The organism is Nocardia inohanensis NBRC 100128, assembly GCF_001612945.1.
GTDB classification, from domain to species: domain Bacteria; phylum Actinomycetota; class Actinomycetes; order Mycobacteriales; family Mycobacteriaceae; genus Nocardia; species Nocardia inohanensis.
In genome coordinates this window covers 344,221-805,593 of record NZ_BDBK01000002.1, presented here as the reverse complement: position 1 = coordinate 805,593, position 461,373 = coordinate 344,221, and the positions used below count along the sequence as shown (strand labels likewise).

405 protein-coding genes, 4 tRNA genes, 5 pseudogenes and 1 riboswitch (2 of these 415 cut by a window edge) are annotated in these 461,373 nt (G+C 68.1%); of the genes and pseudogenes, 190 read left to right on the top strand and 224 right to left on the bottom strand.

Annotated features, from left to right (window positions below; genetic code table 11):
* The 7 genes and pseudogenes from NI1_RS10025 to NI1_RS10000 form a co-directional block, all read left to right on the top strand.
* A protein-coding gene (locus NI1_RS10025) for a lytic transglycosylase domain-containing protein (RefSeq protein ID WP_245663149.1) crosses the window boundary here: on the top strand, positions 1-1,268 show its 3' portion. The gene continues 88 nt to the left of window position 1, outside the view; the window shows 1,268 of its 1,356 coding nt (coding positions 89-1,356); the start codon falls outside the window, past its left edge; the stop codon is at positions 1,266-1,268.
* Positions 1,269-1,469: 201 nt separating this feature from the next.
* Positions 1,470-2,336: a lytic transglycosylase domain-containing protein gene (locus tag NI1_RS10020; RefSeq protein WP_067818102.1), complete on the top strand. Its 867-nt coding sequence runs from the start codon at positions 1,470-1,472 to the stop codon at positions 2,334-2,336.
* Positions 2,337-2,379: 43 nt separating this feature from the next.
* Positions 2,380-3,516 (top strand): Mrp/NBP35 family ATP-binding protein, encoded by a 1,137-nt coding sequence (locus NI1_RS10015; RefSeq protein WP_067817196.1) that lies wholly within the window; start codon positions 2,380-2,382, stop codon positions 3,514-3,516.
* Between the two features lie 409 nt (positions 3,517-3,925).
* Positions 3,926-4,207, top strand: a pseudogene (locus tag NI1_RS10010) (DivIVA domain-containing protein); the annotation flags it as partial.
* Between the two features lie 305 nt (positions 4,208-4,512).
* Positions 4,513-5,088, top strand: coding sequence for a DNA-3-methyladenine glycosylase I (locus NI1_RS10005; RefSeq protein WP_067817193.1), 576 nt, complete (start codon positions 4,513-4,515; stop codon positions 5,086-5,088).
* 165 nt (positions 5,089-5,253) lie between these two features.
* Positions 5,254-5,421: a DUF3117 domain-containing protein gene (locus NI1_RS37070; protein ID WP_068918317.1), complete on the top strand. Its 168-nt coding sequence runs from the start codon at positions 5,254-5,256 to the stop codon at positions 5,419-5,421.
* A gap of 305 nt (positions 5,422-5,726) precedes the next feature.
* A complete protein-coding gene (locus tag NI1_RS10000) occupies positions 5,727-6,641 on the top strand; it encodes a putative RNA methyltransferase (protein WP_067818099.1) in 915 nt (304 codons plus the stop codon).
* Here the strand turns inward: NI1_RS10000 and NI1_RS09995 are convergent.
* Positions 6,601-7,530 carry a LysR family transcriptional regulator gene (locus NI1_RS09995; protein ID WP_067817191.1) on the bottom strand — a complete coding sequence of 310 codons (930 nt, stop codon included), beginning with the start codon at positions 7,528-7,530 and terminating at the stop codon, positions 6,601-6,603. The two genes, NI1_RS10000 and NI1_RS09995, sit on opposite strands and share 41 nt — an antisense overlap.
* Positions 7,531-7,599: 69 nt before the next feature.
* Here NI1_RS09995 and NI1_RS09990 point away from each other — a divergent pair, with 69 nt between their 5' ends.
* Positions 7,600-8,082 (top strand): GNAT family N-acetyltransferase, encoded by a 483-nt coding sequence (locus NI1_RS09990; RefSeq protein WP_218026721.1) that lies wholly within the window; start codon positions 7,600-7,602, stop codon positions 8,080-8,082.
* Here NI1_RS09990 and glgA read toward each other — a convergent pair.
* Complete coding sequence (glgA, locus tag NI1_RS09985) at positions 8,079-9,236, bottom strand: glycogen synthase (RefSeq protein WP_067818092.1); 1,158 nt, start codon at positions 9,234-9,236, stop codon at positions 8,079-8,081. The two genes, NI1_RS09990 and glgA, sit on opposite strands and share 4 nt — an antisense overlap.
* A gap of 147 nt (positions 9,237-9,383) precedes the next feature.
* Here glgA and glgC point away from each other — a divergent pair, with 147 nt between their 5' ends.
* Together glgC and NI1_RS09975 are read left to right on the top strand one after the other, a co-directional pair.
* Positions 9,384-10,598, top strand: coding sequence for a glucose-1-phosphate adenylyltransferase (gene glgC, locus NI1_RS09980; protein WP_067817189.1), 1,215 nt, complete (start codon positions 9,384-9,386; stop codon positions 10,596-10,598).
* Positions 10,599-10,688: 90 nt separating this feature from the next.
* Positions 10,689-11,903, top strand: a complete 1,215-nt coding sequence (locus NI1_RS09975; RefSeq protein WP_067817186.1) for a DUF7373 family lipoprotein — start codon at positions 10,689-10,691, stop codon at positions 11,901-11,903.
* Positions 11,904-11,960: 57 nt separating this feature from the next.
* Here the strand turns inward: NI1_RS09975 and NI1_RS09970 are convergent, their stop codons facing one another.
* The 6 genes from NI1_RS09970 to NI1_RS09945 all read right to left on the bottom strand — a co-directional run bounded on the left by NI1_RS09970 (position 11,961) and on the right by NI1_RS09945 (position 16,962).
* Positions 11,961-12,434 carry a hypothetical protein gene (locus tag NI1_RS09970; protein WP_067817184.1) on the bottom strand — a complete coding sequence of 158 codons (474 nt, stop codon included), beginning with the start codon at positions 12,432-12,434 and terminating at the stop codon, positions 11,961-11,963.
* 79 nt (positions 12,435-12,513) lie between these two features.
* The gene (locus NI1_RS09965) at positions 12,514-12,723 is read right to left on the bottom strand and encodes a hypothetical protein (RefSeq protein WP_067817182.1); all 210 of its coding nucleotides are present in this window, start codon (positions 12,721-12,723) and stop codon (positions 12,514-12,516) included.
* Positions 12,724-12,911: 188 nt separating this feature from the next.
* Positions 12,912-14,561 (bottom strand): ABC transporter permease, encoded by a 1,650-nt coding sequence (locus NI1_RS09960; RefSeq protein WP_067817179.1) that lies wholly within the window; start codon positions 14,559-14,561, stop codon positions 12,912-12,914.
* Positions 14,558-15,496: an ABC transporter ATP-binding protein gene (locus NI1_RS09955; RefSeq protein ID WP_067817176.1), complete on the bottom strand. Its 939-nt coding sequence runs from the start codon at positions 15,494-15,496 to the stop codon at positions 14,558-14,560. The genes NI1_RS09960 and NI1_RS09955 overlap by 4 nt, the downstream gene beginning before the upstream one ends.
* A gap of 30 nt (positions 15,497-15,526) precedes the next feature.
* Complete coding sequence (locus tag NI1_RS09950; protein WP_067817173.1) at positions 15,527-16,162, bottom strand: TetR/AcrR family transcriptional regulator; 636 nt, start codon at positions 16,160-16,162, stop codon at positions 15,527-15,529.
* Between the two features lie 152 nt (positions 16,163-16,314).
* Positions 16,315-16,962: an O-methyltransferase gene (locus NI1_RS09945; protein ID WP_067817170.1), complete on the bottom strand. Its 648-nt coding sequence runs from the start codon at positions 16,960-16,962 to the stop codon at positions 16,315-16,317.
* Positions 16,963-17,084: 122 nt separating this feature from the next.
* Between NI1_RS09945 and sigE the strand changes: the two genes are divergently transcribed.
* The 5 genes from sigE to NI1_RS09920 all read left to right on the top strand — a co-directional run bounded on the left by sigE (position 17,085) and on the right by NI1_RS09920 (position 21,381).
* Complete coding sequence (gene sigE, locus NI1_RS09940; protein WP_439957237.1) at positions 17,085-17,909, top strand: RNA polymerase sigma factor SigE; 825 nt, start codon at positions 17,085-17,087, stop codon at positions 17,907-17,909.
* 94 nt (positions 17,910-18,003) lie between these two features.
* Positions 18,004-18,417: a hypothetical protein gene (locus tag NI1_RS09935; protein WP_067817167.1), complete on the top strand. Its 414-nt coding sequence runs from the start codon at positions 18,004-18,006 to the stop codon at positions 18,415-18,417.
* A gap of 10 nt (positions 18,418-18,427) precedes the next feature.
* Entirely contained in the window at positions 18,428-20,017 is a 1,590-nt protein-coding gene (locus NI1_RS09930; RefSeq protein WP_084522858.1) for a S1C family serine protease, read from the top strand.
* Positions 20,018-20,083: 66 nt separating this feature from the next.
* The gene (tatB, locus tag NI1_RS09925; RefSeq protein WP_067817164.1) at positions 20,084-20,485 is read left to right on the top strand and encodes a Sec-independent protein translocase protein TatB; all 402 of its coding nucleotides are present in this window, start codon (positions 20,084-20,086) and stop codon (positions 20,483-20,485) included.
* Positions 20,486-20,544: 59 nt separating this feature from the next.
* Positions 20,545-21,381 (top strand): hypothetical protein, encoded by an 837-nt coding sequence (locus tag NI1_RS09920; RefSeq protein ID WP_067817162.1) that lies wholly within the window; start codon positions 20,545-20,547, stop codon positions 21,379-21,381.
* A gap of 100 nt (positions 21,382-21,481) precedes the next feature.
* On the opposite strand, the gene NI1_RS09915 is transcribed toward NI1_RS09920, so the two are convergent.
* The 6 genes from NI1_RS09915 to dapE all read right to left on the bottom strand — a co-directional run bounded on the left by NI1_RS09915 (position 21,482) and on the right by dapE (position 27,752).
* Positions 21,482-22,402: a glucosyl-3-phosphoglycerate synthase gene (locus NI1_RS09915; RefSeq protein ID WP_067817159.1), complete on the bottom strand. Its 921-nt coding sequence runs from the start codon at positions 22,400-22,402 to the stop codon at positions 21,482-21,484.
* On the bottom strand, positions 22,399-23,271 hold the full coding sequence (folP, locus tag NI1_RS09910; protein ID WP_067817156.1) for a dihydropteroate synthase: 873 nt from the start codon (positions 23,269-23,271) through the stop codon (positions 22,399-22,401). Before folP ends, NI1_RS09915 begins: the two co-directional genes overlap by 4 nt.
* 74 nt (positions 23,272-23,345) lie before the next feature.
* On the bottom strand, positions 23,346-25,115 hold the full coding sequence (locus NI1_RS09905; protein ID WP_067817153.1) for a long-chain-acyl-CoA synthetase: 1,770 nt from the start codon (positions 25,113-25,115) through the stop codon (positions 23,346-23,348).
* Positions 25,116-25,262: 147 nt separating this feature from the next.
* Complete coding sequence (locus NI1_RS09900; RefSeq protein WP_067817149.1) at positions 25,263-25,835, bottom strand: LOG family protein; 573 nt, start codon at positions 25,833-25,835, stop codon at positions 25,263-25,265.
* Positions 25,829-26,629, bottom strand: coding sequence for an LOG family protein (locus NI1_RS09895; RefSeq protein WP_067817146.1), 801 nt, complete (start codon positions 26,627-26,629; stop codon positions 25,829-25,831). The genes NI1_RS09900 and NI1_RS09895 overlap by 7 nt, the downstream gene beginning before the upstream one ends.
* Positions 26,630-26,648: 19 nt before the next feature.
* Positions 26,649-27,752 (bottom strand): succinyl-diaminopimelate desuccinylase, encoded by a 1,104-nt coding sequence (dapE, locus tag NI1_RS09890; RefSeq protein WP_067818085.1) that lies wholly within the window; start codon positions 27,750-27,752, stop codon positions 26,649-26,651.
* Positions 27,753-27,878: 126 nt separating this feature from the next.
* Between dapE and dapD the strand changes: the two genes are divergently transcribed.
* Positions 27,879-28,832 carry a 2,3,4,5-tetrahydropyridine-2,6-dicarboxylate N-succinyltransferase gene (dapD, locus tag NI1_RS09885; RefSeq protein ID WP_067817143.1) on the top strand — a complete coding sequence of 318 codons (954 nt, stop codon included), beginning with the start codon at positions 27,879-27,881 and terminating at the stop codon, positions 28,830-28,832.
* Between the two features lie 14 nt (positions 28,833-28,846).
* Here the strand turns inward: dapD and NI1_RS09880 are convergent, their stop codons facing one another.
* The 4 genes from NI1_RS09880 to aztB are packed head-to-tail and all read right to left on the bottom strand — an operon-like array spanning position 28,847 to position 33,514.
* On the bottom strand, positions 28,847-29,218 hold the full coding sequence (locus tag NI1_RS09880) for a PPOX class F420-dependent oxidoreductase (RefSeq protein WP_067817140.1): 372 nt from the start codon (positions 29,216-29,218) through the stop codon (positions 28,847-28,849).
* Between the two features lie 46 nt (positions 29,219-29,264).
* The gene (gene aztD, locus NI1_RS09875; RefSeq protein ID WP_067818083.1) at positions 29,265-30,416 is read right to left on the bottom strand and encodes a zinc metallochaperone AztD; all 1,152 of its coding nucleotides are present in this window, start codon (positions 30,414-30,416) and stop codon (positions 29,265-29,267) included.
* Between the two features lie 27 nt (positions 30,417-30,443).
* Entirely contained in the window at positions 30,444-31,364 is a 921-nt protein-coding gene (gene aztC / locus NI1_RS09870) for a zinc ABC transporter substrate-binding protein AztC (protein WP_067817137.1), read from the bottom strand.
* Positions 31,361-33,514 (bottom strand): zinc ABC transporter permease AztB, encoded by a 2,154-nt coding sequence (gene aztB, locus NI1_RS38785; RefSeq protein WP_084522852.1) that lies wholly within the window; start codon positions 33,512-33,514, stop codon positions 31,361-31,363. The genes aztC and aztB overlap by 4 nt, the downstream gene beginning before the upstream one ends.
* A gap of 51 nt (positions 33,515-33,565) precedes the next feature.
* On the opposite strand from aztB, the gene aztA reads away from it, so the two are divergent.
* Positions 33,566-34,246, top strand: a complete 681-nt coding sequence (aztA, locus tag NI1_RS09860; protein WP_245663148.1) for a zinc ABC transporter ATP-binding protein AztA — start codon at positions 33,566-33,568, stop codon at positions 34,244-34,246.
* Here aztA and NI1_RS09855 read toward each other — a convergent pair.
* Positions 34,235-35,644 carry an acyl-CoA synthetase gene (locus tag NI1_RS09855; protein ID WP_067818081.1) on the bottom strand — a complete coding sequence of 470 codons (1,410 nt, stop codon included), beginning with the start codon at positions 35,642-35,644 and terminating at the stop codon, positions 34,235-34,237. The two genes, aztA and NI1_RS09855, sit on opposite strands and share 12 nt — an antisense overlap.
* A 122-nt stretch (positions 35,645-35,766) precedes the next feature.
* Here NI1_RS09855 and NI1_RS09850 point away from each other — a divergent pair, with 122 nt between their 5' ends.
* Positions 35,767-36,615, top strand: coding sequence for an oxygenase MpaB family protein (locus NI1_RS09850; RefSeq protein ID WP_067817129.1), 849 nt, complete (start codon positions 35,767-35,769; stop codon positions 36,613-36,615).
* Positions 36,616-36,628: 13 nt separating this feature from the next.
* Here the strand turns inward: NI1_RS09850 and NI1_RS09845 are convergent, their stop codons facing one another.
* On the bottom strand, positions 36,629-37,261 hold the full coding sequence (locus tag NI1_RS09845; protein WP_067817126.1) for a TetR/AcrR family transcriptional regulator: 633 nt from the start codon (positions 37,259-37,261) through the stop codon (positions 36,629-36,631).
* A gap of 147 nt (positions 37,262-37,408) precedes the next feature.
* Here NI1_RS09845 and NI1_RS09840 point away from each other — a divergent pair, with 147 nt between their 5' ends.
* The gene (locus NI1_RS09840) at positions 37,409-38,275 is read left to right on the top strand and encodes an oxygenase MpaB family protein (protein ID WP_067817123.1); all 867 of its coding nucleotides are present in this window, start codon (positions 37,409-37,411) and stop codon (positions 38,273-38,275) included.
* 68 nt (positions 38,276-38,343) lie between these two features.
* Here the strand turns inward: NI1_RS09840 and NI1_RS09835 are convergent, their stop codons facing one another.
* The 7 genes from NI1_RS09835 to NI1_RS09805 form a co-directional block, all read right to left on the bottom strand.
* The gene (locus NI1_RS09835; RefSeq protein WP_067817119.1) at positions 38,344-39,291 is read right to left on the bottom strand and encodes a proline dehydrogenase family protein; all 948 of its coding nucleotides are present in this window, start codon (positions 39,289-39,291) and stop codon (positions 38,344-38,346) included.
* Positions 39,288-40,925, bottom strand: a complete 1,638-nt coding sequence (gene pruA / locus NI1_RS09830; RefSeq protein WP_067817116.1) for an L-glutamate gamma-semialdehyde dehydrogenase — start codon at positions 40,923-40,925, stop codon at positions 39,288-39,290. Before pruA ends, NI1_RS09835 begins: the two co-directional genes overlap by 4 nt.
* A gap of 45 nt (positions 40,926-40,970) precedes the next feature.
* Entirely contained in the window at positions 40,971-42,569 is a 1,599-nt protein-coding gene (locus NI1_RS09825; protein WP_084522848.1) for a GMC oxidoreductase, read from the bottom strand.
* Positions 42,570-42,730: 161 nt separating this feature from the next.
* Positions 42,731-42,804: transfer RNA gene (locus NI1_RS09820), tRNA-Asp, on the bottom strand.
* A gap of 73 nt (positions 42,805-42,877) precedes the next feature.
* Positions 42,878-43,984, bottom strand: a complete 1,107-nt coding sequence (dapC, locus tag NI1_RS09815) for a succinyldiaminopimelate transaminase (protein ID WP_245663147.1) — start codon at positions 43,982-43,984, stop codon at positions 42,878-42,880.
* 6 nt (positions 43,985-43,990) lie between these two features.
* On the bottom strand, positions 43,991-44,317 hold the full coding sequence (gene fdxA / locus NI1_RS09810; RefSeq protein WP_067721764.1) for a ferredoxin: 327 nt from the start codon (positions 44,315-44,317) through the stop codon (positions 43,991-43,993).
* A gap of 199 nt (positions 44,318-44,516) precedes the next feature.
* Positions 44,517-47,150 (bottom strand): bifunctional FO biosynthesis protein CofGH, encoded by a 2,634-nt coding sequence (locus NI1_RS09805; RefSeq protein WP_067817107.1) that lies wholly within the window; start codon positions 47,148-47,150, stop codon positions 44,517-44,519.
* Between the two features lie 288 nt (positions 47,151-47,438).
* Between NI1_RS09805 and NI1_RS09800 the strand changes: the two genes are divergently transcribed.
* The 3 genes from NI1_RS09800 (at position 47,439) to NI1_RS09790 (ending at position 51,105) form a co-directional block, all read left to right on the top strand.
* A complete protein-coding gene (locus NI1_RS09800) occupies positions 47,439-48,926 on the top strand; it encodes an NHL repeat-containing protein (RefSeq protein ID WP_157535025.1) in 1,488 nt (495 codons plus the stop codon).
* 86 nt (positions 48,927-49,012) lie between these two features.
* The gene (locus NI1_RS09795; protein WP_067817101.1) at positions 49,013-49,519 is read left to right on the top strand and encodes a PH domain-containing protein; all 507 of its coding nucleotides are present in this window, start codon (positions 49,013-49,015) and stop codon (positions 49,517-49,519) included.
* Positions 49,520-49,527: 8 nt separating this feature from the next.
* Positions 49,528-51,105, top strand: a complete 1,578-nt coding sequence (locus NI1_RS09790) for a PH domain-containing protein (protein WP_067818079.1) — start codon at positions 49,528-49,530, stop codon at positions 51,103-51,105.
* 84 nt (positions 51,106-51,189) lie between these two features.
* On the opposite strand, the gene NI1_RS09785 is transcribed toward NI1_RS09790, so the two are convergent.
* Positions 51,190-51,432 (bottom strand): hypothetical protein, encoded by a 243-nt coding sequence (locus NI1_RS09785; RefSeq protein ID WP_157535024.1) that lies wholly within the window; start codon positions 51,430-51,432, stop codon positions 51,190-51,192.
* A gap of 260 nt (positions 51,433-51,692) precedes the next feature.
* Here NI1_RS09785 and NI1_RS09780 point away from each other — a divergent pair, with 260 nt between their 5' ends.
* Entirely contained in the window at positions 51,693-53,648 is a 1,956-nt protein-coding gene (locus tag NI1_RS09780; RefSeq protein ID WP_067817095.1) for a GMC family oxidoreductase N-terminal domain-containing protein, read from the top strand.
* Between the two features lie 46 nt (positions 53,649-53,694).
* On the opposite strand, the gene NI1_RS09775 is transcribed toward NI1_RS09780, so the two are convergent.
* The 8 genes from NI1_RS09775 to typA form a co-directional block, all read right to left on the bottom strand.
* Positions 53,695-54,069 (bottom strand): DUF742 domain-containing protein, encoded by a 375-nt coding sequence (locus tag NI1_RS09775; protein ID WP_067817092.1) that lies wholly within the window; start codon positions 54,067-54,069, stop codon positions 53,695-53,697.
* Positions 54,066-54,467, bottom strand: coding sequence for a roadblock/LC7 domain-containing protein (locus NI1_RS09770; RefSeq protein WP_067817089.1), 402 nt, complete (start codon positions 54,465-54,467; stop codon positions 54,066-54,068). The genes NI1_RS09775 and NI1_RS09770 overlap by 4 nt, the downstream gene beginning before the upstream one ends.
* Positions 54,468-54,488: 21 nt before the next feature.
* Positions 54,489-57,311: a sensor histidine kinase gene (locus NI1_RS09765; protein ID WP_067817086.1), complete on the bottom strand. Its 2,823-nt coding sequence runs from the start codon at positions 57,309-57,311 to the stop codon at positions 54,489-54,491.
* A gap of 274 nt (positions 57,312-57,585) precedes the next feature.
* Complete coding sequence (locus NI1_RS09760; RefSeq protein ID WP_067817084.1) at positions 57,586-58,089, bottom strand: hypothetical protein; 504 nt, start codon at positions 58,087-58,089, stop codon at positions 57,586-57,588.
* Positions 58,086-58,244 carry a hypothetical protein gene (locus tag NI1_RS38450; RefSeq protein WP_169815557.1) on the bottom strand — a complete coding sequence of 53 codons (159 nt, stop codon included), beginning with the start codon at positions 58,242-58,244 and terminating at the stop codon, positions 58,086-58,088. The genes NI1_RS09760 and NI1_RS38450 overlap by 4 nt, the downstream gene beginning before the upstream one ends.
* Positions 58,245-58,249: 5 nt before the next feature.
* Positions 58,250-59,155: an N-acetyl-1-D-myo-inositol-2-amino-2-deoxy-alpha-D-glucopyranoside deacetylase gene (mshB, locus tag NI1_RS09755; RefSeq protein ID WP_067817082.1), complete on the bottom strand. Its 906-nt coding sequence runs from the start codon at positions 59,153-59,155 to the stop codon at positions 58,250-58,252.
* A complete protein-coding gene (locus tag NI1_RS09750) occupies positions 59,152-60,906 on the bottom strand; it encodes an ABC transporter family substrate-binding protein (protein WP_067818076.1) in 1,755 nt (584 codons plus the stop codon). The genes mshB and NI1_RS09750 overlap by 4 nt, the downstream gene beginning before the upstream one ends.
* Before the next feature lie 99 nt (positions 60,907-61,005).
* Positions 61,006-62,904, bottom strand: coding sequence for a translational GTPase TypA (gene typA, locus NI1_RS09745; RefSeq protein WP_067817079.1), 1,899 nt, complete (start codon positions 62,902-62,904; stop codon positions 61,006-61,008).
* 171 nt (positions 62,905-63,075) lie between these two features.
* On the opposite strand from typA, the gene NI1_RS37060 reads away from it, so the two are divergent.
* Together NI1_RS37060 and NI1_RS09735 are read left to right on the top strand one after the other, a co-directional pair.
* The gene (locus tag NI1_RS37060) at positions 63,076-63,255 is read left to right on the top strand and encodes a hypothetical protein (RefSeq protein ID WP_084522846.1); all 180 of its coding nucleotides are present in this window, start codon (positions 63,076-63,078) and stop codon (positions 63,253-63,255) included.
* 20 nt (positions 63,256-63,275) lie between these two features.
* Entirely contained in the window at positions 63,276-63,566 is a 291-nt protein-coding gene (locus tag NI1_RS09735) for a 4a-hydroxytetrahydrobiopterin dehydratase (RefSeq protein WP_067817074.1), read from the top strand.
* Here NI1_RS09735 and NI1_RS09730 read toward each other — a convergent pair.
* Positions 63,508-64,728 carry a mannosyltransferase gene (locus tag NI1_RS09730; protein WP_067817072.1) on the bottom strand — a complete coding sequence of 407 codons (1,221 nt, stop codon included), beginning with the start codon at positions 64,726-64,728 and terminating at the stop codon, positions 63,508-63,510. The two genes, NI1_RS09735 and NI1_RS09730, sit on opposite strands and share 59 nt — an antisense overlap.
* Before the next feature lie 299 nt (positions 64,729-65,027).
* On the opposite strand from NI1_RS09730, the gene NI1_RS09725 reads away from it, so the two are divergent.
* Complete coding sequence (locus tag NI1_RS09725) at positions 65,028-65,789, top strand: Rv1157c family protein (protein WP_245663146.1); 762 nt, start codon at positions 65,028-65,030, stop codon at positions 65,787-65,789.
* A 168-nt stretch (positions 65,790-65,957) separates the two neighbouring features.
* The gene (locus NI1_RS09720) at positions 65,958-66,320 is read left to right on the top strand and encodes a hypothetical protein (protein WP_067817066.1); all 363 of its coding nucleotides are present in this window, start codon (positions 65,958-65,960) and stop codon (positions 66,318-66,320) included.
* A 96-nt stretch (positions 66,321-66,416) separates the two neighbouring features.
* Here the strand turns inward: NI1_RS09720 and NI1_RS09715 are convergent, their stop codons facing one another.
* The 4 genes from NI1_RS09715 to NI1_RS09700 form a co-directional block, all read right to left on the bottom strand.
* A complete protein-coding gene (locus NI1_RS09715) occupies positions 66,417-67,148 on the bottom strand; it encodes a DUF1906 domain-containing protein (RefSeq protein ID WP_067817063.1) in 732 nt (243 codons plus the stop codon).
* A 254-nt stretch (positions 67,149-67,402) separates the two neighbouring features.
* Entirely contained in the window at positions 67,403-68,611 is a 1,209-nt protein-coding gene (locus NI1_RS09710) for a hypothetical protein (protein ID WP_067817060.1), read from the bottom strand.
* A gap of 168 nt (positions 68,612-68,779) precedes the next feature.
* Positions 68,780-69,391: a CHAP domain-containing protein gene (locus tag NI1_RS09705; RefSeq protein WP_067817057.1), complete on the bottom strand. Its 612-nt coding sequence runs from the start codon at positions 69,389-69,391 to the stop codon at positions 68,780-68,782.
* A gap of 186 nt (positions 69,392-69,577) precedes the next feature.
* On the bottom strand, positions 69,578-73,096 hold the full coding sequence (locus tag NI1_RS09700; RefSeq protein WP_067817054.1) for an ATP-binding protein: 3,519 nt from the start codon (positions 73,094-73,096) through the stop codon (positions 69,578-69,580).
* Between the two features lie 144 nt (positions 73,097-73,240).
* Between NI1_RS09700 and NI1_RS09695 the strand changes: the two genes are divergently transcribed.
* Complete coding sequence (locus tag NI1_RS09695) at positions 73,241-73,726, top strand: MmyB family transcriptional regulator (protein WP_067817051.1); 486 nt, start codon at positions 73,241-73,243, stop codon at positions 73,724-73,726.
* A gap of 1 nt (position 73,727) precedes the next feature.
* Here NI1_RS09695 and NI1_RS09690 read toward each other — a convergent pair whose 3' ends face one another.
* Together NI1_RS09690 and NI1_RS09685 are read right to left on the bottom strand one after the other, a co-directional pair.
* Positions 73,728-74,252, bottom strand: a complete 525-nt coding sequence (locus NI1_RS09690; protein WP_067817048.1) for a hypothetical protein — start codon at positions 74,250-74,252, stop codon at positions 73,728-73,730.
* Positions 74,253-74,397: 145 nt separating this feature from the next.
* Complete coding sequence (locus tag NI1_RS09685; protein ID WP_067817045.1) at positions 74,398-75,093, bottom strand: GNAT family N-acetyltransferase; 696 nt, start codon at positions 75,091-75,093, stop codon at positions 74,398-74,400.
* A 294-nt stretch (positions 75,094-75,387) separates the two neighbouring features.
* On the opposite strand from NI1_RS09685, the gene NI1_RS09680 reads away from it, so the two are divergent.
* Positions 75,388-75,993: a TetR/AcrR family transcriptional regulator gene (locus NI1_RS09680; protein WP_245663145.1), complete on the top strand. Its 606-nt coding sequence runs from the start codon at positions 75,388-75,390 to the stop codon at positions 75,991-75,993.
* Positions 75,994-76,067: 74 nt separating this feature from the next.
* Positions 76,068-77,333 (top strand): lipase family protein, encoded by a 1,266-nt coding sequence (locus NI1_RS09675; protein ID WP_067817042.1) that lies wholly within the window; start codon positions 76,068-76,070, stop codon positions 77,331-77,333.
* Here NI1_RS09675 and NI1_RS09670 read toward each other — a convergent pair.
* Positions 77,283-77,930, bottom strand: coding sequence for a TetR-like C-terminal domain-containing protein (locus NI1_RS09670; RefSeq protein ID WP_067817039.1), 648 nt, complete (start codon positions 77,928-77,930; stop codon positions 77,283-77,285). The two genes, NI1_RS09675 and NI1_RS09670, sit on opposite strands and share 51 nt — an antisense overlap.
* Before the next feature lie 112 nt (positions 77,931-78,042).
* On the opposite strand from NI1_RS09670, the gene NI1_RS09665 reads away from it, so the two are divergent.
* Positions 78,043-79,248: an alpha/beta hydrolase family protein gene (locus NI1_RS09665; RefSeq protein ID WP_067817036.1), complete on the top strand. Its 1,206-nt coding sequence runs from the start codon at positions 78,043-78,045 to the stop codon at positions 79,246-79,248.
* Here the strand turns inward: NI1_RS09665 and NI1_RS09660 are convergent.
* Positions 79,237-79,821: a TetR/AcrR family transcriptional regulator gene (locus NI1_RS09660; protein ID WP_067817033.1), complete on the bottom strand. Its 585-nt coding sequence runs from the start codon at positions 79,819-79,821 to the stop codon at positions 79,237-79,239. The two genes, NI1_RS09665 and NI1_RS09660, sit on opposite strands and share 12 nt — an antisense overlap.
* A 340-nt stretch (positions 79,822-80,161) precedes the next feature.
* Here NI1_RS09660 and NI1_RS09655 point away from each other — a divergent pair, with 340 nt between their 5' ends.
* Together NI1_RS09655 and NI1_RS09650 are read left to right on the top strand one after the other, a co-directional pair.
* Positions 80,162-81,607, top strand: coding sequence for an MFS transporter (locus NI1_RS09655; RefSeq protein WP_218026720.1), 1,446 nt, complete (start codon positions 80,162-80,164; stop codon positions 81,605-81,607).
* An 89-nt stretch (positions 81,608-81,696) separates the two neighbouring features.
* Entirely contained in the window at positions 81,697-82,194 is a 498-nt protein-coding gene (locus NI1_RS09650; RefSeq protein ID WP_084522843.1) for a GNAT family N-acetyltransferase, read from the top strand.
* Positions 82,195-82,219: 25 nt separating this feature from the next.
* Here the strand turns inward: NI1_RS09650 and NI1_RS09645 are convergent, their stop codons facing one another.
* Together NI1_RS09645 and NI1_RS09640 are read right to left on the bottom strand one after the other, a co-directional pair.
* Entirely contained in the window at positions 82,220-83,143 is a 924-nt protein-coding gene (locus NI1_RS09645) for an NADP-dependent oxidoreductase (protein WP_067818064.1), read from the bottom strand.
* Positions 83,140-83,877, bottom strand: a complete 738-nt coding sequence (locus tag NI1_RS09640) for an SDR family oxidoreductase (RefSeq protein ID WP_067817030.1) — start codon at positions 83,875-83,877, stop codon at positions 83,140-83,142. The genes NI1_RS09645 and NI1_RS09640 overlap by 4 nt, the downstream gene beginning before the upstream one ends.
* A 106-nt stretch (positions 83,878-83,983) precedes the next feature.
* Here NI1_RS09640 and NI1_RS09635 point away from each other — a divergent pair, with 106 nt between their 5' ends.
* The 4 genes from NI1_RS09635 to NI1_RS09620 all read left to right on the top strand — a co-directional run bounded on the left by NI1_RS09635 (position 83,984) and on the right by NI1_RS09620 (position 86,559).
* Entirely contained in the window at positions 83,984-84,823 is an 840-nt protein-coding gene (locus NI1_RS09635; protein ID WP_067817027.1) for a LysR family transcriptional regulator, read from the top strand.
* A gap of 104 nt (positions 84,824-84,927) precedes the next feature.
* Positions 84,928-85,152, top strand: a complete 225-nt coding sequence (locus NI1_RS09630) for a hypothetical protein (RefSeq protein ID WP_067817024.1) — start codon at positions 84,928-84,930, stop codon at positions 85,150-85,152.
* 131 nt (positions 85,153-85,283) lie between these two features.
* Positions 85,284-85,910 (top strand): RDD family protein, encoded by a 627-nt coding sequence (locus NI1_RS09625; RefSeq protein ID WP_157535023.1) that lies wholly within the window; start codon positions 85,284-85,286, stop codon positions 85,908-85,910.
* Positions 85,900-86,559 carry a hemerythrin domain-containing protein gene (locus NI1_RS09620; RefSeq protein WP_067817018.1) on the top strand — a complete coding sequence of 220 codons (660 nt, stop codon included), beginning with the start codon at positions 85,900-85,902 and terminating at the stop codon, positions 86,557-86,559. Before NI1_RS09625 ends, NI1_RS09620 begins: the two co-directional genes overlap by 11 nt.
* Before the next feature lie 24 nt (positions 86,560-86,583).
* Here the strand turns inward: NI1_RS09620 and ychF are convergent, their stop codons facing one another.
* The 3 genes from ychF to NI1_RS09605 form a co-directional block, all read right to left on the bottom strand.
* Positions 86,584-87,663 carry a redox-regulated ATPase YchF gene (gene ychF / locus NI1_RS09615; RefSeq protein ID WP_067817015.1) on the bottom strand — a complete coding sequence of 360 codons (1,080 nt, stop codon included), beginning with the start codon at positions 87,661-87,663 and terminating at the stop codon, positions 86,584-86,586.
* 67 nt (positions 87,664-87,730) lie between these two features.
* Positions 87,731-88,966 carry an SGNH/GDSL hydrolase family protein gene (locus tag NI1_RS09610; protein ID WP_218026719.1) on the bottom strand — a complete coding sequence of 412 codons (1,236 nt, stop codon included), beginning with the start codon at positions 88,964-88,966 and terminating at the stop codon, positions 87,731-87,733.
* Positions 88,967-89,079: 113 nt separating this feature from the next.
* Complete coding sequence (locus tag NI1_RS09605; protein ID WP_067817012.1) at positions 89,080-89,706, bottom strand: TIGR03086 family metal-binding protein; 627 nt, start codon at positions 89,704-89,706, stop codon at positions 89,080-89,082.
* Positions 89,707-89,807: 101 nt separating this feature from the next.
* On the opposite strand from NI1_RS09605, the gene NI1_RS09600 reads away from it, so the two are divergent.
* On the top strand, positions 89,808-90,824 hold the full coding sequence (locus NI1_RS09600) for a helix-turn-helix transcriptional regulator (RefSeq protein WP_084522841.1): 1,017 nt from the start codon (positions 89,808-89,810) through the stop codon (positions 90,822-90,824).
* On the opposite strand, the gene NI1_RS09595 is transcribed toward NI1_RS09600, so the two are convergent.
* Genes NI1_RS09595 through NI1_RS09585 form a run of 3 tightly spaced genes read right to left on the bottom strand, consistent with a single transcriptional unit; the run spans position 90,741 to position 93,768 of the window.
* Positions 90,741-91,565, bottom strand: a complete 825-nt coding sequence (locus tag NI1_RS09595; protein ID WP_067817009.1) for a carbohydrate ABC transporter permease — start codon at positions 91,563-91,565, stop codon at positions 90,741-90,743. The two genes, NI1_RS09600 and NI1_RS09595, sit on opposite strands and share 84 nt — an antisense overlap.
* Positions 91,562-92,458, bottom strand: a complete 897-nt coding sequence (locus NI1_RS09590) for a carbohydrate ABC transporter permease (protein ID WP_067817006.1) — start codon at positions 92,456-92,458, stop codon at positions 91,562-91,564. The genes NI1_RS09595 and NI1_RS09590 overlap by 4 nt, the downstream gene beginning before the upstream one ends.
* Positions 92,455-93,768, bottom strand: a complete 1,314-nt coding sequence (locus NI1_RS09585; protein WP_067817003.1) for an ABC transporter substrate-binding protein — start codon at positions 93,766-93,768, stop codon at positions 92,455-92,457. The genes NI1_RS09590 and NI1_RS09585 overlap by 4 nt, the downstream gene beginning before the upstream one ends.
* A 340-nt stretch (positions 93,769-94,108) precedes the next feature.
* On the opposite strand from NI1_RS09585, the gene NI1_RS09580 reads away from it, so the two are divergent.
* From NI1_RS09580 to NI1_RS09560, 5 genes are all read left to right on the top strand, one after another.
* Positions 94,109-96,388, top strand: coding sequence for a carbon starvation CstA family protein (locus NI1_RS09580; RefSeq protein ID WP_067817001.1), 2,280 nt, complete (start codon positions 94,109-94,111; stop codon positions 96,386-96,388).
* Positions 96,389-96,413: 25 nt separating this feature from the next.
* Complete coding sequence (locus tag NI1_RS09575; protein ID WP_067816998.1) at positions 96,414-96,653, top strand: YbdD/YjiX family protein; 240 nt, start codon at positions 96,414-96,416, stop codon at positions 96,651-96,653.
* A 67-nt stretch (positions 96,654-96,720) separates the two neighbouring features.
* Entirely contained in the window at positions 96,721-98,313 is a 1,593-nt protein-coding gene (locus tag NI1_RS09570; RefSeq protein ID WP_084522975.1) for a DNA-3-methyladenine glycosylase 2 family protein, read from the top strand.
* Positions 98,313-98,831: a methylated-DNA--[protein]-cysteine S-methyltransferase gene (locus NI1_RS09565; protein ID WP_067816993.1), complete on the top strand. Its 519-nt coding sequence runs from the start codon at positions 98,313-98,315 to the stop codon at positions 98,829-98,831. Before NI1_RS09570 ends, NI1_RS09565 begins: the two co-directional genes overlap by 1 nt.
* 40 nt (positions 98,832-98,871) lie before the next feature.
* Entirely contained in the window at positions 98,872-99,144 is a 273-nt protein-coding gene (locus NI1_RS09560) for a DUF2277 domain-containing protein (protein ID WP_067816991.1), read from the top strand.
* Positions 99,145-99,147: 3 nt separating this feature from the next.
* Here NI1_RS09560 and NI1_RS09555 read toward each other — a convergent pair whose 3' ends face one another.
* The 3 genes and pseudogenes from NI1_RS09555 to NI1_RS09545 all read right to left on the bottom strand — a co-directional run.
* Positions 99,148-99,504 (bottom strand): hypothetical protein, encoded by a 357-nt coding sequence (locus NI1_RS09555; protein ID WP_067816988.1) that lies wholly within the window; start codon positions 99,502-99,504, stop codon positions 99,148-99,150.
* Positions 99,505-99,626: 122 nt separating this feature from the next.
* Positions 99,627-102,830 carry an AAA family ATPase gene (locus NI1_RS09550; RefSeq protein ID WP_067816986.1) on the bottom strand — a complete coding sequence of 1,068 codons (3,204 nt, stop codon included), beginning with the start codon at positions 102,828-102,830 and terminating at the stop codon, positions 99,627-99,629.
* Positions 102,831-103,410: 580 nt separating this feature from the next.
* Positions 103,411-104,529: pseudogene (locus tag NI1_RS09545) on the bottom strand (exonuclease SbcCD subunit D); the annotation flags it as partial.
* 177 nt (positions 104,530-104,706) lie between these two features.
* On the opposite strand from NI1_RS09545, the gene NI1_RS09540 reads away from it, so the two are divergent.
* A complete protein-coding gene (locus tag NI1_RS09540) occupies positions 104,707-105,840 on the top strand; it encodes a DNA recombination protein RmuC (RefSeq protein WP_067816984.1) in 1,134 nt (377 codons plus the stop codon).
* A gap of 108 nt (positions 105,841-105,948) precedes the next feature.
* The gene (locus tag NI1_RS38640) at positions 105,949-106,983 is read left to right on the top strand and encodes a DUF6542 domain-containing protein (protein ID WP_174564467.1); all 1,035 of its coding nucleotides are present in this window, start codon (positions 105,949-105,951) and stop codon (positions 106,981-106,983) included.
* Between the two features lie 83 nt (positions 106,984-107,066).
* On the opposite strand, the gene NI1_RS09530 is transcribed toward NI1_RS38640, so the two are convergent.
* Positions 107,067-108,068 carry a 4-hydroxy-3-methylbut-2-enyl diphosphate reductase gene (locus NI1_RS09530; protein ID WP_067816979.1) on the bottom strand — a complete coding sequence of 334 codons (1,002 nt, stop codon included), beginning with the start codon at positions 108,066-108,068 and terminating at the stop codon, positions 107,067-107,069.
* Positions 108,069-108,182: 114 nt separating this feature from the next.
* On the opposite strand from NI1_RS09530, the gene NI1_RS09525 reads away from it, so the two are divergent.
* From NI1_RS09525 to NI1_RS09515, 3 genes are all read left to right on the top strand, one after another.
* Positions 108,183-108,845 (top strand): lipid droplet-associated protein, encoded by a 663-nt coding sequence (locus tag NI1_RS09525; RefSeq protein WP_067818059.1) that lies wholly within the window; start codon positions 108,183-108,185, stop codon positions 108,843-108,845.
* A gap of 220 nt (positions 108,846-109,065) precedes the next feature.
* Positions 109,066-110,358 carry an exodeoxyribonuclease VII large subunit gene (xseA, locus tag NI1_RS09520; protein ID WP_067816976.1) on the top strand — a complete coding sequence of 431 codons (1,293 nt, stop codon included), beginning with the start codon at positions 109,066-109,068 and terminating at the stop codon, positions 110,356-110,358.
* A gap of 4 nt (positions 110,359-110,362) precedes the next feature.
* Entirely contained in the window at positions 110,363-110,587 is a 225-nt protein-coding gene (locus tag NI1_RS09515) for an exodeoxyribonuclease VII small subunit (protein ID WP_067816973.1), read from the top strand.
* A 97-nt stretch (positions 110,588-110,684) separates the two neighbouring features.
* Here the strand turns inward: NI1_RS09515 and NI1_RS09510 are convergent, their stop codons facing one another.
* Positions 110,685-111,248, bottom strand: coding sequence for a DUF4245 domain-containing protein (locus NI1_RS09510; RefSeq protein WP_067816970.1), 564 nt, complete (start codon positions 111,246-111,248; stop codon positions 110,685-110,687).
* A gap of 230 nt (positions 111,249-111,478) precedes the next feature.
* Between NI1_RS09510 and glpX the strand changes: the two genes are divergently transcribed.
* Both glpX and NI1_RS09500 read left to right on the top strand, forming a co-directional pair.
* Positions 111,479-112,519: a class II fructose-bisphosphatase gene (gene glpX / locus NI1_RS09505; RefSeq protein WP_067816967.1), complete on the top strand. Its 1,041-nt coding sequence runs from the start codon at positions 111,479-111,481 to the stop codon at positions 112,517-112,519.
* A 208-nt stretch (positions 112,520-112,727) separates the two neighbouring features.
* Positions 112,728-114,131: a class II fumarate hydratase gene (locus NI1_RS09500; RefSeq protein ID WP_067816964.1), complete on the top strand. Its 1,404-nt coding sequence runs from the start codon at positions 112,728-112,730 to the stop codon at positions 114,129-114,131.
* A gap of 257 nt (positions 114,132-114,388) precedes the next feature.
* Here the strand turns inward: NI1_RS09500 and NI1_RS09495 are convergent, their stop codons facing one another.
* A complete protein-coding gene (locus NI1_RS09495; RefSeq protein ID WP_067816962.1) occupies positions 114,389-115,573 on the bottom strand; it encodes an FAD-dependent monooxygenase in 1,185 nt (394 codons plus the stop codon).
* A gap of 105 nt (positions 115,574-115,678) precedes the next feature.
* Between NI1_RS09495 and NI1_RS09490 the strand changes: the two genes are divergently transcribed.
* Together NI1_RS09490 and NI1_RS09485 are read left to right on the top strand one after the other, a co-directional pair.
* Complete coding sequence (locus NI1_RS09490) at positions 115,679-116,416, top strand: TetR/AcrR family transcriptional regulator (RefSeq protein ID WP_084522973.1); 738 nt, start codon at positions 115,679-115,681, stop codon at positions 116,414-116,416.
* Positions 116,417-116,450: 34 nt separating this feature from the next.
* Entirely contained in the window at positions 116,451-116,873 is a 423-nt protein-coding gene (locus NI1_RS09485; protein ID WP_067816956.1) for a limonene-1,2-epoxide hydrolase family protein, read from the top strand.
* 3 nt (positions 116,874-116,876) lie between these two features.
* Here the strand turns inward: NI1_RS09485 and NI1_RS09480 are convergent, their stop codons facing one another.
* From NI1_RS09480 to NI1_RS09465, 4 genes are all read right to left on the bottom strand, one after another.
* Positions 116,877-117,734, bottom strand: coding sequence for an acyl-ACP desaturase (locus NI1_RS09480; protein WP_067816953.1), 858 nt, complete (start codon positions 117,732-117,734; stop codon positions 116,877-116,879).
* 116 nt (positions 117,735-117,850) lie between these two features.
* Positions 117,851-118,384 (bottom strand): LGFP repeat-containing protein, encoded by a 534-nt coding sequence (locus NI1_RS09475; protein ID WP_067818056.1) that lies wholly within the window; start codon positions 118,382-118,384, stop codon positions 117,851-117,853.
* A gap of 185 nt (positions 118,385-118,569) precedes the next feature.
* Entirely contained in the window at positions 118,570-119,970 is a 1,401-nt protein-coding gene (phoH2, locus tag NI1_RS09470; protein ID WP_084522969.1) for an RNA 5'-3' helicase PhoH2, read from the bottom strand.
* A 228-nt stretch (positions 119,971-120,198) separates the two neighbouring features.
* Positions 120,199-120,609, bottom strand: a complete 411-nt coding sequence (locus NI1_RS09465) for a DUF488 domain-containing protein (RefSeq protein WP_245663144.1) — start codon at positions 120,607-120,609, stop codon at positions 120,199-120,201.
* Here NI1_RS09465 and NI1_RS09460 point away from each other — a divergent pair.
* Positions 120,608-120,880: a hypothetical protein gene (locus NI1_RS09460; RefSeq protein WP_067816947.1), complete on the top strand. Its 273-nt coding sequence runs from the start codon at positions 120,608-120,610 to the stop codon at positions 120,878-120,880. The two genes, NI1_RS09465 and NI1_RS09460, sit on opposite strands and share 2 nt — an antisense overlap.
* 1 nt (position 120,881) lies before the next feature.
* On the opposite strand, the gene NI1_RS37840 is transcribed toward NI1_RS09460, so the two are convergent.
* Positions 120,882-121,043, bottom strand: coding sequence for a hypothetical protein (locus NI1_RS37840; RefSeq protein WP_157535022.1), 162 nt, complete (start codon positions 121,041-121,043; stop codon positions 120,882-120,884).
* Between the two features lie 139 nt (positions 121,044-121,182).
* Here NI1_RS37840 and NI1_RS09455 point away from each other — a divergent pair, with 139 nt between their 5' ends.
* On the top strand, positions 121,183-122,055 hold the full coding sequence (locus tag NI1_RS09455) for a pirin family protein (protein WP_067816944.1): 873 nt from the start codon (positions 121,183-121,185) through the stop codon (positions 122,053-122,055).
* Positions 122,056-122,121: 66 nt separating this feature from the next.
* Here the strand turns inward: NI1_RS09455 and glyA are convergent, their stop codons facing one another.
* Together glyA and NI1_RS09445 are read right to left on the bottom strand one after the other, a co-directional pair.
* A complete protein-coding gene (gene glyA / locus NI1_RS09450) occupies positions 122,122-123,414 on the bottom strand; it encodes a serine hydroxymethyltransferase (protein ID WP_067818051.1) in 1,293 nt (430 codons plus the stop codon).
* A gap of 101 nt (positions 123,415-123,515) precedes the next feature.
* A riboswitch (ZMP/ZTP riboswitch) is annotated at positions 123,516-123,600 on the bottom strand.
* Between the two features lie 22 nt (positions 123,601-123,622).
* A complete protein-coding gene (locus NI1_RS09445; RefSeq protein WP_067816941.1) occupies positions 123,623-124,819 on the bottom strand; it encodes a DUF885 domain-containing protein in 1,197 nt (398 codons plus the stop codon).
* A 281-nt stretch (positions 124,820-125,100) separates the two neighbouring features.
* Here NI1_RS09445 and coaA point away from each other — a divergent pair, with 281 nt between their 5' ends.
* Entirely contained in the window at positions 125,101-126,033 is a 933-nt protein-coding gene (gene coaA, locus NI1_RS09440; protein WP_067816938.1) for a type I pantothenate kinase, read from the top strand.
* A 45-nt stretch (positions 126,034-126,078) separates the two neighbouring features.
* On the opposite strand, the gene NI1_RS09435 is transcribed toward coaA, so the two are convergent.
* Both NI1_RS09435 and NI1_RS09430 read right to left on the bottom strand, forming a co-directional pair.
* Positions 126,079-126,654, bottom strand: coding sequence for a hypothetical protein (locus tag NI1_RS09435; RefSeq protein ID WP_067816935.1), 576 nt, complete (start codon positions 126,652-126,654; stop codon positions 126,079-126,081).
* A gap of 132 nt (positions 126,655-126,786) precedes the next feature.
* Positions 126,787-127,566, bottom strand: coding sequence for an isoprenyl transferase (locus NI1_RS09430; RefSeq protein WP_067816932.1), 780 nt, complete (start codon positions 127,564-127,566; stop codon positions 126,787-126,789).
* Positions 127,567-127,689: 123 nt separating this feature from the next.
* Between NI1_RS09430 and trhA the strand changes: the two genes are divergently transcribed.
* The 3 genes from trhA to NI1_RS09415 all read left to right on the top strand — a co-directional run bounded on the left by trhA (position 127,690) and on the right by NI1_RS09415 (position 130,761).
* Entirely contained in the window at positions 127,690-128,385 is a 696-nt protein-coding gene (gene trhA, locus NI1_RS09425) for a PAQR family membrane homeostasis protein TrhA (RefSeq protein ID WP_369690131.1), read from the top strand.
* A gap of 127 nt (positions 128,386-128,512) precedes the next feature.
* A complete protein-coding gene (locus NI1_RS09420; RefSeq protein ID WP_245663143.1) occupies positions 128,513-130,087 on the top strand; it encodes an adenylate/guanylate cyclase domain-containing protein in 1,575 nt (524 codons plus the stop codon).
* Positions 130,088-130,293: 206 nt separating this feature from the next.
* Positions 130,294-130,761, top strand: a complete 468-nt coding sequence (locus NI1_RS09415; protein WP_067816926.1) for a hypothetical protein — start codon at positions 130,294-130,296, stop codon at positions 130,759-130,761.
* 1 nt (position 130,762) lies between these two features.
* On the opposite strand, the gene NI1_RS09410 is transcribed toward NI1_RS09415, so the two are convergent.
* Both NI1_RS09410 and NI1_RS09405 read right to left on the bottom strand, forming a co-directional pair.
* Positions 130,763-132,838: a thioredoxin domain-containing protein gene (locus NI1_RS09410; RefSeq protein ID WP_067816923.1), complete on the bottom strand. Its 2,076-nt coding sequence runs from the start codon at positions 132,836-132,838 to the stop codon at positions 130,763-130,765.
* A 48-nt stretch (positions 132,839-132,886) separates the two neighbouring features.
* Positions 132,887-133,600: a hypothetical protein gene (locus NI1_RS09405; protein WP_157535020.1), complete on the bottom strand. Its 714-nt coding sequence runs from the start codon at positions 133,598-133,600 to the stop codon at positions 132,887-132,889.
* 503 nt (positions 133,601-134,103) lie between these two features.
* On the opposite strand from NI1_RS09405, the gene NI1_RS09400 reads away from it, so the two are divergent.
* The 3 genes from NI1_RS09400 to NI1_RS09390 all read left to right on the top strand — a co-directional run bounded on the left by NI1_RS09400 (position 134,104) and on the right by NI1_RS09390 (position 135,797).
* Entirely contained in the window at positions 134,104-134,613 is a 510-nt protein-coding gene (locus tag NI1_RS09400) for a hypothetical protein (protein WP_067816918.1), read from the top strand.
* Positions 134,614-134,712: 99 nt separating this feature from the next.
* Positions 134,713-135,108, top strand: a complete 396-nt coding sequence (locus NI1_RS09395; protein ID WP_157535019.1) for a hypothetical protein — start codon at positions 134,713-134,715, stop codon at positions 135,106-135,108.
* A complete protein-coding gene (locus tag NI1_RS09390) occupies positions 135,105-135,797 on the top strand; it encodes a hypothetical protein (protein WP_067816913.1) in 693 nt (230 codons plus the stop codon). Before NI1_RS09395 ends, NI1_RS09390 begins: the two co-directional genes overlap by 4 nt.
* A 49-nt stretch (positions 135,798-135,846) precedes the next feature.
* Here the strand turns inward: NI1_RS09390 and NI1_RS09385 are convergent, their stop codons facing one another.
* Together NI1_RS09385 and NI1_RS37835 are read right to left on the bottom strand one after the other, a co-directional pair.
* On the bottom strand, positions 135,847-136,548 hold the full coding sequence (locus NI1_RS09385) for a hypothetical protein (RefSeq protein WP_067816910.1): 702 nt from the start codon (positions 136,546-136,548) through the stop codon (positions 135,847-135,849).
* 40 nt (positions 136,549-136,588) lie between these two features.
* A complete protein-coding gene (locus tag NI1_RS37835; protein ID WP_157535018.1) occupies positions 136,589-136,750 on the bottom strand; it encodes a hypothetical protein in 162 nt (53 codons plus the stop codon).
* 291 nt (positions 136,751-137,041) lie between these two features.
* Between NI1_RS37835 and NI1_RS09380 the strand changes: the two genes are divergently transcribed.
* On the top strand, positions 137,042-137,770 hold the full coding sequence (locus NI1_RS09380) for a dienelactone hydrolase family protein (RefSeq protein ID WP_067816907.1): 729 nt from the start codon (positions 137,042-137,044) through the stop codon (positions 137,768-137,770).
* 24 nt (positions 137,771-137,794) lie between these two features.
* Here NI1_RS09380 and NI1_RS09375 read toward each other — a convergent pair whose 3' ends face one another.
* The gene (locus NI1_RS09375; RefSeq protein ID WP_084522834.1) at positions 137,795-138,718 is read right to left on the bottom strand and encodes a LysR family transcriptional regulator; all 924 of its coding nucleotides are present in this window, start codon (positions 138,716-138,718) and stop codon (positions 137,795-137,797) included.
* A gap of 45 nt (positions 138,719-138,763) precedes the next feature.
* The gene (locus NI1_RS09370) at positions 138,764-139,669 is read right to left on the bottom strand and encodes an NAD-dependent epimerase/dehydratase family protein (protein WP_067816900.1); all 906 of its coding nucleotides are present in this window, start codon (positions 139,667-139,669) and stop codon (positions 138,764-138,766) included.
* Between the two features lie 201 nt (positions 139,670-139,870).
* Here NI1_RS09370 and NI1_RS09365 point away from each other — a divergent pair, with 201 nt between their 5' ends.
* Together NI1_RS09365 and NI1_RS09360 are read left to right on the top strand one after the other, a co-directional pair.
* Positions 139,871-140,335, top strand: coding sequence for a DUF4189 domain-containing protein (locus tag NI1_RS09365; RefSeq protein WP_084522833.1), 465 nt, complete (start codon positions 139,871-139,873; stop codon positions 140,333-140,335).
* A gap of 11 nt (positions 140,336-140,346) precedes the next feature.
* On the top strand, positions 140,347-140,781 hold the full coding sequence (locus NI1_RS09360; RefSeq protein WP_084522831.1) for a DUF4189 domain-containing protein: 435 nt from the start codon (positions 140,347-140,349) through the stop codon (positions 140,779-140,781).
* Positions 140,782-140,872: 91 nt separating this feature from the next.
* On the opposite strand, the gene NI1_RS09355 is transcribed toward NI1_RS09360, so the two are convergent.
* Positions 140,873-141,571, bottom strand: coding sequence for a hypothetical protein (locus tag NI1_RS09355; RefSeq protein WP_067816890.1), 699 nt, complete (start codon positions 141,569-141,571; stop codon positions 140,873-140,875).
* A 99-nt stretch (positions 141,572-141,670) separates the two neighbouring features.
* Positions 141,671-142,399 carry a class I SAM-dependent methyltransferase gene (locus NI1_RS09350; protein WP_245663141.1) on the bottom strand — a complete coding sequence of 243 codons (729 nt, stop codon included), beginning with the start codon at positions 142,397-142,399 and terminating at the stop codon, positions 141,671-141,673.
* A 404-nt stretch (positions 142,400-142,803) separates the two neighbouring features.
* Between NI1_RS09350 and NI1_RS09345 the strand changes: the two genes are divergently transcribed.
* Entirely contained in the window at positions 142,804-144,432 is a 1,629-nt protein-coding gene (locus tag NI1_RS09345; RefSeq protein ID WP_067816884.1) for a TROVE domain-containing protein, read from the top strand.
* Positions 144,433-144,658: 226 nt separating this feature from the next.
* On the opposite strand, the gene NI1_RS09340 is transcribed toward NI1_RS09345, so the two are convergent.
* Complete coding sequence (locus tag NI1_RS09340) at positions 144,659-144,928, bottom strand: hypothetical protein (protein WP_067816881.1); 270 nt, start codon at positions 144,926-144,928, stop codon at positions 144,659-144,661.
* Entirely contained in the window at positions 144,925-145,806 is an 882-nt protein-coding gene (gene mca / locus NI1_RS09335) for a mycothiol conjugate amidase Mca (RefSeq protein ID WP_067816878.1), read from the bottom strand. Before mca ends, NI1_RS09340 begins: the two co-directional genes overlap by 4 nt.
* A gap of 152 nt (positions 145,807-145,958) precedes the next feature.
* Here mca and NI1_RS09330 point away from each other — a divergent pair, with 152 nt between their 5' ends.
* Positions 145,959-146,375, top strand: a complete 417-nt coding sequence (locus NI1_RS09330; RefSeq protein ID WP_067816875.1) for a DUF4307 domain-containing protein — start codon at positions 145,959-145,961, stop codon at positions 146,373-146,375.
* Between the two features lie 241 nt (positions 146,376-146,616).
* Complete coding sequence (gene greA, locus NI1_RS09325; RefSeq protein ID WP_067816871.1) at positions 146,617-147,108, top strand: transcription elongation factor GreA; 492 nt, start codon at positions 146,617-146,619, stop codon at positions 147,106-147,108.
* A 192-nt stretch (positions 147,109-147,300) separates the two neighbouring features.
* On the opposite strand, the gene NI1_RS09320 is transcribed toward greA, so the two are convergent.
* Complete coding sequence (locus NI1_RS09320; RefSeq protein WP_067816867.1) at positions 147,301-148,446, bottom strand: cystathionine gamma-synthase; 1,146 nt, start codon at positions 148,444-148,446, stop codon at positions 147,301-147,303.
* An 89-nt stretch (positions 148,447-148,535) separates the two neighbouring features.
* On the opposite strand from NI1_RS09320, the gene NI1_RS09315 reads away from it, so the two are divergent.
* Both NI1_RS09315 and NI1_RS09310 read left to right on the top strand, forming a co-directional pair.
* Positions 148,536-149,711, top strand: coding sequence for an acyl-CoA dehydrogenase family protein (locus NI1_RS09315; protein ID WP_067816864.1), 1,176 nt, complete (start codon positions 148,536-148,538; stop codon positions 149,709-149,711).
* Between the two features lie 84 nt (positions 149,712-149,795).
* Positions 149,796-150,140: a DUF6401 family natural product biosynthesis protein gene (locus NI1_RS09310; protein ID WP_067816859.1), complete on the top strand. Its 345-nt coding sequence runs from the start codon at positions 149,796-149,798 to the stop codon at positions 150,138-150,140.
* A gap of 68 nt (positions 150,141-150,208) precedes the next feature.
* On the opposite strand, the gene NI1_RS09305 is transcribed toward NI1_RS09310, so the two are convergent.
* From NI1_RS09305 to NI1_RS09290, 4 genes are all read right to left on the bottom strand, one after another.
* On the bottom strand, positions 150,209-151,249 hold the full coding sequence (locus tag NI1_RS09305) for a mechanosensitive ion channel family protein (RefSeq protein WP_084522829.1): 1,041 nt from the start codon (positions 151,247-151,249) through the stop codon (positions 150,209-150,211).
* 139 nt (positions 151,250-151,388) lie between these two features.
* Positions 151,389-152,012: a transglycosylase SLT domain-containing protein gene (locus tag NI1_RS09300; RefSeq protein ID WP_245663140.1), complete on the bottom strand. Its 624-nt coding sequence runs from the start codon at positions 152,010-152,012 to the stop codon at positions 151,389-151,391.
* A gap of 641 nt (positions 152,013-152,653) precedes the next feature.
* Complete coding sequence (locus NI1_RS09295) at positions 152,654-153,805, bottom strand: AbrB family transcriptional regulator (protein WP_084522827.1); 1,152 nt, start codon at positions 153,803-153,805, stop codon at positions 152,654-152,656.
* A 184-nt stretch (positions 153,806-153,989) separates the two neighbouring features.
* Positions 153,990-155,372 (bottom strand): cystathionine beta-synthase, encoded by a 1,383-nt coding sequence (locus tag NI1_RS09290; RefSeq protein ID WP_067816855.1) that lies wholly within the window; start codon positions 155,370-155,372, stop codon positions 153,990-153,992.
* An 82-nt stretch (positions 155,373-155,454) separates the two neighbouring features.
* Between NI1_RS09290 and NI1_RS09285 the strand changes: the two genes are divergently transcribed.
* The 3 genes from NI1_RS09285 to NI1_RS09275 all read left to right on the top strand — a co-directional run bounded on the left by NI1_RS09285 (position 155,455) and on the right by NI1_RS09275 (position 157,832).
* Positions 155,455-155,928 carry a hypothetical protein gene (locus NI1_RS09285; protein ID WP_067816853.1) on the top strand — a complete coding sequence of 158 codons (474 nt, stop codon included), beginning with the start codon at positions 155,455-155,457 and terminating at the stop codon, positions 155,926-155,928.
* A gap of 107 nt (positions 155,929-156,035) precedes the next feature.
* Positions 156,036-157,253, top strand: coding sequence for an acetyl-CoA C-acetyltransferase (locus NI1_RS09280; RefSeq protein WP_067816850.1), 1,218 nt, complete (start codon positions 156,036-156,038; stop codon positions 157,251-157,253).
* A 246-nt stretch (positions 157,254-157,499) separates the two neighbouring features.
* On the top strand, positions 157,500-157,832 hold the full coding sequence (locus tag NI1_RS09275) for a DUF1330 domain-containing protein (RefSeq protein ID WP_067816847.1): 333 nt from the start codon (positions 157,500-157,502) through the stop codon (positions 157,830-157,832).
* A 144-nt stretch (positions 157,833-157,976) separates the two neighbouring features.
* Here the strand turns inward: NI1_RS09275 and NI1_RS09270 are convergent, their stop codons facing one another.
* The 6 genes from NI1_RS09270 to NI1_RS09245 all read right to left on the bottom strand — a co-directional run bounded on the left by NI1_RS09270 (position 157,977) and on the right by NI1_RS09245 (position 165,876).
* Positions 157,977-158,837 (bottom strand): Bax inhibitor-1/YccA family protein, encoded by an 861-nt coding sequence (locus NI1_RS09270; RefSeq protein WP_067816843.1) that lies wholly within the window; start codon positions 158,835-158,837, stop codon positions 157,977-157,979.
* Positions 158,838-159,053: 216 nt separating this feature from the next.
* Entirely contained in the window at positions 159,054-159,989 is a 936-nt protein-coding gene (locus NI1_RS09265) for an LLM class F420-dependent oxidoreductase (RefSeq protein ID WP_439957236.1), read from the bottom strand.
* A gap of 62 nt (positions 159,990-160,051) precedes the next feature.
* Entirely contained in the window at positions 160,052-161,200 is a 1,149-nt protein-coding gene (locus NI1_RS09260; protein WP_067816841.1) for a class I SAM-dependent methyltransferase, read from the bottom strand.
* Positions 161,201-161,340: 140 nt separating this feature from the next.
* Positions 161,341-162,693 (bottom strand): MDR family MFS transporter, encoded by a 1,353-nt coding sequence (locus NI1_RS09255; RefSeq protein WP_067818038.1) that lies wholly within the window; start codon positions 162,691-162,693, stop codon positions 161,341-161,343.
* 509 nt (positions 162,694-163,202) lie between these two features.
* The gene (locus NI1_RS09250) at positions 163,203-164,879 is read right to left on the bottom strand and encodes a DUF885 domain-containing protein (protein ID WP_245663139.1); all 1,677 of its coding nucleotides are present in this window, start codon (positions 164,877-164,879) and stop codon (positions 163,203-163,205) included.
* A gap of 79 nt (positions 164,880-164,958) precedes the next feature.
* Positions 164,959-165,876, bottom strand: a complete 918-nt coding sequence (locus NI1_RS09245) for a ribonuclease Z (RefSeq protein ID WP_067816839.1) — start codon at positions 165,874-165,876, stop codon at positions 164,959-164,961.
* 118 nt (positions 165,877-165,994) lie between these two features.
* On the opposite strand from NI1_RS09245, the gene NI1_RS09240 reads away from it, so the two are divergent.
* On the top strand, positions 165,995-166,435 hold the full coding sequence (locus tag NI1_RS09240) for a DUF6153 family protein (protein ID WP_067816837.1): 441 nt from the start codon (positions 165,995-165,997) through the stop codon (positions 166,433-166,435).
* Positions 166,436-166,533: 98 nt separating this feature from the next.
* Positions 166,534-167,151, top strand: coding sequence for a DUF305 domain-containing protein (locus NI1_RS09235; protein WP_067816835.1), 618 nt, complete (start codon positions 166,534-166,536; stop codon positions 167,149-167,151).
* Positions 167,152-167,198: 47 nt separating this feature from the next.
* Here NI1_RS09235 and NI1_RS09230 read toward each other — a convergent pair whose 3' ends face one another.
* Together NI1_RS09230 and NI1_RS09225 are read right to left on the bottom strand one after the other, a co-directional pair.
* A complete protein-coding gene (locus tag NI1_RS09230) occupies positions 167,199-167,489 on the bottom strand; it encodes a hypothetical protein (protein WP_174564479.1) in 291 nt (96 codons plus the stop codon).
* Positions 167,490-167,635: 146 nt separating this feature from the next.
* Positions 167,636-169,183, bottom strand: coding sequence for an amino acid permease (locus tag NI1_RS09225; RefSeq protein WP_067816833.1), 1,548 nt, complete (start codon positions 169,181-169,183; stop codon positions 167,636-167,638).
* A gap of 229 nt (positions 169,184-169,412) precedes the next feature.
* On the opposite strand from NI1_RS09225, the gene NI1_RS09220 reads away from it, so the two are divergent.
* Together NI1_RS09220 and NI1_RS09215 are read left to right on the top strand one after the other, a co-directional pair.
* Positions 169,413-169,805, top strand: coding sequence for a hypothetical protein (locus tag NI1_RS09220; protein ID WP_067816830.1), 393 nt, complete (start codon positions 169,413-169,415; stop codon positions 169,803-169,805).
* A gap of 11 nt (positions 169,806-169,816) precedes the next feature.
* On the top strand, positions 169,817-170,749 hold the full coding sequence (locus tag NI1_RS09215) for an alpha/beta fold hydrolase (RefSeq protein ID WP_067816827.1): 933 nt from the start codon (positions 169,817-169,819) through the stop codon (positions 170,747-170,749).
* Here the strand turns inward: NI1_RS09215 and NI1_RS09210 are convergent, their stop codons facing one another.
* On the bottom strand, positions 170,750-171,790 hold the full coding sequence (locus NI1_RS09210) for an NAD(P)-dependent alcohol dehydrogenase (RefSeq protein WP_067816824.1): 1,041 nt from the start codon (positions 171,788-171,790) through the stop codon (positions 170,750-170,752).
* Positions 171,791-171,953: 163 nt separating this feature from the next.
* On the opposite strand from NI1_RS09210, the gene NI1_RS09205 reads away from it, so the two are divergent.
* The gene (locus NI1_RS09205; protein ID WP_067816822.1) at positions 171,954-173,414 is read left to right on the top strand and encodes a flavin-containing monooxygenase; all 1,461 of its coding nucleotides are present in this window, start codon (positions 171,954-171,956) and stop codon (positions 173,412-173,414) included.
* Positions 173,411-174,340: an alpha/beta hydrolase gene (locus tag NI1_RS09200; RefSeq protein ID WP_067816819.1), complete on the top strand. Its 930-nt coding sequence runs from the start codon at positions 173,411-173,413 to the stop codon at positions 174,338-174,340. The genes NI1_RS09205 and NI1_RS09200 overlap by 4 nt, the downstream gene beginning before the upstream one ends.
* 92 nt (positions 174,341-174,432) lie before the next feature.
* On the opposite strand, the gene NI1_RS09195 is transcribed toward NI1_RS09200, so the two are convergent.
* The 6 genes from NI1_RS09195 to NI1_RS09170 form a co-directional block, all read right to left on the bottom strand.
* Positions 174,433-175,041 (bottom strand): TetR/AcrR family transcriptional regulator, encoded by a 609-nt coding sequence (locus NI1_RS09195; protein WP_067818032.1) that lies wholly within the window; start codon positions 175,039-175,041, stop codon positions 174,433-174,435.
* 149 nt (positions 175,042-175,190) lie between these two features.
* Positions 175,191-175,760: a TetR/AcrR family transcriptional regulator gene (locus NI1_RS09190; RefSeq protein WP_067816816.1), complete on the bottom strand. Its 570-nt coding sequence runs from the start codon at positions 175,758-175,760 to the stop codon at positions 175,191-175,193.
* A 43-nt stretch (positions 175,761-175,803) separates the two neighbouring features.
* The gene (locus NI1_RS09185) at positions 175,804-177,039 is read right to left on the bottom strand and encodes a cytochrome P450 (protein ID WP_084522821.1); all 1,236 of its coding nucleotides are present in this window, start codon (positions 177,037-177,039) and stop codon (positions 175,804-175,806) included.
* A gap of 44 nt (positions 177,040-177,083) precedes the next feature.
* Positions 177,084-178,211: a BTAD domain-containing putative transcriptional regulator gene (locus tag NI1_RS09180; RefSeq protein ID WP_067816810.1), complete on the bottom strand. Its 1,128-nt coding sequence runs from the start codon at positions 178,209-178,211 to the stop codon at positions 177,084-177,086.
* 75 nt (positions 178,212-178,286) lie between these two features.
* Positions 178,287-178,925, bottom strand: a complete 639-nt coding sequence (locus NI1_RS09175; RefSeq protein WP_067816808.1) for a response regulator — start codon at positions 178,923-178,925, stop codon at positions 178,287-178,289.
* A complete protein-coding gene (locus NI1_RS09170) occupies positions 178,922-180,238 on the bottom strand; it encodes a sensor histidine kinase (protein WP_067816804.1) in 1,317 nt (438 codons plus the stop codon). The genes NI1_RS09175 and NI1_RS09170 overlap by 4 nt, the downstream gene beginning before the upstream one ends.
* A 305-nt stretch (positions 180,239-180,543) precedes the next feature.
* Here NI1_RS09170 and NI1_RS09165 point away from each other — a divergent pair, with 305 nt between their 5' ends.
* Positions 180,544-181,116, top strand: coding sequence for a GlcG/HbpS family heme-binding protein (locus NI1_RS09165; RefSeq protein ID WP_218026718.1), 573 nt, complete (start codon positions 180,544-180,546; stop codon positions 181,114-181,116).
* Positions 181,117-181,168: 52 nt separating this feature from the next.
* Here the strand turns inward: NI1_RS09165 and NI1_RS09160 are convergent, their stop codons facing one another.
* Together NI1_RS09160 and NI1_RS09155 are read right to left on the bottom strand one after the other, a co-directional pair.
* Positions 181,169-183,238, bottom strand: coding sequence for a glycosyltransferase family 39 protein (locus tag NI1_RS09160; RefSeq protein ID WP_084522819.1), 2,070 nt, complete (start codon positions 183,236-183,238; stop codon positions 181,169-181,171).
* Between the two features lie 167 nt (positions 183,239-183,405).
* Complete coding sequence (locus NI1_RS09155; protein ID WP_067816802.1) at positions 183,406-184,422, bottom strand: DUF8832 domain-containing protein; 1,017 nt, start codon at positions 184,420-184,422, stop codon at positions 183,406-183,408.
* A gap of 165 nt (positions 184,423-184,587) precedes the next feature.
* Between NI1_RS09155 and NI1_RS09150 the strand changes: the two genes are divergently transcribed.
* Both NI1_RS09150 and NI1_RS09145 read left to right on the top strand, forming a co-directional pair.
* The gene (locus NI1_RS09150; protein WP_067816800.1) at positions 184,588-185,604 is read left to right on the top strand and encodes an LLM class flavin-dependent oxidoreductase; all 1,017 of its coding nucleotides are present in this window, start codon (positions 184,588-184,590) and stop codon (positions 185,602-185,604) included.
* On the top strand, positions 185,601-186,923 hold the full coding sequence (locus NI1_RS09145) for an NtaA/DmoA family FMN-dependent monooxygenase (protein WP_067816797.1): 1,323 nt from the start codon (positions 185,601-185,603) through the stop codon (positions 186,921-186,923). Before NI1_RS09150 ends, NI1_RS09145 begins: the two co-directional genes overlap by 4 nt.
* Here the strand turns inward: NI1_RS09145 and NI1_RS09140 are convergent.
* Positions 186,910-187,260 (bottom strand): hypothetical protein, encoded by a 351-nt coding sequence (locus NI1_RS09140; RefSeq protein WP_067816794.1) that lies wholly within the window; start codon positions 187,258-187,260, stop codon positions 186,910-186,912. The two genes, NI1_RS09145 and NI1_RS09140, sit on opposite strands and share 14 nt — an antisense overlap.
* A gap of 181 nt (positions 187,261-187,441) precedes the next feature.
* On the opposite strand from NI1_RS09140, the gene NI1_RS09135 reads away from it, so the two are divergent.
* Both NI1_RS09135 and NI1_RS09130 read left to right on the top strand, forming a co-directional pair.
* Positions 187,442-188,689, top strand: a complete 1,248-nt coding sequence (locus NI1_RS09135; protein WP_218026717.1) for an NsdA family TPR-like regulatory protein — start codon at positions 187,442-187,444, stop codon at positions 188,687-188,689.
* On the top strand, positions 188,686-189,165 hold the full coding sequence (locus NI1_RS09130) for a hypothetical protein (RefSeq protein WP_174564466.1): 480 nt from the start codon (positions 188,686-188,688) through the stop codon (positions 189,163-189,165). The genes NI1_RS09135 and NI1_RS09130 overlap by 4 nt, the downstream gene beginning before the upstream one ends.
* 44 nt (positions 189,166-189,209) lie before the next feature.
* Here NI1_RS09130 and NI1_RS09125 read toward each other — a convergent pair whose 3' ends face one another.
* Positions 189,210-189,632 carry a DoxX family protein gene (locus tag NI1_RS09125; protein ID WP_067816791.1) on the bottom strand — a complete coding sequence of 141 codons (423 nt, stop codon included), beginning with the start codon at positions 189,630-189,632 and terminating at the stop codon, positions 189,210-189,212.
* Positions 189,633-189,883: 251 nt separating this feature from the next.
* Here NI1_RS09125 and NI1_RS09120 point away from each other — a divergent pair, with 251 nt between their 5' ends.
* Positions 189,884-190,720 (top strand): universal stress protein, encoded by an 837-nt coding sequence (locus NI1_RS09120; protein ID WP_067816788.1) that lies wholly within the window; start codon positions 189,884-189,886, stop codon positions 190,718-190,720.
* Here the strand turns inward: NI1_RS09120 and NI1_RS09115 are convergent.
* Positions 190,673-191,476: an ATP-grasp domain-containing protein gene (locus tag NI1_RS09115; protein ID WP_067816785.1), complete on the bottom strand. Its 804-nt coding sequence runs from the start codon at positions 191,474-191,476 to the stop codon at positions 190,673-190,675. The two genes, NI1_RS09120 and NI1_RS09115, sit on opposite strands and share 48 nt — an antisense overlap.
* Positions 191,473-192,342 (bottom strand): ATP-grasp domain-containing protein, encoded by an 870-nt coding sequence (locus NI1_RS09110; protein ID WP_218026716.1) that lies wholly within the window; start codon positions 192,340-192,342, stop codon positions 191,473-191,475. The genes NI1_RS09115 and NI1_RS09110 overlap by 4 nt, the downstream gene beginning before the upstream one ends.
* 324 nt (positions 192,343-192,666) lie before the next feature.
* Between NI1_RS09110 and NI1_RS09105 the strand changes: the two genes are divergently transcribed.
* Entirely contained in the window at positions 192,667-194,136 is a 1,470-nt protein-coding gene (locus NI1_RS09105) for an MDR family MFS transporter (RefSeq protein ID WP_067816782.1), read from the top strand.
* Positions 194,137-194,191: 55 nt separating this feature from the next.
* Here the strand turns inward: NI1_RS09105 and NI1_RS09100 are convergent, their stop codons facing one another.
* The 3 genes from NI1_RS09100 to NI1_RS09090 form a co-directional block, all read right to left on the bottom strand.
* On the bottom strand, positions 194,192-194,575 hold the full coding sequence (locus NI1_RS09100; protein ID WP_067816779.1) for a low affinity iron permease family protein: 384 nt from the start codon (positions 194,573-194,575) through the stop codon (positions 194,192-194,194).
* 131 nt (positions 194,576-194,706) lie between these two features.
* On the bottom strand, positions 194,707-195,201 hold the full coding sequence (locus NI1_RS09095) for a carboxymuconolactone decarboxylase family protein (protein ID WP_067816777.1): 495 nt from the start codon (positions 195,199-195,201) through the stop codon (positions 194,707-194,709).
* Positions 195,202-195,245: 44 nt separating this feature from the next.
* The gene (locus NI1_RS09090; protein ID WP_067816774.1) at positions 195,246-195,464 is read right to left on the bottom strand and encodes a hypothetical protein; all 219 of its coding nucleotides are present in this window, start codon (positions 195,462-195,464) and stop codon (positions 195,246-195,248) included.
* A 103-nt stretch (positions 195,465-195,567) separates the two neighbouring features.
* On the opposite strand from NI1_RS09090, the gene NI1_RS09085 reads away from it, so the two are divergent.
* Positions 195,568-196,638, top strand: a complete 1,071-nt coding sequence (locus NI1_RS09085; protein ID WP_084522817.1) for a helix-turn-helix transcriptional regulator — start codon at positions 195,568-195,570, stop codon at positions 196,636-196,638.
* Between the two features lie 43 nt (positions 196,639-196,681).
* On the opposite strand, the gene NI1_RS09080 is transcribed toward NI1_RS09085, so the two are convergent.
* Positions 196,682-198,271, bottom strand: coding sequence for an ArnT family glycosyltransferase (locus tag NI1_RS09080; RefSeq protein WP_067816768.1), 1,590 nt, complete (start codon positions 198,269-198,271; stop codon positions 196,682-196,684).
* 734 nt (positions 198,272-199,005) lie between these two features.
* On the opposite strand from NI1_RS09080, the gene NI1_RS09075 reads away from it, so the two are divergent.
* Positions 199,006-199,551 carry a carboxymuconolactone decarboxylase family protein gene (locus NI1_RS09075; RefSeq protein ID WP_067816765.1) on the top strand — a complete coding sequence of 182 codons (546 nt, stop codon included), beginning with the start codon at positions 199,006-199,008 and terminating at the stop codon, positions 199,549-199,551.
* Between the two features lie 176 nt (positions 199,552-199,727).
* Here NI1_RS09075 and NI1_RS09070 read toward each other — a convergent pair whose 3' ends face one another.
* Positions 199,728-201,191, bottom strand: a complete 1,464-nt coding sequence (locus tag NI1_RS09070; protein WP_067818012.1) for a hypothetical protein — start codon at positions 201,189-201,191, stop codon at positions 199,728-199,730.
* Positions 201,181-202,173, bottom strand: coding sequence for a hypothetical protein (locus NI1_RS09065; RefSeq protein ID WP_067818014.1), 993 nt, complete (start codon positions 202,171-202,173; stop codon positions 201,181-201,183). Before NI1_RS09065 ends, NI1_RS09070 begins: the two co-directional genes overlap by 11 nt.
* Positions 202,174-202,414: 241 nt before the next feature.
* On the opposite strand from NI1_RS09065, the gene NI1_RS09060 reads away from it, so the two are divergent.
* On the top strand, positions 202,415-203,608 hold the full coding sequence (locus NI1_RS09060; RefSeq protein WP_067818011.1) for an NAD(P)/FAD-dependent oxidoreductase: 1,194 nt from the start codon (positions 202,415-202,417) through the stop codon (positions 203,606-203,608).
* A 218-nt stretch (positions 203,609-203,826) separates the two neighbouring features.
* On the opposite strand, the gene NI1_RS09055 is transcribed toward NI1_RS09060, so the two are convergent.
* The 7 genes from NI1_RS09055 to NI1_RS09025 form a co-directional block, all read right to left on the bottom strand.
* Positions 203,827-203,903: transfer RNA gene (locus tag NI1_RS09055), tRNA-Leu, on the bottom strand.
* A 114-nt stretch (positions 203,904-204,017) separates the two neighbouring features.
* A complete protein-coding gene (locus NI1_RS09050; RefSeq protein ID WP_067816762.1) occupies positions 204,018-205,484 on the bottom strand; it encodes a peptide MFS transporter in 1,467 nt (488 codons plus the stop codon).
* Between the two features lie 126 nt (positions 205,485-205,610).
* Complete coding sequence (locus tag NI1_RS09045) at positions 205,611-206,588, bottom strand: Ppx/GppA phosphatase family protein (RefSeq protein WP_067816760.1); 978 nt, start codon at positions 206,586-206,588, stop codon at positions 205,611-205,613.
* A 4-nt stretch (positions 206,589-206,592) separates the two neighbouring features.
* The gene (locus tag NI1_RS09040) at positions 206,593-207,132 is read right to left on the bottom strand and encodes a DUF501 domain-containing protein (protein WP_067816757.1); all 540 of its coding nucleotides are present in this window, start codon (positions 207,130-207,132) and stop codon (positions 206,593-206,595) included.
* Positions 207,129-207,809 carry an FtsB family cell division protein gene (locus tag NI1_RS09035; protein WP_067816752.1) on the bottom strand — a complete coding sequence of 227 codons (681 nt, stop codon included), beginning with the start codon at positions 207,807-207,809 and terminating at the stop codon, positions 207,129-207,131. Before NI1_RS09035 ends, NI1_RS09040 begins: the two co-directional genes overlap by 4 nt.
* A 27-nt stretch (positions 207,810-207,836) precedes the next feature.
* Entirely contained in the window at positions 207,837-209,123 is a 1,287-nt protein-coding gene (gene eno / locus NI1_RS09030) for a phosphopyruvate hydratase (protein WP_067816749.1), read from the bottom strand.
* A gap of 253 nt (positions 209,124-209,376) precedes the next feature.
* Positions 209,377-210,135, bottom strand: coding sequence for a lytic transglycosylase domain-containing protein (locus NI1_RS09025; protein WP_067816746.1), 759 nt, complete (start codon positions 210,133-210,135; stop codon positions 209,377-209,379).
* 221 nt (positions 210,136-210,356) lie between these two features.
* On the opposite strand from NI1_RS09025, the gene NI1_RS09020 reads away from it, so the two are divergent.
* The 6 genes from NI1_RS09020 to NI1_RS08995 all read left to right on the top strand — a co-directional run bounded on the left by NI1_RS09020 (position 210,357) and on the right by NI1_RS08995 (position 217,489).
* Positions 210,357-211,436, top strand: a complete 1,080-nt coding sequence (locus tag NI1_RS09020; RefSeq protein ID WP_067816743.1) for a TauD/TfdA family dioxygenase — start codon at positions 210,357-210,359, stop codon at positions 211,434-211,436.
* Between the two features lie 23 nt (positions 211,437-211,459).
* Positions 211,460-212,422, top strand: coding sequence for an ornithine cyclodeaminase (locus tag NI1_RS09015; RefSeq protein ID WP_067818008.1), 963 nt, complete (start codon positions 211,460-211,462; stop codon positions 212,420-212,422).
* 91 nt (positions 212,423-212,513) lie between these two features.
* A complete protein-coding gene (locus tag NI1_RS09010) occupies positions 212,514-213,818 on the top strand; it encodes a type III PLP-dependent enzyme domain-containing protein (RefSeq protein ID WP_067816741.1) in 1,305 nt (434 codons plus the stop codon).
* A gap of 47 nt (positions 213,819-213,865) precedes the next feature.
* Positions 213,866-214,993, top strand: coding sequence for a PLP-dependent cysteine synthase family protein (locus NI1_RS09005; protein WP_084522963.1), 1,128 nt, complete (start codon positions 213,866-213,868; stop codon positions 214,991-214,993).
* Positions 214,990-216,405, top strand: a complete 1,416-nt coding sequence (locus NI1_RS09000; RefSeq protein ID WP_067816738.1) for an MATE family efflux transporter — start codon at positions 214,990-214,992, stop codon at positions 216,403-216,405. Before NI1_RS09005 ends, NI1_RS09000 begins: the two co-directional genes overlap by 4 nt.
* A 133-nt stretch (positions 216,406-216,538) precedes the next feature.
* Positions 216,539-217,489, top strand: a complete 951-nt coding sequence (locus tag NI1_RS08995; RefSeq protein WP_067816735.1) for a phosphodiesterase — start codon at positions 216,539-216,541, stop codon at positions 217,487-217,489.
* 12 nt (positions 217,490-217,501) lie between these two features.
* On the opposite strand, the gene NI1_RS08990 is transcribed toward NI1_RS08995, so the two are convergent.
* Positions 217,502-218,962: a stealth family protein gene (locus tag NI1_RS08990; protein WP_439957244.1), complete on the bottom strand. Its 1,461-nt coding sequence runs from the start codon at positions 218,960-218,962 to the stop codon at positions 217,502-217,504.
* Positions 218,963-219,504: 542 nt separating this feature from the next.
* Here NI1_RS08990 and NI1_RS08985 point away from each other — a divergent pair.
* The gene (locus NI1_RS08985; RefSeq protein WP_067816733.1) at positions 219,505-219,996 is read left to right on the top strand and encodes a hypothetical protein; all 492 of its coding nucleotides are present in this window, start codon (positions 219,505-219,507) and stop codon (positions 219,994-219,996) included.
* A gap of 76 nt (positions 219,997-220,072) precedes the next feature.
* Positions 220,073-220,648 carry a TerD family protein gene (locus tag NI1_RS08980; protein ID WP_067816730.1) on the top strand — a complete coding sequence of 192 codons (576 nt, stop codon included), beginning with the start codon at positions 220,073-220,075 and terminating at the stop codon, positions 220,646-220,648.
* A gap of 202 nt (positions 220,649-220,850) precedes the next feature.
* Here NI1_RS08980 and NI1_RS08975 read toward each other — a convergent pair whose 3' ends face one another.
* The 7 genes and pseudogenes from NI1_RS08975 to NI1_RS08945 all read right to left on the bottom strand — a co-directional run bounded on the left by NI1_RS08975 (position 220,851) and on the right by NI1_RS08945 (position 231,847).
* Positions 220,851-223,973: a helix-turn-helix transcriptional regulator gene (locus NI1_RS08975; RefSeq protein ID WP_067816727.1), complete on the bottom strand. Its 3,123-nt coding sequence runs from the start codon at positions 223,971-223,973 to the stop codon at positions 220,851-220,853.
* Positions 223,974-224,094: 121 nt separating this feature from the next.
* On the bottom strand, positions 224,095-224,796 hold the full coding sequence (locus NI1_RS08970) for a sensor domain-containing protein (RefSeq protein ID WP_084522811.1): 702 nt from the start codon (positions 224,794-224,796) through the stop codon (positions 224,095-224,097).
* A 47-nt stretch (positions 224,797-224,843) separates the two neighbouring features.
* Positions 224,844-225,845: a hypothetical protein gene (locus tag NI1_RS08965; protein ID WP_067816721.1), complete on the bottom strand. Its 1,002-nt coding sequence runs from the start codon at positions 225,843-225,845 to the stop codon at positions 224,844-224,846.
* A 42-nt stretch (positions 225,846-225,887) separates the two neighbouring features.
* Complete coding sequence (locus NI1_RS08960) at positions 225,888-226,565, bottom strand: nucleoside triphosphate pyrophosphohydrolase (protein WP_067818003.1); 678 nt, start codon at positions 226,563-226,565, stop codon at positions 225,888-225,890.
* Between the two features lie 35 nt (positions 226,566-226,600).
* Positions 226,601-230,206: a transcription-repair coupling factor gene (gene mfd, locus NI1_RS08955; RefSeq protein ID WP_067816718.1), complete on the bottom strand. Its 3,606-nt coding sequence runs from the start codon at positions 230,204-230,206 to the stop codon at positions 226,601-226,603.
* 159 nt (positions 230,207-230,365) lie between these two features.
* Positions 230,366-231,015, bottom strand: a pseudogene (locus NI1_RS08950) (TetR family transcriptional regulator).
* A gap of 202 nt (positions 231,016-231,217) precedes the next feature.
* Positions 231,218-231,847 (bottom strand): TetR/AcrR family transcriptional regulator, encoded by a 630-nt coding sequence (locus tag NI1_RS08945; RefSeq protein WP_067816716.1) that lies wholly within the window; start codon positions 231,845-231,847, stop codon positions 231,218-231,220.
* 376 nt (positions 231,848-232,223) lie between these two features.
* On the opposite strand from NI1_RS08945, the gene NI1_RS08940 reads away from it, so the two are divergent.
* From NI1_RS08940 to NI1_RS08915, 6 genes are all read left to right on the top strand, one after another.
* A tRNA-Gln gene (locus tag NI1_RS08940) sits at positions 232,224-232,294 on the top strand.
* Between the two features lie 107 nt (positions 232,295-232,401).
* Positions 232,402-233,883, top strand: coding sequence for a bifunctional UDP-N-acetylglucosamine diphosphorylase/glucosamine-1-phosphate N-acetyltransferase GlmU (gene glmU, locus NI1_RS08935; protein WP_067816713.1), 1,482 nt, complete (start codon positions 232,402-232,404; stop codon positions 233,881-233,883).
* Positions 233,880-234,860 carry a ribose-phosphate diphosphokinase gene (locus NI1_RS08930; protein ID WP_067816710.1) on the top strand — a complete coding sequence of 327 codons (981 nt, stop codon included), beginning with the start codon at positions 233,880-233,882 and terminating at the stop codon, positions 234,858-234,860. Before glmU ends, NI1_RS08930 begins: the two co-directional genes overlap by 4 nt.
* Positions 234,861-235,074: 214 nt before the next feature.
* Positions 235,075-235,392, top strand: coding sequence for a hypothetical protein (locus tag NI1_RS08925; RefSeq protein WP_245663138.1), 318 nt, complete (start codon positions 235,075-235,077; stop codon positions 235,390-235,392).
* A gap of 78 nt (positions 235,393-235,470) precedes the next feature.
* On the top strand, positions 235,471-236,109 hold the full coding sequence (locus tag NI1_RS08920; protein WP_067816708.1) for a hypothetical protein: 639 nt from the start codon (positions 235,471-235,473) through the stop codon (positions 236,107-236,109).
* A 1-nt stretch (position 236,110) separates the two neighbouring features.
* Positions 236,111-236,749, top strand: coding sequence for a DUF2461 domain-containing protein (locus tag NI1_RS08915; protein ID WP_067816704.1), 639 nt, complete (start codon positions 236,111-236,113; stop codon positions 236,747-236,749).
* Between the two features lie 3 nt (positions 236,750-236,752).
* On the opposite strand, the gene NI1_RS08910 is transcribed toward NI1_RS08915, so the two are convergent.
* The 5 genes from NI1_RS08910 to egtA form a co-directional block, all read right to left on the bottom strand.
* Entirely contained in the window at positions 236,753-237,145 is a 393-nt protein-coding gene (locus tag NI1_RS08910) for a hypothetical protein (RefSeq protein WP_067816701.1), read from the bottom strand.
* Between the two features lie 54 nt (positions 237,146-237,199).
* The gene (gene egtD, locus NI1_RS08905; protein WP_067816698.1) at positions 237,200-238,171 is read right to left on the bottom strand and encodes an L-histidine N(alpha)-methyltransferase; all 972 of its coding nucleotides are present in this window, start codon (positions 238,169-238,171) and stop codon (positions 237,200-237,202) included.
* Complete coding sequence (locus NI1_RS39185) at positions 238,168-239,106, bottom strand: class II glutamine amidotransferase (RefSeq protein WP_067816695.1); 939 nt, start codon at positions 239,104-239,106, stop codon at positions 238,168-238,170. The genes egtD and NI1_RS39185 overlap by 4 nt, the downstream gene beginning before the upstream one ends.
* Positions 239,106-240,446, bottom strand: coding sequence for an ergothioneine biosynthesis protein EgtB (gene egtB / locus NI1_RS08895; protein WP_067816692.1), 1,341 nt, complete (start codon positions 240,444-240,446; stop codon positions 239,106-239,108). Before egtB ends, NI1_RS39185 begins: the two co-directional genes overlap by 1 nt.
* A 205-nt stretch (positions 240,447-240,651) precedes the next feature.
* A complete protein-coding gene (egtA, locus tag NI1_RS08890) occupies positions 240,652-241,917 on the bottom strand; it encodes an ergothioneine biosynthesis glutamate--cysteine ligase EgtA (RefSeq protein WP_084522809.1) in 1,266 nt (421 codons plus the stop codon).
* Between the two features lie 113 nt (positions 241,918-242,030).
* On the opposite strand from egtA, the gene NI1_RS08885 reads away from it, so the two are divergent.
* A complete protein-coding gene (locus NI1_RS08885) occupies positions 242,031-243,206 on the top strand; it encodes an aminotransferase class V-fold PLP-dependent enzyme (RefSeq protein WP_067817994.1) in 1,176 nt (391 codons plus the stop codon).
* Between the two features lie 96 nt (positions 243,207-243,302).
* On the top strand, positions 243,303-244,955 hold the full coding sequence (locus NI1_RS08880; RefSeq protein ID WP_067816689.1) for a fatty acyl-AMP ligase: 1,653 nt from the start codon (positions 243,303-243,305) through the stop codon (positions 244,953-244,955).
* Positions 244,956-245,075: 120 nt separating this feature from the next.
* Here NI1_RS08880 and pth read toward each other — a convergent pair whose 3' ends face one another.
* The 3 genes from pth to NI1_RS08865 form a co-directional block, all read right to left on the bottom strand.
* Complete coding sequence (gene pth / locus NI1_RS08875; protein WP_067816686.1) at positions 245,076-245,657, bottom strand: aminoacyl-tRNA hydrolase; 582 nt, start codon at positions 245,655-245,657, stop codon at positions 245,076-245,078.
* 43 nt (positions 245,658-245,700) lie between these two features.
* Complete coding sequence (locus tag NI1_RS08870; RefSeq protein ID WP_067816682.1) at positions 245,701-246,309, bottom strand: 50S ribosomal protein L25/general stress protein Ctc; 609 nt, start codon at positions 246,307-246,309, stop codon at positions 245,701-245,703.
* Between the two features lie 287 nt (positions 246,310-246,596).
* The gene (locus tag NI1_RS08865) at positions 246,597-247,259 is read right to left on the bottom strand and encodes a lysophospholipid acyltransferase family protein (RefSeq protein ID WP_067816680.1); all 663 of its coding nucleotides are present in this window, start codon (positions 247,257-247,259) and stop codon (positions 246,597-246,599) included.
* An 86-nt stretch (positions 247,260-247,345) separates the two neighbouring features.
* Here NI1_RS08865 and NI1_RS08860 point away from each other — a divergent pair, with 86 nt between their 5' ends.
* Positions 247,346-247,909, top strand: a complete 564-nt coding sequence (locus tag NI1_RS08860) for a TetR/AcrR family transcriptional regulator (protein WP_245663137.1) — start codon at positions 247,346-247,348, stop codon at positions 247,907-247,909.
* 42 nt (positions 247,910-247,951) lie between these two features.
* Entirely contained in the window at positions 247,952-249,577 is a 1,626-nt protein-coding gene (locus NI1_RS08855) for a peptide chain release factor 3 (protein WP_067816677.1), read from the top strand.
* 3 nt (positions 249,578-249,580) lie between these two features.
* Here NI1_RS08855 and NI1_RS08850 read toward each other — a convergent pair whose 3' ends face one another.
* On the bottom strand, positions 249,581-250,105 hold the full coding sequence (locus NI1_RS08850; protein WP_067816674.1) for a nuclear transport factor 2 family protein: 525 nt from the start codon (positions 250,103-250,105) through the stop codon (positions 249,581-249,583).
* Positions 250,106-250,250: 145 nt separating this feature from the next.
* Positions 250,251-251,126, bottom strand: coding sequence for an Abi-alpha family protein (locus NI1_RS39180; protein WP_067816672.1), 876 nt, complete (start codon positions 251,124-251,126; stop codon positions 250,251-250,253).
* A gap of 350 nt (positions 251,127-251,476) precedes the next feature.
* On the opposite strand from NI1_RS39180, the gene NI1_RS08840 reads away from it, so the two are divergent.
* Complete coding sequence (locus NI1_RS08840) at positions 251,477-252,799, top strand: DUF445 domain-containing protein (protein WP_067817985.1); 1,323 nt, start codon at positions 251,477-251,479, stop codon at positions 252,797-252,799.
* Positions 252,796-253,674 carry an Abi-alpha family protein gene (locus tag NI1_RS08835; RefSeq protein ID WP_245663136.1) on the top strand — a complete coding sequence of 293 codons (879 nt, stop codon included), beginning with the start codon at positions 252,796-252,798 and terminating at the stop codon, positions 253,672-253,674. The genes NI1_RS08840 and NI1_RS08835 overlap by 4 nt, the downstream gene beginning before the upstream one ends.
* Here NI1_RS08835 and dapA read toward each other — a convergent pair.
* Complete coding sequence (gene dapA / locus NI1_RS08830; protein WP_067816669.1) at positions 253,671-254,534, bottom strand: 4-hydroxy-tetrahydrodipicolinate synthase; 864 nt, start codon at positions 254,532-254,534, stop codon at positions 253,671-253,673. The genes NI1_RS08835 and dapA overlap by 4 nt on opposite strands.
* A gap of 70 nt (positions 254,535-254,604) precedes the next feature.
* Here dapA and NI1_RS08825 point away from each other — a divergent pair, with 70 nt between their 5' ends.
* Positions 254,605-255,504 carry a LysR family transcriptional regulator gene (locus NI1_RS08825; protein ID WP_067816666.1) on the top strand — a complete coding sequence of 300 codons (900 nt, stop codon included), beginning with the start codon at positions 254,605-254,607 and terminating at the stop codon, positions 255,502-255,504.
* On the opposite strand, the gene NI1_RS08820 is transcribed toward NI1_RS08825, so the two are convergent.
* The 3 genes from NI1_RS08820 to NI1_RS08810 form a co-directional block, all read right to left on the bottom strand.
* Entirely contained in the window at positions 255,487-257,289 is a 1,803-nt protein-coding gene (locus tag NI1_RS08820) for an ABC-F family ATP-binding cassette domain-containing protein (protein ID WP_067816663.1), read from the bottom strand. The genes NI1_RS08825 and NI1_RS08820 overlap by 18 nt on opposite strands.
* Positions 257,290-257,434: 145 nt before the next feature.
* On the bottom strand, positions 257,435-258,373 hold the full coding sequence (locus tag NI1_RS08815) for a 4-(cytidine 5'-diphospho)-2-C-methyl-D-erythritol kinase (protein ID WP_067816660.1): 939 nt from the start codon (positions 258,371-258,373) through the stop codon (positions 257,435-257,437).
* A 19-nt stretch (positions 258,374-258,392) separates the two neighbouring features.
* Positions 258,393-259,145, bottom strand: coding sequence for an SDR family oxidoreductase (locus NI1_RS08810; RefSeq protein ID WP_067816657.1), 753 nt, complete (start codon positions 259,143-259,145; stop codon positions 258,393-258,395).
* Positions 259,146-259,238: 93 nt separating this feature from the next.
* On the opposite strand from NI1_RS08810, the gene NI1_RS08805 reads away from it, so the two are divergent.
* The 4 genes from NI1_RS08805 to NI1_RS08790 all read left to right on the top strand — a co-directional run bounded on the left by NI1_RS08805 (position 259,239) and on the right by NI1_RS08790 (position 263,296).
* A complete protein-coding gene (locus NI1_RS08805) occupies positions 259,239-259,853 on the top strand; it encodes a TetR/AcrR family transcriptional regulator (protein WP_067816654.1) in 615 nt (204 codons plus the stop codon).
* 104 nt (positions 259,854-259,957) lie between these two features.
* Positions 259,958-260,164, top strand: coding sequence for a heavy-metal-associated domain-containing protein (locus tag NI1_RS08800; protein WP_067816651.1), 207 nt, complete (start codon positions 259,958-259,960; stop codon positions 260,162-260,164).
* Between the two features lies 1 nt (position 260,165).
* The gene (locus NI1_RS08795; RefSeq protein ID WP_067816648.1) at positions 260,166-261,056 is read left to right on the top strand and encodes a DUF8832 domain-containing protein; all 891 of its coding nucleotides are present in this window, start codon (positions 260,166-260,168) and stop codon (positions 261,054-261,056) included.
* Positions 261,056-263,296 carry a heavy metal translocating P-type ATPase gene (locus NI1_RS08790; RefSeq protein ID WP_067816644.1) on the top strand — a complete coding sequence of 747 codons (2,241 nt, stop codon included), beginning with the start codon at positions 261,056-261,058 and terminating at the stop codon, positions 263,294-263,296. Before NI1_RS08795 ends, NI1_RS08790 begins: the two co-directional genes overlap by 1 nt.
* 66 nt (positions 263,297-263,362) lie before the next feature.
* Here NI1_RS08790 and NI1_RS08785 read toward each other — a convergent pair whose 3' ends face one another.
* Together NI1_RS08785 and NI1_RS08780 are read right to left on the bottom strand one after the other, a co-directional pair.
* Entirely contained in the window at positions 263,363-265,792 is a 2,430-nt protein-coding gene (locus NI1_RS08785; protein ID WP_067816641.1) for a hypothetical protein, read from the bottom strand.
* Between the two features lie 32 nt (positions 265,793-265,824).
* Complete coding sequence (locus NI1_RS08780) at positions 265,825-267,213, bottom strand: SWIM zinc finger family protein (protein WP_067816638.1); 1,389 nt, start codon at positions 267,211-267,213, stop codon at positions 265,825-265,827.
* A gap of 86 nt (positions 267,214-267,299) precedes the next feature.
* On the opposite strand from NI1_RS08780, the gene NI1_RS08775 reads away from it, so the two are divergent.
* The 3 genes and pseudogenes from NI1_RS08775 (at position 267,300) to NI1_RS08765 (ending at position 268,749) form a co-directional block, all read left to right on the top strand.
* The gene (locus NI1_RS08775; RefSeq protein ID WP_218026715.1) at positions 267,300-267,734 is read left to right on the top strand and encodes an SRPBCC family protein; all 435 of its coding nucleotides are present in this window, start codon (positions 267,300-267,302) and stop codon (positions 267,732-267,734) included.
* A 54-nt stretch (positions 267,735-267,788) separates the two neighbouring features.
* Positions 267,789-268,136, top strand: a pseudogene (locus NI1_RS37055) (LpqN/LpqT family lipoprotein); the annotation flags it as partial.
* An 85-nt stretch (positions 268,137-268,221) separates the two neighbouring features.
* Positions 268,222-268,749, top strand: a complete 528-nt coding sequence (locus NI1_RS08765) for an LpqN/LpqT family lipoprotein (RefSeq protein WP_169815555.1) — start codon at positions 268,222-268,224, stop codon at positions 268,747-268,749.
* 24 nt (positions 268,750-268,773) lie between these two features.
* Here NI1_RS08765 and rsmA read toward each other — a convergent pair whose 3' ends face one another.
* Entirely contained in the window at positions 268,774-269,655 is an 882-nt protein-coding gene (rsmA, locus tag NI1_RS08760; RefSeq protein WP_067816628.1) for a 16S rRNA (adenine(1518)-N(6)/adenine(1519)-N(6))-dimethyltransferase RsmA, read from the bottom strand.
* 26 nt (positions 269,656-269,681) lie between these two features.
* Complete coding sequence (locus NI1_RS08755; protein ID WP_067817979.1) at positions 269,682-270,839, bottom strand: alpha/beta fold hydrolase; 1,158 nt, start codon at positions 270,837-270,839, stop codon at positions 269,682-269,684.
* Positions 270,840-270,984: 145 nt separating this feature from the next.
* On the opposite strand from NI1_RS08755, the gene NI1_RS08750 reads away from it, so the two are divergent.
* Positions 270,985-271,755, top strand: coding sequence for an SDR family NAD(P)-dependent oxidoreductase (locus NI1_RS08750; protein WP_067816625.1), 771 nt, complete (start codon positions 270,985-270,987; stop codon positions 271,753-271,755).
* A 65-nt stretch (positions 271,756-271,820) separates the two neighbouring features.
* Here the strand turns inward: NI1_RS08750 and NI1_RS08745 are convergent, their stop codons facing one another.
* Positions 271,821-272,948 (bottom strand): resuscitation-promoting factor, encoded by a 1,128-nt coding sequence (locus tag NI1_RS08745; RefSeq protein WP_067816622.1) that lies wholly within the window; start codon positions 272,946-272,948, stop codon positions 271,821-271,823.
* Positions 272,949-273,169: 221 nt separating this feature from the next.
* Entirely contained in the window at positions 273,170-274,030 is an 861-nt protein-coding gene (locus NI1_RS08740; RefSeq protein ID WP_067816619.1) for a TatD family hydrolase, read from the bottom strand.
* Between NI1_RS08740 and metG the strand changes: the two genes are divergently transcribed.
* Positions 274,029-275,588 carry a methionine--tRNA ligase gene (gene metG, locus NI1_RS08735; RefSeq protein ID WP_067816617.1) on the top strand — a complete coding sequence of 520 codons (1,560 nt, stop codon included), beginning with the start codon at positions 274,029-274,031 and terminating at the stop codon, positions 275,586-275,588. The genes NI1_RS08740 and metG overlap by 2 nt on opposite strands.
* Before the next feature lie 3 nt (positions 275,589-275,591).
* Here metG and NI1_RS08730 read toward each other — a convergent pair whose 3' ends face one another.
* Positions 275,592-276,371 carry an MmyB family transcriptional regulator gene (locus tag NI1_RS08730; RefSeq protein ID WP_067816614.1) on the bottom strand — a complete coding sequence of 260 codons (780 nt, stop codon included), beginning with the start codon at positions 276,369-276,371 and terminating at the stop codon, positions 275,592-275,594.
* 123 nt (positions 276,372-276,494) lie between these two features.
* Between NI1_RS08730 and NI1_RS08725 the strand changes: the two genes are divergently transcribed.
* Positions 276,495-277,166 carry a TetR/AcrR family transcriptional regulator gene (locus NI1_RS08725; RefSeq protein WP_067816611.1) on the top strand — a complete coding sequence of 224 codons (672 nt, stop codon included), beginning with the start codon at positions 276,495-276,497 and terminating at the stop codon, positions 277,164-277,166.
* Here NI1_RS08725 and NI1_RS08720 read toward each other — a convergent pair.
* Positions 277,160-277,771: a TetR/AcrR family transcriptional regulator gene (locus tag NI1_RS08720; protein ID WP_067816608.1), complete on the bottom strand. Its 612-nt coding sequence runs from the start codon at positions 277,769-277,771 to the stop codon at positions 277,160-277,162. The two genes, NI1_RS08725 and NI1_RS08720, sit on opposite strands and share 7 nt — an antisense overlap.
* Before the next feature lie 120 nt (positions 277,772-277,891).
* Between NI1_RS08720 and NI1_RS08715 the strand changes: the two genes are divergently transcribed.
* Complete coding sequence (locus NI1_RS08715) at positions 277,892-278,698, top strand: class I SAM-dependent methyltransferase (protein WP_067816605.1); 807 nt, start codon at positions 277,892-277,894, stop codon at positions 278,696-278,698.
* Positions 278,699-278,702: 4 nt separating this feature from the next.
* Here NI1_RS08715 and NI1_RS08710 read toward each other — a convergent pair whose 3' ends face one another.
* From NI1_RS08710 to NI1_RS08700, 3 genes are all read right to left on the bottom strand, one after another.
* Complete coding sequence (locus NI1_RS08710; RefSeq protein WP_067816603.1) at positions 278,703-279,125, bottom strand: Ig-like domain repeat protein; 423 nt, start codon at positions 279,123-279,125, stop codon at positions 278,703-278,705.
* 107 nt (positions 279,126-279,232) lie between these two features.
* Positions 279,233-279,607 (bottom strand): cupin domain-containing protein, encoded by a 375-nt coding sequence (locus NI1_RS08705; protein WP_067816599.1) that lies wholly within the window; start codon positions 279,605-279,607, stop codon positions 279,233-279,235.
* Between the two features lie 37 nt (positions 279,608-279,644).
* Positions 279,645-280,019 (bottom strand): cupin domain-containing protein, encoded by a 375-nt coding sequence (locus NI1_RS08700; protein ID WP_067816596.1) that lies wholly within the window; start codon positions 280,017-280,019, stop codon positions 279,645-279,647.
* 88 nt (positions 280,020-280,107) lie between these two features.
* Here NI1_RS08700 and NI1_RS08695 point away from each other — a divergent pair, with 88 nt between their 5' ends.
* Positions 280,108-280,554, top strand: coding sequence for a MarR family winged helix-turn-helix transcriptional regulator (locus NI1_RS08695; RefSeq protein WP_067816592.1), 447 nt, complete (start codon positions 280,108-280,110; stop codon positions 280,552-280,554).
* 49 nt (positions 280,555-280,603) lie between these two features.
* Here NI1_RS08695 and NI1_RS08690 read toward each other — a convergent pair whose 3' ends face one another.
* A complete protein-coding gene (locus tag NI1_RS08690) occupies positions 280,604-281,533 on the bottom strand; it encodes an SMP-30/gluconolactonase/LRE family protein (RefSeq protein ID WP_067816589.1) in 930 nt (309 codons plus the stop codon).
* Positions 281,534-282,036: 503 nt separating this feature from the next.
* Between NI1_RS08690 and NI1_RS08685 the strand changes: the two genes are divergently transcribed.
* From NI1_RS08685 to NI1_RS08655, 7 genes are all read left to right on the top strand, one after another.
* Positions 282,037-283,089: a 3-oxoacyl-ACP synthase III family protein gene (locus NI1_RS08685; RefSeq protein ID WP_067816587.1), complete on the top strand. Its 1,053-nt coding sequence runs from the start codon at positions 282,037-282,039 to the stop codon at positions 283,087-283,089.
* 8 nt (positions 283,090-283,097) lie between these two features.
* Positions 283,098-284,009: a beta-ketoacyl-[acyl-carrier-protein] synthase family protein gene (locus tag NI1_RS08680; RefSeq protein WP_067816584.1), complete on the top strand. Its 912-nt coding sequence runs from the start codon at positions 283,098-283,100 to the stop codon at positions 284,007-284,009.
* On the top strand, positions 284,006-285,691 hold the full coding sequence (locus NI1_RS08675) for a fatty acid CoA ligase family protein (RefSeq protein WP_067816581.1): 1,686 nt from the start codon (positions 284,006-284,008) through the stop codon (positions 285,689-285,691). The genes NI1_RS08680 and NI1_RS08675 overlap by 4 nt, the downstream gene beginning before the upstream one ends.
* On the top strand, positions 285,688-285,957 hold the full coding sequence (locus NI1_RS08670) for a hypothetical protein (protein ID WP_067816579.1): 270 nt from the start codon (positions 285,688-285,690) through the stop codon (positions 285,955-285,957). Before NI1_RS08675 ends, NI1_RS08670 begins: the two co-directional genes overlap by 4 nt.
* 70 nt (positions 285,958-286,027) lie before the next feature.
* Positions 286,028-287,071 carry an NAD-dependent epimerase/dehydratase family protein gene (locus NI1_RS08665; protein ID WP_174564465.1) on the top strand — a complete coding sequence of 348 codons (1,044 nt, stop codon included), beginning with the start codon at positions 286,028-286,030 and terminating at the stop codon, positions 287,069-287,071.
* A 25-nt stretch (positions 287,072-287,096) separates the two neighbouring features.
* A complete protein-coding gene (locus NI1_RS08660) occupies positions 287,097-288,284 on the top strand; it encodes a peptide synthetase (protein ID WP_245663133.1) in 1,188 nt (395 codons plus the stop codon).
* Between the two features lie 35 nt (positions 288,285-288,319).
* Positions 288,320-290,476 carry an MMPL family transporter gene (locus NI1_RS08655; RefSeq protein ID WP_067816573.1) on the top strand — a complete coding sequence of 719 codons (2,157 nt, stop codon included), beginning with the start codon at positions 288,320-288,322 and terminating at the stop codon, positions 290,474-290,476.
* Here NI1_RS08655 and rsmI read toward each other — a convergent pair.
* Positions 290,440-291,294 carry a 16S rRNA (cytidine(1402)-2'-O)-methyltransferase gene (gene rsmI, locus NI1_RS08650; protein ID WP_084522801.1) on the bottom strand — a complete coding sequence of 285 codons (855 nt, stop codon included), beginning with the start codon at positions 291,292-291,294 and terminating at the stop codon, positions 290,440-290,442. The genes NI1_RS08655 and rsmI overlap by 37 nt on opposite strands.
* A 132-nt stretch (positions 291,295-291,426) precedes the next feature.
* Between rsmI and NI1_RS08645 the strand changes: the two genes are divergently transcribed.
* Positions 291,427-293,034: a dolichyl-phosphate-mannose--protein mannosyltransferase gene (locus NI1_RS08645; RefSeq protein WP_067816570.1), complete on the top strand. Its 1,608-nt coding sequence runs from the start codon at positions 291,427-291,429 to the stop codon at positions 293,032-293,034.
* 14 nt (positions 293,035-293,048) lie between these two features.
* Here the strand turns inward: NI1_RS08645 and NI1_RS08640 are convergent, their stop codons facing one another.
* Positions 293,049-293,423 carry a GntR family transcriptional regulator gene (locus NI1_RS08640; protein WP_067816566.1) on the bottom strand — a complete coding sequence of 125 codons (375 nt, stop codon included), beginning with the start codon at positions 293,421-293,423 and terminating at the stop codon, positions 293,049-293,051.
* A 6-nt stretch (positions 293,424-293,429) separates the two neighbouring features.
* On the bottom strand, positions 293,430-294,659 hold the full coding sequence (gene arcA, locus NI1_RS08635) for an arginine deiminase (RefSeq protein WP_067816563.1): 1,230 nt from the start codon (positions 294,657-294,659) through the stop codon (positions 293,430-293,432).
* 75 nt (positions 294,660-294,734) lie between these two features.
* On the opposite strand from arcA, the gene soxR reads away from it, so the two are divergent.
* Positions 294,735-295,238 (top strand): redox-sensitive transcriptional activator SoxR, encoded by a 504-nt coding sequence (gene soxR / locus NI1_RS08630; RefSeq protein WP_067816561.1) that lies wholly within the window; start codon positions 294,735-294,737, stop codon positions 295,236-295,238.
* 18 nt (positions 295,239-295,256) lie between these two features.
* Here soxR and NI1_RS08625 read toward each other — a convergent pair whose 3' ends face one another.
* The 7 genes from NI1_RS08625 to NI1_RS08595 all read right to left on the bottom strand — a co-directional run bounded on the left by NI1_RS08625 (position 295,257) and on the right by NI1_RS08595 (position 302,893).
* Positions 295,257-296,111 (bottom strand): SDR family oxidoreductase, encoded by an 855-nt coding sequence (locus tag NI1_RS08625; RefSeq protein WP_067816558.1) that lies wholly within the window; start codon positions 296,109-296,111, stop codon positions 295,257-295,259.
* A 99-nt stretch (positions 296,112-296,210) separates the two neighbouring features.
* Complete coding sequence (locus NI1_RS08620; RefSeq protein ID WP_067817970.1) at positions 296,211-298,025, bottom strand: putative bifunctional diguanylate cyclase/phosphodiesterase; 1,815 nt, start codon at positions 298,023-298,025, stop codon at positions 296,211-296,213.
* Between the two features lie 64 nt (positions 298,026-298,089).
* Positions 298,090-300,240 (bottom strand): Rv1355c family protein, encoded by a 2,151-nt coding sequence (locus NI1_RS08615; protein ID WP_067816555.1) that lies wholly within the window; start codon positions 300,238-300,240, stop codon positions 298,090-298,092.
* On the bottom strand, positions 300,237-300,893 hold the full coding sequence (locus NI1_RS08610; protein WP_157535014.1) for a hypothetical protein: 657 nt from the start codon (positions 300,891-300,893) through the stop codon (positions 300,237-300,239). The genes NI1_RS08615 and NI1_RS08610 overlap by 4 nt, the downstream gene beginning before the upstream one ends.
* A gap of 340 nt (positions 300,894-301,233) precedes the next feature.
* Entirely contained in the window at positions 301,234-301,668 is a 435-nt protein-coding gene (locus tag NI1_RS08605) for an AraC family transcriptional regulator (protein WP_067816549.1), read from the bottom strand.
* The gene (locus NI1_RS08600; RefSeq protein ID WP_067816546.1) at positions 301,665-302,105 is read right to left on the bottom strand and encodes a GyrI-like domain-containing protein; all 441 of its coding nucleotides are present in this window, start codon (positions 302,103-302,105) and stop codon (positions 301,665-301,667) included. The genes NI1_RS08605 and NI1_RS08600 overlap by 4 nt, the downstream gene beginning before the upstream one ends.
* 104 nt (positions 302,106-302,209) lie before the next feature.
* On the bottom strand, positions 302,210-302,893 hold the full coding sequence (locus NI1_RS08595) for a trimeric intracellular cation channel family protein (RefSeq protein ID WP_067816543.1): 684 nt from the start codon (positions 302,891-302,893) through the stop codon (positions 302,210-302,212).
* A gap of 115 nt (positions 302,894-303,008) precedes the next feature.
* Between NI1_RS08595 and NI1_RS08590 the strand changes: the two genes are divergently transcribed.
* From NI1_RS08590 to NI1_RS08580, 3 genes are all read left to right on the top strand, one after another.
* Positions 303,009-303,749: a uracil-DNA glycosylase gene (locus NI1_RS08590; protein WP_067816540.1), complete on the top strand. Its 741-nt coding sequence runs from the start codon at positions 303,009-303,011 to the stop codon at positions 303,747-303,749.
* Positions 303,750-303,862: 113 nt separating this feature from the next.
* Positions 303,863-304,549: a TetR/AcrR family transcriptional regulator gene (locus NI1_RS08585; RefSeq protein ID WP_067817967.1), complete on the top strand. Its 687-nt coding sequence runs from the start codon at positions 303,863-303,865 to the stop codon at positions 304,547-304,549.
* A gap of 37 nt (positions 304,550-304,586) precedes the next feature.
* A tRNA-Ala gene (locus NI1_RS08580) sits at positions 304,587-304,659 on the top strand.
* Positions 304,660-304,716: 57 nt separating this feature from the next.
* Here the strand turns inward: NI1_RS08580 and NI1_RS08575 are convergent.
* From NI1_RS08575 to NI1_RS08565, 3 genes are all read right to left on the bottom strand, one after another.
* Entirely contained in the window at positions 304,717-305,175 is a 459-nt protein-coding gene (locus tag NI1_RS08575; protein WP_157535013.1) for a hypothetical protein, read from the bottom strand.
* Between the two features lie 132 nt (positions 305,176-305,307).
* Entirely contained in the window at positions 305,308-305,775 is a 468-nt protein-coding gene (locus NI1_RS08570; RefSeq protein WP_157535012.1) for a hypothetical protein, read from the bottom strand.
* 232 nt (positions 305,776-306,007) lie between these two features.
* Positions 306,008-306,184, bottom strand: a complete 177-nt coding sequence (locus NI1_RS08565) for a hypothetical protein (RefSeq protein WP_245663132.1) — start codon at positions 306,182-306,184, stop codon at positions 306,008-306,010.
* A 25-nt stretch (positions 306,185-306,209) separates the two neighbouring features.
* Between NI1_RS08565 and NI1_RS08560 the strand changes: the two genes are divergently transcribed.
* On the top strand, positions 306,210-306,710 hold the full coding sequence (locus NI1_RS08560; RefSeq protein WP_067816530.1) for a CGNR zinc finger domain-containing protein: 501 nt from the start codon (positions 306,210-306,212) through the stop codon (positions 306,708-306,710).
* 84 nt (positions 306,711-306,794) lie between these two features.
* Positions 306,795-308,048, top strand: a complete 1,254-nt coding sequence (locus NI1_RS08555; protein ID WP_067816528.1) for a serine hydrolase domain-containing protein — start codon at positions 306,795-306,797, stop codon at positions 308,046-308,048.
* Here the strand turns inward: NI1_RS08555 and NI1_RS08550 are convergent.
* Positions 308,013-309,428: an MFS transporter gene (locus tag NI1_RS08550; protein WP_084522960.1), complete on the bottom strand. Its 1,416-nt coding sequence runs from the start codon at positions 309,426-309,428 to the stop codon at positions 308,013-308,015. The two genes, NI1_RS08555 and NI1_RS08550, sit on opposite strands and share 36 nt — an antisense overlap.
* 23 nt (positions 309,429-309,451) lie before the next feature.
* Entirely contained in the window at positions 309,452-310,105 is a 654-nt protein-coding gene (gene wrbA / locus NI1_RS08545) for an NAD(P)H:quinone oxidoreductase (RefSeq protein WP_067816525.1), read from the bottom strand.
* 76 nt (positions 310,106-310,181) lie between these two features.
* Between wrbA and NI1_RS08540 the strand changes: the two genes are divergently transcribed.
* Positions 310,182-310,628: a MarR family winged helix-turn-helix transcriptional regulator gene (locus NI1_RS08540; RefSeq protein ID WP_067816523.1), complete on the top strand. Its 447-nt coding sequence runs from the start codon at positions 310,182-310,184 to the stop codon at positions 310,626-310,628.
* A gap of 31 nt (positions 310,629-310,659) precedes the next feature.
* Here the strand turns inward: NI1_RS08540 and NI1_RS08535 are convergent, their stop codons facing one another.
* Positions 310,660-311,175 (bottom strand): YbhB/YbcL family Raf kinase inhibitor-like protein, encoded by a 516-nt coding sequence (locus NI1_RS08535; protein ID WP_067816520.1) that lies wholly within the window; start codon positions 311,173-311,175, stop codon positions 310,660-310,662.
* Positions 311,176-311,331: 156 nt separating this feature from the next.
* Between NI1_RS08535 and NI1_RS08530 the strand changes: the two genes are divergently transcribed.
* Positions 311,332-311,646, top strand: coding sequence for a hypothetical protein (locus tag NI1_RS08530; RefSeq protein ID WP_067816516.1), 315 nt, complete (start codon positions 311,332-311,334; stop codon positions 311,644-311,646).
* A 36-nt stretch (positions 311,647-311,682) separates the two neighbouring features.
* Complete coding sequence (locus NI1_RS08525) at positions 311,683-311,964, top strand: hypothetical protein (RefSeq protein WP_067816514.1); 282 nt, start codon at positions 311,683-311,685, stop codon at positions 311,962-311,964.
* Between the two features lie 17 nt (positions 311,965-311,981).
* Here the strand turns inward: NI1_RS08525 and NI1_RS08520 are convergent, their stop codons facing one another.
* The 3 genes from NI1_RS08520 to NI1_RS39175 form a co-directional block, all read right to left on the bottom strand.
* Entirely contained in the window at positions 311,982-312,581 is a 600-nt protein-coding gene (locus tag NI1_RS08520) for a TetR/AcrR family transcriptional regulator (protein WP_067816511.1), read from the bottom strand.
* The gene (locus NI1_RS08515; protein ID WP_067816508.1) at positions 312,568-313,434 is read right to left on the bottom strand and encodes an alpha/beta fold hydrolase; all 867 of its coding nucleotides are present in this window, start codon (positions 313,432-313,434) and stop codon (positions 312,568-312,570) included. The genes NI1_RS08520 and NI1_RS08515 overlap by 14 nt, the downstream gene beginning before the upstream one ends.
* Positions 313,435-313,557: 123 nt before the next feature.
* The gene (locus tag NI1_RS39175) at positions 313,558-314,268 is read right to left on the bottom strand and encodes a GbsR/MarR family transcriptional regulator (RefSeq protein ID WP_067816505.1); all 711 of its coding nucleotides are present in this window, start codon (positions 314,266-314,268) and stop codon (positions 313,558-313,560) included.
* 241 nt (positions 314,269-314,509) lie between these two features.
* On the opposite strand from NI1_RS39175, the gene NI1_RS08505 reads away from it, so the two are divergent.
* Positions 314,510-315,169 carry a TetR family transcriptional regulator gene (locus tag NI1_RS08505; RefSeq protein ID WP_067817964.1) on the top strand — a complete coding sequence of 220 codons (660 nt, stop codon included), beginning with the start codon at positions 314,510-314,512 and terminating at the stop codon, positions 315,167-315,169.
* Here the strand turns inward: NI1_RS08505 and NI1_RS08500 are convergent.
* On the bottom strand, positions 315,118-316,089 hold the full coding sequence (locus NI1_RS08500; protein ID WP_067816503.1) for an SMP-30/gluconolactonase/LRE family protein: 972 nt from the start codon (positions 316,087-316,089) through the stop codon (positions 315,118-315,120). The two genes, NI1_RS08505 and NI1_RS08500, sit on opposite strands and share 52 nt — an antisense overlap.
* A 98-nt stretch (positions 316,090-316,187) precedes the next feature.
* Positions 316,188-316,907 (bottom strand): C40 family peptidase, encoded by a 720-nt coding sequence (locus NI1_RS08495; RefSeq protein ID WP_067816500.1) that lies wholly within the window; start codon positions 316,905-316,907, stop codon positions 316,188-316,190.
* 309 nt (positions 316,908-317,216) lie between these two features.
* On the opposite strand from NI1_RS08495, the gene NI1_RS08490 reads away from it, so the two are divergent.
* Together NI1_RS08490 and NI1_RS08485 are read left to right on the top strand one after the other, a co-directional pair.
* Positions 317,217-317,954 (top strand): ParA family protein, encoded by a 738-nt coding sequence (locus NI1_RS08490; protein ID WP_169815554.1) that lies wholly within the window; start codon positions 317,217-317,219, stop codon positions 317,952-317,954.
* Positions 317,954-318,832, top strand: coding sequence for a hypothetical protein (locus NI1_RS08485; protein WP_067816491.1), 879 nt, complete (start codon positions 317,954-317,956; stop codon positions 318,830-318,832). Before NI1_RS08490 ends, NI1_RS08485 begins: the two co-directional genes overlap by 1 nt.
* A 68-nt stretch (positions 318,833-318,900) precedes the next feature.
* On the opposite strand, the gene sepX is transcribed toward NI1_RS08485, so the two are convergent.
* The 4 genes from sepX to NI1_RS08465 all read right to left on the bottom strand — a co-directional run bounded on the left by sepX (position 318,901) and on the right by NI1_RS08465 (position 323,214).
* Positions 318,901-320,100 carry a divisome protein SepX/GlpR gene (gene sepX, locus NI1_RS08480; protein WP_067816488.1) on the bottom strand — a complete coding sequence of 400 codons (1,200 nt, stop codon included), beginning with the start codon at positions 320,098-320,100 and terminating at the stop codon, positions 318,901-318,903.
* Between the two features lie 204 nt (positions 320,101-320,304).
* Positions 320,305-320,955 (bottom strand): GNAT family N-acetyltransferase, encoded by a 651-nt coding sequence (locus NI1_RS08475; RefSeq protein ID WP_067817961.1) that lies wholly within the window; start codon positions 320,953-320,955, stop codon positions 320,305-320,307.
* 9 nt (positions 320,956-320,964) lie between these two features.
* Positions 320,965-322,224: a molybdotransferase-like divisome protein Glp gene (glp, locus tag NI1_RS08470; RefSeq protein WP_067816485.1), complete on the bottom strand. Its 1,260-nt coding sequence runs from the start codon at positions 322,222-322,224 to the stop codon at positions 320,965-320,967.
* 51 nt (positions 322,225-322,275) lie between these two features.
* Positions 322,276-323,214, bottom strand: coding sequence for a UTP--glucose-1-phosphate uridylyltransferase (locus NI1_RS08465; RefSeq protein ID WP_067817958.1), 939 nt, complete (start codon positions 323,212-323,214; stop codon positions 322,276-322,278).
* Between the two features lie 288 nt (positions 323,215-323,502).
* On the opposite strand from NI1_RS08465, the gene NI1_RS08460 reads away from it, so the two are divergent.
* From NI1_RS08460 to mscL, 4 genes are all read left to right on the top strand, one after another.
* A complete protein-coding gene (locus NI1_RS08460; protein ID WP_067817955.1) occupies positions 323,503-324,153 on the top strand; it encodes a 5-formyltetrahydrofolate cyclo-ligase in 651 nt (216 codons plus the stop codon).
* Positions 324,154-324,223: 70 nt separating this feature from the next.
* Positions 324,224-324,520, top strand: a complete 297-nt coding sequence (locus NI1_RS37050; RefSeq protein ID WP_084522795.1) for an FmdB family zinc ribbon protein — start codon at positions 324,224-324,226, stop codon at positions 324,518-324,520.
* A gap of 335 nt (positions 324,521-324,855) precedes the next feature.
* Complete coding sequence (locus tag NI1_RS08455; RefSeq protein WP_067816482.1) at positions 324,856-325,491, top strand: SAF domain-containing protein; 636 nt, start codon at positions 324,856-324,858, stop codon at positions 325,489-325,491.
* Between the two features lie 113 nt (positions 325,492-325,604).
* Positions 325,605-326,006, top strand: a complete 402-nt coding sequence (gene mscL / locus NI1_RS08450; RefSeq protein ID WP_067816478.1) for a large conductance mechanosensitive channel protein MscL — start codon at positions 325,605-325,607, stop codon at positions 326,004-326,006.
* 111 nt (positions 326,007-326,117) lie between these two features.
* Here mscL and NI1_RS08445 read toward each other — a convergent pair whose 3' ends face one another.
* The 9 genes from NI1_RS08445 to NI1_RS08410 form a co-directional block, all read right to left on the bottom strand.
* Positions 326,118-326,798: an MspA family porin gene (locus NI1_RS08445; protein ID WP_067816475.1), complete on the bottom strand. Its 681-nt coding sequence runs from the start codon at positions 326,796-326,798 to the stop codon at positions 326,118-326,120.
* A gap of 63 nt (positions 326,799-326,861) precedes the next feature.
* The gene (locus NI1_RS08440) at positions 326,862-327,542 is read right to left on the bottom strand and encodes an MspA family porin (RefSeq protein ID WP_067816472.1); all 681 of its coding nucleotides are present in this window, start codon (positions 327,540-327,542) and stop codon (positions 326,862-326,864) included.
* A gap of 299 nt (positions 327,543-327,841) precedes the next feature.
* A complete protein-coding gene (locus tag NI1_RS08435) occupies positions 327,842-328,513 on the bottom strand; it encodes an MspA family porin (protein WP_067816469.1) in 672 nt (223 codons plus the stop codon).
* Positions 328,514-328,574: 61 nt separating this feature from the next.
* On the bottom strand, positions 328,575-329,249 hold the full coding sequence (locus NI1_RS08430) for an MspA family porin (protein ID WP_067816465.1): 675 nt from the start codon (positions 329,247-329,249) through the stop codon (positions 328,575-328,577).
* 239 nt (positions 329,250-329,488) lie between these two features.
* Positions 329,489-329,725: a hypothetical protein gene (locus NI1_RS37825; RefSeq protein WP_157535011.1), complete on the bottom strand. Its 237-nt coding sequence runs from the start codon at positions 329,723-329,725 to the stop codon at positions 329,489-329,491.
* Complete coding sequence (locus NI1_RS08425) at positions 329,722-330,216, bottom strand: MogA/MoaB family molybdenum cofactor biosynthesis protein (protein ID WP_218026730.1); 495 nt, start codon at positions 330,214-330,216, stop codon at positions 329,722-329,724. The genes NI1_RS37825 and NI1_RS08425 overlap by 4 nt, the downstream gene beginning before the upstream one ends.
* A 98-nt stretch (positions 330,217-330,314) precedes the next feature.
* Complete coding sequence (locus tag NI1_RS39165; protein WP_439957243.1) at positions 330,315-331,835, bottom strand: S1C family serine protease; 1,521 nt, start codon at positions 331,833-331,835, stop codon at positions 330,315-330,317.
* Positions 331,836-332,645: 810 nt separating this feature from the next.
* Positions 332,646-334,040, bottom strand: coding sequence for a sensor histidine kinase (locus tag NI1_RS08415; protein ID WP_084522956.1), 1,395 nt, complete (start codon positions 334,038-334,040; stop codon positions 332,646-332,648).
* A gap of 80 nt (positions 334,041-334,120) precedes the next feature.
* Complete coding sequence (locus tag NI1_RS08410) at positions 334,121-334,807, bottom strand: response regulator transcription factor (protein ID WP_067816463.1); 687 nt, start codon at positions 334,805-334,807, stop codon at positions 334,121-334,123.
* A 426-nt stretch (positions 334,808-335,233) separates the two neighbouring features.
* On the opposite strand from NI1_RS08410, the gene NI1_RS39160 reads away from it, so the two are divergent.
* The 5 genes from NI1_RS39160 to NI1_RS08385 all read left to right on the top strand — a co-directional run bounded on the left by NI1_RS39160 (position 335,234) and on the right by NI1_RS08385 (position 341,020).
* Positions 335,234-338,584, top strand: coding sequence for a sensor histidine kinase (locus tag NI1_RS39160; RefSeq protein WP_369690127.1), 3,351 nt, complete (start codon positions 335,234-335,236; stop codon positions 338,582-338,584).
* Positions 338,581-338,988, top strand: coding sequence for a roadblock/LC7 domain-containing protein (locus tag NI1_RS08400; RefSeq protein ID WP_067816458.1), 408 nt, complete (start codon positions 338,581-338,583; stop codon positions 338,986-338,988). The genes NI1_RS39160 and NI1_RS08400 overlap by 4 nt, the downstream gene beginning before the upstream one ends.
* Before the next feature lie 12 nt (positions 338,989-339,000).
* Positions 339,001-339,375: a DUF742 domain-containing protein gene (locus tag NI1_RS08395; RefSeq protein WP_067710436.1), complete on the top strand. Its 375-nt coding sequence runs from the start codon at positions 339,001-339,003 to the stop codon at positions 339,373-339,375.
* A 151-nt stretch (positions 339,376-339,526) separates the two neighbouring features.
* The gene (locus NI1_RS08390; RefSeq protein WP_067710699.1) at positions 339,527-340,117 is read left to right on the top strand and encodes a GTP-binding protein; all 591 of its coding nucleotides are present in this window, start codon (positions 339,527-339,529) and stop codon (positions 340,115-340,117) included.
* A gap of 87 nt (positions 340,118-340,204) precedes the next feature.
* Positions 340,205-341,020, top strand: a complete 816-nt coding sequence (locus NI1_RS08385; RefSeq protein WP_067816455.1) for an MHYT domain-containing protein — start codon at positions 340,205-340,207, stop codon at positions 341,018-341,020.
* A 13-nt stretch (positions 341,021-341,033) separates the two neighbouring features.
* Here NI1_RS08385 and NI1_RS08380 read toward each other — a convergent pair whose 3' ends face one another.
* Entirely contained in the window at positions 341,034-341,840 is an 807-nt protein-coding gene (locus tag NI1_RS08380) for a VOC family protein (protein WP_067816453.1), read from the bottom strand.
* Positions 341,841-342,119: 279 nt separating this feature from the next.
* Here NI1_RS08380 and NI1_RS38780 point away from each other — a divergent pair, with 279 nt between their 5' ends.
* Both NI1_RS38780 and NI1_RS08370 read left to right on the top strand, forming a co-directional pair.
* A complete protein-coding gene (locus NI1_RS38780; protein ID WP_067816450.1) occupies positions 342,120-343,139 on the top strand; it encodes a DUF1906 domain-containing protein in 1,020 nt (339 codons plus the stop codon).
* Positions 343,140-343,380: 241 nt separating this feature from the next.
* Positions 343,381-343,605 (top strand): hypothetical protein, encoded by a 225-nt coding sequence (locus NI1_RS08370; protein WP_067816447.1) that lies wholly within the window; start codon positions 343,381-343,383, stop codon positions 343,603-343,605.
* Positions 343,606-343,698: 93 nt separating this feature from the next.
* On the opposite strand, the gene rpmF is transcribed toward NI1_RS08370, so the two are convergent.
* Genes rpmF through mrf form a run of 3 tightly spaced genes read right to left on the bottom strand, consistent with a single transcriptional unit; the run spans position 343,699 to position 345,471 of the window.
* Entirely contained in the window at positions 343,699-343,872 is a 174-nt protein-coding gene (gene rpmF / locus NI1_RS08365; protein WP_067816444.1) for a 50S ribosomal protein L32, read from the bottom strand.
* 2 nt (positions 343,873-343,874) lie between these two features.
* Positions 343,875-344,150 (bottom strand): type B 50S ribosomal protein L31, encoded by a 276-nt coding sequence (locus NI1_RS08360; RefSeq protein WP_067817943.1) that lies wholly within the window; start codon positions 344,148-344,150, stop codon positions 343,875-343,877.
* A gap of 4 nt (positions 344,151-344,154) precedes the next feature.
* Positions 344,155-345,471: a ribosome hibernation factor-recruiting GTPase MRF gene (gene mrf, locus NI1_RS08355; protein WP_157535010.1), complete on the bottom strand. Its 1,317-nt coding sequence runs from the start codon at positions 345,469-345,471 to the stop codon at positions 344,155-344,157.
* A 114-nt stretch (positions 345,472-345,585) separates the two neighbouring features.
* On the opposite strand from mrf, the gene rpmB reads away from it, so the two are divergent.
* The 4 genes from rpmB to rpsR are packed head-to-tail and all read left to right on the top strand — an operon-like array spanning position 345,586 to position 346,602.
* Positions 345,586-345,822 (top strand): 50S ribosomal protein L28, encoded by a 237-nt coding sequence (gene rpmB, locus NI1_RS08350; protein ID WP_067816440.1) that lies wholly within the window; start codon positions 345,586-345,588, stop codon positions 345,820-345,822.
* A 13-nt stretch (positions 345,823-345,835) separates the two neighbouring features.
* Positions 345,836-346,006 (top strand): 50S ribosomal protein L33, encoded by a 171-nt coding sequence (gene rpmG, locus NI1_RS08345; RefSeq protein ID WP_067816438.1) that lies wholly within the window; start codon positions 345,836-345,838, stop codon positions 346,004-346,006.
* Between the two features lies 1 nt (position 346,007).
* Positions 346,008-346,313 (top strand): 30S ribosomal protein S14, encoded by a 306-nt coding sequence (gene rpsN / locus NI1_RS08340; protein WP_067816437.1) that lies wholly within the window; start codon positions 346,008-346,010, stop codon positions 346,311-346,313.
* Positions 346,314-346,347: 34 nt separating this feature from the next.
* Entirely contained in the window at positions 346,348-346,602 is a 255-nt protein-coding gene (gene rpsR / locus NI1_RS08335; protein ID WP_067816435.1) for a 30S ribosomal protein S18, read from the top strand.
* A 337-nt stretch (positions 346,603-346,939) separates the two neighbouring features.
* Here rpsR and NI1_RS08330 read toward each other — a convergent pair whose 3' ends face one another.
* Positions 346,940-347,503 carry a LysM peptidoglycan-binding domain-containing protein gene (locus NI1_RS08330; RefSeq protein ID WP_067816433.1) on the bottom strand — a complete coding sequence of 188 codons (564 nt, stop codon included), beginning with the start codon at positions 347,501-347,503 and terminating at the stop codon, positions 346,940-346,942.
* 216 nt (positions 347,504-347,719) lie between these two features.
* On the opposite strand from NI1_RS08330, the gene NI1_RS08325 reads away from it, so the two are divergent.
* Positions 347,720-348,181 (top strand): hypothetical protein, encoded by a 462-nt coding sequence (locus NI1_RS08325; protein WP_067816430.1) that lies wholly within the window; start codon positions 347,720-347,722, stop codon positions 348,179-348,181.
* A 73-nt stretch (positions 348,182-348,254) separates the two neighbouring features.
* On the opposite strand, the gene purH is transcribed toward NI1_RS08325, so the two are convergent.
* From purH to sucC, 7 genes are all read right to left on the bottom strand, one after another.
* The gene (gene purH, locus NI1_RS08320) at positions 348,255-349,841 is read right to left on the bottom strand and encodes a bifunctional phosphoribosylaminoimidazolecarboxamide formyltransferase/IMP cyclohydrolase (RefSeq protein WP_067816428.1); all 1,587 of its coding nucleotides are present in this window, start codon (positions 349,839-349,841) and stop codon (positions 348,255-348,257) included.
* Positions 349,838-350,539 (bottom strand): phosphoribosylglycinamide formyltransferase, encoded by a 702-nt coding sequence (gene purN, locus NI1_RS08315; protein WP_084522954.1) that lies wholly within the window; start codon positions 350,537-350,539, stop codon positions 349,838-349,840. Before purN ends, purH begins: the two co-directional genes overlap by 4 nt.
* 192 nt (positions 350,540-350,731) lie before the next feature.
* The gene (locus NI1_RS37805; protein WP_067816425.1) at positions 350,732-352,351 is read right to left on the bottom strand and encodes a cell division protein PerM; all 1,620 of its coding nucleotides are present in this window, start codon (positions 352,349-352,351) and stop codon (positions 350,732-350,734) included.
* 635 nt (positions 352,352-352,986) lie between these two features.
* Positions 352,987-354,171: a DUF5336 domain-containing protein gene (locus NI1_RS38440; protein WP_169815553.1), complete on the bottom strand. Its 1,185-nt coding sequence runs from the start codon at positions 354,169-354,171 to the stop codon at positions 352,987-352,989.
* Positions 354,172-354,196: 25 nt separating this feature from the next.
* On the bottom strand, positions 354,197-355,183 hold the full coding sequence (locus NI1_RS08295; RefSeq protein ID WP_067816416.1) for a DUF5336 domain-containing protein: 987 nt from the start codon (positions 355,181-355,183) through the stop codon (positions 354,197-354,199).
* Positions 355,184-355,423: 240 nt separating this feature from the next.
* Complete coding sequence (gene sucD / locus NI1_RS08290) at positions 355,424-356,338, bottom strand: succinate--CoA ligase subunit alpha (RefSeq protein ID WP_067816413.1); 915 nt, start codon at positions 356,336-356,338, stop codon at positions 355,424-355,426.
* A 15-nt stretch (positions 356,339-356,353) separates the two neighbouring features.
* Positions 356,354-357,520: an ADP-forming succinate--CoA ligase subunit beta gene (gene sucC, locus NI1_RS08285; protein ID WP_067816411.1), complete on the bottom strand. Its 1,167-nt coding sequence runs from the start codon at positions 357,518-357,520 to the stop codon at positions 356,354-356,356.
* 545 nt (positions 357,521-358,065) lie between these two features.
* Here sucC and NI1_RS40225 point away from each other — a divergent pair.
* Positions 358,066-359,397, top strand: a complete 1,332-nt coding sequence (locus NI1_RS40225; protein WP_067816408.1) for a M23 family metallopeptidase — start codon at positions 358,066-358,068, stop codon at positions 359,395-359,397.
* 127 nt (positions 359,398-359,524) lie between these two features.
* Here NI1_RS40225 and NI1_RS08275 read toward each other — a convergent pair whose 3' ends face one another.
* The gene (locus tag NI1_RS08275) at positions 359,525-359,872 is read right to left on the bottom strand and encodes a hypothetical protein (RefSeq protein ID WP_067816405.1); all 348 of its coding nucleotides are present in this window, start codon (positions 359,870-359,872) and stop codon (positions 359,525-359,527) included.
* Between the two features lie 338 nt (positions 359,873-360,210).
* Positions 360,211-362,628 (bottom strand): DNA helicase PcrA, encoded by a 2,418-nt coding sequence (gene pcrA, locus NI1_RS08270; RefSeq protein ID WP_067816401.1) that lies wholly within the window; start codon positions 362,626-362,628, stop codon positions 360,211-360,213.
* 319 nt (positions 362,629-362,947) lie between these two features.
* Between pcrA and NI1_RS08265 the strand changes: the two genes are divergently transcribed.
* Positions 362,948-363,253 (top strand): chorismate mutase, encoded by a 306-nt coding sequence (locus NI1_RS08265; RefSeq protein ID WP_067816398.1) that lies wholly within the window; start codon positions 362,948-362,950, stop codon positions 363,251-363,253.
* A 144-nt stretch (positions 363,254-363,397) separates the two neighbouring features.
* On the opposite strand, the gene NI1_RS08260 is transcribed toward NI1_RS08265, so the two are convergent.
* Positions 363,398-364,849, bottom strand: coding sequence for an NAD-dependent succinate-semialdehyde dehydrogenase (locus NI1_RS08260; protein WP_174564464.1), 1,452 nt, complete (start codon positions 364,847-364,849; stop codon positions 363,398-363,400).
* A 155-nt stretch (positions 364,850-365,004) separates the two neighbouring features.
* On the opposite strand from NI1_RS08260, the gene pgi reads away from it, so the two are divergent.
* The gene (gene pgi / locus NI1_RS08255; protein ID WP_067816393.1) at positions 365,005-366,645 is read left to right on the top strand and encodes a glucose-6-phosphate isomerase; all 1,641 of its coding nucleotides are present in this window, start codon (positions 365,005-365,007) and stop codon (positions 366,643-366,645) included.
* On the opposite strand, the gene NI1_RS08250 is transcribed toward pgi, so the two are convergent.
* Entirely contained in the window at positions 366,646-367,743 is a 1,098-nt protein-coding gene (locus NI1_RS08250; RefSeq protein WP_067816391.1) for a hypothetical protein, read from the bottom strand. It lies immediately after the preceding gene.
* 87 nt (positions 367,744-367,830) lie between these two features.
* The gene (locus NI1_RS08245) at positions 367,831-370,512 is read right to left on the bottom strand and encodes a helix-turn-helix transcriptional regulator (RefSeq protein ID WP_067816389.1); all 2,682 of its coding nucleotides are present in this window, start codon (positions 370,510-370,512) and stop codon (positions 367,831-367,833) included.
* A 631-nt stretch (positions 370,513-371,143) separates the two neighbouring features.
* On the opposite strand from NI1_RS08245, the gene NI1_RS08235 reads away from it, so the two are divergent.
* Positions 371,144-374,086: a helix-turn-helix transcriptional regulator gene (locus tag NI1_RS08235; RefSeq protein ID WP_067816385.1), complete on the top strand. Its 2,943-nt coding sequence runs from the start codon at positions 371,144-371,146 to the stop codon at positions 374,084-374,086.
* Positions 374,087-374,089: 3 nt separating this feature from the next.
* Positions 374,090-376,777: a helix-turn-helix transcriptional regulator gene (locus NI1_RS08230; protein WP_067816383.1), complete on the top strand. Its 2,688-nt coding sequence runs from the start codon at positions 374,090-374,092 to the stop codon at positions 376,775-376,777.
* 17 nt (positions 376,778-376,794) lie between these two features.
* Here the strand turns inward: NI1_RS08230 and NI1_RS08225 are convergent, their stop codons facing one another.
* The 4 genes from NI1_RS08225 to NI1_RS08210 all read right to left on the bottom strand — a co-directional run bounded on the left by NI1_RS08225 (position 376,795) and on the right by NI1_RS08210 (position 381,170).
* Positions 376,795-377,991, bottom strand: coding sequence for an NAD(P)/FAD-dependent oxidoreductase (locus NI1_RS08225; protein ID WP_067817933.1), 1,197 nt, complete (start codon positions 377,989-377,991; stop codon positions 376,795-376,797).
* Positions 377,992-378,069: 78 nt separating this feature from the next.
* Positions 378,070-379,452, bottom strand: a complete 1,383-nt coding sequence (locus NI1_RS08220) for a DUF1731 domain-containing protein (RefSeq protein WP_084522789.1) — start codon at positions 379,450-379,452, stop codon at positions 378,070-378,072.
* 67 nt (positions 379,453-379,519) lie between these two features.
* Positions 379,520-379,999, bottom strand: a complete 480-nt coding sequence (locus NI1_RS08215; protein WP_067816380.1) for a hypothetical protein — start codon at positions 379,997-379,999, stop codon at positions 379,520-379,522.
* Between the two features lie 55 nt (positions 380,000-380,054).
* On the bottom strand, positions 380,055-381,170 hold the full coding sequence (locus NI1_RS08210) for a CaiB/BaiF CoA transferase family protein (RefSeq protein ID WP_067816377.1): 1,116 nt from the start codon (positions 381,168-381,170) through the stop codon (positions 380,055-380,057).
* A 109-nt stretch (positions 381,171-381,279) separates the two neighbouring features.
* On the opposite strand from NI1_RS08210, the gene NI1_RS08205 reads away from it, so the two are divergent.
* Positions 381,280-381,471 (top strand): helix-hairpin-helix domain-containing protein, encoded by a 192-nt coding sequence (locus tag NI1_RS08205; RefSeq protein ID WP_067816374.1) that lies wholly within the window; start codon positions 381,280-381,282, stop codon positions 381,469-381,471.
* A 9-nt stretch (positions 381,472-381,480) separates the two neighbouring features.
* Here NI1_RS08205 and NI1_RS08200 read toward each other — a convergent pair whose 3' ends face one another.
* On the bottom strand, positions 381,481-383,103 hold the full coding sequence (locus NI1_RS08200) for an acyl-CoA dehydrogenase family protein (RefSeq protein ID WP_067816371.1): 1,623 nt from the start codon (positions 383,101-383,103) through the stop codon (positions 381,481-381,483).
* An 8-nt stretch (positions 383,104-383,111) separates the two neighbouring features.
* Entirely contained in the window at positions 383,112-383,771 is a 660-nt protein-coding gene (locus NI1_RS08195) for a TetR/AcrR family transcriptional regulator (RefSeq protein WP_067817925.1), read from the bottom strand.
* A 53-nt stretch (positions 383,772-383,824) separates the two neighbouring features.
* On the opposite strand from NI1_RS08195, the gene NI1_RS08190 reads away from it, so the two are divergent.
* Together NI1_RS08190 and NI1_RS08185 are read left to right on the top strand one after the other, a co-directional pair.
* Entirely contained in the window at positions 383,825-384,598 is a 774-nt protein-coding gene (locus tag NI1_RS08190; protein ID WP_067816367.1) for a crotonase/enoyl-CoA hydratase family protein, read from the top strand.
* Between the two features lie 40 nt (positions 384,599-384,638).
* Positions 384,639-385,889, top strand: a complete 1,251-nt coding sequence (locus tag NI1_RS08185; protein ID WP_067816364.1) for a condensation domain-containing protein — start codon at positions 384,639-384,641, stop codon at positions 385,887-385,889.
* Here the strand turns inward: NI1_RS08185 and NI1_RS08180 are convergent, their stop codons facing one another.
* The 3 genes from NI1_RS08180 to pdxR (NI1_RS08170) all read right to left on the bottom strand — a co-directional run bounded on the left by NI1_RS08180 (position 385,890) and on the right by pdxR (NI1_RS08170) (position 389,370).
* Positions 385,890-387,503, bottom strand: a complete 1,614-nt coding sequence (locus NI1_RS08180) for a carboxylesterase/lipase family protein (protein ID WP_067816361.1) — start codon at positions 387,501-387,503, stop codon at positions 385,890-385,892.
* Positions 387,504-387,659: 156 nt separating this feature from the next.
* Positions 387,660-387,905 carry a DUF2630 family protein gene (locus tag NI1_RS08175; RefSeq protein WP_067816358.1) on the bottom strand — a complete coding sequence of 82 codons (246 nt, stop codon included), beginning with the start codon at positions 387,903-387,905 and terminating at the stop codon, positions 387,660-387,662.
* Positions 387,906-387,966: 61 nt separating this feature from the next.
* The gene (pdxR, locus tag NI1_RS08170; RefSeq protein ID WP_067816355.1) at positions 387,967-389,370 is read right to left on the bottom strand and encodes a MocR-like pyridoxine biosynthesis transcription factor PdxR; all 1,404 of its coding nucleotides are present in this window, start codon (positions 389,368-389,370) and stop codon (positions 387,967-387,969) included.
* Positions 389,371-389,450: 80 nt separating this feature from the next.
* Between pdxR (NI1_RS08170) and NI1_RS08165 the strand changes: the two genes are divergently transcribed.
* A complete protein-coding gene (locus tag NI1_RS08165) occupies positions 389,451-390,134 on the top strand; it encodes a pyridoxamine 5'-phosphate oxidase family protein (protein ID WP_067816352.1) in 684 nt (227 codons plus the stop codon).
* 5 nt (positions 390,135-390,139) lie between these two features.
* On the opposite strand, the gene NI1_RS08160 is transcribed toward NI1_RS08165, so the two are convergent.
* Positions 390,140-391,006, bottom strand: a complete 867-nt coding sequence (locus NI1_RS08160) for an Fpg/Nei family DNA glycosylase (protein ID WP_067816350.1) — start codon at positions 391,004-391,006, stop codon at positions 390,140-390,142.
* Between the two features lie 137 nt (positions 391,007-391,143).
* On the opposite strand from NI1_RS08160, the gene NI1_RS08155 reads away from it, so the two are divergent.
* Positions 391,144-391,959, top strand: coding sequence for an NAD(P)H-binding protein (locus NI1_RS08155; RefSeq protein WP_067816347.1), 816 nt, complete (start codon positions 391,144-391,146; stop codon positions 391,957-391,959).
* Positions 391,960-391,963: 4 nt separating this feature from the next.
* Here the strand turns inward: NI1_RS08155 and NI1_RS08150 are convergent, their stop codons facing one another.
* On the bottom strand, positions 391,964-393,586 hold the full coding sequence (locus NI1_RS08150) for an AMP-binding protein (RefSeq protein WP_067816344.1): 1,623 nt from the start codon (positions 393,584-393,586) through the stop codon (positions 391,964-391,966).
* Between the two features lie 111 nt (positions 393,587-393,697).
* Positions 393,698-394,462, bottom strand: a complete 765-nt coding sequence (gene cobF, locus NI1_RS08145; protein ID WP_067816341.1) for a precorrin-6A synthase (deacetylating) — start codon at positions 394,460-394,462, stop codon at positions 393,698-393,700.
* 20 nt (positions 394,463-394,482) lie between these two features.
* Here cobF and NI1_RS08140 point away from each other — a divergent pair, with 20 nt between their 5' ends.
* The 6 genes from NI1_RS08140 (at position 394,483) to NI1_RS08115 (ending at position 398,825) form a co-directional block, all read left to right on the top strand.
* Positions 394,483-395,289, top strand: coding sequence for a thymidylate synthase (locus tag NI1_RS08140; RefSeq protein WP_067816338.1), 807 nt, complete (start codon positions 394,483-394,485; stop codon positions 395,287-395,289).
* Positions 395,286-395,780, top strand: coding sequence for a dihydrofolate reductase (locus NI1_RS08135; protein WP_067816335.1), 495 nt, complete (start codon positions 395,286-395,288; stop codon positions 395,778-395,780). The genes NI1_RS08140 and NI1_RS08135 overlap by 4 nt, the downstream gene beginning before the upstream one ends.
* 106 nt (positions 395,781-395,886) lie before the next feature.
* Entirely contained in the window at positions 395,887-396,213 is a 327-nt protein-coding gene (locus NI1_RS08130; RefSeq protein WP_067816333.1) for a cupin domain-containing protein, read from the top strand.
* A 127-nt stretch (positions 396,214-396,340) separates the two neighbouring features.
* Positions 396,341-397,357 (top strand): Dyp-type peroxidase, encoded by a 1,017-nt coding sequence (locus NI1_RS08125; protein ID WP_067816330.1) that lies wholly within the window; start codon positions 396,341-396,343, stop codon positions 397,355-397,357.
* 3 nt (positions 397,358-397,360) lie between these two features.
* Positions 397,361-398,158 carry a family 1 encapsulin nanocompartment shell protein gene (locus NI1_RS08120; protein WP_067816326.1) on the top strand — a complete coding sequence of 266 codons (798 nt, stop codon included), beginning with the start codon at positions 397,361-397,363 and terminating at the stop codon, positions 398,156-398,158.
* A 100-nt stretch (positions 398,159-398,258) separates the two neighbouring features.
* Positions 398,259-398,825, top strand: a complete 567-nt coding sequence (locus tag NI1_RS08115) for a hypothetical protein (RefSeq protein WP_245663130.1) — start codon at positions 398,259-398,261, stop codon at positions 398,823-398,825.
* Here NI1_RS08115 and NI1_RS08110 read toward each other — a convergent pair.
* On the bottom strand, positions 398,818-399,429 hold the full coding sequence (locus NI1_RS08110; RefSeq protein WP_067817922.1) for a TetR/AcrR family transcriptional regulator: 612 nt from the start codon (positions 399,427-399,429) through the stop codon (positions 398,818-398,820). The two genes, NI1_RS08115 and NI1_RS08110, sit on opposite strands and share 8 nt — an antisense overlap.
* A gap of 151 nt (positions 399,430-399,580) precedes the next feature.
* Between NI1_RS08110 and NI1_RS08105 the strand changes: the two genes are divergently transcribed.
* From NI1_RS08105 to NI1_RS08095, 3 genes are read left to right on the top strand one after another with little or no spacing between them, the layout of a single operon-like run.
* Positions 399,581-400,519: a metal-dependent hydrolase gene (locus NI1_RS08105; RefSeq protein WP_067816320.1), complete on the top strand. Its 939-nt coding sequence runs from the start codon at positions 399,581-399,583 to the stop codon at positions 400,517-400,519.
* A complete protein-coding gene (locus tag NI1_RS08100; protein WP_067816317.1) occupies positions 400,519-401,682 on the top strand; it encodes a DUF7802 domain-containing protein in 1,164 nt (387 codons plus the stop codon). The genes NI1_RS08105 and NI1_RS08100 overlap by 1 nt, the downstream gene beginning before the upstream one ends.
* Positions 401,615-402,010: an NUDIX hydrolase gene (locus NI1_RS08095; RefSeq protein WP_067816314.1), complete on the top strand. Its 396-nt coding sequence runs from the start codon at positions 401,615-401,617 to the stop codon at positions 402,008-402,010. The genes NI1_RS08100 and NI1_RS08095 overlap by 68 nt, the downstream gene beginning before the upstream one ends.
* A 28-nt stretch (positions 402,011-402,038) precedes the next feature.
* Here the strand turns inward: NI1_RS08095 and NI1_RS08090 are convergent, their stop codons facing one another.
* Together NI1_RS08090 and NI1_RS08085 are read right to left on the bottom strand one after the other, a co-directional pair.
* Positions 402,039-402,944 carry an alpha/beta hydrolase gene (locus NI1_RS08090; RefSeq protein WP_067817919.1) on the bottom strand — a complete coding sequence of 302 codons (906 nt, stop codon included), beginning with the start codon at positions 402,942-402,944 and terminating at the stop codon, positions 402,039-402,041.
* 148 nt (positions 402,945-403,092) lie between these two features.
* On the bottom strand, positions 403,093-404,754 hold the full coding sequence (locus NI1_RS08085; RefSeq protein WP_067816311.1) for an MFS transporter: 1,662 nt from the start codon (positions 404,752-404,754) through the stop codon (positions 403,093-403,095).
* A gap of 161 nt (positions 404,755-404,915) precedes the next feature.
* Between NI1_RS08085 and NI1_RS40095 the strand changes: the two are divergent.
* The 3 genes and pseudogenes from NI1_RS40095 to NI1_RS08070 form a co-directional block, all read left to right on the top strand.
* A pseudogene (locus NI1_RS40095) lies at positions 404,916-405,248 on the top strand (thiamine pyrophosphate-binding protein); the annotation flags it as partial.
* Positions 405,249-405,399: 151 nt separating this feature from the next.
* A complete protein-coding gene (locus tag NI1_RS40090) occupies positions 405,400-406,371 on the top strand; it encodes a hypothetical protein (protein WP_369690129.1) in 972 nt (323 codons plus the stop codon).
* Between the two features lie 45 nt (positions 406,372-406,416).
* The gene (locus NI1_RS08070; RefSeq protein WP_084522785.1) at positions 406,417-407,934 is read left to right on the top strand and encodes a TerD family protein; all 1,518 of its coding nucleotides are present in this window, start codon (positions 406,417-406,419) and stop codon (positions 407,932-407,934) included.
* Here the strand turns inward: NI1_RS08070 and NI1_RS08065 are convergent.
* The gene (locus tag NI1_RS08065; RefSeq protein WP_067817916.1) at positions 407,931-408,587 is read right to left on the bottom strand and encodes a TetR/AcrR family transcriptional regulator; all 657 of its coding nucleotides are present in this window, start codon (positions 408,585-408,587) and stop codon (positions 407,931-407,933) included. The genes NI1_RS08070 and NI1_RS08065 overlap by 4 nt on opposite strands.
* 193 nt (positions 408,588-408,780) lie before the next feature.
* Here NI1_RS08065 and NI1_RS08060 point away from each other — a divergent pair, with 193 nt between their 5' ends.
* The 7 genes from NI1_RS08060 (at position 408,781) to NI1_RS08035 (ending at position 416,386) form a co-directional block, all read left to right on the top strand.
* Positions 408,781-410,325, top strand: coding sequence for an amino acid permease (locus NI1_RS08060; RefSeq protein ID WP_067816300.1), 1,545 nt, complete (start codon positions 408,781-408,783; stop codon positions 410,323-410,325).
* 35 nt (positions 410,326-410,360) lie between these two features.
* On the top strand, positions 410,361-410,504 hold the full coding sequence (locus NI1_RS37800) for a hypothetical protein (protein ID WP_157535008.1): 144 nt from the start codon (positions 410,361-410,363) through the stop codon (positions 410,502-410,504).
* Complete coding sequence (locus tag NI1_RS08055) at positions 410,501-411,280, top strand: DUF1989 domain-containing protein (protein WP_245663128.1); 780 nt, start codon at positions 410,501-410,503, stop codon at positions 411,278-411,280. Before NI1_RS37800 ends, NI1_RS08055 begins: the two co-directional genes overlap by 4 nt.
* Positions 411,277-411,894, top strand: a complete 618-nt coding sequence (locus tag NI1_RS08050) for an urea amidolyase associated protein UAAP2 (protein WP_067816297.1) — start codon at positions 411,277-411,279, stop codon at positions 411,892-411,894. The genes NI1_RS08055 and NI1_RS08050 overlap by 4 nt, the downstream gene beginning before the upstream one ends.
* On the top strand, positions 411,891-413,912 hold the full coding sequence (locus NI1_RS08045) for a 5-oxoprolinase/urea amidolyase family protein (RefSeq protein ID WP_084522784.1): 2,022 nt from the start codon (positions 411,891-411,893) through the stop codon (positions 413,910-413,912). The genes NI1_RS08050 and NI1_RS08045 overlap by 4 nt, the downstream gene beginning before the upstream one ends.
* Positions 413,913-413,990: 78 nt before the next feature.
* Positions 413,991-415,646 carry an allophanate hydrolase gene (gene atzF, locus NI1_RS08040; RefSeq protein ID WP_084522783.1) on the top strand — a complete coding sequence of 552 codons (1,656 nt, stop codon included), beginning with the start codon at positions 413,991-413,993 and terminating at the stop codon, positions 415,644-415,646.
* A 110-nt stretch (positions 415,647-415,756) separates the two neighbouring features.
* Positions 415,757-416,386 carry a VOC family protein gene (locus tag NI1_RS08035; protein WP_067817909.1) on the top strand — a complete coding sequence of 210 codons (630 nt, stop codon included), beginning with the start codon at positions 415,757-415,759 and terminating at the stop codon, positions 416,384-416,386.
* Positions 416,387-416,489: 103 nt separating this feature from the next.
* Here the strand turns inward: NI1_RS08035 and NI1_RS08030 are convergent, their stop codons facing one another.
* Positions 416,490-416,888, bottom strand: coding sequence for a hypothetical protein (locus NI1_RS08030; protein WP_218026713.1), 399 nt, complete (start codon positions 416,886-416,888; stop codon positions 416,490-416,492).
* A 272-nt stretch (positions 416,889-417,160) separates the two neighbouring features.
* Here NI1_RS08030 and NI1_RS08025 point away from each other — a divergent pair, with 272 nt between their 5' ends.
* A complete protein-coding gene (locus NI1_RS08025) occupies positions 417,161-418,924 on the top strand; it encodes a flavin monoamine oxidase family protein (RefSeq protein WP_067816287.1) in 1,764 nt (587 codons plus the stop codon).
* A 9-nt stretch (positions 418,925-418,933) separates the two neighbouring features.
* Here the strand turns inward: NI1_RS08025 and NI1_RS08020 are convergent, their stop codons facing one another.
* Positions 418,934-419,338 carry a RidA family protein gene (locus NI1_RS08020; RefSeq protein WP_067816284.1) on the bottom strand — a complete coding sequence of 135 codons (405 nt, stop codon included), beginning with the start codon at positions 419,336-419,338 and terminating at the stop codon, positions 418,934-418,936.
* A 185-nt stretch (positions 419,339-419,523) separates the two neighbouring features.
* Here NI1_RS08020 and NI1_RS08015 point away from each other — a divergent pair, with 185 nt between their 5' ends.
* Entirely contained in the window at positions 419,524-419,883 is a 360-nt protein-coding gene (locus NI1_RS08015; protein WP_157535006.1) for a hypothetical protein, read from the top strand.
* Between the two features lie 17 nt (positions 419,884-419,900).
* Here NI1_RS08015 and pdxR (NI1_RS08010) read toward each other — a convergent pair whose 3' ends face one another.
* Positions 419,901-421,352: a MocR-like pyridoxine biosynthesis transcription factor PdxR gene (gene pdxR / locus NI1_RS08010; protein WP_067816278.1), complete on the bottom strand. Its 1,452-nt coding sequence runs from the start codon at positions 421,350-421,352 to the stop codon at positions 419,901-419,903.
* A gap of 46 nt (positions 421,353-421,398) precedes the next feature.
* Here pdxR (NI1_RS08010) and NI1_RS08005 point away from each other — a divergent pair, with 46 nt between their 5' ends.
* The gene (locus NI1_RS08005; protein ID WP_067816275.1) at positions 421,399-421,878 is read left to right on the top strand and encodes a carboxymuconolactone decarboxylase family protein; all 480 of its coding nucleotides are present in this window, start codon (positions 421,399-421,401) and stop codon (positions 421,876-421,878) included.
* A gap of 14 nt (positions 421,879-421,892) precedes the next feature.
* Here the strand turns inward: NI1_RS08005 and NI1_RS08000 are convergent, their stop codons facing one another.
* Together NI1_RS08000 and NI1_RS07995 are read right to left on the bottom strand one after the other, a co-directional pair.
* Positions 421,893-422,513 (bottom strand): DUF1345 domain-containing protein, encoded by a 621-nt coding sequence (locus NI1_RS08000; protein WP_169815552.1) that lies wholly within the window; start codon positions 422,511-422,513, stop codon positions 421,893-421,895.
* A 5-nt stretch (positions 422,514-422,518) separates the two neighbouring features.
* Positions 422,519-422,992: a MarR family winged helix-turn-helix transcriptional regulator gene (locus NI1_RS07995; protein ID WP_245663127.1), complete on the bottom strand. Its 474-nt coding sequence runs from the start codon at positions 422,990-422,992 to the stop codon at positions 422,519-422,521.
* 110 nt (positions 422,993-423,102) lie between these two features.
* On the opposite strand from NI1_RS07995, the gene NI1_RS07990 reads away from it, so the two are divergent.
* On the top strand, positions 423,103-424,260 hold the full coding sequence (locus NI1_RS07990; protein ID WP_067816269.1) for a GDSL-type esterase/lipase family protein: 1,158 nt from the start codon (positions 423,103-423,105) through the stop codon (positions 424,258-424,260).
* A 218-nt stretch (positions 424,261-424,478) separates the two neighbouring features.
* Here NI1_RS07990 and NI1_RS07985 read toward each other — a convergent pair whose 3' ends face one another.
* Positions 424,479-461,373, bottom strand: partial view of a non-ribosomal peptide synthetase gene (locus NI1_RS07985; protein ID WP_067816266.1) — the 3' portion only. Its footprint extends 7,691 nt past the window's final position; only the last 36,895 of its 44,586 coding nucleotides appear in the window; its start codon lies beyond the right edge, outside the window; the stop codon is at positions 424,479-424,481.

The following is a 461,373-nucleotide window of genomic DNA, read 5'->3' as shown; positions in this document are numbered from 1 at the left end:
CGCCCGAAGCCTTGCTCGCCGCCGCGGCCAGCAACACCGGAGCGGTCGCGGAGGTACCCGCCGACCAGACCGTCGGCCTGGTCCCGGCCGCCGCGGAGGCCCCCCGCAAACTCAGCGCGCTCACCCCGCCTTCCGACGGCAGCCCGCTCTTCGGCGGCACCGTGCCGTTGCAGAACATCGCCCTGCCCGGCGGCAGCGGCGCACTCGGCATTCCCGAGATCGTGCTGGCCGCCTACCGCAATGCCGAACTGGCGCTGCAATCCTCGACGCCCGGCTGCGGGCTGCCCTGGAATCTGCTCGCGGGGATCGGGCGCATCGAATCCGGGCATGCGAGCAACGGCCGCACGGACGCGGCGGGCACCTCCATCACGCCGATCTTCGGTCCGGCGCTGGACGGGACGCTGCCGGGTAACGAGGTCATCAAGGCCAGCGACGGCGGCTTTGTGCGGGCTGTGGGCCCTATGCAGTTCCTGCCGAGCACCTGGGCCAACTACGCCGCCGATGGCAACGGCGACGGAGTCGCGGACCCGCACAACGTCTTCGACGCCGCGCTCGCGGCGGGCAAGTACCTGTGCTCCGGCGGGCTGGACCTGCGCGACACCGCGCAGCAGCTGAAAGCGGTACTGCGCTACAACAATTCGATGACCTACGCGGCGCAGGTGCTGAGCTGGTCGAACGCCTACAAGACCGGCGGCGCGCCCGCCCCCGTGGCCATCTCGGCGGAACTGGTGCAACCGGGCTCGCTGCCCAGCGCCGGGGACTACAGCGCGGCCAGCGCCACCATCCCCACCACCACCGAGGCCCCGGTCGCCACCACGACGGTGGCGCCGCAGACGCCGACCCAGGTGATGATCACCATCCCCGGCCTGCCGCCCATCCCCTGCGGCATCTTCTGCCCGGCCCCGCAGACCACGCAGCCGGCCAATCCCTGTGAGCAGGCGGCGGTTTCGCAGGACAAGCCGGAGCAGGCGGCCAAGGAGAACGAGACCGGCCAGGGCGAGGGCGCGGCACAGAACGGCGAGACGCAGACCTTCGGCCCCGACGGCAAGCCGGTGCAGGAGCAGGCCAAGTGCACCCCGGCGACGCAGGAACAGCCGGCCCAGCAGCAGGCCCAGCAACCGCAGGAACAGGCCGCGCCCGCGCCCGAGACGACCCAGGAGGCGCAGGCGGCTCCGGCGCCCGAGGCGGCGCCGGTGACCACCACCGCCAACCCCGGCATCACGCTGCCCTTCGGCATCACCATTCCGGTGCCGGCCCCGGCGCAGTAACCGCGCGAATCACCCGAACCCCGGAGGCGTGGGGGCTTGTCCCCCACGCCTTTTCAGGCAATTCGGGCAGCTCAGACGCTTTTCCGAGACTAATCCTAAAAATTAATCACGGATAGGTAACGGGAAGGTCTCGAATGCGGTAACGTAGCTGCCATTGCGAAACCCCGGTCTCATCCGATGGCAATGGAGGGCAACCACACAGTGGGACGTCACCGTAAACCCCCGGTCCCGAAAGTTCGGCGTGGATCGGTCATCGCATTAACCGGACTCATCCCGACCGGGCTCGCCACGGTCACCGGCGCCGCCGACGGCTCACTCGCCGAACAGCTCTCAGCACATGTGGAGCAACGTCTTTCGGCCGAGGCCGACGATCACCTACCCAGACCGGAGGCGGCCGGACAGGTCGCCGCCAAGGATCCGGTGCTGCGCGAGGTCAAACAGCTCGCCCCGCCGCCCCCGCCGGTCGTGAAATCGGTGGCCCTGCCCGACGGCCGCGTCCCAGCCGCCCTGCCCGCCGGACCGCTCGGCATGCCGGGCATCTCCGAGCAGGCGTACCGGAACGCGGAACGCCTTCTCGCAGCGGAGAATCCGACCTGCAATATGCCGTGGACCATGCTGGCCGGCATCGGGCGGGTGGAATCCACCCACGCCTTCGGCGGCAAGGCCGACGGCGACGGCAACCCGATCGACCCCATCTACGGGCCGGTGCTGGACGGAAGCCTCTACGGCAACAACGTGATTCACGATACCGACGGCGGCGAGCTGGACGGCCTCTCCGGATACGATCGCGCCATCGGGCCGATGCAGTTCCTGCCGGAGACCTGGCGGCACTACGCGGGCGACGGCAACGGCGACGGCATCGCGGATCCGCAGAACCTGTTCGACGCGGCCCTCACCGCCGGAAAATACCTGTGCTCCGGCAACCTGGACATGCGCGATCCGGGCCAGCAGACCCGGGCCATCCTGCGCTACAACAACTCCATGGCCTACGTCGCGAACGTGATGGCCTGGGAGACCGCGTACGGGTCCGGCCTGGCGCCGTCGGCGGCCGCGCTGCCCCGCATCTGACACCCGCCGAGGAGTTGCTCGCGCTCACTCCTAGACTTCCGGTATGCCAGTGGTAACGGAATCGGATGTGCGGGGCGCGCTCGCGAAGGTGGACGACCCGGAGATCCGGAAACCGATCACCGAACTGGGCATGGTGAAAAGCGTCGAAATCGGCGCCGACAGCAGTGTCCACGTCGTGATCTACCTGACGACCTCGGCCTGCCCGATGAAAACGACTCTCCAGGAACGCGTCAGCAAGGCTGTCGCGGATGTGGCCGGGGTCGGGTCCATCACGGTCGGTCTCGACGTCATGAACGACGAGCAGCGCACCGAGTTGCGCAAGAAGCTGCGCGGCGATGCGGCCGAACCGGTCATTCCGTTCGCCCAGCCCGGCTCGCTCACCCGCGTCTACGCGGTCGCCTCCGGTAAGGGCGGTGTCGGAAAATCTTCCGTCACGGTCAATCTCGCGGCCGCCATGGCCGCGAAGGGCCTGTCCGTCGGCGTGCTCGACGCCGATATCTACGGTCACTCGGTGCCCCGCATGCTCGGCACCGACCAGCGGCCCACCCAGGTCGAGCGGATGATCATGCCGCCCATCGCGCACGACGTGAAGGTCATCTCGATCTCCATGTTCACCCAGGGCAACACGCCCGTGGTGTGGCGCGGCCCGATGCTGCACCGCGCTTTGCAGCAGTTCCTCGCCGACGTCTTCTGGGGTGATCTCGACATCCTGCTGCTGGATCTGCCGCCCGGCACCGGCGACGTGGCGATCTCGCTCGCCCAGCTGATCCCGAACGCCGAGATCCTGGTCGTCACCACCCCGCAGCTGGCCGCCGCCGAAGTGGCCGAGCGCGCCGGGTCGATCGCCTTGCAGACCCGTCAGCGCATCGCCGGCGTCGTGGAGAACATGTCCTGGCTCGATCTGCCCGATGGTTCGCGCATGGAGCTCTACGGCTCCGGCGGCGGCGAGACCGTGGCCGCGAACCTGACCCGCGCCGTCGGCGCCAATGTGCCGCTGCTCGGCCAGATCCCGATCGAGCAGTCGCTTCGCGAAGCCGGTGACGAGGGCACCCCGATCGTGCTGCGCGACCCCGAATCCGCCTCCGCCAAGGCCCTGCTCGGCATCGCCGACAAACTCGCGGTCCGCCGCCGCGGTCTCGCGGGCATGTCGCTCAGCATCGACACCACGCGGCACCTGTAGTCGTACGCAAACAAGGAAGGCTCGCCCGTTGCCAGGCAACGGGCGAGCCTTCGCGTCCGGTCGGGCCTTCGCGTCTGGCGGGCCTCCCCGTCTGGCGGGCCTCCCCGTCTGGCGGGCCTCCCCGTCTGGCGGGGCCTTCCCGTCTGGCGGGCCTCCCTGCCTGGCGGGTCTTCCCGTTTGGCGGGGCCTCCCCGTTGGGGGAACGACTCCGTCACGAGCCGGCTCCCTCTCGAGGCCGGGCTCCCTTCGTGGGGCGGAACCTTTCTCGCCGCGGCGGCGTGTCCTTGCAATCCCAGCTTCCATGGCGGGCTGTATGACGAGTCATGGTCGTGCGCTGGGGGATTCGAGGTCCGGATTCCGCCAGGGGTGACGGGGTCCGGGTGGGCGCGCTGCACCTAAGCTCGGGGGCATGCTCACGCTGTTGCTGTACGTGCTGATCGTCGGCCTGGTCGCCGCGCTGCTGTTCCTGCTGGCGAGTGCGCTCTTCGGACGCTCCGAGGAGTTGGGGCCGCTGCCGGAGGGCACCACGGCGACCGTGCTGCCGGTCGCGGGCATCGGCGGCAGCGATGTGCGGGCGCTGCGCTTCCAGCAGGTGTTCCGGGGGTACAAGGCGGGCGAAGTGGACTGGGCGCTGGCGCGGCTGGCCGGGCGCATCGACGAACTCGAGTCCGAGCTGGCCGATGCGCGGGCCCTGCTGGCCGCCACCGCGCCGCAGCGTCCGCTCGCCGCGGCGAACCTCACCGCGCCGCTGCCGGACCGCACCGAGGCGGGCGACGGCGCGGCGACGCCGGGCGAGCCGCCGGCGCCGCGCCGGGTCAGCGGGTCCACGCCGCTGCCGCGCGTGCTCCCCGGCGACCCGCAGGCCGCCGACACGCCCGGCGTGGTTTCCGGAACGGTCGCCACCGAAGCCGCCGCCCCGCAGCCGGTCGCCGACCCGGCCCCCGACGCGCCGGGCGACGCCGCGGCGGGCGAATCGAACGGCGAGGCCGGAGCGAAGTGAGCGGGGTGGAGCTCGTCTCGGACGGGTTGATCCGGTGCGGATGGTCGGAGGGCTCCCAGCTTTATCGCGACTATCACGACGGCGAATGGGGCCGGGCGCTGCACGGTGACGACGCCCTGTTCGAACGAGTTTGCCTCGAAGCCTTCCAATCGGGTCTGGCCTGGATCACGATTCTGCGCAAGCGCGAGGCATTCCGCGCGGCCTTCGAGGGATTCGCCATCGAGAAGGTGGCGGCGTTCGGCGCGGCCGATGTGGAGCGGCTCATGGCGGATCCGGGCATAGTTCGCAATCGCGCCAAGATCGAGGCGAGCGTCCATAATGCGCGGGTTGCCCGGGACCTCGGCGAGAGTCTGGACGAGCTGCTCTGGTCCTTCGCTCCCGAACCTCGCAAACGCCCCCGGAAACTCTCCGATGTGCCCGCCGTCACAGCCGAATCCACCGCTCTCGCAAAAGAACTCAAGCGGCGCGGATTCAAATTCGTGGGACCCACTACTGCGTACGCACTCATGCAAGCGACGGGCATGGTAGACGACCACATCGCCGATTGCTGGGTGAATGTGGAGACACGCTGAACGCCACAACGGTCGGTTTTTGGAACTCAGGTACCCGCCCCGATCCGCGATAGGGAAGAATGGTCAAGGTGTAGCCCGCCACATGCCGGCGGGCTGCCTGGTTGGTGACAACTGGAGTTCCATGAAAGTGCGCAGTAGACCGCGCAGATCTGGAGGGAGCAGAGGATGGCGGCCATGAAGCCCCGCACCGGGGACGGTCCCCTCGAGGCAACCAAGGAAGGGCGTGGAATCGTCATGCGGGTTCCACTCGAGGGTGGCGGGCGTCTGGTCGTAGAGCTCACGCCGGACGAAGCCGCGGCGCTGGGTGACGAACTCAAGAATGTCACCGGTTAACCCAACTCTCGGGAATTTCCGGGGCTGAACCCCTGATACCCCCGAAGGACGAGCGGAAACCCGCCTCACGGGACGCGTCGGGGCGTTTGCCCCGACACCCGGAAGACGAGGCGCATGGCGAACACCAACCGGACTCACGGCGACGTCGCCGTCACGCCCTCGGGCGACCGAGCCCACGGTGGAGGCCCCCGGACTGCCGGGGGCTTCGCCGTGATTCTCGTCGGCCCTTCCGCGACTCCCCGCGTTCGGTGAACACCGAACGCTCTCCGATCGGCACGGCCGAGGCATCCCCCGCGAACCGCCTCATCGCCTGCGCCGATCTGCTGGCCTGCCCGGAGTGCGCCCGGCCCCTCGCGGCCGACGGCCATACCCTGCGCTGCCCGCACGGCCATGCCTTCGATATCGCCCGGCAGGGCTATGTCAGCCTGCTCACCGGTGCGTCCACCAAGATGACCGGCGACACCCCGGCGATGCTGGATGCCCGCGCGGCCTTCCAATCGGCGGGTCATTTCGCGCCCATCGCAACGGCGCTGGTCCGGGCCGTGCGCCGCGGTCACCGAGTGAGCGCGCCGGGGTCGACCGCCGCGGCATACTCCTCGACGCGTCTCGCCGGTCTGCTGCTCGCCGATGACGAAGTCCGGGGCGGCGGATCACCCGGAGTGCTCGAGATCGGCGCGGGCACCGGCTACTACCTCGCCGCGGTGCTCGACGCACTGCCGCAGGCGCGGGGCATCGCGCTGGATGTGTCGAAACCGGCGGCGAAGCGCAGCGCCCGGGCGCATGCGCGGGCGGGAGCCGTGCTCGCGGACGCGTGGCGCGGGTTGCCGGTGCGCGACGGCGCGATGGGCACGGTGCTGTCGGTCTTCGCACCACGCAATCCGGATGAGGTGGCGCGGGTGCTCACCGCCGACGGCCGGTTCATCGTGGCGACCCCGACCGCACGGCATCTGGGCGAGCTCATCGAGCCGCTCGGGATGGTGCGGGTGGATGCGGCCAAGCAGGAGCGGCTGGCCGAATCGCTGGGCGGCCGTTTCGAATTGCTGGAGCGGACCGAGGTCGAATACTCGATGCCGCTGACGCATGCGGATATCTCCGCGGTCGCGGGTATGGGGCCGTCGGCCTTTCACGCCGCGGCGGACCGGGCGGAACGCATTGCGGCGCTGCCGGATCCGCTTCCGGTCACGGCCTCGGTGACGGTGTCGAGCTACCGGCGGCGCTGACCCCGCGGTTGGGGAGCAGCGCCAGCAGGTTCCGCACGAGTGCGCGATTCTCGTCGCTGCGGTGCGCGGTGTAGATCGTGGTCGCCGCCGATGTGCCGGTGAGCGGAATGATCCGGACGGAAACGGGAGCCGTGAAGGTGGCGCTGCGCGGGGCGATGGTGATGCCCAGGCCCGCCGCCACCAGGTAGAGGATGATCGTCCAGTTGGTGGCCTCCTGGACGATGTGCGGGCGCTGGCCCGATTCGAGCATGGGGGACAGATTCTTGTCGTGGGCGAGCGAGCCCGCCGCTCGGGGGAAGAAGACCATCGGGCTGTCGGCGAGTTCGGCTCCGGTGATGGTGGTGCGATCCGCGAACGGGTGGTCGACGGGCACGATCGCCACGAACGGTTCGGTCATCAGCGGCTCGGTGGTGACGCCGGGCAGCGGGTCGGGATCGCGGACGATGGCGGTGTCCAGCGCGCCGGTGGCGAGCTTCTCCATCAGATGGCTGGTGTAGCCCTCCACCAGGTCGACCTCCACCAACGGGAACCGTTCCCGGAATTCACGCACCCCGCGCAGTGGTTCGAGGGGCAGCACCGAGGGGACGAATCCGAGGTAGAGGGTGCCCTGGCTGCCTTCGCCGATGCGGGCGATCTCGGCCAGATCGCGGGCGGCGTGGCCGAGCAGCGGCCGGGCGCGTTCGCGGAGCACCTGCCCGGCGGGGGTCAGGGCGACGGTGCGCGAGGTGCGGTCGAAGAGTTTGGTGCCGAGCAGGGTTTCGAGGCGCTGGATCTGCTGGGTCAGCGCGGGCTGGGCGATGTGCAGCCGGGCGGCGGCGCGCCCGAAGTGCAGTTCGTCGGCGACCGCCAGGAAATAGCGCAGGTGGCGCAGCTCGACTCCGTCAACCATAAGTTCAGCGTATCAATCGCAGTTATCAAGTATTGGACGTTATGGTTCGAGGCTGGGCATGCTGTGCTGGTGACTTCGCAGACGGACAGCATCGTGATCGAGCCGATGGCCACCCCCGCCGACGCCCAGGCCTTCAAGGACCTCAACCTGGAGTGGATCACCACCATCTTCACCGTCGAGCCGGCCGATCTGGCAACCCTCGACCACCCGCAGCGGATCGTGACCGACGGCGGCCAGGTGCTGATCGCGCGGGACGGCGCCGACGCCGTCGGGTGCGTGGCGCTGGTGGCCGAGCGGCCCGGCGTGTTCGAACTCTCGAAAATGGCGGTGACACCGCGGGTTCGGGGACGGGGCGTGGGCCGCCGTTTGCTGGCGGCCGCGCTCGACCGGGCCCGGCGGCTGGGTGCGACGGAGGTGTTCCTGGCCAGCAACAGCGCGCTGGTCGATGCCGTGCACCTGTACGAGTCGGTCGGTTTCGTGCACGTCCCGCCCGCCGAACTGCCGCCGTTCCATTACGACCGCGCGGACGTGTTCATGCGGTACCGGCTCTAGGTCTTGCGCACCAGGTCGTAGACGGCCGCCGTGCGCGCCGCCACCTGCGACCAGTCGAAAGCGCTGATCGCGCGGTCGCGCCCCGCCACCCCCATGGCCGCGGCCGTGACCGGGTCGGCGGCGACCTGATTGACGGCCCGGGCGAGCCCGCGCTCGAAATCGCCGGGCGCGGTCTCGTCGTAATGCACGAGCCGACCGGTCTTCCCTTCGACCACGACCTCCGGAATTCCGCCCACATCCGAGGCCACCACCGCGGTCCCGCACGCCATCGCCTCGAGATTCACGATCCCCAGCGGTTCGTACACCGACGGGCAGATGAACACCGTCGCGGCCGCGAGCACCTGCCGCACCAGTTCGGTCGGCAGCATCTGCTTCACCCAGAACACGCCGTCCCGCGTCGCGCTCAGATCGCGAACCGCCGCCGCCACTTCGGCCTCCATGGCCGGGGTGTCGGCGGCCCCGGCGCAGAGCACCAGCTGAATATCCGGATCCAGATGCCGCGCCGCCGCCAGCAGGTGCGCGACGCCCTTCTGCCGGGTGATCCGCCCGACGAACGCCGCGATGGGCCGGTCCCGGCGCACTCCGAGTTCGGTGAGTATGTCCCGGGTTTCGAGCGCGGGCCCGCCCGGATGCCACACCTGCGCGTCGATTCCGTTGTGCACCACGTGCACTCGCGCGGGATCGATATCCGGATAGGCCTTCAGCACATCGGCCCGCATGCCCGCGCTGACCGCGATGACCGCGTCGGCGGCGACGATGGCATTGTGCTCGGACCACGAGGAGAGCCGATATCCGCCGCCGAGTTGCTCGGCCTTCCACGGCCGCCGCGGTTCCAGCGAATGCGCGGTCAGCACATGCGGAATCCCGTACAGCGTGGCGGCGAGATGCCCGGCCAGCCCGGTGTACCAGGTGTGCGAGTGCACCACGTCCATGCCGCCGGCGGCATCGGCCATGCGCAGCTGCGCGGACATCATCTGCAAGACCGAGTTGGCCGCGTACAGCATCGGATCCGGTTGGTGCACCACGGCATCGGCGCGTTCGACGCCCATGCAGTGCACGGTCACATCGCAGAGTTCGCGTAGTCGCGGCACCAGTTCGGTGACATGCACGCCCGCCCCGCCGTACACCTCGGGCGGGTATTCACGGGTCATCATGGCGACGCGTAGGTCGCGGCCGCCGGCCGAGCCGGAACTCACCGGTCCAAACTAATCGCTCGCACCCGTGCCCACCAATCGCCGACGCGACTGACATGGAACCTGCTGGCCATTCCAGGTTCGATCGGTACCGGTAGTTTGGCGAGTGTGAGGAGCCAGCCGCACGTACTCGGGATCGTGCTCGCCGGTGGCGAGGGGAAGCGACTGTTTCCGCTCACCAAGGATCGCGCCAAACCGGCCGTTCCGTTCGGGGGCGCCTACCGGCTCATCGATTTCGTGCTGTCCAACCTCGTCAACGCCGGCTACCTGCGGATCTGCGTGCTCACCCAGTACAAGTCGCATTCACTGGACCGGCACATCTCGCAGACCTGGCGGCTCTCGGGTTTCGGCGGCGAGTACATCACCCCGGTGCCGGCGCAGCAGCGGCTGGGCCCGCGCTGGTACACCGGCAGCGCCGACGCGATCATGCAGTCGCTGAACCTGATCTACGACGAGGATCCCGAGTACATCGTGGTGTTCGGCGCGGATCACGTGTACCGGATGGATCCGGAGCAGATGGTGCAGGCGCATATCGAATCCGGGGCGGGCGTGACGGTGGCGGGCATCCGGGTGCCGCGCAGCACCGCGAGCGCGTTCGGCTGCATCGATTCCGACGAGTCGGGCCGGATCGTGAATTTCCTGGAGAAGCCCGCGCATCCACCCGGCACCCCGGACGACCCGAACTCCACCTTCGCCTCGATGGGCAATTACGTCTTCACCACCAAGGTGCTGGTGGACGCGATCCGCGCGGATGCCGACGACAACGATTCCGATCACGATATGGGCGGCGACATCATTCCGAGCCTGGTGCGCTCGGGCGCGGCCGCGGTCTACGACTTCGCCCGCAACGACGTCCCAGGCGCGACCGACCGCAGCCGCGGCTACTGGCGCGATGTGGGCACCCTGGACGCCTTCTACGAGGCGCATATGGATCTGGTCTCGGTGGACCCGGTATTCGACCTCTACAACAAGCACTGGCCGATTCGCGGTGCGGCCGAGAACCTTCCGCCCGCCAAGTTCGGCCGGGGCGGCCTGGCTCAGGAGTCGATCGTGGGTTCGGGCTCGATCCTGTCCGCGGCCACGGTCCGCAATTCGGTCCTGTTCTCGAATGTGATGGTGGAGGACGGCGCGACGGTCGAGGGCAGCGTGCTGATGCCGGGGGTGCGCATCGGCCGCGGCGCGGTGGTCCGGCACGCGATTCTCGACAAGAACGTGGTGGTCTCCGAGGGCGAGATCATCGGCGTGGATCTGGACCGGGACCGGGATCGTTTCGCGGTCAGCAATGGCGGTGTGGTGACCGTCGGCAAGGGCATCTGGGTCTGAACCGCCGATAACGGTGGACACCCGTGGGTGCCGGGTCCGAAAATCTAGGGGCCGGAGCGCTACCGGCAGGGTGGCGCGGGAGGGAGCATCATGGGCCGCGGCACACGCCAGTCCTCGACAGCAGCCCGGATCGTCACCGCCGTCACCTGTGTGGCCCTGACCGCCCTGGTGGCGGGGTGCGGGAAACCGGGGCACGCGGTGGCGGGTGAACTGGACGTCCGCACGCTCGACGCCGGTAGTTATCCGGTGAACCGCTACACCTACAACCAGTCCGCCGATGGCAAAGGCGCGGTGCTGGAAGGCATTCGGATGGCCGATGCGGTGGTGCCCGGGGTGAAGGTGGACGAGAGCGTGGGGATCGGCCGCGGCGGCGTGGTGCTGCCCTCGGTCAAGGATGTGATCAGCGTCAGCCATCTCTCCAATACCGCCAAGCCGGTGCTGGACAGTCGCGGCTTCCTGACCGGATTCGCCACCAGCAGTACCGATCTGCAATCGCAGGCGAGCACCGACGAGGCCGATCCGAAGGCCACCACGGTCACCATCCGGCTGCTGCGCATGTCCAGCGCCGACAATGCCAAGCTGGCGGCGCGGGAGATCGAGGACGCGGATTTCAATGTGGCACTGGACCAGAACCGCAAGCTCACCCTGACCGAGTATCCCGACGCGTACATGCACTGGCGGCCGGGCGTGGCCAATATCGGCGCGGTCATGGCGCACCAGGATTTCGTCATCTCGCTGTTCATCACCCGCCCCAAGTCCGAACAGGCGGATCTGCTCTCGTGGGTGCGCAAGACCCTGGACGCGGAGGTGCCGGCGCTGGACGCCTTCCACGCCACGGCCGCCGATCAACTGGAGAAGCTGCCGGTGGATCGGGATCGGATGCTGGCGAGGGTGCTGACCGACAATCGCGACAATCACACGCCCGATCCGGATACCTTCGCGGTGTTCGGCCCGAGCATGCTGATTCATCCGGCCGGTGAACAGGCGTTGCGGCAGCGGCTGGTCGACGACACCGATATGGACGCGATGGCGATCGTGGGCGACAACTACGCCTTCCGCACCCGGGACGCCCGGGCGAGCGCGGACCTGGTGAGCGGCCTGATCAGCGGCTTGGGCGAGACGAATGGGACGGCGCCGGACAAGGTTCCGGACACCAAGTGCGTGACGCACAAGACCAGCAGCAAGACCATCTACCGCTGCTATGTGGTGTACAAGCGCTATGTCGGCGTGGTGAACGCGGACAACGAGGCCGCCGCACACAAGGCCGCGGCCGCGCAGTACGCGCTGCTCGCGAACAGCCTGTAGCGCACGGGTTCTCGCTGGAGCGCCATCGGAACAGCCGGTGGCGCTTCGGCATCCGGTTCAGTATCGGATGACGTCCGAGTCCAGCATTCGCCAGGCGGCGGGCCGGGAGCCGTGCCCGTTGCGGTGCGGCTCCCGGTCGTCGGCGCACCCTGCGCAGTCGGAATTGCTTGTGGCCGTGTCGTTGTCGCGATGGACCGGCGGGTGTCCCTTGCGGTCGCGCCCGCGCGGCGGGCGCGCGGGGCCGGGCCGGGCGGCGGGCGAGCTGTCGTCCCGGAACCGGTAGTCGCGGAACCCGAAGGGCTGCAACAGCGCTCGCAGGAACGCGGGCCCGTCCTCGGGACGGATGGTGCGGTCCTCGCCGAGAATGTCGACGCCCTGGTGGTACCAGACCCGCGCCACCAGCCCCTCCACCGGATCCACCGCCCGGAAGGTGGCGTGCCCGTCCGCGTTCAGCCGGAACTCGGCGATCCGCCGCCATTTACCGGCCTCGCGGAAGTACAGACCCACTACCGCCGGAACCCGCTGACTCATGGCAACCTCGATCGTCGAACTCTCCGATGGAGTATCCGCGATGGGCGCTCGGTAATCCTCCGAGGCCCGGCCGATCACGTCACTGCTGGTATACGGGTGACGGTGAGATGCAGAACGGTTCGCACGGTCCGGGCGTGGACGGCACCACGTGTGATTGGTCGTCGAAGCGCGCCCCGCTGACCAGCAGCAGGATCAGCAGCGCCCCCGCAATGATCAAGCCGAAGAAGACCATTGCGGGCCATAGCCAGCCCGTGGGCAAATGCACGCCGAGGACGAGTCCTTCGAGCATCTCCCCCACCTCCTTGCGAAAATCGATCCCCTATCGGTGGTACCACCCGAGCGCGCCCCGAATCCACCCCTAGCCCTGCCCGTACGCTGCCAATTCGTCATTCCGGCATGGTTTCGGCCGGAATCCACACCATGGGACCGTGTGGATTCCGGCCGAATGAACGCCGAGATGACGTGGGACGGGTCTTATCAGCGCAGGTCACGCCGCCGGAATGCGATGAGCCCCAGTGTGATCAGCGCCGCGTCGATGATCAGCAGCACGATCAGGGGTGTGGCGGTGAACTCACCTCCCGGCAGTTTGGGCGCGTGCTCGAACGGTTCGAGATCGCGCAACCACTGCGGGGCACCGGAAATCGCGCCGAGCAGGAACACCGCGATGGCGGTGGTCAGCACACCCCAGGCGACGGGCGTCCAGCGCGGCAGCAGCCCGAACAGCGCCACCGTCACGCCGGTGAACACCCACACCGCCGGCAATTGCACCAGCGCCGCCGCGAGGGTGTCGCCGACCTTGCCGCCGACGTCACCGGCGGCGCGCCCGTACACGATTCCGCCCAGCAAGGCCGAAACCGTCAGCGCCACCGCCGGTCCGGCGATCGCGTACACCAGATGCGATGCCGCCCAGCGGGTTCGTGCCACCGCACCGGTGAGCACGATCTCGGTGCGCTGCGCCTCCTCCTCGGCGTGCAGCCGCAGCGCCGCCGAGATCGAGTACGCCGACGCCGCCACCGCGATCATGGTGAACGCGTAGGTGAGCATGGAGTTCTCCAGCGACTGCGAGCCGCCCATGCGCGTGATCAGATCCTTGATGCTCTGGCTGGTGCCGAGTTCGTCGCCGATCCCGTGCACCACGCTGCCGATCAGCAGCCCGTACAGTCCGAGCCCGGCCGTCCACGCCACCAGGGTGCCGCGCTGCAATCGCCAGGCCAGTCCGAACGGACCGCTGAGCGCCGGGCTCGCGGCGGGCGCGCCGAGGCGTTCCGCGATCAGCCCCGCGCCCATATCCCGGTGCCGCAGTAGCGAATACGCGACCACGGTCAGCACCAGCACGGCCGTCAGATGCAGCAGCAGTACCGCGAAGTGGTCGCCCGCGTACGGCCGCACCTGGAGCGACCAGCCCTGCGGGGACAGCCAGCTGAGCGGACTGGTCGGCCCGTCTCCGGCCCGCGCATCGCCGATGGCCCGGAGCGTGTACGTGGTCCCCAGCACCGCGAAGGCGATGCCGCGGGCCAGCCGCGAACCGGTGCACAACTGGGCGGCCACCGCCGCCACGGAGGCGAACACCGCACCGGAGCCGGCCAGCGCCAGCCCGAAGGCCAGCGATCCCGTGCGCGGCACCTCGGTGCCGGAGAGGCTGAGGAAGGCCAGCAGCCCGGTGGCCAGCGACGCGCCGTAGGCCAGGATCAGCGCGGCGGTCAGCCCCGCGTACCGCCCCACTCGGGTGGCGGCGACGAGTTCCTCACGCCCCGTTTCCTCTTCGGCCCGGGTGTGCCGGATGACGGTGAGAATGGTGGCGATGGCGATCAGGGTGTAGAACATCCCCGCTTTCCAGATGCCGGTCGCGCCCAGGCTGGTGTTGTACACCGGCCCGTACATGGCCAGCTGTGCCGGGCTGGCGAGGATCGAGGCGGCGAACCCGGCCCGATCGGCCTCGCTCGAATACACCGAGTCGATGCTGTCGATGTACACGCTGCCCACCGGCAGCGACAGCAGCAGCACCCACAGCGGCAGCACGACGCGATCCCGGCGCAGGTACAGCCGCAGCAGCTGCCCGGTTCCGGTGAAATCCGCTGTGCGCAAAGCGGTTCCGATCGTTGCCCGCGGGACCGTGACGGCGGTCATTTGGCGACCTTCTCCCGGGTCTCGGCCGGCTGATCCTCGCCGTCGAGCGAATAGTGGCGCAGGAAGAGCTCTTCCAGCGTCGGCGGCTGACTGACCAGGCTGCGCACCCCGGCGTCGCCGAGCACGCGGATCAGCTCCCCGAGGTGCTCGCTGTCCACCTGGCAGTGCAGCGTCCGGCCTTGGATCTCGATGTCCGACACCCCCGCGATCCGGCCGAGATCGCCTGGATCCCCGGTCAATTCGGCGGTGATGGCGGTGCGGCTCAGATGCCGCATCTCGGCCAGGCTGCCGCTCTCCACGGTCTTGCCGGCCCGGATGATGGTCACCCGCTCGCACAGCTTCTCCACCTCGGACAGAATGTGGCTCGACAGCAGCACGGTGGCCCCGCGCGCGGCGGCCTCGGCGACGCACTCCCCGAATACCTGCTCCATCAGTGGATCCAGCCCGGAGGTGGGTTCGTCGAGCAGCAGCAGTTTCGCGTTGGAGGAGAATGCCGAGACGAGCGCGACCTTCTGCCGGTTGCCTTTCGAGTAGGTGCGCGCCTTCTTCTTCGGATCGAGTTCGAAGCGCTCGATCAGCTCGGCGCGCCGCTGCTGGTCGATGCCCCCGCGCATGCGCGCCAGCAGGTCGATGGTCTCCCCGCCCGACAGCGAGGGCCACAGCGTGACATCGCCTGGGACGTAGGCGATATCGCGATGGAGTGCGACCGCGTCGGTCCACGGGTCCCGGCCGAGCAGACGCGCCTCCCCCGATGTCTTGGCGAGTATGCCCAGCAGCACGCGAATGGTGGTGGACTTCCCGGAGCCGTTGGGCCCCAGGAAGCCGTGCACCTCGCCGTCGGCGACCTCGAGGTCGAGGCCGTCGAGCGCTCGCACCTGCCCGAAGTGCTTGTGCAGGTCCCGGACCTCGATCGCGGGATTGGCAGGAACGTCCATCGAATCTCCTTGCAGGAAAACGATTCCGGATTACTTCGACGCTTGCGAAGTGAATGCGTCCAGTGCGGACGAGTCGGCCAGCAGGCCGTTGGTGTAGATCTCCAGCGCGGGCAGCATCATGCGATCGGCATACTCGCGCAGCGCTTTTCGATAGTCCATCGGCCCGGGATGCTCGGCCGCGTAGACCTGGAGGAACATCACCATGCCGCCGCCGTTGGTGGTGGCGATGTACCGGGCCAGAGCTTTCAGGTCCCGGGTGGGGCGTAGCGTCCCGGCGGCGATGCCGGCGGTGAGGTAGACCTCGACGTCTTCCACCATGTGCTCGAAGAACACCTTCATCAACGGCCCGCCGCTCTGGAAGCTCCGCAGGATGTAGGCCATATACGGCGCGAAGTCCTCGATCTCGGCCAGCTGCTGCATGAGGTTGCCCGGCGCGGGACTGGTGATGTACTCGGTCTTGGCCTTGCGCACGACTTCACGCACCCAGTCGTCGCACGCCTGGCGCAGCCCCTCCTTCGATCCGAAGTGATGGATCACCAGCCCCGGGGACACCCCCGCGGCGGTGGCGATGGCCCGCACCCCGACCCCGAAACCCTGCTCACCGAACGCGGCGACGGCCGCGTCCCGGATCCGGGCCCGAGTCGTCAGATCATCTACTGAACGCACGTTTAATATGCTAAACACTCGTTCAACACGAGCGCAAGACCTGCCCGGAACTCCCCGTTCACCCCGGCGTTTTCACCCGAAAAACGCGGAAAGCCCCCGAGCGGAAAACTGCTCGGGGGCTGAAGTTGCAGCGCGGAATTTCCGCGAGAGTCCTACCCGCGCGAGGCGCAGAGCAGCCCGTCACCGACCGGAATCAGCACGCTGGTCAGCTGCGGATCCTCCGCGATGGCCCGGGTCGCCGCCCGCACCGCCATGGTCTGCGGATCCCGCTGCCCCGGATCCGGCACCCGCCCGCCGAGCAGCGCGTTGTGCAGCACGATGGCCCCGCCCTCGCGTAGCAAGCGCACCGCCTGCTCCACGTACTGCGGATGCTCCAGCGGCGCGGCATCGATGAACACCAGGTCGTAGGCCCCATCGGCCAAGCGCGGCAACACATCCAGGGCCCGGCCGTTGATCAGCCGGGTGCGCGCCGGGGTGATCTCCGCCGACCGGAACGCCTCCCGCGCCGCCCGCTGATGCTCGGGCTCGGAGTCGATGGTGGTGAGCGTGCCGTCCTCGCGCATGCCGTCCAGCAGCCACAGCCCACTCACCCCCGCCCCGGTGCCGACCTCGACGACCGCGCGGGCGCCGAGCAATTGGGAGTACATGCTGAGCAACGCCCCCACCGCCGGAGGCACTGGACTCGCCCCCAGTTCGAGGGCGCGTTCGCGCGCGGCGACGAGAATCTCGTCCTCGGCGACCGATTCCTCCACGTAGGCGAGGTTTCGCTGGAGGTTCGTTGCGGCGGGAGTCTGGCTCACGATTCAAAGGCTAATGGCGAGCAGGTTCGAAGGCGTGGCGGCGACCGGCCGGTGTGGCGATTTTTTTCTCAGGTGTCCCTCAGCCTCCACATACTGCGACCACATGCGGACCGGCGAAAGTAATGCCTACGCCAGGCCAGCGATCGGCGGATCCCGGCACCGGGAACAACACGACCAACCAGGTCGGTTGTACCGGACACCGAGGTTCACGGTCCCGAGTAGGAGGTAACCCCATCCACATGGTCGACGCGGCGCGTGAACACGCCAACACTCTGCACCCGCAGATCCAGCCGCTGGACAGCGACACCCCGCTGACCGGCGACTTCCTTCTTTCCTCCGATGCCCTCTCCCCCGAGGATACCGACGAACTCCTCAGCGGGACGGCGGCTTTCGACGCCACCGGCGACCGCACCATGATGCCGTCCTGGGACGAGCTGGTGCGCGAGCACGCCGATCGGGTGTACCGCCTGGCCTATCGCCTGACCGGTGATCAGCAGGATGCCGAGGACCTGACCCAGGAAACCTTCATCCGGGTCTTCCGCTCGCTGTCGAACTATCAGCCCGGCACCTTCGAGGGCTGGCTGCACCGCATCACCACCAACCTGTTCCTGGACATGGTCCGCCGGCGCAATCGCATCCGCATGGAGGCGCTGCCCGAGGACTACGACCGGGTGCCCTCGGAGGGTCCCGGCCCGGAGCAGGTCTACCACGACGCCAATCTGGACCCGGACCTGCAAACCGCGCTGGACGCGCTGGCTCCGGAGTTCCGTGCCGCGGTCGTGCTCTGTGACATCGAAGGACTGTCGTACGAGGAGATCGGCGCGACGCTGGGCGTCAAGCTGGGGACCGTGCGCAGCCGTATCCACCGTGGACGCCAGGCACTGCGCGAGCACCTCGAGCATAATGGGATTGAGCGGCGGGTCGCCGCTGCCGAAAACGTCGGGTGACAACGCGGGCCTCGACCGGTCCGCGTGTCGTTTTCCCCGGTTCCGCCGAGGTCGTCCGGAAGGGTGTGCAGCGCATGAGTGGCGAGGCCAGCGTATGAATGGTCAGGAGAATGCGCCCCGTCGTCCTCGATTCGCTCCGACCGAGCATCTGGCCAGCGAGGCCATCGCCGCGTATGTCGACGGCGAATTGCGGATGAACGCGTATCTGCGCGCCGCCCATCATCTTTCGCTGTGCCACGAGTGCGCGGCCGAAGTGGACGCCCAGCAGCAGGCGCGCATCGCGCTACAGCAGTCCAAGGATCAGATTTCGGCGCCGCTGCGTTTACACGACACGCTCAGCCGCATTCCGCTCTCGGAATTGCCGGGCGCCGAGCACAACAATCGTTCGCTGCCGAATGCGGCGGAGCAGCATCCCGATCGGAATATGCTCGCGCGCGGCGTGAGTTCCTTCGGGCTGCGCCAAGATTCGTTCGACAGCAGGCGGTGGACCTCGTGGTGGCGCAAGTAGAGTTCATCGCGTGACCACCGAATCGAAGAACACGGGCCCGGTTCCGGGTGAGGGGCCCGCGGAAAAGATCGCACCGGCCGATGCCGCGGCGACTTCGGATTCGGCGGCCGATCGGGGGAACCTGAGGCCGTCGGACGCACCCGTACTGGGGCCGCGGCCGGTTTATCGGCCGCACGTCGACAATCACACCGCGCGGGCTTTCCGCCGCCCGAACGGGCAGCACGGTTCTTTCTCCCCGCAGACCGCCGCCGCGGCCGCCGCTGCCGGTGGCGGCGGGCCCGAGCTGGTGAACCGGCCGCCGGACGCGGTGCTGGCCGAGGCGTTCGGCCGCCCCGCGGGCTCCGATGAACTGCTGCAACGAGATCCGGACGCACAGGCCGAGCCGCCCGCGCCCGCCGCCCCGGCCGATCCGTGGCGCGATCCCGACTCCGCCGCCCGCCTGGGCGCGCCCGCCGTGGCCGTGACCGCCGCGCCGCCGCCTTCCCCGGGCCGCAAGCTGACCGCGCGCGAGGTGCTCTTCGGCGGCCGGGTGTCGCCGGCTGCGCTGGCGGTGCTGGCCGCGGTCGCGCTGGTGATCGGGCTGCTGGGCGGATTGGTCGGCCGCTTGACCGGCGATTCCGTCTCCACGCTGACCTCGCGCAAGGTCGCTTTGCAATCCGCGGACGGCTCGGACAAGCCGCACAGTCAGATCACCAAGGTGGTCGACGCGGTCATGCCCGCGGTGGTGACGGTGCGCGCCTGGGTCGGCGACAGCGGCTCCTCCGGTTCGGGCGTGGTCATCGACGGCGGCGGCTACATCGTCACCAACAACCACGTGATCTCCCTCGCGGCCAATGACAAGACCGGCAAGGCGCAGTTGCAGGTGGTGTTCTCCGACGGCACCCGGGTACCGACCAAGATCGTTGGGCGCGATACCAAGTCGGATCTGGCGGTGCTCAAGGTCGACGTGAAGAACCTGTCGGTGATCCAGCTCGGCAACTCCAAGGACGTCCAGGTCGGCGACGAAGTGCTGGCCCTGGGTTCGCCGCTGGGCCTGGAGAAGACCGTCACCTCCGGCATCGTCTCGGCGCTGCACCGGCCGGTGAAGGTCGGCGGCGAGGGCACCGACACCAATGCCACCCTCGACGCCGTGCAGACCGACGCGGCCATCAACCACGGCAACTCCGGTGGCGCGCTGGTGGATATGCAGGGCCGGCTGATCGGCATCAACTCCGCCATCAAGTCCGAGTCGGGCGGTTCGGTGGGCCTGGGCTTCGCGATTCCGATCGATCAGGTGAAGCGGATCTCGCAGGCGCTCATCCACAACGGCGAGGTGTTCCACGCCTGGCTCGGCGTCAGCGCCAAGACCAAGATCGTCGCCAATGACGTGATGAGTGGTGCGGCGGTGGCCGATGTACGCGGCGACAGCCCGGCCGCCAAGGCGGGCATCGTCGAAGGCGATGTGATCGTGAAGGTCGGCGACCGCGATGTCACCGGGCCGGAGGAATTGACGGTCGCGGTGCAGTCGCACGAGATCGGGGACACGGTGAACTTCCGGCTGATTCGCGATGGCCGCGAGGTGGACGTTCCGGTCACGCTGGAAACGGACCAAGGCAAGTAGGCGACGTGATTTCAGCGCGGGTGCGGCGGCGAAAAAGCCGAAATCGGACACGGGTAATCTAGTCCCGTGTTCAGCAATATCGGCTGGGGCGAGATGTTGATTCTGCTCGTCGCCGCACTCGTGATTCTCGGCCCCGAGCGACTGCCCGGTGCCATTCGCTGGACCGCCACCTCGCTCAAGCAGGTGCGCGACTATGCCACCGGCGCGACGCAGCAGTTGAAGCAGGAGCTCGGTCCGGAGTTCGACGAGATCCGGAAGCCCTTGGAGCAGCTGAACGAACTGCGCAGTATGAATCCGAAATCGCTCGTCACCAAACACTTGCTCGACGGCGATGATTCCTTCCTCACGGGCAATTTCGACAAGCCCACTAACGCCTCGAACAGCGGATACGGCAATTTCGCCAAGCCCGAACAACAGAAACCGCTGGCGCGCAACGAACGTCCGCCGCTCGATCCGGACGCCACCTGAGATCAATTACGTTCAGCGGACTTGACACCTCGGGCTGTCCAGCTATCTAGACTGCGGGAATGTCGGCCGACGAGGTGGCGAAGGTGTTCGCGATCGAAGACAAGGTCGAGCGCCTCAAAGCCGCCACCGACGGCGTGGCGGCTGCGCAGCAGACCATCAACGAACTGACCCGGATCCGCCGCGCGGTCATTCGCGAACTACACGCCGAAGGGTGGACCTTCGCGAGAATCGGTGCGGCGGCCGGACTTTCCCGGGCGCGCATCCATCAGGTCAGTACGCAGGGACCGGTGCCGGAGGGATTGTTCTTCGGGCACGGACCGCTGACCATCCTGACCCCGGACGTGCGAAGTACCACGCGGGCGCTCGCCCTGGTGGGCGCTCCGGACGCCGCGGCGCCGCACCGGCTGGTGGAGTTACTGCGGGAACTGGGTTTCCAGGCGGCTGTACAGCGCTTCCTGCCGGGCCGCCCGCTCGATCTCGACCGCGATGGGCTGATCGTGCTCGGCGGGCCCGAATTGTCGCCCAGTCTGCGGTATTTGGTGGCGGCCGACCCGCGACTCAGACGCACCGTCGCACGGGCGGGACGCGTACGCAGGGGCATCGAGGATCGCGCCGCGCGGCGGGTGTACCGGCCCGGAGGCACCGAGCCGTACGACATCGCCTATCTGGCAAGGCTTCCCCGGCCGGACGGCAAGGGCACAGTGCTGGTCATCGACGGCTTGCACCCGCCGGCCTCACTCGGCGCGATTCGCCTGCTGGCGACCCGGCTGGCCACCCTGCACGAGCGCGCGGCGACCCACCCGTTCTCCGCCGTGGTCGGCGTGCGCTACGACCGCAATACCGGTGAGCCCATCGAAGCCGACCTGCTCACCCCGATCTACCGGCACGACCGCTGAAGTCCCTCCTGACACCGAAAAAACAACGCCCCCGCACCTTTACAGGTGCGGGGGCGAATTTTCGCGGGAGGTGGAGGCCCGGGCCCCTACTCCCGGATCGTCAGGCGGCGGCCCATTCCGGGCGCAGGGTGTTCATCGGAGGACGGTCCGCCAGCGAGACCTCGGTCGCGTGCGCGGTGAATTCGTCTCCGATGAGCGGGAATTGGGTCAAGGCCGCGCCGGAGTCGCTGACCCCGCTGCGCCCCAGCATCGTTCCCACGATCTGCCGGCTCATCACGCCCAGATCCGACAGCGGCCGGTTGCGGTGCTGGCGCACACCGAGATTCACCTGGCCGATGGCGTTCAGCCCGAGCATGTCGTAGGTGTCGAGCAGCAGCCCGATCTCGACGCCGTACCCCGGCGCGAACGGCACCGAGGTGAGCAGCTCGCGGGTACCCGCGTACTCACCGCCCAAGGGCTGCAACACGTTCGACAGCTCCGGCCGCAGCGCGGCCAGCAGCGGCCGGGCCACCAGCTCGGTCACCCGCCCGCCGCCGTGGTGATCCACGTTCTCGCCCTGGCGCAGCGGCCGGCGGTAGTACGCCTTCACCAGATGCATGCCGTCGACCGTCAGCAGTGGTCCCAGCAACTTCGGCACGAACAGCGGATCCGGCTCGATGAGATCGGAATCCACGAATGCCACGAGATCGCCGGAGGTGACGGCGAGGGACCGCCACAGGCACTCCCCCTTGCCCGGCACCGGCTCGAGTTCGGGCACCGCCTGCTCGCGGCTCACCACGCGCGCTCCCGCCGCCTGTGCGAGCTCGGCGGTGGCATCGGTGGACCCGGAGTCCAGTACCACCAGTTCGTCCACCAGCGTGCCGAGCAGCGGCCGGATACTGCCGACCACGGTGGCGACGGTGGCTTCTTCGTTGAGGGCGGGCAGGACGACCGAGACGGTCCGGTCCCCCTTGGCCCGGACGAGCTCCTCGACGCTCCAGTCGGGATCGTCGAACGTATTACGGCGTACCCAATCGATCATGCGAGACCTCGCAGGGTTCGTGCGGGCGGTCGGATCCCCTGAATAGCGGCGATCATGTCCACCACCCGGCGCGTGTGGCCGACCTCGTGCACCCGAAAGACCCGGGCACCCGCGGCGGCCGACCAAGCAGTCGCTGCCAATGTGCCCTCCAATCGTTCGGACAGGCCGACACCAAGAGTCTCTCCGATGAAATCCTTATTGCTCAGCGCCATCAAGACAGGCCATCCGGTTTTCACAAGAACGTCTATTCCCCGCAACAATTCCAGCCCGTGATAGGTGTTCTTGCCGAAATCGTGGGTGGGATCGATCAGGATCGAATCTTTTGCCACCCCGGCCGCGGCGGCGTTCTCGGCCGCGGCGACCACGGTTTCGGTGACTTCGGCCACCACATCCGCGTAGCGCACCCGGAACGGGCGGGTGCGCGGAATCGCGCCACCGGTGTGCGAGCACACGATTCCGGCACCGGTTTCGGCGGCCACACCCACCAATTCCGGATCGGCCCCGGCCCAGGTGTCGTTGATCAGATCGGCGCCCTCGGCCACGGCCGCGCGGGCGACCCCGGCCCGCCAGGTGTCGATGCTGATCAACAGCTCCGGATAGCGCTCGCGAATGGCCGCCACGAACGGCACCACCCGGCGCGCCTCCTCGGCGGCATCGACCTCGGCGCCCGGCCCGGCCTTCACGCCGCCGATATCGACCAGATCCGCGCCCTCGGTGACCGCCTTGTCGACCGCGGCCATTGCCGCCTCGTCGCTGAAGGTCGCACCGCGGTCATAGAACGAGTCCGGCGTCCGGTTCACGATCGCCATCACCAGCGCCCGATCCGTCGCCACCGGCTTTCCGCACAATGTCGGCAACGGCGCACACATGATCTCGACTGTACCGAGTGCGGTACCACGCCTGCTGGGCAGCCGACCGGAATCGGCCGCCCGTGAACAGCCGGTCAGTTGGCCGGTGCGCGACCGGCGGCGACCTCGCCGGGATAGTCGTCGTAGGCCGGGACGTAGCCGTCGGCGCGGCCCGCGAGAACATAGAGGTCACCCTCGGCATCCGAGGCGAAGCCCTGCTTGCGCAATTCGACCTTGCGGCTCTTGAAGGTGGAGGTCTGCTCGAGTTCGCCGACCACCCGGATGAACAGCGGCACAGCGTAATTGGGCAGCTGATCGTAGAGCGCCTTGGCCGCCACCTTGCCGTCGAAGGCCGCGCCCTCGTGCAGCGTGACCGCCGCCATGCCCGCTTTGCCGTCCGCGCCGGGGATATCGACCCCGTAGACGACGGCCTGGGTGATGGCGTCGATACCGCCGAACGCGCCCTCGACCTCGGTGGTCGCCACGTTCTCGCCCTTCCAGCGGAAGGTGTCGCCGAGCCTGTCCACGAAGGCGATATGGCCCCAGCGCTGATCGCGGACCAGGTCGCCGGTGTCGAACCAGCAGTCGCCGCCCTGGAAGCCGTCGCGGACCAGTTTGGATTCGGTGGCGGACTTGTCGGTATAGCCGTCGAAGGGCGACCGGTCGGTCACCTTGGCCAGCAGCAGGCCGACTCCGCCCGGCCGAACCCGGCGCAGCTTGCCGTCCGAGCCACGCAGCGGTTTGCCGGTGGCCTCGTCGTACTCGACGATGGCGAAGGCCAGCGGGGTGAACCCGGCGGTCTTGTCGACACCGAAGGCATTGATGAAGGCGACGTTTCCCTCACTCGCGCCGTAGAACTCGACGATCCGCTTGATGCCGAAGCGCTGCCGGAACTCGTCCCACAGCTCCGGGCGCAGACCGTTACCGACCGCCAGCCGGATCTTGTGTTCCCGGTCGGCGGGCTTGGCCGGCTGATTGATCAGATACCGGCACAGTTCGCCGATGTAGACGAACGCGGTGGCCTCGTTCGCGATGGCCTCGTCCCAGAACCGGGTGGCCGAGAACTTCCGGCCCAGTGCGAAACTCGCGCCGCCGGCGATCACCGAGGAGAGCGCCACGGTGAGCGCGTTGTTGTGATAGAGCGGCAGGCAGCAGTAAAGGGTGTCGTCCGGGCGCAACCGCACCCCCAGCCCGCCGATCCCGGCCATGGATTTGGTCCAGCGCAGATGCGTCATAACGCTGGCCTTGGGCATGCCGGTGGTGCCGGAAGTGAAGATCAGGTAGGCGCGTTCACGGGCCGTGATCTCCTGGCACACCGCGGGATTGCTCGTATCGGCGGATTGTGCGGCGACCGCCAGCTCCTCGGTCCAGAGCAGGTTCGGGCGGGTCTCCCCCAGCGTCTCGAGCGCGTCCGCGCACTCCTCGCCGATCACATCGAGTTTGGAGTTCAGCAGCCCGAAGCTGTGCCGCAGCACCACATCTCGCTGATTGTTGTTGAGCAGCCCGGCCGTTGCGCCCAGCTTGACCGTGGCCAGCACCAGCAGCAGCGCCTCGGGGCGATTGGTGACCAGGATGCCGACCACATCGCCGCGTTCGACCCCGCGCGCCGCCAGCACGTGCGCGTACCGGTTCACCTGGGCGTTGGCCTCGCCCCAGCTGTACACGCGCCCTTCGTATTTCAGGAAGGGCCGGTCCGGGTGGGCGGCCGCGCCGCGCTGGAAGAACAGTCCGATGGAGGCCCGGTCCCCCGATTTCACCAGCATGTGCACGGCATTGCGGATCATCGATGGGGCATCCAGGGCCATCCCCGGCAGACTGCGGGCCAGATCCCAGAGGCCGACGGTCGAACGGGCATCCGTATTCACTTCTTTGTGCTCCTCACCAGGTCGTGCTCGATGGCGCGGTGACGCGACGTTCCCCCTGTGACGGGTATGCCCCATTGCGCCCGATTCCTACCCTTGCGGACGAATCCCGGCTTGTCGAGTGAAACCGGCTGGTTCCGGAAAGAAAGTCTACGGCCGGAAACCCGGGTTCAGCGCGGTGAACGCGGACTCCAGATCCGCGGTGCGCACCACCTTCTCAAGCGCCGGCCGGCCCACGAACCCGCGCTCACGAACCAGGTCGATCCAATCGAAGAGGCCGTCGTAGAAGCCGTTCGGGTCCAGCACCACCACCGGCTTGTCGTGCACGCCGAGATAGGAACCGGTCCAGGTCTCGAAGAACTCCTCCAGGGTGCCGATGCCGCCGGGCAGGGTCAGGAAGGCGTCGGCGCGGTCCTCCATGATCTGCTTCCGCTCGCGCATGGAGTCGGTGACGATGAGCTCGTCGGAGTCGGTGTCGGCGACCTCGCGATGCACCAGCTTCTTCGGGATCACGCCGATGGTGTGCGCGCCCGCCGCCCGGGCGGCGGTGGCCACCGCGCCCATCATCGAGACGTGCCCGCCGCCGGAGACCAATTGCCAACCGCGGCGGCCGATTTCGGTCCCCACCCGGGTGGCCAGCTCCAGCACCCCCGGGTCGACGGCGCTGGCCGAGCAGTAGACGCAGACCGAGTACGCGGTGGCCTCGGGTAGGTCGCTCACCACTGATCCTCCACCACTTCCTCGGTCTCGGCGCGCGCCTCGGCGGCCCGCATCACGATCTCCACGACCTCTTCCACGCTGTCGGTGACGTGCAGCAGGCTCAGGTCACCGGGCGCGACCTTGGCCGAGCCGAGCAGCGAGTCGCGCATCCAATCCACCAGTCCCGCCCAGTATTTGGTGCCGAACAGGATGATCGGGAAGCGGGTGATCTTGCGGGTCTGCACCAGGGTGAGCGCCTCGAACAGCTCGTCCAGGGTGCCGAAACCGCCGGGCAGGCAGACGAAAGCCTGCGAGTACTTCACGAACATGGTCTTGCGCGCGAAGAAGTACCGGAAGTTGATGCCCAGATCGACCCATTCGTTCAGGTGCTGTTCGAACGGCAGCTCGATGCCCAGCCCGATGGAGTAGCCGCCCGCCTCGGACGCGCCCCGATTGACCGCCTCCATGGCGCCGGGGCCGCCGCCGGTGATGACCGCGAACCCGGCCCGCGCCAGCGCCCCGCCGATGGCCATGCCCGCGTGATACTCCGGATGGTCCGGCCCGGTGCGCGCCGACCCGAACACCGACACCGCGGCGGGCACCTCCGCCAAAGCGCCGAAGCCCTCGATGAATTCGGCTTGGATGCGCAGCACCCGCCACGGGTCGGTGTGTACCCAATCGGTCGGGCCGCGTTCGTCCAGCAGATGCTGATCGGTCGTGCCGATGCCCTTCTTGCGATCGCGCCGCAGCATTATCGGACCGCGGAACCGTGGGGTCTTCGACGAACGGGCACCAGCGAACTCACCGTCAGCAGACATGCAGCCAACTGTATTTCATTCAGGCTTTGTCGCCGGTGAGGTAGCTGCGCAGCATGGAGGTGACCTGGGTGATCTGGTCGACCGGGAGGTGCTCGTCACGCTTGTGCGCCAGGTTCGGGTCGCCGGGGCCGAAGTTCACGGCCGGGATGCCGCGGGCCGCGAAGCGGGAGACGTCGGTCCAGCCGTACTTGGCGCGCACGCCGCCGCTGCCGTGGCCGTGCACGATCTCGATGAGGTCCTTGGCGGCCGGGGCGGACAGGCCGGGCAGCGCGCCGGGAGCGCCGTCGGTGCGTTCGAAATCGAGCTCCAGGCCCGAGAAGACCTCGCGCACATGCTCGGTGGCCTGGTCGAGGGTGCGGTCGGGGGCGAAGCGGAAGTTCACATCCACCTCGGCCACATCCGGGACCACATTGCCCGCGACGCCGCCGGAGACGCGCACCGCGGACAGTCCCTCGCGGTAGACGCAGCCGTCGATCTCGACCTCGCGGGCCTGATAGCCGGCGAGGCGCTCGAGAATCGGGGCGAGGCGGTGAATGGCGTTGTCGCCCAGCCAGGCTCGCGCGGTGTGGGCGCGCACGCCGGAGGTGGTGAGGCGTACCCGCAGCGTGCCCTGGCAACCGGCTTCGATCCAGCCGCCGGAGGGCTCGCCGAGAATGGCGAGATCGCCTTCGAGCCATTCGGGCAGTTCGCGCTCGATGCGGCCCAGGCCGTTGAATTCGGCGGCGATCTCCTCGGCGTCGTAGAAGATCATGGTCAGGTCGTGCACCGGATCGGTGACGGTGGCCGCGAGGTGCAGGAACACCGCGTCACCGGACTTCATGTCGACGCTGCCGCAACCCCACAGCTGCCGTTCGCCTTCCGGGCTCACCACGAAACGGCTCGGCACATTGTCGGCGATCGGCACGGTGTCCAGATGCCCGGCCATGATGACGCGGGTCGGCAACCCGCGATTGGTGCGGGCCAGCACGGTGTTCCCGTGCCGCACGATCTCGAACCCCGTGGTCTGCTCCTGCAATGCCTTCATCACCCGATCGGCGATGACCGCCTCATCCAGGGAAACACTCGGGATATCGACGAGCGCGGCGGTGAGATCGATGGGATCGGCACGGAGATCGAGGGTCACCCACTCCACCCTAAAGGAGGAATCCCCTCCGTTCCCTGCATCCCACCTGCGTCGGCACAAACGGACACCATTCGCAACCAACCTCACAGAATCTGCGCGCGCGGGGCCCCGGTAACCTGTGCGAACGTGAGCACTCAGGGAGCAGTAGCAGTCGGCGTAGCCACCATCACCGCCAACGGGACGGTGCTCGACACCTGGTACCCGTACCCGGAATTGGGTGAATTCACCGAGACCGGGACCGAGCGGCTGGATGCCACGGATGTCGAGTACGCCAAGTTCGCCCAGTTGGCGGGCGAGGACGATGCTCGCCGGGTCGAGGTCGTCGTGGTGCGCACCACGATCGCCGATCTGAGCGCCCCGCCCGTCGATACCCACGACGTCTACCTGCGGCTGCACCTGCTTTCGCATCGGCTGGTCCGGCCGCACGGGGCCAACCTGGACGGCCAGTTCGGGCTGCTGGCCAATGTGGTGTGGACCAACTTCGGGCCGTGCTCCAACGAGGAGTTCGAGCTGACCCGGATGAAGCTGCGGGCGCGCGGGCCGGTCACCGTGTACGGCGTGGACAAGTTCCCGCGCATGGTCGATTACGTGCTGCCCTCCGGCGTGCGCATCGCCGACGCCGATCGCGTGCGGCTGGGCGCGCACCTGGCCGCCGGCACCACCGTCATGCACGAGGGCTTCGTGAACTTCAACGCCGGCACCCTCGGCAACTCCATGGTCGAGGGCCGCATCTCCGCCGGTGTGGTGGTGGGCGACGGCTCCGACGTCGGCGGCGGCGCGTCCATCATGGGCACCCTCTCCGGCGGCGGCAAGCAGGTCATCTCGCTCGGCGAGCGCTGCCTGCTGGGCGCCAACTCGGGCCTGGGCATCTCGCTCGGCGACGATTCGGTGGTCGAGGCGGGCCTGTACGTCACCGCGGGCACCAAAGTGCAGCTGCCGGACGGGGCCGTGGTGAAGGCGGCCGAGCTGAGCGGCCAGTCCAACCTGCTGTTCCGCCGCAACTCGCTGACCGGTGCGGTCGAGGTGGTGTCCCGCACGGGCACCGGCATCGAGCTGAACGCGGCGCTGCACGCCAACTGAGCTGCGGCCGAAGGTTATTCGATACCGAAGGCCAGGACCCGTTCGGGGGTGATGCGGATCAGTTCCCGCGACATCCCCGGACCCCAGGGTTCGACATCCTTCAATGCCTGTGCGGTGCCCCGGATTTCGAGGCACCGCACGGTCCACGGATTGACCGATTTCACATCGTCGATGACGAGCGAGACCCGTTCCTCTTTCGCCAGATTCCGGAACTTCTGGCTGGCCCCCATCTGATATCCGCCGATATCGATGGTCCCCAGCGCCGCGTTCCAGCGGAACCCGACGGGATTGTTCTGCGGCGACCCGTCCGGCCGCACCGTGGCGAGCCGGCCCAGGCGCTGGCTGCCGAGGTATTCGAGCTGGGCGGCCGTGAGCGTTGCGATCATGCCCGTGACGTTAGAACCTCGAGTGGGGTCGAGGTCAAGACCGCGCTCAGTGGTTCACGACACCGCTGAGCTCATTGGGTGATTCGGCGAGAGTGACGGTGGCCGCGACGGTTCCGGTGCCGAGATCCACCCGCTGCACCTGCTTGCGGGCGGGATCGGAGACGTAGACGTCGCCGCCGCGCACGAACAGCGCGGGCCGCGCCTGCTGCCATTTGATCGGCTCCTCCCAGGCGCTCAGCACCGGGATCTTGCGGGTGACCGTGCCCGCCGCCGGATCGATCACGTGGATCGCGCCGTCGGTGCCGAGTACCAGCGCCTCGCCCTGCGGGCCGCGAGCCAGCGAACGGAAGGTGTAGCTGGTGCCCAGATCCACGAAGCGCAGGCCGCCGGTGCGGGTGTCGATGAGCGAAACCTGCTGCGGGCGTTCCAGTTCGGCGTCCTTGTCCTGCTTGTAGTCGCCGAGCACGATGGGCGACTTGTCGGAACCGGACTGATTTCCGATGCGCCCGTAGGGATTCGGGCTGGTCACCTTGGTGACCACGCCGTCCCGGTAGATCAGCGCACCGGTCTGGCAGCCGACCACGACGGCCTCACCGGCGGCCATGGCCTCGCCGTGCACGCCGGGGCAGTCCTCGTTGCGCGCGATTTCCTTCCGGTCCCGGTCCAGAACCGCTATGCCCGTGCGCTTTTCCTCGGTGCCGACGGTGACCAGCAGCTTGCCGTCGGCCAGTTCGACCGCGACGCCGTGATGCGCGGCCGGCGTGCGATAGGTCTGCGCCGGCGGCTTCCCGTCCGCCAGCTGCGCGGGATCGAACACGGTCACCTCACCGGTGCCGTCGGCGAACAGCACCGTCTTACCGGCGTGCCGCACCACGTGGCCGGGCTTGACTGCGGGGAAGGAGATATCGGTGAATTCGCCGTGCACGGCGTCGAGGACGCGGAAGCCGTCCTGCGTCGAGACCAGCACGTGCCGGTCGTCACCGGCCGGATTGAGCCGGTTGAAGCCGTCGAGCCGCACCTCGGCGCGCTGCTCCAGGGTCTTGCCGTCGAGGATCCGCATACCGCCGTCGTAGGTGACCACGATCGGATCGGCGATGGCGGCGTGATCGGGTGCCGCCGCCTCGGTACCGCATCCGGCAAGGGCCGCCGCGAGGGCGGTGAAACCCGCCAGCGCCGTGGTGAGGGAACGTAACTGCATGTGCTGCTCCATTTCTCGTGACTGGGTTCAGGGGGCGGCGAGACCGCGCACGATGGCGTCGGTATTGGCGCGCATCATTTCCAGGTAGGTGCCCGCACCCTGCCCGGGCTCGGTGAGCGATTCCGAATACAGGGGAATGACCTGTACGTTCAGCCCCGCCTGCTCGGCCAGCACGCGGACCAGGCGATCCGGCTGGGAGGAATCGGCGAAGATCGCGCTCACCCCGGCGCCGCGCACCGCGCCCGCGAGGTCGGCCAGATCGGCACTGCTGGGCGAGGCGAGGGTGCTGCCGCCGGGGATCACCGCACCGATCACCGCGAAGCCGAAACGCTGTGCCAGATAACCGAAGACGTGATGGTTGGTGACCAGCCGGCGCTGTTCCGGGGCGATGGTGGCGAAGCGCTCGGTCATCCAGGAGTCGAGGTGGTCCAGCTCGGCGACATAGCGATCGGCATTGGCGCGCACGGCGGCGGCATCGATGCCGTCGACCCGGGCGATCACCTCGTCGGCGATCAGCCCGGCGGCCCGCCGGACCCGCACCGGATCGGTCCAGAAATGCGGATCCAGCTTGTCTCCCGCACCGGAATCATTGTCCCGGAACCGAATCGGATCGACCCGTTCGCCCACCGCCAGCGTCGGCACACCCGCTTGCTCGGCCGCCGAGACATTGCGCGCCACACCTTCTTCCAGCCCCAGCCCGTTGTGCACGATCAGCTTCGAACGCTCCAGCTGCGCGGCCTGCTTGGCGGAGAGCGCGAACTGGTGCGGATCGGCGTTGGCGCTCATCAGCACGGTCACGCGAGCGGTGTCACCGACGATCGCACGGGTGATGTCGCCGAGAATGTTGGTGGTGACGATGATGTCGGCCCGCTCGTCACCGGGTTGGGCGCAGCCGGCCAGGCCGAGCATTACGAGTGCGGCGGCCAGGATTCTTCGTGCCGCGCTCATCGCCCGACCTCCATCAGATAGGTCGGCGCGATACCGGGCGTGAAAGTCCTTGCTCTGCGCAGATTGTCGCGATAGTCGATCTCGTGGATGACGCCCGCGCCGACATCGTTCACATACGCGCGATTCGCGTCGATCCGGATCACCGGCGGCACAGCGCTATCCCCAACGGGTTTGGCCAACAACGTGGTTCGCGCCGTTTCGATGCCCGTCAGACGGTCGATCGCGCGGAGCACCCCGTCGCGGCCGAGCGCCAGCAACGGCGACCGCTCCCCCGCCGTATTCACGGCCATGACCGGGCCGGTATCGAGGAAAGTCCAAGTGCGGGTGCGAATATCGAGGATCCAGGCCCCGCGACCGCCCGCCACGGCGGCCAGTACATCGCTTCCCGGCCGGTATTCGAATGCGGTGGCCCGCTCGGTATCCGGAACCGGATGCGGATAGGGGATCCGCGTAGCGATGAACCCCGATTCATCCTTGCCGACGACCACCGCGCCGTCCGCGCAACCGAACACCACTCCGCGCCGAGTCACCGCCTGCCCTCGCGGCTGTTCACATCCTTCGGCGAGCTGCGTCACCACCGGTCCGGCCCGGCTGTGCACCGTCAGCCGCCCGGAATCCTCCACCACGACCAGGTTTTCGGCGAACGGCACCGCCGTCCCCTCTATCACCGCGCGAGTGGTGACGGTGCCCGCCGCCAAGTCGGCGCGATCCAGCAGCGTGGTGCGATCGCCTTCGTTCACCGCCACTACCGCCGCATCGCTGTACACGGTCGCTGCCGCCTGCCCGAGGACAGCGGCCTCCCGGATCTCCGCGCGGTAGTAGTGCACATGGTCGCCGTGATCCACGGTCCAGGCCCCGCCGTCCACCACCCTCGTCGAATCCCCGCCGACCAGGTAGGCGAACCGGTCATCCGCCAGCACCCCCGCGATGTTCGTCACCCGCCCGGGGTCCGAGATCTCCCCGCTCACCAGGTCCACCACCCGAACCGCCCCGGTCTGGCGATCCACGACCACCAACCGCCGCTGCTCCTCCGAAACCTCCTGCGCTCCAGCGACAAACCCGTGCGGCGCCGGCTCGGCATCATCGCCACGCGTGTCGGTGGCGCAGGCCGCCAAAGGCAGTAAGGCCGCCGAAACGACCAGCACCGCCCGCAACCCGCCGCCCCACCGCCGAACCCGATCCCCCAGGCCCGTGATCAGCACAGAAGTCCGCGACCATCCGATCGCACGAGGCTCAGCACGATAGGTCGCATCAGGCTGGGCGCGGTCGGTCGCACGGCTCGACGCCTCGATACGGTGTGCGCTTGGGCCGTGTGGACCGTTGCGCCGCCGGGCAATCCGATCCCGCACTCCGGCCGCACCGGCCGAAACGAAGAACAGGCTCACCGCGACGCCCGCGATCGTCGCCCCCGCGGCCGTTCCGGCATGCCAGGAAACCAGCAATCCGGCGCAGGTGGCGAACATGCCGAACAGGGCGGCCAGCACCATCACCAGGGGAATTCGGTCGGCCCAGTAGAGCGCCGCCGCCGGTGGCGCGATCAGCAGCCCGAACACCAGCAACGTCCCGACGATGTGGAACGAGGCCACGATCGCCAAGGTCACCAGGGCGAGCAGCGCCGCCTGGGCGAGCCGCGGCCGCAATCCCAGCGTGGCGGCCTTGCGCGGATCGAACGCCAAGGCCACGAACGCGCGATGCCCGAGCACCACGATCACGCCCGCGATACCCAGTGCCACAGTGAGAAATACGAGGTCATCGGTGCGGATCCCGAGCACGTCCCCGAACAGGAACCCGGTCACATCCACCGCGAACGACTGCGACCGCGACACGATGATCACCCCGAGCGCGAGCATTCCCACGAACAGCAACCCGATGCCCGTATCGGCCGAGAACCGCCGGCTTCGCCCCAGCGCCGAAACCCCCACCGCCATGGCACCGGCGCTGAATGCCGCCCCCAGCAACAGGTTTCCGCCCAGCAGCGAGGCGACGGCGACGCCCGGCAGCATCCCGTGCGCCATGGCGTCACCGAGAAAAGCCATTCCCCGCACCACAACCCACGTTCCGGCGAGCGCGCACAGGCAGGAAACGAGCAACCCGCCCCAGAGCGCTCGCTGCACGAACGCGACCTGTAGGGGACCCAGCAACCATTCCATGGCGAGGCACACTATAGTGAAAACGATTTTCACTACAAGTAAGGTGATCTGGTGCACACAAGCGGACTTTCGACAATTCAACTGACCGAGGTCAGCGCCGGATACGCCGGAAAGACCGTCCTGCACGAGATCACCGCGACCATCCCGGCCGCCCGCGTGACCGCGATCGTCGGCCCGAACGGGTCCGGGAAGTCGACGCTACTGGGCGTTCTGGCGGGCATCGTGCGGCCGGACACCGGCAGGGTCGAGCATCCGGGCAGCTATCGATCGGCCACGGACCGGCCCGCCCTGGTCGTGCAGCAATCCGCGATCCCGGCCACCTTGCCGATCACCGTGCGCGAGACCGTCACCATGGGCCGCTGGGGCAGCCGCGGTCCGTGGCGCCGGCTCACGCGCGCCGATCGCGCACTGGTCGACAGCTGTATGGAACGAATGGGCGTAACCGCCCTGGCCGATCGCCGGGTCACCACACTGTCCGGCGGGCAACGCCAGCGCACGCTGCTCGCCCAGGCCCTGGCCCAGCAGTCCGGCCTGCTGCTGCTCGACGAACCCGCCACCGGCCTGGATGCCGAAGCACAGCAGGACATCTCGCGCACCCTGCACGAGCTGGCCGCCGCGGGCGTGACGGTCGTGCAGACCACCCACGATCAGCTCGAAGCCGACCGCGCCGACCACTGCCTGCACCTGCGCGACGGTCGCCTCCAACCGCCGCGCCCGGACTCAGGCGAGTAGCTTCTTCTGCACCTTGCCCATGGCATTGCGCGGCAGCGAATCGACGAGGCGAACCTCCCGCGGGCGTTTGTGGGCCGAGAGTTCGCCCGCCACATGGTCGATGAGATCCTGGGCGATGGAATCCGCCGCGCCGTCCCGCAATACGACATAGGCGACGATGCGCTGGCCGAGATCCGGGTCCGGGGCCCCGACCACGGCGACTTCCGCGACCGCGGCGTGGCCCAGCAGGGAGGTCTCGATCTCGCCCGCGCCGATCCGGTAGCCGCCGGATTTGATCAGGTCCACCGATTCCCGGCCGACGATGCGATGGCAGCCTTCGGCATCGATGACCGCCACGTCACCGGTCTTGAACCAGCCGTCTTCGGTGAAGTTCTCGGCCGTGACCTCGGGGCGGCCGAGGTAGCCGTCGAAGAGCATGGGACCGCGAACCTGAAGGCCGCCTACGGATTCCCCGTCGTGCGGGACCGCCTCGCCGGATTCGTCGCGGAGGCGGGTTTCGACACCTGATACGGGGGTTCCGACCCAGCCGGGGCGGCGTTCACCGTCCGGCCGGGTGGACAGGGTGATCATGGTTTCGCTCATGCCGTAGCGCTCGATGGGAGCGTGACCGGTGAGCTCGCGCAGACGCTCGAAGACGGGGACGGGCAGCGGGGCGCTGCCGGAGATCAGAATGCGAGCCTTGGCCAATTCCTTTGCGGCATCGGTATCTTCGGTGACGCGGGACCAGACAGTCGGCACACCGAAGTACATGGTGCCGTGCGCGTCGGCGTAGGCCCGGGGCGTGGGTTTGCCGGTGTGGATCAACGGGCTGCCGACGCGTAGCGGGCCGAGCACGCCGAGGATCAACCCGTGCACGTGGAACAGCGGAAGCCCGTGCACCAGTGTGTCTTTCCAGGTCCACTGCCAGGCATCGGCCAATGCGTCCAGCCCGGCGGCAATGGCATCGCGGCTGAGCATCACCCCCTTGGGAGCGCCGGTGGTGCCGGAGGTGTAGAGAATGAAAGCCGTTGAGCCACCAGCCGGTTCGGAGTACACGTGCCACGATCGCGCGTGCTTGCGAACCGGGATCACCGGCAGGTCACTGCCTTCGGGAGCTTTACCCAGCCAAGCTTGCGCACCGGAGTCGTGCAGGATGTGCGCGAGTTCCGCGCTGCCCGCATCCGGCGGCACCGGCACCACGGTGACGCCCGCGATCAGACAGCCCACTACGGCGAGCACGGTGGTGACGGTCGGCTCGGCCAGTACCGCGAGCCGCTGCGCCCGCGCCACCCGCTCGGCGACCGAGGTAGCGGCGCCGAGCAGATCACTGCTGGAGAGCGTGACTCCCTCTATGGTGACCGCATTCGGGATATCGGCACCGGCGGCCACGGCGGCTGGGTTCAGCGAGCGCAACAACACGGGCTCACGGTACTCGACCACCTCGAATACGGATCGGTCGCGATTGCCCCACCACGGTTGACAGGACCGTGAGTGGGTAAGAGAGTAAGTGCACAACCTTCTCATCGAGGATGGGGTCAACGATGACCAGCCCGTTCCGTGTGCCGGCGCCCGACGTCGAACCGCCGATCGATATCCGTCAATTCATCGACGGCGCCGCCGGATTCCTGGGCGGCGCGGCGAATGTGATCATGCAGCTGTCGAATCGCCCGGTCGGTTACGGCGTGGTCGAGAGCCCCGTGCGGAGCGGGAACGTGATGGTCCATCCGATCAAGCGCCTGCGCACCACCCTCACCTATCTGTCGGTGGCCATGCTGGGGAACGAGGAAGACCAGCTGGCCTACCGGGAAGCCGTGAACACTTCGCACCGGCAGGTCCGCTCCGAGCCCGGCGCGGACGTGAAATACAACGCCTTCGACCCGAAACTCCAGCTCTGGGTGGCCGCCTGCCTCTACTGGGGCGCTCGCGATCTCTATGAGCGCATGCACGGCCCGATGGACGAGCAGGACGCCGACGCCTTCTATTACCACTCGGCCCGCTTCGGCACGACATTGCAGATGCGCCCGGAGATGTGGCCGGCGAATCGCGCCGCCTTCGAACGCTATTGGAACGAGAACCTGGCCGAAACCAGAATCGACCCGAAGATTCGCGCCTACTTCGACGATCTCATCGACCTGCGGATGCTGCCCAAACCGGTCCAGCTGGCCTTCGGCCGCACCCACCGCTTCTTCGTCACCGGCCTACTGCCGCAACATCTCCGGGACGAGATGGGCATGTCCTGGTCGCCGCGGCAGGACCGGCTGCTCGATCGCACCATGCGCACCCTCGGAGCCGCCGAGTCGATCGCACCGGCCCCGCTGCGCGCTTTCCCGTTCAACGCCTATCTGCTGGATATGCGCCTGCGCCGCCGCCTGGGACTGCGTCTGGTCTGAATCGGGTTGCGGCTCAGAGGATCCGGAAGCCGGGCACCACATGCTCGCGAGCGAACTTCCGCAGCGCCGCCTCGTCGTCGAGCGGAATCACGGTCTGCGGCGTCAAGGCCATGGACAGCGAATTGCGCGCCAGCATCTCCGCGAACGGCAGCGGATCGTACTGCGCCAGTTTGCCTTCCGCCTGCAAGCGGGCGATGAACTCGGCCAGGTAGTCGCGCCCGAGTTCGATAACCGGCCCACCCTGCACGGTCAGGTACGGCAGCACCATCTCCGGCTCGGTCTTCAACAGCCGATCCAGCAGTTTGTTGCCGCGCAGCCCCGCCAGGAAGGCGACGAAGAGTTCGAGGATCTGCTCCTCGGCGCTCGCATCGGATTCGATCTGGCGCGCGACGACGGCATCGACATCCTCGATGAATTGCCGCGCCTGCCGCAGCCCGACGGCCTGGATGAGATCGTTCTTCCCCGCGAAGCGGCGGTACAGCGTGGCGAGGGAGAGTCCGCCACGCCGGGCGACCTCGACCATGCTGGTGCGTTTGATCCCGAAGTCCAGGAACGCCACCAGCGCCGCGTCGAGCACCTTGGCCTGATTCTGATCCTCGGGTCCCGATCCGCGCACGAGCGGGAGCAGTTTGGCCAGCTTGGCCATGGTCCGAGCCCTTTCCGCAGACACCGATACGATGAGGCCCTCATCATCGCACATTGACACTCTCGCACCCCGATGAGAAGGTGAGTGGAGAACATTCTCACACTCTCCTCATTGCCGAGGAGTGACTGACGAGGAGTCGTGTCAACGATGACCGCCCCGCTGCGCAAGTTCGATGAGTACCCACCGGCCGACTTCGAGGAGTTGCGCCCGGAAACCGTTCGCGAGCACATCGACGGCATCGCCGCCTTCCTCGGCGGCACGGCCAATGTGATCATGCAGCTCTCGCTGAAACCGGTCGCCTACGGTGTGATGGAGAGCGACGTGCACACCGGCAACGTGATGCAGCATCCGATCAAACGCCTGCGCACCACCCTCACCTACATCGCCGTCGCCATGCTCGGCGACGAGCAGGACCGGGTGTCCTACCGCGAGGCGGTCAACCGGTCGCACCGCAGCATTCGCACCAAGCCGGACAGCCCGGTCAGATACAACGCCTTCGACCCGAAGCTCCAGCTCTGGGTGGCGGCCTGCATCTACTGGGGCATCGACGACATCATCCACCGCATGCGCGGCCCGATGGACCCCGCGACCGCCGAAGCGCTCTACCGCCACAGCGCCCGCCTGGGCACCACCTTGCAGATGCGCCCGGAGATGTGGCCGCCGACCCGCGACGCCTTCTACGAGTACTGGGAGGAGAACCTCACCCAGCGCACCATCGACGACCCGACCCGCACCTACTTCAACGCGCTGGCCGATCTGAAGATGCTGCCGTGGCCGATGCAGGTGCTCTTCGGCGGTCTGCACCGCTTCATCGTGACCGCGCTGCTGCCACCGCATCTGCGCAAAGAGATGAATATGAGCTGGTCCGCTCGCGACGAACGGGTCTTCACCGGCCTGTTGCGCGTCATCTCGACGATGTGGCGGGTGCTGCCCGGCCCGCTGCGGCTGTTCCCCTACAACTTCTACCTCGCGGATATGCGGCTGCGACGCCGCCTGGGACGGCCGCTGGTCTAGGGGTGGACCGTACGGCGGCCGGCGCGGGCGGGCAGGAGAACCGGACTCCTGCTCGCCCGCACCGCTTTTCAGCCGCGGTCGGCCAGCGCGCGCAGGAAGAACCCGAGATTGGCCGGGCGTTCGGCCAAGCGGCGCATCAGGTAGCCGTACCACTGATTGCCGTAGGGGACGTAGACGCGTAGTGCGTACCCCGCCGCCACCAGCCGCTGCTGTTCGGCCTCGCGAATGCCGTAGAGCATCTGGAATTCGAAATCGTCCGGGCTGCGCTTGTTTTCGGCGGCCAAAGCGAGAGCGGCCTCGATCATGGCCGGATCGTGCGAGGCCACCATCGGATACCAGCCGCCGCGCAGCAGCACGGCCAGACAGCGCAGATACGAGCCGTCCACCTCCGCGCTCTTCTGATAGGCGACGGACTCCGGTTCCTGATATGCGCCCTTGCACAATCGAACTCGGGTGCCGGCGGCGGAGAGCTCACGCGATCGCACCTCGGCCTGCCGCAGATAGGTTTGCAATGCGACTGCCAGCCAAGGGAATTCGGCGCGCGCCTCGCGCACCGCTTCCAGGGTGTCCTCGGTGGTGGTGTGGTCCTCGGCATCCACCGTCACCCACACTCCGGATTCGACCGCCTTGGCGCACAGCTTGTGCAGGTTCTCGGCCGCGATGGCGGGACCGTCGTCGCCGAGCGACTGGCCCAGCGCCGACAGTTTCACCGACACTTCGACGCGCGGGGTCGGCGTATCCGGAAGATCCAGGGCCGCCAGGTCGTCGATGAGCGACACGTACTCCGCCACCGCCGCATTCGCCATGGCCGGGTCGGCGGTGTACTCGCCGAGGAAGTCGACGCTGACCATGCGGCCACTGTCGAGCAGCCGCCGCACCACGGGGATCAGCTCGGCGCGGTTCTCCCCCGCCACGAAGCGTTTCACCACGGCGGCGGTGATCGGCACCTTGGTGACGGCCTGCTTCATGCGCGCCGATCCGGCCGCCGCCAGGATCACCGGCCGCAGCGGGTTCATCGCTCCCCCATGTGCGGGTACCGGTAATCGGTCGGCGGCACGAAGGTCTCCTTCAGCGTGCGGGGCGCCACCCAGCGCAGCAGGTTCAGATACGAGCCCGCCTTGTCGTCGGTCCCGGAGGCGCGGGCCCCGCCGAACGGCTGCTGCCCGACCACCGCGCCGGTCGGCTTGTCGTTGACGTAGAAGTTGCCGGCGGTGAATCGCAGTGCCGCCGAAGCCTGTTCGATGGCCTGCCGATCGCGGGCGAAGATCGCACCGGTGAGCCCGTACGGCGCGGCCGAGTCCACCAGGCGCAGCACCTCGGCGTACCCGTCGGGCTGGCTGTCGTCGTAGACGTGCACCGACAGCACCGGCCCGAAGTATTCGGTGCCGAAGGACTCGTCGCCCGGATCGTCGCTGAGCAGCACGGTGGGCCGCACGAACCAGCCTTCGCTGTCGTCGTAGATCCCGCCCGCCGGAACGGCGACGCCCCGGCCCTTGGCCCGCACGATGGCGTTCACGTTCTTCTCGTAGGCGCGGCTGTCGATCAGCGCCCCACCGAAATTCGACAGATCGGCGACGTCGCCGTAACTGAGTTCCTCCACCTGGGCGAGGAATTCGTCCCCCATCCGCCGCCACACCGAGGCGGCGATATAGGCGCGCGAGGCCGCCGAGCACTTCTGTCCCTGATACTCGTAGGCGCCCCGAATCAAGGCGGTGCGCAGGGCGTCCGGCTCCGCCGAGGCGTGCGCGAGAATGAAGTCCTTGCCGCCGGTCTCCCCGACCAGGCGCGGATAACCTTGGTAGCGATCGATATTCGTGGCGACCTGCTGCCACAGGTGCTGGAAGGTACGGGTGGATCCGGTGAAGTGGATGCCCGCCAGCCGCGGATCGGACAGCGCCACCTCCGACAGTTGCGCCCCGTCGCCGGTGACCATATTGATCACCCCGGGCGGCAGGCCCGCGGCCTCCAGCAATCGCATGGTGTAGTAGGCCGAAAGCGTCTGTGTCGGTGCTGGTTTCCAGACGACGGTGTTGCCCATCAGCGCCGGCGCGGTGGGCAGGTTCCCGGCGATGGCGGTGAAATTGAACGGCGTGATGGCGTACACGAACCCTTCCAAGGGCCGGTAGTCCATCCGATTCCACACGCCCGCACTCGATTCCGGCTGTTGCGCCAGGATCTGCCGGGCGAAGGCGACATTGAACCGCCAGAAGTCCACCAGCTCGCAGGGGGCGTCGATCTCGGCCTGCTGCACCGTCTTCGACTGCCCGAGCATGGTGGCCGCGGCGATGGTCTCCCGCCACGGCCCCGCCAGCAGGTCGGCCGCTCTCAGCAGTACGGCCGCGCGTTCCTCGAAGGGCAGCGCCCGCCAGGCCGGTGCGGCGGCGGTGGCGGCCGCCACGGCCGCCTGCGCCTCGGAATGATTCGTATTGGTATAGGTCCCCAGAACATGACGGTGCCGGTGCGGCATGACGATATCGAAGCGCTCGCCGCTCCCGGGCTGATGCTTGCCGCCGATGACCAGCGGCACATCCACGGACCCGGAAGAGATTTCGGCGAGCTTGCCGGTGAGCAGTTCACGTTCGCGACTCCCCGGCGCATAGGTATGCACCGGTTCATTGCTCGGATGAGGGACAACCGTGACAGCGTCCATATCCCAGGCTAACGCGGGGAGCGCCGCCCACCGGCGTACGGCGCGCTACTTCAGATCGTTGGCCACGATGTTCTCGATATTGCGCTCGGCCAGCGCGGTGATGGTGACGAAGGGGTTCACCGTGGTGCTGCCGGGAATCAGCGAACCGTCGATGACATACAGCCCCTTGTACCCGTTGAGCCGCCCGTAATTGTCGGTGGACTGGTTGAGCACGCACCCGCCGAGCGGGTGGTAGGCGAAGTCGTCACCCCAGGTCTTGTACAGCCCGAACAGGTCGGTGCGGTAGATCGTCCCCTCCTTGGAGTTGATCTTGTCGAAGACCGTCTTGGCGGCGTCGATGCTGGTCTGGTTCCACGCGGTCTGCCAATTCAGGTCCACCCCGCCGGTTCCGGAATTGAAGGTGAACTTGCCGCGATTCGGGTTCTTGGTGATGGCCAGGTACAGGCTGATGTAGGTCTCCAGCCCGGCCGGAATCGGTGAGACCTCCGCGAAGACCGGGGCGGCGGCATTGGCCCAGTTGTCGATGCCCAGACACGGAATGCAGGATTGCAGGCTGCCGGTGTCGTCCCACATCTGATTGGCCCGCGCCACCATCACATTGCCGTTGTTGCCCCAGTTGGTGCCCACCGAATCCGGCAGGTCCTTCAGCTTGCCCTGCGCCTTCATCGCCACCAGCAGTTTGGAGGTGCCCACGCTGCCGGCCGCGAAGAACACCCGCTGCGCCGTAACCGCTTTGGTGGCAACGGTATTGCCGCTGGTGTCGATCTGGTTCATCTCGACCTTGTACCCGCCCTCGGCCGGTGAGACCGCGGTGACCTTGTGCATGGCGGTGATGCCGACCTTGCCGGTGCCGACCGCCTGGGCCAGATAGGACTTGTCGAGCGAGTTCTTGCCGTAGTTGTTGCCGTAGATGACCTCGGAGTTGAGCGCCGAGCGGGTGACGCTGCCCGCCTGCTCCTTCTTCATGTACTCGAAGTCGTAGACATTGGGCACGAAGGTCCACCCGAATCCGGAGCGCTCGGCCTGCTTGCGCCCGACCCGCGCGTACTTGTAGCACTCCGCGCTGTCGAACCAGGTCTGGTCGATATTGTTCACGCCCAGTGCGGCATTGGCGCGCGGGTAGTAGGTGGCGTACATCTCGCCCGCGTCCACCGAGGGCAGGATGCTCGCGAAGTTCTCCCGCTTGGGCGTGACCGCCATGCCGCCGTTGACCAGCGAGCCGCCGCCGACCCCGCGGCCCTGATAGACCTTGATCCCGCTGAACTGCTCGGAGTCCAGCACGCCGGTGTAGCGCGAGATGTCCTTGTTGTAGTCGCCGCCGGCGAAGTGGTTGATCGGCTGATCGGTGCGATTGCGCAGCCAGAACGAGCGGCCGTCCGGTTTCAGCATGCCGCAGAAGATCTTTCCGTCGGAGCCGGGCTGCGACCAGGACATGCCCATCTCGACGACGGCGACATCGATGCCGGCCTGCGCCAGTCGCAGGGCCGCGACCGCCCCGCCGTAGCCACTGCCGATCACCAGCGCGGGGACTTTGTCTCCGTCCGATAGCTGCTTGGTGGGTAGCGCCTGCGCGGGGGCACGCCGGGTCAGCGCCGCGCCTCCCAGGACAAGGCCGGTGGTGGCAAGGAATGCACGGCGGGTCATGCGCATTGAAAGACTCCTCATCGAGTTCCGATGAGAACTTGTTATAGAGGTTGTGAAGTGAACGTGTGTCAGTTTTCCGGAAAGACGCAGATCGGGGCGGAAAACGAAAAATGCAGCCCACCAAGGAAAGTGGACTGCATTGATGGTGTCGCTCGAGAGAGCGACCCTGACGGGACTCGAACCCGCGACCTCCGCCGTGACAGGGCGGCGCGCTAACCAACTGCGCCACAGGGCCTTGCGTGATTGTTACGGCCACCCGGGCCGTGCAACGTCGTAGACGCTATCACGACCCGTGTGACGAAATGAAATCAGCTGGTCAGGCGTTCGGCGGCGGTGGCGATGCGCTCGTCGGTGGCGGTCAGCGCGATGCGCACGTGCTGGGTGCCACGCGGGCCGTAGAACTCACCCGGAGCCGCGAGAATGCCGCGCTCGGCAAGCCAATCCAGGGTGGTGCGGCACGGCTCGTCCCGCGTCGACCACAGGTACAGCCCGGCCTCGGAGTTCTCGATCCGGAATCCCGCCGCCAGCAATGCCTTTCGCAGCACCTCGCGGCGCGCGCGATACCGCTCCCGCTGCTGCGCCTCGTGGGTGTCGTCGCCGAGCGCGGCGGTCATGGCCGCCTGGATCGGGAACGGCAGCATCATGCCGGAATGCTTTCGCACCTCCAGCATTTCGGCGACCAGCGCCGGATCACCGGTCACGAACCCGGCCCGGTAGCTGGCCAGGTTCGAGGTCTTGGAGAGCGAGTGGATGGCCAGCAGGCCGGTGTGATCACCGTCGCACACCTCGGGATCCAGGATGGAGGCGGCGCGCCCCTCCCACACCAGCCCCAGGTAGCACTCGTCGGAGGCCACGATCGCCCCACGCTCGCGGGCGAATTCGACCACCTTGCGCAGATGCTCGACGCCGAGCACCTTGCCGGTCGGATTCGACGGCGAGTTGAGGTAGATGAGCGCGGGCCGCTCCGGACCCAGCTGGGTCAGCCCGTCGGCGCGCAGGATGCGCGAACCCGCGAGCAGCGCACCGACTTCGTAGGTCGGGTACGCGACCTCCGGAATCACCACCAGGTCCGGCGCACCCAGCCCCAGCAGCCGCGGCAGCCCGGCGATCAGCTCCTTGGTGCCGATCACCGGCAGCACGGCGGCCGGATCGACCCCGGTGATGCCGAAGCGCCGCTTCATGGCGTCGACCGCGGCCTGCCGTAATTCCTGGGTGCCGTGCGTGGTCGGATACCCGGGCACCTCCGCCACCGCGGCCAGCGCCGAACGGATCAGCGGATCCACCGGATCGACCGGGGTGCCGACCGACAGATCGACGATTCCGCCCGGATGCGAAGCCGCCTTCGCCTTGACGGAAGCGATGGTGTCCCAAGGGAAATCGGGTAGGAGACTGCTCACCCGGCCACGTGCGGTCACGCTGGATTACTCGCCTTCGGCCATCGGCGGTAGCGCGGCGATGAACGGCGGGTCGAAATCGACCTTGCCGACCTTCGTCGCACCGCCCGGCGAACCGAGCTCGTCGAAGAAGTCGACATTGGCGTTGACGTAACCGGCCCACTGATCCGGGGTGTCGTCTTCGTAGAAGATGGCCTCCACCGGGCAGACCGGTTCACATGCACCACAGTCCACGCACTCGTCCGGTTGGATGTACAGCATGCGGCCGCCCTCGTAGATGCAGTCCACGGGGCACTCTTCGATGCACGCCTTGTCCTTCACGTCAACGCACGGTTCAGCGATGATGTACGGCACTGCCGTTCTCCTAGTCTGTCCTCACATGCGGGATACTCCGCCCCGCGAAACAGTATCCCGGTCCGACAACATTACCTCTGGTCAGCCTGCCCTAACTTGCGAGCGCCCGGACCGCAGCGTCCGGAACGTGACAACTGATCTCGCCGCGTCATGGGTAACTCACCGGGTACGCCCGAAATTCGGGCACGCACCCCAACCGCTAGCGCGGATGCACGACTTCGACGGCTCCCAAGCCGCCCGCCGAAATCGCGGAGAGGCGGTCCAGCGGTACGCCGTAGGTCGTGGTGCGCTGACGAACCGGGCGGCCGATACCCGACGCGATCTCCGTCAGCTCCGCGACCGTTTTCGCCGATCCATGTTCGGAACCGGCCATGCGGGAGATGGTCTCCTCCATGAGCGTGCCGCCGAGGTCGTTGGCGCCGCCGTTGAGCATGAGCTGAGTGCCCTTGGTACCGAGTTTCACCCAGCTGGTCTGAATATTGTGAATCCGTCCGTGCAACATGATGCGCGCCAGGGCGTGCGCGGCGCGATTGTCGCGGACGGTCGGGCCGGGGCGGGAAGCGCCGGCCAGGTAGAGCGGGGCGCTCTGGTGCACGAAGGGCAGCAGTACGAATTCGGTGAATCCGCCTGTCTCGTCCTGGATTCCGCGCAGCACATTGAGGTGGCCCACCCAGTGCTTCGGGTTGTCCACATGCCCGTACATCATGGTGGAGCTGGAGCGAATGCCCAGCTGGTGGGCGGTGGTGATGACCTCCACCCAGGCCGAGGTGGGCAGTTTGCCCTTGGTCAGCACCCAGCGCACCTCGTCGTCGAGGATCTCCGCGGCGGTGCCCGGAATACTGTCCAGCCCGGCCTCTTTCAGCGCGGCCAGCCAGTCGTGAATGCTCTGCCCACCACGTGAAGCCCCGTTGACGACCTCCATCGGGCTGAAGGCGTGCACGTGCATGGACGGGACGCGTTCCTTGATGGCGCGCACCAGGTCGGCGTATCCGGTCACCGGCAGTTCGGGATCGATGCCGCCCTGCATGCAGATCTCGGTCGCGCCTTCGACATACGCCTCCCAGGCACGGTCGGCGACCTCGGAGGCGCTCAGCGTGAAGGCGTCGGCGTCACCCTTGCGCTGGGCGAAGGCGCAGAAGCGGCAACCGGTGTAGCAGATATTGGTGAAGTTGATATTCCGGTTCACGATGTAGGTGACATCGTCGCCGTTGGTGTCGCGGCGCAGCTGGTCGGCGAAGGCCGTAATCGCTTCCAGCGCAGGGCCGTCGGCGGTGGCGAGCGCGAGGTACTGATCGTCGGAGAGCCCGGCCGGATCGCGTTCGGCGGCGCGCAGGGCGTCGAGGACATCGGAGTCGAAGCGTTCCGGGGCCGTGGCGGCGAGCTCGTTCACCTGTTCGCGAATGGTCTCCCAGTCGCCGAACGCGCCCAGGGCATCGTCGACGAGCCCGGAATCACTGCGGGACTCGGTATTTCGCCCTTCGGTGTCGATGGCGGTATTGAGATCGACGCGGCCGACCGACTCCCAGTCGTGGTCGGGTTCCTGCCACGGCAGTCCCACCGGGTTCACCTCGCGGGCCAGACCCGTCACCGGATCCGCCAGTGCCGCTACGTGTTTGGAGACGCGCGGATCGATCCAGGGGTGACCGGCCAGCACATACTTCGGGTGCGCGGTGAGGCGTTCGGTGAGGACGTAACCGGCGTCGGCGGTGACCTGCTTCAGCACCTCCAGGTTCGGCCACGGCCGTTCCGGGTTCACATGATCGGGCGTCAGCGGCGACACCCCGCCCCAGTCGTCGATGCCGGCGTCGATGAGCGCGCGGCATTCGTCCAGGGACACCAGGTTCGGCGGCGCTTGAATCCGCATCTTGGGTCCGAGCAGCAGCCGCGCCACCGCGATGGTGGCCCGGAACTCCTCCAGATCGGCATCGGGGGTATTGCGCATGGCGGTGTCGTGCTTGGCCAGGAAGTTCTGCACGATCACCTCCTGCACGTGCCCGAAAGCCTTGTGCGCCTTGCGGATCGCCATGATGGACTCGGCGCGTTCGGTGAGGTTCTCGCCGATGCCGACCAGGATGCCGGTGGTGAACGGGACCGACAGGCGGCCCGCGTCGGTGAGCGCGCGCAGCCGGACCGCCGGATCCTTGTCGGGGCTGCCGTAATGCGCCTGGCCGGGCTCGGTGAACAGGCGGGTGGAGGTGGTCTCCAGCATCATGCCCATGGACGGGGCGACCGGCTTGAGGCGCGAGAGCTCCGCCCAGGTCATCACGCCCGGATTCAGGTGCGGCAGCAGGCCGGTCTCCTCCAGCACGCGAATCGACATGGCGCGCACGTAATCCAGGGTGGAGTCGTAGCCGCGTTCGTCGAGCCACTGCCGGGCCTCGGGCCAGCGTTCCTCGGGACGGTCACCGAGGGTGAAAAGCGCTTCCTTGCAACCGAGTTCGGCGCCCTTGCGAGCGATATCGAGGATCTCGTCGGGCTCCAGGTACATGCCGCGGCCCTCGGCGCGCAGCTTGCCGGGCACCGTCACGAAGGTGCAGTAGTGACACTTGTCCCGGCACAGGTGGGTGATCGGGATGAAGACCTTGCGCGAATAGGTAATGGGCAGGGGATCTCCGGCGTACCCGGTTTCCCGCAGACCCGCATCGCGAACCCGGGCCGCGGACGCGGTCAGGTCCTCGAGGTCGGCCCCACGCGCATGCAACAGCACCACGGCCTCGTCGAGGTTGAGCGTCGCCCCATCCCGGGCCCGGCGCAAGGCGCGGCGCATCCCCGACGCACTCGGCGGGTTGGGAGGCAGGCTCGGGTTCGATAGATCCGTCACACGTTCGATCATGCACTCCTCCGCCTCTCCGTGTACTCAGCGGGCGGCCAAGAGCCGTCAACTGTCGGGCACCCGTGCCGGCGGTTTGGGAGCCGAAACGATTCTGGACGTACCCGACGAGTTACCCGGAGGTCACGAAATCAGTCGTCGCCTTGTAATTCTTGCGCTGCAACACCGGCCGTCTCCAACAGATTCCCGCTTTGCGAGCCGAATGCTTGCCAGCGGCTGCGCACTCTTCTACGGTGATCGCACCATGCGATTACTCGCATTGACCAGTACGAATATTTGAATCGGGGTCCCGTGCTCCCACGCCCGCGCCGCGTCACCGCTGCCGCCGCCCTCGGAGCGGCACTGCTGCTGACCATCGCCACCAACACCGCCTCGGCGGCCTTCGGGCCACTGCCACCGGCCAATCCGTATCTCGGGCCGCTGGGCACCGCGACCATGCACGGGGATGCCGAATCCTCCGACGCCACCCCGCTCGCCGGACCCGGCACCGGGGAGATCAAGGCCGACTTCCACGAGCTCGCCGCCGCCTGCCCGACGATTCTGCAAGGCGCGGACGGGCTTCCGCAGGCGCTCTGCACCAAGATCACCGACCGGGCGCCGGAAGTGCTGCTGCTGGATCCGAACACCGGCAACACCCTCGCCTCGCTGGATCTCACCAAGGGCAGCTTGCTCGGCGGCGTGTATGCCTACCTGGACGAACAGGACCGGATGGTCACCGTGGACGGCAGCGGGAACCTGCTGCGGGTCGGGCATCAGCGCGGGGCGGACGGCGGCTGGAAGCTGAGCATCACGTCCAAGACCGATGTGTCGCAGGCGGTTACCGGGCATTGCGGGGGCGGTGGCTGCGATGCGGTCAGCTCGGTGATGGCCGATTTCGACGGGCGGGTGTGGTTCGCCACCGACAACGCCGCGGCCGGATTCGTCGGGACCGACGGGGTCGCCAAGTCGATTCTGCTCGCGCCCGGTGAGACCGTGGCCAACAGTATTTCCACCGCGCCGCAGGGCGTCGCCATCGCCACCTCGCACGCGTTGTACCTGGTCGATGTGGACGGCGGCGGTAATCCGCGGGTGCTGTGGCGGCAGGCGTACGACCGCGGTCCGGCGCGCAAACCCGGTCAGTTGAGCTGGGGTACGGGCGCGACACCCACCTTCTTCGGGCCGGGCAGCGGGACCGAATACCTCGCCATTACCGACAATGCGGCGGGCAAGGAGAACCTGAACGTCTACGAGACCGGCACCGGGCGCACGGTCTGTTCGGTACCGGCCATCGACGGCACCGAGAACTCGCCCATCGGATCGGGCAACAGCCTGTTCGTGGCCAGCACCTACGGCTACCCGTATCCGCAACTGCCCGCCAATGCCGGGCCCAGCCAGCCCGCGAGCGCCTCGTTCACCGGCGGCATGACCCGCATCGACGTGACCGGATCGGGTTGCACGGTGGTGTGGACCAATTCGGTGCCGTCCGCGGCGGTGCCGCGACTCTCGGTGGCGGACGGCAAGATCTACACGGTCACCCGGCGCGGGCTGCTCGGCAGCGGCAGCGCCGAGCTGCCTTCCGGTAGCGCGGGCAGCGGCAGCGCCGACAGCGGCAGTGCGAGCGGCATCGCCGACACCTACCGCCTCGCCGTAATCGACGCGGCCACCGGCAAAGTCGAGTCCGAACGATTCATGGGCGCGACCACCGTGCACGACACCTTGCAGATGGTCGGCACCATCGCGCCGGGGCGGGTGCAGTACCAGGGCACCCTCAGCGGACTGTTCCGGATCACGCCGCGCTGATCCGGCCGGCCCGGATCACCGGCCGGGCCGCGTCCGGATGATCTATGTCCCGCGCGCCCGGCGGGAATCGTGCAAGCATTGCACCCATGTCCGACCGCACCGCCCCCGGCGGGATTCTGGCCGAACCCGCCCGGCGGCCCAGTCCGCGCGCCAAGCTGCTGTGGGCAGTCAGTGCCGCGCTGTCGTGGGCCTTCCCCTTGATCGGCCTGCTGGTCTGGATGGTGCTCGATCCGGACCGGCGGAGCGTTCAACTGATCGTGCTCGCAATCGCGGTGGTGGCGGCCGCATTCAGCATCGGGGTGGTGCCGTTGTGGCGGTACGCGGTGCATCGGTGGGAGATCACCGACGAGGCGGTGTACACCCGGACGGGCTGGCTGACCCAGGAGAGCCGGGTCGCGCCCATCACCCGGGTGCAGACGGTCGATACCTATCGCGGGCCGCTGGAGCGATTGCTCGGGCTGGCGACCGTGACGGTCACGACCGCCTCCTCGGCGGGCGCGGTGCACATCAGCGCGCTGCAACTCGAGGATGCGCGCCGGACCGTCACCCAGCTCACCGAGATCGCCGCCCGGCACCGGGGTGACGCCACGTGAGCGAGCTGATGGACGCCCCGGCCGACGAGGGCTGGCAGCGGCTGGACAAGCGAATGCTGCTGGTGCACCCCATCACCGAGCTGATCCGATTCATTCCGGTGCTGCTGGCCACGCTCATCGCCGGTGCGCGCAGCGACAATCCGATGTGGAGCCTCGGGGTGGTGGGGATCATCGTGCTGCTGGCGGTGACGCGCTGGTTCACCACCACCTACCGGATCACCCCGGACAATGTCGAGCTGCGCACGGGATTGCTACAGCGCAAACGGCTTTCGGTGCCGCGCACCCGGGTGCGGTCGGTGGATGTGGAAGCCGATCTGCTGCATCGGGCGCTCGGATTGGCGGTGCTGTCCATCGGCACCGGGCAGCAGGCCGAACGCGGGGACCAGTTCAAACTGGATTCGCTGGACGCGCGACTGGTGCCGGACCTGCGCACGGCCCTGCTCGCACACACCCGCGATGCGACGGGATCGGCTGGAGCGCAGGCTGTTACGTCGGCCGAGCCGTTCGGTGCGCCGGTCGACATCTCGAAACCCGCTGTGCCACCGGCGGCCAACGGTCACGCACCGGTGGAAATAGCGCATTGGCAACAGAATTGGGTTCGATTCGCTCCCCTGTCGCTGACCGGGTTCGCGTTTATCGCACCCATCGTCGGCTTGGCCTTCCAGTACGGCATCGCCGACGTCATCTTCGAATCCAGTGCGGTGCGGGGCGTGGAGGACAGCAGCGGGCGGGTGATCGCGCTGTTCGTGGCAGTGCTGATCGTGGCGCTCGTCGTCTTCGTCAGCCTCGTCGCCTGCGCCCGCTATCTGGCCACCTGGTACGGACTCCAGGTCCTCGACGACGGTAAGACCCTGCACCTGCGGCACGGTCTGTTCACCACCCGCCAGACCACCCTGGACCTGGCGCGCCTGCGCGGCGCGACCGTGAACGAACCGCTGCTGCTGCGGCTGGCCGGGGCCGCCGAGCTCGAGGCCATCATGACCGGCACCGATCCGCGGCAGAAGCTGCTCCCCCAGGCCCCGCGCACCGCGGTCGATCACACGCTCGCGCATCTGCTGCACGACGAGGCGGTGCTCTACGGCGGTGCGGTGCCCGTGGGTCTGACGCCGCCGCCACCCGTCACGGTGCGGCTGATCCAGCACGGCCCGGCCGCGCTGCGCCGGCGGTTCACCCGCGCCCTCGGCCCGGTCGCGGCGCTGGCGCTGATACCCATCGCGGTTTCGCTTGCCGGGAACCACATTCCGACGTGGATCTGGGTCACCCTGGTCGTGATCGCCGCCATCGCAATGGTTTTGGCCTGGGATCGCTATCGCGGGCTCGGCCACGCGGTGATCCCGGCCGCGCCCGGTCATTCGGCCTGGCTGGTCACCCGCAGCGGTTCCCTCGACCGGGACCGGGACTGCCTGGAGGCCCCCGGCGTGATCGGGTGGACGGTCCGCCAGTCCTTCTTCCAGCGCCGCGCCGGCCTCGCCACCGTGGTCGCCGCCTCGGCCGCCGGCAAGAAGCGCTATCACGTCGTCGATCTGCCGCTCGAAAAGGCTTGGGAGCTCATCGAATCGGTGACGCCGGGACAGCTGGGCCGCTAGCCCGCACCCGCCCGAAGGCCCCGGTGCCGGAGAAGCCACCGGGGCCTTCGAGTTGTCCGCCCGCTGCGAAAGGAATGTGGAAAATCAGCGGACGAAGTGCGGGTACCAGGCGCCGTCGTTGTGCTGCTGGCACTGGTACAGCCAGCCGTCGTTGCTGGTGATCTCACGACCGCCCGGCGCGGTCCAGGAGCCGCGGCTGCCCTCGGCGTCACACGCCTCCAGGGTCTGGTAACCGGTGTCGGCGATGAGCTCCTCGGCGTGCGCGGTTCCCATGGTCAGAGCGGTCAATCCGGCCGAAATGGCAATGGCGGCAGCGAACTTCTTCATAAGCTTCCCTTCCTGATCACGACCGGCCGACCCCTCGGTGACCGGTTCGGAACCCATTACACCGGCGGGTGTGTGAACAAATCGTGAACGTGTTCCAGTACGCCGGATGCCGCCGCGCGTGCGACCGGAGCGGTTGCCGGATGTAATTGCCAATTCACGTCCGATTCAGGCGCTTTCAGCTGCGCAGACCGGTAGAAAGTGAGCGATGATTCGACATATTGTGGTAGAACTCACCGAGTATTGAGAAGGGTGGATTCTTCATGGAGCCAACGGCGCAACAGCGGGCCGCGCTGGGCATGATCTGCGATACGTTCCTGCCGGGCGACGGGCTGACGCTGCCGGCGGCCACCGAACTGGGAGCCGTCGACACCATCTTCCAGATTCTGGGGCGCAATCCCCGGGAGGCCGAGAAGAAGCAGCTGGCCATGTTGCTCGGGGTGTGGGATTCGCGGCTCACGGGGCTGCTCACCGGTAGTGGGTTGCGCAAGTTCTCCACCCTGTCGCAGGAGCAGCGGGAAAAGGCGCTGCTGCGGCTCGGCGACTCCGGGCTGGCCCCGGTGCGCGCCGTCTTCCAGGCGCTCAAGCAGGCCGCGCTGCTGGCCTACAACGTCACGCCCGGACCCACCGGTACCAATCCGCTGTGGAAGGAGATCGGGTATCCGGCGCCGACCGGGCCTTTGCAGTCCGCGCCGAAACCCGCGCTGACGCCGCTGCGGTTCACCGAATCCACCACCCTCACTTGCGATGTCGTGGTCGTCGGCTCCGGCGCCGGTGGCGGTACGGCCGCCGCGGTGCTGGCCGAGGCCGGGCTCGATGTGATCGTGCTGGAGCGCGGAAACTATTACGACGACCAGGATTTCGGCGGCGGCGAGCTGGCCGGGCTGACCTCGCTGTACTCGGCCGGGCCGCCCGGATCGGTCGAAGGGCAGATCACCCTCGTCTCCGGCTCCTGCCTGGGTGGCGGCACCGTGGTCAACTGGAGCACCTCGCTGCCCACCCCCGACCGGGTACGCCAGGAGTGGGCGGACCTGGGGGCGAAGCAGTTCGCAGAAGACGAATACGGCGACGCGCTGACCGTGGTGAGCAAGCGGATCGGGGTCACCGACCAGCGCTCGCCGATCTCGGCGCGCGACGCCGTACTGGAGCGCGGGGCGCAGGCGCTGGGCTGGGATCTGGATACGTTGCCGCGCAATGTGTCCGACGCCTGCGACGCGGGCATCGAGTGCGGGCGTTGCGGTTACGGGTGCCGGCTCGGAGCCAAGCAGTCGACCACCAAGACCTGGCTCTCCGATGCCGCCGCCGGTGGCGCGCGCCTGGTCGTCGATGCCGATGTGCGCAAGATCGAGGTGAAGAACGGTCGCGCGGAAGCGGTTTCGGCGCGCACCGCCGGCGGCGTGGAGATCACCGTGCGCGCCCGCGCCGTCGTGGTGGCCGCCGGGGCCATCCAGACGCCCGCGCTGCTGAAGCGATCCGGGTTGCGCAACAAGAACATCGGGCGCTACCTGCGCCTGCATCCGGCGGCCGCCGTCTTCGGCTCCTTCGACGAGGAGATCCGGCCCTGGGAGGGCGGGTTGCAGACCCGCATCAGCCGCGAGCACGCCGACCTGGACGGCAACGGCTACGGCGTCATCTACGAGACCGGGCCCATCCATCCGGGCCTGGCCACCGGCTTCCTGAGCTGGCGCGGCGCGGCCGCGCATCAGGCCACCATGCTCGACTTCGCGCGGTCCGACGCCATCGGCATCATCACCCGCGACCGTGATTCGGGCACGGTGAGCATCGACGGCGACGGCGAGGCCATCGTGAAGTACAAGCTCTCCGGCTACGACGCCGGGCATCTGCACACCGGAATCGTCGGCGCGGCAAAGCTGCTCGAAGCGGCCGGCGCGAAGCGCATCTTCTCCGGGCACCAGGCCGGAGTGTCCTACGAACCGGGCGTGCGCGGCTCCATCGACGAATTCGACGCCGCCGCCAGGGCCGCCGGATACGGTCCGGGCCAGTGCGCGATGGGCGCGCTGCACATCATGGGTTCGGCGCGCATGGGCGGCTCGCCGGAGCTGTCGGCCACCGATCCGGACGGCGCGACCTGGGATGTCGGCAATATCGTGGTCGCGGACGGCTCCAGCTTCCCGACCGCGCCCGGCGTCAATCCGATGGTGTCCATCGAGGCCATCGCCTATATGAACGCCGCACGGCTGGCGGCGCGGCTGAGCTGACCCGGCGGCATCCGGAATCCACTGCGCGAGTGGCGAATCCATTCGCTCAGAGGGCCCGGATGCCTTCCAGCACCGCCGCCAGCAACCCGGTGTCGAAAGCGCCGTCCGTGGCGGGCGGCGGCGACCGGAAGGACAGCAGCCGGTCGTCGATCAGGTCGCCGATCAGCACCCGGGTCAGGGTCAGCGGCAGCCGCATGTGCGCCGACACCTCCGCCACCGACAGCGGGCCCCGGCACAGGCGCAGAATGGCCGCGTACTCGGGCTCCGGCCGCCGCAGCGCGGAGGCGAAACCGGCGTCGATCACCAGGGTGGTGATGTCCAGCTCGGGCCGATCGACGCGGCCGCGCCCGCGCGTGACCGCGTAGAGACGGACCAGCGGACCGGCCTCGTCCTCGTACCAGTGTTCGCGGGTATCGCTCATGGTCTGGACGCGCGCGGATCCGCTACCAGGTGGGTGCCGACCCGCTGCACGGTCTGGTTCACCTCGAACGCCACCAACCCCAGATCCGCTGTCTCCGAAGCCAATAGCGCCAGACACGTGTTGGTGCCGGCGGCGGTGACGAACAGCACCGCCTGATCCAGTTCGACCACGGTCTGGCTGACGCCGCCCGCCTTGAAATGCTGGCCGGCACTGCGCGCCAGACTGTGCAGCGCCGATGCCATGGCGCCGAAACGCTCGGCGTCGGCCCGGTCCTGCCCGCTGGAGAAGCCGAGCAGCAGCCCGTCGGTGGACAGCAGCACCGCGGCCTGCGCGGCGGCGAGCCCGGTGACCAATTCGTCGAGCAGCCAGCTCAGATCGATCCGGTGTGAAGTGGTCATTGTCGCCTTCCCGTCCTTGAGTTAATCCGTTGGGGTCGAATCGGTTTCGGCGATCGGGCGGCGGCCCTGCCGGCTGCCCTTGGAGATCGCGCTCATCCGGTTGCGAGCCTCCTCCGCGGTCCGCAGCCGCGCGGTCGGCATCGGCGATTCCGGATCGCCCGCACCGCCGGCCGCCCGATTACGGCGCGGCAGGTTCGGGCGATCGCCGTTCGACGGCGGCAGCCCTTGGGCATAGCGCGCGGCCCGCAGCGCCGGGATCGAGTTCGGCATCGGCTCCGACAGCACCGGATCGACGTCGATGTCCTGCACCGCCCCCGTGGCGTCCGCCTCCCAGATCGGCGGATACGAATCCGGGAAGCGAATGGGCGCACCCGACACCGGATCCGAGAATCCTGCCGGCGCAGCGGTTTCCGCCGACCCGAAGCGAGTCGGCATGGGCGGGTAGGTGCCCGCTCCGGGCGCACCGGCCGGCATCGGCGGGTATACGTCGGAGGTGGGCGCGAAGAACGGCGCGTCGTCCGCGGGCACGTACGGTGCCGGGAAACGCCGGACCGGCGTCGCATCGGATTCCGTTGCGTCGGAGAACCATTCGGCGCGATCGGCGGGTTCGGTGCCGGCACCGTCGTCTCGCATAATCCCGGTACCACCGCCCGGCACGCCACCGGCGCCGTTGACCGATGGGGATCCGGCAGCAGCACCACTGCCCGATGTGGATCCGGCAGTGGCATTACTGTCCGATATGGATCCGGCAACGCCGTCCAGCACCCGGTCGGCACCCGCGCTCAGCGCGGGCGCACCCAGGCCGGTCATCGCGTTGGCGGCCTGCTCCCACACGGACCAGGGACCGGCCTCGGGCGCGGGCCAGGCGTCGGCGGACAGCGGTGCATCGCCGGTGGCCGGGCCCTGCGCATTGTCGGCGACCAGTAGCGCCGAGGGGATCAACGCCACGGCTCGCACGCCGCCGTACAGCGATTCCACCAGCTTCACCGAGATGCCGTGCCGGGCAGCCAGTTTCGCGACCACGAACAGGCCGAGGCGGGTGTTTCCGGAGAGCGCGGCGACACTGAACTCGGGCGGATTCGCCAGCGCCGCATTGTGTTCGGCGTATTCGGCCTCCGACATGCCCAGGCCGTGGTCGATGACCTCGACGGCCACGCCGCGACCCACCACCGTCGCGGTGACCGTCACCGGCGACTCCGGCGGGGAGCAGGCGGTGGCATTGTCGGTGAGTTCGGCGAGCAGATGGATGATGTCGGCGACGGCATGGCTGGCGATCCGCACGTCCGGGATCCGGCCGGGTTCGATACGGGTGTAGTCGAGACTCTCGGTGATCGCCCCGCGCACCACATCGAGCAGCGCGACCGGATTGCGCCAGCGGCGGCCGGGCTGTTCACCGCCCAGGATGATCAGGTTCTCGGCATTGCGGCGGGCGCGGGTGGCCAGATGGTCCAGCTGGAACAGCAATTCGAGCTGCCCGGCATTGCGCTCCTCGCGTTCGGCGCGGTCCAGCAGCGCCAGCTGCCGGTGCACCACGCCCTGACTCCGGTGCGCGATATCGAGGAACACGGCCTTCAGCCCGGCACGGGTCCGCGCCTCACCGGCCGCCGCCGAGACCGCCGCCAGATGCGCGCGGTTGAAGGCGTCGGCCACCTGGCCCAGTTCGTCGGTGCCGTAATCCAGGCGCGAGGCCTCCGCGGCGGCATCCACGTTCTCGCCCGCGCCCAGGCGCTGGATGAGCTCCGGCATCCGCTGGTCGGCCAATTCCAGCGTGTCGCGGCGCAATCGGCGCATGCGGCCGATGAACTGGTTGGCCAGCACCAGGGCTGCCAGGAACGCCAGGGCCGCGATCAGGGCGACCAGCGCGCCGCCGGCCAGCGAATCCCGGGTGGCCGCCTCGCCGTTCTCACGCGCGATGACGTGCGCGTCGCGGCTCTGGTCTTCCCAGAGTTTCTGCAATGCGGCATTGACCTGACCGGAGGCGTCCTGCCACTCGGCTACCGAAATGGGCAGCGTCACCGCCCGGTTGACGGCCTTGCCGCTGCGCGACTTCGGCGCGGTCTCGGTCTCCGCGGCGACCACGCCGCGCAGCAGCACCGCGTCCTGCATGGCGGTCACCTGCTGCCAGGCCGCGCCCGCGGTGATCGCATTGAGCTGCGCCAGCCGCGTTCCCTTCAGCACCGACGCGGAGTACCGCACCTCGCCCCGGAACTCACCGACCAGCCGGCCGAATTCGAGCAGCTGGTCCGAAGTCAGCTCGCTGGTGGTCAAGGCGACCGCGCCCAAGGTGTCGGCCTGCGACAGCGCCTCGGCGGCGCGCAAAGCCTCCACGCCGTAACCGAGTTCGATCCCGATCCCGGCATCCGGCGCCACCCGCGCGGCCAGCATGGAGGCGGAGATGATGGTGCCGATCACCTGGGTGTAGAACCCGAACGCCTGCTCGACGGGGGCCTGCCGGGCGTCGATGCTGCTGCGCAGCGTCGGCACCATGACGAAAAGCTTGTTGTAGCCCTCGATATCGCTCGCCGAGCCGTTGGGGTTCAGCTCCCGGGCCGCATCGCCCTTGGCCGCCACCGCGGTGAGCGCCTGGTCCGACCGCTGCCGGGCGGCGACCAGTGCGTTCGCCGCGTCCGGATCACCGGCCAGGTGCAGCATCGACAGCCGGCGTTCCTCCTCGAAGGCGGAGACCATGAGTATCGCGGGTGAGGTGGTGCTGCTGGCCAATTCGGCCCACTGCTTGGCTTCGCGCGCCGATTTCACCAGGTAGATGGCGGCGCCGCTGCCGATGACCAGCAGCGTGATGCTGGAGATGAGCACGATCGACAGGATCCGGGCCCGGACGCTCACCCAACCGCGGAAACCCCGCCTCTTCGAATCAGCCTGACGGTCAAGCGATTCCCGCCGATTCTGGCAAGTGCCCACAGTCGATCTTCCGCTCCACGCTTACCGCGCCCGCCACCGCTCGAAACCGACGATTCGGCACGAATACTTCTTGCGGAAGGGTAACGGAATCATCCCGAATCGCATACGGATTCGCGACAATTGGAAAGAATCGCCGAAAACTTCTATGCTCGCGGCGCTTGGTGCGTTCGATCCGGAGGGTTGTCGGCGCCGCGCCGAATCAGCGTGCGGGGGAACCGAATCCGGAGGTCGCGCGCCAATACAGGTACAGCCCGGCCGGGAACAGCCCGCACACGAACAGCAGCAGCGTCGGCCAATCGCTCATCAGCATCATGTCGCCGCCCGGGCCGCTGCTCGCCAGCAACAGAAACCCGAGCGTCCAGGCCGTCAGCGGCAACACCATGACCGAGATCCGCTTCGACACCACCGCCATGCCGGCCACCAGCGCCACATTGACGACGGCCGCCACCAGCGCGGTGACGGGCAGCGGCACCGCGCCGTCGGTCACGCTCGACGCCAGCCGCGTCGCCGCGGCCAGCACCTGCTGCGGTTCGGAGAGCTTGGACTGCCCCGCGTAGATCGGCAGGAAAAGCACCTCGAGCACCAGCGTCACCAGCGCATCGAGCACCAGCAGCCCGGCGATCGCGCCATTGAGCCAGCCGCGCAACGGCGGCGTGTCGAAGGCCGACTCCACGCGCTCCTCGGCGCTGACCGCCGTCGTCACGCGACCGGGGGGAAGCCGAGGAGGGTCAGCAGGTGGCTCTGCATATCGACGAACGCGTAGAGCACCGACAGGTACAGATCGTGCTGCGCCGGGAAGTTGGGCCGCTGGCTCTCGACGAATGCCGCGATCGCGTTTTGCAGGTCCCAGTTATACATACGGTTCAGTCTCTCACTTCGGGGCCGAGCCCGGCGAACAGATCGTGTTCACGGCCGTCCGGACCCACCGGGCCCCGGCGGCCGCGCACCAGAATGTAGTGCTCCTCCGGCAGCACCGGCTGTGCGATGTCATTGGAGAGGGCGAACTCGCGGCCGGACGGGGCCACCGTCACCTGGGTGGCGTGCGCGCGCAGGGCGGCACGTTTGGCGGCCAGCGCATCCGAGACATCGACCGTGGTGGTGACGGATTCGGTGGGGACACAGGCCAATTCGCCGTCGTGCGGGAGCCGCCAGCCACGGGGCAGCGCGCCGGGGAGCTGATCGACGGTGCGGCGTTTCAGGGCCTCGGTGTGCATGCCCAGCACCGCGCCGTCGGTGACGGTCCAGTACAGCTTCGGGACATCCCAGCCCCAATCGGCGGCGGCGGTCACCGCGGCCATGGTGATCTCGTGGGCGCGAATATGGTCCGGATGGCCGTAACCGCCACGCGGGTCGTAACCAACCACCACCCGCGGGCGCAGTTCCAGGATCACCTGGACCAGCGCGTCCACCGCCGCGTCACCGGAGTTCACGAAGGCGCGCGGATTGCGCGCCGAGGGGGTGCCGGCCATGCCGGAATCCCGCCAGCGGCCCGCGCCGCCCAGGAAACGCGGTGGCGCGCAATCCAATTCGGCCAGCGCCCGGGTCAGCTCCAGAATGCGATAGCCGCCCAGCTGATCGGCCTCGGCGGTCACCAGGCGGGCGTATTCCTCCCCGATGACCTCCCCCTCCTCGCCGAGCGTGCAGGTCACCACGGTCACCGGCACCCCACGCTTGCGATAGTGCGCGATGGTGCCGCCGGTGGTGATGGATTCGTCGTCCGGATGCGCGTGCACCAGCAGCAGGCCGCCGGTCTCCGCCGAGTTCGTCACGGCAGCCGCCGCCAGTTCGCCGCATCGCCGAAGATGCCGGTCTGGATGGCGCCGCTCAGCGAGGCCCCGTCCACCCGCGGCCCGGCCGCCGCCACCTGGGTGTCCTGCACGATGGGCAGCACGGTGGAGAGCTCCCAGAGCTTCGGCTCCGCGTCGGCGATGATCTTGGCCGCGTCGATGCCGCGCAGGGCCGCGTCGATGGCCGGTTGCAGCGTCGGATCGCAGACGCCGGACAGGTTCGACGGCGACTTCTTGGCGGCGTCGGCGACCGTCGAATCGCCGTCCGCGCCCGTGGGTTGCACGGGCGGGCAGCCGTAGCGGGAGGCCAGCACCGTCGCCGGATCGGAGCCGGCGCGCTCCCAGCCCACCAGGGCGTCGATCCCGGCGTCGGTCAGATCCTTGCCGTACAGCTGCGCGGCCGAGACGCTGCGCACCATGACATCGATTCCGGCGCTGCGCAATTGGTCCGCGGCGGTATTCGCGACCGCCAGCGAGGAGTCATCGCCCTCGACCGCGCCGATCCGGATGGTCAGCGATTTACCGTTCTTGGCCAGCGGACGCGGTTGCGGCGCGGGCGAAGTCGGCGAACCGGAGCCGGGAGTCTCCGGGGCACGGCCGAATCCGGCCTCGTTCAGCAGCGCGAACACTTCCTCCAGGCTCGGGCGCGGCGGCGAGGTCGGCGTGTAACCGGGATCCGACGGCGTCAGCACCTGGGCGCGCACCGGCTCCACCCAGCTGCCGGTCTGCGCGCCGACGGTGGCCAGCAGCACCGGATCCAGCAGTCCCAGAACGGCTTTGCGCACCCGCACATCCGCCAGATCGCCGCTGCGGCCGTTGAGCACGAGCTGCATTTCCCGCGACTGCGCCATGACGGCGGTCCGCACCGAGGGGATCGCGGCGAGCTGGGCTTGCAGCGCGACACCGCCGTGCACCAGCGCCATCTGGGCGTCGCCGACCCGCAGCGACTCCGCCACCTGCGCGTAGGTGCCGCCGCGGCGCATCAGAATCTGGTCCGGCGCAGCGGGTTTGCCCCAGTAGCGGTCATTGCGTTCGAGCAGGATCTCCTCGCGGCCGCGATCGGCCTGCTTGATCCGAAACTGCCCGCCCGAGATTCGAATGGTGTCGATCAGGCCCTGCTCGAAACCGGAGTCCTTGATCAGATGCTGCGGCAGCAGATCCGCGAACAGCTGCCGCCACGCCGGATAGGGCTCGGTCATGGTGACGTTCACGGTCTTACCGCCCGCCGACGAGCTGACATCCGAGATCAGCCGGTAGCCGGCGGGATCCACCACGCCGGGCTGGGTGATCATCTGCTGCCACAGGTAGCGGAAATCCTCGGCGGCGATGGGCGCGCCATCGGACCAGGAGGCTTCGTTCTTGAGCTGGTAGGTGATGGTGAACGGTTCCTGCGTCGTCACATCCGCCGACACCATCAGCGAGGGATCCAGCACCCAATCCGAGCCGCCCGGCACGCCCGGGGTCGGCGCGGGCCGGAAAGGACTGGGCAGCACCATGGATGCCACCGCCGCGGTCGCGGGCGACTGCTGCGCCCGCAGATGCGGATTGAACCCGAGCCCGATGTCGTCGATAGCGACCACGACGGAGCTCTTGGTCGGCTTGGCCGCAGTCGTCTTGGGACTGTCGGTGCTCTCGATCGGCGGCGGCGGATTCGCGGTGCAGCCGGTAGCGACAGCCAACGTCGTCGCCACCAACACCATCACCACGCGCCACGTCGCGCGCCGCCCCGTCATCACGTTCGGCACTCTACTGGACCTGTCCTTCGACGCCCGGTCATGGATGACGAAGCGAGCCGGATACCGAAGCGGTACCCGGCTCGCCCGAAGTGTTGCCTACTGCGCGGCAGCGCGATCGCGGGCCTTGCGGCGCGAGGTCTCGCGCTGGCGGTCGGTGGCGCTCAGGGTGACCTTGCGCACGCGCACGATCTCCGGGGTCACCTCGACGCACTCGTCGGCCGCACAGAACTCCATGGCGCCTTCGAGATCCAGCTGCAACGGCTTGGCCAGGGTCTCGAACACGTCGGCCGTGGCGGACCGCATATTGGTCAGCTTCTTCTCACGGGTGACGTTGATGTCGAGGTCCTCGGCACGCGGGTTGATGCCCACCACATGGCCTTCGTAGGTGTCGGCGCCCGGCTCCACGAAGAACTGACCGCGGTCGGCCAGCTGGATCATGGCGAACGGGGTGACCGAGCCGTTGCGGTCGGAGACCAGCGAACCGGTGTGGCGGGCGCGGATCTCGCCGGCCCACGGGGCGTAACCGTCGAACACGGCGTTGGCGATGCCGGTGCCGCGGGTCTCGGTGAGGAAGTCGGTACGGAAACCGATCAGGCCACGCGAGGGGACGATGAACTCCATGCGCACCCACCCGGCCGAGTGGTTGCTCATCTGGACCATCTTGCCCTTGCGGGCGGCCAGCAGCTGGGTGACAGCGCCCAGGTACTCGTCCGGCGCGTCGATGGTCAGCTCTTCGAACGGCTCGTGCACCTTGCCGTCGACGGTCTTGGTGACCACCTGCGGCTTGCCGACGGTCAGCTCGAAGCCCTCGCGGCGCATCTGCTCGACCAGGATGGCCAGCGCGAGCTCACCACGGCCCTGCACCTCCCAGGCGTCCGGGCGGCCGATGTCGAGCACGCGCAGCGACACGTTGCCGACCAGTTCCTGGTCCAGGCGCGACTTCACCATGCGGGCGGTGAGCTTGTGGCCGGAGACGCGGCCGACCAGCGGCGAGGTGTTGGTGCCGATGGTCACCGAGATGGCCGGCTCGTCAACGGTGATGCGCGGCAGGGCAACCGGGTTCTCGATGTCGGCGAGGGTGTCGCCGATCATGATGTCCGGGATGCCGGCGACGGCGACGATGTCACCGGCCACGGCCTCCTCGCCGGGCTGACGCTCGACGCCGATGGTCTTGAGCAGCTCGGTGATCTTGACGGTCTTGGTGCCCTCGGGCGTCATCCAGGCCACGTTCTGGCCCTTCTTCAACGTGCCGTTGTGGATGCGCACCAGGCCGATACGGCCCAGGAACGGCGAGGCGTCGAGGTTGGTGACGTGCGCCTGGAGCGGCTTGCCGGCATCGCCCTTGGGGGCGGGCACGTACTTCATCAGCACGTCGAACAGCTCGTCGAGGTTCTCGGCGTCCGGCACGTTGCCGTTCTCCGGGCGGGTGGTCGAGGCCACGCCGGCGCGGCCGGAGGCGTAGAGCACCGGCAGGTCCAGGGCCAGCTCGGCGGCCTCGGAGGCTTCGTCGTCCAGATCGGAGGCCAGGTCCAGCAGCAGGTCGTGCGACTCCTCGACGACCTCCTCGATGCGCGCGTCCGGGCGGTCGGTCTTGTTGACCACCAGGATCACCGGCAGCGAGGCCGCGAGGGCCTTGCGCAGCACGAAACGGGTCTGCGGCAGCGGACCTTCCGAGGCGTCGACGAGCAGCACGACACCGTCGACCATGGACAGACCGCGCTCGACCTCACCACCGAAGTCGGCGTGGCCGGGGGTGTCGATCACATTGATGACGGTGACCGAACCGTCCTGGTTGTGGCGGTGCACAGCGGTGTTCTTGGCGAGAATGGTGATGCCCTTCTCGCGCTCGAGGTCACCGGAGTCCATCACCCGGTCCACCACCTCGGCACGCTCGCCGAAGACACCGGACTGCCGCAGCATCGCGTCGACCAGTGTTGTCTTGCCGTGGTCGACGTGCGCCACGATGGCGACGTTGCGGAACTCGACAGACGACACGTTAGATTCCTCCTGCTGCAAAGTTTTGTTGCCGGGACCTGGTAGGTACATGCATGGGGGCACTGTCTTCGATGACATCGCGAACTTCCACCGGGCATGCGGCGAGCTACACATTACCGGGGGTCCCAAGTCACACGTTTAGCGCGTACGACTTAGGTTAAGCTAACCAACATGGGCAAGGTGAAGGCGAAGGACGTTTCGAGTCTGAAGCCGAAGAAGAAGTGCTGTCGCAAGAAGACGCGCTGCCTCAAATGCCCCGTGGTGATCATGCGCATGAAGAAGCTCGAAGCCTCGGGCTGCTGCGGCAAGAAGGAACTGAAGAAGGGCCTCAAAGCCGCCCGCGCGGCGTGACCACGGAGTACACCGGGAGTATGAGCGCACTCCTGTCCGAAGACGAGATCGCCAAGGCCCTCACCGAATTGCCCGAATGGACCCGCACCGGGGACTCCATCTCCCGGACCTTCGAAGCGCCGTCATTCCTGGCCGGAATCGAATTGGTGCGCCGGGTGGCCGGCGCCGCCGAGGCCGCCAACCATCATCCCGATATCGATATCCGCTGGCGGCGAGTCACTTTCACGCTTTCGACGCACGACGCCGGCGGCCTCACCGCGCTGGATGCGGCGCTGGCACGGGAGATCGATCGGCTGGCCGCGCAGAGTTGACGCGTCCGGTGCGGATCACCCAGAGATAGAACACGGCGACCGCGACCGGGCCCGAGATGGCCAGCCATGCCTGCCAGCCCGGGCGGGAAATGGTCCAGATGTCGTGCTGGAAGAACGAGAGCAGATACGGCACGCCGATCCCGACGGCCAGCAGCCAGCACCCGGCGAGCACGCGGGCCCCGGCGGCCGCCCGCCACGGTCCGTAGAGCAGCCAGAGCAGGGTGGGGATCAGCCAGACCCAGTGGTGCGACCAGGAGATCGGGGAGACCATCAGCCCGAAGAACTGGACGATGAGCAGGGTGCCCAGGCGGTCGTCGCGATCCAGCGCACGCCAGGCGAGGAACGCCAGCACCGCCGTCACCAGCACCGCGACCAGCCAGATCGGCCCCGACACCACGTCGTGGCCGAGGATGCGGCTGATCGCCCCGCGGAGTGACTGATTCCACACCGTGCCGACCGGGCCGATGCGCGAGGCGTCCCCGAGCAGCGTGCCGAAGTAGTAGCGCGTCTCGCTCGGCACCACCAGGTAACTCAGCGCGACGGTCCCGAAGAACACCGCCGCCGAGCAGAGCACGGTCAGCCACTGCCGGCGCGCCGCGAAGTACAGCCCGGTGACCGCCGGCGTGAGCTTGACCCCCGCGGCGATGCCGACCAGCGCGCCCGACACCCACCACACCGTGCTGCGCACCGCGAACATGGCCAGCAGTGCCAGGAACAGATTGACCTGGCTGTAGTCGAGCGTGTTGCGGACCGGCTCCAGCCACATGCCCAGTGCGGTCCACGCCACCGCCGTTGTCCGCCAGCGGGTTTCGTTCAGGGCGGCCTCACCGATCAGCAATTCGAGGGCGATCCGGATGATCCAGTACAGCGCCGCCACGCCGGCCAGCAGCCACAGCACCGCCGTCACCGCGATGGGCAGGAAATGCAGCGGGAAGAAGATGATGGCCGCGAACGGCGGATAGGTGAACGGCAGCGGGAAGTCGGGGGTGTCGACCGCGTAGGTGAAGTCGTAGAGGTGACCGCTGGGCAGCTCGGCCGCCCCGTCCACGTAGACGTGCAGGTCGACGAGGTTCATGCCGTTCTTCGAGAGCAGCATCCACAGCAGGCGGATCGCTACCGAGATACCGAGTGCCGCGGCAGCCAGGCGGAAGTGTCGGTTCACGGCTCGTACTTTCGGTGTGCGGGCGTGTGGACGCCGGTAAGAGTAGTTCAAGCCGGAAATCAGCGTGCGGTGCGAGTAACGGCTGTAACATTTGCATCACTGACCACATGGGTAACAGTGCTATTGGTCAGTCGTTCGATAGCCTTTGCAAAGTCGAGGACGCCAAGATCACACCGTGGCTGTACAACAAGGCAGCCCGGTCCCTAGAGTGGCGCGGAGCGATGTCTCCATCGCTGCTAGATGTACCCGAGGTAAGGACGGCTACACCAGTGCTTCGCACCCGAGGAACGCGCTTCGCAATGTCCGCGCTGGCCCTGGCGGCCTGCGCCACCATCGTCGTGCCGACCACAGCCGCCGCCGCGCCGGCATCGCCCGCGCCGCAGGCCACCTCGAATATCCCGGTGATCCCGGAGGGCGTGCCGGTCGAGGCACTGTCCTCGCTGGTCCCGGCCATCATCGGCGCGGCCGCCGGTCCGGCCGATATCGCGGGCGCCGGTCCGCAGGCCGCCATCCTGGATCAGGCCCGGCAGATCCTGTCCACGCTGAACCTGCCGCAGTCCGTCAAGGACACGCTGACCAAGATCATCACCTTCTTGGACGGCAGCGGCGGTGGCGGCGTCGAGGTTCCGCAGGACGGCCCGGTCATCTCCCAGTTCCTGTGGCCCACCGTCGGCAAGGGCTGCATCTCGTCCTCGGGCGACTCGGTCGGCACCGCGCTCGCGGTCGCTGGTCCGGCCACCCTGCCGCCGCCCGGACCGGCCGCCGGTCAGACCGGTTTCGTCTTCACCGCGCTGGGCACCAAACAGCCCACCGCCGTGCAGAACCCGCCGATGACCGTGCAGTGGCTGAACCTGGACACCCGCCAGTCCGGCATCCAGAACCTGACCGACGAAGCCAAGATCAACCCGGATGGCCCGGCCACCCTCTCGGCCATCGTGCCCACCGGCTCCGGCCGCGTGGTGGCGGTGGTCTCGGGTTCGCTGACCACCCAGGCCAGCGCCGAGGAGCAGCCCATCACCTGCTCGTTCCTGCCGACCGTAGGCTTCTTCAGCGTCGCTTGACCGCCTCCCCGCATATTCAGCGCCCAGCTGAGAGCCGTTTACCGCCGGCAACGCGTGCCGGCGGTTGGGTGCCGAGAGAATTCTGGGCGTCCCCGGCGAGTTACCCGCATCTTGCGAAATCAGTTGTCGCGCTGGGAACCAGGCCACAGCTGTGGTAGACCGAGAGCTATGGCCGTTGTGAAGAACTCCTGGCGTGGCGTGCAATCCCGTCGGTCGATTCTGTCGATCCGCTCCGAAGGGTCGATTCTCTCGATCGGCTCGGCCTATTCGATCCTGTCCATCGGCTCGGTCGGCTCGGTGCTGTCGATCGGTTCCGCCGGATCGTTCGGCTCGATCATCTCCTCCGGCTCGTTCGCGAGCTTGGGCTCACTCTTCTCCGGGCTCTCGCGCTGGTCCATGTTCTCGTGGCAGGGCGACCGGCAGGCGTTCAGCGAGGGTAGCGACGACGACCGCGAACCGCGCGCGATCCTGCGGGTGGTGGCCGACGAGCCGGACCTGCGGGCCGACCCGACCTGCCACTGCCAGACCTAGCCATCCCCTCGTCATTCCGGCATGCTTTTGGCCGGAATCCACACGGTTCGCGGCCTGGATCCCGGCTGAAAACATGCCGGGATGACAGGAGCTAGCTCACCACCACTGCCCGTAGTTCGGGCTGAGCACCGTATTCACGTCTACACCGATGCCGTCGATGGACCGTTTGTCGATTTCGAATTGGTGCAGATGCGCGGCCGGATGCACGTATCCGGCCGGGGTGCCCCAATTGTGCTGCCAGAACAGCGATCCCAAACCCGCGTCGCGAATCCAGTCGATGGTCGGAGCGTTCGCGTAGACGCCGACACGCTCACGACCGAGCACGGTTTCCCAGCCGCGTAGGTACGGCTCGATCATGGTCTCGAACTCTTCATTGCTCGGCTTGTCGTCGATCGAGGCGTAGATGGGTGCGGAGTCGGGTCCACCCGCGGTCTTGTGCAGCAGCAGCCCCCGGGTGGCATGACGGATTCCGGCTTCGAGACCGCCGCGCCAATCGGCGGTCGGGCCCTTTCCGAATTGGTAGCAGGAGACGACGGTCAGGCCCGCGTCCGCGAGCGCGTCGACCTCGCGCGCCAGCAGCGGTTTGCCCGCCATCCATTCCGCGCCCGGACGGCGGTCGGAGACGTAGCGGATCACGCCCATATGCCCCGCATCGCTGATGGCCCCGGCATCCGGTACGCCGCCCGCGTAGTCGAGCAGGGTGCCGAGCGATTGCCGCGCGGATGCTGTCACGGGGGGAAGTGTGAGTCCGGCGGTGATTCCGGCGGCGGCCACGGCCGCTCCCGCCAGGAAATCGCGACGGCTGACATGGCCACGGACAGAACGCATCTGGATGACTCCTTCGCACACTCGCCGATCGAACTTGCCGGTCGTTAGCGCGGATTCCCGCGAAGACCGGTGGAACCAAAAGCGGCGTGCCCGGCGCACCTTCCCCGATGATGAGCAAGATCATCATCTGTGCGCCGGGGAGCCCGGATGAACGTCCCTCATTTCACCATATTCACATTGGAATCGCCAGGCGCACACGACTCACTGGCACCATACGTCTCACATGTGCGCAATCGGTCACTTGCGGAACCCGGTCAGACGCGGGTGCCGTTCAGCCGCGCGGCCACATCGATGGTCCGGCGCGAGGAGTCCGCGACCTCGGCCCGCACCACCGCCGCGACCTGCGACGCCACCTGTTTGCGCATGCCCGCCAGCTTGCCGAGGGTGGCGGCGCGCCAGCCGCTGGCCTTCATCTCCAGATCGATGTCCTCCGCGCGCGGCGGCGCGGCATCGATGACGATGAGCAGCGGGTCGGCGGCGCGGGCGGTGAGCGCGACCGGCACCTGCACCTCGGCGCGATAGCGGTTGGACTGCAAGACATCCACGGTGATGTCGAGCGAGACCGGGATGGTCAGGTCGAAGGTGATCAGCGCCGGATCGAGCGCCTGCTCCGGCGCGGCGGGCGTCTCCACCTCGGGTTTCGGCAGTTCCGCGATGCGCGGTTCGGCGTGCGCCGGCGCGGCCGGCGACGTCTCCGCCACCCGCGGCACCCGTACCGTCCCCTTCACCGCCACCTGGGCCTTGTTGCCCGGGCCGGTGCGCAGCGGGCCGACCTCGATCGGCTTGCCCGCCATCGACTCGACCACGTCACGCACCCGTTCGACGGTCACGATGCGTTCGAAGAAGCGGTGCCCGAATTCGCCGTAGTCGATCCAATCGTGGGATGGGCGACCGCGATACGGCGATTCGACGCCGTCGAGAATGGCTTCGACGTCGAAGGTGCGGCCGCGCTGGGCGTCCGGGTCGGCCAGAATGCCGTTGATGCGATTGGCGACCTCGCGCTGCACCAGCTTCGCGATCGGGTCCAGCAGCACCTCCCACGCCGTCCCGATGGCCTGGGCGCGCATGACGAAGCTGACGTCCCGGCTGGTCACCGGGGGTATGTCGATGACGATCAGGAGCGGGTCGGCGGTGCGGGCGTGCATGCTGAGGTCGATCTCCACCACGGCTTCGACACGCAATCGCTGGCCGCCGAGGGTGACGTCGACACGGAGTTTCACCGGGAGCATGACATCGAAGTGCACGTGCGGTCCGCGGCGCACGATGGTGGGTTTGCCGACGCTGCCCTCGGCCACGAAATTGGCGAGTCCGGCGGGCCCGATTCCGAAGGGGCCGATGGTCATTCCGCGCCCGGCCGTTCCGGAAACCGCTGCTTCGATGCGCGCTTCCGTCACCGCCGCCGCCACGAAACGTTCGCCGAATTCGGCGTAATCGATCCAGGTCGGTTCAGGGGACGACGTCATCCATGCACTTTCGTCGGGCGGGGGGACCCCTGTCCTGCCGATGAGGGGGCAGCAGGACAGGGATCGAGCAGCGACGCTGCCGGGCGCCGCCGTCCACCATCGTAGGCGGTTAATCCGTGGAGTCCCACCCTCCGTCTACGGCGTTTCCAATATGTGGAACTGGCGTGTTCACAATCGTCCGTAACCGACCAGGCCGGAAATCAGGCCCGGGTTGTAGCGGTGGATGGTGACCTGACCGAATTCGTTGCCGCCCACGGTGGTGATGGTGCCGGTCGCGGCATCGGCGGCGATCACGATATTCGTGTGCTGTTGGAAGGCGCTTGTCTCGCTGTACATCACGACGTCACCGGTCTTGGGTCGGTAGGTCGCGGCCTCGAATCGCCGCTCGCCCCGGTAATAGTCTTCCAGCGTGTAAACGCCCGGAATGCGCCATGATCCGGAATTCGGATTGGCCAGTGGGCGGCCGGCTTCCCGCATCACCCAGCTCACGAAATCCGCGCACCAGGGCTCGTCCACGCCCTCCGAATACTTGGTGCCGGGGTGCTGTGCGTCGAATTCGGCCGCCAGCACATCCAGGATCCGGCCTTGCGTTTCATCGAGTCCGCCGCGGTCCACCTCCGGGAAACTCTTCAGCCGCTCCCCCGCGATCACCGGGGCGTCGCCGCGCCGATGCCACAGCCCCACCCCGACCACGCCGCCGGCGGCCAGTGCCACGATCACCGCCAGCACTGCGCCGGCCACCGCCCACCGGCGTGCCCCGCCCTGCCCGTTCGCACTCACCCGGTTCTCCTCTCCCCTGGCCGCAACCCGGCCACTCCCCTATTCCGACGTCCGGCGCGCCGCCCGGGTTCCCGAATCGATTGCGCGGCGCGGCTTCTGCACGATTCCTCCACAACCCGCGCACAACTCCCGGCCCCGAGCGGTGCGGGATCGCGATGGGCGGCACTCCCGGGCCCGCTCCGCGATCTAGGCGCGGCGGACCATGCGTCCGTGCCCCATGCGCCCCATGCGCATGGGTTGCAGCTGATCCGTCCCCTCCGCCGCGAGCTGGTCGAGTTCGGCGCGAATGGCGGCTTGCAGGCGGGCGGCATCGGCGCGGTGGGCGGTGGCGCGGTCGCGGTCGCCGAGGGCGGCGGCCAGGTCGGCCAGGACGTCGTCCATCGGGCCGAGCACGGACGCACCGGTTTCCAGGCCGGCCACCGTGCCCGCGAAGGGCAGCAGCTGGTCGTAGAGTTCGCGGGCGGTGTCCAAGTCCCCGAGGGTGATGGCGATGCGCGCGCGGACCGCGGTGAAGCTGTTCCAGAAGTGCGGTCCGACCGGCGGCGCACCGGCCAGCACTTCGCGCACCTGATCCTCGCGCCCGGCGTGCAGCAGCGCGAGCGCGTAGCCGTAGATGAACAGCTCGGGTTTGATCTCGCTGCGTTCTCGCAGCTCCTCGAGGTAGTCGGAGAGGTTCCCGCGCATCCAGCCGATGGCGACCGCGATCCCGATGTGCAGCGCGTTCGGATCCCGTGAGAGCTCATCGGACCCGGTCTCGGCGCGCGCCATCGAATCCGTTTCGGCCTCGGGGGTTTCCGCCATGACCCCCAGCACCCCGGCCACGTTTCCGCGCATCAGTTCCAGCAGCAGCCCGAACGGTGCGATGGCATCGAGCAGATGCCGCAGCTGCCCGTCCGTCGCATGCTCTCCCGCCCGGCGCGCGTGCTCCGCGGCCGCCACCAGTTTCGCATCCGCTAATTCGACCCGGAACAGCAAATAGTGTGCGAGAGCGCTGAATTCGGTCAGCTCCGCCGCGTCGGCGACCCGGAGCAACCGCACCGCATGGCTTTTCAGCTCGTGCGCCCGCAGGAAGCTGCCGGAGGCGAACGCGACGAACGCCTGTGCGTTGATCACCGTGCACAGCAGATCGGGATCGTCCAGCGGCTCCGCCAGGCGTACCGCTTCCTCCGCCGCCTCCCGTGCCCCCGCCGGGTCCGCCAGCGCGCGATCGAAAACATTGGTGACCAGCAACAGGATTCGCGTCGTCACCGGCATGCCCGAATCCGCGAGCGCCACCCGCACCGGCTCCCGCAAGCGCGGATCCGCCGTATGCCAATCGTGCACCGACCAGATCAGCGGCGTCGGCCAGCAGGTGGCGGCCCGGGCCAGCAATCGGGTGTCCCCGATCGATTCGGCCAAGGCGAGGGCCTCCTCCCGTGCCCGCCGCGCCGCCATGTGCTGCCCGTCGTAGGCCAATGCCGTCACCAGCTCACACCTGGCCTCCAGCAATGCGATTCGGTCCGCGCGATCGGCGCCCGGCGCCGCGTGCCCGGCCAGCTCGTGCAGCGTCAGTGCCGAGCGCCACCGCCGTACCGCATCGGCCCGCATCCGCCGCTCCACACATCGGCTGGCCGCGGCGAGGCCGAATTCCAAGGCCAGCGCGGCTGTTTCGGGGCTCGCTCCGAGCGCCGCGTGATGCGCGAGGGCATCGATATCCCGAGCCCGTGGCGAATCGATCGCAGATCCGCCCGCCTCGCCGGAGCGATCCGGCAGCTGGCGGGCAGCTGGACCTGCACTGTCCTTACCGAGATCCCCGGCATCCGCAGAATGCCGACCGGCGGCCGGGTCACCGTGGCTGTCAGTCGGGACGGCGGTCAGCGCGCGGCGGATGGATTCGAAAGCGGCCCAATGCATTCGGGCCCGCCGCAGCACGGGGATGTCGTGGTAGACGGTCTCCCGGATGAGGGCGTGATCGAAGGTGACGCGGCCGGAGCGCTCGGTGCGGATGAGGCGGGCGGCTTCGGCGGTGGCGAGCAGGTCGATCACCGCGTCGGTGGGTTGCCCGGTGAAGGCGGCGAGGGTGGTGATGTCGGATTCCTCGCCCCAGACCGACATGTGGCGCAGCAGTTCGGTGACGTCGGCCGGGAGTTGCGCGACGCGGTGGCCGAGCAGGTCGCGGACGGTGTCGGGGAGGGCATCGGTCAAGCCTTGGGCGGCAACGAGTTTGGCCAGTTCGCGGACGAACAGCGGGTTGCCGCCGGTGCGATGGCGCAGGATGCGGACGGTGTGTTCGTCGAGCACGGTGAGGCCCGCGGCCTGCGCGGCGCTGCGGGTGCCCGCGAGGTCGAGGCCGTCGAGTTCGATGCGGTCGGCGGTGAACAGCGCCAGCGCGGCGGCGGTATCGCGCACGCCGGGACCGGATTCGGTGCCGCGCAGGGTGGCCACGATGAGGATGGGGCGATCGCGCAGCCAGTTCACCACTTGGCGCAGCACCTGCAAGGTGGCGGTGTCCGCGCCGTGCACATCCTCGAGGACGATGGCGACCGGCCCCCGCGCCGTGCGTTCCCGGCAGGAGCGCACCACCCGGCGCGCGAGGGTGAAAGCGTCCACGGCGGTGAAGGTTTCGGGTTCGGCGGCATCGAGGCCGGTGAGCACTTCGGCCCACGCCCATGCCGGTGGCGCGCCCTCGACCTCCGGGCAGCGCCCGAACACCGTCGTCCAGCCCTGTTCGGCGAGGTGCGTGGTGAGCGCGGTGGCGAGGGTGGTCTTACCGGCGCCGGCCTCCCCGGCGAGCCAGACCAATCGCACCTGTCCGTGTGCGGCGGCTTCGGCGGCGGCCAGCACGGCGGCGCGCTGTTCCCCGTACCCGCTGTCGGCCGGCGGTTCCGGCGTGCGTACCGGCTCCGGCAGCGTGGGGCGCACCGCGACCGTGGGCACCGGCGCGTCGGTATCGACGGAGTGGGTCAGGATGGCCCGCTCCAGTTCCCGCAATCCCGGCCCGGGATCGACCCCGAATTCCAGGGTCAGGAATTCGCGGGTGCGCCGCACCGTCGCGAGCGCGTCCAGGGATTGCCCGAGCCGGTATTGCGCGAGCGCCAGCAGTCGCGCGCATTCCTCGCGCCCGGGGTGCTCCTCGAAGACCGGCCGCAGCGCCAGCACCACCTCGGCGGGCCGGTTGGTATCGAGTGCGACCTGGGCGCGCAGTTCCAGCGCGGTCAGCCGTAATGCCGCCAGTCGCGCGGTTTCCTGGGCGGCCCAGGGCATTCCGGCGAACGATTCGAAGGCGGCCCCGTGCCAGCAGGCCAGGGCGGCGTCGAGCACCCGGCTCTGTTCCAGCGGGTCGGGTCGTCCGGCGGGATCGCGCATGGCGGCTTCGTGGCCGTGCAGCAACTGTTCGAACTGCCAGGAATCGACCTGTGCCGGTTCCAGATTGAGCGCGTACCCGTGCGATTCGGAGACGATGACCCGGGAGCGCGCCCGCCGCGGCCGGTCGGGCTCGAAGATGCGGCGCAGATTGTGGATGTAGACCTGTAGGGCGGCAACCGCTTTGGCAGGCGGATCGCCCGCCCACAGATCGTCGATGAGCCGGTCGGTCGGCACCACCCGGCCGCCCGCGGCGACCAGCCGCCCCAGCACCGCGCACTGCATAGGCGCACCCGGCGGCACCCGCCGGCCATCGACGCTGATGTGTAAAGGGCCGAGCACCCCGATTCGTGTCACCGCCATGGCGAACGACCCCCAGACCCAAGCCAGAACAAACCAAACAGAAGGTCTTCAATATGGCAGAAATTCTGCGGCAGTACCCAGTCTTGTGACCCGGCTTAACCCGGCGCGAAGAAGATCATTAGAGGCTTACCGCACACTGCCAGGGTGTTCGACCCCTCCCGGCCACCGCCCGCCGATCTCGCGGTGCTGCACAGCTTTCCGCATCCGGCGTGCCTGCACGATGCCGCGTTCGACCTGGTGGAAGTGAATACCGCCTTCGAGGCGACCTTTCCGGGGGCCGGACGGGGCGCGAACCTGCTCTCCGCCATCCTGCTCGATCCCATGGCCCGCACCCGCCTGGGCAATTGGGAAACCGAAGCCCGCCTGATGGTATCGGCCTTCAAACGGCTGGCCCCGGCGCTGGTCGGTCCGGAGCGGGTCGAGGAGATCCGCACCATGTGCCGGCGGATCCCGGAGTGGGATCGGCTGTGGGACGGCGCCGACGAGGCGGCCGAACTCGCCCTGGAACAGCGGACCGTGCGCATGCTGGAACCCGGTGCGGGCCGCGAGCGTGAGCACTACGTGCAGAGCTTCCAATTCCAGACGCCGGCCCGCCCGTGGTGGCTGCTGACCGTCATCCCGTTCGACTGAGTCAGGCTTGCGCCGCCGGCACCTCGAACCAGCCGTCCTCGGGCGCGGCATAACCGTGATACAGCAACGGTATTCGCCGATCGATCCCGAAGTGCCGGTACACGGCGAGCATGGCGCCGCGCACCGCGCGATCGTGGAAGTCGTCGATGCGGCGCGGCCCCAGGTCGTGCTCGGGCAGCAGCGACAGCCGGGTGAGTTCGGCTCGGTCGGCCAGATCCAGTCCGATGGGTGGCTCCGGATCGGCGATGAAGTGGTCGTGCAGGACCGCGTGCACCCCGCGCGGATCGGCCCGGCCCGGGGTGAAGGCGACGAAGGTGGTGCGGATGGCCGGCGAGGCGTGACCCTGCAACCAGTCGACGAGGGTGGGATTGGGCCGGGGCAGGCGGCCGGTGAGCGGCGCCTGTTCCAGCAGATGCAGGATGCTGGCGCCGGGGACGCGTGGTTCGGGCACAAGAAAAAGGGTGAGTACCGGATCGCCGGTGCGGCGATCGGCCAAGCAGACCTTGGTGTGCATCGGGTCGGGCATGCGCTTCTCCTTCGAGAACGAGGGGGACGGCGATGCGACCCCGCGCCGGGTTGCTGGCTTGGTGGTGCGACACCGAAATTATAGTCGCCGAATACGAATGCGACCGATCGGTTTCCGATCGGTCGCATTCCTCGCTATTGCCCGGCTAGGCGTCGATCAACCGGCCGTTGCGCCGCCGCGAACGGGCCTTGTTCAGGGCCAGCGCCAGCTCGCCGTCGATGGTGGCCCGGACAGTCGGCCACTCCTCGTCCAGAATCGAATAGAAGGCGGTACTGCGCACCGCCCCGTCCAAGCCACGCGAATGCGCCCGCCGGACGCCGTCGCTGGTGGCCCCCAAACGCTCGATCGCCAAGCGGGAGCGCAGATTCCGGACATCCGCCCGCATGGCGATGCGCTTGACCCGCCAGACGTCGAAAGCATGCTCCAGCAGCAGCTGCTTGGACTCCAGATTGATGCCGGTGCCGCGGGCCGCGGGCGAGAGCCAAGTGTTGCCGATCTCCGCCGCGTCGGGCACCGCCAGCAGCGGATCCCCTTGCGGCGCACCGTGCACCTGGGGCCAGACCACCGGCCCCTGCCAATAGTCGAACCGGGTGAAACGAGTCGATCCGAGCACCCGTCCACTGGCTATCGCGATGATGGCGAAGGCCAGCGAAGTACCGGACGCATGCCCTGACAATGCGGCGGACACATATTCCAGCGCCTCGTCCACACCGTGTGGGACGGGCGTGAACGCATAGTCGTCACGACTCCCGGCAGCCGCCTCCGACAAACCCGAGGCATGCTGCGGCGCAAGGGGTTCCAGCCGTACCAGACGGCCGGCAAGAGTTACGGGTACAGGCACGTTCCCTCGATCTTTCGGACATGGTCGGGGGCTCGCGTCAGGCCTTGCCGCACCGGCCACACGCTCCGGATGAGACGAACCAGCCCTGGCGCGCCAGTAGCAGCATCGAATTGTTGGATGAACGATAGCGGAACAGACGCTCACAGCTATGTAGGCAGCACACGAATTTCCGCGCCCGCCAAGCGTGTCGCGCCGAGTACATTTCGTGCCGCCGACCCCGGCATCTGCCGTGTCGGCCCAGACAGCCGCGCCGGCGGTTTTTGATACCGTGCTGGCGGGGTATCGAGGCGGAAGGTGACCGTGGCGCGACTGAGCAGACAGCAGACACAAGCGCGGACGCGCGAGGAGCTGTTGGCGGTGGCCACGCGGCATTTCCTGGAGCACGGATACGCGGCCGCGTCGCTGGAGCAGATCGCCGAGGAGGCCGGGTACTCCAAGGGCGCGGTGTACTCGAACTTCGCCAATAAGGACGGGCTCTGCCTGGAGGTGCTGAACCAGATCCGGCTGGACAAGGTCGGGGAGGTGGTGGCCTCGATCGCCGCCGTGGATTCGGTGGACGCGACCCTGGATATGTTCCGCGAATGGGCCGAGCGAACTGTCGGCGACCGGAACTGGACGCTGCTGGAGATCGAGTTCTCGACCCGCTCCCGGCACAGCGAGAGTGTGCGCACCGATATAGCAGCCGGGGCGAGCCAGGTGCGAGCCGCTTTGACGGCGGCACTGCAAGCGATCAGCGATCGCTATGAACTCACGCCCGTCATGCCCGCCGAGGCGGCTGCCACGATATTGCTGAGCAGCGGGATCGGACTCGGATTGCAGCGCGCGATCGACCCGGAGGTTTCGGTGGAACCCCTCATCGACCTGCTGCGGATAGCCACCGGGTCGGTTATTTCCCCATAACGGGCGGTACGGACTGTTGCCCGGCATACCATCGGTGTTCGCATTCCATCGGCAGTCCCACCGGAGCTTCAGCGATGCACGCTTACCTGCGGCGGGTTCAGCGCCTGACCGCCACCACCCTGCTGGTCGCGGGGGCGGTTCTCGGATCCGTTCACACCGCGAACGCCGCGCCGGACTTCTATCTACCGCCGAATCCGTTGCCCGGCAGCGTGAATGGTGATTTGATCCGGAGCGAACCGTTCTCCCCCGCCGAATTCTCCCGGCTGGCATTGCTTTTGCCGATCAACTCGGCGACACGGATCATGTACCGCAGCTCCGACGCGCAGGAAGCGCCGGTCGCCGTCACCGGCACCGTCCTCACTTCGTCGGCGGCCTGGACGGGCCCCGGCACCCGGCCGATGGTCACCTACGCCATCGGCACACACGGCGCCGGGGATGCCTGCGCCCCTTCGAAATTGCTGGCCGACACCATCGAGCTCGATGCCACGTCCATGCCGATGCTCGAATACGATCTGGTCGACCTCTGGCTGCTGCTGAACCGTGGATTCACCGTCGCCATCACCGATTACCAGGGCCTCGGCACACCCGGCGGGCACCCCTACATGCAGCCACTACCCGCCGCGCACGATGTGCTCGACGCCGCCCGCGCCGCCATCCGTCTCGGCGCGGCCGACCCGGCCACCCCGATCGGCATCTGGGGCTACTCCCAGGGCGGCGGTGCGGCCGCCGCCGCTGCCGAGCAAGCCCCCGCCTACGCACCGGACCTCGACCTGCGTGGCGTGGTGGCCGGTGCGGCGACCGCCGACCCGGCGGAGACGTTGCGCTACAACGATTCCAACCTGATGACCATCCTCAACGGATTCTTCGTCGCAGGACTCGTCGACACCAACCCGGATCTCGCACCACGTGTGCGAGCCTTGCTGAGCCCAGCGGGACTACAACTGGTACAACGCGTTTCGAACCAGTGCGTCCCCGGCGGAACACTGACAGCCGCCTACCACTCCACCACGGAATACACCGCCTCCGGACAGACCCTGATGGATGCTCTGGCCTCCGATCCGGAAATCCGCTGTGCCATGGACAGTTTCGTCCTCGGCACGCGCGCCCCGACCATCCCCGCCCTGGTCACCGTGAACGTCAACGACGACACCGTCCCCGTCTCGGTGGTCTACGCCCTGCGCGATCGCTGGCGCTCACAGGGCGCGAACGTCAGCGAATTGAGCGTGGACACTCCCGCGCTGCCCGCCCTCCTGACAACCCTGGGTACGGGACACATCACCGCGAGCGTGCTATCGGGTTCCCCGGCCGTGTCCTGGCTGGCGGATCTCCTCGACGGGTGACCGGTCGGCACCGTAGGCCGCGAGCAGCATGGTGACGAGGTTGTCCAGGTATGCGGGTTCGGGTGGGGTGGGGATGACGGTCAGGCGCCAGTAGAGCGGGCCGGCCAGGAAGTCCAGTGCCAGTGGGATATTCAGGTCGGCGGCGAGTTCACCGCGGTCGATGGCGCGGTGGAAGAGTTCGGTGGCGCGTTCGCGGCGGGCGCCGCCGACACCGGTGGCCAGCGCTTCGGCGAGTACCGGTTCGCGGGATGCTTCGGCGAGCAGGTCCGGGATGATCTTCGACGCCAGGGGGTGGCGAAGGCCGGCGGCCGCCGCGGTGAGGTAGGCGTGCAGGTCGCCGCGGAGGGTTCCGGTGTCGGGGGTTTCCGCGGCGGCGACGGCGACTTTCGCGATGAGTTCGGTGGCCATGGCCTGCTTGGAGGGCCAGCGGCGGTAGACGGCGGCCTTGCCCGCACCGGCGCGCCGGGCGACGGCTTCGATGGAGAGCCGTCCGTATCCGACCGTCGCGAGTTCTTCGAAGAAGGCGGTGGAGAGGGCGTCGGTGAGGGCGTCCTGGAGTACCGGGCCGCCGGCGGTTCGGCGTGCAGGGCTGGGCATGCGGCCAGATTATCACGAGACGGAACGGTTGCGTCTCGACTGAATGGGGTCTACCGTGGCCGATATAGACGAGACGGGACCGTTCCGACTCGATAACCGAAGGTGCGGCATCATGCAGTTCCTCTTCAACGACGAGTCCTTCTCCTTCGAAACGCTCCGCACCGCCTGCTTCGCCGACTACAGCGGCGCCGACCTGGGCGAAGTCCTGGTCACCGCCCGCAATATCGGCGATGGCGACGAGGCGGCCTGGTACCGCGAATGGAGCGCCACCGCAATGCGAGTCGAGGCGGCCGGCCGCCGCGCACTGGCGCAGGGCCACCGCGTCAGCGCCCGCGAGGCCCTGCTGCGCGCATCGAACTACCACCGCAACAGCGAGTTCTACCTGCGCGACAACCCATTCGAGGATGCCGCCGCCCGCACGGCCGCACAGCACGCCCGCGCCACCTTCGCCACCGCGGCCGAGCTGATGGATTCACCGGTCGAGGCCGTCGCCATTCCGTACGAGGACACGACACTGCCCGGCTACCTGTTCCTGGTCGACGATTCCGGAACCCCCCGCCCCACAGTCGTTTTCACCAGCGGATTCGATTCCGTCCTCGAAGAGGCGTACTTCGCCGTCGCCGCCGCGGCCCTGCGCCGCGGCTACAACTGCCTGGCCTACGACGGCCCCGGCCAGGGCGCGGCCCTACGCGAACAGCGCCTGTTCTTCCGCCCCGACTGGGAGAACGTGATCACGCCGGTAATCGATTACGCCCGCACCCGCCCCGAAATCGATTCCGCCCGAATCGCTTTGCACGGCTACAGCCTCGGTGGCTACCTGGTCGCCCGCGCCGCCGCCTTCGAACACCGCATCGCCGCCGTGGTAACCGACGGCGGTCTCTACGACTACCACGCCTTCCACCTCCGCGCGATCCCCCCGTTCCTCACCGACTGGATCATGAACCACCACGACGACCGCTCCGAACCCGTCATCGCCCTGATGATGGCTCACAACACCAGCATTCGCTGGGCCCTCCGCAACGGAAAGTGGACCTTCGGCGCCACCTCCCACTCCGACTACATCCGCCGCACCGAGGATTACACCCTGAAGGACGTAGCCCACCTGATCACCGCCCCCACCCTCATCTTCGACCCCGAGAACGACCTCTTCGCCGGCGAACCGAAACTCCTCCACCGAGCCCTGAAATGCCCCGCCACCCTGATCGAACTCCCCGAGAACGAAGGCGCCGGCGAACACTGCTCCTACGGCGGCCGCGCCACCCTGCACCGCCACATGTTCGATTGGCTCGACGAAACCCTGCCCGAGTCAGCGCGGTAGGCATCGCAGCAGCTGCGCCCGAATCCGGTCCCGCGAGGGCGGAAAGTCGGATGCGATGCCCCGCAACGTCATTCCCTCGGCGGCGTCGGCGAGCAGTTCGGCCGAATCGGCGTCGGTGTAGTGGGCGTACATCGCGCGGGTCGCGGCGGTGAAGCGGTCCGCGATGGCGCGCAGCGCGGGCCGGCGTATGGCGGCCACGTACAACTCGAATTGGACGGTCGTGACCGCGCGGTCGGTGGTGAAGCAGGCCACCAGGGCATCGGCGGTCTGGTCGATGATGTCGGTGATGTCGTGGCCGGGGTGCGCCCGGGGAATCGCGGCCATGATCGACTCGTATTGCGCGACAGCGAGTTCGAGCGCGGCGGCGAGCAGTTCTTCCTTGTCCTTGAAGTGGTAGGTGGTGCCCGCGATCGGCACGTCGGCGGTTTCGGCGACCGCGCGGTGGGTCAGGCCCTCGATGCCGCGTTCGCCGATGACGGCCAGGGCGGCTTCGGCGATCCGCCGCCGCCGCTGCGGGTCGAACCTGCGCCGCCGCACGGGTCGCGGGTCCACCTCGGTCTTCTCGGCCGGCATTCCGCTCCTCGTCTTCGCTGATCAATCGGCCCGCACGGTACATATGTACCCAATGCGATTCGCATCACACGACTCGCACATCCGCCGAGTCGTAAGGTACAAACATACCTAACCATTCGTTCGATCGAGTTCCGAGGTGATGACTTATCTCCCAGGCCAAGTAGCCGTTTGTCTCGGCGATGACCCCGTGAGCCGCTGCCGCGCGCTCCGGTCATGCCGTGGACGGCTTTTCCAGTTGGCCTGGGCTTCGTCGTACCCTTTTTCACTCCTGCGCGCAGTTGGCGTACGTGGCCCCGGCCTTTCCGTATCCCGCACCAACTGTCAGAACAGGAGGTTTTCCGTGTCCTCGGAAACTCTCGGCACCGGCCGCGGCGCCACCGGCGCGACGCGGCGCGCCCTGCTAGTCACGCTCGCGGTCGTCCTGGTCGCCGAGCTCATGAACGCCCTCGACGGCTCGATCGTCCACACCGCGCTGCCCACCATCCGATCCGAAACCGGCGCGACAAGCGCTGCGGTGCAATGGATTCCAGCGGCGTACACGCTGGTCTTCGCGCTCGGTCTGATCACCGGTGGCCGCCTCGGCGATCTCTACGGCCGTAAGCGGGTCTTCCTCACCGGTACGGCCGCGTTCACCCTCGCATCACTGCTGTGCGGCATCGCGGCAGGTCCGGCCATGCTGATCACGGGCCGTGCGCTCCAGGGCGCGGCGGCCGCGATCATGGTCCCGCAGGTGCTGGCGACCATCTACGTCAGCTTCGACGGGGAATCGCGAGCCAAGGCGTTCGGCCTGTACGGCCTGATCATGTCCCTGGGCGGTGTCCTGGGCCCGGTGCTCGGCGGCGTGCTCACCGGCGCGGATGTCTTCGGACTGGGCTGGCGGGCGATCTTCCTGATCAACCTGCCCGTCGGCCTGGCCGCAGTTGCGCTGGGACTGCGGTTCAGTCCGGAGTCGCGGGACCCGCAGGCACGGCGCTCGGACCCGCTGGGCATCGTCTTGTGCAGCTCGGGTCTGCTGCTGGTCATGTACCCGTTGACAGTAGGCGGCGAAAACCATTGGCCGGCTTGGTGTTCGGGCATGATCGTGGCGGGGGTGGCGGTGCTGGCCGGGTTCGTCGTCCAGCAGCGCGCCAAGACCGTGCGCGGCGACTCGCCGCTGATCGCGCTGTCGCTGTTCGCGCGCCGCGGCTTCGTCGGCGGCGTCTCCGCGCAACTGGTCTTCGGACTGGTCTCGGGCATGCTGCTGCTGAGCTGGACCCTGTTCATGCAGGACGGTCTCGGCCTGTCCCCCGCGCGGTTCGCCCCGGCGGCGGCCGCGATCGCGGTCGGCGGTATGGGCGGCGCGATGCTCGCGTCGAAACTCGTTCTCGCACAGGCCCGCCGGGTGCCGCAGGCGGGTGCGCTACTGGTCGCGCTGACACTCATCGGCTACGACCTGCTGGTATCCGGCGAGCAGACCGCGGTACCCTTCGCGGCTGCGGTGGCGCCCATGCTCGCGGTCGGCTGCGGCTTCGGCATGATCGGCGCAGGACTGGCCGGGCTGGCGCTCGGCGAGGTCGATCCCCAAGACATGGGCGCGGCGTCCGGTGTCTTCAATACCGCGATGCAAGTGGGTACCGCCCTCGGTATCGCGCTGGTCTCGGTGGTGTACTTCGTCCACGCGCCTGCGGGCAGCACCGGAACGGTCGTGACCGGGGCCTTCGCCGACGCGCTCTGGTACGTGATCGGCGCCCTGCTCGTCATGTGGGCGCTGATGTTCCTGCTACCCCGCCGCCAGCCGCAAAGCTGAATCCGTCCCGCGTCGGTGCTCAGGCACCGACGCGGCGACGGCAGCGCGCGAAACATCAACCCCCTGTTCACGACTCACGAAGGCACCCGATGACAACAACCCAGTTCACCTTCCGCGAAACCAACTCCGACGACCAGCACTTCCTGGCGGCGATGCTCGTCGAAGCAGCGAAAGCATCCGGTGCAGACCTCGCGGTCGAGGACCTACCGGCGCTGCCCGGCACCCACCGCTACATCAGCGGCTGGGGCCGGCCCACCGACCTCGGCGTCATCGCGCACGACGAGAGCGGCATCGCGGCCGGCGCGGCCTGGGTGCGCCTGTTCGACGCGAAAACCGCATCACCGGCATTCATCGACGAGCGCACCCCCGAACTGACCATCGCCATCACTTCCGCGGTTCGCGGCCGCGGACTGGGAAGTTCGTTGCTACAACGACTTCACGCCGCTGCCACGCACGCCGGTCTACCCGGGCTTTCCCTCGGCGTCCATCGTGACAACCACCCCGCGCAGCGGCTGTACCGCACCAACGGATGGGTTCGGCACGCCACCGTCGGCGACTACGAGATCATGCACAAAAGCCTCGATTGATCGGAATATGTTGTGCTGGTGTGGCTTACGGCACCAGCACGATTTTGCCGCGGGTGTGGCGGCGTTCGAGTTCGGCGTAGGCCTGGCGGACGTTCGCCAGCGGGTAGATGTTGGCGATCGGGACTTCGAGGTATCCCTCGGCGATGAGGGCGGCCAGTTCGGCGAGGACCTCGGCGCCGGGCCTGGCGTGGGTTCCGGGTTCGGTCAGAACGCCGTATTTCGCGGCCGCGGCGAAATCGGCGATGGTGTCGATCCGTTCGACCGCGACGCCGAGCGCGAGGGCCAGTTCGACGTATCCGCCGCCGTGGGTGTCGATGAAGGCATCGATACCGTGGGGTGCGGCGGCCTTGATCCGGTCGAGGACGCCGTCACCGTAGTCGACCGGGATCACGCCGTGGTTTTGCAGCCACTCGTGGTGGTGCGAACTCGCCAGGCCGATGACCGTGGCCCCGGCACGGCGTGCGAGCTGAACGGTGAGTGAACCGACTCCGCCGGCGGCGGCGGAGACGACGACGGTCTCCCCCTTGCCGAGTTGCACGGAATGCACTGTCCCCCAGGCCGTTACGCCGGCCACATACAGGCCGCCCGCCACCTTCCATGGGACATTGCGCGGTTTGGGTATGAGGTTGCGGGCATCGACCACGACCAATTCGGCTTGGGCGGAACGTTTTTCGGAGAATCCGATCACCTCGTCGCCGACCGAGAATCGCTCGGCTCCGGCGCCGACTTCCGCGACGACCCCGGCGAGATCGCTGCCCTGTCCGGACGGAAAGGTCGAGGGAAAGATGTCAGCCATCGCGCCGATTCGAATGGCCGCCTCACCGGGGTTGATGCCTGCCGCTTCGACCCGCACGAGGACCTGCTCGTCCCCCGGCGCCGGTCGGTCGACCTCGTCGACCCGCAAGACCTCGACCCCGCCGAACCCGTCGTATCGGACCGCCTTAATCACCACGGCACCGTTCCGGCGTCGTCGAAGAATCCGCCGGTCGGGCCGTCGTCGGGCAGGGTCGCGAGGCGAATCGCGATGGCCGCGCCCTGTTGCGGGGTGCGGATGCCGCGAAAGCCGTTGAGGTCGGTGGCGGTGAAACCCGGGCACCCGTTGTTGATCAAGATATTGGTGTCGTGCAGCTCTTTGACGTACTGAATCGTCACGGCGTTGAGAAACGTCTTCGAAGCCATGTAGGCGGTGATCGCGAAAGAACCGATCTCGGTGCCGGGCAGACCGGGTGTGGTTTGCAGGCCGAGGGAACCGACGCTGCTGGACATGTTCACGATGCGCGGCGACGCGGACTCGCGCAGCATCGGCAACATCGCGTTGGTTACGCGAACGACACCGATCACGTTGGTCTCCACCACGGTTCGCAGCGTCGCGGGATCCACCGTGGTGGGCGTCTGTGGATGTTCCCCGACTATCGCCGCGTTATTGACCAGGACGTCCAGACCTCCGGCACGGTCGGCGATGAACCCGGCCGCCGCGGCCACACTCGCATCGTCGGTCACGTCTAGCGGTACACCGAACGCATCGACCCCAGCCGCGCGCAGCTTCGCCACCGCACCGTCCCGGCGTTCCCGATCCCGCGCGCCCACCCCGATTCGCCAGCCGAGTTCACCCAACCCCGCGGCGATCTCGTATCCGATTCCCTTGTTAGCGCCGGTCACCAGCGCGATCGTCTGTTCACTCACAGCACCGATCCTGCTGCGCCGCCGGGCGCAGCGTCCAAGACCGATCGGGTGCGCGGCGATACCGCACGGGTATCGGACGTGGTGATACCCGGTTTACCATGACCCGGTGGAGACGCGTGAGATGCGATATTTCGTAGCCGTCGCCGAGGAGTTGCACTTCGGCCGCGCGGCCCGACGACTCTCCATGGCGCAACCCCCGCTATCGCGAGCGATCCAACAGCTGGAACGGCGACTCGGAGCCGTCCTGCTGCATCGCACCACTCGCGCAATCACTTTGACCGAAGCCGGCTCGGTGCTGCTACGCGAAGCCCGCCTGGCCCTCGAAGCCGTCGAAGCCGCCGAACGCCGCACCCGCCGCGCCGCCGCCGACCACCCCGGCATAGTTCTCGCCACCAAAGCCGGCGCATCCAGAGAACTGCTCTCGAAGCTGCTCGACGCCTACGCCGCCACCCCCTCCCCCGTCATCGTCGAGGTGATGCTCTGCGGCCCCGGTGAACCGGAAACCCTGCTACGCAACGGATCAGCCGACGTCGCCCTCCTCCACCACCCCTACGACACCACCGCCGGCCTCGACACCGAGCCCCTGCACACCGAACAGCAAATCCTGGTCCTCCCCGCAGGCCACCCCCTCTCCACCCGCCCCCAAATATCGATAACCGAGATCGACACCCTGACCGACCTCCCCCTCCCCCGCTGGCCCCGCCGAGACGGCACCTACCCCGAAGGCCCCGGCCCCCGAGTCCGCGACCACACCCAACTAACCCAACTGATCACCCTGGGCCGAGCCTGCGCCCTCATGCCAGAATCCCTCCGCGCCGAACTCCGCGACGACCACGCCGTCATCCCCGTCCCCGACGCCCCACCCGTCACCACCGTCATAGCCTGGCCCCCACACAGCAAATCCAAACCTATTGCCGACCTGGTCCACACGGCCACACACCTCTAGCCGATCTTCCTGGTGGCACCGGTTTCCGGGGCTGTACCGAGCAGCCACATCCGGATAAGTTCGCCCCGCGGCGCGACTTCGCCCGCCATTGGAAGGACACAGCTATGCGAACCCGCCTCGGCGTCGTAATTCTCACCGGCGCAATGATTCTCACCCCCACACTCACCGCCGCATCAGCATCGGCCACACCCGCGAATCCCCCCGCCGCCGATCAGATCGCCGACAGCGGCAGCGCAAGCGCCCCGGTCCAATTCCTATGCTTCCTGAAAGACCTGACCGCCTCGCTGTCCGCCCGCGCCGGCAGCAACTGCCTCCCCCTCCAGCCCTGAAAACCTGGACTTTGAAACGGAATTCGCCTTCCAGCCCATTACCCTGCACGTCGATCGCCCCTGTTCACAGCCCGAGTGCGGAGGCGCGTACGCCTGCGGGTGTTTGTGCCATGATGGCGCGGTGATTTTCGGTGGGGGTGCGCGGCGGACCGCTGCGCGTGGTACGACGGGCTATCTCGGCGGCGAGGATGATCCGCGATTCCGGTCGTGCCGAAATGGCGGTCTCCGGCCCGCACCCGGTCCCGGATCCGATCGAAACGCCGGAATACCACGGTGCAGAAGGGGATCCGCGTTATCCCGCTCCCCGCGACCTACGCAAGGCGATCTCCAGCGTCATCGACTTCACGCTGATCATGATCATCACGCCCGCCGTCGGCGTCACGGTGGCCTTGCTCAGCGGCACCGGCATCGACAAAACCACGGCATTCCTGTTCTGGACCCTGATGCCGCTACAGCTGATAGCCCTGCCGGCGTGGACCGGGGCCACTCTCGGCCAGCACCTTTGCGGACTCACCCAGATCCGGGGCACCGACGGCCTGCGCCCCGGCTTCCGCGACGTAATCGGCGCAGGCGATAACCTGCCCACCGAAATCCGCAGACGCGGCGACCTCTACGTGAACTTCGCGGGCCTGGTCGTAGTCCGCCGTTGCGACGTCGCGGGCCCGAATCGGCAGATCAGACAGGCGCTGCAAGCGGTTGTGGCCGTATCTTCATGGCGATGCCGTACTCGTCGAAGGGCCCTGAACAATGAGCTGTGATACCCATGCCATGGTTGTCGTGCACCGCGCCTTCATGCGCGAAATCCGGCTGTTGGGCGAAATCGCCGCTGTTACACCGCGATCCGACGTAGACCAGGTACGCCGTGTGGTTCGTCATGGGCGCGAGTTGCTCGTGGCGCTGCACCACCATCACGATTCCGAGGACGAATTGGTTTGGCCGCGGCTGCGTTCCGCGGGCATCGACACCGGCCTGATCGAGCTCATGGAGTCCCAGCACGCCGCGCTTGCGGCAGGCATGGCCGCGCTCGACGCCGCCCTCACCGGATGGGAGTCCGATCCGGCCGCGGCCGAACAGGTTACGGCGGCGGTGGCTCGCCTGCTCCCGGTTCTCAGCGAGCATCTCGCCGACGAGGAGAACTCGGTGCTGCCCCTCGTGGCCCTCACCCTCACCGAACCCCAATGGGCCGAACTGGGTGAACGCGGCATGGCCTCGCTCCCCAAACGCCGGGCCCTGGTTTTCCTCGGGCACATCCTCGAGGAGGCCGACCCGAGCGAACGCGCCCACTTCCTGCGCGATATTCCCGCGCCGGTCCGGATGCTCTACCGCTTCCTGGGCGCGCCGGGTCACGCGCGCGAAACCCGCATCCTGCGCCGCGATCTGGCGCCTTCCAGCACCGGCTATCGGTGATCGCGGTCGCGGGTTGGCGAAAAGCTATACGTTGAAACGGAATTCGACTACGTCGCCGTCGGCCATGACGTAGTCCTTGCCTTCCATGCGGACCTTGCCGGCGGCCTTGGCGGCAGCCATGGAGCCGGCGGCCACCAGGTCGTCGAAGGCTACGATCTCGGCCTTGATGAAGCCGCGTTCGAAGTCGGTGTGGATTACGCCGGCGGCCTTGGGGGCGGTGTCGCCCTGGTGGATGGTCCAGGCGCGGGATTCCTTGGGGCCTGCCGTCAGGTAGGTCTGGAGGCCGAGGGTGTGGAAGCCGGCGCGGGCCAGGGCGTGCAGGCCCGGTTCGGTTTGGCCGATGGATTCGAGGAGTTCGAGGGCGGACTCGTCGTCGAGTTCGATGAGTTCGGACTCGATCTTGGCGTCCAGGAAGACGGCGTCGGCGGGGGCTACGGCGGCCTTCAGTTCTTCCTTCTTCGCCTCGTCGGTGAGGACTGCCTCGTCGGCGTTGAAGACGTAGAGGAAGGGCTTGATGGTGAGGAGGGAGAGCTCCTTGAGCAGGTCTACGTCGAGTTCGCTGCGGGCGGCGAAGAGGGTGCGGCCGGCGTTGAGGACTTCCTGGGCCTGCTTGGCGGCGTCGGCCACCGGCTTGCGGTCCTTCTTGATGCGGGCTTCCTTGTCGAGGCGGACGACCGCCTTCTCCAGGGTCTGCATGTCGGCGAGGATGAGCTCGGTTTCGATGACCTCGATATCGGCGAGGGGATCGACCTTGCCGTCCACGTGCACCACGTCGTCGTCGGCGAAGACGCGCACCACCTGGCAGATGGCGTCGGCTTCCCGGATATTGGCGAGGAACTTGTTGCCCAGGCCCTCACCCACCGAAGCGCCCTTCACGATGCCCGCGATATCGACGAAGGTCACCACGGCGGGCAGCTGGCGCTCGGAGCCGAAGATCTCGGCGAGCACGCCGAGCCGCGGGTCGGGCAGCGGCACGACGCCGGTGTTCGGCTCGATGGTGGCGAACGGGTAGTTCGCCGCCAGTACGTCATTGCGGGTCAGCGCATTGAAAAGCGTCGACTTTCCGACGTTGGGCAGGCCGACGATTCCGAGGGTGAGACTCACGAGAACGAGAGTTTACCTGCGCACATCCGGGGCGGACGATTCGGGCGGCGCCAGTCCGGGCGGGCCGTCACAGGGCGGCTACCACCGCATCCGCCATCACCGCGTAACCGAGATCGCTCGGGTGTAGGTGGTCGCCGACGTCGTAGGCGGCGGTGAGGCGCGCGGGGTCGGCGGGATCGGCGAGGACGGTGTCGAGATCGACGACGGCGTCGTACGCACCGGAGGTACGGATCCACGCGTTCACCTGTGCGCGAACGGCTTCGTGCTCGGGAGTGAAATAGGCCGAGTCGCCGAAGGGCAGCAGGGTCGCCCCGACCGCCCGCAGCCCGGCGGCATGCGCCTGCGCGATGAGCGCGCGGTGGCCGTCGATCAACTGCTGTGCCGACACCACCGGGAACGGTGCGCCCATGGGGATGCCGCCGCCGCTGAGGCCGATGTCGTTGATGCCCTCCAGGATCACCACGGTCTCGATACCGGGCTGGCCGGCCACATCGCGCCGGAAACGATTGAGCGCACTCTCACCCATCCACGCCGAATCGACCGTCACCCGGTTGCCCCCGATGCCCAGGTTCAGCACCGGCCGCGACTGCCCTTGCGCCGCAAGACGTTCGGCCACCGCGTCGGGGTAGGTGTGGCGCGCGTCGTTGGTCGCGCCGTAGCCGTCGGTGATGGAGTCGCCGAACAGCGCCACGCCCGCGCGGTGCGGTGCGAGGTCGGTGGTCTCCACGGCGGAGAGGTAGTAGAAGGAGGTGCTGGTATCGGTGAACGCGGCGGCCGCGGCATCGGCGCGATGGTCACCGGCGGCCAGGTAGCTGGTCCCCAGCGCCTGCGCGTGATACGTGGACGGCCCGGTCGGAGCAGCGAAATACATTGTGATGGTGAGGGATTCGAGCGGTGACACCGGCAGCAGCACCGGATCGGTGGCCAGCTCCGCGCCCGCGGCGATCCGGAACGAGCCACTGAGCCCGGAAGTCAAGGGCCGCACCGAGTCCGGCGTGACTCCCGCCCCATCCGAACTACGCGCGATGGTCGCCCCGCTCACCTCCAGCGGTTGCGCGCCGTAGGCATTGGAGAGCCGCACTCGCAGCAGCGATCCGCCGTCGCTGACCCGAATCACCTGCCGCACAGTCTGATCGGCGAATCCGGTCTGCGACCAGTTGGGTGCGAAGCTCTCGTTCGGAGTGTGCACCGCGGTCGCCCAGACCGCTTCCCAGCCGGGCAGCGAGTTCGGCGCGGCCTGCACGGGCGCGGTGAAGCCCAGGAATGCCGCGAGCAGCGCGGCGATGACGGTGACGACACGCACGGATCGATCCCTCTCTGAAGCGTACGGACCGCCTCCCGACGGTCCGTACATCCGCAACTCCATGCGCGAGCATGTAATTCCCGTTCGCCGAGATTTCCCGGCGCGGCGCGGGTTCAGGCGCGCGGGTCGCGACCCAGGTAACCGAGCAGTTCGTCGGTGACCGGAGTGGCGGTCGCGGAATCGGTTTCGATGATCGCCGCGTACACACCGTAATCCCGCAGCGGCTCGATCAGCCCGCGCGCGGCGGTGAGCAGATGCCCGGAGAGCTCCTCGGTCAACGGCGACGGCTGCCCGGTGGCGACGGCGATATCCCAGGCGTGCACCGCGGCATCGAGCGCGCACAACACCGCGGCGACCGGGGTCGGCAGCTCACCGAAGGGCAGCGGGGTAGGGACGGATTCGGTGTCGTCGGAGACGGTGGCCCACGCGGCGGCGGTCTGCTCGACGGCATCGGCGACCAGCGCGGTGGCGGTGCCGTCGATGCTGCCGGAGGGGTCGAAGGGGTTGTAGGCCGGGCCGTCCCCGATGCCGAGCACCTTGGCGTAGGCCAGCTGGTCGCCGGCGGCGTGCTGAACGACCTTGGTGACCGACCATTCCGAGCACGGGGTGGCCAGGTCGAACTGGTCGGCGCGGACACCCGCAACCACGCTGACCAGCGCCAGGTGCGAGTCGGCGAGCACGGTGCGCCACACGGGGGCGAGGGCGGCGGCGGGGGTGGCGGTCTGCTGGTTCTCGCTCATTGTTCTTGCCTCTCAGGTCGTTTCGATCCGTTGAGATAAAGGTATGAGCCGATTAGGCTGGTTTTCTTCCTAATTGAACCGGCCCCTCGAAAGAACCCGATGTGACCTCCACCACAACCCGGCTGCTGCGCCTGCTGTCCCTCTTGCAGAACGGCACGCATACCGGCCGCGACCTGGCCGAACGGCTCGCCGTCACCGATCGCACGCTGCGCCAGGACATCGCCCGGCTGCGCGAACTCGGCTATCCGGTGGCCGCCGCCCGCGGTCCGGTCGGCGGCTACCGGCTCGGCCAGGGCGCGACCATGCCGCCCCTGCTGCTCGACGATGACGAAGCCGTGGCGGTCGCGGTGGCCATGGGCCTGGCGGAGAACGGCAGCACCGGCATCGCCGATATCGACGCCAGCCTCGCCCGCGCACTCGCCAAATTGCAGCGCATCCTGCCGAAACGCCTGCAACGCAAGGTCACCGCATTGCGCTCCAGCACCGACGTCGGACCCGCGGTCACCGGATCCCGCGAACCGGAGGCCCCGGTGCCCGCCGAAACCCTCGCCACCATCGCCTCGGCCATTCGCGGCACCGTCACCCTCACCGCCGGCGACGCCGAATTGGAGCCGTACCGCCTCATCTCCTGGCAGCGCCGCTGGTTCCTGGTCGCCTACCGCCTCGATTCCCACACCTGGCAGGCACTACCGGTGGCCGGGCTCGGCGAGATCCGCCCGGCCACACGATATTTCGCGGCCCGCCCACTCCCCGACGAGAACCTGGTCGCCTTCGTCCTCCGCGAAATAGCCACCGCCGGTTGGAAAGTCCACGCCCGGGTGACGGTGCTGGCGCCCGCCGAAACCGTCATCGCCCGCATCAATCCGACCGTGGGCGTGGTCGAACCCCTCGACGAGCACTCCTGCCTGCTGCTGACCGGCGCGGACACCTTGGAGACCATCGCCGTTTATCTGAGCATGCTGATGATGGACTTCCGCGTGGACGGCCCACCCGAACTGGTCGCCCACATCCGCACCCTGGCGCGGCGATACTGCTCAGCGACCACCGAGCCCGCTCATGGCGATGCCGCGCACGAACGCGCGCTGGGTGACGGCGTACAGGAGCAGCAGCGGCAGTAGCAGCAGCATCGCCGCGGCCATGAGCAGCGGCCAATCGGTGGTGTATTGCCCTTGCAGGCGGACCAGCCCGAGGGTGACGGTGGCGTATTCGTTGCGCTGGATCATGATCAGCGGCCAGAGGAAGTCGTTCCAGACGGTGATCCAGGTGAGCACCGCCAGCACCATGCGGGCCAGGCGGGTGTGCGGGAGCAGGACGCGCCGGTAGATCTGCCATGGGGTGCAGCCGTCGAGGATGGCGGCCTCCTCCAATTCGATCGGTAGGGTGCGGAAGAACTGCCGCATGAGATAGGTGCCGAAGGCGCTGCCGAACAGGCCGGGGACGATCATGGCCCAGGGGGTGTCCATCCAGCCGAGCGCGCGCATGAGCAGGAACTGCGGGATGACGGTGACGGTGAGCGGGACCATGAGGGTGGCCAGATAGCCGAGGAACAATGCTTCGCGGCCGGGAAATCGCAGCCGGGCGAAGGCGTAACCGGCCAGGGAGCAGAAGAAGACCTGACCGGCGGTGACGCAGGCGGCGTAGGCGACCGTATTGAGGAACATGCGGCCGACCGGCATGAGATCGAAGACCTCGCGGTAATTGGACCATTGCGGCGAGCCGGGCAGCGGCGACGGATCACTCAGCGTGCCTTCGGATTTCAGGGATCCGGACAGTGCCCACAGGATCGGGGTGAGCGCACACCAGGCGACCGCGATCAATGCCAGATAGAGCAGCAGCCCCCGCACCAGATGGCGGTTCACTGCTCCGCCTCCGCACGCCGGGACAGGCGCAGCTGAATCAAGGTGAGCAGCAGCAGGATCGCGAAGATCACCCAGGCCAGCGCGGCGGCATAGCCGACCTCGTAGAAGCGGAAGGCGTTCTGGAACAGCATGATTCCCAGGACATAGGTGCCGGTTTCGGGCCCGCCGTTGCCGCCGGTCAACGCGTACGCCTGATCGAATGCCTGCACCGAGTTGATGATGGTGATGACGAAGACGAACGAGAGCGCGCCGCGAATGAGCGGCACCGTGATGGACACGAACCTGCGCAGCGGCCCCGCACCGTCTATTTCCGCTGCCTCGTAGAGGTTTTCGGGTATCCCCTGCATCGCGGCGAGCAGAATGACCGTGGCGAACGGGACGCTCTTCCACACCGTCACCAGGCTGAGCGAGAACAACGCCCAATCCGGATCGGTCAGCCACGGCACCGGCCCCAGCCCGATCCAGCCGAGCAGCAGATTGGCCAAGCCGTTATCGCTGGCGAACAGGAAGCGGAAGACCACCGCCATGGCGACGGTGGACGCCACCAGCGGAAGGAAGGCGATCGTCCGGAAAACGCCGATCCCCTTCAGTTTCCGATTCAGCAGCCCCGCCACCACCAGGCTGATCAGCACCGTCGGCAGCAGGGTCAGCAGGGTGAAGACGGCGGTATTGCGCAGCGCGATGTAGAACAGCGGATCCGCGCCCAGCAAGCGCCGATAGTTGTCGATGCCGACGAATCGCGGCGGGCTGAACAGATCCCACGAATGGAAGCTCAAATACAGCGAGAACCCCAGCGGGAACAGCAGAAACACCAGCACGGCAGCGAGATTCGGGGCGATGAACACCACTCCCGCCCGCGCTCGGCGGCGTGCGAGCGCCGACCGGCCGCTCATACCGCCGCCCGCAACAGCTCGTCGATATCGGTGGTGGTCTGTCCGGCCAGCGAATCCGCCTGTGCCGCACCACGAAGCACCCGATTGCACCCGCGCTCCAGCAGCGATTCCACTTTCCCCCACAGCGGTGTCACAGCCATACCCCGCGAGTGCGAGGGCCCCTCGGTGAACACCTCGAGATTGCGGATCCCCTCGTGCGCCGCCGCGAAACCCGGGGATCGCATGGCGGATTCGAGCACCGGCACGAACAATCCCGACTCCGCGATGATCGCCTGCCCCTCCGGTCCGGTCGCGAATTTGACGAATTCCCACGCCTGTTCCCGCCGTGGACTGGCGGCGGCGATCGCCAGTCCGGTACTGCCCACATCGGTCACCGCCCCCGGCCCGCCCGCCGGCCCCACCGGCAGCACCGTCACATCGAAATCCAGATCCTCGCGCCCGGTGAATTCCGAGTACAGCCAATGCCCGCCCAGCAGCATGGCGGCCCGCCCGCTGCGGAACAGATCCTGTGCCGAAACCGATTGCCGGTCACCGACACTCGGCGCGACCCGATGCCGCACCGCCAGATCGGCATAGAACTGCATGCCCGCCGCGAACCGCGGATCCCCGAGGTTGGTGCGCTCCGGCCGCACCGGCGGGCTGAACCATTCCGCGCCGTTGTTCATGCCGAAGCAGGCGGCCGAGAAGTACGGCACCCAAGCGTCGGTGAACCCCCACTGCCGGGTGCGGCCGTCCGGATCGCGACGGGTGAGCGCCCGCGCGGCACTCAGGAATTCATCGAAGCTCCACGCCTCCGACCACCGGGCGGGCGCGTGAATCCCGGCTTCCGCGAAGAGCTTCCGGTTGTAATAGAGGAATACCCCCGACCACTGCTCGGGTAGCGCGTACTGTCCGCCGTTCCATCCGAAGGTGTCCCGCAGCGCCGGATACCCGTCGGCCCGGAGCTGTTCGGCGTAGGCCGGATCCCGGTCCAGGAACTCCCGCAGATCCACCAGCACGCCGCGATCGGCCAGCCCGGCATAGAGCAGCTCCCACGCCATCAAGACGTCCGGGCACTTGCCGCCCGCGCAGTAGGTCAGCATCTGCTGCAACGGATCCGGCCCCGACATGATGGTCCGGATCCGGATGTCCGGCCGCCGCCGCTGGAACTCCTCGATGATCTTCAGCCGGGTCCGCGCCTCCGCCGGCCGGGCCTGGAAGAAGAAGGTGACCGCGTCCTCGTCCCCGCCGCCGCAACCCGCCGTCGCACTCAGCAGCGCACCGGCCGCCGCCGACCGGAGCAGGGTGCGGCGGTCGAACGCAGGCGGCATCGCGGTTTCCTCCGGGTCACGCGGCGGTTGCGGCTGATCACGGACGAGAGGGTGCGCGGCGAAAGATATATCTGTGACCTGGGTCGCGCGGATCTCGGACCAGCATGGCAGCATACGGGTAGCTACCTGCGGCGCGCGGAAAACACGCGAAGTCGCGGGCACCGATACCGGACGCGCATCACCCCTGCTTCCTCCGGCGTAGCGTCCGCCGGGCCACCCATACCCAGCGGTATGTCTACAGGTGAACGACTGGCGAAAGCTGGTCCACGCCTGTGTCACTTCGGCTACGTTGTCCTCATTTCAGACAGAATCCGCAGTACCGCACGGGAGAGTCAGTCGCATGGCGACCATCGAAAAACTCCGGACGGACCCCGACCTACCTCCGGTAGGCGTGGTCGATCGGACCCCCATGTCGGCGGCGAAGAAGGGCATCTTCCTCGCCGTCGCCGTTCTCGGCGCGATCGCCTGGGCCATAGTCGGCTTCGTCCGCGGCGAGAACGTGAATGCCGTCTGGATCGTGGTGGCGGCCATCTGTTCCTATGTGCTGGCGTTCCAGTTCTACGCCCGGCTCATCGAATGGAAGATCACCAAGCCGCGCGATGACGTCGCCACTCCGGCCGAGGCCATGGAGAACGGCAAGGACTACATGCCGATGGACCGGCGGGTGCTCTTCGGGCACCACTTCGCCGCCATCGCCGGCGCGGGCCCACTGGTCGGCCCGGTGCTCGCGGCGCAGATGGGCTACCTGCCGGGCACCATCTGGATCATCGTCGGCGTGGTGCTGGCGGGCGCGGTCCAGGACTACCTGGTGCTGTGGGCCTCGGTGAAGCGCCGCGGGCGCTCGCTGGGTCAGATGGCCCGCGACGAGCTGGGCGTGGTCGGCGGCATCGCCGCCATCGTGGCCGTGCTGGTGATCATGATGATCCTGCTGGCCGTGCTCGGCATCGTCGTGGTCAATGCCCTCGCCGCCACCAAGGGCGCGGACGGGCAGCTGCACGGCGGCAGCCCGTGGGGTGTGTTCTCCATCAGCATGACCATCCCGATCGCCCTGTTCATGGGCTTGTACCTGCGCTTCCTGCGCCCGGGCAAGGTCGGCGAGGTGTCGATCATCGGCTTCGCGCTGCTGCTGCTGGCCATCATCTCCGGCAACTGGGTGGCCGAATCCGCTTGGGGCCAGGACTGGTTCACGCTCTCGGGCACCACCATCGCGTGGGGCCTGATCATCTACGGCTTCATCGCCTCGGTGCTGCCGGTGTGGCTGCTGCTCGCCCCGCGCGATTACCTGTCGACCTTCATGAAGATCGGCACCATCACGCTGCTGGCCATCGGCGTAGTCGTCACCATGCCGGTGCTCAAGGCCCCGGCGGTGTCGGAGTTCGCGAGCAACAGCAAGGGCCCGTCCTTCGCGGGCAGCCTGTTCCCGTTCCTGTTCATCACCATCGCGTGTGGCGCGCTCTCGGGTTTCCACGCGCTGGTCTCCTCGGGCACCACCCCGAAGCTGCTGGAGAAGCAGTCGCAGGCGCGCATGATCGGCTACGGCGGCATGCTCATGGAGTCCTTCGTGGCGGTCATGGCGATGATCACCGCGAGCATCATCGACCAGCACCTGTACTTCGCCATGAACGCGGGCGCGGGCCTGACCGGCGGCACCGCCGACAAGGCCGCCACCTATGTGAACAGCCTTGGGCTGAACGGTGATCCGATCACCGCCGCCCAGCTGAACCAGACCGCGTCCGAGATCGGCGAGAAGTCGATCGTGTCCCGCACCGGCGGCGCGCCCACCCTCGCGGTCGGCATGTCCGAGGTCATGCACAAGTTCATCGGCGGCACCAGCATGAAGGCGTTCTGGTACCACTTCGCCATCATGTTCGAGGCGCTGTTCATCCTCACCACCATCGACGCGGGCACCCGGGTCGCGCGGTTCATGCTCTCGGACTCCATCGGCAACCTGCCCGGGGCCAAGAAGTTCAAGGATCCGTCGTGGTGGCCGGGTGTGTTCGTCTGCTCCGGCATCGTGGTGCTGGCCTGGGGTTCGGTGCTGCTGATGGGCGTGACCGATCCGCTGGGCGGCATCTACACGCTGTATCCGCTGTTCGGCATCTCCAACCAGTTGCTCGCGGCGGTGGCGTTGACCGTGGTGCTGGTGATCGTGGTGAAGAAGGGCCTGCTGAAATGGGCTTGGATTCCGGCGATTCCGCTGCTGTGGGATCTCATCGTGACCATGACCGCGTCCTGGCAGAAGATCTTCTCCGGGGACAAGAACATCGGTTACTGGACCCAGCACCACAACTACAGTGTGGCGCGCGACGCCGGGAAGATCCTGGCCCCGGCCAAGACCATGGACGATATGGACAAGGTGGTGCGCAATACCTTCATCCAGGGCACGCTCTCGATCGTGTTCGCGGTGCTGGTGCTGATCGTGGCCGTGGTCGGCGCGCTGGTCGTGCTGAAGGCCATCCGCAACGGCGGCGGTGAGACCACCGAGACGGCGGAGGAGCCGTCGAAGATCTTCGGTCCCAGCGGCTTCATCGCCACCCCGGCGGAGAAACAAGTCCAGCGGGAATGGGATGCGCTGATCGCCGAAGGCAAGGTCAGAGCACCCGGCGCGGCTGTGCATTGACCGCCGCGACGGTAGATTGACAGTCATGAGTGACACGACCGCCCCGCCCTCCGCAGCTTCACCGCGGGCGGCGGGGCGTGCCGTTGTCCGGGCGCTCAAAGCCGTTGTCTGGTGGTTCAACTCGATTCTGGGCGGCAACGACTATCAACGTTATGTGCAGCATCAGCGGCTGCATCACCCCGGCTGCGAGATCCCCTCCGAACGCCAGTACTGGCGTGACCGGCACGAGGCAGCCACCAAGAATCCCGCCAATCGCTGCTGTTGAGGGTTTTCGGCTTGTGATGGCTGTTTTCCGCTAGCACCGGTGCAGCCGGGCTGACATTGTGGAATCCGTGAGTGCGAACTATCTGGATTTCGAGCGTTGCTACCGCGCCGTGGCAACCCGGGATGCCCGGTTCGACGGGCAATTCGTGACCGCGGTGCGCACGACCGGAATCTATTGCCGCCCTTCGTGTCCGGCCATCACGCCCAAACGGACCAATGTCGCCTTCCTGCCGACGGCCGCGGCCGCCCAGCAGTCCGGATTCCGGGCCTGCCGGCGCTGCCTGCCCGACGCGGCCCCCGGCTCCCCACTCTGGAACACCCGCGCCGATCTGGCCTCCCGGGCCATGCGCTTGATCGCCGACGGGGTCATCGAACGCGGCGGGGTGCCCGCGCTGGCCGACGCGCTCGGCTACTCCCAGCGGCAGCTCACCCGGGTGCTCACCGGTGAACTCGGGGCGGGGCCGTTGGCGCTGGCGCGGGCGCACCGGGCGCACACCGCGCGATTGCTGATTCAGACCACCCGGCTACCGATGTCGGATATCGCCTTCGCGGCGGGGTTCGCCAGTATCCGGCAGTTCAACGACACCGTGCGGGAAGTGTTCGCGGTCAGCCCGACCACCCTGCGGGAGGAATCGCGGCGGCGCAACGGGGATACGCTGCCGACCGGCAACGGGCTGCTGACCCTGCGACTTCCCTACCGGGAGCCCCTCGACCGATCGTGGCTGGAATGGTTCCTGGCCGCGCACACCGTCCCCGGATTGGAGACCTTCGAGGACGGGCGGTACACGCGCAGTCTGCGAACCCCGCACGGGCACACCACCATTCGGCTATCGGTCCAGCCGGGGCACGTGCGCGCCTCGCTGGCGCTACAGGACATGCGCGATCTCGCGCCCACCGTGGCGCGGCTGCGGCATTTCCTGGATCTCGACGCGGACCCCGTCGGCATCGACGAGGCGCTGGCGGCGGGCCTGGGCGGAGCGGTATCGCGGGCCGGGCGCATCGCCGATCCCGCCGACGGCGCATCCGGTCCGGAACCACTCACCCCCGCCCTCGTCCGGCCCGGCGCGCGACCCGGGCACGGTCTGGTGCTGCCCGCCGGCATCCGGGTGCCCGGCAGCCTCGACGGTCCGGAACTGCTGCTGCGCACCATGATCGGACAGCAGATCTCGGTGGCGGCGGCCAACACCCACACCGCACGCCTCGTGCAGCAACTCGGCGAATCCATTCCGGGCCCGATCCCGCACCTGTTCCCCACCGCCGCCGCGATCGCCGAGCACGGGGCCGAGGTGCTGACCGGGCCCTCCCGGCGGATCGAGGCGATCGTCGGCGCGGCCCGGGCCCTGGCCGATGGCGAGCTGGTGCTGCACTCCGCCCGCACCCCCGCGGAATTGCGTCGCGACCTGCTCGCCCTGGACGGCGTGGGACCGTGGACCGCCGACTACGTGACCATGCGGCTGCTCGCGGACCCCGACATCCTGCTGCACACCGATCTGATCGTGCGGCGCGGCGCCGCCCTGCTCGGCATCGACCTCACCGATACGGCGCGCTGGTCCCCCTGGCGCTCGTATCTGTCCATGCACATGTGGAAGCACGCACTGGCCAATCCCGCACCCGCCCCCGACGGCGCGAACGGCGCCCGGAAAGCGAGAACCACCCCCTGATGAGCCTCGAAACCCGCACCCCCACCGCAGATTTCGCCATCGCCGACACCCCCATCGGACCGTTCACGGCGCTGGTCGACGCGGACGGCGCGGTGCTCGCCGCCGGCTGGACCGCCGATACCGAGCACCTGCGCGGTCTCATCCATCCGACGCTGCGCCCGGCCGTACTGCGGCAACGGGATTCGCTCGGCGCGGTCTCGAAAGCGGTGCGCGACTACCACTCCGGTGAACTGACCGCCATCGACGGCATCACCGTGCGGCAGGTGTCCGGGCCCTTCCTGGTGCACGCCTGGGAAGTGCTGCGCAAGATCCCGGCGGGCGCCCCCGTCACCTATACCGCGTACGCCGGCCTCGCGGGCCGCCCCGCCGCCACCCGCGCCGCCGCGAACGCCTGTGCCCGCAATGCCGCCGCCCTGTTCGTCCCCTGCCATCGGGTGCTGCGCACCGACGGCACCCTGGGCGGCTTCCGCTGGGGATTGCCCGCCAAGCGGTGGCTGCTCGAGCACGAAGCCGACTGATCAGTCTTTTTAGTCAGCCGCCGCGCGTACCCTCGAATTCATGTGCCGCAATATCAAAACCCTGCACAATTTCGAGCCCCCCGCCACCCCCGACGAGGTACACGCCGCGGCCGTCCAATACGTCCGCAAGATCAGCGGGTCCACCAAGCCCTCGCACGCCAATCAAGAGGCGTTCGACCTGGCGGTGGCCGAGATAACCGCGGCCACCACCAAGCTGCTGAACTCCCTCACCACCACCGCTCCCCCCAAGGATCGTGAAGTGGAGGCCGCCAAGGCGCGCGCCCGGTCCGAACTGCGTTTCACCCCCCGCTGACCCTTAGTTGAGGGTCAGCACCCAGGAACCGTTGCAGCCCTTGCTGTTGTTGCGGTCCCACTCGTAGTTCCAGCTGTCGGCGACGTCCACATTGGTGTGCGTCTTCCAGTAGCCCCCCGGCGTGGTCACGACCTTGTCGTGGTTGGTGAGCACCGAGACCTCGTCCGGTTCGAAGGTCCAGACACCCTTGCGGGCTGGGTACTCCAGGGTGACCTCGACGGTCCGGCCCGAGTAGTTCTGCACGACCAGGCACGCGCCCGGGTAGGTCTCGGCGTGCGCGGGCGCAGCCGCGACCACGGCGCCGATGGAGATCGCGGCGGTGGCCGCGGTGGTGAGTACGCCGGTGATGACTTTCCGCATTGCTTGTCCTTGAGGGTTTCGATCTCGTCTTGCTGTTGTCAAGGACGGTATGCCCCGCCCCCTGTGATCTTCTTATAAAAATCTTGTGAAGGCCAAAGGGAGCTCTCAGGTGCCGGATCGCGCTAGGCGACAGTGGTTTCGAGACGGGAGCCGGTGCGGCCGCGAATGACGTGCAGGCGGCTGGGGATGCGCTGGCGCATTTCGTCCACATGGCTGACGACGCCGACCACCCGGCCGCCGGAGCGGAGTTCGTCCAGGACGCCCATGACGGCGTCGAGGGTGTCGGCGTCGAGGCTGCCGAAGCCCTCGTCGATGAAGAGGGTGTCGAGGACCAGGCCACCGGATTCGGCGGCCACCACGTCGGCCAGGCCGAGGGCCATGGCCAGCGAGGCCATGAAAGTCTCACCGCCGGAAAGGGTTTTGGCGGGGCGGATGGCGCCGGTGTAGTCGTCGCGGATATCGAGGCCGAGGCCGCCGCGGCGGCCGCGCGGGCCGGCGGCGTCGGTGTGGACGAATTCGTAACGGCCGCCGGACATTCGGCGCAGGCGGACGGAACCGGCGAGCGCTACCTCTTCCAGGCGGGCGGCCAGCACATAGGAGCGCAGGGACATGCGGCGGTTGTTCTCGCCGCGGCCCGCCACCACATCGGCGAGGGTGGCGAGCTCGTCGTACGCACGCTGGATGGGGGCGATGCGGTCGACGGCGGCCCACAGCTGGGAGCAGAGGTCTTCCAGTTGTTCGACGCGGCGGATGGCTTCGGCATTGGCGGCGACGGCCGCGTTCAAGGCCGATTCCGCCTGTGCGACAGCGGCTTCCAGTTGTCCGAGATCGCCCGGGACCGCATCGGCGGCGGCCCGGAGTTCGGGTTCCGCGAGGACGGCCTCCGCGTGGGCGCGGGCGTTCTCGGCCGCCAGCAGTTCGGCTTCGATATCGGACTGCTGACGTTCGGTCCGGGATGCCGCGTCCACGGCGCGGCCGTACACGGCCAGCGCGCTGTAGTCGGGCCCGGTCTCGCCCATGACCGGCGGCGCGGATTCCACCAAGCCCGCCTCGTACGAGAGCTTTTCGACGCGCACCGCCAGCGCGGCCACCTGCTCCCGGGCGCTCGACGCCTCGATACGCGCCTGGCGTACGGCGGTAGCGTCGGCGACCAGGGCCTCCAGGCGTGCGCGGCGGCGATCCACCGTGCCGTCCGAACCGGCCGCGGCGCGCAGGCGTTCGGTGAGTTCGGCCAGGCGGCGATCGGTCGTCAGCACCCGTTCCAGGGTCGCGCTGCCCTGGCTTTCGCAGTCGCGCAGCTCCGCCTGCAATTTCGTCTCGTCGGCCCGCAGTCGATTCAGTTCCGCGGTGAGCTCCGAGACGAGGGCCGCCATCCGCTTGGCTTCGTGGTAGCGCGCACTCGAATCAGCCAGCGCCGCAGCCAATTCCGCCTTGTCGACGCCGCCGCCGCGCTCGGTGAGCACCTCGATGGCCCGCTCCAGCTCCACCACCAACTGCCCGGCCCGCTCCCGCTTGACCTCCGCGGCTCGCTCCGCTGCCTGCGCGGCCTCCTCGGCTTCCTTCGAAACGGCGTGCTCGGTCGCCCGGGCCGGGTTCGGATGCTCCCCTGACCCGCACACCGTGCACGGCTCCCCGTCGACCAGCACGCCCGCCAGCTCGGCCGCCATCCCCGCCAGGCGCTGCTCCCGCAACTCCTGGGTCCGCTCCCGTGCATCCAGATGCGCCGACCGAGCCGCCTCGAACGCACTCTTGGCCTGGTCCAGCTCCCCCTGCCGCTGCTCCGATTCCACCGCCGCCCGCGCGGCCACCTTCAACCGCTCGACCTCGGCCTCCAACCCGGCCAGTCCCGCCGCCGCATCCGCGGCCCCACGCAACCGAACCTCCACCCCCGCAACAGCTCCCGGCAACTCCTCCTGCCGACGAGCCAACTTCGCCGCCCGGGCGGCAATGTCCTCCTGCGCGCTACGCAACTGCGCCAGCTCGCGTGTCAGCCGAGTCGCCGATTCCGCATCGGCCCGCACCTCGTCCAAGGCCCCGATATGCGCACTCCACCGCTGCACGGCGGCTTCCAGCCCGCGCCCACCGCCCGGCGAACTCCCCTGGCCGCCGATAGCTCCGCCCCCGGACGTTCCGTCGGGGTCCCACCCGCTCGCGGTGTCGGTGAAAGCGGCCGGCGCTTCGAGGTAGGTGAGGTCTTCCGCCAGGTCGGTTCCGGCGAGTTCGATTGCGGCGAGATCTTTCGCGGCCCGGTCTGTTCCGGGAAGTTCGGCGGTCGGGGGCTGGAGCAGGCGGTCGGCGAGTTGTTCGGCGGCGCGGGTGGCCTCGGTTTCGCGGCGGCGCAGGGTGGTGGCGGCGGCACGGGCTTCGGCGAGGGCGGAGGCTACGGGTTCGGCGCGGCGGGCGCGGTCGAGTTCGAGTTGGCGGGCGGCGCGGTGGTCGGCGGTGGCGGTGTAGGTGTCGAGTTGGGCGCGGGCAGCGGTGAGGCGGCGGTGGCGTTCGTGCAGGGCGCGCTGGGCTTCGGCCTCGGCGCGCACGGCCGTCGAATGTTGTTGGCGCCGGGCGAGTTCGAGAGCCGTCTCGTCCTGGGCGGTGCGGGCGGTAGCGAGCAGGCGCTGCGACCAGTCGACGGATTCGAGGGGGCCCGCGGTTTCGGTGGCGGGCAGGCCGGCGGCCACACCAACCTGGGCGATGAGGCGGTCGATGCTCTGTTTGCGGGTGTCGAGATCGGCGGCGGCCGCGCGGCGCTTGTCGATGAGCCACTGCTCGGCGGTGGCGAAACGTTCGGTGTCGAAGAGCTTTTCGAGGAGCTTCTCGCGTTCCTCGTTGTCGGCGCGCAGGAAGCGCGCGAAATCGCCCTGCGGCAGCAGCACCACCTGGAAGAACTGGTCGGCGCTCATGCCGAGCAGGCGCAGCACCTCGTCGCCGATATCGGGGATCCGGGACAGGTTCTGCCCGCGCCCGTCCAGCCATTCCAAAGTGGCGGAAGCGTTCTCCTTCACCCACCCGGATTTGGCGCGCTTGCTCGGCCGCTGGAATTCCGGGGTGCGATTCAACCGCAACCGGCGACCGCCGATCGTGGCCTCCAGAATCACCCGCGGCGGCGTCTGCTCATCGGCATGATCGGAGTGCAGCCGCTTACTCTCCCCGCGCGCCCCCGGCACACTCCCGTACAACGCGAACGCGATCGCATCGAGCACCGTCGTCTTACCCGCCCCGGTCTGCCCGTGCAGCAGAAACAGCCCGTCGGCCCCCAGCTCATCGAAATCCACCACGGTCGGCTCCGCGAACGGGCCGAAAGCGGTCAACTCCAAACGATGCAGGCGCACCCGCCGCCCCCTTCCCGTTCCGCCACACACCATCCAACAACCCGCCGCCTCCACGCGCCCACCGGACACGCCGACCGCCGGCCACCGCCACCGCTCACGCGGTCATCCCACTCGCGGCCCCACCGGATTCGGGAAAGTCGAACAACCCGGCCACTTCCCCATCCGACCCTTCGGATAGCTCACCCGCACCGGCCACATCGAACAATCCGCCCGAGTCACCCACGGTCTCGGAAGTAGCGCGCACCGAACCGGAGGAAGAGAGGCCCTGCGACTCCGCGCTCACACCCGTTGCGGCCCGCCCGAACTCGGCGGACTGCTCCTGCGCGGACGAATTCCGGCGGGACGTCGCCGCCCCAGAGGATCTCTCGGACGAATCGCCATGGGTTGTCGCCGCCTCGGAGGATCTCTCGGGCGAATGGCCGCGGATTGTCGCCGCCCCCGGGAATCCAGCGGCGGTGCGTTCCGGAGCACGGCCGGTTCCACCACCGACCGCGGATCGCGACTGCGGGGCAGCTTCGCTCTCGGCGGCCGCGGTGGACCGGGTGGCGGAAGATCGGGTGAGGCCGTCCTTTTCGCGGACGGCGGCGGCGAGGGCGCGTTCGACCCAGGTCATCTCGGCGGGGGTGGGCTCGCCGCGGACGTCGGTGAGGAAGCTGTGGGCTACCTCGGTGTCGCGGCGGCCGTGGACGCGTTCGCGGTAGCGGAGTTCCGGATTGCCGTCGGGGCGCATCCATTCCACGTGTACGGCGTGCGGGAAGCGGTCGCGGAGGCGGCGGAGAGCGTCCACGGGGCGTGCCTGGTCGATGAGAGTGGCCGAGACGTAGTCGTTTTCGGCGGCGGCGTGCTCGGGGGCGGTGAGGAGATTTTCGAGGGTGCCGGTGAGCTGGCTGAGGCCGCGTACCACGGGGAGGTCGCGGCGTTCGACCGTGGCGAGGCCGGCGGCGTCGAGATCGACTATCCATACCGCCTTGCGGTGGGAACGCTCGCCGAACGAATAGGGCAGGGGGGAACCGGAATAGCGGACCGACTCCGAGAGGGTCTGCGGGGAATGCAGGTGCCCGAGCGCCACGTAGTCGATACCGTCGAAGGCCGACATGGGGACCGTCTCGACGCCGCCGACGGAGATGGAGCGCTCCGAACCGGTGGCCTCACCGCCCACCACGAAGGCGTGCGCGAGGACCACCGAGCGGGCTCCGGGGCGCGCGGACAGGTCGGCGCGGATCCGGCTCATGGCCGCGTCCAGGATCTCGGCGTGCGAACGCGCCTGCGGCACACCCAGTTCCGCACGCGTGATATCCGGCTCCAGATATGGGATCCCGTAGAAAGCGATCTCACCGTGCCCGTCAGCCAGCATTACGGGCCGCGCCACCTCCGCGATAGTGCAGCGCAGATGCAGCCCGCCCGCCGCCGCGAAACTTCCCAGCGCCCCGAGCCGGGTCGGCGAATCATGGTTGCCGGAGGTGGCGACGATGGTTGCCCCGGCCGCCCGGATCGCCTCGAACCCCCTATTGCACACCGCGATCGCGTCCGCGCCCGGAATCGACCGGTCGTACACATCCCCCGGCAGCACCACCACATCCACCCGCTCCGCCGCCACCAGCTCGGCGATGGCGCGCAGCGAACACTCCTGGTCGGCCAGCAGATCGACACCGTGAAAGGTGCGACCGATATGCCAGTCGGAGGTGTGCAGGATCCGCATGACCCGAGACCGTAGGCGATCCCTCCGACAGGTTTCGCACTACCCACACGGTCTGTCGGAAACACGCCGGTGTATTGCTCCCGGATCGCTGCGGCGCACCACACAATTCGGACCAAAGATGCCGAGCGGTTGCCAGATTCACAAATCTGTCGGTGGAATGCGCCATGATCTGCACTCATGACCGCACCGATGCTGTTTGCACTGTTGCTGGTATTCGCCGCCGGGCTCGGGCTCGGCTGGCTGGGGCATTCCGCGCGCGCGGGTCAGCGCGCGGCGGTGGCCGAAGCCAGGCTGGCGGCTATGCACGACAACGAGCGGTTATTGCGGCAGTCACTCGGCGCGGCGAGCGAAGACGCGGCGCGGCGGCAGTCGTATGCCATCGGAAATCTGGTGGAGCCGTTGCGCGAAGCGGTCGGCACGCTGAATCGGCAGATCCAGGAAGTCGAGCACAATCGGATCAACGCGTATTCCGGTCTGCGCGAACAGGTTGCGGGCATGCAGCGCACCTCGCACCAGTTGTCCACGCAGACGGGGCAATTGGTGGCGGCATTGCGGGCCCCGCAGGTGCGCGGGCGCTGGGGTGAGATCCAGCTGGAGCGGGTGGTGGAGCTGGCGGGCATGGCCAAGCACTGCGATTTCGACACCCAGGTCACCCGGCGCGGCGACACCGTGGTGCGGCCCGACATGGTGGTGAAGCTGGCCGGCGGGCGGCACATCGTGGTCGACGCCAAGGTGCCGTGCGCCGCCTACCTGGACGCCGCCGCCACCGAGGACCCGCGCGAACGCGAAGCGCATCTGGCCCGGCACGCCAAACACCTGCGCAATCACGTGGAGCAATTGGCCGCCAAGGAGTACTGGGCCGCCTTCGATCCGAGCCCGGAGTTCGTGATCCTGTTCGTGCCCGGCGACCCCTTCCTCGATGCCGCCCTCACCACCGACTCCGGCCTGCTCGAGTACGCCTTCGGCCGCAATGTCGTGCTCGCCACCCCGACCACGCTGATGGCGCTGCTGCGCACGGTCGCGCTGGGCTGGCGGCAGGAGGCCATCTCGGCGGATCTGGCGCTGGTGCAGCAACTCGGCCGGGAGCTCTACAACCGGCTCGGCACCACCGGCCGTCATCTGGATCGGCTCGGCGCGCAGCTCGGCAAGGCCGTGGACGCCTTCAACCACACCGTCGCCTCGGTGGAAACACGTGTGATGGTCACCGCCCGCAAGCTGCACGATCTGGAGGTGGCCGACGCCCCCGTACCCGAGCTGCACCGGGTCGAGTCCTGGCCGCGGGCAGTGGGTTTCGCCGACACCGAAGGCTGACCCGGAACCGCTGCCGACCGCCGTGCCGGGTATGCGAGCTATGTGACCGGCAAGCTCCCCAGATGTCACCGACCTCGTGAGATGACTCGATGCTTTAGTGTGCAGATCGTGGCAGTTACCCCAAGCGAGCGAGCAGAGGTGCCCCCGTCGCACCGTTCGATCCTGCCGTCGGTTCCCGGCGTGCCGGCCGGTGCGGCGGTACTGATCGCGGTGACCTGCACGTTCATCGGCTTCTTCCTCGATGCTCGCGGCGGTAGTGACGAGCTGACCGGCACCTTCTCCACGCTGTACGTGATCGGCTGCCTGCTGGCCGTGCTCGTGGTGCGCTTCAAGGGCGTGTTCACCACCATGGTGCTGCCGCCGCTGCTGTTGTTCGTCTCGGTGCCGCTGGCCTACCAGCAGATGCTGGGCAGCACCGGCGGCCTCAAGGACGTACTGCTGAACCTGGCCATCCCGCTGGTGAGCCGCTTCCCCACGATGGCGCTGGCCACCGTGCTGGTGCTCGCGATCGGCGGCGCCCGTATCTATCTGCACCGTCGTGAGCGCGACGGCGAATCCGGTTCGGGGCCCGCCACACCACGCACCCGCACCGCCCGCCCCGGTGGCTCGGCGCGCTCCCAGCGCACCCGCTCCGCCGATGCCAAGGACCCCGCCAGACGACGCTCCCGCGCTGCCGCCGAACCCGACGCCGCCGAGGAAGCCGCCGCCACCGCGCGCCCGTCCCGCCGCCCCGGCAGCCGGGTCGCCGCCAACCCGCCGCGCGTGGGCTCCGGCCAGTCCGGCGACCGGTCCCGGACCAATGGCCGGCAGCCGGGCGACCGCTCGCGCGGGGACCGGAAGGCGGGTGCGGATCGCTCCCGCGCCGACCGCCAGCCGCCCGCCGACCGCAACCCCGGAGCCGATCGCGCCCAAGCCCCCGAAGGCCGCCGCCGCGCCGCCGCGGATCGCAAGCCCCCGGCCGACCGCCAGCCCGGAGCCGATCGCACCCAGGTCCCCGAGGGGCGCCGCCGGGCGAAGCCGCCCGCCGATCGCAATCCGGCCACCGGCGAACCCCGCCGCCGGGCCCAGAACCCGGAGGTGCCCCCGCACCCGCGCCCGAATGTGCGCTACCGCGAACGCGATTCCGGCCGCATCGAACGCTGAGCTGCCACCCACCAACTCCGCGCTATACAACTCGCGCCCCTTACGAAATCGTAAGGGGCGCGCGTGTTTTCGCTATCGGATGCTCAGGCGCGGGCGGCGCGCAGTTCCCGGGGCAGCGAGAAGACCAGGGTCTCGTTGGCGGTGGTGACCGGCTGCACTTCACCGAAACCGTGCTGCGCCAGCAACTCCAGCACCCCCTCCACCAAAATCTCGGGCACCGAAGCCCCGGAGGTGACGCCGATCGTGCGCACCCCGTCCAGCCAAGCCGGATCGACCTCGCGGGCGTAATCGACCAGGTGCGCGGCGCGAGCGCCCGCGGTCAGCGCGACCTCGACCAGCCGCACCGAGTTGGAGGAGTTGCGCGAGCCGACCACGATCACCAGATCGCACTCCGGCGCCATCGCCTTCACCGCGGTCTGCCGGTTGGAGGTGGCGTAGCAGATGTCATCGCTCGGCGGATCCTGGAGATTCGGGAACTTGGCCCGCAGCCGGTGCACGGTCTCCATGGTCTCGTCGACCGAGAGCGTGGTCTGCGACAGCCAGATCACCTTGTTCTCGTCGCGCACCGTGATGGCGTCCACCGCGTCCGGCCCGTCGACCAGCTGCACGTGGTCGGGCGCCTCACCCGCGGTGCCCTCGACCTCCTCGTGCCCCTCGTGACCGATCAGCAGAATGTCGAAGTCGTCGCGCGCGAAACGCTTGGCCTCCTGGTGCACCTTGGTGACCAGCGGGCAGGTGGCGTCGATGGTGTGCAGGTTCCGCTCGGCGGCGGACTCGTGCACCGCCGGGGAGACGCCGTGCGCGGAGAAGACCACGACCGCGCCCTCGGGCACCTCGTCGGTTTCGTCGACGAAGATCACACCCCGGTCCCGCAGCGTCTCCACCACGTGCCGGTTGTGCACGATTTCCTTCCGCACATAGAGAGGCGCCCCATGCTTTTCGAGCGCTTTCTCCACGGTCACCACCGCGCGATCCACACCGGCGCAATAGCCGCGCGGTTCGGCGAGCAGTACGCGCTTCGGGCCGTCGGCGGCACCCGACGGCGACCGGACGATTCCGACGTTCAAAGGGATAGCCGAGGACATGCCCCACAGAATACGTGTGCGGGGTGACGCGCATTCGCGCGGAGGTTGGCTGCAAAATCACATTTCGTGCGTTCTCACCTTTGCATCACACGGCGTTTCGGGCAGGCTATGGGCATGTTCCGACCTCCGTTCCTGGCCCGGGTCGCTGCCGGGGCCGCCGTCTATGCTCTCGAGGAAACTCGCCGGCTACCGACGACCGCAATCAATTTCCCGATCACCGCGATCAGCCAGATGCTGCAAACCACCATGCACTTCCAGCAGTTCGTGACCAGCCTCGCGCTCAAAGGCGATGCCGTTTTCGACCGTTTGGTCAACCAGCCGGAAGAACAGCCCGCCTGGGCCACTTTCGATGAGGACGAGGACGCCGGGCAAACCCCGAGCGTCGCCTCGGAATCGGTACGGCAGAGCCGTTTCGACCTCTTTACGCCCGAGGAATCCGAGACCGAAGAACCGGTTGCGGAGATCACCGAAGCAATTGTGGCCGAGCCCGAACCGGCCGCCGACGAGTCGGCCGCGCAGGAGGCTGCCGAATCCGAGGCCCCCGCAACGGTTTCCATCGCGGTCACCAACGGCCACAATGGCAGCGCGCCGGCGACGCCCGAGGTGGCGGCCCGCTTCAACTACGACGAGATGACCATCGCGCAGCTGCGTGCCCGGCTGCGGCAGCTGTCGGTCGAGGATCTCGCGACGCTGCTGGCATACGAGGTGGGCACGCGTGACCGCGCTCCGTTCGTCACCATGCTGACCAACCGCATCGCGACCGTTCAGGCCAAGTGAGCTGCATCCGGCTGGCGCCGATCGTCCAGGCCACCCCGGCCCGGAGGGTCGGCGCGTGTCGTTTCCGGGCTGCCGTGGGGATGGCAACTCTCACAACTCTCAGGGGCTTCGCCCCCGAGACCTCTCAGGATTCGAGCTAGTGGGCACGGGACGGGGATGGAGTGGGCACCATCCGCGTCCCGTGCGCCGATAGTCGGTGGGCACTGACACAATCGGTGTCGTGACGTCCGCGCAGCCCGAACAGCCCGCACCGCCGGCCAAGGCGAGCAGTACCGCCGAGAATCCGATGCCGGTGCGCACCATCGCCGTCAAGGTGGCGCAGTGGATCGACCGGCTCGGTGCGGTGTGGGTGGAGGGGCAGATCACGCAGATCAATATGCGCCCCGGGACGCGCACCGCTTTTCTCGTTTTGCGCGATACCGCGGCCGATATGTCGCTTTCGGTCACCTGTGATCCGGAGCTGCTGCGTAATTCGGCGGTTCCGCTGCAAGAGGGCAGCCGGGTCGTGGTCTACGGCAAGCTGCAATTCTTCACCGGGCGCGGGACGGTGTCCTTGCGTATCACCGAGATTCGGCCGGTGGGCATCGGCGAACTGCTGGCTCGGATCGAACGTCTCAAGGCGCTGCTGGCGGCCGAGGGGCTGTTCGATCCGCGGCTGAAGCGGCCGATTCCGTTCCTGCCCAATCGCATCGGGCTCATCACCGGCCGCGCCAGTGCCGCCGAGCACGATGTGGTGACGGTGGCGACGCAGCGCTGGCCGGCGGTGCGGTTCGAGATTCGCAATACCGCGGTGCAGGGCGCGACGGCGGTGCCGCAGATCCTGGAGGCGATCGCGGCGCTGGACGCGAATCCCGAGGTGGATGTGATCGTGCTGGCGCGCGGCGGCGGCAGTGTCGAGGACCTGCTGCCGTTCTCCGACGAGACCCTTTGCCGGGCAATCGTTTCCGCCAAGACGCCGATCGTCAGCGCCATCGGACATGAACCGGACAATCCGCTGTCGGACTATGTCGCGGATCTGCGCGCGGCCACTCCCACCGATGCCGCCAAACGAATCGTCCCCGATGCCGCCGCCGAGATGGCTTTGCTGCGTGAGCTACGTGAGCGTTCCGCCGCGGCGCTGCGCGGGTGGGTCGATCGCGAGGCCCGCGCCCTGGCCCAGCTGCGTTCGCGCCCGGTGCTCGCCGACCCGCTGCGGCTGCTGGATCAGCGGCACGACGAGGTGGAGCGCCTGCGCGCTTCCGCTCAGCGCGCCATCGACCATCTGCTCTCGGGTGAGTCGACCAATACCCGGCATCTGCGCGAAAAGCTCACCGCCGTCGGCCCGGCCGCGACGCTGTCCCGCGGTTATGCCGTGGTGCAGCGGGTTTCGGGCAAGGAACGCCATGTCATCCGTTCCATCGAAGACGCCCCGCCCGGCACCCAGCTGCGCATCCGGGTCGCCGACGGCGCGATCTCCGCCGCCGGCCTGGGCTCCCTACCGCTGGGTTCCCGTCCCCCTCGAAAGGATTCGTAGAAACATGACCGACGACGATCGCGCCGAGATCGCCACCCTCGGCTACGAGCGCGCCCGCGACGAGCTGGTCAACGTGGTGAAGATGCTGGAGCAGGGCGGCATGGACCTCGACGATTCCCTCGCGCTCTGGGAACGCGGCGAAGCCCTGGCCGCGCGCTGCGAAGAGCACCTCGCGGGTGCGCGTAAACGCGTGGAAGACGCGCTGTCGCACCGCGATCAGGAGAACTGACCTCCCCCATCAGCCTCGTCATCCCGGCATGCTTTCAGCCGGGATCCATCGCTGGTGTGTGGATTCCGGCTGAGAGCATGCCGGAATGACGAGGGGATTACTTCTTGGGCAGCGGCTGTGCGTTGCCCACGGCGGTCGCCAAAGTCATGAACGACCCCTTGTTGCCCGCACCCTTGATCAGCACGCGCACATCGCCGAAGTCGGTGATCCAGGCGGGCTCGGTATCGGCCTCGCCGTAGACGACCCACTTGCGATCGCCGATCTGTTCGGTGCCGGTGGCGTAGCGGCTGCCGACGATCTGGGCGGCGAGCTTGTCCTCGGTGGCATCGCTCTGGGTGAGCTGCATGTACGCGCCGTGGTTGGTGATGTAGCCGACCGTCGCCAGTTTGCCGCCGCCGGTGACATCGGCGCGCGAACCCGAGTTGGGTGTCCAGTCGCCGGGGACCGCGGGTTCCCGTATGGGAAACGACAGTTCGCGGGCGGCCACCGTCAAGGAATCGTGCACCTTGAATTCGGGGATCTGGCCCTGCTTCGGCCCGCCCGTCTGAAAACTGCACTGGCTGGCGATGCCCGCGATGACCAGGCAGATCAACAGCAGCGGCAGCAACGACCAGATGAGGTCCTTGTAATCGTGCTGGGTGCGGGGCTTCTGGTACGACACGGCCCCCAGTATCCACGGTGGCCGAATGCGACCGAGCACACATCCCGCCTCGAACTGGCGTGTCCCCGGCCGTTTCCGGAGGAAGACGGCGGCTGCCGCGGGTTCGCCCGAGATCAGGCCCGCGACCAGCCGGGAGATCGGTACGAGAGTGCAATACGAGTACTTGCTCGGCGCTCCGAGGCTCAATGCGACAATTTGGGCAGCTTGTAGACAACCAAGGAGGCACCGTAATGACGGCACCCACGCCCGCACCCCGCCGCGAGGCTCCGGATCGCAACCTCGCGCTGGAGCTGGTCCGGGTCACCGAGGCCGGGGCCATGGCCGCGGGCCGCTGGGTCGGCCGCGGCGACAAGGAGGGCGGCGACGGTGCGGCCGTGGACGCGATGCGGCAGCTGGTCGCGACCGTCTCCATGCGCGGCATCGTGGTGATCGGTGAGGGCGAGAAGGACGAAGCGCCCATGCTCTACAACGGTGAGCTGGTCGGCGACGGCACCGGCGCGGAGCTGGACTTCGCGGTGGACCCGATCGACGGCACCACCCTGATGTCGAAGGGTTCGCCGGGCGCCATCTCCGTGCTGGCGGTCGCCGAGCGCGGCGCCATGTTCGATCCGTCGGCCGTGTTCTACATGGAGAAGATCGCCGTCGGTCCCGAGGCCGCCGATGTCATCGATCTGGGCGCGCCGATCGCGGAGAACCTACGCCGCGTGGCCAAGGCCAAGAACTCCTCGGTCTCCGACCTGACCGTCTGCATCCTGGACCGGCCGCGCCACGCCCCGCACATGCAGGAAGTGCGTGAGGCCGGCGCCCGCATCCGCCTCATCTCCGACGGTGACGTGGCCGGTGCCATCGCCTGTGCCCGCCCGGACTCCGGCGTGGACATGCTGATCGGCATCGGCGGCACCCCCGAGGGCATCATCGCCGCGGCGGCGATGCGCTGTATGGGTGGCGCGCTCCAGGGCAAGCTGGCCCCGAAGGACGACGAAGAGAAGCAGAAGGCGATCGACGCCGGCCACGATCTGGATCGCATCCTCTCCACCGAGGACCTGGTCTCCGGTGAGGACGTCTTCTTCTGCGCCACCGGTGTCACCGACGGCGACCTGCTGCGCGGCGTGCGCTACTACGGCGGCGGCGCCTCGACCCAGTCGATCGTCATGCGCGCCAAGTCCGGCACCGTCCGCATGGTCGACGCCTACCACCGCCTGTCCAAGCTGCGCGAGTACTCCTCGGTGGACTTCATCGGCGACGAGCACGCCGCGCCCCCGATGCCCTGAGTCTCGAAAGCGCTTGCCGCCCAGCGGCACCCGTTCGAATAATTCGGCTCGCCGACCGAGGTCGGCGAGCCGAGTGTTTCGGGAACGAAGGCGCGGCGCACCGGCCGGGGGCCGATCCGGCAATCCGGACTATTCCCGGTGCGCCGTGTGCGGTTTCCCTCAGGCGTGGCACCCCCACTCGGTTCGCCCCGGGCATAGGGTCGGATTCATGACCGACGAGACCCAGTACCGCATCGAACACGACACCATGGGCGAGGTCCGCGTTCCCGTCGACGCCCTGTGGCGGGCGCAGACGCAGCGCGCGGTGGAGAACTTCCCGATCAGCGGCCGCGGCCTGGAGCGCGCGCAGATTCGCGCGCTCGGCCTGCTGAAAGCCGCTACCGCCGTGGTGAATCGCGAGCTGGGCCTGCTGGACTCGATCAAGGCGGACGCGATCGTGGCCGCCGCCACCGAGATCGCGGACGGCGAGCACGACGACCAGTTCCCGATCGATGTCTTCCAGACCGGCTCCGGCACCAGTTCGAATATGAACGCCAACGAGGTGATCGCGAGCATCGCGGCTCGCAACGGCGTCACCGTGCACCCGAACGACGACGTGAACATGTCGCAGTCCTCCAATGACACCTTCCCCACCGCAACGCATCTCGCGGCCACCGAGGCCGTGGTCAAGGATCTGGTGCCGGCGCTGGAGCACTTGCGGCTGGCGCTGCTGGACAAGTCCCAGGAGTGGCGGTACGTGGTGAAGTCCGGCCGCACCCATCTGATGGACGCGGTGCCGATCACGCTCGGCCAGGAGTTCGGCGGGTACACGCGGCAGGTGAGCGCGGGCATCGAACGATTGCTGGCGACCCTGCCGCGCGTGGGTGAGCTCGCCATCGGCGGCACCGCGGTCGGCACCGGCCTGAACGCGCCCGCCGGCTTCGGCGCGAAAGTCGTTGCGGAGCTGGCGAAGTCGACGGGCTTGGATGCCCTCTCCGAGGCCCAGGATCACTTCGAGGCGCAGGCCGCGCGCGATGCCCTGGTCGAATTGTCCGGTGCGCTGCGCACGGTCGCCATCAGTCTCACCAAGATTGCCAACGATATTCGCTGGATGGGTTCCGGCCCGCTCACCGGTCTCGGCGAAATCCAGCTGCCCGATTTGCAGCCCGGTTCCTCGATTATGCCGGGCAAGGTGAATCCCGTTCTCCCGGAAGCCGTTACCCAAGTGGCCGCGCAGGTCATCGGAAATGACGCGGCAATCGCATGGGGCGGCGGCAACGGCCATTTCGAATTGAATGTGTATATCCCCGTGATGGCCCGGAATGTACTCGAGTCGATTCGCCTGCTGTCCAATGTTTCCCGATTGTTCGCCGACCGCTGCGTCGTGGGCCTGGTCGCGAACGAGGAGCATTTGCGCCAGCTCGCCGAATCCTCCCCGTCGATTGTCACCCCGTTGAATTCCGCGATCGGCTACGAGGAGGCCGCCGCGGTCGCCAAGGAGGCCCTGAAGGAGCGCAAGACCATCCGTCAGACGGTCATCGACCGAGGTCTGATCGGTGCGAACCTGTCCGAGGAGGAGCTCGACCGCCGCCTGGACGTGCTCTCCATGAGCAAGGTCGACGACAAGAAATAACCTCCCCAGGTCAGGAAAGCATTTTCTTTTTTCGTACGCAGATGTGAAACACGTCACGCGTCGCTTTCGATTAGCTGAGTGTCCGCAAGTTGCGGATGCTCCACGAAAGGAAAGAACAATGCTCACTGGACTCGCAGCCTTTTTGGTCTTCCTCGGCGCAGCAGGTGTCATCGCCGCCCTGGCCACACTGGGCATCATCGTTTGAATAACGCGGTCGGTGGGTATGGCGGTATGAACTGCCATACCCACGCCCGCGTTCAACGCCCCTCGATGATTTCCGGGTAATTCTTCAGATCGATATCGTTCGCGGCGTCGTCGCCGTATTTCAACATCAGGTTGAAACCGCGCGAACCGAGGAACCAGTTGCGGAACTTCACCCCCAGCTTGCTCTTGGGCGCGAGGAACGGGCCGGGCTGTGCGCCCTTGGCCTTCTTGGTGTAGCGCTTCATGATCGCCTCGTAGTTCGCGAAGGCCACCTCGTAATCGCCTCCGGCAGCGGCCAATTCACCGGCCAGCACATACGCACCGACCACCGCCAGACCGGTGCCGAAGCCCGCGAGGGTGTGCCCGTAGGCCGAATCCCCGAGCAGCGCGACGCGCCCCTTGACGAAGGTCTTCATGCTGACCTTGCTGATCGAGTCGAGGTAGAAGCCGCCGAGTTGCGGCAGCGCGGCGAGCATCTCCGGAACCCGGCCGCCCATGCCGGCGAACACCCGCGCCACGATTTCCCGCTGCTCATCGAAATCGTCCCGGGAGTAATCGATCTCCTTCGACGCGAACATGTACAGCTGGGCCGCCTTGGAGCCGCCGTCGACCGCGAGCCGCCCGGGTGTGTGCCAAGCCAGCGCCCGCGCCCGATCCGGCTCCCCCGCGATGTCGTTCAGCCAGTGCGACTGCCCGGCGATGCAGTAGTAGTAGCCCTCGTGGGCGACGTAGTCCCGCTCCGGGCCGAAGGTCAGCTTGCGGACCCGCGAGTGGATGCCGTCGCAGCCGAAGACCAGGTCGAAGGTGCGGGCGGGTGCGTGCTCGAATTCGGCGTGCACGCCGTCGGCGGTTTCGGTGAGGGCGGTGATGGTGTCGCCGAAGAGGTATTCGCAGTGCTCGGCGGTGCGCTTGTACATCACCTCGGCCAGGTCGCCCCGCAGGATCTCGATATCGCCGCCGGTGAAGTCGCCCGAGATGAACGCCCGTTCCCGGCCGGCCTCGTCGACCAGCACCATGTCGGTCTTGCCGGTCTGCCGGGCCAGCAGCTCCTCCAGGATGCCCATGCGCTCGATGACGGTCCGGTGCGTCTGCCCCTTGAAGTCGATGGCCTGCCCGCCTTCTCGCAGTTCGGGCGCTTTCTCCACGACGGTGACATCGAAGCCGTAGCGGTGCAGCCAGTAGGCGAGGGCGGGTCCGGCGACGCTGGCTCCGGAGATGAGAACGGTGGTGTTGCGCATGGCGTGCTCCCTGATCAAGAAACTGTGTCCGTCGGACGCTGTTGATAATTAGCGTACGATAGACGCAATTAGCCGTCAAGCCATCGGTGCGGAAGGATGACCCTCATGGCCGGACCCACCACCCTCGAACTGCTCTGGGGCACTCAGCAGCAACGCCCGAAACGCGGACCGAAACCATCGCTGACCTTGGAACGCATCGTCGGTGAGGCGATTGCGCTGGCCGATGCCGAAGGGCTGGCCAACCTGTCGATGGCGCGGCTGGCCGAACGCCTGGGCTGCGCGAAAATGGCGCTGTACCGGTACGTCCCGGGCAAGACCGAGCTCGCCGCGCTGATGGCCGACGCCGCGCTCGGTCCCGCGCCGGAAGTCCCCGCCGGCCACGCGGACACCCCGCACGGCTGGCGCGACTACCTCACCGAGTGGACCGTCACCGTCTTCCAGCGCTACTACGCCCACCCCTGGGGACTCGAACTCGCGGTCGGTGTGCGCCCCTCCGGACCGAACGAATTGAGCTGGCCCGAAACGGCTCTCACCGTGCTGAGGGACAAGCGGCTGACCGCCTCGGAGCAGTTGGACGCGGTCGTACTGCTCCTCGGCCACGCCCGCAGCCTGGTGCAGCAGGTGGCCACGCCCGCGGCAGCCACCGAGGGGGTCGAGGAGCGGCTGGCCGAACAGCTCGCGGGCGTCCTGGCCGTCCACGGCGAGCGGTATCCACACCTGACGGCGGCGCTGGCGGAGCAGGCGGCGCAGCCACCCGCCGAGAACGGCCGCGACGACGCCCTGCGCTTCGGCATCGACCGGATTCTGGACGGCCTGGCCGCGCTCATGGCCGCGCGAAAGTAGGCCGGGCGGACCGGAATCGGCCTACGCTCGGCTCATGTCGGACTTACCCGAGTTGCAGCAGGACGCCATCACCACGGTCCGCGAGTTCTTCGCCGCCCTGGAGATGAACATCATCGACGAAGCCCTGGATCTGGCCGATCCGGGCATCGTCTGGAAGAACACTTCGCTGCCCGATGTGCGCGGCCTGGACCGGGTGGGCTGGGTGCTGAAGCAATTGCAGAGCCCGCGCTTCGGTTTCCGCGCCGATATCCACCACATCGCCGCCGACGGCGACAATGTGGTGCTCACCGAACGCACCGACTACCTGCGCTTCGGCCCGGTCGAGATCGCGTTCTGGGTCTGCGGGACCTTCGAGCTGAAGGACGGCCGAATCATTCTCTGGCACGACCATTTCAGCTGGGAGAACTTCCTGCGGGGCAGCATCATGGGCGTGGTGCGCGCGATACTCCCCCGCTGATACCTACTTGCGCAGGTGCGCGAGTTCGGCGCGCGCCTTCTCGCCGGTCTCGCCGAAGTCGGTGCGGGTGAAGATGTTCCAGCGCTCCAGCAGTGGGCCGAAGACCAGTTCGCCCTCGCGGGCCCGGTCGTAGATGCCGGCCTCGGCGAGCACCTCGTCGCTGCTGCGGCCGTCCGCCAACTGCACCGTGGGGACGTGGAAGGCGGCGACCTGATCGGCGATGGCGCGCACGGTCTGGTCGGGGGTCAGCTCCAGCGCCTCGGCGATCAGGTTGGCGAAGAACTCGGCTTGCAGTTCGTCGTCCAGCGCGATGCGCTCGGAAATGGCGGTGACCATGGGGTTTTCACCCAGCGCGGCGGTATTGCGATGCCGTACCGCCGCCGCGGCCTCTTCGAAGGCCGAGACCGCGAGCACATCGAGCAGGTGCAGCGCGGGCCGCCGGTAGCCGGCGGTCATATGCGCCATGCGCATGCGCTCGAGGGCGACGGGATCGACCGCGCGGGTCACCATCAGATAGTTGCGGATGAGGATCTCGTGCCGGTTCTCCTCGGCGGTCCACCGGCCGACCCAGCGCCACCACGGCCCGGTGCGCAGGTACTTGCCGACCTCGCGATGGTAGGAGGGCAGATTGTCGGCAATCAGCACGCTGATGGTCAGCGCCAGCTTCGCGGTCTCGCTCAGCTCGGATTGCGCGGGGTCCCAGTCGGTCCCGCCCAGGAACTCGAAGTTCCGCCCATCGTCCCAGGGCACGTAGTCATGCGGCTGCCATTCGGCGGCCACCTCGAGATGCCGGGTCAGATTGGATTCCACCGCTGCCGCGAGCGTCTCCAGCAACTCACGATCGGCCAAAGCGTTCTGCACCCAGCCAACCTAGCGGCTCCACGGCAAACATGGGGCTCTTAGCCCGGTATTTGGAAAAGCTATGAACCGCGGAGCGGCGGGATCGTGACCGATCACCGCCGCTCCGGATGCGCGATTCAGTTGGTGGTGACGGTGGTCTTGTTGTCCACCCAGGTGATGGTGCCGCCGGTGAAGGTGCTCTGCTTGCCGCCGGCGATATCGGTTTCGTCGCTGGTCGGGTAGCCGAGTTTGCCGCCGGGACCGCCGTTTTCGTCGTACGCCTTGCGGATCTCGCCCCACACCACGTGCGCGGGCCCGCCCGGTGCCACATAGATGGCGCCGCCGGCGAACTCCTGGAGCACGCCGCCGCCGGCCGCTTCCTGCTGCGCCCCGATGGGTTCGCCGAGCGGACCGGTGGCGCCGCCGGCCGCGGTGTACTTCGCGAGAACGTCTCCGCTGACCGCGATTTCACCGCCGTCGCGGGTGGCGATCTTGGTTTCGGTGGCGCCGGTGTGCTCACCGTGCTCGGTGGCCGCGACGGTGGTGGTGACCGTCGTGGAGGTCGCCGAGGCGGAGTCGTTCTTATCGTCCTTGTCGCACCCCGCGGCGAATGCGGTGACGACCGCCAGCGCCGCGACAATGCCAGCCGTGCGTCGAGCGAAGTGGTGCATTTCCATCCTCTCGAGATTTCAGGCCGACACTCGGCAATCTCCAAGCAACCCAGACATGGATCCCCGAAAAGACTGTCGAGCAGGTAGTTCAGCGGAATATACCCGCCGACCCGAGAGGTGAAACGCAAGCCGGAAGGTTGCCCGATCGGGCGGCGCGTACCGCCCGACCGGAACCTTCGCCGGCCCTACGCGTTGGGCCCGTACTCCTCCAGCATCTCGGTGACCAGCGCCGCGATCGGCGACCGCTCACTGCGGGTCAGGGTGACATGCGCGAACAGCGGATGCCCCTTGAGCTTTTCGATCACCGCGGCCACGCCGTCGTGCCGGCCGACACGCAGATTGTCGCGCTGGGCCACATCGTGGGTGAGCACCACGCGCGAGCCGCTGCCGAGCCGCGAGAGCACGGTGAGCAGCACATTGCGCTCGAGTGACTGGGCCTCGTCCACGATCACGAAGGAATCGTGCAGCGAACGCCCGCGAATGTGGGTGAGCGGCAGCACCTCCAGCATGCCGCGCGCCTGCACCTCCTCCATCACCTCCGGGCTGGCGAGGCCCTCCAGGGTGTCGAAGACGGCCTGCGCCCACGGACCCATCTTGTCGCTCTCGCTGCCGGGCAGGTAACCGAGCTCCTGGCCGCCGACCGCGTACAGCGGACGGAACACCACCACCTTGCGATGGGTGCGACGCTCCAGCACCGCTTCCAAACCGGCCGTCAGCGCCAGCGCGGACTTACCGGTACCGGCGCGCCCGCCGAGGGACACGATGCCGACGCTCTCGTCGAGCAGCAGATCCAGTGCGATGCGCTGTTCGGCGGACCGGCCGTGCAGCCCGAACGCCTCCCGATCGCCGCGCACCAATTGCAGCCGCTTGTCCGGGCTGACCCGCGCCAGCGCGCTGCCGCGCGAGCTGAGCAGCCGAACACCGGTGTGGCAGGGCAGTTCTCGTGCCTCGTCCAGATCGATGACGGCGTCGGTGTAGAGCTTGTCCACCAGTTCGGAGCCCACCTCGAGCTCGACCATGCCGGTCCACCCGGAGGTGACGACATCCTGGGCGTGGTACTCGTCGGCTTGCAGGCCGACCGCGCTCGCTTTCACTCGCAGCGGAATGTCCTTGGATACCAATACGACTCGCTTGCCCTCGGCCGCGAAATTGAGCGCGCAGGCCAGAATGCGGGAATCGTTGGTGTCGGTGCGGAATCCGACGGGCAGCACATTCGGATCGGTGTGGTTCAACTCCACCTGGAGCGTGCCACCCCCGGCGCCGATGGGTACCTGCTGATCGAGCCGACCGTGCGCCAGACGAAGATCGTCCAGCATGCGCAGCGCCTCCCGGGCGAACCAGCCCAGTTCGTGGTGGTGGCGTTTGGCCTCGAGCTCACTGATCACCACGAGCGGCAGCACCACATGGTGCTCGCCGAAGCGGGTCAGGGCCCAAGGGTCAGACAGCAACACCGACGTATCCACGACGAAGGTTTTCTGTCCGGAATCGGACGACTGCGAGGCGCGATCTCCCTGACCTTTGGTGCCGGTGCCCCGGTTGGAGGCGGCAACGCTGGTGGGAGCGTTAGCGGAGCGTGCATCAGTCACGGTGGGCTCCTTTGCCACTCGCGCGACACCGCGCGAGCGTTCTCGCTGGGCCGGTCAGCTCTGGGGTCGTACGACCCGAGGGCCGGGTGCCGGCCCTCTCGCACTGAGTTGCTCAGTCACGATCAGGACCTCCCGTACGAACCACACCTACGCGGCCCGCACCACCGACGCTACCGCCGTTTCGCTTTTCCGGCCCGCCGGATTTCAGGCGTGTTGGTGAAGTTCAAGTTAACGCCGGTCCCCTCCGGGCGTTTCGCCCAGTTCCTCGAGCAGTACCGGGACATGGCTGTGCTCGGGGTCTTTGGTTGCCGTGATCAGCGTCAACGGTCCCGCGGCGGCCGCTGTGCGCAAGCGGGACAGGCCCTCCCGAGCATCGTCGGCGGCGAGTTCGGATCGATACCTCCGCTCGAACTCTGCCCGGCGTGTCTGCGGTGCGGCGTGGTACCACTTGCGCAGATCATTGGAAGGCGTTACCTCCTTGGCCCATTCGTCGATGTGCGCCGATTCTTTGCTGACGCCGCGCGGCCAGAGCCGATCCACCAGCACCCGCCGGCCGTCACCCTCCTCCGCTTCGTCGTACACGCGCTTCACCCGGTACTCCGGTCGCTGGGTCATGCGCTCCATTACAGTCGATGCCATGGCCGAAACTCAGGATCTGGAGACGCTCTCCACCAAAGAACTGCACGACCGAGCCGTGAAGCTGGCGGTTCGCCGGGGCGACGTCAAATTCCTGTGGGAGCTGCTGAAGTCCATCCCCGCCGCCGAAGCCGCCGCCGGTGACATCGGCGAGAGCGAAGCCGACATCAAGTACGTGCTCCCCATGCTCGACGACTACGCCCACGCGGGCGAAGGCGAAATCGGCGAGATCCTGCGCCCGATGTACGTCGACTACCTGGGCAAACACGCCTGATTCAGGAGCCGTGCAGCCCGGTCAGCACCGCGCGCACGAAGGGCAGGAAGGCCCCCGGCCCCGAGCCCACGTCCTTCAGATGCACGGTCGTGGCGTCGCTGGACTCGAACACCTCGCGCACCATGCCGAGACGTAGCTCGAGGTCCAGCACCTTGATGGTCATGGCCACCTCCGATCATCCGGCAGCGTAGTCGTCCGGAGTTCGACCGGTCAGCGCAATGGGAATACCCCTCCCCCGGTATGCGTTAGTTGACGCATCACCTAAATTTCCGGGCCATCCGGGCCGGACGAGAGGAGCAGGTATGACCACACCCGGCACGGTGGCGCGGCACATCGACCGCGTCCGGACCAAGGCCATGGGTGGGCCGACCACGCAGGTCGACAAGAACGCGCTGATCATCGCGCCCGACGACGTGACCAAGACCGATCCGTTCCTGTTGATGGCCGAGGACTGGTTCTCCGAACCCGGCTTCGAATGGCATCCGCATCGTGGGGTCGAGACCGTCACCGTGGTGCTGGACGGGGTGCTGGAGCACGGGGACAGCCTCGGGCATGCGGGAGCGCTGGAGCCCGGTGACATTCAGTGGATGACGGCCGGGCGCGGGATCATTCACCGGGAGCTGGCTTATCGGAACGAGCATGCGCACACCTTGCAGCTGTGGCTGAATCTGCCGACCGACAAGCGGATGGTGGAGACGCGGTATCAGGATGTGCGACAGGCGGATCAGGCGAGCATCGAAGGTCCGGGAGTGCTGGTGCGCGTCGTGTCCGGCACCGCCGGTGAGGTTACCGGTCCGGCCGAAAACCATTGGCCCATCACGGGTCTCATGGTGACGCTGGAGCCCGGGAGCACGTATTCGCCGGTGCTCTCGCCCGAGGATCGCGCGTTCGCGTTTGTCATCGAGGGCAATGCCACCATCGCCGGGAAGACGGTGAGCGAAGGCCAGGTGGCGTGGTCGGATCCGATGAAGGTCACCGATCCCACCAGCCTGGAGCTGATCGGCGCGGATCCGGAGCGCAGGACCACGGTAATGCTCTTCTCCGGCAAGCCGATCCGGGAATCCATCGTCTTCGGCGGGCCGTTCGTGATGAGCAGCCGCGCGGAGATCGAGCAGGCTTACCTCGACTTCCAGCGCGGCAAGTTCGGGCCGATCCCGCGGCTCGCGCGCCTTTGATCGGATGAAAACAAAGCCCGCCACGACCGGAAGGCCGTGGCGGGCTTCGCTTTACGCGAGGGGCGATCAGCCCAGCAGACGCCAGTCCTCGAGACCCTCGTACAGCGGGAACTCCTGCGCCAGCTTGGAAACCCGGCGGCGCAGCGAATCCAGGTCGGCGGAACCGGTCAGCGCGGCCGCGATGATCTCGGCGACCTCGGTGAACTCGGTATCGCCGAAGCCGCGGGTGGCGAGCGCCGGGGTGCCGATGCGCAGACCGGAGGTGACCATCGGCGGGCGCGGGTCGAACGGAACCGCATTGCGGTTCACGGTGATTCCGATCTCGTGCAGCAGATCCTCGCCCTGCTGACCGTCGAGCTGCGAGTTGCGCAGGTCGACCAGCACCAGGTGCACATCGGTGCCGCCGGTGAGGACGGTGATGCCCTTCTCCTTGGCGTCGGCGGCGGTGAGGCGCTCGGCGATGATCTTGGCGCCGGAGAGGGTGCGCTCCTGGCGCTCCTTGAACTCGGCCGAACCGGCGATCTTGAACGACACGGCCTTGGCGGCGATGGCGTGCATGAGCGGGCCGCCCTGCTGACCCGGGAAGACCGCGGAGTTCAGCTTCTTGGCGAACTCCTCCTTGGCCAGGATCAGACCGGAACGGGGACCGCCCAGGGTCTTGTGCACGGTGGAGGAGACCACGTGCGCGTGCGGCACCGGCGACGGGTGCAGCCCGGCGGCGACCAGACCGGCGAAGTGCGCCATATCGACCCACAGGTACGCGCCGACCTCATCGGCGATCTCACGGAAGGCCGCGAAATCCAGGTGTCGCGGGTAGGCGGACCAGCCGGCCACGATCACCTTCGGGCGGGATTCCTTGGCGAGCTTGCGCACCTCGTCCATATCGACGCGATGGTCTTCCTTGGACACCCCGTAGGCGTGCACCTCGTACAGCTTGCCCGAGAAGTTCAGCCGCATACCGTGAGTCAGGTGGCCGCCGTGCGCGAGGTCCAGGCCGAGCAGCTTCTCGCCCGGGGTCATCAGCGCGTGCAGCACCGCGGCATTGGCCTGCGCACCCGAATGCGGCTGCACATTGGCGTAATCCGCGCCGAACAGCTCGGTGACGCGGGCGCGGGCCAGATCCTCGACGATGTCGACGTTCTCGCAACCGCCGTAGTAGCGGCGGCCCGGGTAGCCCTCGGCGTACTTGTTGGTGAGCACGCTGCCCTGTGCCTGGAGCACCGCGCGCGGCACGAAGTTCTCCGAGGCGATCATCTCGAGGGTGTCGCGCTGGCGAGCGAGCTCCCCGCCCATCGCGGCAGCGACCTCGGGATCGAGCTCGTTGAGGGACTGGGAATTCACAGAGTTCGTCGGCGTCACGCGGCCGAGTCTATTGTCCGTCGCCGGAGTGTCGGCCAGAGGGTTCAGTGTGTCGTCTTGCATCGCAACCTCCGTGATCCGGGTACGCCCCGGGGCTGGTTGTCCAGCACCCAGGCGCGCGGTGCGGAACATCGGTGCTTCCCGGTGGTTGCTTCCACCTAAAGTGCGCCAGTCGCGATGCCGCCCATCCTATCGGGCCTGGCCGGGGTCACATACGGCGGATCGCGCCGGGGGTCAGCGGTTCGTCGAGCAGGCGGCGGAATCGGTCCGAACGCTCGCCGGCGTCGGCGGCGGTGTCGAGCCAGCCGCCGAGCAGCCGGTAGCCCTCGACATAGGTGGAGATGTAGGCGCGCCACAGCGGCGAGGACAGGAAGCGCAGCGACTGGCGAGCACGCTCCGGGGTGACCAGGCTCCAGCGTTCCAGGAAGGCCGAGACCTCGTCGGCGTCCTTGCGCTGATCGTGCAGCAGCAGCGCGGCATCCTGGCGGACGCTGAGCAGGTTCGCCGAGGCGGTCGAAATGCGTTCGGCGCGTTCACCGTCGAAGCGCAGGCCGAGATCGGCGTAGATCTCCTGCGCCCATTTGCCCCAGCCGGGTCCGACGATCGACTTCAAAGCCAGATCGGCCAGGCCCTCGGCCATCAGGCACTGCGGGGTGTTGACCACGAACAGGGTCTGCTCGTCCTGGCCCGCCGCGACCAGTCCGGCTTCCTTGCGGCAATGCTCGGTGTGATGCCCCGGGTACGCCTCGTGCGCGATCAAGGCGGGCAGATGCGCCATGTGCTGCTTCAGATCCGAGTTGATGGCCACCTTGGATTTGAAATCACCCAGGTAGTAGTTGAAGCCCGACCACGGCTTGTCGCCCACCACTTCGTATTCGACGGTCTCGGTGTCGGGCAGCGGATAGCGCTGCCGCACCAGATCCCGCAGCGCGCTGGAGAACGCGTCCACGCATTCGTGCAATCGCTCGGCCGGCAGTTCGTCATTGCGCCGGTGCGCGGTCACCCGATCCAGCAGCGGGCCCTCACCCGGCAGCACCTCGTCCAACTGCCGGTGCGCCTCGCGGTACTCCTCTTCATCGCCGGGCGCGATATCCACATCGAAGTAGGCGCGCACCTCGTCGATGAAATTGATGTCGTCCCCGGCGAACTTGCGGCCCGAGCATTCGAGCGCGACCAGATGCGCGTCCAGGAATTCGACGCGTTCACTGCTCAACCCGGCCTCGGGCAGTTCCTTGCGCAGCGCGGCCGCCTTGTTCGCCAAATCGCGCGGTTCGGGAGCGGGCGCGTTCTCCACTTCGCGGCGTAGTGCCGGGTCACCGGTATAGGCGTCGACGAAGCCTTCTTCCAAACGGTCGAAGGCGAGTCCCAGTCGCAGGTATTCGGTGACGAGTGGATGCGCTCCCATATCACCGACCCTATGGGATGACGGTCACCGACGGGCTCGATGCCCGTGACCCCGCCCGGCCCCGGGCGATGTCCGGCTCCCGCTCGGAGCGCATTCGAGGAGCCGCACCCCCAGCCCGAGGGGGTGCGGGGGCGAAGCCCCTGAGAGTTTCGAGAGTTGAGGGTGGCGCAAGTCACGCGTGTTACTCGCCAGTAGGCACACCTGGTGTTCATGGCCCTGTTGCCCGCGAGCACAATTCGGTCATGCGTGGCTGTTGTTCGCCGACCCGAGGACGTGGGTAAGTGGCACGGATGAGTGAACCCAGTCCGTATGTCGAGTTCGATCGCAAGCAGTGGCGGACGCTGCGCAAGTCGACTCCCCTCGTACTGACCGAGGAAGAGTTGACCGGGCTGCGCGGACTCGGTGAACAGATCGACCTGGAAGAGGTCGCCGAGGTCTACCTACCCTTGGCTCGCCTCATCCACCTTCAGGTCGCCGCTCGGCAACGGCTTTTCGCCGCCACCGCGACCTTCCTCGGGGAGACCCATCCGGATCGCCAGGTCCCGTTCGTCATCGGCGTGGCGGGGTCGGTGGCGGTCGGCAAGTCCACCACCGCGCGTGTACTCCAGGCGCTGCTGGCGCGCTGGGACCATCACCCCCGGGTGGATCTGGTCACCACCGACGGATTCCTCTACCCGACAGCCGAACTCACCCGGCGCGGGATCATGCATCGCAAGGGCTTTCCGGAGTCCTACGACCGCCGCAAGCTGCTGCGCTTCGTCACCGAGGTGAAATCCGGTGCGACCGAGGTGTGCGCGCCGGTGTATTCGCACATCGCCTACGACATCGTGCCGGGGCAGTTCCATTGCGTGCGACAGCCCGACATTCTCATCGTCGAGGGGCTGAACGTGCTGCAAACCGGGCCCCGGCTGATGGTCAGCGACCTGTTCGACTTCTCCATCTATGTGGACGCCCGGATCGAGGACATCGAGAACTGGTACGTGCAGCGCTTCCTGGCGCTGCGCAAAACCGCCTTCGCCGATCCGAATTCGCATTTCCATCACTACGCCAAGTTCAACGACTCCGAGGCGACCAGTGCGGCCAAGGAGATCTGGAACAACACCAACCGGCCCAACCTGGTGGAGAACATTCTGCCCACCCGCCCGCGCGCGACGCTGGTGCTGCGCAAGGATTCCGACCACACCATCAACCGGCTGCGGTTGCGGAAGCTCTAGTTGAAAAGAAGGGGGTGTGGGGGTTTGCCCCTTACTACAGCGCCCTCAGAGCTTCCACGCCGCATCCAGGCGGCCCGCGACGTCGATATCGGTGGCGGCCTGGATGTTCGGTTTGCAGATCTCGGCGGCGATGTATTTCGAGACGAACCGCCGGATCTCCATATCGACGCTGGCCAGGATGCGCAGCAGTTCTCCGCGCCGGGACGCGCTCGCCACATTGATGCGCACGTTGGAAGGCTGCGGCTCGTCGATTTCGATGATGACCCGCAGCGGTTCTGCTGTCCGCACGGTCAGATGCAGATGGATGGTCCCGTCCACATGGAAGGGATACCGGTCGACCGACAGATCGATGAGCAGATCGACATCCAGGGGAATCACCAGATCGAACGAAATGTGCTGGTCGACTTCACGATCCAAGCGCGGCTGACCTAGTCGCACGGTCGCGGAGAGTTTCGCGATCCGGCCCGGTCCCAGCCCTATCGGGCCGAAATCGAATGCCTCCCCGGTGAGTTTCTCGAATGCCCCGAGTATCCGTTCGGTGGACGCCGCATATTCGAGGAATCTGCGACCGAACTCCTCGTAGGTGATGTACGCAGCATCGACGGCACGCAGCTCACTCATGCAATCCGACGGTACGGGAGCGACGATCCCGCGAACACGGAAGCCGTTGCACTGCAACTGAATTGTTCACACCTTGTGGCCGAATCCTCGCGACGCGGTCGCGAGGATTCGAGATCCCGGAGATGGGAACTCTTACACCCCGAAGCGGCGGTGCCGGGCGGCGTAATCGCGCAGTGCCCGGAGGAAATCGACGCGGCGGAACTCGGGCCAGTAGGCCTCGGTGAACCAGATCTCGGAATAGGCGCTCTGCCACAAGAGGAATCCGGAGAGGCGCTGTTCGCCGGAGGTGCGGATCACCAGATCGGGATCGGGCTGACCGGAAGTGTAGAGATGTTGTCCGATGGCATCGACGGTAATGGCCTGGACGAGGTCCTCGCCCTTCTCCCCCGCCTCCATCTCCTGGCGAACCAGTGAGCGCACCGCGTCGGTGATCTCCTGGCGACCGCCGTAGCCGATGGCCACGTTCACGTGCACGCCATTGCGGCCTTCGGTGCGTTTGGCGGCCTCTCTCAGGCGTCTCGCCATATCGTCGGGCAGCTGCTCGAGCGCGCCGACGATGCGCACGCTCCAATCCTGTTCCGGCGCGGACAATTCGTCGACGACGTCGGTGATGACCTCGAACAAGGTCTGGAGCTCATCGGAATCGCGGTTCAGGTTCTCGGTGGAGAGCAGGTAGAGCGTGACCATCTCGATCCCGGCCTCGCCACACCACCCGACCAGTTCGGCGATCTTGAGCGCCCCCACCCGATGCCCGTGGCTGAGATCGGCGAACCCGTTCTCCTTGGCCCAGCGGCGATTTCCGTCACACATGACGGCCACGTGCCTGGGGTGCTGTCGACCGGCCAGCTGCTTCGACAGCCGAGCCTCGTAGATGCGATAAGGGAGTCCCCGCAGCTGAACCGCAAGCTTCACAACGCGCAACCCTACGCCCCGTTCCTGTGCGGCGGACTTACCGGGACAGTCGACCTGAACGGTGCTGATCTCCCCAACCTACGGTACCGTAGGTTACCGAGGAGGTAAGAAGTGTCGGACACTGTGCAGCCTTCCGCCCCCGTGGCGGACGCCCTCGAATCCGTTCGGGAAGAACTCGCATTACTCAAGCCACGCATGCGCGGAATCATTCACGCCTGGGCCGTGGGTGTGGCGGCGATCGGCGTGATCGCTCTGGTCGCGGTGGCGAGCACGATCTCCGCGACCGCCACCTGGGCCACGCTCGCCTACGGGCTGACCGTGTGCGGGGTGTTCGGCGTCAGCGCCACCTATCACCGGGTGAACTGGAAGACCGATCGCGCGCGCATGTGGATGAAGCGCGCGGACCATTCGATGATCTTCCTGTTCATCGCGGGCAGCTACACCCCGTTCGCCTTGCTCGGCGTGCGCGGAACCCCCGGCACCGTGCTGCTGATCGCGGTCTGGATCGGCGCGATCGCCGGCGTCACGCTGAAGATGCTGTGGCCCACCGCACCTCGCTGGGTCGGCGTCCCGCTGTATCTGCTGCTGGGCTGGGCCATCGTGCCGGTCGCCGGAACGCTGATCGGAAACGTCGGCTGGACACCGGTACTGCTGCTGCTCGCGGGTGGGATTGCTTACAGCGTGGGCGGCATTCTCTACGCCTCCCGCTGGCCCGATCCGTGGCCGGAGGTCTTCGGTCATCACGAGTTCTTCCATGCCGCAACGGTCGTCGCGGCGCTGTGCCACTACATCGCCGTGTGGCTGGTGCTGCTCACCTAGATCAACAGCTTTTTCCGCAAACGTGCGCTCGGCGGCTTCACTTCTCTAAAGTCGGCTTACAAAGAGACGGACGACACCGAGGCACGAACAACGCTATGACCGACCCCACAGTCGCAACCTGGTCGACGTGATCAGCAGGCTCATCCTCTGGGCGCTGCGCGCGCGTTGGGGTCTATCCGCAGTCGTGATGGCTTCGAATCTCAGCGGTCTCGCGGTGATCACCACCGAACTCTGGCTGGTCGGCTTCTTCACCCGGCTCGGCGACGAGTGGATGGAAACCTTCATCGAGGTGGCGATCTATCCGGCGCTGGGCGCGGGCATCGGCATCGTGCTGGCCGTGCGGGATCGCACCCATTACTTCGGCTGGCTGGATCAGCACCGCCCGCCGACCGAATCCGAGGCGCGGCGGTTGCTCAAACTGCCGATGGAGATCACGCTGCGCGCCTTGGCCATCTGGCTGCCGGGCGTGATCATCGCGGCGGCCGTCTTCGCGCACGCCACCCCGCAGAACGATTTCGCGGTGGTGCTGTCGATGTTCATGCTCGGCGGGCTGGAGTCCGCCGGCATCACCTATCTGATCGTGGATCGCCTGATCCGGCCGACCATTCCGGTGGTCGCCGAGGTCACCGACGGCACCTCGCATTGGAGTTCCACCGTGCTGGTGCGGGTGCTGGTCACCTTCGCGGTGGCGGGCGCGGTGCCGCTGTTCATGCTGATCACGGTGCTCGCCGATCCGTCCTCGGCGGGCAACGAGCGCATTCGCACCGGCATCTACCTGGCCTTGGTCGGCTTGTCCGCGGGCGCGGTCGCCACCGCCGCCCTCTCGCGCGCGGTCGCCACCCCCATGCACACCCTGCGCGATGCCCTGGACCGCATCGCCCGCGGTGACCTCGACGTCAGCATCCCCATCGGCAGCACCAGCGAGATCGGCCGGCTCGAGCACTCGGTCAACGAACTCGCCGCGAATCTGCGTGAACGCGAACGCATGCGCACCGTCTTCGGCCGCCATGTCGGCGCGGAGGTGGCCGAGCGCGCCCTCACCGCCGGCAGCGCCAACCTCACCGGCGACCTACGCGTGGTCACCGCCCTCTTCGTCGACGTCACCGGCTCGGTCGCCCTCTCCACCGAACTCGCCCCCCACGATTTCGTGGCCAAGCTCAACCGCCTGCTCTCCATCGTGGTAGCCGCCACCGAGGACAATCACGGCCTGGTCAACAAGTTCGAAGGCGATGCCGCGCTCTGCATCTTCGGCGCGCCGATCGCCTTGGACGACAACGCGACTCCCGCCCTGCGCGCCGCCCGCCGCATCCGCGACGAGGTGGCCGTAGTCGGCGAACTCGACATCGGCATCGGCCTGGCCCGCGGCCTGGTCTTCGCCGGCGACGTCGGCGCCGACACCCGCATCGAGTTCACCGTCATCGGCGACGCCGTCAACGAAGCCGCCCGCCTCACCACCGAAGCCAAACAGGTCCCCCGCCGAATCCTGGCCTCCCAGTGCGTCATCGAAGCCGCCTCCGCCTACGAGCGCGATAAGTGGCAGCTGCACGACACCCTGCACCTCCGCGGTCGCAAACAACCCACTCCGGGCTGGACCGACACGCCCGGCCCGCTGTCAGTCCCCCGCAACGGCACCGCCCCCGCGGCCGCGACGCCGCCGGGCGCAACCCCGGACCCCGCCGCCGGCCTGACTGCCGATCGCTAGCCATGCACGGCCTTCGTGACCTGCGAGAGTGTGGAACAGGGCGGCGGAATTATCAAGGTGAACACAATTCCGGGACTGTAGGACCGGCTGCGGCGCGCGGCAATGAATTAAGCGATGCACAGGGCCGGAGGTAGTCCCGGCGTACCGGTCCGGCCCCTACGTCAGGTTGATTCGGTTCGACGTTCGCGGCGGGCACAGTGACCTTTATGAGCGTGACAGCTACCGGAACCGCACCGACTCCGAAAAATCCTGCCGCACCGGCACTTTCGGTAGCCTTCCGCGCGATCGTCATCGCCTTGGCGGCCGGGACGAGCGAAGCGGTATTCCAAGCCGCCCGCTACCTCGACCATCCCGCCGCCGATATCGCGGATCTGCTGCCGGGGCTCATGATTCGCGCCACCGTCTATCTGGCCGTGCTGGCGCTGGCCTATCGCATGGCAGACGGATCCCGTTGGGCTCGAAACACTCTCATGATCGGGCTGGGGACGCTGGGGCTGGCGTCGCTGTTGATCGAACCGATCGGCGCGGTGCTGGACGCACCCGGCGAGCTCTTCGCGCGGTGGACGGTGGCGTCCTGGCTGATCGCGGTGTGCCGCACCGTTCATATCGTTGCGGTGCTGGTGGCGGTGCCCGCCATGCTGCGCGCCGGGCGATTCGTCCGGCGCGGAGTGTGATTCACGCCGGTGGGGGCGGGAGCAGGGCGTCGCGCAGTTCGGCCGGGTCGGTGACGGGGAGATCGCAGACCGAGCCGCGGCAGACGTAGGCGGCGGGCCGGCCGCCGACGGGTGGGCGGTCGCGCAGGAGCGGGGCCGAATCGGCGGGGCCGGAGATCACTACCGAGCCGCCGGGACTCGCCGCTCGGGCGATTTTCTTCAGGTTGTCGGCGGCCTTCTCGTCGTCGGTCGCGATCGCCACCTGGATCGGGCCGCGGAGTGCGGCTTCGGCGACTGCGAGCCATTGACCGGCCGATCGGGGGGCGCGCGCCAGCAGGATCGCGGCGCGGGTGAGGGTGAGGTCGGCGAGTTCACGGTAGCGGGTGGCGCGGTCGGTGTCGCTGAGAGCGGATGCGGTGAGCAGGGCTTCGGCGAGGGCGGAGGCGCCGGCGGGGGTCGCGCCGTCCATCGGATCGCGGGGGCGGGTGAGGAGGGTTTCGGCGTCGTCCGCGGTGTCGAACCAGCTGCCGGGAGCTGCCGTATCCGCGAAGTGGGCGATGGCCGCGTCGAGAATCCGATGCGCGTCGGTGAGCCAGGCGGTGTTCCCGGTGGCTTGGTAGAGGGTGAGCAGACCCGTTGTGAGCCAGGCATAGTCCTCCAGCACGCCGGGAGCGGTGCCGGGCGCCCCGCCGAGCGATGCGCGGATCACCCGGTCATCGGTGACGTGCACGTCGAGCAGGAATCGCGCGCACCGTTCGGCGGCCTCGATCCACTCGTTCCGCGCATGCCCCATACCCGCCTCGGCCAGCGCGGTGACGGCCATTCCGTTCCACGCCGTCACCACCTTGTCATCGCGCTCCGGTTGCGGACGCCGATCCCGGGCCTCCCGCAACAATCCCTTGATCCGTTCCAGCCGTTCGCTTTCCGTCTCACGCGCCGGCACCTCGTTCACGCCGGGCTCGGAGTAGCGGGTGAGCACCGAAGTCCCGTGCTCGAACGTCCCGGCCGTGGTGACCCCGAAAAACTCTGCGGCCCAAGCCCCGTCGATCGCACCCAGCACCCCGTTGAGCTCCGCAGGAGTCCAAACATAGGTGGCGCCTTCGACCCCGGGACGCCCCGGCTCCAGATGAGTATCCGCATCGAGCGCCGACGCGAAAGCCCCCTGCTCCGTGTACAAGTCGTCCAGCAGGAACCCGATCGTCTCCTCGGTCACCCGCAGCGCCGTGGTGTTCTCCGGCAGCCGCCGCGCCAAATGCGCGTAAACCCGCAACAACTGCGCATTGTCGTAGAGCATCTTCTCGAAATGCGGTATCACCCAAGCGGAATCGACCGAATACCGCGCAAACCCCCCGCGCAACTGGTCATAAATCCCGCCTCGCGCCATGGCATCCGCGGTATCGGTGACAGCGCTCAGTACGGCCCCGCTCCCCGTCCGCTCATAATCCCGCAGCAACCCCTCCAGCAACGCCGACGGCGGAAACTTCGGCGCACCGGCGAATCCCCCGTGCTCCGGGTCGATATCCCGCAACACCGCCGCCACCGCATGCCCGAGCAACTCCGCACCGATCCCCACCTCGTTCTCCGGCAACCCCGCCGTCTGCTGCCGCAACGCCTCCCCCACCTGCCCCGCCGCCTGATCCACCTCGTCCCGCCGATTCCGCCACGTCTCCCCCACCGCGGTCAGCAACTGCGTGAACGAAGGCATCCCGTGCCGAGGCGTCTTCGGGTAATAGGTCCCGCAATAAAACGGCTCCCCCGCCGGTGTCAGGAAACAGGTCATCGGCCACCCGCCCTGCCCCGTCATGGCTACGGTCGCACTCATATACACCGAGTCCAGATCAGGCCGTTCCTCCCGATCCACCTTGATACACACGAAGTTCTCGTTCATGAGCTTCGCGGTATCCGCGTCCTCGAACGACTCGTGCGCCATCACGTGGCACCAGTGGCAGGACGCGTATCCGATCGACAACAGGATCGGCACATCGCGCGTCGCCGCCTCGGCGAGGGCCGAGGCGCTCCACTCGCGCCAATCCACCGGATTGTCGGCGTGCTGACGGAGATAAGGTGATGTGGCACTTGCTAGTTGGTTCACGGCCATCAACCTTCCGTATGAGCGGACACAGAGTGCGCTCCACCCGCCTCAACCCTATCGAGTGCTCATCAGAGCCGCCGCCTCGGCCGCACTCCGGTCCCAGAGCGCCACGATTCCGGATTCTCGACCGGGCAGTCCGAAGTTTCGTCGAACACGCTGCTTCCTCTTGTAATACAGGATCATGAGCGCGAAACCGGGGATCAGGAGAATGCAGCCGGTGAACACGCCGATGAAAGCCAGGAGAATGCTTCCGATCACCACATACGTACCCCCGTGTGGCTCGAGGAGTTGAAACAAACTGGCCTCGTTTGTGAATTGCCTATTGGTCGTATGATTCAGAACAGCGATGGTATCTCCCCTCTTTTCGCACCGGGCATAGCAGAGGGTGAGGACATCGCCGCGTCCTGGATTGACATTGAAGTTGACTATCTGGAAATCATCAAGGCGGCCGTCCAGCATCTGCAATCGAATGGTCTCACGGACATCTACCTGAGACCGCGCGTACGGCGTGCCATCGGGGTGCCGGCCCACAGCGAATTGGGCCATGGCTTTGGGGTCCGACCAAAAGACCCGGCCTGTCACCCTACTGACCTGCCATTTCCGGTTCCAGAAACCCTCGAAGCCGGTAGCCTCCGCATTGACTCGAAGCGGCAGCGCCAAGCACACCATCTTATAGATCAACACGGCGAAGGCGGCCCATATAACGATATTGATCAATAGGTCGGCCGAGGCGTACGTCGAGTCTGCCGAGTCCATCTTCTCTGCCACGTCGACAAGCAAGAATATCAACTTCTTCGTTCAAGTAAGAAAATATTGGTCGCATATGCTCCCATGAGCATCCAATATCCACCATCGCAGCCCCACCGATCAGGGCCTTTGGTCCTCGAATTCCGGGCCGCGAAACTGCTTGCCACCCAACTTGGTTAGGTCATGCCCACCCGAGGACAAGATCGCGGCAGGCTCACTCCACGCAGCACCGCCACGGCCGTGGCACCAGCAGCGGCCGAGACGCGCTTATGTGTCACTCATGTGACTGTAGATGTTCATGTCAACTATGTGATGCGCGAGACTTGCGGCGCCGAAAACTATTCCTGAGCGGGTAATGGTCCCACACGCAAAGCCTCGATTTTCTGAAGCTTGGGTCCGTTGGCAGTGATCATGCATTGACGCTATGAACCATCGGCGTTAGTGTTGAAACAGATTCGGTTCAACCAAATGGCTGATACGGATTCCAATGGATTTCAAAACCCGATTCAGAAGAGGTAATTGTCATGCGCACCACCATTCTTTCCAGCATTGTCGCCATCCCGGTCGCCCTCGGCGTCGCCCTGTGCGGCACCGGCGCGGCCAATGCCGAAGCGGCACAGCCCGTTCCCGCCGTACAGCAGGATCAGGGCCGGAACCAGCAGGACGTGCCGCGCGATCCGACCACCGGGATTCCGGTGGACACCCTGAACCGAATGGGCCAGAGCGCAGGCAACGGCGCCCTCATCGGCGCGGGCGTCGGCGGCGCGACCGGTGCCGTCGCCGGTGGACTCGCCGGCGGGGTCCTCGGCATCCCCGCAGGTCTGGCCGGTGGCGCGGTCGGCTCGGGCGCTGGCGAAGCGCTCGGCGGCCTGCCCGGCGGAGTGGCCGGTGGGGCTCTCGGCTTCGCGGCCGGCGAGGCGATTCCGGTGGGCGCCGGCGCGCTGGCCGGTGGGGTCACCGGCGCCGCCGTCGGTGCGGGGATCGGCGCGGGGATCGGCGCGGGCGTGGGCTACGCGGATGCGCCGCAGCACTGATTATTCGAGCAATTCACGAAAAACTCTCGCCCGCATCGGTTTCGACCGTGCGGGCCCGAGTTGTTCCGGCAGATCGAACGAACCAGGGATGTGGAACGATTGCACCGCGAAACAAATCTGGTGCACAATCGCGCCATGGGCTTTCCGGAATGGAAACAGGCGGTCGCGCATGGCGACAGCGATCGGGCCATCGCCGCCCGCATGGGCACCAATCAAATGCGGGTGTCCCGGCATCTGGGCGACGCGCCGGTCGCGGAAACCGTCATCGCATTCGCCCGCACCTATGGTGTTAGTCCGATCGAAGGTTTGATCGCGGCCGGATTCCTCAACCGCGCGGAAGTCCAGCGCGCCTCGGTCCGCGAGGCATTACGGCAGGCGAGCGGTGACGAACTCGCCGGTGAAGTGACCCGGCGACTGGCCGATCACCCCACCGAACCGACCGCTGCCCCACCCACCCGGCGCGAACGGCTGAGCAGAGGATTGCAGGAGCAATGACCGAGGTGCTGTTCGCGATCGCCATCGCGGTGACCGTCACGGTCGCCCTGGCTCGCCTCACATTGTGGTCGTCCGCACCACAGACCCGCCTGCTGACGGTCGTGCTGCTCCTGCTCGCCACCGGCGCGGCATTCGTCGACCCACGCTGGCGCGACGAGGCGGACGCCTTCGTCCGGACACCGGGTTTCGCGGGCATGGTCGCCGATGTGGTGCTGCTGGTGGCCGTCTGCCTGATGTGCGCCTACGTGGCTCGAATTTGGGATCTCGGCTGGCTACGCCGGCTCGGCCTGGCGGTCGCGGTCACGGGCGTGATCGCACTGATCGTGACCTACACCTTCTCCGAGCTGTCGGGCACGCACCGTGGCTACACCGGCGAATTGAGCCATCCCGCAACAATATTCGGCATACTCATCTCCTTGACAGCAGGTGCGGTGAGTACTGCGCTGCTGGTGACCGCGGTGCTGGCCCGACCGGTGACGCGCACGCAATTCTGGTTCGGCGGGGTTGCCGTGGCCTGGCTGACGGTCTGCCTGGCACGCCTCGCGGCGACCATCGATCCGGATCGATTCGCGGATCTCTATTGGAGCGTGCGTTTCCCCGGCGATATCGCCGCGATGCTGTGCGCGGCCGCGGCCGGGGCGGCGAATCTACGCCGCAAACGCCACTCGGGGACCCTGCCGCACGCCTGATGCGTCGGAGCGATCAGCCGGAAATCGCCGGTCCTGCGCTTGTCCGACCTCAGAGTCGTGCGGGCGGCAGGGCGTCGGCTGTTCCGCTGCCACGGCCCTCGCGGCTGCCCGTGTACGCCCACTCGCGCACGGTGGCGAGGGTTTCGGGGAGTAGTTCGGCTTCGGCGGGGCGGTTGAGGATGGGGTCGAAATGGTCGGGGATGTCGCCGGTCGCGGGGGCGGTGAGGATCAGTTCGCCGAGGACGCGGCGGGGGCCGGTGCGTTCGCGGCCGATCAACTCGAATCCGGCGGGGCGCGCTTGGAGATCTGCGACGAAGTCGGTCAGACCTGCCGATTGCGGTTGTGCGGCATCGGGTTCCGCGTAGAGCCAGGTCAGTGGGCCGCCGTCGATGCGGTAGGGCATGAGGCTGCCGTAGTGGGCGGTGCGCCAGCCGCGGGCGGGCACCGGCAGCCAGCGCAGCAGTGGTAGCGCGCTGGTAGTCGCGAAGGTGAAGTCCCAGGGGCGGTCACGGCGATCCGGCACACGGATCGCGAGGCCCAGTACGTCCGGGATCCGGCCGGGCAGGCCGGTGCCCTTCGAAATGCGGGCCAGCACCGGGCGTTCGGTGGCGCCGAGCAAGTATTCGAATTGCGGATCGCGCACCACCAGCATGCCGGTCACCGATCGGCCCGCCGGATGGAACACCCGCCCGCGGCGGAGCCGTGCCACGGCGTCGAAGGTGGTCGCAACGATCGTGTCGGTTATCCCCATATCGGGTCCTCACATTTGAAATTGTCTGCCGTGCAGTGATTTACACGGCCTTGCCGGAATCGGCATCCATGCCGCCCAAACCGTTCGGCGATTCGGTTTCGCCTTCCGGATCGGGATCGGCCGTCGTGGATTCGTGTTCCTCCGCGAAATCCGATTCGAGGCCGTCATCGATGTCCGCGCGCTCGCGCGGGTCGCTCGTCATCGTCTCCATCTCCTCCACTGCCGCGGCGAAAGCACCGGCGCACCCCGCCTCATTCCCGCCGCGATCGCTCTACCCGCCGTCGTCCTGCCGAAACAAAACCCTGCGCAGAGCACTCCGCGATAACCGATGGCGGACCGCGGCCACCCGCTGCTAGCCTTCCGGGAGCCGTGTCGAAGAACGAGGAGGTGGTACCCGTGAACGCAGTATCTGTATGGGTGCTCCCCTCTGGGGTCACGGTCGGGCGATAGGTCGTCCGGGAGCGCCACACGAGCACTCCCGAAAGGCACGACCATGCAATTCACTTCCGAAAAGCGCTTCGATGACGGCGTTCTCGAACGCGAATTCACCCTCGGCGACATCCCCGGCATCCTGTGGACTCCCGCATCCGCGCCCGCGCCGCTCATCCTGCTCGGACCACCGCCCCTCGGGCTGCGCAGTACCTACCCCCGGCTGGCGGCCCGGGCCCGGCATGCCGCGGCGGAGGGTTTCGCTTCGGCGACCCTCGAACTGCCCGGGAACGGTGACCGGCCTGGTTCGCCCGCGCGCGAACAGGCTCTGGCAGACCTGCGTCAGGCGCTCGCGGCCGGCGAAAAGGTCAGCGACGACATCATCGACCGGCTCGTCCTGCCACTGGTCGAGCAGGCGGTCCCGGAATGGCGGGCGGTCCTGGACGCCCTGCTCGAGTTGCCGGAGATCGGCGGCCCGGTCGGATATTCGGGCGGGGTGATCTCGATCGGCGTCCGGCTGGCGGCGGTCGAGCCGCGCATCGCGGCCGCCGTCCTGTTCGCCGGAAGTTTCGTACCCCGCACCATCCTCGAGGAAGCCCGTCGGGTCACCATCCCGCTGCACGTCCTGCTTCAGTGGGACGACGAGGGCAACGACCGGCAGATGGCGCTGGACCTCTTCGACGCCTTCGGGTCCGTAGAGAAAACGCTGCACGCCAATATGGGTGGGCACACCGGCGTCCCGCAATTCGCGGGGGAAGAAGGGGGCCGGTTCTTCGCCCGCCACCTGAAGTAGGTTCGCGGCTCCGCCACAAGAAGTTCAGCGGCGCGTGAGTCGTTCTCCCGCAATTCGATTCATCGTGTCGCGGATGGTGTCGCGGAGCCAGCGCTGAGCGGGGTCGGCGTCCAGGCGGGCATGCCACAGCAGGCGGACGTCGACCTCCGGCAGCGGCGCGGGGATCGGGAACCAGCGCAGGGCGAGGGCCTCGGCGTACTGCTCGGCCAAACGCCGTGGGACCAGCCCGACGTAGGGACCGGAGGCGACCAGCATCGCGGCGATCGCGGCGGTGGGAACGACAGCGGCGACGTGACGATGCAGATCCGCGGCATCCAGAGCATCGTCGAGCGGACCCCGGGCGCGACCCCGCCGGGAAGCCGAGACGTGCGGGTATTCGCAGAGTTGCCGCAGGGTCGGGCGGCGGTGGCGGCCGAGCGGGCTGTCGGCGCGGACGATGCCGACGATGTGTTCGCGGTACAACAAGGCCGCACGCAGATCCGGGGCGGCGACCTCCCCGGCACCGATATCCAAGTCGATGGAGCCGTCCCGGAGCGCCTCGATGCTCTCGGCCCCCTCGGTGACGAAGCGCAGGGTGATGCCCGGGGCCTGCGCGGCGGCGGCCGCCGTCACCGCCGTCACCAGGGTCGCCGCGACGCCGTCGTTGATGCGAATCGTGAAGGTGCGCTTCAGGTTCGCGATGTTGATCTCGCGGTCGGCACTGACCAGCGCGGCGGCCTCGTCGAGCAGGGAACGCACGCGGGGAGCGGTGCGCAGCGCGAAGGGCGTCGGCGCCATGCCGCGCCCGGCGCGCACCAGGATCGGATCCCCCATCGCCCGGCGCAACCGGGACAGCGCCCGGCTGGTCGCGGGAATGGACAGATTGAGCCGTTCGGCGGCGGCGGTGACGCTGTTGTCCTGTAGCAGCGCGTCGAATACGCGCAGCAGGTTCAGGTCGAGTTCGGACACGATTGCATCCTAGGCAACTGTCACCGAGAGAAGTTGCGTGCAGGTTCAGGCATCGGTGGCGAGGGTGTAGGCGCCGGCTGCGATGTGCTCGAGCAAGGTCGGTCCGGCAGGTTGCCAGTCGAGCAGTTCACGGGTGCGCTCGCTCGAGGCGGACATGTCCAGCCCGAAGAATCGGCCGACGAAGCCGAAATGCGCACCGGCGGTGGCGGGTTCGATCGATGCGACCGGCAGGCCGAGTGTGTGCCCGATCGCTTCCGCGATCGAGTGCGTCGAAATCGCCTCCTCCGCAACGACATGCATGCGCGTACCGGCGGGCGCCCCCTCCAGTCCGAGCCGCAACGCCCGCGCAGCCTCCGCCCGCGGCACCGCCGCCCAAGCCGCCGCGCCATCGCCGATGTACGCGGAAACACCGTGCCGCCGAGCCGCCGCAACCAGTTCCCGGACGAATCCGGGATCGCCAACGCCGTGCACGGACGGCGCGAACCGTGCGCTCACCACCCGAACGTCCTTCTCGATGTACTCGCGCGCCAGGTTCTCGGCGCCGCCACGCGGCGAATCCTCGCCCACCGCGGGCGACGGATCGCTCTCGAGCGCCGCGCGCCCCCGCACCAGCCCGGACAGCACCGACGCGTGCACGAAGGCTCGTCCACTACCGGCGAGCTCGTCCGCCAGCGTCGTGATCGCGGCCCGCTCGGTCCGATTGGTTCCCGCCGGATCACTCCAATCGTGCTTGTTCGCAAGGTGCACAACACCATCGGATTCCCGCGCGCCGCGCCGCAAAGCCGCCAGATCGTCGAGATCCCCGCGAATAACCTTGGCACCCTTGCCTTCCAGCGCGGCGGCAGCCGTCGCGGACCTGGCCAGACCCACTACTTCATGCCCGGCCGCCGACAACTCGTCAACCGTGGCGGACCCGATCCAGCCGCTGGCTCCCGTGAGAAATACCCGCATGACAATGACCTCCTGAGCTGGAATTCGTTACGTTCCGAGTCTCTCCGCCTGAAATCATTGTGTCTATTGCAATATCCATAAGGATAAATTGCACGAAATGAATGTCCTTTGAACGGCGCCCACCGAGATTGGGCTGGACAGCGGGCGCGATCACCGCGATGATGCGCGGGGTATTGCTGTAGCACCCGCGGGGGTTGTTGTATGTCTTTGTCGAGCAGGGCCGCGCTGGCCGTGGTTATCGCGTCCGGTGGAGTGCTGGCCGGCATCGGGGGTGGGACCGCGCAGGCGGCCGGTAACCCCTACGGTGCGATGGCCAGCGACTATTCGCAGGTTTTCAGCGCGACCGACTATCCGACGCAGGAAGCGGCGAATCAGGCTGCGCTGCAAGCATGCGGAAAGTCTTGGTGCGTCATCAAATTGGAGCTCAAGAACAGTTGCGGGTCCGCGGTCGAACTGCCCAACCGCGGCTGGTGGGGGTTGGTGCCCATGACGTCCACACTGTGGTGGGGCTCCGGCGCCACGGCCGCCGAGGCGGAGCAGATGGCGCTGGCGCAGACGCCGTGGCCGATGCAGCCTTTCGCCATCGCCTTGCAGGCCGCGTACGGCAGCACCGTGACCCAGGCGCCGTTCGTCAAGCAGACCGCCTGCACCGCGAGCGCGCGGTGAGGACGCCCACCATGTCGCGAAAACTCGCCCTCCCCATGGTCACCGCGGCCGCCGCGGCCCTCGTCGTCACCGGAGCCGGCAGCGCCCATGCCGCCGGCGACCTGTACGGCGCGATCGCCGCCGGGGGTTTCGCCGTCGGCGCGGCCTTCGACTATCCGACCCCGTACGAGGCCGAGCAGGCCGCCCTGGAAGCCTGCCGCCAATCGAGCGCCAGCACCTGCTACACCCAGGTCCGAGTCCACAACCAATGCGGTGTGGTGCTCGAACGAGACATGTTCAGCATCAACGCCGTCTACCCCTTCTACACCTCCGGCACCGGCGCCACCGCCGCCGAGGCGGAACAGAACGCGCGAAAGCTGGCCGGCGCGGACCTGAATCAGCCGCTGATCTACACCGTGAAGCCACTGTTCGTCCTGGACACCATCTGCACCTCGAACGCCGGATAGCCCTCGGACCGCACGAGCGGGACCGCTGCCGAAACCGGAAACCGTGATGGCGGTGGCGACTTCGGCCATGCTGTGGCCGAGGTCGCGACGCTCAGACCGGCTCCGCGGTCAGGTGATAGAAGGCGGTGTCGAGGGGGATGTCCACGGCATACCACGGTCCACTCGGGTCGTCCTCGCGGCCGCACCACGCGGTGGCGATGCACAGGCGGACCGCTTCGCCGGCCGCGAGACCGGGCAGGTGCCAGGCGATGGCGGCCGGATCGGTGTAGCGCACACCGTATTCGGAGCCGGTCTCGTTGCCGTCGGGGGGCAGCACATCGGCCCAGTCGGCGGGCAGCAGGCGACCGTCGGCGGCCTGCGCGGCCAGCAATTCGGTGTCGGGCCCGCCGATCGACACCACGAACTCCTCGTTCTCGATGGTGGTGGCCGCCAGGCATTCACCGGTGTCGGGGCCGCCGTCCGCGCCGGGCGGAGCACCGGTCAGAGCGGCCGAGACGACCAGTCCGGGCACGCCGCCCGACGAGACCACCTGCCAGATGGCGGGCCAGGTCGGCACCGGTGCGCCGTCCGCCGAGACCGGCACCTCGATGCCGCCGATCAGCAGGTCGACCGTCGCGGCGGGGCGGAGCCAGCGGTACAGTCGCGTGCCGTTCGGCAAGCGCCACACCGTATCCGGCTGCGCCGGTAGCACATCCGATCCGAGCGCGACGGAGAACTCGACGGCGCCGAGCGGCGTGGCGATCACGGCGGGACCGCGGTCCGCCTGCACGAGATGGTCGGTGGGAAGCATCCGCCCATCATGCCCGTGTCCGGTCGCCGTTCGCGCCCCGACGACGGACTTGGCGTAGAAACCCGTACGCGATCCGGCGGCGTCGCCCGGTACCGCGACCTACTCGGGCTGGAGCGGGCCGGTGGGCCGAGGATTCAGCACCAGCTGGTGACCGGCTCCGCGCTGGAATTCGAAGGCGTCGGTCGCGCGCAGCGTGCTGTCCACGCCGTGCTCCCGCAATTCCGCGCGAACCCACGCCAGCAGTTCCGGCATTGGCTCACCGGAGTGGCCTACCAGCGGATACACCCGCACCTCACCCCGGCTCACCCGCGCCAGCTCGCGCAGGGCAGCGAGATGGAAGTCCGCGTCCAGCCGGTCCGCGTAGGTGAACAGCAGATGAGAGGACAGGACCAGGTCGAAGTCGTTGTCGCCGAAGGGAAGTGCGGGCAGCCCGGCCGCCACGTAGCGCTCCGGGTGCGCGTCCAGATCGTCGGCGAACAAGTGCACGGCCTCGTGCCGGATCCGCCGGTGCACTTCCGGATCGCCGCCGTACCAATCCCAGCTGTACAGCCCGGTGTGCGACACCGACCAGGCATTGCCGCGATCGGTATCGGCGAGCGCCACCGCACGCAGGTCCGGGGCCGTGCTCGCGTAGATCGGGTCCACCGCCACCGCGTCCGCACCCAGATCGATTGCCTCACAAACGAAGCTGGCAGCACCGCCCGGACAATCCAGGACGCGACCACGCAGGTCAGCGGCGGTCAACGCGAACATGGCCCGGTACTCGGCCAATGAACGCGCGGTGAGCAGGAAGTCGCCGGCGATCTCGGAATCCAGTCGATCGGTCACCATTGAACCCTCACACAGCATGCGACGGGGCACCAGGCGATTTCCGCGCGCGCGAAAATCGATTGCGGCGATGAATTGTCTCAGCGTACTTTTCTGTTCGCACCCGGTGCGCCGGTGACAGTTACTTCGGGTTCGATTCCTGGTCGCTCCACTCCTGGGGCGACAGCTCACTTCGGGAGCAGTATTTCCACTGTCGCCAACTTATCTCGGGGGCATGGTGTGCACCGGCCCGGTGCGCAGACAACGGTTACTTCACATCTGATTCCGGTTCAGGCGGCGTCGGTTCGATTCCGGCCCGTACGCATACGCGTGCGGTGGTGTAGTGGTAGCTCAACGGTACCGTCGTCGCTTTGTTCTCGGGCCGGTCACACCCTTGCCACCCCGTGTGAATCAGGGGAATTCTCATGGCCAAGTTCAATATCGCACGCCTGCGCGGCATCGTCGCGCCGCTCGCCGCCACCGCCACCTCGCCCGTTCGCGGCGAGGAGTTGCCGTCCGCCCGCACCCGTGAGGGCGCGCCCGGGTATCAGCGCACGGTGCAGGGTGAGCTGTTCCTGCTCGCGGTGTCGAATCTGGTGGGAGAGAACACCTTCTACGAATCCGCCGGCGAACGAGATCACCGTTTCGCCGTGCTGGTGCGCGCGGCCACCCTCGCCGATCCGGAATGGACGGCGCGATTCCTGTGCTGGCTGCGCGGCACCGCGAACCTGCGCACGGCCGCACTGGTCGGCGCGGCCGAGTTCACCAAGGCCCGCCTCGAGGCGGGTGAATCCGGAATGTCGCGCCAGGTAATCGATTCCGTGCTGCTGCGCGCCGACGAACCCGGTGAACTCATCGCCTACTGGCACGCCGTTCACGGTCGCGCGCTGCCCAAACCGGTGAAGCGCGGTATCGGCGATGCCGTGCGCCGCCTGTACGACGAACGCGCGCTGGCCAAGTGGGACAGCGATGCCCGCTCCTTCCGATTCGGTGATGTGCTGGAACTGACGCACCCTGCCGCCGCGGCCGACAAGCCTTGGCAGGGAGCGCTTTTCGCGCATGCCATCGATCGGCGGCATAATCGGGCGAATCCCATGCCGGAGGAGCTGCGCATCCTGCGCGCCCGCGCGGAGCTGCTCGCAACCCCGGCCGAGCATCGCCGCGCCCTCTTCGCCGATGCCGAAACCGCCCGCACCACACTGCGTTCCGCCGGTATGACCTGGGAAGCCGTGGCCGGTTGGCTACAGGGCCCGATGGATGCCGCGGTGTGGGAGGCGCTCATCCCGTCCATGGGTTACACGGCCCGGTTGCGCAACCTCCGCAATTTCGACCAGGCCGGTGTGTCCGATGCGGTGGCCGCGGAAGTGGCTGCGCGCCTGGCGGATCCGGAGCAGGTGCGGGCCTCCCGCCAGCTGCCCATGCGCTTCCTGTCGGCGTACCGGGCGGCGCCGTCGCTGCGCTGGGGCCACGCCCTGGAGCAGGCGCTGAACCATTCGCTGGCGTCGATCCCGGCACTGCCCGGCCGCACCCTGGTGCTGATCGACACCTCCGGTTCGATGACGGCGAAATTCTCCAAGGACGGCACCCTCTGCTGCTGGGACGCCGCGACCGTGTTCGGCCTCGCCCTCGCCACCCGCTGCGAGCACGCCGACGTGGTGTCCTACTCCGCCGCCGGCCATTGGAACGGCACCGGTTACGCGCACACCATTCCCTTCCCTTTGCGGGACGGCGAACCGGTCCTGCGCGCCGTCGACCGCTGGAAGTCCGACGGCTTCTTCATCGGCGGCGGCACCGACACCGCCGGCGCGGTGCGCAAGCATTTCACCGGCCAAGACCGCGTCGTCATCCTCACCGATGAACAGGCCACCGGCCGCGACGTCAATTCGGCCCTGCCCGAGTCGGTTCCGCTCTACACCTGGAACCTCATGGGCTACCGCCACGGCCACGCCCCCACTGGCGGCCAAAACCGCCACGCCTTCGGCGGACTGACCGACACCGCGTTCTCGATGATCCCCCTCATCGAAGCGGGCGAGCACGCGAACTGGCCCTTCTGACAACCGAATCCGACCGTCCCGCTCGTCGCCAGGAGCGGGACGGCACCGGGCGGACCCGCGGGTGCCGCTCCCGCCACGGCGAGCGACGCCGCACCACTTCGGAGCGCGGCCGATACGACGGCGGGGTCGCATCTCCCGCGGCATGCGCGGGCTCGCCGGGTTCCCCACCGACCATTGCGGCCCCGGTCCATCAGGACCGGGGCCGCGAATTGCTTTGTGCGCGCCGTCAGGCGGTGCCGTTGGATGCCTCCGGCTTCGGCTGCTCCGCCTCGCGCGTGGTGATCCCGTGCTCGGTTCCCTCGTCGGCTTCCTGATCCGGTTCCGGATGTTCCGGGGAGAAGGTCGCGGGCAGGCCCTTGATGTGCTTGTTCATATTGCGGATGAGCAGCACGGTGCCGGCCAGCAGGACCAGGATGATGACGAGGCCAAGGGGTGACGCCTTACCGAATTCGGGTCCGGTGGGCGTATTTCCTTGGGCGAGCAGGGTCAGGATCATCGGTCGGGGTCCTCGGTGTCGGCGTCGTCGATTCCCGCGAACAGGTCGGTTTCGGGGATGGCGGTCTTCACCCGGGTCTTGGCCAGCTCGAATTCCTCGGTGGGCCACAGCTTCTGCTGCAACTCGGTGGGGATGGCGAAGAAGGCGCCGTTCGGGTCGATCTGAGTGGCGTGCGCGCGCAGGGCATCGTCACGCTGGGGGAAGTATTTCGCACACTCGACCTGGGTGGTGACCCGGCCCATGATGTCGCCGCGTTCGGCGGCGTACTTGCGCATGCGATCCATCCAGTCCTGCATGGGGAACGGTTCGCCGCGCCGCTCGTACTCGTCGGCGAAGATCTCGAGGCGCGTCAGGCTGAAACCGTGGTTGTAGTACAGCTTCAACGGCGTCCACGGCTCACCCGCGTCGGGGAACTTCTCCGGATCACCGGCGGCCTCGTAGGCGGCGACGGAGACCTGGTGGCACATGATGTGATCGGGGTGCGGGTAGCCACCCATCTCGTCGTAGGTGGTGATGACGTGCGGCTTGAATTCGCGCACCACCTTCACCAGCGCTTCGGTGGCCTCGTCCAGGGGCACCAGCGCGAAGCTGCCCTCGGGCAGCGGGGGCAGCGGATCGCCTTCGGGCAGACCGGAATCCACGAAGCCGAGCCAGACCTGCTCGACGCCCAGCGCCTCGGCGGCCGCGGCCATCTCCTCGCGCCGCACCTCGGCGATGCGATCCTTGATGCCCGGGGTGTCCATCGCCGGATTGAGAATGTCGCCGCGCTCGCCGCCGGTCAGCGTGACGACCAGCACCTCGTTGCCTTCGGCCGCGTAGCGCGCGGTCGTCGCCGCGCCCTTGCTGGATTCGTCGTCGGGGTGCGCGTGTACCGCCATGAGGCGAAGACCACTCACTTCTCGTTCACCTCACCGATCACAATGCTCATCTGTATCGCCTTCGCCGGAGTCCCAGGCCGTGTCCGATCTCTATTCCCTATAGTTCCATCCGATCGTTATTTGTTCCGACCTACCCCCCGGGAGTGCGCGTCATGACCGAAAGACCGGCCGACCGGTACGGGATTGCGCCACGCAAGAACCGGCGCTGGCTGCCGTACGCCCTGGGCGCGGTGGTCATTCTGGCCGGACTCGGGGTGGCCTGGATGGGCTACCGCACCTACGGCCCCAAGGACATCGAGCCCGAACGCCTGGGGTACACCGTCGTCGACGACTCCACGGTCGAGGTCGATTTCAAGCTGACCCGCAAGGACCCGAACCAGCCGGTGGTCTGCTACATCCGCGCCATGGACCCCGACAGCCTCGAGGTCGGCCGCCGCGAGGTCCTGGTGCCCGGATCCGACAGCGGTACGGTCCGGCTCACCACCACCTTGAAGACCACCGCACGGGCCGGCGCGGCCAATATCTACGCCTGCGACGACAAGGTGCCCGCATACCTGCGTGCCGGGTGAAAAGTCCGGTCCGCGACCCGCTTTGACGCTTCTACCTGCGCCTTTATAAATCGTGCTAGAATGACCCAACACACGGTTCCGGGGTTCGGAGCCGTGTTTGCTTGCATTGGCGGCAGGTGCGCTCGGGTATCTCCCCCAGGAACGCTCTGGCCGTCCAACCTCGTCATGTCCAGCTCCGGCTGGGTATAGCGGGATCAGGGAATCCCGGCCTGCCGGGGACAACTACTAGGGAGTGATCGAGATGACTGAGAACGTGACCTGGCTGACACCGGAGTCGCACGAGAGGCTCACGAGCGAACTCGCCGCGCTCATCGCCAACCGTCCGGTCATCGCGGCCGAAATCAACGAGCGTCGTGAAGAAGGCGATCTCAAGGAGAACGGTGGCTACCACGCCGCGCGTGAAGAGCAGGGCCAGCAGGAGGCGCGCATTCGCCAGCTGCAAGAACTGCTGAACAACGCCAAGGTGGGCGTGGCGCCGTCGCAGTCCGGGATCGCGCTGCCCGGCTCCGTCGTCAAGGTCTATTACGACGGCGACGAGAGCGATACCGAGACCTTCCTCATCGCCACCCGCGAAGAGGGCCTGGGCTCCACCGACCTGGAGACCTACTCCCCCAACTCGCCGCTGGGTGGGGCTTTGATCGACGCCAAGGTCGGCGAAACCCGCCAGTACACCCTTCCCAACGGAAACGTCATGAAGGTGACCCTCGTATCGGCTGAGCCCTACCACAGCTGACCCGCCTCCCCGCGGCTTCAGCGGACGGCTGAGAGCCGTAGGCGGTTTCGCATCCGTGCCGGCGGTCCGGAGACAACCCGATTCCGGTCGTCCCCGGGGAGTTACCCCGACCTCGCGAAATCAGCGGCCGCGATCCGAACGAAAACGCGGCGCTGCACCGGACCCGGTGCAGCGCCGCGTTTTTCGTCATTGTCAGCCGAGGGCTTGCTCGATGTCGGCGAGGAGGTCGCCGATGTCTTCGATGCCGACCGAGAGGCGGACCAGGTCGGCGGGAACCTCGAGGGCCGAGCCGGCGGTGGAGGCGTGGGTCATGGCGCCCGGGTGCTCGATGAGCGATTCCACGCCGCCGAGGGATTCGGCGAGGGTGAAGATCTTGGTGCGGGCGCAGAAGTCGAGCGCCGCTTCCTTGCCGCCGTGCACGCGGACCGAGATCATGCCGCCGAAGCGGCGCATCTGCTTCTGGGCGACGGTGTGACCCGGGTGCTCGGGCAGGCCCGGGTAGATGACCTGGGCGACCTTCGGGTGGTTGGCGAGGAACTCGGCGATGGTCTCGGCGTTGTCGCAATGCCGATCCATGCGCACCGCGAGGGTCTTGATGCCGCGCATGGTCAGGAACGCATCCATCGGGCCCGGCACCGCGCCGGCGCCGTTCTGGAGAAACGCGAACTTGGCATCCAGCTCCTGATCGTTGGTGATCAGAGCGCCGCCGACGACGTCGGAGTGCCCGCCCAGGTACTTGGTGGTCGAGTGGATCACGATGTCCGCGCCCAGCAGCAACGGCTGCTGCAAGTACGGGGAGGCGAAGGTGTTGTCGACCACCAGCTTCGCGCCACCGGCGTGTGCGACATCGGCCAGCGCCGCGATATCGCCGATGTTCAGCAGCGGATTGGTGGGCGTCTCGATCCAGACCAGTTTGGTGTTCGGCTTCATGACCGCCGCCACCGCGTCCGCGTCCGACACCGCGGCCACGTCGTAGGTGATCCCCCACTGGGTGAACACCTTGTCGATCAACCGGAAGGTGCCGCCGTAGGCGTCGTTCGGAATGACCAGGTGATCACCGGGGCGCAGGTTCGCCCGCAGCGCACAGTCGGTGGCCGCCATACCGGAGGCGAAGGCCCGCCCGTACGTGCCCGACTCCAGCGCCGCCAGATTGGCCTCCAGGGCCGTGCGGGTCGGATTCCCGGTGCGCGCGTACTCGTATCCGCCGCGCATTCCGCCCACGCCATCCTGGGCGAAGGTCGAGCTGGCGTAGATCGGCACGTTCACCGCACCGGTCTGAGGGTCCGGATCGAACCCGGCATGCACGGCTCGCGTGGAGAAACCCAGCTGATCACTCATGTCCCCCAGCCTAAAACGCCCCCGATCGGCCCCCGCCCCCGGGCCGATTCGCGGGTGGGAAATGGGCGGTTCGGTCGTAGGGTGGGCTCATGGTCACCGTAGACGAGCTTTTTGCCATCGACTCCCTGCTCGACGACGAGGAGCGGCAGATCCGGGACACCGTGCGGGCCTTCGCGGCGGAACGGTTGCGGCCGTCCATCGCGGAGTGGTTCGAGGCGGGCACCTTCCCGGTGCGGGAGCTGGCGCCGGAGCTCGGCAAGCTCGGACTGCTCGGCATGCATCTCGAGGGCTACGGGTGCGCGGGGACCTCGGCCACCGCCTACGGCCTGGCCTGCCTGGAGCTCGAAGCCGTGGATTCCGGTGTGCGCAGCCTGGTTTCGGTGCAGGGCTCGCTCGCCATGACCGCGATTCACAAGTACGGATCCGAGGAGCAGAAGCAACGCTGGCTGCCGGGAATGGCCGCCGGGCAGCTGATCGGCTGCTTCGGATTGACCGAACCGGACTTCGGCTCGAACCCCGGCGGCATGCGGACGCGGGCGCGCCGCGACGGCGACGACTGGGTGCTCGACGGCGCGAAGATGTGGATCACCAACGGATCGGTCGCGGATGTGGCGATCGTGTGGGCGCAGTCGCGCGAAGGGGAACGGGATGTGGTGCGCGGCTTCGTAGTGCCCACGGACACACCGGGATTCAGCGCGCGCGAGATGACGCACAAGCTGTCGCTGCGGGCCTCCATCACGGCGGAACTCTCCTTCGACGGGGTGCGACTGCCCGCCGACGCGATGCTGCCGGAAGCGCGCGGACTGGCCTCGCCGCTGGGCTGTCTCTCCGAAGCGCGCTTCGGCATCGTGTTCGGGGCGCTCGGGGCGGCCCGCGATTGTCTTTCCGCCGCAATCGATTACGCGCGCACTCGGGAAGTCTTCGACAAGCCGCTGGCCGCCTACCAGCTGACCCAGGCCAAGCTGGCGGATATGGCCGTCGAGCTCGGCAAGGGGCAGCTGCTGGCCCTGCATCTGGGGCGGCTCAAGGACCGGCACGTGGTCACCAACGAGCAGATCAGCGCGGGCAAGCTGAACAGCACGCGCGAGGCCATCGCCATCGCCCGGGAGTGCCGGACCATTCTCGGCGCGAACGGGATCACCCTGGAATATCCGGTGCTGCGGCACGCCAACAATCTGGAGTCCGTACTCACCTACGAGGGCACCGCGGAGGTGCATCAGCTGGTGCTCGGTGAGGCTTTGACCGGTTCCAAGGCCTTCCGCTGAATCACATTCCGGATGTTCGGGGAGGAACTGCGCGATATCTCACAGCCCGATCCGAGAATGCCCGCAGATTGCTAGCATGACGTCGTGTTTTTGCCCGGCTCCGCCCTGCTCGTCGTCTCGGCGCGTAAGACTCTGAACCGCTTGCAGCGCACGCACGGAGCCTCGGCCATGTTGGCCGCGCAGGAATTTCCCGGCGTATGCGCGGCGGTGGATCAGCACGCCGCCGCGGTCCGCGACATTCTCGAACTGGGGGTGGAGAACTCGGCCACCGTGCCGGTGAGCGTGCTGCTCGCCGGATATGCCCGGGGACTGCTCGAGGACGTGCGGGAATCCGGCGTCGAACTGCCGATCGTGCCCGAGGACTGGCAGCACGCCGACTGGGTGCACCTGCGCCTCGCCGGCGTGTGCGCCCTCGCGCGCGGCGACTGAAGGCAGCGCTTTCGAACGGAACGGCCCGCGCACTCGGTGCGCGGGCCGTTCGCGTATTCACTTGTGCGTCAGCGCATCCCGGCGTCATCATCCGGGTCGTAGCCGCTGCGGCCGCGGCGTTCCGGCGACTCCGGCGGCTGCTGCGCGGATCCGTAGCCGCCTTGCCGGCTTTGGCCCTGCCGGCCGTAGCCCTGCTCGCCGTAGCCCTGCTGGGCATAGCCCTGCTGACCGTAGCCCGGCTGGCTGTAGCCCTGCTGGCCGTAACCTTGCTGCCCCGCTCCGGTAGCGGTGCCGACGGGTTGCTCGGCCCATTTGCCGGGCGGCATCTGCTGACCGCCCTGCTGCATCATGCCCTGCTGCTGACGCGCGGTTTCCCGGGCGCGAGCCGCATCCTCACGGCCGCGCTGGTACGCCTGGGCATGACCCTTGAGCTCGGGCATCTCGCCCTCGATATTGTTCAGCCAGCGGTCCCAGCGGTCCTGCATGGGCCGCACCAGCCCGCCGCCGAAGCCGACGATGAGCACGCCGGCGATGGTCGCCAGGACCGTGATGAGGATCGGCATGGTGACCGAGGTGCCAACGCCGATCTGGTTCAGCGCGGCGATAATGCCTATGCCCCAGATGAATACGGCGGCGACGCGGCCGAGCATGCGACCGTACTCCAAGCCGGACAACATGTTCGCGATCATGTCCATGACCGCCTTGGCGATGGCCCCGGCAATGCACACGATGACGAGTGCGACCGCCAGCCTGGGCAGCCAGGCCACGATGCCGTTCAGCATGTCGCTCACCGGATTCGGGCCGAAGACGCCGAAGCCGAGTTGCAGGGTGATCAACAGGATCGCGTAGTAGGCCAGCTTCGCCATGATCTGGGTGGCGTCGTAGCTGGAGTTCGCCAGCATGTCCTTGATGCCGGCGCGCTCCACCAGCCGGTCGAAACCGACTCGGTGCAGAACTCGAACCACCAGGCGCTGAACGATTTTCGCCACGAACCAGCCGATGAGCAGAATGGCCAGGAACCCGACGAACTTCGGCACGAACGTCGCGACCGAACTCCACGCGTCCGACAGCCCCTGTTGGATATCGATAGCCAAACTCGAGGTGTACATGGGTACCCCACTCCTGGTCGCTATCGGCCCCGGCCGGGTGCCGGGACTTGCTCCAAGGGCGGTTATACCCCCTGTTGATCTTCGCAATGCATCGTTTGCGAAAAAGTTGCCGAAAAGGATGCTTACGGTTTGCGGGGGATCAGTACGCGCTGTTGACGTTGTCCATCGAGCCGTAGCGGTGCGCGGCGTAGTTGCAGGCGGCCACGATGTTCGCGACCGGATCCCAGACATTGAACTCGGTGCCGGGGACGTGGTACGCCGCGAAGGTGGGGTCGATCACCTGGAGCAGGCCCTTGGACGGAATGCCCATCGCCGCATTGGAGTCGTAGAGGTTGATGGCCTGCGGGTTGCCACTGGACTCGCGCAGGATATTGCGCAGGATGCCCTCGTAGCTGCCGGGAATGCCGTTGGCGGACATGATGTCCAGCGCGTGCCGGATCCAGCCGTCCAGATTGTCGGCGTAGACCGGGGCGGGCGGCAGCGGCGCGGGGACCGGCTCGGCGACCTCGGGGGCCGGCATCGGCGCGGGGGCCGGAGCGACCGGGAGCCGGCCCGGTGCGGCCTGCATGGCGGGAGCGGCGGTCGCCGCGAGGGTTTCCTTCAGCGCGACGGGCTCGACCTCACCCTGCGCGGAGCCCGCGGCGGTGATGATGGATCCGAAGACCCCGAGAGCCAGTGCGGCGGTGCCGGCGGTACGGGCGGCGGCAACTACCTTGCTACGTCTGGCGGGGCATTTCAGGGCGGTCATAGGGTTCGTGGGCATGGCGAAGTAGGATTCCTGTTCGGTTTCGGCCTCGCTGGGCCTCGATCGGCAGCGCGCGGCCACGCGAGCACCCATGGGGGCGCTCACCACGCACTACCGGTGTTGGTTGTTTATGTTGTGAAACCCGTTACGGGCCAGGGAAATTGACGCTGTACTGGAGGTCAGCGGTTTATGTGGCGGCCTCCCGGCCGCAGTGCCTCATCGCACCTGTGACGTGATCACGTTCCGCATAGTTTCGACATCTCCTTGCGCCTAGCAGACTTGTGGTCTGTTTCCGACAAGGTCACAGCTTGATTGCGCTAGATGAACACAGTCTGAACCAAACATGAACAGACAGTGAACTGGTCCGGGCGGCAACCTCGGGACCTGCATTAATACAAGCGCTGACCAGGTGATTCAATTCAAACCACAGAGTGTTTCAGATCACAGAGAAATTTAGTCCGGATATTGCGATAAAGCATGAATCGCGCCATTTCTCGGCGTTTCGCGTTTCCATTGGCGATCTTCCGGCAACTATCACCGCCCGATCACGGGCCGTTCTCGGCGCGTTTTCGCCATGCGAGAGCCCGCGCACGCACGAGCAGGAGCTGCCCAGCCTGCGCCCCTGACCGACCAGGGTCGCCCACACTTCCGGCGAATGGCTACCGGGCCGGTGCGGCAGCGAGAGCCGTCGCCGTGACGGCTTCGGGGTTTCGGCGGCGGGCGGCGAAGCTGCGCAGGCCGCGCATGAGCAGCGGCAGCAGGGCCATCATGAGCAGCAGGCGGATGGTTTGCACGCTGGTGATGAGCGGGAGGTTGGCATTCATCTTGTCGGCCGTGGCCAGGACGGCGTTGATGCCGCCCGGCGTGGTCGCCAGGTACAGGTCCGACATCTCCAGGTCGACCAGGGCGGCCAGGCCCAGGGCGAGCGCCGCCACCAAGCCGGACAGGGCAAGCACCGCGGCCGTCATGGCGGGGATCATGCGCGCCATCTCCCGCACCACCGCGCGGGTGAAGCGGGTGCCGACCTCGAAGCCGACGAGCACGAAGAGCAGATCCTTGAACAGGTGGGTTGGGGCGTAGCCGTGGCTGACTCCCGCGGCGGTGAGGAGCGCGGTGAGCAGCATCGGGCCCAGCAGGGCGGCGTTCGGGAGACCGATGCGGCGGCCGGCCCAGGTTCCGATGAGGCACAACATGATTGCCGTGGACAGGCCCGCGACCTGATCGCCGCGGCCGACGATCATCCAGAACGGCAGCTCCGGATCGGTGACCGCGCCGCCGAGCGTGACCGAGCCGTAGGAGATTCCTTCCTCGTCGTCGAGGATCGCGGCGATGGCGGGCGCGCTCAGGGCGACCAGTGCCACGCGCAGGTATTGCATGAACGCCACCCGGCGCGGATCGGCGTCGAGTTCCTCGGCCGCCGAGACCACCGCGGCCGAACCACCGGCCAGCAGGCCCAGGGTCGAGGTAGGCACATCCACTTCGGCGGCGCGAGCGAAGACCAGTGCGACCGCGACGCTCAGTACGACGGTCGCGGCGGTCACCGCCAGCACCGGAATCAGCGCCCAGCCCAGCGTGGTCAGCAGCGAGATCTGGAGATAACTGCCCATGACCACGCCCAGCATGCCCTGCACGGCGGTATTCACCTGTCGCGGTAAGGGTTCGGGCAGACGATTGGTCATCGCCAGCCCCGCGCCCACCACGATGGCGAGGATCATCTGCGGGGCGGGGAATCCGATGCGATCCAGGAACGCCGCGCCGCCCAGTACGGCGGCTGCAAGAGCCACCCAGGCGAGCACCTGTCTGGGGTTCATACGAACCGATCCTGCGCGCCCACCGTTAACGGTCAGTAACAGCGCAGTTATCGCGACGATCCGGTTCGGTGTGATCTCCGATGCACTCGAATCACCTTGTGGAACAGGGTAAATCACATCACTGGAATTAGAACGCCCGCCGGACCGGGGTATCGGTCACGGCGGGCGGCAATTGTGTGGCAGGTTACGCGAGAGCCCCGGTGGAGAGGAAGCCGAGCAGGTCGTGGCGGGTGATGACGCCGACCGGCTTGCCGTCCTCGACGACCATCAGCGCGTCGGTCTCCTCGAGGGATTTGCGAGCCGCGGAGAGCGGTTCGCCGGAACCGATCAGCGGGAAGGCCGGGCTCATGTGCTTGGAGACCGGGTCGGTCAGCTGCGCGCGACCCTCGAAAACGGCCGACAGCAGATCGCGTTCGGTGACGCTGCCCGCGACCTCGCCCGCCATGATCGGGGGCTCGGCGCCGACCACCGGCATCTGCGAGACGTTGTATTCGCGCAGGATCTCGATGGCATCGCGGAGGGTCTCCGACGGATGGGTGTGCACCAGGTCGGGCAGGTTGCCGGACTTGCCGCGCAGGATGTCGCCGACCAGCGGCTCGGAGTGCCCGCCGTCCAGCTTGAGGAAGCCGTAGGACTGCATCCACTGATCGTTGAAGATCTTGGACAGGTAGCCGCGGCCACCGTCCGGAAGCAGTACCACCACAACGGCATCCGGGTCGCGCTCGGCGACCTTCAACGCCGCGACCACGGCCATACCGCAGGAGCCGCCGACCAGCAGGCCCTCCTCGCGCGCGAGGCGGCGGGTCATCTCGAAGGAATCGGCATCGGAGACGGCGATGATCTCGTCCGGGATGCTCGGGTCGTACGCGGTCGGCCAGAAGTCCTCACCGACGCCCTCGACCAGGTACGGGCGGCCGGTGCCGCCGGAGTACACCGAGCCTTCCGGATCCGCACCGATGATCTTGACCTTGCCGCCCGAGATCTCCTTCAGGTAGCGGCCGGTGCCGGTGATGGTGCCGCCGGTGCCCACGCCCGCCACGAAATGGGTGATCTTGCCTTCGGTATCGCGCCAGATCTCCGGACCGGTGGTCTCGTAGTGCGATTCCGGGCCGCCCGGGTTGGAGTACTGGTTCGGCTTCCAGGCGCCCGGGATCTCGCGCACCAGCCGGTCGGAGACGTTGTAGTAGCTCTGCGGGTCCTCGGGCGCGACGGCGGTCGGGCAGACCACGACCTCGGCGCCGTAGGCGCGCAGCACGTTCCGCTTGTCCTCGCTGACCTTGTCCGGGCAGACGAACACGCACTTGTAGCCGCGCTGCTGCGCCACCAGGGCCAGCCCGACACCGGTGTTGCCGGAGGTCGGCTCGACGATGGTGCCGCCGGGCTTCAGCAGCCCGTCCTTTTCGGCGGCGTCGATCATCTTGACGGCGATGCGGTCCTTGGAACGGCCGCCGGGATTGAGGTACTCGACCTTCGCGGCCACCAGTCCCGAGTCCGGACCCACCACGGAGTTCAGGCGAACGAGCGGGGTGTTTCCGATCAGATCGACGACATGGTTAGCGATGCGCATACGCCCTATCGTTGCAGAAAGGAGATCCGGGCCTTCGCGCACGTCGGGGATATCACGGTCGCGGGAAACTAGCATCGGCCGCATGCGGACGCCGAACAGGGTTGCCACCGGCCTGTTGCTCGGATGCCTCGCGGCCGCGGGGCTGATCCTCCCGGCCCCGGCGGCGCAGGCCCGGACCACCGAATTCGCCCCGGTCACTTCGCTTTTCCGGGATGCGCTGTGCTTCGGGAACATCCGCACCTGGGTGGAGGTGGACCCGGTGTACGCGGGGCGGGCGATCTTCAATATCAAGGCGCTGCCCATCACCGGGTTCGGCGAGGGGCCTTACAGTTTCGCGCCGCTGTGCGAGACCGTGACCACCATGGCGTGGCGGAATGTCGCCACGGGCGCGTCCGGCGAATATCGGGTGACCGTGGTGGCGGGCATCTACGGGAGCATCCAGTACGCGCTCTTCCAGGACACCGGGCCGGGACGCGTCGAGGTGAACGTGTTCACCGATATGCCGAACGCGCCGCAGCGCGGGTCCTTCGAGGTGCCCGCGCCGGCCGCGCAGTGACCTATCTCCCAGTTCATCCACTGGGATAGCGGCATACCGGATGTTTGTCCCGAATCACCGTCGTCGTAAATTCGATGGAGGTTCACCCCCGCAATTAAGGAGTCCTCATGGCTGAGGCCGTCATCGTTTCGTACGCCCGCTCGCCCATCGGCCGCGCAGGCAAGGGTTCCCTGGTGAGCATGCGCCCGGACGACCTCGCCGCGCAGATGGTGCAGGCCGCGCTGGACAAGGTCCCCTCGCTCGCCGTCTCCGACGTCGACGACCTGCTGCTCGGCACCGGCCAGCCCGCCGGTGAGGGCGGCTTCAATATGGCCCGCGCGGTGGCCGTGCAGCTCGGCTACGACTACCTGCCCGGCGTCACCGTCAACCGGTACTGCTCGTCCTCGCTGATGACCACCCGCATGGCGTTCCACGCCATCAAGGCCGGCGAAGGCGATGTCTTCATCTCGGCCGGCGTCGAAGCGGTCTCGCGATTCCCGAAGGGCACCGCCGACGGCTGGCCCGACACCCACAACCTGAAGTTCGCCGACGCCGAGGCGCGCACCAAGGAGACCGCGGCCGCCAACACCGCGTGGACCGACCCGCGCGAGAACGACCTGCTCCCGGACGTCTACATCGCGATGGGCCAGACCGCCGAGAACGTCGCCACCTACACCGGCATCTCGCGTGAGGACCAGGACCACTGGGGCGTGCGCTCGCAGCAGCGGGCCGAGGAGGCCATCAAGTCCGGCTTCTTCGAGCGTGAGATCACCCCGGTGACCCTGCCCGACGGCACCATCGTCACCACCGACGACGGGCCGCGCGCCGGCACCACCTACGAGAAGATCTCGCAGCTGAAGCCGGTCTTCCGCGAGAACGGCACCGTGACCGCCGGTAACGCCTGCCCGTTGAACGACGGTGCCGCGGCGCTGGTCGTCATGAGCGACACCAAGGCTCGCGAGCTGGGGCTGACCCCGCTGGCGCGCATCGTGGCCACCGGTGTGTCCGGTCTGTCGCCGGAGATCATGGGCCTCGGCCCGATTCAGGCCGTGCGCAACACGCTGAAGACCGCGGGCATGACCATCGACGACCTCGATCTGTACGAGATCAACGAGGCGTTCGCGGTGCAGGTCCTGGGTTCGGCTCGTGAGCTGGGCATGGACCACGACAAGCTGAACATCTCCGGTGGCGCGATCGCGCTGGGCCATCCGTTCGGTATGACCGGTGCGCGCATCACCGCGACCCTGATCAACAACCTCCAGACCCAGGACAAGCAGTTCGGCCTGGAGACCATGTGTGTGGGTGGCGGCCAGGGCATGGCGATGATCATCGAGCGCCTCGCATAACCGCCTCTCCGCGACTTCAGCGGCCGGTGAGAGCCGGGAGACCGCCGTTGCGGCCAACCGGCTGAGAGCCCGGTCGGCTTCTGGGCGTCCCCCGGGAGGTACCCGGAACCTCACGAAATCAGTTGGACGGCTCCCCATCCAAAGATGGGGAGCCGTTCTTCGTTATTACCTGGCAGGTAATCGACTTCGTTCCCGGCGCGGGGAAGTATCAAGGGCAACAACGTAGTACCTATTCAGGAGCTCGAAATGCCCGGATACGCCATCGCTCACCTGCACGACGTGGACGTGAACGCCGAGATCGTCGAATACCTCGAGCGGATCGAGAGCACCTTCGAACCGTACGGCGGGAAGTTCATCGTCCACGGCGGCCGGCAGACCATCAAGGAAGGCCCCGCCCACGCCAATGTGGTTGTCGTCGAATTCCCCAGCTACAAGGAAGCTTTGGAGTGGTACGACTCCCCCGCCTATCAGGCGATTCTTCCCCTTCGCACGCATAACTCGGTCGGCGTCGCCGTCATCGCCGAGGACTGCGGCGAAGACCACGTGTCCACCGATGTGCTGAAGGGGGTGACCGCCTGACCGAAGCTGCTCTGATCGATTGGCTACAAAAGAAGGGCGGGCACCGGAAACCGGTGCCCGCCCTTCGAAATCGGGGGCTCGGGGGCTTGGCCCCCGAATGGGGTTGGGGGCTTTGCCCCCTCCCCTCCTCCAGCCGCGCAGCGGCTAGCGATCCTGGAAGTACGACAGCAGTCGCAGGATCTCGATGTACAGCCAGACCAGCGTCACGGTCAGGCCGAACGCCACGCCCCAGGCCGCCTTCTCCGGCGCCTGAGCGCGGATGAGCTGATCGGCGGCGTCGAAGTCGAGCAGGAAGCTGAAGGCCGCGATGGCGATCACGACGAGGCTGAAGATGATCGACGTCGTGCTGCCGTCACGCAGGCCGAACCCGCCGCTGGTGAAGAAGCCGGCGACGAAGTTGCCGAGCATCAGCACCAGGATGCCGATCATGGCCGCCACGATCATGCGGGTGAAGCGCGGGGTCACGCGGATCGCGCCGGTCTTGTAGACCACCAGCATGCCGAAGAACACGCCGAAGGTGCCGAGCACCGCCTGCGCGATCAGACCCGAACCGCCGGCTCCGCCGAACTGAACGTTGGTGAACATGAACGACAGCGCACCGAGGAACAGGCCCTCGAACGCCGCGTAGCTCAGCACGATCGCCGGGTTGTCCTGCTTGCGGCCGAAGCTCGCGACCATTGCCAGGGCGAAACCGGCCAGGCCGCCGACGATCACGAACAGGCTGGCGAGCGAGTTGTTGGACGCGGTCAGCGCGTAGGAGATGATCGCCGCCACGGTCACCACGCCGAGCGTGATGCCGGTCTTGGTGACGACATCGTCGATGGTCATCGGCCGGGTGGTGGGCACCGCGGGCTGGTAGCCCTGCGGCGGGTAGCCCGGCTGCTGGCCGTACTGGTGAGCGAACTGTCCGGCTCCAGCCGCCGCAGAGCCGAAGCCGGCGTAGCCGCCGCCCTGCTGTTGCTGCTGCGTCAGGTTCCGGAAAACCGGGTTCGATGTGGAGCGCACAGTGCGTCCCTTTCTGGAGTCGCGGCGCACGTCGGTCGTGGCGCGGTTTCTATCTGGTCCAACGACCCGGAAGGTTGCCTAGTTCCCGGATCAGACCAACCGGACTTTACCCGAGCTTTACCCGGGGTGCCGAGAAGTCGGCGGGGCAACCGCGCCTTCGGCGTGCAAGACGGGGGGTTCGGGGACAAGCCCCCAACCCCCCCAAGCAGGTAGGGGTCAGGCGAGGTGAGGCATGACGCGGTCGGCGATCAGCTCCAGGTGGTCGAGGTCGGATAGATCGAGGATTTGGAGGTAGATGCGGGTGGTGCCGGTGGTCTCGGCGTAGTGGGCGATCTTGGTCACTACTTGGTCGGGGGTGCCGGCCAGGCCGTTGGCCTCGAGTTCGTCGACTTCGCGGCCGATGGCGGCGGCGCGGCGGGCGATTTCGGCGTCGGTGGCGCCGACGCAGGCGACGAGGGCGTTGGAGAAGGTGATTTCTTCCGGGGCGCGGCCGATGTCCTTGGCGGCGCGGCGAACTCGTTCGAATTGCTCGGCGGAGGCTTCGGCGGATTGGAAGGGGGCGTTGAATTCGGTGGCGTAGGCGGCCGCGAGGCGGGGGGTGCGCTTGGCGCCCATGCCGCCGACGATCACCGGGATGCGCTCCTGGGCCGGTTTGGGGAGGGCCGGGGAGTCGATGAGGGTGTAGTGAGTTCCGGTGTGGGAGAAGGTTTCCCCGGCGGGGGTGTTCCAGAGACCGGTGAGGATGGCCAGTTGTTCCTCGTAGCGGGGGAACTTGTCGGCGGGGAAGGGGATGCCGTACGCGGTGTGCTCGGCTTCGTACCAGCCTGCGCCGAGGCCGAATTCGACGCGGCCGCCGGACATGTTGTCGACCTGGGCGACCTGGATGGCCAGCACGCCGGGGTGGCGGAAGGTGGCGGCGGTGACCAGGGTGCCGAGGCGGATGCGGCTGGTTTCGCGGGCCAGCCCGGCCAGGGTGATCCAGGCGTCGGTGGGGCCGGGCAGACCGTCGGCGCCGCCCATGGCCAGGTAGTGGTCGGAGCGGAAGAAGGCGTCGTAGCCGAGGTCTTCGGCGGCCTTCGCCACGCGGAGGAGGGTGTCGTAGCTCGCGCCCTGCTGCGGTTCGGTGAAGATGCGGAGATCGATTCGTCCCATGACCAATATTGTGCTGGTCGGTCGTTAAATGGTTTCGGCCGCCCTTTGCGGGCGGCCGCCGCTCATTCCCGGACGTCGTGCAGACCGCGCACCGAACGGGTCACCGTGAATTTCCGATTGCGGCCCATCACATCGGTTTTCCCGACCATGCGCTCCATGACACCGCGGTAATTCAAATGGGTGTTGTAAACCGTCCAGAGTTCACCACCCGGCCGCAGCACCCGGCCCGCCTGCTGGAACATCTTGATGGCCGATCCGGTGTGCACGGCCGCGCCGACGTGGAACGGCGGATTGCAGAGCACGAGATCGGCGCTGTTGTCGGGCGCGCCGGACATGGCGTCGTCGCGCAGCACGGTCACCCGGTCGGCGACCGCGTTGAGCTCGGCGGTCGCCCGGGTCGAGGCCACCGCCGCCGCGGACTGGTCGGTTGCCGTGACCCGGATTCCGGGCCGCGACTGGGCCAGCGCCACCGCGAGAATGCCGGTGCCGCAACCCAGATCGATGGCATCGCGCGCATCGGGCTTCATTCGTTTCAGATAATCGAGCAGGAATCGCGTCCCGATATCCAGGCGCGGGCCGGAGAACGCCGCCCCGTGCGCCACCACCTCGAGCTCTCGATCGTCGAGCTTGTTCCGCACCGGAAACTGCGGCTCCCCCACCGGTTTCGGTTCGGTTGCCAGCAGGATGCGCGACTTCTGCCGTCCCCGGCTGGCCCGCACCGAACCGAAGGATTCGGCCAGCACCTCGTTCATCGCCGGGGTCAGGTACTTGTCCCGCCCGCCGGCGAACACCTCCACGTCGGGGGCGGCGAAACGCGCGATCGCATCGGCGGTTTCGGCGAGCCCGGACAGGGCGCGCGGCAAGCGCCACAACACCACCCGCACCCCCTCGAGCAATCCGCGCCCCAGCTCGTGCACGGCGTACCGGTCGGTCAGCCCGGCCGCGCGGGCATTGTTGGCCAGCGCCAATTCCCCGGTCAGCAGATCCTGATGCACCCGCACCCCGCGCAGATCGTGCGCCGCGATCGCCCCCAGGGTGAGCGCCCCGTAGCCGTCGTCGATCACGGCCACCCGCCCGTCCCCGGCGATGCCCAGGGAATCGGCGGCCACATCGAGCAGCAAGCGATCGGCGGCATCCACCGCGTAGAGGTTCACCGCCTCCACATCCGGATACCGCCGCAATCGTCCGAACAACTCCTCGACCTCAACCACACCTACAGTGTGCTAGATCATTGCCGCCCCGTCGCATTCGGCCGGGGTGAAATGCGAGGGACGACTTATTCGGGCCCGGCATTATTCTGCGGGGCCGCAATTCACATGCTGATCTTGCTTTTCCGTCGAATGCTCGAAATTCATCGGGGCGTGCGCCGCGGCATCATGGCCGAGGCCGCGATCATGACGGCGGCCATCACCGCCACGCCGATGAAGACCAGGTGCACGGCGTCGGAGAGCGCTTCGGGCGCGGGGTGGTCGGTCTTGCCGATGCGGGAGTTGACCATCGCGCCGAAGACCGCGACGCCGACCGAGCTGCCCAGGTTGCGGGCGAACATATTGGTGGAGGTGACCACGCCGCGCTCGGACCATTCGGCGCTGTCCTGGGCCGCGATCAGGGTGGGGCTGGCGACCAGGCCCATACCGGTGCCGACGATGAAGCAGCCGAGGGCGACCTGGAGCAGACCGGCGTGCGCACCCACCAGCAACAGGGATGCCGCGCCCACGGTCGCCAGGGTGCTGCCGATCAGCGCGGTGTAGCGGAAACCTATGCGCAGGTACACCTTTCCCGATTGCGAGGCCGACAGTGGCCAGCCGAGGGTGAGCGCGCCGACGGTGAGCCCAGCGATCAGCGCGCTGGTGCCGAGCACGCCCTGCGCGAAGGTCGGCACGTAGGAGGTCAGCCCGAGTAACACCGCACCGACCAGCAGCGAGACCAGGGAGCTGGCCACCAGGATGCGACGGGTGAAGACCCACAGCGGCAGAATCGGATTCACCGCGCGGCGCTCGACCAGGCCGAAGATCACCAGGACCAGTGCGCCACCGGCGAACAGCGCCAGGCTGATCGGCGAAGTCCAGGACCAGGCTTGGCCGCCTTCTAAGAGCGCCAGAATCAGCGCGCCCGCACCGACGGTGAGCAGGACCGCCCCGAGATAGTCGATGCGATGGCTCTGCCGCGGCGCCACCTCGGTGAACTTCCGCATGATCATCCAGGCGGCCAGGGCCGCGAGCGGCAGGTTGATCAGGAAAATCCAACGCCAGCTGAGGTATTCGGAGAACACGCCGCCGAACAGCGGCCCGAGCACCGAGGAGGTCGCCCACACCGCGGCCAGATACGCCTGCACCTTGGCGCGTTCGGCGAGGGTGTAGATATCACCGGCGATGGTGATGGACATCGGCCCGACCGCCCCCGCGCCGATGCCCTGCACCGCCCGGAAGGCGATGAGCGCGGGCATGCTGGTGGCGAGCCCGCACAGCAGCGAACCGAGCGCGAAGACCGCGATCCCGAACAGCATGACCGGCTTGCGCCCCAGCATGTCGGCGAGCTTGCCGTAGATCGGCACCGTAACCGCTTGCGCCAGTAGGTAAATACTGAACAACCACGGGAACTGCGAGAACCCGCCGAGTTGATCGGTGATGGTGAGCACGGCGGTGGCGATGATCGTCGAGTCCAGCGCCACCAGCGAGGTCGCCAGCATGAGCGCGGCGAGCATCGGCCCGCGCTCCGACCGCAGGCCGATCGACGACCCCACTTCCGTATCCGTCACCGGCAAGCCCTTTCGTTAGCCCAACTCACTAAGTGAATCGAACACCATGCCGCTTCGGCTATTCCACATTCCGCCCCACCGAAAGAACGACAGGCCGGGTCGCCGCTGCGAAGCGCCGACCCGGCGCAGGCACCGGGAAGCGGCTCGCCCCCCGACGGCTCGAGGATCAACACCCAGCACCGGAACGGCGATCCGGCGCAGGCACTGGGAAGCGGCTCCGCCCTCGACGGCTCGAGGATCAACACCCAGTACCGGAGCGGCGACCCGGCGAAGCAGCGGGAAAGTGGCTGCGCCGTCGATGCGCTCGAGGACCAACACCCCGCACCGGAGCCACGCTGGAGTGCCGCCCGCGCAAACAGGCGATGTCGGCGAGCCGGACAACGGCAGCGCGACGCCGGGCCGAGGAAGCTGGGCGGCGGTTCGCGCCGCCCCCTCGGGTTGCGGCTGTCAGTGCCTTATAGCGCGGCGACCAGTTCACGTAGGACCGGGAGGCTCACCGAGCCGGAGCCGAGCACCACGTCGTGGAAGTTCTTGATGTCGAAGGCAGCTCCGAGGCGGGCGGTGGCTTCGGCGCGCTGGCGGCGGATCTCCAGCTGGCCGACCTTGTACGCGACGGCCTGACCCGGCATGGCGATGTAGCGGTCCACCTCGATCCGGATCTCTTCCAGGCCGACCGGTGCGTTCGCCACCATGAAGTCGATGGCTTGCCGGCGGGTCCAGCCCTTGGCATGCAGTCCGGTGTCCACGACCAGGCGGCAGGAGCGCCAGGAATCGGCGGCGAGCATGCCGATGCGGGTGAGATCGTCGCTGTACAAACCCATTTCGTCGGCCAGCCGCTCGGTGTAGAGGGCCCAGCCCTCCACGAACGCGGTGTTGGAGAACGACATGCGCTGGAAGCGGGGCAGCTGCTCGAGCTCGTTGGCGATGGTCAACTGGAGGTGATGCCCGGGAATCGCCTCGTGATAGGCCACCGACGCGGTCTCGTAGCGGTTCTTGCCCTTGGGCTCGTGCTGGTTGACGTAATACGCGCCGGGGCGGGAACCGTCGGCGGCGGGCGGGAAGTAGTAGGCGGCGGGTGCGTCGGCGGCCAGGAACTCCGGTACCGGGAGGATGTCGCAGGCCTGCCGGGGCAACCGACCGAACCAGTTGCCCATCTCCGCCTGTGCCGCAGCGAGATACCGCCGGGCGTCGGCCATGATTTCCTCGCCGTCGCCGTAGCGCAGCGCGGAATCCTCGCGCAGCCGGGTGAAGATCGCCGTCAGTTCGGAGAGCCCGAACAGCCGCCCGCCGACCTCGGCGTACTCGGCGCGCAGCCCCTCGAGTTCGTCGAGCCCGAGCTGATGGATCTGCTCGGCCCCCAGATCCGGCAGCGTGGTGTGATGCCGCAGCAGCCGCCGGTAGATGTCCTCGCCGTCCACGCCGAGCCAGCACAGGCCGGGCTGTTCGTTCGAGCGCGCGGCGGGCAGCAGCTCATCGGCGAGGGCGGCGCGGTACGCGGCGAACGCCGGGCGGATGACCTCCCGCGCCACCTCGGACAGGTCTGCGCGCCAAGCCTTCTCGCCGTCCCAGTCCGCCGGTCCGGGGAAGGTGACGAACGGATCGGCGGCGATATCGGAGGCCAGATACCCGTCGAGCTGATTGAGCGACCGTTCGATGGTGATGCGCGCCGGCGCCCGCCCCGCCGCCAGGCCGGCCCGGAAACGCGTGACGGCCTGCCCCATCAGCTCCCCGAACTGCCGATAGCGCCGCACCAGCCGCTCGGCGTTCTCCGGCTGCGGCGCGTTCAACTGCGGAGCCATGGTGAGCAGGCCCGCGTGCACGCCGGTCATCTGGTCCGATGCCAGCTCCAGTGGCCGCCATTCCAGATGCGATGCGGCGGAATCGAGTTCGGTTCGCAACAGGCTGCGGGTGATCCGGTCCTGCGCGTCCAGCCGCTCCGGGTCGAGCGCGTCCACCTCGGCCAGCAGCCCCCGCCAGGTGCTCAGCAGCCGCTGTTCGGCCGCCTCCGACAGATCCTCGATACGATCGTCGAACCGCCTGTCCCCCAACAGCGTTGCCCCACTGGGCGCGGACTCCAGCATGGCATCCCAGTATCGGTCGGCGAGCGAGACGAGTTCCTCATGCGCATCCATGCGCTCCATCATGCCCGCGCCCACCGGCCCTCGTCCCAGGCCCGCGAACTTCGCGCACGGCGCGCCGGGGACCGCCCGCTCAGCGCCGCGGCGGCACCGGAATACGCATCAAATCCTCGGCGACCACGATCTCCCCGTCGAAATGCGCACGGGCATCGGCGAGATGCTGGTCCAGGGTGCGGTAGCGCTGCGAGAAATGGGTCAGCACCAGCAGGCGCGCGCCCGCCTTGGCCGCGACCGAGGCGGCCTGCCCGGCGGTGAGATGCCCGTACTCGACGGCCAATTCCTCGTCGGCATCACTGAAAGTGGCCTCGATGACCAGCATGTCCACGTTCTGCGCCAGGTCGTACACGCCGTCACAGAGGCGGGTGTCCATGATGAACGCGAAACTCTGGCCGGGCCGGGCTTCGCTGACCTCGTCGAGAGTGATTACCCGCCCGCCGATTTCGACCCGGCCGTCGCGCTGGAGCTGCCCGACCACCGGTCCGGCCAAGCCGAATTCGCGCAGCCGTTCGGGAATGAAGCGAATGCCGTCGGGCTCGTCGAGCCGGTAACCGAAGGCTTCGACGGGATGGGAGAGCCGCGCCGTCCGCATGGTGAAATCGGCTCCCGCCGCGGGCAGTTCACCGGTTTCGCTGATCGGATGCGGATGCAGCTCGACCCGCCGATTGTGCGCGGAGGAATCGACCAGCCGGTCGTAGAAGATCTCCCCAGAGGCCGGGAAGTACACGTCGACCGGGTGCAAGGCCCCGTCGAGGTTGATCCGCCCGAGCACGCCCGGCAGTCCGAAACAGTGGTCGCCGTGGAAGTGCGTGATCCCGATCCGGGTGATCCCGCTGGCAGCCACGCCGGCGAAACTCATCTGCCGCTGCGTGCCCTCGCCGGGATCGAAGAGCAATCCCTCCTGATCCCAACGCAATAGATAGCCATTGTGATTGCGCTGCTTGGTCGGTACTTGACTGGCTGTTCCGAGGATGACCAGTTCGCGCTGTGACACGGCCGCCAGGCTACCGCTCGGCCGGCCGATACTCGCGGCGGTGCGGTCCGGGCGCGTCCCCCGCGATACCAGGCAGGGGTATCGAGACCCGCCGCGGCGCGGCCACTAGACTGACCCCGTGGTCGAACAGCAGGCACCCGGCACCCGGTATATCCGGGCGTTCGGCCTGTTCGCACTCCTGGCCGGGATCGTGGCCATGCACGCCGTGGTCTTCGGCATGCCCCACGCCGAGCCCGCCGCCCATGCCGCGGGTTCCCACCTATCGATGACGGCCGCCGTGCCCCAGCACCAGGCGGTGACCGTCAAGCCTGCCGAACCCGCCGCGACCGCGCTGCCCGGCTGCGGCGGCGACTGCGACAGCGGCCACGCCGCCATGCACGGCTGCCTGTTCGTACTCTCGGCGCTACTGCTCGGACTGGGCCTGACCCTGCTCGGCTGGGCCGGTCTCCGCGATCGCGAAACCGCCACCGTGCGGGTGCGCCAGCCGCGCGCACAGCGCGCCCGTCCCCCACCCTGGACGGTGCCGACCTTGGCCGATTTGGCGATTCTGCGGATCTGATGGGCCGCCGCTGCCGCGTATCCCCCACGCGGAGCGGGTTTTCGCCTGCCCTTTTCCGGATTCAGCGGCCATTGCCGCAATCGCCAAGGAGTACAACCATGTTCAGCACCCGTATCAAGCTCGCCCTCGTCGCCGGCACCTCGGCGCTCGCCCTGCTGGCGGCGGGCTGTAGCAATGATCGGAACGAATCGTCCATGCCCGGCATGGATCACGGCTCGAGTTCCAGCGCCACGTCGGCCCAGCCCGCCACCCGCACCGATTTCAACGCCGCCGACATCACCTTCTTGCAGATGATGTACCCGCATCACGCGCAGGCGGTGGAGATGGCGAAGCTGGTCCCGTCGTGCTCGCGGAATCAGGAATTGATCGCCCTCGCCAAGAGTGTCGAGCAGGCCCAGTCGCCGGAGATGCAGCAGATCACCACGCTGCTCCAGGCTTTCGGCAAGGGCGCGCCGAGCGCGACCATGAACGCCCACGAAGGCATGTCCGGCATGATGTCGCACGATCAGATGACGCAGCTGGAGCAGCTGTCCGGCACCGAATTCGACAAGCTGTGGATGCGCATGATGATCGAGCACCATCAGGGCGCGATCGCGATGGCGAACACCGAGCTGGCCACCGGGCAGAACACCGATTCCAAGGCGCTCGCGCAGGCCATCGCCGGCGCACAGCAGGGTGAGATCGATCAGATGAACCGGATGCTCGCCCAGGGCTAGTCCGCCGAAAAGGCAACGGGTGCGCCGTAGTCCGGCGCACCCGTGATCTAACTTCCGATGACCGCGTTCATGATGGTCCCGGCGCTGGTGGCGGTCGCGCCGCCGATCATGGCACCCGCCACCATCTTCGGTGATTCCAGGCCGCCGCCGCTCCACTTCTCCCAGGCGAAGCGGCCGCCGCCGTAGGTGATGGCGGTGACGCCGGAGAGCATGGTGAACCAGGTGAAGTAGCGGACCAGCTTCATCAGCTTGTCCGCCACCGGCGGCGTTTCCGGGGTCGGATTGCCGATCTGCGCGACGACGGTGGTGTACGTGTCGTGCACGGCGGCGAGGAGCATGCTCACGATCGGTTCCTCTCGAATGCTGAGACGGTGCTGACGGGGCCGAACTTGTGGCACAACTCTCATTAGTCGAGACAATTGAACCGCATCCGCCAGGTCGTACGTGGGACGACACACCACCCGCACCGAACTCGAGCAGCCGATCAGCTACCGATTTTGCCGGTTCCCTCCGCCTGGCCCGCGAGCAGTTCGTTCCGCTTGCCGAGCAGCGAGTGCTTGCGGCTGTAGGCGAAGTACACGATCAGGCCCAGCGCCATCCAGACGATGAACCGCAGCCAGGTCTCCACCGACAGGTTGAACATCAGCCAGGCGCAGGCCAGCACCGACAGGATCGGGATGAGCGGCACCAGCGGAACCCGGAAGCCGCGCGGCAGGTCGGGACGGGTCTTGCGGAGCACCAGCACGCCCAGCGACACCAGCACGAAGGCGAAGAGGGTGCCGATATTGACCATCTCCTCCAGGGTGCCGAAGTCGACGAAGCCGGCGAGCAGCGCGCAGATGACGCCGACGATGGCGGTGATCCGCACCGGGGTGCCCTTGCGGCCGGTGTGCGCCAGCGAACGCGGCATCAGGCCGTCGCGGGACATGGCGAACAGCACCCGGGTCTGGCCCAGGAACAGCACCATGACCACGGTGGTGAGGCCGGCCAGCGCGCCGATGGAGATGACGTTCTTGGCCCAGGTGACGCCATTGAGCGCGAAAGCGGTTGCCAGCGTGGCGTTCTCGCCTTGCAGATCCTTGTAGGACACCATGCCGGTGAGCACCAGCGACACCGCTACGTACAGCACGGTGACGATGGCGAGCGAGCCCAGGATGCCGCGCGGCACATTGCGCTGCGGATCCTTGGTCTCCTCGGCGGCGGTGGCGACCACGTCGAAACCGATGAAGGCGAAGAACACGATCGAGGCGGCGGCGAGCAGGCCGTACCAGCCGTAGGTGGTGCCGCCACCACCGGTGACCAGCGCGAACAGCGTCTGACGCAGGCCGGAGGTGTCATCGGCGACCGGCACCGACTCCGGAATGAACGGCTTCAGGTTGTCGAGCTTGAAGTAGGTCGCGCCGACCACCAGCACCAGCGCGATGATCGCCAGCTTGATGGCGACCGCGACCGCGGAGACCCGCGAGGACAGCTTGGTGCCCAGCGCCAGCAGCACGCCGAGGATGGCGATCAGCAGTACCGCGCCCCAGTCGAACTTCACCGATCCGAAGTGCCAGATCGGCTGATGCCCGCCCATGACCGTGCCCAGGTACTGCGACCAGCCCTTGGCGACGACCGAAGTGCCGAGCGCGAATTCGAGGATGAGGTCCCAGCCGATGATCCAGGCGGCGAGTTCGCCGAAGGTGGCGTAGGAGAAGGTGTAGGCACTGCCGGCGACCGGCAGGGTGGAGGCGAACTCCGCGTAGCAGACCGCAGCCAGGCCGCAGGCGATGGCGGCGAAGACGAAGGCCAGCGAGACCGCGGGTCCGGCGTGATTGCCGGCGGTGCGCGCGGTGAGGGTGAAGATACCCGCGCCGACCACCACGGCGACACCGAAGACGGTGAGGTCCCAGGAGGTCAGATCCTTGCGGAGTTTGGCGTCGGGTTCGTCGGTGTCCCGAATGGACTGTTCGACCGTCTTGGTACGGAACAAGCCGGTGGTGCGGGTGGCCGCGGGGCCGACCACATCAGGCTGAGTCTCCGGAGTAGCCACTGTCTCTCCTATATCTGGGCTTCTCGGCAACAATGCAGTTCACGCCTCTTCCCGGGTCCTTGCTCGCGATCCCGGGGCGAGACCTGAGTTGTCGGCGTCACAGCGAACCGTATCACTCACTGGTACGAACCAGTTCAGCAACCTGACAGCCAATATTCGCCGAATTACTCCTTTCGAATACCCACTCGCGACGCTCCCCAGCGACCACCCGGTCCCGATAGGGTTAGCTATGCGGTCCGGCGACAGGTTCGAAGGCGGGGATCCGCAGGCGCTGGACCGGATTCTGGCGGACGCGGCGGTGGTGCGGGTGCGGGAGCTGCGCGGCGATCCGGAACCGCTGCTGGAGGAGCGCGATCCGATCGCGCTCCAGGCGCTCCGGGAGTCGCTGCGCATTGCCGATCTGCCCGGCTTCATCTGCCGGTGCCTGGGCAATGTGGCGCTGGAGTTCCTCGATGCCGCCGACGCGACGCTGGCGATGGTCACCCTGCATCACGGGTATTCGGTGCGCTGGGACGGCTGGCCCGAGCACGCGCTGCTCGCCGACGGGGTGCGCATGCTGGAATGGCTCGCGGTGCGCGGGGTGCCGGGGCCGTTGCGCGAGTATCGGGAAGCCGAGGAGTAATACTCGACGGCATGGTCGAGTTTCCCGAGCACAACGTGGGTCCGAAGTGGAAGGGCAAGCGGGTCGGGTACTTCCGCGAGACCGCGGGGTACAAGCGGTACCGGGCCGCGTATCAGGACGGCTTCGAACAGCTGCCCCCGGTACGCGAGTCGGTGGATGTGCCGACCCGGTTCGGGGTGGTGCGGGCCTATCGATTCGGCGCGGGATCGGGCACGCCGCTGGTGCTGCTGCCCGGGCGGCAGGCCGCGACGCCGATGTGGGCGGCGAATCTGCCCGGGCTGACCGTGTTGCGACCGGTGATCACGCTGGATCTGCTGGGCGAGCCGGGTGCGAGCGTGCAGGCAAAGCCGCTGGAGGACGATGCCGATCAGGCCGAGTGGCTGGCGGAGGCTTTGGCGGTGCTGGAACCGCGGCCGGTGCATGTGCTCGGGGTGTCCATCGGCGGCTGGTCGGCGGTGAACTTGGCGGTGCGGCATCCGGAGCGCGTGGCCTCGCTCATCACCATGGACGCGCCGTTCGTCTTCGGCGGCGTGACCTGGAAGATGATCATGGTTTCACTGGGTTCGGTGCTGCCGGGCATGCCGGACAAGTGGCGAAATCGCTTGCTCGGCTGGATCTCCGGTGGGGTGCAGGCGCCGCAGGACCTGCCCGAGGGGCGGCTCATCGCCTCCGGCATGAAGGATTTCGCCGCCTATCTGCCCATGGTGAAGCAGCCTTCGGCGGAACAGCTTTCGGCCCTCGAAGCGCCGTTCCTGGGCGTCTTCGCCGGGCGCAGCATCGTGCACAAGTCGAAGAAGCTGGCCGCGAAGGCGCGCAAACTGCTGCCGGCCGGGCAGTTCGAGGTGTGGCCGGAAGCATCGCACGCCATCAACGGCGAGTTTCCCGATCGGATCGCGGAGCGGGTGAAAACCTTTCTCGCCGAGGTCGATCCGATCACGGACTGATCAGGGCACCAGCACCGCGCGGCCGCGGATCTGGCCTTTGTCCAAGCGCTGGAAGGCATCCGGGCCCTCGGCGAGATCGAAGCGCTCGACCTCCATGTGCAGTTTCCCGGCCTGCGCCAGCGCCACACAGGCGTGCAGGTCGGCACGGGTGCCGCCGAGCGACTTTCGCACCGTCGCACCCCACGGCAGGCCCGGCCCGCCGGCGGGTCCCGCGGTGATCCCGGGATCACCGTCCCCGATGCCGACCATGCGATAGGCGCCGTTGGGCGCGACGGTCTCCACCGCCAGTTTGGCGGTGGAGTTGACCCCGACGAAGTCGAAGACCGCCTCCGCGCCGCGCCCGCCGGTCAGCTCCAGAATCTGCTTCGCGGCATCGTCACCGGCCAGGATGCTCACGTCCGCACCGCACGCCGCGGCCAGTTCCAGCTTCTCCGGCGCGGTGTCGACGGCGATCACGCGCACACCGCTGATCGCGTGCAGGATCTGCAAGGCCGCGTGCCCGAGCCCGCCGATGCCGATGGCGACCGCGGTGCCGCCGGGCCGCAGCACGTCCTGGGCGCCGCGAATCGCGTGGTAGGCGGTGAGCGCGGCATCGGCGACCGGGGCGGCCTGGAGGAAGTCGAGATCGCCGATCGGCACGAAAGTGCTTGCGGGAATGCGCACGTACTCGGCCATCCCACCCTCCATGGTGAGACCCGGGCACGGCGGCATGGCGACCCGGCCCGCCGCCAGGCAGACATTCTCGTTGCCGCTCACGCACTCCCGGCACACGCCGCAGGTCCAGAACAGGTACACCACCCCGCGCTCGCCGACCTCGCGCCCGCTCACATCCGAGCCGATGGCCTCGATGGTGCCGGCGATCTCGTGGCCGAGCGTGAGCGGATCCTCGCGCAGTTGGATCGGGAAGTTGACCAGGGTCAGGTCGGAGTGGCAGACGCCGGCCGCGCCGACCCGGATCAGCAGGTCGTTGGGGCCGATATCGGGAACCGGGATGTCGTTGACCACCACGGTTTCCGGGCCGGTCCACTGGAGTGCTCGCATGGCGCTTCCTCTGTGTGCTCGCGTCTGATCCTGCGCTTGTCGCCTGTGATCTGGCGCACAAGGTAGCATTCACTGTACAGACTGTCTAGCGAATGACGGAACGTCTAATTAACTTCCCCGAAAGCGTTCCGGGCAGCGAGACACCCGTCTAGGCTGCCGTCCCATGAGACAACCGCGGATCGCCGTCGTGGGCGCCGGAATCTCCGGGATCTGCATGGGCATCGCACTCCAGCGGGCCGGATTCACCGATTACACGCTGTTCGAGAAGGGCGCCGACTTCGGCGGCACCTGGCGCGACAACACCTATCCGGGCCTGGTCTGCGATGTGCCCTCGCGGTATTACCAATTCCGGTTCGCCATGAATCCCGAATGGACACAGCTGTATTCGACCGGGCCGGAGATCAAGGACTATCTCGTGCGGGTGGCGCGCGAGCACGGACTGCACACCCGTACGCGGTTCGGCATCGAGGTGACCGCGGCCGCCTACGAGGCCGGGAGCTGGCGCGTCACCACCTCCGACGGCGAGACCCGGGAGTTCGACTTCGTCATGTGCGCCACGGGATTCCTGCATCATCCGAATCGACCGGATATCCCGGGCTTGGGCGAATTCGCCGGGCCCGTGGTGCATTCGGCGCGCTGGGATCACAGCGTGGAGTTGAGCGGTAAGCGGATCGGGGTGATCGGGACCGGGTCCACCGGGACGCAGCTGGTGAGCGCGCTCGCGGGGCAGGTGCCGAAAGTCGTGCTGTTCCAGCGCACTCCGCAATGGATACTGCCCACGGTCAATCGAACGTACCGGCCCCTGTCGAAGGCGATCTACCGGCGGGTGCCCGCCCTGAGCGCGCTGGTCTACGGCGTGCATCGGATGATCTTCGCGGCGTTCTCGCAGGGGCTGGTGCATCCGGGTCGGATCCGCCGCTTCATCCAATGGGTGGTGGCGCGAAACCTCCGGTCGGTCAAGGATCCTGAGCTGCGGGCCAAGCTGACGCCGGACTATCAGGCCATGTGCAAGCGGCTGGTAGTGTCGGACCGGTTCTACGCCGCGGTGCAGCGGCCCGATGTGGAGCTGGTGACCAGCGGCATCGAACGGGTGCGTCCGGACGGGGTGGTGACCGCGGACGGCATCGTCCACGATCTCGACATGCTGGTGCTGGCAACCGGATTCGACTCCCACGCCTTCATGCGGCCGATAGCGATCACCGGCACCGCCGGGCGCACCCTGGACCAGGTCTGGGCCGACGGCCCGCGCGCCTTCGAAGGCGTCATGATGCCGGACTTCCCCAACCTGTTCATGCTGATCGGCCCGCACAGTCCCTTCGCCAACCATCCGCTGACGGCGGTCGCGGAAGCGCAGGCGTCCCGCATCATCGGCTGGCTGAAGCGCTGGCAGGCAGGCGAATTCGGCACCATCGCACCCACCCACGCCGCCACCGACCGCTACAACGCCCGCCTGCGAGCCGCCGCGCCCAGCACCGTCTGGACCACCGGTTGCAAGAGCTGGTACCTGGGCAAGGACGGCCTCCCCGAACTGTGGCCGTGGAGCCCCGGCCGCTACGAGAAGCTCATCCGCAGCGTCCCCGACCCGGCCGACTACCGGCTGGAACGAGCCGAGGTCCGAAAGTGAGTGCCCCCGTGCAGGTTTCCCTGATGCGCGGCCTGTCGCAGGTCGTCGGATGGTGGTCGTTCGGTCCCGCCCCGGACTGGGAAAAGGTCCGCCGCCGGGTGACGGCGGGTACCCGCTTCGTCACCGCGCCCGACGGGGTGACGGTCACCACCGGCACCCTCGGCGGCGTGCCGGCCGAAATCCTCACTCCCCGTTACGCTCCCACCGACTCCGCCATCCTCTATCTGCACGGCGGCGGCTTCGTCAGCGGAGCCCCCGCCATGCTCCGCCCGCTCACCGGCCCATTGGCGGCGGCCACCGGCACCACGATCTACGCCCTCGACTACCGGCTCGCGCCCGAACACCCCTACCCGGCCGCGATCGACGACGTCTTGGCGGCCTATCGCTCCCTGCTGGCTCGCGGCATACCCGCGGAACGCATTGCCGTAGCCGGTGATTCGGCGGGCGGCACCCTCACCTTGAACCTGGCCGAGCGCCTCCGCGCGAAGGGCTGGCCGCAACCCGCCCTGCTCACGATGATCTGCCCGGTCCTGGACTTCACCACCGGTTCCTCGGCCTTCCAGGGTGATTCGAAGCGAGAGCCGCTGCTCACCGGCGCGCTCATGCGGGCCTGCGTGGATGCCTACCTCCCCGGCATGCCGGAATCAGAGCGCCGAGCCCTCTCCCCCGTCCATCGCGACCTCACCGGCCTGCCGCCCATCGTCCTGCAATCCGCCGGAGACGATCTCCTCGCCGGGGACGCGCGCCGCTTCGCTGCCCATGCGGCCGAATCCGGTGCACCACTGCGGCATCGCGAATACCGCGGCCTGTGGCACGTCTTCCACGCCATGCCCATGAAACCGGCCCGCGAAGCCATCGCCGACCTGGCGAAGCCACTCACCGAGGCCCTGTACGGCCACCACACCGGCCACCGCTCAGGGGACTGAGGACACGCGAGTGTGAGCAGAAATCCCACATCTCATCCAGCTGCGCACCGGGCTCATGTGCCGGGCCACTCCCCCCGCTCCCCGTGTCGTATCTAGGACAGCAGCCGGTGCGCGGCGCCGATTGCCATGTCGCGCACCAGCTTCGCAGGCTGCTCCAGCATGCACAGGCTGGTGAGGGCGGCCAGCATCACCTGGCCCAGCAGATAGGCCATGTCGGCGCGCTCCTCGGCGGGAAGGCCATCGCCCATGATCTGGTCGAAGCGCTCCAGCATGATCGCGTACAGGGCGCGGCGTTCCCGGTCGGCAGTGCGATCGCCGGAGATGATGGCGGAGACCATGGCGGACATGAGCGGCAGTTCGGCGGCCGAGTGGTCGATGACGGCCGCCATGAGTTCGGCCATTTGCTCGGCAGCCGACCCGCCTGCGACCCGGATCCCGCCGCGCGCTTGCTCTTCGGCGATTTCCCGCGCCCACTCCACCCCGGCGGCGGTGAGCAGCTGATCCTTGCTGCCGAAGTACCGATACACGGTGGCCCGCGCCAGCTGCGCGTGATCGGCGACGGCATGCATGGTCACCGCCCCGTACCCACCGGCGCTCGCCAATTCGCGCGCCGCGATCAGCAGCCGCTGCCGCCGTTCCCGCTGACTGCTCGACAGCGGGTGCACGGTGGTGAAAGTGGCCGGAAGGGCACGCGTTGACATGGCCTCATTGTGGCGCAAGCGGGTGGCGGCCCTCATCGGCCACCCGGTGCGGCACCGCGAATTGCGCTCTGGCAGGCGGGATTCGCGGTGTTCGGGCGAGTGCTGGGGCAGGTGGGCTGTCGACAATTCGCCGGGCACCGGCGTCCCTGTCAGGCGAAGGCGCGGGCCAGAATCGGCGCGACGAACTCCTCCAGCATGGCGCGTTCCTCGTCGGCGTCGCGGCCGGGCGCGGCCAGCAGCGACACGATGATGCGGGTCAGCCAGCGGGCCAGGCGGCCGCGTTCGAGGTCGCCCAGCCCGGCCGGGGTGAAGAGGCTGGTCGCCAGGGATTCGATGACATCGGAGTCCTGGCTGATCTCGCCGGCGGGTCCGGCTTCCCCGGCCCGGAACCAGGCGATGAGCATGGGGTCGGCGCGCACTTCGCGCACCGCCGCCAGCATGGCTTCGACGATTTGCTGCGCCGGATCGGGTATCTCCCCGACCTCCGCCGCCACCCGGGCGGCGATGCGGCGGCTCTCGCGGTGCACGAAGGCCAGCCGCACGGCCTGCCGATTGTCGAAGTAGCGGTACAGCGTGGCCCGCGAGCAACCGGCCGCCTTGGCGATATCGCCCATGCCGACGCTGGTCACGCCGCGTTCGGCGAACAGCCCGGCGGCGGCGTCGAGAATCCGCTCGGCCGCCAGGTCGGCTCGGTCGGTCGCCAGCCAATCGCGGGTCATGCACTGTCCCTTCGGTATTCGCGGTCATCCCGCCCGGATGGGCTCAGGCGGTCACGTGGAACGGGACCGACTTGGGCCAGCGGACGTAATTTCCGTCCGACCAGACTACGTCGGCGAGATCGACGGTGAACTCCGGACAGCGCGCCAGCAATTCCTCCAGTGCGACCCGGGCCTGCATGCGGGCGGCGGCCGCGCCCAGGCAGTGGTGATGGCCGTGGCTGAAGGTCATGATCTGCTTGGGATTGCGCAGCACGTCGAGTTGTTCGGCGGTGGGGCCGTATTCGCGTTCGTCGTGATTGGCCGACGCGTAGAGCAGCAGCACGCGGCGACCGGCGGGGATGACGGTGTCGTGCAACTCCACGTCGCGGGTGGCGGTGCGGGCCAGGCCCTGCACCGGTGAGGTCATGCGCAGGAATTCCTCGACGGCGACGGTGATGCGGCTCGGATCCTCGACCAGCAGCCGGCGCTGATCGGGGTTGGCGCTGAGCAATTGCACCGCGCCGCCGAGGTTTCCGGTGGTGGTGTCATTGCCGCCGGTGATCATGGTGAAGGCGAAGCCGAGCATGGCGAGCAGGCCGTCGGTGTCGCCGTCGGCACCGATGCCGGAGGCCAGCATGTGCGAGATGGTGTCGTCGCCGGGTTCGTCGCGGCGGCGTTCGATCAATTGCGTGAAATAGCCTGCCATTTCGCCGATCACGGCCATCACATCGGAGCTGGCCTTGCTGATGTCGCCGCTGGAGATGGCGCCGCCGACGATGGCGAAGGTCCATTCGTCGAACTTGGCGCGATCGGCCTCCGGCACCCCGAGATAGTGGGCGACCACCATGGTCGGCAGCGGCTTCAGCAGTTCGGCGACGATGTCCCCGCCGCCGTCCGCCTTCAGCTTCTCGATGCGTTCGACGACGAACTTCCGGACCGCCGGCTCCACCGAATTCACCTGTCGCGGTGTGAATCCCGGGGAGACGCGGCGGCGGAAGTCGGTGTGTTCGGGCGGGTCCATGAAGACGAAGGGCCGCAGCATGCCGCCGCCGATGGCATCCATGCCGATGTAGTCGAGGGTGAGGCCGGAGGCCGAGGAGAAGGTCTGCGGGTCGCGGGCGGCCGCGTAGACGTCGGCGTGCCGGGACAGCACGAAGTAGTCGTCGGATTCGCGGCCTTCGGGGACCACATGGTGGACCGGATCGTGCTCGCGCAGTGCGGAATACATGGGCCAGGGATCACGCCAGGTTGCGCCGGAGCGTGGTTCGAACCGGACCGCATGAGACGCCGTTGAACTCATGCATCGACGGTAAGACAAATATCCGATATTGTCTAGAACAGGTTTCAGTCTTGACCTCGGACCAGCTGGAAGGTGAATTCGCTGTCGCCGATCCGCAGCCGCGCGCCATCGGCCAGAATCGCGCTGTCCACCACCCGGATTCCATCCACGAACACCCCGTTCGAGGAGCTCAGATCCTTGAGTACGTAGGTGAGCCCGTTATCGACCACCAGCGCGTGATGGCGGCTCACCCGGCCGTCGGCCAAGGCGATGTCGTTGTCGGAGAGCCGGCCGATCCGGGTGACGGTGCCGACGATGGGGAACACCTGCCCGTCGCGGCCGCGCAGCATCGCCTGCGGTTCATGCCAGCTGCGATCGACGATGGTGGTGGCGCGGGTCGCCGACGCGGCGCCGGCCGCACGGATACTGAGCGAATCCTGGCGCAGGATACGGGCTTCCAGCTCCCGGATGCGCGGACCCGGGTCGATGCCGAGTTCGTCGGCGAGCACCGCGCGCAGGCGGCGGGCGGCATCCAGGGCGTCGGACTGGCGGCCGGCCAGGTAGAGCGCGGTGATCAACTGCTCCCACAGCGATTCCCGCAGCGGGTGATCGCGGACCAGCAGGGTGAGTTCGGAGACCACGGCATCGGCGCGGCCCTGGGCGATATCGGCCTCGGCGCGGGCTTCGATGACGCCGATCCGCTCATCGTCCAGGGCCACCGCGTAGGCGTCGGCGAAACCCAGGCCGCGCAGGTCGGACAGGACGGGGCCGCGCCATTGCGCGAGAGCGTCGGAGAGGGCTTCGGCGGCCGCGGCGAAACGTCCGGCGGCCAGGGCGCGCAGGCCGTTCTCGCGGCGGATGCGGAAGCGGAAGACATCGCAGGCGGCGTCATCCATCACGATGCGATAGCCGGTTCCCATGTGCTGCAACATGTTCCGGGCATCGATGCCGCCGTCGCGCAGGGGTTTGCGCAGGTTGGAGACGATGGCGTGCAGGCTGACCCGGACGTCGGGCGGCTGGTTCTCCTCCCAGACGGCGGCGGCCAGCGCATCTACAGATACCGGACGGTTGGCATGAATTGCCAGGTAGGCCAGCACCGCCCGCTGTTTGGGTCCGCCCAGCTGCTGCGCCACGCCATCGATGGTGAGCTCCACCGGACCCAGCACCCCCACCTGCGCCCGCACCTCAGCCATCGGCAACTCCTCACCATCGCCCCCGGTCCGACCTCCGCCACTGTAACTTCCCGGCAGGCCCCTCGCCCCCCGGTTTCACGGCAGTAGTCGCTGCTCCTTGGCCACCGCCACGGCGGCCGCCCGCGTCTCCACCGAGAGTTTGTCGTAGATGCGGGCCAGGTGGGTCTTCACGGTGGCCTCGCTGATGTGCAGGGCGCGGGCGATCTCGCGATTGCCGAGACCGTGCGCGAGCTGGGCGAGAATATCGAGTTCGCGCGGGGTGAGGGTGGGGCGCGGGCGGCGCATCTGGGTCATGACGCGGTCGGCCACCGGCGGGGACAGGGCGGTACGGCCTTGGGCGGCAGCGTGAATGGCGGCGAAGAGCTCCTCGGGGCGTTCGGCCTTCAGCAGATAGCCGGTGGCTCCGGCGGCGATCGCGCGGGTGATGTCGGCGTCGGTGTCGAAAGTGGTCAGCACCAGCACGTACGGCGGATTCGGTAACGCACAGATTCGCCGGGTCGCCTCGATGCCGTCCATATCCGAGCCGAGTTGCAGGTCCATCAGCACCACATCGGGTGCCACGGTTCCGGCCAGCGCCACCGCCTCGCCGCCGCTACCGGCCTCGCCCACCACCTCGATCCCAGGCGCGCTCGAGAGCAGCGCCAGCAGGCCCGCGCGCACCACGGCGTGGTCATCGCAGATCACCAGGCGCACAGTGGTTTCCGGTGTGCTCACGCTTCCTCCAATGGAACGACGGCCGACAGGACGGTGCCCTCCCCCGGCACGGATTCGATGGTGAGCCGGCCACCCAACTGCCGCAGCCGCGCTCGCATGGCGGGCAGGCCGTGACCGCGCTGCTCACCGCTCACCGTCGCGGCGGGATCGAAACCGCTGCCGTCATCGGCGATATCGAGCACCACCTGATCGCCCAGATAGGTCAGCGTCAAGGTCACCGTGTTCGCCGCCGCATGCTCCCGCGCGTTCGCCAGCGCCCCCTGTGCGATACGCAGCAATGCCGCCTCCACCTGGCTCGGCAGCGCACCCGGATCGCCATCCACGTGCACTCGGACCACCGGTGCGGCGGCCGCTGATTCCCCTGTCGCGGCGGTCGTCTCGGGCGTCGCCGCTTTTCGGTGGGGCGCAGTAGGTTCTCCGCTTACAGCCCCGAGATCCGCATCGCGGGTGGCCGGCGGGTCCGACTGGGCGGCAAAGTAATTCGTGTGCCGATCCGATATCGAGGTCTCGCGCTGGGCCAAGGCGCGCAGGGCGGCGGGCAGGGAACCGCCGGCGGCGAGATCGGCGGGGGCGAGATCGTGGACGAAACGGCGGGCCTCGGTGAGGTTCTGCTCGGCGACGGCCGCGGCGGTGCGGATGTGGGTGCGGGCGCGCGCGGGGTCGGTGTCCCAGATGCGGTCGGCGGCTTGCAGCAGCATGCGCTGACTGGACAGGCCCTGGGCCAGGGTGTCGTGGATCTCCATGGCCAGGCGCTGGCGTTCGGCCAGCGTGCCCGCGCGGCGTTCGGTGGCGGCGAGTTCGCGGCGGGTGGCGCGCAGATCGGCGATGAGCGCGGCCTGCTGTTCGGTCTGGCGGCGCATGCCGACGAACAGGGCGGTGCTGATGGCCGCCACCGCCGGGGGTGCGAGCAGCAGATTCGGGTCCGCCCATCCGGCCAGGCGCGCCTGGGTGATGACGATCAACGCGGTCGAGGCCGTGACCAGGGCGAGGGCGGCGCGCAGCGGAAGAATCCGCAATCCGGTGTACAGCAGCGGCACGGCGCACCAGGCGAAGCTGGGTGCGAGCAGCACCAGCACCACCCATGTGCCCACCAGCAGTGCGAACCACAGGATGCGGCGTGACCCGCGCAGTTCGCTGACCACGTACAGCACCGCCAGTACGACGGCCAGCACCAATACCCAAGGGGCGCGCGGACTGTCGTGATGCCGCAGGAAATAGCGCAGCACCGAGGCCGCCAGCAACACGTAGAACGCGCAATGCACGATGGTGCCGAGCAATCGGGAATCGGCGTGCTCCCGCTCGTCTACCGTCACCCGGTCACCTCCTCTGACACGTTCAGCTGGGCAAACACTGTCATTCTGCCGCCCTTTCGCGGCGCGCGTATCAGCCGATCGGCTGATACCGGGGTCCGCCATCTCGCGCGCCACGACCACCCGGTGAGCCGATGGCAAACCGCCCGCATCGCACCAGGATCGATGGTGCACCGGTTGCGAACCGCACCCGGCCCGGCTCGCCGGAGACCGGGCCCCGCCCGATATCGCGGCGCGGGCCGAACTGCCGCCGCACATGCAGATCCGCACTCCCGACCGGAGTGCACGCCGAATCGAAGGAGCACGCCATGTCCGAAATCAAGCTGGCGAAGTCGACCCGTACTCGCCTCATCATCGGCGGCGCGGCCGTGGCCGTGGTGGCCGCCGGCGCGATCGGCGTGGTGTCGGTGAACGCCCAGAATCCGGATCCGGGTGCGCGCACCCCGGTGGTGGCCGATGCCGCCGACGCCAATCTGACGACCAGCACCCATCTCTCGATCTCCGCCGCCACCAAGGCCGCCCAGGCCGCCCTCGATGCCGCGGTGAAGGAGAACCAGCACGTCACGGTGGCTGTCGTGGACCGCAACGGCAATACCGTCGTGGTGCTGCGCGGCGACGGCGCGGGCCCGCAGTCCTACGATTCCGCCCAGCAGAAGGCGTACACCGCCGTCTCCTGGAACGCCACCACCTCCACCCTCGCGAAGCGCCTGGACTCGGCTCCGCATCTGGCCGATATCCCCGGCACCCTCTTCCTCGCGGGCGGCGCACCCGTCGATGCGAAGGGTGGCGCGCCGATCGCCGGGATCGGCGTGGCGGGTGCGCCCAGCGGGGACCTCGACGAAAAATTCGCCCAGGCGGGCGTAGCGGCGCTTGCCGGTTGATCCCGCAACCGCGCTCCGTCGCGGTACCAACCCAGTTCGCTCGTCCTCGTACTCAGGGGGTCAGGCGGTAGACGGCCATATTGCCGATGACGGTTTCGGGGTAGTTGGCCTTGACCCAGGCGGTGATTCGAGCCGAGGTCGACTGGTCTTCTTCGCGGCGTTGCTCTTCCGGGCCGCCGGTGGGGTTGGCGGACGGCTGTCCGGCGGTTTCGGCTTCGCCACCCTGTTGGTTCTGCTGGCGCTGGCGGACGAGGAAGTAGCCGATCTCACGGTCGGCTACGTATTGCTGGAATTGTTCGAGGGTGGGGAAATCGTCGCGGCCGCTGAAGCCGCCTACGGCGAGTAGCGGTGCACCGGTTTGCAATTCGAGGGCGCTGACATCGGAGGCGCCGACCGCGGCCGCGGCCCAGCGGGTTCCGGCGGTGGTGATCAATTCGGAGATTTGCGGGTCGAGTGGGGTGTTGCCGAGGCGGGTGGGCGTGCGGCTGTTGCGCGGCGGACCGGCCACCGGGCTGCCGCCGGAGTGCGGCTGGGCGACGGTCTCCACCGCGTAGGCGGTAGGCGCGACGAGTACGGAAAGCAGTGCGGCTGCGGCGATTACGCGAGTGGCGCGGCGCGATCTGGACGGCAGCAGCAGGAATGCGGCGGCGGCTATCGCGGCGGCGAGTACCGCCCAGCGGAGGGTGGGGAGCCAGTCCGGGGTGCGGCGGAGCAGGACGAAGGCCCAGCCGCCGGTGAGGACGAGCGTCGCCGCGAGGGTGGCGCGGGCGGCGGGATGTGCACGGCGCGACCACAATTGGGTTGCGCCGATCGCCACCAGGGCGGCCATCGCGGGGGCGAGGGCGATCGAGTAGTACGAATGGAAGCTGCGGCTCATGGTGCTGAGCACCAGCGCGGTGACCAGCAGCCAGCCGCCCCAGAGCAGCAGGGCGGCACGGACGCGGTCGGTGCGGGCGGCGCGACGGGTGAGCCAGAGGCCGGCGAGCAAGGCGATGACGGCGGCGGGCAGCAGCCAGGAGAATTCGGTGCCGAGTTCACCGGTGAAGAGCCGGGTAACACCGGGCTTGCTGCCGAATCCCGCCATGCCGCGCGGGAATTGACCGCCCCCGGTCGAAGGGAGTTCGCCACCGGTCGCAGGAACGCCACCGCCGGTCGCGGGGGCAGCGCTGTCGGTCGGGGAGATGCCATTGCCGGTCGCGGGCTGGTAGTTGGGCATACCGCCGCGGCCGTTGTTGCCGAGGATGCGGCCGACACCGTTGTAGTCGACCGCGAGTTCCCACAGGCTGTTGGTGGTGGATCCACCGATGTAGGGCCGGGACCCGGCGGGCCACAACGCGACCAGGGCGACGTACCAGCCGGATGAAATCACCAGCGCCGCTGCCGCGGTCAGCAATTGCTTGATGCGCAGACCGACCCCGCCCGCACCCGCTACGAGTACCACCAGGCCCAGGCCGGGCAGGATCAGGAACGCCTGCATCATCTTGGTCAGGAAGCCGAAACCCATGAGCACACCGGCCGCGACCAGCCAGCCGGTGCTCGCCGACCACCACTTCGCGCCCTCGGCAGCCACGGCCCGGACCGTGCAGTACGCGGCCGCGACGAGCAGCAGCATCAGCATGGCATCGGGGTTGTCGTAGCGAAACATCAAGGCCGCCACCGGGGTAACCGCGAAGGCGATACCGGCGAGCAGGCCCGCGGCCGGTCCCGCCCATCGGCGCACGCTCGCCACCAGCAGGCCGACCGCCGCCACGCCCATGAGCGCTTCGGGCACCAGCATCGACCACGAGTTGAAGCCGAATACGCGCCCGGACACCCCCATCACCCACATGGCGACGGGCGGTTTGTCGACGGTGATGGCGTTCTGCGAGTCCAGGGACGCGAAGAGCAATGCCTTCCAGCTCTGCGTCCCGGCTTGCACCGCCGCCGCGTAGTACTGGTTCGTCCAACCCGCCCCGCCGAGGCCCCACAGATACAGCACCGCGGTGCTCACCAGTAGCGCGAGCGTGGCCGGCCGCTCCCAGCGCGGATGGCCGGGCGGCCCGGAAAACCATCCCGCCCAACGTGACACCCCATCCGCCCGGTGCGGCAGCGCCTCATCCGAAACACCGGTCATGGCCGTCATCCGCAACCCTTTCCGCCGACCCACTCCGCTACCCGACTCGCGGAGCCTAGGGCCGGCGAATGCGATCTTCCTGCGCCTCGGCTGGGAGTTCGCTGGGAACCCGGACATGACGACGCCGCGGCAAGCTTCAGCTCGCCGCGGCGTGAAAGCCCTTGCGGGAACGGGACTCAGTGGTGGGCGGTGGCCAGGGTGAAGGCGGCGGTGCGGACGACATCACCGTGCTTGAAATCGAGGAAGAGACGGTAGGTGCCGGGACCGGGAACCACGGTGTGGAAGGTGATGTCCGGGCCGGGCGCGGTAATGCCGTCGCCGGGTTCGCCGTTCGGGTGGACGTGCACGTAGGCGAGGTCACCGGCACGCAGGGTGACCAGGTGGCCGAAGGCGGCGAGGTAGGGCTGGAGGTCGGTGACCGGCTCGCCGTTCTTGCGGACGGTGAGGGTGAGCAGCCGGCCTTCGCCCGCGACGAGATCGCCGTCGAGGGTCACCTCGTAGTCGTCCACGATCGCGGTGCGGTCGGCGGCCGGAACGGGCCGCGGGTCGTACTCGCCGGGGATGGCGAAGTCGGCGCCGAGGGTGATGGTCTTGCCGAGCGCGGTCGGCGCGATATCGGTGAAGGCGCGGTAGGCGCCCGCGGCCGGCAGGTTCAGCGTGACCTGCCAGGTGCCGTCGGCGGCGAGTTCCGGGTGTACATGCCAGAAGCCGGTGAGCTCGCGCTGCACGACGATCAGATGCAGGCGGCGATCGTGGATGTCGTCGTACGCGGTGACGGGCTGGCCGTCCGGGCCGAGGATCCGGAAGCGGAAGTCGATTTCGCCTGCGGCGGTGATGGTTTCGGCCAGGTCGAGGGTGTAACCGTCCTGGGTGACCTGCAACCCGCCGGGAAGCCCGCCCCCGTGCGCGGCGTGACCGGCGTGCGCGCCGTGGGCGGCGTGCGCGGCATGTCCGGCGTGCGCGCCGTGGCCCGCACGGTCGCCATGCGCAGCGTGTTCGCCATGCGCAGCGTGATCGGCGTGCGCAATGTGATCGCCGTGGGCCGCGTGGTCGATATGTGCCGCATGCTTGCCGTGCGCGGCGTGGGCCGCATGGTCGGCGTGCGCCGCGTGATCACCATGACCGGCGTGTGTGTGGTCGCCGTGGGTGGCAGCCGGGGTGGCATTGTGGGTGGTGTGTGCGTTGGTGGTCATTGCCCCAGCCTCTTTCGGTGATCTTGTTCGTTGCCTGACACCGAGAAAGTTAATACCCCCCAGGGGTATACGCAACCCTTGCGGCTGTGAAGCACGTCACCGGGGTTCGGATCACGTTGACGGCAACCGTCGTCACCACCCGTCCGTTCGAGGATCGTCGAACCCATGGCGAGCGAGAGTGCTGATCGGACAACCCTGTTCGCGGTAGGTATCGAACTGGACGGTGCGGCCTTTCACCCCGCAGACACCTTGCGAAAACGGGTGCACGCCGCGGAGAACGCGGGCTTCACCTTCGCGACCTTCGACGATTCCCTGGCACCCGCGGTTGCCGTCCCGGGCGGCCGGATCGACGCCGTCACCCGCGCGGCTTTCGTCGCACCCCGGACCAGCACCCTGGGCCTGGTCCCGGTGGCCGCACCCACCTATGCCGAGCCCTTCCACCTCTCCTCACAGCTCGCGACCCTCGATTACGCCTCGCGCGGCCGAGCGGGCTGGCTGGCCGCCGACGATCCCGCCACCGCCCGCGCCTGGGGTGCGCGAGAGCTGCGCACCGAGGACGAAATCCGCCGGGAGCGAGTCGATTCCATCGAGGTGGCGCGGCGGCTCTGGGACTCCTGGGAGGACGACGCGGTGGTGCGCGACTACGCCGCCGGCAAATTCCTGAACCGCGACAAACTGCACTATGCCGATTTCATCGGCGCGTCCTTCGCGGTGAAGGGCCCGGCCATCGTGCCCCGTCCGCCGCAGGGGCAGGTCGTCGTCTTCGCCTACGAGACAACGGGTTCCGATGGCGTCGATGTCGCACTGGTGAGCGGCGCGACGGTGCCGGATGCCCTGGCCGCGGTGGATCAGGCACGCACCTCCGGCGTCCCCCGGGTGCTGGTCGATATCGACATCGCGTTGGTCGACTCCCCGCCGCCTTCGAATTCTACTGCACGCCTGCACTTCTCGGGCTCGACGGCCGACCTCACCACCCTGCTGACCGATCTCGCCGCCCGCGCCGACGGCGTGCGCCTGCATCCGGCCGCCATCGACGAGGACCTTCCGGCGTTGTCCCGCTACGTGCTTCCCGCCCTGCTGCGTTCCGGCCTGGCGCACCGCCCGGTCCCCGGTTCGACCCTGCGCGCCAACCTCGGTCTCCCCCGCCCCGTCAATCGTTTCGCCAAGGAGCTCAACCGATGACCGAGGTCCCGTTCCCGCGCGCCCAGGTGCATTTCGGCGTCTTCTTCCAGGGCGTCAATCACTCCACCATCTGGTCGGATCCGAGCAGCGGTTCGCAGATCGATTTCGAGACCTTCCGCCGCGTCGCCACCACCGCCGAGCGCGGCCTGTTCGACGCCTTCTTCCTGGGCGAGGGGCTGCGCCTGCGCGAACAGGACGGGCAGCTGCTCGATACCGATATCGCGGGCCGCCCGGATGCCATCACCCAACTGGCGGCGCTGGCGGGCATCACCTCCCGGATCGGCCTGGTGGCCACGCAGAACACCACCTACAACGAGCCCGCCGATCTGGCCCGGCGGCTGGCCTCACTGGATGTGCTCTCCGGCGGCCGGGCCGGTTGGAACGCCGTCACCACCGACAATGCCTGGACGGGTGAGAATTTCCGGCGCGGCGGGTTCCTGGATCACGCGCTGCGATACGAGCGCGCGGCCGAATTCCTGAGTGCCGCCAGGGAAATCTGGGATGCCTGGGACCAGGACTCCGGTACCGCGCGCACCGTCGAACGCGAGACGGCGCACTTCCGGTTCGCCGCCACCCCGACGGTGCCGCGCAGCGCCCAAGGCCATCCGGTGATCTTCCAGGCCGGCGTCTCGCCCGCCGGACGCGATTTCGCGGCCGCGCACGCCGAAGTCATCTTCTCCCCCTTCGGAACCCACTTCGAACCCGCCCGCGAATTCGCGACCGATATCCGCACTCGCCTGGTCGCCGCCGGTCGTCCCGCCGACGACATTCGCATCCTGCCCGGCACCCAGATCGTGCTGGCGGAGAACGAATCCGAGGTGGCGGAGAAGAAGCGCTGGGTGCTGGAGAACCAGATCACCGGCGCGACCGCGCTGTCGCTGGCCGGTCAGGTGTGGGGCAAGGACCTCTCCCACCTCGATCCCGATGGTCCGCTGCCGTCGGAAGACCCTGAACCGGCCAAGATTTCGGGCACCCGCGGCGCGCAACGCGACGGCCAGGATCGGGCCGCCATCGCCGCGCAATGGCGGGAACTGGCCGAGACCAAGCGGCTCTCGCTGCGTCAGGTCGCCGTGGAGACCACCGCCCGTTTCGGCTTCGCGGGCACTCCGGGACAGGTCGCCGACGAGCTCACCCGCTGGGTCCGGCACGGCGCGAGCGACGGCTTCAACATCACCCCGTACCTGGTGCCCACCGGCCTGGACGAAATCGTCGAACTGCTGATTCCCGAACTCCAGGACCGGGGTTCGTACCGTACGAGCTACCTCGGCGCGACCCTCCGCGATCACCTGGACCTACGCCCACCCCTCAGCCGCCGGTGAGCTCCGGCAATTCGGGCAACTCACCGGTGGCGTACCGGGCGTAGGTCTGCACCGGCGTCACCGTGATGACATCCGCGACCGCCACCAATTCGGCCGGCACCAGCCCGCGCTCGAAATGCTCGACGCTGGGCACGATCACGGCTTCGAGGGAGAGCCGGGAAACCAGCATGCGCAGCCGGTGCAGCGGGCGATCGGTGAGCGGGCCGAACACCACCGTCTTGCGCAGGTCGTAGCCCAGCCGCTGCGCCACCCCGCGGATCTGCGCTTCGTCCCACTCCTGCCGAGCCCCGGAAATGTCGCTCCGCAACCATCCGATGGCATTCGGTTCCGTTGTCATGGCTAATCCTCGAGCAGGTCCGCGGCCGAAGTCGGTCGCCGACTTCAACGTTCATCCATGGCACGCGATCGATCGATGGCGTGCGGTGGGGAAATTAGTGGGCAATCGAGGGTCATGGCGGCGCGGCAAATCCCTGGAAGACCTATTCTCGGAAGAGGTCCAGCAAGAGGAGCCGCAAGCCGTGACCGGTCGTAATGAGCTGCTCGTCGAAGCTCGGCTGCGCATGGAGTCACCCGGATCGCCCGGCCGATCGATGACCCGCCGGGAGTTGGCGGACGCCGTCAACGACCATGTGCTGCGGTCCACCGGCAAGCGCGGCGCGGTCGACGAACGGCATGTCGGCAAGTGGGAGCGAGGCGAAACGACATGGCCCAGAAGGCATTACCGGGCCGCCCTGCGCGCGGTCCTGAACGTGACCACCGATGCCGATCTCGGTTTCAGCGCCGGCCTTCCGACAGCGGATGACGAGCGCGTGAACCGCAAGCAGTTCCTCTCCAGCGCACTCGTGGTGACCACGAACGCGGTGCTGGCCAATGCCGCGCCCACCGAGACCGAACTGATCGACACCATGGCCGGGCCGACCGCCAACTACCGGCGGATGGAGTCCTCGGTGCCGTCGGATCGGCTGGCGCCGGTGGTGGACGCGCACCTGAATCTGGTGACCGGGGTGGTGCGGGACCGGTTGCGCACCTCCGGCGGCTTCCGGGTGCTCTCCGAGATCGCCGGGCTGGCAGCGTGGTTGGCGGCCGATCGCGGGGACGACGCGGCGGCGCGGCGGCGGTATGTGGAGGCCATCCGGCATGCGGAGCGGACGCATCACCCGCTGCTGGTGTCGTATATGACGGCGAGCCTGGGGCATTACGCGGTGGAGATGGGGGACGGGCGCGCCGGACTGGTGCTGTTGCGCACCGCCGCCGGCCAATTGGGCCGGGACGCGCCGGACAGCGCGACGGCCTGGCTGACCTCGCTGCTGGCCATCGCCCATGCCGCGACCGGGGACCGGCAGAACGCCCTCGCGGCCTTGCGGCGGGCCGAGCGATTGGTGGAACGACAGCGCGGAGAACCGCGGTGGCCGTGGGTTTTCGCCTTCGACGCGCGGAAGGCGGCGCGGTATCAAGCCAGCGCGCTGACGCGGCTCGGCGACAATCGCGCCGCGCACCTGGCCTTCGAACTCGCCGACAGTGCGCTGACCGCCGAGAAACCGCGAGCGCTGGCCAAGGTGGAGCATGCGCAGGTGCTGGCGCGCAGCGGCGATATCGAGGGCGGGTGCACGCTCGCCGCCGAGGCGCTCACAGTCGGGCTGGCCTATCACAGTGAGCGAATCACCCGCACCGCCAGGGCATTCCGGGCCGGGCTGCCCGCGCGTACCGTCGAGGCCAGGGCGCTGGACGACGCCCTCGCCACGCTGTACGGACGAGATGAGCAATGACGCGCATCGCCATCACCGGACATCGCGGATTGCCCGCGCCGACGCTCGCATCGATCGATGCCGCGCTGCGCGCCGAGGTCTCCGGCCGGGATACGGGTGACCTGGTGGGCGTGAGTTGCCTTGCGGACGGACCGGATTCGCTGTTCGCGTCGGCGGTACTGGACGCCGGCGGGCGGCTGGAGGTGGTCATTCCGGCGCACGCATATCGCGAGAGCCTGCCCCCCGAACACCATGCCACCTACGATCGGCTGCTCGCCGCGGCAGATTCGGTGACCCAGCTGGAATTCCGGGAATCGGCTCCCGAGGCGCATCAGGCGGGCAGCCTGCGCATGCTCGACGAGGCGGATGAACTGCTCGCGGTATGGGATGGGGAACCGGCGCGCGGGTTCGGCGGCACTGCCGATGTAGTGGCGGCGGCCCGCAGCCGCGGCCTGCCGATCACCCGGATCTGGCCGCCGGGCGCGCAACGGGATTGATCCCGGCCACGTCATCCACCGGGCGGAGGTACGGGTCTTGGGCGTCAGCGACGGGCTGGGCGGCCGCCACCGAGTCGAAGCGCCGCCGCGCCGGGGCCGAAGAAGGCGATCAGCAGCAGGCCGACGCCGAAGGCCGAAGCCGCTTGCCCGCCATTGCCGTACGCGTCCCACCAGCGGTCCGGACTGCCCGCCGCGTGCACGAAGATGTAGGCGTAGGCCATCATTCCCGCCCCGAACAGCCCCGCCGCGAAGGTGTACGCGCCCAGGATCAACAGCACCCCGACGATCAGCTCGAACAATCCCGCCCACCAATAGGGCCATTCGCCGGGCGTGGCCTGCGGGCTCACATTGGGCCAACCGGCCAGCGCGGAAGTACCGGAGAACACGAAGTTCACGCCCAGCACCAAACGCGCCAGCAGCAGTACATAGGGCCGGAGTTCCTGTGCATGACCATCATTGCCCGCCATCAGCTACCTCTCAGCGTCACGAGTTCACCTGGTTCGACGGGTGCACACCGCCGGCTGAGCGATTGTCGCAATCCTGCCGCGAACAGAGCGGGAGGACGCGGTAACGTGCGAGTAGGTGTGAGCCATCCCCCACCGACTTGACCTCAACCATGGTTGAGGAAACAGGATGAGGGAACCCGCGGCCCCGCCCAGCCACGTACACCCCCGAGGACGGGGTCGCGGGATTCCTCCCCGACAGCAGGAGGACGAACATGACGAGTGCGCCCATCGTCGTCGCCATCGACGAATCCGCCGGGTCCGCCGTGGGCTGGGCGGCCCGGACCGCCGCACTGCATCACGCGCCCCTGCATCTGCTGCGCGTACTCGAGGTGACCGCCGCCGAGGGGCTCGGCCTGGGCGGGGTGCTCACCGAATCCGATTACGAACGCCTGGAGGAGCACGGCCGCTGGCTGCTGGAGACCGCCGCGCTCACCGCGGCGACGGCCTCCGCGGAGGTCGCGATCACCACCGAACTCGCCCCGGGCATGGTCGCCCCCACCCTGATGGAACGCTCCGAGAAGGCCCGGATGGTGGTCACCGGCGCCCGCCCCGCCGGCACCCTGCGCCGCGCGCTCCTCGGCTCGGTCAGCTCCGCACTAGCCCGCCGCGCGCACTGCCCAGTCACCGTCATCCGCGACGGCGTGGTGCTCCCGCCCGACACCCCCACCCGCCCGGTGGTGGTCGGCGTGGACGGCACCGCGGTGAGCGAACCGGCCCTGGCCGCCGCCTTCGACGAAGCCGCCGCCCGCGGCGTCGATCTCATCGCGCTGCACGCGGACGGCAACAGCGAAGAGGACGCGGGGAACGAGGATTACGTCCTCGCCGAGAGCCTGGCGGGCTGGCAGGAGCGCTACCCCGAGGTCCGCATCCAACGCGAAGTGGCGCACGACCGCCCCGAACGCTCCCTGCTCGAATGGTCCACCGGCGCACAACTACTCGTGGTCGGCACGCGCGGCCGCGGCGGCTTCGCCGGCAAGGTCTTCGGCTCCACCAGCCAGTCGCTACTGCTGTCGGTGGAGTGCCCGATCATGGTCGTCGGGGGTGAGTGACACGCGGATCGCGAGTTCGGCGAGTACGCGCGCGGCGTCCACGCTGCCCCGAATGCCCGGGAAGGCATTGATATCCACGATCAGCGGCGTCCCGTCCACTTCCAGCAGGTCAACGCCGTAGACCTCCAGATCGAAGACCTCGCCCACCCGCAGCGCGAGGTCCGACCACGGGTGCGGGCCGTCGACCGGCACATCCGGAACCTTCGGCCCCGCGGCCAGTTCCGAGCGGCGGCGGGCGGCGAACACCCGGCCCGCGACCACCCAGAGCTTGTGGTCCCAGCCGTCGCCGGGGACGAAATCCTGTAGTACCACGGGCTCTTCGGGCCAGGCGGCGGCGAGGGCGTGCAGTTGTGCCAGGTCGTCGATGCGGGCCACCAGGTCGTCGCGACGGCTGCGGCGGCTCTTCACCACCAGCGGACGGTCGATGGCGGTGAGCTCGCGCAAGGCGCCCGGCGCGGTGGTATTCGGAAACGGGAGGCCGGCCGCTTCGGCCAAGTGCGCCATACGGATTCGATCCTGGCAGAACTCGGTGGCGGCGGCGGAGTTGAGAACCGGGACGCCGCGTTCTTCGAGAGCACGAGCCAGCGCGATGGCCGCCGGTGTGCGCGCCTTCAGCAGGTAGACGTCCGCGGGGTCGGCGGGTAGGACGGCGTCCGGGTGCAACTGCTCGACGCAATGACCATCGGCGCGCCAGATCCCGGTGGCGGCGGCCAGCAGCGGATGAACCGAATTCCCGGTCAGCAGACCGATTCTCACAGGGCCCGGACCGCCAGCTGCGGATCCACCGGAACCGGCCAGTCCGCGCCCGTCCTGGCCAGCTCGACGATCGCGCGGGCGACGGTGGCCACGGCATCGGGGACCTGCCGGAAGCTCGGAAAGTCGTTGACGTCCACCACGACCGGGCCGTCGGGACCGATCACGATATCGACGCCGAACAGGTCGAGGCCGAACACCTCGCCCACCCGGGCGGCGATGGTGCGCACCTCCCGGCTCAACCGCACCGGGCGATCGGCGGCTCCGGCACCGGCCAGCGGCGAGGTGCGCTCGGTGCCGAACAATTGGCCGCGCACGCTGTAAACCTTCAGGTCCACACCGGAATTCGGCACATACGGCTGCGCGATGTGGACGCCTTCGACCGTGTCCTCGTCGATCATGGCGGCCAAATGCTCGGGCCGCCGGATCAATCGCACGCCCCGGCCGGAACTGCCGTCGGCGGGCTTGACCACCAGGGGATACCGCGCGCCCGAAACCCGCGCCAGATCGCAGAGCCGCGCCGCCGCCCAGGTCGCCGGCACCGGCAGCCCGCTGTCGGCCGCGATCATGGCCGCCTGCACCTTGTCCCGCACGCCCCGAATGGATCTCGCGTCGTTCACCGTGGTCAGGCCGGCCGCCGCGGCCGCCTCCAGCAGCCCCAGCCCCGGTCCGCCCGATACCGTCTTCAATACCCACGCGTCGTGCCGCCCGCGCCGCACCAGCCCGCCCAGATCCAGCAGTTCCGCGCCCGGCCGCACCACATCCACGCGATGCCCCCAGCCGATCAACTGCCGCGCCACGTCCAATGGCATTCCATCGTGGCGATACTGCTCCTCCACCAGGAAGCAGAATCTCATCCGCGCGGCCATAACATCTCCCCGTCCCCGCGGTGTCGTTCACCACTGCGGCCCAAACTTTTTGGCGATTGCCCTGCCAAGATCATCCGTTCTACACCCGAAAGCGCAACAGCGCGCGGGACGCCGGTGCCGGCCGGCGCGCGGCGTGACCGGCGGCCGCGCCGCGCGGAGCGGAAAACGGATGGTTTCTGTCGGACCCCCCAGGAATACTGACGGCGACCCGATGAGTTGAGCGAACAGAACCCGTCTGTACCTATATGGCCGCATGATGGTGGGTTCGGATACTCGCCGTGGGCCACCCGCCGCCCGACCCGCACCTGTACCGGAGGTTTCCGAATGCCCGCCGACCTATCCGTCCGATCACCCGGACGGACGCCGACCGTCATCCGGTTACTGGTGCTCGCGACGTTCGTGGTGATCCTGAACGAGACGATCATGATCAATGCGATCCCGCGGCTGATCACCGATCTGAAGGTCACCGAGAGTGCCGCCCAATGGGTTTCGACCGCGTTCATGCTCACCATGGCGGCGATCATCCCGGTCACCGGATGGTTCCTACAGCGGGTGACCACCCGTCGCGCGTACGCCATCGCCATGGGCGTGTTCATCGCCGGTACCGCGCTGTCGGCGGTCGCCCCCACCTTCGCGGTGCTGCTGCTGGGCCGCGTGGTGCAGGCCGGCGGCACCGCGGTCATGATGCCGCTGTTGATGACCACGCTGATGACCGTGGTCCCGGAGACCGATCGCGGCCGGGTCATGGGCAATGTCACCCTGGCCATTTCGGTGGCTCCGGCCATGGGCCCGGTCATTTCCGGTCTGGTGCTCCAGGTCGGTTCCTGGCGTTGGCTTTTCGTGCTGGTGCTGCCCATCGCGGGTGCGGTGACCTGGCTGGGTCTGCGCAAGCTGGACAATATCGGTGAACCACAGGCCGGTTCCATCGATTGGCTGAGTGTGGCCTTCGCGGCCTTCGGTTTCGGTGGGCTGGTGTACGGCCTGAGCCGCTTCGAATCCGGTGGCGCCGCGCTGCCCGCCCTGCTGGTCGCCGGTGGCGCGGTGCTGATCGCGGTGTTCGCGGCCCGGCAGATCCAGTTGCAGCGCAACGGTTCTCCGCTGCTGGACCTGCGCATCCTGCTCGCCGGCACCTACACCAAGGCGCTGATCCTGATGTCGGTCGCGTTCCTGGCCATGCTCGGTTCGATGATCCTGCTGCCGCTCTACCTACAGATCCTGCGGCACCTGAGCCCGCTCGAGACCGGTCTGCTGGTCATGCCCGGCGGCCTGGCCATGGGCCTGCTCGGTCCCACCGTCGGCAAAATCTTCGACCGTTTCGGCGGCCGCGTGCTGGTCATCCCCGGTTCGATCGGCATCACCGCCGCGCTGGCCGGTTTCACCCAGATCTCGCTCTCCATGCCGTACTGGCAGCTGCTGGCCCTGCACATCCTGCTGATGGTCTCGCTGGCCGCCGCCTTCACCCCCGTCTTCACCCTCGGCCTGGGCGCGCTGCCCGCGCACCTCTACTCGCACGGCAGCTCCATGCTCGGCACCCTCCAGCAGGTGGCCGCCGCTTTCGGCACCGCCCTGGTGGTCACCGTGATGTCCACCCGCCGTAGCCAATTGATCGAATCCGGTAAAGACGCGGTGACCGCGCACCTGGACGGTATGCGCCTGGCCTTCCTGGTCTCGGCCGCCCTGTCCGTCCTGGTGATCGTGATGGCGGTGCTGCTGCCCAACCGCTCCTCCGGCGACCCGCACGGCGCGGTCCACACCGAGGACGAACTGCACACCCCGGAATTGGTCAAGGACTGACCTTCTCGTGCATCGAGGCGGATCCGCACCCGCGGATCCGCCTCGATTCGTCTGTTCACTCGGAGCCTTCGCGGTCCTCCAACCCCACCGCGTCGACCAGTTCCCTGCGGCGATGCTCGAGCTCCGGGTGTTCGTTGCTGAACTCGGCCATGAGACCGGCCAGGCCGTCGGCGATGGCATTGAGCTTCTGCTGGATCGCGGCGTCGCTGCGGCTCTGGGTGTTCTGGAGCAGTGCCACCAGCAGGAAGGTGATGATCGTGGTGGCGGTGTTGATGACCAGTTGCCAGGTGTCGACGCTCGGCAGCACGAAGAAGGTCGGAGCCCAGACCAGCACGAGGATGACGCAGAAGGCGAAGAAGCCCGCCTTCGAGGTCCAGCGGCTCGCGCCGGTGGCGAACCGGTCGAAGATCGACAGCTGGCCGTTGATCTCCGAAGGCATGCGCGGAGTCTTTGCCATCACGGCCTCGATTCGCTCGATGATCGGATCCGGGGGTCGGTTTGGAACTACCCCCGCAATCGATCGGCACACCTGAACCGGCGAACCGGTTCCGGCTCGAGCTCAGCCCGCCACTACGCCGCCGGCCAGTCGTTTTCGGTCTCGCCGACCTTGTTGACGTAGTTCGTCAGCGTCTGCAACGCCACCAGCGCGATGATCTCCAGCAGCTGTTCCTGCGTCCAGCCCGCGGCCAGCGCGGCGGCCGGATCGGCCTTGCCCCGGCTCTCGGTCAGCTCGCGGGCGAAGGCGACGGCCGCGGCCTCCTTGGCATCGGCGGAGGTGCCGTGCTGGGCCGCCGCGATCTCGGCGTCGTCGAGCCCGGCCACCCGCTTGCCGGCGAAGGTGTGCGCCGCGACGCAATAGCCGCAGTCATTGGCCGCGCCGACCGCGAGCGCGATGCGCTCGGAGGTGGCGGCGGGCAGTGCGCCCTTCTTCAACGCGCCCGACAGGCCAAGGTAGCCCTCCAGCACCGCGGTCGAATTCGCCATCACCTTGGTCATATTCGGCACCCGGCCCATGCGCTTGCGCACTTCGTCCAAGAGCGGGTGGTCCGGCACGGGGGTGATCATCTACGTTCCTGCTTTCGGTGAATCATGGGAGGGGACAGCGGGATTCAGCGGCCACGGGCCGCACGCGCCGCGGCGAGGGTGACCGCCGCGGCATTCCAGACGGCGTACACGCTGACCGCGTACGGCACCCAGATCGGCTCGTGCACAGCGATCAGCACCACGGTGGCGAGGGCGAGCGCGACCGCGCGAATGACGATTCCATTGCGCATCAGGCTGCGCGCTACCTCGAGACCGAGCGGTTCCGAACTCTTGATCGATGACACGTCTCGACACTAGGAGCGCGGGGGCCCGGTCCCAGCGGACTATTCATGTCAAGAAAGTGCGTTTCGGTGACATGCGCCCGCGCGGAACAGGTTCGGCCGCCGCGTGGTTGTTGACGGCGTGCTCGCGAATACCGTCTCCTCCCATGTCGTCCAGGTGGTGCTGGATGCCGCCGCACGCTCCGGGGTGGGGGAATCCGAGCTGGCGCACATCGGCAGCCTGGACCGGGCGGCGCTGCGCGACCATCGCACGCGCATCCCGACCGTGGATATGCACCGGCTGTGGGAGGTGTTGCACCACAATGCCGGTCGTGAAGCCGGTATCCGGGCCGCCGCGATGGCCGCGCCCGGCCGACTGCACGTCTGGGACTATCTGATCGGCAACGCGCCCACCCTGGCGATCGGCCTGCACGACGCCTCGCGGTACAGCGGCGCGCTCTGCGACCCCGCCTTCTCCATGCGGGTGGCCGAACACGGCGCACAGCTCACCGCCGCCTACCTCGACACCCCGTACAGCGCACCGGTGGAGGCCATCCACAGCGAGTTCATCACGGCGGTCACACTGCGCCGGGCACGCGAGGGCTTCGGCGCGACCGCGACACCGGTGCGCGTGGATTTCGCCCATCCCGCACCCCGCGACCACGGTTATCTGGTGCGCGCCTTCGGCACCGGCAATATCCATTTCGGGCAGGAACGCGATGCCATCACCTTCCTGGACTCCGGGCCCGCGCAGACCACCGCGCACGATCCGTACCTGCGCGAAATACTCCACAGTTATGCACAGGACCTGATCGACCACTCCCGCCCGGCCCCACCCTGGCTGGAAACGGTCCGCACCACCATTCGCCGCGCCCTGTCCGACGGCGCGGAGGTCACCATCGACGAGGTCGCCCGGCGACTCGCCCTCGGCACCCGCACCCTGCAACGCCGCCTCACCGAGCACGACACCACCTGGCGCGCCGAATTGGAAACCGCCAGACACGAACTCGCCGTCGCCCTGCTGCACAACCCGGACCGCTCGGTGCGGTCGATCTCGCGGCAGCTCGGCTACCGCGATCAGCGCGTCCTGACCCGCGCCTTCCAGCGCTGGACCGGCCAGACGCCGAGCGCCTACCGCCGCGCGCACTCCCTGGACCGGTGCCCGGCCGAGCACGCGGACTCGTTCAGCGGCGCGTGAAGGTGTCGCTGTTGGTGCGGACGGCGCGCACCCGGCGTCGCGCTCAGTGCGTGGGGCGGGTGGTGGCGCGCGGGTCGTGCCAGTGGCCCAGGTCGAAGTACAGGGTGGTCCAGTTGTCCCACAGCTGCGGCCAGGCTTGCTTGGGGCCCTTGCATTTCCAGACGGCGACCATGCGGTCGATGCCGGGGATGCCCATCGGATCGTCCAGTTCGGTCACGCGTTGCACCTCGGTGAAACGGGACTTCAGGTCCGCCTCGGCCGTGTTCAGGCCGACGAAGACGATCGTGGTGGTGGAATCGGCCGGCGGGCCGAAGAATCCGAAACCGCGGCTGGGGCTGTAGGTGGCGGGCAGGTCGTAGCGTCCGCCGAACTCCTCGACCGCGCCGCCCTGCCAATAGCCCTGGGTGATGATGGCGGAGTGCGCCTGCTCCTCGGGGGTCAGCGTGTCGTAGCCGGTGTCGACGGCCTCGACCATGCGATCCCAATTGGTGGTGCCCCAGAGTCCGGACCGGATGCCGAGATCGATGGCGGTGGCGGTCTGGCTGCGCCAGTGCTGCGGTAGGGGCAGCAGGAACAGCGTGCCCAGGAAGGTCGCCACGGTGATGCCGATCAGCGGGTACATCGCCAGGTTCATCCAGCGCGTGCGCGGGTATCGCCACAGGCCGACCGCTCCGATCGCGAACATGGCGGGGAAGAAGCCCGTCGGGTAGTACGGGCGGCCGTGCGTGACGACCACGAACAGGGTCATCAGCACCAGCGCCACCGCGATGAAGCGATACGGCTTCAGCGCCTCCTGCCTGACCACGGCGTAGAACCCGACCGCGATCAGCACGGCTCCGAGAAAGCTGGCCAAGCAGATCCACTGCGGGAAGAAGCCGAGCGGACCGTAACCGGTGGCGTCCTGCTCGGCGCCGATAATGCTGCCCATGGCCAGCTGCGGCCAGTTGTGCTGCGACTGCCAGTACAGAATCGGGACCAGGGACAGGGCGAGAATGCCGGCCGCGATCCACAGCGCGGGACGGCGCAGCAGCTCGCGGGGGCCGCACAGGACGACCGCCACGCCCAGGGATCCCCACACCAGCGGGATCATCCACTTCACCTGCATGTCCAGCGCCGCAACCAAACCCGCGACGATGATCAGCCGGTCCTGACGGGTGCGCACCCAGCGGATCAGCAGCCAGGTGATGACGGCGGTGAGGGTGGCATCGAAAGCGAAAGTGCTCAGGGCGCATTGGGTGACCAGCAGGTAGGAGGTCGCGTAGCACCCCGCCGCGAGCAGCTGCACCCGGCGGCTGCCGCGCAGTTCGTAGGCGATCGCCGCCGAAACCACGGCCGCGCCCACCGCCATCAGGATGGCCGGAACCCGCAGTGCGATAACCGATCCAGGCGCGAGCACATCCGCGAGGTGCGCGAAGAAGGCCACCACGACGCCCTGATCCGCGTACGTGTAGTCGAGCCGCCGCCCGGCGGAGAGGAAATACAGTTCGTCGCCGAAGAAGTCGTAGCGCCCCGCGGTCGCCGTCAGCAGGATCGTGGAGACCACGGCCATCAGCGCGACACCGCGGAATGCGAACGGAGGGTGGGTATTAGGAATGGCTTCCGGTTCGGTCCGAACCGTGACGACCGCTGTCATTAATTGTGTCCCCGATAACATTCCGACAGACGCGCCGGACGCCCACCCCGCGGTGGAACGCCGCATCTGTTCGCTGACGAACTGATTCCTCCCCGGCAGCGAACTGATGAGCACGGATGCTCGCGCGGTCTGCTCGGATTTTTCTGATTTTGCGAAACGTTAATGCCTCTGACCACACTTAGCAAATGGGTTACATTGCGATAGCCACCCGCTTTTAATCCACAACCCCCAGCTCAGAGGGCTTTCCAAGAATTACCGATCGGTAATGACGGATTCGATGACCGATTCACCGCGAGATTTCCCAACGGATACCCGCCAGCAGATTGCCCACCATGCCAATGAAACTGGGGGCTTGCACAACCACACCCCGAGAAATGTGGCACAGCTCGCATCAACTAATACCACCAGTCGCCCCCGACGCCGATCACGGTTTGATCATCCCCGAATTCGACGGCTGTTCTCCAACCGTTTTCCCCACAGAATTCCCCGGCGAGTTGCACTGCCCCGGAGGTGACCGTTCCACCCGGATGCTTCGGCGCGTTCGGTCCCCGGTTCGGCGCATCCGGTCCGCCGGCCTCCGGCCGACTCGGCCATAGGTTTCAACCAGCAGCGCGAGGCCCCCGGAAAAATTCTTCGCGACCCGGGAATGCCCAACCGCTCTATAACCTTCTATCTATCGATGACCGGTTAGCCAGCCGATCATGGAACCCGCTCTACGAGAACAGGATTCACCCATGTCCCGCCTGCCTCTGATCCAGCCCGAAACCGCCACCGGCAAGGCCGCCGACCTGCTCGCCGGCGTACAGGAAGCGCTCGGCGTCACCCCCAACATGACCAAGGCCATGGTCAACAGCCCCGCCGTCCTCGAGGCCTACCTCGGCTTCTCCGGCGCACTCGCCGGTGGTGCGCTCCCGGCGCCGATCCGGGAGCGCATCGCACTGCTGGTCGCCGAGGAAAACGGTTGTGACTACTGCCTTTCCGCGCACTCCTACATCGGCGCGAACATCGCAAAGCTCGACGCCGCCGAAATCGAGGCCGGCCGCCACGGCGAATCCGCCGACACCAAAGCCGCCGCGGTACTCACCTTCGCCAAGGCAGTCGTCCGTTCCCGAGGTGGCGTCGAGGAGACCGACCTGAAAACCGCCCAGACCGCAGGCTTGACCGACGGCGAGATCACCGAGGTCATCGCCAACGTCGCCCTCAACGTCTTCACCAACTACCTGAACAAGGCCGTCGACACCGACATCGACTGGCCGATCGTCCGCCACCACCAGCACTGACCAGTGCCCTCAGCGACCCGGCCCTCACCTCCCGAGGTGAGAAGCCGAGCCGCAAGGGGACCGGGCTACCGGCAAACCGCTTGCGAGCCCAGGTCGCGGTCCCAATGCCGTTGGCCCACGGTCGTTTCCGCGACAGCACTCGATCTTCCGACCCAACGCATCCGCCCACTCTCTCGCTAATCGAGGAAGTAGGCATCGATCTTCTCGTCGGAATCCAGGATCTCGTTCGGAGCCACACCGAGTTCCACCGCCAGCTCGACTGATCCGAGGAGCGCGAGCTGCACGTCGGGCGAGAAGGCTCGTTCGAGCAGTCCGAGGTAGTCCGACATGCTCTGGTCCAGCTGGTCCAAAATCGCCTGGTACTCGGTGGCGAGCTGCTCGTCGAGTGTGCGCTGCTCATCAAGGTAACGCTTGATCAGCGCCGCCTCTCGTTCCGTCAACGACGATGCGACGGCCCTGTACATCACGGTGCCGACCGTGGTGCCGATGACGGCGCCGAGAATGGGAATGGGGATGGTCGCCTGGCCGACGAAAGAGGACAGCGCGCGTACTGCGGCCTCCAAGGTGATGAGCTCGCAGGTTTCGATGAACTCAAGTTCGTCGATTTCGTTGCGGCGCAGCTTGTTCGCTTGCTCGGCGATGCTGAAGGCTGTGGTGACTATCGAGTTGGCGACGGCCGCGGAGGTCGCGGTGAGATTCGTGAGCGCGTAAATGCTCAGTCCTCGGACGCCGCCCTTGCCGAAACCTGAGCCGGTCTCGCCCGCGATGTCGATCCAGTCACGCCCGCTGAACTCGTTGAGCCGCTTGCCTTCCCGGCGCTTGGCGACCACGGCCAGTACGAACGTGGTCCCGCCCGCGGTCGCGGCGGCCGTGAGTGCCGCCGTGCCTCCCTCGCGCAGCGTCGGTCGGCTGCGCCGGTGGGCGTCGTCGCGCAGTGCCCGGTCCGTGGCGTGGAGCGAGTCCTTTTCCGTCGCCATGGTCGAGGTGTAGACACCGCGCTGCACCTCGTTGTACTCGAGCGTCGAGGGTTCAAGCGATTCGAACCCGACCGATCCGCCTTGGAAGAACACCTGGACCCGCTGCCAGTCTTTGAGGGAAGGTCCATCGCCGCTGCGGGACAGTAGCTTGCTCGCTTCTTCGGGCGACAAGGCATAGAGCCGCTGGATCACTTCGAAGTGATCGCGGGGGATCTGGTACTTCCCACCGTTGCGCACGTATTCGGGATATTTCTCGACGTGCTCGATGATCGCGCCGAGCGAGAAGCGGCCACCCGCTGCAACGAACTTTTGCTGAATCTCGACACTTCCGCGCATCAGGTCGACGGGTCCGTTGTTGTTGACCCACTGGTAGACGGACTCATGGCCGAGGATCTGCTGTCGTGCGTTGCCGATCCCGACCTCGGCGATCTCGGCGATGAAGCCGTGCATGCCACGCTGACCGCCGCGGTTGGCGGCAACCACCTCGAGGTCGATCTTCCTGACGGCTTCGTCGACACTGGCGAGCGCATCCCGAAGGTGCCCGTCCCGCTGGCGAAGCGCGCTCAGAAGGTTGTCCACGCGGAGCTGGTTTAGGTAGCTCACCCAGCAAGCAGCGGCCTGCTCCTGGATGTTCGTGACGAATTCGGCAGCGTCACTCACCATCGGCATCCTGTTCGACGCGCATGCTCAGCATGGTCGCGCACGACTTCGTGTTGTTCACCAACGCAGCCAGCATCGACCGCCCGGCGGGGTCGAGGGTGTGGAAGTCGGCGCGGAAGTACACCAGCGCTTCGCCGTATCTCTTCACCAGTCCTTCGCGGAGCAAGCTCGTCCGCTGAAGGAGATCGTCGATCTGAGCATCCATGCCTTTGACGAGGGCGGTGTTGCGCTTTATCGCTGTCAGCGCTTCGTGTTTCGCCTCTCGGTTCTCGAACTTCTTCTTCGCGAACAGAGCGATCGACGCGAGCAGGGTCGCGCCCGCGATGGTCCAGCCGATCGGGCCGGCCAGCGCGAGCAGTGTGGTGCCTGCCGCGGTGCCGCCGCCACCGGCGGCCACCGCGCCGCCACCGAGCCACGCCAGTGCTGCCTGGCTGGCCGCCGCCCCGGAAAGGGTCGAGATCGCGGTGCCGGTCGAAGCCGTCCCGAAGGTCGTGGCGACCCACATCGCCGCCGACGGCGCCAGGCTCGCTACCGCGGTGCCCGCCGCGAACCCGGCGCCGGTACCGGCCGCCGACAACCGCGCCGCTTCCAGCTCCTTCTGAGCGAAATCCTCCGCGTGCAGGAACCGTTTCCGATGTACCTCGATCTCGTCGAAGTCGGTGTCGAATGATTTCGGGGTGTTGGCGATGCTGTTCACCAACTGCTCGACCAGCTCGATCAGGTCCGTCGAACGTTCACGCTGACGCAAGAGCGACAGCCCCCTGTCGGCCATCGCAGTGAAGGCGCCGTTGTACTCCGCTACGGCGACGTCATAAGGGTCCGGCCCTTTCGCAGTCAGCTTCTCGACCCTGCCCCTGGCAACGTCCTTGACGTTGCCGACCTGCCCGGCGAACTGAGAGGAAGCGGTTCGCGCCGCCTTGCCGAGACTGTCGACGGTCCTGCCGATGCCCTCCCTGGCGTTACCTACGTCGAGCTGATCTACCATCGCACCCCTCCAAGACCGTTGTGGCTCAACAACATAACGGAGAACATCGACCACACGTGACAGATTGGACGGGATGCGAAATCTGATCCACCCCGGGGGACCGCCCCCGTATCGCCTCACCGAGTGCCTATGCCGCTCCGTACCCCTCGAACACCTCGAGAAGCTGCACATGCATCAGCCCAAATAATGTGATGCGTGTCACTTCATGTCAGAACGCGGCGGTGTGGTGCGTCTAGTGGGCATGAGTGAATTGAACGCCATCACCAAAGTTGTTGTCATCGGCGGCGGTTACGCCGGTGCCGTAGCGGCTAATCGGCTTCGGCTGCGTGAGGATATCGAGATCACGCTGGTCAATCCGCGCCCTCGGTTCGTGGAGCGGATGCGGTTGCATCAGTTCGTGGCGGGTACCGGTGACGCTGTTATCGATTACGACACGCTGCTCGGCGCGGGTGTGCGGTTGGTCGTGGATAGTGCGGTCCGTATCGATACCGCTGCTCGCAGAGTGGAACTGGGGTCGGGTCGCGCGCTCGGGTACGACTATGTGATCTATGCGGTCGGCAGCACGGCCGCGCTGCCCGCGTCGGTACCTGGTGCGGCCGAGTTCGCCTACCCGATCGCCGAATACGAACACGCTCAGCGGCTGCGAGCCGCGCTGGCGGAGGTTCCCGCCGAGGCACCGATCGTCGTGGTCGGCGGCGGGCTCACCGGCATCGAGACGGCCGCCGAACTCGTCGAACAGGGGCGCACCGTCACGATCGTGAGTGGCGATAGGTTGGCGGCGAATTTCTCGAATCCGGCGCGCCGGTCGGTGGCGAAATGGCTGGCGGGGAACGGGGTCGAGGTACGTGAGCAAGCGCGTGTGCGCGAGGTGCGGCGCGACGGGGTGGTGTTGGCCGATGGCGAAGAGCTGCCCTGTGCGCTCACCATCTGGACCGCCGGGTTCGGGGTGCCCGAGCTGGCCGCGAACAGTGGCCTGCGCACCGACGAGCTGGGCCGGTTGCTGACCGATGAGAGGCTGACCAGTATCGACGACGATCGCATCGTCGCAGCCGGGGACGCGGTCGCACCCTCGGGGCGGCCACTGCGGATGAGCTGTTATGCCGCCCAGCCCCTGGGTGCCCAGGCCGCCGACGCCGTGCTGGCCCGCATCGCCGGAACCGAACCCGGCGTGCTGGATGTGGCGTTCGTGGCGTGCACCCTGGGTTTGGGGAGCCACGCGGGTGTGATGCAGTTCAGCCGCCGTGACGACACACCCGTGTCGATGTACCTCGGCGGGCGCGTGGCCGGGCAGATCAAGGAGCGGGTGGGCCTCGCCGGGCCGATCGCGACCATCCGCAAGGAGGCCCGCAAGCCCGGCGCGATCCCCACCTTCATGGGCTTGGGCAGGCGCAAGGAGTTGCGTCCGGCCGAGCCGGAGAGGACTGTGCGGCTGTAATTTCCATCGATGAGCACACCGAGCGTTTCGTGCACTCGACCACGACGAGATCGCCTCCGCGACAGGCAAATCCGTCGACGCCGTGCATCAGACGGTCCGGCGAGCATGGCCCGGCCCAGCTCCGCCGCCCGAGCACGGCTCCGGGCGAGCTCGCCGGATTCGGCAATGGTGAGCGACATTTCGGTGAGGCCGTGCAGCTCGTCGAGTGATTGTGTCGGTGGTGCCCCCGGTCGGGCTCGAACCGACACTTGGCGGATTTTAAGTCCGCTGCCTCTGCCAATTGGGCTACGGGGGCGTCTGGGTCAGACTACCGAGCCGTACGGTCGTGCTGGAATCACCCTCGCGGGTGATTCTGGATGGAAGTACAGCACAGGCCCGGCGGGGTGGCCGGGCCTGTGGCGCAATCGGATCAGTGGACGCCTTCCATGTGTTTGGAGACCCAGGGGGAGATGGCCCAGACGACGATGCCCACGGCGATGGCGATCAGGCCGGTGATGCCGAAGTAGGCGAGTTCGTGGGAGGGGTCGTAGAACTTGGAGAGGACGCCGGACATGGAGGTGCCGATGCCTACCGAGAAGAAGTAGAGGGCCATCATCTGGGCTCGGAAGGCGTTGGGGGCCAGTTTGGTTGTGACGGCCAAGCCGATCGGGGAGAGCAGCAGTTCGGAGATGGCGAAGCCGCCGAGGACTACGAAGACGAAGAGGATGGGGACGGTTTTGCCTTCGGTGCCGGAGAAGAGGGCGAAGAGCAGGAAGGCGGCGCCCATGCCGACCACGCCGAGGGAGAATTTGCGCGGGGTGGAGGGGGCGCGGTTGCCGAGGCGGGTCCACATGATGGCGAACAGCGGGGACAGGGCGATGATCCAGACCGGTTCCATGGAGCCGATCCAGTTGGGCGGGGCATCCCAGCCGAAGACGTTCCAGTTGATGCGTTCGTCGGAGTAGACCGCCAGGACGGTGAAGATCTGCTGGAAGAGAGACCAGAAGACGGCGTTGGCGATGAAGAGCGGGATATAGGCGCGGACCCGGGTGCGTTCCGTCGCATCGACTTTCGCGCTGGTGAGCATGATGGCGAAGTAGGCGATGGAGGCCACGGCGATGGCGCCGGTGGTGACGTCGGGCAGGTTCTCCAGGGTGAGCAGCTCGGTGAGCCAGGCGATGACGACGACCGCGATGAAGGCGGCGATGAAGGCGATGGACTTCGGAACGGCGGTGTGCGGCAGCGGGTTCGGCACCTCGCGGCCGTGCTCGCCGAGATTGCGGCGGAAGACCACGTACTGGGTCAGGCCGAGCGCCATACCGACCGCGGCCGCGCCGAAGCCGTAGTGGAAGCCGACATGCGACTGGAGCAGGCCGGTGATCAGCGGGCCCGCGAAGGCGCCCAGATTGATGCCCAGATAGAAGAGGGTGAAGCCGCCGTCCGCGCGCGGGTCGCCCTTCGAATACAGGGTGCCCAGCAGTGAGGAGGCGTTAGCTTTGAGTGCGCCGGAGCCCAAGGCCACCAGGATCAGACCGACCGCGACGCCCGCCAGATCGGGGATGACCGCCAGCGCGATATGGCCGGCCATGACCACCACACCGCCGTAGAAGACGGTGCGCTCCATCCCCAGCACCCGGTCGGCAAGCCAGCCGCCGAGCACGGTCGAGAGGTAGACCAGGCCGCCGTAGGCGCCGACGATGCCGGTGGCGGTGGCCTTCTCCATGCCCAGGCCGCCGTCGGTGGCCGAGTAGTAGAGGTAGTAGCCGAGAATCGTGAGCATGCCGTAGAACGAGAACCGTTCCCACAGCTCGACGCCGAACAGATTCGCGAGGCCGATGGGGTGGCCGAACAGGGTGCGTTCGGAGACCGGCTTCGCGGGGTGCGCTACCTCTGACATGAATCAGACCTTCCCATATTGGGCAATCTGACAGCAACCTCATGGGTTGACTCACGTCACATTTACCCGGAAACGGCCTGATGAAACACCGCTCGACAAGCGGTCGGATAGCTGAAAAATCGCCAATCAGGCGATGGAGAGCGCGATTCCGTCTAGGATGTCGTGCTCGCTGACGATCAGCTCGGTAATGCCGGCCCGCCGGGCCAGCTCGTCGGCCAGCACTTCGGTGATGACCGCGCCGCCGCCGATCACATCCACCCGGCCGGGATGCATCGGGCCGAGCGCCGCCCGGGCGTCGTGGTCCATGCCGATCAGGCGATCGCACACCTTACGCACGTCGGCCAGCGGCAGGCGGGTGAGATGCACACGCTCGGAATCGTATTCGGGCAGGTCTAGGGCGATCGCCGCGAGCGTGGTCATGGTCCCGGCGACGCCGACCCAGGTGTGGGCGCGCTCCACCGGAACCACTCCGAAGGCTTGCGCGAGCCGCTCGGAGGCGAAGAAGCGGGCCGCCGCGACCTCTTCGCGGGTGGGCGGATTGCCGTGCAGGCAGCGTTCGGTGATCCGCACGCAGCCGATATCGGCGGAGTAGGCCGAGGCGACGCCGCCGGCGTCGCCCAGCACCACTTCGGTGGAGCCGCCGCCGAGATCGACGACCACGAAAGGCCCTTCGTCGGCGTTCAATTCACCGACCGCGCCCGCGAAGGACAGGCGGGCCTCTTCGTCGCCGGTGATGACCTCGGCCACCGCACCCGGCACGGCCCGGCCCAGTTCGTCGGCGGTCATGGTGAAGAAGTCGTCGCGGTTGGCGGCGTCGCGGGTGGCGGAGGTGGCGACCATGCGCACGCGGGTGACGCCGTGCTTGCGCATCAGGTCCACGTAATCGTGCAGCGCGACCCGGGTGCGTTCGATGGCTTCGGGATTGAGCGAACCGGTGGCGTCCACGCCCTGGCCCAGGCGCACGATCCGCATCTCGCGGTGCACGTCGGTGAGATGCGGTGCGGCGCCATCGCTCTCGTGTGAGGGCACCGTGCGCGTCACGTCCGCGATCAGCAGCCGGATGGAATTGGTGCCGCAGTCGATGCCCGCGATCCGCTCGCTCATGTATCTAGTCCTCCGACTTCGCCCGGTACTGCTCGCTGTGCGGCCAGTCTGCCGGAATCGCGGTGCCGCGCAAGCCGTTGTCGGCGGCCAAGGCGACGGCTTCGTCGCCGAGCAGGTTCAGGCCCGGGCCCTTGGCCAGGGAGTGCGCGATGAGCACGTGCAGGCACTTCACCCGATCGGGCATGCCGCCGCCGGCGAAGTCGGTACCGAGATCCTCGATGGCATTGCGCTCGGACAGGTAGCTCTCGTACGCCTTGCGATACGAGGCGGCCAATTCGGGGTCCCGCGTGAGCCTTTCGCTCATATCGCGCATGAGACCGGTGGTCTCGAGGCGGCTCGCCTCGGCGGTGAGGCGGGGATCGGTGAGGTAGTACAGCGTCGGGAACGGCGTGCCGTCCGGCAGCTTGGGGGCGGTCTTCACGACCGCGGGCAGGCCGTCCGGGGTGCGGTAGGCGATCGCCAGCACGCCGCGCGGCTCCCGGCCGAGTTGTTTGGCGACTACCTCGAGATCCTGCTCGGATGGGCGGTTCTCGGCTGAAGTCACCTGGGTTTTCCTTCCTCGGTCGGGATCACTGCGGGTCCGGGCGGGGCCGGATTCGGTGCTGCGGCAACGGGTTGCGGCGAGGAGATGGAGCGCCACAGCTCCGTGTACCAGGGGTCTGGTTCCCGCGTCTTGGCGGCGGGGATCGGCACGGCCGGCTGTTCGATGCCGGCGACCTGCACGATGTAGGGGGTTTCACCGGGCATCACCAGGCGCAGGCGATCCTTCGCCTCGGCCTTGATGTAGCTCGGATCCTGTTGCTGCGCACGGCGATCGCGCAGCTTGGCCACTTCCTCCTCCAATTGCGCCCGCTGGGAAGCCAATTGGGTGGCTTCGGCACGCTGGGTGAAGTAGGTGCGCAGCGGGACGGCCAGCGTCAGCGCCAGCCCGCACAGCACGGCGGCCAGCAGTACCGCGCGGCCGGTGGAGAGCCCGAGGATCTTGTGTTCGGTGCGACCGGATTTCGCCTTCGTCCGGCGATTCACCGCTCGCTTCCCGGCAGTGGTGCGCGAGGTGGTCCGGCCGCGGGGGCTCTTGGCCTTCCCGCCGCCGGTCCGTGACTCGGAGGTGGTGCGCGCCGAATCGGCGCGCTTACCCCCGGTGCGTGATTTGGCGGACCGCGACGGGCGGCGATCACCGCGTCCGGCCGGACTGGTGCCGCGTGCCCGTCGCTCCGTCATCTCACACCTCGAACTCCGTTGGGATTCTTAGCCTTCGAACGCGAAACGCGGGAACGCGACGTCGCCCGCATAGCGAGCCGAGTCACCGAGGGCGTCCTCGATACGCAGCAGCTGGTTGTACTTGGCGACGCGCTCGGAACGAGCGGGCGCGCCGGTCTTGATCTGGCCCGAGCCCACCGCCACGGCCAGGTCGGCGATGGTGGTGTCCTCGGTCTCGCCGGAACGGTGCGACATCATGGTCTTGTAACCGTTGCGGTGGGCCAGGTCGACCGCGTCCAGGGTCTCGGTCAGGGTGCCGATCTGGTTGACCTTCACCAGCAGTGCGTTGGCCGCACCCTTGGCGATGCCCTCTTCCAGGCGCTCCGGGTTGGTGACGAACAGGTCGTCGCCGACCAGCTGCACCTTGTCGCCGATGGAGTCGGTGAGCGCGACCCAGCCGTCCCAGTCGTCCTCCGACAGCGGGTCCTCGATCGAGACGATCGGGTACTGGGTGAGCAGTTCGGCGTAGAAGTCGTTCATCTCGGCGGCGGTGCGCACCGAGCCCTCGAACTTGTAACCCGAACCGGCGGTGTAGAACTCGGTGGCGGCGACATCGAGCGCGAGCGCGACATCGGTGCCCAGCTTGTAGCCGGCCTTGTCGATGGCGGTGGCGATCAGGTCGAGCGCGGCCTTGGTGCCCGCGACGTCCGGCGCGAAGCCGCCCTCGTCACCCAGGCCGGTGGACAGGCCCTGAGCCTTCAGCACCGACTTGAGGGTGTGGTAGATCTCCGCGCCCCAGCGCAGCGATTCCTTGAAGGTGGCCGCACCGATCGGCGCGATCATGAACTCCTGCACGTCCACCCCGGTGTCGGCGTGCGCGCCACCGTTGAGGATGTTCATCATGGGAACGGGCAGGACGTGGGCGTTGGGGCCGCCGACGTAGCGGAACAGCTCCAGGCCCGAGGATTCGGCGGCGGCGCGGGCCACGGCGAGCGAAACACCCAGCAGGGCGTTGGCGCCCAGGCGCGACTTGTCCGGGGTGCCGTCCAGATCCAGCAGGGTCTGGTCGACGGTGCGCTGCTCGACGGCGTCGAGTCCGATGACGGCGGGGGCGATCTCGTCGAGGACACCCTCGACGGCCTTCAGCACACCCTTGCCGTTGTAGCGGTCGCCACCGTCACGCAGCTCGACGGCCTCGTGCTCACCGGTGGAGGCGCCGGAGGGCACCGCCGCGCGGGTGAGGGTGCCGTCGTCGAGAGCGATCTCGACCTCGACAGTGGGATTGCCACGCGAATCCAGGATCTCGCGAGCTCCGACCTGTTCGATGATGGCCACGAAACGACACTCCTTCGGCTGCTGACTCGGCAGGTCGCACGGGTAGTCCGTGCGGGTCCGAGCCTAGCAGTGTCCGATCTGCCCTCCGCTTCGCTCCGGGCGTGGTTCGCGGCCCCTATGTCTGATTCTTCCCTCCTCCGCTCCTCCGCTTCGCTCCCCCGCTCCGTCAGTCCAGAATCAGACGGCCGCGAACCTTGGGCGAACTGGATTGACGAAGGGACAATCTCCTTGAATCGGGCTGGTCAACACCGACTCAGGCTTTGCGGCCCACACTGTACGCAGCGGCTCGGTCGCGGACCTTCTTCATGTAGGCGGTGGACTGGTTGTAGGTCAGCAACGCTTTTTCCCAGCCGGGGGCCGCGGTCAGGTCGCCGCCCATGGCGCAGAGGTAGCGGGCGGTGGTGAGGGCCGCGTCGTCGATGCTGTCGGGGTCGGCGACGCCGTCGCCGTTGGCGTCCAAGCCCCAGCGCTGCCAGGTTTCGGGGATGAACTGCATGGGACCGAGGGCGCGGTCGTAGACGGGGTCGCCGTCCAATTTGCCGCCGTCGGTGTCCTTTATGAGAGCTACGCCGGGACTGCCGTCCAAGGCGATGCCTCGGATGGGCGGGCTGACTTTTCCGTCCGATGACACATCCGCGCCCTTGTGGGTGCCGTGTTTGCTTTCGACCGAAGCGATTCCGGCGATGGTGGTCCAGCCGATGCCGCAGTCGGGACGCGAACGCGCCATGACGGCGGCGGCGTAGCCGTACGCCTCGAGCGAGGTGGTGGGGATGCCCAGGCCCGAGTTCTCCTCGGCCCAGGCGGACAGCTGTCCCGCGCTGCGGCCGGGCGCATCCAGGTCGATGGCGGGCAGCGGCGCGCCGAGACCCGGCGGGGTGCCGTCGGGGATGGGCGTGAGATCGACTGAGCCGCAACCGGTCAGCAGCACGAGAGCACACACCGAGCCCAGCAGGCCGGCGCGTAAGGGGGTGGCGCGGAGACCGGCCTTGGAGAGACGCACCCTGTTCATCATCCAGATGGATCGGGCTCCTTTCCACAATCGTGAACAGCGAAGGGACGAGTCGCGCGCATCGATGCGCTTCAGTTACCCTCCCGCTGGCCGTTTCATGCATCGAAGCTATTTGTCACGACACGCTTTAGGTAAGCCTTGCCAAATCTTCTAGATGGGAATACCTTTCCCCACCGGGCCTGAAAACACCACGTCACCTCCCAGTCAGGAAGGTACCCCCTTTGGTGAAAAGCGTTCTCTCCGAACGTAAGACGCTTCACCCCACGGAACTCGAACGACGCGACCTGCCGGAATCCGCCGCGCGCGCGGTGCGCTATCTCGCCGCTGAGATAGCCGACACACTGACGCCGGACGCCGCGATGACCGCCACGCTCAGCGATCCGATCCTGCTCGGCCACATCGACGCTCGCTACGGCCGCCTCCCCGACGCGGTGCACGAGGCCATGCGCCCGCCCGCCACCGACGCGGGCGTCACCGTCATCGGACGGCTACCGCTGAGCGACGACGAACTCGGGCAGACACCCCACGATTGGCGGCAGGCCGCCGGCTGGGCCGGAGATCCCGAACGCCGCGCCGCCAGCTTCGAACTCGATATCGCCATGCTGCTGCTGGCGCGTTGCGCGGGCGAGCCTTTCGGCTGGCAGGGCCAGCAGGGCGGGCGGCTGGTCAACAACATCCTGCCCACCCCGGGCCACGAACACGAGCAGTCCGGGGCATCGAGCACCACGCTGCTGAGCCCGCATACCGAGGACGCCTTCCATCCGCGCCGCGCCAACCTGCTCATGCTCGGCTGCCTGCGCAATCCGGACCGGGTCGGCACCACGGTCTCCTGCGTGCACCGCGCCGAACTCGATGCGGCACAACGCGAACGGCTCGGCCGCGCCACCCTGCCGATCCTGCCCGACGTGTCCTACGGCACCGATTTCCCGGCCGCGCACACCCCGCCCGTGATCACCCTGCACACCGAGAACGGCCAAGCCACCCTGCGTTTCGATCCCGCGTACACCCCTCTGGACGAAGCCGACGCCGAATTCCGTTCCGCCTACGACAAGCTCGCGTCCGAACTCGAAAGGGTCTGCGTCACCGCCGCTTTGACCCCCGGGGAGATCCTGCTGGTGGACAATGACGTGGTGGTGCACGGACGGGTGCCGTTCACGCCCCGCTACGACGGCACCGACCGCTGGCTCAAGCGGGTCAATATCCGGCTGCCACAGCGCCATCGCGCTGCGTACGAGGCCGCCGAGGACGGATACGGGCAGTGCGTGGTGGCCCCGTTCCGCACTAGCCGAGGACCCGCCGAGTGAATACCAGACCCACCCCGCTACGCGTGCTCAGCCGTAGCGACCTAGCCGATGTCCCGATCGCCCCGGCCGAGGTGGTGCGCGCCGTCGAGGAGGCGTACCTGGCACTGGCATCGGGAGATTCGGACAATCCCCGCAAGCTCAGCGTCGCCCATCCGGAGGGCTGGTCGGTCGCCTACGCCATGCTCGGCCGTGACGGCCGGCGCCGGGTGGTGGCCATGAAGACCTCCTACAAGTTCGATCCGCACCACGATCGCAGCACCAAGCGCTACTACACCACGATCACGCTCTACGACGACGCCACCGGCATGCCCATCGCCATGATGGACTGCTCGCGCATCGGCGCACTGCGCACGCCGGCGGTCTCCGCGCTGCTGGTTCGCGAGACCGCCCGGCCGGGTGCGCGCAGTGTGCTGCTCATCGGCACCGGAACCCAGGGCCGCAATGCCCTCCCCCACTTGCTCGCCGCGAACCCGCAGCTGAACCGGTTGCTGCTCTACGGGACGCACCCGGAAGGTCTCGAGGCGGTGTATCGCCAACTGCTGCACCATCATCCGCAGGCCGAGCTGGAGATCGTGAGCGATCCGGTGGCGGCGGCGCGCACCGCCGATGTGGTGCTGGCGACCGCCGGCCCCGGCACCAAGGTGGCCCTCGAGGCCAAGGATCTCGCCCCCGGGTCGACCGTCGTGCTCGTCGGATACGGCCTGGCCCCTTCGACTCTCACCGAAGCCGATCGCGTCATCGCCACCAGCGCCGAGCAAATGGCGCTCACGGGGACCGATATGTCCGGTCCCGACGGCCGACTACGGCGTGTCGATGCCGAATTGCCGCAAATTCTGGCACGCCGCGCCGTCGGGCGTATAACCGATGGCGAACGCATTTTCGTCTACAACAGTGGGCTGGTGCTCACCGATATCGCCGTCGCGCACGCGCTGGCGGAACGCGCCATTGCGGAGGGCCGGGGGACCGAGGTGCCGCTTTGGGATTGAGAGATACCCGATTCATCGCTGAGAGGGGATAGCTCTGACAACCGCCAAAGCCTTCGACTTTCCGGATAGATCCCAAATTACCGCTTTGCCGATGCCCGCGCACCGAGACGAATGGGAAGAGCGGCTGCTCGCGGACCAGAAAACGCTCGAAGTCCTCGCCACCGCGATCGACGGACCGTTCCACGTCATGTATCCCGCCCGCGTCACCGAGAATATCCGGGCGTTTCAGGATGTGTACGCCCGCAATGGAATCACCGGAACCATCTATTACGGCAAGAAGGCCAACAAAGCCGAGTGCGTGGTGCGCGCCTGCGCGGAATCCGGTATCGGAGTCGATGTTTCGAGCGAGGGCGAATTCCGGGCCGCTCTCGCCGGCGGCGTCACCGGCCGCGACCTGGTGGTGACCGGGCCCGCCAAATCCGATGGCCTGCTGCGGCTGGCGGTCCGGCACGCGGCCCTGATCACCGTGGACAGCCCGGAGGAACTGCACCTGCTGGCCGGACTCCAGGCCCGGGTGCTGTTGCGGGTGCTGCCACCGCACTCCGCCAGCCGCTTCGGCCTCACCGACGCGGAGCTCGAAGCGGCGCTCACCGCCATCGACCCGGCTTCGATTCGCTTGGAAGGCTTCAGCTTCCACCTGAGCGGCTACGAGGCGGCGCCGCGTGCGGAGATGGCCCTGCTGCTGATCGAGCGGTGCCGTGCGGCCCGGCGGCTCGGGCATCCGGCGGACACCATCTCCATCGGCGGCGGCTTCGGTGTCGACTACGTTCCGGCGGAGCACTGGCGGGCCTTCGCGCGCGCCTCGAATCCGCTGTGGTTCCACAAGGAACACGCGCCCGAGCTGGAGTCTTATTATCCGTACCACTTCCCCTGCCCCGGCCCCCGCATGCTCGAGCGGATTCTCGAGCACGAGCATCTGGGCACCCGGCTGCGCACCGCCGACATCCGGCTGGCCATCGAACCGGGCCGGGCGCTGGTAGACCGCGCCGGCAGTACGGTTTTCACCGTGCAGGGCAGCAAAACCCGTACCGCACACGGTCATCCGTACACGATCCTCACCGTGAACGGCACCAGCCTGAGCCTGTCCGAGCAATGGTTCGACTCCGAGTACCTGCCCGATCCGGTGCTGTGGCCGACGCGCCCGGGCCGGGTCACACCGACCTGTGTCGGCGGCGCCAGCTGTCTCGAGGACGACATGCTCAGCTGGCGGCGGATACCGCTGCCGCGCGCCGCCCGGCGCGGCGATCTACTGATTTATCCGAATACCGCCGGTTATCAGATGGACAGCAACGAATCCGGCTTCCACGAGTTGCCAATTCCACCCAAGGTCGTCCTTTCCGACGCCGAGGGTGCAGAATTCGAGTGGACAATCGACGGGCCCACGGCGCTCCGCTGAAGACCGGAACCCATCCGCGCACATTTCACCCGCAAGGAGATACGGACATGCAGGTTGTCACCGGCCGTGTGACAGACCTCATCGGGCAGACGCCGCTGTTCGAACTGGCCGCTACCGATACCGGCACTCGACTGTTCCTCAAGCTCGAGAACATGAACCCGACCGGCACCGCGAAAATCCGAATGGCCCGCGCCATGGTGGACGACGCCGAACGCCGGGGACGGTTGACGCCCGGCGGGCACATTATCGAATCCACCTCCGGAAACACCGGGCTCGGATTGGCGGTTGTGGCGGCCGAACGCGGGTATCGCTTCACCGCGGTGGTGGATCACCACGCCTGCAAGGACAAACTGCGAGCGATGAAAGCCATGGGCGCCCAGCTGGTTTATGTCGACGAGGACGATGATTCGGACAGCCTCGCCACCTCGGCCCGCGAAGAACTGGCCGAACGGATGGCACTGGCCGAGTGCGAGGCGGCGATCGCCGCCGGGCGCACCCCCAACACCTACTTCACCGAACAGCACAACAATGACGCCAACGCGCTGGGCTACTACGCGCTCGCGGACGAATTGCTGGCCGCGCTGGGCCGGGTGGACGTGCTGATCTCCGCGGTCGGGACCGGCGGCTCGCTCTTCGGTGCGGCCCGCCGCCTGCGCGAGCTCGGGCACCGGCCAGTCCTGTACGGCGTGGAACCGGTGGGCTCGATCGCCTTCGGCGGTCCCGCCGGGCCGTACTGGCAGTCTGGCACCGGCACCCCCGAGGGCGCGGATCCGGGCAAGATCGTGGCCGAGGATCTGGGGCTGCTCGAGCAGGGCCTGAAGGTCTCCGATGTGGAGGCCTTCGCCGCCGCCCGCGTGGTGGCCGCGAAACTCGGGCTGATGATCGGCGGATCGGCCGGCGGATCGGTGTTCGCGGCGCTGGAGCGGATGGACGAGTTCCCGCCCGGCTCGAATGTGATCACCGTGGTGTGCGACGGCGGCGAGAAGTATCTCGACACCGTCTTCGACGACGACTGGATGAACGACCGCGACCTGGTCGACGCCGAGACCGAGAGCCACGTCGCGAAACTGCTCGACCACTTCGCCCCCGGACACCGGCGGCCGCGGCGCCCGGCGGGAACCACGCACGCCATTCTCGTGCCCGCCGAACAGCTGGAAGGGGCCGCGGCCCGATGAACCTCGGCCCGCGGCACTCCGATGGACGTCAGCTCACCGCGCTGGCCACGCCCATCGCCCTGACTCAGCTTGCCCAAGTGGCGGTTTCGACCACCAATATCGCGCTGATGGGCACGCTCGGGGTGCGGCAGGTGGCGGCGGGCGGGCTGGCGCTGGTGCTGTTCAACCAGATTCGCACCATGTGCGTCGGATTGATCACCGGCACCGGCAATCAGGTCGCGACGGTGGTCAGCCGGGCCGAGAAGCACACGCGCGCCAGCGGAAAACCGCGCGGCGCCGATGCCGAGGTCCGGGAGGTGGTGCGCTCCAGCTTCCTGATCGCCACCGTCGCCGGAATCCTCGGCGGCGCACTGCTGATCGGCTTGGGCTGGGCGCTGCGCTGGCTGGGCCAGGACGCCGCGGTGCTGGCCGAAGCCCGGCCCATGATGGTCGCCCTCGCACCGGGCCTGCTGCCCTGCCTGTGGTTCCAGGTGCTGCGGCAGTACACGGTCGGGATGCAGCGCCCGCAGGCGCTGCTGCTGGTGACGCTGGGTTCGGTGGCGCTGAATGTGGTGCTCGCCCTGGGCTTCATGCACGGCTGGTTCTTCCTGCCCGAGCTCGGCCTGACCGGTGTCGGCGTGGCCACCTCGCTGGTCTTCCTGATCACCTTCGGGGTGTTCTGGGCGATGGTGCGCCGGGACCCGAAACTCGGCCGGACGCTGCCGATCCGGATGTGGCCGGTGCACGCCGGAACGGTGAAAGCCGAACTGCGCCTGGGCTTGCCGATCGCGCTCACCTACGGCTCCGAGGCCGGCATGTTCTCGGTGCTGGCGCTGGTCATGGGCAGTATCGGGGCGGCGGCGCTGGCCGCGCACAATGTCGTCTACCAGATCGTCTACATCGTCTTCCAGGTGGCGATCGGGCTGTCGCACGGCGCCTCCATCCTGGTCAGCAAGGCCGTCGCCAAAGACGAGTTCCCGCATGCCCGTTCGGTGGCGTGGCTGGCGCTGCGCTACGCGGCGGGCGTCGCGGCGCTCACCGGCATCGTCTACGTGGCGGCCCCGGATTGGGTGCTGCGACCGTTCCTGGACGACACCGACGCCGCCACCGTGGCCCTCGCCCACACCCTGCTGCTGATCGCCATCGTGCTGCAATTCTTCGATGCCGCCCAGAACATCGGCGTCGGACTGCTGCGCGGGCTCAAGGACACCAAGGCCGGGTTCCGGCTCTCGCTGGTCGGGTACTGGGCTGTGGGATTGCCCACCGCATTGCTACTTGCGTTCCCGGTGCACTTGGGCGCGGCCGGAGTCTGGTGGGGGCTCACCGCCGGACTCGCCACCACCGCTGTGCTGATGCTGCGCCGCTACTTCACCCTGCTGCACGAACGTGAGCAGGAACATCCGCGGGTGCTGGCCGGTAGCCTCGGGCACTAATCCCGACACGTAAAACTCACCTTCCCGCAAGCATGCCGTCACTGGGCACGGGCACGCTGGAAGAAAGGGCTTCGCTATTCTGGCGAACTGAATCGGCAAGCCAGAGGCGCACACCCAGACGCGGGGAGGATCCGTGCACATCTCGAGAGTCGCCGAGTATCCCAAGGCCGACCATGTTCTGTTCCATTTCAGCGACACCCATCTGATCGCGCCCGACGCCGACCTGTACGGCGACGTCGACGCCGTGGCGCGGCTACGGGAGCTGCTGGGACAGGCCGAAGCCAGCGGGATCAAGCCGACGGCCATCGTCTTCACCGGCGATCTCACCGACCAGGGCGAGCCCGGGGCGTATCGCAAGCTCCGCGATCTGGTGCAGCCGTGGGCCGAGCGAGTCGGCGCGCCGCTGGTGTGGGTGGCCGGCAATCACGACAACCGCGCCGAACTACGGCAGCATCTGCTGGACGAAAAGCGTGCTGTCACACCGCTGGACAGCGTGCACATGTTCGACGGGCTGCGGGTCATCGCCCTGGACACCACGGTGCCCGGGCAGCATTGGGGCGCGGTCACCGACAAGCAATTGGAGTGGCTGCGCGAGGTGCTGGCCGAACCGGCGCCCTTCGGCACCGTACTGGCCATGCATCATCCGCCCATCCCCTGCGTGCTGGATCTGGCGGTGACGGTGGAGCTGCGCGATCAACGCCGGCTCGCGGATGTGCTGGACGGCACCGATGTCCGCGCGATTCTCGCCGGGCACCTGCACTTCTCGACCAGCGCCAGCTTCGCGGGCATTCCCGTCTCGGTCGCCTCCGCCACCTGCTACACCCAGGACCTGGCCGTCGAGACCGGCGGGCTGCGTGGTCGCGACGGGGCGCAGGGATTCAACTACGTGCACATCTACCCGGACACCATCGTGCATTCGGTGGTGCCGATCGGCAGCGGCCCGACGGTCGGCGAGCCCGCGACGCCCGAACAGGCGGCGCGGCGGCTCGCCGAAGCCGGGATCGTTATTCCGCCCGCCGCCGGCATTCCGCACGTGCTGCGCCGCCGTACCGCCACCGAGGCCGACGGCGAAACGGTCGGCTAGCCCCGATCCGGTTCAGGCCGCGCCGGATTCGAAGGCGGTAAGGCCGCCCGCGACGGTTTCGGGCTTCTCCCAGGGCGCGGGTTCCGGGAAGTAGGTCTCCAGGAACTCCGACACCGCGCGAACCCGCTCGGCCTCGGGGACCTCCGGGAAGCTGCCGTCGTTGAGGCAGAAGAAGTCCACATTGCGGCGCTTGGCGAGGCCGTCGAGCAGGGCCAGGCCGGTGTAGAGGGTGGTGTCGACGTAGCGGACCTTGGCGGCCTCCTGGGGGACGGCTCTGCCGGTGAGCAGGGCGTAGAAGTGGTAGAGCGAATTGGTGACCGAGATATCGGTGGCGGCCCGGAAACGGCTGGCACGGGTGCGGGCGAAATCCTCCGGGAATGCCGCCTCCATCTCGTGCAGCACGCTGCGGCGCAACGGCACCGGGGTGTGCTCCAGATGCCGGATGATGATGTGGCCGAAGCGATCCGCCAGCAGGCGGCGGTTCACCCGGGCCGCGTTCTCGAACCCGCTGCGGCGTTCGTTGTTGGCCCCCGGGCCGATGCGCGTGCCCGCCTCGATATAGCGGCTGATCCCGGCCGGGGTGAAGAACATGGACGGCCGCACCGGGCGGGCGAAGAACATGTCGTCGTTGGAGTACAGGAAGTGCTCGGAGAGCCCCTCGATGTGCTGCAACTGGCACTCCACCGCATGGGAATTGAAGACCGGCAGCGCCGACAGATCGGAGAAATGGTCCACCGCGCGCACGATGGTGACCTTGGGGTCCTCGGCCAGCCAGTCCGGCACCCGGGAGTCGGTGCAGATGAAGATGCGGCGGATCCACGGCGCGTTCTTGTGCACCGAGCGCAGCGCGTAGCGCAGTTCGTCGATCTGGCGGATGCGGGCATCCGCGTCGTCGCCTTCGCCGACCACCACCTGCGCGAGCATTCCCGCACGGCGGGCCCGGAATTCGGGATCGGTGCCGTCCACCCAGGAGAAGACCAGGTCGATATCGAAGCCGACATCGGTGGGGTGGGGCGCGAACATGCCGGCCAGGGTGGGCCAGCCGACGTCGTAGAGCAGGACGGTGGTGGGCTCGACATCGGCGACGTCGAAGACATTGCGGGTCAGCGCGTTCGGGCGCGGGCACTCCACGGTGTCGCCGTGGTGGTCCCACAGTTCGATCTCCACGTGATGCGCCGGGTCCAGGTCCCGCCCCAGCCGGAACACATTGTGCTGCTTCTCGTTACACGAGAACCCCGCCACCATCGCCGCGCCCAGCACCCGGCGCAGGGCGAGGCGATGCGCACTGTCGACCGCCAGCACCAGCCGGTGATCGGAATCGCGCACCAGCAGGAAGGACACCTCCGCCGCGGTCAATTCCGCTCGCAGATACCGCAAGTCGTCGATCACCGCCGCCGACACCACCAGATTCGCCACCGTCGAACCCGACACCATCTCCACCGCCGGCTGCTGCCCCGAACCCATATCCACCATCACCATCTCCGCTCTGTTGTTGCGCTGCTACACCTCACGACCGATCACACGTGTCCGCGGCCCGCGCCGGCCCCGGATGACCCGGTGCCGGCGCTCGCCGCGAAACCTGCTGCGCGAATTCAGAAGAACGGAGCCGAGAGGGTGACTCCGGACGACGTCGGAAGCTGATCTGGATTGGGCCGGAACATCATTCGGGTTCACCTCGCTCACTCGATGGACGCTGGCGCGTCACGGTTGAATACTGTTCGCGTTCGTCTCCGCCGAGAACTGGACGGACGATCTTCACCGGGCGGTCATCGACCGGCTACTCGCAAGACCCCGACTGGACGGGGGACTGTAACGAATGATGCAACTGTTATCGCTTCCCGTCAATCGATTACCCCGCAGGTCCGATGGTGTTTTCACACACGTAACTGGCGAGTCGCGCGCGACGCGCGTCGCGGGCGCTCGATTCGGTCACGAGCGCGGCACGGCGACAACGACATACACTCGTGACAGCACAGTCCAGCCCGCTGTGCGAAACCGATGGTGAGGTGACGCGGATGGTAGCCGAAGCGCGGGAACGTCAGGAGCCCTCGACGCATATGCACCCCGAACATCCCGAACTCGACGCCCTGCCCGAGTGGCCCCAGGACACCATCGCGGTGCTGGTGACCACAGATCCGGCGCCGCACGCGATTCCGGTCTCGTGGCCGGTGCGCGCGGGCGACCGGCGGGTGCTGCTCAGCTTGAAATCGGATCGCGGTTCCCTGGCCCGGCTGCGCGAGCGGCCGGAGGTGGCGCTGCTGATTCTCGGCGGCGGGAACGTGGCTTTGTGCGCGCGCGGCAAGGCGCGGGTGCTGGCCGATCCGATGCCCGGTGCCGCCGACTACGCGGCGGTCGCCATCGACGTGGAGGTGATCGACGATCATCGCCAGTCCGCCTTCGCGGTTCTCACCGGCATCCAGCGCACCGTGCTCGACGCCACCGAGCTGAAGTACCTGGAGTCGCGGGTGGCGACCCTGAAAGAGATGGCGGCGGAACGGCGGAATTGAACGTGCGCGAGGGATCCCCGCATCGACCATAATCGGGTGGGGATGCGGTGTGAATGCACCGCGGGGAAGGAGAACTGTGAGCGTCAGTCTGGCCAAGGGCGGAAATGTTTCGCTGTCCAAGCAGGCCCCGAACCTGACCAAGGTCGCAGTCGCCTTGGGCTGGGACGTACGGACCACCACCGGGGCCGATTACGACCTGGACGCGAGCGCGCTGGCCTGTGGAGCGAATATGCGGGTGCTCTCGGATTCGCATTTCGTGTTCTACAACAACCTGCGCTCGCCCGAAGGCACCATCGAGCACACCGGTGACAATCTGACCGGCGCGGGTGAAGGCGATGACGAGACCATCAATGTGGATCTCGCGGGCATGCCGCCCAGCATCACCAATATCTTCTTCCCGGTCTCGATTCACGAGGCCGAGATCCGCCGGCAGTCCTTCGGCCAGATCCGCAATGCCTACATTCGCGTGATCGATGCCATGACGGGATCCGAGCTGGCCCGCTTCGATCTCACCGAGGACGCCTCGACCGAGACGGCCATGGTGTTCGGGGAGCTGTACCGGCACGGCAACGAATGGAAGTTCCGGGCCATCGGGCAGGGGTACGCGTCCGGGCTGGCGGGTATCGCCCGCGATTACGGGGTCAATGTCTGAACGGCGGTGCAATCGCCGAGCGGCGGCGCGGGCAGGGTCCGCGCCGCCGCTGCTCATTCGGGATCCGCTCGGCGATCCGGAGCACCCCTCGAGCACCGGTACCGCGTTGCGTACGAAAGCCTTTCGACTGGTCGGAACGGACTTCTACTCACGATACGAGCCGAACGCAACGACCGAATCCGCCGAATTACTCATCCGGTACTCACCGCTGCGCCGTCACCCAGGCGGCGATGCGGCTGCGGGTACCGAAACCGAGTTTGGTGAGAATGTGCTGAACGTGGTTCTGCGCCGTGCGTTCCGAGATCACCAGCTCGCGCGCGATGGCGCGGTTGGTCGCACCCGCCGCCACCAGTAGCGCCACCTGCCATTCCCGCTCCGACAGCGGGGATTCGGCGAGCGGCCGAGCCGATTCATGCGACTGCCCGACCGCCCAACCCGGGTGTGCGACCGGCGAACCCGAGAACCCCACCTGCGAACCCGGCTGCCCGACCGGCGAACACCGGTGCGCCGGTGGCGCGATCGGTATTCGCAGCAGGGTGTGCAGGCGCTCGGCCCAGTCGGTCATGCCGAGGGCGCGGGCGCGGTGCAGGGCGGGTTCGGCGAAAGCCGTTGCGGCGGCGTGGTCGCCGGTGTGGTGGGCGACGAGCGCTTGGGCGCAGGCGGTTTCGACGGCGTGCGCGGCCGCGCCGCTGAGGGCGCAGGCATCGGCTGCGGCGGTGAGCTCGGCAGTGGCCTTGTCCCATTCGCCCAGGGCGATGGCGCAGGTGGCGAGCGTCAGTTCGACCGGGCCGAAATAGCCGGCGGTGCAGGTGATGTGGCGGCCCCGCCAGGGGCTGAGGCGGCCGTGGAAGAAGCGGACGGCATCGAGATCACCGACCGCGGCGGCGATCTGCACGCCGACGGCGTAGTACGCCAGCCGGATATCGTCGGGAACATCCCAGCCCGCGGGCGGTCCGGCCCGGCGGAACAGGTGTTCGGCCACGTCGAGGCGGCCCTGATCGGCGGCGATCCACGCCGGAGCGAGCAGCACGAACAGCTCCGCCCGCACCTCACCGTCCGCACGCGCCAGCAGCTCCCCCACCAGCTCCGGCCGATGCCCGTAATGGTGCCCGACCAACGTCACCAGCCCCGCGTACGCGAGCACCCGTGGATGCCCACCCGGTTCGAGCGTCTCGAACGCCTCCCGCCCGAACCGCAGCGCATCCTCGAATTCCCCACGCGCCTGCGCCATTCCGCCCCGGGCCCGCACCAACTGCCATCGCGCCACCGGCCCGCCCACCCGCTCCACGCACCACCCCATCCGCACGATCTCCCGATCCACCCGATCCAGCCGCCCCCGCTGCCCGTACACCTCCACCGCCCACAACCGCCCCCGCAACTCCACCTCCGGCCGCTGCTCCCGCACGCCGATCTCGATCAACCGCCGCGCCAGCCGCGCCCCCTCCTCCACGAACTCCGGTCCCCCACAGGCACACTGCCGCGACCGCAACGCATCCACCACCGCCTCCCCACCCCCGCCCCGCTCCGCCGCGATCAATGCCGCCGCCGACATCACCTCCGCATCCCCACCCGTGCCGCAGCACACCGCCGCCTCGGTCCGCCGCGCCACCAACCGCGCCCGCAACTCCCCCACCGATCGGCAATCCCCGGCCACGCCGGCCGAACTCGAACCTTCGGACGGCAACGGATCGACCGCCGGCACGCGACCGTTGACGCCGATCACCGCCCGGCCGGACAAGGGAAGAGCGGCGAGCGCGACTTCGCACCAGTCCCGAATATCGCGATCCCAGCCGAGGCGGCCGATCGGTTCGAGGGTGAGCGCGGCGGCAGCCAGCAGCACCGGATCACCGGTTCGGCGCGCCGCGTGCACCACGTCCCCGCAGTACTGCCGCGCGAGGGTGAGCCTGCCCGCACGGAAGGCCGCTTCGGCCTTCGCCAGGGTCAATCGCCCGCGCGTGGACGCGGACAGCGCTTCCGCGGCGTTCGACAACGCCAGCTCGTAAAGCTGGTGCGCCGCATCGAAATCCAGTTGTGCGAACGCGTATTCGGCCGCCCGGGTGCACCAGGCCACCGCGGGGGCGCGATCACCGGTCGCCGCGACCATGGACCAGTGCCGCGCCAGATCGGCGAGGTGCGGGTCGAGACAATCGGCGTAGAGCTCCTCGATCGTCAGCGCGGCGCGCCGATGCAGTTCGGTCCGCCGCGGCAGCGGCAATCCGGCCACCAGCACCGATCGCACCAAGCCGTGCACGAACTCGGCGCGTCCCGCCGCCGGCGTCGCCGCGAGCACACCCGCGCGCACCGCCTCCTCCACCTCGGGCAGACACGCCACGGTGCTCCGCTCCACCAGCCGCGCCGCCACCGCGATCTCGAACTCCTGCCCGAGAACCGCAGCCGCACAGAGGAATTCCTGTGTTCGCTCCGCGAGCATCGATATCCGCACCGTCACGATATCGGTCAAGCGCGGCGGCACATCTAGCGTGCTCAACGTGGGCGACGCGGTCACGGCCGGACCACGCTCGAGCGCATCCGGATCGAATTCCACAGCCGTACTCGCTGCGGCGGTTCCGTCCGCGGAGTTCGGCGCGACCGGCGGCAGGAGGGATGCGGCTGCGGCTTCCATCGTGTGGTGACGCAGGCCGCGGGCGAGTTCGCGGATGTAGAAAGGGTTCCCGGCGGTGAGGGCGTGGGCTTGGGCCAGGAGGGAGCCGGGGAGGTCTCGGCCGGATTCGCGACTGAGATAGGTGGCGGTATCGGTGCGCGAGAGACCTTGTAGGAGGACGGTTTCGACGTCGGCTTCGGGGAGCAGGCGGGGGCGGACGGCGCGCCAGCCGGACAGGACGGTGTCGGCGGCGGTGCGTTCGGCGGCGCAGATCAGGAGGCGATGGCGGCGTAGCGAGCGGACCAGGTGCAGGAGGGCGTCGAGGGAGGGTTCGTCGGCCCATTGGATGTCGTCGACTACCAGGAGCGCACCGTGAGCGGCGGTGAGGTCGTCGAGCCAGGTCGCTATGCGTTCGAAGAGCAGGGCGCGTTCGGGGGCGTCGCCGGATTCGGAAAGCGTGTCGGCTACGCCGGATTCGCCCATCACCTGCCGCCATAACCAGAACGGGGGCGAGTCGGGGAGTTCGACCGAGCGGGCCCAGAGGACGGGGACCTCGGCGTCGGCGGCTTCGCGCGCGAGCTCGCCGAGCAGGCGGGTTTTGCCGATGCCCGCTTCGCCGGAGCACAGCACCATGCGCGACCGCCCGGCCAGGGCTGCCGCGAGTTCGACGCGCAGGCGGCCGAGTTCGGCGTCCCGGCCGATCAGTTCATCCCCGCCGGGCATGGCGCTCCGGACGGCTGACGGGACACGGGACACCTGGGCTGGGCACACCTGCTCATCAGCGCGGAAACCGCTGGTGTTAGCCGGTATTCGAAAGTCGACCGGTTTGTCCGGTACGCCGGTGTCAGTGCTGCTGTTTGATCTTCGCGGCAATCCGGTCGGCGATGATCGGCGCGGTGCGGGAATCGGCGGTGGCACAGCTCGCGGTCTCGATCACCGCATTGCCCACCGTGCGAATCGTGTTCGAGCAGTACCACTTGCCCGACGTCGAGGTGAGGATCCAATCAACCGAGACCGCCGACGGATCGGAGTTGTGCGCCATCGTGGTCACCCGCGTAGTGCTGGACTTGCCGTTCTCGGTCGAGACATCGGTGACGTCGGTGTCCTTGCAGCTCTCCAGATAGGCGCGATACTTGCCCACCAGTTCCTCGGCCACCAGGAAATTCTTGAAGGTGGTGACGGCCAGGAAGACATTGTGGTCGTAGTCGTCCCCCGGCTCCTGATAGGACCGCAGCCGGTAACCGGACCAGGTATCGCCGTAGGCGCGCTTGTCACCGCTGTACACCAGCGAACCGCAATCCGGCGGAGAGTAGGTGTATTTCGGCACGGTCGGCGCGGTGTTCTCGAACTTCTGCACCAGCTTGCTCGCGGCGACGATCTTGGCTACCTCGTCGGGCGTGGGCATCATGTCCGGAATTCGGTCCGGGGTCAGCTTGGGCAGCTTCACCACCGCCGGATCCGGTGCCGCCGAACCCTTCACGACCTGACCGCACCCGGTCACCAGAAAGAGCAGCGCCAGACCCATGGCGATACCGCGCCCCCGCATTTACCCTCCTAGACCCGAGGTCAACCCGAGCATAGCCGCGAATCGGCTCAGGCGATGCGCTCCCGCATCCATTGCGGGATCTCGTCCCCGGCGCGCGGGAAGGCGGCCAGTTCGCGCCGGCACTGATCCGGTTCCGGGACCGGGATCCACTCCGGAATCTCCTTGCGCGACAACTGGAATTGCACACCGTCGGCATCGGCCTTGGTGGCCACCCGGCCGCTCAGCCAGGTGCCGGTCATCTGGTCGTAGGAGAGTTCCTTGTGCCGGCCCAGCAACGCGAGCAGCTCCTCGGCGAGCACCATATCGTCGTCGGTCTCGTCGGCCAGCTTCACATTGCGCACCGATTCGTCGTCCAGCTGCACCTGGATTCCGGCGTGCCCCTCCTCGCCGACCAGCACGAACCACAGCACCGCGAACTGCCAGCCGACCGGCAGCATATCGGTGAGCACGCCGACCAGGGCGGCCTCGACCATCTCCAGATCCGCGGAGAGCTCGCCCGAGGAACGCGCCCCCGGTGACTCGTCGCCCTCGGCCAGCACCAGCGGCGGATAGTGCGCCACCATGGCCGCGACCGCCTCGGCCACCGGCACGGGTAGTCGCTCCGGCACGATGTACAGCGGGCGATCCGGATCGCGGCGTTGCCCCGCATCGCCGAAAGCCATTACCCGGGACCGGAATTCGAGCGGATCGCGCAGCACCACCTCGGCGAAGCGTTCCTCCTGGCCGCCGCGCCGCACCCGGCCCACCCGCAGCCGCAACCGCTCCACCTCGTGCCAGCCCACGTGCGGAAACCCCTGATAGGTGAAGCCGGCGTCGGTGATGACCAGGGTCGGTTGCGGACGGAACAGCTCGTGCAGCATGCCGTAGACACCGAACCCGAAGAGCGCCACGGTCACCAGCCCGCCCAGCCGCATCGCCGGATGTTCGGCGCCGTCCAGCACCACCGGTAAGGGCAGCACGGTCAGCACCAGGAAGAACAGCAGCGCGCCGACCGCACCCGTCTTCGACGGGTAGAACTCGGTGACCGACCCACGTCCTTCGTCACTCACCCCGATGACGCTAGCTGATTCCGCCCCATGGCAACACCGTCGCTATTGCACTGGTCCATTCGGCCAGTACCGGACCCAGTCCTGAGCAGTCAGCGGCGCGAGTTCACCGCGGTCGGATTCGGCGGCGTCCTCGGCCGCGCGGATGTCGGCGGCGAAGGCGAGGGTGGCTTTGCGGAGGCGTTCTTCGGCGCTGTCGGGGCCGCCCAGGGTTACCACGCGCAGGTCCGGTGGGATGAGGTCGTCGGGGAGGCCGGCTTTGCGGCTGCGGGACCGGATCTTTTCGGCGAGGGCCAGGGCGGGTTGGGCCATGGCGATGCCGTCGAGGCAGGAGCGGCGGGCTTTTTCGGTGGATTTGCGTTGTTCCCAGGCGGATTCCTGGGCGGCGATCTTCTCGGCGAGGGGGGCGTTCGGGTCGATGGCGTCGTCGCTGAGGTGCGGGCTGCGGTTGGTCAGTTTGGCGACCAGCGCGGCCGCCACGTCAGCGACGGTGAATTCGCCTGCGGCCTCGGCTATCCGGGAGTGGAACAGCACCTGGAGCAGGAGGTCGCCGAGTTCCTCGCGAATGGTGCCGGCATCGGATTCACCGATGGCGTCGAGGAGTTCGTAGGTTTCCTCGAGCAGGTAGGGGCGCAGCGAATCGTGGGTTTGGGTGACTTCCCAGCCGCCGAATTTCCACAGGCGATCCATCACCTCGACGGCTTCGCCGAGCGCTTCGGTCATGCGCGCGGTGTCGGCGGCGGTATCCGGGTCCAGACTCACCGCGCCGCCGTGGCCTCGGTGGCGACCCGCACATCGACCGCGCCGGGGGCCTTGCCGTCCAGGGCGAGCAGCAGGTCGGCCACGAATTGCAGCACCTGCACATCGCGCACCCGCTCCGCGCCCACGCTGTCTTCCACTCGGGGCAGCGGCAATTGCACGATGCCGGTGGTCGGGCGGTAGGTGGCGTTCGGGTAGAGCCGCTTGAGCCGCAGCTGCTTGGAGTCGGGCAGCTGCATCGGCGACACCTTGAGAGTGGTTCCGGTGACACCGATCTCGGCGATCGCGTACTCGCGGGCCAGCAGCCGCAGCTTGGCCACCGAGACCAGGCGCCCGACCTCCACCGGCAGCGGCCCGTAGCGGTCGACGAGCTCCTCGACCACGGCGGCCAGCCCGGAATCGTCCTGGGCGGCAGCGAGTTTGCGGTACGCCTCCAAGCGCAGGCGGTCCGAGCCGATGTAGTCCGGCGGGATGTGCGCGTCCACCGGCAGGTCGATGCGGACTTCCCGGACTTCCTCGTCCACGGTGATGGGCCGCCCGTCGGCGGCGGCGCGGTACGCCTCCACCGCTTCACCGACCAGGCGCACGTAGAGGTCGAACCCGACGCCCGCCACATGCCCGGACTGCTCCGCGCCGAGCACATTGCCCGCACCGCGAATCTCCAAGTCCTTCATGGCGACCGCCATACCCGCGCCCAGATCGGAGTTCTGCGAAATGGTGGCGAGCCGGTCGTAGGCGGTCTCGGTGAGCGGCTTCTCCGGCGGGTACAGGAAGTAGGCGTAGCCGCGTTCACGCGAGCGTCCCACGCGTCCGCGCAGCTGGTGCAGCTGCGAAAGCCCCAGCGCGTCAGCGCGTTCCACGATCAGCGTATTGGCATTGCTGATGTCCAAACCGGTTTCGATGATGGTGGTGCAGACCAGCACATCGAATTCCCGCTCCCAGAAGCCCTGCACGGTCTTCTCGAGCATGTCCTCGTTCATCTGCCCGTGCGCCACCACCACCCGCGCCTCGGGCACCAGATCGCGAATCCGCTTGGCCGCCTTGTCGATCGAGGCGACCCGGTTGTGCACGTAGAACACCTGGCCGTCGCGCAGCAGCTCACGGCGCACCGCCGCGGCCACCTGCTTGTCGTTGTACGCACCGACATAGGTGAGCACCGGATGCCGTTCCTCGGGCGGGGTGAGGATGGTCGACATCTCGCGAATGCCCGCGAGCGACATCTCCAGGGTGCGCGGGATCGGCGTGGCGGACATGGTGAGAACGTCCACGTGCGTGCGCAGCGCCTTGATGTGCTCCTTGTGCTCGACGCCGAACCGCTGTTCCTCGTCGATGATGACCAGGCCCAGGTCCTTCCACCGCACCCCGGTCTGCAACAGCCGGTGGGTGCCGACGACGATATCGACGTCCTTGGTGGTCATGCCCTCCAGGATTTCCCGCGATTCGGCGGGATCGGTGAAGCGGGACAGGCCCTTCACCACCACCGGGAAGCCGGCCATGCGGTCGGTGAAGGTCTGTAGATGCTGTTGCGCGAGCAGCGTGGTGGGGACCAGCACGGCGACCTGCTTGCCGTCCTGCACCGCCTTGAAGGCGGCGCGCACCGCGATCTCGGTCTTGCCGTAGCCGACGTCACCGCAGATGACGCGGTCCATCGGCACCGACTTCTCCATATCCGCCTTCACTTCGGCGATGGCGGAGAGCTGATCCTGGGTCTCGGTGAACGCGAACGCGTCCTCCATCTCGGTCTGCCACGGCGTGTCCGGGGCGAAGGCGTGACCGGGCGCGGCCTGCCGGGCGGCGTAGAGCTGCACCAGTTCGGTGGCGATCTCGCGAACCGCCTTGCGCGCCTTGCGTTTCGTATTCGCCCAGTCGGAGCCGCCGAGCTTGGAGAGCGACGGCATCTCGCCGCCGACGTAGCGGGAGAGCTGGTCGAGGGAGTCCATGGGCACGAACAGCCGGTCGCCCGGCTGGCCGCGCTTGCTGGGCGCGTACTCGATGACCAGGTATTCGCGCCGCGCCCCGGCGATGGTGCGCTCGATCATCTCCACGAAGCGCCCGATGCCGTGCTGATCGTGCACGACCATGTCACCGGCGGTGAGCGCCAGCGGATCGACCTGATTGCGGCGCTTGGCGGGCAGCTTCTTGCCCTCGCCCGGCGCGGTGACCCGGTTGCCGGTGAGATCGGATTCGGCGACCACCACCAGCTTGGCGTCGTCGAACACGATGCCGTCGTGCAGCGAACCGCAGAGCACGCCGACCAGTCCGCGAACCGGTTCCGCGCCGGCTTCCAGGTGCGCGGCCGGGACCTCGGCATCGGCGAGGCGTTCCTGAATGCGTTGCGCCGTACCGTGTCCCGCCACCACGATGACCGCGCGGCCGCCGGTCGAGACGTGCGCGCGCAGTGACGCGAAGATGGTGGCGACCAGTTCCTCGGAACCGCGCGCGGACGGGGCGGCCAGTACGGGCAGCACGATCTCGTTCGGATCGTCGGCGGCCAGTGGGCTCAGCGTCCACCAGGGCAGGCCGTGCCGCTCGGCATCGGCGTGCACTTCGTCGAGTCCCCGGTACGAGGACGCCGCCAGGTCGAGTCCGTGCGCGCCGAGCGGAGCCGCGCCGCCGAAGGAGGCGGCCGTCCACGAGGCTTCCAGGAACTCTTGACCGGTGCGCACCAGGTCGGCGGCGCGGGTGCGGATCTTCTCCGGATCACACAGCAGCACATGGGTTCGCGCGGGCAGCACCTCGGTGAGCAATTGCAGCTCGCCGGGTTGCAGCACCGGCAGCAGCGCTTCCATGCCCTCCACCGGGATGCCGCCCGCGAGCTTCTCCAGCATCTCCACCAGCGCGGCGTCGGCGGCGTTCTCGGCGGCGCGGGCGCGTAGCTCGTCGGTGAGCAGCAGTTCCCGGCACGGCTGGGCGACCACCAGCTCGACCGGATCGTCGTGCAGCGAACGCTGGTCGGCGACGGCGAAGGAGCGCAGCTCGGAGACCTCGTCACCCCAGAACTCCACGCGCACCGGATGATCCGCGGTCGGCGGGAAGATGTCGAGGATGCCGCCGCGCACCGCGAACTCGCCGCGCTTGCCGACCATGTCGACCCGCTCGTAGGCGAATTCGACCAGCCGCATGAGCAATTCGTCGAAGTCGAACTCCGCGCCGCGCCGCAGCACGATGGGTTCGATATCGCCCAGCCCGTGCGCCATCGGCTGCATGAGCGAGCGCACGGTGGTGACGACGACCCGCAGCGGTTCGCCGTAGATGCCCTCGTCCGGGTGCGCCAGCCGGCGCAGCACCTGCATGCGCTTGCCGACGGTGTCGGCCCCCGGGGAGAGTCGCTCGTGCGGGAGGGTCTCCCAGGACGGGAAGAGCGCCACGCTGTCGCCGAGAATCTCGGCCAGCTCGGTCGCGAGATCATCGGCCTCGCGGCCGGTGGCGGTCACCACCACCAGGGGCCGCTCCCCGGCAATGGTCGACGCGACGAACGGACGGACCGCCGTCGGCGCCACCAGCATTGCGGAGTCACGGCCGATCAGGCTCCTGACCTGCTGGAGAGCGGCATCGGCACCAGCCACCGTGGCCAGTCCCGCCAAGGGTGGACGATGCTCGGGCATAAGGAGACTCCTGGGCGCAGATCAGCGTTTCAGAACGACCAACCGAGTCTAGTAGCCGGAGCCGACAGGTGGAGTTCGCGGCCCGCGCACCGGTCGTTCCAGCCCGAATGACGAGGGTGCGTGCTTGAATGCGATATGTCCTATGTGGCCGATCCGCAGCTACTGAACGTAGCGGCGCAGGCGGCGAGCCGCGAACTCGCGGAAGTAGGCGACCTTCTCGTCCGGGACGATGGAGGGCAGCAGGAAGAACCAAGCCCGTTCCATGCGCGTCGCCATCTGGTCGATCGACTCCGTGCTGACCGCGACCATGTGCACGCCCGTGGTCACCTCCTGCAAGAGCAGGCCGATGGTCTCCGGATCCAGCTCCGGCTTCAAATCCCCTTGCTGGATAGCGCGTTCGGCGAGCAAACGGTGCGTCTCGCCCCAGGTCTTGGCGATATTGTCACCGGCCGCGCCGCGATAGTCGCCGATCTGGTGGGTGAGCTTGAGCATCGACCCGACCATGGGGTCGTTCATCGTCAGATCCGCCACCACGTAGGTGATTCCGATGCACGCCTCGAGCGCCGGCACCCGCGGATCGAAGAAGCCCTGACAGGCGCTGACCAGTCGCTCATTGCCCTGATCGACGACCGCGCGCGCGCGAGTTCTTCCTTGGAGCCGAAGTGAAAGTACAAGGCGCCCTTGGTCACATTCGACTGCGCGATGATCTCGGACAGGGACGCGTTCGCGTAACCCAGTCGCAGAAAGACATCGGCCGCGCCCGCGAGCACGGAATCGCGAGTGATCTCCGCACGCGCTTGCCTAGCCATCAGATCCGCCTGTCATCAAACCAGCCATCCTGAAGTAGACCGACATCCCGAAGTTGACCGACATCACAGTTCGAACAGCACTCGAAGGATGGGTGAACCGTACCACCCGGCTGCGCGATGCCAGCCGATTCGAGCATTCGACCCGTCCTCCTTCGCAATTCGCTGGTTAACTGTCCAGTTCTACCGCCCGACAACGGACGTATCAGACCGTTGGGTTCTTTAAACCTTTGCCGCTCGGCCATTCCGAGGCGAGTTTCGGTTCCGACTCCAGGTGCGTCAGACCGTTCCAGCACAGGTTCACCAGATGCGCGGCAACCACTTCCTTGGACGGCTGCCGTTCGTCGAGCCACCAGGTGGCCGCCGTCGCGACCATGCCGACCAGCGCCTGCGCGTAGAGCGTGGCAAGCGAGGTGTCGAACCCGCGGCGCTCGAAATCCCCGGCGAGGATGTGCGCCACCTGATTCACCGCCTCGTTCAGCAGCGACGAGTAGGTCCCCTCGGCCGCCGACACCGGCTGATCCCGCATCAGAATCCGGAACCCGTCGGTGCGCTCCTCCATATAGGTGAGCAACGCCAGCGCCACCTGTTCCAGCCGCACCCGCGACCGGTTCCGCGTCAACGACTCCCGGATCATCTCCAGCAACGTGGACATCTCGCGATCGACCACGACCGCGTACAAGCCTTCCTTGCCCCCGAAGTGCTCGTACACCACAGGTTTCGACACCTGCGCCCGCGTCGCGATCTCCTCGATGGACGTCGCGTCGTACCCCCGCTCCGCGAACAGCGCCCGCCCGATCTCGATGAGCTGCTGCCGCCGTTGGGTTCCGGTCATGCGCGGGCGGGACACGCGGCCCCCCTCACCCGAACTCATCGCTCCGCCTCCCTGCGCTTGCCGTACGACTGTCCTGCTTACTGTCCCAGACTTCTCCGCACCGAGCCTCCCTGGGCCGGGTTCCGGCTCGCTTGCAACTTCGCCAACGTAACAACTGATCACGCAAGATCGGGGTAACTCACCGGGGACGAGCCGAGTCGGGCACCTCGCGAACAGGGACTCCGCAACGCGAACGAGCAGGGCACTTACCCGTCGGCGAAAATTCCCGGAGAGGCGGAGGAGTAAAAATTCGCGGAGAGGCGGGGGAGCATGCGAGTATCTACATCGCAATGCCAGTCATGCAGCCTCGCGAACCATACGGTCCGCAGGTGATTGATCCGCCGTAGTGTAATGGCAGCACCACTGATTTTGGTTCAGTTAGTTCAGGTTCGAGTCCTGGCGGCGGAGCTCGCGAGCGGGGGCACTATCGTTGCCCCGGCACATAGCCGACACAGCACAACTGTGGGCGGCGCAACCAAGAACTCAGCACGATGACCGGCAGCCGAGGGAGATCCATGCCACAGCAGACCGCCGTCGTCGTTCTCGCAGCCGGTGCTGGAACCCGAATGCGGTCCAAGACCCCCAAGGTATTGCACCCGCTGGCCGGCCGCAGCATGCTCGCACACGCGTTGCACGCGGCGAACGAGATCGACCCGACGTACCTCATCACGGTGGTGGGACACGACCGCGAAGCGGTCGGCGCCGCCGTCACGGAGGTGGCCGAACAACTCGGCCGTGACATCGACCGCGCGGTCCAGGAAGAACAGCTCGGCACCGGCCACGCCGTGCAGTGCGCGCTCTCGGAGATTCCCGAGGATTTCGACGGCGACCTGCTCGTCACCTACGCCGATGTGCCGCTGCTGGACGGGCATACGCTCTCCGCCCTGCTCGACGAGCACCGCAGCTACTCCGATGGTTCGGCCGCCACCGTGCTGACCTTCGAACCCGATGACGCCAATGGTTACGGCCGCATCGTGCGCGATGCCGAGGGCCGGGTGCTGGAGATCGTCGAGCACGCCGACGCCACCCCGGAACAGGCCGCCATCACCGAAGTCAATTCCGGCGTATACGTTTTCGACGCGCGCGTGCTGCGGGTGATGCTCTCCCAGATCACCACCGCCAACGCCCGCCACGAGCTCTACCTCACCGATGTGCTGAAGCTGGCCCGCGAGGCCGGGCACGCGGTTCACGGTGCGCGCCTGCTGGATTCGGCCAAGGTGACCGGCGTCAACGACCGGGTGCAGCTGGCCGACGCGGGGCGCACGCTCAATCGCTACATCGTGGAACGGCATATGCGCGCCGGGGTCACCATCGTGGATCCGGCGAGCACCTGGATCGACGGCAATGTGCAGATCGGCCGGGACGCCGTCATCCGGCCGGGCGTGCAGCTGCTGGGCCACACCGTGATCGGCGAGGACGCCGAGATCGGCCCCGACTCCACCCTCACCGACGTGGTGGTCGGCGACGGCGCGAAAGTCGTTCGCGCGCACGGCGAGAAGTCCACCATCGGCGCCGGCTGCAATGTCGGGCCCTTCACCTACCTGCGCCCCGGCACCGTGATCGGCGAGGACGGCAAGCTGGGCGCGTTCGTGGAGACCAAGAACGCCACCATCGGCGCGCACTCCAAGGTCCCGCACCTCACCTATGTGGGCGACGCCACCATCGGCGAGCACAGCAATATTGGCGCGTCGAGCGTCTTCGTCAATTACGACGGCGTCAAGAAGCATCACACCGTGGTCGGTTCGCACGTCCGGACCGGCAGCGACACCATGTTCGTCGCACCTGTGACAGTGGGTGACGGCGCGTATACCGCAGCAGGTACTGTGCTGCGTAGAAATGTTCCACCGGGGGCTCTCGCGGTGTCGGGTGGAGCGCAGCGCAATCTCGACGGCTGGGTGCAGCGCAACCGCCCCGGCACCGACGCGGCCAAGGCAGCGGAAGCGGCACTGGCGGCCACCGAAATTTCCAACGAGCAAAAGGATGGCGAACGTCCGTGACCGCGTTCTCTACCGATAACCAGAAGAACCTGATGCTGTTCTCGGGACGCGCTCATCCCGAGCTGGCGGAAGAGGTGGCGAAGGAACTCAACGTTCACATCACCCCTCAGACCGCCCGGGATTTCGCCAATGGCGAGACCTTCGTCCGGTTCGAGGAATCGGTTCGCGGCTCCGATGCCTTCGTGTTGCAGAGCTTCCCGGCCCCGCTCAACCAGTGGGTCATGGAACACCTGATCATGATCGACGCGCTGAAGCGCGGTTCGGCCAAGCGCATCACCTCGGTGCTGCCGTTCTACCCGTACGCCCGCCAGGACAAGAAGCACCGCGGTCGTGAGCCCATCTCGGCTCGCCTGATCGCCGACCTGCTCAAGACCGCGGGCGCGGATCGCATCATCACCGTCGACCTGCACACCGATCAGATCCAGGGCTTCTTCGACGGCCCGGTCGATCACATGCACGCGATGGTGCAGCTGGTCGAGTACATCCGCAACAACTACGCGCTCGACAATATCGCCGTGGTGTCGCCGGATGCCGGTCGCGTGAAGGTCGCCGAGAAGTGGGCCAACGCGCTGGGCGACGCGCCGCTGTCGTTCATCCATAAGACCCGTGACCCGCTGGTGCCGAACCAGATCACCGCCAACCGCGTGGTCGGCGAGGTCGAGGGGCGCATCTGCATCCTGATCGACGACATGATCGACACCGGCGGCACCATCGCCGGCGCGGTCAAGGTGCTCAAGGAGGCGGGCGCGCTGGACGTGGTCATCGTGACCACCCACGGTGTGCTGTCGCATCCGGCCGCAGAGCGCCTCGCCAACTGCGGTGCCAAGGAAGTCGTGGTCACCAACACGCTGCCGATCAGCGAGGACAAGCGCTTCCCGCAGCTGACCATCCTCTCGATCGCCCCGCTGCTGGCGCAGACCATCCGCGAGGTCTTCGAAAACGGTTCCGTCACCGGCCTTTTCAACGGGTCCGCCTAACTCTCGGCGGATCTCGGGGGCTTACGCCCCCGAACCCCCTCGAACGCAGCGCCGCCGTGCCAGTAGGCACGGCGGCGTTTTCGCTTCGCCCTTTCGGGCACTTTCGTATCGAGCGGGTGGCAATGGGTGCCCCGGCCGTGGCGCGGCGGTAGCGTTGAGTCCGAAGCTCGGCGGTTTGCTACTGGTGCGCTGATGCGCGGAGAGGTGATGCCGTATGGACGACCGGCGCAACGATGACGAAGACCAGCTGATGGACGAGGTCTTCGACACCGACGACGTCGAGGACCTCGATTACGACCTGGGCGATGACGACCAGGCCGACGAGGTTCGCGAATACGAGCGGTACATCAGCGATCCGCCCGAGGACCTGGTGATCCGCAATCGCGAGAGCGACGACGACGGCCGGTTGGGCATCGACGAGGAGCTCGATCAGGAGTGGACGCGCCGGCGCCGGCGCGAGGAGCACCGGTCCGAGGACGACCGGCCCGCGGAGGTCGCCGCCATGGAGATCGTCGAGGAACCGGGCGACTGAGAACCCGATGTTTCGTTTCGGGTCCCCGGCTGTGATAACCATGGGGAGCTGTTCACACCACATCGAGGAGGGCGCGACATGAGCACGCCGCCGAATGAACCGCAACCCGAGTCCGGCTCGGGTGAGCTCTTCAAGAAGAAGGGCGACGCCGAGACCGGCAGCACCGGCTCCGAGCCGGCGCCGAGCCCACCGCCGCAGCCGCAGGACGACATCACCCGGCACTACCAGCCCGGCGCCGCACCCGATTCCGGGTATCCGCCGTACCCGGGCAGCACTCCCCCGCAGCCGCCGCCGGGTGGCGGGTATCCGGCCGGCGGGCAGTACGGCTATCCGCCCGTGGGTGCGCAGCCCGGCGGCTATCCGCCCGGCGGGCAGCCGGAGTACGGACAGCAGCCCGGCGGGTTCCCGGCCTATCCGCAGCAGCCCTACGGTCAGCAGCCCTACGGCCAGCCGTATCAGCCGTACGGTCAGCCCGGACCGCAGCCGCGCACCGGTCCGCAGGTGTTCTCCATCATCGGATTCATCTGCGCCGCCATCTCTTTGATCTTCTGCCCGCCGCTGTTCGGCATCGCGGGCATCGTGCTCGGCATCATCGGTCACACCAAGGGCGAACCGCTGGGCAAGTGGGCGGCCATCGCGGCGGGCGTCTGCATGATCCTCGGCTTCGTGATCGGGTACCTGATCATCGACAGCGGAATGATCCCGACCGACAGCTGATATGACGCGATTCGACGGATTCCCGATCACCGGGCTCGACTTCTACGAAGATCTCGAAGCCGACAACTCCAAGACCTTCTGGAACGCCAACAAGAAGGTCTGGGAGGAGTCGGTTCGCGACCCGATGAAAGCCCTTGTCGCCGAATTGGAGAGCGATTTCGGCACCGCCAAGATCTTCCGGCCGTACCGGGACGTGCGCTTCGCGGCGGACAAGACGCCGTACAAGAACCATCAGGGCGCGATCGTGCACACCGCTCAGTTCGGTGGGTGGTACGTGCAGATCGGCGCGGCCGGATTGTTCGTGGCGGGCGGGATATACGCCGCGCCGCCCGCGCAGCTGGCGGCGCTGCGGGTGGCCATCGCCGATGATGTGCGCGGGCCGGAGCTGGAAGGCATACTGGCGCGGCTGGTCTCGGCCGGCTACCGGATCGGCGGGGACAAGCTCAAGACCAAACCCAAGGGTTACGAGCTCGACCATCCCCGCATCGAATTGCTGCGGCACAAATCCCTCACCGCCGGAAAGGAATTCGGGGCGCCGGCGTGGTTGAGCACGGCGCGCGCCCGGGACGAGATCCGCGCGGCGTGGGAGGAATTGCGGCCGCTCAACGAATGGCTGGCGGCGGTCACCGAACAGCGGTAGCGCTCACTCCGGGCGCTCCTCGCGAACCTCGCGGCGGATGGACCGGACGCTGAAGGTGATCACCAGCAGCGAGCCCGCCGCGACCAAGGCCGCGACCTGTATGCGCGCCAGCCGATTCCGGCGGCACGGGACCACGAAATCGGGACCGTGACAACCGGCGGGATCGAGGCAGATGGGCGGCCCGGTCCATTCGTGCCGGGGCGCCACCACCGACCCGCAATCCACGTCCCCGGCCGGATGCGGGAGCGGCAGCAAGAACAGCGCACCCACCCCGGCGAGCAGCAGCAAACCCGCCACCAGCCACAGCCGGGCTCGGCGCCAGCCCAGCAGCGACGGCAGGGCTATGCAAAAGGCGGCGACTCCGAGGACGAGGCCGAAAATCTCCCACGGCTTCACTGTCCCCGATCCTAAATCGGGGACAGGGCAACCACTGCCGGAATTGCCGGTTTGCTACCGGCGTTCGGCCAGCACCAGCGCGAATCGGTCGTCCTGGTCGGTCCACACCCGCTCGGTCGCGAAACCCGCTGCGCTCAACTCGGATTCGAGTCCCGCAGGCTGAAACTTCGCGGAGATCTCGGTGCGGATCTGCTCGCCCGCCGCGAACTCGACCGTCATATCCAGCTCGGGAACCGCGACGGTCATCGCCTCGGTGGCCTCCAGCCGCATCTCGATCCACTCGTGCTCGGCATCCCACAGCGCGACGTGCCGGAAGCGGGCCGGATCGAAGTTCGCACCCAACCGGGCGTTGAGCACGTGCAGCACATTGAGATTGAACTCCGCGGTGACGCCGGCGGCATCGTCGTAGGCCGGGACCAGCACCGCCGGATCGATCACCAGGCCCGCGCCGAGCAGCAGCTGTTCACCCGGCTCCAGCACCTCGTGGATCCCGGCCAGGAACTCCGCGCGCTCGCGCGGGACCAGGTTCCCGATGGTGCCGCCGAGGAACGCGATCATGCGCCGCCCGCCGCGCGGCAGGTTCTCCAGCGTGGCCGTGAAGTCACTGACCACCCCGTGCACGCTCAACCCCGGAAACTCCGCCGCCACCTGATCCGAGGACGCGCTCAAGGCCGCCACCGAGACATCCTGCGGCACATACTTCTTCAACGGCCCTTCGGCGGTCAGCGCCTCCAGCAGCAGCCGCGTCTTCGCCGCCGACCCGGCGCCCAGCTCCACCAGCACCTCGGCCTGCGCGATCCGCGCGATCTCCGCCACCACCCGCTCCAGCAGCGCCCGCTCGGTCCGGGTCGGGTAGTACTCCGGCAGCTCGGTGATCTGCTCGAACAGCTCACTTCCGCGCGCGTCGTAGAACCATTTGGGCGGCAAGGACTTCGGCGATGCGGTCAGCCCGCTGCGCACATCGGCCCGCAGCGCCGCGGTCAGGTCTTCGTCGGTTAGATGAATCTCCAGCGTTGCCGAGGTCATGAAAAGGCCCTTTCGTCATCGGTTTCAAGCGATTCCACGGTCAGCGACCCGGGCCGCACCGTCACCAGTTGCCGGTCCGCGATCGGCCGCCAGCGTGGATCGTCGTCATACGGTTCGGAGGCCACCACCGCGAATTCATCGGTGACCAGCACGGATAGCGAGTGATGCCGCGTAGTGGCCCATACCGTCTCCCCGTCACCCAGCAACAGGTTCAAGCGCGCCTTCGGCGATCGCGCCAGCACGGCCCGAACCACCTCCCGCAGTGCGCTTTCCGGATTCGCGCGGTGCGCGCCGTCGAGCAGGTCGTGCAGTATCACCCACAGGACCGCCGAATCGGTGAGCGATTCGGCGTCCAACAGCGAGGGCGAACCGAACTGTGCCGCAACGGCGGTGAGCGTGTTCCGCCAATCCGGAATCGCACCGTTGTGACTGAAGGCCCAGCGCCCGTGCGTGAACGGCGCGCAGGCCGCCCGCTCCACCGGCAGGCCGGCGGTCGCCGAGCGGATCGCGGCCAGCACGGCGGTCGACCGCAGCTGCGGGAGCACCTCGTCGACCGCTGGATCGGTCCAGATCGGCGCGGCATTCCGGTAGCGGCTCACGCTGAGTCGGCCTGCCGGAAAACCACTTTCGGCAGCGACGGGATCGGCAGCGGCGGCCGGACCAGCGGCAGTCGGCGAGTCGGCACTGGCGGTGGTCGCGGCGGTGTCGCGCGGGTCGGGTGGGGTGCCGCCGTGCCAGGGGACGCCGGCGGCGTGATCGGCGGGGGCCGCGGCGGCGGGGAGCCACCAGGCGACGCCGAAGCCGTCGGCGTTTATGGTTCCGCCGCCGCGCATTTCACGTGGAGCCCAGGATTGGGTGCGCAGGGAGTGCGGGCCGCGGGTTACCAGGTCCCCGACTGCGGTCGGCGGGCCGAGGTAGGCCAGGTGGCGGCACATCAGCGCTCGTCCGGGCGGAGGTCTCGGGCCAGGCGGAAGCCGGAGAAGATCTGGCGGCGGATGGGGTGGTCCCAGTTGCGGAAGGTGCCGCGGACCGCCACCTGGTCGGCGGCGAAGGAACCGCCGCGCAGGACCTTGTAGTCGCCGCCGAAGAAGACGTCGGAGTATTCGGCGTAGGGGAAGGCGCGGAAACCCGGGTAGGGGTCGAAACCCGAACTGGTCCACTCCCATACGTCGCCGATGAGCTGGTGTACGCCCGAGGGCGAAGCACCCTCCGGGTACGCGCCGATATCGGCCGGTTCCAGATGATGCTGGCCGAGGTTGGCGGTGGATTCGGTGGGGTCGGCGTCGCCCCAGGGGTAGCGGCGCGTGCGGCCCGTCTCGGGGTCGAAGCGGGCGGCCTTCTCCCATTCGGCTTCGGTGGGCAGGCGTTTGCCCGCCCAGTTGGCGTACGCCTCGGCCTCGTACCAGCAGACGTGGACCACCGGTTGCTGCGGGCGGACGGGCTGCATGGTGCCGAAAACCCGCCGCCACCAATGGCCGTTGCCATCGCGCTCCCAGAATTGGGGTGCGGTGAGGCCGGCTTCCAAGCGATGCGCCCAGCCGCGCTCGGACCAGAGTTCGGGGCGGTCGTAACCGCCATCCGCGATGAAGGCGACGTACTTCTCGTTGGTGATCGGCGCGGCGTCGATCGCGAAACCGGGGACGTGCACCGGATGCGCGGGGCGCTCGTTGTCCAGCGCCCACGGATCGGTGTCGGTGCCCATCACGAATTCGCCTGCGGGAATGACGACTTCACCCGCGACCCGCACGCGGGCCGCGGGCGGGGCGGGCGCGGCCAGCACAGCGTCACCGGTGCGCAGCTGATGCGTGGCCAGCATGGTCTCGTCGTGCTGCTGCTCGTGCTGGGCGATCATGCCGAAGGCGAAACCACCGTCCACCAGCTCGTCACCGTGTAAAGGACTGTGCTCCAGTACATCCAGCACCTTGTCCCGAACCGTGCCGACATAGCCGCGCGCCTCCACCGGATTCAGCAGCGGCAGCGCCGGCCGATCCGCACGCGCATGCTTGAACGCGTCGTACAGGTGATCGATATCGGCGCGCACCGGTTCCCGCCCGCCCACATCACGCACCAGCCACAGCTCTTCCTGATTGCCGATATGCGCCAGATCCCACACCAGCGGACTCATGATCCGCGAATGCTGCGCCACCAGTTCAGCTTCATCCACACACTCGGTCAGACCGGTGGTCCGCCGCCGAGCGCGCTCGAGCGTGTCGGCGATCTTGGTGCGCAACCGTTCGGTTTCGGCGCGGTCGGCGCCCGGTAGATGAATGGTCATGGGAAAACTCCGAATTCGGTCAGTGATGTAGCCGCCGCAGTACAGGCGCTCACGCCCTCGTCATTCCGGCGTGCTTTTGGCCGGAATCCATATGCCGGCCCTGTGTGGATCCCGGCTAAAAACATGCCGGGAGGACAGTGACGGCCGGGCGGACGCAGGCCGTGGCGGGGAGGCCGGTGGTGCGGTGGCCGGATGAGCGCGGTGATCATCGGGCATCCTCGGTGGGGGCGCGGCCGCTACGACATCGCTCGGCCGCGGCACCCAATTCCGCTGCGGCCTGGTCGGTTTCGGCATGCGCGGCGGCCAGTTCGAGCAGATCTACCGCGGCGGAGCGCAACTCGGGATCGGCCAGACCGTGCCGGGCGGCTTCCGTCCACATGGCCGCGGTGGGCTTGGCCAGGGTGCTCGCTTCGGCGACGACCTCTGGGCGGGAGAGCAGCGCGTCGAAGACGTGGATCGGGACCGTCCAGGTGTCACCCGGCTGCGCGTCCAGGTAGCGGACCTCCAGGTGCCCGGAGGCGCGGACCGGCGGGAACAGCGTGGTCAGGTGATAGTCGAGGTCGGCGCGGGTGGGGCGGCGGTCGAGTTCGTCGTCGAGCGCACCGCACAACCAGTCGGCGAAGGTCGCGCCCGGCGGGGCGGACCAGTCCGTCTGCTCGTCGCAGCGCACACACAGCAGCGGCACGTCCAATGCCCAATGCGCGTATCCCGCAATGGGATCCGGCCAATCGTGCACCGACGGCCGGGTGCGCAGCGGATCCAGCCGCATCCAGGCGCGCATGCGCTGCGAGGCCCACTCCCCCGGCGGCGCCCCCGCCAGCGCCGGTGAGCAGGCGAAACCCGCCAGCAGCGCGGGCCCGACCTGGTAGAGCAGCGTCCAGCGGGCCGCCACCTCGGCGGCATCCGCCCCGGCATCCACGCTGACCTGGGTGGCGGCGGTATTGCACATCATGAGCGCCCCGAACGGGCCGATCCCGGCGAAGGAGCGTTCCATGGCGCGATAGCGCGGCAGCCGGAGGATTCGCTGCGCGGTGCGACTCGCGTCGGCGGCGGCGGAGAAGGTGCTGATGCCCTGGGATTCGAGCAGCTCCCGTAAGCGGGAGGCATCGGCGCGGAGACTCGTGGCGAGCTCGGCGGCGGAGGCGAAAGGGGCGCTGGATAATTCGATCTGACCACCGGGTTCGATGGTCACCCGACTGCCACCCGGCAGCGCCACGGCCGGGGAATCGGGCGAAATCGACTGTGGGGTGTGGACTCCCAGCGCGTCCGCGAGCACAGTCAGATCGGGACGCGGATCCGATGCCGAACTCCCACCCTGGGCGGTGAGGAATTCCAATTCGGCACCGATCAAGCTCGGTGGTCCGACCTTGAAACAGACGCCGCCGATATACGCCTCGGCGGCCGCACGGGAGGAGAACCCGACGTCGGGCGACTGCTCGGTGCGGGATTCGGGCATCACCGTCACTGCCATGCCAACCTCCACTCCTCGGGGCCGGCGGTCAGCCGACCCAAACCAGGGTAGCGACGGACTCCGACAACAAATCTGACGTTTTGAAGAACACACCTACCGTTATGGTCGATTCCATGGTGAACATCGCGAGTTTGCGAGCCGATACCCCGGGCTGCGAGAACCAGGTCTTCCTGGACAGCGCCGGCTCCTCCCTGCCCCCGCGGATCGTCGTCGACACCGCCATCGCTCACCTGCGCCGCGAGGCCGAGATCGGGGGTTACCGGGCCGCGAGCGAGCGCCTGGACGACCTGCACGGGGTGAAGGTAGCCATCGGTGAACTGATCAATGCCCGGCCCGATGCCATCGCCCTGAGCGACAGCGCCAGCCGCTCCTGGACGGATTTCTTCTACTCGGTACCGCTGGCCCCCGGCGACCGGATCCTGATCTCCGGCGCCGACTACGCCAGCAATGCCATCGCCGCCCTGCAACGCGCCCGCCGCAGCGGCGCGGTCGTGGAGGCCATTCCGAGCGACGGCAGCGGGCAGCTCGACCTCGACGCCCTCGCCGGCATGCTGGACGAACGCGTGAAACTGGTATCGCTGGTGCATGTCCCCACCAACGGCGGCCTGGTGAACCCGGTCGCCGAGGCGGCCCGCATCGCGCACGGCGTCGGCGCGCTGGTGCTGCTGGACGCCTGCCAATCCGCCGGGCAGCTGCCGCTCGACGTGGCCGAACTGGAGGTGGACGCGCTGTCGGCCACCGGCCGCAAATGGCTACGCGGGCCGCGCGGCACCGGCTTCCTGTACGTCCGGCCCGAACTGGCCGCCACCCTGGAGCCGGGCCGGCTGGACCTGCACAGCGCCGAATGGACCGGTCCGGGCGAATACACCCTCGCCCCGGACGCCGGCCGCTTCGAATTCTGGGAATGCGATGTGGCGGCCCGCCTGGGTCTCGGCGCGGCCGTGCGCTATCTGCTCGAGCTGGGTCCCGCGCAGGTGTACGCGGCCATCGCCGAACGCGCCGAGTACCTGCGCAAGACCTTGCAGGAGATTCCCGGCGTCACCGTCCGCGACCGCGGCACCCAGCACGCGGGCATCGTGTCCTTCACCGTGGACGGCCTGGAGCCGATCGAGGTGCGCGACCGGCTGGCGGACGAGTCGGTCACGGTGACGGTCAGCCATCGCGGTTCCACCCTGCTGGACATGACCGATCGCGGGCTGGCGTCGGTGGTCCGGGCCTCCCCGCACTGCTTCGTGAGCTTCGAGGATCTGGACCGATTCGCCCGAGTCCTCACCGATTCGATGGCCTGAACGCGTACCGACCTCCCCGAAACGGTTAACAGGGTCCGCCGGCAGCGGGATAGTTAGAGATATCCCAGCCGGATTCTGCGTTGAGGGGGTTGGACCATGAGCCGGTTCACCGACGAGATGTACGCGACCGCGCGGCATTCGGCGCGCGGTCTGGTGACCGGTGAACCCGATGCGCCCGTGCGCCGGACCTGGGGCGAAATCCATGACATCGCACGGCGAATGGCGGGCGGACTGGCCGCCGCGGGCATCGGGCGCGGCGACGCCGTAGGTGTGCTGGCCGGTATGCCGGCCGATATCGCCCCCGCCTGCCAGGCGGTGTGGATGCGCGGCGCCTCGATCACCATGCTGCATCAGCCCACTCCGCGCACCGACCTCCAGATGTGGGCGCACGACACCGAAACCGTGCTGAACATGATCGAGGCGCGCGCGGTCATCCTGGGCGCGCCCTTCGAGATCGCCGAGCCGCTGCTGCGCGAACGCGGCATCAATGTGGTCACCATCGACGCCATGCGCGCGGGCGAGCCCATCGAACCGCTGCCCACCGGTGAATCCGATATCGCCTTGCAGCAGTTGACCTCCGGCTCCACCGGCTCGCCCAAAGCGGTCCGGATAACGCACGGCAATTTCTTCGTCAACGCCTATGCCATGTTCGATCGCGTGAAATTCCAGCTCGACGATGACGTGATGGTGAGCTGGTTGCCGCTGTTCCACGATATGGGCATGGTCGGATTCCTCAGCGTCCCCATGCAATTCGGTGCGGAAGTGGTCTGCGTGACCCCGCTCGATTTCCTCCAGCGGCCGATACTGTGGGCCGAACTCATCTCGAAATATCGCGGCACCGTCACCGCCGCACCGAATTTCGCCTATTCCCTGCTGGGTCGCCGGCTCCGCAATGCCCCCGACGGCGCCTTCGATCTGAGCAGCGTCCGCTATATGTGGAACGGCGCGGAACCGGTGGACGCCGACACCATGGACGCGCTCGCCGAAGCCGGAAAACGCTTCGGGCTCAATCCCATGGCGCTGACACCGGTCTACGGTATGGCCGAAACCACGCTGGCCGTATCGATTCCGGATCCGGGCCTGGGCCAGGTCCTGGACGTGGTGGACGGGGATCTACTGGAGGCGCTGGGCAAAGCGGTCCCGGTCCGGCACCCCGAACACCATCACGGCGGTGTGCGCCGGCTGCCCACCCTGGGCTATCTGGTCGACAATCTCGAGGGCCGGGTGGTGGACGCCGACCGCCGGCCGCTGCCGGTGCGCAGCGTGGGCGTGATCGAATTGCGCGGCCCCGCGGTGACTTCCGGATATGTCACCACCGAGGGCTTCCGGCCCGCCCAGGACGCGGACGGCTGGCTCGACACCGGCGATATCGGCTATTTCACCGAGGACGGGCTGGTGGTGGTCTGCGGGCGGATCAAAGACGTCATCATCATGGGCGGCCGCAATATCTTCCCCACCGATATCGAACGAGCGGCCTTGCGTATCAAGGGAGTTCGCCCCGGAAACGCGGTGGCCGTGCGCCTGGACGCGGGCCAGAAACGCGAAAGTTTCGCGGTGGTGGTGGAATCCAACGACCACCAGAACCTGGACGAGGTCAAACGCATCGAACACGAGATCGTGCACGCGGTCTTCTCGGAAGTGGGAGTGCGCCCGCGCAGCGTGACCGTGCTCGGCCCGGGAGCGCTCCCGAAAACCTCGTCGGGCAAGCTCCGTCGCTCCGCGACGGCAACAGCCTTACGGGACAACTGATTTCGCGACCCTCGGGGTAACTCACCGGGTACGCCCGAAATCGGCTCGGCAACCGACCGCCGGCACGCGCGCACAGCTGGCGACGGCTTCGAGCCGCGCGCTGAAGTCGCGGAGAGGCGGTCAGTGCAATTGGTTCTGTGCGGCTTCCAAGCCGACGCGGAGCAGTAGCTCCACGGCGTCGGCGGCCTGCTCGACGATGACCGGGACCTCTTTGCGCTCGGGAGCCGAGAACGGCTTGAGCACATAATCCGCGGGGTCCTGACGACCCGGCGGACGCCCGATACCGAAGCGGACGCGCAGGTAATCCTTGGTGGTGATGGCCTGCGAAATGGAGCGCAGACCATTGTGCCCGCCCTCGCCGCCGCCCAGCTTGAGCCGGACCGCGCCGAACGGCAGATCCAGTTCGTCGTGCACCACGATGATGTCCGAAGCGGGGACATTGAAGAACTTCGCCAGCCCGGCGACCGGGCGGCCGGAGAGGTTCATATAGGTGCGCGGCTTGGCCAGCAACACCTTGCGGCCGTCCAGGCGCGCTTCCAAGAGGTCCGCACCGGACTTCTTGTGCACACCGAAACGGCCGCCGACGCGCTCCGCGAGCACGTCGGCGACCATGAAGCCGACATTGTGCCGGGTGCGCTCGTACTCGGGTCCGGGATTACCCAGTCCGACCACGAGCGCGGGCCCGGCCGATGGCTCAGTCATAGGACAGCTGTCGCCTCAGTCCGGAAACCGTTGGGGGACCGAATTATTCGGCGGCTTCCTCAGCGGCGGCGGCTTCCTCGGCGGCGGCCTCGACCTCGGCGGCGGAGGCCGGGGCGGCGATGATGTTCACGATCAGGGCCTCGGCGTCGCCGGCCAGGGTGGAGCCCTTCGGCAGCTCGATGGAGCCCGCGAGGATCTGGGTGCCGGCCTCGATGCCCTCGATCGACACGTCGATGGACTCGGGGATGTGCAGGGCCTCGACCTCGATGGAGAGGGTGGTGGTCTCCTGGGTGACCAGGGTGCCGGAGGCGGCCTCGCCGACCAGGTTGACGTGCACGTCGGCGGTGACCTTCTCGCCACGACGCACGATCAGCAGGTCGGCGTGCTCGATGTAGCGACGGATCGGGTGCACGACGACCGACTTGGTCAGCGCCAGCTGCTTCTTGCCCGCGATGTCCAGGTTCAGCACGGCGTTGGTGCCGTGCTCACGCAGGATGGCGGCGAAATCGCGCGCGTTGATCGACAGGTGCTGCGGCTCTTCGTTGTGGCCGTAGAGCACGGCGGGCACATTGCCGTCACGACGGGTACGGCGGGCAGCGCCCTTGCCGAACTCGGTGCGTACAGAGGCTGCGAGAAGGCTGGCGTCGGACATGATTGTCTACTCCTACGGCTCGTCCGGGCTGTAATGTCAGCTGTCGCCAGGGGACTGTGCACCCTGACTGTGTTCGTCTGCTTCGTCATCGGCGAAGAACGAACGGGGACGGCTGAGGTGGCCGAGCCGCGTCGATCACGGTGGGCAGCTTGTGCCACACCCTCGCCGAGACAACCTGAGAACTCTAACATGCAGAAATTCCCGCTTTGCCGCGGGGGTTCCACGCCTGCGCCCCCGCAAGAAAAGGGCGTTTCGCGGGACCTGCCCCCGAGCCCCCGAAACGCTTGCTAAGCGGCGGTCTTCTTGAAAGACGCGGCGTAGCAATCGACATAGGGGCGGCCGGAGCGGCGGACCAGGTCGGCCATCAGTTCATCGGTGGCGGTGCGCACGCCCTGCTGATCGGCGGGCAGGAAATACCGCGGGCGACCGAAGGAGATGCGAACCTTCGCGAACCGCAGCAGCTTGCGATTGCGCGGGTTGACCCTATCGGTTCCGGAGAGCACCACCGGGACCACGGGTGCGCCGGTTTCCATCGCGACCCGGATCACGCCGGTGCGCCCCCGGTAGATACGACCGTCGGGGGACCGCGTCCCCTCGGGGTGAATGCCCCAGATGCCGCCGCCTTCGAGAATGCGGGTCGCCGCCGCCAGCGAATCCGACCCGGCCGTGCCGCCGGTGCGATCCACCGGCACCTGACCGGTCGCCTTCATCACCCACCGATTGATGCGCCCCCGGAACCCATTACCGGTGAAGTACTCCTGCTTGGCGATGAAGGTGACCGGCCGGTCCAGCACCAGGCACAGGTACAGCGAATCCACCACCGCCAGATGGTTGGCCGCGATGATCACCGGCCCGTCCTGCGGAACATGGTGCAGCCCTTCGACCTTGGGTCGGCCGACCAGTCGGAGCACCGGCCCCACCAGCACATATTTCAACAGCCGATACCACATGAATACCTCCCCGAAAGAATGTTGTAGACACTGTCTACCATCTGATAGACAGTGTCTACAACAGTTTCGGCGGAAAGGCGACCAGAATGACCGTCATGGAAGTCGTGGAACCGTTGCGGGAACGGTTGGTCAGCGCCGGCGTCGAGATGCTCGAACAGGTAGGCGCGAGCCAACTCGGCCTACGCGCGATCGCCCGCGAAACCGGCGTCTCCCACGGCGCCCCCCGCCGCTACTTCCCCACCCACAATTCCCTGCTGGCGGCCGTCGCCGCACGCGGCTACACCGACCTGAAATCCAGACTCGAAGCGGCACAAGGGGATACGCCACACGAACGGGTGGAGCGAGCCGGCCGCGCCTACCTCACCTTCGCCGTCGAACGCCCGGAAATGTTCACCCTCATGTTCCGCCACGACCTCCTGGAAGGCGCCGGCGAAGACCTCCGCCGCACCACCACCCGCCCCATGTTCACCTGGTGGCGCAACCTCGTCGCCGCCGCCACCGACGACCCCACCGGCGAACGCGCCCTCAACCTCTGGACCAACCTGCACGGCATCGCCACCGTGACGGTCAACCGCAGCATCGAAGCCATCGCCCCCGGCGCCGATACCGGGGGCCTGGTGGCCGGAGCGGTCGCGCGACACCTCGCCTAGTACCCTGGTCGGGTTGCCTTGTCTGCACAAAAAGGAGTCCCCGTGAGTTCCCCGACCTCCAGCGCGCCCGCATCGTCCTCGGGACGGCTGGCCGATGAGGCGGCACGGCGGCGTACGTTCGCGGTGATCTCGCATCCTGACGCCGGTAAGTCGACGCTTACCGAGGCGCTGGCGCTGCACGCGAAGATGATCTCCGAGGCGGGGGCCATTCATGGCAAGGCGGGGCGGCGGTCGACCGTTTCCGACTGGATGGAGATGGAGAAGGCGCGCGGTATCTCGGTGAGCTCGACCGCTTTGCAGTTCGAGTACGGGGACTGCGTGATCAACCTGGTTGATACGCCGGGGCACTCCGACTTCTCGGAGGACACCTATCGCGTGCTTACCGCGGTCGATGCGGCGGTGATGCTGATCGATGCCGCGAAGGGGCTGGAACCGCAGACGCTCAAGCTGTTCCAGGTCGCGCGTGACCGGGGGATTCCGGTTATCACCGTGATCAACAAGTGGGACCGGCCGGGGCAGGCTCCGCTGGAGTTGCTCGATGAGATCGTCGATCGGATCGGGCTCACGCCTACCCCGTTGTTCCTGCCGGTCGGTATCGCCGGGGATTTCCGGGGGCTGCTGCGGCGCGGCGAGGACGGGGCGGCCACCGAATACATTCACTTCACCCGGACCGCGGGTGGCGCGACCATCGCGCCCGAGGAGCACTACACGCCCGAGCAGGCGCTGGAGCGCGAAGGCGATGTGTGGGTGACCGCGGCCGAGGAGAGCGAACTGCTCTCGGCGGCGGGGCAGGATCACGATCAGGAACTGTTCCTGGCGGGGCACACCTCGCCGGTCATCTATGCCTCCGCCATGCTGAATTTCGGTGTGCGCCAACTGCTCGACACGCTCGTCGAGCTCGCGCCGCCGCCGCGCGGGCGCAAGGACGTGAACGGGAATCCGCGCGAGACCACGCAGCCGTTCAGCGCCGTCATCTTCAAGGTGCAGGCGGGGATGGACACCGCGCACCGGGACCGGCTGGCGTTCATGCGCATCGTGTCGGGCGAGTTCGAGCGCGGCATGGTGGTGACGCACGCGCAGACCGGGCGGCCGTTCGCCACCAAGTACGCGCTGACCGTGTTCGGCCGGGAACGCACCACCGTCGACACCGCCTACCCGGGTGACGTGGTCGGTCTGGTGAACGCGACGGCGCTCGCGCCGGGACACACGCTGTATGTGGACAAGAAGGTGGAGTTCCCGCCGATCCCGTCCTTCGCGCCCGAGCATTTCGCGGTGCTGCGCGCCCAGTCGGCGGGCAAGTACAAGCAGTTCCGCAAGGCCATGGATCAGCTCGATTCCGAGGGCGTGGTGCAGGTGCTGCGCAATGACATTCGCGGTGACGCCTCGCCGGTGCTCGCGGCCGTCGGTCCCATGCAGTTCGAGGTGGTGACCGCGCGCATGCTGGGCGAGTTCAATGTCGAGACGCAGCTGGACAATCTGCCCTATCAGCTGGCCCGCAAGACCGATGCCGCCTCGGCGGAGGAGTTGAACCGCCAGCGCGGGGTGGAGGTCTTCACCCGGACCGACGGCGTGCTGCTGGCGCTGTTCTCGGACAAGTGGCGGTTGCAGTACATCACCAAGGAGATGCCGAAGCTGACCCTCGAATTGCTGGTCGCCGGAACCGAATAGGGGTCAGCCGAGGGTACCGGAGCCGTCCTGACCGGATGGCTCGGTGCGCGGGGCGTCCGCCGGGTCGCGGGCGATCAAGCCCCATCTGCTGGAGGTAAGGCGCAGGCTCGGCAGGTCCGAGAGTGACAGCACGACCTCATAGGTGCGCTCGTAGCCGGTGTGCGCGATCCGCCATTTGCCGTCCTCGCATCGGACGTACTGGTCGGAGTAGAAGGCCGCGCCGCGCAGCAGCATATTGTGCCCGGGGATGAGGACCGTGTCCGCGAGATACCAGGTCCCGGTGGCCGTATCCCCGTCCACATCGATTTCCGGATGGTCACACCGGTGTTCGGTGATCACGTGCGGTCCGAGGGTGTTGCGCATGAAGGCCAGGAACGCGTCGCGAGATTCGAATTGGAGGTATTCGCTATAAGTCGCGGTCGCCTCCGGGACCATCGTGTCCGCGAACTCCTCCCACGCCTTGGTGTCCAACGCGCGGAGATACCGGAACTTCAACCGGCTGATAGCGGCGACGGCCTCGGAGTCCATACACCCCACAATCCCATCAGGGATGCGGAACCTTCGCCGATTGCGGCAGATCTGTACCGGATTGCTATCAGCGGCGCGTGTGGTGCGCAGTCAAGGGGGTTCGGGGGCTGCGCCCTCGAGAGCCCCCGAGAGCTCCGGGGGAGACTCAGTTACCGATGCTGAAGCACGTGGCGCAGAAGTCCTCGCCGAACTCGGTCAGGCGCAGGCTCTTTCGGACGATCTTTGGAACGCGGCCGGCCTTCTTGAGAGCTGTCTCCACAACCGGCTGCACCTCGAGCACCATGTAGCGCGAAAGCACCACCGGATCCTCGGAGGTCATGGTCAGACCGAGCCGGCTGAGGTTGATCAGGTAGTGGCGTGAGCGGTCCGGATACCGGACTCCTGCCTGCTCAGGCACCGAAGTGAGATCACCTTGCACCAGTTCGGAACCGATCCCCAGCGGCCGGTTGGTCCGCACGTCCACCGACGGCTGCGGCCCGTTCAACGCCATGAACCGCAGGATCCGCGCCTCGTCCGGCGCGAGCTGATCGAGAATCCGGTCGTACGCCGGATGCACATCCTCGGTGAAGTACACATCCGCCGACCGGGCGAGCAGCGCGTCACCCCGGCGCCGCAGCTCATCACTGGTCCCCGAGCGCACCAGCCCACCGTTGATGGACGGCGGCGGCGCACCCATGGGAGTCGGCACGTAGCTGACGATTTCGCGGACCGACCCCTCGGTCACGCCCAGCGCGCTGCGCGCGATCGACCGCAGCGCGTTCCCGGTGCGCTCGGCGATATCCTGCGACGACTCGCCGTCCAGCGCGGCCTGGGTCAGTTGTTTGGTGACCTCGAAGCTGGTCCCGACCGCCCACTGACCACCGCGCACCGCGGTGCCGACCGCGAGCCCCGCCGCCCGGAACGCCCCGCGAATCAGCCTGGCCTCATTACTGATAGCCCGCTGCTCCACATCAGAACTGCGTTCCACGGCACGGGAACCCGGACGGACCACCTCGCCGGTCCTGTCGTCTGCCACGTCCATCTCCGAATATCGCCAGGTGAACTAGATCGTTCACAGATTATTGCCGCCGCACGAGTCCCAGGCACCCCGAACCTGCGAACCATGCGAAGGCTACTTCCTTCACACCGAGCGGTACCCCGCCGGCATGACCCCCAACACCCCCAAAGCACAGGCGATATGGATGTGGTCAGGGCCATTCTCGTGGTCTCATCAGGGGGAGGGAACATCGGGGCCCGCCACTGTGACCGAGATCTCCGACCCAGACACTCCGTCACTGGACTCGATTCCTAAAGAACCAGTAAGGTCCGAATCGGCCGATGGGGTTGATGCGCCGGCGGCGGTTCCGGTGTGCGGGTCGGCAGGAGGGTGTCGTGTTAGAGAGTGTTTTCGGAGTTCATCCGACACTATTGCTGGAATTGATCACGATCCCGTTGTTCACCGGTGTCATCGGTTACATCACCAACTGGACCGGCGTGCTCATGCTGTTCAAGCCGCTCGCGTTCCACGGTTTCCGGATGCCGGGCCTGGCGGCGCTGTTTCCCTACTTGCCCAAGCGGATTCAGGTGCTGCCGCTGTTGCAGTACGACGGGCGAATGGGCTGGCAGGGGATCGTTCCGTCGCGTGCGGACAAGATGGCCTCGATCGCGGTCGACAAAGGGCTGGCGAAACTCGGGAATGTCGGCGACTTCTATCGGGAACTGGAGCCCGACAAGCTTGCTGAACATTTGACCGAAATTGCAGAGCTTCAGATTCGCGACATTGTCGAAGACATTTTGAAACGCGAACATCCGCAGCTTTGGTACAACCTGCCCAATGGGGTGCGCGAGATGGTGCACGCGCGGGTGGCCGAGCAACTGCCGAGCATTCTGCGGGAACTCACCGACGAACTCGGCAACAACATCGATCAGTTGCTCGACGTGAAATCGATGGTTATCCGCTACTTCCAGGCGCGGCCGCAGATGCTGAACTCGGTGTTCCAGGTGCTGGGGGCCAAGGAACTGCGATTCATGCAGAACTTCGGGTTCTACTTCGGCGCGCCCATGGGCCTGGTGCTGGTCGGGATCCTGCATCTGACCGGTTGGTCGGCGCTGGCGGTGCTGCCGCTGGGCGGCGTGGTCATCGGCTGGGTGGTCAACTGGATCGGCATCAACATGATCTTCGCTCCGGCCTATCCGAAGTGGTGGTGCCCGTGGCGGCAGGGGCTGCTCATCAAGCGGCAGGACGAGATCACCGAGGGCTACGCGGATCTGGTGGCCAGCGAGGTGATGACCTTCGCCAATATCGGCGACGAACTGATGAACGGCCCGCGCTCGGATCGCACCATGCAGATGCTGGAGGACACTCTCAAGCCTGCGGCCGATCGGGCGCTGGGACCGGCGCGCTCGGTGGTGAAGTTCGCGCTCGGCAGCCGCGAGTACGACTCGTTGCAGGCCAGCATCACCTCCGAGACCATGCAGATCGCACCCGTCGCGTTCGCCGACCCGGCCTTCAATGTCAAGCAGGGCAAGCAGGTCCAGGAGTACATCGCCAAACAAATGTCGGCGCTGCCCCCGCCGGAGTTCGTGGACATGCTGCGTTCGGCCATCAAACAAGACGAATGGCTTTTGTTCGTCCATGGCGGCGTGTTGGGGCTGCTGGCCGGATACGCTCATCTCCTGATCTTCGGAACGGGAGTGGCTACCACATGGGTATGAGCGAATCCGGCTCGGGCGAGGACGAACCCGCGGATATCGGCGCGGAGACCTCCACCGAGATCGTGCTGCGCGAGAGCGCACCGCTGCCGGTGGTGACGGCGCCGCGCCCCGCGTCGGCGGGACCGGTGCGCACCACCACGAGTGTTGTGCGCGTTGCCATGTCGGCCGCGGTCGAGGCGAGCGTGTGGAGTCTGAGCACGGCGCTCGGCGTCACCTCGGTCGTCCTGCGCGGCAGCATGGCGGGACAGCCGCCGCGCGAGATCCTCTCCGAAGCCGGTGCGCAGGTGCGGCATTCGGTGCGGCAGGCGCTGGGGGTGCCGGCGCCCGGCACGGCCGATGGCGACGCGGCCGATCCGGTCGGTGCGGCCGGGGTCTCCCCCGCCACCGCCTTGCGGGCGCGCGGGGCCGAATTGCTGCGCCGCTCGGCCGATTTCCACGATGAGGACGAAACGTGCCATCCGGCCTATGCGCGCATTCTGGGTGAGCTGGCCCCGGACGAGGCGCGCATCGTGCGCTTCCTGTACCTCGACGGCCCGCAACCCGCGCTGGCGGTACGGACCGGACGGACTTCCGGCAGAGCCGAATTCACGCTGCTCGGCGAAGACGCGGGCCTGCGTTATCCGAATCGGGTCGAGGAGTACCTGACCAATCTGGACCGGCTCGGTCTGATCGATGTCTCCCGTGAGCCGCTCGGCAACCCGAACCGCTACCAGTTGCTGGAGGCGTTGCCGGAGGTGCGCAAGCTGTTGAAGCGCACCAGCTTCGGCACCAAGGTGCTCTATCGCACCGTCGAATTGACTTCCTTCGGTGCGGGATTCGTCCGCACCTGCCTGCCGGTACCCGTGCTGGATCAGCAGCTCGAACAGCACGGCTAGCGGAATATCGCCGGCACTCCGGCGGGCAGCAGCGGCAAGCGGACCGTCGGGGCCGAGATCCGGCCCTGGGCGTGCAGCACGGCCTTGATGACCGTCGGGTTCGGTTCGGTGAAGAGCGCACCGGCGGGTGCTACCAGGCTGTTCCCCAGTGCCCGGGCCGCGGCGGCCTTTCCGCTCTGCCACAGGCGGCACAGTTCGGCGAGTTCGGCCGGGAAGATGTTCGCGGTGGCCAGGATGCCGCCCGCCGCGCCCATCGCCAGCAGCGGGGAGACGAGGGTGTCCTCGCCCGCGAGGATCGAGAACGCTTCGGGGCATTCGGCGAACAGTCGCGCGGTATCGGTGTCCACCGTGCCCACCGCCTGTTTGACGCCCACGATGTTCGGGTGCGATCCCAGCCGGACGATGGCCTCCCAGCCCAGTTCGCGGCCGGTGCGGTAGGGCACGTTGTAGAGCACCAAGGGAAGTGGGCTGCGGTCGGCGAGGTGTTCGAAATGCGCCACGATGCCGGCTTCGGTGGGTCGGGTGTAGTACGGGACCACCGACAGCACGGCCGTGGCCTCGGACTCGTCGGCGAGGGCGGTGAGCGCTCGGGCAGTAGCGGCGGTGTCGTTGGAGCCCGCGCCGACGATCAGCGGGACTTCGTGTTCCCGGCAGACCTTGCCGCAGATCCGCACCACTTCGCGGCGTTCCTCGGGGGTCAGGGTCGGTGCTTCGGCGGTAGTGCCCAGGGCGACCAGTCCGGCCACGCCCGCTTGGATCACACTGTGCGCGAGCCGTTCCAGGTCGGCGGCGGCGAGTTCGCCGGTGTCGGTGAAGGGCGTGACGAGCGGGGCGAAGATGCCCGTGGGCTGGAAGGTCATGGGGCAAGTCTCGGCGCTCGGATAATGAAGATCCAGTTACCGTTTTAGACGCAATCAGTAAGCTGAACTGATGCTCGATATCCGCAAGCTCCGGCTGCTGCGCGAACTCGCCCATCGCGGGACCATCGCGGCGGTCGCGGAGGCGCTGTCCTACACGCCTTCCGCGGTGTCACAGCAGATCGCGGCCCTGGAACGGGAAGCCGGCCGGGCACTGCTGACCCGCACCGGCCGCCGGGTCACGCTCACCCCGGCCGGAGCGTTGCTCGTCGAACACACCGAAGTCGTGCTCGCCGACCTGGAACGGGCAGAGGCCGCGCTCGCCGCGAACGAGACCGGTCTTTCCGGATCGATTCGCCTGGGCACGTTTCCGACCGCGCTCCCGGCGATCGTGCTGCCCGCCCTACTGGCAATCGGCCGGGCCGAAAAGGCTCTGGAGCTGACGGTGACCGAGGTCGATCCCGCCGCGGTGCCGGATCTGCTGCGCGGCGGTCAACTCGATATGGCGCTGGTGCACGAATACGACAATGTGCCGTCCACGCTCGGGTCCGGGATCGAACTCGAACCGCTGCTCGACGAAGTGGTGTACCTGGCATCCGCCGAGCCGCCGGAAGTGCCCGGGGACAAGGTGATCCGCAGTCACGCGCAGAGCCGGTGGATCGTGGGCAATCACGGGACGCTCTGTCACACCATGGCCATGCGAACCTGCCAGGCGCAGGGGTTCGAGCCGCGCATCGCCCATCGGATCGATGACTTCGCGACGGTGCTGCGCCTGGTCGCGGCCGAGGTCGGCGTCGCGGTGGTACCTCAGCTCGCGGCAATCGATGTGCCGGCCGGCGTGGTGCTCACGGCTCTGCCGATCCGCCGCCGGACCCGCATCGCCTACCGTCGCGGTAGCCGGACGCAACCCGCTTTCTCGGCCGTGAGCGCCGAATTACGTTCCGCTGCCGGGCGGCTAGGCGTCCTCGGCTAGTTCCAGCCAGCGTTCTTCGGTGGCTTCCTTCTCGGCTTGGACCTGTTTGAGCTCCGCGCCGAGGGTGACGAGTTTGTCGGGGTCGGTGGCGGCTTCGGCCAGGGCGGTGTGGAGTTTGGCTTCGCGGTCGGTGAGCTTCTCCAGGGAGCGCTCCAGCTTGGCCAGTTCCTTGCGGGCGGCGCGGTAGGTGGCCGAATCCGTTGCGGGGGCAGTGGTATTCGATGCGGTCGGCGAGGCGGGGGCGGGGGCGGCCTTGCCGGCGATCAGGGCGGCTCGCTTCTTCAGGTATTCCTCGATGCCGCCGGGGAGGTTGGTGAGTTTGCCGTCGCCGAACAGGGCCCAGGTGGTGTCGCAGACTCGTTCGATGAGGTAGCGGTCGTGGGAGATCACGACCATGGTGCCGGGCCAGCCGTCGAGCATGTCCTCCAATTGCTGGAGCGTGTCGATGTCCAGGTCGTTGGTGGGCTCGTCGAGCAGCAGCACGTTGGGTTCGCTCATCAGGATTCGCGTGAGCTGGAGGCGGCGGCGTTCACCGCCGGAGAGGTCGCCGACGGGGGTGCGTTGTTTGGCGGGGGTGAAACCGAGGCGTTCGGCGAGTTGGCCGGCGCTGATTTCCTTGTCGCCCAGCATGGTTCGCATGGCTACGTCTTGAACTGCTTCCAGGACGCGCATATTCAGGGGGAGGTCGTCGAGTTCCTGGCGGAGCCAGCCGATTTTGACGGTTTGACCTTGGATTCGCTTGCCGGTCTTCAATTCCTGTTCGCCGGCGAGGGCGCGCAGGAGGGTGGTTTTGCCGGAGCCGTTCACGCCGACCAGACCGACTCGTTCGCCCGGCGCGAGACGCCAGGTCAGGTCTTTGACCAGTTCGCGGTCGTCGGGAGTGGCGAGGGTGGCGTCCTCGAGTTCGATTACCACGCGGCCCAGGCGCTTTCGGGCGAAGGATGCCAGTTCGACGCTGTCACGCGGCGCGGGAACGTCGGCGATCAGGGCCTCGGCGGCTTCGACGCGGTAGCGGGGCTTGGAGGTGCGAGCGGGTGCGCCACGGCGGAGCCAGGCGAGTTCCTTGCGGGCCAGATTGCGGCGGCGGGCTTCGGTGGCGTCGGCCTGGCGGACCCGTTCGGCGCGGGCGAAGATCCAGTCGTTGTAGCCGCCCTCGTAGGTTTCCACGGTGCCGCCCTGGACTTCCCAGGTGCGGGTGGCGACGGTATCGAGGAACCAGCGGTCGTGGGTGACGACGATGAGGGCGCTGCGGCGGGCGACCAGATGTTCGGCCAGCCACTGGACGCCCTCGACATCGAGGTGGTTGGTGGGCTCGTCCAGGACCAGCAGATCCAGGTCGCGCACCAGAGCCGCGGCAAGGGCGGTGCGGCGGCGTTCGCCACCGGAGAGGTTCGCGACCGGGGTGTCCATACCCAGATCGGCGATGCCGATGCCCTCGACGACCGAACGGATGCGGGTGTTGGAGGCCCACTCGTGCTCGGCGACGCCATCGGTCATCTGGTCTTCGGCCAAACCAGCGAGGACCACCTCGCCGACGGTCGCGCCCTCGGGCAGCACACCACGCTGGGTGACCACGGCCATCCGCACATCGGAGCGCTTGCTCACCCGGCCGCTGTCCGGGGCTTCGATCCCGGTCAGCACCTCGAGCAGCGTGGTCTTGCCACCACCGTTCAGACCCACGACCCCGATACGTTCCCCCTCCTGAACTCCGAGAGAAACGTTGTCGAGCAGCGGCTTCACGCCGAAACTCTTGTTGACCTGTTCGAGGTTAATCAGGTTGGCCACCGGGCTTATCCGCCTCTCCGCGTCTTCTGCCGAACTGTAAGAGCCTACTCAGGGCACGTTGCGGACCGGCGGTCGCGTACGCGGGAGGCTTCGCCCGTACCCGGCGAGTTACCCCGATACTCGCCGAATCAGTCGGCGAGCGGGCTCAGCGCTTGGCGGTATCGGCCGGATTGCTGATCACGCGGGCGCCGGGGACCGGGCCGTGGGCGGTGCGGACGCTGCGGCAGACGCCCGCGCCGGAGAGTTCGGCGGCGACGGCGACGGCGGTCTCCTCGTCCTCGCAGAGGAAGGCGCAGGTGGGGCCGGAGCCGGAGACGATGCCCGCGAGAGCGCCCGCCCCGACGCCGCCGCGGAGGGTGCGGCGCAGTTCGGGTTTCAGGGACAGGGCGGCGGCTTGCAGGTCGTTGCCGAGCAGGGGGGCCAATTGTTTGGGGTCACCGGAGGCGAGGGCCTGTAGCAGTTCCTCGGGCTGGCCGAGGCGGGGCGGGTCACCGGCTTCGCGGAGCCGATCGAGTTCCTTGAAGACCGCCGGGGTGGAGAGGCCGCCCTTGGCCAGAGCCAGGACCCAGTGGAAGGTGTTGCGGGACAGCACCGGGAGCAGTTTCTCGCCGCGACCGTGGCCGAGGGCGGTGCCGCCGTGCAGGGCGAACGGCACGTCGCTGCCGAGTTCGGCTGCTATTTCCGATAATTCGGTCCGGCCCAGGCCGAGTTCCCAGAGTTCGTTCAGGCCGACCAGGGCGGCGGCGCAGTCGGCGCTGCCGCCCGCCATGCCGCCGGCCACCGGAATGCCTTTGGCGATACCGATTTCCACCTGCGGGGCCCGGCCGGTCCGCTCGGCCAGCCGGACGGCCGCTCTCCACACCAGGTTGGTGGAATCGGTGGGAACCTCGTCCGCGCCTTCGCCGGTCGCGGTGACCCGCATGGCGGCGGCCGGTGCGATCTCCAGATCGTCACTGAGGGAAAGGGCTTGGAAGACCGTGGTGAGGTCGTGGTATCCGTCGTCGCGGAGATCGCCCACGCCGAGGTGCAGGTTCACCTTCGAGGGGGCACGCACGATCACGGGACGCGGCACGACAGACAGCACGGGGCAAGCCTAATCGCCCTCAGAGCAGTGCACCGCCTGTGGCATCGATCCACTGGCCGGTAACCCAGCGGGAATCGTCGGAGGCGAGGAAACCGACGATATCCGCGATGTCGGCGGGTTGCCCCACGCGATTCAGCGGCGACAGGGCGGCGGTGGCGGCCTGACCGTCGGGGGTGCGCAACCAATCGGCGTTCATATCGGTGTCGATGGCGCCCGGCGCGACCGCATTGACGGTGATGCCGCGAGCGCCGAGTTCCTTGGCGAGGACCGAGGTCAAGGAATCGATCGCGGACTTGGTCATGGTGTAGGCGATCAGCGAGGTCATGTGCCCGCCCTTGGTCAGCCCGGTCGAGACGTTCACGATGCGGCCACCGTCGCGCAGCCGGTCCAGCCCGAGCTTGGTGACGAAGAACGGGGCCTTGGTATTGATCGCGAAGACGCGGTCGAAGGACTCCTCGTCGGTACCCCCGATGGGTTCCCGGATGCCGTCGGTGCCGGCGTTGTTGACCAGGATGTCCAGGCCGTCGGCGTGGGCGTCGAAGGCGGACCAGAGGGCCTCGGCGTCACCCGGCACCCCGAGCGGGGCCGCGAAGGCGAAGGCGTCCCCGCCCGCCGCCTCGACGGCCGCGACCGTCTCCTCGGCCGCCGCGGCATTCCCGTTGTAGTGGACACCGACCCGCGCCCCGTCCCGTCCGAGCCGTTCGGCGATGGCCCGCCCGATACCCCGTCCGCTGCCGGTGACCAGTGCCGTCTTGCCGGTGAGTGCGCCCATGAGCTGCTCCTTCGTTCATCGATCGATTTATCTAGCGATCGTTACAGAAGGGACCGTAACACATTGTTTAGTGACCGCTATAAAATTGCAGGCATGGCCATGCAGACCCGGGGTCGGCCCCGCTCCTTCGATCGAGAAGCCGCGCTGGACAAGGCGCTTCGCCTGTTCTGGGAGCGCGGCTACGAGGCGACCTCGGTCAGCGACCTGACCAAAGCGCTCGGTATCGGCACCCCCAGCCTGTATGCGGCCTTCGGGGACAAGCAGAAGCTGTTCAACGAGGCCCTGGAGACCTACGGCGAGCGCTACGGCGGGTTCGCGGCCCGGGCCTTCGAGGAGGAACCGACCGCCAGGGCCGCCGCGGCGCGCACCCTGCGCGAGGCCGCGATCATCTACACCACCCCGGACCAGCCGCCGGGCTGCATGGTCATCCACGCGGGCATCAACACCACGAATACGGAGGTCCGGGATCTGCTGACCGGCCTGCGCAATGGCAATGTCGAAGCCTTCGAGCGCCGGATTCGCGCGGATATCGCCGCCGGGCGGTTGCCAGCCGACACCGATGCGCGCGCCCTGGCCCGCTTCACCGGGGCGATGCTGAACGGCATGTCGCAGGCGTCGCGCGATGGGGCCGACCGGTCGGAACTGGAGCGGATGGCAGCCTTGGCCATGCTGAGCTGGCCGAATGCGCAAGAGGCGAAGGAGGGCTGAATCACTTCACCGAAGCACTTGCGCCAGGTACCCATGGGGGGTATGTTTCTGGGTGTCGGGGATACCCCCTCACCGTATTTGAAGCGCGAGCGAAGGAGCGAACGATGGCCACCAGCACCTACACCGTCACCGGAATGACCTGCGGCCACTGCGTCGGATCGGTCAAGAAGGAGATCGGCAAGATCGACGGGGTGACCAGTGTCGACGTGGACCTCGCCTCCGGCCTGGTCAAGGTCGAGTCGAGCGCCCCGCTCGCGGATGCCGCCGTGGTCGCGGCGGTGGACGAGGCCGGGTACGAGGTGGCGAGCTGAGATGAACGATCGACTCAAGTTCGCGGCCTTCGGTGGCGGACTGGTCGTTCTCTTCGGGGCCGCGCTCGGAATCGGGGCCCTGGTGGGCGACCCGTCCGAGCCGGCCTCCACCGCGAGTGACCACAGCCGGCACGAGAACGAGACGGCGCCGGGTCTGCTGGACAGCGAATCCGGCTACACGCTCGGCGAAGTCAGCGCTCCGGCCGCCCCGAATCAGCCCGGCGCACTGAAATTCCGGATCACCGGACCGCAAGGCGCCGTCACGCAGTACAACACCCTGCACGAGCAGAACCTGCACTTGATCGTGGTCCGCACGGACGCGACGCAGTTCCGGCACGTGCATCCGCAACTCGCCGCCGACGGCACCTGGTCGCTGGATTGGAAGTGGGCCGAACCCGGCAGGTATCGGGTCTTCGCCGACTTCTCCCCCGCGGGCGGGCCGGGCGAGCTGACGCTGAGCCGGACCGTGGATGTGGCCGGTCAGCCCAACCCACAACCGCTGCCGCCGCCGTCGAAGACCGCCGAGGTGGACGGGTACCACGTCACACTCACCGGCGACTTGTCCACCGCCGGAAGCGAATTGAAGTTCACCGTCAGCCGGGGCGGCAAGCCGGTCACCGATCTACAGCCCTACCTCGGCGCGTACGCGCACCTGGTGGCGCTGCGGGCGAGCGACCTGGCCTACCTGCACGTACATCCGGAAGGCGAGGTCGGCAAGACCGCGCCCGGACCGGACGTGGCCTTCCACGCCCAGGCTCCGAGCACCGGCGACTATCGCCTGTACCTCGACTTCGAACACGGCGGCGTCGTGCACACCGCCGAGTTCACCAACGCAACAGCCACTGCCGCAACCGAATCGGGTGCGCATACGCAACACGGAGGAGGTCACTGATGAGCGCCCCAGCCCCGGAGCGGTCGATCGAGCTCGATATCGGCGGAATGACCTGCGCCTCCTGCGCGTCCCGCATCGAGAAGAAGCTCAATCGACTCGACGGCGTCATCGCGACCGTCAACTACGCCACCGAGAAAGCCAAGGTCAGCTTCCCGGAGTCGGTGACCCCGGACAAGCTCATCGAAACCGTGGTGGACACCGGCTACACGGCCGCCGTGCACCACAACGAACCGGTGAAAACCGAAGCGTCCGACGCTGATTCGCCGCGCACCGCCACCCAGGAGCTACGTCACCGGCTGCTGGTCAGCCTGGCGCTGGGCCTGCCGGTGGTGGCGATGGCGATGATCCCGGCGCTGCAATTCACCAACTGGCAGTGGTTGTCGCTCACGTTGACCGCGCCGATCGTGTTCTGGGGCGGGGCGCAATTCCATCGGGCCGCCTGGGTGAACGCCAAGCACGGCGCGGCCACCATGGATACGTTGATCTCGCTGGGTACCCTGGCCGCCTTCGGGTGGTCGGTGTACGCGCTGTTCTGGGGAGATGCCGGAATGCCCGGCATGAAACACCCCTTCAGCCTTGCTATTTCGCGCGGTGATTCGTCCTCGGCGCTGTACTTCGAAGTGGCGGCGACGCTGATCGTGGCGATCCTCGCGGGCCGGTATTTCGAGACCCGGTCCAAGGAGAAGGCCGGATCCGCGCTGCGCGCCCTGCTCGAATTGGGTGCGAAGGATGTGGCGGTGCTGCGCGGCGGCGTCGAAATCCGGATCCCCATCAGCGATTTGAAGGTCGGCGAGGAGTTCCTCGTGCGGCCGGGCGAGAAGGTCGCCACCGATGGTGTGGTGGTGAGCGGCAATTCGGCGCTCGACATGAGCATGCTCACCGGTGAATCCGTGCCGGTCGAGGTGGGACCCGAGGATGCCGTGGTCGGCGCGACGGTGAACGCGGGCGGCCTGCTGACCGTGCGTGCCACCCGGGTGGGCGCCGACACCCAGCTGGCGCAGATGGCCTCGCTGGTGGAGGACGCACAGAACGGTAAGGCGCCCGTACAGCGGCTGGCCGATCGGGTGGCGGGCGTGTTCGTGCCGATCGTGATCGCGATTTCGGTTGCGGCGCTGGGCTTCTGGCTGGGCACCGGCGCGGCCGTGGCGACCGCCTTCGGTGCGGCGGTGGCGGTGCTGATCATCGCCTGCCCGTGCGCCCTCGGTCTGGCCACCCCGACCGCGCTGCTGGTCGGCACCGGGCGCGGCGCGCAACTGGGCATCCTGATCAAAGGTCCGCAGGTGCTCGAATCCACCCGGCGCATAGACACCGTGGTGCTGGACAAGACCGGCACCGTGACCACCGGCAAAATGACCCTCGCCGAAGCGATTCCGGCGGCCGGTCAGGATATCGAGGAACTGCTGTCGGTCGCCGCGGCGGTCGAGCACGGATCCGAGCATCCGGTCGCCAAGGCCGTGGTGAACGGGGCCAAGGAACGCGGGCTGGACACCGAACAGGTGGAGCAGTTCGTGAGCCACGGCGGCAAGGGTGTGCAGGGCCTGGTCGGTGAGCGTGCGGTCGTCATCGGACGTAACGAGCTGCTCGACGACTGGTCGATCGAACTGCCGGAGTCCTTGGCGGACGCCAAGACTCGGGCCGAGCAGGCCGGGAACACCGCGATCGTGGTGGCCTGGGACGGCAAGGCGCGCGGCGTGCTGGTCATCGCCGATGCGGTCAAACCGACCAGCGCCCGAGCTATTTCGGAGATGAAGGAACTCGGGCTCACCCCCGTGCTGCTGACCGGAGACAATGCCGCCACCGCCCGCACCGTCGCGGATCAGGTCGGCATCGACGAGGTCATCGCCGAGGTGCTGCCCAGCGACAAGCTGGACGTGGTCCAGAAGCTCCAGGCCGAAGGCAAGGTGGTGGCCATGGTCGGCGACGGCGTCAACGATGCCGCGGCCCTGGCCCAGGCCGATCTGGGCCTGGCCATGGGCACCGGCACCGATGTCGCCATCGAGGCCGCCGACCTGACCCTGGTGCGAGACGATCTGCGCGCGGTACCCACCGCGATCAAGCTGTCCCGCGCCACCCTGCGCACCATCAAGGGCAATCTGTTCTGGGCCTTCGGCTACAACGTGGCGGCGATTCCATTGGCCGCCGCCGGCCTGCTGAACCCGATGCTCGCCGGTGCGGCGATGGCGCTCTCCAGCGTCTTCGTGGTCAGCAACAGCCTGCGCCTGCGCCGCTTCCGCGGCTGAAACTGTTCCGCCCCAGGGTCGTTCGGATCCCCCCGATCCGGACGGCCCTTTCGCGTGTCTCCGGGATCAATCGGCCCCCGGTGCCGGTTGCGCCGCGAACGCCGCGAGCAATGCCTGTGCTTCCAGGGTCAAGCGCGCCTTACCGGAGCGTTGCGCCAATTCCCGCACGGCCGGGTAATCGGCTACGGCGCCGCAGCGGCGGGCGCAATCGGCGGCTACCGCAAGCACATCCGCGAGGCCGGTTGTCTTGTCGCGCAACAGCAGTGGGGGCAGCAGCGCATCGATCACCGGCCAGGCGTGTCGCGCACCCAGCGCGACCACGGCATCGCGGAGTGAGCTCGCCACGCGTTTGGCGATCATCGAGTCGGACAGTTCGGCGGCGAGCAATCGCGGTTGCAGCTGCCCGGTGGCGGCCAAGGCGACGAGGGCGTCGACGCTCGCGGTGCGGGCTTGGGCGTTCTCGGCGACCATGGCGTGCAGGACGCGACGGTGGACGACCGGGCCCTTCGCGCCCGGTAGTTCCGCCAGCCGCATCGACACCTCGTTGTCGGGCCACTCCCAGAGCTGCCATTGAGCCAGCACTTCCGGTTGGGGGAATTCGATCGGCTGCACCGGGAGCGAGTACCACTCGTCGGGCGGTCCGGACTGGACCTTGTCGAAGGGGGCGGGAAGTTCGGTGAGCGGTTCGCCGCGCAGCACCGCGGCCAGGCGGAACCCTTCGGGTGTGCCGAGATCTGCGGCCGCCGTGAGCGTTTCGGCGTCCGTGGCCGGAAGCACACGCACCAATGCCTGCGCGAATTCGATCGGGCCGGGCCGCACCCCGGCCTCGCCGTGCAGGCGCAGGCGCTCCACCAGTTCCGCCGCGGCGATCTGGCCGTTCTCGAAGGTCGGTGTGGCCAGCGCGCACGGCGGTAGCGGCGCCCCGGCCAGGACCAGCTCGGCCCATTCGACCATGCGCAGGGTGAGCAGGTCGTCGGGCCAGGGGCCGATCGGTCGATCATGGAGCAGACCGATCGCGATGGCGGACACGCTCGACGGGGTCCAGCCGTACGACGTCCACCACTTGCGGAGGGTCCAGCCGGAATCGCCGGCGTGCGTGGCATTCAACTCGGCTCGTAGTGCCGGTTCGAGTGCTGTTTTCAGTGCCGGGCGGTCCGCGTGGGTGAAACGGATCAGGCCATCGAGGAATCGCTCGCCGTGCAAGGGATCGTCCCAGCCCTGGGCAATGAGCCAGCGGTGCGCCTCGGCGGTGTCGGCCGGGCCGGCGGGCAGGCCGGTGAGGGGCGCGGGGGCAGGCGGGAGCGGAAGCGAGAACTGTTCTTCCAGTTCGGGTTCGGGCTCGGGGACGGCCAGGTCCATCCGGGTGTCGTCGTCGGCTTGCGGCAGGTAGCGGGTGATCAGCTTCTCGATGCGGGCGCGCAGCGCCGCGTCCTCGAAATCGGCGAGCGCCGCGGCCCAGGTTCGGACAGCGGCCGGAATCTGCGCCGGTTCGGCACGCACGATCCGTTCCATCCAACTTATCTGGGCGCGAACGAGTTTCTTCTCGCTCCGGGCCAGCACCTCATCGGAGAATGCCATCACCTCGGCGGCGGGCAGCAGGCCCGCATCGTGCAATCCGATGAGAACCTGTTGCGCGTGTCCGGCCACCGTGGACCGCGCCTCGATGAGCAGCCGCGTGTAGGCGTCCACCCGGCTGACGCATTCGCTCGGCTCGGCGTGCAAGGCGGTGAGCACGCTCAGTCGGCTCACGGTGTCGGCGGGGCGGCCGTCATTGCGCTGCAAGGCATTCAAGGTGCAGGTGTGCAGGGCCTCCCGGTCGATGACGCCCTCGCGGGACAGCACGTTCAGCGCATGCGGCCAGGAGTTCTGGAGATCGTGCGGGTGGTCCGCGAGGAAGAGGCCGGTCACCTCGGCCACGCGGCGGGCCAGCGTGGGCAGAAACGGGTCGATACGCAACCGCGCCAACAGGTTCGGGCCGGTCGGGAGCTGGTGCACGGGCCACGGATCGCTCAACTGATCTTCGTTGAACCGGCGGCCGACCCAGGATCGGACGAATTCGTCGGTGGTGGGGGCCTGCGCACCCGAAGTACGCACCAGATGGACGATCAGCGGAAAGTACGGCAAGCCCAGCCAGCGCTCCGCACGCCCGGCCGCCAGCAGTTCCGCGAGCTCGGCCCGCCAGGCGTTGTCTCGTGCACCCGCTTCCAGACAGGCGAGCAACAGTTCGGGAGCGGTATCGGCCAGCCGGGTGGCCCCGACGGTCAGCCAGCCGGCGACCGCTTTCGGCGTGGACAGGCAGCCGAGCCCCCAGAGTTGCACCGCCACCTGTGTTTCGGTGCTCGGCTCCCACCAATCGCGGCGCGGCAGTGCGGAACGCGCCTGCTTCAGCGCGGGCGTCATGGCTCGGCGTTCCGCCGCTGTCATCCGGGCGAGATGAGCGGGAATGTGCGCCGGTTCCAGGTGCAGCAGACGACCGGCGTCGATGGTTTCGGTCATGAATTTTCCTAAGCGTCAATACGTGTCGATAGTCAGCGGGCTTCGGACGCGGTGCGTCGAACGATCCGCACCGCCAGCGCATGACGGCACGGCCCGCGGTTGCCGCGCGTCTCCGCCCACCAATCGCAGGTGCAGACGAAGCCGCCGTCCGCGCTCGAACGGACACGATGTGTATAGCCGCCCGACGCCACATCGGCCAGCTCGGGATCGCGGGCGTCCACGCGCACTCCCCCGGCGGCGACCAGCTCGCGCGCCGCCTTCAATCGTGGATTGTGCCGCTCGACCCGGCCTGCGGCATAAGGCAATTCGCGATGGTAGTGCGCCGCTTCGGCCATGTCGTAGCCGATCCGCCCGTCGACCCCGAGCCGCGTCAGGCCCGCCCGGACTCGTTCGATCGGCAAGCCGGAACCCGCCGCGAGATCACCGAGGTCGATGCGCGGGTCCCAGGCGAGCAGCACCGACAGCAACTCCGCATCGGCATCGGCGTCCGCATCGGCGAGCCCGTCCAAAACCGTTCCCTCACCGGAGAATCCGCGCCCCGCCTCGGGCGACAACGTGAGGGTGAGCCGCATTCCGGCCAGACCGATCTCCCAGGCGGAGGCCAGCAGCGGACTGCCGGCGGCGGCCGCCGGACCGTACAAGCGCAGCGAATCCGCATGCCGCAGTACCCGATGCAGCGCCGCCAGCCGCTGCGGACCCGGCAGGCACACCGCCCCCGGCGCGGGCCGCGAAGTCACCCGCAACCGCCCACCGGCCACCACCACCCACTGCCCGCCCCGGGACGCGGCACTGCCCGACCGTGGCAGCCCGCGCAGGAACCGCATCGCCTCGGCGGCGGAAACTTCGGCCTGGAGCTCGAAACCCGCTGTGATCACCTGCGTTTCGGCGAACCCCCGCAACCATCGATCCGGCAGCGGCACCTTCTTCTCCACCACCCGATCCCCCACCGTGGCCACCGCGAGCTCATCCGGCCCGACCGTCAAATGCAGCGGATCCCCCGCCCCCACCCCGTTCAACGCATCCCGCAGCGGCGAATTCACATCCACATTCGTTGTTCCCCAGCCGATTTCCCCATCCAGCCCGCCATCGAGCACATCGAGCCGCGCATGCACCCCGCAACAAGCCGAAAACGACTCGAACCGCAGCCGATCCCCATTTGCCGTCACCACCGGATCCAGCGAAGCCGCCCGCACCTGCCGCGGATCGTAATACCGCGCCCCCGCCACATCGGCCACCGCCAGCAGCCCGCACGCCGCCACCTCGGGCCGCGTCAGAAACCCCCGGAAGAAAGTCGGATTGGCCACCGCCCCGGCAGGCGTACTCCCCCCACTGGTCTGCAACCCGAGCAGATCCCGCCCGCCCGATCGCTCCAGCCCCGAAGGCCGAAGATACGTAAGTGAATGCACCGCAGTCGAACTCATGCGCCGAACCGTAGGTCCACCCACCGACAATCCAGCACCTGCCCCGCACCGCCAGATCGACTGTCGGCACCCCCGCCTACCCTGGCGTGGAACAGATTGGAGCCGTCATCGCCACCGTCACCGCATCCGCGGTCATCGCAGCCACTCCGGATCAGGTCTGGAACGCATTGCGAGACACCGGAAACGTGCACCATCGACTGCTACCCGGCTACGTCACCGACACCCGCGTCGACGGTGACACCCGCTACCTGAGCATGCCCGGCGGCTACGTAATCCGCGAACACATAGTCACCGTGGACGACGAAACCCGCCGCCTCGCCTATTCCGCGACAGACGGCTTCCGCCTCCCCATCACCCACCACCACGCCGCGTTCCAGGTCTTCGCCGAACCCGACGGCCGCGCCCGTCTGGTATGGATCACCGACGTGCTGCCGCACGCCGCCGCCGACGAAGCCCGGCTCCGCATCGAACGCGGACTCCAGGTAATCCGCGAAACCATCGAGCAAGCCGCAACCGCCTGACCTGCGACGACCCGCCCACCCCAAGATTGCCACGAATTCGCCCACTCGGTAGCCGTACTACTGGTAGGGCGGCTGTCGCGACCGCTGCCCGGCGAGGAATTGCCGCGGCACGCCTTCACAGATTCACGGCGCCTTCCGGAATGGCGCGACGTCGGCACGGAAAATGCTGTGTGCCAAGACTTTCCAGCGGCATCAATCACTGGGACCTATATCGTGGACCAACTCGTACTGTGGGCGCATACCCGCTATGTGCTCAGCGATTTCGGTGATCGGTGGTACCTGATCCAGCTCACCGTCACCGTCCGTGCCGGGCACGCCGACGCCGACGTGGTGGCGATCTCCGAGGGACTGGCGATCGCCGATCCGGCGGCGGAGTCCTACCGTCCGTTCGAGCTGTCCTGACGACCCTCGGGAGAGCGCGCAGCGGTAGGGTTCACCCCGCCGTCCCCGTATGGGATCGGCCGACCGCAGCCTGAGGAGGAAGCTGATGACGTCCGCCAACCCGACCGATGCGCATCCGAGCATTGCCGAATATCTCGCCGGTGCCGGTGTGGAGGCCACGCCCGTGGAGGCCGGGACCGCTGGTGCGCCGGTGGTGACGATCGCGGTGCCGGGTGGGTGGCAGCAGGTGCCGGCGCAGTTGTTCCCGGGGGCTTACGGGGTTTGGACGCAGGCGCCCGAGGGTGGGTGGGCTGATAACGCCGTGGTGTTGGTGGTGAAGTTCTCCAAGGCGGTGGATGCCAAGGAGCTGTTGAGTTTTGCGTTCGGGGATGCGCGGCGGCTGCCGGAGTGGCGGGACAGTGAGACCGATATCGCTGACTTCGGGGGGTTTCCGTCGGCGGGGATCACCGGGAATTACAAGGTCGAGCCGTTCCAGTTGTGGACTTATCACCGGTATGTGGTGGTGGAGAACGGGGCCGAGCAGTACTTGGTGCAGTTGACCGTCACCATTCGCGATGATCACGATGGGGCGGATGCGGCGACCGTTATCGAGGGGCTCAGCGTTTCCGTCTGACGATGGCGCTGACGTCCGGCTCGCTCAGTTCTGGGCGGCGAGCCGGACGAAGGCGGCGGTGTCGAGGGTTTCGCCGCGGGCGGTGGGGGCGATTCCCGCTGCGGTGAGGCGCTTTTCGGCTTCGACGGGGGAACCGGCCCAGCCGGAGAGGGCGGCGCGGAGGGTTTTGCGGCGCTGGGCGAAGGCGGCGTCCACGACGTCGTAGACCTTGCGGCGGAAGTCTTCGTCCTGAGGCCAGGGGGCGTCTTCGTAGCGGTCGATGCGGACCAGGCCGGATTCGACTTGCGGTACGGGCCAGAAGATTTGGCGGCCGACGGTGCCGGCACGGCGGACGGTGCCGAAGAAGCCGGCCTTCACGCTGGGGACGCCGTAGATGCGGCCGCCGGGGGTGGCGGCGAGGCGGTCGGCCACTTCCAGCTGGACCATCACCAAAGTGGTTCGGATGGTGGGTAATTCGGCGAGCAGGTGGAGCAGGACCGGGACGGCCACGTTGTAGGGCAGGTTGGCGACCAGGGCGGTGGGTGCGGCGGGGAGGTCGGCGCGGGTCACCTTCATGGCGTCCATGCCGACCACCGTCAGGCGGTCCGCCAGCTCCGGTGCGCGGTCGCGAACCGTCTCCGGCAGATGCTTCGCCAGGGTCGGGTCGATCTCGACCGCGATCACCCGGTCCACCACATCCAGCGCGGCCAGGGTCAGCGACCCCAGGCCGGGGCCGACCTCGAGGACCACATCGTCGCGCCCGACCCCGGCCGTGGCCACGATCCGCCGCATGGTGTTGGCATCGTGGACGAAGTTCTGCCCCAATTGCTTGGTGGGGCGAACCCCGAAACGCTCGGCCAGCTCGCGCACTTCGGCGGGGCCCAGCAGGGCGGCTTTACCTCGGCCGGCGTTCTCGGGTTCGGACATTCTGGAAAATCTATCAAACCCTGAGGTCAGGGCCGGGTCGGGGTGGCCAGAATGCGATCGCTGAACGCGCCGATGGCATCCCACATGGCCGGGCTCACCTGGGTGTGCGTGCCATTGCCGACGACCGTCTGGAAGTCCACGCCGTTGGCGGCGAACTGGGCGGCCAGCGCGGCGTGCAGCGGCGAGGGCACGGTGATGTCATTGGTGTTCAGCAGCAACAGGATCGGCGCGTCGTAACCGCTGGTCGGCACGGTCATATAGGTGTCGATGGCGGTGCGGAAGCGGTCGTCGTTCAACGGCTTGTTCACCAGATCGCCGATGCTCATCCCCTGTACCTCGGTCATGATGTCGCGGAAGCACAGCCCCGAGATCCGGTCCAGCGTCTGCTTGCCGCGCGGCGTCAGGTAGCTGTCGAGATCCAGCTCCGGATGGGTGGCGCGGAGCCCGGCCATGATGCTGACCACGAATCCGTTGACGCCGGTGCCGGCATCACCGGGGATCGCCGGCACGTACGGGCCGACGATCGGCGCGACCTTCTCGATATCGGAGGCCGGGTCGACGGCGATGGTGCCGCGGAAATCCAGGTCCGCGGCTTCGGCGTGCTGGAGGTTGGCCGCGCCGAGCGCGGCATGCCCGCCCTGCGAGAAGCCGGTGGCCGCCCAGGTGCGCGAGAGCTGCGGGTTTGCCGCGCGGGCCGCCTTGACCAGGTCGATGGTGGCGGTGGCCTCGGTGCGGATCTCCAGGTACGGGTGCGGGCCGGTGTCGAACCGTCCCAGGCCGAGGTAGTCGGGCGCGACGACGGCGAAGCCCTTGTTCAGGAAGTACTGGAGGATCTTGTCCTCGTTGGGGCGGCTGAATTTGGTGCTGGTCTGGCCGCCGCAGTCCGGGCCCATACCGGAGGTGCCGTGGTCGTAGGCCATGATCGGCCAGCCGCCCGCCGGGGCCGGGCCGTCCGGCACGAAGAGCGCGCCGCTGGCCTGCACCGCTTCGCCGTTGGAGCGCGTCGTCCAGTAGTCGATGACGGTCCCGTTGGGCAGCCCGCGGAATCCCTCCGGGGCGGAGACGGTTTCGATCACGCTGCCCGCGGTCGCGGCCTGCGCCGGAACTCCCGGCAGCACCAGCAACGCACCCGTGGACGCCACGGCCGCGGTGAAAATCCGCGTCCGCCAACCGAACAACCGCATGAAACCCTCCATCAGCCCCGACCCATGATCAACAAACCCGGTTGATCGTATCTATTTGAACAACGGTCCAGTTTAAATAGTCTCTGGCAATTTGCTACCGGTACGGACCATTGACGCGCCCTGAAACTTGTTCTAATTTCTCGCCATGTCGCGCAGATTTGATGGACGTCGGGTACTCGTCACCGGAGCCGGGTCCGGCATCGGCCAGGGCATTGCCCTGCGCCTGCTGGCCGAAGGCGCACACCTGGTGGCGGCGGACGTGAGTGAAAACGGGCTGGCCGCAACGGTGGAAGCGGTTCCGGCGGAGCAACGAGAAAAGCTGAAGACGCTGATCCTGGATGTTTCGGATCCCGAATCGGTAGCGGCCGCCACCGCGGACGCCTTCGAATTCCTCGGCGGTTTGGACGTTCTGGTGAACGCGGCGGGCATCATGCGCGCCGGGCACACCCACGAACTGCCCCTCGATACCTGGAACAAGGTGCTCGCGGTGAACCTCACCGGCACCTTCCTCATGGTGCAGGCGGGTATTCCGAAGCTCCTGGATTCCCCGCACGGCGGCGTGATCGTGAACTTCTCGTCGACTTCGGCGTTCGGCGCGGCGCCGTATATGGCCGCCTACACCGCGTCCAAGGCCGGCATCAACGCCCTCACCCACACCATCGCCCTGGAATACGTGAAGAAGGGCTTGCGCGCGGTCAATATCGTCCCCGGCGGCATCGGCACCAGCCTCACTGCGGGCCTTGATCTTCCGGCCGACGCCGACTGGAGCCTGATGGCCCGTCTCCCCGGCTGGCTGGAGGGCGGCACCCTGGGCAAGCCCGAGGACATCGCAGGCGTAGTGGCCATGGTGGCTTCGGACGACGGCCGCTACATGACCGGCACCGAACTCCGCGTAGACGGCGGAGCGCTGATGTAGGGGGTCTTCGCCCCACACCCAGAAGAGAAAGGGGGTTGAGGGTTTCAGCCCCCGGCCCCCTTCTGTCAGCTGATACCCAAGCGGCTGGTACAGGCCGGCCAGGCACCCCAGCCCTGCCGCGCCCGCGTCACTTCGGCAATGGCGATCTGCTCTTCACGAGTAGCGAGGTCGGCGCGCGGTGCGTACCGGGTCCCGCCCTGGCGCTCCCAGGTGGACTGGTCGAACTGGATACCGCCGTAGTAACCGTTGCCGGTATTGATCGCCCAGTTCCCGTTCGACTCACACCGCGCCAGCGCGTCCCAGGTGGTCCCGTCACGCACCTCGGGCACCTCGGTCCCGGGCTTGGCGCCCTTGCGGATGGTCTTGGGCGCGGCCGGCGTGATCACGGTCGACTTCAGCGGATCCTTGCCCGCCTCTTTGCCGTTCACGATGGAGACCGCGAAGGTGACGTCCTGCACGCCGGGGACGCCCGGGTTCTCGACGATGGTCCGGCTCATATTGAGCGTCGGATCCTCGATGATGTTCTCGGTCGGCTCCAGCGGCACCCGTTCGGTGCGGTTCTGCACGATCTTGCGGGTGACGGTGATCTTCATGCCGTCGCGCAGCACGGTATCGGCCGACGGTTCCACGAAGTCCTGATTGATCAGCGGCCGGCCTTGCAACTCCAGCAACTGCCCCACGGTCGGCGCGGCCAGCCGCACCAGCGAATGCGCGCCGCCGTTGTCGGCGAGCTCGACCGTGCGCGGATTGGTGATCAGCAGCTGCGCCCCTTCGAGCGGCAGCGGGGTCGGCCGCGCGGGCGAGGTGAACACGTCACCGGGCAGGTTCAGCTTGACCACCGCCTCGGCCACGGTGAGCGCCGTCGTCCACGCCTTGGAGGGCGAGCCGTCCACGATGAGGGAGACCTCGCGGGCCCGGTTCAGCGTGATGGTGCCGCCGTCCGCGACTTTCGAAGCGGCCGAAGGCGATACGTCGTCGCGTTCGGTGATTCCGTACCCGGCGTCCTTCAGCACGCCGCGCACATCGCCGAACATGGTGTGCTGGACGATTTTCTGCCCGTCCACCATGACCGTGACGGTCTTCTTGTTCATGATGGCCAGGCCCGCGCCCACGGTGAGCGTGACGAGCATCGCCGCGATAGCTCCGTAAAGGAGCGGCGATCGCGACGAGTTGATCTTCGTCAGTGCGTTCATCGGAAATCCCGGCATGGTCACAGTACGATAACGAGAGGTTTAGCGGTTCACAAGGGATCCGCGCCGAACAGGGCTATCGAAGATCACGGAACGATATCGCCCACCAGGCGAATCACGATCGCGACACAGCATAGTGAGCTATCCCACACAGCGCGAATCGGGCGGGGCGTTTCGCACCAAAGGTGTGAAACGTGAAAAAAGGTGCGAGAGGCCGCTTTCCGCTAGATGCCGTAGACCCGCCGCGCATTGGCCGTGGTGATCTTGGCCAGCTGCGCCGGATCCTGTTCCCGCAACTCCGCCAGCGCCCGCACCGTGTACGGCAACAGATACGACTCGTTGGGCGCACCCCGGAACGGATGCGGGGTCAGGAATGGCGCGTCCGTTTCGACCAGAATGTGGTCATCCGGAACGAGTTTCGCCGCTTCCCGCAATTCATGCGCATTCTTGAAACTCACCGTGCCGGAGAAACTCAGCACGTATCCCTGCTCCACGCAGGCCAGCGCCATGTTCGCGTCCGACGAGAAGCAGTGGAAGATCACCTCTTCCGGCGCGCCCTCGTCCAGCAGCACGGCGAGCAGATCATGATCGGCCTCGCGATTGTGGATCATGAGCGGTTTGCGCAGCCGCTTGGCGAGGTCGATGTGCCAGCGGAAACCCTCGACCTGCGTCTCGATATCCGCGCAGCCCTCGAGCTTGCCCGGCCAGTAGTAGTCGAGACCGGTCTCCCCCACCGCCACCACACGCGGATCCGCGGCCAGCTGTTCCAGCTCGGCCTTGGCGGCGTCGTCGAGGGCGTTGGCGCGCGTCGGATGCAGCGCCACAGCCGCGTACACCCGGTCGTCCCAATTGGCGGCGCGCACCGCGAACCGGGCGGCCTCGATATCGTCGGCCACGGTCACGATCTCCCGCACGCCCACCGCGCGCGCCCGATCGACCAGGGCGGCAACCGCTTCCGGCGTGGTCGCGCCGCACGCGTCTATATGGGTGTGGGCGTCGATGAGCGGCGACAGCGGTTCGGGCGGTGCTGGCGCAGGTCGGCGGCTGCTCTTTGCGGACACGCCGTTTAGAGTAGACAGCACCATGAGCGCATCCGAACGCCCCGCCTTCTACATCACCACGGCCATCGCGTACCCGAACGGCGCCCCGCACATCGGGCACGCCTACGAGTACATCTCCACCGATGCGCTGGCCCGCTTCAAGCGGCTCGACGGGTTCGACGTGTTCTTCATGACCGGCACCGACGAGCACGGTCAGAAGGTGCAGCAGGCCGCCAAGGCCGCGGGCCTGCCGGAGCGGGAGTACGTCTCGGGCAATTCGGATGTGTTCGAGCGCATGGACAAGACCCTCGACGTGTCCTTCGACCGGTTCATCCGGACCACCGACGCCGACCATCACGCCGCGGCCATCGCGATCTGGGAGAAGATGGCCGCCAACGGCGACATCTACCTCGACACCTACTCGGGCTGGTACTCGGTGCGTGACGAGGCGTTCTACACCGACGAGGAGACCACCGTCCTCGAGGACGGCACCCGCATCTCCACCGACACCAAGACCCCGGTGGAGTGGACCGAGGAGTCGAACTACTTCTTCCGGCTCTCCAACTACCAGGACAAGCTGCTCGAGCTGTACGAGACGCATCCGGAGTTCATCGCGCCCAGCACCCGCCGCAACGAGATCGTGTCGTATGTGAAGGCGGGACTGAAGGATCTGTCCATCTCCCGCACCACCTTCGACTGGGGTGTGCCGGTGCCGGGCGATCCGGCGCACGTGATGTACGTATGGGTGGACGCGCTCACCAATTACCTGACCGGCGCGGGCTTCCCGGATGTCGAGTCGGAGCAGTTCCGCAAGTACTGGCCGGCCGACCTGCACATCATCGGCAAGGACATCACCCGCTTCCACACCGTCTACTGGCCGGCCTTCCTCATGTCGGCCGGAATCGAGTTGCCCAAGCGCGTTTTCGTGCACGGGTTCCTCTACAACAAGGGCGAGAAGATGTCGAAGTCGGTCGGCAATGTCGTCGACCCGACCGAGCTGGTGGACACCTACGGGCTCGATGCGGTGCGTTTCTTCCTGCTGCGCGAGATCTCCTACGGGCAGGACGGGTCCTACAGCCACGAAGGCATTGTGGGACGGATCAATTCGGATCTGGCCAACGAATACGGCAATCTGGCGCAGCGCTGCCTGAAGATGGTCGGACGCGATTTCGGCGGGGTCATGCCAACCCCGGGCGAATTCACCGCCGACGATCAGGCGCTGCTGGATCGCGCCAACGGCTTGCTGGAGAAGGTGCGGGCCGAATTCGACCAGCAGCAAATCCATTTGGGGCTGGAGCAGTTGTGGCTGACCCTCGGTGAGACCAACCGCTACTTCTCCGCGCAGGCGCCGTGGACGCTCGCCAAGGCGGGCACCGCGGAGGCCACCGAGCGCGAGGGCACCATTCTCTATGTGACCTCCGAAGTGCTGCGCATCGTTTCGATTCTGGTGCAGCCGGTGATTCCGGCGTCGGCGGGCAAGATCCTGGATCTGCTCGGGCAGACCGGGCGCGATTTCGCCGATATCGGGACGCCGTTGAAGGGCGGGATCGCATTGCCGGAACCGCAGGTGGTGTTCCCGAAGTACGTGGAGCCCAAGGCTTGAGCCTCAATCGGGCAGCCGTGCCGGTGTCAGCATGAACAGCTGATACTGGCGGTCGTTCGGATGCCATGAGTTGTAGGACCGCATGGTGAAGGCCAGGCGGCCGCCGTCCGGGGTTCGGACCAGCGCGGTCGCCCGGTTGTACGTTTCCTCGTCCATTTCGGTATTCCACATGGATTCGAATTCCGGAATGGCGCTGCGACAGGTCTCCAGAATCTCCGCCAGCCGCACCGGATCGGCGATGCCGGGCGCGCTGGTCTTGAGGATGTAGACCAGGCGATGCACGATCTCGTACCAATTGATCAGGCTCGCACGGGCTTCCGGCACGGTGGCCATCTGCTCGAGTACGTTCGTCGGGCGAGCGGCATCCGGCGGCGCGGGCCGCAGCCACGGAAACGCCTCCTGGGCAACCTGGTTGGCGGCCAGCACTTCGTACTCCGGGAACTTGTGATAGAACGCCGGAAACGGAAAGCACTCGATATGGTCGAGGTCTTCCTGACTGAGTTCCGGCGGCCATTTGCCCACCGCGAGGGTGGAGATGCCCGGGAGCGCCAGGGTCGCCATCTTTTCCATGAGCCACACGGGCGCGTCCATGGCCCGGCACCAATCCTCGAGCCGGCTGCCGGAGAGCGGCCGTTCGCCCTTCTCCAGTTTCCGATACAGCGACAGGCTGATGAACATCCGCTTGGCCACATCTTCCTGGGTCAGGCCCAGGCTCTCCCGCCGGTACCGCATATACGCTCGCAGCAACGGCTTTTCCGTCCCCTGATCGATCGCACCCAGCACGGGGTCGGACGATACCCGATACCGAACTGAAGTCACCCGCCCGCAGCGCCGGTCGCAACGTATCGGCGCGTCCGCCGATAATAAGGAAGCGGTTGATCTCGGTTGGGCGAAAGAGGGCAGGGCATGCGGGAGCAGCGGGTGCGGGCGACATTGCAGCGCACCAGTTTCGACGAGCGGCATCGCGCCGCCCGGGACGCGGTACTCACTTCGCAGCGCGGCCGTTTGATCGAGGCCATGGTCGAATGCGTGGAAGCCAAAGGCTATGCCGCGACCACCCTCACCGATCTGGTGGCGCGGGCCCGGGTTTCGCGCAGCACCTTCTACGAGCACTTCACCAACAAGGAACAGTGTTTCGTCGAGGCGGTGCACGCGGGCATGAATATCGTGCAGAAGCGCATCACCGACGAACTGTCGCAGCTGCCTCCCGATGCCGATGCGCTGACCCGCATCGAATCCATCGTGTACACCTTCTGCGAAACCGTCGCCACCGAACCGGATTTCGCGCGCTTGATCCTGGTCGAATCGTTCAAGGTCGATGCCAACGCCGTCGGCTTCCGGGACCAGGCCGTCGACAATTTCGCGGCGCTCTACCGCGTCTTCCACGACCAGGCGCGCCGGACCGATCCCGGGCTGCCGGAGTTGTCCGACACCATGATCGCCCTCATCCCCGACGCCATCGGCGAGCGCACCCGCCGGGTCATCGTCAGCGAAGGCGCGAGCCGGGTGCCCGAACTCGCACCGACCTTCATCGAATTCGTGCACGCCGTACTGGGATTCGCGAAGAACGGTCAGTGACCGGAGTTCAACAGGCCGCGATCGACGAGTCCCAGCACCCGGGAGAGCGCGAATTCGAGCGCGGCCGGGTCGGCGGCGAGGGGACCGTCGAGCAGTAGTCCGGCCAGGCCGTGCACCGCGGACCAGGCCGCGATCTCCGCGCCGGGCCGGTGCCGGGGATCCAGCAGCCCGGCGGCCTGCGCCTGGTCCAGCACCTCGCCGAGGATGGCGTACGGGTCGGCGGCGCCGGCATCGGCGGACGGTTCGGGCTCGGCGTGCGCGCCGTACGCGGTGCGGAAGAGTCCGGTGTGGGTCAGGGCGAAGTCGATATAGGCCGCGCCGACCGCTTCCAGGCGGCGGCGGGGATCACGGGTGCGGGCGATGCGGCGGCGCATCTCGGCGGCGAGTTCACCGCGGGCCTGCCGCGCCACCGCGGCCAGCAGCGCCTCGCGGTCGGCGAAGTGCCGATAGGCGGCCGAATGGGACACCCCGGCGACGCGGGCCGCCTCGCGCAGCACCACCCGGTCGGGTCCGCCGTCCCGAGCCAGAGCCACCCCGGCCTCGATCAGGGCCGAGCGCAGCGCGCCATGGTGGTACGGCTTGCCGGAGTTCGCGGCGGGTCTCATGCGGACAGGATCGCATATCCGGCGGGGATGTTGACAGCGGTCACATAGGATCCCATACTCGAATGTGACCAGTGGTTACTTTCCTGATCGCCGTCTTGCCGCCTCTCGAAAAGTGCAGACATGAACAAGGTTTCGATCGACAGCCCGTATGCGACCGGCGCTTCCCGGCAGGCCATCGAGGCCGCGTTGGTCGCCGCGGGACGCGACCCCGCGCGGCTGACACCGGCGGATCTGGCGCTGGTCGAGGACTTTCACACCATGGGCCGCATCGCCACCCTGCGGTTGGTGGATTCGGCGGGCCTCACCGCCGGCAGTCGGGTGCTCGATGCCGGCAGCGGAATCGGCGGGACCGCCCGGTTCGTCGCCGATCGATACGGCTGCCGCGTTCACGCCGTGGATATCACCGCGGACTATTGCGCCACCAATGCGTGGCTGAATCAGGTTGTCGGGCTGGCCGATCGGATCGTCGTCAGCCAAGGAGACGTCACCGCAGTGCCTTTCGACGACGCGAGTTTCGATGTCGTTCTCAGCCAGCATGTTCAGATGAACGTCGCCGACAAGGTCGGTCTCTACCGGGAAGCCCGCCGGGTGCTGGTACCGGGCGGCAGGCTCGCCCTCTGGGACATCACCGCGGGCGCCGGGGCGGCCGGCTTTCCCCTGCCGTGGGCGGACCGGCCGGAGCAGAGCCGCCTGGTCGCACCGGATCGACTGCGGGACACCATCGAGGCAGCGGGTTTCGTGATCGAAGAGTGGAACGATCTCACCACCGAAGCGGTCGCGGTGATGCGAGCAGTCCTGGCATCGCCGCCCGATTCCGTTGGCCTGCAAGCCTTCGTCCCGGACTTCGCGACCAAGGCGGCGAACCTCACGCAAGCCCTGGACGACGGGGGGCTGCGCGCCGTCCAGGGCCTCGCTCACGCGAAGTGATCGGTCACTGTGCGGACAGGGAGCTGAAGAGACTCCCGAGCGGGTTCCCGCTGAAGGAGCCGGTGCCACCGCCGGACGGCGTGCAGTCGGCCACGGTGACCGTGGTCGTCTTGCTGCTGACGACTTCCTGAACCGCCTTCAGGGTGTGCGATCCGGCCCCGGACGGGGTCCAGGAGAAGGTGGCTTTTCCATTGGCCGGCTTGGCTTTTCCGACCTCGGTGCTGCCGTCGGTCAGCGTGACGTCGAACAGGAACGAGGTGACCGTGACATCGACGGTCACGGTGTAAGTCTTTCCGGCGCAGAACTTGTCGCCGGATACGCTGATTCCGGTCACCAGCGCACTGGCGTTGGGCGCGGCCAATACCGCGGTGGCGGCCAGGGCGGCGAAAGCGGTCGCGCCGAACCCGGCGCGGTGGAATGTGGACATCGATGTGCTCCTTCGGTACTCACACCTGCGTGAGTGAGGTGAAACGATAGTGCTTCACCCATTGGCGGGTGCGGATTTCGAAGAAGCCGATCGATCGAACTTCGAGTTCAGCGCGCCCACGGTGCGATGACGGGCGGCCGGCCGGGGATGAGACCCTGACCGCCGACCGGGAGCACGACAATGGCCTCGAAGGGCTCCGAATTCGGATTGGCCATGGCGAACTGGGTATGAGCGGGAACGATGAGCGCGTCCCCGGCTGCGACGGTGAGGGTTTCGCCATTCATGACGACGTTCATCGAACCCGCGAGGGCGATGAAGATCTCCTCACGGTCGAGGGCGTGCGGCGGGGCGTCGACACCGGGCTTGATGGCCAGGCGCCAGGCGCAGTTCTCTTCCGAACCGCGACTGGGGGCCGCCAGGCCGATGAAGGAGGCGTGGTCGTTCTCGAAGCGCGGGGCCTGATCGGCGGTGATGTGCGGCATGACTCTCCTGTGCGCGGTGAGGTGTTGGGTGCGTCGACTATTGGGCCCAGGGCGGGCTGACCCGTTCGCCGCCGGGGGCTTGGGCATAGGCGCCCACCGGGAGGATCGCGACGGCTTCGAGGGATTCGTCGCCCGGCACGGCCAGGCGAAAGACGGTGTTCGCCGGGATCACCAGGGCGTCACCGGCCACGAAGTCGCGGGTCTCGCCGTCGATGGTGACGGTTCCGCGGCCGGCGACGGCGATGAAGATCTCCTCGCGCGAGACCGCGTGCTCGTGGCCGGGATTGCCGGGGTGCAGCGTGAAGCGCCAGACGCTGTTCTCGGTGGATCCCCGGCTGGGTGCGGCCAGGCCGACGGCGGTCATGAGGGGGCCTTCGAAGACGGGTGCGTCGGCGGACTTGATGAGTGGCATGCTGTGACTCCTAGTATTCAACCAAGGTGTTCAACTAAGGTGTTCAACTAAAGTTGAAGATATCGGAACGACGAGAGAAGAGTCAAGGATGGATTTCGGAATCCTGCTCGGCCAGGCGTACCAGGCGTTCGTACAGCAGCTGCACACCGAGATGGCGAGCCGCGGCCACCGCATGCTCGGCGCGTCCTACGGCTACGTCCTGCGCGCCCTGTCCGAGAACGCGCTCACCGCAAGCCAATTGGGCGAACAGCTGGGCATCACCGCCCAGGGCGCGGCCAAGGTCGTCGACGAGATGGTGCGGAACGGCTACGTGGAGCGCCGCCCCGACCCGGCGGACAAGCGCGCCAAACTGCTGCACCTCTCCGAGCGGGGCCACGACATGCTCGACACCGTCCGCACCTTCCACGCCGATTACGAGCGGGCCCTGATCGAGAAGCTCGGGGCGGAGCAGATCGCGACGGTACGGGCGGTACTGGGCGAGATAGTCGGCACCGCAGCCGCTTCCGGATCGGAGCGCGTCTTCCGCCCACTATGAGGTGAGCGCCGCCGCGAGCTGCTCGGTGCAGTGAACCTCGATCATGGGACTACTGGGGTGTCAGGCGGGTGACGGTGCCCAGGAAGCTGGTGACGTAGGCGGACTTGGGGTCCCAGCCGGGGCCCGAGCCGAAGCGGACGGAGCTGGAGAGCGGGAGGTTGTCGGCGATGGTGCAGGTGGCGGAGGTGTCGGGGTCCAGGCGGACGATGCGGCCGGCCAGGTTGAGGGCCACGTAGACGGCGCCGTCGGGACCCACGGTCAGGTCGTCGGCGGAGTTCAGGGGGCCGAAGCCGGGCAGGGTGTAGCGGACGGGGTCGGCGTTGGGGTGGTCGATCGAGACCGCGGCGATGGTGGTGTTCATGTCGAAGGTGGTGGAGACGAACAGCTTTCGGCGCACCGGGTCGTAGGCGAGACCGTTGGTGGAGGTCAGGCCCGGAGCCAGGACGCGGGTGGTGCGGTCGGGGGCCACGGCGGTGAGGGTGGTGGTGGCGCCCAGATCCTTGCTGACCACGAAGCCGCCGTCCGGCAGCAGGGCGAGGCCGTTGGGCATGCGCAGGCCGGTGGCCACGGTGCTGAGCGCGCCGGTGGTCAGGTCCAGGGCGACGACCGTGCCGTCGGTGCTGTCGGTGAGACCGGCCTTGGTGCTGTTGCCGGTATTGATGTAGGCGGTATTACCGGAGACGACGATGCCGCCCGGCGAATCCACTTGTGCCGCAGCGGAATGCTTGCCGTCCGCGCCCAGTCGCTGGACGCCGCCGCCGGTTCCGGTCAGCGAGGTCTCCGACAGCAGCAGGCTGCCGCGGCCGTCGAAGGCCAGATTCTCCAGCAGGCCATAGCCGCTCGCTACCGTTGATTTCGTCCAGGTGCCGCAGCCGCCCGGTGCCGTTTCGGCCGCCGCCACGCCCTGCGCGGCCATTGCCAGTGCCGCGCACAATTGCACGGCCGCAATGCCTTCGGCCAGTACCCGCCTGATTCCCATCAGGACAAACTAGTCAGTAACACCGACATATTCCATGATCGATTTCATTACGATCGCGATGACGGCGGGTACGGGAGCTCGCCCGTACCCGCCGTCGCCCCTCCCACCCCCTCGAGCAGTTTTCGGGGCGGGGGGCGGATCGTCAATTGCGGCGACCGACACAAACTGTGCGGTCTGCTCCGGTGGACAGCGGGTGGCGGTTGCGGGAACTTGGAGCACCGAACAGGTTTCAGCCCCGCGCGGCCGAAACCCGGTGCCGCCCAGACAGTTTCGGTCCACGATTTCTGTAACCGAGAGTTACATTCGCATTCCGCAGGACCCGAGGTGAGGTCCCTCACAGGGAACCCTCGCGTTCCTATCCCCCACCGGCACCGATTGTCACCACGCACAATGTCTCAGACGATTTCTGTAGATTCGACCGGTCGCAGGTCCAGTTACCGTCCGGTAGCCTCATCTCGGTCACAGTTTCGGATTGCCATTCTTCGCACTTTCAGGAGTCCCCAGTGCCGCATTCCCGATTCGAGTCGATCGGCGCGTATCTGCCGACGAAACGCGTCACCACCCAAGAACTCGTCGCGCAATTGAAAGAGACCCCCGGCTTCGATCTCGAACGCATCACAGGCGTTAAGGAGCGTCGCTTCCGCGACACCAGCCCGGACAATCACGAAGACTCCTTCACCCTCGCGATGAACGCGGTAGAAGACTGTCTCTCCAGGTCGCAGTATACGGCAAGCGATATCGACGTCATCATCTCGACCTCGATCACCCGCAGCAAAGACGGCACCAAAATGTATATGGAGCCGTCTTTCGCCGGTTCCATCGCGAAGGCCATCGGCGCGCGCACCGATGTCATCACCTTCGATCTCTCCAATGCCTGCGCCGGAATGCTGACCGGCACCTACATTCTCGACCGCATGATTCGCTCCGGTGCCGTGCGCCGCGGAATCGTGGTCAGCGGTGAGGCCATCACCCCCATTGCCGAGACCGCGGTCGAGGAAATCACCGAGAAATACGATTTGCAATTCGCCTCGCTAACCGTGGGCGATTCCGGCGCCGCCGTGGTGCTCGACCAGGCCGTGGACGACAAGGACAAGATCCACTACATCGAGCTCACCACCGCCTCGGAGTACTCGCACCTGTGCCTGGGCATGCCCAGCGACAAATCCCAGGGTGTCGCGCTGTACACCGACAACCGGAAAATGCACAACGAGTCGCGGTTCCTGCTGTGGACCGACACCCAGGGCGGCTACCTGGAGGGCGAGGGCCGCACCTTCGCGGACGAGAACTTCGACTACATGATTCACCACCAGTTCGGCGCGGGCGCGATTCCGTTCATCAACGCGATCGCCGAGCGCGAGTTCGGCGCGCCCATGCCGCCGGATCTGAATGTGCTGGAGAAGTACGGAAACACCTCCACCACTTCGCATTTCATCGTGCTGCACGATCAATTGAGCCAGCAGAGCATTCCGTCCGGATCCAAGATCCTGATGGTTCCCGCCGCCTCCGGTGTGGTCGCGGGATTCCTGTCCACCACGATTTCGTCGCTGAAGGTCTGAGGTCAGTCATGGGTGTGCGCATCAAATCCACCGGCGTCGGCCGGGCCACGGACGACTTCAGCATTGTCGAGCTTTCGGCGCGGGCGGCGCGACAGGCCATGGAGCGGGCGGAGATTCGGCCCGATCAGGTCGGCGTACTGATCAACGCGGGCATCTTCCGCGACTCCAATACCGTGGAGCCCGCGGTGTCGGCGCTGATCCAGAAGGCGGCCGGAATCGGGCTGGACTACGAGAAGAGCGATCCGCGTTCGTTCTCCTTCGATCTCATGAACGCCGGTGTGGGCGTGCTGAACGCGGTGCAGGTGGCGCAGTCGGTGCTGGAGACCGGGAGCGCGTCGCATGTGCTGATCGTGTCCGGCGATACCCATCCGTCGATGCGGCGGGCGGCCGCCGACGACGAATTCCCCTACGCGACTTCGGGTGCCGCGCTGCTGCTGGAACGCACCGACGAGGCCGAGGGCTTCGGGCGGGTGCACACCGCCACGGCTCCGGGCACGCCGGGCATTCAGTCCTATGTGGATGTGAACACCATGGGCAACCGTGGTCGTGAGCTGATGACCGTGGAGCGCGAGGCCGACGCCGAAGGCAGGCTGCTCGGGCTGGCCGCCGAGGTGGCCCGGACCGCGCTCGCCGAGGCCGGGATCGATCTGAGCACCACGGCGCTCATCGCCTCCACGCCGAGCGACGCCTTCCCACTGGAGCTGGCGGGCACGCTCGGAATCGAGGCCGGCGCGGTGTTCCGTCCCGACCTGTCGCAGGGCGACCCGCACACCGCGGCGCTGCCGCTGGCCTACGACCTTGCGGCCGAAGCCGATTCGCTGCGCGACTACAGCCACGTCCTGTTCGTCGCCGCCGGCGCCGGTCCGTCGGCCGCGGCGGTCGTCTACCGTCTCCCGGCGCCGGTCGGAGCCACCGCGTGACAGTGGCGACCTACTGGCAGGCCATCGACCGCTTCCGGGCGGTCGTGGCCGAGGACCCCGAGCGGGAAGCCGTCATCTATCCCGACGGCAAGACCGCCGCCGGGCTGCCCGACTACCGGCGGCTCACCTACCTGGAGCTGGACCGCTGGTCGGACACCATCGCCCAGCGGCTCACCGCCGCCGGGGTGGGCACCGGCACCCGCACCATCGTGCTGGTGCTGCCCAGCCCCGAGCTGTACGCGATCATGCTGGGCCTGTTGAAGATCGGCGCGGTCCCCGTGGTCATCGACCCGGGCATGGGCCTGCGCAAGATGCTGCGCTGCCTGCGCGCCGCTGACGCGGAGGCCTTCATCGGCATTCCGGCCGCGCACGCCGCACGCGTCGTTTTCAAGCGGTACTTCAAGGATGTGCGCGCCACGGTCACCGTCGGCCGCCGCTGGTTCTGGAGCGGACCGACCTTGGCGAGCTGGGGCAGGGTGCCGAACGGCGCTGTGCCGCAAGCGAGCCCGGAACCCGCGCCCGCCGACGCCCCGCTGCTCATCGCCTTCACCACCGGCAGCACCGGGCCCGCCAAGGCGGTGCAGATGACGCACGGCAACCTCAGCGCCATGGTCGATCAGGTGGATGCCGCCCGCGATCGGGTCGCGCCCGGCACCTCGCTCATCACCCTGCCGCTGGTCGGCATTCTCGATATGCTGATGGGTTCGCGCTGCGTGCTGCCGCCGCTTATCCCCAGCGCGGTCGGCTCCACCGATCCGGCGCACGTGGCCGACGCGATCAACCGGTTCGGGGTGCGGACCATGTTCGCCTCCCCCGCCGTGCTGATCCCGCTGCTGCGGCAGCTGGAACGGACCGGCACGAAACTGCCCACGCTGCACAGCATCTACTCCGGCGGCGCACCCGTCCCGGACTGGTGCATCGCCGGGCTGCGCCGAGTGCTGGCCGAGGACGCGCAGGTGCACGCCGGGTACGGCTCCACCGAAGCGCTGCCCATGTCGACCATCGAATCGCGGGAGCTGCTGGGCGGGCTGGTCGAGCGCGCCCATCGCGGGGAAGGCACCTGCATCGGACGGCCGGCCGAGGGCGTGCGGGCGCGGCTGGTCGCCATCACCGACGAGCCGCTGCCCACCTGGGAACAGGCGCGGCAGCGTGAGGCCGAGCTGGTGGCCACGCGCGGTATCGGCGAACTGGTGGTGGCGGGGCCGAATGTGAGCACCCACTACTACTGGCCGCAGACGGCGAATATCGCGGGCAAGATCCGCGACGGCGAGACGGTATGGCATCGCACCGGCGATCTGGCCTGGATCGACGACGAAGGCCGGATCTGGTTCTGCGGGCGCAAGAGTCAGCGTGTGCAGACCGCCGCGGGGCCGATGTTCAGCGTGCAGGTCGAGCAGGTCTTCAATACCGTCGCTGGCGTGGCGCGCACCGCGCTGGTGGGCGTCGGGGCGCGCGGACAGCAGCAGCCGGTGTTGTGCGTGGAGCTGGAGAACGGCGCGGACCCGGACGCGGTATCGGTGGAGTTGCGCAAGCTGGCGCTGGAATTCGAAGTGACCCAGCCGGTTTCGGTTTTCCTGTTCCATCCGAAGTTTCCCGTCGACATCCGCCACAATGCCAAGATCGGCCGCGAACAGCTGGCCGTCTGGGCCGCGGGCCAGCTGGGAAAGGACGAGGGGAAATGAAAACGACCGCACTGCGGGCTGTTCCGGTACTCGGCTGGCTGTATGTGATCGCCGGACTGGTGGCCGTGCTGGCGAATCGCGCACCCGCCAATCGATTCCTGCGCGCGGTGTGGTGGATCGATGCCTTCCTGAGCATCGTGGTGCATGCGGCGCAGATCCCGGCCGCCCTGCGCGCCGCCGAGGGCAGTGACCGGTCGGCCGTCGAAACCGCGGTCATGACACAGATTTTCGGACTCACCTGGTGGAAGACGCAGGAGCCGGCATGAGCGGTCAGGTCCCGGAGGAGGCAGCCCGCGTAACCGCGCAGGGGGCCCGAGCATGCCGAGAGGAAACAGCGTGAAGGCACTGGTAACCGGGGCGTCCGGATTCCTGGGCGGGGCGATCGTGCGCCGCCTGGTTGACGACGGTGAGTACGAGGTGGCGATCCTCGCCCGGCCGACCAGCAACCTGCGCGATCTGGACGAGGTGATCGACCGGGTCGAGGTGATCACCGGCGACCTCACCGACCGGGCATCGCTGGAACGCGCCACCAAAGGCGTGGACGTGGTGTTCCACAGTGCCGCGCGGGTGGACGAGCGCGGGACGCGGGCACAGTTCGTGGCCGAGAACATCACGGCCACCGAGAATCTGCTGCATGCCGCGCGGCGTAACGGCGCTTCGCGGTTCGTGTTCATCTCCAGCCCCAGCGCGCTCATGGATCGTGACGGCGGCGATCAGGTGAACGTGGACGAGTCGCTGCCGTATCCGCGGCGGTATCTGAACCTGTACTCCGAGACCAAGGCGGCGGCGGAACGCGCTGTGCTGGCGGCGAATACGTCCGGCTTCAGCACCACCGCGCTGCGGCCGCGCGCCATCTGGGGTGCGGGTGACCGGTCCGGTCCGATCGTGCGGCTGCTCAGCCGCGCGGCGGCGGGCAGCCTGCCGGACCTTTCGTTCGGCAACAAGGTGTACGCGTCGCTGTGCCATGTGGACAACATCGTGGACGCGGCGGTCAAGGCGGCCGGATCCGAAAACGTCGGCGGTAAAGCGTATTTCATCGCCGATGCCGAACAGACCGACGTCTGGGGCTTCCTGGGCGAGGTGGCCGGCGGCCTCGGCTACGCGCCGCCGTCCCGGCAGCCCAACCCGAAGGTGGTGCGGGCCGCGGTCGCGGTCATCGAAACCATCTGGCGCATACCGTATGTCGCGACGCGCTGGTCACCGCCGCTGTCGCGGTATGTGGTGGCCCTGATGACCCGCACGGCCACCTACGACACTTCGGCCGCCGCACGCGATTTCGGCTATCACGCGGTCGTGGATCGAGCCACGGGGCTCACCGAGTTCCTGGCCTGGCTCGAAACCCAGGGCGGCGTCGTGGAATTGACCAAGGACCTCCGGTAGCACCCACCGTTCAGGAGCAGGATTCGTGAGCACCTTCCGACGCCCCATCACCCCCACCGAACTCATCTACTTCCCGATGCGGGACCTGGCCCCGCCGTTCCTCATGCAGCTGGCGGTCGAAGGCATCGGTGCTGTCGATGCCGAGGAACTGCGGCGGGCGGTCGCCGTCGCGGCCGCGGCCAATCCCGGTGCGCGACTGGTGCGGGACGGGAAGTACTGGGTGGACAGCGGGGTGGCGCCGGCGGTGCGGGTGCTCGAGCACAGCCTCGAATACCCCGCGCTGGAGGGTGATCCGGTGCTCACCTCGCCGATCGGCCCGAGCCCGGAATCGACCGTCGAGCTGCTGTTGCTGACCGGCGACACCACCACCCTGGTGTTCCGGATCTTCCACGGCGTCATGGACGGCATGGGCGTGATCATGTGGTTCACCGATGTGCTGCGGGCGCTGCGCGGGGAGGCGCCGCTCGGCGCGCCCGACCCGATCGCCGATGCCGAACTGGTGCGCAAGGTCGGCGCGCCCGGCCGCCCGACCCTCATGCTCCCGCGCTACCGGGCCGCCACCGGACGCGGACGGCAGGAGCCGGGCGTGCACCGGCATCTGTTGCGGCACCGCACCATCCACGCGAGCGGACGCGGTGCGCTGGAACGGGTCGCGGCCATCCTCGCCTCCGAAGGCGGCCCGGTCTCGCGCATCATGGTGCCGGTGGATCTGCGCCGCCACGACCCGTCGGTGCGCTCCACCGGCAATCTGGCGCTCCCGCTGTTCATCGACGCCACGCCGGGGATGAGCTGGCAGCAGATCGCCGAGATCAAGCGCACCGGGCTGCGGGAACGGCGCGAACTCAACCAGATGGACAACGGCGGGCTCACCGCGCTGCCGCCCGCCGTCGGACGCGGGCTGCTGCGGTCGCTGAACGCGCTCGGCTCGCGCTGGGGCCGGAACCTGGCCTCCGCCACCGTTTCCCATATGGGCCGCTACGACTTCGACGAACTCGCGGTGCCCGGGTTCACGCCCACCTCCATTCGGATCCTGCCGCAGCACAGCGTCGCCATGCCGCTGCTGTTCGGCATGACCGAGGGCGGCGGGCGCACCGAACTCACCGTCTCGGCGCGCAATGGCCGGGGTATCGAGGAACGGCTCGAGGCGCTGCTGGACCGGATCGTGCGGACCTTGAAAACCGAACTGGCGGAAGCGGATACCACCGTCGGCTGAGCCGCCGGGCCGGGTGCTATCGAACGGAGTACGTGATGACAGCGTGGGCGCGGCTGGTGGTCGCCCGGCCGAAGACGGTGCTGGTGGCGGCGGTGCTGTTCGCGCTGGCGTGCGGGCTGTTCGGGACCGGGCTGGCGGAGCGGGTGAGCGCGGCCGGATTCACCGATCCGGGTGGGGAATCCAGTGCGGTGGATCAGTGGGTGAAGGAGCGGCTGGGGCCGCAGAACCCGGATGTGATCGCGATTTACACCGCGCCCGAAGGTAAGTCGCTCGCTGACATCGGTGCGCAGGTGACCGCGGCGGTGGGGCGGATCGATCCGGCGCTGCTGGATCGGCCGGTCGAAACCTATTGGAACAGTTCACGACAGCAGTACCTGCGCTCGGCCGATGGGCGGCAGGCGGTCGCTGTGGTCTTCGCGGCCGGGGATGACAACCGGCGGATCGCGGTGTATCCCGAACTGGCCGAGCATCTTCGGGTGCCCGGGGTCGATACCCGGCTGACCGGTTACAGCGCGCTCGCCGACGAGATCAGCAAGCAATCGCGGCACGATCTGATCGTCGCCGAGTCCATTTCGATTCCCTTGACCGCATTGGTCCTGGTCCTGGTCTTCGGCGGGGTGGTGGCCGCTGCGCTGCCCGTGCTGGTCGGCTCGCTCGCGGTGGTGGGTGCGCTCGGCGCGGTCGGGCTGCTGGCGCGCTGCACCGAGGTGAGCATCTTCGCCATGAACGTGGTGTCGCTGCTCGGGCTCGGATTGGCCATCGACTACGGGCTTTTCGTGGTCGGGCGCTATCGGGAGGAACTCGGTCGGGGCCGTACCCCGGCCGAGGCCGTCACCCGCACCCTGTCCACCGCCGGCCGCACCGTGCTCTTCTCCGCGCTCCTGCTGATGTGCGCGTTCGCGGGCACCTTCGTCTTCCCGCAAGCGGTACTGCGCTCCCTCGGGTTCGGGGCCATCGCCGCCGTCGCCCTGGCCGCCCTGCTGTCGGTCACCGCCCTGCCCGCCGCGCTGGTCCTGCTCGGCCCGCGCATCAGCAAATGGAGTTGGCGCGCGGACGCTTTCGATCGCTCCGAAGCGCGTGCTCAACGCTTCTGGGGCCGCGTGGTGACCGCGGTCATGCGCCGCCCCGGCGCGGTGGCTATCGTCGTGGGCGCGATCCTGCTGCTACTGGCCGCCCCGGTGACCGGCGTCCGCCTCGGCGACGTCGACCACACCGCGCTACCCGCGGGCAATGAAACCCGTACGGCGGTCGAAGAATTGACCGCCCACTTCCCCGCCGCCAACAGCGGCGCGACCGTCCTGGTCCGCGAATCCGACGGCGGCCCACTGCCATCCGCCGCCATCGGCACGGCGCTTCGTGAAGTCGGCGGCGTCCCCGGCGTCAAGCAGGCCCTGCATCTGGAAACCCGCGACAACACCGCCATCATCCACGCGGCCCTCACCACCCCCGACCGCTCCCCCGCCTCCCAGGACACCGTGCACCGCATCCGCGAACTCTCCCTCGACGGCCTGGAGCTGCGGGTCGGCGGCGAAAGCGCGGCCACCGCGGACAGTGTCACCGCGGTCCTGACCCGCCTCCCCCTCATGCTCGTCGTCATGGTCGCCGCCACCCTGCTCATGCTGGCGACCGCGTTCCGCTCGGTGATCCTCCCGATCAAAGCGGTCCTGATGGCCTTCCTCAGCCTGGCCGCCACCTTCGGCGTCCTCACCTGGATCTTCGACCGGGGCCACCTCGCCGACGCCCTCGCCATCAGCCCCGGCCCGCTCTCCGCGGGCATGCTGGTCCTGATCATCGCCGTGGTCTTCGGACTCTCCACCGACTACGAGGTATTCCTGCTCTCCCGCATGGTCGAGGCCCACGACGCCGGCGCCGACACCGAACAAGCCGTCCACACCGGCACCGTCCGGACCGCACGCATAATCACCGCCGCCGCAACCCTTCTCGTCCTCATCACCGGAGCCTTCACCCTCTCCCCGCTGACCCCCATGCGCTTCCTCGGCCTCGGCATGGTCATCGCCCTGATCATCGACGCCACCCTGGTGCGCATGCTGCTGGTCCCGGCACTGGTCAAGCTGATGGGCCCCGCCAACTGGTGGACACCCCGCTTCCCCGGCCGCACCCCGCCTCCCACAACGGAAAGCGAAGGGGCCCAGGATCAGTCGGCGGAGCGGGCGGTCAGGACGGCGTCGTAGAGTTCGCGGCGGGAAGCGCCGGTGCCGGCGGCTACCTCGGCGCAGGCGTCTTTGAGGCGCATGCCGGTGGCGGTGAGGGCTTCCACCTGGCCGACGAGGTCTTCGGGGGCGGTCGAAACCGGTTGTGCGCCTTCGAGAACCACGGTGATCTCGCCGCGGGCGCCTTCGACCGCCCAGGCCGCCAGTTCGGCCAGGGTGCCTCGGACCACTTCCTCGTAGGTTTTGGTGAGTTCGCGGCAGACGGCGGCGCGGCGGTCGGGGCCGAGGATTTCGACGGCGTCGGCGAGGCAGTCCGCGAGGCGGTGGGGAGCTTCGAAGAAGGCGATGGCGCGGGGTTCGGTCCGGACGGTGCGGAAATACTCTTTGCGCTGGCCGGATTTACGGGGAGCGAAGCCGTCGAAGCAGAAGCGTTCCACCGGCAGGCCGGAGAGGGCCAGGGCGGTGGTCACCGCGGAGGGGCCGGGCAGGCAGGTGATGGGGAGGTCTTTCTCGACGCAGGCGGCGACCATGCGGTAGCCGGGGTCGCTGACCGAGGGCATGCCGGCGTCGGTGACCAGCAGGACCGTGCTGCCGGAGTCGATCTCTTCCAGGAGCATGGGGATGCGGGCGGTTTCGACGTGGTCGTAGAAGCTGACCACGCGGCCGGTGATCTCCACCTCCAGCGCCTTGGCGAGGGAACGGGTGCGGCGGGTGTCCTCGGCGGCGACGATGTCGGCGGTGGCGAGGGCATCGCGCAGGCGCTGGGAGGCGTCGCCGATATCGCCCATGGGGGTCGCCGCGAGCACCAGCCGTCCGGTCGAGGTCGGCTCGCCGCTCACATCGCACTCCTTGTCGTCACTGAAAACCGGGTGGGGATCCCGCCCAGCATACGGGCGGGTGCGAGGTGAGCCGGGCGGCGAGGTTCTCACCGCGCGGGACCTGAGCAGCCCGCACCGCCTACGATCGAGGCCGTGACCCAGGTGACCGATGCGCGACCGCCAGCCTCCGAAGACGCGGGCGTCGCGCTATCCAGTCCGGCACCGCTGCTGCCCTCACCGGACTTCGGTCCGACCGATTGGGCGCGCGGCTGGGCGGTCACGCTGTTCCTGACCGCGGTGGCGGCCCTCACCCGATTCATCATGCTGGGGTATCCGACCGACGGTAAGACGCCGGTATTCGACGAGAAGCATTACGCGCCGCAGGGCTGGCAGGTGCTCAACGGCGGCGGCACCGAGGACAATCCCGGATACGGGCTGGTGGTGCATCCGCCGGTCGGCAAGCAGATGATCGCGCTCGGCGAATGGATCTTCGGCTACAACGGCTGGGGCTGGCGGTTCACCGCGGCGGTGTCGGGAACCATCCTGGTGCTGTTGGTGATTCGCATCGTGCGGCGCATGACGCGCTCCACCCTGATCGGCGCGTTCGCGGGGATTCTGATCATCTGCGACGGGCTCACCTTCGTATCCTCGCGACTGGGGATGCTCGATATCTTCCAAGCCCTGTTCGTGACAGCGGCTTTCGGCTGTTTGATCGTGGACCGCGACGAGATGCGCACGCGCATGGCGCTGGTCGCGGCCGAAGGACGCCTGGGGGACAGCGACTTCGGGCCGCGTCTCGGGGTGCGCTGGTGGCGGTTCGGGGCCGGGCTCATGCTCGGCCTGGCCTGCGGAACCAAATGGTCGGGCGCGTACTGGATCATCGGATTCGCCGCGCTGAGCCTGGGATTCGATCTGGCGGCGCGGCGCGGATACCGGGTGCGGCGGCCCTTCGCCGGCGTCGCGGTGCGCGATCTCGGGCCGACCATCTGGGCGCTCGCCGTAGTGCCGGTCATGGTGTACCTCGGCTCGTTCTACGCGTGGTTCGCCAGCGAGACCAGCTACGACCGCTGGGCGGTCGGGGTGAAGGTCGGACGCGACGGGGCGTTCTCCTGGGTGCCCGCCGCGCTGCGCTCGCTCTGGTTCTACGGCGGGGAGGTGCTGACCTTCCACAAGGAGCTCACCAATTCCGCCGGGAATCACCATCCTTGGGAATCCAAGCCGTGGACCTGGCCGATGGGTTTGCGGCCGATGCTGTACTACTACGCCGACACCAATGTGGGCGGCTGCGGTCAGTCGCAGTGCGTGAAGGCCGTGATGGCGATCGGCACCCCCGCACTGTGGTGGGTGGCGTTCCCGATGCTGGCGTGGGCGATGTGGCGCAGCATGGTGCGCCGGGACTGGCGTTACGCGGCCGTGCTGGTCGGGTACGGGGCCGGTTTCCTGCCGTGGTTCCTGTCGCTGGATCGGCAGATGTACTTCTTCTATGCCGTGCCGCTGGCCCCGTTCCTGGTGATGGGAGTGGCTCTCGCACTGGGCGATATCCTCGGCCACGCGCCGCCGAGCGGGCGACGGCTCTCCGGGGCGCAGGATTTGCAGCAGTTCACGCCGCCGAGCGAGCGGCAGGGGCTGGGACTGCTCGCGGTCTGCATCTACCTGGCGCTGGTGATCGCGAACTTCATCTGGCTGTGGCCTATCCTCACCGCCATGCCCATCACCCCGGCCAGCTGGCACGACCATCTCTGGTTGCCGAGCTGGAAGTAGTCCGTCCGCGGAGATTACGGCGCGGGGCGGGTTTCGCCCAGCGCCGCGCGTAGGTAGCGCACAGCGGCTTCGTCGTCCAGGCCGAGACGGCGGATGACGCCGACGTATTCGGTGGCGGCGCGACCGGCGAGATCGCGGGTGGGGTCCCCCGACGAAGCGATGAAAGAGCCGAGGCGACCGCGGGTTTCGAGCACGCCGTCCTGCTCCAGCTCGCGATAGGCGCGCGCCACCGTATTCGGCGCGAGTTTCAGTTCCGCGGCGAGCGCGCGCACGGTGGGAATCTTCGTCCCGGCCGCCAGCTCACCGGAGCGGACGCGGGCGATGATCCCCTGCCGGAGCTGCTCGTACGGCGGCACCGTCGAGTGGTGGTCGACCGGGATGTCCAGCATGGCTTCTCACACCTCGTCACGCGACAACGGGCAGGACAGGCAGCGCGGACCGCCTCGGCCGGAACCCAGTTCGGAACCGGGAATGGGCAGCACTTCGATTCCGGCGTCGAGCAGTCGCGCATTGGTCATCTCATTGCGTTCGTAGGCGACCACCACGCCCGGCGCGAGCGCGAGCGTGTTGTTGCCGTCATCCCATTGCTCCCGTTCGGCGGTGACCCCGTCCAGCCCGGTGTCGACCACCCGCAGCCGCCCGATGCCCATGGCTTCGGCGGCCATCTTCAGGAAGGGGTCGGGCCCGGCGATGCTCACCCCGCCGTCGTCCCGGCGGCGAATGGTGAACGCGCACAGCGAATCCTGCACCGCCGGATACATGACCACCGCGTCCACATCCACCATGGTGCACACGGTGTCCAGATGCATGGTGGCGCGGGTCTGGGCGATCGGCACCACCAGCACGGTATGTGCCAGCTCGTCCTCGAACAGGCTGCGCGCCAAGGCTTCCGCACCGGCGGCCGTGGTCCGCTCCCCCACCCCGACGGCGACCACGCCCTTGGCGAGCAGCAGCACATCCCCGCCTTCGATGGGCGCGGTGTGCGATTCGTAGGCGCGGCGCACGCCGAGGAAGCGCGGATGGAAGGCGTAGATGAGATCGGTCAGCGAGGTCTCGCGGGCCCGCGCGGGCAGCGCGAGCGAGGTGATCGCCACCCGCGGCCCCACCCAGAACGAGGAGTCGCGGGTGAAGAGCAGGTTCGCGAGCGGATCGATGACGAAATCGTGCCCGTGATGCATGCGCCGCACCAGCGAGGCGGCATCGGCGCTGAACGGCAGCTCGTCGAAGGTCATGCCCGCGGTGAGAATGTGCGCCAGCTCGGGCGCCGGCACCGTGCGCAGATAGGAAGCCAGTTCGTCGGCCAGCCCGTGCCCGAGCCGGCGCGCGTCCACCGCGCCCGAAATGCCCTGTATCCGTGCCGCCCCGCTCACCTGAATGGTCTCGGTGAGCAGATCCGCCAGCAGCAATACCTCGACCCCGCGCCCGCGCAACACCTCGGCGAAGGTGTCGTGCTCCTGCTGCGCGCGCTCCACCCAGGGAATCGCGTCGAAGAGCAACTGGTCGTTATTGCGCGGGGTGAGCCGGCGCAGCTCGTCGCCTGGACGGTGCAGCAGCACCGTACGCAACGCGCCGACCTCCGAGGTCACGGAAAACGGTCGCGCCGTGGGCGCAGCCTTGGTTCCCATATCCTGACGGTAGTTCCCCCGGGCAAAGATGGCATGCAATTCGCACCCGGGAAAAACCTCGACTAACCTTCAGGTATGCAGACCGCGTCGTGGCAAGCCAAGGAGTTGACGCCGGGCCAGCTGGCCCAACGCGCCGGAGTTGCGGTGTCCGCCTTGCATTTCTACGAACGTGAGGGTTTGATCACAGCGCGCCGCACCAGCGGCAATCAGCGCCGCTATCCGCGCGAAACCCTGCGCCGGGTGGCCTTCATCCGCATCTCTCAGCGTGTCGGAATTCCGCTGGGCGAGATCCGGGCCGCCCTCGATACGCTGCCCGACGGCCGCAACCCCACCCGCCGCGACTGGGAGACGCTCTCCACCAACTGGCGCGCCGACCTGGACGAGCGCATCGAACAACTGATTCGCCTGCGCGACAACCTGACCGGGTGCATCGGCTGCGGCTGCCTGTCGCTGGGCAGCTGCAAACTGGTCAATGCGCACGATCATCTGGGCGATGCGGGCCCGGGGGCGCGGGTACTGGACGTGCACGCCGCGGAACACTGCGCCGAGCCGAAAACCTGCGGTCCCGCCACCGCATAACCCCCTCCCCCCGTCCGGTCAGCGCTGATCCTTCGGCAGGAACGTGGTGAACAGGTCGTTGGCCTTCGCCATCACGAACTCGTACGGCCAGGCGAACTTGCGCGCCCACCAGTAGCCGAAGCGGATGTCGAACTGGGTGTGCACCAGGTAGGTGCCCTTCTCCACGCCCTTCAGGATCGAATCCGCCACCTGCTCGGGCTGGCGGGCGTGCCGGCGGAATCGCTTGATCCAGGCTTGGATTCGCGGGTCGTCGCGGTCCGCGCCGACAATATCCACCGATTGCACCAGCGGCGTGTCCACCGCGCCCGGCACCACCAGGTGCACCTTGATGTCGTGCCGCGCGAGATCGAATCGCAGGACCTCCGACACCCCGCGCAAGCCGAACTTGCTGGCGCTGTAGGCGGCGTGCCACGGGAAGGCCAGCAGCCCGGCCGCCGAGGACACGTTCACCAGCGCGCCGCCGCGCTTGGCCGCGATCATCGGCGGTACGAAGTTCTCGATCACGTGAATGGGGCCCATGAGGTTCACATCCACCATCAGCTTCCAATGCCGATGCTCGAGGTTCTCGACCGTCCCCCAGGTCGACACGCCCGCGATGTTCATCACCACATCCAGCGAACCCAGCTGCTCGTGCACCTGTTTCGCGAAGGCGGTGACCGCGTCGTAGTCGCTGATGTCGAGCGCCTGGGCGTACTCGACCGTGCCGCCGCCCGCGCGCACCGTCGCGACGGTGTCGTCGAGGCCCTCGGCGTTCAGATCGGTCAGCACCAGCCGCGCCCCCTTGCGCGCCGCGGCCAGCGCGGTCGCCCGGCCGATGCCGCTCGCGGCCCCGGTTATCAATGTTTTCTTGCCGCTCAGGCTTCGATCACCCACGCCGATCCATCCTCGAATTCGACAGCTCTGTCAGACGCGCACGCTACTCGCGAACATTATTGTTCGCGAGTCGGTCATTCTCAGGTATCCGCCCCTATTTCAGGGGGCCGAGTTGCGGCCGGTACCCGGAAGATCCAGATCCAACGCTATCCGGCCCGCGCTCAAATGTGTTTCGACTTCCTCCGCCGGCATCGGCCGCGCGATCAGAAAACCTTGCGCCCGATAACATCCCAATGCCACCAGGGTACGCGCCGCGACCGTGGTTTCGACGCCTTCGCCGACCACGCCGAGCCCGAACGAACCGGCAAGTCCCACAATGGATTTCACAATCGCCAAATCATCGGCGCTGGCGCCCAGCCGCTGCACGAACCCGCGATCGATCTTCACCGCGTCCACCGGCAGCGCCTTCAAATGCGACAGCGACGAATATCCGGTGCCGAAATCGTCGATGGCGATCTGCACGCCCATCCGCTTCAGCCCGCGCAGGGTCACCTGGGTCCGCGCCAGATCCTGCACCACCACATGCTCGGTGATCTCCAGGCACACCGACGAACCGTCGATGCCGAACCGGCGCAGAATATCCTCCATCGTCTCCACGAAATCCAGCGAAACCAGCTGCACCGGAGAGACATTGATGCGAATGACGACATTCGAGGCGAGCCCGCGTTTCCGCCATTGCGAGAACTGCTCACACGCCGTGCGAATCACCCAGCGGCCGAGCTCCCCCGCCAGATTCGTCGCCTCGGCGACCCCGACGAACGCCCCCGGCGGCAGCAGCCCGCGCGTCGGATGCTGCCAGCGCACCAGCGCCTCGAGCGCGACCACCCGCCCCGTTCTCAGATCGACCTCGGGCTGATAGTGCAGCAGCAGCGAACCATCCGACACCGCACCGCGCAGGTTCAACTCGACATCGTCCTGCAATTCGAACTGCGCCCGCATGGCGTCGGTGAACACGGCCACCCCGTTGCCACCGCTCGACTTCGCCGACAGCAGGGCGTGATCGGCGCGGCGCAGGACATCGGCCACCGTGGTCTCACCCGGAATCCCCAGCGCCACACCGATACTCGCCCCGCGACTGACGGTCTCCTCGCCGACCGTGACCCGGCGGCCGATGAGCTGTTGAATGCGGGTCGCCTCCTGATCCGCGGCCGCGGCATCCAGGGGTTTGGCGGGCACGATGACGAACTCGTCGCCGCCGAGCCGGGCGATCATGTCGCCGGGATCCAAATTCTCACGCAAACGAGTAGCCAGCGTGCGAATGAAATTGTCCCCGGCGGTGTGGCCCAGAAAATCGTTGAGCGCCTTGAGCCGATCCAGATCCAGGAAAAACGTCGCCACCGGCCCCTGACTGCCGGATTTGAGCCGCTCCTCCATATGTTCGAGCAGCGACCGCCGATTCGCCAGGCCGGTCAGATCATCGTGCATGGCGATGTAGCGCAACCGCTCCTCGGCGACCACGCGCGCCTGCAACTGCGCGAACAGCGCGGCAATCGCCTTGAGCACATTGAGTTCCCGATTACTCCACTCGCGATCGCCGGCCTTGATGAAGCCGAGAATGCCGGTGGGTTCACCCCGCGACACCAGCGGCACCGCGGCCACCGACACCGAATCGATACCGGTGGCCTGCTGAATCAGTTGCTGATAGTCGGCGAATTCGGGAATCGGCCGGATGATGATCGGCTCGGTGGTGTGTGAGAGCTGCCCGAGCGCGGAGGTCGGATCGTCGAGATGGGCCACATGCAGCGGATCGTCGTCGTCGGGCGGGACCCGGCGCGGCCACTCCGCGACCAGCATGGAGACCCGGCGCACCGGATCGGTGAAGCGCAGGAAACTGAAATCGACGTCGAAGTGCTCCACCAGCCAGGACAGCACCTGCTCGCTGGCCGCCGCCATCATGGTGGCATCGACCGCCATCAACTCGGAGGCGACCTGGGTCACCAGTGAGTCGAGCGTTCGCCGAGGCACCTTTTCTCCGATCTCACAAACCGCGGGTGTCCGCGCCCGGTATGGGAAGTCGCCTGCTCCGAACCGTTGGTTTCGGCGCGTATCCCAACCGCAGAACCGCCACCATCGTTTCGTCCTCAGGCACTCCCGACAGCTCCAGGAAGCGGCCCTGAAGTGACGCTAGTGTATCGGCGAACTCCGGGGAAACCGTATGCAGTTCCTCGGGGCGTCGGGCGAACAGGAATACCGGCGAAACGGGCTGAACGGCCACTCCACGCCGTTCCGCCTCGATCCAGACGCGTTGCAGGGAGGCCCCGGCCCGGGCGTAAGCGGCCAGCTCCGCGGGGTCGTCGAGCGGCGGGGCGGGCATGGTCAGCACCGCCAGCGCCGAACTGGTGCGGAGCTTGCCGAGGGTGCCATCCACCAGCGCCCGGCCGCCGGACCAGGTGCGGAGCAGGGCCATTACATCGGCGCGGCGGGCGATCTCCAGCTTGGCCACTTCATCGGGAGCCAGATCCAGGGTGCGCAGGTCCATGCCGGTGCGCAGATCGTCACCGGGCCAGCGCAGTTCGGAGATCATCTCGGCGTGCATGGCCGGGGTCAGATATCGGGTGCGCTCGGAGGCGGCCAGCATCTCGGCGGCGGAATCGATATCCGAACGCTCGGTGATCCAGTGCAGCCCGCCGCCCGCGCGAGTCGCGGCGGTGGTGAGGGCGGACAGCACCGCGGTGGGCAGCGGTGCGCCGGACCCGTCCCGGCGATTGGTGTGCCGGGTGAGCAGGGCCGGATAGTCCTGGGCGAGTTCGGAATCGGCGCCGTCGCCCAGGCGCAGCACCGCGGTGAGCAGTTCCGTTCCGCCGGTGCGCAATTCGGCCGCGCCGAGCAGGCCCTGCGCGGCCGCGGCGGCGCGTGCGTTGTAGAGCGCCGCACCGAGGGCCAGCGCACTGCCGCGGTAGCCGATATCCATCATCGAAGTACGTTCGCGGGCGAGTGAAACGGTGACGGACTCAGCGTCGGCAACCAAGTTCCAGGGCTGGGCGTTGCCGCCGGACGGAGCGCGCTGTGCGCAGGCCAGCACGGCCGCGAGCCCGGACTCCGGTTCCGGCTCGGCGTCGGATTCCTCGGGCCACACCAGATCCTCGAACGGTTCCGGTTCGACGATCTCATCGAGTGCACGCTCGACATCCACGCGGGTACGGCCCGACGGCAGCTTGATGCCCAACCCGATCCGGCGCACCGCGCTCGCCACGCTCGCGCCACCGAGCTGCACCTCGCCGCCCAATTGCGGCCAGCTGTTGAGGGTTTCGCCGACCTCCACCATGCTGGCCGCGAGGTTCTCGGACAGATTGCGGCCGTCCAGAATCCGGATGACGTGCGGCGCCTTGTCCCGGGTGGAGAGGCCGCGCAGCTCCGCCGAACCGGTCCCGCCGAGCATGCCGTGGAACGGGCGGCGGTTCGGATCCAGATCGAAGCGCTCGACATCCAGGAGCCCACGATCGTTGGATTGCATGAGCAGCGGCAGCCGGTGCCGGCGTGCGCCCTCGCGCACCGCGAGTTTGATGTCGAGCGAATCGCACTCCTCGACCACGATCGACAGGCCGGACAGGAAGGCATCCATATTGTCTTCGCCGACACCGGTTTCGAAGACCTCGACGGGCAGATACGGATCGAGTTCGGCGATTCGGCGAGAGGTGACCACGGCCTTGTTCTCGCCGATATCGAATACCGTGCCCGGGATGCGGTTCAGATTCGACAGCTCGATGGTGTCGAAGTCGGCCAGCCGCAGCCGGCCGCAAATGCCTTCCAGCGCCAGGGTATAGGCGACGGCGTGACCGACGCTCTGCCCGACCACACCGATACTCAGCGCACCGAGCTTTTCCTGTTCCGGCCGGGTGAGGTGATTGCGGTTCCGGTCCAGCCGCAGCGCCCGCATGGTGTTCGGGCCGGGCAGGGCAATGACCGAGCGACGCCACGGATAATAAACCCAGCGATCGAATTCCGGTCCTTCGAACAATTCCGGCGGCGAGAGCAGACCGGCGAATTCAGCACGCAGCAAATCGCGGCGATCAGTGAATTCGATGGTGGGGTCCGCGCGCAGAGCCGCCAGTTGTACAGCGTCATCCGGATGGAATTCATCGAGCAGCAGCGGCCGGTGCACACCGGCCGCGAACGGACCGGCGCTCATGCCTGCGCCAGTCCCTCACCCCGGGGCCGGGGGACCGTGCCGCTCGCCGTCAGCTCCGCCATCTCGGCCTCGATCATCCGCACCTGCTCGGGAGTGCCGACGGATTTGTAGGTCTCCATGTCCCACCACACCGGATGGGTGATGTATCGCTCGTTCGGATAGCCCGAGGGCGGCACCCACCAGACCACCTTCATGCCACTGCTGGCGTAGCGGTCGAGCACGTGCGAAGGGGCGATGCCGGTCGAGTAGCGCACGCCCAGCAGCAGAGCGCTCTGCACGATGGCGCGTGCGACCCAATCCGCAAGGGCGTGACGGTGTTCCGCGTCGCGGGCGACCCAGCCGGTCTTGGCTTCGACGACACCGCCGGGGATCTGGTCGGCGACCATCTTGCGGAAGGCGGCGTCGCCGGTGCGGCCGGCCCAGCTGCGCACGGCGTGCACCTGATCGACGTGGCGATGCGGGCCCTCGGCGCGCACGCCGGCGACCACGCGGCCATCGGAATCGAGTGCGACACAGAACAGTGAGGTCGAGCGGCCGTCGAGCCAGGCGTCGTACTCCACCGCTTCCTCCGCGCCGAAGGACCGGTAGACGGCCAGCGCGCCGTCCAGATACTCGCGCCACAGCCTCGGATCCGCATCCGGCGGACCGATCAAGATCGTGCATCCGGATCGCGCATCACGGCATCGGAGCATCCCGCGACCTGCACCTTCGGCCGGGATGAGCGAGATCGATTCGACTGCCATATAGTTCCCACTCCACTACTACTGACTTCGCGCGGCAAGCGCGCTCCCGCCCGATACGGTCATGTATCGACCGCGCCTGGCTTGGGCACCTAGGGGAGTATCCGTCAGGTCACCGAAATTGTCCAGATATCCGGCAAACGGTCCGATACCCGTATGCGCATCCAGAAATTCCCCCTGGTCAAACCATTGCTATTAGTCATCAAAAGCAACGACAAGACTGGTTGGTTCAGGGCTAGCTAATCATTAGCTATCAAACCAGGATGGAGATGAAGAGCTCCAGATCCGCGGGGCCGGTCCAGATCTCGATCTCCTCGCGGTAGGCGCGGGTGATCTCGGCCGATGCGGTGGCGTCGTCGACCTGAGCCCAGACGTCCTCGGCCGGATCGTGATAGTCGCCGTTCGGGCGGAAGCGGGCGTAGACGCCCTTGGGGACACGGATCAGGACGTCGCCGACGGGAGCCTGGTGCGGGTCGGCGTATTCGTAGGAGACCAGCACGTTGTAGTTGCCCGCGGGGTCGGGGACGTAGACCGTGGCCAGCGGGCGTTCCACGCCGTCGCGGTCGCGCAGCCGGTCGCGGAGGAATTCGATCAGGTCGCTGGTGCTGACCTTGAAGCTGGGGCGGACGCGGGGCACGACGAGGCCGCCGTAGACACCGCCGGGGCGCACCACTATCGAGTAGCTCATGGCTCGACCGCCAGATACAGGTCGATCTTGTAAGCGTGCGGGTAGCACTCGAAATCGCCGGTGTGGATGCGCTTTATCTGGTTGTGCTCCTCGGCGTAGGCGATCTGCGTCCACAGGTCGGTCATGACGCGCGGGAAGTTGCCGACCGAGGAGAAGCGGGCGTAGGTGCCGGCGGGGATGCGGGCCACGATATGGCCGCGGGTCACCCGGTCGAAGGAGTCGCACTGATAGCCGACGATCTGGGTGTTGTAGGTGCCCAGTTCGCTCGCGTAATCGGTGTAGGCCGATGCCAGCGGACCGCCCAGTTCCTGATGCAGCACGGCGGCCCAGGCCACTTCCAGATCGTGGTCGCGCAGTTCTCCGAGGGCGCGTTTGGGGCTGCGTACCGGCAACCCCGCGACCCACGTCTCGTCGCGTTCGACGATCTCAAACTGCATCGGAAGTAGTAGCTCTCTCTGGGTGTTTTCCACAGCCCGTCGGGCGGCCTCCGCCATGCTATCAATCACGCACAAGGGTGTTCCGCGACACGACTGAGGATTGGCTAAGTCGGGTTCTGATGCTCCGGGGTCTCCACCCGGCGGCGGTGCGGCCGGGCCAGCGGGGCGCGCCAGTGCCGCCAGAGCGCGACCAGGCGCAGGCCGACCGCGCCCGCACCCGCCAAACCGCCTGTCCAGTAGGTGTATTGGCCGTAGTGCAGCAGCAGCGCGGTCACCGCCGAACCCAGCAGCGCGGGAACCGCGTACAGCTCGCCGTCGCTGAGCACGCTGGGCGTGACGCCCGCCAGCACATCCCGGATGATGCCGCCCCCTACCGCCGTGACCACGCCCAATGCCGCCGCCGAGGTGGCCGACATATTGTGCTGGAAGGCGGTGACGGTGCCGGTCACGCAGAAGACGCCGAGGCCGATGGCGTCGGTGACGAGCAACGGCGTGCGGACCAATCGGACCGGGGGATGCCAGAAGAAGATGAGCGCCGCCGCCAGCAGCGCCGTGCCCGCATAGCTCAATTGCACGAAGGCGGCCGGGGGCGTGCGGCCGATCACGAGATCGCGGATCACACCGCCGCCGGTCGCGGTCGCGATCGCCAAGACCGTGATGCCGACCACGTCGAACCGCCGCCGCACGGCCAGCAGGGCGCCCGACACGCCGAATGCGAACACGCCCAGCATGTTTCCGGCCTGCTGTGCCGCGTCCACGGCGGTGCCGAGCTCCACCAATTCAGCCATATGAGCGGGTTCCCTTCGCAATCGCAAACTCTCGGCTACCCGCGAACCCTATGCTGCGCCCGCCACACCGCACCGTCACACCCCGGTTGTCGGACCGGTGCGCTTGAATCGACCCGTGTGCCGCACAATTGCCGAGCTGGATGCCCAGCTCACAGCGTGTCGCGCCTGCCCGCGCCTGGTCGAATGGCGGGAACAGGTCGCCCACGAGAAACGCGCCTCGTTCCGTGACGAAAATTACTGGGGTAAACCGGTTCCCGGGTTCGGCCCCGACGACGCCCGGCTGCTCGTGGTCGGCCTGGCGCCGGCCGCGCACGGCGGAAATCGCACCGGCCGGATGTTCACCGGCGATCGCAGCGCCGACGTCCTCATCGCCTGCATGCACCGCGCCGGCCTGGCGAACCAGCCGACCAGCCTGAGCGCCGACGACGGCCTGCGCCTGCTCGGCACCCGCGTCACCGCCCCCGTGCACTGCGCGCCTCCCGACAACAAACCCCTCCCCTCCGAACGCGACAACTGCCGGCACTGGCTGACCACCGAACTCGGCCTGCTCGCCCCGTCGCTGCGCGCCATCGTCGTCCTCGGCGGCTGGGGCTGGCAGGCGTTGCTGCCGGTCCTGACCGAATCCGGCTGGACCGTACCGAAACCCAAACCGAAGTTCGGCCACGGCGCCCACTACGAACTCGAGCCGGCCCGCCCCGACCGCTCTCCCCTCCACCTCTTCGGCACCTACCACCCCAGCCAGCAGAACACCTTCACCGGCCGCCTCACCCCCGCCATGCTCGAGACAGTCCTCACCGCAGCCGCCCGCACCGCGGGCCTCCCCGCCCCACCAGGGGTTTCAGGGGCTTGCCCCTGAGCGTCACGAGAGTTGTACTTCGCTAGTATCTGGGCGTGAGCAGGGCCGATAACTCCGGAACGGGCGGCGGCATCGACAATGCCGAGGCCGGGGCGGCGGATCGCGGGGGCGAAATGACAGTGGACGAGACGAGTTCGGGCGAGGTCACCACACCCCCGAAACGGCGGCGAGCGGCGACCCGGCAACGGCTGCTGGATGCCGCATTCGACGCCTTCGCCGAGGACGGCCTGGGCCGCTGCACGGTCGAACAACTCTGTGAGCGAGCCGGATTCACCCGCGGAGCCTTCTACTCGAACTTCAAATCCCTGGAAGAACTCTTCCTCGCCATGTGGGAACAGCGCTCCAGCCAAATGCTCACCCAGGTAACCGCCCTACTCGAAGTAGATATCGCAGTCAGCGACCCCGCCCAAGCCGTCGAATTCGCCCTGCACGCGGTCCCCATGGACGACAAATGGTTTCGCATCACCTCCGAATTCACCGCCCACGCCCTCCGCAACCCGGACCTACGCCAAGTAATGGTCGCCCGCGAGGAAGCCATCAGCGGCGCCCTGACCCCGGTAGTAGTAGCCCTCCTGGCGCGAGCAGGCCGCCACGTCCCAGACCCCGTATCCCTGGGCCGCTCCCTGATCGCCGTCCACGACGGCACCCTCACCCAATGCCTCCTCGAACCCGCCAACGAAGCCGTCCGAGCCCACCGCACCGACCTCTTCCGCCGCGTGGTCGAGTCCTACAGCGAACCCCTCCCCTCCCCCGAAAACCCCCCACAACCAGCCGATTCGGCATCTCCCCAACCCACCTGATAAAGTTCTGCAAGCGCAGGCCGGAGACGGACTACGCGGGGCTATAGCGCAGTTGGTAGCGCGTCTCGTTCGCATCGAGAAGGTCAGGGGTTCGATTCCCCTTAGCTCCACAACACACGAACAGCCCGCGAACTCGATTCGGTTCGCGGGTTTTTTCGTGTTCGGGGTCAGCCGGAGAAGCTGGACAGGGAGCAGCCGAAGCTGCCGGTGGCTGAGGCGGCGGTGACCTGGACGGTCAGCGGGGTCAGGTCGTTGCCGGGGGTGCCGCCCAGGTATTCGGAGGTGGCTGTGAGTACGTGTTGGCCTGTGGTTTTGGGGGTCCAGGAGACGGTGGCGGGGCTGCCGGTGAGGACGCTGGAGAGGCCGCCGGAGCCGACCGTGCCGGAGCCGATGGCGGTGCCGTTGTCGTAGAAGGTGACCTTCATGCCGTTGAAGGTGCTGCTGCCGCCGCCGACCAGGTCGCCGCTGGTCACCTTGTAGGAGCAGCCGACTTCCGGGGACGAGTTCTTCAGCGTCACTTGGCCCCAGGACGATGCGGCGGCGTTCGGAGCCATCAGTAGTACGGCGCCGACGGCTGCGGCCGCGGTTGCCGAGAATCTGGCGTAGCGCGCCGAAGGTGTTGTCATGGGAGGCCTTTCACCGGTTCGTCCGCCTCGGACGAGGATCCACGAACACTAACGTTCACAGATAGTGAAAGGTGCAAGTTTCAGACAATGGGGGTGCCCCCGATTTCGGGGGCATACGGTCCCCGCCGGTGTTCAGCGGCGGGGTGCGGGACCGGGGTTGTCATCCTCCGGATTGCCGGCCTCGGTATCCCCGCCTGCCGTGGGACCGATTCTGCGCGGCTTGGCCATGCGGCGCCTTCCGGTGGCCGGGGCGTCCTCACCGGCACGTTTGCGGCGGAGTGCGCCGAGATCGATGACGCTCCCGTCGTGCTCGGCTTCGCCCCGGGCGCCCTCCGGTGGAGGGGGTGGCACCGCGCCCTGATCGGCGGGCCACCATCCGGTCTCGCGTTGCAGCTCCGACCGCGTCACCGGCCTGGTCGGCGCCGGATCGTAAATCGAACCACCCTCCGGGAACCAGGGCCGGCGCGGCGGCTCACCCCCTTCTTCGGTGGCGCGTCGCGGTCGCCGGGGTAGCCGGATGACCTTCGAGTCGTCTTCCCCCGCACGCGGACCGGCCTCCGCGGCTTTCATCCCCTCGAGCTTGCGGCGTAACCGTTCCACCGCATCGAACCTGTTGCCGCCGGGGCCCGGTAAAGAACCGCGTCCCGGCTTCTCCTGATCGGACATCGAACTAGCCGCCGGCAGGCGTCGCGGCACCTGCGCGTGCCACGACCGCCGGTTCCCCGGGCCGATCTTCGAATTTCAACTTGCTTGCGTCGCTCACGACCACATTCTCCCTCGAGACCACGACACCCGTTCGCACCGAGCACCGGAGCGGGTCGTGGTACGGGTTTCAGGGTACGAGGTCGGCGCCGGCCGCTTCGAAGGTGCTGGTCCCGGCTGTTGCCAAGACCACTTCGGCCGCCGCGACGAGCCATTTGCCGCAGACGCAGCGCAGGTAGCGGATATTGCCGTGGGTGGAGATGGTTTCGGGGGTGGGCCAGGAGCAGGCGGGGCAGGTGGCGGGCATGGCATCATGCTGATGTAATGGGTCAGTGCATTTCAACCCTTACGGCGGGGTGGCCGCCGAACTGGCCGCGGGACTGGTGAACGCGGGGCCGGAGCAGGACCTCGGCGAGCTGCTCGCGGCCAGCGGCTACAAACCGATCGGGGTCATCGATGGGCGGCAGGACGCCGAATTACGGCGGTGGGCGCGGGAACTGGACGCGGTCTTCCGCTCACCATCGGTCGAGCTGCTCAATGCGCTGCTCGCCAAAACAGCTGGGCGGCCCTACATTTCGGTGCACGACGACCGCGCACCGCATCTGCACTACTCCGACGAAACCGCACCCGTCGACGAACGCGTGAAGGCATACACCGCATTCGGCCTCGCCGCCCTGTTCTGCGAGGACCCGGCCCGCATCGGATGCTGCGCGCGCGAAGGCTGCGGGATCGTATTCGTCGATACCTCCCGCAACGGCAAGCGCCGCTTCTGCACCACCCGCTGCTCAACCCGCGTGCACGTGGCTCGGCATCGGCGGCGCGCCGCGTCCTGAGATCGGCCGCCGACTCAGATCCGGCCGGTCGGCCTGGGGCGCAGCAGCCGGCTCCGGTTTCGATACGCCGCTACCCTGGGCGGAATGGTTGCTCCCGTTGACACACTGGTGCCGATCGCCGCCGACCTGGATGCGGTGACGGCCGTCGGCCACGAGGATGATCCGGCGGCGGCCGGGGTCAGCCGCGCCGCGGTCGAGGCGGTGTGGGAGTCGGTGCGGGATTGGTATCGGCTGGGTACCACGCCGGCGATTCAGGTGTGTCTGCGCCGCAATGAGCGGGTGGTGCTGAATCGGGCGATCGGCCACGCGTGGGGCAATGCTCCGGGTGACGGTCCGGATGCGGAGCGGGTGCCGGTCACCACCGAGATGCCGTTCTGCGGGTTCTCCACCGCCAAGGGCGTCTCGGCGGCGCTCATGGTCATGCTGGTGGAGCAAGGCGCTTTCCGGCTGGAAGATGCGGTGTGCCAGTACATTCCGGAGTTCGCGGCCAATGGCAAGGCGGGCATCACCATCGGTGATGTGCTGTCGCATTCAGCGGGGGTGCCGTTCGTGACGCCGCCGTACAAGGGGTATCAGCTCGTCACCGATGAGGAATTGGCGGTGCGGGCGCTGGCGGATCTGAAGCCGAGCTGGCGGCCGGGCCGGTTCCGGGTATATCACGCGCTGACCAGTGGGTTGATCCAGCGGTTGCTGGTGCAACGGGCCACGGGCAAGCCGATGCGGGAGCATTTGAGCGAGCAGGTGCTGACGCCGTTGGGGTTCCGCTGGAACAACTTCGGGGTCCGCGACGAGGATGTCGAGTTGGTGGTGCCGAGCGTGAAGGTCGGTCCGGGGCCGTCGCGGGTGTGGAGCTATCTGGCCAAGCGCGCGCTCGGCGGCGGGATGGGCGGCGCGGTCTCCGACTCGGCGACGCGGGCCTTCCTGACCGCGGAATTGCCCTCGGGCAATCTGGTGACCACGGCGTGGGAGTTGTCGCGGTTCTACGAAATCCTCGCGCGCGGTGGCGAATTGGATGGCGTCCGGATCATGCGGCCGGAGACCCTGCGGGCGGCGGTACGACCCGCGGACCGGATGCCCGGGGCCGCGGGACGGGTCAGCCGGGCGGGCTACGAACTCGGCGCACGCCGCTCCAAATTCGGCCGTCACACCGGATCCCATTTCGGCAGAAGCGGTTTGACCACCCAGTACGGCTGGGCGGATCCGGCGCGCGGATTGTCGGGGGCGATCCTCACCAGCGGTAAGGCCACCTCCGACACCGACCGGCCGTCGCGCTTGTGCGCGCAGATCTCCGCGACGTTCGGCCTACTCGATCCCGCCGACCGCGTCTTCACGCTGTGAAGTGCGGGGCAGCAGCAGGCTGAGCAGCGCGAGGGCCACGCCGATCCCGGCCGCGACCGCGAACACCCGGTCGTAGCCGATAGCCAGGGCGGCGGCCTCGCCGGCTGCCCCGGCGACCGCGGCGAGCACGGCCAGACCTATCGATCCGCCGGCCTGTGCGGCGGTGTTGGCCAGGCCGCCGACGATGCCCACGTCACCCTCGGGCGCGTCGGCGGTCGCGGTGGCCATGAGCGTCGGGAAGGTCACGCCGATACCGACCGCGACGAGCAATGTCGGCGCCAGGAAGCCGGTGAGGTAGCCGGTATCCGCGTGCGCCTGTGCGAGCAGGCCGAATCCGAGCAGGAAGCTCACGCCCCCGGCGATCAGCAGCGGACGCACGCCCGTTCTGGGCAGCAGCGTGGCCGCCGACCGCGCGACGAGCAGGAACGTCACCGCCGCCGGCGTCTGTCCGAGACCGGCGCGAAGGGCGCTGTAGCCCAGCACATTTTGCAGGAACAGCGAGGTGAAGTACCACATGGCGATGGCGATTCCACCGAACAGCAGCAGCATCGCATTGCCCACCGCCACCCGCCGGATTCCGAAGAGCCGCAGGGGCATCATGGGCCGGGCGGCGAATCGCGCCTCGACCGCCACGAATGCCAGGAGCAGCACTGCGCCCGCCGCGATCGGCCCGATGGCCGCTGCCGAGTTCCACCCGCCCTCGGCGCTTCGCATCACCCCGTAGATCAGTGCGGCCAAGCCCGCCGTGCCTGTCACCGCGCCGAGCAGGTCGAGGGATTCCTTTGCACCCGTGCGCTTCTCGCCGAGCGCGAGCAGCGCCACCGCGATGAGCACCGCACCGATCGGCACATTGATCAGGAACACCCACCGCCACGACAACCCGGTGGTGATGGCGCCGCCCGCGATCGCCCCGGCCATGCCGCCCACCCCGCCCGCCGCCGACCACGCCCCGAAAGCCTTTGCGCGCAAGCCGGGTTCGGTGAAACCGGTGTTGATCACCGCCAGTGTCGCCGGGGCCAGCATGGCCGCTCCCGCCCCCTGCGAGATGCGCGCCGCCACCAATATCTCCGCACTCGTCGCCAGTCCACCGGCCAAGCTCGCGGCGGAGAAGACGAACAGCCCGGCCACCAGCATCCGCCGATGACCGAACAGATCCGCCGCCCTGCCGCCCAGCAGCATGAATCCGGCGAAGGTCAGCAGATACCCGTTCACCACCCAGGCCAGTCCGGGCGCGCTGAACCCGAGATCGCGCTGCACGGAGGGCAATGCGACATTCACGATGGACGAATCCAGGATCACCATGAACTGGCAGGCGCACACCAGCGCCAGTACCAGTCCCGCCGTGCGTGGTCCGGCCCGCCGAACCTCGGCGCTCGTCATGACGTTCTCCTCGCCGGTCCGCGTCATGCGTTCCGCGCGACGGCCAGGGCTTCGGAAGCATCGGGCGATCGCCCCTCCCCCAGCAGCCGGATGGTGATCTCGGCCAGCCGCCGCCCTTGATACCGGGCCGCCGCCAGCGTCGCCGCATCCGGGCCTGCTCCGGCGGGGCCGCTCACATGTGAAGTGCCGTAAGGATTTCCACCCGCCTCCGATATCGCCGGATCGGTGAAGCCCGGCGGCACGATCAGCGATCCCCAGTGGTAGAACACGTTTGCGAGCGACAGCAGCGTGGCCTCGCTACCCCCGTGCCGATTGAAGGCCGAGGTGAACGCGGTCACCGGCTTGTCCGCCAGCCGCCCTTCCCGCCACAAACCACCGGCTTGGTCGATGAATTGCTTGAGCTGCGCCGCCGGTGCGCCGAAACGAGTCGGCGTACCGAAGGCGAAGGCATCGGCCCAGGCCAGGTCCTCGAGCGTCGCCTCGGCGACCGCCTGCGTCGCCTCGATATGCCTGCGCCACAACGGATTCTGATCGATGGCACTGCCGGGCGCGAGTTCGGCCACCCGGCGCAGCCGCACCTGCGCCCCGGCCGCGGCCGCGCCTTCGGTGACGGCCTGCGCGAGTTCGCGCACCGCGCCGGTGGCGCTGTAGTAGATGACGGCGACCTGCACGGCCATGTCCGGCTCCTTCGGTATAGAATTAGTTACGCACATAACTGTTATTCACGTAACTAAATCCTGTCAAGGAGAGCCCGTGGACTTCGAGCAAGCCGATGCCCTCAACCAGGCCATTCGCCTGCTGACCCTGCGGCACCGGGCGCGCGCCGCCGCACTGCTGGCCCCGCTGGGCCTGCATCCGGGCCAAGAGGCGCTGCTGCTCGAACTGGCCCGCACCGGCCCGCGAATCCAGGCTCAGCTCAGCGACGCCCTCGGCTGCGAACCGCCCAGCGTCACCCTGATGACCCGCAAGCTGGAAGCCTCCGGTCACATTCGCCGCAGCCCCGCCCCGGGCGACAAGCGCGCGAGCATCGTCGAACTCACCGACAGCGGAAGGGAATTGGTGGATCAGGTCAAGCGGGTATGGCGGGAGCTGGCACAGGAAACGGTGACCGGACTGCCCGCCGCCACCGTCGCCGAACTCCCCGGCCTGCTCACCACCTTGACCGCCAATGTCGACACCAGGCGTTCCCGAGTGCAGTGAGGGGCCCTCCCCCGCACTCCCCCGAACCCGTTCAGCCGCTATAGGTTCCGACGATGACCGCCCGCGCGAGCGCCGTCGCGAACAGGTTGAACCCCAGCACCGCGCCACTGGTGAACTCGTCGACGCCGAGGGTGTCCACGCCGACCGCGTGCACCGCGATGTAATAGCGGTGCGGTCCGGTGTTCGGCGGCGGCGCGGCCCCGGTGTATCGCGGCACCCCGGCATCGGCCCGCAGCGTGACCGCACCCGGCGGCAGCGCGGACCCGTCCCCGGCTCCGGTGGGCAGCGAGGTCACATCGGGCGGAATATTCGCCACGCACCAGTGCCAGAACCCGGATACCGTGGGCGCGTCCGGGCTGTAGACGGTGACGGCGAAACTCTCGGTGTCGGAGGGGAATCCGGACCACGACAACTGTGGCGAGATATCCAGTCCGCCCACCGAGGCGGCCGCTTGGGCGGCACCCAGACTCGCACCGTCGGCGATATCGTCCGAAGTCAAAGCGAAGCCGGGCAGGTCGGGCAGATAGGCATATGGATCAGCGCGCACGAGAACTCCTTTTCGATGGAGTGGCTGGCACCGCGTTGCGAAACATAACAGGACCTGCGCGAATATCCCCGGATCCGGGGCCGATCGGTGCGGCGGCCGGAATTCGTATGCTGGATGGGGCAATCCCGCTCGAATTTCTGTCGGAGGTAGTTGAATATGGCTCGGATTCCCTCGGTTCCCACCGCACTGCTCGCGGCCGGCGGCCTCACCGGTGGCTTCGCGCTGGCGCAGGCCACCAAGAAGCGGCAGCTCGGTGGCGTGGTCTTCGGCGCGGGCGTGGCGGCCGCGGTGCCGCGCTGGCGCAAGAGCGTCGGGACCGGCGGAGCGGCGGCGCTGACCGGGCTGTCGATCGGGGCGATGGGCGCCTCGCACCCGCTGGCCAAGAAGATCGGCGCCTGGCCGTCGGTGGCCGTGGTGTCGAGCGTGGTGGCGCTGACCGCGTGGGCCGCGGTGGATCGCCGGGCGGCCTGATCGGCCTTCGATTCGACCGGTGCGGCCGCAACCGGCGTGGAATACTTCGGCGCTATGCAGTACAGGGGATTCGACGATCCCGATGCCAATGAGGATCCCGAGTCGGCTCAGGCGCGCGTGTTCCTCGGCGAACTCGAGAAACAAATCGCCACGCTGATCCGCCGGATGCAGACGGCGCCATCGCCCGAGGCCCGGCAATCACTGAATGCCGAACTATCGCAGTTGCGCCGCTATGTCGAACGAATTCACCGCCGGTTCCCGGGCATAGCCATCGTGGGACAGTTCCGGCCCGATCCACCCGGGTCGCCCGCGCTGTGAGCGCCGGAGCGTATCGCTCAGGAGCGCAGGATGCCGGCGATCAGCAGCAGTAGCGATTGCCGGGCTTGGGCGCCGGCGGTTTCCGGATCGTCGGCGTGCGCCACGATGAGGGCGGCTTCGCTGAGCGCGCTGATCAGGAGCTGGGCCAGGACGGGGATGGGGGCGTCGGTGATCAGACCGGCGGCGCGGGCGCGCTCGAGTTGGGCGGTGATGAGGCCGAGGCTGTGCTCGGTCTCGAAGTCGCGCCACGCCTGCCAGCCCAGCACGGTGGGGGCATCGGTGAGCATCATGCGGAGCATGGCGGGGCGGCGGCAGATCTCCAGGAAGACATCGAGGCCGACCGCCATGCCGCCCAGCAGGTCGTCGGGATCGACTGTGCCGATGGCGGATTCGATCTCGCCGGTGATCTCGACTTCGAGCTGTTCGAGCACGGCCAGGAACAGGCCGCGTTTGTCGCCGTAGTGGTGGTGCAGCGCGCCCCGGGTGACGCCGGCCGCCGCGACCAGGTCCTGCGCGGAGGTGGCCGCGAAACCGCGCTCGGTGAACAGCCGGCGACCGGCGTCCTCGAGCGCGGCGCGGGTGGTGCGCGAGCGATCCTCCTGGCTACGGCGTGGCATGCAGCCGAGTGAACTCCAATATCGCCCGGGTGAGCAACTCGGGCTGATCCTCGGGGAGGAAGGTGTAGGAATCGTCGATGAAACGCAGGGTCGCGGTGGGGAATTCGCGGGCCAGGCGCTCGGCATCGGCGATGGGGAAGAGTTTCTCCTCGCGCGCCCAGGCGATCAGGATCGGAATGTCGATGTCGGGGAAGTGTTTCGCGGCTTCCAGGGTGTAGCGATTGTTCAGGGTTTTCAGCAGGCGGCGCAGGTCTTTTCGAATGGCGGCGGAATTGCGGCTGGGGAGCAGATAGGAATCGGCGATCTCCGGGGGAACCGGGCGTTTGGCCACCCAGCCGAAGGCCATGGGGCTGCGATGCAGGGCGCGAACGCGCATGGATTCGGTGAGCGGCCGCAGCGCGCCCGGGATGCGGGCGAGCAGCGGGAGCAGCTTGAACGGTTGCGGCAGGAACTTGTCGTAGCTGTCGACCGAGGCCAGCACCACGCGGCCGATGCGGGAGCGGTCCCGGGTCAGCAGGACCTGGGTGATCGCGCCGCCGGTGTCGTTGGCGACGAGCGTGACATCGGCGAGGTCGAGGCGGTCCAGGAAGGCCGAGATCAGATCGGCCACTCCGGTGGGAGTGAGATCCGCTGTGGGAACCGGGATTTCATGCGACCCGAGCGGCCAATCGGGGGTGAGGCAGCGGTAACCGGCCGCCTCGATGCCGGGGACCACCTTGCGCCAGAGATCGGCGTTCACGAGGAGTCCGTGCACGAAGACGACCGGCGCACCCTCCCCTGTTTCGTAGTACCTGATGCGGCCGCCGGGGAGATCCACCTGCTGCACACGGCCGAGTGATGCGCTGAGAGCCATCGCGTCTCCAAAGGTTGGGGTGCCTCCACTGTTACATACATACCGTATGTATGTCTATGAGAAACCTGGATACGGAAACCCTGCCACCGCGAAAACAGCGGTCGGCGAAGGGATTCGGCGTGATCAGCGGCTCAGTTTGGCCCGCCAGAGCTCCGCCGAGCGGACCATGTCCCGGCTGACCTGATCGAGGTATTCGCTCATGCCGAGCAAACGCATCCCGGCCGGGGTGGCGATGCCGAGCGAGTCCGCGCCGTCGCGCGCCTTGGCGGCGAGCAGTTCGTTGGCACGGGCGCCCGCGATAGTCGCCCGATACCAGGCGGATTCGTCGATGAAGTAGCGGTCGCGCCGGGTGCCCGCATCCCGCTCCCGGCGAATGAGCTCCTGGCTCTCGAGATAGCCGACCGCGGCGGAAACCGTTGCGGGACTGACGCTCAGGTGCCGCACCAGCTCGCCCGCGGTCACACTGCCGGAGTCGGCCGCATACAGCCGCGCCAGTACCGCCGCCGCCATCTTGGGCAATCCGGTCCGGGCGAACAGCTCGCCGAACTGCGCGCCGAACTCGGCGATCTGTTCCGAGCTGCGACCGTATTCGTCTGCGCCGGTGACCTTTTCGACCCGTTTGGGGCGCGGAATCCGGCGGCGCGAACGCACCACGGTGGCGGCGTGCGCCAGATCTGCCCGATAACGCCCGGGCCCGCCGTTGCGGGTGACCTCGCGGCTGACGGTGGAGGTGGGCCGGCCGAGCTGCCGGGCGATCTCCGCATAGCCCAGCCCCTGCGCCAGCCCGGATGCGATGCGGCGCCGGTCATCCGGCGTGAGTCTTCCTCCGGGCATGGCGGCTCTCCTTCATCAGTGCGGCGAGGCGGCTCGAGCTTTGCGCAACGGGGCCTACTTATTGCAACACACGACCTGGCGAATTGCCTTGGACTGCACGATCATTGCCGACTTGTATAATCCATCTACCTGGCTTTATACCGTTCTCGTGTTCATTCGTTCATTATCAATAATGTGAACGCAACGTAGCGTTCGCCCTTGTTCGAACGGCTTGCCCGCGGCCCCGTCCTATAGTGTCCCGGTGACCAGCCCAGACGCCCGGGAACTCATCCTGCTCGCCGGGGAGCGCGCCATCGCCGAACGCGGCCCCGACGTCGCGCTGCGCGATATCGCGGTGGCCGCCGGGCAGCGCAACAACTCCGCCGTGCACTACCACTTCGGCTCCCGCGACGGGCTCATCGGCGCCATCATCGAACGGCACCAGCCCGCACTGGAATCCCGGCGCACCGAACTGCTCGCCGATCACGAAGCCGCCGACGCGCCCGACACGGTGGCGGCGCTGGTCGGAATCCTGGTGCGGCCCATGTTCGATGTGCCCTACCGCGAAGGATCCACGCACTACGCGCGCTTCCTCGAACAGGCCCGCACGCACCCGGCCGTGAGCGGACCCGATCTGCACGAACCGCGCTGGTCCGCCACCCGCGTGCTGGTCACCCGGATCTACCGGGCCATGGCGGCGCTCTCCCCGGCCATGCGGCGATACCGGCTCAAGGCCATGAGCACCGTCATGTTCGCGCTGCTGGCCGACTACGAGCGCCAGGAATTCGAGACCGCGGCCGACCGGGCCGAAGCGCAGGAGCACATCATCGCCATGATCGTGGGCCTGCTCTCCGAACCGGCCGGCGCGGATCAGGGTGTGGCGGTACGCGCGTCCGGATCGAAGCCGCCGGGGATCTCGTAGACCTGGCCGGTGAAGGTGGCTCCGAACAGGCGGCCCGCCGAGAAGCCCTGGCTGCCACGGCCGTAGCTCAGCACGCTGGTGAGCTGTGGGCCGAAGCCGAGGACGCAGAACTGCTGCGGGGCATCGATACGCACCACCTGACCCGATGGGTTCAGCGGCACCACGGGACGGTCCAGCGAATCCAGGGTGAGGCCGTCGGGCGCGGCGAAGTAGTCACCGCCGCCCAGATCCAGTAGTGATTGCGGGGCCCACGGGGCGTTGGTCGGAATACGGCTCACCCCCGGGTTGACGAAAGTCCTTGATACGTAAAGGAAATCGTCATTGCGAGAGAGCACCGCACCGTTGGCGCTGGGCAGACTGCCCCAATCCGCCTGCACCGCACCGTTCGGATACACCCGGCCGATCAGGTTCCCGAAATCGTTTGTCGCATAGACGATTCCGTCGCCGGCCACATCCATGCCGTCGGCCGCGCTCAAACCGCTCGCATACGGCTCGGTGAAACCGGTATCCGGATCCACCTTCACGATCCCGGCGTGCCGGATGGAGTCGCCGAACAATACCCGGGCGTCCGCGCCGTAGCCGACCAGCAGTTTCCCGTCCGGCGTCCAGGCCAGCGCGCCACCGCCGCCACTGGGCACGGACGCGATCGGCACCGGCGGCGCACCCGGGGCATCGATTCGATACACCCGGCCGGACCACAGATCGGTGGTGAACGCCCGGCCCGCCGCGTCCACGGTCAGACCTTCCAGCGCCGCGCCGCCGACCACGCCGACCGTGACGGTCGGCTGCCCCGCGCCCGCGCACACCGGCGCGGCCTGCGCGGGTGCGCCGGTCATCACGCTCAGCGCGGCGAAAGTCAGGGTCGCGAGGGTGATCGCCAGTGGATGGCGGGCCGCCAGGAGAGCTTGCCTCGTGCTCATTCCGCACCTCGGATTCGGTCGATCGAAGTGTTGCCACCCCGGTTCAGGGGTAAATCGGTTATCGCTCAGGGGGCTTTACCCGTGACAGGATCCTCGCTTCAGAAGCGGCGCGCACCACTCACGGGCATATTGTTCATATCCGAGACGATTACGCCGCTGCCGTAGGTCGAGGCGTGAATGACCTTGCCCTCGCCGGCGTAGAGCGCGGAGTGCCCGCCGCCGTAGTAGGAGACCAGATCGCCCGGCTGCAATTCGTCGAGGGATACCGGGGTGCCGGCATTCAGCTGCGAATAGCTGGTGCGCGGGAGATCCACACCCGCCTGCGCGTAGGACCACTGCACCAGACCCGAGCAGTCGAAGGAGTCCGGGCCGTTGCCACCCGCGCGGTAATCGGAGCCGATCCGGGAACGGGCGGCTTCGACGGCGCGTTCGCCATTGGTCTTCGGCATGGTCGCGGGGGCGGCCTCGAAAGTCGTGGGCGGCGCAGGGGTCACGCCGGGAATTCCGGTCAGCAGGGGCGGCACCGAACTCATCGATTCGAATTCCGGCACCGCCGCCATTTGCGCGGCGTCGGCCTCTGCCACCCCGGGAATCGTCACGGGACGGAATCCGAAATTCGCGGCCACCTCGGCGATCTCGTTCGGTACTTCGAATTCGCCGATACCGGGCACACTCACCGGCCGCGCCTGGGCCTCGCCCGCCGTGCACATCAGCGCCACTGCCACACCCGCTGCTCCCAGCAGCACTGCGGCCAGCGCCTTCCAGCTCACTCGGGGCAAGAAGTCCAGGAGCCTCTGTCTGTCACCGATCGATTCCATGTTGCGGTCCTCCGATCCAGCCGTGAAAGCTATTCGGTTTACCTACACACTTCGGTCTTTTCGGTTTTGCCAGCAGATCCGAGATTGCATATTTCGCCGGAACCCGGAGGGCTGCAATGAATGACACGCGTGTTATTCATAACGGAATCGTAAACATGTGCGGCTGTGTCCAATTGGACACAGCCGAAATCGAGGCCGAAACGGGTGAGAAATACCGCGAAACAGCGCGGTGAATCCGGACCGCGAACCCGGCCGCGTGTGAGACTGGATCGCGTCTACAGTGCCCTCCCCATTCTCAGGAGGATGTCCATGACCGAAGCCATTGCGTCCCCGAAACTTCCCGAACCGCTCGTGGTCACACTCGGGAATCTCAAAGGCGGCGTGGGTAAGACCACCTCGGCATTCTTTCTCGCCTCGTATTTCGCCACCACCCATCGCTCGCGGGTACTGGTGATCGACGCGGATCCACTGAGCCAGACCGGGTACTCCTGGTATCGACGCCTCCAGAAGGCCGAGATCCCGATGCCGTTCGAGCTCATCGCCTTTCCGTCCCGGCACGTGAACGACTGCATCACCGACAATGCCGGGAAGTACGACGTGATCATCGTCGACGCCGGCGGTGAATCGGCCGATATCTTCAAGGCCGCCGTACCCGTGAGCGATGAACTGATCCTGGTCACCAGCGTCAGCCCCTCCGAGGTCAAGCGGGTGCCCAGCACCTACCGCGCCGCCGAGGAAGCCGCCGCCGAGCACGAGCGCGAGATCCGGGTCCGGGTGCTCATGACCAAGGTGCCGGTCACCATGAAGAACGGCGTCAATGTGTCCACCGAATACCGTTCGCAGCGTGGAAACCTCGAAGACGCGGGGTACGAGGTGTTCAATTCCTATGTGAGCGCTTGGAAGTGGTATCGAGAGGCCGCCGACGGTGAGGTCGGGGACGGGGCCGAGAATCCCCTCGAAGATCTCGGCGAGTACGGCCGGGTGGGCGACGAACTGGTCGCGCCGTACCTGGCCGCCGCGCGGGTGCCGGTGGAGGTGCCCGCCTGATGCCTCCGCAACGGCGCAAGTCCTCCATCGGCGGCGGGGCCGCACCCGCGGCCGCCCGCAATCCGCTCGCCGACGAAGCCGAGCACACCCCGCCGGTCTCCCCGCTGCGGGACGCCGAATGGCATGGCGCGGCGCAGCTTCGGGCGGTGACCTCCGAGATACGCGGCGGGGCCGACGATCCCATCCTCGCCATCATCGGACCGGTGCCCGCCGCGCCCGCGCCCGCGAGCGTGCTGGAGATGCCGCTGCCGGATGCCGGTGAGGGGCCGCTGAGTTCCCGCGAGCGGGATCAGCTGGAGGTGTGCGAATCCTCCATCGACGCCCTGCGGGTGGCGTTCTGGACGGCGGGGCGCGCCCTCCAGATCGTTCGCGACGGACGGCTGTACCGGGCCGACCACGCCAGCTTCGACGACTATGTGGAGAAGCGCTGGGATATGCAGCGCTCCTACGCGCACAAGCTGATCCGGGCCTGGCCGCTGGCCGCCAAACTGCATCCGCTGGCGCCCTCCATCAACGAGGGGCAGATCCGCGAGCTGCTGCCCGTGGTGGCCGCGCACGGCGAGGACGCCGCGGTGACCGTCTACACCACCCTGGCGGCCGATGTGAAGGTCACCGCGGGCAAGCTGCGCGAGGCGGTCAGCGTGCTGCCCGCCGACTACGACGAAGGCGAAGTGGTGCAACGCCTGCGGGCGTGGCTGCGCGGCGACCTCCCCGAGGACCAGCCCCGCACCCCGGATGTCTTCAGCACCGCCGAATCCCGGCTCGCCGCCCTCACTCAGAAGGTGGTGCGCGGCTCCGGGGATGATCCGGCCGCGGCTCGCGAATTCGCCGCGAAACTCCGCACCATGGCCGAGCTGATCGAGCGGCAGCTCCGGTAGCCGCTCGGATACGAAAGCGGGCCCGCGATCGGAATCGCGGGCCCGCTTTCGTTTTCGATCGGATGCGGCTATTCGCCGACCGCGCGGCGCTCCCGGGCTCCGGTGGCACGCTGCCGGGTGGCGCGGGCGGTGGCGGCATCGAACAATTCGAGATGTTCGAAGGCCGGGTCCTCGTCATCGGGTTCGACCAGGACGGCGCGGCGCAGCTGGGTCCGGGTGGCTTCGCGGTCGGGCGCGGGGGTTTCCGTGGCGCGCGAGGGCTCCTCGTCCTCGGTGGAGGTGCGCGGCCGCGAGAGCCGGGCGAGGCGACGGCGGCGGATATCGGATTCCAGCTGGGTCTGGCGGCGTAGGTAGGCCAGGTAGGCCACCAGCACCGTGCCGGAGAGCGCGCACAGCCACCACAGGGTGGCGGACATGGCCAGACCGGCGGCGGCGAAGATCAGGGTGCTCAGGATCAGCCCCAGCACCGCGCGCTGGCGGAAGGTGTAGCGGGCGGCGCGGGCGATGGCGTCGGCCTCGGGGTCGTAGCCGCCGCGACCGCGCCGGGTGGGCACGAAATCGCTGTCCTCCGCGCCGGATTCGTCGTCGTATTCGTCCTCCGGCTCGGGCTCGCGCAGCGCGGGGACCCGGGCCCGCTGCCGCGCCTCCGCCCGGCCGCGCCGGCGCCCGGAGCCGGACTCGTGCGAATCTTCTTCTAGCACAATGGATTCCGCGTCCTCGTCGCGGTTCTCCGTGGTCTTCGCAGGCTCCTCACGGTCCGCATTCTCTTCGCGGTCCTCATGGTCGGCACGCGCCTCGCGGTCTGCACGATCTTCATTGTCGGATTCCGCGCCGAGTTCGGCATCGGAATCCGCTGTCTCCGCCGTGAGTTCGGCGTCGATCTCGGCGTCCACGACCGAATCCGAGTCGGAGCCGGGGCTTTCGGGTGGCGGTGCGGAAGCCTCGCCGGTGGCACCTGCGCGGGCGGTGTCGAAATCCTTCTCGTCCGATTCAGCGGTGGAGCTGTCGTCCGATCTGGTCATCCGATCCTCCGGATCATCGCTGTGGTGATGCTTCCTGCGTACCGGCACGTAGTCCGGGTCGGTGTCGTGTCCGGTGGCCGGACCTTTCCTGGTGCGCCGCTGGGCATCCCCGCCACGATGCAGTACCCGGGTGGCCAGGGCCGCGTCGGTGTGCTGGCGGATGCGCGGATGCCGGGTGGTCAGCATGGGGAACAGCACGAACACCCAGAGCACGACCAGGCCAATCCACAAGATCGAATTCGGCATCGCGCTCACACCTCCGTCCCCGCCTGACAGTTCTCCATTCGACGTGCACCGCAGCGCCTTCCAGCGATGCTTGGACGCACCACCGACGTCCGTAGGCTAATTCCACACCACAGGAATATCGGTAAGGCGCGCCGACCACACCTGCACCATTAGTCACACGATTTTCGTACCGGTCACCCCGTTACTCCTGCGTGCGAATCCTGGTCAAGCCCGCGCGGCGCGCCCCGTGCGAATCAGCCTGTCCACCACTGTGCCCGAAACTTCCTCCACCGTCATGGCCACCAGCAGATGGTCACGCCACGCGCCGTCGACATCCAGGTAGCGTTGCAGCAAACCCTCCTCGCGGAAGCCCACATTGCGCAGCACGGCTTGGCTGGCAAGGTTTTCCGGGCGCACGGTCGCCTCGACGCGATGCAGCCCGACCTCGCCGAAGCAGTGGTCCAGGCCGAGCGCCAGCGCGGCGGTGGCGACGCCCTGGCCGCCGACATCCTTGGCGACCCAGTAGCCGATCCACGCCGAACGCAGCGCGCCGCGCACGATATTGCCCACCGTGAGCTGGCCGCTGAAATTACCGTCGACCTCGATCACCAGCGGAATCATCGCGCCGCGACGGGCTTCCGCCTTCAGCGAGGACCACAGCGACGGCCAATTGCCGCCGTGGTTGCGCGCCTCCCAAGCGCCGCGACCGGTCGGTTCCCACGGCTCCAGATGCTCACGATCGCGGGTACGAATCCGGCTCCAGGCCGAGGCATCGCGTAAACGGATGGGCCGCAACGTGACCGTACCCGCCGCCACCCGCACCGGGCCGAGATGAGCCGGCCACCCCGGGTGCTGAGCAGCCCGGAAGACGTTCATGTCCACGCCTTACCCTCGCTGCGCGAGAAACGCGACCCGGACCTCGTCACCCGTGCGCACCTCGGTGACATCCGGATCGATCACGATGAGACTGTTCGCCTCGGCCATGGTCGCCAGCAGATGCGACGACGCGCCGTTGGGGCCGCCGAGGGGCTGCACCAGGTATTCGCCGGTCTGCTCGTCGCGCATGAGCTGGGCGCGCAGATAACCGCGGCGGCCCGGAATCGAGGCGATGGGCAGAATCGTACGGGCTCGCACCACGCGGCGCATGGGATGGCGGCGGCCCAGGGCGATGCGGATGAGCGGCCGCACCATCACCTCGAAAACCACCAGCGCGCCAACCGGATTCGAGGGCAGCAGGAAGGTCGGCACCTCGTCGCGGCCCAGCAGGCCGAAACCCTGCACCGAGCCCGGATGCATGGCGACGCGGGTGATCTCCAGCTCGCCCAGGCCCTCCAGGGCCTCGCGGACCTGCTCGGAGGCCCAGCCGCCGACCGCACCCGCGATCACCACCACCTCGGAGCGGACCAGCTGGCCCTCCACCACATCGCGCAGGCGTTTGGGGTCGCCGGAGACGATGCCGACGCGGTTCACGTCCGCACCCGCATCGCGCGCGGCGGCCGCGAGGGCATAGGAGTTCACGTCGTAGACCTGGCCGGGGCCGGGCGTGCGATCGATATCGACCAGTTCGCCGCCGACCGACAGCACCGACAGGCGCGGGCGCGGATGCACCAGCACCTTGTCGCGGCCGACCGCGGCCAGCAGGCCCACCTGGGCCGGGCCGATGATGGTGCCGGCGCGCACGGCCAGGTCGCCCGGCTGCACATCGTCGCCGATACGGCGCACGTAGTCGCCCGAGCGCACCGGTTCGTACACCTTCACCCGGGCGCGGCCGCCGTCGGTGAAGTCGAGCGGGAGCACGGCGTCCGCGAGCGTGGGCAGCGGCGCGCCGGTGTCGACGCGCACGGTTTGCCTGGGCTGCAAGCGAATCGGCTGCCGGGAACCGGCGGCCACCTCGCCCACCACCGGCAGGGTCAGATCGACGGTGTCGCCGTCCTCGTCACGAATTTCCGCGCCGGCGCCCGCGACATCCACGCTGCGAACCGCGTAGCCGTCGATGGCCGCCTGATCGAATCCGGGCAGGGGACGCTCGGTGACCACGTCCTCGGCGCACAGCAGCCCCTGCGCTTCCGAGATCGCGACCCGCACCGGACGCGGCGCGACAGCCGCCGCGGTCACCTTGATCTGCTGGTCCTCAACCGAGCGCATGCCGCCCTTCCCTGGTCTCGCGCACTGCACACCTCGTCAACGGTGACGCCGTCACTCGTACGAGGTGAGCTGCGGATTCCAGCTCGGGCCCAGCCGCTGCTCCAGCCACTCGCGCAGGGCGGGGCCGTATTCCTCGCGTTCCAAGGCGAAATCGACCGCAGCACGAAGATAACCGCCCGGGTTGCCCAGATCGTGTCGCGACCCACGATGGACCACCACGTGCACCGGGTGACCCTCGGAGATCAACAGGGCGATGGCGTCGGTCAGCTGTAGCTCGCCGCCCGCGCCCGGGGTGATGCGGCGCAGGGCGTCGAAGATGGCGCGGTCCAACAGGTATCGGCCGGCGGCGGCGAAAGTCGAAGGGGCGTCGGCCAGTGCGGGCTTCTCCACCATGCCGTTGACCTTGAGCACATCCTTGGCCGCGCCCTCGGGGACCTCCACGTCGAAGACGCCGTAGGCGCTGACCTGGTCCTTGGGGACGTCGATGGCGCACAGCACCGAACCGCCGTAGGTCTCACGCACCTTGGCCATGATGGTGAGCACGCCCGAGGGCAGCACCAGATCGTCGGGGAGCAGCACGGCGATGGCGTCCTCGTCATCGTCCAGGACCGATTCCGCCTGTGCCACCGCGTGTCCCAGACCCAGCGGCTCCTCCTGCACGACCGAGGTCACGTCCAGCAGGGCCGGGGCCTTGCGGACCTTCTCCAGCAGGTGGAACTTGCCGCGCTCGGCGAGGGTGCCCTCGAGTACCAGGTCTTCGACGAAATGCGCTACCACGCCGTCTTTTCCGGGCGAGGTGACGATCACCAGCCGATCGGCGCCGGAGTCCGCGGCCTCGGCGGCGACCAATTCGATGCCCGGGGTGTCGACCACCGGCAGCAACTCCTTGGGAACCGTCTTGGTCGCGGGCAGGAACCGCGTGCCGAGCCCCGCCGCGGGCACCACCGCGGTGCGGAAGCAAGACCCGGTTCCGCCGCCATTAGCTGTCATGAACTTCACCCTATCCATCCGTGATATCCACCGTGACGGCGTCGACGCCGTCCCGAGTTCCCCGAGAGCCTAAGGGGCGCGGGCCCGGCGGGCCCACCGAACGCCCGGCCGCCTGCTCAACTTCGCACCCCCGCGGGCGCTTCGCATCCGCAGGCGCACATCCCGCAACGTGCGAATTCTCACGAACGCGGCAAGCCGGGTGTCCCCTCACGCAATAGCCCCACCGGCACGCCCGCAAACCCCCTGCGCGTCACGAGCGTTTTCCGCGGCCCGCATAGGGTGATCGGCGTGAACGAGGGCGATCGGGACAAGCGCGGGTGGCGGGAGGAGATCCTGGCCCGGCGCAAGGCGCTGCCGCGCGAGGTGCGCGAGCGCGAAGCCGTGGCACTCGCGGGAGCGGCGCACGCGATCGCGGCATCACTGGTCGCGGTGAGCGCGAAAGCGTCCGGTGCGCCGGCTCCCGCCGCGACCGGACCGGACGCGGTGTGGGTGTGCGCTTATGTACCGGTCGGCAGCGAGCCCGGGTCGGTGGCGATGCTGGACGCGCTGTGCGCCGGGGGCGTACGAGTGCTGCTGCCGGTTACCGGCGAACCGGGCCCCCTCGACTGGGCGGAGTACCTCGGCCCGGAACGATTGCGGCGGGGGCGGTTCGGGTTGTCGGAGCCGGACGGGGCGACGGTGCGCGGCGGATTGGCGAATGCCGCGGCCATTCTGATTCCGGCGCTGGCGGTGGATCGGCGTGGAGTGCGATTGGGGCGCGGGGCGGGTTATTACGATCGGAGTCTGAGCGCCTGCCGGGCGGATGCGCGATTGATCGCCGTGGTGCGCGACGATGAACTCGTGGAGCGTTTGCCGGAAGAGGCGCACGACCATCGAATGGGATGGGTGCTCACTCCCGGCGGCGGGTTACGAAAGCTGCTCGAACCGGCCGGGAATTGACACCCGATTGGCAGCGTTGGCACTGTGAGCTGTAGAGTGCTAAATCGACGAAGACTGTGGAGGTTTCCCGATGCCTACTTACTCGTATGCCTGCACCGAGTGCGACAACAAGTTCGACATCGTGCAGTCCTTCTCCGATGACGCGCTGACCACCTGCCCCGCGTGCTCCGGGAAGCTGCGCAAGCTCTTCAACTCGGTCGGCATCGTTTTCAAGGGCAGCGGGTTCTACCGCACCGATTCGCGCAACGGGTCCACCTCCTCGGAGGCGGCCAAGCCGTCGTCCGCCTCGGACAGCACCTCCACCGCATCGGCCGCCCCGGCCGCTTCGGCCCCGGCGTCGAGCAGCTCCAGCACCTCCGCAGCCTGAGCCCGCGCCTCCCGCGGGAAAGGAAATGAGGGCGGGGGCTGATGAGCGCCGCCGTTCGCTCCGAAGCACGGGTGTCCGCGTCTGCGCCACAACCCGGCTCTCCCAGCGCCTTGCCCGAACTCTCCGCAGCCCTGAGGACCGTACTTCCGGCACAACCGAGCGGGAGATGAGTCCACCGCGCGCGGATCTCCGCGGATCGAGTGCCCATCCGTCATCCCGGCGTGTTTCACGCCGGGATCTCGTTGTCTCGCTGCGGTTCTCCACAGCCGCGTCAGTTATCCACAACGCGCGCTTTCGCCGTCGACGGGCACTCTTGCAGACCTAAGCTGCGCAGCATGATTCGGGTGCGCGGGGTGGCGGATTTGCGGCCGCGATGGGCCGGTGCGGTGGTGCTGCGCCGAGCGCTCGCGGCCGGACTGCTGGTTGTCGCGGGTGTGCTCGCGGTCCGCGGGGATCCTTCGGCGCGGCGGATCGAGGTGGTGGTCGCGGCGCGGGAGCTGCCGCCGGGGCATGTGGTCGAGGCGGGCGACGTGGTGGCAGTCGCGCGGCAGGCGGAGGCCGTGCCCGAGCGGGTGGTCCGGGCGCCGGAGGCGGTGGTGGGGGCCACGCTGGCGGGAGCGGTCGCGGCGGGGGAAATGCTGACCGAGCTGCGGGTGGTGGGGACTCGGTTGGCGGGGGTGGCGGCCGGGGCGGCGGATGCGCGGATCGTTCCGATCCGGCTGGCGGACAAGGCTGTCGCCGAGCTGCTGCGGGCCGGGGATCGGGTGGATGTGGTGGCCGGAGAAGAGGGTGGGAGCGCAGCGCGGCCGGCGCGACTATTGGCCGCCGATGCGGCGGTGGTGCTGGTTTCCGGGGCGGATTCGGGGCGGGGAAAAGATGAGCGGGTGGTTTTGGTCGCCTTGGATGCCAAGCGGGCGGCGGTGGTCGCGGCGGCTTCTTTACGCAGCGCGTTGACGGTCGTGCTGCACTGACCTGGACGGTCGGTGAACTAGCATCGCCGGTATTGCTCGAGTTCGGCTGGACCCTGTGGGGGCGTGGCCCTCACTGCACGGATGCTCTCCATCAAGCAGAGGAGTTTTCGGCAATGTTCAAGGGCTTCAAAGAATTTCTGCTGCGCGGCAATGTGGTCGATCTGGCCGTGGCGGTCGTCATCGGTACCGCGTTCGTCGCCATTGTCACGGCATTCAGCGACGGAGTGATCAATCCACTGCTGGCGGTGTTCGGCGGCACGAATCCGCTCGGGCTCGGATTCCAGTTGGTGGCCGACAAACCGGCGACCTTCGTCGCCATCGGACCGATCATCACCGCGACCCTCAACTTCGTCATCATCGCCGCCCTGCTCTACTTCATCGTGGTGCTCCCGGCCACGCACGTGAAGAAACGCTGGGGCACAACCGAAGACGACGCCCTCACCGATACCGACCTGCTGCGCGAGATCCGAGATCTGCTGGCCCAGAACAGCGGCGGCGGAAAACACGAAAGCTGAAGCTCCCCAAGACAGACGAACGGACCCGGCGCGAAAGGCGCCGGGTCCGTCCGATTTCAATCTCCTCGAGGTCGACTCAGCTGTGCGCTGAATTCGCGGAGAGGCGAACTACTAGCCGAGGCTGAAGGGCTGGCCCCACAGGGTGAGCCAGGTGATCACGTTGTCGGTTTCGACCTCGACCGAGACGAAGGCACGCGCCTGGGCGTACCCGCCACAGCCGCTCAGCCCGATGGTCGAGTCGGACCAGGTGACCGAACCGTTCGAACCCGAGAACTTGTTGCGCACCTTGTGGGATTCGGAGCCGAAGTCGTCGGCCTGCTCCAGATCCAGGATGTAGAACGCCTTGGCCTGGCCGGGGCCGAGGGTCAGGTTGCCGCCGGTGCTGACGCTGGCGGACGGGGTGACATTGCCTTCGGAGTCCCACGACGCGCCACCGGTGACGCCGCCGTTGGCACCGCCGCCGGCGATGTTGACCTGGCAGCCGACGACGTAACCCGGGAAGATCTTGCCGCCGACATCGCTGTTGTTGCCGGAGATTTCGACCTGCGCGGAAGCGGAGACCCAGGCGTTGCGGTGCACCGGGGTGGCACCCATCGACCCGGAGATGTTCGCGGACTCACCGACCAGCTTGACGGTGACCACGGTGCCGTCGGACAGGGTCTTGGTGATCTCGCCGCCCGGCAGCGGGATGAAGGTATCGGCGTTGGCGGCGCCGGTGGAGAACAGGCCAAGAGCGGCGGTGGCGACGGCAGCGACACCAGCAGCCCGCGCCACGGTCTTACGGATGTTCATTTCTTATGTCCCTCAGGGGTTGAATTCGCTTGCGCGAGAAGGTTTTTGGCGGGCAAACCACTATCAGCCGATGGAGAACGGCTGACCGTACAAGGTGGTCTTGGAGTAGTGATCGCCGATGACCTCGACGACGGTGTACGAACGCGCCTGGGCGTAACCCGCGCAACCCTGGATCGTGATTTCGGCATCCTGGTACTCGACCGAGTAGACACCCGGCTTCAGGATGTCCTTGTAGTCGATCTGGACGAACTTCACCTGTCCCGGACCGAGATTCACGCCGATGGAGCCACCGAGCGACGCGTCGCTCAGCGAGACACCACCGGAGATCCCGGCGGAAATGGCGTCCTCACCGATGTTGATCTGGCAGCCGACGATGTAGCCGGTGCTCAACTGCGAGGTGCCGTGGGTGGAAGAGTTGTTGGTTCCCGGGCCGTTGGCCGCGCCGTTGTTCGGGCCGACCGTGCCTTCGGGAGTGACGGTGACATCTGCGGTGGCGTTGCCACTGACCCACACCGTACGCCCGGCGCCATTGGCCGAAAGCGAAGGCGAAATCAGGGCACGCTCGCCGGTGCGGGTGATGGTGACCGTCCCGCTCGGCGCAACCTTCTGACCGTCCGGCAACGGCACGAAGGTATCGGCATTAGCAGCACCAGTGGAAAAAAGGCCCATGGCCACGGCCGCTGCCGCCCCGATGCCCGCAATACGGGCACCGCGACGAAGACCGTTGGTGCGGTTCTCGCTCATACTTCCCCTCATCAGGTTCTTGCGGTCAGCCTCGACCACCGAGGCTGAAATGGGTTCCTGGCCAGAACCCAGTTGAGTTTGTCGCCACATTGTTGCCGCTGTGTTACTGCTAACGAATTCTTTATGTGGAGCGACGTGGGGCACTTTACATCACAGATGTGGTGTTTGATGCGTGAGCGAACATAGATGCTGTTCTAGTACACAACAACCCGCACTTATGCCGGGGACGCTATGAATACGCGAAAGGGGCCCGGCGCTAAACGCGCCGGGCCCCTTCGGGTTCCGCTGAGCGGGAGTTATCAGCCGATGCTGAAGGGCTGCCCCCACAGGGTGACAGCGGTGATGATGTTGTCGGTTTCGACCTGCACCGCGACGAACGCGCGCGCCTGGGCGTACCCGCCGCAACCGTTCAGGTTGATGGTCTCGTCGGCCCAGGTGACCGAACCGCTCGAACCCTGGAACTTGTTGCGAACGTAATGGGCTTCGCTGCCGAAGTCGTCCGCGGCTTCCTGGTCGAGCAGGTAGAACGCCTTGGACTGACCGGGGCCCAGGGTCAGGTTGCCACCCACATTGCCCTTGGCGGACGGGGCGCCGTCGGCGAACGCTGCGCCGGCCTCGCCGCCGCCGGAGGCGCCGCCACCGGAGACGTTGACCTGGCAGCCGACCACGTAACCGGGCACGATCTTGCCGCCGACGCTGCCGTTGGTGCCGGACAGCTCGACCTGCGCGCTACCGGAGACCCAGGCATTGCGGTGCAGCGGAGTGGAACCCAGCGACGGGTTGATATTGGCGGATTCGCCGACCAGCTTGACGGTCACCACGGTGCCGTCGGACAGGGTCTGTGTGAGCTGGCCGCCGGGCAGCGCGACGAAGGTGTCGGCATTGGCCGCGCCGGTGGAGAACAGGCCGAGAGCGGCGGTGGCGGCGAAGCCGACGCCGGCGACCCGCGCCATGGTCTTCTGGATGTTCATGATTTTCCCTCTAGGGTCGAATTCGCTTGCGCGAGGAATGAATTGACTTCGGACCGGCACGTCAGCCGATGCTGAAGGGCTGCCCGTAGAGGGTGGTCTTGGAGTAGTGGTCGCCGATGACCTCGACCACGGTGTAGGCGCGGGCCTGGGCGTAACCGGCGCAACCGTTGATCTCGATCGGCACATCCTGGTATTCGACCGAGTAGGTCCCCGCCTTGAGGATGTCCTTGGAGTTGATCTGGACGAACTTGACCTCGCCCGGACCCAGGTTCAGGCCGACCGACGCGCCCAGGCTGCCGCCCGAGAGGTCGATGCCGCCGGAGACGCCGGCCGAGATGGCGTTGTCGGCGATGTTCACCTGGCAACCGACGAGGTAGCCGGTGCTCAGCGCCGAGGAGCCGTGGGTGGAGGAGTTGTTGGAACCGGGGCCGTTGGCCGGGCCGTTGTTCGGGCCGACGGTGCCTTCCGGGGTGACCGCGACATCCGCGATGGCCTTGCCGCTCACCCAGGCCGTACGGCCGGCGCCGTTGGCGCTCAGCGACGGGGAGATGGTGGCGTGCTCGCCGATGCGAGTGACGGTGACGTTCGGGCCGACCTTCTGACCGTCCGGCAACGGCACGAAGGTGTCGGCGTTCGCGGCGCCGGTGGACATCAGGCCCAGCGCTACGGACGCGGCCGCGCCGATGCCCGCGATACGGGCGGCGCTCCGCCAACCGGCGGTGCGGTTCTCGCTCATGTTTCCCTCATCAGTTTTTTCGCGGACAACCTCGACCACCGAGGTTGAAGCGGGTCGATTCATAACGAGTTCCGACAGGAGCAATGCGAAAGCACACTACTCAAACTCGTTAGAGCCGTAGCTTTGATGACCCGATCGAGACCTTAGCCACAACAGCAACTGTTTGGCAACAAGCCTCTCGGGCATGCGTTTATCGCCATGTGATAGAGGGGAGCGAATATTCAGCGAATCAACGTGATTCAGCCGTGATGGGGCGGCACCTGATTGCGCAGCCATTCATCCGAGCCGGAGCGCGAATCCGATTCGGGCGCACGCTCGTCGGAGGTGGTGTCGGGCAGCGGATCACCGAAGATCCGCGCCAGCTTCGCCCGCTCGGCGGGCGTCAAACGACGAGACCCCGCCCGGCGCTGGGCCGGACGGGGTTCGCCTGCCGAACTCTCGGGCGTACCCGAGGGCTGATCGGACTCCTCGGTCATTCCGCCAGACCGGAGAGTTCGTCGATGACCTTGCTCGCCAGGGGGGCGAGGGTGGCCATGCCGTCCCGAATGGCGGCACGGGTACCGGGCAGGTTCACCACCAGTGTGCTGCCGGAGATGCCCGCGAGGCCGCGCGAGAGACCGGCATCGAGCGAACCCGAGGCCAAGCCGGACGCACGCAGCGCCTCGCTGATGCCGGGCAGTACCCGGTCCAGTACCTCGGCGGTGGATTCGGGGGTGACATCGCGCGGGGACATGCCGGTGCCGCCGACCGAGATGACCAGGTCGACACCGCCGATCACCGCGGTATTGAGCGCATTGCGGATCTCCACCTCGTCGGCCGCGACCGAGACCGAGGCGTCGACCAGGAAGCCGGCCTCGGTGAGTAGCTCGGTGACCAGCGGACCCAGCGAGTCCACGCCGCCATGGGCGGTTCGATCGTCGACGACCACGACAAGAGCACGGCCCGCCACGGGGGCATCGATTTCCATGGTGCTCACCGTAGCGTCCTTGTCCGACAACAGCTCCCATCCCCCGTCAGCTGTTACGCGGATCTCGGGTACCACGGTCAGTCCACTCTGGTGCCGCATCATCGGCCTCCCTCCACCTGCGCCTCGCCGAGGGTGACCTCGACGGTCTTGGAATTCTTGCCCTGCTCGTCGGTGTAAGTGAGCTTGACCTTGTCGCCCGGGCGATGCGAGCGCACCGCGGCGATCAGGGCATTGCCCGAATCGATGGTCTGGTTGTCGAGCTTGACCACGACCGCGCCGTTCGGAATGCCCGCCTTGGCGGCCGGGCCGTCCGGGGTCACCTCCAGCACGCGCGCGCCGTTCACATCGTCCTGCGCGCGCACCTTCACCCCGATCTGGGCGTAGGTGGCCTTGCCGGTCTTGATCAGCTCATCGGCGACGCGCCGGGCCTGATCGACCGGGATCGCGAAACCGAGCCCGATGGAACCGGATTGCGCGCCCGCGGCCTCGGAGCTGCCGAGGGTGGCGATGGCGGTGTTGATGCCGACCAGCTTGCCGCTCATATCCACCAGCGCGCCACCGGAATTGCCCGGGTTGATGGCGGCGTCGGTCTGGATGGCGTCGATCACCGAACCGGTCGAGCCCGCCTCGCCGCTGGTCGAGACCGGGCGGTTGAGCGAGGAGACGATGCCGGTGGTGACGGTGCCGGCCAGGCCGAGCGGGGAACCGATGGCCACCACCGACTCGCCCACCTGGAGATTGCCGGAGGAGCCCAGTTCGATCGGGGTCAGGCCGGTCTTGCCGGTCACCTTGATGACCGCGAGATCCGCGATCGGGTCCGCGCCGACGACGGTGGCCGCGGCGGTGCTGCCGTCGTTGAAGGCCACCTGCATGGTCGCGTTCGGGCCCGCGCCGTTCACCACGTGATTGTTGGTGAGGATCAAGCCGTCCGAGGAGAGCACCACGCCGGAGCCCTCCCCCTCGGCCTTATTGCCCGCCACCTTGATCATGACCACGCTGGGCAGCACCTTCTGTGCCACCGACTGCACCGAACCGGCCGGTGCGTTGGCCACCGTCTTCGCATTCGGCTGCGGGGCGTCCAGGGCATTGCTCACCACCGAGCTGCCATTGCCGTCGCCCGTGGCCAGCGCGCCGACCACACCGCCGATGCCACCGCTGAACAGCGCCAGCGCCACCGCACCCGCGATCAAACCCTTCGAGACCGACCGCTTCGGACCGGAACCGCCCGGGCCGCCGGGATATCCGGGCCCGCCCGGATACACCGGACCACCGGGTCCCCCGGGCCCCGCCGACTGTCCCGGCCCGGTCGGCTGCCCCGGGCCACCGAACAGCGGCTCGGTGGCGTGATGCCCGGTCTGCCCGTACCCAGCCCCCGACGCCGAGTACCCGGCACTGTAGGCCCCGCCCGGCAGCTGGTCGGTCGCACCGACCGGAAGCTGTTGTGTCGCAGGCCCACCGAAGCCGGGCTGCCCGCCGTGGCCGGGCGCGGGCGCACCGAACGCCGCACCGGGATGCTGGGCGCCGGGACCCCACTGCCGCGCGGCATCGGATCCACCGGCCGCGCCGACTTCGGGAAGCCCGGCATCGAGACCGAATTCGCGATCGAAGCTCGCACCCAGCGGCACGCCCGGCCGGACGCCGGTACCGCCCGCAGGCGACTGACGACCGTGCCCGAACTCGGATGTACCTGCGTCACTGCCGGATTCGCGACCGCCGGCCGCGCCCAGCGGTTCGCCGGGGCGCGCGCCGGTGCCGCTGACAGGCGGCTGCCCGCCGGTCTCGAAGCCGGATGTGGCTGAGTCAGCGCCGAATTCGCGGTCGAAGCGTTCCCGCGCGGCCTGGGCGGGGTCGGTGCCAAGGGCTCCGAAGCCGGTCGCGTCGCTTGCATCCGGGGCGGCCGCACTGCCCGTAGCGGCCGCCGCCGCGCCCGCGGTGAAATCGCCCGCCGCGCCGAACACCCGATGCGTGCTGCCGGGGGCCTGAGTCCCCGTGTCGCCGGTCGCGGCATCCGGAGCGAGATCGCCGGCGCTGCCGGAGTGAGCGGAAGTCCCGGGGGCGCTCGCCTGGGCCGGATGCGCGGGGGCGAAACCGTCGAAGGGGCGATCGGGTTCGGTGCCGGCGTCCGGCGCACCCGGGGCGCGCTTGGGCAGGCCGGAGGCGGTGGAGGATTCGGGGGGCGCGGGCGGCAGGTCGCGCCGGTCCGATCTGCCGCCACCGGTCAGGTCGAGCTGTTCGGACTGGGTGCCGAGCCGTTGCGGTGCGGTGCCGTCGGCCTGGGCGGGCTGCTGTCCCTCGGGCTGTGCGCCCCGGATGTCCTTCGAATCCTCGGTCATTTCTCGTTTTCTCCTCGAGTCTCGTGCCAAGCCTGGCGGTGACGACTGAGAGCGGACTGAGACCGTGCTTGGGTTTCGCCGAGCCTTTTCGCCGATTCAGTTCTCGGGGACCGCGGGCGGGGTGCCTTCCCCAGGCAGCACGATACGGATCAGCGTGCCGCCGCGCTCGGAACCGTCGACGGTGATGGTGCCGCCGTGCTTGGTCACCACCTGCTTGACGATGGCCAGGCCCAGACCCGATCCGGGCATGGAACGCGAGGCGGTGGTGCGGTAGAAGCGTTCGAAGACGAGCTCGCGTTCGGCGGGCGGAATGCCGGGGCCGGCGTCGTCGACGGTGAACTCCAGCAACCCGCGCCCGGTCTCGCGCATGCCGACCAGCACGTTGGCGCCGTAGGGGCTCCATTTGGCGGCATTGTCGAGCACATTGAGCAGGGCACGTTCCAGGCCCGCTTCATCGCCGAAGACGAACCAGGGCCGCAGCTGGGATTCGAATTCGATACCGCTGCGGCGGCGCCGGACTCGCTCCAATGCGCGTTCGGCCACATCCCCGATATCGACCTGTTCGTAGACCGTCTCGGGGGCGTCCTCGCGGGCCAGATCCACCAGATCGCCCACCAGCGTGGACAATTCCTCGATCTGCGCCATCACATCGCTGCGCAATTCGGCCATGTCCTCGTCCGGAATACGCGGAGCGCCCGGCCGGGACGACGCAATGAGCAACTCCATATTGGTGCGCAAAGACGTCAGTGGCGTTTTCAGCTCATGCCCGGCATCGGCCACCAAACGCCGCTGTCTTTCGCGGGATTCGGCCAATGCGCGCAGCATTGTGTTGAAACTCTCGGTGAGCCGGGCGAGTTCATCATCACCGGTGACCGCGATGGGCGTCAGATCGTCGGTGCGGGCCACGCGTTCGGTGGCGGCGGTGAGCCGGGCAATCGGCCGCAAACCGGTGCGGCCCACCGCGGTTCCGGCCGCCGCGGCCAGCATGACGCCGCAGCCGCCGACCACGAACAGCAGCCAGGCCAGCCGATCGAGCACCTCGCGGGTGGGTTGCAGGCGCTGCGAAACCACCAGGGTGGAGCCGGAGTGGGTGCGGCGGGCCAGCACTCGCTGATTGTCGACGGTGCGCAGCGAGTAGGCGATCTCGCCCTTGGCGACCGCCAGCTCCTGGGTGCCGACCGGCGGGATGGTGGTCTGCGGCGGAATGTAGGGGGTTTGCAGATCCGGGAAGATCAGCGCCACACCGACATCGCTGGAGTACAGCCCGGCCAGCACGATGGACTGGAAGCCCAGGCTGTCGAAGTTGTTGTCGATCATCAGCGAGGCCCGCGCGCGCAGTTGCGAATCGACATCCGCGTACAGCGAGCGCGCCACCATGGCATAGGCGGCGATGGAGGTGAAGGCGACGGCCACCGCCACCACGGAGGCGGCCAGCAGCGTCACCCGCCAGCGCAGCGAGACCGAGCTGGTCAGCGGTGTCGGCGGCCGCATCTCCGCGGATTCGCCGCGTTGCCCGCCCAGCGCGGCGACCACGGGGCGTTTCGGAATGGTTCTACCCACGAGCCCGGCTCCTACGGCGGCGTCTCACGCAGCACGTAACCGACGCCGCGCACGGTGTGGATCAGGCGGGGTTCGCCCTCGGCCTCGGTCTTGCGGCGCAGGTAGCCGATGTACACCTCGAGCGCGTTGCCGGAGGTCGGGAAGTCGTAGCCCCACACCTCTTCGAGGATGCGGCTGCGGGTGAGCACCCGGCGCGGATTGGCCATCAGCATCTCCAGCAGCGAGAACTCGGTGCGGGTCAGGCTGATCTGGCGTTCGCCGCGCAGCACCTCGCGGGTGACCGGGTCCAGGGAGAGATCGGCGAAGGTCAGGGTCTCGGAGTTCTCGGCCGCCTCCACGGTGGTGCGGCGCAGCAGGGCGCGCAGCCGGGCCAGGAGTTCCTCGAGCGCGAACGGTTTGGGCAGGTAGTCGTCGGCGCCGGCATCGAGACCGGCGACACGTTCGGAGACCGAATCCCGCGCCGTGAGTACGAGAATGGGCAGATCGTCGCCGGTGCTGCGTAGTCGGCGGCATACTTCCAGGCCGTCCAGCCGGGGCATCATGACGTCGAGGACCAGGGCGTCGGGGCGCGCGGCGGCGACTTTCTCGAGCGCGTCCATGCCGTCTACCGCGAGGTCGACGGAGTAGCCGTTGAAGGTCAGCGAGCGGCGCAGTGATTCCCGGACCGCGCGGTCGTCGTCGACTACGAGAATGCGCATGGGCTCCAGTCTGCCCACAACGACTGAGAGGTGACTGAGAAGGTCCCATTCGACACGCCGAGGGGCCAGCATTCGGCGCGGCTCCGGGCGCGGCGCTGTGACCTGCTAACTCTTCAGTAACCCCGCGTCCGGCAACTTCACGGCACCCGTATGCCTATTCGAAAGATGTTGTGGCAAACCGGCATTCGGAGTCTCATACACCGAGTCGCCCGAATTGCCGTTAGTCAGCCCGCGCGGTATGTTGCAGGCCGTAAAAGAAGACCTCTAGTTGGTTCCGGGCGGGTATTCGACCCCAAAACCGCACAACCGCATACGACCTGGGGGTCACTCGTGAAAAGCGGAGGCGACGGCAGCGGGATGGAAGCAGCACCGCGAACATGGCAATTCAGCCTGTCCAACTGGCCCGTCACACGCAAGGTCGGCATCGTGCTGGTGCTACCAGTGCTCCTGGCCGCGACCTTCGCGGTACTGCGAATCAACAGCGAGTTGCAGACCATCGCGCAGTTGAGCAATGGCAGTGAGCAGTCGGACCTGGTGAGGCCCACGGTCAAATTCATGTCGGCCACCGACGAACTGGCGATCACCGCCATCGCGGGATTCGGCAATCAGAACGCCGATCCGGCCCTGGAGGCCGCGGCGAGCAAATTCGATCAGGCCGTGGCGGAACTGGAGACCCAGATCCGCGCCACCAATGCCGAAGTGCTCGATACCAAGAACGTCAGCGAGGCCGTCGCGATGGCCCGCACCATGCGCAACAGCCTGCGCTCGCTCGCACCCGCCGCCATCGGTGATCAAGCCGATCAGGTCGGCACCAAGGTGCAGAACGCGCTCGCCACCTCGCCCAGCATCGCCGACCTGCGGGTGCAGCGACTGTTCCTGCAAATGGGTTCGGCCAATACCGCGCGCCGCGTGCTCACCACGCAGCGCGTCATGCTGGCCATGCCGGACGCGGACCGGAATCCGATGCTGCGCACCAGGTTGCTCACCGCCATCGGCGCCGAGCTCACCCTGATCGAGGTCTACCGCGGCATGGCGCCGACCACCAACGCCGATGCCGATGTGCTCAAGGACGCCGCGCAGACCCGCGCCGGCATTCTGGCGCAGACCGGTTCGGATCTCGGGCAGATCCCGGCCATGCAGGATGCGCTGCACGCCAGCGCCGCCGCCTACGACCGCGAGATCTCCTCGGTGATCGAGGCCATGGACGGCAAGCTCGCCTCGCTGACCACCGAGGCCCGTAACAACGTGCTCCGCGATACCTCGATCGTTATCGGCATGCTGCTGGCGGGTCTGGCCATCGCGCTGGTGGTGGCCCGCTCGCTGGTCGTGCCGGTGCGGCGGCTGCGGCGAGATGCCTTGCAGGTGGCGCACATCGACCTGCCGCAGGAGCTCGAGGTGGTGCGCGCCGGCGGCGTGACCCCGGAGATCATGCCGGTGGACGTGCACACCACCGAGGAGATCGGGCAGCTGGCCCGAGCCGTCGACGATATCCACTCCCAGGCGCTGCACCTCGCCGCCGAGCAGGCGCGACTGCGCCTCCAGATCGGCAATATGTTCGAGACGCTGTCTCGCCGTAGCCAATCGCTCGTCGAGCAGCAGCTCTCGCTGATCGAGGAACTGGAACGCGACGAGGACGATTCCGAGCGGCTGCAATCGCTGTTCCGCCTCGACCACCTCGCCACCCGTATGCGCCGCAACGGCGACAACCTGCTGGTGCTGGCCGGAACGGCCTTGCGCCGTGGGCATCTCGCGCCGGTGCCGCTGTCGGACATGCTGTGGTCGTCGGTCTCGCAGGTGGAGGATTATCAGCGGGTCGAGATCGGGACCGTGCCGGACGGCATCGTCGCCGGTGAGCCCGCGGTCGATATCGAGCACCTGCTGGCCGAGCTGATCGACAACGCGTTGCGCTACTCGCCGCCCTCCACCCCGGTGGCGGTGTCGGTGGCGCGGGCCGTGGACGGCGGCTACCTGATCGAGATCACCGACCGTGGTCTGGGCATGAATGCCGAAGACCTGCAATCGATCAACGATCGCCTGGCCTCCGGTGGTGAGGTCAATGTCGAGACCGCGCGCCGCATGGGCCTGTTCGTCGTGGGCCGATTGGCCAAGCGGCACAACATCACCGTGAGCCTGCGCCGGACCTCGGCCATGGTGCAGCAGCCGGGCATCACCGCCAGCGTGCACCTGCCGGGTTCGCTGGTCTCGCCGGCGCCCGAGCGCAGTGGCGATCCGACCGGCCAGTACCCGGTCACCGGCGCCCTGCCGGTCGCGCCCGTCCCGGGTGCGCCCGTCTCGGGCCCGCAGCCGGTGATCACGCCGCCGCGCCTGACCCCGGTGCCGAACCTGCCGGAGACCACTCCGCCGCAGCGTTTCGGTGTCACCAGTTCCGGTCTGCCGCAGCGCAAGACGCCCGGCGGCGATACCGGAGAATTCCCGGTGACCGGCGGTTTCGGCCGCGGAAACGACCGCTTCACCGACGCTTTCGTCGAGAGCACCGATCCCGGCCCGTACGGCTCCGAGCCCAGCAAGGTCGACTTCTGGGGCGACAACTCCGGCGCCCAGCCCGAACCGCCGCTGCGCCCGGTCCCCCCGATCGCCAACGGCGGCACCGGTGACGGCCCCGCCACCACCCGCTTCGATCTGCGCGACAGCGAAGGCTTCGGAAACAGCGAAGAGCGCACCGGTTTCGGCGCGAACGCCCCGCGCAACGGCTTCGGCGGCGACGGCTTCGGCAACGCCAACGGCTACGCCGGCAACAACGACCCCGGCAATTTCGCCGGCAACAGCACCGATCTCGGCAATCGCAGCGAAGAGCTCCACGGCCGCGATGACGACGAGACCGGCAACCCCCGCGGCGCCTTCGGCGGCAATGTCGCCACCGGCAACTTCGGCGGCCCGAACCGCCCGACCGCGAACGGCAACGCCGCCAACGGCAATGGCTTCGGCCCCGCCGCCGACAAGACCGGTGGTTTCGGCGATGGCAACCCCGCCGAAACCACCGGCGGCTTCGGCAACGCCACCAACGGCAGCCGCGGCTTCGGCAACGACGGTGCTGCCAACGGAAATGGTGGATTCGGCAGCACTGCCAACGGTGCCGCCGATCGCGGATTCGGCAGCGCCGACGGCGGCTTCGGTGGCGGCAACCCGGCTGAAGTCAACGGCGGGTTCGCCAATGGCAACGCAGCCGATGGCAACCGCGGCTTCGGCAACGGGAACGCGGCTGACCGCACTGGCGGCTTCGGGGGCGGTGCTGAGGGCAACGCGGCCGATGGCATTGCGCCGGAGCGTGGGAACGGCGGCGGGTCGTTCGGGAATGGGGCGAGCGGGGCGGTCACCGAGTTCGGTGGCGGCGACCGGGGTTCGGCCGGTGCTGATGCGGCTACCACCACGGGATCGCATGCGTTGAGCGATATCGCGGCTGCGGGGGAGGCGGCTGCGCCTCGGCCGCAGCATGATTCGCCGATCTTCCAGCGGATGGTCTCGGAGTGGCTGGTGGAACCGGCGGCGGGTGAGCCGAACGAGTCCGTGTGGTCTTCGGAGGCCGATGCCGGCTGGGCCGCGGCCGAGGAGGCCGCCAATCCGCAAGGGGGCGGGCGGACGCAGGGCGGTCTGCCGATCCGGCGGCCGGGGGCACAGCTGGTGCCCGGTGCGGCCGCACAGGAGGACGACGGCAGCGCCCGCAATCCGGAAGAGATTCGTAACAGCTTGACCAGGCACCTCAGCGGCGTCCGCTCCGGGCGGGCCGATACGCAGTACACAGACGGAGGGCATGCATGACCGACGCACAGCGCACCACGACCGACGAGAACCTGAACTGGCTGGTCACGCGGTTCACCCGGGAGGTCCCGGGGGTCTCGCACGCGGTTCTGGTCTCCGCCGACGGCCTGTTGCAGGCCACCAGCCCGCACCTGCCGTCCGATCGGGGCGAGCAACTGGCCGCGGTGACGGCCGGCCTGGCCAGCCTCTCCACCGGCGCCGCACAGCTTTTCGAGGGCGGCAAGGTGATGCAGTCCATCGTGGAGATGCAGCGCGGCTACCTGCTGGTCATGACAGTCGGAAACGGCTCGCACCTCGCGGTGCTGGCCAACAAGCAGCACGACATCGGCCGCATCGGCTACGAGATGGCGCTGCTGGTCGACCGGGTCGGGTCCGTGGTCCAGGCCACCGCCCGTACTGCCTAGACGAGCCCGCCGATGACCATTTCCAACGGTGCCGGCGGCAATCGCCCGACCAGCCGCGTCCGCCCGTACGCGCTGACCTCCGGCCGCACCGAGCCGGCAGTCGATCTGCCGCTCGAGGCGGTCGTCGAAACCCTGTCCTACACGGCCCATTTCGATTGGCCCGCGGGTGACATCCGCACGGAGATCCTGCGGCTGGGCACCGCCCGGCTGTCGGTCGCGGAGATCGCGGCGCATCTACAGCGGCCATTGGGCATGGTGCGGGTGGTGATCGGCGACCTCGTCGTCGCCGGCACCCTGCGCCTGCATTCGACTTTGAGCGACCAAGCGACCTTCGACGAGCGCCGGTCTTTGATGGAGAGGACTCTGCATGGACTCCGCGCCCTTTGATGGCGGGGGCTACACCGGCGGGCCGCAACCCGGCGGAAACCAGTACCCACCTGGGCAATTCGCGAGCGGCGGCCAGTACCCGACCGGCCAGTTCGCGAACGGAGGCCAGTACACCACCGGCCAGCTCCCGCTGCCGGGCGGCGCCGCACCCGTGTACCCGCCGCGACCGGGCGAGGAACCGCGCTCGGTAGCCTCCACCAAGATCGTGGTGGCGGGCGGCTTCGGCGCCGGCAAGACCACCTTCGTCGGCGCGGTCTCGGAGATCGTGCCGCTGCGCACCGAGGCCATGGTCACCGGCATGTCCGAGGGCCACGACGACCTGGCCGCCACGCCCGGCAAGGAAACCACCACGGTCGCCATGGATTTCGGGCGCATCATCCTGCCCGGCAACCTGGTGCTGTACCTGTTCGGCACACCCGGCCAGCGGCGCTTCTGGTTCATGTGGGACGACCTCATCAAGGGCGCCATCGGCGCGGTGGTGCTGGTCGACACCCGGCGCATCGAGGACAGCTTCGCGGCGGTCGACTTCTTCGAAGCCAAATCGCTGCCGTTCCTGATCGCGGTCAACCGCTTCCCCGACGCCCCGCGCTTCCCGGTCTCGGAGCTGCGCGAGGCGCTCAGCGTGCGCGAAGGCGTGCCGATCGTCGATATCGACGCCCGCGACCCGGGTGAGGTACGACGGGCGCTGGCGGCGGTCACCGAATACGCGATCGAGCGGCTGATGGCGGCGCAGCGCGGATAGCGCTCGCACGCACCGTCTTTCCGGCGCGGACGCGCCCGCGCCGGAAACCGACGGAATGGACTGGGATTACATAGGCAGGGGTTCTGGGTGATCTACTTCTCGATGGGTTTCTGGGTGGTCGGCTTGGCGCTGATCACCTCGTTCGCCGGGGTGGCGTGCGGGCTGGCCTGCATCCGGCAGTCCACCAAATCGGTGACCGCCAAATTCCGGCTGGTGTGGGTGCTGGTGGCCTCCTCGTCCATCGGCGGCGTCGGCGTGGCCATGCCGGTGTTCATGCTCATGCTCGGGCTGGAGCTGGAAAACGCCCAGACCCTGCGCTACGAAGCCACTTTGACCAATGTCTCCACGGTGATCTCGGGCATCTCGGTGTTCGTGGCCCTGCTCATCGCGGGCAGCACGCTGAACTGGGTGCGCCTGGGGATCGGCGCGGTGGTGATGGCCGGCGGTCTGGGCACCTCGCATCTGTTCCTGCTCTCCGCGATTCACGTGCCGGGCTCGGTCGACCGCAGCCTGGTCTCGATCATCGCGGTGTACGTGATCGCGCTGATGATCTCGGTGCTGACCATCTGGTTCAGCCTGACCGTGAAATCGCTGCCGCTGCTGCTGGGCGGTTCGGTGGTGTTCGCGGTGCTGGTGATCGCCATGCACTACGCCGGCATCACCGGGGTCGAGGTGCATGTGGCGGCCGGCGCCGCGCCGCCCGAGGGGCAGCAGCTGTTCGACTTCTTCGTGCCGTTCTTCATCATCGGCTCGCTGTCGCTGACGGTGCCGATCACCGCGATCCTGGTCGCCCCGGACCGGCGCGAGGCGCGGCAGCCGTTCCTCGCCCCGGATTCCGGTAACGCGCACAGCACTTCGCTGGCCGCCGCCTCGCGCGGCGCGGCCGCGCAGCGGGTGCGCTGACCCCTCTCCGTCGTCAGCTCTCGCCGGGCGGCACCTCACCGCTCGCCCGCGCGGGATCGAGCAGGGCGAACAGCTCACCCTGCGGGGCCGCGAGAATCGCCATCCGGCCGAAGGGTCCGTCCTCGGCGGGCATGAGCACGGCCGCGCCGAGCTCCTCGGCTCGCTTCAAACCCGTGTCCAGATCATCGAATTGGAACCAGGTGAGCCAGTAGGGGCGGCCCGGGGCGGCGCCGTTCCGGGTGTCGTCGTTGATTCCGGCGACCAGGTCCGTCCCGCCCGGCGGGGTGATGACGGCGTAGCGCATGGAGTCGTCGTCGTGTTCGGTGCAGGTGAAGCCGAAGACCTCCGAGTAGAACCGCTTCGCGCCCTCGAAATCGTCGGTGTGCAGGTCGTTCCAGACGTACGCGCCGTGTTCGTTGTGCACGGCCGCGCCGTTGTGGGCGCGGGCTTCCCACACCGCGAAGGGCGCGCCCGAAGCGTCGGCGGCGACGAACATGCGGCCGAATTCCATGACGTCGAAGGGCGGTACGAGCAGGCTGCCACCGGCCCCCGTCACCTTCTCGGCGGTGGCGTCGGCATCGGTGACCGCGAAATAGGTCGTCCAAACCGAAGGCATGCTCGACTCGGGCTTCGGCCCGATCCCCGCGACGGCCTCCCCGTCGCGTAGCGCCATCAGGTATCCGCCGCTCTCGTCCCCGCCGCCCTGAACATCCCAGCCGAACAACTCCGCGTAGAACGCACCGGCTTTCGCCGGATCGTCGACCTGACAGTCGACCCAGCACGGTGTTCCCGGGGGCCAGGCTTCACTGCGTACAGGCATGGGGTCATCTCTTTCCGCCTCTCCGCGACTTCAGCGCCCGGCTGCGAGCCGTCGAAAGGCATGCATGCGTGCCGGCGGTTAAGAGCCAAGCCGATTTCGGACGTCCCCGGTGAGTTACCCACACCGCGCCTAATCAGTTGTCACGTCGGCGTATTTTGGCGCATAGTCAACCACCAGGCGGTCCATGATCGCTGGGTTTTCGCTGGATGTATGGGGTTGTGAGGGGCGAAAACGGGCAATGCGACGCGGCTGTGCGGATTGCGAATTACAGTGGTAGACATGCGTTTCGGGCTGGATTACGCGGCAGGTCGACCCAGTGCGAGCGCCATCCGGGCCGCCGGTTACACCTTCGTGGTGCGGTATCTCTCCTCGGGGGGACCCACCCTTCCCGGCAAATTGCTCACACCGGACGAAGCGGACGATCTTCGCGCACACGATATTTCGATCGTGTCGAACTGGGAGACCACCGCCGCCCGCATGCTGGACGGGTACGGCGCCGGGGTCACCGACGCGCGCGCCGCGCTGGCGCAGGTGCTGCGCTGCGGCGGGCGGCGCGATCGGCCCATCTACTTCTCCGCGGATTTCGACGCCACCCCGCAGCAGCAGGAGCCCATCAATGCCTACCTGGACGGCGCGGCGAGCGTGCTGGGGCGGGCGAATGTCGGGATCTACGGCGGGTATTGGCCGTTGAGCCGGGCCCTGGACGCGGGGACGGCCAGCTGGGGGTGGCAGACCATCGCCTGGTCGGGCGGGAATGTGGATCCGCGGATCAGCATCTTCCAGACCGGCGAACAGGTGTACGTGGACGGCGTCGAATGCGACGTGAACACCAGTGACCGTGCCGATTTCGGCCAATGGGATTTCGTGCAGGAGGAACCCGAGTTGACACCCGAACAGGACGAGATGCTGCGCGATGTGCAGATCCAATTGCGCGGGCCCGGCCTGGCCGGCTGGCCGCAGTTGGGGCACGACGCGCAGGGGCACAACCGGACCGTGGTGGACGGGCTGGCGGCGGCACTGACGCAGATCGACGAATTGCGCACGGAGATCAGCGAACTGGAGGCCACCACCGCCGATCTGAAGGACGAGGTGGCGCGGCTGTCCGGGCACCACTGGCCGTGGCCGTTCTCGCTGATCGAGGGACCGGCGACGGTGGTCGCCGAGCAGCTGGCCCGGCTGGAGCAGGCGCTGCCGGATCTGCCGTTGCCCGGGTGGGGTTCGAGCCCGAACGGGAAAGAATCCGAACAAAACGGGCAAACGTCGGAGTCTCACGGCCGGATTGTCGCTTCCGACAGTTGAATTGACGGCCCCGAAAGTGGCGATGAGCGGGTTCTCCAATACTCAGGAGAACCCGCCCTCGCCGACGACAATACCGCCGGTACGACACGAATTCACAACTTTGGGACGACTTTTTCGCGCCCGGAACACAAACCGGACATCCGCGATACCACCGCAACACGTAGGCAGATCCCTGGTGAGGCAGCGGCATTGCCACTATCGTCGGCCTGGTCCGATCTTGTGCTCTACGAAGGAGGCCCACATGGCCGTCAGCGTTGTACTCGACAAGGTTCTCGACAAGGCTTACGAAAGCAAGTCCTTGCAGGACATCCTCGCCGCTCCCCCGTCGGCCCTCGCGGGCCTGACCGAGAAGCACGACACCCAGCTGCTCGAGGCGCTCGGCATCAAGACCATCGCCGATCTGGGTAAGAACAAGTACTTCCAGCTCGCCGCCACCCTGGTGGAATTGGCGGCCAAGGAGGGTTAGCCCCTCTTGGACCTCGCCCCCGAATCCCCTGGTGAAAAGGGGGTTTGGGGGCGAACCCCCAAACCCCCGAGTCCGCACGCAAGCGGAGCCTGCTCAGAGTTTGTCCAGGTCGATCAGACCGCGTTCGACCGCTCGCGCCAGCTTGCGGGGGACCCGGTGGACGACGCCGTCGACCTTGACCGGGACCAGATCAACCGGGGTCGCCTTCCACTGGGAACGGCGACTGTGGGTATTGGCTCGCGACATCCGCCGCTTCGGAACCGCCATTGCTAGTTCTCCTTTCCGGTGGCCGAATTCCGCACCCGTTTGCCGTAACGGCGCTCGAACTTCTCGACCCGGCCGGCGGTATCGAGGACGCGCTGGTTACCCGTCCAGAAGGGGTGCGAATCGGAAGTGACATCGACGACCAGCAGCGGGTAGGTATTCCCGTCCTCCCACTCGATCGTGCGCGTCGACACCGCGGTCGACCGGGTCAGGAAACGCTTTCCGGTACTGACATCTTCGAAGACCACCGGGTGGTAATCGGGATGGATTCCTTGTTTCATCACATCACCTTTCGTTATTGCGGGAAGTCCCGTCGCCGCTGACCGGCGTGGATTTCGTACTGTCACAAGGCTCTTCGTGCTGATCGCCGAATGGGTCCTGCCACAACGCCACTCGCTCCGGCGCGAACCGCACCTGCCGCAGCTCGTCGTCGTCCACCAGCGCCCAGTGCAAGGCATGGCGGATCTCCTCCGGATCGGCATCGGCGACCAGGATCACCAGCGAGGTGTGGCGGTCACCGAAGTTCTCGTGCCAGCGCAACGACGCCATCAGCCGCCGCTCCGGATCGACCTCGGCGAGCTCTTCGGAACTCATTGCCGCCAGCCATTTCCCGGCCCCGCCCACCCGCAGCCCGCCACCGGCGGACTCCAGCCACACCACCTCGGCCGGCTGGGTGGCGAGCCAGACCCGGCCGCGTACGCTGACCACGCCGTCGAGCAGCACATCGATGGCCGAATGCAGCCGATCGGGATGGAACGGGCGGTCGGTCGCGAATTCCATCAGCGTCACACCGGAATCCGAGTCCAGCGGCGGCTGCCCGCGCAGCAGCGGCGCGTGCGGATCGAAGGGCGCGCCGCGGCGCGCGGTCTCCGGAATCAGCCGCAGCAGCCGGTTCAACTCCTCCGCGTCCAGCGCCTCGGGCGTGGTGACGAAGGCCGTCGGGGACTGCGGGGCGAGCCGGGCCAGTACCGCACACGTGCGCAGGCGGTCGTGCAGCTCCGCGCCGCCGTCGAAAACGATCAATGCATCGGCGAATTCGACCTGGCCGACGGCGAGCTGGGCCACGGTGCGCTCATCGTCGGCGGTGGCGTGCCCGCGGTCGGCGAGGGTCTCGTCACCGGTGGCGTCGGCCAGCCAGTCGCGGGCATCGAGGCCGGTGAGCACCGCGTCGATCCGGACGCTGCGCCCGGCCGGGCCGTCAACCCGGCCGACCACCCCGGTCACCACCACATCGGTGATGGCCTGGCACACCGCCTCCGCCTCGAAGGCCGGGTCCAGCGCGAGCACGATGCGCCGCACCGAATCTCGCTCCGCCAGCAGGCACAGGTAGGGCAGCAGGTCGGCGCGCAGGGTGCAGGAGACGCAGCCGTGTGCGAGCTCCAGCACGCTGACGGTTTCCCGGCCGTCCGCCTGGACCGAGCGGCGCACCACGCCTTCGCGCAGTTCGGACAGGTCGTGGCGGACCACGACGGTGCCCGGTTCGGTACCGAGCAGGCGCGCGGCCCGGTCCACGCCGTCGGCGGCGCGGCCCGGGAGTCCGGCCAGCACCAGGACTGGTGTGCGGCGGTCGCGCTCGGGTTCGGGCGTGGGTCGGATGGCCACCGGGACCCCTTTCGACAACGATTTTCATTTACCGGTTGCCGAGGGTACCTTGGAATACATTCGTTGTCGAAAACGATTGTCATCAGCAGTAAGAAACACTGGAAGGGAGTGCCCATGTCGGCCATCTGCCAGGTCACGGGCCGGAAGCCCGGCTTCGGCAAGTCCGTGTCGCACTCGCACAAGCGAACCAACCGGCGCTGGGACCCCAATATCCAGCGCAAGACCTACTACCTGCCCAGCGAAGGCCGGCGCATCACGCTGAACGTCTCGGCCAAGGGCATCAAGACCATCGACCGCGACGGCATCGAAGCGGTCGTGGCCCGGCTGCGGGCGCGCGGCGAGAAACTCTGAAGGGAGCCGTTGGATGGCATCGAAATCGACCGATATCCGACCGGTCATCAAACTCAAGTCCACCGCCGGGACCGGGTACACCTACGTGACCCGCAAGAACCGGCGCAATGATCCCGACCGGATGGTGCTCAAGAAGTACGACCCGGTGGTGCGCCGCCACGTCGAGTTCCGCGAGGACCGCTGACGTGGCCAAGAAGTCGAAGATCGCCAAAAACGAAGAGCGCAAACGGATCGTGGCGCGCTACGCCGAGCGGCGCGCGGAGCTCAAGGAGATCATCCGCAAGCCCACCTCCTCCCCCGAGGAACAGGCCGCCGCACAGTCCGCGCTGGCCAAGCTGCCGCGCGATGCCAGTCCGGTACGATTGCGCAATCGGGACGCCGCGGACGGACGCCCGCGTGGTCATCTCCGGAAGTTCGGTCTCTCGCGAGTGCGCGTGCGTGAGATGGCTCACCGGGGAGAACTGCCCGGTGTGCACAAATCGAGCTGGTAAGCATCCACGATCTCGTGAGTAAGGAACCGCTGACATGGCAGTGAAGCGAGCACCGTCGAAGAAGGTCCGCGCCGAGCAGGCCCGCCGGCCCAAGAAGAACCCGTTGATCTCCGCCGGCGTCGAAACCGTCGACTACAAGGATGTGAACCTGCTCCGCACGTTCATCTCCGACCGCGGCAAGATCCGCTCGCGCCGCGTGACGGGCCTGACCCCGCAGCAGCAGCGCCAGGTCGCCGTCGCCGTGAAGAACGCCCGAGAGATGGCGTTGCTCCCCTTCACCAGCCGGTAGGGCTGGCGACGCTTCCCCTCCGGGGATGAAAAGCCAAGGGCCCCCGATGCTTACGCATCGGGGGCCCTACTTGATGTAGGAGGAACCGAGGGGCTCCGCCCCTCGAACCCCGAATAAAGCAGGCGGCGGCTCCGCCCCTCGAACCTTGATCAAGCAGGCGGCGGCTCCGCACCGGAAACCGGAACCCAGCGGGCGGCGGCTCCGCACCGGAAACCCGATCACGGGTTCGGCCCGCCCCGGAAACTGCATCGCGGGTTCGGCCCGCCCCAAACGTGAAAGTCCCCCGAGTGCGGAAGCACTCGGGGGACTTCGGTTTTCATCCCGCGGTTGACGCGATTTACGGGATGGTCAGAACCTGGCCCGGGTTGATGGCATCCGGGTTGTCGATGCCGGAGGCGGCGGCGATTTCCGGGTAGCGGTTGCCGTCACCGTAGAAGCGCTCGGCGATGGCCCACAGGGTGTCGCCGGACTCGACCGTGTAGGTCTGGGCGGCCGGGGGCGGCGGCGGCACATCCTCGACCGCGGCGGCCTCGGTGTGGACCTCCTCGACCGGAGCCGGGAGCGGGTTGTCGGTGTTGGTGCCCGAGTTCCACAGCGCGGAGCCGTCGGTGCCGTAGAGCACGACGTTGCGGTCGGGCTGCACGACCAGGCGGTCGGCCGACTTGCCATTGGTCTCGGTGGACCAGGCGGCGCCGTCGGACTTGTAAACGACGAAGTTGCCGTCGTCTTGCAGGGTCGCGCGTTCCACGCCCTGACCATTGGTGCCCGCGGCCCACACGACGTTGCCGTCAGGCTCGGACAGCACCAGGTTGCCATCCTCTTGCAGGGTGAGGGAGTAAGCGCCGCCCTTGAGCGACTCTCCCAATTTGAGTTCTTCGCCGGCCTTCAACGAGTCGCCCACGGTGCGTCCTTTCCGGAGGGGGATCAAGCAGATAAGTCGATGGCACTGAACTGCATTCGCACATCTGTCACAAAATTACCAACGAACGACCGGTCACCGCAGGGATACGCGCCGCGTGAATCAAAGTTTCGGCCGCGTGTCGCTAGATGTTCGCCACATCCTCACCTCGAATGCTCGAAACCGGCTGTACGGTGTCGGCGGACTAGGGTGATCGCCATGTACGGGACTCGTGGACGCCACAAGATCGCTATCGCCGTCACCCTGCCACTACTGCTGGCCGCCGCGGCCTGCGGCGGCTCGGATTCCGATGGCGGGCAATCGAATACCAGCTCCGCCACGACCACCGCGGCCGCCCCGCCCTCGGAGGCCCCCGCCGGTCAGCTGGGCCGGATGTTCACCGCCGACCCGACCATCGTGAAACCGCATGCCATCAGCTTCGACAGCTGGACCCGGATCACCGACGACAAGATCGCGGTGAACTTCCAGACCGGGATTCCGGAGTGTTACGGCGTGGACGCCACTACTACGGAAACCGACAAAACGGTCAAAGTCGAACTGCGCGGCGGTACTCGGGCCGACGCCGTCGGCAAGATGTGCACCATGAACGTCGTCTTCGGCAGCCTGGAGATCCAGCTGAAGTCCCCACTCGGCAACCGCCAGGTCGTCAGCGGCTCATAGGAAAAGCCCGGCGGGATCGCCTGAAACGATCCCGCCGGGCCTCGAACTTCCTTGCGCTACAAGCGCTTACGACTCAGTGCGCGAAGTGCCGGGAACCGGTCAGGTACAGCGTGACGCCGGCCGCCTTGCACAGCTCGATGGTGTCGGTATCGCGAATCGACCCGCCCGGCTGCACGATGGCGCGCACGCCCGCGTCGACCAGGATCTGCGGGCCGTCGGAGAACGGGAAGAACGCGTCCGACGCGGCCACCGCACCCTTGGCGCGCTCACCGGCGCGATCCACGGCCAGCTTGCAGGAGTCCACCCGGTTCACCTGACCCATGCCGACGCCGACGGCCGCGCCGTCGTTCGCCAGCAGAATCGCGTTCGACTTCACGGCACGGCAAGCGCGCCAAGCGAATTCGAGATCGGCGAGGGTCTGCGCGTCGGCCGCCTCGCCGGTGGCGAGGGTCCAGTTGGCCGGGTTGTCGCCCTCGGCGTCGAGGATGTCGCGGTCCTGGAGCAGCACGCCGCCGCTCACCGGACGCAGCTCCGGGCCCTTGCGGGTGGCGGGCTCGGCGATCAGCACGCGCACATTCTTCTTGCGCTGCAACACTTCCACCGCACCGTCGGCGTAGGACGGGGCGACGATGACCTCGGTGAAGATCTCGGCGACCTGCTCGGCCATCTCCACCGAGACCTCGCGGTTGGCCGCGATCACGCCGCCGTACGCCGAGACCGGATCGGTGGCGTGCGCCTTGCGGTGCGCCTCGGCGATATCCGCGCCCACCGCGATGCCGCACGGATTGGCGTGCTTGATGACCGCCACGGCCGGCTCGTCGAAGTCGTAGGCGGCGCGCCAGGCGGCATCGGCGTCGGTGTAGTTGTTGTACGACATCTCCTTGCCGTGCAACTGCTGTGCCTGCGCGAGACCGGCCGCGCCGCCCTCACTGGTGTACAGCGCGGCGGCCTGATGCGGGTTCTCGCCGTAGCGCAGCACCGCGTCCCGGTTCCAGGTCGCGCCGATCCACTCCGGGAAACGCTGCGCGGCTTCGGTTTCCACGCCCGCGGCGGCCTCGGCGGCCGGGACGGCGACACTGGTCATCCAGCTGGCGACGGCCACATCGTAGGTAGCGGTGTGCTGGAAAGCCTTGGCGGCCAAGGCGGTCCGCTCGGCGAAGGTGAACCCGCCGGACTTCACCGACTCGATCACACTGTCGTAGTCACCGGTGGAGACGACCACGGCGACCGACGGGTGGTTCTTGGCGGCGGCGCGCACCATGGACGGGCCGCCGATATCGATCTGCTCCACCGATTCGTCGATGCTCGCGCCCGAGGCGACGGTCTGGGTGAACGGGTACAGGTTCACCACGACGAGCTGGAAAGCCTCCACGCCGAGCTCGACGAGCTGGTCGACATGCTCCGACTTGCGGGTGTCGGCGAGGATGCCGGCGTGCACGCGCGGGTGCAGCGTCTTGACCCGGCCGTCCAGGGTCTCCGGGAAACCGGTCAGGTCTTCCACTTTGGTGACCGGGATGCCGGCGTCGGCGATCTTGCCGGCGGTCGAACCGGTCGAGACCAGCTCCACGCCCGCATTGTGCAGACCGGTGGCCAGTTCGATCAGACCGGTCTTGTCGTAAACACTTACGAGGGCCCGCTTGATCGGCTTGCGTTCACTCACCGGAGAACTCGCTCATCTGGGATAACTGCCTTTCGTCCATCGGAGACAATGCCTCGGGTCGCGACGGCGGCGACGGTTTCCGCCAGCAGCCGGCGCTCCACGACCTTGATGCGTTCGTGCAGGGTCGACTCGTCGTCATCGGGCAGCACGGTGACCGCCTCCTGCGCGAGAATCGGGCCGGTATCGACACCGGCATCGACCAGATGCACGGTGGAGCCGGTAACCCGCACGCCGTACGCCAGCGCGTCGCGCACCCCGTGCGCGCCCGGGAAAGCCGGCAGCAGCGCGGGATGGGTGTTGATGATGCGACCGCCGAAGCGATCCAGGAAGACCGGGCCGAGAATCTTCATGAAACCGGCCGAAACCACCAGGTCGGGGGCGAAGCTCGAAACCGCTTCGGTCAGGCCCCGATCCCATTCGGCGCGGCCGTCGAAATCGCTCAGCGCCGTCTTGAAATGCGGGATCCCGAAATCCTCGGCATGCTTGGTCGCGGCACAGTCCCGATCCACGCCCACGGCGACGACCTTGGCCGGATAGCCGGAATCCTGAGTCGCGGCGAGCAGCGAACGCAGCAGTGAGCCGGTGCCGGAAGCCAGCACCACGACGGTCGCGGGCGCGGTCGGCGGTAGCAGCTGGGCGGGCGTGGACGTCAGCGCACTACTCCCTGTGAGTCGGAGCGGAAGAGACAGCCTGGGCATGGCCATCGCCCTAAAGACTAACGGTGCCGCCTCTCCCGCAGTTAAGCGCCCTGACCGCTGTTCCGGCCCGTCCGCCTCTCCGGATATTCAGCGCCCGGCTCGAGAGCCGTGGGGCGTCTCGTATGCGGGCCGGCGGTCGGGTGCCGAGACTATTTCGGGCGTACCCGGGGAGTTACCCCGATCCTCGCGAAATCAGTTGTCGCGTTCGCTGCCCTCAACGACTTCGGCGTCGACGATGTCGGGGGCGTCGTCGGGTGGGGTGTATCCGCGTGGGGTCGCTACCGGCTCGTCGTCATCGTCGAGGAGTTCGCCGTCCAGTTCGATTGCGCCGCCGCGATCCTGATCGGGGTAGTCGTCGTATTGGTCGTCGTAGTCGTCGGAGGTTGCGGTGGCGTCTTCTTCGTAGTCGTCGTCGTATTCGTCGTCGGCGTAGTCAGCGTCCGCGTCGTCGTTGCCCGTGTAGTCGTCGTACTCGTCGTCATAGCGGTCGTCGTAGTCGTACGCGTCATCGGTGTCGTCGTAGTCGTCGTCGGAACGGATGGTGCGAGCGGCTTTTCGGCCGAGCAGGCCGCCCATTACCCCGCCGGCTGCGGGGAGCAGGAACCAGCGGCCGCCGAACATGCCGACGTAGCCGGCGATGGCGAGCCAGGCGAAGGTGGCGGCGGCGGTGAGCAGGACGTCGGGGCCGATCCAGCCGAAGGTGCCCAGGTCTCCACCGGCCACCGCGCCGAGGGCGGCGAGCAGGACGGTCGCCACGGCGGCCGCGGTCAGGGTGGCCCAGGGGGCGGTGGGGCGATCATCGCTCGCGCGTGCGCAATCCAGGCCGGTGCGGATGCCGACGGCCGCGGGGACGATGAGCAGGGCCAGCCACCAGACCGCCACGGGGCCGGAGGGGACGGCCGCGACGATGGGGACGGCGGGGACCGGGGCGCCGTCGATGGCGAACAGGCTCAGGGAGCCGGGGCCGATGTGCACCTGGCCGCCGAGCAGCACGCTCGCCGCGTCGATCAGCACGTTCGGCAGGTAGGCGAGGGAGAGCAGGATCAAACCGATTACGCCGACGAAGTTTCCGGCGGCGTGGAAGGTATCGCCGATGCGCGACCAGTGGGCCAGGAACGAGACCAGCGTGAGCGCGCCCGCCACCGCGAGCAGGCGGCCGACCGCGCGGAAGCCCGCTTGTACGCCGGGAATCACCCAGTGCGGCAGGGGCATCGGCAGCAGGTAGGTGAGTTCGCGCCAGTGCCGGGAACCGATACCCGCCGCGGCGGCGATCAGATGCAGGACGATCACCCAGGCGAAGGCGACCAGGGTGTCCGGTGCTTGCAGGGGCATCACGCCCGAGGCGTCGTCGGCCACCGCCAGGCAGACCGCGGTGATGAGCAGCGGGCCGCCCACCGCCGCGCCCGCGATCCAGCCCAGATCCGCACGCGTGCAATCGGGTTCGGCGGCGCGTGCGCAGTCCCGCGCCACCAGCCACAGTATGAATCCGGTCGGGACCAGCGGCCACAGCCCGACCGCGGTCTTGCCGATCACCAGCGGAACCTGATGCACCGCAAGCCAGCTCGCCGCGATCGCCCCCGAGGCCCCCGTCATCGAACTGCCCGCCGCGAACAGCGTCCCCAGCACCAGCACCACGATCACCAGCAGGGTCACCGCCGACGCCCGCGCCGCCACGAACAGCAGCACCCGCGCCCGATCCGGCGTCAACGATCCGAACCCGCCCCCGCCCGCGCTCGCCCGCACCGGCTCGCGCGGCCGATCACGCGGCTCGCTGTCGCTCAGGCGAACCAGGGACGTTCTGGAGGAGCTCATGGAAAACCAGCGTGGCAGCATCTCACAAACGAAAGGGTCAGGCGCGCCGCACCGAACGATGGTCCGCACGGCGTCACAGCGGATCGGACAGTCGAGCGAACCGGCCGGTCGCGCGGCTCACTCCCCACCCGAGCGTATAGGCAACCGCCGGCGCGACGGACCGTCGAACGGGCGGGAACACGGCTCAGCCGGTGCGAACCTTGCGTCTCGGAGCGGCCGAGGTGCTCGCGGACGCGGCGTAGTCCGGGACGAGATACGGCCGAAGCCGCAGCCGACCAAGCGATTCACGCCGTGCATCGAACTCGCTCGCGAACAGCGAGAGGACCGAGTCGCCCGCATCCGGATTTCGAAGCGAAAGCCACGCGGCACCGCCATACAGCACCGGTCCGGAGAGTCCGATCGGTCGACTCGCGGCACGGACTGATACCGGCGGCCTGGAAGGCGAACGGCCCCGGAGTATTCCGGGGCCGCTCGCAGGGCTTCGGCCGCTCGCACGTCGCCCGCGCCGAGGCGGACGGGGAAGACGCTGGTGAACCAGCCGAGGGTGTTGGTGGTGTCGGTGGCGAGGAGGTCGTCGGCGCGGCCGTGCCCCTCCAGGGCGATCTGCGGCCGCACTGCGGCCACGTATCGCCGGGCTACGTGTTGTCCGAACCGGAAGTCGAACTCGGACCGGATGCCGGGTTCGGCGCATCGCTGGACGGCGGGGCGTAGGGCGAACGCTGGTCGGGTGCGGGCGAGGCGCTGTGGCCCGGCTGACTGCCGTAACCCGGCTGGCCTCCGTAACCCGGTTGCCCGCCGTGACCTGGCTGAGCGCCGTAACCCGGCTGGCCACCGTGACCCGGTTGCCCGCCGTGACCTGACTGATCGCCGTAGCCCGGCTGGCCACCGTAACCGGCGGGCGGCTGGCCGAAATCGTGCTGGCCCGGCTGCGGATGCGCACCGCTGTGGCCGTAGGGCGGGGCGGGCGGAGCGTAAGGCTGTGGCGGCGCGCCGGATTCACCGAATTGTGTGGCGGGCTGGCCGAAAGGCTGCGCCTGCGAGCCCGATTGACCGGAACCGGGCTGGGCGTGCGAGCCCGATTGGCCGTAGCCGGGCTGGGCGTGCGAGCCGGACTGACCGAAACCCTGCTCATGCGAGCCTGACTGACCGAAGTCCGGTTGGGCGTGCGGACCGGATTGGCCGAAGCCGGGCTGAGATTGGGGGCCCGTCCAGCCGAAGGGCTGGGGCTGGGACGGGGTGCCGTACGGCGGCTGGCCGTAGCTGGGCGCGCCGTACGCCTGCGGGGCGAAGGTCTTCGCGGGGGACTTGATGATGCCCATTTCGAAAAGCAGCACCACGACCGCGAGCACCGCCTGCACGAAGAGCAGGAAGATCAGCAGCCAACCGCCCCACTTGATCTCGGTGTCGTCGTCGAGCGATTTCAGCACGTAGCAGAGGAAGCCGAGGAAGCCGACCACCGCGAGCACCGCGACCGGCGCGGCCCACCGCTGCGGGGACAGCAGCGAAATCACCGCGAGCAATCCGGCGGCCAGCGCCAGCCCGAGCAGCGCCGCGCCGCCGGGGGTATCGAGGAGATAGAAGCTGTAGCCGCCGGTGGTCATGCGACCGCCGATGTCGTAGGGCTTGCTCGCCATATACGGCGCGAATCCGAGCCCGAAGGCGATGAGCCCGAGCACCGCGACACCGATGTTCAGTCCGAACGCCGGGCCGCGACCCGCAACAGGCGGGGCACCGAAACCGGGCCCCGCCTGTTGTGGAGGAGTGCTGCCGTACCCGGTTCCGGGAACCGGTGGAGGTGAGCCTGGAACCTGGTACGACATCGGATCTCCTTACGCGAGTAGGGAATTACTTGTCGTCCTGCCCGGGGCGGAAAGCGCGGGTGGCGTCCGCGGCCGGATCGGAGGTCTGCTCGCCGCCGAACGGCTGCGCGGGACGCTGCTGCTGGCCGCCGAAGTGCTGGGTGGCGTCGGCGCTACCCGGCTGCGGCTGCTGGCCGTAGGACTGGCCCGGCGCCTGACCGAAACCGCCCGGCTGCTGGCCGTATCCGGGCTGCTGACCGTAGGTCGGCTGGGAACCGGTGCCGTATCCGGCGGGCTGCTGCTGACCGTAGGACGGCGGCTGCTGCCCGAAGGACGGCTGCTGGCCGTACGACGGCTGGCTGCCCGGCTGCGGCGACTGCCCGAAGGACGGCGTCTGCCCCGGCTGCTGGCCGTAGCCGCCCTGCTGGCCGAAGCCCGGCTGCTGGTAGCCCTGCGGACCGGTCTGGCTGAACGGCTGCCCGTAACCACCCTGCGGCTGAGCCGGTTTCGGCGCGGGCGGCTTGACGATGCCGAGCTCGAACAGCAGCGACACCACGGCCGCCGCGGCCGTGAGGAAGGCGAAGACGACCAGAACCCAACCGCCACCGGCCATTTCGACGTAGCCGGGCAGCGAGAAGGTCTGGAACAGCAAGGTCACGAAACCGGCGAGGGCGGCGGCGGCCGCCAGCGCGGTGTAGCGCTGCTTGGTCAGCAGCGAGACTCCCGCGATCAGACCGGCCAGCAGCACCAGGCCCAGCGCCGTGGTGCCGCCCTGGGAGAACAGGCTGGCGCTGAGATCGATGTTCTCGAGGTTCTTCTTCTCCTTGACGAAAGGAAGCAGACCCAACAGGAAGGTGATCACGCCCAGCGCGGCCACACCGATGGTCAGGAAGAACGGCAAGCCCTTGCCCGCATCCCCCGTCCCGGTCGCCGCGGTGCTAGCGCTGCTCGCCGGAGGCTGGCCGTAGCCGGAACCTGCGGAGGGCGTCGGCTGGGGCGCGTTATATCCCGAGCCCCCGGTCGGGTATGACATGTCGTCGTCTCCTATCGAGTCGTTCACGAACCTCCATCGACGCTACTGCACTCGACGCCGCAGGTCACCACCAACCGCCGCGCGGCGACCGGCTCGAATGCGCCGAATATCACGGTTTGAACACCAGGCGACAACCACGCTCGTCCCAGCGCCGCAACGGATTCCGATCACGCCATTTCCGCGACGAAAAAGGCCGCCCGTCGAATTCGACAGGCGGCCTTCGGCTTTCGCGCGCAGTACTTACGCGGAGATGCTCGCCTTCTCCAGGATCTCGCGCGCCAGGGCGGCGGTCTCGGACGGGGTCTTGCCGACCTTCACGCCCGCGGCCTCGAGGGCCTCCTTCTTGCCCTGCGCGGTGCCCGCACCGTCGGAGACGATGGCGCCGGCGTGGCCCATGGTCTTGCCCTCGGGGGCGGTGAAGCCGGCGACGTAGCCGACGACCGGCTTGGTCACGTTGGCCTTGATGTAGGCCGCGGCCCGCTCTTCGGCGTCGCCGCCGATCTCGCCGATCATGACGATGAGCTTGGTCTCGGGGTCCTTCTCGAACGCCTCGATGGCGTCGATGTGGGTGGTGCCGATGACCGGGTCGCCGCCGATGCCGATGGCGGTGGAGAAACCGAAGTCCCGCAGCTCGAACATCATCTGGTAGGTCAGGGTGCCGGACTTGGAGACCAGGCCGATCGGGCCCTTGCCGGAGATGGTGGCCGGGGTGATGCCGACCAGCGACTCACCCGGGGTGATGATGCCGGGGCAGTTCGGGCCGATGATGCGGGTCTTCTGACCCTTCTCCACGTTGTAGGCCCACGCGTAGGCGGTGTCCTGCACCGGGATGCCCTCGGTGATGACCACGAGCAGCGGGATCTCCGCGTCGATGGCCTCGATGATGGCGTCCTTCGAGAAGGCCGGCGGCACGAAGGCGATCGAGGTGTCGGCCCCGGTCTTCTCCATGGCCTCGGCGACCGACGCGAACACCGGCAGCTCGACGGTGTTGCCGTCCTTGTCGGTGTGGGTGACGGTGGTGCCCGCCTTGCGCGCGTTGACACCGCCGACCACGTTGGTGCCCGCCTTCAGCATCAGCGCGGTGTGCTTGGTGCCCTCGCCGCCGGTGATGCCCTGGACGATGACCTTGTTGTCCTTGTTCAGGAAGATAGACATGTTGGTTCGTGTCCTTTACTTGGCCGCGGCCAGTTCGGCGGCCTTGTCGGCGCCTTCGTCCATGGTCTGGGCGAGAGTCACCAGCGGGTGGTTGAAGTCGGCGAGGATCTTGCGGCCCTCTTCGACCTTGTTGCCGTCCAGGCGGACGACCAGCGGCTTGGAGGCCGCGTCACCGAGAGTCTGGAGCGCGCCGACGATGCCGTTCGCGACCGCGTCACAGGCGGTGATGCCACCGAAGACGTTCACGAACACGGACTTGACCTGCGAGTCACCCAGGATGACGTCCAGGCCGGCGGCCATCACGGCAGCCGAAGCGCCGCCGCCGATGTCGAGGAAGTTGGCCGGCTTCACGCCGTCGTGGTTCTCACCGGCGTAGGCGACCACGTCGAGGGTCGACATGACCAGACCCGCGCCGTTGCCGATGATGCCGACCTCACCGTCGAGCTTGACGTAGTTGAGGTCGTTCTCCTTGGCCTTGAGCTCGAGCGGATCGGTGGCGTCGATATCCGCGAACTCGAGGTGGTCGGGGTGACGGAACTCGGCGTTCTCGTCCAGGGTGACCTTGCCGTCGAGGGCCAGGATCTGGTTGTCCGGGGTGCGGACCAGCGGGTTGACCTCGACCAGGGTCGCGTCTTCCTTGATGAAGACTTCCCAGAGCTTCTGGATGGTGACCGCCGCGGCATCCAGGATGTCCTCGGGCAGGTGGCCCTGCTCGGCAATGCTGCGGGCGAAGGCCAGGTCCACGCCCTTGACGGCGTCGACGGCGACCTTGGCCAGCCGGTCCGGCTTGGTGGCCGCGACCTCTTCGATCTCCATGCCGCCCTCGACCGAGCACATGGCCAGGTAGGTGCGGTTGGAGCGATCCAGCAGGAAGGAGATGTAGTACTCCGAGGCGATGTCCTTGGCCTCGGCGACCAGCACCTTCTTGGTGATGTGACCCTTGATGTCCAGGCCCAGGATGTTGGAGGCGTGGGTGAAGGCGTCGTCCGGGGTGGCGGCGTACTTCACGCCACCGGCCTTGCCGCGGCCACCGACTTTGACCTGCGACTTGATCATCACAGGCTTGCCGATTTCCTCCGCGATGGCACGCGCGTCCTCGGCCGAGTCCGTGACGCGGCCCTCCGACGAAGGCACTCCGTGCTTCACGAAGAGTTCCTTCGCCTGATATTCGAAGAGATCCATGTACTCACCGTCTCGTCTGCGTTGTTGTGACAACGTCTTGGTTGGCGGCCCGTCGTCTGGCCGTAGCGACTGCTTGCAGCTCGCTCGAAATGGTCAGCCGGGTCGGGTCGGACTCTAATCAGTCACACGGAGCCGAAATCAGCCGCATACAGCCTAAGTGGCGCAGGTCACGGTACTGTCTCCGGTGCTGGTAGAGCCCGCGTTTTTGCTACTCACGAGTAGCTTGTTGACCACGCGCCAGGTAGAACACACGAATCCCGAAGGGTGATACGGGGTACTACGGCACGTAGTTGGAATGGCTCACTTGGTTACCCCGAGCACAGTGAGGAAATTCGTGCGCGCAAGGTGATGAATGTCACAGCAGCGTGTCGAACCGGGCCCATCGCTTGCTGACCCGCAATCGTTTCGTTACCGTCGATGCGGTCGATGTCACAACCCGGTCACGACAGGAGGACGGCAGGCTTGACGCAGCACAGCGCTCCGCAGGTGAAGAGCAGCTCCGCAGGCGCACCGCCGGCCTCACCGCTCTACTCGGGACAGATCGCATGAACGACGATTCCTTCCCCTCGCCCAATCGCGCCAAACACGGGCACCGTTATCGCGAGGAATCCGAGAACTATGGCGGCGCAACGCATTTCGGTGCGCCCGTCGCCCATGGTCAAGCCACCGCGCATCAGTGGGACGCCAGTTCGTGGAGCGCTCCGGCCGATGCCGGCTGGGCCGGCGACGCGGATTGGCAGCAGCAGTCCGATTGGCAGGCCGGGCAATCCGAGTACCAGGCCGCGCAGCCCGAATGGGATGCGCAGGGGCAGTGGGACAACCACGCCGCCGATTGGGACAACTCGGGCACGGCCGGTGAGACCGGTTGGGACGATTCACACTCCGACTGGAACGCCACCACTACCACCACCGCCAATGGCTGGGCCGCGCCCAACCCGAACGCCTGGGCCTCCCAATCGCGTTCCAACTGGGACCCTTCCGCCGATCCCAGCCCCTCCGGTGATTACCGGCCGGTCTACAGCTTCCGGACCGCCGCCGGCGAAGAACTCAAGTTCTCCGGTGACGGCGCGCGTCTGGATCACAATGCGCCCGAAACGGATGCGGACGCGCCCGCGCCGCGTTCCGGTGGCCGCCGTCGCGCCGCCGGTGGCGCGCACCGCCTGCCCGCTCCCCCGACCGCCCTCAAGGGCCGTGCCGCCGTCGTAGCGGTGGCGGCCGGTGCGGTGGTCGCGGCCGGGCACACCGGGCTGGAATCCGCCGGCACCCAGTCCGACACCGTCGAATACCAGGCCGCCGCGCAGGTCAAGGAGATCGCTTCGGCCGAGACCATCGGTCTCGCCGACAACGCTCCCTCCGGCGCGCCGCAGGTGCTGAATGTCGGCGCCCCCGTGGACATCAACCAGTTCAACGACATCCTGCGCAAGGGTCAGCAGTACGCCGCCGACCTGGCCGCACAGGAAGCCGCCAAGCTGCGCCCGCTGTTCACGAAGTTCACCAGCGGCAACTACACCTCCGGCTACGGCATCCGCTGGGGCGTGCAGCATCTCGGCGTCGACGTCGCGGCCCCCATCGGCACCCCGATCTACGCGGTAGCCGACGGCACCGTCCTGGAAGCGGGCCCCGCCTCCGGCTTCGGCATGTGGGTCCGCCTGCTGCACGACGACGGCACCGTCACCATCTACGGCCACATCGACACCGCCACCGTCTCGCAGGGTCAGCGCGTCATGGCAGGCGACCAGATCGCCACCGTAGGCAACCGCGGCTTCTCCACCGGCCCCCACTGCCACTTCGAGGTCTGGCTGAACGGCGTCGACAAGATCGACCCCCTGCCCTGGCTGGCCTCCCGCGGCATCTCCCTCGGCGTGCAGCGCGACTAGCCCCGAACAACCGGCAATGTCCCCGGACTCCCCGGAGTCCGGGGACATTCGCGTTCAGGGGCCTCGACGCGGCCGCGTCGAAGCGAGGTTCAACGGCGAACCGGCACCCGCGGTCCGCACAGACGAATCAGGCGATTCTGCGCAAGCCCGCGAGCATCCGCTTTACATCGGCCGCGGATACCGCATAGTCCTGCTCGTCTTCGGCAATGCCTTCGTCGACCCAGCTGCGCACAAGCGAGGCCAGGTCAGTTCCGCGCTTGGCTGCGATCTCCTCTGCTCGGCGCCGTTGTCTCATGGTGAGCCGAACCGTAGTCACTACGAGGGTGTCATCTGCTGAGGTTCGTGTGGCCGGGCGCGGAGGAAGAACCGAATCTGCGTCGATCGCCTCACCGACGATGAGTTCGCCGGCCGCAGCGGCCGCAGCCAACTCCTCCGCTTCCGCTAGTTCGCGGAACTCATTGTTCTGTGCGCTCATTGGTTCGCCTCCCAATTCTCGAACGCAATCACCTGTTCGGGCGTCATCTGTGCAACGTAGACGATCTGGTGATCGAACCCGCCCAACGGCCGAAGCACAACCAGTATCGGAAGCCCCGCCGGGGTTCGAGTCCACACGGATAGTCCGGGTGCCCCGTTCTTTGTGGACACCGACTGAACCCAACGTCGCCGTCCATCCAGAAGTGCTCTGATCACCGCATCGGCGGTCAGGTCTCCATCTAGGTTCCTCGCTGCCGAAAGCAGCCATTCGTAACCCGTAGATAGAGAATACAACGAGCATCTCCGCATGTCAGCGGCTTTGCGCGGCCCACTTCAGCTTCAGAGTTTGGTGAGCGGGGCGTGCTGGGGCATCAGGCGGATGGTGCCGGCGGTGCCGAAATCGATGGTGGCGGTGGAGAGGTTGCCGATGCCGTCGGCGGCGATGACGCGGCCGAGGCCGTACTTGTCGTGGTTCACGCGGTCGCCGACGGCGAGGACGATGTCGTTGTTGCGTTTGGCGGCGCCGAAACCGGAGGGGGCGGGGCGGCGATCGGCGCGGACGCCGGGGCGGGGTTCGTTCCAGCTTTCGCCGCGGGTCCAGTCGCGTTCCAGGCCGTCGCCTTCGCCGCGGCGGCGGAAGCCGCGGGATTGGGAGGGGGTGGGTTCCAGGCGCTGCCAGTCCATCAGGTGGCCCGGGATTTCTTGCAGGAAGCGGGATTCGGGGTTGGAGACGGGCTGGCCCCAGCCGGAGCGGATGACGGCGCGGGAGAGGTAGAGGCGTTTGCGGGCGCGGGTGATGCCGACGTAGGCGAGGCGGCGTTCCTCGGCCAGTTCGGTCGGGTCGCCCAGGGCGCGCATGTGCGGGAATTGGCCGTCTTCCCAGCCGGTCACGAAGACGACGGGGAATTCCAGGCCCTTGGCGGTGTGCAGGGTCATCATGGTGACCACACCGGAGCCCTCTTCGGGGATCTGGTCGGCGTCGGCCACCAGGGAGACGCGCTCCAGGAAGGCGGCGAGGGAGCCCGGGTCCGGTTCGCCTTCGGCGGCTTCGGGCAGGATGCCCTCGGCGCGGGCGGCCTCGACATTGTTGCGCGCCTCGGAGCTGAATTCGCGGGCGACGCTGACCAATTCGTTGAGGTTGTCCAGCCGGGCCCCGTCCTGCGGGTCGTCGGAAGCCTCGAGTTCGGCGCGGTAGCCGCTGCGATCCAGCACCGCTTCGACCACATTGCCGACATCGGGGAAGTCGAGATCCTCCTGCACCCCGGCGGCCCGGATATCGGCCAGGATGTCGAGGAAGTTGGAGATGGCCCGCTGCGAGCGGGTATTGAGCAACGCCACTTTGCCTTCGCCGGCGTCCCGGAGCGCTTGCGCGAAGCCGATGCCGCGCTGTTCGGCGTGCACGGCCACGCACGCCTCGGCGCGGTCGCCGATGCCGCGGCGCGGGGTGTTGAGAATCCGGCGCAGGCTCACCGCGTCGTCCGGGTTCGCCAGCACGCGCAGGTAGGCGACGATATCGCGGACTTCCTTGCGCTCGTAGAAGCGCACGCCGCCGACCACCTTGTAGGGCAGCCCCATTCGGATGAAGATCTCTTCCAGGGCCCGGGAGTTGTTGTTGGTGCGGTAGAAGACCGCCACATCGGCGTAGTTGGCCTCGCCCGCGTCCACCAGGCGATCGATCTCGCGGGCCACGAACGAGGCTTCGTCGTGTTCGTTGTCGGCCACGTAGCCGACGATCAGATCGCCGTCGCCCTGGTCGGTCCACAGCTTCTTGTCGCGCCGGTTCTCGTTGCGCGCGATGACCGCGTTGGCGGCGGTCAGGATGCGCTGGGTGGACCGGTAGTTCTGTTCCAGCAGAATGGTTTCCGAGTCCGGGAAGTCCCGCTCGAACTCCTCGATATTGCGGATGGTCGCCCCGCGGAACGCGTAGATGGATTGGTCCGCGTCACCCACCACGCACAGCTCCGACGGCGGCACCCGGTCCTCGGAGTCCTTGGGCAGGTGGTACCCGACCAGCTCGCGCACCAGTACGTACTGGGCGTGGTTGGTGTCCTGGTATTCGTCGACCATGACGTGCCGGAAGCGCCGGCGGTAGTACTCGGCGACCTGTGGATGCTTCTGGAGGATGGCTACGGTCTCGCCGATCAGGTCGTCGAAGTCCAGGGCGTTGGCGGCGCGCAGCCGGCGCTGGTATTCGCCGTAGACCTTGGCGACCAGGCGCGGCAGTTCGGCGTCTTCGGTCTCGGCGTCGGCGGCGGCCTGGTCCGGGCCGACGAGTTCGTTCTTGAGATTGGAGATGGCGGTGGCCAGCAGCCGCGGCGTGTACTTCTTGGCGTCGATGTCGAAGTCGCGGCTGATCATGCCGAGCAGGCGGCGCGAGTCGTCGGCGTCGTAGATGGAGAAGTTGGTGTTCAGGCCCGGAACCAGGGCGGCCTGGGTTCGCAGGATTCGCACGCAGCTGGAGTGGAAGGTGGAGACCCACATACTCGCTGCTCGCGGGCCCACCAGTCCGGCCACGCGCTCGCGCATCTCGGCCGCGGCCTTGTTGGTGAAGGTGATTGCCAGGATTTCGCCGGGTCGGACATTCCGGGCGGCGAGGAGATAGGCGATGCGCCGCGTCAGCACGGCGGTCTTCCCCGACCCCGCGCCTGCGACGATGAGAAGCGGAGACCCCGAATGCACCACCGCTGCACGCTGTTGCGGGTTCAACCCTTCGAGCAACTGCTCGGTCTTCTGCGCGTCTGCCACCGTCGTGTTCATCGTCCATCCACGTTACCGACGAGCACCGACAGCCGCCGCAGCGGATCGCACAGGTGTCCGAATAATGCCGGTCTGGCGAACATCGGGTGAATCCGAGCGGGGAAAATACTCAGGAGATTCACAAACGAACACTTTTTGGTTTGACCATCCCACGTGGCAGACTCGTTGCCAGGACAGGCGCTCGAGGGGGCGATTCACTCGAGCGGGCATCCGGGGGGAGAATGAAAGACTCAACAGGTCTGTTTCTTGGTGAGGAGCCGATCGGTAACGGGTCGGGACTACCGGCCGATCGATGTTCGGGACCACGAGGAGTGAAAGCATGAGCATCTCGACTACGGGACAAACCGAGCCTGCCACCGGGGCGGACAACGCCCTGCCCTCCGAAGCGGAGATCGACACGCTTCGCAAGGAGATCGACAAGCTCGACGCCGAGATCCTGGCCGCCATCAAGCGGCGCACGGAGGTCTCGCGCATCATCGGACGAACGCGAATGGCCAATGGCGGCCCGAAGCTGGTCCACTCCCGCGAGATGAAGGTGCTGGAGCGCTTCAGCGAACTGGGCCAGGAGGGTCACACCCTCGCCATGCTGTTGCTGCGATTGGGTCGCGGCCGGCTGGGTCACTGACCCACAAAGACCACGAGGTACTCACGTTGACGCGCGGGTACCCCGCCCCAGGCCGCCCCGGGTGTGTAAACCCCGGGGCGGTTCTTCTTTTCCCGGACCGGAACCACAGCGGCGCGGCCGCCCGGCCGCGCCGCTGAATATCGCTTACGGCAGCGCGATGTACTTGGTGTCGAGGTACTCCTCGATGCCTTCGAAGCCGCCCTCCCGGCCGAAGCCGGATTCCTTCACGCCGCCGAAGGGAGCGGCGGGATCGGAGATGACGCCGCGGTTGATGCCGACCATGCCGGTCTCCAGGCCCTCGGCCACTCGCAGCGCGCGATCCAGACTCTGCGTGTAAACGTAAGCGACCAGGCCGAATTCGGTGTTGTTGGCGGCGGCCAGGCCCTCTTCCTCGGTATCGAACCCGACGATCGGGGCGACCGGTCCGAACACTTCCTCACGCAGGATGCGGGACTGCGGCGGTAGCTCGCTGAGCACGGTGGCCGGATAGAACCAGCCGGGCCCGCCCGGAGCCTTGCCGCCGAGTTTCACCTCCGCGCCGGCCGCGACCGCATCGTCGACGAGTTCGGTGACGGTGTTCAGCTGGTCTTCGTTGATGAGCGGCCCCAGGGTGGTGGCCGGCTCGGCGCCGGGACCGAGCCTGTACTCCGACATGGCCGCCACCAGCTTCTCGGTGAACTCCGCGCGCACCGAGTTCTGCACGTGGAATCGGTTTGCGGCGGTACAGGCTTCGCCGCCGTTGCGCAGTTTCGCCAGCAGTGCCCCCTGGACGGCGGCATCCAGATCGGCATCGTCGAACACCACGAAGGGTGCGTTGCCGCCGAGCTCCATGGAGGTGCGCAGCAGCCCGTGCGCGGAGGCTTCGACCAGTTTCTTGCCGACGCCGGTGGATCCGGTGAAGGTGAGCTTGCGCAGCCGCGGATCGTTCAGCAGCGGGGCGGTGACGGCACCGGAACGACTGGTGGTGATGACCGACAGCACCCCGTCGGGCAGCCCCGCCTCGCTGCACAGTTCGGCCAGCGCCAGCATGGTCAGCGGCGTCTCGCTCGCGGGCTTGACGATCATGGTGCATCCGGCGGCCAGCGCGGGGCCGATCTTGCGGGTGCCCATGGCGAGCGGGAAATTCCACGGCGTGATGGCCAGGCAGGGTCCGACGGGCTGCTTGTGCACCAGGATTCGCCCGGTCCCGGCGGGCGCGTGCTGGTAGCGCCCGTGCACCCGCACGGCCTCCTCGCTGAACCAGCGGAAGAACTCCGCGCCGTATTTGACCTCGTTGCGGCTCTCGGGCAGCGCCTTGCCCATTTCGAGGGTCATCAGCAGCGCGAATTCCTCGGCCCGCGCGGTGATGGCCTCGAAGACGGCGCGCAGGATCTCCCCGCGCTGCCGCGATGGGGTGGCGGCCCAATCCGCCTGGGCCGCGGCGGCCGCGTCGAGGGCGCGCACGGCGTCTTCGGGAGTGGCGTCGGCGACTTCGACCAGGGTCTCCCCCGTCGCCGGATTGTGCACCGGGAAGGTCTTGCCGCCGGTGGCATCCAGGGGTCCGCCGATCCAGAGTTTCGTGGGAATGGACTCGAGTAGTTCGCGCTGCGACACCATGCCGACCAGCCTATGCCTGTCCGTTTCACGGAACCCTTCACTCCTGTAGGGTTCGCCGCGATTACCGGCGGTAGCTGGGTCTCGGCCCCGCGCGGACCCGCGAGTTACCTGTTGTTACCTGCGGGTCGCAGGCGAGGGTTGTACCCTCGGCGAACGTGAGCAGCGACATCACCGCATCGGCGGCCTGGCGGAAACTGCACGACCATCATGCGTCCATCGCGGGTCGGCATCTGCGTGATCTCTTCGCCGAGGACACCGAGCGCGGGCGTGAGCTGATCGTGCGGGTCGGCGATCTGCACATCGACTACTCCAAGCATCGGGTGACGCGCGAAACCCTGGATCTGCTGGTCGAATTGGCGGAGACCGCGGGGGTGGCGGAGCGGCGGGACGCCATGTTCGCGGGTGCGCGCATCAATACCTCCGAGGACCGGTCGGTCGGCCACGTGTGGCTGCGGCGTCCGTCCGGCGGTGATCTGGTCGTCGATGGCGAGCAGATCGACGCCGAGGTGCACGAAGTGCTCCGGCGCATGGGCGAATTCACCGATTCGGTGCGGTCCGGGCAGTGGCGCGGAGCGACCGGGGAGCGCATCGCCACGGTGGTGAACATCGGCATCGGCGGCTCGGATCTGGGGCCCGCCATGGTGTATCAGGGCCTGCGGCACTACGCCGACGCCGGCATCTCCGCCCGCTTCGTCTCGAATGTCGATCCCTCCGACCTGGTTTCGAAGCTGGCCGGTCTCGATCCCGCCACCACCCTGTTCGTGGTGGCCTCCAAGACCTTCTCCACCCTGGAGACCCTCACCAATGCCACGGCGGCCAGGCGCTGGCTGGTGGCCGCGCTCGGCGAGGACGCGGTGGCCAAGCACTTCGTGGCGGTCTCCACGCACGCGGATCGGGTGGCGGCCTTCGGGATCGACACCGCGAACATGTTCGGCTTCTGGGATTGGGTGGGCGGGCGCTACTCGGTCGATTCCGCCATCGGCCTGTCGGTGATGACGGTGATCGGCAAGGAGCGTTTCGCCGAGTTCCTGGCCGGCATGCACGCCGTGGACGAGCATTTCGCGAACGCTCCGCTGCACGAGAACGCCCCGGTGCTGCTGGGCCTGCTCGGGCTCTGGTACTCGGACTTCTTCGGCGCGGAATCGCGTGTGGTGCTGCCGTATTCGAACGATCTGGCGCGCTTCCCGGCCTATCTTCAGCAGCTGACCATGGAGTCGAACGGCAAATCGGTGCGCGCCGACGGCACCCCGGTCACCTCGCCGACGGGCGAGATCTTCTGGGGCGAGCCGGGCACCAACGGCCAGCACGCCTTCTACCAGCTGCTGCATCAGGGCACCCGGCTGGTGCCCGCGGATTTCATCGGATTCGCCCGTCCCACCGACGATCTGCCGACCATCGACGGCACCGGCAGCATGCACGACATCCTGATGAGCAATCTCTTCGCCCAGACTAAGGTGCTGGCCTTCGGCAAGACCGCCGAGGAGATCGCCGCCGAGGGCACGCCGCCGGAGACGGTGCCGCACAAGGTGATGCCCGGCAACCGCCCCTCGACGGCGATTCTGGCGCCCCAGTTGACGCCGTCGGTGCTCGGCCAGCTGATCGCCCTGTACGAGCATCAGGTGTTCGTGGAGGGCGCGATCTGGGGCATCGACAGCTTCGATCAGTGGGGCGTGGAGCTCGGCAAGCAGCAGGCGCTGGCGCTGGCTCCGCTGCTCACCTCCGCCGAAGATCCTGCCCCTCAGTCGGATTCGTCCACCGACGCGCTCATCCGCTGGTATCGCGACCACCGGAACTGATCACCAGTCGTCGATGGAGTACGGCTCCGGCTCGATCGCGGCCGGCGGGACGGCCGGAGTCGCGGCCGCCGGGGTCGCCGAATCCGGTTCGGCGACAGTCGCATCCGGATCGGGTGGCGGGCGCGTCACCAGCCGGAAGCCGATGGCGAGGGCGGCGACGAGCAGCACCCCGGCGATGATCAGGGCGGTGCAACCCGGCCCCAGCCCGACGTCGACCAGACCCCGGTAGAGGTATTCGTGCCGGTCCCGATAGGTGGCCCAGTCGGCGGCGAGCACGTGTACCGCGGGCCCCAGCCCGATGCCCGCGAGCAGCAGTGCGGCGGTGCGCAGTTCGGGCCGGGGCGTGGTGAGCCGGTACTGGCTGCCGATGGCGAGCAGCAGCCCGGCCCCGCCCCACACTCCCAGCCAGGGCAGGTAGATGTACAGACCGGGCAGCAGGTCCAGCGCGGTGAAGGCATCGACGCGACTGTCGAATTCCCCGCCCGCGAAGGGCGTGGGTTCCAGCCGCGTCTTCAGATAGCACTGGGTGAGGAAGGTTCCGGCCAGCGCCGCGGCGACCCCGGTCAGCAGTAGCGCGCCCAGCAGCCGGTCCGGCCGGTTCACCCGCGGACCGAAGCCATGGCGCGCGGCGGCGTGCGGACGGGCGACCACCGCGGAGAGCACCCCCACCACGCCCGCCAGCGCCGACACCCCGGTCAGGATGACGCTGAGCCAGAAGCGGACCAGCAATCCGGTCCGATCCAGGTGCAGGCTCTCGTCCAGCACCACCGATAGTTTCAGCGACGCCCAGAGCGCGTTGCCGAACAGCAGCCCGACGGCGACCGCGCCGGTACCGCGCACCAGTGCGGGCCGGAATCGCTTGCGCCACACCAGCGCTACCAGCAGCGCACCCACCAGCAGGATCGCCACGCCCGGCGGCAGGTAGACGAACGCGTCGAGGTACCAGGATTGGTAGCGGTCCTGCGCGTCGCCGACCGACATGGCGACCAGTTCGGCCAGGGCCAGCGTCGCGCAGAAGACCAGTAAGGCGGCGAAGGCCCGATCGACCACGGTTCCGGAATCACCGGCGGCGCCGGGACTTTCGTGAGCGGTGACCATGGCCTCCCCCGAGGTGGCGATGCGGAACCACCGTGCCTAGGGTTACCCGATCAATTGTGAATCGAATCGTCCTGCGGTGAAGCCGGTTCAGGCCAACCGCAGTCGCGCCAATTCGACTCGATTGCTGACCCCGAGCTTCGGGAAGGCCCGATACAGGTGGTGGCCCACGGTTTTGGGGCTCAGGAACAGCTGGGCGGCGATCTCCTTGTTGGTGGCCCCGACCGCGGCCAGCCGCACCACCTGGAGCTCCTGCGGGGTGAGCAGGGCGACCACATCGTTCTCGGGTTCGGGCACGGATCCCTCACCGGCGGCACGCAATTCCATCCGGGCGTGGTCGGCCCACGGGATCATGCCGAGCCGGTCGAAGGTCTCCAGGGCCTTGCGCAGATGCGTGCGGGCCTCGCCCATGCGGCGTTCGCGGCGCAGCCATTCGCCGTAGACGAGGGCGGTGCGGGCGTGGTCGTACCAGCGTTCGGCCGCGGCGTGCAGTTCCAGCGCGCGGGCGAGCAGCTCGCCGTCGCCCTTCAGCATGCCCTGGCAGCTGAGCAGCAGACCCTCGGCCCATCGACTGTCGATGGCCGCGGCCCACACCGTCATCTCGGCCAGCGCGTCGGTGGCGCGTTCGGGCCGGCGCGCACGCACGGCGGCTTCGACGAGATCGGAGAGCAGATCCAGCCAATGCCCGCGCGCTTGCAGCGGCACCTGATGCTGCGCCTCGAGCCGGGCCAGGGCCTGTTCGTGGCGGCCCGCGCCGAGATCGAGCAGCGCCAGCGCCCATTCGCAATGGGTGGCGTCGACGGCGCTGTGGTCGCCGGTCGCGCTGCGCAGATTGCGTTCGGCCAGTTCGCGGCAGCGGGTTTCGTCGCCTTGCAGCGCGGCGATGAGCGCGAGTACGGCTTCGGCGCCGGCGACCCGGTTGGGGTGGCCGATATCGGTGGCGATGCGGACCACCTCGGCGGCGATGACTTCGGCTTCGCGCAAGCGGCCCAGAATGAATTCGGCGGTGGCCAGGGTGCAGCCGATGGTGGGCCACCAGCCGATCATGCCGCGATCGCGCACCAGCTCGGAGAGTTCGGTCAATTGCGCACGGGCGCTGACCATATCGCCGATCAGCGCCGCCTGGAGCGCGAAAGCCATGCGCAGCGAGATCATTTCGAGCGGTACCGCCGGGGCGAACGCGACATTGGCCCGGATCATCGCGATGCCCTCGGCCAGGTCGCCTTCGAGGATGGCCATGCCGCCGCGCAGCGCGGACATCGGTATCTCCACCTGGTCGGCGGGCAGGGCGGCCAGCCGATCGTGGGCAACCACGCAGCCCGCGGCATCGCCGGCGGTCCAGGCGATGCGCCCGGCCTCGACGAGCAGCCAGGCGGCGCGGGCGGGTTCGACCTCCGCGACGTGTGCGGCCGCTTCCAGCATGAGCTGGTGGGCGCGGCGCAGCGACCCGTATTCGAATTCGATGAGTCCGCGGGTGCCCAGCACGCGGGCGCGTTCGCTGCGCCCGAGCGGCAGCCGTTCGGCCTCCTCGGCGAGGCGTCCCGCGCGATCGGTGTGGCCGCAGTAGGCGGCGGCCTCGACCGCGAGCACCAGGCGCCGGGCGCGGGTGGCCGGGTCGGGGGTGAGGCGGGCGGCGCGCTCCAGGGCGATGGCGGCCGAGGCGTGCCCGGTGCGTTCGCGAGCCAGTTCGGCGGCGGCTTCCAATGCGGCGGCGGCGGTTTCGTCGGGTCCGGTGCTGGCGGCGGCGAGATGCCAAGCGCGCCGGGCCGGCTCATCGCGGAGCACGGTGGCGAGCGCGGCGTGCACGGCCAGCCGCTGGGTGAACGAGGCCGCGTGATAGGCGGCGGAGCGCCGCAGCGGATGCCGGAAGGTGACGGTCTGCCCCGCGATCACCACCATGCCGGCCTGCTCCGCGCGGGCCAGCGCGTCGGCGCCGTGCCCGAGCAGTTGCAGGGCGTGCAGCACCAGGCCCAGGTCCCCGCTCTCCTCGGCGGCCACCACCAGCATGGCGATCCGCGCGCCGGCGCTCTCCCGCGCGATCTGCTGTTCGTAGCCCGATTGCAGCCGCACCGGCAGCGGCAGTGGTTCGGCGGGTGAGGCGTCGCGGTTCATGTGCGGGAATTCCAGCAGCGCCAAGGGGTTTCCGGCGGCTTCGGCGAGTACCCGGGCGCGCTGGTCGGGGGTGAGGCCGGGCCACCGATCGTGCAGCAGATCGGCGGCCGCGATGGCGTCGAGGGGGCCGAGTCGCAGTTCGGGCAGTCCCCCGGAGTCGAATTCGCGGCGGGCGGCGAGCAGCATGACGATGCCTTCCGCGCCGAGCCGGCGGGCCGCGAATCGCAGGGCGTCGGCGGAGGGGCGGTCTAGCCATTGGGCGTCGTCGATGAGGCAGAGCACCGGGCCGTCGGCGGAGAGTTCGGCGAGCAGGGTGAGGGTGGCGACGCCGATCAGGAAGCGGTCCGCGCCGTCGGAGGGGCACAGTCCGAGTGCGCCGCCGAGCGCGCGCTGCTGCGGGTCGGGCAGGTTGCCGAGGCGTTCGAGGGCGGGACCGAGCAGCATCTGAAGTCCCGCGAAGGGGAGTTCGGATTCGCTTTCGACGCCGGAACAGCGCAGCACTCGCCAGGCTCGGCCGGCCTGCTCCCGGGTGTATTGCAGCAGTGCGGATTTGCCTTCACCGGCGTCGGCGATGACTGCCAGTACGGCGCTGCGGCCGGCTTCGGCACCGCGGAGCAGAGTTCCGAGCTGCTGCACTTCGCGAAACCGACCGTACAGCACTTCGACAACCTAAGGGGCAGGCTCTACACGAGCAAATGGTCATTCGGACAATCCAGACAAAGACCCGGGAATTGGGGTCTGCGACACACGAAAAGGGAAGCGCGGGGTCTCGGAGAGATGTGCCTCCGAGACCCCGCCCGAGCGCTGCGGGGGTGCCCGCCGTTCCGGGGTCGCGGCGGTTGGGAACCGCGAGGGGACCGGACCGGCCGACCAGCGCTCAGCTCAGGGAAGCCACCGCACGCGCCGAGCCGGGCAGCCACGCAAGGCATATCCAATCGGCCGGCTGCGAATCACATGACTTCGGTTCGTGGGATCCGCCGCGGGTCTGCGAAGAGACGTCGAGCACACCGCGATCGGCGGCGGCGGGCAGGCGGATTGTCGAGCCGTACCGGACGATCTCACCCGGCGGTACCGGCCGATGAGCCGGAAAGACCGTGTCGATGGAGCGTTTCCGGCCGGGCGCGCGGTGGTAACGCTGATCGGCGGCATCGGCCCGCGTCGTTGCGTTCATACCCACCAGACGATCCTGGGGGGTGAAACGTGACAGGAGGTATCGGGCGAATGACCTAATGTGAGGGACCGGACAATCGGGGGATCGGCGGCGGGGGATGATCGAAAGGCTTTGAGCACCATGCTCTACGGCCGGGTAGCGGAGCTGCGGCGGATCGGTGATCTGCTCGATGCCGCCGCGGCCGGCCGGGGCGGGGCGCTGGCCGTGCTGGGCGATCCGGGCGAGGGGAAATCCGCGCTCTTGCAGCGCACCTCGGAGCTGGTGGACGGTTCGTGGCGGGTGCTGCGTTGCGCCGGGGTCGAGAGCGAATCCGAATTGCCGTTCGCCGGGCTGCAATTGCTGCTGTACCCGGTGCTGGATCGGGTGGACCTGCTCCCGGACAGGCATCGGGACACGCTGCGCCGGGCCCTTGGATTGAGTGCCGCCACGCCCATCGATCGATTCATGGTGGGGCGGGCGACCGTGGCGCTGCTGGCGGCGCTCGGGCCGGTGCTGTGCCTGATCGACGACGCGCAATGGCTGGATCGGCCGTCGGCGGACGCGCTGTCGTTCGCTGCGCAGCGCCTGCGCGGGGACGCGGCGCTGCTGGTGTTCGCGGCCCGCCCGCCCTACCCGCCGCAGGTGGCGGAGCGTATGCGGTTGACGCCCTTGGATCCCGGGCAGTCGCGGGCGCTGCTGGATGACGGATTCCCCGGGCTGCTGCCGGAGCGGCGGGAGCGGGTGCTGGCCGAGGCGGCCGGAAATCCCCTGGCGGTCTTGGAATTACCGCGCATGGATCTCGACGCGTACCCGGTGGGGCCGTTGCCGCTGCCGGAGCGGCTGCGGCTGGGCTATCAGGCCCATATTGCCGCGCAGTCGAAAGCGGCCCAGGTGGCGCTGCTGGTCGCTGCGGCGGAGGAGAGCGGTGACGCGCGGGTGGTGCGGGAAGCCCTGGCGCGGCTCGGCCTGGACGACCATGCGCTGGTGGAGGCCGAGAACTCCTGCATGGTCACGGTTTCCGGGAATACGGTGGCTTTCCAGCATCCGCTCAAACGGTCGGCCGCCTACCAGCTGGCGCCCTTCACCGAGCGGCTGGCCGTGCATGCCGCCCTGGCCGAAACCCTCGCGTTCGATCCGGACCGGCAGGCCTGGCATCTCGCCTTCGCCACCCCCGCTCCGGACGAAAAAGTCGCCGCCACTTTGGAATCCGCGGCAGATCGGGCATACGACCGGGCCGCGTACGCCGCCGCGGCTTCGGCTTTCGAACGGGCCGCCAATCTGAGTCCGGATCGAATTCGGCGGGGCGCCCGGCGGATTCGCGCGGTGGAGGCGCTGGCCGATGCGGGCCGCCCGGAGCAGGCGCTGACTACCGCCGACCGCATCGATTTGGCCGCGTTGGCGACCGTGGACCGCGCCGGCATGCGAAATCTGCGGGCCCGCTTGGCCTTCGAATACGGTTCCATCGCCGCCGCCTACGAACTCTCGACCAGCGCCGCCGACGAACTCGCCCCCACCCATCCCGAACAGGCCGCACTGGCCTGTATGGACGCCGCCCGCGCCGCCTGGACCACCGGTGACCGGGCTGCCGCGCAGGCGGCGGTGGAGCGGATGCGGGGACTCGACCTGGATGAGTCGTGGCAGCCGCTGCTCGCCGCGGTCGAGGGCCCGAACCTGTTGTTCACCGGGCAGTTCGAGGCGGGCGCGACGGCCATTCGCGCGGCCGTGGCGGCCCGGCACGACCTCCCCGATCCGGCGGTGCGCTTCCTGCTGGGCCTGCTGGCCGCGCTCACCGGCGATACCGACGACGCCCACGATGTGCTGCGCGAGGTGGTGGCGTCCTACACCGCGCGCGGCATGATCTGCCGGACGCCCGCCGTGTACGCCTCACTGGCCACCACCCAGCTGCTCATCGGCGATTTCGAAGCCGCCGAGACCTCCTGCTCGATTGCCGCCCAGACCGCGGAGGCGTCCTGTCTGGACGTCACCCGCATCACCGAGGATGGCGGGCTGCCCAACCGCGTGCTGCACGCGGAATCGATCCTGGCCGTGCTCATGGCGATTCGCGGCGAGGCGGACCGCTGCCGGGAACTGACCGACCGCCAGGCGCACCGGGCCGAGCGCGGCCGCAACACCATCGACGCCGCGCACTGCGAATGGGCGCTACTGCTCCTGGATCTCGCGCAGGGCAATTTCGAGGCCGCCGTGCACCGCGGTGAAACGCTGGGCACGGGACCGCTACGCCCCCTGGGCCAATGGCCGCACCTGCTCGCCGACCGTGTGGAAGCCGCGGTGCGCCTGCGTACCCCGGACCGCGCGGCCGAACCCCTCTCCGCGCTGGCCGCTTTCGCCGATGCCACCGGCACCACCTGGATCCGAGCCTTGAGCCTGCGCTGCCGAGCCCTGGTCGACGGCGACCCCGCCCGCTTCGAACAGGCCCTCGCCCTGCACGCCGCCGCCAACCGCGGTTTCGACCACGCCCGCACCCAGCTCCTCTATGGCGAATGGCTACGCCGCAACCGCCGCCTGCTGGCCGCGCGCACCCACCTGCGTTCCGCCGCAGCCGATTTCGAGCGGCTCGGCGCCCGCCCGTGGGCCGATCGCGCGAACGCCGAACTCTCCGCCGCCGGCTCCGCGCAGCACCGCACGACAGACCGGCGATTCCGGAGCTCCGGCGACCGGACCGACTCCAAGGGTTCCTGCGTATCGGCTGATCGAGGCGGTGTGGCGGGCCGGTACCCGAGTTCCGCCGACTGCCGCTCGAACCCGGATCCGGGCGGGGCAGGGGCGGCGGTGAACGGGCTCGCCGCGGCCGGCGGCGCACGCGTCTCTACCACGGCGGGCGGGCCGGATCGGGGGAACGCGAGCATCACCACACCTGGAACAAGCGAGGTGCTGGACGGGTTGACGCCGCAGGAGACGCAGGTGGTGCGCTTGGCGGCGCGGGGCGCTACCAATAACGAGATCGGGGCGCGGTTGTCGATCAGTCCGAAGACGGTGGGGCATCACCTGTATCGGGCATTCCCGAAGCTGGGGGTGCGGAGCCGGGTGGAGCTCGCGCGGCTGGTGCCGATCGAAGAGGAGTAGTCCGTGGTGCGGCTTTACGGGCGGGATCGGGAAGAGCGGTGGATCGCACGGTTGTCGGCCGCAGGGTCGAGCGGGCGCAGCGGGGCGGTGGCGGTCGTCGGTGAACCGGGGGCCGGGAAGTCGGTGCTGCTGGAGCGGGCCGCCGCGGCGGCTGATGCCTCTTGGCTCGTATTGCGTTGCGTGGGTATGGAATCCGCGGCCGAGCTGCCGTACTCGGGGTTGCGGCGGCTGCTCGAACCGGCGCTGGAGTTGTTGCCGAGGTTGCCGCGGCCGCAGGCACTGGCGCTGTCGAGCGCGTTGGGACTGGGTGCGACGGAACATCCGGAGCGGTTCCTGGTGGGCTTGGCGACGCTGTCGCTGCTGGCCGAAGTGTCGGCGCGCGGCCCCGTGCTGTGCCTCATCGACGATGCCCAATGGGTGGATCGCGCCTCCCTGGACGCCCTGCTGTTCACGGCGCGGCGGCTCGACGCGGAGGGCGTGGTGATGATCTTCGCGGGCCGCCCGGAATTCACCGCGCCGGGCTTGGATGTGCTGGTGCCGCCGCGGCTCGACGGCGATCAGACTCGCGCCCTGCTGGCCGAGCGAATCCCCGACCTGCCCTTCGAGATCCGCGAGCGGGTGATCGCGGAGTCGGGTGGCAATCCGCTGGCGCTGCTGGAGCTTCCGGGCATGAACCTGGACGCGCCGCCGGTGGGCCCGCCGACCCTGTCCGAACGCCTGCGCTCGGGTTTCCAGGAGCACATCGCGCATCTGCCGGAATCGACCCGGCTGGCGCTGCTGATCGCGGCCGCCGACGAATCCGGGTCGCTCGGCCTGGTCCTGCGGGTACTGGCGGCGCTGGGTTCCGGCGCGGAGCCGCTCGCCGACGCCGAACGCACCGGCATGATCACCGTCAGCGGCCAGTCGGTGCGCTTCCGGCATCCGCTGGTGCGCACCGCCGCCTATCGCCTGGCCGCGGAACCCACCCGGACCGCGGTGCACGCGGCGCTCGCCGACGCCCTGGACGGCGATCCGGACCGTCGCGCCTGGCATCTCGCCTTCGCGACCACGCGACCGGACGAAAACGTCGCCGCCGCACTGGAATCCGCTGCTCGCCGGGCCACCGACCGCACCGGCTACGCGGCCGCCGCGAGCGCCTGGGAACGGGCCGCGCAATTGACCCCGGATCCGGCCGAACGCGGCAGAAGACTGGTGTCGGCCATCGAAACCGCTTGGGACGCCGGCAGATTCCAGCGCGTACGCCGTCTGGCCGCAGCCGCCGAGCCGTACACCCGCGAGCCGGAGCGCTGGTCGCGAATCGCGAAAATGCTGGGCAATATCGAATTCGACCTCGACTACCTGCGCAACGCCTATCACCTCTTCGTCGACGGCGCGGCCCGGATCGCCGGCCGGGAACCGGAATTCGCGGCCGTCCTGCTGCTCGACGCCAGCCGCGCCGCCTGGACCCTGGGCGACCTGGACGGACTGCGCACGGTGCTGGAGATGCTGCGCGCCCTGCCGCCCGGGTTGGACCGTGATGTCATGATCGCCGCCGTGGACGGCACCCTCGGTCTCTACGAACCGGACCCGGCCCGCGGAATCGCCCTGCTGCGCGGCAATTTCACCACTGTCGACCGGCTGCGCCACCACAATCCGAGCCTGCGCTTCTCCCTCGGCCTGCAAGCCCTGCTGGTCGGCGCGGTCGACGAGGGCCGCGCCATCCTCACCGAAATCGCCGACGAGTACCGCACGCAGGGCCGCCTGGCCTGGTTGTCCTCGGTCGAATTGTCCGCGGCCCTGATCGAATTCCTGGCCGGCGGCTTCCGCGAGGCGGAGGCGCTCACCGTCGAGGGCAAACGCCTGGCCCTGGATATCGACCAGCCCGGCCGCGTCGCCATGGCCGATTCCATCCTGGCTCTCACCGCCGCCGTGCGCGGTGCGGAGTTGCCGTGCCACGAGCTGATCGCGAGCGTCCGCGCCTCGAACGCCCCCGAGGTCAATGCCATGCATTTCGCGCGCTGCGAATGGGCGCACGCGCTGCTCGATATGGGTTACGGCCGTTACGATTCCGCCTTGGACCGCCTGGAGGAACTCGATCGCGGCCCAATGCGCGGTCACGCCCAATGGCTACCGGCGCACGCCGACCGGGTGGAGGCCGCGGTGCGCACCGGGCAGACCGAGCGGGCGAAGGCGGCGCTGGCGGAATTGGAGAAGTGGGCGGCTGCCCTGGACGAACCGTGGGCCGAGGCGCTCATGCTACGCGGCCGGGCCCTGATCACCGGCGATGGGACCGCCTTCACGCGCGCGCTGGAACTGCACGCCCGTCAGGAGCGCTGGTTCGACCGCGCCCGCACCGGGCTGCGCTACGGCGAATGGCTGCGCAGACAGCGCCGGCAGGCGGAGGCCCGCATCGAATTGCGGGAAGCCTTCGAAACTTTCGAGCGCCTGGGCGCGCGGCCCTGGGCCGATCAGGCCCGCACCGAACTGCGGGCGGTCGGCGAGTCCGCGGTCCCCGACGCGGGCACGCCGGCGGAGGCCCTCAGCCCGCAGGAATTGCAGGTCGCTCGGATCGCGGCGGCGGGCGCGACCAACAAGGAGATCGGCGCGCGCCTGTTCATCAGCCCCAAGACGGTCGGTCACCACCTGTCGCGGGTCTTCCGGAAGCTGGGCGTCTCGAATCGAGTGGAGCTGGCCAGGCTCGACTTGGGTTGAGTCGTAACGGCGTTCATTCAGGCCGCGTACGGCTTGCGGGTGGCGCGACCACCTTTGGACATGCCGGTCGGACGGAGCAATCCGAACAGGCCCTTCATCTTCACGAAGGTCACCGGCGGGCTGGAGCTGACCCATTCCTTGTAGGCGACCGCCCGGCGGCCGGTCAGCAGGAAACGGCCGGGAGTGTCGTCGTAGCGGGTGAATTGAACGACCGCGTCCTTGCGGCCGAGGCTCACGGGCTGATGGAAGTAGCCGAACCGGAACGGCTTCGGCACCCCGCCGCGCAGTTCGCGGGCGATCGAGTCGGCGGCGTGCGCACCGCTGGGAATGCCGCTCTGGCAGGTGCCGTGCAGCGTGCCCCAGGCTTGGCGAATGGCGGCCGCGTCGCCGATCGCGTAGATATCGGGATGGGTGAGCGCACGCAGGGTGGGATCTACGGCGATGACACCCCTTGCGTCCGTGCCGATTCCGGAGGCGGCCGCGAGGCCGGGCACTTTCACGCCGGTGGTCCACAGCGTGAGATCCGAAGGCAGCAGGCCGGTTCCGCCGATCTCGACCGCATCCGGCAGCACCTTGGTGACGCGTCCGCTGCGCGCGGTCACCCCGAGGCGGCCGAAGGCCCGGTGCATGTGGGCGCGCGCCCGGGGGCCCATCATGGCGCCGGGTTCGCCATCGGTGACCAGTGAAACCCGCAGCGCCGGATAGGCTTCCGCGAACTCGGTGGCCGCTTCGACCCCGGTGAGGCCGCCGCCGCAGACGGTGATCCGGCTGTCGCCGCGAAGTTCGGCCAGCCGCCGCGCCACCCGCGCCGCGTCCTGTGGCGAGTTGAGCGTGAAGGCGTGCTGATCGGCGCCGGGCACCGTCGAGGTGTCGGTGCGGCTGCCGAGCGCGTACACCAGGGTGTCGTATTCGATGCCGCGCACCTGACCGAGCGTTTCGACGGTCAGCCGCCGGGTCTCGGTATCGATCTTCGTGGCTGTGCCGCAGACGAATTCGATGCCGGTATCGTCCAGCAGCTCCTCGATGAGCAGATCCGCGCGCGTGTGCCCGGCGGCGTGGGAGTGCAGCCGCAGCCGCTCGGTGAATCGCGGCGAGGGGTTGACGAGCGTGATGAAGACATCGTCGTGTGCGCGCAGGCGGCGCGCCAGGCGGGTGGCGCACGTCATTCCCGAGTATCCGGCGCCGAGGACGACGACGTGATGGTTGATGCTCACGGTCAAGACGTTATTTCCCGTGGCAGGCCGGGGGTATCGGGCAGATGACCCTATTGCGTGAGCGGCGGTCCGGAACCGTCAGTGCGGGAGCAGATCCGCGAGCGCCTCGTCCAGGGTGGGGTACCGGAACCGGAAACCGGCCTTGCGCAGCACTTCCGACGTGGCGTACCGACCGGTCAGACCCAGCGCCGGGTCGGTGCGCAGGAACACCGCGCCGATGCTGAGCGCCCAGGCGGGCGTCGGCGGTGACCAGGGCCGATGCAGCTGCCGCCGCAGGGTGGTCATCAATTCCCGATTCCGGACCGGGAATTCGGTGGCCGCCACCACTACACCGTCCGGAAGCGTGACCCGCGGATCGAGTCCGAGCCCCGCCCGCACGATGGCCAGCCAATCGTCGAGGTGAATCCAGCAGAACCACTGCCTGCCGTTGCCGACGCTGCCGCCCAGCCCGGCCTTGGTCAGCGCGGCCAGCCGTTTCAACGCGGGCGCATCCGGATCCAGCACGATCGAGGTGCGAAGGATCGTGTGATGCCGGGTATTCGCCCCCGCGAACGCCCGCTCCCAAGGCTCGGCCACCCCGGTCATCTGCGGCAACCCCGGCACCGGCAGCGGCGTCGTCTCGGTGCACCGGGTCTCCCCCGCATCCGCCCAGATTGCGGTGGTACTGGCCTGAATCCAGTAGTCCAGCGGCCGATCCAGGGTCTTGGATGCCTCCACCAGCGCCCGCGTCGAATCCACCCGGCTGTTGCGCAACTCGGCGATATTCCGCTCGGTAGGCCGGCAGTCCACCAACTTCCCGGCCAGATTGATCAACGCGGTCGGCCCCGGATTCCGCAGCGCCGCAACCCAATCCCCGACGGTCTGCCCATCCCACTCGTACTGCTCGTAAGGCAAGGCCGTATCCCGGCGCCGGGTGAGAATGCTCACCCGATGCCCCCGGCAGGCCAGGTCGGCGGCGAGGATCCGCCCCAAAGTCCCACTCCCACCGGCGATCACAACCGACAGCGCCCCCTCCCCCGGCGTCAACCCGGCCAACCGCGCCAGCCGTGCGAACGCCGTATGCGCGTCCCGCTGCAAGTCGTCCCCGGCAACCCGCCGGAAGACCGGAGCCGACGCCCCACCGAAGGTGAGCTGCTGCACCACCTCGGTCCCGCCGTCCCGCGGCGTCAACACCCACCGCATCCGCATCGTCCCCACCGGCTCCGGCTGTTCGATGCCGATCTCCCGCCCCGGCACATAGGTCGAGATCACGAACGGCTCGGCCAGCCGCCGGTGCACCGCCTTCGAAACCCGCCCCCGCGGCAGATAATCCCCGCGCGCCTCCACCGCCGGCTCACTGTGCAAACTCACCGCCGCCACAGCCGGATTCCACTCCGGCCACCGCCGCGGATCTCCCAGCACCGCCCACAGACGCTCCGGCGGCAAGGCGATGAACTGGGAGTACGACGTTGTACGAGGCATGCCCCGACGCTAATCCGCGGCGCCGCCCGCCGGGAAGCGTGGGCTTGCTCTCAGCCCCGGTGTGTCGTCAGCTGATGGACAGGGGTGCGGTCCGGAAGTGGTGGCCCTTGGCGTCGCAGGTGATACCGCCGCCGCCGCGACCGGCGCGGCCGCCCACACAGGTCACGCCGGCGTAGGTGATGCGGGTGCCGTCGTACACGTTGCCGTCGGGGCGCGGGACGTCGGTGATCCAGCGGCTGCCGGGGCGGCCGTGCGGGCCGGCCAGGCCGAAGGTGGGGTGCGCGGGCAGGAAGGCCATGTCGATGACGACGTCGTTGACCGGGATCACGCCCCAGAGGGTGCCGCCGGCCGGAATGTCGCATCCGACATCGCCATTGGCGTGGATGGCGCAGTAGGCGGCGTTGTACCAGTCCGCGAAGTAGACGGTGTCGCCGTCCATGAACAGCGCGGGATCGACGTCGATGGGTTCGGCGGAAGCGGTTCCGGTGCCGGCCACGACCATGGCGACCGCGGCCAGCGCCGCTCCGGCGAATGCGCGTGCTTTCATGATCGGCCAGTTTAGGAAGCGGGCGGTTCGGAGCGTATCGGGCAACCGCCCCATTTCACGACGTGGCGGTGCCGGGCCCGGGCGGCTGAGCCCACACCTCGCCGATCGGGGTGATCTCGGTCGGCGCGGGTGCGGGGAGCGGTGGCACGGTGCGCGAGAAGCGCGGGGCGGGAGCGGGTTGGAGTATGCCGTCGAGTTCGATGAGGGCGCCGCGGGCGCGCAGATGGTCGTCTCGGGTGGCGTCGGCGAAGCTGCGGATCGGGGTGACGCAGGCGTCGACGCCGTCGAAGAGTTCCGCCCATTCGGCCTGGGTTCTGCTGCGGAACTTCTCGGTGAAGATCTTGCGCAGGATCTCTTGGCCGTTCGGATCCATTTGGTGTGGAAGGGATTCCGAGGACAGTTCGAGCACGCGGAGCAGTTCGGCGTAGAACTGTGGTTCGAAAGCTCCGACGGCCAGGTATTCGCCGTCGGAGGTCTGGTACGTGTCGTACCAAGCCATTCCGGTGTCCAGCAGGTTGCTGCCGCGCTCGTCGGACCAGTAGCCGCCCTGGTTCAGCGCCCAGATGGAGTGCGCGATGGTCAGCACGCCGTCGACCATGGCGGCGTCGATGATCTGGCCTTGTCCGGAGCGTTCGCGCTCGTACAGGGCGGTGACGATGCCGAGCACCAGGAAGACCGAACCGCCGCCGTAATCGCCGAGCAGGTTGATCGGCGGGACGGGGCGTTCCCCCTTGCGGCCGATGCCGTGCAGCGCGCCGGTGAGCCCGATGTAGTTGATGTCGTGCCCGGCCTGCTGCGCGCGCGGGCCCTCCTGACCCCAGCCGGTCATGCGGCCGTAGACGAGCCGCGGGTTGCGGGCCTGGGCCTGCTCCGGCCCGAGGCCGAGCCGTTCGGCCACGCCCGGGCGGAAGCCCTCGATCAGTACATCGGCCTTCTCGACCAGCCCGAGCACCTTCTCGATATCGTCGGGATGCTTGAAATCGGCCTCCACCACGCGCCGCCCGCGCAGTTGCGCCCGCATCGGACCGTGACCCGACCGATCGCCGGGCCGCTGCACCCGGACCACGTCCGCACCGAGATCGGCGAGCATCATGCCCGCGTGCGGACCGGGCCCGATGCTGGCCAGCTCGATGACCCGGACCCCGTCCAGCGGACCTTTCGTCGCACCCATTCGGGCACCCCCTGAGAATTCGGCGGATTTCCCAGAAGTAGAACACGTTGCAAATCGCTCCGCCATCGACAAGTCGCCCGGTTTCCGCTCGCGCATCTAGGCTCACTGCATGAGCGAATCGGCACTGCCACGCGGTATCGGCGCACCGGCCACACGCGCCCTCACCGGCGCCGGATACACCCGTCTGGAGCAGCTGGCCGGCGTGCCCGAAGCCGCGCTGCTGGAGTTGCACGGCGTCGGGCCCAAAGCCATCCGGATCCTGCGCGAGGAGCTTGCCGCCCAGGGTCTCGACCTGGGCTGAAAGCCTGTTTCAGGAAAGGTAGGCGCGCTCGAGGATCGCCTCGGTGTCCACGCCGACCGGCAGGGTGCCGAAGGCGATACCCCAGTCGCCGCCGAAACGGCTGCCGCAGAAGGCATCCGCGATGGCCGCGTGGCCGTGCCGGACCAGCTGCGCGCCCTGCAAGACCAGCGCCATCAGCTCGATCACCCGCCGCGCGCGGTATTCGATATCGGCGAAATCGGTAAGCTCCTTGCCGATTCGGTCGATGGCCTCGTCCAGGTAGCGGTTCGCGCCGCGGGCCAGGTTCACCTCGTCGAAGAAGGCTTCGACCGTCTCGGGCTGCCGGCCCATGGCGCGCAGGGCATCCAGCGCCGCCACATTGCCCGACCCCTCCCAGATGGACATGAGCGGGGCCTCGCGGTAGAGCCGCGGCATCCCCGATTCCTCCACATACCCGTTGCCGCCCAGGCATTCCAGGGCTTCGGCGGCGTGCGCGGGGGCGCGCTTGCACACCCAGTACTTGGTGACCGCCAGCGCGATGCGGCGCAGCGCCGCCTCGGCCGGATCGCTCGACGCCCGGTCGGTGGCGCCGGCCAGCCGCATCATGACGGTGGTGGCGGCATCGGATTCGATGACCAGATCGGCCAGCACATTGCGCATGGCGGGCTGATCGATCAGGTTCTTGCCGAACGCCTTTCGATGCCGGGCGTGATGCACCGCGTGCACCACACCGGCGCGCATCCCGGTGGCGGATCCGATCACGCAGTCCAGCCGCGTCATGTTCACCATCTCGATGATGGTCTTGACGCCCGCGCCCTCCGCGCCGACCAGCCAGCCGGTGGCGTTCTCGTATTCGATCTCGGAGGAGGCGTTGGACTTGTTGCCCAGCTTGTCCTTGAGCCGTTGCAGGCGAAGGGGATTGCGGCTGCCGTCGGGCAGCACCCGGGGCAGCAGGAAGCAGGACAGGCCGCCCGGCGCCTGGGCCAGCGTCAGGAACATGTCCGACATCGGGGCCGAGGTGAACCATTTGTGGCCGACGATGCGGTACGTGCCGTCGGATTGCGGTGTGGCCGTGGTGGTATTGGCGCGGACGTCGGAGCCGCCCTGCTTCTCGGTCATGGACATGCCCGCGATGAGACCGGACTTGGTGGACGGTTCACGCAGGCCGAAGTCGTATTCGCGGGAGGTGAGCAGCGGCTCGTACCGCGCCGACAGTTCCGGATTGTGGCGCAGCGCCGGAATCACCGCGTAGGTCATGGAGATCGGGCACATGTGGCCGGCGTCGACCACGCCCCAGGTGTAGAACTTGGCGGCGCGGGCGGCGTGCGCGCCCGGACGGTCATCGGCCCACGGGGAACCGTGCAATCCCTGCGCCACAGCGACATTCATCAATTCGTGCCAATACGGGTGGAACTCCACCTCGTCGACGCGATTGCCGAAGCGGTCGTGGGTGTGCAGCACCGGCGGGTACTGGTTGGCGAGCACCCCCCACTCCTGCGCCATGGCTCCGCCCGCGAGCGCGCCGAGGTCCCGGACCTCCTGCTCGGCCCACCCCGCGCCTTCCCGGTGCAAACCCTCGATCAGCGCGGGATTGCGGGAATTGTCGAACGGGACGATGTCCGGCACCTGGTTGAACACATCATGGGTGTGCATGGGAACTCCTATTTCCGAGGCGGCGCGGCGTCATCGCCGGGCACGCCGAGTGCGCGCAGCGCGAAAGCGACGAGTTCGGGGACCACCGACTCGCTCTGTAATTGTTCGGCCAGCGGCCCGACCAGCACCTCGCCGATGGCGCCGACCAGCGCGGTGGCGCTGGTGCGCGGATTCTGCGGCGGCAGTTGACCTTTTGCCACGCCCTCGGCGATGGCGTGCTCGTAGATCTCGGCGAAGGCGCGGCGGAACCGCAGGCGTTCGGTGTCGACCGCGGCGTCCACCGGTTCGGCGAGCAGGACGTAGGCCAGTTTGGGATTCTTCAGCGCGCGGCCCGCGAACGTCTCGACCGCCGCCGTAACCCGTTCGACCACACCGCGTTCCGAAGCGGCCGCTTCCGGGTCTCGGTCCGCAGCGGTGCCACCGCCCGCGGCGGCGACCGCGGCGACCTCGCGGGTGACGACTTCCCGGAAGACGGCGGTGACCAGTTCGGCCTTGCCGCTGAAGCTCTTGTAGACGGTGCCGGTGGCGACGCCCGCTTCGGCGGCGACCGCGGCCACCGAGAGCCCGGCGTAGCCGTCGCGGGAGAGCACGGTCATGGCGGCCCGCACGATCGACCCCGCCTGGGCGTCGAGGCGGGCCTGCACGGCGGGTGTTCTCCGGTAGGCCACGAAAGAAGTGAACCATAGATTCATTTCTTGACGCCACCCCTGATTTACGGCGTATGGTCGAGCTCGTGAGCGTACGAGTGGAGCGCAAAGGCCCCGTCTACACCGTCATCCTGCACCGCCCCCAAGCCCGCAATGCCGTGGACGGCCCGACCGCGCAAGCCCTCGCCGACGCCTTCCGGGAATTCGACGCCGACCCCACCGCCGCGGTGGCCGTGCTCTGGGGCGAGGGCGGCACCTTCTGCGCCGGCGCCGACCTCAAGTCCCTCGGCACCGAACGCTCCAACCAGGTCACCGAGGACGGCGACGGCCCCATGGGCCCCACCCGCATGCGGCTCTCCAAACCCGTCATCGCCGCCGTCTCCGGTTACGCGGTCGCGGGCGGCCTCGAACTCGCCCTCTGGTGCGATCTGCGAGTCGCCGAGCAGGACAGCACCTTCGGCGTCTTCTGCCGCCGCTGGGGTGTGCCGCTCATCGACGGCGGCACCGTCCGGCTGCCCCGTATCATCGGCACCGGCCGCGCCATGGACCTGATCCTCACCGGCCGCGCCGTCAGCGCCACCGAAGCCCTCCAGATCGGCCTGGTCACCCGTGTCGTGACCGCGGGCGAATCCCGCTCCGCCGCCGAACAACTCGCCGCCGAACTCGCCGCCCTCCCGCAAACCTGCCTGCGCTCGGACCGCATGTCCGTCCTCGAACAGGACGGCCTGGAGGAACCGGCGGCCATCGCGAACGAACTCCGGCATGGCCTGAAGGCCCTCTCCGACGGGGCCTTGGACGGGGCCGCGCGCTTCGCCTCCGGCGCGGGCCGCCACGGAGCCTCCGCCTGACCGCGTTTTCCCGAGTACCGGCCGGTACGCTGCCTGGGCGATGCATCGGTTGAGTGTGGTGGACGAAATGTTCCTGCGGGCGCATCGGGGTATGGGAACCCCGATCGTGTTGCAGGGACTTTGGCGTACCGCCGAACCGGTGGAGACGGAGCTGCTGACGCGGGTGCACTACGCGCTGCGGCACGGGCCGTTGGGGCGGCGGGTGGTGCGGCCCCTGGTGCCCGGCGCTCGCCCGCGCTGGGCGATCAACACCCAGGCGCATCCGCTGGAGCTGACCGAGGCGCCGATTCCCGTTGCCACACTGCTGGATTGGGCCGACCGGCTGGGTGCGGACCTGAATCCGGAAGCCGGTCCGGGCTGGCGGCTGGCGGCCGCGCACTTGGACGACGGCGGCTGCGTTGTCGCGCTGACCTGTTCGCACGCGCTGGCCGACGGCCGCGCGGTGGCGCTCGCCGTCGATCACGCGCTGGCGGGCACTCCGCTCGCGGCCCCCATAGCGCCACGGTCGGATTGGGCCGATGCGCGGCGGCTATGGCGGACCGTGCTCGGCGGTACCGCGCGCGCCCTGCGACACGGCCTGCCGCCCCGCCCCGCTCCGGCGATCGAACGGCGGGCGCGTTCGACGAGCACGGACTCCAGCGCCCCGGCGACGCACAGTGCGGCGCTCCAGATCTCGGTACAGGACTGGAATCGCGCGGCGGTGACCCGGGGCGGGACCGCCAACAGCTTGTTCGTGCACTTCATCGCGAACCTGCTGTGGGACACCGGCTTCACCGGGGACGCCATCGCCGCGAGCCTGCCGGTCGATACCCGCGACGAGCCGCGCGTGGACAATGACATGGCCATGACCGAGGTGTCGATCGGGCGGGACGACACCCCCGCCACCCTGCGGCGCAAGGCCCGCGCCGCGTACGAGCATCGAATGACCGCTCCCGGCGGGATTCCCGAGGAGATCCTCCAGGTCGTCCCCGACCGGTGGGCCTACGCGCTGGCCAAGGGCGCGGGCGAGCGAGACATCCTGTGCAGCAATATCGGGAGTCTGCCGGATTCGCTGCTGTCGCTGGGGCCGCATCCGTGCACCGGGGTGGCGGCACGCGCCATCCACCCGGGGTTGCGGGCGGATCGGCTACCGCGCACCCGGCTGTCCGGCTACCTGACCCGTATCGCCGACACCTATACGCTGGCGCTGGTCAGCCTGGATCCCGACGCGGTCCCGAGCTCCGCGCACCTGGCCGAACTGACGCGCCGGGCCTTGGCCGAGCTGGGCCTGACGCCCGTCGCCACCTGGTGATCACACCAGCGCCGGAATGTGCACCCCCTGCCAGGCAAGGCGTTTGGCGCGCTCGGGGTCGTACTCCACCCGCGCCGGATAGTCGATGATCATCGTCGCCCGGTCGGCCTCGGTGTAGGCGGGCCAGTTCGGCAGCGGAGACCCCTTGCGCGCGAACGACAGCCAGTTCTCCTGGAACTGCTCCGATACCGCGCGAAAACCACGGTGACCGCCCATGGCGGTGAGGGTGCGGCCGATCGGCGTGCCGACCGCGCCGAAGACCGGGATCAGATCCAAGGCGTGGGTAGCGCCGAAACCGGCGAGGCGGATCGCGCGCGGCGCGAAATCGAATCGATAGGCGTAGGTGGGCGCATACCGGCTGTGCCCCTCCATGATCCGTACCGCGGGCCGCCAGAAGGTGAAGTCTCCGCCCATGCGGATCGCCACCCGTTTCCCCGGGAAGCCGGGATACGCCGCCACCACGCGTGCCTCGACCGAATCGGCGCTGCCTTCGAGCGCCTGATGCAACCGGCCGGGCGTGGTCGGCAGATGCTCACCGAAATTCGGGTAGGCCGAATCGTCCTCGCGCCCCGGCCCGTCGGCTTCGGGATGCCGCAGCAGCCAATGCATGCGATCGGCGGTGGTCGGCAGGGTGTCGTCGAGGCGGCTGAAGAGCGTGCCCTCGTCCCGATTGGTGCCGATGATGAGCGGCACCCGGTGCGCGTTCCCGCCGACGATGGCGTCGATGGGCGCTTGCGGCAGGTAGTCGCCGTCCACGGTGGGCGCGATCGGGAAGATCCCGGGCTGATCGCGCAGGATCGCGTTCACGGTCCGGTCCACGGCGCGGCGGATATCGTTCGCGCCCGCGGCGAGCAGGGTCGCGGCCTCCTCCCCGGGTGCAGCGCCGAGCCGTTCCACGCAGCGCCGCGCGAACAGGCGCGCATCGGCTCGGCTGCTGCCCCAGTCGGCGGGCGGACTCTGCGAGATGGCGCGATGGAACAGCCCGGCCGCGGCCGGGGTGGCCAGCAGGGCGAGCACCGCGTGCGCCCCGGCGGATTCGCCGAAGATGGTGACATTGTCCGGGTCGCCGCCGAACGCGGCGATATTGCGCCGCACCCATTCCAGCGCCGCCACTTGATCGCGCAGGCCGAGGTTGGCATCGAATTGATGTGCGGGCGTGGAGAATTCGCTGAAATCCACGTATCCGAAGGCACCGAGCCGGTAGTTCACCGAAACCACGATGACGTCGCCGCGCAGCGCCAGCCGCGATCCGGAGTACAAACCCAGCGCGGAGGTGCCGATCACGTATCCGCCGCCGTGAATGAAGACCATGACCGGACGCGGCGCCGAAGCCGGCTCGCTGGGCGCCACCACATTCAGGGTCAGGCAGTCCTCGCCCGTCGGCTGCTGCCGCCGCGGTCCGAGCTGCGCGCCGCTGCGATGCTGCATTGCCGCATAGCCGAATTGGGTCGCGTCCCGCACGCCGATCCACGGCTGGACCGGTTGCGGAGCGCGAAACCTCAGCTCTCCCACCGGGGGTGCGGCGAAGGGAATGGACCGCCAGCGCAGAACGCGGCGGCCACGGAGACCGCGGACGACACCGTCGGCGGTCTTGATATCAGTCGTTGCCACCATCGACCTCGGAATCAGACGTGCTGAGAGTGTGGTGGTTCCATGCCACCATCAATCGATGGTAAACCTCGGGCTCCGGACAATTCGGAGCTTCGGCGTGCGGCGGACGGCCGGTGCCGGGCGGCCCGCTGCCGTTCGGGCCGCGCCGGCGCACTCCGCCTATTGCAGATAACCCTCGACCTGCCGGACCGAGCCGGCCTGCGCCTCATCGGGATTGCGCCCCTGGTCGAGCCGGGCGCGACGCTGGCGCAGCAGATCCCAGCACTGATCGAGCTGCACCTCCAGATCGGCGAGCTGGGCGCGTTCGGTTTCGGGATCGAGCTTCCCGCTGGTGGTCTTCGAGCGCAGCTCGTGCTCGCGGTCCACCAAGTCCTTGATGCGCGCGAGAATGTCCTGGTCGCTCATGCAGCCTCCGCTCCGGTAGGTCGGTCGCGGGCCCCGCCGGATCGCTACCGGGCCCGCCTGCTCACCCGGTCCACTCTACGACCCGGGAAAGGACATCCCCGGCCAACCGGACCGCACGCGGCAGGTCCGCGCTCGGCAGGGCGGCGTAGCCGAGCGCGATTCCGAAGGCATGACGGGGACCGATGTGGTGGCGGCCCAGCGCGTCCAGGTACAGACCGGCGGCGCGGGCCGCGGTGACCGCGCGATCCTCCTGCGCCTGCGACGCCAGCGGGACCACGATGTGCGAGCCCGCGTCGTCGCCGCGCACCTCGAGGCCGCGGCCCCTGAGCTCCTCGACCACCAGGGCGCGGCGCGGCGGCATCTCCCGGCGCAGGCGGCGCAGGTGCCGCGCCAGATCGCCGTTGCGGGCGAGCTCGGCGACCACCAGCTGTCCGGCCGGAGCCGGGGAGGTGCCGGTGAGTTCGCGATAGCCGAGCACGGCATCGGCGATGGCGGGGGCCGCGACCAGCCAGCCCACGCCGAGGGTCGGGGTGAGGATCTTGCTGGTGGTGCCCAGGTGCACGACGAGGTCCGGGGCGAGAGTGGCCAGCAGCGGCAAAGGTGCGGTGTCGTAACGCAATTCGCCGTCGTAATCGTCCTCGATGACCAGAGCTCCGGTGCGGCGCGCGAATTCGATCAGCTCGACCCGGCGTGCGGCGAGCATGCGTGCGCCGAGCGGGAACTGGTGCGCGGGAGTGCAATACACCGCCTTGACATCGTCCGGCAGCAGATCCACCCGCAATCCGCCGGCATCGACCGGCACCGGGACCAGGCGCAGTCCCGCCGCCCGGAACGCCCCCGCCGCCCGCGCATACCCCGGATCCTCGATGGCTACCGCATCACCCGGCCGCCACAGCGCCGCGGCGAGTTCCCTTACGGCAGCACTGGTTCCGGCGGTGGAGAGCACCACGCTCCCCGCGCCGGCCACCAGCCCGCGATGCCGCAGCAGATGCTCCGCCACCGCCGCCCGATACTCCGGCTCCCCCGCCCGATCCCTGCGCACCACCGGCGTTCGATCCGAAGCCAGCCGCCAGGCCCGCCGCCAAGCCGACGCGTCCAGGGTTTCGACGGACGGCGCGCCCGCCCCCAAATCCAGCAGTCCGGCCAGCGGATCGGGCCGGCTTCCCCCGGCCGCCCGTACCCGCACCGGCTGCGGAGCCGCCGTCAGATAGGTCCCCGACCCATGCCGCCCACCGAGCCACCCCTCCGCGTGCAATTGCTCGTACGCGGCGGTGACCACGCTCCGGCTCACCCCCAGCCGCGCGGCCAGATCGCGAGACGAGGGCAGCCGGTCTCCCACCGCCAGCGCACCGTCCGCCGCCGCCTGCCGCAGACCGTCCGCGACCTGCACCGAGAGCGGCACCTCTGCCGCCCGATCGATCCCGATGGGCAGATCCTCGACCGCGACCGCCCGCGCCGACTGCATCGATACCCTCCGAAGTGGTCTGCGAAATCTACCGGGAATTGGCTATTCAATAATGCCACTCCGCTAGCCATGCTGGTCTCATGACCGAGCCAGCCCAGACCCGGCCCCCGCTGTCCGCCACCCCGCGCAGCACCCTCACTCGCTCGAAGGAGCGCGGCCGCACCGACCGCGCCGACCTGTACGAGACGCTCGACGCGGGCCTGCTCTGCCATCTGGGCGTCGTCATGCACGGGGCTCCGGTGGTGATCCCCACCATCTACGGCCGCGACGGCGACACCCTCTACCTGCACGGCTCCACCGGCGCCGGCAACCTGCGCGCCGCCATGCTCGGCGACATCTCCATTGCCGTCACCCATGTGGACGGCATCGTCTACGCCCGCTCCGCCATGCACTTCTCCATGAACTACCGCTCCGCCGTAATCCACGCCCGCCCAACCGAACTCACCGATCCCGAGGAGCGCCTGCATGCCCTGCGCGTAATCGTCGAGCAGGCCGCCCCCGGCGCGTGGGACGAAGTCCGCCCACCCAGCAAGAAGGAAATGGCCGCCACCCTGGTCCTCGCCGTCGACCTCGCCGAAGCCTCGGTGAAGGTCCGCGCCGGCGGCCCGCGAGACGACGAGGCCGATATCAAACCGGATTCCGCCTGGGCCGGTGTGCTGCCGCTGCGGCAGATCTTCGAGGCCCCGGTCCCCGCGGACGACCTGGCCCCCGGCATCGAGACCCCCGCCCACGTCCTCGCCCGCTGCGATGTCGTGAACCGCTAGCGAAACTACTTGAGCAGGCGCGACATTCGGCGGTCGGCGAGGATTTTGCCGCCGGTCTGACAGGTGGGGCAGTACTGGAAGGACTTGTCGGCGTAGGCGACTTCGCGGACGGTGTCGCCGCAGATCGGGCAGGGCAGGCCGGTGCGGGCGTGCACTTGGAAGCCGGAACGCTTCTCGCCCTTCAGGCGGGCGGCGTCCTGACCCACCGAGCGCTCGATGGCGTCGGAGAGGGTGGCGCGCATGGCGTTGTAGAGGCGCGCCGTCTGCTCCGCGTCCAGGCTGCCCGCATTGGCGAAGGGTGAGAGCTTGGCCTTGTGCAGGATCTCGTCGGAGTAGGCATTGCCGATACCGGCGATCAGCATCTGGTCGGTGATGGCGTTCTTCACCCGCTGGGAGGTGCTGTGCACGATCTCCCCGAATTCGATCTCGCTCACCGCCAGCGCATCGGGCCCGAGTTTCGCGATGCTCGGGATGGAGAGCGGATCGCTGGTCACCCACACCGCCATCCGCTTCTTCGTCCCCGCCTCGGTCAGATCGAAGGCGGGCGTCGAACCGGCCGGCGTGAAGAAGTGCACCCGCAGGGCCAGCGGCCCCTTCCCGGGTTTGGGCGCGGCGGCGCTCGGCTCATCCACCCACCGCAGCCATCCGCCCCGGGACAGATGGGTGATCAGCCAGATCCCATCGCAATCCATCCCCAGATGTTTTCCCCAATGCCCGACCCCGGTGACATCCCGGCCGGACAGCGCCGTCACCGGCGGATCGAAGGTCTTGAGCACGCTCAGCGCCGCGACGTCGATCCGTCCAACGACCGCACCGACGGCATGCTCGGCGAGAAACTGCTCGAGCGCCACGATTTCCGGTAATTCGGGCACATCAAGCAGCCTACCGACAAATCCCGGCACGAACGGGAAGCGAAGTACCCCGCTTCGGTGTCAGCCGAACACCACACCCCGGTCCGCGGGCTGCGGCCATGGGCGGGCGGGAGGACTCTCGCGCTAGTGTCGATCGGATGACGATTCTGGTTACCGGAGCTACCGCGAACATCGGACGGAAAGTTGTCGATCAGCTGGTGGCGCAGGGCGCCAACAGTATTCGCGCGTTGACCACCGACCCGAAGAAGGCGGCGCTGCCCGCGGGAGTGGAAGTGGCCGAGGGCTACCTGCGCCGGCCGGACACGCTGCCCGCGGCCTTCGAAGGGGTCGAACGGATGTATCTGGCGCCTGCCCCGGAGAACGTGACCGAGGTGCTGGCCCTGGCCCGGGCGGCGGGGGTGCGGCGGGTCGTGGACTTGTCGGGCGAGCCGGAGAGCTGGTGGGGCACCGTCTGCACGGCGGTCGAGGAGAGCGGTTTGGACTGGACGCACCTGTGGCCGGCCGATTTCATGGAGAACACGCTGATCTGGTCGCAGCAGATCCGCGAAACCGGAGCCGTCCGCGAACCCTGGCCGAATGCCGCGAGCGCACCCGTCGCCATGGACGATATCGCCGCGGTGGCCGCCACCGCCCTGCTCTCGGACACCCATTCCGGCCGCGCCTACCCGCTGGCGGGCCCGGAGGTCCTCAGCCGCACCGAACTTCTCGACCGGATCGCCTCGGCGCTGGGCCGCGACCTCAGGTTCGAGGAATCCTCCCGCGCGGAAACCATCGCGGCCTTGACTCCCACCATGGGCGATAACGCCGAATGGTATGTGGACAACGTGCTCGGCGGTTACCAACCGGACCCGTCGTCCCTGCCCGTCACCAGCGTCCAGGACATCACCGGTCGCCCGGCCACCACCTTCACGCAATGGGCGGCCGGCAATGCCGGCCGCTTCGTCACCGGCTGATCGGCTACACGGGTTCGGCGCTTTCGAACTGGTGGCGCAACAGGAAGCGCTGGACCTTGCCGCTGGGTGTTTTCGGCAGCTCGGGGAGGTAGTGGATGCGGCGTGGATAGACGTGGGCGGCCAGCTTCTGTTTGACCAATCGCTGAAGGTCGGTGGTGAGCCCGGCGTCCGGGGTGATGCCGGGCGCGGGCACGGCGATGGCGATCAGGACCTCGCCGCGCAGTTCGTCGGGCACGCCGATCACGGCGGCTTCGGAGATCGAATCGTGGCTGGTGAGAACGCTTTCCACTTCGAAGGGGCCGATTCGATAGCCCGCCATGAGGATGACGTCGTCATCCCGGGAAGCGAAGGTCAGGTAGCCGTCGGCGTCCCGGGAGGCGACGTCGCCGGTGAGGTACCAGCGGCCGTCGGGGGTGAAGCGGGCGGCGGAGCGCTCGGGGGCGTCTCGGTATCCGCGGAAGGTCAGCAGCGGGCTGTCGGTGGCGATGGCGACACGGCCGGGCTCGCCCACGGGAGCCGGATCGTCGGATTCCAGGCCGAGTACCTCGACCGTATAGCCGGGCACGGCGTGGCCCATGGAGCCGGTCTTGATATCGGCGATGAGGTCGGGATGCCAGGCGTTGACCACCGTCATACCGGTTTCGGTTTGGCCGTAATGGTCGCGGATCTCCACTCCCAGCACCTGTTTCGACCAGGTGATGACATCGGGGGTGAGCGGCTCGCCCGCCGACGAGAGGTGGCGCAGCACCAGACCGTCGGGGGCGGGCGCATTGCGGAGGGCACGGTAGACGGTGGGGGCGGCGGCGAAGTTGGTGACGCCGAAGGTTTTCAAGACCTGCCAGGTGAGCGCCGGTTCGAAGGGCGCGCAGAGCAGCAGGCTGCGGCGGCCGGTCGCCATCGGAGCGAGGATGGCGATGTAGAGACCGTAGGCCCAGCCGGGATCGGCGATATTCCAGAAGACGTCGCCGTCGGCGTAATCGATGCCGTATTCGAGGTACATGACCACGCCCGCCATGCCGGCCAGGCGCATGGGGACGGCCTTCGGGGTGCCGGTCGTCCCGGAGGTGAAGAGCTCCACCAGCACGCCGTCACCGCCGATGGCCACCGATTCCGGTGCGGGGCCGGTGTTTTCGAGTAGCGAGGCGAAGGCGATGTCATCGCCGACCGGCTCGCCGGTGGTGACCACGCGCCACTCGCGTTCGGCCGGAAGATCCTCCCCCGGTTCGAGTTTCGCGCGTTGGGCGCCGTCGGTGATGACGAGCACGGTCCCGTTCCCGTTGACCCGCATGGCGATCGCCCCGGGCGCGAAGGCGGTGAAGAGCGGCACGTGCACCGCCCCGATCCGCCAGACGGCGAGCAGCGCCACCACCAGCTCCTGTGACTTCCCCATCAGCGTGGCGACCCGATCCCCTTCGCGCACACCGAGTTCCAGCAGCGCCGCCGCGACCCGCTCGGACCGCTCCCGCAATTCACCGAAGGTCACATCGGCAGCGGAGAGGTCGGGTGCCACGAAACTGAAGGCGACCGCGTCGCCGGGATGCCGGTCACACAGCAGCACCGCCGCGTTCGCATCCGGAGCGCCGTACTCGGCGCGCAATTGCTCGGCCCGCTGGATCGGGGTTGTCATGCCGTACCTCCGCTGCGACGCTGCGGGCCACCGCGTTGTGACCCGCACTACACCTCCGACCGACTATTGACGGTCTGCCAGTAGCAAGTCAAGAGGTGCGCGGCAGGTTGACTACCGGGCGCGGCGCAGCAGATAGATGTCCATGATCCAGCCCTTCTGCTCGCGCAGCGCGGCCCGGCGGCGGACGATGCGCTGTTCGACCACGCGCAGCGGGCCTTCGACGATGATCTCGTCCGGCATGCCGAGGTACGCGCCCCACCAGATGTAGAGGTCGTCACCCGGGACTTCGGTGAAGGAGGTGTCGCCGTCGAGCATGACGAGAGTGGATTGCCCAGCCGCCAAGCCTTCTTCGCGCAGCCGGCGGCCGGTGGTGATGTGCACGGGTTCGCCGATTTCGTGCAGGACCATTCGGTGAGCGGCGGCCAGGGCCTGCACGCTGGTGATACCCGGAATCACCTCGTAGTCGAAGTTGAGGCGTTCGCGCTCGAGCACCCGTTCGACGATGCGCAGGGTGCTGTCGTACAGCGACGGGTCGCCCCAGACGAGAATGCCGCCGACGCCCTCAATTTCGGCGAAGGCCCGCTCCAGGATCTCGGCGCGGCGTTCGTGCCAGTCCTCGACCACGCCCCGGTAGGCGGAGTCCGCACCGGTGCCCGGCACCGTCCGGTCGCGCGGCGGATCGGCGATCTCCACCAGCCGATACGGCTGCTCGACATGCTCGGCGAGGATGGCGGCGCGCACATCCACCAGCTCCTGCTTCTCGGCCCCCTTGCCGATCACGAAGAACACGTCCACCTGGCGCATGGCCTTGATGGCCTGCACCGTCACCTGGTCCGGATCCCCCGCTCCGATTCCGACTACGAACAGCTTTCTCACGGTGCGTAAGCTTGCCAGGCGTGGAGAGCGCCCGAGACACCCAGTACGAGGACCTGCTCCGACTGGTGCTGGAGCACGGCACGCCGAAGGCGGACCGCACCGGCACCGGCACCCGCAGCATCTTCGGTCACCAATTGCGATACGACCTTTCCAAGGGTTTTCCGCTGGTGACCACGAAGAAGGTGCACCTGAAGTCGATCGTGTACGAGTTGCTGTGGTTCCTGCGCGGCGATTCGAACGTGAAGTGGCTCCAGGAGCACGGGGTGAGCATCTGGGACGAATGGGCGGACCGGGACGGCGAATTGGGTCCGGTGTACGGCGTGCAGTGGCGGTCCTGGCCGACCCCGGACGGCACCCATGTCGATCAGATCTCCCAGGTGCTCCAGACGCTGCGCACCGATCCGGATTCGCGCCGGATCCTGGTGTCGGCGTGGAACGTCGCGGAATTGGACAAGATGGCGCTGGCCCCCTGCCACGCCTTCTTCCAGTTCTATGTGGCCGACGGCAAGCTCTCCTGCCAGCTGTATCAGCGCAGCGCGGACCTGTTCCTGGGGGTGCCGTTCAATATCGCCAGCTATGCCCTGCTGACCCAGATGGTGGCGCAGCAGACCGAGCTGCTGCCCGGTGATTTCATCTGGACCGGCGGCGATGTGCACATCTACGACAACCATGTGGAGCAGGTGCGCGAGCAGTTGAGCCGGGAGCCGTACCCGTTTCCGCAGCTGAACCTGCGCCCCGCGCCGACGCTGTTCGATTACGCGTACGAGGATGTGGAAATCGTGGATTACCAGCACCATCCGGCGATCAAGGCTCCGGTGGCGGTGTGAGCCGTACGGTTGGTCTGATCTGGGCGCAGACTCCGGACGGTGTGATCGGGCTCGACAATGCCATTCCCTGGCGGGTGCCGGAGGATATGGCGCACTTCAAGGACGTCACCTGGGGCCATCCCGTGGTGATGGGCCGGCGCACCTGGGATTCGCTCCCCGAACGCTTCCGTCCGCTGGACGGCCGCCGCAATATCGTCGTGACCCGGCAGGCCGATTGGTCCGCCGCGGGCGCGGAGCGGGCCGGATCCCTGGCGGAAGCCTTCGACCTGGCCGGCGACAGCACCGTCTGGGTGATGGGCGGCGGCGAAATTTACCGGGCCGCAATGCCTTTCGCGACCGAATTGCGAATCACCGAGGTGGACGCCGACATCGACGGCGATTGCCACGCCCCGGGCATCGGCCCCGAGTGGCATGCCCCCGAAGAACCGTGGCGGGAGTCCACCAAGGGTCTGCGTTATCGCATCCGGCGTTATACACGGGAGAACGGATAACGCGGACATCGCGCATCCGCCAAATCCTGCACACACACCTCCGAAACAGCCGAATGGTTCGGACCTCGTCGGGCATACTCAGCGATATTCCGGCGAAAGGCAGTCCATGGACAAGAAATCGCTGACCGCGGTAGCTCGCCAGCAGTTGAAGCTGGCCGCCGCCGCTTCGAGCGGACGCAGCTCATCGACGATCTGCGGGGGTCACACCCACAGCCTCCGGCAAACCGTGATCGCGCTGACGGCCGGTCAGAGCTTGGCCGAGCACGAGAACCCGGGCGAAGCCACGCTCCTCGTGCTGAGCGGTGTACTGACGCTCATCAGCGGCGCGAACGAGTGGAAGGGTTCCGCCGGCGACTTGATCGTGATCCCGAACGCACGGCACAGCGTGAAAGCCATTGACGACGTGGCGTTTCTCCTCACCGTAGCGAAGTAGAAGCGGGTTTCCGGGGGCTTCGCCCTCGAACCACCGGAGAAATTCGTCAACCCACACACGGTGGGGAAGGCAACACGGAGGCAACCGGGCAAGCGGTCTGTCAGTCCAGCCCTCTAGGCTGGAGCCCATGGTTGAGCCACAGCCGCTTCTCGACCCGCTCTCGCCCGCCGCGATGTTCCTGGTCGCCACCATCGACGAGGGTGGTGAGGCAGTAGTACGCGACTTGCTGGCGGATCTGCCCGGCCTGCGTCGTTCGGTCGGCTTCCGGTTGCCCGGCTCGGGCCTGGCGTGCATCACGAGCATCGGATCACAAGCGTGGGATCGCCTTTTCGGTGGCCCCAAACCCGCTGAACTGCACGAGTTCCCGGGCTATCAGGGCGAAAAGCACCAGGCCCCGGCCACTCCCGGCGACCTGCTGTTCCATCTCAAGGCCGAAGGCCAGGACGCGGTCTTCGAGCTCGCCATGAAGATCGCCGAAAGGCTCTCCGGCGCAGCCACGATCATCGACGAGACGGTGGGCTTCCGCTATTTCGAGCAGCGCGATCTGCTCGGTTTCGTGGACGGCACCGAGAATCCCGAAGGTCAGCTGGCCGCCGCCGTGGGTTTGATCGGCGACGAGGATCCCGAATTCACCGGCGGCAGTTACGTGATCGTGCAGAAGTACCTGCACGACCTGGAGGCCTGGCGGGCACTCTCGGTCACCGAGCAGGAGCGGGTCATCGGCCGCACCAAACTCGAGGACTTCGAGCTCTCCGACGCGGACAAGCCGGCCGATTCGCATGTGGCCGTGAACGATCAGGACGACAACGGCACCATCGTGCGCGCCAATATGCCGTTCGGCAGTGTGGCCGGCGGCGAATTCGGCACCTACTACGTCGCGTACGCGGCCACCCCCGCGGTTCCCGAACTCATGCTCGAGCGCATGTTCCTGGGCACCGGCGAGGCCGCCTACGACCGCATTCTCGATTTCTCGACCGCCGTCACGGGAACGCTGTTCTTCACACCGCCCAATGCTTTCTTCGACAACCTGCCCGACGCGCCGGCTCCGGCCGCCGCCGCGGTGCGGGAATCTTCGGAATCCAATGGTGTTGGTATGTCATCGAACAACGGATCGCTGGGTATCGGCACACTGAAAAGGAGCTGAGGCATGAACAACCTCCATCGTGAACTGGCGCCGATCACCTCCGAGGCGTGGGCCGCCATCGAGGAAGAGGCGACGCGTACCTTCAAGCGGCACATCGCCGGTCGCCGCGTGGTCGATCTCTCCGGCCCGCACGGCGCGGACTTCTCCGCCGTCGGCCGGGGCCGCACCGCCGCCATCACCGCACCCGCCGAGGGCGTGCAGGCGCGTCAGCGCGTGGTGGTGCCGCTGGTCGAGCTGCGGGTGCCGTTCACGCTGTCCCGCGACGAACTCGACAATGTCGAGCGCGGCGCGCAGGACGCCGATCTGGACGCGGTGAAGGATGCCGCCAAGAAGATCGCCTTCGCCGAGGACCGCGCCATTTTCGAGGGTTACGCGGCGGCCGGGATCGCCGGTATCCGGGCCAGCACCGATTGCGAGCCGGTCAAGCTGCCCGGCGATCCGACGCTGGCCCCGGAAGCGGTCGCGCAGGCGTTGAGCAAGCTGCGGCTGGCGGGCGTGGACGGGCCGTACTCGGTGCTGCTCTCCGCGGATCTCTACACCGCGGTGTCGGAGACCTCCGACCACGGCCACCCGATCCGCACCCATATCGAGCGGCTCATCGACGGCGAGATCATCTGGGCGCCCGCCATCGACGGCGCGTTCGTATTGTCCACGCGGGGCGGCGATTTCGATCTCCAGATCGGCCAGGATCTCTCCATCGGCTATCTCTCGCACGATGCGGAATCGGTCCAGCTCTACTTCCAGGAGTCGCTGACCTTCCTCGTCTACACGGCCGAAGCCGCGGTAGCGCTCGAGGCGTAAGCAAGTTTTCGGTCCCCGTGCGCCTGCGCGCACGGGGACCGTTCGCTTACGCGGGTTGAGGCATGCGGCCCTGGAGGCATAACGCACCGCCAGGTACGGTGTGTCCCGCAACACAGTGCGGGAGGGCGGTAAGGCAATGGTGCGTGCGGGTGTGGTGTCGGGACGCCGGACGGTGTTCTACCTGTGCGCCGGAGTGCTGGCGACCGCGCTGATCTGCGGCGCGGTCGTGGCGGTGTTCGGCCTGAACCGGGTGTTCACGGGTCTGCTGCTGGGCGCGGCGGCCGGTGGCGCGCTGCTGATCCTGCTCTTCGGCCGCGATGGGCTGGTGCTGACCGACCAGCGCATCGAACGGCGCACGCCGTGGCGGGCCTCGACCATCGATTGGGATCGCGTGGTGGCCGCCCGCTTCGCCCTCGACGAAAAGTCGCGCTGGTCCCTGGCTTTGGATCTCAATGGCGGCGACGAACCGCATCAGGAACTGGTGCTGCTGTCGATTCCGCCGGTGGTGCGCCCCATCGCGAACGCCTACGACATGCGCAAACGCGAACAGGTCAACGAGATTCGCAATCTTCTGCGGCAGCAGCGGATTCCGGTGACCATTCTCCCGGAGATCGCCGACGCGCTGGTTCGGCACTGGCGGATCGCGCCGCCCAGCGCGGCTAACTGACCGTCGCCTGCGCCAGGATCGCCGAGCCCATCCAGCGGCGCAGATACCGGCGCAGTTCGTCGTCGCTGCGCGGCGGATGCCCCGGCGAGACGAAGAACGACTGCATCGTGCGCAATACGTATTCGACCAGCTCGTGCAGTGATTCGTCGTCGTATCCGTAGCTTTCCCAGTCCACGTCGAAGCGCCGGATCATGGTCATGCCGAACGCCTGCGCCTCATCGGAGGTCATGCCGTCCGGATCGTTCTTGGTGTAGGTCGTGGTGAGCAGAATGCCCAGGTGCGGCGTGCGGCGCACTTCGGCGAGGGTGAAGACCGCGGCCTCGGTCATGGCATCGGCCGGATCCTCCATGCCCCGCACCTGCGCGGCGAGCCGATCCAGGAAGCCGGCCACCGAGGCGATGGCCGAGGCCCGGATGAGGGCGTCCGCGCTGGGGAAGTACCGGTACACCGTCTGCCGGATGACCCCGAGCGAGTCGGCGACATCGGCGATGCTGATCGGCGCCCCCGTGCGTCCGATGAGTTCGACTGCGGCGGCGACGATTCGGCGTGACGCCTCTTCGTCACTGTCCGGCGGACTGCCGCCCCACCCGCGCCTTCGTGCCATCGCGCGACCGTAGCACGCGCTTCCCACCTGCCCCGGCCTGGGATTCGGCCGATCACCTGCACGATTGCAATCATACACTTGTGCACAGCAATGTATGTTTGTATGGTCACCGGAATCCAGCCCGGCTCCCGACGATGAGGTATCGCCGAAAATGACCGATCTTGTTGTGCGAAAGATGGATTTCGCGTTCGAGGACTACGACGTGCCGTTCCTGTGGAACGAGACCAACCCGGCCTTCTCGAGCATGGCCAACGCGGTGTCGTTCCTGGCCATCGGTTTCGAGAAGATGATCGTGAAGATGATCCTCGAGCTGAAGCCGCAGATCACCGACCCCGAAGTCGCCGACGAGGCGGACGCTTTCATGCGGCAGGAGGGCCAGCACTCGGGCGCGCACCGCCAGCACGTGCGCGCCCTGATCCGGCAGTACCCGGGCTTGCAGGACACCCTCGACGCGGTGATCGGCGAGTTCGACAAGCTGACCGAGAACATGCCGCTGAAGTACCGGCTCGCCTACACCGCGGATCTGGAGGCCACCTTCACCTCGGTCTTCAAGCTCATGCTCGACAACGAGGCCGCCCTGTTCCGCCCCGGCGACGACCGGGTGGCGTCACTGTTCATCTGGCATTTCGTGGAAGAGGTCGAGCATCGCAGCTCGGCGCTGATCATCTTCGATTCCGTGGTGGGCAGCGATCTGTACCGGATGCGGGTGGCGCCGTCGATCTTCGCGCACGTGCTGAAGGTGATCCGGATCGCCTGCGCGGGCTTCAACGAGCATGTGCCCCTGGCAGATCGGCGGATCGATTCGCTGTCGATGTTCGGGACGTACCGCAACAAGCAGAAGCTGAGCAAGTGGCTGCCCTGGATGCAGGCCGCCGACCACGGGCCGATGACGCGGGCCTTCGACGATCTGCCGCTGCGTGAGCAGTTGATCGCATTGAAGGGCATCATCCGCAGCCAGTTGCCGAAACACGATCCGGCGCACGAGAACCTGCCCGCCCTGGCCGACGTGTGGTTCGATCGCTATGCGGCCGGTCACGATGTGGCGCACTGGTATGCCACCGACGCACTGCTGGCCTCGGGAGCGAAGTAATGGCCGATCATTGCGCGACAACGTTCGCGGAACTCACTGCGCGACTGGGCTTCTCGTGTGAAGAGGCGGGCGGGCTGATCGAGTTCCGCAATCCCTTCGGGCTGGAGAACTGGACGCTGCCGGTCCTGGAGCTCACCATCATCGTGGGCTCGATCCTCGCGCTGGCGCTCGCCGTCGTGCGCCTGCGCCGGCACGGCGACCCCACCAATCTGGCGCTCTGGTTCGGCGCGACCGCCTACCTCTTCATTATCGAACCGCCACTGTACTTTCCGGCGGCCTTCGGTATCGAAGACCAGGTGGACACCATGTTCGCGCACAATGTGTTCACGGTGGACTTCCTGTGGGGACGGCTGCCGCTCTACATCGTGGCCATCTATCCGTTCATGGCGACGGTGGCCTACGAAATCGTCCGGGCGCTGGGCGTTTTCCGGCAGTACGGCGCGCTGGCCGGTGCGGCGTGCGTCGGGTTCGTGCATCACGCGTTCTACGAGATCTTCGATCACATCGGCCCGCAGCTGCGCTGGTGGGAGTGGACGACCGAGAATCCGTTGAACCAGCCCATGTTCGATTCGGTGCCGATGGGCAGCGTGGTGGTGTTCGCGGCGCTGTGGCCGATGTCCTTGGCGTTCTGCGTGTATTGGCTGGTCGGACGACACGCCGACACCGGCCGCCGGATGTCCGGGCTCGAATTGACCTGGCGCACAATCGTGATCGGCCTGCTGGCCTCGCTCGGCACCTTCCTGCTGCCGCTGCCGGCGACCGTCTTCGGCGCGGGCAGCGATACCGTGCGCGGCGTGCTCTACGCGGCCGAGCTGATCCTCATCACCGTGGTGGCGATTCCCCTGCTGTACCGGCAATGGGTGCGGCTGCGTGGGGAGACCGGGGACGTCCCCCGCTACTCCGACCCGATCATGCTCGCTTACAGCGCGCTGTATCTGGCGGTGTTCGCGCTGCTCTGGGCCACCGCACTACCCGATTTCCTCGATGCCGTCGACGGTCACACCCGGGCCGGCGATCCGATCGGGAACCTCTGGTACACCCTCGCGTGCTACGTGGTCGCTATCGCGGTGGTGCTCGCGGCCTACACTCTTCCGGGTGATTCGCACCGCGGCACTGGCACACATCCGGGACCGTCGTCTGTTGCAGACCCGGCCCACCGGTAAGGACGTCTTCTACATGGCAGGCGGGAAGATCGATCCGGGCGAGACCCCGGAATCGGCCCTGCACCGCGAGATTCGCGAGGAGCTCGGAGTCGGCACCGTCGAGGTGACCGAACTGGGGATCTTCGAGGCCGAGGCGTACGGTCACGCGCCCGGCACCCGCCTGCACATGACCTGCTATCTGGGTGAGCTCACCGAAGAGCCGCGGCCCTCCGGTGAGATCGCCGAACTGCGCTGGTTCACCCTGGACGAGTACGCGAACATGCCACACGTCGCCCCGGGTTCCCTGCTGGTGTTCCAGCGTCTGCACGAACTGGCGCTCATCGACTGAGCCGAATCCGGTTCGCGCGCGGCGGGTTTCAGTGCGCGTTCAGCGCGTCCAGGATCATCGGGCGCGCATTGGCCAGGGCCTGCTGCCAGTAGGGCCAGGTGTGGGTGCCCGCGCCCAGCTCCACCTTCGCACCGATGCCCAGCGCCGCGAGCCGGCTCTGGAAGATCTGCGAAGCGGTCAGCGTCATGGCTTCGAGGGCCATGGCGTTCACGGTGTTGACGACCGAATTGGTCAGGTCGAGCCCGGTCGGCACACCGTTGCCGGACCAGACGTACATGGGCAGGCCGCGCAGCCGTTCGACCTGCGCGCTGGCATCATTGCGGCTCCACGACGGATCACTGGCCGGACCCCACATGTCGTCCACATTGAAATTGCCCTCGTCGCGCATGGCGGCGCGCATCGCCTCGTTCCAGAGCGGGAACGTGGGGTTCAGGTAGCCGGAGAAGGATCCGGCGAACTTGAACTGATCGCGGTGGTACGCGGCCAGGATCATCGCCGCGTTGCCGCCCATGGACGCGCCCACGATGGCGTTCTGGGTGCGCGAGACGCCGAAACCCGCCAGGTAGTCGGGCAATTCCCGGGTCAGGAAGGTCTCCCACCGATACGTCGTGGCCTGGCCGTTGCTGCTGCTGGGCCGGTACCAGTCGGTATAGAAGCTGGAGTGACCGCCGACCGGGAACACCAGGGTCACATTGTCACCGGCGAACTGGCGCAGCGCATTGGTGTCGGTGACCCACTGGCTGTGGTCGCCCGGTGCGCGCAATCCGTCCAGCACGTACAGGGCCGAGCTGCCGCCGCGCGCCGCCCACTGCACCTGGACCTTGATGTTCCCCATGCTGGACGGCACCCACAGGTCCTGCGTTCCGCCCGCGGGCGTCTGCGCGACCGGCGCGTAAACCGGTGCGGCACTGGCGATCACGCCGCCCGACGACATCAGCAGCGCGGCCGCCAGCACCGTGACGGTCTGGCGCAGCCGGCCCCGCGGCACACGCTGTTTTCCGGATCGCTTCGCGATGTCCACCCGGGTACCTCCCACCTCTTCATAAGGTAAGGTACCGAACTCGCGCCAATCCTGTTGTGCCTCAGGGGGTATTGCTCGGGGACTCCGGCGTGTCACCCGGCTTTTCCACGGCCGCCCGGGCCTCCGGGCCCCTGTTCGGGATACAGGTGGCGGTGGCCAGGCCGATCAAAAGGACCAGCGCGGCGGCCAGCAGCGTGGTGCGGGTGGCATCGGTGAAACCCCGGGCCAGCGCGTCCACCACCGCGGGCGCGCCGTCGTGGTCGCGCAGCGCGGAGATGGCCCCACCGGCCGATTCCCGGGTCGCGGTCGCGGCGGCGTCGGCGGCCTTGCCCGGCAGATTCGGCACGTCGGCCAGCCGCTCGGCCAGATCCTGACCGAGCGCCACGGACAGCATCGCGCCGAGGACCGCGGTGCCGAACGCCGAGCCGACCTGCCGCACCGTGCTCTGGGTGGCCGAACCCTGGCCGGAGTTCTGCGGTGGCACATCGGCCAGCACGGTGCCGGTGAGCTGCGCGGACGCCATCCCGAGCCCGAGGCCGTACCCGAACAGCAGCAGCGCCAGCCACCAGCCGGAGATATGCGGGGTGACGAAGAGCGCGGCCAGCGCCACGGCGACGGCCTCGAAACCGAGCCCGATCTGCACCACCCGCACCGGTCCGTACCTGCGCACCAGCCCTTCGGCCACGCCCGCCGCCAGGAACGCGCCGACCGCCATCGCCGCGAGCACGTAACCCGCTCCGAGCGTGGACAATCCGAGCACGTTCACCATGTACAGCGGCAGCACGAACAGCAGGCCGAATTCGCCGAGCGCCACCAGGAACGCGGTGATATTGCCCCACCGGAAGCTGGGAATGGTGAACAGCGCGGGGTCCAGCAGCGCCGAGCGGCCGATCAGAATGCGGTGCTTCTCCCAGCGCAGGAACAGCACCAGCGCCAGCAGACCGAGCGCCAGCAGCACCGGGATCGGCGAGAGCGGCGCGGTATCGGGCCAGGTCCAGCCGGCCAAGGGGAACTCGCGCAACGGTTTCCACCAGCCGTAGGTCTGGCCTTCGATGAGCGCGAAGACGAGCAGCGCGAAACCGGCTGCGCTGAGCAGGAATCCATCCACGTCGAGGCCGGGGGCGGCTTTGCCCATCCGGGTTTCCGGCACGAACAGCAGCAGGCCGATCAAGACGACGATGCCCAGCGGGATGTTCACCAGGAAGATCCACGGCCAGGTGTAGGCGGTGGTCAGCCAACCGCCGAGCAGCGGGCCGATGGCGGCCACGCCGGAGATGACCGACCCCCACACCGCAAAGGCGATGATCCGATCCCGGCCCCGGAAGATGGCGTTCATGGTGGCCAGGGTCCCCGGCATCACTCCGGCCGCGCCGATGCCCTGTACCACCCGGCCCAGGATCAGGGTCCAGGCCCCGTCCGCGCCGGCCGAGAGCACGCTGCCGCCGAGGAAGATCACTACGCCGACGGCGAAGATATTGCGCCGCCCCAGCCGGTCCCCCAGCCGCCCGCTGGTGATCAGCAGCGCCGCCAGCACCACCGCGTAGATGCTGGTGATCCATTGCGCCTGAGTGAAATTCAGGCTCAGATCGTCGATGATGACCGGCAGTGACACCGCGACGATGGTGCCGTCCAGCACCACCATGGAGAGCCCAAGCGCGAGGACCCCCAGTGCGATCCACTTCTTGCGCCCGAGCTCCGAGACTTCGGGCCCTGTTTCGGTCATCGATTTGCTCCCACTGCTCGAGGACAGCCGTCCAGAACTATGGTGCTGTACATTCGCCGACTTCTCAGAACGGCACGCGGAACCCGGTAGAGTCTACCGATAACCCGACATTCAGTGCGTCTGCCAATTGTTTGCTCTCTGACCGTTACGAGAGGGGCATCATGGTCGAGAACGTCGCCGACGGTATGTGGGAAATGCTGGTATCCGCCGGGGTGCAGCGCTGCTACGGCATCGTGGGCGATGCCCTGAATCCGGTCATCGACGCCCTGCGCCGCAATGGGGAGATCGAATTCGTGCATGTCCGGCACGAGGAGTACGGCGTTTTCGCGGCCGTGGCGGAATCGATCCTCACCGGGCGGCCGGTCGCGGTCTGCGGGACCGCCGGGCCGGGCGTCACCCATCTGATCAACGGCCTGCTCGATGCCCGCAAGGAGGGCGCGGCGGTGATCGCGGTCGCGGGCGACAGCGAGACCAGCCTCCTGGACACCAGCACCGTCGAGGAGTTGAACCCGTACAAGTTCTTCGATGCCGCCGCCCTGTACATCGGCCGCATCGTGAACCCCGGCCAGCTGCACCAGGTGGTGAGCACGGCGGTGACGGTGGCCATCGCCGACCGGGGACCGACGGTGATCTCGCTGCCCGGCGATGTGGCGACCCGCGACGCACCGAAAACCGCGCTGCGCGTGGCGGTTCCGTCGACCAAGGTGCCGCGCGCCGCCGACGAGGATCTGCGCGCCATGGCCGATCTCATCGAGGCCGGCGGCAAGATCGCCATTTTCGGTGGTGACGGGGGCGGTGAACAATTGCGATGCGCTGCTGATGCTGGGCACCGACTTCCCGTTCGCCAACTTCCTGCCGCAGAGCAAGGTCAAGACCATTCAGGTCGATCGCAATGCCAAGCATCTCGGGCGGCGAATTCCCTTGGAACTGGCCGTTATCGGCGATGTGCGGACCACCGTGCAGGCGTTGCTGCCGCTGGTGCGGGCAAAGTCGAGCGATCGGTTTCTGAAGAAATGTGTCAAGGAGACCGAGCATTTCGTCGAGCGCATGCAGCATTACGTGACCAAAGGCCCCGACCTGAAACCGATCCGGCCGGAATACCTGGCATCCATCCTCGACGAGGAGGCGGCCGACGACGCGCTGTTCTTCGCCGACACCGGGACCGCGGTGATCTGGGCGGCGCGGCATATTCACTACGGGCCGAATCGGCGCCTGTTCGGGTCGTTCTCCTGGGCGTCGATGGCCAACGCCTCACGTGTCGCACCAAGCGGGACCGGTGGTACTCGACGTCCTCGTCGACAAATACGCCCTCGCCCTCCCGGGCCACGTCCCCGCGGAAACCGCGGAAGGCTTCACCCTCAGCATGGCCAAACAAACCCTGCACGGCGACCTCGACGACGTGATCGCCACCGCCACCCACAACTTCCGCCTGCTCTGAAACCCACGCCCGCCAACGAGGATCAGGGCCTGCGCCAGAGCGCCTCACCTCCTCACCCCCACGGGGTTTCAAGGGCTTACGCCGAAGCGCCTCGTCTCCTCGCCCCCACGGGTTTCAAGGGCTTACGCCAGAGCGCCTCGCCTCTTCATCCCCATGGGGTTTCAGGGGCTTGCCCCTGAGAGCCCCGAGAGTCGGGCATATCGGTTACGTTTGAATGCGTGTCGATGATGAAGGGTTCCAACGTCCCGGTGGCGGCGGCTGCGGTCCGGGTCGAGCTCGGGTGGCAGGCCGGCCCCGGCGGACGGCCCGATGCGGATGCGTCGGCGCTGCTGCTGGCGAACGGGAAGGTGCGGTCGGACAGCGACTTCGTCTTCTACAACCAGCCCGCGCATGCCTCGGGCGCGGTACGGCACGAGGGTAAGCGGCCGGGCCCGCAGACCGTCGACGCGCTGACGGTGAACCTGGCCCAGGTGGAGCCGCAGATCGAGGCGATCGTCATCGCGGCCTCGGCCGACGGCGGCACCTTCGCGCAATTGCAGGGCTTGCACGTGCGCGTGCTGGACGCCGCCAGCGGCGCCGAACTGGCGCGATTCGACAGCACCGACGCGTCTTCGGAGACCGCGTTCGTACTCGGCGAGCTGTACCGCCGCCAAGGCGCGTGGAAGTTCCGCGCCATCGGCCAGGGTTACGCGTCCGGACTGGCCGGGCTGGCAACGGATTTCGGCATCACCGTCGATGATCCCGGCACGCAGGCGCAGCCCGCACCCGATCAAAGCTTCAGTCCGCCGCCGCAACAGGGCTTCGCGCCGCCGCCCCCGCAGCAGGGCTACAACGCTCCCCCGCCGCAACAGGGTTACAACCCGCCCCCGCCGCCCCAGCAGGGCTTCAACGCACCGCCGCCTCCGCCGCAGTACGGTCAGCCGCAGCCGACCTACCCGCCGCCACCGGCGTATCCGACTCCGCCGCAGCCGAATTACGCACCGCAGGGTTACAACCAGCAGCCGCCGCCCTTCAACCCGGCGCAGCAGAATCAGTTCCCTGCCCCGCCGGCGCAGTTCGGCCAGCCGGGGCAGGTCCCGCCGCCCGGCGCGCCGGGCGCCCCGGTGAACCTGGGCAAGATCTCGCTGACCAAGGAAGCGCCCGCGGTCTCGCTGACCAAGTCGGGTGCGACCGGCGGCATCATGCGGGTCAATCTGAACTGGATGGTCCCCGGTGCGACGGGCGGCCTGTTCGGCCGCAAGCGCGGCGGCAATGGCGGTCTGGATCTGGATCTGTGCTGCTTCTGGGAGCTGACGGACGGTTCGAAGGGCTGCATCAGCCCCCTCGACACCATGGGCAACCTGCATCGCGCCCCCTTCATCGAACTGGATCAGGACGATCGGACCGGCGCGAGTCAATCCGGTGAGAACCTCTCCATCAATCTCGACAACACGGCCAAGTTCAAGCGCATCCTGGTGTTCGCCTCGCTCTACGAGGGCGCGCAGGATTTCCGCGGCGTGCACGCCACCGCCACGCTGTACCCGCGCAATTCGCCGCCCATCGAGATGGAGGTCAGCGGTTGCAACGACGACTCCCGCGAGATGGTGCTGGCGCTCATCGAGAACGTGAACGGCGAGCTGGTGGTGCGGCGTGAGGGCAGGTTCGTGCGCCCGCCGGACGGTCACCGCTTCTGGGGCAAGATGGCGGTGGATCAGGCCTACAACTGGGGCCTGAAGTGGGGCACCTCGAAGGGTAAGTCCTAGTCCGGCACGAGAGCGCTTGCCGCACTGCGGATCTCGTCCCGATCGCCCTGCCTGCCGAGGAGCTGGAGCAGGGCATCGGGTATGAGCCGCTCGGCGTATTCGGGCGCGGCGCCCTCATCGGATCGGATGCTGATGACCGCCTCGACCATCCGGAACGGCAGTAGCTCGGCGCCGGAGACGACCTGGCTCCCGGATTCGGCGATGACCGCGGCGGACAACTTCTCATAATGCCGGCGTAGCTCGTCGCGGCGTTCCCGGAAGACGGCGAACCGTTCCCCACGCAGTTCCGGCAACAGGTACAAAGCGCCGAGATTCCAACGGGCGGTGCAGAGTTGACGCACGTCATAGGAGGCCAGCGCATACAGCCGGACCACCGCCGGTTCCGGCATCCCCGCCAGCTTCTCCGCCAATTCCAATGCCCCGGTGATGGTCTCACCCAGCAGCGCATCCAGGATGTCGTCCTTGGCCGCGAAGTGGTGATACAGCGACGCCTGCCGGATCCCGACCGCGTCCGCGATCATGCGGGTGGAGGTATTCCCGTACCCATTGGCGGTGAACAGTTCGGCCGCCGCATCGAGGATCTCCGCACGCGGGGTCTGGCCCGCCCGGCGGCGAGGTTCCAGGCGAGGACGTCCGGGTCCGACTTGGGTCACGCCCCCATTCTGTACCACCCCGGCTTCTCACCGCCTCCGACCAGGCGGTGAGATTCCTGTCATGCGATAGAAATCCCCGCAACGCAGAAGTTACGCCCCGCCATCGAACGGATACATCCTCATAACCGGCCCGGCGATCGGGAGCGCAAAACTTTCAAGCGATAGATATTCGCCGCTCGCCGAAAGGCCCGCCATGGCCGCCACCCTGGACTCCGTCGCCCCCGATCCGTCGATATCCGCCGACAGCGCCGACCTGGAACGCTTCGGCTACCAGCCCGTCCTGCACCGCAAACTGGGCCGCTACGCCTCCTTCGCGGCCGGGTTCTCCTTCGTCTCCATCCTCACCACCATCTTCCAATTCTTCGGTCTCGGTTACTCTTTCGGCGGCGCGGCCTTCTTCTGGACCTGGCCGATCGTCTTCGCCGGCCAGTTCCTGGTAGCGCTGAATTTCGCGGAACTCGCTGCCCGATACCCGATTTCGGGCTGTATCTACCAGTGGTCGCGGCATCTGGCCGGTGAACTCACCGGCTGGTTCGCGGGCTGGATGATGATCATCGCCCAGATCGTCACCGCCGCCGCGGCCGCCATCGCCCTCCAGGTGGTGCTGCCCTCGATCTGGAGCGGTTTCCAGTTCTACGGCACCGACACCGCACTGACCTCGCATGACGGCGCGGTGAACGCGGTGATCCTGGGCAGCGTGCTGCTCGTGGTGACCACCTTGATCAATGTGGTCGGCATCGACTGGATGGCGCGGATCAATTCGCTCGGCGTCACCATCGAGATCATCGGCGTGATCGCGGTGATCGCCGTGTTCTTCACCCACACCGACCGCGGTCCGGGCGTGGTGCTCGAAACCGATCAGGCCGCGCCCGGCCCGTACTGGGCCGCCTTCCTGGTCTCCGGCCTGATGGCCGCCTACGTGATGGTCGGATTCGACTCCGCCGGTGAGCTTTCCGAGGAGACCAAGAACCCGCGCCGGGTGGCGCCGCGCACCATCCTCACCGCCCTGTCGGTCTCGGCACTCGGCGGCGGGTTGATCCTCATCGGCGCGCTGATGGCCGCACCCAGCCTGAGCGACGGCTCGCTGAGCACCGGCGGCCTGGCCTACGTCATCGAGGCCAAGCTGAACAGCCCGGCGGGCAAGGTGGTGCTGGCCTGCGTCGCCTGCGCGATCACGGTGTGCACCTTGGCGATTCAGACCGCCGGCTCGCGCCTGATGTTCTCCATGGCCCGCGACGGCCGCCTGCCCTTCAGCAAGCAGCTGTCGGCCGTGCACCCGCGATTCGGCACCCCGGTCTGGCCCGCCGTCGCGATCGGCGTACTCGGTATCGCCCTGCTGGTGCTGAACCTGGGCAATGCCGCCATCTTCGCCACCCTGGCCTCGGTCTGCATCGTCACTCTGTACCTGGCCTACCTGCTGGTCACCGTGCCGCTGCTGATCCGGCGTATCAAGGGCTGGCCCGCCGACGACCCGGCCGCCCGGGGCGAGGGCCTGTTCAGCCTGGGCCGCTTCGGAATCCCGGTCAATGCCGTCGCCGTCGTCTGGGGCATCGCCATGGCGATCAACCTGGCGTGGCCGCGCGCCGAGGTCTACACCCCCGCCGGCGGCAGCTGGTGGATGCTCTGGGCCGCACCGCTTTTCGTGCTCGTGACCATCCTCGTCGGCATCGGGGTGCATCGCGCGGTCACCCCCGGTCCGGCCGTCGCACCCGGCGAGGCCGCCGCGCAACCCGCCTGATCTCGATGTAAGCGCCTCGAACACAAGGACATCCGATGGCCGAGCTCGACCCCGACTACCGCATGCGCGGCAGACCAGAACTGGCCATGCTGCTCGACGACCTGCTCCGCCGCGCTTATGCGCACTGGCGCACCCGCAGGCAGCTCGGCCGTCGCACCCAATGGAGGGAGCCCCAATGATCAGCACAGCCAACGGCACACCCGGCATGCCCGGCACCGCCGACACCATCAGTGCTCGCGCCCACGCTCGATCCCAGGCGGCCGCCGCCGCGATCTCGGGACCGGAGCTGCCGGCTGGCATCGAACGCGCGAAAATTACTTTCGCTCAGCGGATTCCGGCCGGCGGATATGCCAACGTGACGCTGGCCCGAGGCACTCGGGTGCGGTTGTCGGATCCGCTGGGTGCGGCATGCGCGCATCTGCTCCTGCTGCGTGCCGGCGCACCGTGGGAACGACTGAATGTCGCCGACACCGTGAAAGTGCCGTGGCAGGCGTATCTCGGGGCCGGGCATCCGCTGCTGTCGGATCAGGGCCGGGTGCTGGCGACCATTGTCGGCGACACCTCCGGCCATCATGACACCCTCTGCGGCCCTTCGTTTTCCGCGCGGCAGCAGCTGCGAATGGCCGGGTCCAAGCAGGGCTTGGAGCCGCGTGACATCGGGCCGAGCGTGAGCTTCTTCCGGGGCGTGCGGGTCGAGGCCGACGGGGCGCTCACCGCCACCGGCAGCGCGGGACCGGGCGCGGCGGTCGAGTTGCTCGTCCACCTGCCGGTGACCCTGTTGATCGCCGATGCCGCGCACCCACTGGACGAGACGCCGGTGACGGACCTCGACCTGGTCTGCTGGGCCGCGCCGGAAGACCTCGCGCACCAGCACAATTCCGATCCCGAATATCTGCGTGCCGTCGAGAACACCGAACGGGACTGGACCGCACGCACTCTGGAGGCCCTCGCATGAGCATCGCTACCCGCACCGTCGTGCTGGACGAGACCGTGCCCGCCAACGCGCCCTGGTCGGCGGTGGTGCGGGCCGGGGAACAACTGGAGATCATCGACCTGCACGGCAATCAGGCCGTCGACTGCCTGCTGTATTCGGCAGCGGATCACGGCGACCGCTACAGCGCGCAGGCGACCGTCACCGCGCAGCGCAATATCTTCCTGACCACCGGCAGCGTACTGCTGACCGATGCGGGGACGCCGCTCATGACGGTGGTCGCCGACGAGGTCGGCAATCACGACACCGTCGCGGGGGCGTGCTCGCAGGAGTCGAACACGCTGCGCTACGGGCATCACACCCGGCATCAGCATGCCTGCGTGGAGAACTTCCTGGCCGAGGGCATGAAATGGGGTCTCGGGAAGCGGGATCTGGTGTCGAACATCAACTGGTTCATGAACGTTCCGGTGGAGGCGGACGGGACGCTCGGCATCGTGGACGGGCTGTCCGCGCCGGGCAAGACCATCACGCTGCGTGCCGAGATCGACACGCTGGTGCTGGTCTCGAACTGCCCGCAGATCAACAACCCGTGCAACGGTTTCGATCCGACGCCGGTGCGGATGGTGGTGACGCGATGACGACCGTGCTGCCGAGTCTCTCGGAAACCGCAGTGGCACAGCCGAATCCGGTAAGGGCGGTCTCGGTGCTGCGTCCCGGTATGCAGACGACCGTTCAGGATTGGCCCGGCCGGGTCGGCTACTGGCATGTGGGCGTGCCGCCTTCGGGGCCGATGGACGATCTGTCCTTCCGGCTCGGCAATCGGGCGCTCGGCAATGCCGAGGGCGCGGCCGGACTGGAGTGCACGCTCGGCGGACCGGCCTTGAGGTTCGATGCCGCCACCTGGGTGTGCGTGACCGGCGCTCCGGTGCCGATCACCGTGAACGGCACGGAAATCCGGCAGTGGCGCAGTGTGCTGGTACCGGCGGGCGGCATCCTGGATGTCGGTATGGTGCGCGGGCCGGGCATGCGCAGCTACATCCTGATCGCGGGCGGCATCGAGGTGGCCGAATACCTCGGCAGCAAGTCCACTTTCACGCTCGGGCGCTTCGGCGGCGGGACCGGTGCGGCGCTGGCCGCCGGTGACGTGCTCACCGTGGGCGCGGCGACCGGTCGCGTGACGGCGGGCGTCACCGGCGACGATCAGCCGGTGCTGACCCGGCGCTGGGAGCTGGCCGTCACCGAAGGACCGCACGGGGCGCCGGAGTTCTTCACCCGCAGCGACTTCGACACCATCATCGGCACCGATTACGAGGTGCACTTCAACTCCGATCGGACCGGTGTGCGTTTGGTCGGCCCGCAGCCGCAGTGGGCGCGCACCGACGGCGGCGAGGCCGGTCTGCACCCTTCCAACATCCACGACAACGCGTACTCCATCGGTGCCCTGGACTTCACCGGCGACACCCCCATCCTGCTCGGTCCCGACGGCCCCAGCCTGGGTGGATTCGTCTGCCCGGTCACCGTGGTCGCCGCCGAACGCTGGAAGCTCGGCCAGCTCTGCCCCGGCGACACCGTCCGTTTCGTGCCGGTCCGCGCGGATCGGGCCGCGTCGCCCCGCGAACTCGGCCCCGAACGCCGCGCCGCCTGGCCGATCGTGCTCTCCTCGGGCGGCGACGGCGACGACGGCGTGCTGGGCCGCCGCGACGGTACGGACACCGCGGTCACCTATCGCCGTCAAGGCGATGACGGTGTGCTCGTCGAATACGGCGATCTCACTTTGGATCTCGAACTCCGCGCCCGGGTGCACGCCCTGCATCAGGCTTTGCTGGAGCGCGCCGAACCCGGCATCACCGAGCTCACCCCCGGCGTGCGCTCGCTCCAGGTGCGCACCGACGCGGATCGCCTGCCCACCGGCAGACTGCTGGATCTGCTGGCCGAGGTCGAAACCGGCCTGCCGGCCGCCGCCGAACTGGTGGTGCCCAGCCGCACCGTGCGGCTGCCGCTCTCCTGGGACGATCCGACCATCCAGGAGGCGATCACCCGCTATATGCACGGCGTGCGCTCCGATGCGCCCTGGTGCCCGTGGAATATCGAATTCATCCGCCGCATGAACGGATTGCCTTCGGTGGACGATGTTTTCGATACCGTCTTCGCCGCCGAATACCTGGTCCTGGGCCTCGGTGACGTGTACCTCGGTGCGCCGGTTGCCACCCCCACCGATCCGCGTCACCGGCTGGTCACCACGAAATACAATCCGGCCCGCACCTGGACGCCGGAGAACGCGGTCGGCATCGGCGGTGCGTACCTGTGCATCTACGGCATGGAGGGTCCCGGCGGCTATCAGCTCGTCGGCCGTACCACCCAGGTGTGGAATCACCGCTCCACCGGGGTCGGCGAAGATCCTTGGCTCCTGAGGTATTTCGATCGCATCAGCTGGTATCCGGTGACCGCCGAGGAGCTCGGCGACCTGCGCGCCGATTGTGCGGCCGGACGGTGGGAACCGGCTACCGAAGACGGCGAATTCCGGCTCGCCGACTACCGGCGCTTCCTCGCCGACAATGCCGACTCCATCGCCGGATTCCGCGCCGGGCAAGCCGAAGCCTTTGCCGCCGAACGCGCTTCCTGGCAGCAGGCCGGCGAGTTCGCCGAAAAGCCCTGACTGCCTGCCTGATTCAGCGCGCCGCAAGTCCGCCTCCACCGACCACCGCCCCGACGCCGAACCGCGCACCGGGGCCGCATACCGAAGGGCACGCACATGACAGTGTGGATCCACCGCCGCTCCGACAGTGAGATCGATGCCGAAACCACCGGCGCCACCGGCCCGCTCGCCGGATTGCGGCTCGCCGTGAAGGACAATGTGGATGTCGCGGGCCTGCCGACCACGGCGGGCTGCCCCGAATTCGCCTACACCCCGCAAGCCGACGCGGCGGCCGTGGCGGCCCTGCGCTCCGCCGGTGCGGTGGTCGTCGGCAAAACGAACCTGGACCAGTTCGCCACCGGCTTGGTCGGCACCCGCTCCCCCTACGGTGTCGTGGAGAACGCGCTCCGACCCGGATACGTCTCGGGCGGTTCGAGTTCCGGCTCCGCCGTCGCCGTCGCGAGCGGGGAAGCCGATATCGCCATCGGCACCGACACCGCCGGTTCCGGCCGCGTTCCAGCCGCCCTGCACGGCATAGTCGGCATCAAACCGACCCTCGGCGTGATCTCCACCGCCGGCGTCGTCCCCGCCTGCCGCTCCTACGACTGCGTGACCATCTTCGCCGCCGACCTGACGACGGCGAACCGAGCCATGGCGGCCATGTCGACCGGTGCGCCCGCCCGGCCCTGGCCCGCCGACGTCCGCCTGGCCGCCCCGCCGAACCCCGTCATCGCGGTATTCACCACGCTGCCGGATCTGGATCCCCTGTGGCACAGCGCCTTCGAGCGAACCGTAGCCGCACTGCGTGATGCCGGAGCCCGCATCATCGAAATAGATCCGGAACCCTTCCTGTCCGCCGCGCGCCTCCTCTACGACGGCGCGCTGGTCGCCGAAAGATACGCCGCCGTAGGCGAATTCGTAGATTCCCACCCGACCGCCGTGGACCCTACCGTCGGCGCGATCATCACCGCGGCCCGTGATATCCCCGCTCACCGCCTGGTTTCCGACCTCACCGAACTCGAACGCCTGCGCGCCGCCGCCATGACCGCACTCGCCGATGCCGATGTGCTCTTGACCCCCACCGTTCCCGGCCACCCCACCATCGCCGCGGTCGCAGCCGACCCGATCGGCGAGAACTCGAAACTCGGCACCTACACCAACTTCTGCAACCTCTTCGACCTCTGCGCCGTCGCGATCCCGGCCGGAAAAGCCGGCGACGCCCACTTCGGCGTAACGGTGCTGGCCCGCCCTTTCGAAGACGCCGTCGCCTTCGACATCGCCGCCCTGATCACCACGATCCCCGCACCGGCACCCGCGACCCCCACCCCCGAATCCGCCTGGCCGCTACAGTCCACCGCCCCACAGGAGTTGATAGTCTTCGGCGCCCACCTGCGCGGCCAGCCACTGGAACACCAGCTCATCGAACTCGGCGCCCGCTGGACCGGCCCCGTCCAAACCAGCCCGAACTACCGCCTGGCCGCCCTGGACACCACCCCACCCAAACCCGCCGTAACCCGCGTCCCCGCCCCCGAATCCGGCGTCTCCATCACCGGCGAACGCTGGCTCCTCTCCCCCGCCGCCCTGGGCCGCTTCCTCACCGCCCTCCCCTCCCCCATGCAACTGGGCAGCATCGAACTAGCCGACGGCACCTGGCACACCGGCTTCAGCTGCGCCGGCGCCGCCGCCGAATCCGCCAAGGACATCAGCGAATACGGCAGCTGGCGCGCCGCCCTGGCCGCCGGCGCGGTGGGCTGATACCGACAGCTGCTCGGGGGTTCGGTGGCGAGCCACCTATGAAGTCTCAGTGGTGTGTTCCGTGCTCGGCACGGATGTGACCGGCGCGCGGCGTAAATACCTTTATGGACATGGAAAACACCACGAAGAACCGCACCGACATCAACGTTCAGCTCGAGGTCGCCGACCCGCAGGCCGCCGCCGCGATCTACGAAGCGGCCTTCGGGCTGGGCGGCCGGATCGGCTTCCGGGCCGCCCAGACCCCCTCCACCGGATTTCGCGGATTCCTGCTCTCCCTGGTGGTTTCGCAGCCCTCCACCGTCGACAGCCTGGTCGGCACCGCGGTCGAGGCCGGTTTCACCGTGATCAAGCCCGCGAAGAAGAGCCTGTGGGGTTACGGGGCGGTTTTGCAGGCGCCGGAGGGGACGATCTGGAAGGTCGACACCTCCAAGAAGAAGGACGTGGGCCCGTTCACCCGCGAAATCGACGACCTGGTGTTGCTGCTCGGAGTGGCGGATGTGAAGGCCAGCAAGCAGTTCTACGCCGATCGCGGTCTGACGGTCGAAAAGAGCTTCGGTGGCAAATACGCCGAATTCGCGGGCCACGGCTCACCGGTCACCCTCGCCATGTACCCGCGCAAGGCCGCCGCCAAGGATGCCGGGATGTCCCCGGAGGGCAGCGGATCGCACCGCATCGTCATGGACAGCGGGATCGGTCCGTTCACCGATCCGGACGGATTCGTGTGGGAGGCTACGGCCTGAGCCGGGTGTGCGGGCAAGAACACGAGACGATCATGAAGTTCCGCAGGGCTATGGCCTCGCTGCGCGGATGAATCCGCGCAGCGAGGTACCCGCCCGGGCTCGCTCAGGGCAGGGTTTGCAGAACGCCCTCGGATTTATAGGTGGTTTTGCCACTACCGGAGCTGTCGCATTCCCACAGGACCGTCACGTTGGCGGGGAACTGGAGATCCACAGACTCCGTCCACGGCACCGAGTCCATCATCGCGGAGCCCGTCGACATCTGCTTCTTGCTCATCCAGGCCCGCTGCGTGACCAGCGGGACGATACTCATGCCCTTGCAGGTCCACGCCGAACCGTCCGCGGGCGCATCGACATGGATCACGCCGCCCGGCATGAGGGTTACTGTCGGCGGCTGCGGCGCGGCCGCGCTGCCCGTATTCGCAAGACCCGTTCCCGAACCCGAAACCCCCAGCGAGACCAGCGCTGCCGCCAGCACCCCCACGCGGAATACGTTCCGTACCAAAGCAACTCCCCTGATCGAGTTCATCACGCCGAACACGACGTGCGGCCGCAAATGTACTCGATCGCATGTCCGGACGCGCAGGCGGAAGTCGGGCGGTTGCGGCCCGTGCCGGTTTTCGGCCACGGCATCGGACGCCTCGGATCGCGCGGCGGCTCGCCGATTGGTCGGTGTGCTGCTCACCTGCGGTTTCGGACCGGTTGGTATTGCTAGGGTGGGGGCGCGTCACGGTTCGTTCGGTCAGGTCGGTATCCCAGGTTCGGGAAAGGTCGGGCATGGCGGGGCTTGTGATCGGTCGGCGGGCATTGGTTTCGCGGGCCTTGGTGGCGGGGGCGCTGGCTACCGGGGCGCTCGCCAGTGGATGCTCGGCGGCGTTGCCTGAAGCCGAAGCGCGGCGGGAGCGCGACGGGAGTCGTGCGCTGGCGCTGGAGATGTTGCAGGTCGACGAGGCGGGCAACGATCTCAAGCTCGCGCAGCTGCGGACGTTGATCGACACCGGGCTGCCGAAAACCGCTTCGCCCAAGCGAATTCTGGTGATTGGGGCGGGGCCGGCCGGGTTGACGGCGGGGACTCTGCTCAGCGAGGCCGGGCATGAGGTGACCGTGCTCGAGGCCAACGCCAGCCGCACCGGCGGGCGGGTCAAGACCTTCCGTGGGATGTTCTCGGACCCGGCGCTGTATGCCGAGGCGGGGGCGATGCGGTTGCCGAGCGCGCATCCGATGGTGCTGGCGCTGGCCGACAAGCTCGGCGTACGGCGGCGGCAATTCCACAATGTCGATGTGGCGCCGGATGCGCCGTCGGCACCGGCGGTTCCGGTGATCTACCGCTCGTTCACCGGCGACACCTGGTCGAATGGCGCAGTGCGCGAAGTGGTTTCGCCGTCAGCGCGCGGGGCGACCATGATCCGGGTCAATGGGCAGACCATCTGCCGCACCGACTACGCCCGTGATCCCGCCGCGGTGCATCGGGCTTTCGGCGCGGACTTCAGCTCGCCGTCGCGGCTGGCGCTCGACGCCATCATGAACAAGACCGACGTGCGCGCCGATCATCCGATCGACCGCCAAATCGACGGCTGGACAGACATCTTCAACACCTATGAGGACTACTCCCTGCACCGCTATCTGATGGCGGAGGGCTGGTCGCTGCCGCAGATCGAAGCCGTCGGCACCCTGGAGAACCTCACCTCGCGGCTGCACTACGGCGTCATCGGCGCCCTCGTCGACCACGCCCTGATCCGCCCGGACGCCACCTACTGGGAGCTCGCGGGCGGCACCGCCTCGCTCACCGACGCGCTCACCGCGAAGCTGGGACCCGCGGTGCGGCAGGGCAAACGAATGACCCGCCTGGAGCAGACCGAGCACGGCGTGCGGGTGTGGACCACCGCCGAAACCGGCACCGAACACACCGACGGCGCCCCGGCCGACCCCATCGAATCCTTCGACGCCGACTACGCGATCGTCGCCATCCCGCTCACCGCCGCCCGCTTCTGCACCTTCGACCCGCCCCTGTCCTACGCCAAACGCCGCGCCATCGTCGAACTGCACCACGATGCCGCCACCAAGGTTCTGCTGGAGTTCAAGACCCGCTTCTGGGAGCAGGGCCCGAAGGGCTTCCGCGGCGGCGGCTGCGTCACCGACAGCCCGAACCGCTTCGTCTACTTCCCTTCGCATGTCGAAGGATCCGACGGCGGCGTCGTCCTGGCCAGCTACACCTGGTCCGACGATGCCCAGCGCTGGGATTCGCTCACCGACAGCGAACGCATCCACTTCGCCCTGGCGGGCATGCGCGAGCTCTTCGGCCCGGTCATCGACACCGAATTCACCGGCGTCGGACTGTCCCAGAGCTGGCAGCGCGCCCGCTACGCCCTCGGCGAAGCGGTCATCCCCACCCCCGGCCAGCTGCACGAACACCACGCCGCCACCCGAACCGTGGAGGGCCGTGTCCATTTCGCCGGCGACCACACCAGCCTCAAACCCGCCTGGATCGAGGGCGCCCTGGAAAGCGCCGTCCGCACCGCCCTGGAAGTCCACCAACGCTGAACGCCCGGCCTATCCGGCGGGAACCGCGGCGATAGCTTCGATCTCGCAGAGCACCCCCGGCCGGGCGAAGCCCGCCACCACCGCCACCGTAATGGCGGGCGGATTCTCCCGCGTCCCCCAAACCTCGAGAAACGCCTGGTAGCCGTCCTGCACCGGCTCCCCGGCGGCAACCAGAATCGTCCACTTCACAATATGTTCGATGTCCGCGCCCGCAGCGTTCAAGCAGGCGCGGACATTCGCAAGCGCCTGCCGCGCTTGCTCTTTCAAGGTGGGCCCGACCAGCTGCCCGGAGGCATCGATCCCGTTCTGTCCCCCGACATAGATCGTGTCGGACGCCGCCGACACCCGCACCGCCTGGCTGAAAGCCGGACTGGTCGGCAGCGATTCCGGATTGATGTAGCTGACAAGACTCATGAGAGCAGCGTAGGTCTCCCGTCAGCCGGCCGGTTCGAGGACAAGGCCGACAAATCGGTCGAGAAATCGAATCCCGCTAACGGCCGGCGGCCCCGGAACGACGTAGGGGGCAGGTCACGGCCGGACCAGATCGTTCAGTTCATGTTTCCCGAAAGCCCTACTGCTTCAAAGGAGTTGAACTAACTGTGAAGGTCAATCGCGTCACTTCCTGCTTGATGATCACGGCCGCCGGTGCGTGCATGCTGCTGTCCACCGCGGGGACAGCAGCCGCGGAGCCCGCGGTGGTCACCGATTCGACCCACCCTGCCGCCGCGAGCTGGAATCAGTTGATATGGAACGGCGCACAAGGGGTGGACACCGTCATCCACGGGGGAATCAACGTCTTGTTCGGCGGGGCGTACGGGGGCGGCGGCAATCCCTTCGGTTCCGACCAGGGCACCTGGTGGTACCAGCTGGGCAAACAGATCGACGCGTGGAGCCATAGCTACAACCAGCACGGAAACCACACCTGCTACGACGGCGACACCCCGTATCCCTGCGGATAGCCGCTCCTGCAAGGGACTCAGCCCACCCCGCGCGTCCACGACAGGGTTCGGATCAGGGCGTCGAGGGCCGCCGGGTAGGCACTGTCGGAGGGTGATCCGAAGCCGACGACCAAGGCTTGGGGGCGGTTGTGCGGGTGCTCCGCGGAGAGCCACATGCCGGACAGCCCGTCGATCGCGAGGCCGTATTCGTCGGCGCGGGTGAGGACTTCGGCTTCGGTGAGACCGGCGGGTTCGAGGCGGATCAAGGTGTGCAGGCCGGCGGCGATGCCGTTCAGGGTGAACCCGGCCAGGGGGCGGCCGGCCCGGGGTTTGAGGCGGTCGGCGAGCAGGTCACGGCGTTTGCGGTAGCGCAGTCGGCACGAGCGGATGTGCCGGTCGAAGGCGTGCGAGGTGATCAATTCGGCGAGGGTCAGCTGGCCGAGCGTCTCGGAGTGATGGTCGGCGAGGCGTTTGGCCTCGGCGATGGGGCCGATCAGCCGCGGCGGCACCACCATCCAGGCCAGGCGTAATCCGGGGCCGAGGGTTTTGGAGGCGCTGCCGAGGTAGACGACATGGTCGGGCGCGATGCCTTGGATCGCGCCGACCGGCTGCCGGTCGTAACGGAACTCGCCGTCGTAGTCGTCTTCGATCACCAGATGTCCGGCCCGCGCCCAGGCGGCCAGGTGCAGCCGGCGCGCCGGGCTGAGCGTCGAGCCGATCGGAAACTGGTGGCTGGGCGTGACGACCGCAGCGGATACCCCGCCGTAGTCGTCCGTCATCAGCCGATCCACTTGTGCGCCTTCGCCATCGACCGGCAAGGGAACGACGGTGGGTCCCGCTGTTCTTACCGCCGCACGGAACTGCGGCATGCAGGGATCCTCCATGGCGATCGCCGGCGCCGTGCCCGATCCGTTCAACACCGTCCCCAGCAACACCAACGCCTGCTGCGCACCCGTGGTGATGATGATCTGGTCCGGCGTCGCCAGCACCCCGCGGGTTCGCCCGAGATACTCGGCCAGTGCCGACCGCAGTTCGATCCGGCCCCTCGGATCGCCGTACCCGAAGGCGTCGCGAGGAGCATTGTTCAGCGCCTGCCGGGAGGCTCGCAGCCAAGCGGTGACCGGGAACCTGCTCAGATCCGGACTGCCCGACCGCAGGTTATGGCGTGGCGGTGCGGCCGGACCGCCGCGCAGGACGGCGGCGTCGATCGCGGCGGGGGAATTCGCGGCCTCGGCCACTCTGGTTCCCGACCCCTGCCGCGTCACCAGGTGACCCTCGGCGATCAACTGGTCGTAGGCGGCGCTGACGGTGCCGCGCGAGACCCCGAGCTCCGAGGCGAGGGTTCGCGAAGAAGGCAGGCGCACACCGGGACTCAGCCGTCCGTCGCGGATCGCGTCACGCAATGCGCGCTCCAACCCGGTCCGGCGGCCCGATCCCGAATCGACGGGCAGATGCAGATCGATATCCGAAGTGGACCAATAATCAGCCATCTAATTGGCTCCTAACATCGGTCCATTATCTGGTTACGGTCGATCCATGACAACGAACACCACCGCTTACGTCCTCCCCACCACCCGCCTCGACATCGACGGCCTGACTCCGAAGATCGCGAAGGCCATGAACGGCCTCGAACGCGCCGCCCAGGACACCACCCTGGAGCAGCCGCTCCGGGAACTGGTGAAACTGCGGGTCGCCCAGATCAACGGCTGCGTCTACTGCGTCGACATGCACACCCGTGACGCGGTGGCCGGTGGCGATTTCGAGCGCCGGGTCAGCCTGGTTCCCGTCTGGCGTGAGGCCCCGTACTTCACCCCGCGCGAGCGCGCCGCGTTCCAGTTGGCCGAGGCGATGACTCGGCTCGCGGACAGCGAAGTGAGCCAACAGGTTTGGGCCGAGGCCGCCGCGCACTTCGAGGAGAAGGAGCTCGCCGAACTGGTCTGGCACATCGCCATTATCAACACCTGGACCCGGATCGGCGCCACCACCCGCGCCTGGACGTTGCCCGCCGACGCGTAAACCGCTCGCGCCCGCTAGCCCCGCCCACCGGTCACCACCCCGACCGCGACACCGATCACCGCGGCGTTGTAGAAGAACCCGATCACCGCGTGCACGAGTACCTGGGTGCGAATGCTGCGGTGGCGGGTCTCCACGTCGGAGACGGCGAAGGAGACGCCGATGGTGAAGGCGAAGTAGGCGAAGTCCAGGAGATTCGGCCGCTCGGATCCCGGGAACGAGAGCGCGCGGTCCGGGAGCAGCGAGTAGTAGGTGCGGGCATATTGCTCAGCGAAGCCGAGGTGGAGCAGGAACCAGGCCAGCAGTGCCGCAACGGCGGCAATGATTTTCGTGGTCCCGCCGAACCGCTCGTCGTCGGCGGAGACTATCGATACGACCGCTACGAGGCCGATGGCACTGACCAAACCGATGGCGAGCGATGCCATCCAGCTGCCCGGGATCTCGTCGACCCATTCTTCGGGGTCGTCCTCGCGCCTGTTTCGCAGCAGGCGTATCACCCAGATGCCGACATACAGCCCGGCCAGCACATTCCAGAACAGGAGCCAGTCGTTCGGGTCGTGGGCCCACAGCACGGCCAGGGCCACGAGCACGAGGCCGATCTCCATCACCCGGCTGACTACGACCCGCAGCATCGACATGATCCCTACTTTGTCACCTGCGCGGCCTCGGGGTGGGTAGCGTCGCGGACGATGCGGAGGCCGGCCAGCAGGTCTTCCAGCTGCTCGGGCGTGAGCAGGCTGGTGAACCATTTGTCGACGCCTTCGAGGTAGGCGGGCAGGATGCGCGCTACCCGGGTGGCGCCGGCGGCGGTGAGGACGGCGTAGGAGCTGCGGCGGTCGGTGGGGTCGGGTTCGCGGCGGACGAAACCGTTGCGCTCCAGGCGATCCACGAGGCGGGTGACGCCGCTGGTGGAGAGGTTGGTCTGGTTCGCCAGGTCGGTCATGCGGAGTTTGCGGCCCGGCGAGCGGGTCAGCCGGATCAGCGCGTTGAGGTCGAGGGCGGAGAGCCCGTTGCCCTTCCAGGTGGATTCGATTCTCGCCAGGATGCCGTCGTGCGCCTCGTACAGCAGGCCGATGGCGGTCAGGCGGGGGTCGTCGAAGAGCTGTTTGGTATCCACTTGACCAGCGTAAACCATGAACTTTCCGTGCGGATAGTTGACACGCGGAACATTTCTTGTAGATTGTTGCCAGCGCAATATTCCGCATAGCAACAACATGGAGGGTGACGATGAGCGGCACGCAGCAGGAGTGGGTGGCCGGGTTCCGTGCGCCGCTGGTGAATCCGGCGGACCGGATCCAGCTGGCCGAGCCGCGGGGGTTCGATGGGGAGACCTTGCGGCAGGTGGCGCATCTGGCCGGCGGCGGTGCGGCGGTGCGGGTGCGCTTGACCAACCGGTACTCGGCGCACGAGCTCGTCATCGGTTCGGCGCGGATCGCGGTGCGCGACAGCGGAAATGCCATTCGGCCGGAAACGGCTCGCGAGCTGCGCTTCGACGGGGAGGCGGAGCTGCGGATCCCGGCGCACGGCGACGCGGTCAGCGATCCGATCGAACTGCCCGTCGAGGCGGGTACGGATCTGGTTGTGAGCCTGTACTTCCCGCAGCGGACCGGCCACACCGCCTTCGCGCACATGCCGGTGGAGACCAGCTGGATCACCGATGGCGACCGGACCGGCGATATCGCCCTGCCCGACGCCGCCGAGCATCTGTCACGCTTCGTGCTGACCGGCGTCGACGTCCTCGCCGAGGCCGGTACCCCGGTACTGGTCGCGTTCGGTGATTCCTGGTTCGAGGGGGTGGGTTCCACGCAGGGCGAGAACCGGCGCTCGGTGGACCGGTTGAACGCGCGACTCCCCTTGGGCTGGGCGGTGAATCAGGGCACCGGCGGGAACCGGCTGCTCACCGATCAGATCGGCGAGCACGGCCTGGCCCGTTTCGAGCGCGATGTACTGGCGGTGCCGGGCGTGGCGGCGGTGTGGATCAATTTCGGCATCAACGATCTGATCCTGGACGAATCCACCACGCCCGCGGCAGCACTCATCGCGGGCTTCACCGAGCTGGCCCGGTTGGCGCACGAGGCCGGATTGCCGGTGTACGCCAACACCATCGGCCCGTTCGGCGGCGCGTACTACCCGGGCCTCAATGTGGCCGAGGGCATTCCGGTGCGCCGGGTGGTGAACGAGTGGTTGCGGAATACCGATGTCTTCGACGCCGTCTTCGACCCCGCCGCCGCGGTGGAGGATCCCGAACGCCCGGACTTCATCCGCCCCGAATTCGATTTCGACGGAATGCATCTCAACGACGCCGGCCACGACGCCATCGCCGCCTCGGTGGATCTCACCGCCCTCACCCTGACCCCACGCCCCGGTCTCGCCGCAACCCGTTGACCGAAAGATAAGGCGGGCAGACCCGGGTGGCTCGGTCCCGGCATCTGCCCGCCTCCCCAGCCTGGTCGGACACTGCCCGAAAAGCCGCAGTAGTCCACTACCCGATTCCCCACACGCCGGCACGATTCGTCCGAGTAGCCGCGAATCTTCTTCCCGCAGGCCCGAATACGCTCATGCCGGGTTACGGCAGCAACCCGGATACATCGATTTCGAGCCGATCAGTCGCCAGCTACCACCTGAATCTCGTCCCCGGCCTGGTCAACCGGGTCGGAGGGGGTAGCGAACCAGTGGGTTACCTCGCCCTCGTCGAGATCGGTTGCCAGGTCTCCGCTCGGGAGCACCGACAGTGCGCCCGCCGTCGCGGAGACCAGGAACTCGTCCACCGCCGGGCGGCCGATGGCCGCCGTGGTGAAGGTGGTGGATTCATAATCGATCTCGTGCTCGGTACGCAGGGCGGTGGCACGGTCGAGGGCTTCGGCTTGGGTGAGCGTGGCCCAGGAGCCGTCGGCGGCCTGGTAGACGAAGGCCGGGTCGGCCTCGGTGAGCGGGCGCACGCGGTCGGCGTAGGAGACCGGATGCGACGGACGCGCCGACAGGTCGGCCTGGACCTGCGGATCGTTCGGCACCAGCCAGCGCAGCGTGCCGGCGGCCGGTTCCTCGGCGATACCGAAACCGGCTCCGGCGGCGAGGATTTCACCGAAGGACATGCCCTCGGCGAACAACGCTGCCGCACCGGCCTTCTGGATGGCCCAGACCGCGACGACCGAATCCACCGAGTGCGGCAGGGCGACGGCGACGACATCACCGGGGCCCGCACCGCGATCGATGAGCAGGCGCGCGAGCTGCGAGCTGCGGCGGTCGAGGACGTGGTAGGCCACCTCCGCGCCGTCGGCCAGCAGCGCCGGAGCCTGCGGATCCTCTTCGACCACCTCGGCGAGCACGTTCGCGACCGTCCGGTTGCCGACCCGCGCCGATTCGGAATCGGCAACGGTGACAGTGCTTTCGGCCAGGATCCGGGCCCGCTCGTTCTCGTCGAGGATGTCGATGTCCCCGACCAGGCCCTTGGGATCGCCGAGCAGCGTGTCGAGCACCCGGTTCAGGCGCGCGGCGAGGATCTCGACCTCGTCGGCGGTGAACCGGCTGTCCAGGTACCGCATGGCGATCTCGATGGTCGCCCCCGCCATCACGGTCAGGCTCATCGGGTAGTGGGTGTTGTCGTTGATGCCGACGCCGTTGACGGACATGCCGTCGATGGAGCTGGCCGCGGCGATGGCGTCCTTGTCGACCGGGTACGACTCGAACACCACCAGGGTGTCGAATTCGGCTCCCGGACCGGCCAGGCGCTGGATCTCGCTGAACCCGATGTGGTGATGCTCGAGCAGATCGGCCTGATCGTGCTGGACGCGTTCGAGCAGCCCGCCGATGGTGAGGCGATCATCGACCCGGATGCGCACCGGCACCGTGTTGATGAACAGACCCACCATGGACTCCACGCCCGCCAGGTCACCCGGCCGGCCGGAGACGGTCGCGCCGAACACCACATCGCTGCGCCCGGTGAGGCGGCCGATGAGCACCGCCCACGCGGTCTGCACCAGCGTGTTCAGCGTGACGCCCAGTTCCTGCGCCCGCTTGGTGAGCTGACGCGTGCGCTCGGCATCGATATCCAGTGTGTAGCGGCCGATTTCGTACTGCTCGTCCTTGCGCGGCGCGGGCGCGAGCGTGGTCGGCTCGCTGACCCCGGCCAGCGCGCGCCGCCACGCCTCGAGGGATTCCTCGCGGTTCCGCCCGGCCAGCCAGGCCAGGTAGTTCCGGTAGGAGGCCACCCGCGGCAGTGCGGAGGTGTCGCCGCGCACCGCGTACAGCACCAGCAGGTCACGCATGAGCAGCGGCATGGACCAGCCGTCCACCAGGATGTGGTGGGTGGTGATCACCAGGTGCCACTGTTCCTCGGCCACCCGGAACACGATGAACCGCATCAGCGGCGCGGCGGTCAGATCGAAGTGATCCGCCCGGTCGGCCTCGATGAGTTCCCGCATGCGCGGATTGCGTTCGGGCTCGGGCAGATCGGTCAGATCCACCACCCGGAACGGCGCTTCGACATTGTCGAGCACCACCTGGTGCGCCTGCCCGTCCGCGTCGGTGACGAAGGCGGTCCGCAGGCTCGGGTACCGGTCCAGGATGGCCTGCGCGGCATTGCGCAGCCGCTCGGTGTCGACCGTGCCGGCCAGATCCAGCAGCGCCTGAATGGTGTAGACGTCCACCGTGTTCTGGGTCAGCATGGCGTGGAACAGCAGACCGCCCTGGAGCGGCGAGAGCGGCCACACGTCGGCCAGGTTCGGGTAGGCCCGTTCCCAGACCTCGATATCGGACTGGGTCACCTTGACCAGGTTCATATCCGACGGCGTGAAGCCACCGGCCTCGGGCCGCTGGGCATGGGTGGCCAGCGCGGTCAGCGCCGCCACGAACAGGTCCGCGAACTCCTGCACCCGCTCGCGCTCGAGCAGCCCGGTCGGGTAGGCGAAGGACGCACCCAGCTGCGGGCCGTGCTCACCGTCGGTGACGATGGCATTGATATCGAGGGTGGCGTTGGCGGGCATGTCGGTGTCCATCTCGCCGTCGAGCCGGCCCAGATCGTCCACCGGCACCCAGCCCACATCGGCCATGCCCTCGGGCACCGACCCCGCGGACGCGCGACCGAGGTAGTTGAAGCTGATCTGGCCGACATCGCGCAGCTGTGCGCCGGTCTCCGGGTTGAGGTGGCGCAGCATGCCCCAGCCCAGACCCTTGTCGGGCAGCGCGAGGAGCTGTTCCTTCACCGATTTCACGATGTCGCCCAAGGCTTTTCCGCCCGCGAAGGCATCGCCCAGGTCCGCGCCGTTCAGGTCCAGGCGGACCGGGAAGGCGGCGGTGAACCAGCCGACGGTGCGGGAGAGATCCGCGCCCGGCACGATCTCCTCTTCGCGGCCGTGACCCTCGAGCTTGATCAGCGCCGAACCGCCCGTGGTCTCGCCGCGCCAGCGCGCGACGGCCATGGCCAGCGCCGACATCAGGCCGTCGTTGACGCCGCCCCGGTACAGGCCCGGCAGCGAGGTCAGCACGGCATCGGTGACTTCGGCCGGAACCGAGACCTCGACGCGTTCGACGGTGGCGAAGGTGTCGATCTTCGGATCGAAGGCCCGCGCACCCAGCAACGGATCCGGAGTCTCCGTAACCCGCTGCCAGAACGGCAGTTCCGCGACCCGTTCGGCCGAGGTCGACTGCTCGACCAGGGCGTGCGCCCAGCGCCGCATGGAGGTGCCGGTCTCGGGCAGCTTGATCGGCTGCTCGAACGCCAGCTGCGACCAGGCCAGACCGAGGTCCGGGATCAGGATGCGCCAGGAGACGCCGTCCACCACCATGTGGTGCGCGACGATCAGCAGCACATCGCGGCGAGCGACGGAGCCGTCCTCGGTCGCGCCGAACGCGAACCAGATGAACTGCACCATGGCCGCATTCGCCGGATCGAGGCGACCCAGAGCCGCATCGAATTCGACGCTGGCGGCCTTGGTCAGGCCCTCGTCGGAGATGTCGCCGGGCAGTTCGACCCGATGCACGAGCGCGTCGACGTCGACCGCGCCCTTGGGCAGCGCTTCGAATTCGAAACCGTCCGTGGCGTTGCCGCGCAGACGCGACCGCAGCACGTCGTGATGGTCGTACAGCGCGGAGATGGCTCCGACCAGGGTGGCCCGATCGATGCCGTCCGGCAGCCGCAGCGGCATGGACTGCGAGAACCGCTCGTAGGAAGACCCACTCGACAGGATCGCGTGCATGATCGGCGTCAGCGGAATGTCGCCGACCCCGCCGCCGGGCAGCTCGGCCAAGCGCTCCTGCGTGGAATCGCCTGCGAGCGTGGCGACTTCGGCCAGTCCGGCCACGGTGCGCTGTTCGAACACGTCACGCGGTGAGAACACCACGCCCCGCGCCTTGGCCCGCGAGACCAGCTGGATCGACAGGATCGAGTCGCCGCCGAGGGCGAAGAACGAGTCGTCCGCGCCGACCTGCTCCAGGCCGAGGACGTCGGCGAACACCTCGGCGAGGGTGGCCTCCATCTCGGTGACCGGAGCGCGGAAATCGCGTGCGGTGAACACCGGTTCGGGCAGCGCCCGGCGGTCCAGCTTGCCGACCGGGGTCAGCGGGATGGCGTCGAGGACCGTGATGGCCGTCGGCACCATGTACTCCGGCAGACGCCCGGCGATGTGCTCGGTCAGGGCCGCGATGTCGATGGAGCGTCCCGCGACCGGCAGCACGTAGGCCGCCAGGATGGTGGCCCCGGCTTCGGTCTTGTGGCCGACGGTGACCGCGAAGTCCACGGTCTCGTGCGAGGCCAGGGCCGCGTCGATCTCACCGAGTTCGATACGGAAGCCGCGCACCTTGACCTGGAAGTCGTTGCGGCCCACGTACTCCACCTCGCCGGTGGGGGTCCAGCGGACCACGTCACCGGTGCGGTACATGCGCTCGCCGGCGACGTACGGGTTGGCGACGAACCGCTCGGCCGACAGGCCGGGCCGGTCGTGGTAGCCCCGTGAGAGCTGGATACCCGACAGGTACAGCTCACCCGCGACACCGACCGGCACCGGACGCAACCGGCTGTCGAGGATCAGCGATCGCATACCTCGGATCGGGCCACCGATGGTGACCAGATCACCCGGCACCAGCGCATCGCTGATGTTGGTCATGATGGTGGTCTCGGTCGGACCATAGCCGTTGTGGAACGCACGAATCGTGCGGTCCGCCAACGGAACAGCCCACTTCTCCACCAGATCGGCCGGCACGGCTTCACCACCGGCGACCAGCACCCGCAGGCTGTCGAGGCCCTTGGGATCCAGGGTCGCCAGCGCCGCCGGGGTGATGAACGCGTGCGTGGCCTGCTCGCGCTTGATCAGCTCGGCGAGCTCCTCACCGCCGTAGATGCCCGGCGGGACGATGACCAGGGTGCCGCCCGCGCCGATGGCCAGGAGGTACTCCAGCACCGACGCGTCGAACGACGGCGACGCGAAGTGCAGTGCGCGCGAACCGGAGTCGAGGTGGTAGCGCACGATCTGCTCGGTGCTGAAGTTGGCCAGACCGGAGTGCGTGACCACGACGCCCTTGGGCATGCCCGTGGTGCCGGAGGTGTAGATCACGTAGGCCACGTGATCCGGCCGCACCACACCCCAGCGTTCCGCGTCGGTGACGAGTTCGGCCGAGTGCGAGGCGATTTCGGCCTGCACGATGGGATCGTCCAGGGAGATCCAGCCCGCCAGGCTCTTGACCGGCGGCAGCCCTTCGACCTCGGCGTCGACGGTCAGACCCAGCACCGCGCCGGAGTCGTTGACCATGTGCGCGATGCGGTCCGCCGGGTAGGACGGATCGACCGGCACGAACGCCGCGCCCGACTTGGCGACGGCCCAGATGGCCAGCACCGATTCGAACGAGCGCCGGATGGCCACCGCCACCCGGGTTTCCGGTCCGGCGCCGCGCTCGATGAGCACCCGCGCCAGGCGCGAGGAGGCGGCATCGAGTTCGGCGTACCCGAGGGCCTGGCCGTCGAAGACGACCGCCTCGCCGACCGGGTTGTTGGCGACGGCATCGGCCAGCAGATCGGGCAGTACGCGCGGCTCGATGGCCGGACCGCCGGTGCGGGCGATCAGGTCGGTGCGCTCGGCGGTCTCCAGGATCTCCAGGTCACCGACGGCCTTGCGCGGCGCGGCCACGATCTGGCCCAGCAGTCGCAGGAACCGCTGCGCGAATCCTTCGACGGTGGACTGATCGAACAGGTCACGCGCGAAACCGAATTCGGCGTACATGCCCGCATCGGAGTCGGCTCCGGTTTCGGTCAGGGTCAGCATGAGATCGAACTTGGCGATCTCGTTCTCGAACTCGACCGCCGCGACCCGCAGCCCGGGCAGCTCGAAGGAGCTGTCCGGCAGGTTCTCGAAGGACAGCGCCACCTGGAACAGCGGATGCCGCGCGGTGGAGCGCTCCGGGTTGAGCAGCTCGACCAGGCGCTCGAACGGAATGTCCGCGTGCGCGAACGCCTTCAGGTCGCTGTCCTTGGCGCGCGCCAGCAGCTCGGTGAAGCCGTCCTGCCCGTTCACCTCGGTGCGCAGCACCAGGGTGTTGACGAACATGCCGATCAAGTTGTCGACCTCGGCCTCGCCACGTCCCGCGATGGGCGCGCCGATGGCGATATCGGTGGTGCCGGACAGGCGCGCCAGGAACACGGCCAGTGCGGTGTGCACGACCATGAACATGGTGGCGTTGTTGGCCCGCGCGATGCGCTGCAAACCGCCGTGCAGTTCCTTGTCGATCGGGAACAGCACCCGGCCGCCGCGGAAGGACTGCGCCAGCGGGCGCGGCCGATCCGAGGGCAGGTTCAGCTCGTCGGGCAGGTCGGCCAGTGCGCCGCGCCAGAATTCGGCCTGAGCCGAGATCAGGCTGGTGGCGTCGTCCTCGTCACCGAGCACCTCGCGCTGCCAGATGCTGAAGTCGGCGTACTGCACCGGCAGCGGCGTCCAGCCCGGTTCGGTGCCGGCGGCACGCGAGGCGTAGGCGATCATCACGTCGCGGGTGAGCGGGCCCATGGACCAGCCGTCCGCGGTGATGTGGTGGGTGACGAAGACCAGCACGTGCTCCGGCTGGTCGGTGTCCTCGACCCGGAACAGCTTGGCGTGCAACGGCACTTCGGTGGTGACGTCGAAGCCGGTGGTGATCAGTTCCGCGACCCGGTCGCGCACCGACTCGGCGGGGACGGCGATCGGAGTCAGATCCGGAACGGCCTGCGCCACCGGCACGATGACCTGTGCGGCGGTGCCATCGATCTGCGGGTAGACGGTGCGCAGCGTCTCGTGGCGGCCGATCACGTCGGCGACGGCCCGCTGCAACGCGTCCACGTCGAGCGCACCGGTGAGGCGCACCGCGACGGGCACGTTGTAGGCGGCCGAGGCCGTATCGAACTGGTTCAGGAACCACATGCGCGATTGCGCCAGGGACAGCGGCACCCGTTCCGGACGCGGTCCGGCGGTGAGCGCCTTGCGATCTCCCGCACCGGCGTGCTGCTCCACCTTGGCGGCGAGTCCGGCGACGCTGGACGCCTCGAACAGCGCGCGCACCGGCACCCGGGCATCCAGGGCCGCGCCGATCCGGGCGGCGACCTGGGTGGCCAGCAGCGAGTTGCCGCCGAGCGAGAAGAAGTCGTCGTCCGCACCGACCCGTTCGACACCGAGCACGTCCGCGAACACGCCGGCCACGATCTCTTCGATCGGGGTGGCGGGCGCGCGGAAGGCGGCGGCCTCGAACTCGGGCTCCGGCAGGGCCTTGCGGTCCAGCTTGCCGTTGACGTTCAGCGGCAGTGCGTCCAGAACCACGAAGGCCGACGGCACCATGTAGGACGGCAGCGCGTCGCTCAGCGCCGACTTCACCTGTGCCACATCGATATCCGTGCCGACCAGGTAGGCGACCAGGCGGTCGCCGGTGCGCTGATCCGACTTGGCCAGTACCGCGGTCTGCGCGATCTGCGGCAGCGCCAGCAGCGCGGCCTCGATCTCACCGAGTTCGATACGGAAGCCGCGGATCTTCACCTGGAAGTCGATACGACCCCGGTACTCCAGCTCCCCGTTGCCGTTCCAGGCCACCAGGTCACCGGTGCGGTACATGCGTTCGGAGTCGCCGAACGGGTTGGCCACGAAGCGATCCGCCGTGAGGTCGGCGCGCCCGAAGTACCCGCGCGCCAGCTGATCACCGGCGAGGTACAGCTCACCCGGCACGCCCGGGGCGACCGGCCGCAGCCGTTCGTCGAGCACGTACACCCGGCTGTTCCACTGCGGCAGGCCGATGGCGACCGAACCCTGATCGGCGTCGGTGACCAGGTGCGTGGTGATGGACACCGCGGCCTCGGTCGGGCCGTACAGGTTGAACAGGTGCGCACCCGGGTTGGCGGCGCGGAAGCGCTGCGCCACCGCGGCGGGCAGCGCCTCACCGATGGCCAGCACCCGGCGCAGCGAATGCGACCGCACCCCACCGTCGTTCGCGGCGGCGACCAGCAGCGCGTCCAGCATGGACGGCACCAGGTGCAGCGTGGTGACCCGCTCGCGCTCGATGAGCTCGTTCAGGTACACCGGATCGCGATGGCCGTCGGCCGCGGCGATCACCAGCCGGCCGCCGGACACCGCCGCCGACCAGAACTCCCACACCGAGAGGTCGAAGGTGGCCGCGGTCTTCAGCAGCACCGCGTCGTCGACGCTGAGCCCGAATTCGGCGGTCTTCCAGCGCAACTGGTTGACGATGGCCGCGTGCGGCACCGCGACGCCCTTCGGGCGGCCGGTGGAGCCGGAGGTGAAGATGACGTAGGCGGTGTTCGAAGCCCGCAGCGGCGCAAGGCGTTCGGAGTCGGCGACCGAGTAGGTCGAGACCAGGCTCAGGTCCAGCTCGTCGATCCGCACCACCGGCGCGACCTCGGTCGCGAAGCCGGCTTCGGCATTGGTGAGCACGCAGACCGGCGCGGCGGTCTCCAGGATGTAGCCGGTGCGATCGGCCGGCTGATCCGGATCGATCGGCACGTACGCACCGCCCGCGACGGACACCGCGTACATGGCCACGACCAGATCCACCGAACGGCGGAAGGCCAGCGCCACCCGCTGGTCCGGGCCGACGCCTATCGAAATCAGGTGCCGCGCCAGGCGATTCACCCGATCGCCGAGTTCACCGTAGGACAGCACCGCGCCGTCGGGTCCGATCAGCGCGACCGCGGTCGGGATATCGGTGACCATGGCGTCGAGCAGCGCCGGCAGGGTCGCGGCCCCGCCGAGCTGGTGCGCCGTGGTATTGCGCGCCAGCACCAGTTCGGCTCGCTCGGCCGGGGCCAGGATCTCGTAATCGCCGACGGCCGTGGCGGGTTCGGCCACGATCTCGCCGAGCAGGCGCACGAAGCGATCCACGAAGCCCTGCACGGTCGGCCCGTCGAACAGGTCGGTGGCGTAGGTGAAGATGCCGGTGATGCCCACCGGTTCACCCGCGGCGTCGTACCGGTCGGTGGCGATCAGGTGCAGGTCGAACTGCGAGATCCCGGAGTCGACATCGAGCCCGGCCACGGTCAGGCCCGGCAGCTCCAGGCTGGACTGAGCCAGGTTCTGGAACGACAGGCCGACCTGGAACAGCGGATGGCGCGCGGTGGAACGCATCGGGTTGAGCACCTCGACCAGGCGCTCGAACGGCACGTCGGCATTGGCGAACGCCTGGATGTCGGTCTCACGCTGGCGAGCGAGCAGTTCGGTGAAGGACGCGCCCGACCGCACCCGGGTCCGGAAGACCAGGGTGTTGACGAACATGCCGATCATGTCGTCCAGCACGGCTTCGCCACGACCCGCCATGGGCGTACCGATGGCGATGTCGTCGGTGCCGGACAGCCGCGCGAGCAGCACCGCGAGGGCGGTGTGCACGACCATGAACAGCGTCGCGCCCTCGGCACGCGCCAAATCGACCAGCGCCTTGTGGATCTCGCCGTCGATGCGCACCTCGACCTTGCCGCCGGCGAAGGTCTGCACGGCCGGACGCGGGCGATCCGAGGGCAGGTCCAGCTGATCCGGCAGGTCGGCCAGGGCCTGCTGCCAGTAGGCGACCTGTTTGGCGGCGAGCGATTCGGCATCGTTCTCGTCGCCCAGCAGTTCGCGCTGCCAGATGGAGTAGTCGGCGTACTGCACCGGCAGCGGCGCCCAGCCCGGCTGCTGCCCGAGGGACCGGGCGGCGTAGGCGGTCATGACGTCGCGGGTCAGCGGTGCCACGGAGGAACCGTCACCGGAGATGTGGTGGATGACCAGGGCCAGCACGTATTCCGCGGGCGCGGTCTCACCGGTCACGATCGGGAACTGACCGGTGGGCGCGATATCGGCGGCGTCGAAGGTGTAGGCCGCCGCCAGGGCGGCCGCCTTGGATTGCGGGGTGACCTCCGGAGCCGGGGGTTCGATGCGGAACAGCGCCACCTTCAACGGCACCTCGGCGGTGACGTCGAACGGGGTGGAGACCAGCTCCACCACGGCCGCGGTGACATCGTCGGCGCCCACGGTGCGGACCTCGAGCTGCGGCACGGCCTGGGCCGGCGGCAGCACGACCTGCACCGCGCCGTCCTCGGTCTGCGGGTAGATGGTGCGCAGGATCTCGTGGCGGGCAACCACATCCGCGATGGCGGCGCGCAGCGCCTCCACATCCAGCAGGCCGGTCAGGCGCACCGCGACGGGCACGTTGTAGGCCGCGGACTGCGAATCGAAGCGGTTGAGGAACCACATGCGCTGCTGAGCCAGCGACAGCGGGATGTTCTCCGGTCGCGGCCCGGCCACCAGCGCCTTACGGCCACCGGTGCCGGCATCCTGCTCCACGCGAGATGCCAAGGCCGCCACGGTGGAAGCCTCGAACATCAGGCGCACCGGCACCCGGGTGTTGAGCGCCTCGCCGAGGCGCGCGGCCACCTGGGTGGCGAGCAGCGAGTTGCCGCCCCACTGGAAGAAGTCGTCGTCCAGGCCGATGCGTCCGGCTTCGACGCGCAGCACGTCGGCGAAGACGCCCGCCACGATCTGCTCGATCGGGGTGACCGGCGCCCGGAACACGGCGGTCTCGAAGGTGGGCTCCGGCAGCGCCTTCCGGTCCAGCTTGCCGTTGGCGTTCAGCGGCAGTGCGGGCAGCGGCACGAAGACCGACGGCACCATGTACGACGGCAGTTCGGCGGCCAGCGCCGACTGCAACTGCTGCTTGTCGGGGTCGCCGTCCTGGCCGACCACGTAGGCGACCAGGCGATCGCCCAGCACCGGATCGGTGTGCGCGACCACGGCGGCCGAGGCGATGGCGGGCAGGCGCAGCAGCGCCGATTCGATATCGCCCAGCTCGATGCGGAAGCCGCGGATCTTGACCTGGAAGTCGGTGCGGCCCCGGTACTCCAGCTCCCCATTGGCCTGCCAGGCCACCAGGTCACCGGTGCGGTACATCCGGGAACCGTTGTCGCCGAACGGGTTCGCGACGAACCGATCCGAGGTCAGATCGGCGCGACCGAAGTAGCCGCGCGCCAGCTGCGCACCGGCCAGGTACAGCTCACCGGAGACGCCCACCGGCACCGGCCGCAGACGCGAATCCAGCACGTACACCTGGGAATTCCATTCGGGCGAGCCGATGGACACCGTCTGGGCGTCGGCCTCGGTGACCCGGTGGTTGGTGATGGACACCGCGGCCTCGGTCGGGCCGTACAGGTTGAACAGCTCGGTGCGCGGATGCTCCCGCACCATGCGCTGCGCCAGCGGCGCGGGCAGCGCCTCACCGATGGCCAGGACCCGCCACAGCGAATCCGGCAGGCCGTCGGTGAGCAGGGCGTCGAGCATGGACGGCACCACGTGCAGGGTGGTCACCCATTCCCGCGCCATCAGCTCGTTCAGGTACGCCGGATCCTTGTGCCCGTCGGGCGCGGCGATGACCAGGCGGCCACCGCAGGCCGCGCCGGACCAGAACTCCCACACCGAGAGGTCGAAGGTGGCGGCGGTCTTGAGCAGCACCGCATCGGCCGGGTCGAGGCCGAATTCGGTGACCTTCCAGAGCAACTGGTTGACCACGGCGGCGTGCGGCAGCGCCACACCCTTCGGGCGACCGGTGGAACCGGAGGTGAAGATGACGTACGCGGTGTTCGCGGGCGTCAGCTTCCGGATGCGGTCGGCATCGGTGACCGGCTTGTCCGAGTGCCCGGACAGGTCCAGTTCGTCGATGCGCAGCACGGTCGCCAGCTCGGTGTCGAAACCGGTTGCGGCCGTGGTCAGTACGGCGGCCGGGGCGGCCGTCTCCAGGATGTAGCCGACACGCTCGGCGGGCTGATCCGGGTCGATCGGCACATAGGCCGCACCGGACTTGGCCACCGCGTACATGGCGACGATCAGGTCCACCGACCGGCGAATAGCCAGGGCGACCCGGTCTTCCGCGCCGATGCCGCGGGCGATGAGCTCGCGGGCCAGCTGGTTCACGCGGGCGTCGAGCTCCCGGTAGGTCAGCTGTTCGGCCTCTTCGCCGTTATCGGCGACCAGGGCGACGGCCTTCGGGTCGGCGGCCACGGAAGCGTCGAGCAGCGAAACCAGCGTGGCGGCAGCGGCATCCGGGAATACCGCGTCCAGCTGCTGCGCGGTGTTGTTCCACCGCTTCAGGATGCGCTCGTTCTCGTCCTCGTCCAGGAGGTCGATCTCGCCCACGGTGATGGACCCGTCGGCGATGATCGCGTCCAGCACCCGCACGAACCGGTCCGCGAACGACCGCACGGTCGATTCGTCGAACAGGTCGGTGGCGTAACCGAATTCGGTGAGGATCTCGGCCGGGGTGCCGTCCTCGGCGTACCGGTCGTAGAGCGTCACGTGCAGGTCGGTCTTGGCCAGCTGCGATTCGAACTGCACCGCGCTGACGTGCAGCCCCGGCAGTTCGAACGCGGTCTCGGCCAGGTTCTGGAAGGACAGGCCGACCTGGAACAGCGGGTTGCGCGCGGTCGAGCGGACCGGGTTGAGCACATCCACCAGGCGCTCGAACGGCACGTCGGCATTGGCGAAGGCTTCCAGGTCGCGTTCGCGGACCTCGGCGAGCAGACCGGCGAAGGTCGCGCCCGCGTCCACCTGGGTGCGGAACACCAGGGTGTTGACGAACATGCCGATCAGGTCGTCGAGCTCGCGTTCGCCACGACCGGCGATCGGGGTGCCGACCGCGATGTCGTCGGTGCCGGACAGGCGCGCCAGCAGCACCGCCAGGGCCGCGTGCACGACCATGAACAGCGAGGCGTTGTTGGCGCGCGCCACCTCGTGCAGCTTGGCGTGGCGCTCGGGATCGATATCGAAGCGCAGCGCCTTGCCGTGGAACGACTGCGCGGGCGGGCGCGGCCGGTCGGTGGGCAGCTCCAGCTGATCCGGGAGCCCGTTCAGGGCGCGGGACCAGTAGGCGACCTGCTGTGCGCTCAGCGACTCCGGATCGTCCTCGGAGCCGAGCACCTCGCGCTGCCACAGCGCGTAGTCCGCGTACTGCACCGGCAGCGGAGCCCATTGCGGCGCTTCACCATTGGCGCGCGCCACGTAGGCGGCCATGATGTCGCGGGCCATCGGGCCCATGGAGGAGCCGTCGGCGGAGACGTGGTGGACGGTGAAGGCCAGTACGTGCTCTTCGGTTTCGGCGTCGCCGATACGGAACATCTTGACCGCCAGCGGAACCTCTTCGATGACATCGAAGGTGGTCATGGCGAATTCGATGACCTTGCCGAGCAGTTCGGCCTCGGTGACGGTCTCCGGGACCAGCGTCAGGTCGGTCTGCGAGGCGGGCAGGATGACCTGGTGCGGGCCGTCGGCCGAGCGCGGGTAAACCGTGCGCAGCACTTCGTGGCGGGCGATCACATCGGCGATGGCCTGCTTCATGGCCTTCAGGTCCAGCGCACCGGTGAGGCGCACGGCCAGGGGGATGTTGTCGACGGCCGAAGTGCTGGTGTCGAACTGGTTGAGGAACCAGTAGCGCTGCTGCGCCGGGGAGAGCGGCAGCTGTGCCGGGCGCTCACCGGCGACCAGGCGCGGGCGGCGGCCGGAACCGGCATTGCGTTCCACGCGGGCGGCCAGGGCCGACACGCTGGAGGCTTCGAACAGATCGCGCACCGCCAGCTGGGTGTCCAGGGCCGCGCCGAGGCGGGCGGTGACCTGGGTGGCGATCAGCGAGTTGCCGCCGAGTTCGAAGAAGTCGTCGTCCGCGCCGACGCGGCCGACGCCGAGCACGTCGGAGAAGATGCCCGCCACGATCTCTTCGATCGGGGTGGAGGCGGCGCGGAACACCTTGGCCTCGAAGACCGGAGCGGGCAGCTGCTTGCGATCCAGCTTGCCGGAGGCATTGAGCGGGAAGGCGTCCAGGACCACGTAGGCGGCCGGGACCATGTAGCCGGGCAGGTCGCCCGCGAGGGCGGTGCGCACGGCATCGGTGTCGACGGTGTGGCCGGCGGCCGGGATGACGTAGGCCACCAGCTGATCGCCGAGGCGGTCGTCGGAGCGGACCACGACGACGGACTGCGCGATGGAGTCCTGTGCGGTGAGCGCGGCCTCGATCTCGCCGAGCTCGATGCGCAGACCGCGCAGCTTGACCTGGAAGTCGGTGCGGCCCAAGTACTCCAGCTCGCCCGCGCCGGTCCACTTCACGAGGTCACCGGTGCGGTACATGCGCTCACCGTCGTGGAACGGGTCGGCGATGAACCGGTCGGCGGTCAGCTCCGGACGCGCGACGTAGCCGCGCGCCAGCTGGATGCCGGACAGGTACAGCTCGCCCGCCACACCCGGCGCGACCGGGTGCAGACGCGAATCCAGCACGTAGACACGGGTATTGAAGACCGGCGCGCCGATCGGCACCGACAGCGTGTCGGTGTCCTCCACCTCGTGGTAGGTGACGTCGACGGCGGCTTCGGTGGGGCCGTACAGGTTGTGCAGGCGCGCACCGGTCAGCTCACGCAGCTTGTGCGCGGTCGGGGCGGGCAGGGCTTCACCGGAGGCGAAGACCTGGTGCAACGTGGTGACTTCGGCGGCCTTCTCCTCGGCCACGAAGACCGAGAGCATGGACGGCACGAAGTGCGCGGTGGTGACGCCTTCCCGCACGATCAGCTCGGCCAAGTAGGCCGGATCGCGATGGCCGTCGGGCTTGGCGATGACCAGCTTCGCGCCGATCTGCAAGGGCCAGAAGAACTCCCACACCGACACGTCGAAGGTGGCGGGCGTCTTCTGCAACACCACGTCGTCGTTGTACAGGCCGTATTCGGTCTGCATCCACACCAGGCGGTTGACGATCGCGGTGTGGGTGACGGCCACGCCCTTCGGACGGCCGGTGGAACCGGACGTGAAGATGACGTAGGCGGTGTTGTCGCCGCGCAGCGGGGCATTGCGCTCGGCATCGGTGATCGGGTCGCCGGCGTATTCGAGCAGATCCAGATCGTCGATGCGCAGCGTCTTGCCGCCCGGCTCGAAACCGTCACGCGCCGTGGTGAGTACGACCACCGGGCGCGCGGTCTCGAGCACGTAGGTGTTGCGCTCCATCGGGTGATCCGGGTCGAGGGGCACGTAAGCGCCACCGGCCACGATGACGGCGTACATGCCGACCACCAGGTCGAGCGAGCGCCGCATGCCCAGCGCCACATACGAATCCGGGCCGACACCCTCGGCGATGAGGTGGCGGGCCAGCTTGTTCACGCGGACCGCGAACTCGCCGTAGGACAGACCCGTCCCCTCGAAGGCCAGCGCGGGCGCGTTCGGCGTCAGCTTGGCCTGGGTCTCGAACATGGACGCGAGGGTGACCTCCGCGCCGGTCTTCTTGCCCGCCCGCACGACGCGCAGCACGTCGTATTCGGTGGCGTTCCAGGTCTTGAGGACCTGTCGGCGCTCGGCCTCGTTCAGCATCTCGACATCGCCGACCAGCGCGGCCGGTGCGGCGACGACGGCCGACAGGAACCGCACCAGACGCTCGGAGAACCCGGCGATGGTCGCGGCATCGAACATGTCGGTGGCGAAGGCGAATTCGGCCGACATGCCGTCGGCGACGCCGTCCGCGCCGATCCGCTCGGTCAGGTTCAGGTGCAGATCGAACTTGGCCGTGACGACATCCAGGGGTACGCCCGCGACCTCCAGCCCGTCGAGCGCGAAGACCGCCTCGCCGGTGTTCTGGAACGACAGCATGACCTGGAACAGCGGATGCCGGGCTTGCGAGCGCACCGGGTTCAGGATCTCGACGAGCCGCTCGAACGGCAGGTCGGCGTGCCCGAAGGCGGCCAGGTCGGCGTTCTTGGTGCGGGCGAGCAGCTCGGTGAAGCTCTCCCCCGCCGCGACCGGCGTACGCAGCACCAGCGTATTGACGAACATGCCGATGGCGTCGTCGAGCGCCGCCTCGCCACGACCCGCGACCGCGGTGCCGATGGCGATGTCGTCGCTGTTGCTCAGGCGCGCCAGCAGCGCCGCGAAGGCCGCGTGCACCACCATGAACAGCGACGCGCCGTGCTCACGAGCCAGCGCGTTCATCCCGCGCAGCAGCTCGGCGTCGATCGAGAACTCGTGCACGCCACCGCGGTTGGACGCGACGGCGGGCCGCGGCCGATCCGAGGGCAGATCGATCTGGTCCGGCAGCCCCGCGAGGCTCTCCGACCAGTAGGCGACCTGCTGCGAGATCAGCGACTCGGCGTCTTCCTCCGAGCCCAGGGTCTCGCGCTGCCACAGCGCGAAGTCGGCGTACTGCACCGGCAGCGGAGCCCACTGCGGCGCGACACCGTTCGATCGCGCCGCGTACGCGACCATGATGTCGCGCGCCAGCGGCCGCACCGACCAGCCGTCACCGGAGATGTGGTGCACCACGAAAACCAGCACGTGCGTGGGCGTTCCGGCATCGGTCACCCGGAACACGCCCGCGCGCACCGGAACCGCGGCCGTCACATCGAACCCGGTCAGCACCAGCTCCGCGATCCGCTCGCGCAGTTCGGCTTCGGACACCGCGATCGGCACGAGTCCGTGGCCACGCTGCTGGTTCGGGACGCTCACCGCACCCTGGGCAGCGTCGCCCGCGTCGGCCGCAGTGGCGGCTTCGCCCACCGCACCGAAAGCGCCACCGTTCGCCGCAGTGCGGTCGAAGGCGAGGTTGACCTGGTCGGCACGCAGGATCACCTGCACGCCACGGCCTTCCGCGTTCTCCGGGTAGATGGTGCGCAGCACCTCGTGGCGTTCGATCACATCGTCGATCGCGCTGAGCAGGGCGTCGGTGTCGAGTTCTCCGGTGAGGCGAACCGCCATCGGGATGTTGTTGACAGCAGAGGCGGTGTCGAAACGGTTGAGGAACCACATGCGCTGCTGAGCCAGCGACAGCGGAATCTCGTCCGGGCGCTCCCCCGCCACCAGGGCGGGACGACTGCCGGTACCGGTCTCGGAGGCCACACGGGCGGCCAGCGCCGCGACGGTCGGGGCCTCAAACAGCACGCGCACCGGGATGCGGGTGTCGAGCGCCGCACCGAGGCGGGCCACGACCTGCGTCGCGATGAGCGAGTTACCACCCAGATCGAAGAAGTCGTCGTCCAGGCCGATCGCCTGATCGGTGCCGAGCACCTCGGCGAACACCGAGGCGACGATCGCTTCGGACGGCGTTGCGGGAGCCCGGAATTCGCGCGCCTCGAACTCCGGTTCGGGCAGCGCGCGCCGATCCAGCTTGCCGTTCGCATTGAGCGGCATGACGTCGAGGACCACGAGCGCGGCCGGGACCATGTAGGACGGCAGTCGCGCGGCCAGGTGTGCCCGCAGCTCGTCTGTGTCCACCGCAGCGCCGGCCGTGGGTACCACGTAGCCGACGAGGCGATCGCCGGTGCGCGGATCGGAGTTCATGACCACGACCGCTTGCGCGACCGAATCGAACGCGGTCAGCGCGGATTCGATCTCACCGAGCTCGATACGCAGACCACGCAGCTTCACCTGGAAGTCGGTGCGGCCCAGGTACACGATGTCGCCGTCGGCATTACGACGCACGAGGTCACCGGTGCGGTACATGCGCTGGCCATTGCCGAGCGGGTTGGCGACGAAGCGGTCGGCGGTCAGATCAGCGCGGCCGACATAGCCACGCGCCAGCTGATCACCGGCAAGGTACAGCTCACCCGCGACACCCGGGGCCACCGGGTGCAGACGCGAATCCAGCACGTACGCCTGCGCATTCCACACCGGACGGCCGATCGGCACCGCACCCTGCACATCCTGCGCGACCGGCGCGTAAGTGGCATGCACGGTGAACTCGGTCGGACCGTACAGGTTGTGCAGCGCGGCATCGCTGACCCGGCGGAAGGCATGCACCACATCGGAAGTGAAAGCTTCACCCGCGACGAGCACGGTCCGCAGCGAAGTCAGCTGCGCGGCATCCACACTGCCCGCGAACACGCTGAGCATCGACGGCACGAACGAGGTGAGCGTGACACCCTCGGCCTCGATCACATCCGCCAGGTACTGCGGATCACGATGACCGTCCGGCGTGGCAATGACCATGCGGCCACCGGTCGCGATGGGGCCGAACAGCTCCCACACCGACACGTCGAAGGTCTGCGGGGTCTTGAACAACACCACATCATCGGTGTCGAGACCGTACTCGTTGGTGATCCACGCGATCTGGTTCACGGCCGCGGCATGCGAGACCGCCACACCCTTCGGGCGGCCGGTCGAACCGGAAGTGAAGATCACGTACGCGGCGTTCGAAGCGCGCAGCGGCGCAATCCGATCCGCATCGGTCAGCGGCGCACCGGAGTAATCCGACAGCTCCAGCTCATCGACTCGCAGCACCGTGCTCGACACCGCACCCGCGGCTCCGGCGGCCGCCGCACCCGTCATTCCGGCGTGCTTTTGGCCGGAATCCACACCGTCCACGTCGTTCCGAGCGGAGTCGGCCAGCGCGAAACCGTCACGCGCCGTGGTCAGTACGACCACCGGCTGGGCGGTCTCGACCACATACGCGATGCGGTCGGCGGGCTGGTCGAGGTCCAGCGGCACGTACGCGCCACCGGCGGCCAGGACCGCGTACATGGCGACGACCAGGTCGGTGGAGCGGCGAATGCCGAGCGCCACCAGGGTGTCAGGGCCGACGCCCGCTTCGACGAGCTTGCGCGCCAGGCGGTGCACCTGGGCGGCGAACTCGCCGTAGGACAGAGTTGTCCCCTCGAAGGTGAGAGCCGGCTCGTCGGCGGATTGCGCGGCTTGCGCCTCGAACACCGTGACCAGCGTGTTCTCGAACTTGTCCGACTTGCGCACCTTGCCGCCGGTGAGCGCGACGAGCGCCGCGCGCATATCGATGGCGGTGTTGTTCCAGTGCGTCACGACCTGCTTGCGCTCGGCGGCATCGAGGAGGTCGATGTCGCCGACGGCCAGATCGGGCTGCGCCGTAATGCCTTCGAGGAGGCGGGCGAAGCGGCGGCCGAAGGCCGTCATGGTCGAGGCGTCGAACAGGTCGGTGGCGTAGATGAGTTCGGCGGTGATGCCGGCCGGGGTCGCACCGTGGCCGTTGCCCGCCGCGTCGGTGGCCGAGGTCTGCTCGGTCAGCACCAGTTGCAGGTCGAACTTGGCGGTGTCGATCGGCATGTCCACGCCGCTGACGGTCAGGCCGGGCAGCTCCAGTTCGGAGACGCCCTGGTTCTGGAACGACAGCATGACCTGGAAGAGCGGGTGGCGAGCCTGCGAGCGGGCCGGGTTGAGGATCTCCACCAGGCGTTCGAACGGCAGGTCGGCGTGCCCGAAGGCGGCGATGTCGGTGGCGCGCACCGCATCCAGGAGTTCGGTGAAGCTCGCGCCGCTCTCGACCGGGGTCCGCAGCACCAGGGTGTTGACGAACATGCCGATCAGGTCGTCGAGCGCGCGCTCGCCACGACCGGCGACCGGGGTGCCGATCGCGATATCCGATTCCCCGGCCAGACGCGACAGCAGGGTCGCGAGCGCCGCGTGCGCCACCATGAACATGGTCGCGCCCCGGGTGCGGGCCAATTCGGCCAGCTTGCCGTGGGTTTCGGCGTCGATGGTGAAGACGTGGGTGGCGCCGCGACCCGATGCCACGGCCGGACGCGGCCGGTCGGCGGGCAGATCCAGCTGATCGGGCAGCCCGCGCAGGGTGTCACCCCAGTACGAGATCTGCTGTGCGATCACCGATTCGGCGTCGGTCTCGTCGCCGAGGACGTCGCGCTGCCACAGGGCGAAGTCGGCGTACTGGACTTCCAGTGCCTGCCAGCCCGGTTCGCCGCCTTCGACGCGAGCGCCGTAGGCGGTCATGACATCCCGGGTGAGCGGGCCCATGGAGAAACCGTCGGCGGAGATGTGGTGCACCACCAGGGCCAGGACGTGCTCGGTGGGGCTGACCTCGAACAGTCGGGCCCGGAACGGCACCTCGGCGGTGACGTCGAACCCGGTCAGCACCAGTTCCGAAATCGCCTGCGGCAGTTCGGCTTCGGTGACCTCGATCGGGGTCAGGTCGGGGATGACCTGCCCGGTCGGGACGATCTCCTGATAGGCGGTGCCGTCGACCTCGGGGTACCGGGTGCGCAGCGATTCGTGGCGGGCCAGCACGTCGGCGACGGCGATTTGCAGGGCCTGGCGATCGACCAGACCCGACAGGCGCACGGCCGCCGGAATGTTGTCCACGGCCGATTCGGGATCGAACCGGTTGAGGAACCACATGCGCTGCTGCGCCAGGGACAGCGGCAGGCGCTCGGGGCGTTCCTGCGCGGTCAGCGCCTTACGAGCACCCGCACCCGTATGGGTTTCGGCACGCGCGGCCAGGGCCGCGACGCTGGACGCTTCGAAGATCTCGCGCACACCCAGCTGGGTGTCGAGCGCGGCCGACAGGCGAGCCGCGACCCGGGTCGCGCTGAGCGAGTTACCGCCGAGGGCGAAGAAGTCGTCGTCCAGGCCGACCCGCTCCAGGCCGAGGATCTCACCGAACACCCCGGCCACAATCTGCTCGACCGGGGTGACGGGGGCGCGGAAGACCGCGGCCTCGAACACCGGCGCGGGCAGCGCCTTGCGGTCCAGCTTGCCGGAGGCGTTGAGCGGGAACTCGTCCAGGACCATGAAGACCGACGGCACCATGTAGGACGGCAGCCCGTCGCCCAGTTCGAGGCGGACCGCTTCGACGTTCACGCTCTGCCCGGCGGCCGGGATGACGTAGGCGACCAGCTGGTCACCGGTGTGCACGTCGCCGCGCACCACGACCACCGCCTGCGCGATGGAATCCAGTGCGGTCAAAGCGGATTCGATCTCGCCGAGCTCGATGCGCAGACCGCGCAGCTTGACCTGGAAGTCGGTGCGGCCGATGTAGTCGAGTTCGCCGCCGGCGGTCCATACCACGAGGTCACCGGTGCGGTACATGCGCTCGGATTCGCCGAACGGGTTGGCCACGAAGCGATCGGAGGTGAGGTCGGGGCGCGCCACGTACCCGGTGGCGAGCTGATCGCCCGCCAGGTACAGCTCACCCGCGACACCCACCGGAACGGGGCGCAGGCGCGAATCCAGCACGTACACCTGGGTGTTGAACACCGGGCGGCCGATCGGCACGGAGTCGATGTCGGCATCCACGACCTGGTGGTAGGTGACGTCGACGGCGGCTTCGGTCGGACCGTAGAGGTTGTGCAGCTCGGCACCGGTCAGCGTGCGCAGCTTGTGCGCGGGCTTGGGCGAGAGCGCCTCACCGGAGGCGAACACCATGCGCAGGCTGGTGCATTGCGCCGCGGCCTCTTCCGCCACGAACACCGCGAGCATGGAGGGCACGAAGTGGGTGACCGTCACGCCTTCGGCGGCGATGAGCTCCGCGAGATACGCCGGGTCGCGGTGGCCTTCCGGCTTGGCGACGACCAGCTTCGCGCCGATCTGCAAGGGCCAGAAGAACTCCCACACCGACACGTCGAAGGTGGCGGGCGTCTTCTGCAAGACCACATCGTCGGCGGTCAGCCCGTATTCGGTCTGCATCCACACCAGGCGGTTGACGATGGCCGAGTGCGGCACCGCCACACCCTTCGGGCGGCCGGTCGAACCGGAGGTGAAGATGACGTAGGCGTTGTTCGACTCGCGCAGCGGCGCACGGCGTTCCGAATCCGTCAGCGGAGCCGCCGAGTAGCTGGAGAGGTCGAGCAGGTCGATGCGCACCTGCGCGGTGTCGATCTTCAGATCGTCACCGGAGGTCAGCACGGTCACCGGATCAGCGGTGGCCAGGATGTATTCGATGCGCTCGGCCGGGTGATCCGGATCCAGCGGTACGTACGCGCCACCGGCCACGGTCACGGCGTACATGCCCACGACCAGGTCGATCGAGCGCCGCATACCCAGCGCCACGAACGATTCCGCGCCGACGCCGCGTTCGATGAGCCAGCGCGACAGGCGATGCACCCGGTCGGCGAACTCGGCATAGGTCAGACTTGTCCCCTCGAAGCCGAGGGCGATGGCGTCGGGCGTGCGGGCGACCTGCGCCTCGAACAGCGCGACCAGGGTGTCGGCGTCGTCGCCGGTGCCGGTGAGCACACGGGTCTGCGCGCCGGTGGAGTCCACGACGCCGTCGGTCGAATCCACCAGTACGGCATCCACATCGAAGCCGGTGTCGTTCCAGCGGGTGACGACCAGTTCGCGTTCGGCGGCATCGAGCAGCTCGATATCGCCCACGGCCGCATCGGGTTCGGTGGTGAGTGCGTGCAGCACGCGGATCAGGCGATCGGCGATGCGTTCCACGGTCTGCTGGTCGAACAGGTCGCGCAGGTATCCGGCGCGAATGCGCAGGCGGCTGTCGAGCTGGGCGATGAGCGTCAGCGGGTAGTGGGTGGCGTCGGCGGCGTCCAGGCCGGTGACGGCCATACCGTCGATATCGGCGGCCTGCGCCTGAATGCCTTCCGCGTCAACGGGATACGACTCGAACACCACGAGGGTGTCGAAGAGCCCGCCGATGCCGGCCGCCGACTGGATGTCGGCCAGGCCGATGTAATGGTGATCGAGGAGGTCGGCCTGCTCGCCCTGGGTACGGGTGAGCAGGGTGCGCACCGGTTCGGCCGGATCGAAGGCGACCCGCACCGGCACGGTGTTGATGAACAGACCCACCATCGATTCCACGCCGGCCAGCTGCGCCGGGCGGCCGGAGACGGTGGTGCCGAACAGCACGTCGTCGCGACCGGTGAGCCGCCCGAGCAGCACACCCCAGGCGACCTGGAGCACGGTGTTCGGGGTGACGCCGAGGTCGGCGGCGAGCGCGGTGAGGCGCGCGGTGGCGGTCTCGTCCAGTTCGAAGAAGTGCTCGCCGGAGAGCGCCGTGATCTCGCGGCTGGAGTCCGGACGGGTCAGCAGGGTCGGCTCGGAGACGCCGCGCAGCGACTGCTTCCAGGCCTCGAGCGAGGCGCTGCGGTCCTGCGCCGCAACCCATTCCAGGAAGTGGCGGTAGGAGCGGACCGGCGGCAGCACGCTGGTGTCGGAGTGCGTGGCGTACAGCACCAGCAGGTCCTGCATGAGCAGCGGCATGGACCAGCCATCCAGCAGGATGTGATGGTTGGCCACGGCCAGCTGCCAGCGGTGCTGTTCGACGCGCACCAGCGTGTAGCGGATGAGCGGCGGCTCGGTCAGGTCGAAGCGCTGCATACGGTCGGCATCGATGAGCTCGGCGGCCGCGGCCTCCGGGTCGGCGCTGCCGGTCACATCGTGTTCGGCCCAGGCCACGTGCACGCCGTCGATGACCAGCTGCACCGGCACGCCCGAGGCATCGGAAACGTAGGCGGTGCGCAGGATTTCGTGACGCTCGAGCAGGGCTTGGGCGGCCGCGCGCAGGCGGTCGCCGTCCACTCGTCCGGTGAGGGTGAGCACCGCCTGCGCGGTGTACACGTCCACCGAGGTGGCGGCCAGCTGGGCGTGGAAGAGCAGACCGGCTTGCAGCGCCGACAGCGGCCACACCTGGGTGAGCCCGCCGAAGCGCTCTTCCCAGCCGTCGATATCGCGCTGGGTGATGCGAACCAGGCCGAAGTCGGACGGGGTGTGCCCGCCCGCCTGCGCCGATTCCGCATGGTGCGCAACGGCTTCCAGCGCGCCGGTCCACACGGCGGCGAATTCGGCGACCTCGGCCGCGCCGAGCAGCGTGCTCGGGTAGCCGATGTTCGCGGTCAGCCTGTCGCCGGTCACGATCGCATTGATGTCGATCGGGGCCATCGCGGGCATATCGCCGTCGTAGGCACCGGCGAGGTCGCCCAGTTCGGGGGCCGGGATCCAGCCGAAGCCGCGCAGGGCGTCCGGCACATCGCCTTCGTTGACGCGGCCGAGGTAGTTGAAGCTGACCTGGCCGGGCTGCTGCTTGGGCAGCTGGTCGGCGGTGGTGGCGTTCATGTACCGGAGCAGGCCGTAGCCGATGCCCTTGTCCGGCACCGAGAGCAGCTGTTCCTTGACCGCCTTGATGGCGCGGCCCATGGCCTCGCCGCCGGCGAGCGCGGCATCGACATCGATACCGGCGAGATCGAACCGCACCGGGAAGATGGCGGTGAACCAGCCGACCGTGCGCGACAGGTCCGCGCCGGGCACGACCTCTTCCTCGCGGCCGTGGCCTTCGAGGCGGACGAGCACGCTGTCGTTCGCGGATGCGCCGATTCCCTTGTCGGAACGCCACTTCGCGACGGCGAGGGCCAGCGCGGTGAGCAGGCCGTCGTTGACGCCGCCGTGGAACAGCGCGGGCACGGTGGTGAGCAGTGACTTGGTGACCTCGGCGGACACCTCGACGCGATGCTTCTCGATGGTGGCCGTGACATCCACGGCCGGATCCATCGCGCGCTCGGTGAGCAGCGGGTCCGGACCTTCGACGACCTCACGCCACCAGCCGAGTTCGGCCATCCGCTCCTCGGAGGCGGCTTCCCGCTCGAGGGCGTGCGCCCAGGTCCGCATGCTGGTGGCCGGGGCGACCAGTTCGGGGGTCTGCCCGGCGGAGAGCCGGCCCCAGGCGGTGACGAAGTCCGGCACCAGGATGCGCCAGGTGACGCCGTCCACCACGAGGTGATGCGCGACCACGACGAGGCGGCCCGCGCGCGGGGTCTCCGAAGCGGTGGGAGCCAGCCACAGGAACCGGATCACCACGCCGGTGGTCGGATCCAGCTTGTCGAGGGTGGCATCCAGTGCGGCGGTGGCGATTTCGACGAGTTCGGCATCGGTGGCCGAGGCATCGAATTCGACGCGGTCGATGAGCGCGTCGACGTCGATGGCACCGGCGGCGGCCGTCTCCACGATCCAGTCCGCGCCCGGCACCCGGCGCAGGCGCGCCCGCAGCATGTCGTGGCGATCGATGACCGCGCCGACGGTGGCGGCGATACCCGCGCGATCGATGCCGACCGGCAGTTCCAGGGCCATGGTCTGGTTGAAGCGCCCGATCTTGCCGGGCCGTCCGACCATGAACCGCACCACCGGGGTGAGCGGCATGACGCCCACCCCGCCGCCGGGCAGCTCGACCAGCTTGGGAGCCGAATCACTCTGTCCGTCGGTGGTTTCCGCGACCGCAGCCAGCCCGGAGACGGTGCGCTGCTCGAACACGTCGCGCGGCGAGAACACCACGCCGCGCGCCTTGGCCCGCGACACCAGCTGAATGGAGACGATGGAGTCGCCGCCCAGCGCGAAGAAGGAATCGTCGATGCCGACCCGCTCCAGGCCGAGCACCTCGGCGAACACCTCGGAGATGGTCTGCTCCACCGCATTGCGCGCGGCGCGGAAGACGACCTCGGTGGCGAACACCGGTTCGGGCAGGGCCTTGCGGTCCAGCTTGCCGACCGGGGTCAGCGGCACCCGGTCGATGATCATGACCGAGGACGGGACCATGTAGGTCGGGAGGCGCTGTTCGACGTGCGCGGTCACGGCCGCCACATCGATCGAATGGCCCGGCGTGGCAACCACATACGACACCAGCGAGGTCGCGCCGGCGGCGTTCTTGTGGCCGACGGTGACCGCGAAGTCCACGCTCTCGTGCGAAGCGAGCGCCGCGTCGATCTCACCGAGTTCGATACGGAAACCGCGCACCTTCACCTGGAAGTCGGAGCGGCCCACGTACTCCACCTCGCCGGTACGGGTCCAGCGGACCACGTCACCGGTGCGGTACATGCGCTCGCCGTCCACATACGGGTTGGCGACGAAACGATCGGCGGTCAGGCCCGGACGGGCGTGGTAACCGCGTGCCAGCTGAATGCCCGACAGGTAGAGCTCACCCGCGACACCGACCGGCACGGGGCGCAGCCGGTTGTCGAGGATCAGCGATTGCATGCCGCGGATCGGGCCACCGATGGTGACCAGATCACCGGGCACCAGCGCATCGCTGATGTTGGTCATGATGGTGGTCTCGGTCGGACCATAGCCGTTGTGGAAGGCACGAATCGTGCCGTCGGCCAACGGAACCGCCCACTTCTCGACCAGATCGGCCGGTACGGCTTCACCACCGGCGACCAGGACGCGCAGGCTGTCCAGTCCGGCGGGCCCGAAGGTGGAGAGCGCGGCCGGGGTGATGAACGCGTGCGTGGCCCGCTCGCGCTTGATCAGCTCCGACAGCTCGTCGCCGCCGTAGGTGCCCGGCGGGACCACCACGAGGGTGCCGCCCGCGCCGATGGCGAGCAGGAACTCCAGCATGGACGCGTCGAACGACGGCGAGGCGAAATGCAGTGCGCGCGAGTCGGAGTCGAGCTGGTAGCGCTCGGCCTGCTCGACGGTGAAGTTGGCGAGACCGGCGTGGGTGACCACGACGCCCTTGGGCAGGCCGGTCGAGCCCGAGGTGTAGATGACGTAGGCGGGATGCTCCGGGCGCAGCGGGCGCACCCGCTCGGCAGCGGCGATCGCGTTGTCCGCGAAGGCATTCAGCTCGAGGTCGTCGAGGACCAGCCACTCCACCGATTCCGGCAGCTCGGCGCGCACCGACGCCACGGTCAGGCCGACCGGTGAACCGGAGTCGGTGACCATGTGGGCGATGCGGTCGGCCGGGTAGTTCGGGTCCACCGGCACGAAGGCCGCACCGGTCTTGGCGACCGCCCATTCGGCGAAGTAGGAGACGTCCGAACGCGGGACGGCGATGGCGACCAGATCCTCGGTGCCGATGCCGCGCTCGATCAGCAAGCGCGCCAAGCGGTTCGAGCGCTGATCGAGTTCGCCGTAGGACAGACTCGTGCCCTCGAACACGACGGCGGTCGCTGCGGAGTCGATGGCGACGGCCTCGGCGATGAGGTCGGGCAGGGTGCGGGCCGGGACGGCGGGCAGCCCGAAGCGCGCGACCAGATCGCCGCGTTCGGCCTGATCGAGAATGTCGATCGTGCCGACCTTGATCTCCGGATCGGCGGCCACGGCCTCCAGCACCCGCAGCCAGCGCTGCGCGAAGCCGGCGGCGGTGGACTCGTCGAACAGATCGGTGGCGTAGGTCAGGGCCAGCGCCATGCCCGAATCCTGCTCCGAGAGCGTGAATTGCAGGTCGAAGCGGGAGATGTTCTCGTCGAGATCCAGGGCTCCGACGGTCAGGCCCGGCAGCTCCAGGGTGGTGCGATCCAGGTTCTGGAAGGCCAGCATGACCTGGAACAGCGGGTTGCGCGCCTGCGAGCGCTCGGGTGCGAGCAGCTCCACCAGACGCTCGAACGGCACATCGGCATTGCCGAAGGCGTCCAGGTCGGTGTGGCGCACCCGATCCAGCAGATCCGCGAAGGATTCGGCCGGGTCGATGCCGCTGCGCAGCACCAGGGTGTTGACGAACATACCGACCAGGTCGTCGAGCGCGGCTTCACCACGCCCGGCGACCGGGGTGCCGATGGCGATGTCGTCGCCGCCGGACAGGCGGGCCAGCAGCACCGCGAGGGCACTGTGCATAACCATGAACAGGGTCAGGCCGCGTTGGCGCGCAACGTCTTCCAGCGCGCCGACGAGCTCGGGCGACAGGCTCCGCAGCAGCGTCGCACCGTGATGCGAGGCGATGGCCGGACGCGGGCGGTCGGTCGGCAGCGCCAGCTCGTCCGGGACGCCGTCCAGGATGCGCTGCCAGTAGCCGACCTGGCGGGCCATCAGCGAGGACGAATCCTCTTCGGAGCCGAGCACTTCGCGCTGCCAGATGGCGAAGTCGGCGTACTGCACGGCCAGCGGCGCCCAGCCGGGCACCGCGCCCTGGGTGCGAGCGGTGTAGGCCACCATGACATCCCGGGTCAGCGGGGCCATGGAGAAGCCGTCGCCGGCGATGTGGTGCACGACCACGACCAGCACATGCTCGCGAGCCACGACCGGCTGGTCGGCGTCGTCGTCGGCATCGGCCACGTCGGCCGCGGTGGGCACCCGGAACAGGCGGGCGCGCAACGGAACCTGGTCGGCGACATTGAAGCCCAGCGTCGCGAAGGCCGTCACCGCGGCGGTGAGTTCCTCGGCGGCCACGGTGACCGGGCGCAGATCGAGCGCGATCTCCTCGGCCGGGACGACCACCTGCATGGGCGTGCCGCCGTGCTCCGGATAGCGGGTGCGCAGCGACTCGTGCCGGCGCACCACATCGGCGACGGCCAATTCCAGTGCGGCGGTGTCGAGTTCGCCGGTGAGGCGGATCGCCATCGGCAGGTTGTAGGCCGCTGAGGAGGTGTCGTACTGGTTCAGGAACCACATGCGCTGCTGCGCGAACGACAGCGGCACCAGCTCGCCCGCCTGCCGCGGGCGCGGCACCAGCTTGGCGCGGGACGCGCCGTCGGCATGCGATTCGATGCGGGCCGCGAGGGCCTCCACCGTGGTGGCCTCGAACAGCGTGCGGACCGCGACATTGGTGTCCAGGGCCGCACCGATGCGCGACACCACGCGGGTCGCGATGAGCGAGTTGCCGCCCAGGTCGAAGAAGTCGTCGTCCAGGCCGACCCGGTCCAGGCCGAGCACATCGGCGAAGACGCCGGCCACGGTCTCCTGGATCGGGGTCTCCGGCGCACGGAAGGCCCTGGCCTGCACCGCCGGAGCGGGCAGGGCACGGCGATCCAGCTTGCCGTTGACGGTCAGCGGAATGCCGTCCAGCACCACGACGGCGGCCGGGACCATGTACGACGGCAGGCGTTCACCCGCCCCGTCGCGCACCGCCAGCTGCCATTCGTCCGACGCGGCGGCCGCGGACTCCGGCACCACGTAGGCCACGATGCGCTGATCGCCCGGCTGGTCCTCGCGCACGATGACGGCGGCCTGGGCGACGCCCGGCTGCGCCAGCACGGCGGCCTCGATCTCGCCGAGCTCGATACGGAAGCCACGCACCTTGACCTGATCGTCGGCGCGGCCCAGGTATTCGAGCTCACCGAAGCGGTTCCAGCGGGCCACGTCACCCGAGCGGTACAGGCGCGTGCCCGGCTCGCCGAACGGGCTCGCGACGAAGCGAGCGGCCGACAGATCGGGGCGGCCCAGGTAGCCGCGCGCCAATTGCGCACCGGCGACATACATTTCACCGGCCACGCCGACCGGCACCGGGTGCAGGCGATCGTCGAGGACATAGACCTTCAGCCCCGCGATGGCCCGGCCGACCACGGAACCCGTTGCGGCGGCGATGGTTTCGGCATCGAGGAAGCGTACCGACACGTGCACGGTGGTCTCGGTGATGCCGTACATGTTGACCAGGTGCGGGGTCGAGTCGCCGTGGCGGGCCACCCAATCCGACAGGCGGCGCAGCTCCAGGGCCTCACCGCCGAAGATCACGTAGCGCAGCGCCAGCGGCTGTTCGGCCCCGGCCGCACCGGCGATCCGCTCGGCCTCGGCCAGCTGGTAGAACGCCGACGGCGTCTGGTTGAGCACCGTAACCCGTTCGCGGCGCAGCAATTCCAGGAACTGCTCGGGCGAGCGTGATACGTAGTAGTCGACGACCACGAGGGTGCCGCCGTAGAGCAGCGGGCCCCACAGTTCCCACACCGAGAAGTCGAACGCGTAGGAGTGGAACAGCGTCCACACATCGTCCGGACCGAACCCGAACTCGCGATCGGTGTTCGCCATCAGCCGCACCACATTCCGGTGCGCCACGGCCACGCCCTTGGGACGGCCGGTGGAGCCGGAGGTGTAGATGACGTAGGCGACATGATCCGGGTGCAGCGGGCTGCGGCGGTCGGCATCGGTGATCGGCGAGTCGTCGGCGTCCTCGATATCGCCGGCTTCCATGGCGAACCCGTCGATGAGCAGCGTCGGCAGCTCGGCGGGCAGCTCCACCTGCGCGGTGGTATCGATGATCACGCTGGTCGGCCGGGAATCCGACAGCACGTAGGCGATGCGATCCGCCGGATAGGTCGGGTCGATCGGCACGTAACCCGCACCGGTCTTGATGACCGCGAGCAGGCCGACCACCAGATCCAGCGAACGCGGCAGCAGCACCGCGACCAGCGATTCCGGCCCGGCTCCATCGGCGATCAGCCTGCGCGCCAGCACATTCGCGCGCCGATCCAGATCGGCGTAGGTCAGCTCCTCTTCGCCGAAGCGCGCCGCGATCCGCTCCGGATTCGCGGCCACGGCGGCGTCGAACAGGCTCGCCAGCGTGGCGTTCGAATCCACGAACGGCGTGGACAGCGTGCCCGCCGCCGCGGCGCTCAGCCCGGAACCGCCACCGAGCACGATGCTCGCGATGGCGGACTCCAGCTCCGCCGCCGCGGTGGCCAGGTCCTCGGCGGCGGCGGCCAGTGCGGCCGCATCGCCCAGATCGCCGGCGGTATCGGCCGCGGCGTCCGCATCGGCGAGGTCGGCGACGGCGGCGAGGCCGCCATGGTCACCGCTTCCGGACTGCCCGGGTTCGAAGGCCGCGCCGGTGATTCCGGCGGCATCGGTGAGCTCGGCCAGCTCGGCGCGCGCGGCCGCGATGGTGGCGCGGGCCGATTCGGCGAGGGCGACGATATCGTCACCCGCCGAGACCCAGTTCTCGGCGACGTTGTGACGCTCGCCCTCGCTCAGCAGGTCGATATCGCCGATGAGGGCGGCCGGATCGTCGGCGACGGTGCGCAGGATGCGAACCAGGCGCTCGGCGAAGGCGATGACCGATTCGGGGTCGAAGAGGTCGGTGGCGTAGTTCCAGGACAGGCCCAGCGAGCCGTCGGCGCGCTCGCTGACGGTGAGCTGGACGTCGAACTTGGCGGTGCCGGGATCGAATTCGACGACCTCGAGCTCCAAGCCGGGCAGCGAGACCGCGCCGGCGTCCTTGGCCGCGGCGGCCTCGAAGGTCAGCGCCACCTGGAAGAGCGGGTGGTGGGCCTGCGAGCGGACCGGGCTGAGGACATCGACCAGGCGCTCGAACGGGACGTCGGCGTGGGCGAAGGCCGCCAGGTCGGTACGGCGGACCTGGGCGAGCAGGTCGCGGAAGGCGGTGTCGGCGCGAACCTCGTTGCGCAGCACCAGGGTATTGACGAACATGCCGACCACGTCGTCGAGCGCGCGTTCGCCACGGCCCGCGATCGGGGTGCCGATGGCGATATCGGTGGCGCGGGACAGGCGCGCGGCCCAGGTCGCCAAGGCGGCGTGGACCAGCATGAACAGGGTGACGTCGTGTTCGCGGGCGACCGCGGTCAGCGCGCGATGCAGCTCGGCGTCGATCGAGAAGTCGTACGTCCCACCGGCATTGGTGGCGATCTCGGGGCGCGGGCGGTCGGCGGGCAGCTCGATCTGCTCGGGCAGGTCGCGCAGCTGCTCACCCCAGTAGGCGATCTGCTGGGCGGCCAGGGATTCGGAATCGGTTTCCGCGCCGAGGATCTCGCGCTGCCACAGCGCGTAGTCGGCGTACTGGACCGGCAGCGGCTCCCAGGCCGGGACCTCGCCGCGGGCGCGATCCAGGTAGGCGGCCACCACATCCCGCAGCAGCGGGCGCAGCGAGAAACCGTCGGCGCTGATGTGGTGCAGCACCAGCACCACCACGTGGGTGGCGGGCGCGGCGTCGTCGTCGACCCGCAGCACGGTGGCGCGGAACGGGAGTTCGCGGGTGACGTCGAAGTACACGGACGCGAGTTGCGTGATGCGCGTGGGCAGTTCGTCGATCGCCACCGATTCGGTGCCGACCTCGAAGCTGACCTCGGACAGCGGCAGCACCCGCTGGAAGCCGTCGCCCTCGACCTCGGGGTAGACGGTGCGCAGCGCCTCGTGCCGGGCCAGCACATCGCCGAGCGCGGCGTGGAAGGCGTCGAGATCGACTGTGCCGGTGAGCTTCAGCGCCACCGGGATGTTATTGACGGCGGTGCGGTTGTCGAAGCGGTTCAGGAACCACATGCGCTGCTGCGCCGGGGACAGCGGCACCAGGGCGGCGGTCTCACCGGACGGCAGCGTCACCGCGGCCGGGCGTTCCTGCGCGGTCAGCGGGGTGCGCTGGCCGGTGCCGACCCGCGAATCCAGGTGCGCGGCCAGGGCGGAGACCGTGGTGGCTTCGAAGAGCGTGCGCAGCGGGATATCGGCGTCGAGCGCGGCGGACAGGCGCGCGATCACCTGGGTGGCGATCAGCGAGTTGCCGCCGAGCTCGAAGAAATCGTCGTCCAGGCCGACCTGATCCAAACCCAGCACATCGGCGATGGTGCCCGCGACGGTCTGCTGCACCGGGGTGACCGGCGCGCGGTACACCTTGGCGGCGAAGGTCGGAGCGGGTAGCGCCTTGCGGTCCAGCTTGCCGGAGGCATTGAGCGGGAAGGCCTCCAGCACCATGAACGCGGCCGGGACCATGTAGGCCGGAAGCTGGTCGGCCAGTGCGTCCTTCACGGCGTCGACGTCGATATGCCCGTCGGCGGCGACCAGGTAGGCGACCAGCTGATCACCGGTGCGCTCGTCGTGACGGACCACGACCACCGACTGCGCGACGGCGGGCAGCGCGGACAGCGCCGACTCGATCTCGCCCAGTTCGATGCGCAGACCGCGCAGCTTGACCTGGAAGTCGGTGCGGCCCAGGTACTCCAGCTCCCCGGCCGGGGTCCAGACCACGAGGTCACCGGTGCGGTACATGCGCGCCCCGGCGCCGAACGGGTTGGCCACGAAGCGATCCGCGGTCAGATCCGGGCGGGCGACATAACCGGTGGCGAGCTGATCGCCCGCGAGATAGAGCTCACCCGCGACACCCACCGGAACCGGCCGCAGCCGCGAATCCAGCACGTACACCTGGGTATTGAAGACCGGCGCACCGATCGGCACCGTCGTGATGTCGGCGTCGACGACCTCGTGATAGGTGACGTCGACGGCGGCTTCGGTCGGGCCGTACAGGTTGTGCAGGCGCGCACCGGTCAGCTGCCGCAGCTTCTGCGCGACCGGTGCGGGCAGGCCCTCACCGGAGGCGAAGACATTGCGCAGGCTCACGCAATTGGCGGCGGCGGGCTCGGCCACGAACACCGCGAGCATGGACGGCACGAAGTGGGTGACCGTCACGCCCTCGCGCACGATCAGCTCGGCCAGGTACGCCGGATCGCGATGCCCGTCCGGCTTGGCGACAACCAAGGTCGCGCCAACCTGCAACGGCCAGAAGAACTCCCACACCGACACGTCGAAGGTGGCGGGCGTCTTCTGCAACACCACATCGTCGGCGGCCAGCCCGTACTGCGCGTGCATCCACACCAGGCGGTTGACGATGGCGACGTGTGAGACGGCCACACCCTTCGGGCGACCGGTGGAACCGGACGTGAAGATCACGTACGCGGCGTTCTCGGGCCGCAGCGGGGCTCGGCGGTCGGCATCGGTGAGCGGCGCGTCGGAGTACTCGGACAGATCCAGCTCATCGATTAGCAGGACACCGCCCGCGCCCTCGTCGACACCGGCACCCGCATCCGTCATTCCGGCGTGCTTTTGGCCGGAATCTCCCGAATCCGAAGTGAGATCCCGGCCAAGAGTATGCCGGGATGACGAGGGACCGGCGAGCTCGAAATCGTCGCGCGCGGTGGTGAGTACGACCACCGGCTGTGCGGTCTCGAGTACGTAGGCGTTGCGCTCGATCGGGTGGTCCGGGTCCAGCGGCACGTACGCGCCACCGGCCGCCACGACGGCGTACATGCCGACGAGCAGGTCCAGCGAGCGGCGCATGCCCAGCGCCACGAAGGAATCGGGGCCCACGCCCTCGGCCACGAGGTGCCGCGCGAGCTTGTGCACCCGGGCCGCGAACTCGGCGTAGGACAGACTTGTCCCCTCGAAGCTGACCGCGGTCGCCGCGGGAGTCAGCGCGACCTGGGCTTCGAACAGCGAAACCAGAGTCGCGGCAGCGCCTTCGGTGACGACCGGCAGCGCGGCGTCGAGGTCGAACGCGGTGTCGTTCCAGGCGCGCAGCACCCGGTTGCGTTCGGCGTCCTCCAGCAGCTCGACCTCGCCGACCAGCTGGGCCGGGTTCTCGGCGACGGCGGTCAGGACACGAATGAAGCGGCGCGCGAACACATTCGCGAACTCGGTGTCGAAAAGGTCGGTGGCGTAGACGAGTTCGGCTTCCATCGTCGAGTCACCGTCGATGACCTCGCTCAGCGTGAGCTGGAGGTCGAACTTGGCCGTCTGCTGATCGATGCCCAGCTCGGCGATGCTCAGGCCCGGCAGTTCCAGCGCGGTGCGGCCCAGGTTCTGGAACGACAGCATGACCTGGAACAGCGGGTGGCGGGCCTGCGAGCGCGCCGGGTTCAGCACCTCGACCAGGCGCTCGAACGGCACGTCCGCGTGCGCGAAAGCCTGAAGATCGCGCTCGCGCACGGTGTTCAGCAGTTCGGTGAAGCTCGCACCGGTGTCGACCGGCGACCGCAGCACCAGGGTGTTGACGAACATGCCGACCAGGTCGTCGAGGGCCTGCTCACCACGGCCCGCGACCGGGATGCCGACGGCGATGTCGTCGCTGTTGCTCAAACGCGCCAGCAAGGCGGCGAAAGCGCCGTGCACCACCATGAACAGCGTGGTGCCGTGGGTCTGCGCGACCCGGTTCAATCCGGCGATCAGCTCGCCCGGCACCTGGAAGCGGTGCGTCCCGGCGTTGTAGGTGGCCACCGCCGGACGCGACTTGACCGACAGCCGCAGCTCGTCGGGCAGCCCGCCCAGGGTGTCGCGCCAGTAGTCCAGCTGCTCGGCGACGAGCGAGCGCGGGTCTTCTTCGGAGCCGAGGGTTTCGCGCTGCCACAGCGCGTAGTCCGCGTACTGCACCGGTAGCTCCGGCCAGCCCGGGGCCTCGCCGTTGCTGCGCGCGATGTAGGCGGTCATCAGGTCGCGCACCAGCGGGTTCATCGAGAAACCGTCGGCGGCGATGTGATGGGCGACCAGCACCAGCACGTGATCGTCGGCGGCCAATCGGAAGGCGCGCAGGCGGATCGGCGGTTCGGCGGTGACGTCGAAGCCCGCGCCGGCGAAGGCGTAGACGGCGGCGTACAGCTCACCCTCGGTCACATCGGCGACATCCAGCCGCGGGATGGCGCGCGCGGTGGGCAGCACCTTCTGGAACGCGACGCCCTCGTGCGACGGGTAGACCGTGCGCAGCGATTCGTGGCGGGCGATCACATCGGCGATCGCGCCGCGCATGGCGTCGAGATCCAATGCGCCGGTGAGCCTTACGGCGGCCGGGATGTTGTTGGCGGCCGAATCGGTGTCGAAGCGGTTCAGGAACCACATGCGCTGCTGCGCGAGCGACAGCGGCGGGTACTCGGGGCGCGATTGCACGGTAAGCGCCTGGCGCACACCGGTTCCCGCGTGCGACTCGACCCGGGCTGCGAGGGCCGCGACGGTCGGGGCCTCGAACAGGGCCCGCACGCCGATCTCGGCGTTCAATGCCGCCGAGAGGCGCGCCACGACCTGGGTGGCGACGAGCGAGTTGCCGCCCAGTTCGAAGAAGTCGTCGTCCACGCCGACGCGTTCGACGCCGAGCAGGTCGGCGAAGATCTGCGCGGTGATCTCCTCGATGGGAGTGGACGGCGCCCGGAAACGCTTGGCCTCGAAGACCGGCGCGGGCAGCGCCTTGCGGTCCAGCTTGCCGGAGGCGTTCACCGGGAAGGCGTCCAGGACCACGATCGCGGCCGGGACCATGTAGGCGGGCAGCGAGCTGCTCAGCGCGGCCTTCACCCCGTCGACGTCCACCACGGCCTCGGGCTCGCGGACCACGTAGCCGACCAGCTGATCACCGGCGTGGGCATCGGCGCGCACGACCACGACCGACTGCGCCACGCTCGGCTGGGCCAGCAGCGCGGCCTCGATCTCACCGAGTTCGATGCGCAGACCACGCAGCTTGACCTGGAAGTCGGTGCGGCCCAGGTAATTCAGCTCACCATCGGCGGTCCAGGTGACGAGGTCACCGGTGCGGTACATGCGCGCACCGGCCGCGCCGAACGGGTTCGCCACGAAGCGATCCGCCGACAGGTCGGGGCGGCCCAGGTAACCACGCGCCAGCTGATCGCCCGCGAGGTAGAGCTCACCCGCGATACCCGGCGCGACCGGGTTGAGGCGCGCGTCGAGCACGAAGGTCTGGGTGTTCCACACCGGCCGGCCGATCGGCACGAACACGGTGTCGGCGTCGACCACCTCGTGGTACGTGACGTCGACGGCCGCCTCGGTCGGGCCGTACAGGTTGTGCAGGCGCGCCCCGGTCAGCTCACGCAGCTTCTGCGCGGTCGGCGCGGGCAGCGCCTCACCGGAGGCGAAGACCTGCCGCAGGCGCGGCGCGGGCGCGGTCGAATCGCCGTTCTCGCTGCCGAGCGTGGCGACGAAGACCGACAGCATCGAGGGCACGAAATGCGCGGTGGTGATGCCGGTTTCGGCGATCACCTGCGCCAGGTACACCGGATCCCGGTGCCCGTCCGGCTTGGCGACCACCAGGCGCGCCCCGGTCTGCAAGGGCCAGAAGAACTCCCACACCGACACGTCGAAGGTGGCCGGCGTCTTTTGCAGGACGGCGTCTTCGGAGCCGATCGGGTATTCGTGCTGCATCCACAGCAGGCGGTTGACGATCGCCCGGTGCTCGACGGCCACCCCCTTGGGGCGGCCGGTCGAACCGGAGGTGAAGATGACGTACGCGGTGTGGTCGGGCGAGATCGCCTGTCCGCGTTCCGCATCGGTGATCGGTGCGGCCGAGTAGCCGTCGAGCGCGAGGCTGTCGACCTCGAGCACCGGCACATTCCGCCCGGTGACGAAGTCGTCGCGGCCGGTGGTCAGGATGGCGACCGGGCGCGCGGTATCCAGGACGTAGTCGATGCGCTCCATCGGCTGATCCGGGTCCAGCGGCACGTACGCGCCACCGGCCTCCAGCACCGCGTACATGGCGACCACGAGATCGGTGGAGCGGCGGATGGCCAGCGCGACAAGCGATTCCGCGCCGACGCCCTGGGCGATGAGCTTGCGGGCCAAGCGGTGCACCCGGGCCGCGAACTCGGCGTAGGGCAGAGCTGTCCCCTCGAATTCGACGGCAGGCGCATCGGGGCTGGTCAGCGCCTGTGCCTCGAACAACGAGACCAGGTTCGCGGTCTCCGGCGTAATGCCCTGCGGCAGTACCGAACCCAGTTCGAACGCGGTGTCGTTCCAGCCGGTGAGCACCTGCTCGCGCTCACCGTCGACCAGCAGGTCGATATCGCCGAGCGGCACCTGCGGGTCGGCCACCACGGCCGCCAGGATCAGGTCCAGCCGGCGCGCGAACGCCGCGATGGTGTCCTCGTCGAAAAGGTCGAGC

Bases quoted from the DNA above. Each gene is read 5' to 3' on its own strand.
- NI1_RS09370 (WP_067816900.1), bottom strand. From the start codon at position 139,669: ATGCGGGTATTTCTCACGGGAGCCAGCGGCTGGATCGGGTCCGCCACG.
- NI1_RS08750 (WP_067816625.1), top strand. From the start codon at position 270,985: ATGTCGCGCAGATTTGATGGACGTCGGGTACTCGTCACCGGAGCCGGG.
- NI1_RS09155 (WP_067816802.1), bottom strand. From the start codon at position 184,422: ATGACCACCAACGCACACACCACCCACAATGCCACCCCGGCTGCCACC.
- NI1_RS08055 (WP_245663128.1), top strand. From the start codon at position 410,501: ATGATCAGCACAGCCAACGGCACACCCGGCATGCCCGGCACCGCCGAC.
- NI1_RS08050 (WP_067816297.1), top strand. From the start codon at position 411,277: ATGAGCATCGCTACCCGCACCGTCGTGCTGGACGAGACCGTGCCCGCC.
- NI1_RS08265 (WP_067816398.1), top strand. From the start codon at position 362,948: ATGAGCATCTCGACTACGGGACAAACCGAGCCTGCCACCGGGGCGGAC.
- NI1_RS08715 (WP_067816605.1), top strand. From the start codon at position 277,892: ATGAACAAGGTTTCGATCGACAGCCCGTATGCGACCGGCGCTTCCCGG.
- NI1_RS09065 (WP_067818014.1), bottom strand. From the start codon at position 202,173: ATGGTAGATCAGCTCGACGTAGGTAACGCCAGGGAGGGCATCGGCAGG.
- NI1_RS08435 (WP_067816469.1), bottom strand. From the start codon at position 328,513: ATGAACATCCAGAAGACCATGGCGCGGGTCGCCGGCGTCGGCTTCGCC.
- NI1_RS08110 (WP_067817922.1), bottom strand. From the start codon at position 399,429: ATGGCACGAAGGCGCGGGTGGGGCGGCAGTCCGCCGGACAGTGACGAA.
- NI1_RS08805 (WP_067816654.1), top strand. From the start codon at position 259,239: ATGGCCATGCAGACCCGGGGTCGGCCCCGCTCCTTCGATCGAGAAGCC.
- NI1_RS09345 (WP_067816884.1), top strand. From the start codon at position 142,804: ATGGCCAAGTTCAATATCGCACGCCTGCGCGGCATCGTCGCGCCGCTC.
- NI1_RS08425 (WP_218026730.1), bottom strand. From the start codon at position 330,216: ATGGAAATCGATGCCCCCGTGGCGGGCCGTGCTCTTGTCGTGGTCGTC.
- NI1_RS08810 (WP_067816657.1), bottom strand. From the start codon at position 259,145: ATGGGCGCACTCACCGGCAAGACGGCACTGGTCACCGGCAGCGGACGG.
- NI1_RS09280 (WP_067816850.1), top strand. From the start codon at position 156,036: ATGGCTGAGGCCGTCATCGTTTCGTACGCCCGCTCGCCCATCGGCCGC.
- NI1_RS08035 (WP_067817909.1), top strand. From the start codon at position 415,757: ATGGAAAACACCACGAAGAACCGCACCGACATCAACGTTCAGCTCGAG.
- NI1_RS09005 (WP_084522963.1), top strand. From the start codon at position 213,866: ATGCAGGTTGTCACCGGCCGTGTGACAGACCTCATCGGGCAGACGCCG.
- NI1_RS09795 (WP_067817101.1), top strand. From the start codon at position 49,013: ATGTCCGACCGCACCGCCCCCGGCGGGATTCTGGCCGAACCCGCCCGG.
- NI1_RS39180 (WP_067816672.1), bottom strand. From the start codon at position 251,126: ATGGACGTGGCAGACGACAGGACCGGCGAGGTGGTCCGTCCGGGTTCC.
- NI1_RS09435 (WP_067816935.1), bottom strand. From the start codon at position 126,654: ATGAGTGAGCTGCGTGCCGTCGATGCTGCGTACATCACCTACGAGGAG.
- NI1_RS08060 (WP_067816300.1), top strand. From the start codon at position 408,781: ATGGCCGCCACCCTGGACTCCGTCGCCCCCGATCCGTCGATATCCGCC.
- NI1_RS08215 (WP_067816380.1), bottom strand. From the start codon at position 379,999: ATGAAAGCACGCGCATTCGCCGGAGCGGCGCTGGCCGCGGTCGCCATG.
- NI1_RS08045 (WP_084522784.1), top strand. From the start codon at position 411,891: ATGACGACCGTGCTGCCGAGTCTCTCGGAAACCGCAGTGGCACAGCCG.
- NI1_RS09660 (WP_067817033.1), bottom strand. From the start codon at position 79,821: ATGCCGGCCGAGAAGACCGAGGTGGACCCGCGACCCGTGCGGCGGCGC.
- NI1_RS09750 (WP_067818076.1), bottom strand. From the start codon at position 60,906: ATGACGGGGCGGCGCGCGACGTGGCGCGTGGTGATGGTGTTGGTGGCG.
- NI1_RS09160 (WP_084522819.1), bottom strand. From the start codon at position 183,238: ATGACGGCCATGACCGGTGTTTCGGATGAGGCGCTGCCGCACCGGGCG.
- NI1_RS08205 (WP_067816374.1), top strand. From the start codon at position 381,280: ATGAGCGAATCGGCACTGCCACGCGGTATCGGCGCACCGGCCACACGC.
- NI1_RS38440 (WP_169815553.1), bottom strand. From the start codon at position 354,171: ATGTCGTACCAGGTTCCAGGCTCACCTCCACCGGTTCCCGGAACCGGG.
- NI1_RS08495 (WP_067816500.1), bottom strand. From the start codon at position 316,907: ATGGAATCGATCGGTGACAGACAGAGGCTCCTGGACTTCTTGCCCCGA.
- dapA (WP_067816669.1), bottom strand. From the start codon at position 254,534: ATGACCTTCCAGCCCACGGGCATCTTCGCCCCGCTCGTCACGCCCTTC.
- greA (WP_067816871.1), top strand. From the start codon at position 146,617: ATGACTGAGAACGTGACCTGGCTGACACCGGAGTCGCACGAGAGGCTC.
- NI1_RS09330 (WP_067816875.1), top strand. From the start codon at position 145,959: ATGACCGAAAGACCGGCCGACCGGTACGGGATTGCGCCACGCAAGAAC.
- NI1_RS09195 (WP_067818032.1), bottom strand. From the start codon at position 175,041: ATGTCAACGCGTGCCCTTCCGGCCACTTTCACCACCGTGCACCCGCTG.
- NI1_RS40090 (WP_369690129.1), top strand. From the start codon at position 405,400: ATGTGGCGACCCGCGACGCACCGAAAACCGCGCTGCGCGTGGCGGTTC.
- NI1_RS09790 (WP_067818079.1), top strand. From the start codon at position 49,528: ATGGACGCCCCGGCCGACGAGGGCTGGCAGCGGCTGGACAAGCGAATG.
- NI1_RS08150 (WP_067816344.1), bottom strand. From the start codon at position 393,586: ATGACAACCCCGATCCAGCGGGCCGAGCAATTGCGCGCCGAGTACGGC.
- NI1_RS09630 (WP_067817024.1), top strand. From the start codon at position 84,928: ATGCGAACCCGCCTCGGCGTCGTAATTCTCACCGGCGCAATGATTCTC.
- NI1_RS09305 (WP_084522829.1), bottom strand. From the start codon at position 151,249: ATGTACACCTCGAGTTTGGCTATCGATATCCAACAGGGGCTGTCGGAC.
- NI1_RS08105 (WP_067816320.1), top strand. From the start codon at position 399,581: ATGACCGATCTTGTTGTGCGAAAGATGGATTTCGCGTTCGAGGACTAC.
- NI1_RS08945 (WP_067816716.1), bottom strand. From the start codon at position 231,847: ATGACCGGAACCCAACGGCGGCAGCAGCTCATCGAGATCGGGCGGGCG.
- NI1_RS37835 (WP_157535018.1), bottom strand. From the start codon at position 136,750: ATGACGAGCGACCCGCGCGAGCGCGCGGACATCGATGACGGCCTCGAA.
- NI1_RS08490 (WP_169815554.1), top strand. From the start codon at position 317,217: ATGACCGAAGCCATTGCGTCCCCGAAACTTCCCGAACCGCTCGTGGTC.
- NI1_RS09365 (WP_084522833.1), top strand. From the start codon at position 139,871: ATGTCTTTGTCGAGCAGGGCCGCGCTGGCCGTGGTTATCGCGTCCGGT.
- NI1_RS09555 (WP_067816988.1), bottom strand. From the start codon at position 99,504: ATGCGGAAAGTCATCACCGGCGTACTCACCACCGCGGCCACCGCCGCG.
- NI1_RS09140 (WP_067816794.1), bottom strand. From the start codon at position 187,260: ATGACAACGGAACCGAATGCCATCGGATGGTTGCGGAGCGACATTTCC.
- NI1_RS09075 (WP_067816765.1), top strand. From the start codon at position 199,006: ATGTCCCGCCTGCCTCTGATCCAGCCCGAAACCGCCACCGGCAAGGCC.
- NI1_RS09515 (WP_067816973.1), top strand. From the start codon at position 110,363: ATGACCGACGACGATCGCGCCGAGATCGCCACCCTCGGCTACGAGCGC.
- pruA (WP_067817116.1), bottom strand. From the start codon at position 40,925: ATGGACGCTGTCACGGTTGTCCCTCATCCGAGCAATGAACCGGTGCAT.
- NI1_RS09835 (WP_067817119.1), bottom strand. From the start codon at position 39,291: ATGAACCCGCTGCGGCCGGTGATCCTGGCGGCGGCCGGATCGGCGCGC.
- glpX (WP_067816967.1), top strand. From the start codon at position 111,479: ATGACGGCACCCACGCCCGCACCCCGCCGCGAGGCTCCGGATCGCAAC.
- NI1_RS09735 (WP_067817074.1), top strand. From the start codon at position 63,276: ATGAGCGCACTCCTGTCCGAAGACGAGATCGCCAAGGCCCTCACCGAA.
- NI1_RS10015 (WP_067817196.1), top strand. From the start codon at position 2,380: ATGCCAGTGGTAACGGAATCGGATGTGCGGGGCGCGCTCGCGAAGGTG.
- NI1_RS37060 (WP_084522846.1), top strand. From the start codon at position 63,076: ATGGGCAAGGTGAAGGCGAAGGACGTTTCGAGTCTGAAGCCGAAGAAG.
- NI1_RS08000 (WP_169815552.1), bottom strand. From the start codon at position 422,513: ATGTCGATGCTGCGGGTCGTAGTCAGCCGGGTGATGGAGATCGGCCTC.
- NI1_RS09185 (WP_084522821.1), bottom strand. From the start codon at position 177,039: ATGAGTTCAACGGCGTCTCATGCGGTCCGGTTCGAACCACGCTCCGGC.
- NI1_RS08395 (WP_067710436.1), top strand. From the start codon at position 339,001: ATGACCATTTCCAACGGTGCCGGCGGCAATCGCCCGACCAGCCGCGTC.
- NI1_RS07990 (WP_067816269.1), top strand. From the start codon at position 423,103: ATGAGCGGCACGCAGCAGGAGTGGGTGGCCGGGTTCCGTGCGCCGCTG.
- NI1_RS09850 (WP_067817129.1), top strand. From the start codon at position 35,767: ATGACCAGCCCGTTCCGTGTGCCGGCGCCCGACGTCGAACCGCCGATC.
- NI1_RS09120 (WP_067816788.1), top strand. From the start codon at position 189,884: ATGACGAGTGCGCCCATCGTCGTCGCCATCGACGAATCCGCCGGGTCC.
- NI1_RS08415 (WP_084522956.1), bottom strand. From the start codon at position 334,040: ATGCGGCCGCCGACACCGCTGACCAGCTCGGTCTCGCTGCGCTGGCGG.
- NI1_RS09025 (WP_067816746.1), bottom strand. From the start codon at position 210,135: ATGATGAACAGGGTGCGTCTCTCCAAGGCCGGTCTCCGCGCCACCCCC.
- aztD (WP_067818083.1), bottom strand. From the start codon at position 30,416: ATGCAGTTACGTTCCCTCACCACGGCGCTGGCGGGTTTCACCGCCCTC.
- pcrA (WP_067816401.1), bottom strand. From the start codon at position 362,628: ATGAACACGACGGTGGCAGACGCGCAGAAGACCGAGCAGTTGCTCGAA.
- pdxR (WP_067816355.1), bottom strand. From the start codon at position 389,370: ATGCAGTCGGCGCGGGCGGTCGCGGTCGAGGATCTGCCCATCGGGATC.
- NI1_RS09840 (WP_067817123.1), top strand. From the start codon at position 37,409: ATGACCGCCCCGCTGCGCAAGTTCGATGAGTACCCACCGGCCGACTTC.
- NI1_RS08785 (WP_067816641.1), bottom strand. From the start codon at position 265,792: ATGACCGAAACCATCGACGCCGGTCGTCTGCTGCACCTGGAACCGGCG.
- NI1_RS08220 (WP_084522789.1), bottom strand. From the start codon at position 379,452: ATGCCTCGTACAACGTCGTACTCCCAGTTCATCGCCTTGCCGCCGGAG.
- NI1_RS39175 (WP_067816505.1), bottom strand. From the start codon at position 314,268: ATGCCCGGAGGAAGACTCACGCCGGATGACCGGCGCCGCATCGCATCC.
- NI1_RS09720 (WP_067817066.1), top strand. From the start codon at position 65,958: ATGGCCGTTGTGAAGAACTCCTGGCGTGGCGTGCAATCCCGTCGGTCG.
- NI1_RS08640 (WP_067816566.1), bottom strand. From the start codon at position 293,423: ATGCTGGACATCCCGGTCGACCACCACTCGACGGTGCCGCCGTACGAG.
- NI1_RS09460 (WP_067816947.1), top strand. From the start codon at position 120,608: ATGGCCGAAACTCAGGATCTGGAGACGCTCTCCACCAAAGAACTGCAC.
- NI1_RS09915 (WP_067817159.1), bottom strand. From the start codon at position 22,402: ATGATCGATTGGGTACGCCGTAATACGTTCGACGATCCCGACTGGAGC.
- NI1_RS09975 (WP_067817186.1), top strand. From the start codon at position 10,689: ATGGGCCGCGGCACACGCCAGTCCTCGACAGCAGCCCGGATCGTCACC.
- rpmG (WP_067816438.1), top strand. From the start codon at position 345,836: ATGGCATCGAAATCGACCGATATCCGACCGGTCATCAAACTCAAGTCC.
- NI1_RS08780 (WP_067816638.1), bottom strand. From the start codon at position 267,213: ATGAGTTCGACTGCGGTGCATTCACTTACGTATCTTCGGCCTTCGGGG.
- NI1_RS08705 (WP_067816599.1), bottom strand. From the start codon at position 279,607: ATGCCGCACATCACCGCCGATCAGGCCCCGCGCTTCGAGAACGACCAC.
- NI1_RS08825 (WP_067816666.1), top strand. From the start codon at position 254,605: ATGCTCGATATCCGCAAGCTCCGGCTGCTGCGCGAACTCGCCCATCGC.
- NI1_RS09770 (WP_067817089.1), bottom strand. From the start codon at position 54,467: ATGACCACTTCACACCGGATCGATCTGAGCTGGCTGCTCGACGAATTG.
- NI1_RS37050 (WP_084522795.1), top strand. From the start codon at position 324,224: ATGCCTACTTACTCGTATGCCTGCACCGAGTGCGACAACAAGTTCGAC.
- rsmA (WP_067816628.1), bottom strand. From the start codon at position 269,655: ATGTCCGAACCCGAGAACGCCGGCCGAGGTAAAGCCGCCCTGCTGGGC.
- NI1_RS09235 (WP_067816835.1), top strand. From the start codon at position 166,534: ATGTTCAGCACCCGTATCAAGCTCGCCCTCGTCGCCGGCACCTCGGCG.
- NI1_RS08655 (WP_067816573.1), top strand. From the start codon at position 288,320: ATGACAGCGTGGGCGCGGCTGGTGGTCGCCCGGCCGAAGACGGTGCTG.
- NI1_RS08475 (WP_067817961.1), bottom strand. From the start codon at position 320,955: ATGAACGTCTTCCGGGCTGCTCAGCACCCGGGGTGGCCGGCTCATCTC.
- NI1_RS09620 (WP_067817018.1), top strand. From the start codon at position 85,900: ATGAGCTGTGATACCCATGCCATGGTTGTCGTGCACCGCGCCTTCATG.
- NI1_RS09205 (WP_067816822.1), top strand. From the start codon at position 171,954: ATGAGACAACCGCGGATCGCCGTCGTGGGCGCCGGAATCTCCGGGATC.
- NI1_RS09500 (WP_067816964.1), top strand. From the start codon at position 112,728: ATGACCGACGAGACCCAGTACCGCATCGAACACGACACCATGGGCGAG.
- NI1_RS40225 (WP_067816408.1), top strand. From the start codon at position 358,066: ATGAACGACGATTCCTTCCCCTCGCCCAATCGCGCCAAACACGGGCAC.
- NI1_RS08500 (WP_067816503.1), bottom strand. From the start codon at position 316,089: ATGAGCACGAGGCAAGCTCTCCTGGCGGCCCGCCATCCACTGGCGATC.
- NI1_RS09955 (WP_067817176.1), bottom strand. From the start codon at position 15,496: ATGGACGTTCCTGCCAATCCCGCGATCGAGGTCCGGGACCTGCACAAG.
- NI1_RS08835 (WP_245663136.1), top strand. From the start codon at position 252,796: ATGAGCGAATCCGGCTCGGGCGAGGACGAACCCGCGGATATCGGCGCG.
- NI1_RS09380 (WP_067816907.1), top strand. From the start codon at position 137,042: ATGCAATTCACTTCCGAAAAGCGCTTCGATGACGGCGTTCTCGAACGC.
- NI1_RS08700 (WP_067816596.1), bottom strand. From the start codon at position 280,019: ATGCCACTCATCAAGTCCGCCGACGCACCCGTCTTCGAAGGCCCCCTC.
- NI1_RS08260 (WP_174564464.1), bottom strand. From the start codon at position 364,849: ATGGTGTCGCAGCGCGAACTACTCGAGTCCATTCCCACGAAACTCTGG.
- NI1_RS09355 (WP_067816890.1), bottom strand. From the start codon at position 141,571: ATGCTTCCCACCGACCATCTCGTGCAGGCGGACCGCGGTCCCGCCGTG.
- NI1_RS09880 (WP_067817140.1), bottom strand. From the start codon at position 29,218: ATGATCGCAACGCTCACGGCCGCCCAGCTCGAATACCTCGGCAGCCAG.
- NI1_RS08755 (WP_067817979.1), bottom strand. From the start codon at position 270,839: ATGCGGTTGTTCGGTTGGCGGACGCGGATTTTCACCGCGGCCGTGGCG.
- NI1_RS08085 (WP_067816311.1), bottom strand. From the start codon at position 404,754: ATGACCGAAACAGGGCCCGAAGTCTCGGAGCTCGGGCGCAAGAAGTGG.
- NI1_RS09050 (WP_067816762.1), bottom strand. From the start codon at position 205,484: ATGTCAGAGGTAGCGCACCCCGCGAAGCCGGTCTCCGAACGCACCCTG.
- NI1_RS09560 (WP_067816991.1), top strand. From the start codon at position 98,872: ATGTGCCGCAATATCAAAACCCTGCACAATTTCGAGCCCCCCGCCACC.
- glgA (WP_067818092.1), bottom strand. From the start codon at position 9,236: ATGATGACCCGTGAATACCCGCCCGAGGTGTACGGCGGGGCGGGCGTG.
- NI1_RS09315 (WP_067816864.1), top strand. From the start codon at position 148,536: ATGGTCACCGTAGACGAGCTTTTTGCCATCGACTCCCTGCTCGACGAC.
- NI1_RS09920 (WP_067817162.1), top strand. From the start codon at position 20,545: ATGTCGGCCGACGAGGTGGCGAAGGTGTTCGCGATCGAAGACAAGGTC.
- aztB (WP_084522852.1), bottom strand. From the start codon at position 33,514: ATGGAATGGTTGCTGGGTCCCCTACAGGTCGCGTTCGTGCAGCGAGCG.
- NI1_RS09145 (WP_067816797.1), top strand. From the start codon at position 185,601: ATGACCGAGGTCCCGTTCCCGCGCGCCCAGGTGCATTTCGGCGTCTTC.
- NI1_RS09585 (WP_067817003.1), bottom strand. From the start codon at position 93,768: ATGCCGCCTGCGTTCGACCGCCGCACCCTGCTCCGGTCGGCGGCGGCC.
- NI1_RS08745 (WP_067816622.1), bottom strand. From the start codon at position 272,948: ATGAACGCACTGACGAAGATCAACTCGTCGCGATCGCCGCTCCTTTAC.
- NI1_RS09045 (WP_067816760.1), bottom strand. From the start codon at position 206,588: ATGAGCGAGCGGATCGCGGGCATCGACTGCGGCACCAATTCCATCCGG.
- glp (WP_067816485.1), bottom strand. From the start codon at position 322,224: ATGCGCTCGGTTGAGGACCAGCAGATCAAGGTGACCGCGGCGGCTGTC.
- NI1_RS38780 (WP_067816450.1), top strand. From the start codon at position 342,120: ATGCGTTTCGGGCTGGATTACGCGGCAGGTCGACCCAGTGCGAGCGCC.
- NI1_RS08990 (WP_439957244.1), bottom strand. From the start codon at position 218,962: ATGGTGGATATGGGTTCGGGGCAGCAGCCGGCGGTGGAGATGGTGTCG.
- NI1_RS09010 (WP_067816741.1), top strand. From the start codon at position 212,514: ATGCCCGCGCACCGAGACGAATGGGAAGAGCGGCTGCTCGCGGACCAG.
- NI1_RS09495 (WP_067816962.1), bottom strand. From the start codon at position 115,573: ATGCGCAACACCACCGTTCTCATCTCCGGAGCCAGCGTCGCCGGACCC.
- NI1_RS09215 (WP_067816827.1), top strand. From the start codon at position 169,817: ATGGTCGAGTTTCCCGAGCACAACGTGGGTCCGAAGTGGAAGGGCAAG.
- NI1_RS08680 (WP_067816584.1), top strand. From the start codon at position 283,098: ATGGGTGTGCGCATCAAATCCACCGGCGTCGGCCGGGCCACGGACGAC.
- NI1_RS09935 (WP_067817167.1), top strand. From the start codon at position 18,004: ATGAATGGTCAGGAGAATGCGCCCCGTCGTCCTCGATTCGCTCCGACC.
- rpmF (WP_067816444.1), bottom strand. From the start codon at position 343,872: ATGGCGGTTCCGAAGCGGCGGATGTCGCGAGCCAATACCCACAGTCGC.
- NI1_RS09285 (WP_067816853.1), top strand. From the start codon at position 155,455: ATGCGGACGCCGAACAGGGTTGCCACCGGCCTGTTGCTCGGATGCCTC.
- NI1_RS09130 (WP_174564466.1), top strand. From the start codon at position 188,686: ATGACGCGCATCGCCATCACCGGACATCGCGGATTGCCCGCGCCGACG.
- NI1_RS08620 (WP_067817970.1), bottom strand. From the start codon at position 298,025: ATGGCGGTCGATGCCACCATGATGGCGGCGGCCAGCGAGCAGGTGCTG.
- NI1_RS09530 (WP_067816979.1), bottom strand. From the start codon at position 108,068: ATGTCCTCGGCTATCCCTTTGAACGTCGGAATCGTCCGGTCGCCGTCG.
- NI1_RS09715 (WP_067817063.1), bottom strand. From the start codon at position 67,148: ATGCGTTCTGTCCGTGGCCATGTCAGCCGTCGCGATTTCCTGGCGGGA.
- egtB (WP_067816692.1), bottom strand. From the start codon at position 240,446: ATGACCATTCATCTACCGGGCGCCGACCGCGCCGAAACCGAACGGTTG.
- NI1_RS08520 (WP_067816511.1), bottom strand. From the start codon at position 312,581: ATGCCACGCCGTAGCCAGGAGGATCGCTCGCGCACCACCCGCGCCGCG.
- NI1_RS09725 (WP_245663146.1), top strand. From the start codon at position 65,028: ATGTCCGCGCTGGCCCTGGCGGCCTGCGCCACCATCGTCGTGCCGACC.
- NI1_RS08430 (WP_067816465.1), bottom strand. From the start codon at position 329,249: ATGAGCGAGAACCGCACCGCCGGTTGGCGGAGCGCCGCCCGTATCGCG.
- NI1_RS08020 (WP_067816284.1), bottom strand. From the start codon at position 419,338: ATGAGTCTTGTCAGCTACATCAATCCGGAATCGCTGCCGACCAGTCCG.
- NI1_RS08100 (WP_067816317.1), top strand. From the start codon at position 400,519: ATGGCCGATCATTGCGCGACAACGTTCGCGGAACTCACTGCGCGACTG.
- NI1_RS09825 (WP_084522848.1), bottom strand. From the start codon at position 42,569: ATGACCCGCCGTGCATTCCTTGCCACCACCGGCCTTGTCCTGGGAGGC.
- NI1_RS08180 (WP_067816361.1), bottom strand. From the start codon at position 387,503: ATGGTGGCAACGACTGATATCAAGACCGCCGACGGTGTCGTCCGCGGT.
- NI1_RS08605 (WP_067816549.1), bottom strand. From the start codon at position 301,668: ATGAGCTACTCGATAGTGGTGCGCCCCGGCGGTGTCTACGGCGGCCTC.
- NI1_RS08870 (WP_067816682.1), bottom strand. From the start codon at position 246,309: ATGTCCGACGCCAGCCTTCTCGCAGCCTCTGTACGCACCGAGTTCGGC.
- rpmB (WP_067816440.1), top strand. From the start codon at position 345,586: ATGTCGGCCATCTGCCAGGTCACGGGCCGGAAGCCCGGCTTCGGCAAG.
- NI1_RS09125 (WP_067816791.1), bottom strand. From the start codon at position 189,632: ATGGCGGGCAATGATGGTCATGCACAGGAACTCCGGCCCTATGTACTG.
- NI1_RS09710 (WP_067817060.1), bottom strand. From the start codon at position 68,611: ATGACGTCGTCCCCTGAACCGACCTGGATCGATTACGCCGAATTCGGC.
- NI1_RS09490 (WP_084522973.1), top strand. From the start codon at position 115,679: ATGGCCGGACCCACCACCCTCGAACTGCTCTGGGGCACTCAGCAGCAA.
- NI1_RS08960 (WP_067818003.1), bottom strand. From the start codon at position 226,565: ATGACCGAAGCGCTCGGCGAAGCCGTCGAGGTGATGGATCGCCTGTGG.
- NI1_RS09105 (WP_067816782.1), top strand. From the start codon at position 192,667: ATGCCCGCCGACCTATCCGTCCGATCACCCGGACGGACGCCGACCGTC.
- purN (WP_084522954.1), bottom strand. From the start codon at position 350,539: ATGCCCAGGCTGTCTCTTCCGCTCCGACTCACAGGGAGTAGTGCGCTG.
- NI1_RS08325 (WP_067816430.1), top strand. From the start codon at position 347,720: ATGTACGGGACTCGTGGACGCCACAAGATCGCTATCGCCGTCACCCTG.
- NI1_RS09540 (WP_067816984.1), top strand. From the start codon at position 104,707: ATGACCGCACCGATGCTGTTTGCACTGTTGCTGGTATTCGCCGCCGGG.
- NI1_RS09220 (WP_067816830.1), top strand. From the start codon at position 169,413: ATGCGGTCCGGCGACAGGTTCGAAGGCGGGGATCCGCAGGCGCTGGAC.
- NI1_RS09465 (WP_245663144.1), bottom strand. From the start codon at position 120,609: ATGGCATCGACTGTAATGGAGCGCATGACCCAGCGACCGGAGTACCGG.
- NI1_RS39185 (WP_067816695.1), bottom strand. From the start codon at position 239,106: ATGTGCCGCCACCTGGCCTACCTCGGCCCGCCGACCGCAGTCGGGGAC.
- metG (WP_067816617.1), top strand. From the start codon at position 274,029: ATGAGCGCATCCGAACGCCCCGCCTTCTACATCACCACGGCCATCGCG.
- NI1_RS09110 (WP_218026716.1), bottom strand. From the start codon at position 192,342: ATGGCCGCGCGGATGAGATTCTGCTTCCTGGTGGAGGAGCAGTATCGC.
- NI1_RS09960 (WP_067817179.1), bottom strand. From the start codon at position 14,561: ATGACCGCCGTCACGGTCCCGCGGGCAACGATCGGAACCGCTTTGCGC.
- NI1_RS08915 (WP_067816704.1), top strand. From the start codon at position 236,111: ATGACGCGATTCGACGGATTCCCGATCACCGGGCTCGACTTCTACGAA.
- NI1_RS37840 (WP_157535022.1), bottom strand. From the start codon at position 121,043: ATGACCATCAAGGTGCTGGACCTCGAGCTACGTCTCGGCATGGTGCGC.
- NI1_RS08670 (WP_067816579.1), top strand. From the start codon at position 285,688: ATGAAAACGACCGCACTGCGGGCTGTTCCGGTACTCGGCTGGCTGTAT.
- sucC (WP_067816411.1), bottom strand. From the start codon at position 357,520: ATGGATCTCTTCGAATATCAGGCGAAGGAACTCTTCGTGAAGCACGGA.
- NI1_RS09805 (WP_067817107.1), bottom strand. From the start codon at position 47,150: ATGATCGAACGTGTGACGGATCTATCGAACCCGAGCCTGCCTCCCAAC.
- NI1_RS09060 (WP_067818011.1), top strand. From the start codon at position 202,415: ATGAGTGAATTGAACGCCATCACCAAAGTTGTTGTCATCGGCGGCGGT.
- NI1_RS08250 (WP_067816391.1), bottom strand. From the start codon at position 367,743: ATGGTCACCGCTCACGAAAGTCCCGGCGCCGCCGGTGATTCCGGAACC.
- NI1_RS08725 (WP_067816611.1), top strand. From the start codon at position 276,495: ATGCGGGAGCAGCGGGTGCGGGCGACATTGCAGCGCACCAGTTTCGAC.
- NI1_RS08125 (WP_067816330.1), top strand. From the start codon at position 396,341: ATGGTTGAGCCACAGCCGCTTCTCGACCCGCTCTCGCCCGCCGCGATG.
- NI1_RS09650 (WP_084522843.1), top strand. From the start codon at position 81,697: ATGACAACAACCCAGTTCACCTTCCGCGAAACCAACTCCGACGACCAG.
- soxR (WP_067816561.1), top strand. From the start codon at position 294,735: ATGCAGACCGCGTCGTGGCAAGCCAAGGAGTTGACGCCGGGCCAGCTG.
- NI1_RS08720 (WP_067816608.1), bottom strand. From the start codon at position 277,771: ATGAGACCCGCCGCGAACTCCGGCAAGCCGTACCACCATGGCGCGCTG.
- NI1_RS08530 (WP_067816516.1), top strand. From the start codon at position 311,332: ATGGCTCGGATTCCCTCGGTTCCCACCGCACTGCTCGCGGCCGGCGGC.
- NI1_RS09265 (WP_439957236.1), bottom strand. From the start codon at position 159,989: ATGGGACGAATCGATCTCCGCATCTTCACCGAACCGCAGCAGGGCGCG.
- arcA (WP_067816563.1), bottom strand. From the start codon at position 294,659: ATGGGAACCAAGGCTGCGCCCACGGCGCGACCGTTTTCCGTGACCTCG.
- NI1_RS38450 (WP_169815557.1), bottom strand. From the start codon at position 58,244: ATGTATAACTGGGACCTGCAAAACGCGATCGCGGCATTCGTCGAGAGC.
- NI1_RS08575 (WP_157535013.1), bottom strand. From the start codon at position 305,175: ATGACAACACCTTCGGCGCGCTACGCCAGATTCTCGGCAACCGCGGCC.
- NI1_RS08800 (WP_067816651.1), top strand. From the start codon at position 259,958: ATGGCCACCAGCACCTACACCGTCACCGGAATGACCTGCGGCCACTGC.
- NI1_RS08615 (WP_067816555.1), bottom strand. From the start codon at position 300,240: ATGAGCGCCGGTCCGTTCGCGGCCGGTGTGCACCGGCCGCTGCTGCTC.
- NI1_RS08925 (WP_245663138.1), top strand. From the start codon at position 235,075: ATGGACGACCGGCGCAACGATGACGAAGACCAGCTGATGGACGAGGTC.
- NI1_RS08370 (WP_067816447.1), top strand. From the start codon at position 343,381: ATGGCCGTCAGCGTTGTACTCGACAAGGTTCTCGACAAGGCTTACGAA.
- NI1_RS09675 (WP_067817042.1), top strand. From the start codon at position 76,068: ATGCACGCTTACCTGCGGCGGGTTCAGCGCCTGACCGCCACCACCCTG.
- NI1_RS37825 (WP_157535011.1), bottom strand. From the start codon at position 329,725: ATGACCGAGGAGTCCGATCAGCCCTCGGGTACGCCCGAGAGTTCGGCA.
- NI1_RS09070 (WP_067818012.1), bottom strand. From the start codon at position 201,191: ATGGTGAGTGACGCTGCCGAATTCGTCACGAACATCCAGGAGCAGGCC.
- NI1_RS08740 (WP_067816619.1), bottom strand. From the start codon at position 274,030: ATGGTGCTGTCTACTCTAAACGGCGTGTCCGCAAAGAGCAGCCGCCGA.
- NI1_RS08025 (WP_067816287.1), top strand. From the start codon at position 417,161: ATGGCGGGGCTTGTGATCGGTCGGCGGGCATTGGTTTCGCGGGCCTTG.
- NI1_RS09255 (WP_067818038.1), bottom strand. From the start codon at position 162,693: ATGCTCGCCGCGCTCATGCTGGCGACCTCGCTGGTGGCGCTGGACTCG.
- NI1_RS09775 (WP_067817092.1), bottom strand. From the start codon at position 54,069: ATGAGCGATACCCGCGAACACTGGTACGAGGACGAGGCCGGTCCGCTG.
- NI1_RS37805 (WP_067816425.1), bottom strand. From the start codon at position 352,351: ATGAGCTCCTCCAGAACGTCCCTGGTTCGCCTGAGCGACAGCGAGCCG.
- pdxR (WP_067816278.1), bottom strand. From the start codon at position 421,352: ATGGCTGATTATTGGTCCACTTCGGATATCGATCTGCATCTGCCCGTC.
- rpsR (WP_067816435.1), top strand. From the start codon at position 346,348: ATGGCAGTGAAGCGAGCACCGTCGAAGAAGGTCCGCGCCGAGCAGGCC.
- NI1_RS09455 (WP_067816944.1), top strand. From the start codon at position 121,183: ATGACCACACCCGGCACGGTGGCGCGGCACATCGACCGCGTCCGGACC.
- NI1_RS08445 (WP_067816475.1), bottom strand. From the start codon at position 326,798: ATGAACATCCGTAAGACCGTGGCGCGGGCTGCTGGTGTCGCTGCCGTC.
- NI1_RS08070 (WP_084522785.1), top strand. From the start codon at position 406,417: ATGATGAAGGGTTCCAACGTCCCGGTGGCGGCGGCTGCGGTCCGGGTC.
- NI1_RS08710 (WP_067816603.1), bottom strand. From the start codon at position 279,125: ATGTCCACATTCCACCGCGCCGGGTTCGGCGCGACCGCTTTCGCCGCC.
- NI1_RS09590 (WP_067817006.1), bottom strand. From the start codon at position 92,458: ATGAGCGGCCGGTCGGCGCTCGCACGCCGCCGAGCGCGGGCGGGAGTG.
- NI1_RS09895 (WP_067817146.1), bottom strand. From the start codon at position 26,629: ATGTCTGCTGACGGTGAGTTCGCTGGTGCCCGTTCGTCGAAGACCCCA.
- NI1_RS09385 (WP_067816910.1), bottom strand. From the start codon at position 136,548: ATGGGGATAACCGACACGATCGTTGCGACCACCTTCGACGCCGTGGCA.
- NI1_RS08165 (WP_067816352.1), top strand. From the start codon at position 389,451: ATGACCGAGCCAGCCCAGACCCGGCCCCCGCTGTCCGCCACCCCGCGC.
- NI1_RS08235 (WP_067816385.1), top strand. From the start codon at position 371,144: ATGCTCTACGGCCGGGTAGCGGAGCTGCGGCGGATCGGTGATCTGCTC.
- NI1_RS09700 (WP_067817054.1), bottom strand. From the start codon at position 73,096: ATGGCGGTGACACGAATCGGGGTGCTCGGCCCTTTACACATCAGCGTC.
- NI1_RS09410 (WP_067816923.1), bottom strand. From the start codon at position 132,838: ATGGCCGTGAACCAACTAGCAAGTGCCACATCACCTTATCTCCGTCAG.
- NI1_RS09080 (WP_067816768.1), bottom strand. From the start codon at position 198,271: ATGACAGCGGTCGTCACGGTTCGGACCGAACCGGAAGCCATTCCTAAT.
- NI1_RS08920 (WP_067816708.1), top strand. From the start codon at position 235,471: ATGAGCACGCCGCCGAATGAACCGCAACCCGAGTCCGGCTCGGGTGAG.
- NI1_RS08200 (WP_067816371.1), bottom strand. From the start codon at position 383,103: ATGCACACCCATGATGTGTTCAACCAGGTGCCGGACATCGTCCCGTTC.
- NI1_RS09525 (WP_067818059.1), top strand. From the start codon at position 108,183: ATGTTCCGACCTCCGTTCCTGGCCCGGGTCGCTGCCGGGGCCGCCGTC.
- NI1_RS08360 (WP_067817943.1), bottom strand. From the start codon at position 344,150: ATGAAACAAGGAATCCATCCCGATTACCACCCGGTGGTCTTCGAAGAT.
- wrbA (WP_067816525.1), bottom strand. From the start codon at position 310,105: ATGGCCGTGCAGGTCGCCGTCATCTACTACAGCGCCACCGGCGCGGTG.
- NI1_RS08975 (WP_067816727.1), bottom strand. From the start codon at position 223,973: ATGCCCGGCGGGGATGAACTGATCGGCCGGGACGCCGAACTCGGCCGC.
- NI1_RS08455 (WP_067816482.1), top strand. From the start codon at position 324,856: ATGATTCGGGTGCGCGGGGTGGCGGATTTGCGGCCGCGATGGGCCGGT.
- NI1_RS09295 (WP_084522827.1), bottom strand. From the start codon at position 153,805: ATGAACCCCAGACAGGTGCTCGCCTGGGTGGCTCTTGCAGCCGCCGTA.
- sepX (WP_067816488.1), bottom strand. From the start codon at position 320,100: ATGCCGAATTCGATCTTGTGGATTGGCCTGGTCGTGCTCTGGGTGTTC.
- aztC (WP_067817137.1), bottom strand. From the start codon at position 31,364: ATGAGCGCGGCACGAAGAATCCTGGCCGCCGCACTCGTAATGCTCGGC.
- NI1_RS08190 (WP_067816367.1), top strand. From the start codon at position 383,825: ATGGTCGAGCTCGTGAGCGTACGAGTGGAGCGCAAAGGCCCCGTCTAC.
- NI1_RS08295 (WP_067816416.1), bottom strand. From the start codon at position 355,183: ATGTCATACCCGACCGGGGGCTCGGGATATAACGCGCCCCAGCCGACG.
- folP (WP_067817156.1), bottom strand. From the start codon at position 23,271: ATGTGTGCGCCGTTGCCGACATTGTGCGGAAAGCCGGTGGCGACGGAT.
- NI1_RS09575 (WP_067816998.1), top strand. From the start codon at position 96,414: ATGAGTGACACGACCGCCCCGCCCTCCGCAGCTTCACCGCGGGCGGCG.
- NI1_RS08210 (WP_067816377.1), bottom strand. From the start codon at position 381,170: ATGGGTGCGACGAAAGGTCCGCTGGACGGGGTCCGGGTCATCGAGCTG.
- NI1_RS09340 (WP_067816881.1), bottom strand. From the start codon at position 144,928: ATGATCCTGACCCTGCTCGCCCAAGGAAATACGCCCACCGGACCCGAA.
- NI1_RS09415 (WP_067816926.1), top strand. From the start codon at position 130,294: ATGAGCGTGACAGCTACCGGAACCGCACCGACTCCGAAAAATCCTGCC.
- mca (WP_067816878.1), bottom strand. From the start codon at position 145,806: ATGGCGGTACACGCGCACCCCGACGACGAATCCAGCAAGGGCGCGGCG.
- mscL (WP_067816478.1), top strand. From the start codon at position 325,605: ATGTTCAAGGGCTTCAAAGAATTTCTGCTGCGCGGCAATGTGGTCGAT.
- NI1_RS08600 (WP_067816546.1), bottom strand. From the start codon at position 302,105: ATGCAGTTTGAGATCGTCGAACGCGACGAGACGTGGGTCGCGGGGTTG.
- NI1_RS08885 (WP_067817994.1), top strand. From the start codon at position 242,031: ATGGTGAACATCGCGAGTTTGCGAGCCGATACCCCGGGCTGCGAGAAC.
- NI1_RS08880 (WP_067816689.1), top strand. From the start codon at position 243,303: ATGAGCCGGTTCACCGACGAGATGTACGCGACCGCGCGGCATTCGGCG.
- sucD (WP_067816413.1), bottom strand. From the start codon at position 356,338: ATGTCTATCTTCCTGAACAAGGACAACAAGGTCATCGTCCAGGGCATC.
- NI1_RS09400 (WP_067816918.1), top strand. From the start codon at position 134,104: ATGCGCACCACCATTCTTTCCAGCATTGTCGCCATCCCGGTCGCCCTC.
- NI1_RS08005 (WP_067816275.1), top strand. From the start codon at position 421,399: ATGACAACGAACACCACCGCTTACGTCCTCCCCACCACCCGCCTCGAC.
- NI1_RS09300 (WP_245663140.1), bottom strand. From the start codon at position 152,012: ATGCCCACGAACCCTATGACCGCCCTGAAATGCCCCGCCAGACGTAGC.
- NI1_RS09475 (WP_067818056.1), bottom strand. From the start codon at position 118,384: ATGCACCACTTCGCTCGACGCACGGCTGGCATTGTCGCGGCGCTGGCG.
- NI1_RS09320 (WP_067816867.1), bottom strand. From the start codon at position 148,446: ATGAGTGATCAGCTGGGTTTCTCCACGCGAGCCGTGCATGCCGGGTTC.
- NI1_RS09390 (WP_067816913.1), top strand. From the start codon at position 135,105: ATGACCGAGGTGCTGTTCGCGATCGCCATCGCGGTGACCGTCACGGTC.
- NI1_RS37800 (WP_157535008.1), top strand. From the start codon at position 410,361: ATGGCCGAGCTCGACCCCGACTACCGCATGCGCGGCAGACCAGAACTG.
- NI1_RS08555 (WP_067816528.1), top strand. From the start codon at position 306,795: ATGGTTGCTCCCGTTGACACACTGGTGCCGATCGCCGCCGACCTGGAT.
- NI1_RS09995 (WP_067817191.1), bottom strand. From the start codon at position 7,530: ATGGTTGACGGAGTCGAGCTGCGCCACCTGCGCTATTTCCTGGCGGTC.
- NI1_RS08565 (WP_245663132.1), bottom strand. From the start codon at position 306,184: ATGCCCGCCACCTGCCCCGCCTGCTCCTGGCCCACCCCCGAAACCATC.
- NI1_RS08850 (WP_067816674.1), bottom strand. From the start codon at position 250,105: ATGGACTCCGAGGCCGTCGCCGCTATCAGCCGGTTGAAGTTCCGGTAT.
- NI1_RS09230 (WP_174564479.1), bottom strand. From the start codon at position 167,489: ATGCTCCTCGCCGCCGTGCACGACACGTACACCACCGTCGTCGCGCAG.
- glmU (WP_067816713.1), top strand. From the start codon at position 232,402: ATGCCACAGCAGACCGCCGTCGTCGTTCTCGCAGCCGGTGCTGGAACC.
- NI1_RS08795 (WP_067816648.1), top strand. From the start codon at position 260,166: ATGAACGATCGACTCAAGTTCGCGGCCTTCGGTGGCGGACTGGTCGTT.
- NI1_RS08485 (WP_067816491.1), top strand. From the start codon at position 317,954: ATGCCTCCGCAACGGCGCAAGTCCTCCATCGGCGGCGGGGCCGCACCC.
- egtA (WP_084522809.1), bottom strand. From the start codon at position 241,917: ATGGCAGTGACGGTGATGCCCGAATCCCGCACCGAGCAGTCGCCCGAC.
- NI1_RS08585 (WP_067817967.1), top strand. From the start codon at position 303,863: ATGACAGTGGACGAGACGAGTTCGGGCGAGGTCACCACACCCCCGAAA.
- NI1_RS08120 (WP_067816326.1), top strand. From the start codon at position 397,361: ATGAACAACCTCCATCGTGAACTGGCGCCGATCACCTCCGAGGCGTGG.
- NI1_RS09210 (WP_067816824.1), bottom strand. From the start codon at position 171,790: ATGCGAGCACTCCAGTGGACCGGCCCGGAAACCGTGGTGGTCAACGAC.
- NI1_RS08595 (WP_067816543.1), bottom strand. From the start codon at position 302,893: ATGGCTGAATTGGTGGAGCTCGGCACCGCCGTGGACGCGGCACAGCAG.
- NI1_RS09150 (WP_067816800.1), top strand. From the start codon at position 184,588: ATGGCGAGCGAGAGTGCTGATCGGACAACCCTGTTCGCGGTAGGTATC.
- NI1_RS08275 (WP_067816405.1), bottom strand. From the start codon at position 359,872: ATGAGCGCACAGAACAATGAGTTCCGCGAACTAGCGGAAGCGGAGGAG.
- NI1_RS08175 (WP_067816358.1), bottom strand. From the start codon at position 387,905: ATGAGCGACCAGGACATTCTCGCGCGCATCAAGGACTTGGTGGACCGC.
- pth (WP_067816686.1), bottom strand. From the start codon at position 245,657: ATGACTGAGCCATCGGCCGGGCCCGCGCTCGTGGTCGGACTGGGTAAT.
- NI1_RS09845 (WP_067817126.1), bottom strand. From the start codon at position 37,261: ATGGCCAAGCTGGCCAAACTGCTCCCGCTCGTGCGCGGATCGGGACCC.
- NI1_RS08410 (WP_067816463.1), bottom strand. From the start codon at position 334,807: ATGCGCATTCTCGTAGTCGACGACGACCGCGCGGTCCGGGAATCACTG.
- NI1_RS08865 (WP_067816680.1), bottom strand. From the start codon at position 247,259: ATGTGGTATCGGCTGTTGAAATATGTGCTGGTGGGGCCGGTGCTCCGA.
- NI1_RS08130 (WP_067816333.1), top strand. From the start codon at position 395,887: ATGGACAAGAAATCGCTGACCGCGGTAGCTCGCCAGCAGTTGAAGCTG.
- NI1_RS09165 (WP_218026718.1), top strand. From the start codon at position 180,544: ATGTCCGAAATCAAGCTGGCGAAGTCGACCCGTACTCGCCTCATCATC.
- NI1_RS09000 (WP_067816738.1), top strand. From the start codon at position 214,990: ATGAACCTCGGCCCGCGGCACTCCGATGGACGTCAGCTCACCGCGCTG.
- NI1_RS09100 (WP_067816779.1), bottom strand. From the start codon at position 194,575: ATGCCTTCGGAGATCAACGGCCAGCTGTCGATCTTCGACCGGTTCGCC.
- mfd (WP_067816718.1), bottom strand. From the start codon at position 230,206: ATGCCCGAGCATCGTCCACCCTTGGCGGGACTGGCCACGGTGGCTGGT.
- NI1_RS09965 (WP_067817182.1), bottom strand. From the start codon at position 12,723: ATGCTCGAAGGACTCGTCCTCGGCGTGCATTTGCCCACGGGCTGGCTA.
- NI1_RS08860 (WP_245663137.1), top strand. From the start codon at position 247,346: ATGACCGTCATGGAAGTCGTGGAACCGTTGCGGGAACGGTTGGTCAGC.
- NI1_RS09290 (WP_067816855.1), bottom strand. From the start codon at position 155,372: ATGCGCATCGCTAACCATGTCGTCGATCTGATCGGAAACACCCCGCTC.
- egtD (WP_067816698.1), bottom strand. From the start codon at position 238,171: ATGACCTCGGCAACGCTGGAGATTCATCTAACCGACGAAGACCTGACC.
- NI1_RS09670 (WP_067817039.1), bottom strand. From the start codon at position 77,930: ATGCCCAGCCCTGCACGCCGAACCGCCGGCGGCCCGGTACTCCAGGAC.
- NI1_RS08550 (WP_084522960.1), bottom strand. From the start codon at position 309,428: ATGACGAGCGCCGAGGTTCGGCGGGCCGGACCACGCACGGCGGGACTG.
- NI1_RS08465 (WP_067817958.1), bottom strand. From the start codon at position 323,214: ATGACAGCTAATGGCGGCGGAACCGGGTCTTGCTTCCGCACCGCGGTG.
- NI1_RS08155 (WP_067816347.1), top strand. From the start codon at position 391,144: ATGACGATTCTGGTTACCGGAGCTACCGCGAACATCGGACGGAAAGTT.
- NI1_RS09780 (WP_067817095.1), top strand. From the start codon at position 51,693: ATGGAGCCAACGGCGCAACAGCGGGCCGCGCTGGGCATGATCTGCGAT.
- NI1_RS09485 (WP_067816956.1), top strand. From the start codon at position 116,451: ATGTCGGACTTACCCGAGTTGCAGCAGGACGCCATCACCACGGTCCGC.
- NI1_RS09970 (WP_067817184.1), bottom strand. From the start codon at position 12,434: ATGAGTCAGCGGGTTCCGGCGGTAGTGGGTCTGTACTTCCGCGAGGCC.
- NI1_RS08765 (WP_169815555.1), top strand. From the start codon at position 268,222: ATGACGTCCGCCAACCCGACCGATGCGCATCCGAGCATTGCCGAATAT.
- NI1_RS08090 (WP_067817919.1), bottom strand. From the start codon at position 402,944: ATGTCGTCGGGCGGCGTGATCGCCAGTGCCGCACCGGTTTACGCGCCG.
- NI1_RS09785 (WP_157535024.1), bottom strand. From the start codon at position 51,432: ATGAAGAAGTTCGCTGCCGCCATTGCCATTTCGGCCGGATTGACCGCT.
- NI1_RS09190 (WP_067816816.1), bottom strand. From the start codon at position 175,760: ATGACCCGCGATTGGCTGGCGACCGACCGAGCCGACCTGGCGGCCGAG.
- NI1_RS09605 (WP_067817012.1), bottom strand. From the start codon at position 89,706: ATGAGCGAGAACCAGCAGACCGCCACCCCCGCCGCCGCCCTCGCCCCC.
- NI1_RS08515 (WP_067816508.1), bottom strand. From the start codon at position 313,434: ATGGCTCTCAGCGCATCACTCGGCCGTGTGCAGCAGGTGGATCTCCCC.
- NI1_RS08985 (WP_067816733.1), top strand. From the start codon at position 219,505: ATGGTAGCCGAAGCGCGGGAACGTCAGGAGCCCTCGACGCATATGCAC.
- NI1_RS08695 (WP_067816592.1), top strand. From the start codon at position 280,108: ATGGATTTCGGAATCCTGCTCGGCCAGGCGTACCAGGCGTTCGTACAG.
- NI1_RS09250 (WP_245663139.1), bottom strand. From the start codon at position 164,879: ATGGATGCGCATGAGGAACTCGTCTCGCTCGCCGACCGATACTGGGAT.
- NI1_RS09035 (WP_067816752.1), bottom strand. From the start codon at position 207,809: ATGACGGAGCGACGGGCACGCGGCACCAGTCCGGCCGGACGCGGTGAT.
- NI1_RS08185 (WP_067816364.1), top strand. From the start codon at position 384,639: ATGCATCGGTTGAGTGTGGTGGACGAAATGTTCCTGCGGGCGCATCGG.
- NI1_RS09180 (WP_067816810.1), bottom strand. From the start codon at position 178,211: ATGGCTGAGGTGCGGGCGCAGGTGGGGGTGCTGGGTCCGGTGGAGCTC.
- NI1_RS08440 (WP_067816472.1), bottom strand. From the start codon at position 327,542: ATGAGCGAGAACCGCACCAACGGTCTTCGTCGCGGTGCCCGTATTGCG.
- NI1_RS09275 (WP_067816847.1), top strand. From the start codon at position 157,500: ATGCCCGGATACGCCATCGCTCACCTGCACGACGTGGACGTGAACGCC.
- sigE (WP_439957237.1), top strand. From the start codon at position 17,085: ATGCCTACGCCAGGCCAGCGATCGGCGGATCCCGGCACCGGGAACAAC.
- NI1_RS09360 (WP_084522831.1), top strand. From the start codon at position 140,347: ATGTCGCGAAAACTCGCCCTCCCCATGGTCACCGCGGCCGCCGCGGCC.
- NI1_RS08400 (WP_067816458.1), top strand. From the start codon at position 338,581: ATGACCGACGCACAGCGCACCACGACCGACGAGAACCTGAACTGGCTG.
- NI1_RS08790 (WP_067816644.1), top strand. From the start codon at position 261,056: ATGAGCGCCCCAGCCCCGGAGCGGTCGATCGAGCTCGATATCGGCGGA.
- NI1_RS37070 (WP_068918317.1), top strand. From the start codon at position 5,254: ATGGCGGCCATGAAGCCCCGCACCGGGGACGGTCCCCTCGAGGCAACC.
- NI1_RS08380 (WP_067816453.1), bottom strand. From the start codon at position 341,840: ATGCCTGTACGCAGTGAAGCCTGGCCCCCGGGAACACCGTGCTGGGTC.
- NI1_RS09095 (WP_067816777.1), bottom strand. From the start codon at position 195,201: ATGATCACCCCCGTGCCGGACCACCCGCTCTTGGACGAAGTGCGCAAG.
- NI1_RS09565 (WP_067816993.1), top strand. From the start codon at position 98,313: ATGAGCCTCGAAACCCGCACCCCCACCGCAGATTTCGCCATCGCCGAC.
- NI1_RS09445 (WP_067816941.1), bottom strand. From the start codon at position 124,819: ATGGGAGCGCATCCACTCGTCACCGAATACCTGCGACTGGGACTCGCC.
- NI1_RS09580 (WP_067817001.1), top strand. From the start codon at position 94,109: ATGGCGACCATCGAAAAACTCCGGACGGACCCCGACCTACCTCCGGTA.
- NI1_RS08690 (WP_067816589.1), bottom strand. From the start codon at position 281,533: ATGGGAATCAGGCGGGTACTGGCCGAAGGCATTGCGGCCGTGCAATTG.
- NI1_RS09690 (WP_067817048.1), bottom strand. From the start codon at position 74,252: ATGCCCGACCCGATGCACACCAAGGTCTGCTTGGCCGATCGCCGCACC.
- NI1_RS09665 (WP_067817036.1), top strand. From the start codon at position 78,043: ATGCAGTTCCTCTTCAACGACGAGTCCTTCTCCTTCGAAACGCTCCGC.
- NI1_RS08970 (WP_084522811.1), bottom strand. From the start codon at position 224,796: ATGCGGGGGCGCGGTATCGCCATGGGTCTGGCGCTGCTCTTTCTGGTG.